The sequence below is a fragment of the Hyphomicrobium sp. 99 genome, assembly GCF_000384335.2.
Taxonomy (GTDB): Bacteria; Pseudomonadota; Alphaproteobacteria; order Rhizobiales; family Hyphomicrobiaceae; genus Hyphomicrobium_B.
Map to the genome: position 1 here is coordinate 2,525,167 of NZ_KQ031382.1, position 457,345 is coordinate 2,982,511.

Sequence of the window (457,345 nt, forward strand, 5' to 3'; positions counted from 1 at the left end):
GTCGTGGCCCTCTGCGAACCGGCTCCCTGATCTCGTGCGCCTCGAGATCATCGACGTGAGCCGGCAGCAACCCATCTCCCCGCCGCTCGTAGTGACCATTCGCGCCGATGCGGAACTTGCCTGCCTTGAGGAAAAGTCCCCGCTTTGCAGCGCCGCGACGGACGGTGCACTCGGGAGAACTCCAAACAGTGATCGAGACGAGGCCCACTCCAGAGAGAGATCTGGACATGACTAGACTGATCTTTCCGCCATCTGGCCCGTGCAGCGATAAACATGCGGACAGACAACGCGGTGTGGCACTTCTCATCGTTCTGTGGATCATCGCGTCTGCGGCTCTTCTCGTGATGACCTTCGGCGTCACGGCGCGCAGCGGCGCGTCCTTAGCATCCTCTGAAATTCAGATGGCGAGCGCAGAAGCGCTTCTCGACGCGGGTGCCGAGATCGCCGCCGCACGCTTGATGGACGAGGAGGAAGAGATGCGCTGGCCGGCAGATGGCAACCCTCACCACGTGATGTTTGCGGGCACTAACCTGAAGATCACCATAGAAGACCCAAACGGCCTCATCGACCTGAACAAAGCAGATGGCGGCCTTCTACTCGGCCTTTTTCAACAATTCACCTCGTCCGATCAGCAGGCGAGAGAAATCCGCGATCGCATTCTCAAGGCCCGTGGCGAAACTCTTGGCGAGTTGGAACAGAACAGTCCAAAGAGTGGCGCAAAATCGAACGGTTCCTCTCGCCCTGCTGCTTTCATGCACGTTGCCCAACTTCGTTACGTCGAGGGTATGACGTTGGAACTCTACAAGCAGCTCGTGCCGTATCTCACCGTCTATAGCCGCAACGGTCTTGTAAATCCTCTGTCCGCACCCGCCGCCGTTCTCTCCTCCGTTCCCAACATGACCCTATTCGATATCGAGAAGGTAAGGACGTTCGTGCGAGCCGCCGGCAATGACCAGTCAAACGCTCCTCCGGTGATGGAGAAAGTCAGCTCCTTCTTCACGGATGAAACCGGACCCGCCTACTTGGTGTCGGTCGAAACGTCGAGGCCCGACCAAGACTATCGTGCAACCAAGGCCTTCGTTCTCATACCCGGCTTCGACAACGACGCACCCTATCGTGTGATTTCCGAACGTCCCCTTGCGCTTCCCAATTGATCGACATGCAGAACGAGATCGCCAGAGTAGCACCATGACCGTAGACAAACTCTCGAGCGCCATCGCTCAGCTTTATGCGCGGTGGATCCGCGAATTAAGCCGCATACTAACGGCCCACAGCTCGGGACCGCGCGGCTGGAGCACGCTTCTGCTGAGCACTCCTGGAGGAATGTCGGTGCACGTCAGCGACGCGGGCGCGAGGGGCCCTATCCTAACGCTCTCGGCAAACGCTGCGCCGGAGGAGGTCGCAGCGCTCCGAAAGCGCGCCATCCAGCAGGCGAACAAAGACCGCAAGCGGGTCCTATTGCGCCTATCGGCAAACGACATTGTCGACCGCACCGTTCAAATTCCTGCTGCCGCAAGCGATGTCATCGGACCCGTGCTGCGAAACCAGATGGAACGCATCGTCCCATGGCCGGTTGACGCAACCTGCTACGGTTATCAGATCGTCGGCAACAACCCCAACGCCCCGGACCAGCTCGACATCTACGTCGCAGCAACGACGCGAAAAATCGTCGACACCGCAGTGCATCGGGCCTATGCGCTCGGACTGAAACCTTATGCCGTCGATTTCGCATCCGAACCCCAAGCGGCGACGGGCATTGAGCTTTTGTCCTTGGAAGCCGATGCGCTGCAACAGACCGCGCAAGTCCTCCACATCGTGTTGATGGTTCTTCTCGCAGCGAGCGTCGCGATAGGAAGTTTCGGCCTCTACTCATCCTTCGACCGCATGTCTCAGAACGACGAGCTGGAAGAGAAAATCGTCGCCGGCAAATCTCAGATCGAGGAAATCAGGAAGCTCAACGAGGAAAATACGCGACTGAAGGAACAGCGAGAGCACCTGACCAATCGCAAGATCGTCGAGCCACCGGCATTTCTTTTACTCGAAGCCATGAGCCGGGCGTTGCCAGACAACGCCTACCTTACCGAGTTTGAAATTCACGGCCGCGAGACGCGGATCGTCGGAAAATCCGATGATCCAACGGCATTGATCACGAAGCTCGAGGACAGTCCGCATTTTGAGGACGTTCGCTTTTCCGCTCCGACAACCCGCCAAGAAGGTGACACCGTCGGAACGTTCTCCATCGTCAGTCGCGCTCAAGGCGGCGCGCAATTGGAGGCTCAGCCATGAACGCGCGCTCCGAGATCTCCGCCAGCGTTGCTTCCCTTACGGCATTGGCAGGCGTGCTCGTGCTCATGGCACTGTTCGCGGCCATGCCTTTCGTGCACTTGCGCTCAATCGATGCCGCCATAGCGGAACACCAGGAGATCCTATCGAAACTCCAGCAGCAGTTGGCCAGAGAGGGAGAGATTCGCAAAGAGAACAGCGAATTGGCCGTTCTCGGACAAGACACGGATCTGCTGCTCAAAGGTGAAACCACCGGAATCGCGGGCGCAAACCTGCAAAAATTGATGAATAATCTTGTCATCGCTCACGGCGCAGCCGCATCAAGTTTTCAAATCCTGCCACCGCAGGAGGAAGGAAATTTAGTGCGCATTCCCATGAGTCTTTCGATCAGCGTCGGCGTCGATGGACTGCGCGATATTCTTTACAGCTTGGAGGCGGGCACACCGTTGATCTTTCTCGATGAGATCACCATTCGATCGAAGCAGGACGATTTCCGCACTCCAGATCCGCATTACATCGGCCCATTCGATGTGACGCTTCAGTTGAGCGGCTTTTCTCAGAAGAACGGGGCACCCTGAGGGATGAAGCAGTACCGCCTCCACCTGATGATTATGGCTTGTCTGGCTCTTGCTGCCCTAGTCTGGTTCGACAACCAGCAGCAAAGCACCATGAGCGCTGTGTCGCCCATCGCATACGGCGAACCGCAGAGTAACACCGATCCTGGCGGGTCATCGGAAGATGAAAGCAAGGCCTCGAGACAAATCTCGATCGGCAATCCCTTGGCTTCGATCGCGAAGGATGAACTCAGGGACACCGTCGAGCGCCCACTGCTCGCCCCGAGCCGCAGGCGACCAGCCGAGACACAAGCTGCAAAGCGCCAGGACGGAACGTCGGCCGATGAGAAGCCAAGCTATGAATTGCTCGGTGTGGTTCTCAACGACGATCGCGCAATCGCGCTCATGCGCAAAGCCCCCGATGGACCCAGCTTCCGAGTCGAGATTGGGGACACGGTGGGAAGCTGGCGCGTTGCGAGGGTGGAATCAGCGTCCGTGTTTTTAGAGCGCAGCGATGGCAATTCGCTCGCTGTGCCCCTCAAACGCTAGGGCGACGAGCCAGCACATGGCATGTGCATCAACAAGCACATGCTCAGATAACTTATTCGTCCGGACCGCTTCCGACATTTCGTGGAGCAGCACTTTTCTTGTCCTCGGCATAAGCCTGACGAGGCGCCTCTGGAGCAATCCCCGCGGTCGCGCGCATGACGGTCTTCGGCTTGCGGGTGCCGTAAGCAGCGTCGATGATCATGACCTTCTCGATACCGCTTACGGTATTGGCTGAACGAACGATAACGTGATTGCGGTTGCGAAGCAGGCGCTCGAGAATGCTGTAGAGGTCCCCCGAGAGGGTCGCGGACAGCGTGTCGCCGCCCTCATCGACCTTCTCCACCCCGCCAACTTCGAATCCGTATTTCTCACCCAAGTTCTGAAGGACGTCGTTCACGGCCACGTCCTCAATCGTTAGGGTGATGTTCTCCCTCGGGCTTTCGCCAGCGACTGTCACGCTGGCAGCAAGCAAAGGTTGCGCAGGAAGCAGCACGACACAAAGCATCGCTGCTGACATTAATCGCGACATTGGATCACCTCATTCCGCCGGAGGGTTCAATAAGCACGAGGGCCGGCGGCTAATAGCAGCCATTGCGCATCATGCAGTCGGTATAACGCCAGTTGTCGTAGCCCCAACGCTCATACTGCCAGCTCTCCCAACCGCGTCCCAGTACCATGCTGCAGCGGCGCGCCTGACTGACACATCGCTGGTAGTCTTTGCAGATTCCATCATGGCGGTGATAATGATGCACGCCGACCTTCGCGTCCCATCCCAACTCTCTGCGACAGTGAAAGCCGTGAACTTTCGTCACAGCGGAGTTCGGTTGATTGATTGCACCCATGGCAGCAAAGGGCAGAGCTGAAACGCGTAAGACGAACGTTGCGGACAACGCGGTCGCAATCGAAACAACAACGAGAAGACGACGGCAAACCTTTAGCATTTCCCCTCCGCAACGATTTTCGCGGCGGGACAATGCCGCGATGCCGGTCGGCGCGCTACCGAAATATTCCGCTGCTTCACTGTCATCGGTTGTTCACAAGACAAATGCAAAAGGGCGCGACTAACCTCGGAGACACTAAGCATTCATGTGCCAAATTGCTCAGCTATTTCCCACGCCAGTGATGCGCGTTGAAAAGCTTTTGCATGAAGACCTGATACGCCGGCTGATCCGGGAGTTCGCCGCTTCGCGCAAGCTTGATAACGATAAATCAAACCAACTCTCTCATAGCGAAATTATGAGCCCCAGCGCTCGAGAGTCGTTTCTCGAGGTGAGCGAGCTCATCCGGCCCAAGCTTGTCGAGTTCGGAGCCTTGCTTTTCGGCGAAGACCTCGAGTGGGCGATCAAAGAGATCTGGATCAACGTCCTCGAAACCGGCGGAAAGCAAGCGATCCACACGCATGCGAACAGCTTCGTATCGGGCGTGCTCTACCTGACAAGCCCCCATCGCTCAGCAAATCTCGTCTTTCACAAAAGCCTCGGCGGTTCCGATTTCATTTTCAGCAATCAGAACAAGAATGTGAAATACGGTCCGTTCAACGGCAGCAAATGGGCGATGCCGACGATCGCCGCCGGGGACCTCGTTTTATTCCCGAGCTATCTTCTCCACGAAGTGCCGGTGAACCTCGGCGAGCGGCGCATTTCGGTCGCCTTCAATGCGATTCCGAAACGGCTCGATTCCTTCGGTTACGCGGTCAACTTCTCTTGAAGCTTGATGACGCTGCTTTCTAGACCAAGACCCCTCGTCCAATAGAAGATGATCATGAGAACCGTAACCGTGCTCGGCGTCCACATCGCCATGCTCATGCTTGGCACATCGCTAATCACGGCGGCGCAAGCGCGCGCTCAGGAAATGTACGACACGTCCGTTCCATCCGTTGGCGATATCCTGAGCGAACCCCCGACCACGATGAACATCAATTTCTCGGAAGCGATTCATCTAACCGACGTCCGGCTTGTCGGTGTCGACAACGGGCGTGAGATATGGCCGATCGAATGGGTAAAGACGGATGAGGACGTCTTCAAGGTCGAGATGCGGGTCACCAAGCCGCTGCCGCCCGGCAAATACCAGATCGAATGGATCGCCGATGTACGGCAGCACTATCACTCGGATGGCGGTGTCATTCCCTTCACCGTCACGTCCCGAGACCAGCCGCAGTAAAGCAATACGGTAATGCCCCTGGCCGTACCTCCCAAAGATGCCGCGCCATCAGATATTCGTTGAACATCAACCACCGCGCTGTCCCGAGACAGGCAAGTAGCGGCTTCGAATTCTCCCCCGCTACAATCGCGATAAGCCGCCCCGGTCGTCACGGTTCTTGCGCCGATTTCGATTAATCGGATGCCGCCGTGCCAACAACTGCCGTAGCGCTTGGTGGGCGGCGCATGAGCCCCAGAAATTTTTCATGCTTTGAAAAGAATACATGGAGCAGCTCGACGAGCAGCGACTCCTGCGTATCTATCTTTTGAGAAAAAGAAAACTGGGAGCCGGAACCGGCCCCCAGTCGTATCGCTTCGGAAGAGGATGCGACCGTGAGATCACGATCGCACCTATGCCGTTAGTTCTTCGCGAGCTGCTGTGCGAGCTCGGCGTTCTTTTCAACCAGAAGCTTCGGCTGATCGGATACGCGGATGAAGATCGGGTTCGTATAGAACCACAGATCCGCCCAAGCTGCGACGTCGTAGCTCGAGATCTTCTGACCGTTCAAGACCTGCATGTGCGCCGGGCAGGCCTTGTCTGTGCAGGGGATCGTGTTCTTCGCGTCCGTGACTGCCGTCGGATCTAGATCCGCCAGCGGGTTGCCCTGAGCATCCGTCTCGAGCGGCGTCGAGCGCGGCAGGTTGGTGCCGCGGGCACGGATGTACTGGTTGCTCTGGACGTTCGGGATAACGAAGCTCATCGTCCGCTTCTGGCCCTGCTTCGTCCACTTGCTGCCATCGAACGTGGCGTAAATCGCAGCCGTGGAGTTCGTCGGGTCCGTGTACTTCGGATCAGTCGGCGCAATGACGCCGGTGACCTCGCCGCGGATGAAGTCGACATGGTCGAGCTTCGGCTTGTTCAGCGGCTGCTTGATGCCGACCTGGAGCAGCGACGGGTTGTTGAACTTGTACGGCGAGTTGTTCGCCTTGTCCGTGTCCTGGACCGTGAGTGTGATCCGAACGGACTTGCCGCGCGGAACGACCAAGGTCTCGCCCATTTTCGCAACAGTCGTCGCTTTGTTGCAGGACTTCTTGTTCTTATTGTCGCATTCCTCGACAATCTCTGCCTTGTACGACAACTCGCCAGAGATCAGGTCACCCGAAACCGAGAACGAGTTACCGGCGCGCACACTGTCGACGATATACTGCGGACGCAGCAAAACTGAACGGCTGCTGGGACGCGGGATGTAGAGCTTCTGATATTCACCAGGGTAGAAGTCCTGCGTCGATTCACGAACGTACGGGCTGAACGCGCCGCGGTTATGCCAATCGGAGCTGGCATAGAAGAAGAAGTTGCGGCCTTCGCCAAGCATTGCATCCCACAGGCCGCCAATCTTTGCGCCGTAAATGCCGACGCCGCCGTAGGTCGTTACGCCAGCGGAGTCGATGCCCGCGCCGCCGAAGTTCTTGCGATACTCGCCGCGGTTGGCGCTGGCCTGATGGCCCGGCATCGTTTCGAAGCCGACCGCAACCGTCGGACCCGCGTTATTGAAGTCGCGGAAGTGCTCGACGTTGAAGCCACGGTTGCCGTTCGGATCAAACACGCCGGCGCGCTCGACGTGGGCAGGAACGAAGTAGCTCTGCAGCGGATAATTTGCCTGCATCCAGGCAACGCTGGGAACAGCTTTGTTGTTGTGGTTCGCAGTGCCCTGGCCGGTACCGGACGCATTCGCGACCTTGCCCTTCCAGATGCCGCTGTTGGCGACGCCAGGTGTGCCGCCCGGACCGCTCATGTCCGTATCGCTGCGATCGAACCGATACTCGAACTCGGCGAGCGCGTCGACATTGCCCGTCTTGCCATTCCAATCCCAAGCGCGCTGCGCGCCGAGAACCGTGCTGCTGACGTGCTCGTGGCCGGGAGAGTTCGTCTCGAGGCCAACGTACAGCATTGGATTTCTAAGCTTCTTCGACATCCGCGAAACTTCAGGATACACGTATTCCTGCAGCATCTGCCAACGCCACATGGCGCGGTGAGGCAGGCCATCGGGAGAGTACGAAGTCGAGTTCACGACATCGCCTTTGATTGCGGCGGCGCCGATCGTCTGTTCCCAGAGCTTGCCGCTGCCCGTCTTCGACGAATCGCCTTCCGGATCGTCGTAGCGGCAGTCGCGTGTATAGCTGCCACCGTGACCAGACTGTGCCATCCAGTCGAGATCGAACGTATTGATCGACTTGGTGATCATCGTCTCGAGCGAGGTGGTGCCGTCGGTGCAGGTGGTGTGGTTGTGAAAGTCACCCGCCATATAGCTGTCGGTGTCCGCGGAACTACCGGCGTTGGCCGGCGCGAAGCCGGCAACGCTGGCTGCGATGACCAGCGCCGACGCCTGCACGACGCGGCGACTGTAAGAATCTGATTTCGACATACCCTCTCAATTTCCCCTTTAGCCTCAAGATTAAACCGCTTCAGAGCGGAACGCGCGACGGATAGCGACCGACCGTGACAGAGGTCTGAAGGAAAAATAACAGCGTACCGGAAAAACGTCGCAGGGCACGTTGATCGAAACTCACTTCGCATCATCGCCTTGCACTGTCATAGGCTCGACATCTCAGTGCGCTTAATCGCGCTTCGCTCGGGTAGTGAGTGCCGGCCAAACGCTGCCGAATTCCGCGACCGAGACGTTAGGGGAGTCCAATTTAAGTTATGACTTTCACGCCGCCTGCCGACGGCAGCACGATGCCGTCAACAGACGCTCCACGAAATTCAGCATTTGCAAGTTTGGCGCGCGAACCGCTTCTGCACTTTCTGCTGATCGGCGCGCTGTTGTTCGCAGTCCACGCAGCCGTTACTCCATCTGTGAGCAAAGAGCGGCTCATTGAAGTGACGCCTCAGGTGCGGCAATCGATCATCGACCTATATAAAGAGAAGCACGACGTCGAGCCCAGCAAAGCCGAGCTCACGCGCCTGATCGATAACTGGATCCTCAACGAGGTGACGTATCGTGAGGCGCTCGCTCAAGGCCTCGACCGGGGCGACGATATGATCCGCGAGCGGATCATGCAAAAAATGCGCCTTCTCGTATTCGGCAACGTCAACGTCGAAGAGCCGACCCAGAAGCAACTTTCGGATTGGTTCGAAGAGAGGCGCGCTCAGTACGACGTTCCAGATTTTGTCAGCTTCTTCGAAGTGCCTTTCACCGGACCAGACGCCGAGTCGCAGGCAAAATCAACACTTCAGCAGATTGAATCCGGCAGCGAGCCGGAAGAGGTGCGGTTGCGAGCGCAAGTTTTTGCCGACCGTCCCACACCAAGTCTCGAAGCATCTTTCGGCAAGACATTTCTCGACCAACTCGCCGCACTTCCAATCGGCAAGTGGACGACCCTGCAATCGCCGGGTGGCTGGCATATCGTCCGCGTCGACTCGTTCAATCCCGGCCACGCCGCTCAACTGGACGAGGTCCAGACCCAGCTCATCAACGAGTGGAAAGACGACCGCGCGCGCCGCCTAGGCGTGGCCGCCATTCGGGATATGGCGAAGGCCTACGTCATCAGGCGCGATGAGCCATGATTGGTACTACTCGAAGCGTAATCGCCGGCGTCCCAGCACTCTTATTGTTATTGCTGACCTTCCTCGGCTCCCATTTGTATTCTGCGGGCATGGCATCGGCTCACGAGGCTTCGATGGCCGTGATGACGTTGCGCGAGATGGCGCCTGGCCGCTACTTTACACAGTGGACGATGCCACCGACAGAACTGAGCTATCATCCGATTTTTCCCGAGCACTGCGTCTGGAATGCGCCCGATCTCAACTGTGGAGAAAAAGGTCTGGTCGGTCAGCTCAGTTTTACCGGCCTCGGCAGCAAGCAATCGGCGGCGATGATCCGAGTCATCGCCAAAGAAGGCCCGGTGCAAGCCTACACCGTCAGCGCGGCCAATCCTGTGGTGACGGTTGCTCGCGATCCCGGCCACGATCTGAATGCCTGGCTCGACCTTGCGAATACCTATGTCAATCTCGGCATCGATCACATCCTGCGTGGCATCGATCACCTGCTATTCGTTCTCGGGTTGATCTGGCTTGTACGCGGGCCATGGATGCTCGTTCGCACCATCACGGCCTTTACCATCGCGCATAGCTTGTCGTTGGCCGCAGCCACATTTGGATGGGTAGGTGTTCCCGAGCGGCCGCTCAATGCAGCCATCGCACTCAGCATCGTTTTTGTAGGCGTGGAGATCGTCAAGCTTCAGCGCGGTCAAATAGGTCTTACGGCTCGCTATCCCTGGTTTGTCGCCTTCATGTTCGGCCTTCTGCATGGACTGGGCTTCGCCACAGCGCTCACCGGCATCGGTATTCCGCAGGCGATCCTGCCGATGGCCCTCCTCTTCTTCAATGTCGGCGTCGAGATCGGACAACTCCTCTTCGTCCTGCTCGTGCTCGCGCTGATCTGGGCTCATCGCACAACACAATCCATGCTGCCTCAATGGGCTGCAGCGTTACCCGCCTACGCCATCGGTAGTGTCGCCTCATTTTGGTTTCTCTCGCGCATCTGAAAGCCAAAGATTTCCGGAAGGAGTTAACGACGTGAAAGACGCTTCGCTCAGGACGAGCATGGCATTGGCCACGATATTCGCGCTGATCCCGCTCGCGCCTGCCCTCGCTCACTCGGGAACAGGCACGTCCGCTGGTCTATTGTCTGGCTTCATGCATCCGATCACCGGAGTGGATCACCTCGTCGCCATGGTGGCAGTCGGTTTATGGGGCGCTCAACTCGGCAATCCCGCGATCTGGATACTGCCGATTACGTTCCCGCTTGTGATGGCGATCGGCGGTCTCCTCGGCGTCTCGGGGATCGATCTGCCCTTCACGGAAATCATGATTGCAATCTCGGCAATAGCGCTCGGGCTCATGGTCGCGACCAAAACCCGCCCGCCGCTTTGGGTCGCTGCCCTCCTTGTAGGCGTCTTCGCTATTTTCCACGGCTACGCGCATGGACGCGAGCTGCCTGAAGCGGCCGATCCCCTCGCCTTCGGTGTCGGCTTCGTCATCGCCACTGGTCTCTTGCATCTCTGCGGCATCTTGATCGGCGTACTCACCCGTTGGCCTGCCGGCGCAAAGCTCGTTCGAACCAGCGGCGCCGCAATTGGTGCAATCGGTGGATACTTCCTCTTGAGCGCAATGGGATTGGTCGCTTGAAAACCGGAACACTAATCCGCACCGTTGCTGCGGCACTCGTACTCATTGGGGCGCCCGCGAGCGCCGATGCACATCTCATCAACACGTCCCTCGGCGACTTTTACGGGGGCGTGCTTCATCCGCTCTCCGGTCCCCAGGACGTGGTGCCGTGGTTTGCGCTCGCGATACTTGCCGCGATTCAGGGTCCGCGCAACGCGCGCTGGTTGCTGTTCGTATTTCCGATCGCGCTTGTGGGAGGAGCACTGCTGTCGGTCGTTGCACCGGCTTTGCCGATCTCACCCGCATGGAGCCTTGCAGTCATCGTCGTCACGGGCCTGGCTGTTGCGGCAGCCGCCAAGCTTCCGTTCCCGGTCTTTCTCAGCCTCGTGACGCTCATCGCGCTGCTGCACGGCTATTACAACGGCCAAGCGATGACGCAAGACACCGACCACTTCCTATTCATCTGCGGGATCGCCGCTGTCGGTTATGTATTCGTTACGTTAATTACGGCCCTCGCCATATCGTTCCGCCAGGGCGGCGGCGAATGGCGACTGATCGCGCTGCGGGCAAGCGGGAGCTGGGTCGCAGCGGTGGGCATCATAATGGTGGGACTGCAACTGCGCACTTCTTCACCCATGTAAGACAGCCCGGCGCGGCCGCCGCCACAGATCTGTTTGGCGGCACACTTCATCCGCGCGCAGACGGCGACGAAGAAGTCTTGGATGCTATTATCCGTGCGGGTACGAGCCGAAAGCGATGGCGCGCTTTAAAGAGCCGTCGCCGCGTTGTTCTTTAGCCAATCGACACTGGCAGACGGGGACTTGGTGGAGAGGGCGTTTGACCCGAAGCTGAATCTTGACGGCACGCCGTCACCGCTCCTCGAGCAACTCACCGACGAGCTCCCGCAACTTCTCTTTGGCATCTTCCAATGCGGCGCGCCCCTGGGCCGTTGTGCGATAGAGGCGCCGCGAGGTGCGTCCCATCCGTTTTTCGCGTGAACGAAGATAACCCTTCCGCTCTAATGCATGCAGCATCGGATAGAGAGTGCCCGCGCTAAGGCGATAGCCGTGCCGCGCGAGTTCCTCAGTGATCCATTGCCCGTAGACCTCGCCTTCCGCGGCATGATGCACGATGTGAAGCCGTATGAAGCCGGACAGCAAATCCTGATGGGCCATCGTCAGTTCTCTTCACTCCTATACGATTATGAGGTAACGAACTCGAATTCCGATAGTGTAGATCCCACATCGGCGCCAGCCAAGAAGAAGAGTTGACTATGACGTTATCGGCTCTCACTATCGATTTTAGATATTGATGGCCGATAGTTATAAGAAGGGTCGAGCATGTCCTGGACCGACGTGATGCGAACGAGCGCTCCCGGATCCGTTCTCAAGGACGTCGTGATGCTCGGCGGGTTTCAGGAGATCGAATTCGACTTCGTCGCCGACAATCCAGGTATGACCCTCTTCCACTGTCACCAGCTGCACATGGACTTCGGGTTTATGACGCTTTTTAATTATGCGTAAGTGAAACAGCCCGTGACCATCGCCGCGAACACGATCACCAAAGACGAGGACCGACGGACAGGTTCGCCATTGGAAGTCCTCCTTGTTTTTTTGCGGCTGGGCCTCACGTCATTTGGCGGGCCTATCGCGCATATCGGGTATTTCCGCGAGGAGTTCGTGGTTCGCCGCCGTTGGCTCGACGAGCAGGCTTACGCCGATCTCGTCGGGCTATGTCAGTTCCTGCCCGGCCCCGCGAGCAGCCAGGTTGGATTTTCCATCGGCCTAATGCGCGCCGGCTATATCGGCGGCCTTGCGGCATGGATCGGCTTCACGTTGCCGTCTGCCATCGCGCTCGTGCTCTTTGCATATGGCGCGCACGCGCTCAGCGGCCCGACCGGTATCGGGCTGCTGCACGGGCTCAAGCTCGTTGCCGTCGCAATCGTCGCCCAGGCCGTATGGGGCATGGCACGCACCCTATGTCCCGACCGCGAACGGGCTTCCATTGCGCTCGTAGCCGCGATGGTCATCCTGTTCAGTTCGTCTTCAACCGCGCAGATCGCGGCTATCGCACTGGGTGGAATCGCGGGGCCATGGCTTTGCCGCGGGGCGCCGCCGCCAGCAACTGGACATATCTCTGTGCCGGTCTCGCGCACCGTAAGTCTCTTGGCGCTCTCCGCCTTCTTTCTCCTGCTCGTCGGCCTTCCCCTCATGCGTGGGCTCGGAATATTGCAGGGCATAACATTCTTTGATGCGTTCTACCGCTCTGGCGCGCTGGTCTTCGGCGGCGGTCACGTGGTGCTGCCGCTGCTGCGTGAGGCGTTTGTAACGCCCGGCTGGGTGAGCAACGATGCTTTCCTGACTGGCTATGGCGCCGCGCAGGCCGTTCCCGGACCACTCTTCACCTTCGCAGCCTATCTTGGCGCCATCGTGCAGCCATCGACCTACGGGATCGCGGGCGCTGCACTCGGCCTGATCGGCATCTTCCTTCCCGGCATGCTGATCCTTATCGGCGCATTGCCCTTCTGGGATACCTTCCGCAGGCGCGCCGGCGCACAGGCCGTGATGCGCGGCGTCAATGCAGCGGTGGTCGGATTGCTTGGCGCGGCGCTTTACAATCCGGTCTGGGTTAGCTCGGTTAAGACGCCTGGGGATTTTGCAATCGCGCTCATCGGCTTTGTCCTACTCACCGTCTGGCGCGCACCACCTCTCCTCGTCGTTATCGTTAGCGCCATCGGTGGCATCGTTCTTGTGCAAGTCGTGACATGAGGTGAAGGGCCCATGGCCAAGGCCAGCGACGCAAGGATATTTTGCCGGCCTGTCGAGAAACACGTTTCTTCTCGCCTTTTCTAGCCTGTTCGCTGACATCTCAACAGAGATGCTCTACCCGGTCCTGCCCGTCTTTCTGACGCAAACGCTCAAAGCGAGCGGCAGCATCGTGGGCCTGGTCGACGGTTTTGCCCAGGGCCACACAGAATATCGTGCAGGGCTTTTCGGGTGCGCTGTCGGACAAGCTGCAAAAACGCAAGCCCATCGCGCTGGCCGGCTAATTCCTGGCGGCCATCGCCAAGCCGCTGATGGAGCTTTCTTCGGTCTGGCAAGGTGTGTTCGGCGCGCGGTTCCTCGACCGGCTCGGCGCTGGCACCTGCTCTGCCCCGCGAGATGCGCTCATCGCATCATCGGTGGAGGAGAAAGACAGAGGCCGGGCCTTCGGGCTTGAGGGCTTCGGCGACAATGCAGGCGCATTCCTCGGGCCGCTGCTTGCCGTGTATCTCCTCTATGCGCTGCACGTCGAGATCCGCACCATCTTCTATCTCGCGATCATCCCCGGCCTGTTAGCCTTATTGATGGTGCTGCTCGTCCAGGAGCAGCCGGTGACGGTGGCTGCCAAGTCAAAGATCGACGTCAGCCTCCGGCGGTTACCGATCGGCTATTGGAAATATCTGCTGGCGACGGCTATTTTCGGGATTGGCAATTCCAGCAACGCGTTTCTGATCCTGCGGACACAGGACAACGGTGCTTCCCTCGAAACGACGATCCTTATCTACGCGGCGTTTTGGAGAAAACCCGGCGGCCCGCCGCGATGCTGGATGTTTGCTCCCTTACCGCACAAACTTAAAGAGCTTCACGTCAACGGTACCGGAGAGAAAACCGACTTCACAATACGTAAGATAATATTCCCACATACGTCTGAACCTCTGATCGAAGCCCATGCTTTCGATGCGCGGCCAAGCACAAAGAAATCGCGACCGCCACTCAGCGAGCGTCCGAGCATAACTCATTCCGAACGCCTCATCATGCACCAGCGTTAAGCCCGCCGCAGACGCCAATTCAGCTATCAGCGTGCTGGTAGGCAGCATACCGCCCGGAAAAATGTAGCGCTGAATAAAGTCCGGGTTCTTGCGGTAATTGGCGAAGCGCTTTTCATCGATGGTGATTGCTTGCAAGACCGCGATGCCGCCCTCCTTGAGAACACTGCGAAGTTTGGAGAAATAAGCCGGCCAAAATCGCTCGCCGACCGCTTCGATCATTTCGATGGAGGCGACACGATCGTAACGTCCCTCCACATCGCGGTAATCCTGCAGCCGTAAATCGGCAGCTCCGCTTTCTGCACGCGTTATTTGACCTTGCGCATAGGCAAGTTGCTCGCGCGACAAGGTCAACCCAGTGAGATGGCAGCCGTTGCTGACGATGCGTGCCGCAAGCGAGCCCCATCCACAACCGATCTCAAGAACGCGCTCACCGCCTTCAAGGCCGAGCAGCTCGATGACGCGGTCAAGCTTACGGTTCTGGGCGTCCTCGAGTGTCTCCTCCCCCGTATAGATAGCGGAAGAATAATTCATGCCGGCATCGAGCCATGCCTGATAGAAAGAATTTCCAAGGTCGTAGTGGGCAGCGATATTCCGGCGGCTACCGCTTCGCGTGTTTTCTCGCCGAAGATGGCGAAACCGATTTTGCAGGCGTGTCAACCACGAACCCGCAGCAGCGCGTGCGAGCACTTGCTCGTTGACCATTGCCCACGCAAGGACCGCCTTCAAGTCCGGCGTCGACCACTCACCGGCGAGATAGGCATCGGCAAACCCGTGCTCGCCATCGAACAGCGTTCGCACGAGCGCGCGCCATGAGGAGACCTCGATGATGGCCTCCGGACCCGGGGCATCGCCGCGCCGGCGTATTACTCCACCGTCGGGCAGAGAAAGGTGCAATCCCCCCGCATCAATCGGCGGGATGCGTCGAGCGATGAGCCTCGCGAGAGGCGAGCGCGTTGGAAAACAATCGCCCAGCCGCAAGTTTACGGTCGTATCATTCATTTGGATTTCCTGGCTGGCAGATCGCGGGGCACAACAGTTGCAACGCCATGATTGTAGACTTTCAGACCCTTCAGATAGAGACGCAGCGCGTGCCAATGAATCGCTGCCATCACTTTCAGGGTTAGAAATGGAAACGCGAGAAGTGCAGCGAGCAACGCTCCGTCGGTGAGCCTCCGCCTCGATCCGGAAAGAGCGGTCACGATCACGAGGCCCGAACCGTCGTAACCACGGATCGCCACGTTGATACGTTCGCCAGGTGCGACGACGCTGAACGCGTAGCGCAAGTCCATCCCGAGGAAAGGCGATACGTAGAAAGCCTTTTCACATCGCTGATTGATCGTTCCACTCGCGCCCTCGACAGGGATCACGTAGCTGTGACGCTCGCCGAAAGTGTTGTGAACCTCATAGACGATGGCTTTCAGTTGGCCGCGCGCATCGTGGCAAAAATATATGCTGAGCGGATTGAAGACATAGCCGAGAATGCGGGGCATCGACAGCAGAAGGATCTTGCCGTCGGCGCTAACATTGGCTTTCCGCAAATGCTCTTGGATTTGTGCGTAAAGTGAAGCCTGCCCACCGTCGCCATAATCTCGATCGTAAAAACTCAGCGCATTGAAGCGGTTTCGCGAGAACAACCACAGCGTCTTTGATAGCTTGTCGATTTCGCCCAGGTCGAGGAGGAGCCAGAACACGCGATAGCGCAACAGATGCAGCACGGGGCGGACCCGGCGATGCACCACGGAGCCAGAATAGAGAGCCGAACTCAACGTCATGCGGCAACCTCGTGCGGTTTGAAACCAGCACGAATAACAATGCGGCCGGATTCATCATCGACAGACCAGGGCCGCGGGCATCGAGGATCGATTTGTTCAGCGACGGCGAGTCCGGCCTGCAGACCGTCTTCATGAAACCCATAACCAAAGTAGGATCCACAAAACCAAAGTCGGCGCTGCCCTTGCAGCGGCCATAGCATCTGCTGCGCGGCTATCGCAGCACTATTGAAGAGGGGGTGTTCGTAATAGGTCTCGTAATGGATGTCGTTCGGCTCCGACTGAGGATTGAGAGTGAGAAATATCTGCCGCTTTGTCTGAAGGCTCTGCAAGCGGTTCATCCAATAGGTGATGGTTGGCAACGCGCCGCCGCCGCCACGCGGCTCAATGTAATTCCAGCTCGACCAGACCGAACTCCGCTTCGGCATGAGGGAGGGATCTGCATGCAGGACGGCGCGGTTTCGGCTGTATCGGAACGCGCTAAGTGCAGCGCGCTCCTCAATGCTTGGGTCCACAAGAAGCGCGAGCGCTTGATCGGCATGAGTTGCGATGACGACATGATCGAATCTATCAACCCCGCCGCTCCGGTCCCTAATAAACACGGCTTGCTCGCCAGATCTGACATGGGTGATCGGGTTGCCAATATGGATGCGTTTACGAAACGACGACGTCAGCGTCTCGACGTAATTTCTGCTGCCCCCTGTTACAGTGCGCCAGGCGGGCCTATCCGCTAGCTTTAGCAGGCCGTGATTGTCGTGAAACCGGATAAAGTTCGCGGCCGGATAATCGAGGATTGCGTGCGGCGGCGCCGACCAAATCGCGCCTGCCATCGGCAAGAGATGGTCCTCCCGGAAGGCCCTGCCATAACGGTTTTCATCGAGATACTGACCTAATGTAATGGATCGATCTTCAAGGTTCGGAAGATCGAGAGGAGCATGTTGGTAGAACCTGCGGAGATCCCTCAGCATCGACCAAAAGCGGCCGCTAATGATGTTGCGCGGTTGCGCGAAGAGGCCCCTGAGGTTTGTCCCCGAATACTCGAGGCCGCCGCCGCGAAGAGAAACGGCGAGCGACATTTCTGTCGGCTGCGTTTGAACTTTGAGATGTTTGAAAAGGGCCGTCAAATTCGGGTAATTCATCTCATTGTAGACGATGAACCCGGTGTCGACGAATTGCTGGGAGTCTGGCAGGAGCACTGAATTCGAGTGTCCGCCGATTCTCCGGTCTTGTTCGTAAAGCGTCACGACATGCCGCTGGCTCAGAAGCCAAGCCGCCGACAGCCCGGCTATGCCGCTGCCGATCACGGCAATATTCAGTACTGCCTCGCCAGCAGAGTTGTACATATGAGCTCTCGCGACAGTTGCGGGGGGTAAGTCTTTGAACGCGCATTGGCATTACGAGCGCGACCAAGTTTTGGATCACCTCGCCGTGATCCATCACGATGCGGGAGGCGTAAGCATTAGGTTCGCCCCGGATCGTTTATGGAAACGTTGACGCGTCGCGCTTCGAAGCCAATTTCTACCGCGGAAGCTGAATGACGACATTATCCTTCATGATTGCCCTCATTTATGCGTTCGGCGCCCTCTCATTGGCCATGACTGTCGGATGGTTGGCTTGGAGGAAAACGCGGAACTCCGGATGGATCGACACGACCTGGACTTTCGGCCTCGGACTGACGGCTATAACGGGCGCTTTGCTCGGCGGCGGATTTTCCGGGCGCGCCATGCTCGTTTCAACATTGGTTTTCTTATGGGCCGGCCGGCTCGGGCTCCATATCGCTCAGAGAACGACAGCCATAACAGATGATCCTCGCTATGCACGGCTCATTGCGGAGTGGGGACCGAATGCGGCGCGTCAGATGTTCTGGTTCGCGCAAAAACAAGCGTGGGTGAGTGTTCCCCTCGCGATGTCGATTCTGTTAGCGGCTTGGAATCCGGCAGAAGGGTTACGCCTTCAGGATTTTCTTGGAGCCGTCGTGCTCATCGCCGCTATCGGCGGAGAAGCACTCGCCGACTGGCAGCTCAAGTGTTTTCGCGCAAATCCCGCGAATAAGGGCCGGGTCTACGATCGAGGTCTTTGGCGATTCTCTCGCCATCCCAACTATTTCTTCGAGTGGGTTTGCTGGCTCGCCTATCCGATCGCAGCCATAGATATCCAAGGCGGCTACCCTTGGGGCTGGCTAGCGATCTCCGGCCCGCTCGTCATGTACTGGCTGCTCGTTCACGTCTCGGGCATACCGCTTCTTGAACTGCATATGCTGGCCCGATCGGGCGATGAGTTCCGCAAATATCAATCGCGCACCAACGCATTTTTCCCAGGACCGCCACGGAGCGGTTGATGAAATTGGCGGAGAGAGCATGACAGCAAAGGGATTAGCGGCGCTTTTGAATGTTCACGCGGAGAGGTAGCGCATCGCAACGCTTGCGGCCATGCAGGCAACACCGGTCGCCAACGCTCCCCACGCCATATCAACGACGGTGAGCGCTAAAGACCAATTCCGCAAGGTTGCATAATTCGTGAGGTCGTAAGTACCGTAAGCGACGGCGCCCAAAAATAGCCCACACAGGAATGCCGTCCGGGGCCCTGACGACACGCCTGGCAAAGCACCGAAGAAGACAGCGCCTGCGGCGTAGAAGAGGTAAAAGACGATGGCAGGAGCCAGCCTCATGTTCGTCGCGGCGGAGTCACCGAGAACGGGAAGGTAGAGTTTGGGCACCGTGGTGCTCAGCCAGGCGAAATCCATCAATCCGAAAACGATGAGAAACGCCACGTAACCGATTAGAAAAGCCATTATGACCTGACACCCACCATCGATTTCAATTCGATTTATCTCAACCCGCTCGCCGAATATTTGGGTTGGGGTTCAGCGTGCGCCTTGACGGCAGTCGGCGACGGACAGCCAGCTCAACACCCGCGAATATCGCAACGAGAGCTAAGCACAACATTGGCGAGACAATGGGCATGCTAACGTCCTTTTGTGATCGATATTCTTGCTACGTGCGGAACACACATTTGGATCTCCTGCCTTCGAAGCGTTCAATCAATGGTTTCTCACATCGAGTAACCCCGGCAGCGCTGATCCATCTGGACCGATTTCCGATATCGCCGCCAGGCAACTCTTCTGGATGATAATTCTGCACGGATTGGGGTCATTCGGCCGGACGCAATGTTTGACGGTGATCCAGGCCTCATAAACTTTTGCTGCCTGAGCGGTGAAACGCTCGAGATCCGCACCCGCAAAAGATGTCTTCAGAGTCTTGGCTTTATCCGTTAGCGAGGTTCCGTCGCAAACCTCTATCGCTCCAAGCGCCTCGCCGTATCTCGCTCCCGCTTCTTGAGCCGTAGCGGGGGTCTCCGCGAGGGCGGATCCGTCGCCCGCACAGAGATTAGGAAGCAATAAGAACGCAATGGCCAAGAGGACTTTTATCGAAAGCATCGCATACCCGCACGTCGCGCCAAATACTCTTACTGCAATCCAGTCAAGCTACGATGTTCGGCACCAACTGGATCATAGGCACAGGTTGGTGATTGAACACGTCACAACGGGTTCTTTCAGATCGCGAGCGCCTGAAGCCGAGCGGGCTCTGGCTCGCACCGCGATCCAGTTAGATTTTGTTTTCGCTGGCAGAGCCGCATCGCCAACGCGAGATTTGCCAGCCTGGGTGCTCTTGGGCCCAAGAGCCGAATTGTAAAGGCGCCTGAACCATGCAGGCCATCGAACTCACGTCCGCATCAATTTGGATTTTGAACTCGCGACAGACGTTGGGATCGCGGACAAGGCAGGCGGATACAAAGATCGCAAACATGGGCGTGCTCCCTTTATCTCGCCCTTACGTGCTTGATCGTTCGCAGGATCACATCCCATAACGATTTTTATTCGAGCAAAATGATCTGGAATGCCTTTCCGCTCGAACGCCCGTCAAAAATGCGGGACCGTGGCAAGATAGGTCCCGCAAGTTGACGGTGGTGCATCCGCCCAAACTGAAGGGCGGACTGTGATGTTGTACGCGGTGGCAGGGCGTTCGGATCACGGTAGCCAAAGGAAGCGCCGCCCCAGAGACTGTATAATCAGTTCACCAAATGGGTTCTTCGCGATTTCTTTTCGTCGCGGCTCGCTGGTGCTGTTGGTGGTGCCGTTTGGATTACCAGGACGAAAAAAAGCTGATATGCGGTGTCGGTGTAGGCGGCGCAACCAAGTCTTAAGTTGCGAGACGGCCGATCTCTCAAGATTGAAACAGAATGTCAGACTTTGAGAAGCTGGAACAGATCGCCGCTCGAAAAGACGCTCAAGCGTATCGCGCGCTTTTCGAGAAATTCGGGCCCATCGTAAAAGCTTTCATGATGCGGCAAGGAGCGGACCCTGCGACAGCGGAGGAACTGGCGCAAGAAACGATGTTGAGCGTTTGGCGCAAAGCTGGCCTCTATTCTGAGGCTAAAGGCAGTGTGGCCACTTGGATTTTTACGATCGCACGTAATCTAAGGATCGATCGCTTACGTAAGGAGAAAATATGGGTCGAGTTACCTGACCAATTTGAGAATGAGGCAAGCGCAGAAATGTCTCCTGATGAGATCGTTTCGCGTGACCAGCAACACTTGATTGTAAAGAGAGCTCTCGATGAGCTCCCCCAGGAGCAACGGGAGGTCGTGGTTTTATCTTTTATCGACGGTTTGCCGCATCGCGCGATTGCCGACCGACTCGGCTTGCCTGTCGGAACAGTGAAATCAAGAATTCGGTTAGCCTACCTGAAACTTCGTGGCGCGGTTGGGGAACCGGACGAATGACGATCAAATCACACCCAGCGCCGGAAAACTTGTTCAGTTGTGCTGCCGGCAGCATGCCAGAAGCGGCCGCCGCGGTCATGGCGTGTCACATGTCCATGTGCCCACGCTGCCAAAAAGAACTTTCCATTCTGGATTCTGTCGGCGCAACCCTTCTTGAAGACATGCCCCCGGAAGCCCTCGTTTTGGAAACGCCGTCTCCAAAGCCTGAAAGGTCGCGACCCAAGCCGATCGCTGCAATTAAAAGCAATGTTCCAGGGCCTCTGCAAAAGTTTGTCGGACCTCGGCTCGAGGACGTCAAATGGAGACGGGTCGCCCCCGGAATTTGGCAATATCCTCTTCCACTTTCAGATCATTCGGACGCGTCGCTGAGGCTTATTAAAATTTCTCCTGGCCTGGCGATTCCGGATCACGGGCATTCGGGCTCTGAGATGACCCTGGTGCTACAGGGTGCGTTCACTGACGAATTCGGAAGTTACGCGGTGGGAGATGTCGTCGAGGTGGACGAAGGCGTCGAGCACACACCCGTTGCCGCAGAAGGACTAGAGTGCATCTGCCTTATCGCGTCCGAAGGTCGGATGCGATTTCATGGTATCCTCGCGCGCATCGTCCAAAGATTCACGGGCTTTTAGTAGTATGGATGGCTCGGCGGGTTTGCGGGCGACTAAAAATCACCCGACCGCTACGTCAAGGCGGTCGCGCATAACACGCGGGGCCAGTGACTACGGCCTGTTCGATAATAGGTTCCAGCGTTAGTGCAGCTGCCGCTCATCGATGAACAATAGCCGCGCTAACGCTTTGTCAACCTGCTGTTTATGAACCAAAAGCATTTCGCGAATGCGCAATAAAATCCGACGATCTAGCAACTTAAGGGACTCTTGAGGCGTCTGCTCAATCTCGCGGATCAAGAACAGCAGTCTTGTTGGGTCTGCAGGCATAGCGCAGCAATGCTCCCATAACCGACGTTCGCACGCCATCATGGCATAACGGAAGGTGTGCAAAGATGAGTTTCTTGATCTTTTGCGCGGACCACTTACTTTAGAAGGACAAGGTGCTGTTACGCACCGCATTTTCCATCAACTCCCGTTCGCCCGCGGCACTCCTGCATAATAGACCGCAAGCTGATGCATCTCATCGGGAGTAAGCTGATGCGCAATCGTGCGCATACGCTCGAAGAGATCGTTATTGCGTTCACGGGTCGCGAATGCGCTTAGCTGCTGCTCCAGATAGCTGCTGGATTGACCGAGCAATACTGGCGTTCCTTCAGGGCCACTGCGGCTCGCACCGTGACACGAGTCGCAAGGCGGTATTGCCCGAGCGGGATCGCCGTCAGTTACGAGATTGACAATCTCTGCGGGAACACCGGCCACGGCCGCGATCCTGTCCGGCGGCTGGCGCGAAGCATAATAAGCGGCTACGTCAGCCATCTGTTGCGGCTCAAGCGCCTCCGCATTCGGAATCATAATTCCGGCCTGGCCTGACTTTCGGTTGCCATTCTTGAAATCCTCCAACTGCTTCAACAGAGCGGGGGCGGGTTGGTTGGCCAGGTTCGGATAATTCGGATCGATGGCGATTCCATTTTCTCCGTGGCATCCCGCACAGACATCGGTGGCGGTTTTTGCTCCCTTCTGGAGATCGGCGGTCGCAAGCTGATGGAGCGTTTCGCCACCCCATGTCACTTTCGAACCCGAAACGTCCGCCTTGCGCACGCTCGGCGTCGACACTCCTCTTCCGTAACCTGGGATGCCGATAGAACGGCAGATAACGGCAAAGGAGCTTAGCCCTGGCGCGTCGCTTTGGGGCACCAATAGGAAACCAAGTCCAACACTTACAAAAACGAAAGTGAAGATAGCGGTGGTGGACCAAATCCGCCAACGGCGATCAATCGCAGCTTGGCCTGCGGGAACAGGAGGGCGATCCTCAGCCATATCATTCTCCTCGGTCCACGCGGTGCACCAACGCCGGCTTCGTATCAAGGATGAAGAATTGCGCGATAGGGTAGCCATAAGCAGCCAGCATCAAGAATGCCACAACCCCATTCCACATGGCGAAGCCGTTGAGCGCCTTTGGCACTCTGATGGGCGGATGGACGGCCGAAGCATAAACCATTCGGCGGTCGACGAGACGCGATCCCCGGAAGAGCGTAGCAATGTTCCAAATGAAAAGAAGTGCGCCCGCCAGCATGATCGCACCTCCGACGGTCGAGACAAGCGTCCAGGGACCCCAAAAGGCTATTGCAGGATTCGAATAGTCAAAGCTCGCGACTCGTCGCGGTTGACCAAAGAGACCGAGTGCATGCCACGGAAACGTCGTCACAATGATGCCGACGAACCATAGCCAAAGCTGCAGGCGCATCGGCCAGACTGCTATTGGTAGGCGACCGAGCAGCTTCGGCCAAATCTCATAGGTAATAGCAAAATACATGATCACCACCGAGCCACCGAAGATCAGATGAAAATGCGCCGTTACAAAGGACGTGTTGTGGACCATCGCATTCATGCCGTACGACATATTGACGAGGCCGCCGAAGCCACCAAAACCGAGCATGATGGCGCTCAAGCCGGTCGCAAGCATCATCGGCTTTTCCCAGGGGAGCGCCGGTATCCAGCCAAAAATACCAGTTCCCCCTCGCAGCCTTCCGGCAATCTCCATGGAGGCGCTGACCGTGAAGATGGTAAGCAGCGTCGGCACTGTAACCAGTGCCGTCAGCATCATTTGCAGGAATTTGAAACCTTGCCCGTGCTCGGGGTCCATGAACAGGTGATGCATGCCAACAGGCAACGAGTAGAGCAGAAACAAGATGAAGCTAATTCTACCCATCGTATCGCTGTAGAGCAAACCTCCTGCCGCTCGCGGTGCGATTGTATAAAATGCGATATAGGCTGGGATCAGCCAAAAATAGACGATGGCATGCAGCGTCCAGGAAAACAGCGTGCGCGAAAGGCCAACGTCAATAGTGTCGGTCCAGCCGAGCGCAGCCGGAATGATCTGGAATACCAGTTCGGTCCCGACGCCGGCTGTCGTCCATAACCAGAGCATCGCATTTGCGACGGTCGCGAACATCGCGAGCGGAACCGGCTCGCCTGGATGGTCGCGCTTCCAGCCTGTCATCGCGAGTATCATCAGGGCGACCCATACCCATGATCCGATGACAATCAGAAGCAAGCCGACGTAGTAGAAGACGCTGCCGACAAGAGGCGGATAAAACGTGTAGAGAACGCTTGCCTTGCCGAGAAAGATCGGTACGGCAGACATCACGACGCCAATTACGGCAATCCAGAATCCGGCCCAAGCCGCCCTATTGCTTGGTAATGGCCGGTCGAGTGTGGTGACGGCGACGAAATAACCGAAGCCCATGGTAAATAGGGTTGGCAGCACGTACGCCATCAACGTGCCATGGGCGGTAACCGAGATGAAATAAGCTTCAGCGCTTTCGTACGGAGCTCTAAGCGGGCTGCGCAGCAGCATTTGCCCTGCTCCCATCACCGCAGCGACGGCAAAACCTGCGAATGCTACGCTGATATGAGCAAGTACGAGACGGTCACTTTGATGAGGCACAGCTCATCCTCCCCTCTGCGTCGGGCTGCCAATCGGTCGCCGGCACGACATGCACGGTGCTGACCATCTCACTGTGGCCAAGGCCGCAATATTCGTGGCACGGCATGAGATGATCGCCCGCATGTGAGAAAACCGTGTGCACTTCGGAAACGTAACCCGGCACAACCATCGTGTTGACATTCGTGCCAGCAATGATGAACCCGTGAATAACGTCGGGGCTTGTCACTCGAAGAGTAACCGGTCGGCCAACTGCAACTGCCAAGCAGCGCGGAACGAAGGCGAACTGTGTTGCAATAATCCGGACGATGATCGACCCATCCGGGCTTTCCCGACTGCCTAGATTACTTTCGTTGAACTCTGGCGATACGTTCAGGGCTGTTGGGTCGATAATTTCGACATTGCTTGGCGGATGCAAGGACAACATCACGCTCGAGACGATGATCACTGCAACGATCAAAGCGACGGCAGCGGCCACAACCGCGCCCCATCTAAGTTCGGTCTTCAGTAGCTCGTGCTCGTCCATGAAATGCCTGCCTTTCAGCGGATCGGACCACGCGGCAGGAATATCCCGAAGTAAACGGCGAGCCAGGCGAGGACGAGAAATGCGAGGGAAATTCCGGCAAGTGCTGCTGCGCCACGCGGTACAATCTGCAGCACCCGATCGAGATCAGCTTGCGCAATCGGATCAGCGGGATCCTGAAGAGCGTCTTCTGCCGGGCGTGGGTCGCGTGTCATGGCTGCCCTTTCTTCTACTCTCGAGCGGGAGGAAGAAATTCACCGTTTGAGATTCACTCTCGGGCGTTCAGGCGCAAAAATATCACCTACGATACATCCTATTTTCCTGACATCCAACCCTTGATTCATTCGGATTGTGCCGGGTACGAGGGAGAACTTGAGGTAAATGATTTCTGTCCATGCGTCTTCGATCGACATCAATCCGCCGAATGCCTAACACTATGTCCGAACGCAGCAGCGATTGGGCGGAAGGCAATCTCTTCAGCGCGCACAACTGGTGGCAAAAGTCAGTGCGAGGCGAAACATCTGCTGCGCCATTGTCTCGTAGTCACGGTCGCTGTCTGTTCGCTTTGATGTGAATATGACGGCGTAGTATGGCGGAGCAGGCGTGGACGCGAAGCCGTGGGCCATGTCGCCTCCTAGCTCAACGATCTTGCGGCAGAATTCGTTTTAGCGCTGCAGCCAAATGACTGTGAGTAGCGAGATCTACGGGCCGATGCTTGACTTTGCTGCTTGCCGGATCACTGCCGAGGAAATTATCGTTGACCCAGTTCCTGGCCGGACGAACAGGCCTTGGTGTAAAGCCGCCTCCGCAATTCGGACAAACATTTGCAAGCACCGAGTCGACGCAGGCCGCGCAGAAGGTACATTCGTACGAACAAATCCGCGCTTCCATCGAGTTGGGAGGTAGAGGCGCATTGCAGTGTTCGCATGAGGGCCTTAGTTCGAGCATGTGGAGTATCCTACCGTTACGACTCTCTTTTCTGTCCTCGCAAAGGTGCTGAGAGCGAGCCAGCTCCCCGATCTCGCTCTCATGTTTGGATCGCTCCGGTTTCACCGTCGCGTTACAACGACTTCGAGATATTCACTGGGAACCACCATCGTCGTATCCCCTGATCGATTAAACCGGCCGATCAGATCTAGGATGTCACCGGCCAGCGCCGCGCGGCCGCGCTCATCCAGCGCTTCGAACGCTTTGAGCATTGGACCGTAGTACTGGCGAAACACATCGAGGAAATGCTGCGCTGAGCGGTAGCGGAATACGTAATTGCACGGCTTGGCAAGCATCGAGGATGCTTCAGCGCCAAATGCATTATCGATCCACTCATCTGTGCCCCAAACGGCAGGCGATTTGACGCCCGTCGGAGGAGGCAGATGTTTGCCGATCGTCTTGAACATCTGACCGATGAAGCCATCCGGTGTCCAGTTGGCGAGACCGATGCGCCCGCCAGAGCGGCACACCCGCAGCATTTCACTTGCGGTACGGCTCTGATCCGGGCTGAACATGCCGCCGAAGGTCGAAGCGACCGCATCGAAGGATCCGTCAGCAAAAGGAAGGTCCTCAGCGTCCGCCTTCTGGAAGGTTACAGAAAGACCGTCAGCATCGGCCCGCCGACGTCCACGGTCCAATAGCGTTTGGACGTAGTCGGTCGATGTAACGTCGCACCAACGGCGGGCAGCGGCGAGCGTGAAATTGCCGTTGCCGGCAGCGACGTCGAGCACCTTTTGCCCCGCACGCAAATCCATCGCTTCCGCCAGTTGTTCACCGACGATCTGAATCGTCGAGCCTACGACGGCATAATCGCCAGACGACCAAGCCACTTGTTGCTTAGCCTTGACCGTCTTCAGGTCCGGCGCGGCTGTGGGCGGGCGACAGTCGATAATTGTGGTCATGTCATCTCCATAGCAATTCAGGTAATCACAGGAGGCCGTCCGCAGGCGCGTTCGGCCTTGAGGTGTAAGTCACCTACTGCCGCCCGTGCGCCGATCGAATGACTGCTTTACCGGAGTTCTTGCTCGCAAGTCGAAAGTTGCTATGGTCCGGCCTGCGGCCCACACTTGGCGCCCCCTTGCTTCTTAATTTCACCAGCAATTTCGAGGCCCCAGGCCATGGCGGCCGATGTGCTATCGGAAGTTTTGTCGGCCGTCCGGCTAACGGGTTCGGTGTTTTTCGACGTTACCGCGACATCGCCATGGGTGGCGGAGGCGCCGCCTTCGGCAGAGATCGCGGATGCAGTGATGCCGGGCGCCCAGCACGCGATCGAATATCACTTGGTCACCCGCGGTTCTTGCTGGATCTCCATCGTCGGTGGCGCACCGTTCGAGCCTGTCCAATTGCGCGAAGGGGATATCGCGGTTATTCCGCATGGAGAGCCGCACGTCGTGTCGAGCGCACCGGGAATGCGTGCGGAGCCGGATTTGAAGGTGCACCGCCGACCGAACGACGACAGTGCCTTACCGTTCCAGCTCAAAACCGGGAACGAAGGCGCAAGCGATGCGCACCTGATCTGCGGTTTTTTCGCCTGTGATGTCAGGCCATTCAATCCACTCCTGGAGGCATTGCCGCGCTTTATGCGTATCAGCCGCGGCACATCATCGGCAACGGATGGGCTCCTGGAACAGTTTATCCGGTCAGCTTCGGCCGAGATGCGCGACAAGCGAGCTGGCGCTCAGAGCGTTCTGAACAAGCTGTCGGAACTCGTGTTTATCGATGCGATCCGAAGCTATATGGATGAACTCAGCACTGAAAATACAGGTTGGCTCTCCGCGTTGCGTGATCCCTTAGTGGGGCGCGCCATTGCCCTGTTGCATGGCCAGCCGGCGCGATCGTGGACACTCGAAGAACTCGCTGCCGAGTCCGGCGCCTCGCGCTCGGGACTGGCGAGCCGATTTACATACCTGATGGGCTATCCACCGATCCAGTATCTCACCCGATGGCGAATGCAGCTTGCGGCGAAGCGCCTGAGCGAGAAAGGCGTCAAGGTCGCCGCTGTGGCTCAAGAAGTCGGCTACGATTCCGAGGCTGCATTCAGTCGCGCCTTCAAGAGGTTTTCTGGGCGGTCGCCAAGCGAATGGCGGTCATAAGACGTCCCACCAAGGTGGGACGCGAGCGTTTGGCGCACTCGCGTCGAGGCCGAGGGATACGCGCTCGATTTGTGTTGCCACCGACCGTCGCCGCTTAGCGGGTCAGTTCGAGGATCAGGTTGACCGGCGTCTGTGCGGCACGCCGCAGGTTGGAAAACCCGGCTTCCCGCGCCACCTCGCGCAGGCGTTCTTCGCCTGCCTGCGCACCGAGGCCGAGCCCGACCTCCTGCGACAGCGAGTTCGGCGTGCACGCCATGGCCGACGCGGCGTAGTACATGCGGCCGATCGGGTTCAGGTTCTCCTCCAGCCGGTCGCCGGCATAGGGCTCTACCAGCAGAACCTTGCCGTCGGGCTTGAGCGCCTTGCGGCAGCGCGCGAGCGCGCCGACCGGATCGCCGAGATCGTGCAGGCAGTCCATGAAGCAGATGAGGTCGAAGTCGTGGCCGTCGAAATCAGTCGCAGCCTTGACCTCGAACGCGATGTTGCCGATCACGCCCTGCTCAGCGGCGCGCTTGCGCGCGGTCGCAATCGACTCGTCGTGATAGTCCAGGCCGATGAAGCTCGAGTTGGGGAACGCCTGCGCCATTAGAATGGTGGAGGCACCGTGTCCACAGCCGATGTCGGCGACCCGGGCGCCTACCGCCGCCTAAGGGCGGCTCGTTCCAAATCCGCCGCAGCGAAGAAGTCGGAGCCGCCCGCTAGGGGACCGATTTGAATGACTCCGCTCGGGGGCCTCGAACTGCGGTTTGAAGTATCTCCTTCTGACCCCAGTATATATCGACAATAATGTCATCGATGCCATTTCGGTCCAGCCATTGGGAGCCGTCCGAACGACACCTCCACTCGCATCATCGCTGCAGCAAAGCCAATGCGCCGCTCGTCGGCCCGAGCCGCTGTAAGTGCCCGCGCTATCCGCCGGGTAATTCCAGCAGCGACAATAGCAAACCCCCGATAGCGAAACGCGTCAGCGCGCACCCATCAGGTCACAATTTTGTATCAATCGTCGCTGTGCGTCATAATGCCAATCCGTATGCGCCACGTTTGCGAGGGCTGGGCTTTAAGAACCTCTGAAATCTTGACCGAGATCAAATTGTTCGATGACTGACGATCTAAATGTTCGGCGTGAGCGGTCGCATCGACGGCAATATTTTTGCAAAATTCCATTTAAGCGGACGCCGGTGTGATCGCTCGCAAACCTTCCTGCGCAATAGGCGATTCCGAGCGCGTGCCCCCTCCTCCGGGACCTGGGAGGATTAGCACCCCAGTTGATCGAAGAGTTGCCCTGACCTTATGGAAGAAATTCAGAAACAAACGCGCGACTATCTCAGGGCTCTTTACGGGCTCGGAAAGCCTTCCGTCGAAATTCTTCCAGTTCAAAACTTACCCGCCGTTCTGGCTTTTGCTCGCTTAAACAGCCGAAAATGCGACCCACATGCATGATAAAGAATTTGAAGTCTTCTCGCGCTACTACGCTTCGACAACACGCAGCCATCACAGCTTACCGACAGGGCATTAAATTGTGATGGTTACGTTGTGCTAACTGTCTTTATCCTCGCGCAGGCCGTCCTTGAACCGTTTGACACCTTGGCCGATCTCACCCAGCAAATCTGAAATTGTGCCCTTGCCCAAGAACAGAATTGCAACGACCGCTGCGATTAGCAAATGTTGTAGACTCAGGCCCATAAAATTTTCCCAAATTATGAAGTTGCGATCTCGCTGGATCACCTCGATCGCCGTGACGTCAATTGTCCTGACGGTCGAAGTGTTCGGCAATGACGTCGCGATACTCGACGCGTGACACATACAAGAGCAGCGCAAAATAGGCCGCAACTGTGAGCACCGCTATCGAGAGCATGCCAATGTTGAATGTGTAGTCGATATGTTTGCCGATCAACTCCTGCGCGGATTGGGGAGTATATCCGAGCTTCTCCCAAGATTGCGCCACTGCAGGCGTTTGGCCCATCTCATGCCAGCTCGGCCCGGATACATTCTTGTTGAGACGGTGAGCAAGGCTCAGACCAAAGATGTGTGGAGCAATAAGAATGCTAAGCATCAAGGCGACGAGGAATAGGCCATCGACGAGCTGACCTGCGCCGGATTGCTTTGGAGGAACGTGATTGTCGGACACGCTTGGTACCTGTTCTCAGACCGGTCTGGAGTTTTTCAGTTTTGGCTCTCGATGTCCTTCACTGCTTAGCACATCTTGGCCGCTATCAATTTTGCTCAGTCGGGTACGGAAATCAAAGACATCTACATAACAGGCATCGATGCATGACGCGCAATTCGTGCAATCGCCAGATACGATGAGGTGTGTCCCAGTACCCTTTAGGGCCGGGGTAATGACATGCGGTTCGGGGCACACCCGGAAACATGCGCCGCAATCGGTACACGCCTCCCGTTTGCTCGCGCTGATCCGCACGACACTTTGCGATCCAATGACACCATAAAACGCGCCGACAGGACAAAGATGGCTGCACCACCCTCTCCGGGTAACAAACAGGTCCAAAGCAAAGATCACGGCGATGATACCCCATCCCGCGCCGATGCCAAAGATAAAGGCCCGTTGCAAAATGCTGACCGGGTTAACGAACTCCCAGGCGATTGTGCCGGACAAGAAGGACGCCATCAGCGCTGCAAGCATGATCAGAACGCGCGTTCGCTTATCCAGTTTGCGATCCCGCGTGAGCCCGACCTTGTCGCGCAGCCAGTACGCCGCATCAGTAACGACATTGACCGGACAGACCCAACTGCAATAGACGCGGCCACCCACGAGCCAATAGAGGGTTGCGATGATCCCTGCCCCGAGAAACGCCAACTGATAGGGCTTATGGCCGGCGACCAGCGACTGTAAAAAAATAAAGGGATCGCTCAGGGGAACGACGCCGAGGATCTGGCTGGATGCGAAGTTGCCGCGTGCGATCCAAATTCCCGTCCACGGTCCAAGCGCAAAGAGCGCAAGTAGCAAAATCTGTGAGGCACGCCGCGCCATCCAATAGCGGTGCGCGAATAGCCAACCGCGCCGTTCGGCTGCATACTTTCGCCCATCGGAAGTCAGCCAAAGAATTGGGCGGCGCGCGCTCATCATGTCGAGGGCTCCACCTTTAGAACCCCGTGCCCCGTAGTCGGACGCCCGGCCTTATTTCGTCCGGCCTTCCCAAGGCCCAGCGGCCTCGGCAGAACGCGTATGGCAGCTTCCTCAAGCACGCATTGCTTTTCGCACGTCCCACACCCGGTGCATTTGTTGGAGTGGACAGTCGGGATCATCATCGGTTTGCCATCGATGATCTGCTTCTCGAGCGTGATCGCCTCTTCGCGTATCGGACACGAGCGATAGCAAATACTGCAAAGCATGCCCTTGTAGTTGAGGCATGTCTCGTGATCGACGAGAACAGCGACACCCATGTCGGCCTCGCGGATGTTTGCGATGTCGGCATCGAGCGCGCCTGTCGGACAGGCTTTCGCACACGGCACGTCCTCGCACATAAAGCATGGTGTTTCGCGGGCAACGAAGAAGGGTGTTCCGAGGGCCGCCTCCTCACCCCATGTCGCAAGTCGCAACGTGTCGTAGGGGCAGGCTCGAACGCAAAGGCCGCAACGCACGCAAGCACTTAGAAATGCGTCTTCATGGATTGCGCCTGGGGGACGAAGCGCCTTCGCGGCAGTGGCCTTTGCCTGTTGCGTGAACTCGTTGAGCGTAACGGCGGCAATACAGGTGACGCCCGCCGACTTGGCAGCTGTTAGCAGCAGATCCCTGCGACTTATCCGATCAGCCATGCCCCTATCGCGCCCTTCTCGGAACGCGCCTCGCTATTTTTTGTCGGCTCCTGTAGGCGGAGCGATCGTCATTTCCCGCTTGATGATCGGATGGATCCAGCAGCGAACCGTCGCCGCTCCCGCCTTGCGCAGCGTCACGGATTTCTTGGTACCCGGCACCTGAGTATCAAGGTTGTCCATCGAACCATCGTCATAGACAATGTAGATGTTGTGAGCCATTTCAGCTTCGTTCGAAAACGTCAGCACATCTCCGACCTGAGGCTTCTCGGGCAGCTGCTCCAATTCGAGATGATGGATCACAACTGTGTATTCGCGGGCATGCGCGGCCGTGGCTCCGAGCATCAAGCTGAGAGCAAGCAACACACCGGTCATTGAAAAAAACGTCATCGAAAAAAGCTTCATGGCAGCACCGGAAGTTCCGTCGTGAGAGGCGACGCAGAGAGCGTCTTAACGAAGGCTTCAAGCTCCGTCCGCTCCTGTTGGGTCAACGTAAATTGCTTCATGTCCGTCGATAAGCTCGGGCGCTTCTCTCCGCCGTTTTCATAGTGCCGGATAACGTCGACAAGAGACGTCATGGAGCCATCGTGCATGTAGGGCCCATGAATGTTCAAGTCTCTGAGAGATGGCGTCTTGAAGGCATGCTGCATGCCGACCACGCTTGGTGGAGCAAACTGTCCTCGTCCGATGTCCGCCGATTTCAATCCGATGTCATGGAAGCTGTCATCGGTGAAACGCCAGCCTCCATGACACTTGCTGCACCCCGCTGCACCGTTGAATAGCGCGAAGCCGCGCTTGGCCTCAGCCGTGATCGCCCCTTCGTTGCCGGCAATCCAATGATCAAATGGTGCTTCATTTGAAATTAGTGTTCGTTCATAGGTTGCGATTGCAGCCGTGATCGATGCGAAGTCGATGTCTTTCGCCGGAAAGGCACTTTCGAACAGCGGGCGATATCCAGAGATCGATTTAACGCGTTCGACGATGGCGTCAGGGGTCATCCCCATTTCGTGTTCCGCCGTCATAGGAAGCGCCGCCTGTTGCTCAAGCGTGTCGGCTCGGCCGTCCCACATCAGCGTCGTAAGCCACGCCGAATTCACGATTGAGGGAGAACGTCTCGGCAGCTCCTGCCCGGTAACGCCGCGGCCTTTCGCGAGTCCGTCCGACCAGCGGAATGCTGGATTGTGACATGATGCGCACGATACGCTCCCCGTGCTCGACAGCCGAGGATCGAAAAATAGATCCTTTCCGAGCTTTGCCTTTGCTTCGGAATACGGATTGGTTTCGGGAAATGCCGGCGCGTCCGGACGAACGTATTTTGCCTTGAGCTTCGCCAACGAGTCTTCGTACGCCGTTGCCGCCGACAACGGCCGCGCAGAAAACGTCTCTTCTACACACACCGCAGCAAACCCGACAGCGAGCGTCGCCGCTGCAAGCGCCACGAATGATGGGTTTTGTTTGAAAATGTTCATAGCTTAGGACGGATAAACCGCCTCCAGCTCGATGTCCTCGGACGACATTTCCTTACCCTTCATGGCGCTCAGCAGCACTTCGCGCGCAACCAGATCGGTGAGGTTGGCAAGCGCCGCAAGTTTTGCATCGCTTTCAATCTCCCGGCGCGCCGTGAGGCTGACCTCGATTTGATCTGTGGTGGCGGCGCCGCCCAAATCCGCAAGCACCGCTTGCCGCCTCGGCTCGACCCAGGCCGACAAGGTGCCGGCGTCCGCATCGACGAATTGCGGGTAAAAACTGTAGGCACCGCTGCGAACGAGCATCTCGACGGATATCGGATTCCTGCTGCGTTCGCCGGACGCGTCCCCTTGCAGCAGGCCCGCGAGAGCTGCGCCAGCGCACACTAACCGCCACATGGGCGATGACGCACAACGCGCTTCCCGATAGAGACGAATGAACGATTGAAATTCCGGAGCCACGTCACGCATCGGCTCGATCGCTGAGAGCGCACTCGGCAAAAAGGGAACGCTTCGCCAGCGTGCCCCATGCTCAACGTCGGCGACCCGCCACCCGATGACTTCAATGCTTCGTCCGTGGGCGAGGCAAACATCGTCGATGAAGTCCTGAACAGCCCCATAGGCGATGCCGAGCGCGTCTTTCGATCCGGATGCCAGCATATTGTAGACAATCTCGTTCATCTTCCCATTTTGAGAAGATGAAAATTGGATTGTCACGCGGCGTTCACCCACCCACTGGTCAACTGTAGGCGAGGAACTCGCCAGAAAATCCGTCTCCCAAGCGCGCGCGCCTGTCGAACGGACGAAAAATCCGACCACGAAATTCCGCAATTCGTGCGCCGCCTCGGAAGCGGAAACCGCTTCCGGGGGAGACTCGGCACGAAGCGACGCCATCCAATTGTAAGGGATCCACATCGTCACGCGTCCTTTCGGGCAAACAGATGAGCCTGCGAATTTCGATTCCGGTCGTACGCGCGTTACTTGACGACAACCGTTCCCTTCATGAACGGATGCGGCGAGCACGTATACGAATAGTCGCCAGGTGCATTGAACTTCAGCGACATCGTCTGCCCGGCGCGCAGCATGTTGCCAACGACGTCAACCGGAGCCGGAAGGCGTACGTTGTGGGGAATGGCGTCGACGTTCTTCCAGGTCACGATCGTACCCGGTGCGATTTCGAGGTTGGCCGGATCATATTTCATACCCTTGATCGTCACGTTGACGACCTTGGCGTCCGCCGGCGGTGCGCCCTCCAGAACGTCGACGTCAGCAGCGAACGCGAGAGAGGGCACGAAAGCGGCCGCCATCATCGCTAACAAAACAACAGACTTGCGCATTGAAATCTCCAATAGGGACGGCGAATGAAAGCCGGCTGCGTGCCGGCTTTCATGCGGCTTGTCAGCCGGCCTTACCGACGATCGGTGAGATCGTGCAGTGGTAGGTCATCGCGTTATCTTCAGCGCCGTAGCACCAGATGATGTCGTTGCTGAACTCGGGACGGTAGACCGGAAGCTCGCCCTCAGTGTTGAGGCAGGCGCACCGCAGCGCGATGTTCTTGCCGCAGCAGTCGCGATAAGCGATCAGGTAGCTCTGCTTGTCGGTCGGGTTGAAGCAGCTTGCGACCCACGAGCTCGGCGACAGCTTGGTACCCGGAGGGCATTCCGTCAGCGAACCGCCTGCGCAATCGCAGATGTAACCGTCGAGCGAACAGTGGCGCCAGTAATCGCACGCCTGAGCGTCGGTATTCTGCGGTTTCCAGCCTTCGCGCGTGCCCGAACCTGCATAGGCACGGCTTACGCGTCCCGAACGATCCACTGGTAGCAACGGGACCATGGCGGCACCGGCGAGTGCTGTGCCAATTCTGCCAATGAACCCGCGACGGCTGGTGTGTCCGGCGACGTGACGGGAGAATTGCTCGACGAGATCGTCAAATTTGCTTTTTGATGCCATCGTTCTGTTTCCTTCCTAAACTATTTTTGCTTCGCGTTCCGTTAGGCATTTAGCGGCGAGGCGGACGCAGAAGCTGGGGTTTGCGTGCGGTCAGCCATGTATTGCTGCAACGATGCGTGTCCGGTGCGGCTCGCTTCGAGGAGGCTTTCGATGTGCTCGCGCGTATTGCAGAGCCCCTTCGCCTTGATGACCCCGTCTTCGCTGATCAGCACGCCGTATGGCACCTTGCCGATTTGGAAGCGCATGCCGATCTCGCTCGAGATCACGTAGGGCAAGCCATCGAGCTTATGCTTCGAGAGGAACGCCTTGTGGTCCTCCTCGGCGCCATCGCTCACGAGCATCACGTCGATCTTTTCGGCTCGCGCGAGCGACTTGATGATCGGCAAGAGCTTGTCGCAAACCGGGCAAGTGGGCGAGGTGAACATCAGGAGTGTCTCGGCATCTGCCTTGTTGGCACCGCCGATTTGAAGCCGATTGCCCTTCACATCGATGATGCTGAAGTTCGGCGCCTTATCGCCGACTCCCGGTCCGTGGTCCGCCACCATCGCGCCGAGGGGAGCGGAACGTTCATGCAGCAGGCCGACTTGCCGGACGAGTCCGAGAAGGACAATGCCAAATGCGCCAATCAGGGCCCACTGCAGCAGAGAAGAAGCTAGAAGTACATTACTCATCATTTCGGTCATTTCACTGATCCCTTTGTTGTCTCAAGCTTCGGCTCAGGCCTTCTGGCGCAGCGCCTGAAGCTGGACGGCGGAGAAATAGAGGACGATTGAAATCGCAGCGGCAGCTGAAGCCAACGCCACGTTGGCGAAGGCCATCGTCGCCGGCGCCTCCTGACTCGCGACAAACAACGCTGCCGCGGCCAGAACGACATTCCGAGCAACCAGGAGCCAACTCAGCTCCTGGCGCAATCCATCGCGGAAGCATCCGCAATCGATCTCTCGGCGGCCGCGAACGATATTCACGGCCATGGCAATGGCGAAGACGAACAGCAGAAGCCCTGCGGCCGCGCCGGCGTAGCGATGCAGGCCGCTGCCGACGAGCAGGAAGCCAGCGATTGCCAACTCGACCCAGGGCAACGACGATGCGAAGATTCCGTCCAACGCTTCAGGAAGCAGTTTGAAATTCCGCACCACCCCGTGAAACTCGCCGATATTTCGAAGCTTCGACACCGCCGCGCCTGCAAAGATGATCGCCAGCAGAATGCGGAGGAACAGCTCCAAGACTGGCAACATGCTACCCAACATCTGCCTCATCTCCTCAGTCAGTCGTGGTCACGATAAGCGGGACCTGGCCGAGCTCTCCGACCTTGGAGGTCTGCTTCCCCGTTTTCGCGTCGTAAATGTAGAGCGTGCGGTCGTGTGATGAGATGCCGTAAAGCTGCGGGTTGTCATCGGAGCTGACGGCGATCGAGTTGATCTCGTGATCCAGCGCGATCTTGTTCAGGCGCTTGCCGGTTTTCGCGTCGTAGACGAACACGAAACGGCTGGAATACTTGTGCGTCCACTTTGCGCGCTGATCGGCGAGGAGATAGATCTGGTCACTCGGACGATGGTAGGCGACCGTCACCCAACCGCCCTGAGCCCAGCCCTCAGCCTTCTCATCGGCCGTGAATGCCTCGAAGGAATCGAGGAATTTTGCGTCGCCACCCGTGAAATCAACTTGGTAGATCGTTCCGTCGTAAGTGGGCCAGACGAGCCGCTTCGCCTTTTCCGAAAACGCCGGAGTGTTGATGACGTGCTTGTCTTCGGGGTTGAGGACCTTGGTCTTCGTCGTCGTGATGTTGCCGTCCTTGTCGAACGTCGCCTTCAGCATGTGGCCTTCGCGGCAATGCATGTAGAAGGTGTCCGAGCTGACCGGGAATACGTGATAGCAATCGGGCACATCCATCATCTTGACGAACTTCTTCGCCTCGAGATCGACGAGACCCACGCCCGGGCTTGGCGAGAACTGATAAAGCAGGATGTTCTTGTTGTCGGGCGTCAGCGCCGTCATCCACGGATAGGTATTCACCAGCATCCGGACTTCGGGAATGTCGATGTCGGCGATGACGTTATGCGACTGCGCATCGTAGACTTCGATGTAATCGTCGCGCTTGCCGTGCGAAACGCGGGAGAAGACCGTGCCCGCAACCGCGAAGAATTTGCCGTCCGAAGCGACGACCGGATTAGGCACGATGCCGGTATCGGTCGTCGCCAACAGCTTGGCCTTATTGCCATCGATCGTCAGAATGCGGCCAGCAACGGCGAAATCCGCAGGATCGGTCACGTAGACACGGCGTGCATCAGGGGGCGGCGCCGAAAGGATGGCTGGCGTCTCCTCGAGCTTCGAGGTGATTTCCTTTTCGACATGCTTTGGGATTGCCCCGCCGCCATCGGCGAGCGCCGGTAGCGTCGAAACCAATGCAAAGACAGATGTCGCAAGACCACATTTCAGATGGGACAACTTCATGCTTTCTCTCCTTGGAGCCATTTCGGGATAGGCTTGTTATCTTGGCGGCCGCGGTCCGGACCGAGTACGCAGTCCTTCCGCGGACGGTGGTGTGAATTCAGAAGAACAGGGAGGCCGCGAGGTACGCGCCCAGGCCGCATAGCAGCGCGCCATCCACGATGACGGCATTTTCCTGATTGCGGGCGAGCCAAGACGTTATGCGGACATCGCTGATCGGCAGCGCATTAAGCGCAACCGGCAAAAAGCGGCCGAGGTTGAAGGCCAGGAAGAGACCGATCGCGAGCTTGGGCGAACCAATCAACAGAGCCAGAGCGGTTACCGCATACAGCAGCGGCGTTTGCACGTAGGTGCAGTAGTTGAGACCTAAGGAAAAGCCGTAGAGCAGGCCGATGACCCACTTCGGAAACCGCTGGCGCGCATCGTGCGGAACCTGCGAACGGCGCTGAGGATAGGGAACCCGAAGGAAGCCGAATTGATGCGCCCCGTAGGCCACTAGAAGCAGCGCATACACTGGCAAAGTGTAGTGCAGAGCGCGATCCAAACCGAAAAGGTAACCGACCACCCCCAGAACACCGCCGATAACGAGCGCACCTAGGAAATAGCCCAACGCGTGCGAGGCGAGCGTCGGCATCCAGCGCGCAACGGAACGCGCCGACCACCGCCCATTCGGACGAAGCAGGCAGATACTCGAATAACCACATGGAGACCACGTGGAGAGAAGACCACCTGCAACGGCAAAGGGCACGAAAAGCGCAAACATCGTTTGAGGATCGGTGACATTTGATCCGGTCGTCACTCCGACCTCGGCGCCGACGAGAAGGCTCGTCGCCAATAACGCCAACTTCGCGCCGCTCTTCCATGAAGCGGCAAACACAGTAGCATCGGGAATTTGTTGAGGCTCGGACAACGAACCTCTTCGGTTAAGGACGTCTGCAGACGCGTGAGCCATAAGCTCCTCCCAGCGCAAACTTTTTTTTATGCCGCCTTGGCGGCGGATTTAATTTTTGCCGGTCGTCGTGCCTTGAGACGATTAAAAGCGAGGAGGCCCTAAACAAGGCGCCTCCTCGTAAACGTGGCATGGCAAGTTGCGCGCACGGCGGGTGCAAGATGCCGAACGCTTTTTGCGTGCGCCTTGAGGAAACCTTACAATTTTTGTGATCTTCGAGGGGGGGCTGCCGACCGGCTAACGGTTCGCGAGCAGACTTAGCTTTCGGCCTGATCGCATGCGCAGGCCGAATTGCGAGGTGAGATTACGGGGATTAATGGGAAATTTCACCGTGACCTTGAGTCCGGGCTCATTGTCGGAGAGTTCAAACACCGCGCTGTGCAACTCGGCGACAGCAACAACGAAGGGCATGCCTATCCCATGTCCCGGGCGGGACGTATCAAGGCGGTAGAAGCGCTGAAAGACCGCCTCGATATCCTTGGCCGGAATGCCAGGGCCATCATCCGAAACAATCAATGTTATTGCGTTGGTCGACTGCGTTAGTGCGACGCCGATCGTGGTTCCTGGAGGGCAATGTTGGATCGCATTTTCAATCAGATTCACGATCATCTCGGTTATGAGACCGGGCTCACCCCGCACCGGCAGTAGCCGCCCTTGCGTTACAACGGCTTTCAGACACTTACCATTTTCCTCAGCGATGGCCTCGTAAGTTTCGACGATGTGGGCTAGCACCCCCCGCAGGTCAACGTCCTGGAAGCGTTCACGGGCGCGGCCTGCCTGCAGTTCGCTGATGTTGAGCAACGCTTCGAAAACGGTAACGAGGTCATCGAGATCCCTTACCGCCTCTTCCGCTTGCACCCTCAATTGCGGTGCGATTTCCGCGTTTTCAATTGCTGACTCGAGACGATTTCTTAGCCTACGCAACGGCTTTTTGAGGTTATGCGCGATGTCGGCGGACAAGTGGTTCAAGTTGTCGAGCAGTGTCTCAGTACGATCAAGAGACACGTTTACCGCATATGCCAGCTCGTAGAGAGAATCGACAGGCCCGTCGAAGATCGCACGCTTCTCGATATCGCCCGATGTAAATTCGGCGAGCGCAGAGGAAATGGCTTTGATCCGCGTGTTCGAACGGTGCGACGCAAACGCAAAAAAAATGAAAGCTCCGAAGGCGCCAGCAATTGTCGCGAGGCCCACAGCATAGACAAGCTTTCCGGGAACTTCGGCATTTTCGGCACTCATGCCCACGATCAGCCGACCACTCGTCAGCGGATGTTCGGAAATAAAGCGGGTCGCATTTTCATGGTTCATGGGGGAAAGGGCCGCGGACCTATCCTGTTCCGAGCCTTCGAGTGCGGAGAGAACTTCGTCGTTCGACCAGATCTTTTGGCCCTTGTTGTCCAACACCTGCAAGACAACATCATCGCTCTGATAAGGTCGGCTTTGCAGCGCAATCCTGGTCTTATCCCACCCGTTTTTCTTTTCGTAGCTCGCGATGCTCGCTCCGATCCGCTCGGCCTCGACAAGAGCGCGACGTCCGACGACACCACTTTCATAGGCCACGTATGTTCCAGCCGCAATGCATGCCAGAAGGACGTATGCAATTGCGGCGCCGATCGCGGAATTGAATTGGTCCGACGTCATGTCTATTCTTCGTAGAGTGAGTATCCACTCCCTCGCACGGTATGGATGAGCTGAGACCGATAGGGCTTGTCGATCTTGGCCCTTAATCTCGAAATGTGCGTCTCCACAACGCTTGTTTTGGGTTCGAAATTGAACCCCCACACCCGCTCCAAAAGCATGGCGCGCAAAACCACGCGCCGTTTATTGCGTATCAGCACTTCGAGGAGTTTGAACTCGAGCGGATGCAGCTCAATGCGCTCCCCGGCACGTGTCACGACGCGATAGTCGAGATTGACTTCAAGGTCACCACATCGAAGTGTTTCGTGTTCTGAACGTATTGGGCCTCGGCGCCCAAGAACATTTATACGTGCAAGCAGTTCGGAAAACGCGAACGGCTTTACGACGTAGTCGTCTCCGCCGTGCTCAAGGCCCTCGACGCGGTCGTTGATTGTGCCACGCGATGTCAGAAAGAGAATCGGCACCTTGCAGCCGCCGTTTCGCAACGCCTTGGTGACGGAGAGCCCGTCCAGATCTGGCAGGCCGCGATCGACGATAATGATGTCGTATTCCTCATTCATTGCTTGCATGAGCCCGTCACGCCCTCGATCGATCGTATCGACGGTGTGCGCGGCTTGGCGCAATCCTGAGCTCACGAACTCACTAGTTTCCGCATCATCTTCGAGCAAAAGGATATGCACTGGGCTAATCCGTAGGTGAGGTTAGAGAAATTCCGCCCACAACCGCTGCTGGCACCCTAAAAGCCAATGGGCTTCGGCCAAGGCATGGAGAATTGCTGGCCGCGCCGCACGTACTTGTACCGCCGGAAGTGAAACCAAAGCGTTGCGACCGTGTAGAATGCAATCACTAACGTCAACTCCACGCCGTAACCAAGGAAGACGGAGAAATAAGCGACGGCACACAGAATGAGCAAGAGCACCGCCGGTAGCGGGTGTAACGGCGATACATAGCCCCGATCTATCGATCCCAGGGGCCATTGTCTTCGGAACATGACAATACTGAACCCCATGTAGGTGTAGCTTAACAGGCCCGACAAGATGGAAAACGTGATCACCTCGTCGAGCCGCGCGAAGTACGAGAAAGCCAAAGCAACGGGCACCAGAGCCACGATTGCGCGATTGGGAGTACGATATCGCGGGTGAACCGCACCCAACCATTCCGAGATGTATCGGTCCCGTCCCATCGCAAAACAGACTCGGGACGCGTCATTGATGCAGCCGTTGGCCGATGCCACAACCGCAAACACGGTTCCCACAAACATCAAGGCGACAAGGATATTGGAGTTCATCAACCGGGCAGCATCGAACAAAGGCGCCGTTGATGCGGCCAAATATTGCCAAGGCATTAATCCAACGCAAACGTACCAAGTCATCGTCGCTGCCAACAACAGCGTGAGAATTCCAATGAGAGTACCCAAAGGGAGCGCTCGCGCAGGCGAGCGAACTTCTTCTGCGGCCTGGCACGTGCCTTCAATTCCAAGGTAGTACCAGAGCCCAAAATGCATGGCCGCGACGACGCCGAGCCATCCATAAGGAAGTTCCGTCAAGAATTGGTCGTGCTTAAGTATCTCATCGGACCAGGGCCTTGCCACGATGAACAATACAACGATGGCAAGGAACGAAAAGGCGGTAAGGACGAGGTTGAACGCGAGGGTCAGATAGACGCCTCGGTAATTGAGCCATGCCAGTGAGAGAATTGTCAGTGCCACGAACGGTTCGGCGCTGCAGTCCTGATATCCTGCGAGGATTCCTGCAGTTTTCAACAGCTGGCCAAGCGTCATAGCGTTTGCAGCTTCGAGCATGGTGTAGGAAAAGACGAGGTAGAGTCCGCTGTTGAACGCCATCGCAGGGCCGACGATGTGTTTGGCCTGCGAATACTGGCCACCCGCTGCTGCTATCGACGACGTCACTTCGGCATCGATAATCGCCACGCAACTATACAGCAACCCGGCCATCCAGCACGCGAGCAGCGCCGCGAGTGCTCCACCCTTGCCGACGGAATAATTCCAGCCCATGTAGTTGCCGACAAGCACAATACCAACACCGAGTGCCCAGACATGGGATGGACCGAGGATCCGGAGCAGAGAGACCTTCTCCCCCGGGACGAGCTTCTTCATGTCGAGATGGTCCGTGCTTGGCGTTCTTGTTGAGCGCCTTTGAGATCAATCCACATCGCGTATTTCTGGTTCGTAGACGCGTACCTTGTCCGAGTCCGTCCTCGTACGCTGCAACAGGGCATAGATTGCAACCGTATTGAGGAGCAAGACCGCACATCCAACGAAACCCATGGCCGCAATGAATATGGGATCGCTATCGTATCTTAGTCGCAGCAAACGCAGAAATACGAAACCATACAGCAACCAGAGGAGCAAGATAGCCGTGATTGCTATCTTGCGGTCCCGCCGCGCCAAGCGCTCGATGCGGGGATGCAGCAGATTCTGCCTCATTAGGTTTTCCCCTATTCCTCAGCCAAAAGCGCTTCTTTCTCGGTCTTTACCAAAACTCCCGTGGGCAGATGGAGGCAGTTGTCTGCTCCTCGGCACGAGATCACGGTTAAGGTTGGAAACCGGCCGTCATTGGCCAGCATCTGTGCTGACCGCAGCGTAGGGCAGGCAAGATGCTAACGGCAAGATCGGTTCTCAAGCCGGCGCTCGATAGTTATCGCAAAACTCGTTTGCAGCTAAAGTTGATGGTCGTCGCCGGTGACGTTTGTCGGAATTTTGTTTCACCTCTATCGCGCGCTGCTGAATCGCGCAGTAGCGCTTGAAAGCGCTGTTTTGGTCGGGGCTGGAGGAGGAGCAAACGGCTTCACGTGGGCAGTGGAAAGCCTAGATCTCCATGGCCCCATTGGAGATCGCCGATCCGAAAACCGTGTCGCCGGGGTATCTCAACCGCGCTCGGTGCTTCGTGCCGGAAGACATCGGCGCAAACAAAGCCGTTGCTTAAGCTGGGAGCGCGAAGCTTTGCTAACCTTACGCCGGAGCCCTTCGCCGGAACGTTCGCGATCTACGGCGTCAGAGAGGTCGCGCCAAGCGCGCGATCGTGACCATCGATAGCCAACCCGCGCGCCGGGCCATTCAGAGCGATGCTTTTCACTGATTTTGTTGAGGTATTCTTCTCGTCTACCGACGCCAATCGACACTGGCAGACGTGGGGTTGGTGGAGAGGGCTTCCTCAAAATGCCATTGATTTTATTGTATAATTTTCGATTTTCGGCCTCCGGTCCACAAATCAGTCCACAAACGAGGGCATAAGCGCTCACTTAGCCGCCCGGCCTGTCGAGACATCGGCAAAGTCCGCCTCATCTCGTGGCTGTGTGAGAACCGCACTGCGCGCCAATGCCGCCGCGAGTGAAGTGCGTCGTGGACCGCAGCCTCACCCGCGCATCGCTGCGATGAGCGGGTGAACGCCCAGGATCGCGATCATGCGCTTGATATTGTAGGCCAGGACGCAGAGGCTCATCTCGGCTTTGACGCGATCAAGGCCTTTCGCGGAAGTGCGTGTAGCCCATCCACGCTTTGATCGTGCCGAAGTTGTGTGCTCGACTGTTCTTCGGCGAACGGTCATGGCGTTGCCGGCATCCAGCCGCTTCTGCATCGCTTCGATGATGCCCTCATGCTCCCAGCGATTCACGCGGCGCTCCTTGCTGGTCGTGCATTTCGCCAGCAGGGCACAGGTGCCGCATTTGTTGGTCCAGTAGCTCTGGAGCGTTCTTCCCTCCTCGAGGCGCGTATATCGATAGGAGAGGATCTCGCCTGCCAGGCAGCGATAGGCGTTCTGATCGGCAAGATAGACGAAGTCGTCCTTGCCGAACCTGCCCGCTGCCTTCGCATTCGATGTGAGCGGCTTGGGCACGTGCGGCGTGGCGCCGATCGCCTCGCAGGCGAGAACCTCCTCCCCGCTGAAGTAGCCGCGATCGGCGAGGACATCGATCTTCTCGACGGCCATGGCCTCCTTTGCCGAGCGCGCCATGGGAGAAAGCAGCGTCCGGTCGGTCACGACGTTGGTGACGTCATGGGCGACGATCAGATGGTGCTCGGTATCGACCGCCGCTTGCACGTTATAACCGACAACGCCGGCGCCACGCATGCTGGCAGCCATTGCCCGGGCGTCGGGATCGGTGAGTGATATCTGCTGATTCGGCGCTTGCAGAACAGCCGCCTCCAGCTGCCTGAGTTCAGCAAGCTTGCTCTTCATCGCCGCGATCTTGTCCCGCAGGCGCGAGGCTTTTGTCTCTGCGCTCTCACCCTCCTGAAGGTCGGCAGCCTCCAAGGAAGCGAGGTAGCGCTCGATGCTCGCTTCCACCTGCTCCACGCGCCGCTTGAGCTTGCCCTTCGTGAAGTTGCGGTCGCGCGAGTTGACGCCCTTGAACTTGGCGCCCGATGGCGGCAACGGCATGCGAGAAGAGACCCAGCTGCCCGCAGATAACGATAAAGCGTACGCAGACCGCACGGATCGCTGTGCCGTTCGCTCTTCTAAAATCGGCGATGGTCTTGAAGTCCGGCACAAGACGGCCGGTGAGCCACATCAACTCGATATTGCGCGCCGTCTCGCGCTCCAGCCTTCGGCTCGACTGGATGCGATTGAGATAGCCGTAGAGATAGATCTTCAGAAGCGTCGCCGGATGATAGGACGGACGACCGGTCGCCGCTGGTTGAACGCGTTCGAGCCCGAGAGCGGCAAGGTCGAGCTCATCAATGAAGGCATCGACGACACCGGACCGGATTGTCCTCGGGGATGTAGTCCTCGAGGCAAACGGGCAACATCGTCCGCTGACGGCGATCCTCGCCTTCCACAAATCGGCCCATGTCGGCCTCCCTGTTGGATCGCTGAGAGCATGGACTGATTTGCCGTTTTCACACAGCCACTCGCGGTCATTGCCAGGGCCGTATTAGGCCCTCCTGTTGCAATCGCCGACTAGGTCTCTTCACAAAGGTAATGCCGCCATGAGATGTCGATCTTCTCAACGACCACGATGCCGAGATAGCGCACGGTGCTCTCAATCTTCGAATGTCCGAGCAGCAGCTGCACAGCGCGGAGGTTGCCGTATTCCACTTCGGATAGGCTAGAATACATTTAAGAAATTATGCCGCTTGGCCTGAAAGGCTGAGTGAACCTTAACCGATTTTTGAGCCCAGACCGCTACGGTGTCAGAGACAATTAAATCGGACGTACAATGCGAGACAATCACGGCTGCAGAAACTGCCGAAGCGGCGGTAAGTTCGATCTTCCCATCACTATGGCATTTCAGCCCATTGTGAATGTCCGAACGAACGTCGTCTACGCCCACGAAGCGTTAGTGCGAGGCGCCCATGGCGAGGCGGCCGGTTCGGTTCTCGCCAAGGTTTCCGACGAAAACCGATACGCCTTTGATCAGCGGTGCCGCGTAAAAGCCATCGAGCTAGCGGCCCAACTCAAATTGTCGGATACGGGCGCAAATCTTTCGATTAATTTTCTTCCGAACGCAGTCTACGAGCCGACGGCGTGCATCCGGTTGACCTTGGCGGCCGCCGAAAAATCGGGCTTTCCTCTGAACCGAATTATTTTCGAGTTCACCGAGGTTGAGCGCTTAGACACTGCACACACGCTCAAAATCCTGGCTGCCTACCGAAGCATGGGTTTCAAGACTGCGATTGATGACTTTGGCGCCGGTTTTTCAAGTCTAGGCATGCTAGCGGAATTTCAGCCCGACCTTGTGAAGCTCGACATGGAGCTCATACGAAATATCGACACTAACGCCGCAAAGCGCTCGATTGTCCGCAACATCCTGCACATGTTGAGGGACCTAAATATAATCCCCATTTGTGAGGGCATTGAAGCAATCGGTGAATACACCGTGCTGCGAGACCTTGGTGTGGAACTCATGCAAGGCTACCTGTTGGCCCGCCCCGCCCTCACAGCTCTTGCAAGCCCTGTCATTCCCGACGCATCGAAGAGCCAGCCAGCCCTCGTAGGACATTGACGAGTGATGAGCCGCTTGGGTGTTGGAGGCGTTACAGCGTCCGACAAGCTCGAATCTCGTTCATCAAATCAGTCCTTCAACAAGATCCGCAATGCAAAGCATGAATGCCGCTAATTCGAGCGCACAAGACCGGCCTCAGGATTCTCTTGACGCGGCAGTTCTCACCCAACTGCCAATCGCAGTGGCTATGTTTGGCCCGAATGGGTTCGTCGCCCTTGCAAGCGAGCCTTTTTCAAGCGTCATGAGCCGGACATGCGGGCCCGAATGGCGCACCATGAATTTGGAGACGATGGCCCGCTCCCTGACTCAATCTGGAGCGCGTCATGGATGGCTTCGCGTTCAGCCGATACCTGATGGCCGCTCGTTAGTTTTTGCGGACCCGGTAGCCGCGCCGCCATTGGCGGCACTGGATGCCCTCACCGGCCTTCCGGGCCGGGACGCTCTCAGGGACTATTACACTCAAGCCCTTTCAAAAGGTGGACCAGCAGGCGATCTGGCGCTGCTCTTCCTTGATCTTGACCGCTTCAAAGCCGTCAATGACACGCTGGGTCATCCCGTGGGCGACGGCCTTCTTTGCCGCGTGGTTGAGCGTCTGCGAAAGGCCATTCGTGGCAACGATTTTCTCGTTCGCCTCGGGGGCGATGAGTTTGCAATCATCCAGGGGCCAGCTCAGCAGCCGGCTGCTGCCGAAACGCTTGCGCAGCGCCTCGTAGATCTCTTGAGCAGACCCTACCTTGTAGACGAACATCTCATCACAATCGGCGTGAGTGTCGGCATCGCTTTCGCATCAAACGATGCGCAATCATTTGAAGCACTCATGAAGAGCGCGGATTTGGCACTCTATGCTGCGAAGGCTCATGGACGCGGCTGCTACAAATTGTTCGAGCAGGAGATGGACAAGCGCGCGCGGGAGCGCCGAACGCTCGAATTGGAGCTTCGCAAGGCCCTCGCGTTGCGACAGTTTACATTGGTATTCCAACCACAGGTGCGCTCGTCCGATGAGCAGCTCACAAGTATCGAAGTGCTCCTTCGGTGGCGACACCCCACGAGAGGTACACTGCCACCTGAAAGCTTCATGGCGATTGCCGAGGAAACCGGCCTTGTCGTCCAGATTGGCGAATGGGTGCTGAGATCGGCGTGCCGCGAAGCCCAAAAGTGGCCGGCTCACGTCTCCGTCGCAGTCAATCTCTCACATGTGCAGTTTTCGAATCGGGGTCTGCCGGAGGTCGTGGCCTCGGCCCTTGCGTCCTCCGGATTGGAACCCAGCCGGCTTGAACTCGAGATTACCGAGGGAGTTCTGCTGCAGGACACGGAGGCGACGCTCGAAACCCTGCATCAGCTCAAGGGCCTGGGCATTCGCATAGCTATGGATCAATTCGGGACGGGGTATTCGAGCCTGAATTACCTTCGATCTTTCCCATTCGATAAAATCAAAATCGATCAATCTTTCGCGCGGGACATGGCGTCAAAAAAAGATGCTGCAGCGATTATCCGCGCCGTCTCAGCACTTGGCGCAAGCCTGGGCATCTGCGTAACCGCAGACGGTGTGGAAACAGAGAGGCAATGCCGCGACTTGAGGGCAGCTGGATGCACAGGACTCCAAGGCCAACTCTTTGGCGAGCCTCTTTCGTCTTCTGAGATCGTGACGTTGATCGCCGGATCGCTTAATTCTTCCATCTCGGAGCAATAGGATGACCGGCCCTCTGCAAAGAATTGTCTACTACAGCAAGAATCTTCTCACAGGCCCTGACGAAGAAATCGCCGCAAGCATTGAGGAAATTTTGGAGAAGGCGCGCGTCAATAACACCAAGGCCAATCTGACAGGTGCATTGATCTTCAATAGTGGCTGCTTTGCGCAGGTTCTTGAGGGACCGAGAGATTGTATCGCTGAGATCTTTGAGCGCATCCAATGCGACCCTCGCCACACTGAAGTGCAGGTCTTGGAATACGAACCGGCAAATGAGCGCACATTCCCAAATTGGTCGATGGCCTTCATTGGTGTGAGAGAGAAAGATGAAAGGCTCTTCAATCAGCTCGCACTCGAGACCGGCTTTGATGACAAACGTCTCGCGGCTGAGGATATCTTGACGGCGATGCGAGAGATTATGATGGAAGAAGAAGGCGTTTCTGTCTAGCCGTCCCTCTTCATCGACTGTCCCCTCGTCAGGATTTTCGGGACAGTTGAGCTTTTTTGCGAGCGGCGGACTGAGAAGGATGTGATCAATTCTCAGCCCGGCGTCACGAGCGAAGGCGTTCCGCCAATATGTTAGAAAGTGTAATTGGCTCATCCGGGTGCAGCGCGCGGATGGAATCCGTCCACCCTTGATCGACCGGCTCGTGATACGCGTCACGCACTTCGGGACGGCAGAGCGCGTCCTCCCGCCAGCGCTCCGGTGCGCAGATAGCGAGGTACGTCGGCATCACATTATAATCGCCAACCAAAACGACAGGCTTGCCGCTCGCGAGCAGCTTTTTAGCGTGCTGAGAAAATCGTCTGAACCAGCGTAGCTGATAATCGAATTTGGGGCCCGGGGCTGGATTGCCGTTGGGAAGGTAGAGGCACCCGACGGTTATCCTTGCGATCCGGCATTCGATGTACAGGCTATGTAAGTCATCAGGACCAACCGGAAGACTACGGCGCATTTCTTTGGGCTTGGAACCGCGCGCGAGAATGGCAACACCGTTCCAGCTTGTCTGGCCAAGACACACCGCGCCATATCCGGCTTGTTCAGTGCTGCTTCGGGAAACTTGTCATCGCGCGCCTTGAGCTCCTGCAGGCACACGATATCGGGCTTCCGTCCACCTTCGGACCAAGCTCCAGCGTGCCCTGCGTCGGCTGCATGATCGACGCGCCACGCGCTCGGCAACGCTGGTCTTGGCCTGCTGGCCGCCGACGTCGTTGAAGCTCAGCATTGTCCCCGCCATCCCCTCGACGACGCGGCGTGTCATCTCAGCGGGATCATTTTTCCTACCCACCGTACATGGAACAAGACATCAACGATGGCGTTTCGCTGCGGCTGCTACGGGATTGTAGCGGCGAAAAGGCTTTGTCCTATTTAAAGCCCTGTGTCAGATCTTGAATGTAGGTGAGCTGCACATCACGGATGGCGGCCTCCCTAGCCATCAGGCATTGCGCTCCATTATGGAGAACATCAATGATCACATCAGCGCTGACGATGCGGATTTCGTAATCCTTCCTCGCGACGACGCAGACGATTGGGTTCGCCGCCCAGTACCAGATTGTGCGGGCCGAAATGTAAAAGCTCAGAATTCCATGGCACGCCATTTCCTGGCGATCACCCAACCGCAATTATATCTGCGCGTTCGTCGCAAATGCCGCGAGTTTCGTTCTACCAATTTCCAATTCTGCCAATCTTTTCGTCTTTGGCAGCGGGATCCCGACGCTCACTCCCGCAATAGGCGGTTCATTGTTCGGCCACTCGCATCCCAAAGAGATTACTGAGACTCCATGATTTGCGCTGAGCGCGAGCGATCTTGGGCTGAATTTCGATGGCCGGCGCTGCACGACATTCGAAGCTACTTGCCCACAGCCCGGCCACACCATGCATTGATCTGAAACTCAGGCGAGCAAGCGCCCGGGCCACGTGAGGCGATCGCAGTTCGAACAGATTTCGTAGACTACATCGATAATGCGAGCCCTCCCCGCAGTCTCGTTCTCGACAGTATGCTTTTCGTCGAGGTCTTCCCACGCCGTGTTCATAAACACGCGGTTGCAGACACTACAGCGCGGAATAGCGTTTAGAAAACTCTCCGACGCCATCCGGAACGTCCATTGAGAGCGAAAAGGAACGTCTTCGAGAAGCCGGTGCGTGATCACAAGCCCGCCATCCGCAATCGGGCTCACCTCCATTTTCCATGACCGCCTACGGTCCGGTGTGTCGCAGCGGTAGGGCACGCTTATCGGATGTCCCCGGCGGGCGCCGTCTAGGACTGCCCTGACGAAGGCAGCGGAGGAAAGCCCAGTGATATGGGAGAAGAGATTCGAACCCATGACTTTTTCAGGTTGAATTTCCGCCAGCCATTCGTCCCCTTCACCGAGCTGAATGTGGGTGATCAAGTCGTTGGCGTCCAACGTGTACGTCATGTCTGAGTGTCCCCCCATGTACGAACGGTGTCAGCATCAGTTACGCGTCGCCCAACGCCTTATTTTGATTTCCGTTCCCCTGATTGTACGGCACGTCCGCGAGCGCGTTCGGCGCCGTCGTCATAAAGCTGTAGACGTCCAGCTTGACGTTGGGGCCGTCCTTCTTCACCGGGCCCTGATCGTGCCTTATGCTATAGGGCACAGCGTGGCGTGGATCAGCCTTGCATTGCAAGTCGTGCATCGAATGCGTCGGCCCTTCAGCCGCAGGTTCGAAACTTAAACGGCCGCCGGGGAGTATCATCCCTAACGGCCGAGCTATTTTGCTCATGCCGCAATGCCAGCATGTGCTGAGCGAGATTTCCGAGGAAACAAATGAAAGTCCATTCGAGTGCCTTAATGGCGCTGACTGCAGGTCTTGCGCTCAGTGTAATGACTGTCACGGCCAACGCGGGGTCTCATGCTGACGGTCCCGGGGGTAGCGGTATGAGCCATTCTAGCGGGAGCGCCAGTCGCTCAAGCGGAACGGAACATGGCGCGGGCATGGGCCATAGTTCGCATGGTATGGCAGGCAACTGGAATGGCGGCGATCGTGGCCACGGCAGTCATCGGCGCGGTGGCAGAGGCTACGGATTTGGCTACGGCTCCGGCGTTTACATTGGTGACGATTCCGATGACGACCGGGATTGCTATTACCGGCACCACCGTCGCGTCTGTCGCGATTAAGCAAGTTTTGACACCATGTTGGCCCCAGCCCTATTGCATTGGGGCCAACAGCAGGCTCTTGTCAGAACGATAGTATTCTGCCGAGTGATGGCTTTCGCACCGCGAGCCTCCGGCCCTTGAGGGCCATACGATGGCTTCTGTTACCTCTCAGCACGTTGAAGCAGCCAGCACTCTCGCTGTCATCGCTTCATCTAACGAGCCGCTGCTATTCCTTTCTGCCGATCTGAACGTAATCGCTGCGAGCGCATCGTTCTGCCGGACATTTCAGATTGATGCCGCCGGCATTCCTGGTCGGAAGCTTTCCGAGATCGGCGGTGGCGAGTGGGCAATGCCCCAACTCCATTCTCTGCTGATGGCAACCGCAGGGGGGACAACCCCAATCGAGGGCTACGAACTCGAGCTCACCTTGATGGGCCAAAAGCCTCGAAGCTTGGTGTTAAATGCTCGCAAGCTCGACGATGGAGACAACGACCGTGTTCGGCTCCTTCTGGCGATATCTGACGTAACAGCCGCTCGTGCAGAGTCTCGGGAAAAAGATGATCTCATCCGAGAGAAGGCGATTCTTCTCCAGGAAATCCAGCACCGCGTCGCCAACAGTCTCCAGATCATCGCCAGCGTGTTGATGCAGAGCGCTCGCAAGGTGCAGTCCGAGGAAGCGAGGGGACATCTTCAAGACGCGCACCATCGCGTCATGTCGATCGCCGAAGTTCAGCGTCACCTCGCGGCGTCGAGCCTCGGAGACGTGTCGCTTCGACCCTATTTCGTCCAACTTTGCGAAAGCCTTGGTGCATCGATGATCCAAGACCCCAACCGTCTGTCGATCGTGGCGACCATCGATGACAGTGTCGTCAATGCAAATACGTCGGTGAGCTTTGGTCTAATCATCACCGAACTGGTGATCAATGCTCTTAAACACGCCTTCCCAGGCAACCGGCACGGCAAGATTAGCGTCGATTTCCGGTCCGATGGAGCGAAATGGGCTCTATCCGTCGTGGATGACGGGATTGGCATGGCGACGGGTTCCGACAAAGCCAAGCCGGGGCTCGGTACAGGAATCGTCGAGGCGCTCGCCAAACAGCTCGGCGGCAAAATTATCGTGCGCGATGCAAAACCTGGAACCTCGGTTCGTATTGTTTACGACGAGCTGGTCGCCAAACGGAGGGAGGCACTGCCGACTGCTTAGCAGAGGCTCCCCTGCTTCACATTACGCTCAGCGATTGAGTATCAGCTTCGTCCTCACCGGATAATATATGCCAATTCATAAGAACGTTGTTTTGGTGGTCGAGGATCACCCGATTACTCGAAACGCTGCTCTCGAATTTCTGGAAACCGCTGGTTTTGAGGTGATCGAGGCGAGTAGCGCGGACGAAGCTATTCGGGTTCTCGAAGCGCGCCCCGAAATCCATCTTGTGTTCACCGACGTCGAGATGCCTGGTTCGATTGATGGCTTAAAACTATCTCATTACATCAGCGATCGATGGTCGCCGATTAAGTTGATCGTGGTATCGGGCCGGACCCTCGTTGAGCAGGGCCACATGCCGGTCGGGGCTAGATTTTTCCCTAAGCCCTATAACGAGGACGCAATAATCGAAGCTGTGCGCAGCATGCTTTCGGAAGCGGATTAACTTCCGGGCCATCATTGGCTATCTTGGCTGCCGATATCTGATGCAATCGCCGAAAAGAAACGATCAGCAGCGTCGTTGAGTTCGCGGTCGGTCGAGCCCTCCGCTGTCCGGCCATGAAAGTACTTTTTAACCTCCTCACCAAAACTGAGAATGTCCGTCGCGCCCTTGCCTGCTTCGAGCATGCGGTCGCGCACCATGAGGCCCACGACGCGCTCAAGAATGGTCACTCTCGCGACCAGCTGAGCGCGTTGATGACGGGTAGAGTTGGGCATTGAAGTACCTCCATCTATTCCAAGTATAATATCGCCAATCGAGTCATCGATGCCATTTCGGTCCAGCCATTGGGAGCCGTCGGAATGACACCTCCACTCGCATCATCGCTGCAGCAAAAGCCAACGAGCCGCTCGTCGGCCCGAGCCGCTGTAAGTGCCCGCGCTATCCGCCGGGTGATTCCAGCAGCAATAGCAAACGCCCCGATAGCGAAACGCGTCAGCGCGCACCCATCAGGTCACAATTTTGCATCAATCGTCGCTGTGCGGCATAATGCAAATCCGTATGCTCCACATTTGCGAGGGCCGGGCTTTAAGAAGCTCTGAAATCTTGACCGAGATCAAATTATTCGATGGCTGACGATCTAAATTTGAGGCGTGAGCGGTCGTATCGACGGCAATATTTTTGCAAAATTCCATTTAAACGGACGCCGGTGTGATCGCTCGCAATAGGAGAGCTGGCATGCGCGCGCGTCGATTCCGAGCGCGTGCCCCTCCTCCGGGACCTGAGAGGATTAGCACCCCAGTTGATCGAAGAGTTGCCCTGACCTTATGGGAGAAATTCAAAAACAAACGCGCGACTATCTCAGGGCTCTTTACGGGCTCGGAAAGCCTTCCGTCGAAATTCTTCCAGTTCACCGCCGTTCTGGCTTTCGCTCGCTTAAACAGGTGGATCGTTGAGGGCCCAGAAGGCGGCCACGGACTTTCGCCACTCGGTGTTAAGGAGATCGGCGGTTGATACCCGAAATTCCTTTTGACGAGGTTATCAAGCTCAGGACAATTGCGAGAAGAACGGCCGCAAATGATAAGTCGACGCGCGCCGAGAGGGCGCCATGATGCCCATTCACATCTCAGGCGACCATCTTAGTAGTCGACACTAATCACGGCAGCGTTCGACGGTGTTGAAGAAAGAAGCGCAACATTTCCTTTGAGGCATCCGGACCATCTTGGCTGGTGAATGAGCCTGCTGGACTGCCACCGGACCAGGAATGCCCGGCGCCGTGGAGCTCCCACAATTCAAGGATGCTGAGCCCAGATGCGTCGCGATGCACAGCATGCGAAAAACTATATCCTTGAGATGAAGTCTTCCGCTCGGTCCGCATCCGGAAATTCGCGTCTCCAGCGACTCGAGCAATTACTTTCGCGCCGTTGGAAGGGTGGACCGTTGCGTCCCTGTCGCCGTGGAAAACTATCGTGGGCTTCGCCGCAGCAGGGGCACCACTGCCCGTATTCCCTCCTCCTCCGCGCATCGCGTTGAACGCCGACGCGACATCGTTGGCTGAGCCACAGGCGAGTCCCGAATGCACGCCAACGGCTGCATAGAGGTCCGGATAAGCTTCTCCCATAATCGCAGCGGCAGCGCCCCCCGCTGATAACCCGGCCACATAAATACGCGCCTGATCGATGCCGTGCTCCTCAACGACCTGTCGCGTGATTCCGGCGATCAACGATGGTTCACCTTTCCCGCGTGCCTGATCGGCTGACCTGAACCAGTTCCAACATTTCGAAGCGTTCGCGGCTTGCGGCTGTTCGGGGTACACGACGAAACACCCGTGCTCTTCGGCCACGAAGTTCATGCGGGTACCCGCAGCAAAGTCATCCGCCGACTGCGTGCACCCGTGCAGCATCACGATTAACGGCCTTGGTCCGGCAGCGCAAATGGTTGGAATATAAAGTTTGTACGAACGCGCTCCTTCCGCGTTTGAAAACGAACCACTGACGTAGCGCCCTCCTTCGGGCGCGATGTCGGCTGTGTGCAGCGCGTGACGCCGTGCCCCTGGCAGGTTTGCGCCATCGAAGGACCCGAGAAGTTGCGGGATAGCGGCCGAAAGCTTTGTCGGGCGTATCTGGTCGGAGACGATCTCGCCGTCGATTGTTCCCTCGGCAGACGTTGTGCCCGTTGTCGGACTCATCGTGGCGGCTTGCAGCAACGCGAGCGCATCGCTTAAGCGACCCGCCCGGGTAAGACGTGCGGCTTCGTGCATTTTTTCAAGATCGAGAGTCTTCATATTGAGAGGGTTCCGTTTTGTTGCCGCGTAAAGCCGCGTAAGCGGTGCCTATGGGCGTTCGACTATCGGATGCGGTCGGCCAGAGCGGCTTTGACTTCCGCGCTTGCGTGGAGCGTGCCAAGTACCGTGAGCGATGCGATCGTCGCGCGTGCTAACTTGGGCGAAACGTCGGGTGCGATGGTAAGAAGCCCGAGCACTCGGAGATCAAGTTGCTGGCCGGCCGCACGCGCGGCCTCAAGCTCCTGGCGGTCGAGCCGTCGTAACCCGAGATCAAGCGATTGCCGCCTCACGGCTTTGTTGACGACCTCGGCGTGCCGCTCGATCTGGTTGCGAATGGCGCTGCGTATGAAATCGGTTCTGTTTGAATAGAAACCTTCCTCGACCAGTAGATCGATCTGCCCGAGATCCACGTAGCCAAGATTGATTGTGATCTTCTCTGAATCGGGGCCCCGCGGCCTTAACTCGCGGACATTATCTTTCGCCATATTCAGCCATCCAAACACCATCCGTATGGATGGCAGATGGGATCGCGCTGGCGACTTTCAAGCGGAAACCTGAAACTTCATGAGCGAGGTGGCCGGTTCGGCGGTAGATCAGCACCGCCTTGGTTCGGCGTAGCGAGTGTGTGCCGAACTTCGCTGGAGCGAGACCGATGCTAGCCACTCAGTCCTGCACGAGCCGCGCGTACTGGCGAGTGGTTAGTCGACGGTCGGTATTGCCTCGGTCGGCGAACAGAAACTGTCCTGTCTTCCTATCCCTCAGTCTCAGATACTGGTCGATCGCCTGTCGTGTCTGGTCGGTCAGCTCGAACCGCACCGGCCGACCTGTCTTTTTCTGACGAATCGTGGCGCGGTCCATCGCGTAGCCGCTCGGAGCCACGTCATCGACGCGGACGGCGACAACGTCACAGCCCCGCAGCTTGCTGTCGATCGCCAAATTGAACAGGGCAAGATCGCGTGTCTTGCCCTGCATCTGAAGTTTTGTCCGGATCGACCAGACATGGCTCGGCCTGAGCGGCGGCTTTGCGCCAATCAGCTTGCCCTCGTTCCAAGGTGTCCGGGTAAGATCTCTTCGCGCTCGATCGTCATACCCGGCTTAACATCCGCGAATACCGTCGGCTTGACGTAGTATCCGCTGTTGAATTCCTCCGGGCGGCCAAGTCCGCCGCAAAGAAGGCGGGCTCCTTCGTCGACACTTTCAACTTCGAACAAAACTGGCGTCGTCCCAACCGGCGTTAACCGCTCGATCTTTAACTCGCCCTGCTCTCCGAGAACATGCTTATGAAGCTCGTCGAAGTCAGAGCACCATACCGTCTCGATATCCCGATCTTTTGAGCGATCGTTGGCGCTTGCTTCAGAGCCAAACCGCGCGGGCCGGAACTGCAACTGTTCGGCCCCCCTCACTTCGACACCCATCTCAGGGTTCGCGGCACGGCGCATCACCAACCGGCCATCTTTGACCCAAGCTGTTTCCATGTCCTCGCGTGCTTCGTAGCCCAGGTCTGCGAGCGTCTTTAAAATGGCGCGGCGCTTCGCTGCCAATGCTCTTCCCTTCCGCTCGGCGTCAGTGACGTCCGCCACACGTTTCGAAAGCGACGCCGCCGTCGAGGCATCTTCACGCCGCAAGGCATCCCGTACTTCCGCGACCAACGGCGTGGCCGCCGGAAGGCCTCCAGTTCGGCCACCTTTGTTTCAAGAGCAGAGAGTGCCTTGACCTCATCTCGGCGCTTTTGGATTGCCGCAGAAATCTCAAGCTGGAGGGTATCGGCCACCATCCGTTGCTTGGCTTCTGAGGTCTCGCCGGACACAGCAGCTGCCGCACTGATAGGGCCTCGGCGGCCTTGTCGCCGCCCAACATGCGCAGCTCCGCGAGCGCAGCATCCAGGCTGCGCGCACAGTCCTCAGAAGCCGAGGGCTGCTTGTTGAGCCAGCTGGCGAAGCTGGTGACTTCTACGCCGCCTCTCAGCTTGTCCGCCAGCGCCCGCTGTTCGTCGGTTAAGCCTGCATCCGGTTTACTTTGCGGCAAACCGGCCAGCACTTGCTGTATGATCAGCGGCCACTGGTAGTCAGCGCAGATAACTGTTGCCCTGGTCGACTAACACTTTCTCCACGCAAGAGACGCTCGACCGCCGTCATCTTACTTTCAGGGGCGCGTTATCTCCGCCCAGCAGTGCGCCAGGGAAGAATGTTGGCTCTTCAGCTTCGATGGTGACGGCTGGAGGGCCAGTGGCTAGGACCTTGTCAATCCATCCGCTCCGGGCGGGTAGGGTGACAGAAAGCGTCATGTCGAGTTTCAAGGCAGGCTCAATGAGATTTTTCCCGCTCGAGCCCGAACGATAAAACAATATCGTGCCGGTGAAGGCGCTGCGGCCCGACACGGAAATCGGGGCAAATGGAGTTTTCGGACGCTTCAGGCGCTCCGCAACGTCCTCTCGGCTTCCGAAATACTGAGCGTCAGCCACATAGCTGCTCTTGAATTTTTCTATTTGCCCCGTGGCAAGGGCTCTTCGCTTCAAAATTATCATTGGGATCGTCGGCAAGTCATCGATCGCAAAAAAATTTTGGTTTGATCGAAATTAAATGATTTTGTCGTCGCAGAGCGGATGTGACAGAGCCTGGAACCAGATGCGGGCAGGATTCGGCAGACCCCCGCCGGATCCTGTCCGCCCGGGGGAGGTGTTCGTCGAACCCACATGTCACCATCCATAAACGCGACCCGCTGGCACCATCATCTTTTGTTGTTTGACTCCCACCGGCTCATCTTTTCCTTAAGCAGTTATCTTGCTTGTGTTTTGACGCTCGGGATCGCGTTCGCGGCCAGCCTCCCGCGGCCGTGGTGGGCGATTTTGACCGTGTACGTCACGGCGCAGCCCATGTCCGGTGCGCTGCGCCCAAAGGCGTTGTATCGACTGATCGGGATTATTCTCGGCGCGCTCGTTGCCATCGTCCTCGTTCCCAATCTTCAAAATTCTCCGGAGTTGTTGGTTCTCTGCCTCTCGGCATGGACCGGGTTGTGCATCTATCTTGCCGTCCTCGACCGCACCCCCCGTGCCTTCCTGTTTCAAATGGCCGGCTTTAGCGCGGCCGTTGCCAGCTTTCCCTATCTCGATGATCCCGGGAATATTTTTACGACGACCATATCCCGCGTCGAAGAAATGACTGTCGCAATCGCGATGGTGACGCTCGTGCATAGCGTGATCCGGCCGTGGAATGTCCAGGAAATCATCTATTTCCGCGCGAAACGCTTTCTCGTCGATGCGATCGCGTGGGCCGATGGCGCTATCGACTTGCGCCATAGGAATCTTACGTACGCCCACCGCCAACGCGTCGCCTCCGACGTGACGGAACTCGGAGTAATCGCGATCCACTTGCCATACGACATGAGGGGCGCTGCCGGTGCCCGTGGCATGGTTCATGGTCTGCAACAGCGGCTTGCGGCGCTTATTCCGTTGGCTTCCGCTATAGCCCAGCGCCTCGACCTCTTAGACAAGAAAGAAATCGACCCTGAGCTCTCTCGTCTGATCGATGATACGCGGACATGGTTGCGGGAATGCGCGGACGCGCCGACCAACAAGTTGGAAGGCATGGCGGCGCGTCTTGCAGCGCGCGCGCGATCCTTATCGCATAAGAGCAGCGAGGAAAGGCGTTGGCAGGCGCTGATCGTCGCGAGCCTCGCCGAACGCCTCGCCGAGTTTGTCGAAACGCTGCAAGAGGCCAAGAGCCTTACAGAAGCGCTTGATCAACCGTCAATGCTCGACCCTTCTTTAGCGATAGACGAAAAGCGCCCTCCAATTGCGCGCGATCCTGTCATGGCGGCGCTTGCTGGACTCGCGATGGCGGCGGCGATCATTCTCTATTGCGCGGTCTGGATACTGCTGGCATGGCCGTCGGGATCGGCGACGGCGGCGTTCGCGGCCCTCGTTACTTGCTCCTTTGCGGCGCAGGAAGATCCCGCGCCGATTATCGGCCGCTATCTCTTCGCGACGCTTGTGACCTTTCCGATCGCAGCGGCCTACATGTTCGCCATATTGCCGCTCGTCGATGGCTACATGTTGCTGAGTGTAGCCCTTGCTCCGGCCTTAATCGGCATAGGGTATATTCAGGCGGACTCGGCACGATCGGCGATCGCGCTTCCGATGTTCTCCTGTCTGATAGTCGGCCTTGGTTTCGTCGATTCTTTCCAGGCCGATTTCGCCGTGTTCGCAAACACTGGCATTGCCCAAGTCATGGGCATCGTCATTACGATTGCGGTCACGCGCCTTTTTCGTTCGGTTGGCATCGAATGGACCGCGCGCCGGATCATCCGCGAGCAATGGCGTGACATCGCGGAGCTAGCCCAAGGGGCGACGGAACCTCGTCTCAAGGATTGGACCGCTCTGGCGCTCGATCGGATGGGCCAGATCGCAGCGCGCATGGCGCTCGCAAGCGAGAGCGACGCGCTTCATGCCGCCGACGGCTTAAGCGATATCCGCGTGGGTCGTAATATTCTCCACCTACGAAAGGCCGCCGCGAGTGCAAGTGCGAAGGTCAAAAACGCAATCGAGAACGTGCTTTCTGAACTCGCTCAAGTATTTCGCCAGCGCTATCGCGAAGCGAATGTGGCTCCGGCCGGCCCACAACTTCTGTGGGCGCTCGATGAGGCCATCGGCGCGATCCAAACAGCAGAGGACCGAAGCGACGTGTTGCGGCAGGCCCTCCTCGCTGCCGTCGGCATTCATTGCAATCTCTTCCCAGCGGAATCCAGGATTGAGGAGACCAAAATTCATGGTCGATGAAGTTCAAATTTTCGGCGTGTACTTTCCCGCCGCGCTCGTCTGGGCTGCTCTTGCGGCCACCTTAGCTTATGTCATACGGCCACTAATCGCCAGAATGCCACTGCGTCATGTCAATAGCCACATGGGCATTCTCGATATCGCAGTGTTTGTGACTTTCTGGTGGGGGCTTTCCATCCTCGCCGATGCGCACGTATTGCCGCGGGAATTTCCTCTCCAATGAATGGCATGCTGTGGAGCCGTACGCTTGGAACCCTAGTTATGGTGTCACTCACTCTTGTGGGAATGCAGGCGCTTTGGCAGCGCTATCAAGTCGATCCGCTAACCCGCGACGGAAAGATAAGGGCCGACGTCGTGCAAGTGGCGACCGACGTCGCCGGGCTGATCACCGACGTACGTGTTCGTGACAACGAGTATGTGCGGAAGGGACAGGTTCTGCTCGTCATGGACCGGCCGCGTTACGAACTTGCGCTTCAGGCAGCGGAGGCCCTGGTTCAAAGCAAGCAGGCGTCGCTCACGCAAGCGGAGAGGGAAGATCAGCGCAATCACACGATGAAGAATGTAATCGCTGCGGAAACTGTCGAGCAGGGAAGCGCACGTGTCGACGAGTTGCGGGGCGGACTGGCACAGGCCGTAGCCGCACGCGATCTTGCGAAACTCAATCTTGACCGTACCAGCGTACGAGCGCCCGTCGATGGCTATGTATCAAACATGACCCTTCAGCCGGGAACATACATGAAGGCAGGGGATGCGGTCGCGGCTCTCGTTTACGACCAATCGATACGCATCGAAGGATACTTTGAGGAAACCAAAATTCCTGCCATCCATGTCGGCGATCCCGCCGTTGCCTTTCTTATGGGCGTGGCCGAGCCGATCCACGGACATGTCGAGAGCATCGCGACCGGCGTCGAAGACCGCGAGCGCAGCGATCGCGAATCCGCCCTCGCGAACGTTAACCCGTCCTTCCAATGGGTCCGTCTTGCTCAGCGCATTCCGGTCCGCGTGACGATCGATAAGCTACCGGCGGGGCTTAAACTCATCGTCGGGCAGACAGCAACAGTGGAAGTTAAGCCGCATACGGGAGAGGCAACCGTAAAGCGGAGCTTTCCATGGTGAGACAGGCGTCGATCGCGGCTTCGACGGTATGCTTGTTCCTCGGCGCATGCGTCGTCGGTCCCAATTACCAGTTGCCCACCAGTTCGCTCTTCAATGCGCCCGAGTCGCAAGGCTCGTTTTCTTCCAAAACGAAAGCCATCGTCGTTGAGGCGCCGGTCAGCAACTGGTGGCGGCTCTACAATGATCAAAGGCTCGCGGGGTTTGTCGAGAAAGCCCTTGTTGCCAATACCGACCTTCGCGCCGCGGAAGCCAATCTCGAGCGAGCACACGCTCTGCTCGCCGAAGCCGAGACCGCGCGCCAAATTAACGGCGCTGCAAATTTTGATACGAGCTATGTTCAGCAGTCGGCTGAATCCTATCTCAGCCACACCAAACCACCCCAGCATGAAATCGCAAATACCGGAATTTCGATCACCTATGACCTTGATCTTTTCGGGAGGATCCGTCGCGGCATCGAATCCGCAACATCGGCGGACGAGGCCGCTGTCGCCGCGCGCGATCTCGTGCGAGTGAACGTCGCGGCCGACACAACCCGCGCTTATGCCGATATTTGCAATGGTGGCAACGAACTAAATTCCGCCCGTCGCACGGTGCGTGTGCAGAAACAGGCGATCGCCTTCACGGGCGCGCTGGTCAGCAATGGGCGCGCGGCCCGATTCGATATCGATCGGCAGCAAGGCCTATATGCAGAATTGCAGTCACGAATTCCTCTCCTTGAAGCCCGTCAACGCAACGCCGCTTATCGGCTGATGATGCTAGTCGGCGAGCCGCCCGAAAAATTGGACCGCTCGCTTCTCTCCTGCAAATCCCCGCTGGAGCTTTCCTCGCCGATTGCTGTCGGCGATGCTCGCGCGCTGCTCAGACGCCGTCCTGATGTTCGAGCAGCCGAGCGACGGCTCGCCGCAGCCTCCGCAATTATCGGCGTCGAAACCGCCGATCTCTACCCCGATGTGAAAATTGGCGCGTCTATTGGAACACAAGGCGCAGCTCCGGATTTGTTTGGAGCGCTGACCAATCGGTTCGGCGTCGGCCCGACCATAAGTTGGAATATCAATCAAAACGTGGCCCGCGCGCGCATTGCGGCAGCGCAAGCGCAAAGCCGCGCGGACCTCGCGAGCTTCGATAGAGCTGTGCTGACGGCCTTGCGCGAAATCGAAAGCGCACTTACGAGCTACGCATTCAGCCTCGATCGGCTCAAAAATCTCAAAGACGCGCGCGACCGCGCTGCCAAAGTGGCAAAGGATGCACGCGAGTTGTGGCAAGGGGGCAGCACCGATGCGCTTACGTCGCTCGAGGCTGATCGAAGCCTCGCGGCGGCCGAACAGGCCTACGCTGCGGGTCAGACCGACGTCAATCTCAATCAGATCGCGATTTTCCTAGCTCTCGGCGGTGGATGGGAGGCGCCCTCACAGATTGACGCGGCCGAGGGACTGGCTGGGAAAGGGGAAACGAAAGACACGCACAGCCACGCCGGCTAATAGGAAAGACTACAAAAGAAAAAAACAACTTCGCAAGGCATCGTTCAGAGTACCCCCCAGCAGCATTTAACGGCAGCCATGGACATAACTTCGGCACGAACTTTTTTGGAAGTCGTCAAGACAGGAAGCTTTGCGGCGGCGGCTGCCAATTTGCATGTAACCCAAACCGCCATCGGCGCAAGGATACGCGTGCTCGAGCAGGAACTTGGCCGCCCCCTTTTCGTGCGAAACAAGCTAGGCACTCAGCTTACCGCCGCGGGCCAAAAATTTCACTGCTTCGCGATAAGTCTTGTCAGACTTTCTGAGCAAGCGGTTCGTTCGATCGCGCTACCCCATGAGCAAGACGCAGTCGTCTCAATTGGCACGGAACTCAGCATTTCGGATCCTCTTGTCCCCTTATGGCTTGTATGGATGCGTCGTACGTATCCACAATTTGCGCTTTCGGTCCGCGTGGATACGGCAGAGCGATTGATCGAACAGGTTCAAGAAGGCTTGCTTGATGCGGCTATCCTCTACGGCGCTCCGCGTAAGATCGGCTTAATCGCCGAGCTTATCTTTGAAGAAAAACTCGTCTTGGCAGAGGCCAAGGGCAGCACACAATCGGCGGCATCGCACGAGACCGTTCGGATAGATTGGGGCGAAGAATTCTCCGATGCCTTTCACGCCGCTTTTCCCGCAGCTCCGCCTTCGACCGTAGCCGTTAGCTATGGGCCGCTCGCGCTCGAATACATTCTCGCGGTAGGCGGGCGGGGTTATTTCCGGCGCGGTTTCATCAAGCCATATCTCAAAGACGGCCTTTTGACCCTGGTACCCAATTCGCCAGAATTTTCTTATTCTGCTTATGTTATTCATTCCGCGCGAGCCGATGAAAGCATCATCGCTCATATTCGCGAAGGACTTCGCGCGTCCTCTGCTGGAATGGCCGATTGAAGCCCTTTGGCGGACAAAATAATTGCGGTTTTTCCGCATTATTATGCTTTTGTGAAACATCTGTGTCGGTGCCATCTATTCATTTACGGACCAAATCCCATGAGAGCCGCCGAGATTGAATGAGACAAGAACCGGCGCCCGTCGATGTCCGTGAATTGAGGAAAGAATGGCCGAATATCCACGCGACATCGCAGCCCGCATTCCCTTCACAAGCGGGATACCATCACGAACGGCGCGAAATTCATCTCGCTATGCCGAAAATATAAATCGGTAGAACTGAATAGAGCCATTCACGGCGCAGAGCGCCAGCTAGAATAGCGGCAAGAAAATCATTTGAAACCGGAGTTCCCGCTTTCGGGCTGCAGCCGCAGCTCTCGAAGTGCTTCGTCTTGGGTTTTTTCCCAAAATAGAAACTGAAAGGAGACTAACATGATCAAAGTTCTACCTGCTGCACTGGCGGTTGCGTTTCTTTATCTCGCTCCTGTTCCGGCCACCCATGCTCAGCCGGTATGTGATGGCGACTTCGCAAAAATCGGCGGACAATGGGTTGCCACCCCGCAATGCCAGCTCGCCGAAGCGCTATCCGCTGCTCATGTTCACAGTAGTGCCTCAAGAGCCAAAAGTGCCTCAGCAGCCAAAGTTGGCGATAACTTATCGCCCGAAGACGTCTGTCGTCGGGCGGTAGGCGATATCCGCAGCGCAACCTTTTGTTCGGAGTACAATGACTAGGGTCTTTTGACCCACGGTCTGAGGGCTGAGGCGAAGAACAAATTACGGCGAACCAAGCCGTGCGGACTTGCCTCGGCCTCGCTCTTTTCTGGAGACCCTTTTTAGATCGGATCCGTCAAATGCCAGCATGACCCCGGGATCAGCAATACCTCCCAATCGCGGTTGAACAACAATGCGGGAGCGGAGGAAGCCTCTCTTGTCCGCAAGCGGCGCGCACGCAGCCGCTATTCGCACGATCATTCGCAAGCGAGAACGGACGGTCTAACCGATCCGCGGATCGCATCCCACCAGGTCAGCTCCTGCGCGACGTAACCGGATATCGTCAGAGAAACCTTGCGATTGCCTTTGCGTGCGCTCGTCGCTTCGAGTTCTGCGACGCGCTCTTAGAGATCGCTGCAGCAATCACCGCCTAGATCAGCAGCATGTGACATGCTGGACAAACCTAGAAGCGCACCAAACGCCAACGTTACAGGCAAATAGCCGCTTACTCGTTTCAATGTTCACTCCGCTGCTTCGAGGGTCTGCGCGTCGATGATGGTTCGGATTTCGGCGCGGCAAGAGCCGCAATTCGTGCCGGCCTGCAATGCCTCTCCGATCGCCGCGACGGTGCCGCAGCCGCGGCGCGCGGCAGCCGCGATTTCGTTGGCGCCAACACCAAAGCACGAACAGACGGTCGCTCCCTTGTCGATGGCGCCTGCGCCGGGACGTCCGGCAATGAGCCTGAAGCGTGCAGCCGCCCGAGGATGCGACGCCGCGAGTTGTCCCACAGCCCAATCTCGCGAAACGGCTACCGGCTCCGGCCCGAGAAAGAGCGCGCCCAATAACGCTTCATCGCGATAACAGGCGAAGCGATAGCGAGCACGCTGCCGATCGTGGAACGCGATGGTCTCGGCATTCGGTGGTTCGCCGAAAAGTTCAGCGGCGAGGGTTGCCCAATTCTCGCGGGACGTGGCGAAGCCAAGCTCGACGCGCCAGCCTCCATTACACTTCGCAAGTGCCCAATATTCAGCGTCGATGTGCTTGGGCTTATGAGCAAGAACCGCAAAGCCGTACGCCTCAGCGACGAAACGCTCGATGCGGACAGCGATATTTTTGGAAGCGGGTTGACCTGAAATAGGGTCCACAACCGGAGGCACAAGAGTGTCGACGCGAGCCTTCGACGCGAACTGATCGGTCCAGTGCATCGGAACAAAAATCGCGCCAGGTTGCTGGCGCGTCGAGACACGCGCGCGCACGAGAATGAAAGCGGACCCGGTCGAAACCCGAACGAGTTCGGCGTCCCTGATGTTATGGTGCGCGGCATCCTCTGGGTGGATTTCTGCAAACGGTTCCCCGTAATGCTGTGAGAGCTGCTGGCTCTTTCCAGTCCGCGTCAGCGTATGCCAGTGATCGCGGATGCGCCCGGAATTGAGCGTCATCGGGAAAGCATGGGTTGTCCGCGGAACGTCCTGCACGCTGATTGCGAGGAAGCGGGCCTTTCGGTCAGACGTGAAAAACCTGCCGTCGCCGAACATCCGAGGCAATGGAGCGGAGCTCGCGCGGCGGGGCCATTGAAACGGCTCGAGACGATCGAAAGTTTCTGCCGAGATATTTTCGAATTCTCCGATATCGAAATCGCGAGTTCCATTGTTCTCGTAAGCGGAAAGCGCTGCGTGCTCCGCAAATATCTCCGCTGGCGATTGAAAATCGAAAGCAACGCCAAAGCCCATACGCTTCGCCACGTCGCAAATGATCCACCAATCCGGCCGTGCTTCACCAGGAAGGGGAAGAAAGCTCCGCTGCCGGGATATCCTCCGCTCCGAATTGGTCACCGTACCGCTCTTTTCGCCCCATGCTGCCGCCGGCAATCGAACGTGCGCGTGGCGTATGGTGTCGGTGTTCGCGGTGACGTCAGAGACGACGACGAACGGGCAATTGCGCAGAGCCTCCTCGACATTGCCCGCATCGGGCATCGAGACCACCGGATTTGTCGCGACGATCCAAAGCGCCTTGATGCGGCCATCGGCGACGGCGCGAAACATATCGACTGCCTTGAGGCCGGGCGTCGTGGCAACCGTAGGCGATTGCCAGAAGCGTTGGACACGCTCGCGATCCGCCGGCTCATCGATGTCCATGTGCGCAGCAAGCATGTTTGCGAGCCCGCCGACTTCCCGGCCACCCATCGCATTTGGTTGACCGGTGACGGAAAACGGCGAAGCTCCAGGCTTGCCTATGCGCCCTGTCGCGAGATGACAATTGATAATGGCGTTGGCCTTGTCGCTCCCGCACGAGGACTGGTTGACGCCTTGACTGAAGACCGTGACCGTCTTCTCGGTATGCGCGAAGAGATCGAAAAAGCTTTGAACCATCGCGTGGCTGAGGCCTGTTCGTTCGACAAGCGTCAGAGCATCCAGCGCTACCACGGCACTTAGCGCTTCTGCGCATCCAGAAGTGTGGGCGGCGACAAAATCCCGATCGAAGGAATTCGTCTCGAAAAGATGCTTGAGGAGCCCGACGAAAAGCGCGACGTCGCCATCGGGTTTGATCGGCAGGTGCAAGTCGGCGATGTCGGCTGTCACCGTACGGCGCGGATCGATCAGCACAATCTTCATGTGCGGCCGCTTTGCTTTCGCGGCGACGATGCGCTGATAAAGGACCGGATGGCACCAAGCCAGGTTGGAGCCGACAAGTACGATGAGGTCGGCGAGCTCCAGATCCTCGTAACACCCCGGCACGGTATCTGAGCCGAACGCGCGTTTGTGTCCTGCGACCGAAGATGCCATGCAGAGCCGCGAATTGGTGTCGATATTCGCGGAGCCGATGAAGCCCTTCATCAGCTTGTTGGCGACGTAGTAATCTTCAGTCAGTAGCTGACCCGAAACATAGAGCGCGACGGAATCAGGGCCATATTCGGCGATTGTCTTCGAGAAGCGCGACGCGACGAGATCGAGCGCCGCGTCCCAGGTCGTGCGTCGCCCCCCCACCTCCGGGTAGAGCAATCGGCCGTCGAGGTCGACCGTCTCGCCAAGCGCAGACCCTTTTGAGCAGAGCCGCCCAAGGTTCGCCGGATGATCCGTGTCTCCGCGCACTGTAACCTGACCGCTGGCAGCGACCTCCGCCATGATGCCACAACCGACGCCGCAGTATGGGCAGGTCGTTTTCGTGGGTTGCTGCACCGTCATAGGAGTTCCTGCCTCAGGCTGCCCGGTCAGCCATGACGGCCAAACCGATGAAGAGCATTTCGCCATCGACTTTGATTGGGATCGTTCGCACGCTGCCTTCGTCGGCGCCGAGGGCCTTTCCCGTTTCGAGCGAGATCACCCAATTGTGCAGAGGGCACGTGACGGCGGTGCCGTGGACGATGCCCTGGCTCAGCGGCCCGTCTTTATGCGGACAGTGGTCATCGATTGCGAAGACACGATCCTCCGCCGTGCGGAACACCGCGATTTTGCCTAGCGGTGTTTCGACACAACGCGCGCCGCGCAGCGGAATGTCGGTAATGCTGCCGATCAATACCCAGCTCATGTCATCACTCCGCCGCGTCAGCCATGCCGATCGTCGCCATCGGCTTGAATTCATGCTTGTGAAGGCCGGAAACACGCTCGGACCAGGGATCGACCTGCGCGAATTTCTGCGAATGGGCGAAGCGGTCGTAGTAACCGTGGCGCTTGTCGAGATCATCGAGAATCTGGCGGCGGACTTCTTTGATCGTCACGCGCTTCGCCCATTTGTAGATACGTTCGAGATAGCGCGCTTGCTCGCGATACATCTGGACGAGCGCGACGATGACCTCCAGTGCTTCATCCTCTGTCTTGACGAGGCCGAGCACTTCGGTGCCCTTGATGTCGAGTCCGGCGGCGCCTGCAAAATGGATCTCGTGGCCGGAGTCGACGCAGATGACGCCGACGTCCTTGCATGTGGCTTCGGCGCAGTTTCGCGGACATCCCGAGACCGCCATCTTGACCTTGGCGGGTGTCCACGAGCCCCACATGAATTTCTCGATGCGGATTCCTAGGCCGGTCGAGTCTTGCGTGCCGAAGCGGCACCAGTCGGTCCCGACGCACGTTTTCACGGTGCGCAGACCCTTGGCGTAAGCGTGACCGGAAACGAAGCCAGCTTTGCCGAGATCGGCCCAGACGGCCGGCAAGTCTTCCTTTTTGACGCCGAGCATGTCGATGCGCTGGCCACCTGTCACCTTCACGGTCGGAATTTCAAATTTATCGACCACGTCGGCTATGGCGCGCAGTTCTTTGGCGCTCGTCAGGCCGCCCCACATCCGCGGCACGACAGAGTAGGTGCCGTCCTTCTGGATGTTGGCGTGGACGCGCTCGTTGATGAAACGCGATTGATAATCATCGGCGTATTCGCCGGGCCAATGACAGACGAGATAGTAATTCAATGCGGGACGACATTTGGCGCAACCGCACGAGGTGGTCCATTCAAGCTCCTGCATGACGGCGAAGATGTTCTTGAGGCCTTTGGCTTTGATCAAGCGACGCACGTCATCATGACCGAGAGCCGTGCATCCGCACATCGGCTGTACTGCCGCCGGGTTGTAGGCGTCGCCGAGCGTTAGTGACATCAACTGCTCGACGAGGCCCGTGCATGATCCACAAGACGCGGAGGCTTTTGTGTGTGCACGAACGTCGTCGAGCGACGCTAGATTTTTCTCTTGGATCGCGCCGACGATCTTCCCCTTGCAAACGCCGTTGCAGCCGCAGATCTCTGCGTCATCGGGCAACGCTGCAACGGCCGCCATAGGGTCGAGGGGGGCACCCCCCTGATAGGCTTGGCCGAAGATCAAGGTGTCGCGCATTTCTGTGATATCGACCTGCCTTTTTTTCAGGTCGTTGAACCACGCTCCATCGGCCGTCTCCCCGTAAAGAACAGTGCCGATGATGCGGTTATCTTTCAAAACGACGCGCTTATAGACGCCCGCCGAAGCGTCGCGAAGAACGATCTCGTGGCGATCTTCGCCATCGGCAAAATCGCCGAGCGAGAAGAGCTCGATACCGGTGACTTTTAGCTTCGTAGGCGTGTCGCTGTGCACGAAAGCTGCCGGACTTGCCCCATCGACAAGATGCGCCGCCGCGACGCGCGCCATTTCGTAAAGCGGCGCGACGAGACCGTAGACATGACCACCGACCTCCGCGCACTCGCCAAGCGCGTAAATATCCGGATCCGAGGTATGCATTCCGTTATCCACGACGATGCCCCGGTTCGTCGCGAGACCCGCTTCTTTTGCCAGGCCCGCATTCGGCTTTATGCCGGCGGCCATGACGACGAGCGTTGCGGGAATGATCCGGCCATCGGCAAGCTCGACGCCTTCGACTTTCTTATCGCCGACGATGGCTTTTGTATTGGCTTTGCAGATGACTTTGATGCCGCGATCTTCGATGGCCCGTTGCAGCATATATCCGGCCGCAGGATCGAGCTGCCGCTCCATCAGCGTTGGCATAAGATGAAGAACGGTGACGTCCATGCCCTGGGCTTCGAGACCGGCGGCGGCTTCGAGTCCGAGCAGGCCACCACCGATAACAACGGCTTTCGCGCGAGATCGCGCCGCAAGCAGCATCGCGTTGACGTCGTCCAGATCACGGTAGCTCAGGACCCCGGCGAGAGTGTTGCCCGGCACCGGTAGGATAAAGGGCACGGAACCCGTGGCGATAACGAGCTTGTCGTAGGGCTCGACGACGCCGTGATCAGATGTGACGGTCTTCGCCTCGCGATCGAGCCCCACGATCTTATGACCCTTGAAGAGCGTGATGCCGTTCTTGATGTACCAGCCGTCGCCGTGAATAATGATTTGTTCGTAGTTTTTCTCACCTGAGAGAACCGGAGAGAGCATGATGCGATCGTAATTGACGCGCGGTTCCGCGTTGAAGATCGTTACATCGTAGCGGCCGGGCGCACTCTCGAATAAATGCTCGAGCATGCGGCCCGGAGCCATGCCATTGCCAATGATGGCGAGTTTCATGCCTGACCTCCCATTGGGATGAGAGCTTCGCGAGCGCCGGGCGACTTCGCAGCGCTTTTCTCCATGCGCCGGATAGAAATGTGCATCCAGACGAGCAGCGTCATGACGATGGCGAACAGCAGCATGAAGCAACTCGTCCAAAGTCCGGTCACCTGATTGAGAAAGCCGAACGCGATTGGCAGGACAAAGCCCCCCAGACCGCCGATCATGCCGACAAGACCGCCGACGGAACCGACGTTGTCCGGGTAATACGTGGCGACGTGTTTAAAGACAGCGGCTTTGCCGATACTCATGAAAAAGCCGAGCACAAATGCAATGCTGACGAACACCGGCGGACTGATCTCGAAATGCTTGGTGATCAGGCCGTTCGTTCCGTGCATCACGTAGTCGGTTGGCGGCAACGACAGGGCAAGTGTCGCAATGGCCGAGACACCGAAGCACCAATACATGACTGTTCGCGCGCCGATACGGTCCGACAGAACGCCTCCATAGGCGCGGAAGATGCTGGCCGGGATCGAATAGGCGACAGCGATCATGCCAGCCGTTTCGATGTCGAAACCGTAGACGCCGATCAGATAACGCGGCAGCCACAGCGCGAGTGCAACGAAGCCGCCGAACGTGAAGAAATAATAGAAAGCAAGCCGCCAGACGCGAACGTCCTTCAGCGGCGCAAGTTCCATTGCGTACGCCTTGGGCGCGTCGCTTGTACGGCGACGCTCGACGGTGAGAGGATCATCGGTCGTCGTGAACCAGAAGATGATTGCCGTGACTGCCAATACTGCGGCCCAGATCAACGCGACGGCGTGCCATCCCCATGCGACCAGCGCAAACGGCGCGAGAAATTTCGTGACGGCAGCACCGACGTTCCCTGCACCGAAGATGCCGAGCACGGTGCCTTGCTGTTCTTTCTGATAGAACCGCGAGACATAGGCGATGCCGACGGCGAACGAGCCGCCCGCTAATCCGACGCCGAGCGCCGCCAGCAGCATTTCAGGATAGGTTTGGGCAAAGACGAGAAACGCCGTTGCAACGCTCGCCGCCAGCATGTTGAGCGTAAAAATGAGCCGGCCGCCGTAGCGATCCGTCCAGATGCCGAGGAAAACGCGGGCGAGAGAGCCCGTTAAAATCGGCGTTCCTGCAAGCAGACCGAACTCAGTTTCGCTCAAACCGAGCTGCGCCTTGATGCGAATGCCGATGATCGCGAAGATCGTCCAGACCGCGAAGGAGACTGTGAAGGCGATGGTCGACACCCAAAGGGCACGCCCTTCAGCTGTGGAAACCGTCAAGACGGAATTTTCCTGTGCGCGCATAAATTGCTCCCGGTCGTAGCGCGGAAAACAAAAAAGCTGCCGGCCAAGCGTTCGCACCCGTCGAAACCGGGTAAGAATGCTTGATCGGCAGCTTTGCCTGGGGCGCCCGTCATTGGACGCTTATGAATTCCTAAGAGCGAAAATTCCGCAGCTTAGGTGAGTTGAAACCTTCAACTCAGTTCATGAAACAAGGGATAATGGCGTCCTGTGATGCTTCGCAAGTCCAAACATTCAGCACCTTAGCGCCTCGTCAGTGCAAATTTTGTGCAGTGCACGTTTGACGCAGATCGTGCCTTTCACTGTTTCTGGCTCGCGATGTAGGCGTCGAGCTTGTCGGGATCGAACAAGCCACCATCGAAGAATCCGTCGGGTCCGAGCACTAGGCTTGCGCCGGATGAGCCGACCGGAGTTGCAGCCGTCAAGGCACCCTCGACCTTGGCATTCGCAACGGGGAGCGCAATGCCTAAGGGCTTCAACGCTGCGCGATAAAGGCCAGGCCGATACGTCTCCCGCGCTATTTGGGCGTTTTCGGCCGTATGCGGTACTTGCCCCCAACGGACCATCTGCGAATAGAACCAGAGCGCATGGCTTTTCCACGGGAAGGTCGCACCTTTCGCAAACGGCACGAAGAAATCAGAAACAGCGACGGTGCGCTCTCCGCCGATTGGCATCTGGCCGCGAAGCGCTGGCAACATCCATCCTACCGGTTGAGCGACGTACAGCTTCTCGGCCAGGATCCTCGCGAGGTCGTCGTGATTGTTGGCATCTCCACACCATTTGGCGGCGTTGCTAAGCGCTCGCAACAATGCGGATAGCGCCTCTGGATTTTCCTCTGCCCAGAGTGCACCCGCACCGAGAACCTTCTCGGGGCTCGATCGCCATATCGCGGCTTTCACGGTCGCGACGTGCCCGTGGCCAAGAAGAGCGGCGGCGGTGTTCCAAGGCTCACCAACGCAATAGCCATCAATGGTTCCACTTGCCAATGCGTCGACCATCAGCGGCGGCGGAACAATGACGATCTCGATATCGCACGATGGATCGATACCGCAGGCCGCCAGCCAATAGCGAAGTTCATAGTTGTGACTCGAGAATGGATGGACAACAGCGAAGCGCAGCGGCGGCTTCCGCTGCGAGACGCGTTCGCGAACGACCTTTTTCAAGGCGTGTCCCGCCATCGCGGGGTCGAAGTTCGCTTCTGCTCCGTGCGCCGACATCGCAGCCCAAACCGCATTCGAAACGGTGACCGCATTTCCGCCTTGACCGAGCGCCATCGGAACGATCGTCGGAACGGCAAGTGGCGTCAGCCCGAGATTGCAGGCAATCGGCATGGGCGCCAGCATGTGCGCGACCTGGAAGTGGCCAACTGCCAAGCGATCACGGATATTGGCCCATGACATCTCGCGTACCAGCGTAAGCTCGATGCCCTCAAACTCGGCGAACCCCATCTCTTTCGCCGTGACGAGCACCGCGCTGTCCAGAAGCGGCATGAAACCTGCGGTGATCTGGTGCGTCTCAGCCATATTCACTCCTCCTCGCCAGGTGGTGCGAGGAGCCCCGCTGCTGTGATCAGGCTTTCGGCAATCTCGGAAATCTTTCGATTCTGGCTCATGGCCGTCTTACGCAACAGCACGTAGGCCTGCTGCTCCGACAAGCCGCGCGTCGACATCAGGATGCCTTTGGCGCGTCCGACGAGTTTGCGCTTTTCGAGTTCGGAGCGCGCCTCATCAAGCTCTCGCGACATGCGCGAGAAAGCATTGAATCGGCTGATTGCCATGTCGAGGACGGGCTTGACGCGCTCTCGTTTGAGGCCGTCGACAACATAGGCCGAGACGCCTGCTTCAACGGCCGCCTCGATCGAAGCGCTGTCCGATCGGTCGACGAACATTGCGATCGGGCGCTTAACGGCGCGCGAAAGCTGAAACATGTTCTCAAGCATGTCGCGGTTTGGGTTTTCGAGATTGATCATGATGACGTCTGGCTGAACCTCCTCGATGCGCCGGGCAATACCGATGACATCGTGGACGATCGTCAGGTTGTCGTAGCCAGCTTCGCGCAGCCCCGCTTCGATGACGGAAGCACGGAGCTGGTTCTCATCTATGACCAGAATGGCAAGTGGCTTCTGCCCCGCCGGCATATCTTTATCCCTGTGCGAGACTAATCCGCCTACATGATTTTTATTCGGCCGGTCAACTATGCAAAGGAGCATCGGCTGAGTGCAACCGTATCGTTACGTCCCGTACTCGCGCTCGAACTGCTCGAGTAATTTGCGGAGAGCCGGACGTATGCCTTTCAGTTCCTCCAAATGATTGACGGAAAGCGCGGCCAACGTTTCTTCGCCCTCTTTCGTGACGTGAACTTGTATCCGGCGACCGTCGTTTGGATCGGTCTTCCTGACCACGAGCCCGAGACTCACCAGCCGGTCCACGAGTTCGACCGCCGTATGAGGACGAATGAGCAAGCGCTCCGCAATTTGGCTGATGCTGAGCCAGTCGATCTCGGGAGCTCCTTTGATCGAGAGAAGCGCTTGATGCTGCTGCGGCGTGAGGCCTGATCGAGCCGCCGCATCCTCGCTGAAAGCTTGAAACTTGCGAAGCGCATAGCGGAATTCCGCAAGCGCCTCGTAGTTTGCCTTTGTGACCGCGCTGCGCTTCGCCGCACCTCTACGGGTCGGAGAAGGACGAGCTTTCGGGCGGTGTTTGTTCACTGCCCCTCCCTTCATTCACATTTTTACGCTTCGCGCGCACAATAGATCGCACATCTCATTGGTCAACGGCGCGAACGAGAAGTATCGAGCACCGCAGCCGCGTGGTTTGTCGCGGCCCCATGGCCTGCTTGCATTTATATCGTAATACGATATTTAGGTCGCCGTTGAGCTTCCAGCAGTTGCATCAGCCATCAAGACAAGGACGGAATGAAGCCCGTAGAAGTCGATCGCACCCTCGGGGATTTTACCACGAGCCCACGCGTGCTTTTCGTCGCGACCATCGCGGTCGTCATCGCGTCACTCAGCGTAGTTGCCAGCGTCGCTTTGCTGGCCCTCATTCGCCTCTGCACGAACATCGCCTATTTCGGCGAATGGTCCTTTACGCCCCATACGATCGGTCAAATTCCGCTTGGTTGGGGCTCGATCTTGATCCCTATGGCGGGCGCGCTGGTCATCGGCTTCATGGCGCGCTATGGGAGCGAAAAAATTCGCGGTCACGGAATACCGGAGGCGTTGGAGGCCATCCTTTTGGGCCGCTCACGCCTCAGTCCGAAAGTTGCTGTCCTGAAACCCATTTCGTCGGCGATCTCGATTGGTACCGGCGGACCTTTCGGGTCCGAAGGACCGATCATTATGACGGGCGGCGCGCTTGGCTCGCTCATTGCTCAGATGCTTCCCGTCAGCGACAACGAGCGAAAGACGCTTCTCGTGGCGGGCGCGGCTGCTGGGATGACAACGGTCTTCGGCACGCCCATTGCCGCAGTGATGCTTGCGGTCGAACTTCTTCTTTTCGAGTGGGCGCCGCGCAGTTTCATTCCAGTCGCTGTGGCTGCGGCGGTGGCCGCGGTCGAGCGCACGTATCTTCACATGCCGTCGACCTTGTTTCCCTTTTGGGCTGACGTGCAGATTTCGATCACGGGATTGTTGGGCTGGGTAACAGCAGGAGCGATCGCGGGTCTGCTCTCGGGGTGCCTCACGAAGCTCGTCTACACGACAGAAGATCTATTTTCCAAGCTACCAATCCACTGGATGTGGTGGCCGATGATCGGCGGGGCATTTGTCGGCCTCGGCGGCATGATTGACCCGCGCGCCCTAAGCGTCGGCTACGACAATATCGAGCATCTTCTCAAAGGCGATCCCTCCACCAGGAGTGCCTTATCTCTGATGCTCGTCAAAATGACGATCTGGGGAATCGCTCTCGGCTCGGGCACATCCGGAGGCGTCCTCGCCCCTCTGCTCATTATCGGTGGCGCTACAGGTATGGTTCTAACAGCCATAATGCCAACAGTGAGCGCGGGCTTCTGGCCGTTTCTGGTCATGGCCGCGATGATGAGCGGGACGATGCGCGTCCCGCTCACTGCAACATTCTTTGCAGTCGAACTGACTGGCGCAATGAACTGCTTCCTGCCCGCCATGGCGGCTTGCGTTACTGCCTATTGCGTCGCGATCCTCACAACGCGCCGCTCCATCTTGACGGAACGGCTGGCGCGGCGGGGACACCATATTGTCTGCGAATATCACGTTAGCCCGTTTGCCATGACTCGCGTCGCGGATGTGATGACGCAAAGCGTTCAGATGGTGCCGGGCTCAATGACCTTGCGCGAGGCGGCGGCACTCCTGGTCGATCCGTCAACGACGCATCCCACGTTTCCAGTTGTCGACAGACAAACACGTGTTCTCGGGATAATCGATCCCCCCGCAATCATCCGTTGGCGCCGTCAAAGACATTCGCGTACGGCCACACTCGCTCAGCTTCTCGATGGAACCAAGCCAACAATCGCGTATCCTGACGACCATCTCGACGCTGTCGTCGAGCGAATGAACTCCGCGAACGTCGCCCATCTGTCGGTTGTTGACAAACAAGATGGTCATCTTGTCGGGTACGTTTCCTGGAAGGACTTGATCGGCTGTCAAGCAAGTACACACGGCGAACGCCGAACGGCCCTTCTTTGGGCTAGGCAAACGTGGTTCGCGCGAAGAAGAATTCCGGGCTAACGCCCCTAGGACCTGTTGATACGGCGGAGCCCTTGCGAGCCTTTTTTTGCGGTTTGAATTTAGCTCCTCTCCGAATGGCATATCCTCCATGGGTCATCCGTCACTTTCCTAACCGCCTGCGCTACGGAAAGTGGAGTGAAGCCTGGGAGGGAAATCCCGTGGCTTAAGTGCGATATCGGCGAGGGTATAACGATCCAGCGTGGCGAGAAATCCGGCTCGGGCCTCGTTGAGGACGCCACGCAATTTACAGCGTGGTGTAATCGCACAATGATTTTCGGCGCCGAAGCATTCAACCAGCGCGAAATCGGGTTCGGTTGCGCGAATGACGTCTCCAAGACGGATTTTTTCCGGCGGCTTGGCCAGAACGACACCACCCAAACGGCCGCGGACAGAGGTGAGAAAGCCACTACTCGTGAGTTGGTTTACGACCTTCATCAAGTGGGCGCGAGATATTCCATAGATGCCGGCGGTCTCTTCAATGGTGATCCGGCGGTCGCCTTGGCTCGCTGCATAAAGAAGAACGCGCAGGCTGTAATCGGTAAAGTCCGTCAATTGCATCGTTACACCCGAGCCTCGCGCGAATATTAAAGTACCTCGAAGGTATATTTTGTCGATCCGCTTCGCAACTTGCGTAGGTGCGTCGCACGACGGCCGACCACGGTCACGATGGCGATAACGATGTCCCCTGGCGTTTCAAACAGCCTATCGCACGCGTGGCAATTTGGCCGTTCCGCCTCCCTTGACCTAAAAGATATATAAAAAATATATCTTTTTCCGTTGAGCTCGGCACCAGGAAAAATTCTTGGCGGCACGCATCGGAGGGAAGCACCATGCTAAGTCAGAAGACCATCCAAATCGTCAAGGCAACCGCTCCTGTTCTTCAAGAGCACGGCAATACGTTGACGCGACACTTCTACAACCGCATGTTCTCCCACAATCCGGAGGTGCTTCCCTATTTCAACCGTACGAACCAGAAGGCAGGTAAGCAGCAAGCCGCGTTGGCATCTGCGATTTGCGCGTATGCAGCAAACATCGACAATCTCGGCCAGCTAAAAGAGGCGGTGGAGCTTATCGCGCAGAAGCATGCGTCGTTGCAGATCAAGCCCGAGCACTATCCCATTGTCGGCGAGAATCTCTTGGCTTCAATTCGCGAAGTACTGGGCAGCGCCGCGACTGACGAAATCGTCGCCGCGTGGGGCGAAGCTTACGGATTTTTGGCCGATATTCTCATCAACCGCGAGGCCCAAATATATAGCGAGGCCGCATCGGTTCCCGGGGGCTGGCAAGGGTTCCGCCGCTTCGTCGTATCGAAGAAAGAGCAGGAAAGCAGCATCGTAACATCGTTCTATCTGACTCCAGAAGACAAAGGTCCGCTGCCAACCTTCAAGCCCGGCCAATATATCACCATTCGCGTGCATACCGCGGACGGGCAGACGACTATGCGTCAGTATAGCCTCTCCGCCAAACCTAATTCGGATTGGCTGCGCATCAGCGTGAAGCGAGAAGACGGCGTCGGCGGAACAGCACCGGCAGGCTATGTCTCGAATCTATTGCACGACTCTCTGGCTGTCGGCGCGATATTGGAAGTGGCTCCTCCGTCCGGCGAATTCTTTCTGCATCAGGACGATGAGAACGAGCGGCCGCTGGTCCTCATCGCAGGAGGTATCGGAATTACGCCGTTGATGAGCATGCTGCAAACTGCTCTGGATAAGTTTCCGAAGCGCGAAGTTGCCTTCATTCACGGGTGTCAGAACGAAGATGTGCAAGCCTTCAAAGCGACCGTCGAAGAACTCAAGGCACAGCACAAGAACTTGAATGCGCACTTCTGTTACCTCGATCCACAGAAGCCCCTCGGCAGCGCCGACATCGGAACCAGCAAAGGCTTCATCGATGCGAAACTGATTGAGACGATGATCAGCAATCGCGATGCAGAGTATTATTTTTGCGGCCCGACGCCCTTTCTGGCCAAAATTCATCGTCTTCTGAATGCGTGGAATGTGCCGCACGCGCAGCAACATTTCGAATTCTTTGGGCCGAAGGCGGAACTCGCAGCATTTGCGTGATATGCATGTTGAAAAACGCATCGTGAGGAAGCGCCAACCCATGCTGGACGAGAGCAATAGAGCACCGGCTAAGGCACCGCCGCCCGTCAAGAAGACAAAGCTGCTTTATGATCTCGTCGGCGGCGAGGAAGGCATCCGCCGCCTTGTGGAAGTATTCTACGACATTGTTGAAAAGGAGCCGGAAGGGCGTGCCCTGCACATCCTTCATTTGCGCGGTCACGGTGTTGCGCACTCGCGCATCGAGCAATTCAACTTTCTATCGGGGTTCCTTGGAGGGCCGCGGCTGTATGTTGAAAAGTTCGGGCATTCAGATGTGCGCCGAATGCATGAGCACGTCGAGATTGCTTCCGAGGCGCGAGATGCATGGCTCCAATGCATGTCGATGGCGATCGATCGCGTCGGACTGGCTACAGATATCAAAGGGCAACTTATGACCAATTTTACCCGGGTTGCGATGATGCTCAAGAACAAGGACTGATTGATCAGCACCGCCCTTACTGTGGCTTCAGACTGATCGACGTCGGAAGCACTTTTCAGCGTTCTCCCTCATCGAGCGCGAAACCTTTGACGCGGCCGTGATCGACAAGGGGTTGCACAATGAGGCGTACGATCTTTGCGCCGAGTTGAAGTCCTTCGACATTCCTTACATCTTGGCCAACGCACCGCATGAGCAGATCGACAGCTCAGCATGAGGTGGCTGATTTCTGCTTTCGTCCTAGGAGCGGGCGTCCCGGCCACTAGAGCCATGTCTCTTCCTGACCCAAAGCGACCGAAACGAGCGCAGCCTGCCTGCGTCCGCTTGTGCCCCCTTAACATTATCGCCGTGGCTGACATCCCGCGCACCAAATGCGGCAGGATCACTGAGCTTGCCGTGCGCGATGTTGTCATGGGCCGCGAGGTGAAGAACAAAAAGGCGCTTGCCAATCCCGAAGCGCTGGAACTGTTCCGTGGGCTGTGGGCTCGAAGAACTCAGACATTAGCCCGACCTTCTTGATCTCGCTCGATGGCGATGTCGAAGAGAGTGAGTACGGCAGCGTGGCCTTCAGTGTCGTTGATTTGCGTGAGCGCGGTGGCTCCGACGAAGGGCCTCATTGCTGTCATGGCAAGCTCGTGCGCCAGATGGAGATCGTTGGTGAATTCATAAGCCGCCGCCACAAGGGCGCCCAAGGCACAACGTCGCTCAGCGTTGCAGTCTGTTGGGCCGACCGAAACATCCTTCGCGTCCCGCCCGAGGTCGCCCCGACACCAACGCCGTTGGCCCTCAATCAGGGCTCGGGCCCTCTCCAGGATCTGAACTTTAATCGGCTTCGACATGGCAATTCTCGCCTTCAATCTCCCCCTTCTTTGCTGAACTTAACTCGTCGCGCACAGTACTTACATCCACATTTGTTGTCCTCGAGGAGAACAATTGCCAACGACGCCTATTCACTTCGCTGGGAGAGAGGGAGGGATCAGAGAGTGAAGATGTATGGCTCAGAAGGATATGCTCTCGGCTCGTGAGCGCCGCCTGCGTCGCGGTGCGGCGCGCAAGGGGCTTGCGATCCGTAAGGCGAGCCACGGCCAGGATCGCGGTCGATACTTGGTTGTCGATCCAGAATTTGGCGGGCCTATCCGTTCGCACAGTCGCACACACCCCTATTCGTTCTCGCTGGAAGAAGCTGAGAACTATATTGCCGAATAGAGCCGGCCGAGACCGACTTGGGGTCGAGCGTCAGTCCAAGTGCGGAGGTTAAATGATATACACCGGCCTGGGATCGGAATAGAGTCACTATCGGCGTAGCCGTGGGGCACCCCAAGCGAGGCGGTGCTGTGCTAACAGCCCACCAAAGAGATGGTTCAGAAGTCGCGGAGAGCAGCGCCAATGGCGCCTCCGACTTTGACGCCCACTCCCGCAACGGCACACGCACCGCCCAAGGGGTCGTATTTTACACCAGCTGTGTATGTGAGCGCGCGCCCGCCGAAATAAAAGGCGTTAGCGGGTACGCTGTGTTCGCGGGAGGCGGCCCTTTTCGCCAGGTCGAAAGTGACCGACTAACTGAGGTCGGAAAGCGAGGTATGCCTTGGGTATCGCACCATCACTCCAAAAGTATCTTGACGGCCGTGACGTCCGTTATGATGTGGTGACACATACGCCTACGATGCGTTCTTCAGCGACAGCTGAAGCCGGCGGTATCGCAGAAGACAATCTCGCCAAAGGCGTACTTATACGTCGTAAGGACGCCTACATCTTAGCGATCATTCCGACCTCCTGCCACGTGAGTCTCGACGCGCTCGGCATGTGGTTGCAGCAGCCGGTGGGCTTGGCGAGCGAAGCTGAGGTCGCAACTGTATTCTCGGATTGCGCACTTGGGGCTATCCCGCCGGTCGCGGGCGCCTACGGACTGCAGGCCGTGATGGATGACAGCCTCGAAGGGTTCGATGATATTTACTTCGAGAGCGGGGACCATCGCACTCTGGTGCGTCTGAAAGGCCGCGAGTTTCACCGGTTGATGGCTGACGTACCGCACGCCCACATTGGCGCGCGCAACCATTGACGACACTTGGACCGGAGTAGTGGCCGTTTCCTGGACGGCGGCTTTGCTGCACGAGTTGCCATCCGATCAATAATGCACGCCTTGTGCAGCTGGCCTGCTGCACTCGATATCATGACGGAGCATGATGTCGGGGCCCCTAGTCGTACTCGCCGATCGTCGGCATCATAATCGAGCGAGATTAGCCCAAAAAATTGTATTAAAAGGTCGAACATCGCCCACAACGGCAGTCCGGGAGATCATATCGACGAGGGTGATCTGCGCCCCGTAATCGGCCAGCGTCACGGCGGATCTCGAGGCTGGCGAACGGCACGACATCGCGATGGTTAGACCATCTTGTCGAGGAGCTTGGTCACTTCTGCGGGCCCAAAAGCGCGCATTGTTTGTGTGCGGACATTTCCCAGCTTGCCAAGGCTTAGGCCAAGCTCGGCAACCACCGCATCATCCTGCGCCTCAAGAATGAGGACGATGTCGAATCGTCCGAGAGTCCAGTACAGATCCTTCACCGTCACTCCCAGCTGCTTCGCCATTTCCTTGAATTGTTCCTTCCTTTTGGGCGAATCCTTTGCGTTGCGAATGCCTTGCTCGGTGAAGTTCCCAAACACGATATACGTTGCCATTGGAGCCTCCTCTCAATCCTGTCGCGGCGGATCAATCGCGCACCATTCGACACCGTGGGGCAGCAAAAGACACCACGATCGACACGCTAGCGCCGGCTATGCCGCGATCAAATTGGTGCTTGGCATCTGGGTATCCGCGCGCATAAGCGCCAATCACATTCGTGTTTTTAATCCATCTGACATGACGAAAAAGGCGTAGACTGACTGAGGCGCAGCTGCGATTTGCAAGAGCTCGTCGCATGACCTCGATCGGACGGGGTATCAAGGCTCTCTTCCTCACCGAGTTCCTCTCGGCGTTCTTCCTGTCCATGCGCTACTTCTTCGCGCCGAAGAAGACACTCAACTATCCGTTCGAAAAGGGGCCGCTGTCGCCTCGCTTTCGTGGCGAGCACGCCCTCAGGCGCTATCCCAACGGAGAGGAGCGCTGCATCGCCTGCAAGCTGTGCGAGGCGATCTGCCCGGCGTTGGCGATCACGATTGAAGCCGGCCCTCGTCGCAACGACGGAACGCGGCGCGCTACGCGCTACGATATCGACATGACCAAGTGCATCTACTGCGGGCTCTGCCAAGAAGCGTGTCCGGTCGATGCCATCGTCGAGGGACCGAACTTCGAATTTGCAACGGAGACGCGAGAGGAGCTCATCTATGACAAGCAGCGGCTGCTCGATAATGGGGACCGCTGGGAACGCGAGATTGCGAAGAACCTGGAGCTGGATGCGCCCTACAAATAGACGACGCGGGGACGAGGCCCTGCCGAGACCTAGTTGTGGCGATAGCGATAGTATCGAGGCCCAACCGGACACCGGCTTCGAACCATTCCGATTTCTGCTTCTGATCCGAACCGAACCTCCCGTCACGGTAGGCCCTTCGCCAGCGCACTTTTCGCATCGTTCCGGAGGGCTTCTAGAGCCAAAATCGCATTGTCGACAAAACGATCAATCTCGGCTGCCGTCATCAAATGCGAAGAAATGGGTAGGTCAGCCACCCGGCTCATGGCGCTGGATTTCACATAGATTTGGACGAACGCCGCTGTCGAATGGGCGTCGTCATCGCCTGCTGAAAAGTGAAACCCAAACCGCCCTTTTTGTTTCTTCGATTTGCATCTCGGGTCTCCCACAATCTAGGCACGCGCTTCGGACAAACCGACCGGCATGCTTCAGTTCGACATCGGTCCGCATTTACGCGACGGCTGCGGGTAGCCCGCCTCCATGTGGACCAATAGCGCCGCCTCCCGCTCACCCGCTTGTGAATCAGCGGTCGCCTTTGATGTAATGTTCGAGCTGCTCGATAATGAATTTTTGATCTGCGATGACGTTTTTGACGAGATCGCCGATCGAAACCAAGCCGATAACCTTCGTGTGCTCAAGGACCGGGAGATGGCGAACGGCCTTCGCGGTCATGATTGCCATGCACTCTTCGACGGTTTGATCGAGTCGGGTGCAGATGACTGTAGTCGACATGATCTCCCGCACCAGCGTCCTAGGAGAGGTCCGCCCCTTCAACACGACCTTCCGAGCGTAATCTCGTTCAGTGATGATCCCGGCGAGAATGCCGCCCTCGATGACGACTAACGCCCCAATCTGATGCTTCGCCATCATCTCAAGTGCGACCAGCACGGAAGCGTCTGGATGAATGTGATAGACTCCACACCCTTTCTGATCGAGCACATCTCTTACGGTTGCCATCTTGGGTCACCTCTCGAAATCTGCGGCAACCACCAACGAGTATCTCAAAAACTGCAGCCATTTCGGAGGCTCATATGCCCCATCCAGTGACTGCTAGCACTTGCCCTGTCACTCCGGCGGATGCGTCGCTCGCCAGAAACGCAACGGCTTGAGCAACATCATCGCGTCTCGCCCAATGCTTGAGCTCTTTGGGCTTCATGGCGGCGATGTTGGATTCCGTATCTACTAAGCCAGGCGCCACAGCGTTGACACGGATGCCAACGTCACGTCCTTCGAGTGCGAACGTTCTCGTGAGCGCCTCGATGCCCGCTTTGGCGCAATTGTAGGCGACCATATTGGCTTGAGGCAGCCCGGCCCGGGCGAAGTTGATGATGGTTCCACCCCCGCTAGCCCGCATGCGGACAAAGGCGGCGCGCGAGCACAGGAATGACGACAAAAGATTGTTGCTCATCTCATGCTGCCAGTCATCCAAGGAGTGCTCCACAGCCGGCTTGTAACGCGTGAGCCCGCCCGCCAAGTTCACCAGAATATCGATGCGACCGTATTCCCGAACCATCCGATCGATCGCTTCATTCACTTGTTGCTCGTTAGTCAGATCGGCAGGTAGCGCCAGAACTCGAGCACCACGTGAGCGTAGCTCAGCAGCCCGCGCCTCAACATTGGCTCGATTGCGAGCCGAGATAGCGAGACTCGCGCCAAGGTCAGCCAGCGCTTGGCATGCCGGGACCCCGATCTGTCCGCTCTTACTAACCCCAGTGACAAGAGCAAACTTGCCATCCAACCCGCTCGCCATGGCCATCTCCTTTTAAGTTACGCTTCTTGCTCGGCCAGCAAACTAGCTGTCAGTCCGCATGCGGAACGAAAGCAACATGGGCGACCTTGCTCTCGACAGTTGTCACACCTTCAACGCCTTGCAGCAAACGCACCGCATCGACGATCATCTGTTGATCTGTCGTCGCTCCCGTGAGCAGCACCTTGCCGCTGAAAACATGCACATCAAGGCAATTTTGAACGGACTTGGCGCCGAACTGTCGATCCATGGCGGCCCGCGCGCGAAACAGGATGACCTCGTCCATCAGCACGTTGCGGGATCGCGCGGTCTCCTGAAATGTAGAGCTCTCTGCTAGGCGAACGATATGTTCGACGCAGTCTGCGACCGGGACCCGCGCGGTATTGAGCACGATCGCATAGAGCGACGGATCCTCCCAGTCGATTCCAAAAAGCTTTTGCATTGTTCCATTGTGAGCAGCGTCGCTGCGCTCGATTTCCCGACGTGCGTTTGCGGCGATGCCAACGCCGAGCCGCTCGATCAGGACTCTTTCACGAAAGAGCATCGGCGCACAGATACGCACGCATATGACATGCGGTACGGACTTCAGGAGATAGGTGGCGCCCCAGCCCCTGATCAGCACGTTTCCCTTTACCGCCAGCTCCAGAATCTCTTGAGCCGTATACCGGGACATGCGCTTGCGATCGAGCGTCCACCGCTCCAGCAACGACGTCTCGCCTTCGAGAAATCGATGCACCTCGCTTTCCGGCATGCCGGCTCGTTCAGCAATGTCGTGCTCGACGATCTCATGGTGAACAATAGCAAGCCCCAATTGCTTTGCGAGGCCCACAGCAACTTCGCTTCCGCGCGTCGCCATCTCGCGCGTCATGGCAATGACAGCCATTGTATCCTCCATTGCGGCATCGCGTGCCGGAGGATGCGCTGGTAGGCCCAACGGCCCGCCAAGCAGCATTGCGGGTACCTTAGAACTCGCGCTTCGCCGCCCAATAGATCCAATCCAAAAAATTTTAGGCCGTTGTTTCCCCCCTCGCAACTCGTACGAAGTGCCTTGGCAAGGTTATTGACGCTCGCCCGGGCGGACCGCCCCACACACGCAATGGGCGTATTGCATTGCGGTAACGTGCGCGATTGATCAAATTTTTCGATTCAGGCTGCAGCGTCCTTGAACGCGTTCGACGAACAATTACCTCAAATATACCGATGCGAATTCCCATGATGGGACTCGCGATGTCAACCGGAGGAGGTTGGCAATGGATGCAAAGCAAAACATCACAAGCGATTGGCAGGACTCGGTCAACGTCCTGCTCGGAATTGTACTGTTCATCTCACCTTGGGCGCTAAACTACGTAACAGAAGGCAGCGCTGCACTGAATGCACACCTCGTTGGTGCCGTCATCACGTTGATGGCTCTGGCGGCTCTGTTTGCCTTCCGCGTCTGGGAGGAGTGGATCAGTGCCGTCTTGGGAGCCTGGCTGATCGTGGCGCCATGGGTGTTGAACTTCAGCGGCCATGCGGCCGCGACGCGTACAAGCGTGGTGATCGGCATCGCAGCAATCGTGCTAGCGCTGTGGTCGGCGAACGAGCACACCTCAGGGCATATGAGTGCCGGAGGTTGAGGGAGCGGCCCGTTCATAGGCATACCCCGTGGATGCCCTTATCGAGTCCCGAATTTCGAGTACGCGACCGAGACGCGCAAGGAGTACTTTCACGGTGAAAAGAAGCTGCTCGCTAACAGCGACCGCTGGGAGCGCGAATGATGTACTACGCCGACGAGAGATGCATCAAGTGTAAGACCACGGACTGCGTCGAGCTCTATCCCGTCGATTGCTTCTAAGAGGGCGAGAATATGCTCGTCATTCACCTCGGCGAGTGCATCGACTGCGGGGTGTGCCAACCAGAGTGCCCGGTCGATGCCATCAAACAGAACACCGGGCCTGGCCAACGAGAAGTGGCTCGAACTTAATCGCGAATACGCGCTGAAGTGGCCAAATATCACGGTCAAGAAGGAGATGCCGAACGATGCGCGCGCCCACTCGGAGGAACCAGGGAAATTCAAAAAATACTTTTCACCCAAGCCGGGTGAGGGCGGCTGAGCAGGTGTATCTCGGGAACATAAGCAATGACTGCTTATGGCCCGGAGCGGTCGAAATCGCCTTGTCCGCTAAATGGTGAGCGGCGGACGCGCCCGATCCACGCGTAAACCACACGTCCCATCTGTCAGTGAGCGTCCGTTTTCTCGGCCTTTCAGCCATTGCCTTCGCCCAATCGATGACGACTTCGATCCGCCCACGCACCCGAGACGCTGTTTCGGGCATCGAATGCCAAATAGGTTGTATGGCGTCGAGGACCATTTCGGTCGTGACTGAGGAGACCGCCACACCACCGAACTTCGGATAGAGATAGCGCCGGAGGGTGCTGTGCCATTGCTCACAATGCTTCGCGTTCTTCCAGCTCGGCTCGTGCGCAGCCATGTAGGCTTCGGCGCACTCCTTGAACGTCATCGATCGAGCTTTATCCGCCGCCGCTTCAACTTCGGCTTGTCGCCTCACCTCGATTGGATCATGACCAATTTGTAGCTGCTGGCGCGCATCGGCAGCCAAAGTTCGCGCCGTAGCTAGGCTGACCGAAGTCACCGCGCCCAGACCAAGATAGCGCTGCCGCCGATCGAACAATAACGGAACACCCACGACTTGGATCCGCCCTTGTCCACCTTGAGATAGAGGCCAGCTCCGTCGGGATGCATTCCGACGGCCTTCACATTAGCAGCCTTGATCGCGTTCAGCCGGTGCGTGCTTTTCGCCATCGCTCGTCCACAAATTGGTCCACAAACGCGAGGCCGATGGTAGGCGATTTGCCCCGACGTCAATAGACGCCAGATCGGGATTTTCACTGATTTTATTAGATAATTTTCTCGCCAACCGACGTTAATCGACACTGGCAGAAGGGGTCTTGGTGGAGAGGGCTGGATTCGAACCAGCGTAGGCGAAGCCAACGGATTTACAGTCCGTCCCCTTTAGCCACTCGGGCACCTCTCCCCAGGCCGCTGATGCGGCTGTAGAAATGAAAGCGCCCTGCCAACCGGGCAGGGCCTTCGCCCGCGTTATCTTCATCGGGGCCTTTCATGTCAATCGGAAAAGCGGCAATGTGCGCTTCGGCCCCCATCCCATTGCGGAAGAGAGCATTGCGGGCGGGCCTTAACGTCGAATTTTCGAGGCACCCCCCTGCAGAAACCACGTTTCAACAAACCGTGGCGCGATAAGAAGCGCTCTGGCAACTTTTCTTCCCGCCCGGCCAAAACGGCCTTCCACCCCAACGCACGCGCCCGGGACGCCCGCGGCCACGCCGAGGACGAGGATGGCCCCATACGCTTGTTTGGCCTGCACGCTGTCGAGGCGGCGCTGAAGAACCCAGCGCGCAAGGTCCTCCGCGTCCTTCTGACCGAAAACGCCGAACGGCGCCTTCTGGAGGCCGTGGGCACGATCGAGCTGCCGATCGAGCGCGTCACCCCCCGCGACCTCGACAAGCTTCTAGGCGCCGATACGGTGCACCAGGGAGCGGCGCTCGACGTCGAACCCCTCCCCGAACCCGATTGGCACGATCTTGCCGCATCGGCAGGCGGACGTCCGCTCATCGTCCTCGACCAGGTGACGGACCCCCACAACGTCGGCGCGATTTTGCGCTCGTCAGCTGTTTTCGGCGCAAGCGGTCTTGTCATGACGCGCCGGCACAGCCCGCCCCTCAACGGTGTTCTTGCCAAGTCTGCATCAGGAGCCCTCGAACTCGTTCCTGTCGCCCTCGTCGCCAATCTTTCGCGTGCCCTCGATGAACTGAAGGAGGCGGGCTTCGCCGTCGTTGGTCTCGACAGCGAAGGCGAACAAAGCATCGAAAGCCTCGATTGGTCGCAACCGACGGCTTTGGTGATGGGATCGGAAGGCAAGGGACTGCGCGAACTAACCCGCAAGACGTGCGATAGCCTCGCGCACATCACGACCGACGACACGCTCGCCAGCCTCAATGTGTCGAACGCGGCCGCGATCGCGCTTCACACGGCGCTGCTCGCACGAAAAAAATGAAGGCGAAAAATGAAAACGGCCGGCGCGTTCCCGCGCCAGCCGCTAAATCCTGATCCGGCGATTTCGATCAATCGCAGATGAGCGGACGTTCGCAGAGATATCGCCCGCCGCGGCAGACGGTATCGCCGAATTCGTTTTCAAAGCACCGGCGCCCTGACCAACGGCACTCTTCAGGGCCACGGTAGCAACGACCCTCGTCATAGCGCGAATAGTAGCGCGGACGGTCATGCGCTGCAGCAGCCGCGCCAAGAATGCCAAGGCCGATAATGCCCGCAGCAACACCAACGCCAACACCGGCGCCACGGCGCGCCTGCGCCTCTGGAGCGACAGCCATCATCATTGAACTCGCGACGGCAAGCGCCATCATCGCGTTGCCAAATCTTTTCATCATGGGTTGTATCCCCCTTAGCAAGAACTCGTACGCGTGCTCATCCCGCGAGCATGAGGATATTCTCAGAAGACCTATGAACATGTCCTGAATGCGAGCCCATCCCGCAGCGAAATCATAAAAAAGAAACGCCCGGCCATCTCAATGACCGAGCGCTATGAATTCCTGATCGGACTGAACGGCGTCCGCTTACCAATCGCCGCGGCGATGACCGCGATAGTGCAGGCGGTGCCACTCGACGTGGTGGTAGCGCCTGTTCGGCGCGCCCCACGACGCATAGTATGGCGGCAACGGCCCCTTATAGCGGCTGATGATCGGACCGCCCCACTCGCCGGAGTTGTAGTAGGGATACCAGCCGCGTGGATCGTAATAATACGAATAGTACTGCTCGAGCGCTTCGTTGTGGTGGTATGGGCGGACCCTGAGATCGGGACTGTCCAAACCAAACGCAGAGGCCCCGCCGCTCGGCGCTAAAGAAGCTGCCGCAAGCACGGCCAGCGCCATCAAGGACTTAAAGCGCATCGGTGAACTCCCTGGTCGTTCTGGATGAGTTTCGCGCACGCATGACACGAAAGCAGCAAGAATCGTTGCTCAGACTATCTTAAGAACGCTTGAATGCCATCCTGCGAACAACGGCCGAAGCCGAATTCAAACAGGCCGTTACATCTCTGCCAGTACCTTTGAGTCGTCATCGCGCATTGCGCCCCACCTTGGGCGAGATCAGCGTCAGCAAAATGATGTAGAGGTCGAAGCCGAGCGAGCAGTTGTCGATGTAATAGAGATCGTGATCGACACGTTGCCGCATCTGCTCCTCGGTACGCGTCTCGCCTCGGAAGCCATTCACCTGCGCCCATCCCGTGATGCCGGGCTTGACGTTGAGCCGCCGCGGATAGAGTTCGATCCGCCGCTCGAAGAAACGGTCATGCGCAACAGCGTGCGGACGCGGACCCACAAGAGACATTTCACCCTTGAGAACATTGATGAGTTGCGGCAGTTCGTCGAGAGACGTCCGCCGCAAGAAATTCCCGACGGCCGTGATGCGGCGATCATTCTCGGTCGCCTGAATGATGACGTCGCCATCGTCCAGCGACGACATGGTGCGGAATTTCCAAATGCGGAATTCCTCGGTGTTGTAGCCACGCCGGCGCTGCTTGAAGAACACCGGCCCGGGGCTATCGAGCTTTATGAGAAGAGCGATCGCCGCAAATAGCGGGCTGAGGATGAAGAGCGCTACTCCAGCGGCTACCATATCGAACCAACGCTTCGTGGCGGCCTCGAATGGGCCGAGCGGCGGTCTCGTCAAAGAGAGCGTCGCGGTTTGTCCGAACCGGGCGATGCGAGCGTCCTTGAACCTTCCGACCAAACCGCTCGTGCTCAAGTGCAAGGCAATCGGCAGAACATTGAAAGCATTGACCGCGCGCTCCAGAAACTCGCTGCGGTAAAGCGTGTTCGATATGACGATGTCTTCGACGCCGAGCATCCGGGCATTGGCGACGGCCGCGTCGAGCACAGCCTCGACTTCTTTTGGCTCCCCCGCAATTTGGGGAACAGCAGTCCTCGCAATGACCCAAAAGCCCGTTGAGCCGTCGTTGATTTCCTTCTCGAGCGAGGCGATATCGCGATCCGTCGCCACGATCATGACCTTGCGTCGGCGCACCCAACCGCGCGCCATGATGTAAGCCACGGCTCGGCTCAGCACAGCGTTGAGAGAGAGCACACCTGCAAGACCACACACGAAAAAGACGACCAGCCATCCGCGCGAGAATACGTGCGTGCTCTTTGTCAGAAAACCGATGACAGAAAGCCCAATGAAGACGAGACTCCACGTCAGAAAGACGCGGCCGGGGCTCCGCATCCCTTCCAACAAAACTCCGATGGCGTATTCGTCGCGAATGAGAAACGCCGAGGTGTAACCGAGCCCGGCGAGACTTCCGATCGCCGCATAGGTTTCGACGAACCCTTGCTCGCCGTAGACGAGCCAATGGTAAGTCATCCCGGTCGCGATCGCGATCAGAACGATGCTGACAAGCTCAATAAGGAATGCAGCCGCGCCAAAACTCGTTTGGGTCAAAGCAAAACGTGAGAACCTTACGATGTTCGGCGAAGCTAGTCTTCGGGCACTACCAAGCACGGATACGTCTTCCTCGTCAGAACGGCCAAGGCAAGCCAAGGCCATGCCTGCCCCCAGCAATGCATTTGCCGGGCCGCGAGGGTGCGACATGGGAGTCTTCGCGACACCCGACGAAATGACCTGACCCCGCCTGCAAGTTGCAGAGGCGCTCTCGCACAGCAAATCATCCGAAAAACTTGAGATTTGCCCGCCTCCGCCGGGCCGACGGTGCAAACCCGATCCCCGCTCGCCGAGAGATGCGGACGATCCTCACGTCTGCCCGGACGGCCCATGAACCGTTCCAAACCCTGCGGCACTCAACGTGCAATATCGGGACGATCGTCGACAAAAATGAAACAAATCGGTGCGGCGGCCAGCGCGGCCTCTTCCATTAAGGGCTCCGTGCCGCCTGTCTACCGCGAGGCATAGGACTTGCTCCGGCTCTGGCACGCGACAGCTGGATCAGAGAAGTCAAAGTGCAACAGAAAAATACCGCCGCGCTCGCATTGGCGGACCTGGAGTTACCCAACGCCACGCAAGAGCCGATCCCAGCCCTCGCCTACGTCGGCGGTTGGCCGATCAACACCGCGGATATGCAAACGGCGATCTCACGGATCATCGGCCGGGCCAAGGCACGAGAAGCCTTCACGGTTTTTACGTTGAACCTCGACCACCTCGTAAAACTTAGGAGCGACGAGCCGTTTCGCCGTGCTTACCGCAAGGCCGACATCGTCACGGCGGATGGCGCTCCTGTCGCCTGGCTCGCACGCTTGCAGGATCAAAGCGTCGTCCGCGCAACCGGTTCCGACATGCTTCTACCTATGCTTGACGCCGCCGCGGACGCCCGCCTGCCCGTTTTTCTTTTCGGATCTACGGAAGAGGTGCTGACGAAAGCCGCGCACGAAATTGGCAACGTCACCGATGGCCTTCTGAAGATCGCGGGAGTGCTGTCGCCGTCTCGCTCGTTTGATCCCGAAGGACCGGAGGCGGACCGCGCCATCGAGACCATCAAGCGGTCGGGAGCCCGTATCTGCATCGTCGCCCTCGGCGCACCGAAGCAGGAAATATTTGCCGAGCACGCCCGCGCGCGGGGCCTCCGCTGCGGAATGATCTGCTCGGGAGCGTCACTCGATTTCCTTGCCGGCGCTCAGATAAGGGCGCCCGGACTTTTCAGAAAACTCGGCCTTGAATGGCTGTGGCGCCTGGCAACGAACCCTCGCCGCCTTGCAAAGCGATATGCCGAATGCGCAATCACCCTCGCCCGTCTCCTCATCGCCGAAGTGGCGAGACGACACCTTCCGCAGCCAGAATCCCGGGCATGATTTGCCGGAGCATCATTTAATCGAAAATCAGTTCTGCCAAAGATCCGACAACGGCGGATGACGACTGTCGCCGCGACGGTTTCGCGGCCGGACATACATGATGGCCGCCGTTGGACACTCGGCCTTCAGTTTGAGCGCGGCCACGAGCGCATCGTCACCGTCGATTAGGACATGCCCCAGTCGTCCCTCGGACTTGAAACCCACGGCGAACTGCATGGCCTTGATCTCCTCTAGTCGACGTGACTGTACCACGTCTGGAGGAGCCTTCGCACTGTCGCTCTGCGCTGGCGGCGCGGCCAGGCGCAAAAGCTTGAATTCCTTCGGAAAGCTGGATCGCGCCTAGTCTGCGATCCCAAAGGGCAGCTTCCGTTGCCCCTTGGAATTCTTCATCGCTTGCAGGCCCGCGGGTGCGCGCTACTTCAGCGAAGCAGCACGCTCGCTCGCTGTCCCGAGCTTGAACGTCAATCGCGCCCTGACAATATCCAGGTCCGGATCAATGGTGCGACTCTCAATGGTGATGTGATCGACACTGTCGAAATCGATGTGCTGATACTCGACGCCGAGAATGATGTTTTGGGTCACACCCCAATCGAGCCCGCCGCCGATGTAGAAACCATCGTGGGTCGCTTTCGAAGCGTCATAAACTAGGCCCGTCTCTTTCTCTTGAGCTTGAGTGGTCACGCGGCCGTTGGCATAGCCGCCGGTCGCATAGAGAAGAACGTTGTTCCACGCGAAGCCCACACGCGGCCCGACTTCCCAGACACCTCGCAATTGAGCCTTGCAACTGAAATCGTTCGGGCAATCGGCCTTACTCCCCGATACCATGAAAAATATAATTGCCCTCAAGACCCGCAACGAGGCGGCCCCACTGACGTTGATATCCAATGTGGGCGCCACCGAGAACGCCGCTATAGCTCTTTGGGTTCGGATTGGTTGGATTACCCCCATCGTCATACACCCAACCGACATCTCCCCACCCGCCGCCAACGCTGCCACCCAAGTAGGCTCCCGACCAGTCATAGTTTGCAGTGCCTGATGCGACTGGTGTCGAAAAGCCACCTGCAGCCGCCGGCGTTACCCATGGGAGCGTGACGGAAACAACAGCTGCAACGAACACCGAAGCAGCTGAAACGATCTTGTACATATTCTTTCTCAATCCCCTGAGCATTTGGCCCGGATTGAACACGATTCAAATGATTCGTGAAGATGGAGGATCAAGGCTCGCCACCGTCATATGTGCGTCCCCATGTAGGCGCGCGAAACGTAGACGATCGAAGCTCGAACGATTAGCTAACGGGCCAGGTTCAAAACGGAACCTGACCTAACTCGGCGCGTTAATGCGCGGTTGGTTATTTCAAAACCGGGAGGATAACTTTTGGGTATAAAAAGCATCGCACTGTGCGCCGTAGCTGTGTCGATCATTTCGGCATCGTCTGCTTCGGCAATCACAGTGGGCGCGCCTGCGCATGACGCAGCGTCAACTGCGATCCAGCAAATCGATTACAGGAACGATCACCGGAACGATCGCGGTAGGAAGCCGAATTTCCACAAGCGGCACGACAGACGTCCGCCCAATGGCTGGCATCGCTATGATCGCCGCCCCGGTGACTGGGGCCGTCGCGGTTGCATGGCAATCGGCCCGGTCTGGTGGTGCCCGTAACAGGCCGCTTCTAATTGGAAGCCATAAGAAGCAGAGAGCAATCTCTGCTTCTTTTTTTGACTGGAATACTCCATCTTCCGAGATGGCGGCAGCACCGCTTGCACACCACCCGCCGCGTCTTGTATCAAGCGCTTGGCGCGTGAGCTGGTGACACCTGACAAATTGCGCAGCAAAAACGTTGGACTCTTCGGGGTCAACGACGTAAATCACTGATTTCCTTCGGCAAGCCGGCTTAGCACAGTGGTAGTGCACCTGATTTGTAATCAGGGGGTCGTAGGTTCAAATCCTACAGCCGGCACCAATTGAGATTAGGCACTTGGTGCCACTCTGAAATCTCATTCTGACCCTCCTGCAGAAAGCCTGGCTGGTCACCGAGCCGAGCAGTAACATCCCGGCGGGGAGCCTTGGGGGACCGCAGCAACGTCGCGCAATCTTCTTCCGGGAAGCGTCTCATGACCCGAGCACCATTTCCCCCTTCTCATCTGCGATTGAAACGCGCCTACGAACCGGCCGCCACCGACGACGGCGTACGGATACTGGTCGATCGGCTTTGGCCCCGCGGGGTGAGCAAAGAGAAGGCTGCACTCGATGAGTGGGAGAAAGACATCGCGCCGAGCACCGAGCTGCGGCAATGGTTCGGCCACGATCCGGCGCGCTGGCCGGAGTTCAAGCGCCGCTATCGCGACGAACTTCGGCAACACACCGACATCCTGAAGCGCATTCGCGCGCTGACCAAGACGCATACGGTCACCCTCGTCTACAGCGCTCATGACGAGGAACACAACGATGCCGTCGTCCTAAAGGACGTCCTGTTGAAAAAGCGGGAATAAAAAATTCGACGATCTCACATCGAACCCTCGGATACATCGCACGAAGGGTTAGGATAGAAGTATGCCCTCGAGAACGATTGTCCAGGCCAAGATCTCGACGCCGAACAACACAAACGCCCTCGATGCGTTGGTGAGATCTATCCGCGCGTGCCGGGTCTGCCGAGACGATCCCCGCTATGGCAAGCCATTGGACCACGCGCCGCGGCCAATCCTTCAAGTCTCGGAGACGGCGCGCATCTGCATCGCCAGCCAGGCGCCTGGGACCCGCGCACATAAATCGGGCCGCCCGTTCGACGATCCGTCGGGAATCCGGTTGAGGCAGTGGCTAGGCCTCGATGAGGCTGCGTTCTACGATTCCCGCAACGTGGCGATCGTCCCAATGGGTTTCTGCTTTCCGGGATTGACGCCCGGCGGCAGTGACCTGCCACCCCGCCGGGAGTGTGCGGAGATCTGGCAAACAAAGTTGTTTACTCACCTGCCGAATGTGAAGCTGCTCTTGATTATCGGCAGCCACGCGCAACGTTGGCATTTCGGACCGGACGCCGCGCAGCAGGGCGTCAATAAGATGGTGCAGCGATGGCGCGAGGTTTACGACGCCGATTTATCGTTGCGGAGATTTCCGCTGCCCCATCCGTCGTGGCACAACAACAGATGGCTTCAACGCAATCCATGGTTCGAGACCGACCTGCTTCCGGTACTGCGCGCAGATGTCCGCCGGCTGTCCTGATTGAGAGCCGGCGGAAAACGGCGCCTCGCGGCCATCGTGCCAGGTTACTTGGTCACCAGGCCTTTCTTGCAGCCGGCCTTAAACTCTTCCCAGTTGATCGCCCCGTCGTGGTCGACATCGACCTGGTCGAAACTCGCGATGAAGGGTTTTGCCTTGTCGGGCTTGAGGTCAGCACCTCCCGCTTCCTTCCAAGCAGCCGCACAATCGTCATCGTTTAAGGGTGTGGCCGGGTTGGCTTGTGCGTTAACGGCAACAGCAAAGGGCAACAAGGCCAATGACCAAATGATAAGGGATCTACGCATGAAACTCTCCTACCCAGACGAGCACGCCTGAAATCATCTCAGGCGCTTATCCCGCGAGTAGAGGACGAGAAGCGATCGCGCATTAGCGTCGTCCAATTGTGATTGCCGTTTTCAAAGAACGGGGCAAACGAATTGGGGCAAATTGTAAGTGTTGGAGTCTCCGTTAGGCGCACACTCGTTTTGAATCGTCGCACGATCACTCGGAACAGCGGCTGCAACGCACACAGCAAACCTAATTTGCATGCCGCGTTGTAGATTCAATCCTGCGACCGCCAATTATAAACGGTCGGCCCTAGCTTGAATAACGCCTTGCTCCGAAGCGCGTGAGGACATTGTGCGTAATCTGAGCGGCCGCATCGTTCAGCCGTGATGTGCGAAGCTCAGGCACATTGAAATCGTCGAGCCCCCAGCACCACTGAATGCTCCCGGTCGCAAAAACCTGCCCTCCCGATGGAACGGCGTACGTCGCCATGTTTGCGACAACACTTCGCTTCGGATCATAGAGGTTTTGAGCTGGAGAGGTCGCCAGGACAACGAGACCCTCGGGAGCGTGACTTGTCACGCCGTCGACCTCATAGCCAAGAAGCCCTACGAGCTCGGAGCCTTCACGAAGACCCGTATTTTCAAACGCCCAATGACTCGGATTTGTGATGACGATATTGCCATCAACCGGATCCATCAAATACGAGATCCCGATGAGCTTGTCCTCGGGTTGCGAAACAGGCGCCTCCCGCCAGTTGGTTGTGGCCAAATGGTCATTCGACGGATCGCCATCGATGAGAACGGGGTCCGACGCAGCAGCGCTTTCCTTATAGATTGCCAGAAAACGGCAAGGACGGCCCTTGCGATCCTTCTCTTGTCTCACCTGCCAATAGACGGCATTAGCGCCGGAGAAAATTAGGCATGTACCGTTGGACAAAGCCTTCTCGATATTCGTTCGGCTTTCCAACGACCAATACTCGTCGTGCGCGCCCGCGATAAAGACGCGACGCCGCGAAACCGCGTCCGGCAAATTATGGCTATCGACATTGGTGATGTAAGTGACGTAGTAGCCCTCTCGCTCAAGCCAGCGAACCGTATTGTAATCCCACCCCGCGCTCGAGATTGGATACCCTTCACGCACCGGCTGCACATTCGACAGGAACTCACCAGCACCCATACCCAAAGCTGCAGCGGCCGGATTGGTGCTGCGGGCATAGGGTCTGTTGAAGGACACCACGACCGCGGGACGGCCCGCCGAAGAACCCCACGGCAATTCACCGCCGCTTCCCCACTCGTAGCCCGACTTGCCGCCCCAGAAATTATAGACTTGGTACGTGTTCACCGGAAGCTGATAGACAATATCGGCGTTGTCGTTGTCCTTTCTCACGACAAAAATAATATACGATTGGCGACGAAAAGTAATCTCCTCCAATTTGGCGAGATAGACTCCCGAAAGCCAATTAGACCGAACATCCAATTTGAATGGTTCCTGCCAATCGCAATCGACCAGGCCCGTATCAGGATCCGGCGCGGGGATGCTTTGGCGGACACCACGCGCGGAGACCGGCCCCCAAACTTGTCGAGCACCGCGACCATCGTACCAGCCCATGCGAAAAATTTCGATCGCGTATGAAGGCGCCTCAGTGTTCACGTAGAACTGGATCGTCTCACCGGCTGAAACGCTGCACGCTGAAGCATATCCCTCGATCTCACGCTCCAAAGCGGGTCTGGTCAATTTCCATCGCTTCGTGCCGCGGCGGAGATTTTCATACAAAATCGGATTAGACTTCCCGGAGAGAAAGAGCCGCACCCGCGAAAGCAGGCGACGCACCGGGGCAGGAACATGAATATCCATCAGCAATAACTTTCATGAGAAATGATATATTCAAAAAAGGTATTTCGAAGAACGCCGGAAGATCAGCAAAACCGATAGAATTTCACGCTATTCGCAAGCAAGGGGCCGCAGCATCAAATCCACGGCGGGCACAAATTATCGACAGAAATCAGCCTCGGTCGCGCGCCCGTCATTTCGTCCGCCGCATTTGCGAGCTTGAAAACTCAAGAAGTCCCTCATTACGCGTCTCTGTTCGTCGCCCCTAAAAGCGCGAGCGTGTTTCGGTCAGGCCCGTTGCAGAATGTGTAGAGCGCCCGAGCGTAGATGCTATCGTGCCCTGTCACCGATGCGAACAGTGTCATCGACGAACGGAATTTCAGATTATCTGGCGAACCTAAAATATCGATCAGCGCTTTGTCTCTGTGATCGAGCATCAGCGCCGTGACCTGAGCCAGACGCGGACCGAGAACCGGATGGCTCACAAAGGCTCGCGCTTCTTCATAGCTTCCGATGCCGAACTTTTCCGACATCGCGCTCGAACCGAGACCGCGGAACTGCGGAAAGATGAACCACATCCAATGCGATCGCTTTTTGCCCGACGCGAGTTCGGTCACCACGCGCGCGAAAACGTCTGCCTGTGCATTGACGAACCGCTCGAGATCGAAAGGATCCGCATGATCATGCATGATTGTCCTCTTGAGAACACTGACGGTTAAGCTCGGCCCGGCCCAGCGACCTAATGTTATTTGCACAATCCGTGAAATCGCAGACTATTCATTCTCGCGAGCGACCGCTCCCAAAATCGCAACGTAATTCCTCGAGAACATCAGTTATTGCTGACTTGCCTCCTGACTTTATCGACGTTCATTTTGTGCACCGCCTCATAGGGCTCGAAGTACGTGATCGAACCGCGGGCGAGAGGCTCCGCGAGTAAAGTCCGAAGAGGAAGACGCGAGGAACGCTCGTCTGCCGCTGCAGCAAGCAGATGCTCGACGTAAATGCGCGTAGCATCGATCAAGCCAGTATCATAACCCGCGCCAGCAATACGCTCTGGCGAACCGTGGTTCGGCAAAATCCGCGAGAATTCCCACGTTGCAACCGCGGCGAGTCCGACTAGGTGCTCCTGAAGCCGCTCGGGCTCGTCAACATAAGTAACGGTATCTTCGAGCGTGTCCCCGGCGAGCAAAGTCCCGTCTTTCGGGAAATACATCGAGACACCATCGCGACTGTGAATGTCGAGCGGACGCAATTCGATTTCGACATCACCGCATCTCAGCTCCAAGCCGCCCGAAAATGTCGTCGTCGGCATAACGAGCGGTGAGATTTCGGGTAAGCTATCCAGGGCGCCCGCTTCGATCGCGGCCCTCTTCTCTGAAAGCAACCGCGCGGTTTCCTCGCACGCAATGATCTCGCAGTCATCGAAGACCGCGTTCCCCGCAACGTGATCCAAGTGCCAGTGACTGAGCACCACGCGAATATCGCGAACCCCGCGAGCCTCGAGCGTCCGCCTGATGAACCGCGCATGAGCGAGAGATAAGTGCGTGTCGTAGACAATCGCCGACGGCCCATCGACAACGGCGTAACTACAAATGCCAAGCGCATAGCCCCCGTCATCGAGCCAGTTTGGCTCGGGCGAATGATAGCGCCTGCCCGGCACACGTCCGTCATAAAAGCCCAGAAGATGGGGCCCGAGTTGAAGCACCCGCATCGTCAATGTTTCGTCCAACATCCGATCATCCACCACTGCGGCTCATTTCTTTCGCTTCAATTGAGTGTTCAGGAATGCCCGAAGATCATCAATGGCGATGATCGGATCGAAATCCTTCAGGATCATCGCGCGCGCGAACACACCGTCAAGATAAGTCGAAATGAAGCTCGCGGTTTCATCGACATCAACGTTGCGAAAATCGCCACGTGCAATTCCCGCAGCAAGCGCAGCCTTCAAAACACCTCGCTCATCGAGATAGAACCGTCTGATCGCATCGTCGATCCGAACGTTACGCGTCGATGTCTTCGCGTAATCGATACCGATCTTGATGAGCTTCGCGATCGTCTCATACTCTTTGACGTGAATATCGAGCCATCCGAAGATGATGTCACGCGGATGCTCCAATCCCTCACGCGCCAAGCGGAACTGCTCGAATGCGCGCTCGACCGCAAGCGTAACGGCCCGTCGGAACAACTCTTCCTTGCTGCCGAAATAGTAATAGATCAGAGCCGGATTGAAGCCCGTCGCGTCCGCGATGTCCTTCGTCGTAACCGATGAAAAGCCGCGATCGGCAAAAAGATCGAGCGCCACCTCGCAGATCTTCATCTCGGCGTCTGGCGAACCAACATCGAGCCGTGGACGTCCAGCGCGCACAACACGAGTCTTGACCGGTGCCTTAGTCGCCCGCTGCCGTAGCTTTCGTACAGCCGATGGCGGACTGCTCTTAGTGCCCACGCGACCCCCCAATCCTTTTTATGCCGACGTTCGTACCAGACGAAATCGCCGGGCGTTACCGTTGCCTCGAGAATGTGCGCGCTGGTGCAAAGATTGTTCAAAAAAGCTGCACTTTGGCGATCACAAACGCTTGCCTAGGAATATTAATTAAGCGCTTAATTAGCGCAAGCTCAAGCGAGAGTTTGGCTCAACAAGTCAAAACCCGCCGGCCACATTGCAAAGCGTTTAGATCGATGCGGACAATTTGGATGGATGCTTCGCCACTGAAAATTCAAGCCGGCCACGCGCCCATTAATGATAGCAAAGCTGCCAGGACACCGCGTCAATGGAAGCTCCGCGGCGCGCTGACGAAGCGCCAGTATGCAGTCTACTCACTCCTCGGCGTCGCGACGCCGATCCTGATCTGGGCCTTCGCCCACGAAGCCGGCATCGTCCCAAAAATGTTCATGCCGGGCCCACTGGATGTCATCCAACGCTTCTGGACATGGATCGCCAATGAAGGATTTGCCGCCGACCTGTTGATCAGCGTGCAACGCGTCTCGCTCGGGTTCCTCGCATCTCTTGTCATCGCGCTGCCGCTTGGATTGGTCGCCGGCACGTTCAAGCCCGCCGAAGCTTTCCTCGAACCCGCAATGGACTTCATCAGGTATATGCCCGCCGTGGCATTCGTCCCTCTCATGATGCTGTGGTGCGGCGTCGGCGAGCAGTCGAAAATCGCGATCATCTTCGTCGGCACGTTCTTTCAGATGGTGCTGATGTTCGCGGACGACGTTCGCAAAGTACCGATGCAGCAAATCGAGGCGGCCCAGACGATGGGCGGCACCCGGCGCGAAATTCTCTACAAGGTCATCTTCCCGTCCGCCGCTCCGGCACTTCTGACGACCTGCCGCATCACGCTTGGATGGGCGTGGACATATCTGGTCGTCGCCGAAATCGTCGCTGCCAATTCCGGCCTCGGCTACGCGGTCCTCAAAGCGCAACGCTTCCTGCAGACCGACAAGATCTTCGCGGGCCTGATCGTCATCGGCTTTCTCGGCCTCCTCCAGGATCAGCTGCTCCGCGCTCTCCACCACGCTCTCTTTCCCTATCTGCGGAGGCAATAGGCGATGACCAAAGCCATCGAGATCAAGCACGTCTTCAAAAGCTTCGAGGGAAAACGCGGCAGCAACGTCGTTCTCGACAACGTTAGCCTGTCGATCAAAGCCGGAACGTTTCTGACCATCGTCGGCGCGTCGGGCTGCGGAAAATCAACTCTTCTTAGAATTGTAGCGGGCCTCGAAACGGCCGATGGCGGCATCGTACTTGTCGGAGGCAACCCGATCGATGGACCCGGCGTCGATCGCGCCATGGTCTTCCAGGACTACAGCCTCTTTCCGTGGCTGACGGTGAAGCAGAACGTGCTCTTCAGTCGGCGCCTCGCAGCTAACAGCCATGACAACCTCGCACTGGAGCGCGGAGCCGAGGACGAACGCGCATCGAGGTTGATCTCGCTCGTCGGGCTCGCCGCATCGCAGGACTTATATCCCTCGCAACTCTCGGGCGGCATGCGTCAACGAATTGCGATCGCGAGAGCGCTCATGTCGAAACCGTCGATCATTTTGATGGACGAACCCTTCGGCGCGCTCGATGCGCAAACGCGTGAGGTCATGCAGGATCTCGTGCTCGACGTCGTCGAGCAGGAAGGCACGACGATCATGTTCGTGACGCACGACGTCGAAGAAGCGCTCTATCTCGGCACGCAGGTCGTTCTGATGTCGCCGCATCCGGGCAGGATCGACACGATCTACGATGTGCCGCTGCCGCCAACGCGCAACGAGCTGATGCGCGTGGACCCCAAGTTTCTCCAGCTCAAGCGGACCGTGATGGAACGTATCCGCGAAACAGTTGGCCTGTCGATGGACAGGTCTGCATCGGCAATGGTCGAAGCCGGTGCATGACGCCCGGCCCTTAAACGGAGGAGTATCCCAGAACATGCGTACGCTCTTGTCACGGCTCCGCACTTTCGCAATAGGCGGTGCAGTTGCACTCACGGGAATGGCGTCTGTCACCGCCACTTCCGCACGCGCTGAAGAAGAGGTGAACCTCGCGACAGTTGCATGGATCGGCTACGCGCCGTTCTACGTCGCCGCCGAAAAGAATATGTTCGAGAAATACGGCGTCAAAGTCGCGCTGAAAGATTTCGCCGACCCAGCGCTCATTCCTGCTGCGCTACAAAGCGGCGGAATTCAGGGCGCGATGTACACGTACGATCAGGTGATCAACCTCGTCGCGAACGGCAACGCCTATCGCGTCGTGATGCCGATCGATTACTCAAATGGAGCCGATGCGCTTGTCGCCGAGAAATCGATCAAGTCACTCGCCGACCTCAAGGGCAAAAAAGTCGCCTACCCCTTCGCGACCTGCGACAACCTTCTGGTCGCTTTTGCCCTGCAACAGGCAGGCTTGACGGAAGCCGACGTCGAAGGCCTCGACACGACGCCGGAAAACGTCGCGGCTGCCTTGATGGGTGGCGCAGTCGCGGGCGCAACGTACGAACCCAACGTCAGCAAGATCCTGAAGCTCGACGCGAACGGCGGTTATCACGCGCTTTATACGTCGGCTTCCGCACCGGGCCTGATCACCGACATCCTCTACTTCTCGACAGATTACATCGAAAAGAAGCCGAAGGCAGTCGAAGGCGTGATCAAGGGCTACATCGACGGCATGGCTTTCCTGAAAGAGCATCCCGACGAAGCCTACACGATCGTCGCGAAATACTTCTCAACGACCGTCGACGACGTAAAGGAACAGGCAAAGGGCGCTTACAATATTCCGGTTGCCGAAATGGCCGGATATTTCGCCCCGCGCGACGATGCCAAATCGCTCTTCACGTCAGGCAAGTTGATCGCGGATGTCCTCATCAAGCGTGGACAGATCAAGTCGGCCCCGAAGATCGAAGACACCTACGAAGCAAAGTTCGTCAGCTCACTCATCGCCGCGAAATAACGACTAAGCCGGCGCGGGCCCTAGGAAGACCTCTGCCTTACCGCGCCGGCGCAACCATCCCCGTGAATAAAAACCGAACACTGGAGACGATAAGAATATGGACGCCGTCGTAAATAAGGGGCGCACGCAGCTCGAGGATCAACTTGCTGCAGAAGGCGTGAAGTACCTGCTCGCAAGCTATGTCGACATGCATGGCGTATCGAAGGGCAAAGCTGTCCCGGTCGCGCATCTCCACCGCATGCTCGGAGGCTCGGAGCTCTGCACCGGTGCGGCGCTCGATGGAATTCCACAAGACGTAAGTGACGAGGAAGTCGCCTCGCATCCCGATCCCGAGTCGTGCATCGTCCTCCCCTGGAAAAAGGACGTCGCTTGGTTCGCGAGCGATCTCTGGTGCCGCGGAAAGCCCTTCGAGCCGTGCAGCCGAAATATCCTGAAGCGCTCGCTCGCTAAAGCGGAAGCCATGGGATACGGCATGAACCTCGGCATGGAAGCGGAGTTCTTCGTACTGAAGGACGATCCAGTCCAGGGCTTCAAGCCGCTCTCGGAGCGCAAGCACCTTGAGAAGCCTGCCTATGACGTCACGCGAACGCTCGACAACATGGGTTGGATCGGCGAACTCGTCGACGCCATGAACGGCCTCGGCTGGGACGTCTACAGCTTCGACCACGAAGACGGCATCGGACAGTTCGAAGTCGATTTCCGCTATTTTGATGCACTCTCGATGGCCGACAAGTTCGTCTTCTTCCGATTGATGGCACACGAAATCGCCCGCAAGCATGGTGGCTTCGCGACGTTCATGCCGAAGCCCTACGCTGACCGCGCAGGCAGCGGCGCACATTTCAATATGTCGCTGACCGACAAGAAGACGGGCAAGAACTTGTTCTCCGACCCTGCCGATCCACGTGGCTGCGGTCTGTCGAAACTCGGCTATCAGTTCCTCGCCGGCATCATGAAGCATCTGCCCGCGATTTGCGCGGTCGTTGCCCCAACGGTGAACAGCTACAAGCGTCTTGTTCTGAAGGGCTCGATGTCCGGATTTACGTGGGCGCCGGTTTGGGCCTGCTACGGCAACAACAACCGCACCAACACGCTCCGCATTCCCCAAGGCGGAGGCCGCGTCGAGTTGCGCGCCGCGGACAGTGCTTGCAACCCGTATCTCGGCGCGGCGCTCGTCTTGGCCGCAGGTCTTGAAGGCATCGAGAACGATCTCGATCCGGGCGATCCGCACACTGAGAACATGTATCTGAAGAGCGAAGCAGAACTCAAAGAGATGGGCGTCTATTCTCTGCCCCGCACACTCGATGAAGCGGTCTCCGCCTTCGACGCTGACCCATTGAGCGAAACCGTGTTCGGTTCCGCGATGAAGAAGACGTGGGTCGACTTCAAGCGTGACGAGTGGCTGAGCTACCTCAATCACGTCTCCGACTGGGAACGCGCCCGCTATCTGAAGTTCTTCTAAGGCGCACCGATGATCTGGGCGGAAAGAACATGGAGCGAATTGCCGGGCGATTTGGCGAACGCCAGTCACTCGGCCATTCTACCCGTCGGCGCAACCGAGCAGCACGGACCCCATCTTGGTACCGGAATGGACTTCGTGCTGGCGGATCGCCTTTGTCAAAAAGTTGCAGAGCGGACGGGCGTTCCGATGCTCCCCGCTCTGCCCTATGGCTGCTCAATCGGCCATAGTCGCCGCTGGCCCGGCACGATCGCGCTTCAGCCGATAACGCTGATCACGATCGTCAAGGAGATCGGCGACTGGGCGTATCACTCAGGCGTGCGGCGGCTCTTCATCGTCAACAGTCATGTGACGAATGCGGCGCCGCTCCGTTGCGCGCTCGAGATGCTTCGCGCCGAGCACGACGACATGATGGTCGCGGTCATCAACACTGCGACCGTCAGCGAGCGGGTCCGCGCCGCGCATTTTGCCGATGCGGACGACTGGCACGCCAACGCCGCCGAGACGGCGCTTATGCTCGCGGCAGCTCCGGAAATTGTACGGCCTGATTTGATCGCGAGTTCCGATGATCCCGATCGCACAGGCGGGCTGGTTTTTGCTCATCCCGTGAACAGAACGAGTGCCAACGGGGTCACAGGAAAGCCGAGCCTGGCAACCGTCGATCAGGGACGCGAGCTTTTCGCCTGGATGATCGAAGATCTCGCCGCAATCATCGAGCGGGGCAAATCGGAAAAGCCACCGCTCGACAATTCCTATTTCGGCGGGCCCTGAAATAATTGTTCGCAAATCAGTGGCGGCGCAAAAATCCGTGCCGCCACATACCTCCCTCGCAAACTGAAGGACGTGCACGCCTTTCGCGGCCATGCTAACCTCCCGAAAATCGGAGCGAGAGCCCTTCAACCGATGAAGAGTGCTAGCGTCCAGGCGAAACCAGGAGGGATGGTATGCCGAACTTTGGAATTCCTCGCCGGGCTTCGGCGGATTTCAGGGCCGAGTCTGTCTCCGTAAACTGGAGGCGCGGCCTGTTTCGGGTTTGGATCCTGATTTCTGCGGGCTGGATAATGGGGTGGACGATCTATCTCATGCTCGAGGGCGTTCAGGGTAGCCTGAGCACAAGGGGCGACTTCATCGAAGTGCCGATATTGCTCTTCGCTCCGCCAGTGGCGCTCTGGCTGTTTGGCTTCGCGGCCGCCTGGGCCATCCGCGGTTTCGAAATCGAGCGATAGAGATCCCAGCCTTGCTCACGTCGCGTCGGATTGCGCACGTGAATGATCTGCCGAACCTCTTGTCTTCCAGAACCGGTGCGCCCGCGCTTCTTCGTTGTCGCTCTTTGTGAGCGTCAAATGTTCAGCGAGTGCCTTCGAGTCTTTGATGACGTCTTCCCACGTCAGATCGGCCGCCTTCAGCATTTCCGAAGCCTTCAACCCCGCCGACGCGCGCTCGCCTTCATTGGGAGACGCGAGCATCGCGCAGAGTTTCGCGAAGCGAGGAAGATCGAGAGGAATCTGACGCCGCTCGGCCGGACCGGCGGATGGAGTGCGACGACGCCACTTGGCCATGAAACCCTCTGAGAACCGTGTCCAACTCTTTGTACTCTGCGTTTCGGAAGCTTGATAGTCACTTGCGCGACGCCCCGCCAAACACGCCGATGAGCCTATAGGGCTTTGATTTTATGGAACAATTTTGGAATGGTTGGAGCGGGTGATGGGAATCGAACCCACGTATTCAGCTTGGAAGGCTGCTGCTCTACCATTGAGCTACACCCGCGGCAGGCTTAGTGGCCCGGAAAGAAACGGGTTTCTGCCATAGGCCCGCGGAACATGCAAACGGTCAAAACTGCGCAAATGCAATTCTGTCCAGGTTATCCCATCACATCGCGACAAGCCCTCCTTCCGTGCCTCGGCGCAGGCAGTCGTAATCGAAAGATTTCGTTGCCAAACAGCCGGGACCACTCGAAGGCGTGTTGATTGTGTCGCATCCCCCATGCGAAAACCGCTGAAAAAGGCAGCCATGAACTGCCTCATAATCTGGGGGGAATAACACATGACAATAGCCAGCTCGGCGGACACGTCCGCGGCCGGTTTGCTTGATCGAGAACGCATCGTCGCAAAAGCGGGGTTCAATCGCTGGCTCGTGCCGCCGGCCGCTCTCGCCATCCATCTCTGCATCGGCATGGCATACGGCTTCTCGGTTTTTTGGAAGCCGCTCCAGGGCGCACTGCTCGGCGCCGACGGCAAACCTCTGCCTGAATGCTCCGCAGGTGCGGTGACTTTCGGCGAGAAGGCCGCAGGCACGCTTAAAGCCCTGACAGCCACCGACTGCAATTGGAGCCAGTTCGACCTCGGCTGGATGTTCACGTTCTTCTTTGTCCTGCTGGGCGTGTCCGCCGCGATCTGGGGCGGCTGGCTTGAACGGGCTGGCCCACGTAAAGCCGGCGTCGTCGCGGCAATTTGCTGGTGCGGCGGCCTCGTGATTTCGGCACTCGGCGTCCACCTGCATCAGCTTTGGCTTATGTGGCTCGGCGCTGGTGTCATCGGCGGTGTCGGTCTCGGACTGGGCTACATCTCACCGGTATCGACGCTGATCAAATGGTTCCCCGACCGTCGCGGCATGGCAACCGGCATGGCCATCATGGGTTTCGGCGGCGGCGCAATGATCGGCTCTCCCCTCGCCACGCTGCTGATGAGTCACTTCAAAACCGCAAGCGATCCCGGCGTCTGGCAGACTTTCATCGTCATGGCCGCGATCTACGCCGTGTTCATGCTTATCGGCGCGTTTTCCTATCGCCTGCCACCGGCCGGATGGAAGCCCGAAGGCTGGACCGCGCCGACAACAACCAATGCAATGATCACGTCGAACCAGGTCCATCTCGCCAACGCACACAAGACTCCGCAGTTCTGGCTTTTGTGGCTGGTGCTCTGCCTCAACGTTTCCGCCGGTATCGGCATCATCGGCGCCGCTTCTCCAATGTTGCAGGAGACTTTCGGCGGCGCCCTCATCGGTCATCCCGAACTTGCATTTGCCGATGTGAAGAAGGACGCCGCACTCGCAGCTCAAGCTGCAGGCGTCGCTGCAGGCTTCGTCGGGCTCATCTCGCTCTTCAACATCTTCGGGCGAATTGCGTGGGCCTCATCCTCGGACGCGCTCGGCCGGAAGCAGACCTACTTCATCTTCTTCGTGCTCGGCGCGCTGCTCTACGCGCTCGCGACTCAGGCAGCCGCATGGAAGTCGCTGGCGCTCTTCGTCGCCTGCTTCTGCGTTATTGCATCGATGTACGGCGGCGGCTTTGCGACGATACCTGCCTATCTCGCTGACATGTTCGGCACTCAGTTCGTCGGCGCGATCCACGGACGTCTCCTCACCGCGTGGTCGACGGCGGGCATCGTTGGCCCCGTGATCGTCAACTACCTGCACGACACCCGGCAGGCGGAAGGCATCCCTGCCGACCAGATCTACGGACCTATCTTCTATGTCCTCGCCGCCCTCTTGGTCGTCGGCTTCGTCGCCAACCTCCTGGTGCGGCCCGTCAACGCGAAATGGAACATGACGGATGCCGATATCGCAGAAGAACGCGCCAAACTTCACGAGAAAGGCGGCGCCAAAGTCTCAGGCTCATTCGGCATCGGCAAGGGCGGCATCGACGCGAAGGCCCTGCCGTTCTGGCTTCTCGTCCTGATCCCGCTCGGCTGGGGAAGCTGGACCACGGTCCAGAAAACCGCTGCACTATTTGGCTAGACTTCATGTGCGCGTGCGGCCTGCCTGTTCCGAGGCACGTCGCACGCGGACACCTTCGCCGCGAAGTCCCAAACACCAAAAATTTGATTAGCTCAGAAGGCCAACACAAAGCCGCGCTGGCGGCCGGCTCCGCGCAGCGGAGTCGCCAGCGCCAAACATCAACATCGCGCGGGCGGCCAGCTCGCGGAACGCGAGTCGCACGCGCCAAACATCAACATCGCGCTGGCGGCCGGCTCCGCGTAGCGGAGTCGCCAGCGCCAACGATCAATGCGTCCAGTTTGTCGTCCGGCCGAAACGGAAATTGTCAGCGTATGACTTGCGGATCGGCTTACGCGCCTTCGGCTCGGTCAACGTATAGGCGAGCCCAGCGCGCGTAGCGTACGCGACAGCCTCTTCCTTGGTATCGAACTCGAGCCGCACCTGCGATTGCATATCGCGAGAGCTCGTCCATCCCATCAGCGGATCGATGTCGCGCGGCGAAGCCGGTCCGAACTCCAGCACCCACTCCTTAGTGCGCGCTTCCCCTGACTGCATCGCGGTTTTGGCGGGTTTGAAGATCCGTGCCGTCATGTTGGCTCCGCAAACGTTGAGATCGAGAAATTCGTCGGGCGATCCTCTAGCATTTACTATCCCCCGTATCGACGTCAATTTCACCGCAGCCGGCCCAAACGAAGACGCCGTCCCGAAAATCCTCCGGGACCAAGTTGGCGCCGCGCTTCGCCTTTGGCAATCGTCGCGCCATCAGCCTTACCAAACTATCGGGTTTTTTAAATTCCGTCGTAACCGGTGCGATCCAGCGTCCGCCCTATGCTCGCTGCCAGACGGGGAATTACTTGGCGGCCAATCAAATAATCACCCAAGGAGCCCATAACTATGAAATATTTAATCATCCCAGCACTCGCCGCACTCTCACTCTCTGCCGCGGCGACACTGGCAATCGCCGAAGATCAGGCACCCCCAACCCGCCACACCTTTGGGGACGAAGGCAAGCTGCCACCAACAGGCGCCGCTACCGGACGTGTTCCCGAAATGGGAGCCGGAACAGGCACGAGCACCGGCACGGAAGGTACAGAACCAGGCCGGCACAGAATGGGCGACGAGGGCAAACTTCCTGCAACGAACTCGATGAGCAACGAGGTGCCGAAGATGGCCCCGAAGACCCCCGACAAATAAGACGTTCCGGCTCTTCTCGCGGCCAATGATTGAAGAACGCAGTCGGCGCCCCTGCTCGGCAGCGGCGCGCCGGTTGCAGCTTAAGAAAAGGTCCCAATTCCCTTTTTCGAATTCCGGAGACTCGTCATGACAGTCAGACCCATACTGGAGACGCATTCCCCCTCGTCAGATCCCAGCTGGTGGGGAGCTATACTTCTCGGCGCCGTGTTTATCCTCGCCGGCCTCATCGTTCTAGGCGATGTCGTCGCCGCAACAGTGATCAGTGCGTTTATCATCGGGATCGTACTGCTCGTCGCTGGTGCGTCTGAGGTATTCCAATCATTTTCCGCCCCGCATTGGCGCGGCTTCCTTCTCAGACTTCTCGTTGGACTCTTATATGCCGTCTGCGGACTGATGCTCGTATCGAACCCCGCTGCAGCCTCCGTCGCCCTGACACTGGTCTTCGCGTTGGCGCTCATCGCGTCCGGCGTCGTGCGCATCGTGCAGGCCGTAGAATACTGGCAGTGGTTTGGCTGGTTGCTGCTCGTCTCGGGTATCGTCGGCATCGCGGCAGGACTTGTCATCCTGTCGAAATGGCCGGTCAGCGGCTTGTGGGTTCTCGGTCTCGTGGTCGGGATAGACCTGCTGCTTCACGGCTTCTGGTGGATCACACTGGGCGCCGGCTTGCGGCGCGATAACAGGGCGATCACCGCCTGACGGATCGGCGCAGGCCCGTGCTGTCTCTCTGAAGACTGCAACGCCAGGGCGAAAGCTCTGGCGGGCTAGGGCGCGTTATCGCGTGTTATCCCTCAAGCTCCTTCCACCGGATCGTTTCCAACCTCGACAACATCGCCTGCGCTGTCCGCGGCGTAGACCTGGAGATCTGGTCGCTCCTGCGCGAGACGAATAGCGAGCCGCCGCCCCTCGGCCTGATGGGCCCGATGCTGCGCTTCTGACCACAGACTGTTGGCTGGATCATCTTCGTTCAATGACGACGTAAAGGCATCCGCCCAAGCGTTGAGGTCGGCCGAAAGCTCCGGCGAGAGCCCGAGTTGCTCAGGGGGGAAATCTCCATAAAGGTGCTCGTCCATCGCCCACAGCGGGTGGGTGTGGTAGTCGGCCATCACCTTGACCGACCGGGATTGCGACGGGTCGCTTTCAGGAGCAGCGGGCTCTTTGTCGTCCAGCCACGCGAGAGGAGCCTCGCTCGCCGCCGTGCGCATACTGCCGGGCCCGACCATCATCCAGATGACATACCCAAATCGCGCGGCAACGGCGGAGCCCGCGACCGCGATGAGCGGAACCGGCACGTCTTGCCAGCCCATGAGCGCGCCCTGGCTCGATGCCCAAACAACAAACGCGGTGGCAGCCAGATAGAATGCGAAGGCGTTGCGCGTCTGTGCGCGACCGGCGGCGTCAGGTGGATCTTCGCGGTCGAAAACGCGCGGAGCGAGGTAATAAAGATAGAACGCCTGGCCAATTGCCGAGACCACGAAGAGCCACATCGCAACGTCCATGCGGACGATCAAAGCCACGCCGCCCGCCAGGATGAGATTTGCAGCACCGATGAGCCAGTAGCTCTGCGCAGTCTCGACGGCTTTCGGCTTTTGTCCGGAGATAGAGGCGATGGCCCGGTCCATGAACAAGGATGCGAGAGCAGCCCTCGTCGCAACCCAACCCGCAAACGCATAGAACGCGCCGATCAAGCTCAAGGCGACTGCGGTCAGGTTCATCGATCCTCACTTTGCCCCAGCGGGGGTAAAGCCACGTGATCTGAGCTGTTCGAAGTCGGTCGCTCAGACCCAGAAGTCGGATCAATCACCGGACAGCCCCGGGAGATGGTCGAGCATTACGTGAATGAGGTCAATCAGGACCGGCAGGCGACGCGCGGCCCGTCAAAAATAATTGGTCGGGGCGACATGATTCGAACACGCGACCCTCTGCTCCCAAAATATATGCCAATGGCTCCAGACGCCTCCACTTCGTGCAACTAAAGCGCTGAATCCCAAAAGAAACATTGAATAGTTGCCAAGTGGTGCCATCGCGCGGCATCATTCCAAATCGGTGTTTTGCGTTACCCTATTGTTACCCGGGGAGGGTCAACGCATGGCGAAAGCGCTAACGGTCGCCTCGATCGAGAAGCTCAAACCGAGCGGACAAAGGCGAGAGATCGCAGATGCGCACATGCCGGGTTTGTATCTTATCGTTCAGCCCAGCGGCTCTAAATCCTGGGCTGTCCGATATCGTCTGGCTGGCGCATCTCGCAAGTTCACGATCGGCCCCTATCCGGGCTTTAGCCTCACCGACGCGCGCGATGCAGCCGGCGCCGCGCTGAGGGCCGCCGCCCGTGGCGAAGATCCCGGCTTGTCTCGGCGAGAAGCTCGCGCGGCAGAACTCCATAAGCTGGGCTTGCTGAAAGAAGCAAAGCGCGATTCCTTCGCCGCTATCGCCGAACAATTCGTGATGGCCAGGAGAAAGTCGCCCCGCAACCGGTCCTGGCGTGAAACAGCCCGGCTGCTTGGCATCCGTGCCAAAGAGCAGACCGGCGGGCCCATCCATCTCGAACTCATCACGGGTGGCATTGCTAAGCGTTGGAGCGACCGAAACATCGCATCGATCACGAAAAGAGACGTTCGGGAGGCGGTGGAGGGTATCGCCGACAACGATAAAGGACCCCTCGCAAATCGCACGTTTTCAGCGATCAGGCGCCTCTTTAACTGGGCTGTCCAACGCGACATCGTCGCGACATCACCGTGCGACGGCTTAGAACCCCCTGCTTCTGAAGGAAGCAGAACTCGCATCTTGAATGACGACGAGATCAGGTGGCTGTGGTTGGCGGCAGGCGAGCAGTCATATCCCTTCGGGCACCTTGCAAAACTCCTGCTGTTGACAGGACAACGTCGGACTGAGGTCGCCGGCATCGTGGCAGATGAACTTAATCGCCAAAGTCGGCAATGGCTAATTCCGCGAGAGCGAACCAAGAATGCGAGAGCAAACCTCGTTCCTCTAAGCGACGCGGCACTCGAGATTCTCCAGTCCACGCCTTCGCGTGGATTTCTGCTCACTCAAACCAAAATAACTCCGATTTCGGGGTTTTCACGCGCAAAGCGCCAGCTCGACAAACTCATGTTCGAGATCGCGCGCAGTGAGGCTGCCGACCGTTCTGAAGTAAAAATCGAAGGCTGGACCTATCATGACCTAAGGCGGACCGCCGCGAGTGGCATGGCGAAACTGAGAGTCGCGCCGCACGTTATCGAAGCTGTCCTCAATCACGCCAGCGGTGTGATTTCCGGCGTCGCGGCGACTTACAACGTCTACCAGTATGCTGATGAAAAACGTGAAGCACTCGACCGCTGGGCACAGCATATAGCGCGGGTCACTGGGCCTCCTCCGCATCTAGGATAAAGCGGAAGCCCGCTACGCTCGAGGTATACACTTCGAGAAGTGGCGCGAGATGATGCCTAAATGGTCCGCCAACTGTCGAATTTACAGCAAGCCAAAACTATCGGCCGCCTGACATAAGCCCTCGAAATTAAAGCGGAAAGTGGGGCATTTCCGCGTTGACGCTTCGCGTGGAAATCGGTCAGCGTCGCATCACCAATTAGAACTGGGGTGATCCGATGCCATCAACAAATCCCGCTACAACCGACTATACTGAAACTAACGACGTAGACGGCCGGGTAATTCTAACGAAATACCTCGGGATTAGAGCCCTCCGCCATCGCTATGACGACGTTTCGGAATCGACAATTGATCGATGGATGGGAACGCCAGACGCACCAGGCATCGGCTTTCCGCGCCCTATTAAAATCGGCAGGCTCCGATACTGGCTAGTCGCAGACCTAGAAGCATTCGAGCGACGTCGAATGCGGCACCGCCCGAAAAAAAATACGGTCGAGTGAGCGTTGGCGCGCTCGCTCGACCGATTGCGTTTTTGTTCCTGCGTTTCACCGGCGCCTTGCAGGGCGCATTTAAATCGCGAGGGACCGTCGTCTATGCACCCGGAATTTACGGCTAGCGCCGGTCGGGATCAAGGCCCTTCGCTCCCGACAGGGGCCTCAAATGCTCGAAGAACCATCCGAAAAATGCTGCTCCGACTGTCGAACCTCTAAACCGTTCGGCGCATTTTTGCCGTCGCGATACGCGCGCGACGGCCTCACCGATCGATGCCGGCAATGCGTGATCGAGATGTCGGCACGTTTGCGCTTAGCACGCGAGGCACTGCAAAAACGTAGTCGATCGACGCCGCATCTCGTTGCCGGGAAATGACCCATGAAAACTGTTCGGGCTGCGGTGGCAGGTTTGGGATCGCCGCCCAGCGCTAACGACGCCTCAGAATCTGAGCAACCAGCATCGTACGACATCAGTGCCGAACAAGCCCTGCTTGGCGCGGTGCTATTACAAAATCGCTTCACGCGCGCATTGCCTCCGGGATTTTGCGGCGACACATTTTATCATCCACTGCACCAGGCAATCTGGGATCAGATCACCAGGTTCATTGCCGAAGGGAAAACCGCCGACGCAGTTGATATCGGCGATGCTCTCAAACATTTCGAACACGTCGAAGTGGGGCTGACTGTCCCCAACTATGTGCTGCAGCTAGTCTCGCAGGTTCCATCGCTCCTATCCGCGCACAACTATGCCGCCACGATTCTAGATCATGCCCGGCAGCGATGGCGCCGCCTCGATGATCAGACCTGGAAAAACGATCTGATCAAAACCGCTGCAACGTTGACCCCGAAACCGCTGGTCGCGAATGCGCTGACGGCGTTGCGATCTCCCGCATGGAGAACGCGCCTGGCGTTCGATGAATTCGCGATGACGATCACGCTTGAGGCGCCCGCACCGTTCGAAACCTGCGAACGACCATTTAGACGCCGGAAATGGACGGATAATGATGACATGTTGGCCACCGAGTGGCTGCAGTCCGAGAGTCTTACGTGCGGTCGCGAAATCGTTCAGCCGGCGATCGAAACGGTCGCTCGAGAGGCGACCTATCACCCTGTTCGGGCATACCTGAGCGGGATCCACTGGGACAGAGCTTCGCGCATCGACCATTTTGCCAACCGGTACCTAGGCGCGACGCCTGGCCCATATGCGGCGGCTGTCGGACGATGCATGCTGATATCGGCCGTGGCGCGCGTCATGAATCCTGGATGCAAAGCCGACCATGTGGTTGTTATCGAGGGGGCACAGGGGATCGGCAAATCGTCTGCGATTGCCGCGCTGGCCGGTGACTGGTTCACTGACGAACTCGCTGATCTGGGCTCAAAAGATGCTGCGATGCAGATCCGCGGCCGCCTTATCGTCGAAATCTCCGAACTGGATTCTATGTCACGAGCTGAGGTTTCGCGCGTCAAGGCGTTCATTTCGAGAACGACCGATCGGTTCCGCCCCCCGTATGGTCGACACATCATCGAGTGCCCGCGCGAATGCATTTTTGTCGGCACGACCAATGCCGAAACATATTTGAATGATGAAACCGGCGCTCGCCGCTTTTGGCCGATCCGGGCCGGTTCTATTGATGTTGCCGCCATCAGGCGAGACCGGGACCAACTATGGGCCGAGGCGTTGTTTAGATACGAACGTGGCGACCCGTGGTGGCTGACGGGCGAGGCTGCCAGCCAGGCAGCACTGGAACAGGAAGAGCGTTATGCCGACGACCCGTGGGAGCCTCGGCTCCGCGGGTATTTGGAGCGGCGTAACGAGGTTTCAGTCTCGGAAATCCTAACGGACGGTCTGGCCATTGAGGTCGGTAGACAGGGCCAGGCCGAGCGGAACCGTGTCGCTCGCTGCCTCAAACGATTCGGCTGGGTTCGCCATTCGAAACGGATCAACGGTGAGCCCCGGCACGTATATCGGCGCATGCCATAGGCGGCCGTCCCTCCTGCAATAGGGGTCGCGGCTGGCTACACTGGCTACACTGGCTACACCTCAACCCTTTGATCTCACAGCTTTGTAGCCAGTGTAGTCAGTGTAGCCAGTAAAATTGATATGTATGGGGTCGAGGCCTCTAGGATTTTTACGATGGCAGACTGGATACTGGCGACACTGGCTACACAGGCGGGGTTCCACCGGAAACCATTCGTGATTTGAGTAATTGCCGCTGCGTCGCGTAAATGACGACGGGGGAGAGGGAACGGCGGCCAACGAACGAGGCCTGCCAATGGTCGAAAGCTGGCACGGACCAGCCACCCCTCATCTCACTCGAGACCCGCGCCTGAAAGAAGGCTGGCGCGCCGCCGCGGCGGCCTACCGGCGCGTTTATGGCGAGCCTCAGGAATTCGGTCGTGGAAACGCCGATAGGGCCATGGCCGCAGCGCTCGCCGCGCTTCACGCCACCGTGCCGGATCTTTCAGATCGCGATGCTACGCTAGAGGCCATCGCCGCGGTTTCTTTCGCGTCGCGCGCACATCCCGAATGGTTGTATGCGCTCCATCGACCGGCGGCTCGCAAGTCCTAGCTTTTCGATTCCGCTTTCAGCTTGAGCCGCATTTCCCGAAGTGCCTCAACAAGCGGTTTTTCGCCATCAGCCAGTGCTGGCGGTCGCGGCTTTGACGCGGGTTTTCGACGGGTCGATCGAAATTGTGCCGGTCGCCCGCTTTCCATCCAGGCCTCGTAACCGTCGAGGTCGAACAGAATAACGCCGCCGGGCTCTGGCTGCGTGGCGAACGGAACGCGCTTCGCGAGCTTTTGGAAGTACCTGGCGCTCAGTCCCGTGCTCGCCGAGAGTTCGGCCGCAGTTACCCATCGCTTCGGACCGATCGGCAATCTGCGTTTCGCCATAACCTCACCCTTTCCGACGGGTCGCCGTCTTCACCTTTCCAGCCACGTTGCCGTTTTCCGCGACATGCTGCTCGAGCACGAGTTCGATGTACGAGGCGAGCGTTCGGCGATCGGCTTCTGCCAGTTCGGCAAGCGCGGCTTTCAGACTTGGCCGGATCCGCAAGCCTAACGGAGCGTCGCGCTTTTCTGATTCAATCATTGCGCTTGCTTTGTTAGTTGACGTTAGGATCGAACTAACACATCTTGCAAGCGTTTGCAATCGCAAGCGGGCCTCGCCGTTGCTGTAACAACGACGAGACCCTTCCTAAACCATAGAGGGTAATCTCAATGATCAAGGCTCAAAATTGTAACACAACAACGACTGAAAAACGAACAGCCGTCGACCGGCGATCGGCGCTCCGGTTGATCGGATCCGGCATCGCCGCCGGCGGTACGACGCTGCCGGCGATCGCATCCGCAAAGGACGAGAGCGCGATCGAGAGGCATTTCGCAATTTGGAAACGTCACCGCAAGCAGCTGAGGCACCTCGATCGGTGCATCGAGACCGCATTGTCCAACTATGAAACCATCGCGCCCGAATGGCCTGATAGCCTGCGGTACTCCGATGCCGCAACGGGTTGGCGTTTCTACTGCTCTCGCGCCGACACTGTCTCGCGGCACGATAAATCGGGAAAGGAGGTTCGCTTCTTCGGGGTGAAGGCCGTCTCTGCCGCGATCAAAAGACTTACGCGGCTGTGCCCCGCCGATGCTCCGATTCTTATCGAGGCGATCGAGGCGCTCGGTCTCGCGGAATCACTCGAAGCTAGAGAAAACGAAGCGGGCAAATTGTCGGGCCTGGACGATTTTGAGAGAGACTTCGACGCTCAAGTCGCGACGGTCGGCGCGATCGCAGAAACGATCTTGGCTATCGAACCAACGTCCGCGGAGGATCTCCGGCTGCAAGCGACGGTCATACGCGAAAGCGATATCGGGCTCGACAGGTATCCTGGCGTAATGAAGTTTGTGAACGCGGTGATGACGGCGCAATTTGAGGTTTAGGGGTGACTTGACCGAGCGTCGGCGAACTTTTGGGGCGGCCCGCGTGGCCGCCCTTCTCATTTTCGGACGCAGGATTTATCCACAACGCAAGCACCCGATAATCCGCAACTGTCAGACGTCAGAATGCTAATTTGCTCGCATTGAGATTCGGTGCTCGTGGGCGCCGCGATGGACACAGGCGATGCTCATGACGAAGGAATCTTCGGTACTGCGATTGCAGAATCTCGCGCTGGATCCCAATGCGTCTGTATCCGACCTGCTGCGACTGGCGAAAGCGATCGCCGTAAAACTCGGCGTCATCGAGGCTGCTCGTTGGATTGATGACGAGCTCACCGGTTATATGGACAAGCCAGAGGTCCCTACCTACCGGCAGCTGCCGGGAGAGTGGAAGGGCTACAGCCCTTATATGGGATGGCAACCGATCCACTTCGAGGACATCGAGCAACAGCAGCGATATTCAATCGCGCGATTGGGCGAGTCCATAAGCGCTCTCGAGGAAAGTTACAAAAACAAGGATACGTCGAAAGCGATGGCGTTCGCTGGAGGTCACGGCGTGCGAAGCGATCTGGTGAAGGAATTTGGCCTGCACGACGCGAGGTTATTCATTTCTCCCACCGCCGCTTGGGCCATCATCGATCGTGTCAGGACCATCATTCTGGACTGGACACTGGAACTTGAGGAAGCCGGCGTGCTCGGCGAAGGGCTCAAATTTTCGAGCATCGAACAGCGGGAGGCCGGACCAGTGACGCACCAATATTTCATTCAGAACGTGGGCGTCATGGGTGACGTCAGCGGCGGCACCGTCTCCAACCAGCAGCAAGCGTCGATCACGATCGATGCGGCGAAGTTGGCGGATGCGATATCGAAAGGCCGGGAACATCTGGCGCAATTGCCGGCGCACACTGCAGCGGATCTAGAGCCGGTGCTCGACGCGCTCGAATACGAAGGCGCCGCCGCAAGTCCATCCACGATCCGGGAGCTGCTCAAATCGGTGCAGACAATTTTGGAAGGGGCCGCTGGCAATGTCGTTGCCGAAGGATTGAAGGCTATCTTCCTAGGGTTGATATCGTGAAATCGTTCTGGATCCTCATCGGCATGGGATCGGCGTTTGCGTGGTCGTCCGAGTCAGCGACGGCAGGGCCGCTTACAGTCAAGTCCAACGGAGCCGATTACATCGCTGCATCGCGTGACGAGAGGGATATGTGGGGCTATGGAGCGTCGCGTGCTCTTCACCACGGAGAAGGAGGGCGTGAGATATTCGCGTTTGGCCGTGCGCTCGTGCAATGCCTCGATGGCGCATTGACCAAGACCAATGCCGTGGAGGCCAAGTCAATGAATATGCTGACCGGCACAGGCCTACCAGAGTTGACCGCTTTTTGTGCGACCATGCTCCAAAATGAAGAGAACGCAAAATAACAGCGGCTAGGCAATGAGTTGCGCGCAGCGAACCACGGCGGGCAGAAGGCCAAGCTCTCGGTCCGAGAGCATGATCATCGCCCCCTCAAATGAAAATGGAAACTCCAGCCCGCGCCAATCGACAAGAATATACCTGACGACGAGTGAAACCGTCAGGGCGAGGACAGCATCGTCGGGCACTCGAGTGTAAGAGTGCTCTTTTGCCAGCTTATGAAATCCCAGATCTAGCGCCGTCAGAAAAGCGGGGTTGGCCCAAGGTCTCACTCGGAACCAAACCTCAGGGTTTTGGGGATCCTGGACCCACGCACCTAGATCTTCGCTATCGTCTGGAGCCATCATTTAGTTGGGTTTCTTGCCTTCTCCGGAATAGGGATCGAGATCATCACCCCAGCAACTTTCGGCGCCACCGACGCGATTTGCGTCTTCCTTTGCTTTTTCCTTCTTACCCGGGCCGGCACCGTAAAGTATGTCGAAAGCCGTCGCCATGTTCTTCGCTGCCGCCATACGATTGGCGTTTGAAATCGCGCGCAGCAACATCTCGCGCCGGCGAGAGCTTCGGTCGCCGGCGGTTTCTTCGAGAATGATCTTCTCGATGAGATCGACGTTATCAGAGTAAAGCTGAAGCTCACGGGTCAACGTCGCGATCAGCTCAAAACCCTGACGCTTCAACGCTGACAGGTCTACGGGGCTGGCCGCTTCCGCGGATCTCCGTCGGTCGACGGTATCGCGAGTTGAAGCATCCTTTAAGCCCTGCGGCGAAGTACGCACGCGCTGGTACGCAGTCCCCTGCGTACCTTTGTGCGTACCTGTTGCGCGAATCCAGTTGTCGCTTTTGGCGCGCTTACGTATCGCGCCCTCGGTGACGCCGAAATCCTTTGCAATTGTGCGTGTTGACTTGGTTCCCGCTTCGTAGGCGCGCCTGATTTCGTCCCAGGCAATGGAATATTTTTGCTCGTTTTTCATCGTGCCGGTACGCACCTTCTGTTTTTCTATATGGGGAAATTTTCTGCGCGTGAGCCCCCAAGCGGTCGGGCCCCCCGAGTTGTAGATCGTAAGAATCCCCCCCCGGCGGGGGTGGCTTGCTACTGCAGCTTCACAAACTCCGGCGGCAGATCGAAGTGTTCGAGGCCGCGACGGATCTCGGCCAAGGCATTGTCACGCCAAGCGGCGAGCTCGGCTCGCTGCTGCGCGAGCTCCGCCTCGATCTCCTCAGCCGTACCGCCGCAGCGCTCAAGAAGCTGCTGCGTGCTTGCCAGCGCTTCCTCTACGTGGCGATTGAGGTTTGCCTGCGCCTGCTCGAGCGCGCGATCCAGCGTCATGTGATGAGGTCCCTTCAAGAAATTTTGCATCGCTGCCTCGCTTCGCAGCGAGCGTCCATTTTGTCTTGTCGAACCCGGCCATCGCGTCGGTAGGTGCGAACACGCCGGCGTATTCGAGCCGCGGCGCCGCCTCGAGCTGAGCAATGCGCGCCTCCGCTTCTCGCAACCGAAGAACCAATAGTTCGGCCGTCGCACTCGCCTCCGCTTTGATTGATGCGAAGGTCGCACAGAGTGCAAAATAGAGCTTTTGGCTAAACCTTACCTCCGCATCATCGTCACGTTCAGCCACCGGGCCTAGTAGCTCCTGGATGCAGTAGTCGACATCGACGAGCGAATGGGCCAGCGAATGCTTATGCCCTAAGGCCTGCTTCCCCAGTTTCAGAAAATCAGCTACGCCAGGCTGCATCTCTGGGCCACATCGCGTGTCGAGATATTCTTCTCTCGGCCGCGCGCGCAGCGGTGACTTGTATCGCTTCGTTCCCATAGGAACCTCCATGTTTGGTGATTGTTGCCCCGGCGCGAACTCGCCGGGACTATCGACGATCGCCGAATTTTAGGAATTTGGAACAGCGCCGCCCCACGCAACGCCTGTCAGGTATGCGACCGCCGACGCCCTGCGCTTCTTCCAATTGATCGTCCGCTCCGCCTTGAGTGCGACCAAACCGTTCTGCCAGAGCGATACGAGCGAGGCGCCCGTGCCGGCGCTGCCGTCCTGCGCAAGGCTGGCGCTCTTCATCTCGAGCGAAGCTTCCTGGCTGAGGTCGACGGACGTGTCACCGTCGTCGGCAATGTAGATGTCGGTTGCATTGACAAGCGCCACGATGCTGCCGGCGTAGTCGGACACGATGGCTGGCAGGCCTTCGAAAACGCCGCCCGTCATCGACATTCCAGGGAATTCCTTCTGCCCCAGCGCGTTCACCATGAGCGACAACGCCAGCGCGTTCGTCGACGACATGATCCACACGCCGTTGGACGGCGTGTTATTGGCCGTGATGAACTTCTGGAACAGCGCGCGGACGTCGAGCCGGATGTGGTCGGCGTCGGTGCCGGTCGAATGTACCGTCGCCGCACCGTTCGTGATCGAGGCAGGCTTCACGTTGGAGGTGCCAGAGTTGGCGGGATCGATAAATGACGTGTCGAGGCCGGCAGCCAGAGCATCGCGAAGGGCGTCTCGGACGATGACATCGGACGCCGGATTCGAGCTTCGCACGTTCTCAACTGTAATGACCGCGATGTTGCCGATCTTGAGCGGCTGAATTGTTGTGCGGTCGAAATCGAACGCGGTCAGCGGCGCCGGCTTGCCTTCGCCTACCCAGTACGATGATCCGCCGCCGGTCTGCGAGAGCAACGGCTCGCGGAACGGGACGGCGCGAAGCCGAGGCACGTTGCCCACGCCGAACTTGCCGAGGATCGTCGCGGGCCGCAGAAACGCTGCGAAATCCGCGAAGCTCGCGGCCTCGGCGCCTGTCAGATCGGACGCCCAGTTTCCGGAGATGTTGGAACCGGGAACGACTTCATTCGCCTTGGCGATGCCTACGACGTCGCTGTTGGCGCCGTACATGCGCTCGGCGACAGTGACGACATTGATATGGTCGAGTCGCGAGACGGCCTTGACCTTCGCGAACCGCGCGAAGTTGATGCCGGGTTCTGATTTAATTTGCGTATGAAACATCGCTTTTTTCCTTACTAAGGGTTGCTGTTGAACACGAGAACGCACCCTCGATCAGTCTCTTGATCGAGGATTAAACTTCACGATGCTTTGGGTGGCAGTCGGTGGAACCGAGAGTCGATTCGGGATCGAACGGTCGTCTAGACCAAGCTGCGGTTTTTCGCGTCGCGGACCGTCCGAAGGATCGTGCTCGGAAGGCTTGATTTTAGCGCTCTGACTTCTTGCGTGACGGAAAGTAGTCCAGCCGCGTCGGCGTTAGGCGCATTGATCGTGATCCCGCCCAGCGAGACGTTCACGTCCCCGCCGCCGGCGGAAGTGCCACGCGGCAGAACAATCTCCCCGCGCTGAAGGATGGCCGGCATTTCGCCAGGCTTGAACGGTGAGGTGCCGGCGACGCCGCCGGTGTGATAGCGGACAGCACCTGCGAACGCCGCCAGCGGCACGCTCCGGCGCGGTGCCGGGCTGGAGCCGACGACGCCGCCCTCGTGGAAAATGCCGGGAAGGATGTTGCCGCCGAACAGACCGCCGGTCGGTACCCCGCCGGCTTTGCCGAGACCGGCAAACAGAAGGTCCAGCGAGTTATCGAGCATCTTGCTAGCGAGGTTGTTCAGGGCATTGCCCAGCGCTTCGGTCGCCGACTTTCCGGACATCATGTCGTGAAGGAAATCGCTGGCGAAACCCTTCTCGATATCGATCGACCGCTGCAGCTCATCATTGAACCGGATCTGAGCGGCGATCGCCTGGTTTTGAGCGCCGACGATTTGACCGTTATCGAGCAACCCGGCTGACTGCATCTTTGAGTAAACAGCCTGGTCGATCGAGGACCGCCCCATCTGCGCATTGGAAAACGAAAGATCATTTAAGAGGCCCTTTCGTGCAGCTTCGACCGCCTGGCGGGCCTTCTCGTCCGCGGTGATCAGCGCCTGCAGCTCCTCCTGCGCGGAGACCGTGGTGCCGTTCTTGAAGGCCTCAGCCTTGGCGGCAGCAAGCAGCTGGAACTGCACCGTGAGCCGCGTAGCGACGTCGACGCTGCGACCGATGACATCGTTTTGAATCTGCCCTTGCTGGATGTCTTGGCCGTTTTGATAGATGCGATCGCGTACGGCTTCCGACAGATCGTGCTGGCTTTGCTTCAGGCTCTGGGTGCGCGCCAACTCGGCGCGGAACTGCGCCTCGATGATTCCGATGCCTTCCTGACGCAATGCGTTATATGTCTGCTGGTAGGCGATGTCGGCCTTTTGCGCCGGCGTCCGCGCATTGATGCCGGCGATCGCGATCCGGTTTTCCTCAGCGGCCTGACCGAGCGCTGCGCTACTGATCCCGTAATGGCGGGTCGCCAGGTCGATATACTTTTGTTTGAGCGCCACCTGGGACTCGAGCATCTGCACAGCATGGATGCCGGCGGCAAAAGTGTCATCGTCGATCTTGCCGGTCACTTTGTTGTTCAGGAGATCGCCGCGAATGCGCTTCAGCGTGGCTTCCAGCGTGTTCAATTTGGCGAACGTCGGATCGAGACCTTGAACGATACTGCCGAAATCGTTCGCCTCGCGAGTGTTGGCCTCGTCCTCCTGCGCCGCCTTGAGCTTGTCGACGGCGGCTTGCAATTTCTGCACGTCGGCCACGGCCTGAGCGATCTGCGAATGGTCGACGAAGCCGCCGCCACGCGGCCCGACCGTGCCGGACTGAAGACGCGTTAGCCGCGCCTGCGCCTCGGCGAGCGCTTGCGTCGGATCTTGGAAGCCAGCAACTTTGTTGACGGCTTGACCGATCTCCGCAAGCGTACCTGAGGCCGCCGCTTTGAGTTTGTCCCAGGCGGACGCCCATGCTGTTGTTTGCGCCGACGCATTGCCGATCGATTTTTGGAGGCCGTCTGTGATGAGCCGCTGGGCGTCGCTCAGCCGGTTCTGCGTCGTTAAATTCTTGATCAGTTGAGAGGTAGCCTGGTCGTAAGCGCCCAAGCGCTTATTGAGATCGTCGACACCCTTCGCCGGATCCTCAAGCGCCTGCGTCAGGATATCGGCGGCGCCCTTGGCGTCGGTACCGAAAACCAGCTCGACACCTTTGCCCAGCGCTGTCACTTGCTCGAGCACGTCCGCGCTGACCTTGCCGGTCGCTGCGATCGACGTCGCGATTGTGCGAGCGTCACCAACCGACAACTCTCCGGCGTGCGCCATGGCCAACGAGATCTTGTTGATATCGGACACCGTGACGCCGGCGGCGCCTCCGATTCCAGTCAGCGCTAGCGAGATCTCGCTTTGAGCATTCGCCCACGCGACGCCGGCACTCCCAGCAACGGTGACGAAGGCCAGAGCCGCGGTGGTCGCGACACGAAACGGCGTGACCAAACTCATGATCAATTCGCCTAGGTAGGACAGCGATCCTTTGATGCCGCCGGCGCCGGTTTGCAGGATCTGGAAGAATTGACCGCCCTGAGCCGCAAGAATTTGCAGCGGCCCCACACCGAGCGCGGCCTGCGTGGCTACGTCGTTCAACTGGAACCCCAGGTTCGTGAGTTGGAACGCCGACAACGCGGCAGTCTTGCCAGCGCCACTGATCGATTGAGACGCGCCGGACATACCTTTGATCAGGCGTTCATTCAGGACATTGGCCTCGAGCGCCTCCTTGCCATAGAGAGACATTCCAGCGGCGACGTCGACGAGCGCCGCGTCCGTGGCTTTCAGCTGCTTTCCGAACTCCGCCATCCCACTGACGAGACGCGCGTTGGCCTCGTTCAGCGCTAGCGACCCCTTGCCCGCCTGAGACATGCCCGCCGCTACCGAGGCTAGCGAGCGAGCGACGAGCGCCGTCGACGTGCTGATCTGTTGGCTCTTTTGCGAGATCACATCGGCGAGCTGCGTGTATCCGGCGGCGAGCGCCGCGGCGCTGTCCGCAGTCTTCCCGAACTTGCCGTAGATGCCGTCCAAAATCACGCCGGCCTCGGCGATCGTCACATTCCCGGTTTCGAGACCGCGGCCGAGCATGCGGATGGCCTGATCGAATTTCGCCGTCGCCGCGTAGCCCGCGACGTACTGCTTGCCAAGGCGGTCCAGGACGGCGCCGGACTGGCTGATTTTCTGATAGGTTTGCGTGGTGGCCGCCCCGAGCTTTTCGCTTGAGGCGGTGCCAGCCGCGTCCGCAGCCACCTTCTGATCCATGCCGGCCTTGTACTGGCCGGCTTCGAACGTCGACGTGACACGAAGCTCGCTGAGTTTGACGGTCATCTGAACATCCTCGTTGGACCTGGTGCTCTCAAGACGCCGCTAGGCGGCGATACCCAGACGATCCGCGAGCCAACGGCGGACGGCGGCTTCGGAGTAGTAGCAACACCTCCCGAACTTTTTCCGCGGCGGGAACGGGTGATTGATGTCCGCCTCGTAGCGCTTGAGCGTCCGCTCGTTACATCCCACCCATTCACATGCCGTGGCGACGTGGATCATGCCGATGAGGCCGGGAGGGACAATGCGCGTGATGGCTGTTTTCATTTCCGTCTCCTTCTCTGGATGTGAAAAAGCCCAGCGCGATGGCTGGGCGGAGGCGTTTTCATTTCCGGGAATCGTCCGGGAAATGCGCACGCGAAAAAGGCCCGCGATTGCGAGCCTGTTCATTGCGAGTTGCATGACGAAGTCTGCCAGCGCTGAAACGTGGCTTTCAGAACGCCAGTAAATACGGGGGTTTTAGGGGAGCGCTCTTGCCAGAAGGCGCAATAAGCCGGGAATGTTTGTCAGTTTTTTTGAGCGATTCGTCAAGACTGTCCGTCATTCGGGAGAGCGCGCTCTTAGCCTCATCCCACGACGGACGATCGCTCGCCAGGACGCACACTTGCGATTGCCCCTCCGGGTTCTCTCGAGGCGGCGCCCGTCGCTGTCCCTTTGTAAAGCCTATGCATTACTCATGCATAGGCATTATAAATGACTAGGCATTTGACAATGACAATGCATTTCGCTATACATTGGCTAGGCATAGCCACGAGGGTGCGATGATCATCGTTGGTTTTTTGAATTCCAAGGGCGGCGTGGGAAAGTCCACGCTATGCGCCGCCATTGCGGTTCGTGCGGCGCAAGAGAGCAAGCGCGTCTGTATTGTGGACTTGGATCCTCAGGACTCTGTCGGTGACTGGTGGAAGCGGCGAGGCGGACCGCCGAATCCCACCTTGTTCACCGGAGCTGATCGAGCGTCTGATGCAGCTGAAGCTCTGGAGCTGACCGGCTGGGACTGGGTGTTTCTCGACGGTCCACCGGGTGCGCTTGCCGTCACCGAGGACGCGATCAAAACAAGTGACTTTGTCGTTGTCCCCATGCGCGCCAGCGGCCTCGATTTGCTGGCGTCGCAAGATGCGGTCCGGCTTTGCATGGACAACGATACGCCGTTCTTCATCGTCCTGAACGCATGCCGCAGCGGAAGTAAGGACAAACTCGTCGAGGATGCGCGCAGCACTCTCTTTTCAAATAATGTTCCGATCGCGAACACTCTAATCAGTCAACGCGCAGCATTCGTAACTGCGATGACCCGCGGCAAAACCGGTCCTGAAAGGGACCCGGCCGCGGCTGCCGAAATCGATACGCTCTGGAAAGAGATCAAATCCGCCGCGCAAAAGGCAACGAAGGCAAAGCGGGGTGCAGCTTGATGACATCATCAATCGAGGACGAAGCAGAATTCGCTAGCCTCTTTGAGGCATCGCGATTTGCGACGACGACTAAGATCGAGAAGCGCAGCGCCGCTGAGCGGCGGGCGTCAGCTACCGAAGGTCAAAGGTCGCGCGGTGGGCGCGCTCGTTCGGTGCAGATGAATTTTCGGTGCACGCCGGCCTTCAAAGCGCAGTCCGCGGGGTTAGCGGCATCAATGGGTGTTTCGATCGCCGACATGCTCGAAGAGGCCGTCGCGGCCTTGGCGAAGCGCAAGGGATTTAAGGGGGCCGAATGATACTGCGTGGTCTCGCCGTTTTTGTCGGCTGCTCGATTATCGGAGCGATGGCACACGTGGCTATACTTTCGACCGGCGGCTATGCATCGCCGACCGCTCCGCTTCAGATCGCCGTCGCGCTCGGGCTTTGCACCGGAAGCGTGTGCGTTGGTGTGAGCCTGCGTGACGGCAGTTGGATGCTCGCTATCGTTCTCGCGATAGCTCTGCTCTGCGGCGAGCTTTATGCGGTGCTGACAACTTCGGAAATTACCATTGCGGCTCGAGACGCGATAGCTGGCCCCGTTCGTGATGCCGAGCAAGCGCGGCTAGCGGCCCGTGCACGGCTGGACGCAGCCGAAGAGGCAAAGCTCGCCGCCGATGGCGCGGCAATCAGTGAAGCAGCCAAGCCAGGTTGTCGTCGTGAATGCCGGATCCTGCTCGAGGGTGCGAAGGCTGATGCCCAGCGCGACCTGGAAGCCGCGCGGTCGGCTCTGGCCGCGATTCCCCCGCCGCGATCTGCCGCGCCGCTGGCCGATCGCCTGCATGTCGACGACGCCACTCTCGATCTCGTTGCCGCGGCGCTTCGCTCTTTGGCCATCAATGGCCTCGGTGCCGCGCTCATCGCATTCGGGGCGCGCACCGGCAAGCCGGCGCTATGCATTCGGAGGACGCCGGCAAAGGCGGAGGAAGTGGACGTCGATGAGATGCGGCTGCCATTCCCAGCGCCCACCGCAAAAGAACACGCCTTCCGCTTCGCGAGGGATGTGCTCGAGCCGGCAGACATCGATACACCGGTCGTGAAGCTACATGGCGCCTACGTCGAGTGGTGTAGCGCAGTGGGTCAAGAACCGTTCCCCGTGCGAACGATCGGCCTCGAGCTGGCCGAGCTATTCAAGCGCACTGGGATTGAGATCGTCGAGATCGCTGGCACCCGATTCATCGCAAAAGCGCGATTAAATGCCCAGCGCCTGCTGGCTCCCACCGTCAACGTTTAGGCTGGGATGTTACCCCAGTCGCTACCCCCACTTAATCTAGAATGTGAGGATCCGCGGTTAAGTATTGGTCGGGGCGACATGATTCGAACACGCGACCCTCTGCTCCCAAAGCAGATGCTCTACCAGGCTGAGCTACGCCCCGACACAGCTCTCATCTGCCGGTTTCGACTATGAAGGTCAAGTCACGCGCCGCGAAAGGGGTGCGGCATCGGGCTTTTACTGCCCGCTCACCCCTGAGAAAATCGGATAGCGCACCTTGTCGCCGGCTTTGATGCCGAGCCGCGATGACGCGCCCCCCGGAATTTCCAGCACGGCGAGAACCGGCGCACCAGACGAGATGACCCGATCCGACAGCGGCTCAGCGTTTTCCTCGATCCGCGCGATCGTCCCATCGGCACGAACGAACAGCATATCGAGCGGGATATACGTGTTGTGCATCCACATCTGCAAACTGCGCTCGGCTGTATAGGGAAAAAGCATCCCTTCTCCGTCGGCCAGGACCGTGCGGAACATGAGGCCCACCGCCTTCTCCTGTTCAGTGGACGCGACTTCGATTGTGAACGTGTGCTCGGCCCCGCCCTGCGCGGAAACGATCGCCAGCTTGTCCTGACGCATTTTTGCGTAGGCGGCCGGCACGAGATCAATCAGGGAATTCATCAACGGCCAGCCGGCTGCGAACAGCGGCGCCAAAATAAAAAGGGCCACGCAAATCGCGGCCCCCTTCGTCGAACTCGACATGACTGTCGCCATCTGTCCCGCGTCAGTTACGGGATGGCAGCCCCGTCGGCACACCATCCGGCCTGAGTTCAGCAGCCATGCAGCCCTTCGATCCATAGCCCCAACGGACTTGGACGATCTGGCCCGGCCGAAGCTCAGTGAACCCGAAGCGGCGCAGCGTTTCCATGTGGCAGAAGATATCGGGCGTGCCTTCGCCGCGGGTCAGGAACCCGAAACCGCGTACCCGATTGAACCATTTGACGTAAGCGCGGCACCAATCGCTTTCAGGCTGCACGACAACGTGGGTACGCTGCGGAAGCTGCGACGGATGAATGGCCGAACTTTCGTCCATGCTGAGAATGCGAAATGCCTGCATGCCTTTCGGCCGCTTGAGGACTTCGCAGTGAAGGCGAGCGCCTTCGTAAGCGGTCTGAAATCCACCGGCTCTGAGGCAGGTGACGTGAAGAAGTATGTCCGGCAGGCCATTGTCAGGAACGATGAAACCGTAGCCCTTCGAAGCATCGAACCATTTGATTGTTCCGGCAACCTCGAAAACTTCGGCTGCCGCGTCGTCGAGCGCTTCGGGACCAATTGGGCCCGCTTCGAAATATTCCGATAGCCCGGGACGTTTAATATCCCCCATACTTGCTTACCCCGCGTATACTGTGCGTCAAACGATAACCATTGTTCCGCGGTTTCGTCGTTGCATCCTGTTCTGGAAGAGCCCTCTTCAGAACCGAACACTGAGACGCAACTGCGCAACGACGGAAACCATAACACCGGCTCTGCCCGGAACTAGGGACAATATTTTGGCACCGCCCCCTTGACCATGGGTTGTGGTGCATCAATCCACATCGCGTCCCCCATATTAAGCCAATGAAAACGCGCAAAAAAACGTAGTTATGATTCATCCCCAGTTTCGATTGGGAGCGCAGCGGCGCGCACTTCTCCGAGAAATTCCTCCACACGCGTGCATAAGTTTTTGCACTGCGAATCAGCATCGAAGTGATTCGCTCATCTCGGCTTGATTCTCATGAGCTTCCGAGCAACGAACACGAACGCCGAAGCAGAATACTTCCGTGTTAATCCACAGCAGAGCAAAAATCCGAGTTACGGCGACTCGGTGCCGCGAGACGTTTCATGCCCCACTGTGGCAGAGCTGCAGCGCATGCAGTCACAGCGAGGCTTCTTTGCCGCTGACATTCTGCAACAACCTCGCAATTTCGAATGAAAGGTGAGCGATGCGCTACTTGCACACGATGGTTCGCATCAAGGATCTCGGACCGAGCCTGAAGTTCTACTGTGACGCGCTCGGGCTGAAAGAAATCCGCCGCACGGAAAGCGAGAAGGGCCGCTTCACTCTGATCTTCCTCGCCGCCCCCGAGGACGAAGCGCGCGCCAAGACCGAAAAGGCGCCGATGATCGAGCTCACTTACAATTGGGATCCCGAAGATTACGGATCAGCCCGCAACTTCGGCCACCTCGCATTTGCCGTGGACGACATCTATGCCACCTGCGAACGGCTGCAGGCAGCTGGCGTCACGATCAACAGGCCGCCGCGCGACGGCTACATGGCGTTCGTGCGCTCGCCCGACCTCGTCTCGATCGAGTTTCTGCAGAAGGGCGCACCCTTGCCGCCACAGGAACCGTGGGCATCGATGCCGAACACGGGCACGTGGTGATCGCTCCGGACATGACCGCCCAAAACGTTGCAGTCAAAGATGTTGCAGTCGTCGGAGCGGGCCCGGCGGGCCTGTTCGCGGCCGAGATCATCGCGCGGGCCGGACATCGCGTGACGGTATACGAGCGTATGCCCTCGCCCGCCCGCAAGTTTCTCCTGGCTGGACGCGGAGGCCTGAATCTCACGCATAGCGAGCCGATCGAAAACTTTCTGCCGCGATACGGCGCGGCAGCAGAAAAGGTTCGAACCGCGGTCGAAGCCTTTCCACCTTCCGCCCTCATCGACTGGGCGAACGGCCTCGGCGCTGAAACGTTCATTGGCTCGAGCGGCCGCGTATTCCCGCGCGCAATGAAAGCCTCGCCGCTTCTGCGCGCATGGCTGCGCCGGCTGAACGAACTCGGCGTCGTCATCAAAACGCGCCACCGTTGGACCGGATTCACGGCGGAAGGCGGCCATTCTTTCAAAACCCCCGAAGGCCCGATCGCAATCCGGCCGGACGCCACGCTCTTCGCACTTGGCGGAGCAAGCTGGCCGAAACTCGGCTCGGATGCCCATTGGGTGGAGACGTTCAAGAGTGCTGGAATTCCGGTGACGCCTCTCGGAGCCGCCAACTGCGGTGTGCTCATCGAATGGTCCGAGATCTTCCGGTCACGCTTCGAAGGCACCGCATTGAAGCGCATCGCGCTGACCTTCGAAGGCATCACAACGCGAGGCGAAGCGATCGTGACGCGTACCGGCCTCGAAGGCGGCGCGATTTACGCGCTTGTACCTAACCTCCGCGCCGCGCTTCGCGCCCACCAAAGCGTCACGCTCTCCGTCGATCTGAAACCGGACATCGAACATTCTGTCTTGGCCGAACGCTTGGCAAAGCCACGGGGTAAGGAGACGCTGACGAACTTTTTGCGGAAGGCAGCACACCTTGACCCACCCGCTCTCGCGCTGGTGCGTGAAGGAGGCGCAAGCCTTCCCGAAGGAGCGGACGCACTGGCGGCGCGCATCAAGTCGGTTCCCCTCACGATCACCGGCCTTGCTGCCATCGACCGCGCCATCTCGACCGCAGGCGGCATAGGCTGGCTCGCCCTCACTGACGAATTGATGGTCAAGGACCATCCCGGCTTGTTTGCAGCAGGCGAGATGCTCGACTGGGAAGCGCCGACCGGAGGCTATCTGTTGCAGGCAACCTTCGCGACGGCGACGCGAGCCGCAAACGGATTGCTCGCGTGGCTGGCAACGGCCGAGACCGAATAGGGCCGAATTGTAGAGCCCCCCGGAATGGTGGTTGGGCTTGAAAGGGGCCGCGACGCGCGCCCCTGGGCACAGCCTGTCGCAGCGTTTCCCGCACTGGAGTTCTACGCACCGGGACAGTGAGAAAAACGTCTTCCGGACTTAGAACGAGGAATAATATCCTATTCTTATTTATCAATAAGGCTTCTCAGGAGAATGATTTACCCTTATGTAGGCCGTCTCTGGAGGATCCATGACGTTGTTCGAAGCGCCCGCGTCCGCTCCCGGCGGAACGAGGGCCGATGACCATTCTGGCCCGCAGCATGCCGCCGCCGCGGAGCTTGACCGCAAGCTCGCGGGTTTGACGACGCTCGAGGAGCGTCTCGCCGCCATCCGTTCCGCACTGGCGGGTACAATCGCCTTCTCGACCAGCCTCGGCATCGAGGATCAGGCGATCACGCACGCTATTGCCTCGACGGATACGAACATCGACATCTTCACGCTCGATACCGGCCGCCACTTTCCCGAGACGCTCGACACCCTCTTCGACACCGAAGGCAAGTACGGCATCAAGATCCGCGTGATGTTCCCAGATGCGACCGAGGTCGAGGAGTTGGTCTCGAACGACGGCATCTACGGCTTTCGCTATTCCGTCGACGCACGAAAGGCATGCTGCGAAATTCGCAAAGTGCGTCCGCTCAATCGCGCGCTCAAGGGCGCGGCCGGTTGGCTGACTGGCCTTCGCCGCGAGCAATCGCAGGGCCGCTCGCATGTCCCGTTCGCGAGCTACGATCCGGCACAGAACCTCATCAAGCTGAACCCCATCGCCGATTGGACGCTGCCTCAGCTCGAAGACTACGTTGCCGCCAACAAAATTCCCATCAATGCGCTGCACGCCAAAGGCTTCCCTTCGATCGGCTGCCAGCCGTGCACGCGCGCCATTGCGCCGGGCGAGGACATCCGCGCCGGTCGCTGGTGGTGGGAAAATGAGAACGGCAAGGAATGCGGACTTCATACGCAGTCCGAAGACCCTGGATTTGAACCAAAGGACAACGCCGCATGACGGCATCGCCTTCGCATCTTGATCTGCTCGAATCCGAAAGCATTCACATCTTCCGCGAAGCGGCGGCGCAATTCCGCAAGCCCGTGCTGATGTATTCGATCGGCAAGGATTCGACGGTCCTTCTGCACCTCGCACGCAAGGCCTTCTATCCGCAGCCCGTGCCTTTCCCGCTGCTCCATGTCGACACGACGTGGAAGTTCCGAGACATGATTGCATTTCGCGATCGCACGGCCCGCGAACTCGGCCTGGAGCTGATCGTCCACACCAACCAGGACGGCATCAAGCGCGGCATCAATCCGATCGATCACGCCCCCTCGATCCACACCGACGTTCTGAAAACGCAGGCGCTGAAACAAGCCCTCGACAAGTACGGCTTCGATGCGGCTTTCGGCGGCGCCCGTCGCGACGAGGAAGCAAGCCGTGCGAAGGAGCGCGTCTTCTCGTTCCGCGCCGCCGGCCATCGCTGGGACCCACGCAGGCAGCGGCCCGAGATGTGGCACCTGTTGAATGGCCGCCTCGGAACCGGCGAGACCGTGCGCGTCTTCCCGATGTCGAACTGGACCGAAAAGGACGTCTGGCGTTACATCCTGCGCGAGAAGCTGGAAGTCGTACCGCTCTATTACGCCGCCGAACGGCCAACCATCGTCCGCGACGGTCAGATCCTGATGCAGGACGACCAACGTCTGCAGCCGCGCGACGGCGAAAAAGTCGAGATGCGCAAGATCCGTTTCCGCACGCTCGGCGATTATCCGCTGACCGCTGCCGTCGAATCCGACGCCGACACGATTGAAGCCGTGGTCGCCGAAACGATCAACGCGCAGACCTCGGAACGACAGGGCCGTCTGATCGATCACGATCAGGTCGGCGCAATGGAAAAGAAGAAGCAGGAAGGCTATTTCTGATGTCGGTGCACGCGCTGCATAAACAGGAGCCCGCGCAGAAGGCTCAGCCGCATCTCGAAGTCGTGCCCAATCTGGTGCGCGAGCTTGGCGGCATCACACATCTGCTGACCTGTGGTTCAGTCGATGACGGCAAATCGACCCTGATCGGTCGCCTGCTCTGGGACGCATCCGATCTTTACGAAGATCAGCGCGAGAACGTGCGCCGCTCGGGCCGCAAGGCCGCCGGCACCGATCTCCCCGACTTCTCGATGCTTCTCGACGGCCTCGTCGCCGAGCGCGAGCAAGGCATAACGATCGACATCGCGTGGAAGTATTTCGATACCGAAAAGCGCCGCTTCGTCATCATCGACTCCCCCGGCCACGAGCAGTACACGCGCAACATGGCCTCGGGCGCATCGCACGCTGACGTCGCCATCGTGCTCGTCGACGCACGCTCGGGCGTAAAGAAGCAAACGAAGCGCCACACCGCGATCCTCGATCTCGTCGGCGTGAAGCACGTCGTACTCGCGGTCAACAAGATGGACCTCGTCGGCTGGTCCGAAGACGTCTTCCGCAAGATCGAAGCCGATTTCCGCACGCTGTGCTGGAAATTCAATTTCTGGGACGCAACCGCGATCCCGCTGTCGGCCGTCTTCGGTGACAACGTCTCGACGGCATCCGACAACATGTCCTGGTACACCGGCCCGACGTTGATCCAGCACCTGGAGACGACGCCGAGCCGCGTCAGCGAAGCTGGCTCCGTGTTTCGTTTTCCCGTGCAGACCGTATTGCGCGATGGTCAGGATTTCCGCGGCCTCGCTGGCGCCGTCACATCCGGATCGGTCAAAGTCGGCGACGTTGTCGTTGATGCGCTGAGCAACGCAAGCGGCAAGGTTATCCGCATCGCAACGATGGACGGAGATCTTCAAAGCGCCTCGGCCGGTCAGGCGATCGCGCTGCAGCTCGATGTCGATATCGACGTATCGCGCGGCGCCGTGCTCTCCGCTCCCGAGATGCGCCCTGTCGCAGCACAGACCGTAGAAGCCCGTTTTGTTTGGCTGTCGGAAGACGAATTCAGCCCGACGGCCGGTTACCTCTTGCGAACCTCGACTGATCTCGTTCCCGTCTCGAACATCGAGATCAAGGCGCTTCTCGATCTCGAAACGATGGCATCGCGCCCAGCGCGAGGCTGCGGTGCGAACGATATCGCCATCGCAAAAATCTCGCTCGGCCGTGCCGCCGCGATCGATGTGTTCACCGAGACTCCGGAAACCGGAACGCTGCTGCTCGTCGATTCCATAACGGGCGCGACGATGGCGGGCGGCGTTGCAACGTCAGTCAATTCCAAGGCGGAAAAGCCTGCCGAAGGTCATTTCGTGCTGAAGCGCGACATGCTCGCCAACGGTCTCAATCGCGACCTGTCGATGGGGTCGAGAGATCGCGAAGAGTTCATGCGCCGAGCCAACGAAGTGGCGATCATTCTCCGCGCAGCGGGCGTCTCGGTCGCCATCGAGCCGCCACCGCCAATCGATGACGGCATGGACCCGGGGCTTTAAGCCCCGGCTTCCACAGCGCGGCACATTCAAGGCGGCTTCCTCAGTTTGCGCACGCGGCATCAGCTCGCCGCCGAAGCAGTGTCGCCGTAGGCAGATGGAACGCGCTGCGATTAATCTCTCCGTTATAAAGATTGGAAATCCGCAATTGCGGAACTGAGGGATCTCGCGTAGGTCAGTCCGTCAACTACTCCACGGAATCCTATGCCCGACTTCGATCTGAGCACCCTCTGGCCCATGGTGATTTCGGGCGGCTTCGTCGTCGGCTTCCTCGTCGGAATGACGGGTGTCGGCGCCGGCTCACTGATGACCCCGTTCCTGATCACGAGCATCGGCGTGCCGCCCGCATTGGCCGTCGGCACCGACCTACTCTTCGCGTCGATCACCAAGGCGTCCGCCGCCTGGCCGCACCACAACTTCGGTAACGTCAACTGGCGGCTTGTCGGCTGGCTTGCGATGGGAAGCGTACCGGGCTCGCTCGCGATGCTCGCCGTCTTGCACATGCTCGATCCCGACACCGCAGCGCTTGCGCAATTCATCGAGAGAGCGCTTGTCGCCGCGCTCGTGCTGAGTTCGCTCGCAATCCTGATCTACCCGTCCGTTGTTCGGGGCCATACAAACGTCAGCGAACCGGCTGAGATCAAAGTCCGTCATCTGCCAACATTGCTATTAGGGCTCACACTCGGATCGATCGTCACGCTGACGTCGGTCGGCGCAGGCGCGATCGGCGTCGTCATTCTGACGCTGCTCTACCCGACGCTCCGAACCCGCCGCCTGATCGGCACGGACATCGTCCACGCAGTGCCGCTGACGCTGATCTCCGGCCTCGGTCACATGTCGATTGGCAATACGAGCTTCGCGCTTCTCGGATTGCTGCTCGTCGGCTCGATCCCCGGCATCGCCATCGGCTCGCGCCTCACCGGCCTCTTGCCCGGTTGGCTGCTTCGCAACTTCCTGGCGCTGATCCTCTGCTTCGCCGCTTACCAGCTCGCGCAGAAACTATAGTTGACCGAGAAAAGCCCCCCGCAGAACAACATCCCCGCGCAGGCGGGGATCCGTCCTGGCTTCTGTTCTTCGCTAGGGTCAGGCTTGGATGGATCCCGGCCTTCGCCGGGATGACGAAAAAAACGGTTTGGGGCTCCTAAACCAACTTCACATCGGCGTGGAACTGATTGCCGGCTGGCGTCGCCTGCACGACTCCCGAACGTATCGCGAAGTCGCCGAAGTGCTCGCCGTCTTCACGCTCTTTCGAATAGGCGATGAACAGCGGCTCCAGCAGCGAAACGATGCGCTGCTTATCGACGTCCTGGGCATACAGCTTGGAAAGCCGCGAGCCGTTGAACGCCGCGCCGAGATAAAGATTGTACAGACCCGGATTGCGGCCAACGAGGCCGATCTCCGCGAGATACGGCCGTGCGCAGCCGTTCGGGCAGCCCGTCATGCGAATGACGATGTCGTCATCCTTGAGACCGGCCCTGTCGAGGCTATCCTCAAGCGCAGTGACGAGATCCGGAAGGAAACGCTCGGCCTCCGCGAGCGCCAGACCGCACGTCGGCAGCGCCACGCACGACATCGCATTCCGCCGAAGCCCCGACAATACGTCGAGCGAAACACCATGCGATTTGAAGATTGCTTCGATCTTCGGCTTGGCCTTCGTGGCAACGTTCGCGAGAATGACGTTCTGGTTCGCGGTGCATACGAAATCGCAAATACCGAGTTCGGCAATCTCGCGAAGCGCTGACCTCAGCGCATAGCCGGGCTTATCCTTGATACGTCCGTTCTCGACGAACAGCGTCAGATGCCAAGCCTTGTCCGACGCTTTCTTTGCATCGAGTGTCTGCCGCCAGCCGATCTTGTCGCCCGTGCCGGTGAACTTGAACGGCCGCGCCTTCTCGAGTTTGAATCCCAGACGCTTCTCGACTTCGTCACGGAAATTGTCGAGTCCGCGATCTTCGATCGTGTATTTCAGACGCGCGCGTGCGCGGTTCTCGCGATTGCCCCAATCGCGCTGAACGGTCACGACCTTCTCGGCCACCGCGATCGCCTGATCCGGCTTGCAGAAGCCGAGGAGATCGGCAGTGCGCGGAAACGTATTGACGTCGCCGTGGGTCATCCCCATGCCGCCGCCAATGGTGATGTTCCACCCGACGAGTTCGCCCTTCTCGACCACCGCGATGTAACCGAGATCGTGCGCGTAAATATCGACGTCGTTATCCGGCGGCACCGCCACGACGATCTTGAATTTGCGCGGCAGGTAATGGACGCCGTAGATCGGCTCCTCGTCCTTCTTCGCAGCCCGCGACGCGTCCTCGACCTTCTCACCATCGAGCCAGATCTCGTGATAGGCGCCCGTCTTCGGGAGCAAGTACTCGCTGACCGCCTTGCCGAGATCGTAGGCCTGCCGGTGTGCCTTCGACAGATACGGATTGGCGGCCGTCATCACGTTGCGATTGACGTCGCCGCAAGCAGCCAGCGTATCGAGACAGATGTCGTTAAACGCCTGCATCGTGCGTTTCAGGTTCGACTTGATGACGCCGTGATACTGGAACGTCTCGCGCGTCGTCAGCCGCATGGTGCCGTTGGCATACGTGCTCGCGATGGTATCGAGGCCGATCCATTGCTTCGCCGTCACGACGCCGCCCGGAATGCGCAGGCGGATCATGAAGGAGTAAGCCTTCTCGAGCTTCTTCTTGCCCCGCTCGCCGCGAACGTCGCGATCGTCCTGGATGTAGGAGCCGTGGAACTTGATCAGCTGCTGATCGTCTTCCGCGATGGCGCCTGTTTCAACTTTGAGCAGCCCCTCAGCCAGCGTACCGCGCAGCTGATGACTATGCTCCTTGATGATCTCGTTTTTCGATCGCTTGTCGGTCATGTCGTATTCCCCGGCTCCCTTCGGCCTCGAGGCTGCGAAGGGATTTCGTGCAATTGAATTAGTAGATGTCGCGTTGGTAGCGGCCGGCTTTCGTCAGCTCCTTGAGCTTCGCCCGGCCCGCTTCTTCGTCGCCCTTCAAGGGCTCGGCAATAACTTTGACGAGCATGGCATCGACGTCTTTCGCCATGCCCTTCTCGTCGCCGCAGACGTAGATATGCGCACCTTCCTGTAGCCACGCGTTGATGTCCGCGCGCCTCTCCCAGATACGCTGCTGGACGTAGATCTTTTCCGGCTGATCGCGCGAGAATGCAACGTCAATGCGCGTCAGGTCGCCGGACGCCAGATAATCCTGCCACTCGAGCTGATAGAGAAAATCGTTGGTGAAGTTCCGCTCGCCGAAGAAGAGCCAGCTCTTACCCTTGGCGCCACTTGCAACGCGCTCCTCCACGAAGGCGCGATAGGGCGCGACGCCCGTACCCGCACCGATCATGATGATTGGCGTATGCCCGTCAGCCGGCAGACGGAAATGCCGGTTCGGCTTGACGTAGATGCGCGCCGTTTGCCCGATCTTGCGGCGCTCGCCGAGGAACGTCGATGAGACGCCCTTGCGCACGCGGCCATGCGATTTCCACCGAACCGCGCCGACGAGCAGATGCGCTTCCCCCGGATGCGCTTTCAAACTCGATGCGACGGAATAGAGCCTTCCCGGCAACGGCCGCAAAAGCCCCGTCAACTGTTCCTGAGTGAGCTTTTCCGGATAGGCGAGGAAAAGATCGATCAGCTGCCGGTCGGACGCAAACTTCGCATAGGCCTCGCCTTCGAGCAGCGCCTTGACGTCAGCGCGGCCCGTCAGCTTCCCGTAATTCTCGACAAGCGCACGCGACAGCGTCGTGACGTCATAAGATTTCTGCAGCTTCAGAAGCAGCGCTGCGTCCGAGCCGAGGCCGACCGTCTGCAACAGGTCGTCGACAAGTGCCGGATCGTTTTCCGGCATCAGCCCGACGGCGTCGCCCGGCTGGTAAGTGAATGCCGGATCGTCGAACGCGAATTCCGCATGCCACGTTTCGCGTGTCGAACCGCTGCCGTTCAAATTGACGAGCGCCGAGATCTCGGCCTCGAGCGGATGCTCCGCCGTGTACTTCGGCTCGTCATCATCAGCCTGCGGGAACGCGCCACCAAAATCGACATGCACGACCGTGCCGCCAGCCGCCGTGTCTTCCGGCGCGAGCTTGGCGAGCGCACCTTCCGTCCATTCCGCTGCCTTTTTCGCATAGTCGAGATCGAGATCGACGCGATCGAATGTCCGCACACCACCCAGTTCTTCAAGACGCTGATCGATGGCTTTGCCGGTCGCGCAGAATTGCGCATAGGCCGTATCGCCCAGCGCCAGCACCGCAAATTTGACGCCATCGATACGAGGCGCCGCATCGCTCATCAGCGATTGATAGAAATCGACGGCACGTGCCGGAGGATCGCCCTCGCCCCATGTCGCCGCAAACACGAGAATGTTCTTGGCCTTGGCGAGCAGCGCCATGTCGGCGTCCGCCATATCGAAGACTTTGGCGTCGAGACCGTGCTTCTGGGCAGCCTTCTTTGCCTTCGACGCAAGAGCTTCGGAATTACCGCTTTCACTCGCATAGAGAATTGTGAGCGGAGCACGCGGTTTCGATGCAGGAACTGGCTGGGCCAAGCCACCGCTCTGCGCGGCCTCGAAACCAGCGAAAAAGCCGGCGAGCCACGAGCGCTGCTGCGGAGTTGTCCGCGCAACCACTTTGTTCAACAGTTCAATGTCTTCCGGCAGAAAAGGCGCGTTGCGCGGAAGTAGAGGGGTCGCGGTCACTCAAAGCTCTCCTCGTCAGGGCGTCGGGCCCGGCGTTCAAGGCGCGGGCGTAGCGCGCCTCTCAGCCCGGGAAAAGCCCAAAACATGCCGAGCGGCCGTGCGACCCACGCGGCATTATAAATAGTCATGTCTTAACAGCTGGCCGAGAAAGTCGGACGTCACGCCGCCGAGGCCGATTTCATACGCCATATTAGAACAATCTTCTACTACCCTGCGGCAGAGCACCCAAACATAAGAATAATTTTCCAACATTACAGATCCGCCAGCGCAGGAAATCTCAGGTTGCAGATCGCCCCCGAAAGTATGCACTCCGTGGGCGCCACGCGTCCGGATGATCGATCCCCAAAGAGCGGTCAAATCAATCACACGCAGACGTGAAGCGCATTGATTTGAAAAGCAGACCCCGAACATGATCTGTACAGGGTGACACGGAATCCAACCTTGACTTTAAGAGGTTGATCCGCAGATTGGGGCGGCACATGAAAAGTGTCTGCACCGGTCTGGTGGGCCCTCGGCGGGGTCTGCAAGGAACGTAAGCAGTTTACCGCTTTTGGAGGAAACACCATGAAGATCTGGACCAAACCCGCAGTGCGCGAGCAGGAAGTTGGCCTTGAGGTCACGAGCTACCTGCCGGCCGAGATCGACCTCATCTAACCGATGAAGTCTTCGGTCTCGCAAGATTTGTGAGACACCGGCGCGGCGGTCGATGCATCATCGGCCGCCGCAGCCGTTTACTCCCGAAGAACTGAGAGCGCTCCGGACTTCGGCAACCCGTTGGCGCAACCACATAAGCTCACATGATCATCAAAGTGCTCGGGTCCGCCGCTGGGGGTGGATTTCCGCAATGGAATTGCAATGGCTTTCACTCCGCGAGCGTGAGAGCCGGAGTGGCGGGATATAGGCCAAGACTGCAATCTTCACTCGCCGTCAGTGCTGACGGCGTGAATTGGGTATTGCTGAACGCCTCCCCCGATATTCGCCAGCAGATCAACGAAACACCGGAATTGCAGCCCGTGAAAGACGGAGCGCTCCGCAATTCGCCGATCAAGGCCGTGGTTCTGACCAACGCCGACGTCGATCACATCACCGGCCTCCTGAGCCTCCGCGAAGGCCAGCCATTCTCGATCTACGCCGCCGACCGCGTTCTCGCGACGCTGGAATCGAATTCCGTCTTCGAAGTTCTCGCCAGAGACAAAGTCCGTCGCCTCCAATTCGAACTTAATGTGCCGACGCGCCTCGAAGGCGGCGGCGTCGATTTGGGCCTCGTCGTCGAAGCCTTTGCCGTACCGGGCAAGGTCGCCCTGTTCCTCGAAAAAGGCGACGCCAGCGGCAATTTCGGCAGCCGTGATGGCGACACCATCGGCCTCAAAATCACCGACGCCAAAACCGGCAAATCGTTCTTTTACATCCCAGGCGTCGCCGAGATCGACGAACCGCTCGCCGCCAGGATCCGCAACGCCGAACTGCTCTTTCTGGACGGCACCCTGTTCGAAGACGACGAAATGCTGACCCAGGGCCTGTTGAACAAAACAGGCAAGCGCATGGGCCATATCTCCGTTTCCGGCCCCGATGGCTCGATTTCCGCATTGCGCCCGCTCAATGTGAAGCGCCGGATCTACGTTCACATCAACAATTCAAACCCGATCCTGGACGAGAACTCAGAAGCCCGTAAAGTTGTCGACGCATCCGGATGGGAAGTCGGCTTCGACGGCATGGAGGTGCGCCTATGAGCCCAGTCAGTCTCGAAAAGAAAAACGCCGAGCGTCGTGGCAACGAGCCCCCGATGTCGACCGCGGAATTCGAAGCCGCGCTTCGCGCCGTCGGACCGGAGCGCTATCACGATCTGCACCCCTTCCATCACATGCTGCACGGCGGCAAGCTGAATAAGGGTCAAGTCCAGGCCTGGGCTCTCAATCGCTTCTGTTATCAATCCGCCGTCCCTCGGAAGGACGCAGCTCTCATCAGCCGCGCCTACGACCGCGAGCTGCGCCGTGAATGGATGCACCGCATTCTCGACCACGACGGTCTTCTGCCGGACGAACCGGGCGGCATCGAACGCTGGCTAATCTTGACGGACGGGCTCGGCCTCGACCGCGATTACGTGATCTCGCGACGCGGCGCGCTGCCGGCGACAGTCTTCGCCGTCGAATCCTACGTCACGTTCGTCCGTGAACAGCCTTTGACGATCGCGGTTGCCTCATCGCTGACCGAACTCTTCGCGCCGAAGATCCACAAAGAGCGTATCGCCGGCATGCTCGAGAACTACGACTTCATCGACGATAAGGTGATGGCCTACTTCAAGCGCCGCCTGACCCAGGCGCCTCGCGACGCCGACTTCGCGCTCCAGTATGTCTTGAAGAACGCCAAGACGCGGGAAGAGCAGGAAGCGTGCGTCGAAGCTGTCCGCTTCAAATGCAATGTGCTTTGGGTTCAGCTCGATGCGCTCCACCACGCCTACGTCGACGGACACATTCCGCCCGGCGCATTCCGTCCTGAGGCCTGATCGATGAACGCCGAAGCCAATCGCACACGTGTGATCATCGTACCAGCTTCAAAGCCGGCGCTGCCACCCCACATTAAGCTCAGGCACGACGCCGGACGAGGCCGCTGGCATGTACTTGCGCCTGAACGCGTATTCGAGCCCGATCCGATAGCCATCGAAATTTTGAAGCGATGTGATGGCGTCAACTCGGTCGAAGGCATCGCGACCGAACTTGCAAAAGAATACAACGCGCCGCTGCAAGAGATCCTCGCAGACACCATATCCATGCTTCAGGAGCTTTCGGATAAGGGCGTAATCAGAGCCTAGAGGACTTGGGTAAAACGGAGCTGACGTCAATGAACGAAGTAGCACCGATGGAGCAGTTCTCCGAAAAGCCCCTGGTCGAGGCTTGCGCCCGCGCGCCCGTCGGCCTTCTGGCCGAACTGACACACCGTTGTCCGCTGCAGTGTCCCTATTGCTCAAATCCCCTCGAGCTTGATCGCGTCAATACCGAGCTGACGACTGAGCAGTGGCAAGACGTGATGCGCCAGGCTGCTGACCTCGGCATTCTGCAAATCCATCTCTCCGGTGGCGAGCCGACCGTTCGCAAGGATCTCGAAGACATTGTCGAGGTTGCTGCGAAAGCGGGCCTTTATACGAACCTCATCACCGCGGGCGTGACGCTCACCCGTGATCGCCTGAAGCGTCTGAAGGAATTGGGCCTCGACCACGTCCAGCTTTCAATTCAGGACGTCGACGAAGCGAACGCCGAAAAGATCTCCGCCTACAAGAACGGCCTCGCGAAGAAGCGCGAAGTCGGCAAATGGGTGCGCGAATTCGATATGCCGCTCACCATCAACGCGCCCATCCATCGGCACAATATCGAGAACCTGCCCAACATCATCAATTTCGCCGTCGAAATGGGTGCTGGCCGCATTGAGGTGGCGAATATCCAATACTACGCCTGGGCACTCAAAAACCGCGCGAGCCTCATGCCGACCCGCGCTCAGGTTCTGAAGAGCGCCGAGATCGTCGAGGAGGCGAAAGAGCGCCTCAAAGGCATCATGGTTTTCGACTTCGTCGTGCCCGACTACTACGCAAAAACGCCGAAGCCCTGCATGGGCGGCTGGGGCCGTGGCGTCATGAACGTCACCCCGCAGGGCCGCGTCCTTCCCTGCCATGCCGCAGAATCGGTTCCGGGCCTCGAGTTCGACAACGTCAAAGACAGGCGTCTGGCGGACATCTGGCTCAACGGTCAGGCGTTCCAGAAATACCGCGGCACCAGCTGGATGAAGGAACCGTGCCGGGGCTGTCCGCGCGCCGAGATCGACTTCGGCGGCTGCCGCTGCCAGGCCATGGCCTTCACCGGCGACCCGACGAACACCGACCCGGCCTGCAAGCTCTCGCCTCATCATTTGGCATTCGTTGCCGCTGCCGAGGCCGAAAGCGGGGTCACCGCACCTCCGCCGTTCGTCTACCGGCGCATGAGCCCCGTGAAAGCTACGGCCGGCGAGTGAAACTGATTATCCGGCGCTTGAGCCAGATCTTGCAGTGCAAGGTAATCGCCTAAAGTTTTCCCACCCGGTGCGGCATTCTGTTCGGCTTCGGTTCAGAAAAAAAATGGCAACTTCCTGCGACTGAGCTATGAGTTGGAGCGTTTCTAAAAGGCCGCTCAGGCGAAACGGGAAGGAAAAGATATAATGCGCAAGTGGGTTCTGGCGATTGCGATGATCGCAGCAGTACCGACCGCTGCCATGTCCGCCGATGCGGATGCAGGCAAGACGGTCTTCAATAAGTGCAAAGCCTGCCATCAGGTCGACAAGAACGGCGTTGGTCCGCACCTTGGCGGTCTCGTTGGCCGTAAGGCTGGCACCGTCGAAGGTTACAACTATTCGGAAGCGCTGAAGAACTCTGGCATCACGTGGGACGAAGCAGCTCTCGACAAGTGGCTGCAGGGTCCGGCCAAGGACGTCCCCGGTACGAAGATGATCTTCGCCGGCATCAAGGACGAAGGCGACCGCGCAAACCTCATCGAATATCTCAAGACGCTGAAGTAAAAATCACCGTCTGATTGCCGATTGACGAAAGCGCCGCGCAGACGAGAGTCCGCGCGGCGTTTTTCTTTTGCTTATCGCTTGGCTCCTAAAGAGGCTGAACCTCGCGGGTATCGAGCTTCTCGAGCATCTCCTCGATCGTCCGGCCATTGAGCGTCAGCTCCGGCGCGACATCCTTGAGCGGCACCAGCACGAATGCGCGCTCGGCAATAAGCGGATGCGGAACGGTGAGATCCGGGTCAGCGATCTCGAGATCCCGGAACGTCAGGATATCGACATCGATGATACGTGGGCCCCACCGGCGCGTGCGAACGCGACCCATATCGTTTTCAACGGCTTGGCAATGCTTCAGCAGAGCATGCGGCGAAAGCTCGGTTTGAACCGCCACGCAGGCATTCACGAACCAGTCCTGATCCGTGACGCCCCACGGAGCCGACCGATAAAGCTTTGACCGCGAGACCACCCGTAGTGATCCGTCGGCCGTCAACCGACGGATCGCATCCTCGATGTTTTCGGTGCGGTTGCCTATGTTCGTCCCAAGCGCCAGGATGGCATTGAACACGCCCTCGCTCGCTCGAAGCTGCGCCTCCGCGCGTTCGACCTTCGCCATTGAACGTCTCTCCGGACCTCAGGCTCAATCGTACTTGATATAAGCAAACCGCATATCGCCGGTGGGCGTGCCTTCGAGACCCTTGCCCTCTTTGCCCGGCTGCCAATGCACGACCTCCTCGATCTTTTTCGCCAATTCGAGATCCTTGGACGTGATGCCCTTGGCCGCATGGTTCATGAGACGAACCTCGACCCAAGCATAGGAGAGCGTCATATCTGGATGATGCCACGCCGCTTCGGCAAGATGGCCGACGGTATTGACGACCATCAGCGTGCCTTTCCAGCTCGCCGTCTTGTATGTGCGGCGTATCCAGCCGTTCTCGAGCTTCCAGGTCGGAAGGTTGGCGGCCAGCCAAGCATTAACATCGGCATCGGCCATCGGTTTTTCGCGTTCTGCACTCATCTTGCCCTCGACCTCCAATTATCGGACAACTCGCTTCTTTAAATCCTACCGCCGCCGCAACCGTGAAAGCAAACGGATGCCTGCAGCGGTTTTCAAGAAAGGACCGTCTTACGTGAGGCCTTTTCCGGCATCCTCTGCCGCGATCCGCGTCACGGCTCCCGCGCGCTTGCACTTGGGCTTCCTCGATTTGAACGGGGACCTGGGGCGACGCTACGGAAGCATTGGCTTGAGCATCGACCGCCCGAGTACCCACCTCTCGGTCGCAAAGGCCGATGAACATTCAGCCTCCGGACACGAAAGCCAGCGCGCCGTTGCATTACTCCGCAAGTTCGCCGGAGAACGGCCCGGTCACGGCTACGCTATAAACATCTCTGAAGCTATCCCTGCCCACGCCGGTCTCGGCTCAGGCACGCAACTCGCCCTCGCCATCGGCGCGGCAGTTGCCGCGATCGAAGGGCGCGAACTGTCAGCTGCGGACGTTGCCACTCTTGGCGAACGCGGCGCGCGATCAGGCATCGGAGTCGAGGCATTCACGTCGGGCGGCTTCATCATCGACGGGGGCAAGGGCAAAACGGACAGGCCTCCGCCTGTAACGCTGCGCTCCGATTTTCCGCCGGACTGGCGAGTGATGCTGATCCTCGATCCCCGCCATGCCGGCGTTTCCGGCGAAGCAGAGGTAACGGCCTTCGCCGGGCTTCCACCATTTCCCGAGTCGAGCGCCGCCCACATCTGCCACCTGGTCCTGATGAAACTCGTGCCGGGCCTGAAGGAACAAGACCTCGCCGCGTTCGGTTCAGCCTTGACCGAAATTCAAGAAATCGTCGGCGGCCATTTCGCCTCGAAGCAAGGCGGTAGCGCATGGACCAGCAAAGCCGTCGGAAATCTCGCTTCGCGCATGCGGGAACAGGGTGCAACCGGCATCGGACAAAGCTCCTGGGGGCCGACCGGGTTCGCCTTTGTCGATAGCCAGAAAGCGGCAGAACGCCTCTATCATTCTTTAAACGAAGACGCTAAACGCGACGGGCTCGAAATCCTTATCGCACACGGCCGCAACACTGGCGCCCGCATAGAAGCGCTGCGAAATCCAAAACGAACGGAGCATTAAACCCAATGAGCGACGCAACTCCTATTCTTCATATGCTCGCGCCGCAGAAGCACATGAGCCCCTTCGACGTGAACATGGCGGCTGATGCTGGCTACAAGGTCATCGTTCCCTACATCAACGTCGAATTGGGCGAAGTCACAGGCCTCATCCAGGACGCTATTTTCTCGCGCCCCCCGAACTACGGCGTACGCACCGGATTCTTCATGGGCGGCAAGGATGCGATCCTCGCTCTCGACATGCTGGAAGCCGCCAAAAAGGCGATGGTGCCCCCGTTCGAATGCTCCGTCTTCGCTGACCCGGCAGGCTCGTTCACGACGGCAGCCGCAATGGTCGCCTGCGTTGAGAAGCTCCTGAAGGAGAAGTTCAACAGAGACTGGAAGGGCACCAAGGTCGCAGTCTTCGGCGCAACCGGCGTCGTCGGCTTCGCATCCTCGATCATCTCGGCACTCGAAGGCGCCGAAGTTCAACTCGTCGCCCACCGTGGCGTTGAGCGCGTCATCAAGAACGCCGACATCTCGAAGGCCCGCTTCGGCGTCGACCTGAAGGCCGTCCCCGGCGAAACCGACGCGCAGAAGCAAGAGATCATCGCCAACGCTGACGTCATCTTCGCGGCAGCCGCAGCCGGTGTTCAGGTCGTCTCCAAGGAACACAAAGCGGTTGCGAAGAACCTGAAGGTCATCGCGGACGTCAACGCCGTGCCGCCTGCTGGCGTCGAAGGCATGGAGCTTTTCATGAACGGCGAAAAGCTTCCGGGTTGCGACGCGCTCGGCGTCGGCCCGCTCGCAATCGGCGACATCAAGTACAAATGCGAATCGGGCCTGTTCAAGCAGATGATCGATTCCGACAAGCCGCTGGTGCTCGACTTCCGCGACGCCTACGCGTTCGCGAAGAAGCTCGTCGGACTGGGTTGAGGCCTAGAGCTGGAGCAGAACGGTGAGCGGCGAGACGGTCCTCATCGCCGCGTTCTCCGGGCGGAGCCTCGCGCAATCCGCCCGGCGCGCTGGTTTTAAACCGCTCGTCGTCGACGCCTTCGGCGATCTCGATACACGACACGCCGCCGGGGACTTTCGCGTTCTCGACGGCGTCATGCAAACGGGCTTCCGCACGAAGCCGCTGATTGCAGCACTCGAAGACCTCTCCCGATCGGCTGCAACCAAGCCAATCGGCCTCGTCCTCGGTTCCGGCTTCGAGGATAAACTGCGCCTCGTCGCAGCGCTTGCGAGCCGGTTCAAGTTGCTCGGCTCCGACACCGCAACCTACAAAGCCTGCAAAGATCCCCGATCCTTCTTCGCGCTGCTCGACAGGCTCGGCATCCCGCATCCCGAGACGCAAGCCGAGCCGCCCGCCGATCCGGAGGGTTGGATATCGAAACGCGTCGGCGGTAGCGGCGGACGCCACATCCGCGCCTGCCACGGATCCCAGCGCGCAAAGCCACGCCGCTATTTCCAGAGGCTGCTCGACGGCGAACGCATTTCCGCAGGCGGTGTCTTCACGGACCAGGGAAGTACGATTTCGCTCAGCCGACAGTGGATCTCGCCATCCCCCGAACACCCATTTCGGTTTGGCGGCTGCGTGTCGATGCCAGCCATCGACGAACGTCTCCGCGAAACAATATTGAACGCGGTTCACGCAGTCGCGAATGACATCGGACTGCGAGGCATGGCCTCGTTCGATTTCATCGTCAGTCCCGCGCCTGATACCGCGCCCGGCGGCCGGCTCCGCGCAGCGGAGTCGCTGGGCGCAAACAAAGATATCGCCGAAGGCAAGTCGCCGGGTGCCAGCAAAGGCTCCGCATACCTGCTCGAAATCAATCCCCGGCCGGGGGCATCGCTCGACGTGCTCGACAGCGATGACGGCCAGCTATTCGCCGATCACATTGCCGCCTGGACCGCCGGGACCCTCCCGACGAGGGATCGCGGGCCAGCCAAATCGGCGAAGGCCGCCGCCATCCTGCACGCCGACCGCGGGCCCGTCATTCTTAAAGAAATTCAGTGGCCCGACTGGACCGCCGATCGCGGTGCCCCTGGAACATTCATCCCCCTCGGCGCGCCGCTCGCCACCACGTTCGCCGAAGCCCCAACGGCCGATGCGGCAGAAGCGCTCGCCCGTAAACGCTTGGCGGAACTTGAGGACCTGATATACGGACACCCCAAATCCTGACCCGGAGTTTCTAATGGTAAAGCAGCCCAGCGTTTCGGCAGGCGCCGCAAAGATCGTTGACGACATCGTTGCCAATGCCGATGCGCTCCGCATCTCCGTCACGAAAGGCAGCCTCGGCGAACGCCTTATCGATATGGGCGCTAGCGTTGTCGGCGGACTCGAAGCCGGCCGCCGCCTCGGCGAAGTCTGCATGGGCGGCCTCGGCACCGTCGCATTCACGCAGTCCTCCGGACTTCCCAATTGGCCGCTCGGTGTCGTCGTCTCGTCGAACAATCCGGTCATTGCCTGCCTTGCCAGCCAGTATGCTGGTTGGACGATCACGGATGAAGCATCGGGCTTCTTCGCGCTTGGTTCGGGCCCAGCACGCGCTCTCTCGCGCGTCGAAGACTTGTACAAAGAACTCGGTTACGCAGACCACCACCAGCAGGCAACGCTCGTCATCGAAGGCGATAAAGCTCCGCCGTCCGCAGTCATCGCCAAGGTGGCGACTGCCAGCGGCGTCGACCCGACTGGCCTCACCATCATGTACGCGACGACCTGGAGCCTCGCCGGCACCGTGCAGATCGCGGCTCGCGTTCTCGAGGTCGCGATTCACAAAGCGCACGCCCTCCACTTCCCGCTCGAGAACATCCTCGACGGCACCGGCACGACGGCCATCGCGCCGCCGGTTCCCGATTTCGTCAAGGCGATGGGCCGCACCAACGACGCCATCATCTACGGCGGCCGCATCCATCTCTTCGTCAAAGGCCCCGACACCGACGCGAAGCGCCTTGCGGAAAACCTTCCGTCGAGCACGTGCAGCGCCTACGGCAAGCCGTTCGCCGAGATCTTCGCCGACGTCCAAGGCGATTTCTACAAGATCGACCCGATGCTGTTCTCACCCGCTCAGGTGATCGTCTCGAACGTCGAGACAGGCAATTCCTTCCGCGCAGGCGAGCTCGCGCCGGAGATCGTCGATGCGAGCTTCCGCTGAGGTAAAGCCTGATCCGTTGCCAGGGCCAGGCGATGGTCTTCACCTCGCCCTTCTGATTGAGGAAGGGCGGGGCGAATGGCACGCGCGCCGTATCGTGCGCTCGCTCGAAGCTATGGGCGCGCGCGTCACCGTTTCCTCGCTTCCGCATTGCGCCTTCGATACCGGGCTCGAAAGCGGCATCGATATTCCGGGCTTCAAAGGCCGCTTGCCCGACGGCGTTTTCGTTCGCTCGATCTCAGCGGGCACGCTCGAACAGATCACGTTTCGCTTGGGCCTATTGCATGCATTGCGCGAAAGCGGCGTGCGCGTCTGGAACGACGCTCGCGCCATCGAACGCTGCGTTGACAAATCGCAAACCACATTTCTTCTGCACAAAAACGGTATTCCGACGCCGCGCACGCGCGTCTGCGAAACACTTCCCCATGCGCTTGAATACACCGAAGGGCTCGATCGCCCCCTCGTGGTGAAGCCGATCTTCGGCAGCCAGGGCAAAGGCATCGGTAGGATCACGGAGCAGAGCGAACTCCCCGCGCCCGAGACCGTCGATCAGATGTATTACATGCAGGACTACGTCGCGCCGCGAGATGGCCTCTATGAGGATTGGCGCGTGCTCGCGACCCGTCATCGCATCGTCGCAGCAATGACCCGGCGCGGCACCAATTGGGTGACGAACATTCACCAGGGCGGCAAAGCCCGCGTTCATCTCCCCGATGACGAAATGACTCGCATTTCGATGGCCGCGATGCGCGCCGTCGACGCCGATTACGCCGGCATAGATCTCATCCGCACAGCCGAGGGCGAGCTTCAGGTGCTGGAAGTCAATTCCAATCCGGCATGGCGTGGCTTGCAAAGCGTCGCCGACGTCAACATCGCCTGGGTGATCGCGGAAGATTTCTTGAAGACGGTCCTCGCGCATCGCGCTGCGTCAGGCATCCCCGTCGCCGCGGTGTCATGAAGGGCCCGCGGCACCCCGCTGAAATAACCTCGGCGTTTCTCGATGCTTGCAACGCCGAGCTCAACGCATTGAAGCCCGGCAACGTTCATCGCTATTCCTCCGGCCACGGCATGGAGGTTCTCCATTTCGAGCAGGCCGCCAAAGCCGCGGCGGGCCCAATAGCCGATCCATCGTTGAGCGTCGGCAAACGCATACTCCGGGCGACCGAAGCAAGCGTTGGCGCAACCGGCATGAATACCAACCTCGGCATCGTGCTGCTCTGCGCTCCACTGGCGAAGGCCGCGAGCGAGACGACGTTCGACGTCGGTCTCAGGCGCCGCCTCGGCAACATTCTCTCCCACCTCGACGAGCAGGACGCGGAGGACGCGTTCGAAGCAATCCGCATCGCCAATCCGGCGGGCCTCGGCGCGGTTGGCGAGGGCGATGTCCGCGCGTCATCGAACCGCCTGACATTGATTGCTGCGATGCAGCTTGCAGCCGAACGCGATCGCATCGCCAACGCCTACGTGGACGTTTTTTCGGATGTCTTCGATTTTGCGTTGCCTATACTTCGCTCCGCCCGCGCCGAACAACCCGCCGATCCAAATTTCGCGATCACCACCCTGCACATGGCGCTCCTCGCCGAATTCCCCGACACGCACATCGCCCGGAAATACGACGCGGAAACCGCCGCCGGTGTGCAGCGCGAAGCCCTCGCGTTAAGATCGAGCTGGTTTCCTGTTGCAACTGCGAAATCTTTGCCCCTCCTTCTGGAATTCGACGCAAAGTTGAAACAGACCCGTCGCAATCCTGGCACAACCGCCGATTTCGTCGTCACGACCCTTTTCGCCGACGCTCTGATCGAGCGGAAACATTTGTGAATGCCGTCACACCCGATTTTAAGGGCTTGTCTCGCCCGGTGACCTGAGGCAATACAGGCGCCGTGTCCGCTTTCTCTGCGGGCCGATCCCTGTGCCGACGCTGGTACTCATGCCACCAGGGCGCCGACGTACTTGGATATTCATCGCCAGAGCAGTACAGCGAAGTCCCGGCTTTTGACGGGGGAGCGTTGGTGCTCGTATTCTTTATTTCGTGGGAGGAACCCCCCTAATGGCCAAAATCACCAAAGTTCTGGTCGGCGAATCGCTCGTCGGCGACGGCAACGAAGTCGCTCACATCGACCTCATCATCGGACCGCGTGGTTCGGCTGCTGAGACGGCTTTCTGCAACGCCTTGACGAACAACAAGGACGGCTTCACGACGCTCCTCGCTGTCATCGCGCCGAACCTCCCCTGCAAGCCGAACACGATCCTTTACAACAAGGTCACGATCAAGGACGCCCGTCAGGCCGTTCAGATGTTCGGACCCGCTCAGTACGGCGTCGCAAAGGCCGTTCAGGACTCGGTCGCTGAAGGCGTTATCCCGGCTGCAGAAGCTGATGACCTCTTCATCTCGGTCGGCGTGTTCATCCACTGGGAAGCTGCCGACGACGCGAAGATCCAGGACTACAACTACCGCGCCGTTAAGGAATCGATCGCTCGCGCAGTTGCCGGCAAGCCGACGGCTGCTGAAGCAACCGCACAGCGCAACTCGGTTCAGCATCCGTTCGGTGCAAAGGCTTGAAGCGGAAACCGTCCTCAGCAGGTCGAAAATAAAAATGAAACTGCCCCTCCTATGAAGGGGGGTCTGCTGCAGCGATTGGGTAGACTGCTCTCGGGCCGTTACAGCGGTTGACATCTGAGCCGAAGCCATGGCCGCAACTTGGCTTCGAACTCAGCTGGAGCGGCTGCTGCCAATTCCGGACTGGACGATTACTGGCCGGCGACTTCTTTGAGGTCGCCGGCCGAAATTTTTCCCGAATGCAATGCCGACGCGATCAGAGCGCCTTTGACGCCGAGCTTTCGCAATGCATCGAGATCCGCACGATTGCGGACACCCCCAGCCGCGTAGACGCGGCGCGCCCCTGCCCGCGACACGATATCTTTGAGCCTTTGAAAGTCTGGGCCAGCGTTCGCGCCAACGCGATCGAGCGTCATGACGATGACGCGCGACGGCCAGAGCGAAGAATCAGTAAGCAGCGATTCCGGCCCCATGAATTCGTCGTGCCTGAAATCGAGAGACAGGATCGTGCGCGCTGGCGCTTCCGCAGAGATGTCCGTCCACACCCGGGCCGTCTCGATGCTCTCCGATCCGACGACGAGCGTCGCGACAGGCGCAGCCAGCACGGCACGCGAAGCCCCGCGCGACCCAATTCCGGCATCGATCCAGATCTCAGCACCCGGCAGAACATGGCTCAGCGCGGGGACCAAGTGCTTGTTGCGGCCCCGGCCCTCGATGCCGTCGAGATCAGCCAAATAAAGCGTGCGAAAAGGAAAAAGCTTCGCCAGACCCCGCGCCAATTCCGCCGGATCGGCGGTTGCGGCAATTGGCGTTTCAATCGGCCGATAAGCCGAACGCTCCCCCTTTACCGCGCGGACGACCTGTCCATGCGCGACATCGATAACCGGAATGACGTCCACTGCTTGCCTCCTCGGGCCTTGAGTGTATCACGAGCAGCGGTGGCGAAGCGAAGGCGCAAATGACGAAGGTCACAATCGGCTTGGATGTTGGCGGTGCGCACCTCAAGGTCGCGCGCGTGGAAGACGGCCGCGTCGCGGCCGTTCGTCAGATCCCCTGCCCGCTGTGGGAGGGATTGGACCGCCTCGACGCCGCGCTGCACGACGCCGAACCGCTGATCGCGAATCACACCGTCTGCGCGATCACGATGACGGGCGAACTGACCGAGATTTTCGAAACCCGCGAAGCCGGCGTGCTGGCGATCATCGAGCGGCTGCGCGAATGGCTCGAAGGTGAGCTTCGCATCTTCATGGGCCTCAAAGGCTTCGCGTCGCCGCAATCGGCCAAGGGCGATCCACTCTCGGTCGCATCGGCGAACTTCATCGCAACGGCGCTCCTCATCGCTCAGCGTCTTCCGAAATCGCTCCTCATCGATATGGGCTCGACGACGACAGACATCATCGCGTGCGACCGTCCTCTCGGCTTGACCGATGCCGAACGCCTGCAGACGGGCGAGCTTGTCTATACGGGGCTGACGCGAACAGCCGTTGCATCGATCACAAACCGTGCGCCGCTGGCGGGTCAATGGCAAGGCCTTGCCCGCGATGGCTTCGCGACGATGGCCGATGTGCGACGCATACTCGGCGATCTTCCCGATGACGTCGATCAGCATCCAACGGCGGATGGACGGGGCAAATCACAAGAAGAAAGTCTCATCCGCTTCGCACGCGGCTTTGGGCGCGACGCGGAAATGCGCCACCTGCCGGCGTGGCAGGTTTCTGCCGAATACGTTTCCGAACGGCAGCTGCGATCAATCCACGACGGCGTGCTGCAAGTTCTGTCACGCCCGGCAGAAGCGGTGAACTCCATTGTGCTCGCCGGTATCGGCGCTTCTCATGCGGAAAAAATTGCGGTCCGGCTCGGAATTCCGGCATTCGCATTCGGCACCCTCATCGATGCCGAAGATGATCAGCGGCTCTGGGCGACGCGATGCGCGCCGGCCGTCGCCGTGGCGCTCCTGCAGCACAAATAAATTCGGCCGCAACGGAAACCGTCGCGGCCGAAAAAACTATCGGTGGCGAATAACTCAGCCGCGTTCGCGACGAAGCCGCACGAGGTCGAACGAACCGCTTTCAATTTCGAGATCGTAAACGTGACCGTTCGCGCGCTTGGCGTTGTCGACCTGCCAATACCCGTGCGACCAACGGATGTTGCGCCATTCGACGAAGCCCATGTGCTGCAGTCTCTCTGCAACGACGGCCGGATCTTCATGGGCATCGTCGCGGCCTGCGCTTGCAGGGACTGCCGTGGCGAGGCCAAGGAGTGCCACAGCCGAAGCGAGCCGTAGGATACGGGAGACGTCAATCATCGAGTTCTGCCTTCTTGTCATGAATTCACTCTGGGGGTGCCGAGCATCAAACATATGAAGCCCGGATCGGTTCCCTCTACACGCATTCCATGGCAGTGAGCAACAAATGAGGCGATGGAGTAAAAACGTAGCGAGCTTACCCAACATCCTTGAGTTGTGACTCGAGATGATGTGTCGAAAAACCGCTAGTATTTTTCAATGCTTGATACTGCTCACGTGCCGTCACGCGATCGACGTGCGAAGATTTCACCGCCGCAATCAGAATGTTTTTGGACGTGTGTTCAGTTGAAACGAACTCAATCATCTTCACTTTGTAGCCCGAAGCTTCGAGCAGCAAAGCACGCGCCGCATCTGTGATGAGATCCGCCTGACGTTGCTTCAGAAGCGGATATTTGATGAGCCCTTGTAAGCCCTCGCCCGTATCTTTGATCTGCGGCGCGATTTCATGCTGGCAACAGGGCGCCGATAGAATGAGCGACGCATCACCGCGCACACCGAGCGCCATCGCGTCGTCCGTCGCCGTATCGCAGGCGTGAAGCGCGATGATGATGTCCACGTGAGGCGGCGATGACCGCGATGCTTCTTCAGCAACGAACGACAATCCATCGAAGCGTAAATCGCGCGCCAGCCGATTGCAGAAATCGACGAGATCGCCGCGCATCTCAATTCCCGCCATATGGCAACGGCGGCCGAGTTGCGTCGTCAGATGATCATAAAATGCAAACGTGAGATATCCTTTGCCCGAACCGATATCGATAACGGTCAGCGCCGCATCTTTTTTTAGATCGCTGTCCTTGATCAAATCGTCGGCGATCTCGATGAAGCGGCAGATCTGGCGATATTTGCCCTGCATCGACGGCTTGATACGACCTTCCGCGTCAGCAACCTGCAACGCTTTGAGATACGGCCTGTCCGGCGGAACGAGATACGCCTTCTTGCGATCGTGCGCTTCTGGTTCCGACGTTTTCAACGTCGCCTTGCCGATCGCCAAATGCGGTACGCCCTTGCGGCTGTAATCGAGGCGAACGTCCCGCGTCGTCGAAAAGAGCGTCGCGCTCATGTACGTTTCACCGATCGACGAACCGATCGCGCTCAAGCCTTCCTCGATCTTGTAAGTCTTCGTCTCGTCCTTCCGCGGAAAGCTCGTGACGACTTTCAGATGCGGCACATCCTTAAGCAACACGAGGGTCACAACCGCTTTCGACGCTTCGCCTTTCCCGCGAAACTTTCCGAGCGCGAGCTTGGCGAACGAACCGTCGTCGAGCGCGGCCGAAAACGCCGCCATGAATGCGTGCTTAGCGTCGCCGCCGTCAGACTTCATGAGGTCGTCTGATCGAAGCGCGCCTGACGCCACGCCGAGATTTTTTCCATCAGCCATTCCCATGCCTCTTCTTCGCGCGGGCCGGCGGTTTTCGAAATTGCGATTTCGAGATACTTCAATTCGCTCTCGACCTTCTCAGGCGGCAGCATGTTGAGGCGCGTCGTCAGAACGGCAAGCTCAATGACCGCGGCTTGCGCACGATTGAAGCCCTGCCATGCCTTGTGCATGACTTCATCTACGATTGAGCAATAAAAACGCGGCCGCTGCTCGTCCTCGACGATCTTGTCGACCGTCAACTCCCAATGCGACACGCAATCGGCGAGCCTTTCGCCCTTGATGCTCCGCGTCGGCGCCAACGGCCAAATTTTCCGTCCCGTCACGGCGCCTGCAAACACGCGGACATCATCCGTATGGCTCGCGGCGGCAACCGGATTGGCGCGCAGATTTTCGAGCGTCGTCGAAGGCCGGAACGGAGCAATGATCCAATGCGCGCCGTCATTGATGAGACCGAGAGGCGCAATGTGCGCTTCACCTGCGCTATTGAAGGTCGTTACGATTGTTTCGACGATACGCGGCATCACGCGCCTCCTCCGCCAGCCAGAAGTGCGGCGAGCGCCGCATCGTCTGCCGGTCCGAAGATGGACCACGAAACTCCCGACCGCGCAACGATCTCTGGAAAAAGAATATCGACCACACCTTGCCGCGCCAATTCTTCAGCCGAAACATCTTTCGCGACGCCGACGGACTTCAGAAGAATGAGACGCGCGTCCACGAGTTCCGCGAGACGCGCTGACAGACTGTCCGACGTAGCCGACCAGCTGGTTGCGATCGTCTCATCGTCGCCGATCATGCGAAGCGGCGCCCAGACGGGAATCTGTCCATCCATGATACAGTCGGACATTTCGTCGATGGTTTGCGCGACTTTCAACCCCGGCCGTTGAGCGACCATCCATTCAGCCATCTGCTCCATCGCGAGCATGGCGAGCCGATGCGCCACCGCATCGTCGAAGCTCATCTCACGCTGCAAGCTGCGCACAGCGTCGGCAAACGGACCGCCGCCCGGCACGATGACGATCGGAACCTGCGCCGCGCTGAGCATCTCCAGCACGCCACCGAGACGTCCGGTCTCAGAAAGGCTTCCGCCGACTTTAATGACGAGCGGGCGAACCCCACTCAGGCGGAGCTCAGCCACGTCCAAACTCGCGTGCCGCAGCTTTCGTGGGAGGACGAATGATCTCGACGCCACGCAGCGGGCCGCGTTCCAGCTTTTCGAGCATCACGCGAACGGCCGCAATACGTTTGTCGGCAAGCACCTGCGCGGCGATTTTCTCCGCGAACGTCTCGACGAGTTTGATGTGCCCGCCGCGCGCCAGCGCGACGATGATATCAATGATGTCGGCGTAGGACGGAACTTCCGCCATTTCGTCTTCGACGCTGAACACGTCCTTCTGCAATCGCGCTTCGACGGTGAAGCGGACTTTCTGCGTAACGCCTTGCTCTTCCGCGTAGACGCCGACGTTGCAATCGACGATGAAGTCGCGAACGAAGATGGAATCCGCAAGCTCACGTGCTTCAGGCTTTATCTCATCGGCCTTTACAGGCTTCTTCTTGTCATTCATGCGACTGACGTCTCCGGCGCTACGTTTAGCTGTCTAGCGTTATCGATTGCGCGACGAACCGCAATCACGCGATCGGCTTCAATGGCGCCTTTGCGGCCAGCCAAGCAAAGCGCTCCGCGAAATCCCAACATATCGGGTTCGAGCGATGCAAGAACAGCGATGTCGCTTTCCTTGAGCGATCCCGCGAGCCCCGTGAAGAGATCATGCGCACGCGCCGCGAGGATGAATTCCGTCAATCGCCGAAGGGGAAGGACCGCGGTCAAGCTGCCGGCGCCTTTGTCGGCCGTGTCCAGCATCACCCCGGAGAAGCCAGCGTCGCGAAGCGCCGGCAGAACAGCAAAGTCCGGAGCGCGGTCCGCCATCAGAACGGCGAAGAGTTTCGTCGAACTGGAACGCACGTTGCCGAGCGCCGCGATCGCCGCGCGCGGATCATCCTCGCCGAAGAATCCGATCTTTACGACGTCCACGCCCGTTTCGCTCATCGCGATCGCCGCTGCACGCATGACCTCGGGATCGGAAGGCAAATCGCCGACCGTCGCACTGACGGATGCGCGCCCGTTGACGCGGCTAACGATGTCCCGAACCGTCAGCAAAGGCAGCGCACCGAGTGCACCCGATGCGGGATCCTTGCAGTCGATGATATCGGCCCCGCCCTGAAGCGCGATCTCTGCCTCGTTCGCGTTCGTAACGCTGGCGAGAAAGGCGGGCTTGCCTCGTCTCAAACCTTCAATCATTCCATCATTCCGAGATTGATCCGCCTCGGCCGCTCTAAGCGGCGAAAATGCGATTCTGCTCCTGAAGCACGGCAGCACGATCATGGCGCTGCGCCTCGGTCAAGTCGATGCTCACATCCTGGACGACACTCGCCTTTCCGGGCGCCAAGCGCAAGATGCGCGTTCCGAGCTGAATTGCCTCGGTCCGGTCATGGGTAACGAAGATCACCGTCGTCGGCTGGCTGTGCCAGAGCTCCATCAGGAGGTCCCGCAGGCTCGCCGCGGTTTGCTCGTCAAGCGACACGAATGGCTCGTCCATGAGCAGGATTTCAGGCTCCAGAATGAAGCCTCGGGCCAGTGCCGCACGGCGCTGCATACCGAGCGACAACCGCTCCGGATAGGCGTTCATTGCCTGCCCCAACCCGACCCGCTCCAGCATCCCGGCAATTCGCGATTGCCTCGGATCGCCATCGGGAAGCGCGAGCGCGATATTTTCGTAAACCGTTCGCCACGGCAAAAGGCGCGGCGTCTGAAAGATGAACGCTAAGCGGTCCGCCGCAGGCCCGAGATCGATGCTGCCGTCGTAATCTCTATCGAGCCCCGCGATGATGTTGAGCAACGTCGATTTCCCGCATCCCGAAGGCCCGGTGATGACGAGAAACGAACGCGGCGCGACGTCGAACGAAATGTCCTTCAGCACGAGCTGAGCTTCGCGGTCGCCGACCGGCGGAAAAACCTTGCGGCGGACCGAAACGCTGATCGGCCGCGCGCCGTTTGCCCCGTTCAACGACGCCATGCATTCACCCGTGCCTGCAACGGTTGCAACACCAGAAATTCGATCGCCTGCACGATCAGGATGAACGCCAGCGCGTACGCCAAGATCGTGCTCACATCGAACTCCTGAAAAGCAATGCTCAAGCGGTAGCCGACGCCGCTCGATCGCCCGAAAGCTTCGACGACAAGGACGATCTTCCAGACGAGCGAAAGCCCAGAACGCGCCGCCGCCGCGAAAAACGGAGCGAGCTGAGGAAGGATCACGTGGCGAAGCGTCTTCCAATGTCCGAATTTGTAGATCTTCGCCATCTCGTCGAGATCTCTGGAAAGGCTGCGCGCGCCTTCCCGCATATTCACAGCGACATTCGGAATCTTGTTGAGCGCGACCGCGGTGATCGCCGCGATGTCCGTCAGGCCGAACCAGATGTAGCAAAGCGTGATCGTCACGAGCGCGGGCAAATTGAGAAAGAGGATCAGCCACGCGTCGAAAAATTTGTCCGCAGTCTTGAAGCGGCCCAGCGCCAATCCGATCGCCGTGCCGATGAACATCGAAACGACGAACGCGACGGCCACGCGCAGAAGCGTGGCGGAAATATTCACCCAGAGATCGCCACTGGCGCTCTCCCGCCATAGAACGTCGAAAACCGCGATCGGCGTCGGCAAGTAGCGGTTTTGTGCGTAGACGGCGATGAGTTGCCAAAGAACGGCCAAAGCGAACAGCGAGCCCGCCATCCATGCGAGCCGCTCTAACGCAGCCGTAAAGCCCAGGGGCGCGGCGACTGGCTTAGGTGTGGAAAAGATTCTGGTCGAAATGGGTGCCATCGCCAACGAGTTCCGTGTCGCCGAGTTCAATGAGAAGGTTTGTCAGCTTCTTTGCAGCCGCGGTTTCCGCCTCACCCCAAGCCCCCGTGATCCCGGATCTGTAGTAATTCCTGATCGCAACGAGTTCGGCATCGGAAGCTGGTTTGATCAATGGCCGCAACCGCTGCCAGGCACCATCCGACGTCGCCAGCACGCGGTTGGCGTCGGCCACAGCCGCTAAGAGCTTATCGACCGGAACGCCCTTATCGCGGACTTGCTTTTCCGACCATATGAACCCGACGAGCGGCGGCGTCGGGCTGACGTCGAGCCCCTTCACCACGTCCGCCATCGTGAGCAGTTGACGCGCGCCGCCAGCCTCGAGCCGCGCGGCATACGTCCAGAAGTTCAAAACCGCATCGAGCCGGCCGTTCCGGAACTCTTCCGTAACGAGCGGGGCCGCGCCGAACACGGGTTCGGCCATGTTGGCAATGTCTTTGCCAAGTGTCTTGCGCGAGTAGGCACGGAGCAGGATCCAGCTCTTGTCGATGCCCGTACCGGCGACGCCGATTTTCTTTCCTTCGAGATCCGCCAGCGACTTGATCGGACTGTCCTTGGCAACCATCAAGCTGCCGAGCGCCGACGAATACGGAGCGAACTTCAAATCGTCGCCCTTCGCACGCTGCCGCAGCGCCCACGTCCAATCGCTGACGGTCACGTCCGCCGCGCGAGACAGAAGCGCGACCGGAGCCGCCTGATTGTTTGAAACCTCGACGACCTGCAAATCAAGATCGTGCTTCTTGTCGATGCCTTCCTGCCGGATCGTGTCGATCAGCCAGCTCACCGAACCGAATTTCACCGACGTCAGCCGTACCGGCACCGAAGCCATCGCCAAACGCGGCAACAGCATCGATGCCCCGAATGCGGCCCCCGCGGCCAGTACGCTGCGGCGTGAATGCGTCGTCATTTCGCTGGAGCCTCGACGTTGAACCTGTTTCTCCAAAGATAGCGAACTCCGTGCAGCCAAAGCTCGTCGGTATTCCCGTTGATCGCCGCCGACATCGTCTTCGTCAGCTCGCCGGTCTTGGTGTCTCGCGCAACGATTTGCAAACTGAGCAACGCATCCGAGACCTTATCGACGAAACCCGTGACGGCGATATCGGCGCCGGCTTCCTTGGCGATCGGAACCTCGCACCCGTTGCACTCCTTGAACGGCGAAGCCTTCTCGATTTCCTGAGCATGGGGCCCGAGGTCGATGACCGCGTATTTTCCATCCTTCGCCATTAACACTTTGAGTTCATCCACGACGAGCTTCAGCCGCCGCAGATCTTCAGGGTTAAACTGGGGAACGATCTCGCCGTCCTGCTGGGCATCGTGAATGTCGAAAGGAAAAACCGCCGCCTTGGTCGTCGCGGCATGCGCAGGGACAGCGATAAGTAACGGCGAGAGGAGGCATAAGAACTTCTTAAACCAGGGCATGGTCGGTCGTTTCCAAGTTTATTGAGCGAACTCAGACTTCAATTTGGATGGATGCGCCCGGCCGAAGCGCCAGACCTGTAGGTGCCCGCTTACCCCCAACAATTGCAAGAGGTTCTGGGCTCCTTTGCAGACCATTCCCGGTCACAAACGCGCGAGGCGGGAGCCGCCAGCTTGACAAGGCGGACGCCCACCCCCTTTTAGCAACACAGTAACACTTTGCGGTGTGCGGCTACCCCCGCTAACGGACCGATTGGAGTTGGATCATTGGCATTCCCGAGCACCCGGCCCACCGAACTCTCCGGAATATCGAGCTGGAAGACCGCGGCCTGTACCGCTCTTCTACTTGCGATGGTTTTTGCAGCACCCGCCGCCGCGGAGGACGCTAGCCCGCAGCCGGTTCCCATTCCGATCCCCTCGGCACAACCCCAGGGCGTAAACATCCAAATTCTTTACGTTAAGGAGAATAGCTCGAAGGAGCTTCCCCTATCGCTCCTCGATCAGCCGAACGCGGATGACGGCATCGCGGGCGCCAAGCTCGGCATCGCCGACAACAACACGACCGGCCGCTTCCTCAATCAGACGTTCAAAATGGACGTCCTCGAAGGCGACATCGACGAGCTGATCAAGGGCGCGACCGAGAAGGTCGCAAGCGGCGACAGCTTCATCATCGCCGACCTGACGCCGGAGTCGCTTCTGAAATTCGCCGATGCGTTCAAGGACAAACCGGCCCTCATCTTCAACGTCGGCAACCCCGACGATAGCGTGCGCGAGGAAAACTGCCGCGCCAACGTCTTGCACACGGCACCAACCCGCACGATGCTCGCCGATGCGCTTGCCCAGTATCTCGTCTGGAAAAAATGGCCGAACTGGCTGCTCGTCGTCGGCCCGAGTCCGAAGGACCAGCTTCTCGCCGACGCCTATCGCCGGGCCGCAAAAAAATTCGGCGCCAAGATCGTAGAAGAGCGGCAGTTCAAGATCGACACCGGCAACCGCCGCGCCGACGGCGGATTCGAGCAAATTCAGCAGCAGATCCCGCAGTTCATGCAAGGTGCCAAGGATCACGACGTTGTCCTGGTCGTCGACGAGGACAAAGTGTTCGCTGATTATTTCGCGTATCGGACGTGGGTTCCTCGCCCGATCGTAGGCTCCGCTGGCCTGGAACCATCGAGCTGGCACCCAGCGCTAGAGCTGTGGGGCGGGACCCAATTCCAGAACCGCTTCAAGAAGCTGACGGGCCGCATCATGCGCCCGGTCGATTATGATGCCTGGGTCGCCACGCGCGCCGTCGGCGAAGCCGCTTCGCGTAAGCAGACGAGCGATTTCAAAACGCTTCGCGATTTTATGCATTCCCCGAATTTCGAGGTCGCGGCCTTCAAGGGCGTGGCAACGAGCTTCCGGTCCTGGAATGGCCAGTTCCGGGAACCGATCATCGTTTCGACGCCGAAGCAGCTCGTCAGCGTCTCGCCGCAACAGGGCTTCCTTCACCAGTTCAGCGTCCTCGATACGCTGGGCATCGATAAACCGGAGACGAAGTGCAAGGCCTACACGCAATGATCCGATCTGATCTTGCCGCGCTGGTGAGCCTTCGCAAATTGAGATCCTTCCACCTGGAGACGAGAATGCCCCGAATTTCGCATGCATTGCCCGTGTTCGCCGCTGCCCTCTTGACGTCTTGCTACGCAACATCCGCAAGCGCCTACACCGCCTACGTTACGAACGAGAAGGACAACAGCCTCTCCGTCATCGACACGGACAAGCTCGAAGTCATCAAGACGGTGAAGATCGGGCAACGGCCGCGCGGCATCGTCATGTCCAACGACGGCAAGTGGGTCATCATCTGCACGAGCGACGACAACGACGTGAAGGTGTACGACGCCAAAACTCTCGAATTCGTCAAAACGCTGCCGTCGGGTCCGGACCCCGAACTGCTGACGCTGCACCCTGACGGCAAGAGGCTTTACATCGCCAACGAGGACGACAACCTCGTAACGGTCGTCGACATCGAATCCTCAAAGGTCCTCACCGAAATCCCCGTCGGCGTCGAACCCGAAGGAATGGGGATGAGCCCCGATGGCAAGGTTCTCGTCAACACGTCTGAGACGACGAACATGGCCCACTTCATCGACACCGAGAACCATAAGACCTTCGACAACGTCCTCGTCGATAGCCGTCCGCGTGTCGCAATGTTCAACCCGGCGCAGACGCAGCTGTGGGTGTCCTCCGAAGTCGGCGGCACCGTCGCGGTGATCAACCCGGCCGACCGCAAGATCATCACGAAAATCAATTTTGAGATTCCGGGCGTCGAAAAGGAAGCGATCCAGCCCGTCGGCATTCGCATCACTCAGGACGGAAAGACGGCCTTCGTCGCGCTCGGGCCCGCAAATCGCGTTGCCGTCATCGATACGGCGACCTTCAAGGTCCTGAAATACATTCTGGTTGGCCAGCGCGTCTGGCAGATGTACTTCACGCCGGACGGTAAACTTTTGCTCACGACCAACGGCGCATCGAACGATGTGACCGCAATCGACGTTGCCAGTCAGAAGGCGATCAAATCGATCAAGGTCGGGCGTTATCCCTGGGGCGTCGTGATTTCGCCCAAGTAACGATTGCGAAGAAATAACGTGAGGCACTGACGACAATGGCACCGAAAGCCCCGACGGACGCCGAACGCACGCCGGCCCTCGTCGTCAGCGGCGTGAGCCACAGCTTCGGCGACAGGAAAGTTCTCGACCGCGTTTCGTTGACGGTGGAACAGGGCGCGTTCGTCGTTCTGCTCGGCCTCAACGGAGCGGGCAAGTCCACCCTGTTTTCGCTCATCACGCGCCTCTACGACAACGTCTCAGGCGAGATCGTCATTCGCGGTTTCGATGTGCGCCGCAGGCCCTCCCAGGCGCTACAGCGTCTCGGCGTCGTCTTTCAAAGTCGCACGCTCGATGTCGATTTGACCTTGATGCAGAACCTCAAATATCACGCAGCCCTGCATGGCTTCGCGGGCCGCGCGGCGGAGAATGGCGCCCGCCAGGCGCTCGAACTCGTCGGCCTCGCAGATCGCGCCAACGAGAAAGTTCGCGCACTTTCGGGTGGGCAGCTTCGCCGCGTCGAGATCGCTCGCTCGATGATGCATCGTCCCGACCTGCTGCTGCTCGACGAGGCAACCGTTGGCCTCGATCTCGGCTCTCGCGAAAGCGTCATCAAAATTGTCCGCGATCTCGTCGCGAGGGAACACCTCGGCGTCCTCTGGGCAACTCATCTCATGGATGAGGTTTTGCCAACCGACCAGGTCGTCATTCTTCACAAGGGCGTCGTTCTCTACAATGGCCCTGTTCCGCAACTTCTGACACTTACGGGCACGACGAGCGTGCGCGAAGCATTTCGCAGCGTCACCGGCACGAAAAGCACGATCGAGGAGGCCGCCTGATGGCGACGCAAGCGGTCACGACAGGCTCTGAACCCCTCGGCCGAGGCTATCACGAAAGCGATGATGCGGCCCGCCGGCGCCTCGGCGTGTCCGGTTATTGGGCCTGCTTCAAGGGCATCGTTTGGCGCGAAATCCTTCGCTACCTCCATCAGCGCGAGCGGTTTTTGTCGGCGCTTGTGCGCCCGCTCATCTGGCTTTTCATTTTCGCAGCGGGCTTCCGGCAAACGCTCGGCGTGTCGATCATCCCGCCGTATGAAACCTACGTTCTCTATGAGGAATATATCGCCCCCGGCCTTATCGCGATGATCCTGCTCTTCAACGCGATGCAGTCATCGCTGTCGATGGTTTACGATCGCGAGACGGGAACGATGCGAACGCTTCTCGTCAGCCCCTTCCCGCGTTCGTTCCTATTGCTGTCGAAGCTTCTGGGCGGCGTCTCGGTTGCGTTGCTGCAGGCCTACGCCTTCATGCTCGTCGCATGGTTCTGGGGAATTCAGCCGCCGCCAATTACCGAGGTGAAGCTTTTCACGTTCTACGATCCGCCGACGTGGGCAGGAGACGCTATCACCAAGATGTCGGACCCGATCGTGAACTCGCTCTTCTCCGTCCCCGAGTTCATTCAGCCGTTTGCTGGCTACATCACCGTCATACCCGCGATCATCCTGGCCGGATTGATGCTGGGCTCCCTCGCGCTCTTCATGTCGTCCGTCATCAAACAGCTCGAGAACTTCGCAGGCGTCATGAACTTCGTCATCTTCCCGATGTTCTTCGCCTCGTCTGCGTTGTATCCGCTGTGGCGCATCCGTGAGGCGAGCCCTCCGCTTTACGAAATCTGCCGGCTCAATCCGTTCACATATGCGGTGGAATTGATACGCTTCGGGCTTTATGGACAGGTCGATACGGTTTCGCTCGCCATCGTCGTCGGCTGCACGGCCGTCTTCCTTGCCGCAGCGGTTTTTGCCTACAATCCGTCGAAAGGGTTGATCGCTCGGCGCGGCGGCCCCGGCGGCTCAGCTTGAGGTTGGAAATGGACATGATCGGACATTCTCTTCGCCGCGCCGGACTGCAAATCGTGACGGCTATCGCCCCCTTCGCATTGATGGCTTTGCCCGCCGTCGCGGACGAGCCGGCGAAGGCCGAATGGCCCTGCGTCTATCGCAAGGTTCCAGTATTGACCGCCGCAACGATTTGGGACGGCCCGGCAATCACAGACACTTCGAGCTGGCGTAAGGACGAGACGATCAGAAAGCTCTCGCAGTACCTCATCTCTCGCCGGGTCAAGGAAGACGAAGCGGAAGCCGCGATCAAAAAGTTCGCTGCCAGTGTTCCCGCCGATAGCCGTGACGCCAAGTTGACCGAGCTGTTCGCTGCCGTCCTCACCCGCACCAATGAGGATCGCAAGGTTGTCATGTCGGGCATCGAGCGCTTCCACAAACGCCAGCTCGAGCGTGCGAAGGAAATCGAGAAGGAAGGCATAACCCTCCCCCCGGAATCCGAAACCGGTACGACCGACGACTCTCAGGGTCCAGTGGGCGAAATCTCGAAGCTTTCGAGCGAGGAAGAAAAGTACAAATGGGAGGTCCGCACCTTCCAGGAAAAGCAGGCCAATATCCCGATCGCCTGCGAAATTCCCCAGCTCATCGATGAGCGCGCCGGTGCGATCGCCCGCGCCATTCGCGCCGAGATGAAGAGCTGACCGAGGCTAATATTTTCGACCGGCTACGCGCGCCCCTTTCCGGGGGCCGGCGGCATTATGCGCGAAGTGCGCAAAAATAATCTTCACGACTCGTTAGCCTTAACGGCTCCTTAACCAAGGTTGACATACTCTCAACGTATCGGCTTCGGCACGAGTTCTCTTACGGCCCGAAGCCAAGCTGCAAGCGAAAGTGTTGTCATCCCTGTTCTCGCGTTGTGAGGTTGACCATGCACTACGAACTTGTCTCGCGTGCCCTTGCCTACGCCTCCTGCATCTCGACCATGAGCCTGCTTATGACGTCGATGGCGATCGCCGCCATCAACGTTGGAAGAACGCACCCTGCCTTCTGCCAACCCAATGCCTGCGTCGCCGGCATCCGCGTTGGTACGGAAGCGCAATTCGGTGCTCTGACAAGCAAGGCCCACGTCGCCTCGCTGGCGGCCAAGTTCTGGCGCGTTACCTAAAAGTACGAAGTCGAAATCTCAAAAAATACGCTCGCCGAAGCGATCACCCGTCTATGCGGGTAGCGGAACTGCGTCTTGGCGAGTGCGAAGTAAAGTCGAAGCCACCACGCTAAATAGAAAGCCATCCGCTGCGCACGGATGGCCCGAACCACGAAACGTCAACTGCCGATTACACTGCTCGTCGGAAACGTCCAAAGCCGGGCCCGGCATTTCCTCGAACGAATTCTAGAAACGACCCTCGAATGAGCGTGAGTCAGGCCTGGCTCGTGCTCATCCGCTGTTTGACGACCTTGTCGATCGCCTGCAGCTCCAAGATGAGCCCGCCGAAATCCTTGAGCGCGACCATGTTTGGCCCGTCTGACGGAGCCTTGTCGGGGTCCTGATGCGTCTCGATGAAGAGGCCGGCAACGCCGACGGCCACCGCCGCCCGCGCGAGTACCGGTACGAACCGGCGATCGCCACCCGAGGATGTTCCCTGCCCGCCCGGCTGCTGGACCGCGTGAGTGGCGTCGAAAATGACGGGAACGCCCGTTTCGGCCATCTGCGGCAGAGCCCGCATATCGACGACCAACGTGTTGTATCCGAAGCTCGAACCCCGCTCGGTCACGAGCACATTCGGGTTGCCCGACCCGGTCACCTTGGCGACGACGTTCTTCATGTCCCAAGGGGCGAGGAACTGCCCCTTCTTGATCTTCACCACCCGCCCCGTCTTCGCGGCGGCAATCAGGAGATCGGTCTGGCGGCAGAGAAAAGCCGGGATCTGCAGCACATCGACGACCTCGGCGACGGCGGCACACTGGTCAGCCTCGTGAACGTCGGTGACGACAGGAAGCCCGTATGTCTCGCGGATTTCAGCAAACACCGGCAGAGCCGCGTCCAGCCCAATCCCGCGACGGCCGGAAAGCGACGTGCGATTCGCCTTGTCGAATGACGACTTGTAGACGAGCCCGAAACCCAGCTTTTTGCTGATTTCGCTTAAAGCCGCCGCCATCTCAAGGGCATGAGCGCGGCTCTCCATCTGGCAGGGCCCCGCCAACACGGCGATCGGCTGGTCGTTGCCGAACACCACGTCGCGGACGCGCACGTGGGCGGCAGGCTTCAGAATTTCATGTTGAGTCATGATGGGTTTATAGCCTCCAAGGCTCAGCCTCGCGACCCCTTCCGGCGCATACCCCAAACAAAAACGGCGGCCTAAGGCCGCCGTTCAGAAACCCGAAGGTTCGAATTCTTTTAGATGAGGTCGATTTCAGCCGGCAGATAGCTGGTGACTTCGAGGCCAACTTCCTGCTCGCGAACTGCAGGCTTCATCCAGACTTTCATGTGCGTCCTCCTGGCATTTCTACAGGTTGTTCCTGTTGGTTACCTAGTTAGAGAAACAACCCCTCAAATTCCAATCTCTTTTCGCTAACGCGGGTCAAACTTTTCGTGATCGAAAAAACGAATTGTTATATCATTTCAAACCTGCAGACGACTGTTTCTCCAATTTGGTCCGCGCGTATCCAAGGAAAGCTGACATTGTCCGGGCACTGACTGTGCCTTCAAAGCTTCAGTCGGAAACCCGAGCTTTCCTGCGGTGGGCCTTGTCGCTTTGCCTGGCTCTTCACGTGCTAAGCCGAACTTGCAAGCCGCGACTCGGAAGGCGGCATCACAAAAACGCGTGGAGACAATCGAAATGCATATCCTTGAAACCTACCCCTGGATTGAGCCGGTCCTGATCGGCGCAGCGATCGTGTTCGTCCTCGACCTGATCGGCAATCTCATCTCGTTTTCGAACCGCATCTTGAACGCGCTCGCAACGGCGATCATCTTCGCAATCGTGTTCGGCGGCCTGCTTTACACCGGCGTTCTCAAGCTCGACGTGAGAACTGAAACCACCACGACGACGTCGGCCCCGGCAACGCCCGCGCCATAAGGCTCCGCACAACTTCTCGGGAGATCGAAGGTTGTCAAATCCCGGCGCATGACGCCGGGATTTTTATTTGAGCCACCACTACGATAGGTCCGGCGTCACTTCGCTGGCATCCTTCGCCTTCTTGACGCTACCTTCGAAATGCGCGCCTTCAGCGACGGTCAGCCGCTCCTGAACGATGTTGGCTTCCACGACCGAATGCTCGTGCAGAATGACGTTCGAGCCCTTGAGCTCGCCCTTCACACCGCCCTGGATAGCGATTGTGCGTGCTGTGATGATGCCTTTGACGTGGGCGCCGTCATCGACTGTGACGGATTCTCCGTGCACATCCCCCTCGATGTGACCTTGTATCAACAGCGAACCTTTGGTTTTCAGGATAAGCTGCTGACCGAATATCGAAATGTCGGGCCCCAGGATGGATGTGGGCCTGTCGGATGTGGTGGGCTGGTAGCTTGGCGTGGAGGCATTGGCCACAACGCCGATTGGTCCTGAGAAGCGCGGTGGCGCCGCCGGCGTCGTGTTGGGTCTGGCAGTTTCCGCGCGTGTCTCTGCTCGTGAATCTCGACTGAACATAAGAACCCCCTAAAGATTGATTACTTTGAACATAAGAAAGGGCCGGTCCCGCTCGAGCAAAAGGGACACGCGATTGCAGCGGCAAGAGGGCACACAGCAAGGAAAACCGAGGGGGAAACTCTCCTGATGAAACTTTCATCGATTTCGGTTCGCCGGCTCGGCGCGGCCATCTGCGTGATCGTGGCCGCCGGCATGATCGCATTGCCGGCACACGGCATCGCCCAGACCGAACCCGCCAATCTCGCGCAAAAGATCGCTCAGTACCGTGAGAAACTCGCGGAATACACGAAGGCACGGGCCGAGTACGAAGTGCTGGCCGGACCTTACTGGGCGAAGATCGCGGAAAAACGCGCATTGCGGATCGCCAAACAACGCAAGAAAGAGCGCACGACCCTCGATGATTATGTCCTCGAGCAACCGCCCGTTTACACAGGTCCGCCCAAGCCCGAAGATCCGGAGAAGCGGCCAACCGGCGAAGAGTACATGCCGGTAGTCGAAGATTTCCTGCAGCACGCCAAAGAACATTTCGGCTTCGTTCCTGAGCGCCCGGCGAGCGATGATCAGTACAGGCACAGCTATGCGCAAACCGCTTTGGCAGCCGGACTGACGCCGGAGCAATGCGTCAAGGTCTACGCGTTCGAATCCGGCGGCGAAGGCGGATACGCCATTCAAGCAGGATTGGAATACGGCCGCCCGGGCGAGCGCGCGATCTCGACAGCGCTCGGCTACAACCAGCTCCTGACAACAAACAGCGTCGAACTGCTCGCAGAAGTCGGCGATAAGTTCGCATCCACCCTGCGCGCGAAAGCCGACGCGGCAGACGATGCGCGCGGGGTCGAGCTACGGAAAAAAATCGCGACACTCAAAAAGATGATCGCGTTCAGCCAGACCGTCCCCGATCAATGGAGCGCGCACGCCCGGCTTGCGGAAACGCCCAAAGGCCTCGGAATTCACGCGATCATTCTCGATATCGATATCAGCCCGCTGTTGCAGGTCGAAAAGCTGCTGACATCGGTCAACTACGCCAAGCGCCAAGGCTACACCAAGCCGCTGACTGCCGCCGAACTCGAGATGATGAACTTGACGGGCGATGGCACCGGCTTTGACATGGTCACGATGTCGGATGAGATGAAAAAGAAAATCCCGACGTCGAATTTCTTCCAGCGACGCGGCTACGAGCGCAACTCGGTCGCCATCATCAACAACACGGTCGCCAAGCTGATCGCCGCCACCGACGCCAAGATGGAATCGGAAGCCCAGCTGCCGGGTGCGCGCGCGCTCGCAGCTGCGTTCGAGATCTATAGCGAAACCCGCTGAGACCGCCGGTCCCATCGAAGCACGGCGGCGGCCAACAAGCGCTTAAACGAGTCTCGACTGCTCCACGGCAGCCGCGATGAAGCTCGCGAAGAGCGGATGCGGATCGAACGGACGCGATTTGAGTTCGGGGTGATACTGCACGCCGATGAACCATGGGTGATCGGGATACTCGACCGTCTCGGGCAAAAGACCATCCGGCGATAGACCGGCGATCTTCAGCCCCGCACGTTCGAGAGCCTCGCGATAACGCATGTTCACTTCGTAGCGATGGCGGTGGCGTTCCGAGATTTCAGTCGAATGATAGATCTTGGCGATATGGCTGCCTTCGGCGAGCGTCGCCTGGTATGCGCCAAGCCGCATCGTGCCGCCGAGCTGGCCGTCTTGACGCCGCTGCTCGAGCTCGTTGCCGCGCATCCATTCCGTCATCATGCCGACGACGGGCTCGCCCGTCTCGCCGAATTCCGTCGAACTCGCATCCTTGATGCCGGCGAGGTTCCGCGCCGCTTCGAGACACGCCATCTGCATGCCGAAACAGATTCCGAAATAGGGAACGCGCCGCTCGCGTGCGAACTTCGCAGCGAGGATTTTGCCTTCCGAGCCCCGCTCGCCGAAGCCGCCGGGCACCAGAATTCCGTTGACGCCTTCGAGATACGGCGCCGGGTCCTCGCGCTCGAAGATCTCGCTCTCGAACCACTCGAGCTTGACCTTGACGCGATTGGCGAGGCCGCCATGAACCAGCGCTTCGTTGAGCGACTTATAGGCGTCCTTGAGGCCGGTATATTTGCCAACGATCGCGATTGTCACCTGGCCCTCGGGCTGGGCGATGCCGCGCGAGATCGTTTCCCACCGGATGAGATCGGGCTTCGGCGCGCCGGTGATGCCGAATGCGGCAAGCACTTCGCGATCGAGCCCCTCGCGATGATAGGCGAGCGGCACATCGTAGATCGAGGCAACGTCGAGCGCCTGAATGACGGCTTCGGGACGCACGTTGCAGAAAAGCGCGATCTTCTTGCGCTCGCCGACGGGGATCTCACGGTCCGACCGGCAAAGCAGAATGTCGGGTTGAATGCCGATCGAGCGCAGCTCCTTCACGGAGTGCTGCGTCGGCTTGGTCTTCAGCTCGCCCGCCGACGGTATGTACGGCATCAGCGTGAGATGGATGAAGACTGATGCGCCGCGCGGCAGCTCGTTGCCGAGCTGGCGGATCGCTTCGAAAAACGGCAGGCCCTCGATGTCGCCAACCGTGCCGCCGATCTCGACGAGCACGAAGTCGACATCCTCGTTGCCCGACAAGACGAAGTTTTTGATCGCATCGGTGACGTGCGGAATGACCTGCACCGTCCCGCCGAGATAATCGCCTCGTCGTTCCTTGGCGAGAATGTCCTGATAGATGCGCCCCGTCGTGACGTTGTCCGACTGTTTCGCCGGCACGCCCGTGAAGCGCTCGTAATGGCCAAGGTCGAGGTCAGTCTCCGCACCGTCATCGGTGACGAAAACTTCGCCGTGTTGATAGGGGCTCATGGTCCCGGGATCGACATTCAGATAGGGATCAAGCTTCTTGAGCCGAACTGAATAGCCGCGCGCTTGGAGAAGCGCGCCAAGGGCTGCGGACGCGAGGCCTTTGCCGAGGGAGGAGACCACGCCGCCGGTGATGAAGATATACCGCTGCATGGGCCTTGGTTCTGGCACAGCAGACCCCGGATTCGGAAGCGGCTTTTTTGCACCTTCACCAAACGAAAAGGTCGCAAGGCTCAGAGATCAAAGGAACCCGACGGTTAAAGTGGCCTGCCGCACTGCTGTGAAACCTCTTGCGTCGCAGCAGCCTGCACGTCCGGAGGCACCGTTTCACTGGAAATTTGCGCCTTCAGGGCGTCGGCTGTTTCACGCGTGTTGCGCGCGGCAGGCGCAATGCCGTCGCGACCATACGTAACGTCTATCGCGACGACGCGAAGATCGGTCGGCTTGATCGTGACCTGTTGGCCCTTCTCGGCGATCTTCGTCTTCCCGCACTTGAATGTGGTCTGTGGGGGCGTGGACGTGAATGTCTTCTGATGCTGCTGGAGGCCGTAATCTGCGGCAGCGGCCAACGCGATCTTTTCAAGCCGGTCTGACGGCGTTCCCGGAGAGCCTGCCGCCGTCACATGAACGCTGCCGTCGGAATTGGCCGAGATGCTGTAGCCGGCCGGCGCAAACAAATTCGCGGCCTGATAACTCGTGACTGACGCCGTCGTCAGATCGCCGAGCGTCGCGCCGCAACCGCCGAGGTGAAGTAGAACGCCGCTCCCCGCGATGAGCGCCAAAAAACGCCAAGCTTGGCCGTGCAAACGTCCGAGCCGGATCGACCTGATGTCAGCCATGTGTATTCCCCCAAGATTTCCCATTTTTGCAGGGAAACCGCTGGGGGTCTAGCTGGCCGGGACCTCTGGCCCCGGCAGCGCACATGAAACTGAGGCGTCGACTACTGATTCTGGGGGACGAGTGGCGCGCGGGGCGCGTCGAGCTTGTCCAAGATGCCGCCACGGGCCGGCGCGGCCTTGGAAGCGTCGCCGCCGGCTGCCGGCGCCTGCGTACCGCTCTGCGGTGCCCCTGCCCCGTTATCAAAGACCGAGCCCCGCGGTGCGGAATGATTCGCAAGGATCGTCAGCAAAATGCTCGTCGCGAAGAAAGCAGCCGCGAGGCCCGCTGTCGTGCGCGTCAGCAGGTTGGCCGTTCCCCGCCCGGTCAAGAAGCCGCCGCCACCGCCGCCACCGATCCCGAGCGCTCCGCCCTCGGATTTCTGCAAAAGCACAACGGCGACAAGCGCCGCGGCGATCATCAAATGGATAACGAGCAGTACGGTGGCCATAGGTATTTTGATCCGGATTGAGCGGGCGCCAAGCCCTGCAAGCGTGCGCCTATACACTAGCCCGTCGCGATGAACCAGCCCTTGGACGCAAGGATAAAGCCGCGAATGTTAACCTGTTTTACTTCGGGAGCCATTTCGGCTCGTCAAGGACCTGGAGCCATCACTGCCCCGGGTGCGGCATAACCACCGTTTCCCCGAACCCAAACCCCGGCAACGACGGGTCGGGCGTGTAAGGCGGACTGGCGCCCGACGACGTATCCGCGGCCTGGACGCTCGAACTGGGCTGCTGAATGACCGGTGGCGGCGGAGCTGCGCGTTCCTGAGAAATCTTGGTTTTCGGTGACGCCACAGCCTTGTCGTTCTCCGCCTTCGGCTCGGCCGGCTTTGCCTTCTTGTGGGTCGCCTTCTTCGGCGCGTCCTTCTTTTCGGGCGCTCCTGGTTTGGTAGCCGCACCGGGCTTCGGCGGATCGTGCGCGACAGGAGCCGTCGGATCGGCGTCCGAATTGAGTTCGAGGCGAGCCGCAGCCTCGCTTGCCCGCTCGGCTTCAGGCGAAAGCTTGGCGTCCCGGCAGCCGAATTTCACCTGCTCGTCGAGCTGGATGTAATGCTCGATTTCACGCAGCCGCTCGGCGGGCAGATTGGATTTCGCCCACTGCGGTCCCTTGCTCATGTCATCGAGAATACCGGACGCGCGGAACTTGATCTGTTCCAGCCGGAGCGTGCTGCAAGTATCAGGATCGACCTTCGGTTGCGTCGCCCACACCGAAATCGGCGCGCAAAAAGTCAGGGCGATTGCGATAGCGATGGCGTGTCGAAAAAGAAGCAGCATCAGTTCGACTCGTACGCGCGAACTATGGCGAGAAAATCGTTTGCCTTGAGGCTCGCGCCGCCAACGAGCGCGCCGTTGACGTTCTCCACAGACATTAGCGTCGCGGCGTTGTCCGGCTTCACCGAGCCACCATAGAGGATGCGCATCCCGGCACCTTCGGTTCCAAACAGATCCACGAGATCGTGGCGAATCGCTTCATGGACGATTCGAACATCTTCAGGCGTCGGCGTCAGCCCCGTTCCGATGGCCCAAACGGGTTCATAGGCCACAATCGTATTGGCCGCGCTCGATCCCTTCGGCAGCGACCCCTTGAGTTGCGTCGACACCACACCAAGTGTCGCACCGGCGACGCGTTCGTCCTTGGTCTCTCCGACGCAGACGATCGCAATCAAGCCGGCGCGATGTGCGGCCTCCGCCTTCGCCCTCACGTCTTCGTTCGATTCACCATGATCGGCACGCCGCTCCGAATGACCGACGATCACCGCGGTCGCGCCTGCATCTTTGAGCATTTCAGCGGAAATATCGCCCGTATGAGCGCCGCTCGGCTTGGCATGACAATCCTGCCCGGCGAGCAAAACCGGACGATTCCCGACGGAGCCCGCAAACCCCGCGATAAGAGTTGCAGGAGGCGCGATCATCACGTCGGCAGAAATAGATGCCAGCGGCCCGAGAAGGGCATCACCGACGGCCAGAACCTCGCTGACGCTCGCCTTCAGCCCGTTCATCTTCCAATTTCCCGCGACCAGGGGCCGAATTTCGCGACGTTCGTTCACCATCCCGTCCCTTCTCTTTGCGGACCAGAACACGCCGTCCCGGTGTTCGCCCTGGTGAACACTCCGTAACCTCATCCCGGTCGCCCTTGCAATCCGAAACGGCCTGCGCTTCATATCACCCCATCGCTCCGTTTCGCGGAGCGGTTCGCCATCTGAAGCTCGTTGACCTTGCGCCCTCCCGCGGCAGCGTCACGCTTCCATCAACGGGACGTCATTATCTATGCTCGAAGCTCTAAGACGCGGCGCCCAGACACGGGTAGCCAAGCTGCTGTTCGGATTGCTGGTTCTGAGCTTTGGCATCTGGGGCGTCCATGACGTGTTCCGCGGCTGGGGCCGTGGCGCGGTCGCCAAGGTTGGCAGCACTTCAATTTCGGATGAAGAATTCCGCCGCGCCTACCAGGATGAGCTCGACCGGGTTTCCCAGCAGGCCCGCCAGCGCATCACGGCCGAGCAGGGCCGCGCATTCGGTCTCGACAAGAAGGTTCTGGCCCAGCTCGTTGCTGGCGCAGCACTCGAGTCTCATGCGCATCAGCTAGGCCTCGCGCTCTCCGACAAGACACTCGTCGAAGGCGTCCAGAACGATCCCGATTTCCAGACGGACGGCAAATTCTCGAAGCAGAACTTCGACGGACTGCTCCGTCAGATCGGCCTGACCGAGCAAGGCTTCCTGAACTTGCGCCGCAAGGATGAACTTCGCGCCGCGATCATCAGGTCGTTCATCACCGGGCAGACGGTCCCCAAACCACTCCTCGACCTCATGCACGCCTACAACGGCGAGAAGCGCGTCATCGAGTGGGTGAAGATCGATCCCGAAGCCGTCACCGTCGCTGAACCGTCGGAGGACAAGCTCAAGGAGCTCTACGATAAGGACAAGTCGAAATACATGACGCCTGAGTACCGCAAGGTACAGGTCATGACGCTCGGCATCGACGATCTGAAGAAACAGATCACGATCACCGACGAGGAAATCGCGAAATCCTACGAGGCGACGAAGGACAGCTACGACAAGCCTGAGGAACGGCGCATTCAGCAGATCGCCTTCAAGGACAAAGCAACTGCGGAAGCAGCGTTGAAGGATCTCCGCGACGGCAAGAAATCCTTCGGTGACGTCGCTAAGGAAGCTGGCGCCAAGGACACCGACGTCGACCTCGGATTGATCACGAAGAAAGCCATGATCGACCCGAAGATCTCCGACGTCGCGTTCACGCTCGAAAAAGACAAATATTCCGACGTCATCGAAGGCCGCTTCGCGACGGTGATCCTGCGCGTCACACAGATCGATCCGGGCGTCACCCACACGCTCGCCGACATCAAGGATCAGGTGCGCGACAAGCTCGCGACGGAAAAAGCCAAGTCCGAGCTGCAGAACAAGCACGACGAGGTTGAAGACAACCGCATTGCCGGCAAGTCGCTGACGGAAATCGCGGAGACCGCGAAGCTCAGCTTCAAGGAAATCCCAGCAACCGATGCAACGGGCCTCTCGCCCGACGGCAAGCCCGTCTTGGAAACGCCCGATCTGCGCAAGATCGTTTCTCGCGCGTTTGCACCCGACAACAGCTCCGACGACACCGCCATCGAGCTGGCGGACGGCGGCTACGCTTGGGTCAATGTACTCTCCACCGAAGCGCCGAAGCAGAAGCCGTTCGAACAGGTGAAGGACCAGGTGAAGGAAGACTATACGTCCTCCGAACGTCACCGTCTGATCGATGAGCTGGCGAAGAAGCTTGCCGACCGCGTCAATGCCGGTGAGCCGATGACCGCGCTCGAAGCGGAAGCGAAAAACAAGGTCGAGAAGACCGAGCCGCTGACGCGAAAGACCATTCCGCAGAGCATTTCGGACGGGATCGTCGCGCAGGCCTTTGCTTTATCGAAGGGCAAGGCGGGCCACGGAGCTTCACCCGACCACACGACGGAAATCGTCTTCCAAGTCGCCGACGTAATTCCGGCACCTGAGGCTTCTCTGACCGAGACGGATCAGTTGACCCGTGAGCTCAATGCCGAACTCGCAAACCAGACGCTTACCGAATATACCGAAGCGCTCAAAAAGCGCCTGGGCACATCCGTAAACGCTGCGGAAATGAATGCGGCCCTCGGCATCAGCGAAGAGTGAGACTGACGTGACCGCCTCAACGGCAGCGCCGGCATCGGCCCAATCTTCGTCGGCCAATGAGGCGGACGCAAACACAGGGCGCGCGGATATTTTTCCCGCGCCCGATCAGTTCGCCAAGATCTACGATGAGGGCGCACCCCAAGTCGTGTGGACGCGGCTCATCGCCGATCTCGAGACGCCCGTCTCGGCCTACCTGAAGCTCGGCGAGCGCCGCGCGATGAGCTTCCTCCTCGAGTCGATCGAGGGCGGATCCGCGCGCGGACGCTATTCCGTCATCGGCCTCGCACCAGACCTGATCTGGAAGGCCAACGGCGACATCGCGGAAATCAATCGATCGCCGGAAGCCGATCCGGAGGCGTTTACACGCGACGCTAATCCCGCGCTTCAGTCGCTGCGGAAATTGCTCGCCGACAGCGCGATCACCCTTCCCGAAACATTGCCACCCATGGCCGCCGGAATTTTCGGCTACATGGGCTACGACACCGTCCGGCTGATCGAAAAACTGCCCGAGATGAAACCGGACGCGCTCGGCGTGCCCGACGCCATCCTCATCCGTCCGACGCTGATGCTCATCTTCGACAACGTCAAGGATGAGATGATCCTCGTGACGCCGGTCCGGCCGCGCGAGAATATCACGGCAGCCGACGCCTACGCGCAAGCTCTGGCGCGCATCGAGGGAGCCATCAAGGCACTCGATACCCCGCTTCAGCGCACTGCCTCGACGCCTCAGCCGACCCTGACCCTGCCCGAACCGCAATCGAACACGTCGCCCGCCGACTACATGGCGATGGTCACGAAGGCGAAGGAATACATCAAAGCCGGCGATATCTTTCAGGTCGTGCTTTCCCAGCGCTTTTCAGCGCCGTTCGCGCTTCCCTCATTCGCGCTCTATCGCGCTTTGCGGCGTCTCAATCCGTCGCCGTTTCTTTTCCATCTCGATTTTGGAAACTTCCAGCTCGTCGGATCGTCGCCCGAAATTCTCGTCCGTGCGCGCGACGGCGTTGTCACCATCCGGCCCATCGCCGGCACGGCTCCCCGCGGCGCGACGGACGCCGAGGACAAGGCGTTGGCAGCAGCGCTCCTCGCCGATCCGAAAGAACGCTCCGAGCATCTGATGCTGCTCGACCTCGGCCGCAACGACGTCGGCCGCGTTTCCGAACCCGGCAGCGTCACCGTCACCGATAAATTCGTCATCGAGCGCTACAGCCATGTCATGCACATCGTCTCGAATGTGATCGGCAAGCTCGATGAGAAAAATCACGACGCGATCGACGCCCTGATGGCAGGCTTTCCGGCCGGCACCGTTTCGGGAGCGCCGAAGGTGCGCGCGATGGAAATCATCGCCGAGTTCGAAAAAGCCAAGCGCGGCCCCTACGCGGGCTGCGTCGGCTACTTCTCGGCGAGTGGCGAGATGGACACCTGCATCGTGCTCCGAACAGCGATCCTCAAGGACGGCATGATCCACGTACAGGCCGGCGCCGGAATCGTGCACGACAGCATTCCCGAGAACGAACAGCAGGAATGCATTAATAAGGCGAAAGCCGTTGTCCGCGCCGCCGAAGAAGCCGTTCGCTTCGCCTCGCGCTCATCCAACACCCGTTAGTCGAAACCGCCGAAGGTCCTCAACGGACCTTCGGCTCCGCGCGCCAGCGCTTTGCCCAGGCTCGCTGCCATGGCGACCATTTGGGCCGCCAAAGCAGGCTGACGATGCTGTGCCACAGCGCATAGATCGGCAGCCAGAAGAGCACCCGGATCGGCAACACGCCAAGAGCAAACACCAGGCGCCGGATGCGGTTCGATGCGGACGCTCCGTATTTCTGACTTCGCGCCTTCACCCATGCCCTGACCCGCTCCTGGCCGAGCACGCGCTCCGCGACCCTGAGCGCGATGAAGGCTGCGATCGCAATCGGCAGCAGCAGCCAAAGCACGATCCAGACAAGTTGCGTGAAAATCCACCAGACGATGCTGACGAAGAGGCTCAAAAGCCAAAAAAGCGGTGCCAGTAGATAATCCATTGCGGATGGACCTTGTCATCACGGCAGCGCGAATCTATGGCCTATCGCTTAACGACACCGACGGCCTGCTGTAAGGTCAGTTCGTCGCGCAACGCCAGCCCAAGGCCGCAATGCTTTCTCTTGCCCTCCTCCGCCATGCCAAATCAAGCTGGGACGCGAAGGGAATCGACGATTTCGACCGCGCCTTGAATGAGCGGGGGCGCACTGCTGCGCCGATCATGGGAGCAGTTCTGAAAGAACTCAATTTCGCACCTGAACACATTCTTTGTTCTCCTGCGAAACGGACCCGCGAGACGCTGGAACTGATCAAGCCATTCGTCAAGGAAGCTGACGTGACGTTCGACGATCAGTTGTATCTCACAAGCCAGGATACACTTTTCGCACGCTTGAAGGACATTCCCGTCGGCGTGAAGAGAGTGCTGATGGTCGGTCACAATCCCGGTATGCACGGCCTCGCCCTGATGCTGGCGGGCACCGGCGATGCAAAGTCCATATCGCGGTTGGAAGATAAGTTTCCGACCGCCGCCCTCGCGACCTTCTCCTTTCCGCAAAGGACCTGGCGCGATTTGACGCCCGCCACGGGTCACCTCGAAGCCTTTGTCACCCCCCGCGACCGAGCTTGAAACGCCGAAACTCTGTCCCGCGTTGAAACAAGCCGTTCGAGGGCCATATTTTCCGTGTCGCGGTGCGTCCGGGGTCTGCTAGAAGGGCGTAGTCCGCGTTGAGATGCGCGCCGGCAGACTAAGGGCCAATATGCTGATCCTGATCGATAACTACGATAGCTTTACCTACAATCTCGTCCATTATCTCGGCGAGCTCGGAGCCGAGAGCGTCGTCATCCGCAACGACAAGGTTTCAGCCGACGAGGTGCTCGCAAAGAAGCCTCAGGCGATCGTGCTGTCGCCCGGCCCTTGCACGCCGAACGAAGCCGGTGTCTGCCTCGAACTCATCAAGAAGGCGGGTCCCACAATTCCGCTACTCGGCGTCTGCCTCGGGCATCAGGCGATCGGACAAGCCTACGGCGGCAACGTCGTTCGCGCGCCCGCTCCGATGCATGGCAAATTGTCGACGATCTCCAACACGGGCAAAGGCATCTTCAAGGGCCTGCCGCAGCGCTTCGACATCACGCGCTATCATTCACTCATCGTTGATCGCGCGACGCTTCCCGATTGCCTCGAGGTTACGGCTGAAACCGACGACGGAATCATCATGGGGCTGCAGCACAAATCGCATCCCGTCCACGGCGTTCAGTTCCACCCGGAAAGCATCGCTTCCGAGCAGGGCCATGCGCTACTCGCCAACTTCCTTTCGCTTGCAGGCTTCTCTCCGAAAAGCCGTAAGGCGGCCTGAACCGTGACAACCGCAGCAACCGTCGCTAATCCGGCTCGCGAACTGAAGAGCCTCATGAATCGCATCGCCGACGGCGAAACCCTCGGCGATGAGGGCATGCAGCAGGCGCTCGATCTGCTGATGTCAGGCATTGCCCCTCCCGTCGCGATGGGCGCGTTCCTCATGGGGCTGCGCCTACGCGGCGAGACGACGGAAGAAATCACGGGCGCCGCCAAGTTCATGCGCGGGCGCATGACAACCGTTGACGCGCCCCCCGGCGCCATCGACATCGTCGGCACGGGCGGCGACAGCCGCGGCACCTTTAATATCTCGACAGCCGCGACGTTTGTTGCAGCCGGAGCCGGTGCCATCGTCGCCAAGCACGGCAATCGCGCCGTCACCTCGCTTTCCGGCGCATCCGATGTGCTCTCAGCGCTCGGCGTCAAACTCGACGTCCCGCCCGTCGTTGTTTCGCTTGCGATTGCCGACGCCGGTGTCGGCTTCCTGTGGGCGCCGCTTTATCATCCGGGGTTCAAGACCTGGGCGCCGATCCGCGCCGACCTCGGGCTCCGGACGATTTTCAATCTGCTCGGACCTCTCTGCAATCCGGCACGCGTGACGCGTCAGGTCCTCGGCGTCTATGATCGCAAGCTCGTCGAACCAATTGCCGAAGTTCTGCGCAAACTCGGCTCCGCCCACGCGTGGGTCGTCCATGGCGCCGACGGCATGGACGAACTGACGACAACCGGTGTCACCCACGTCGCGGAATTGAAGGACGGCGATATCTTCGCCTTCGATCTGACGCCCGAAGACGCCGGCCTCGAGCGCAGCAGCATCGAAGCGCTGAAGGGCGGCGACGCCGCGACCAACGCCGCCGCTATTCACGCGCTCCTGCAGGGCGAAACGGGCCCCTATCGCGACATCGTCGTTTTGAATACGGCCGCAGCACTCATCGTGGCCGGCAAGGCCGACGGCCTTCCCGACGGGATCGAGAAGGCGGAAGCATCAATCGATAGCGGCCGCGCCGCACGCTCGCTCGACCGCCTGGTCGCCGTCACCAACGAACGAGTTTAAGAGATGGCCGACATCCTCGACAAAATCACTGCCTACAAACGCGAAGAGGTCGCGCGCGCCAAAACGCTGAAACCCCTTCGCGTCATTGCCGAATATGCGCGCTCGGCGCCGAAGGTGCGCTCATTCGTTGGGGCCATCGAAGCGAAACATCAGAAAAAACAGCCGGCTCTGATCGCGGAGATCAAAAAGGCATCGCCGTCGAAGGGCCTCATCCGGGCCGACTTCGATCCCCCGGCACTTGCCAAAGCCTATGAGGCGGGCGGCGCTGCCTGCCTGTCGGTCCTCACCGACCGTCCTTCGTTTCAGGGCGCACCCGAATTTTTGACTGCAGCGCGCGAAGCCACATCGCTTCCCGTCCTGCGCAAGGACTTCATGATCGACACTTACCAAGTTGCCGAGGCGCGAGCCTGGGGAGCCGACTGCATCCTCATCATCCTCGCCGAGGTCGACGATGCGACGGCACACGATCTTGCCTCCGCAGCCAATGACTGGGGCATGGACGCCATCGCCGAAGTCCACGACGCAGCGGAACTCGAACGCGCGCTGAAACTCGATTGCCGCCTCGTCGGCATCAACAATCGCAACCTGAAGACCTTCGAAGTGAAGCTGGAGACGACAGAAGTCCTCGCGCCGCAGGTCCCCGCCGGCAGAATTGTCGTCGGCGAGAGCGGTATCTTCACCCCTGCCGACATCGCCCGGCTTTCCAAAGTGGGCGTCGAGACGTTCCTCGTCGGCGAAAGCCTGATGCGGCAAGCCGATGTGACCGCCGCGACGAAGACTCTGCTTCAGCCGGCGATCGCGTCATGAGCAAGCTTTCACACATCAACGACAAGGGCGAAGCCCGGATGGTGGACGTCTCGGAAAAGGCCACCACGGCCCGCCGCGCCGTCGCTGAAGGCTTCGTCGCGATGCGCCCCAGCACGCTGGAACTCGTCGAAAAGGGCGAAGCACACAAAGGTGACGTCATCGGCACCGCGCGCATCGCCGGCATCATGGCGGCCAAGCGCACGCATGAGCTGATCCCGCTTTGCCATCCGCTCGCAATCACCAAAGCAACCGTCGATTTCACGCTTTCCCAATCTCCACCCGGCATCCACGTAAGGGCTGAAGTGAAAGTGTCGAGCCAGACGGGCGTCGAGATGGAAGCTTTGACGGCTGTGTCGGTCGCCTGCCTGACGCTCTACGACATGCTCAAGGCGGCGGACAAATCCATGACGATCGAAGGCGTCCGCCTCATCGCCAAGGACGGCGGCAAATCAGGCGTCTACCGTGCTGCCGAGCGCTCCGGAGGCGCCTGACATATGGCGTTGCTGCCCGTCGCCGAAGCTCTGAAGCGCATTCTGGATGTCGCGACGACACTTGAACCGGAAGACGTCGAACTACTGAAAGCCCGCGGTCGCACGCTCGCAGCGCCCGTCGTTTCGCGCCATGACAATCCCCCGTTCAATGCCTCCGCTATGGACGGTTACGCCGTTCGCGCTGAGGACGTCGCAACCGTTCCGGCCTTGCTCACGGTGATCGGCGAAGCGGGCGCAGGCCGCCCCTTCTCGGGTACCCTCGGAAAAGGCGAAGCCATACGCATCTTTACGGGCGGCTGCCTGCCGGAAGGCGCGGATGCGATCGTCATTCAAGAAAACGTCGATGCATCGGGCCCAACCATCACGGTCAGAGAGACCGCGGCGATTGGCGCGAACATCCGACCCCAAGGCGAGGATTTCCGGAAGAAGGACATCCTGCTCGAACCTGGCCGCTGCCTAACCGCACGCGACGTACTGATCGGAGCATCCTCGGGACACGCGAAACTTGCGGTCGTTCGGAAGCCGGTCGTCGCCATCTTATCGACGGGCGATGAACTCGTTCCGCCTGGAAATCCTCTTGGGCCGGGCCAAATTTCTGGTTCCAATGCTTACGGCCTCGCCGCCATCGTCGAAGCCGCGGGCGGGGAAGCCCGCTTTCTCGGAATTGCGCACGACACGATTGCGTCGCTCGAAGAATGCATCAACGCCTCGGACGGCGCCGACATCCTCGTCACGAGCGGCGGCGCTTCCGTCGGCGATCACGATCTGGTTCGCCCTGCACTCGAAAAAGCGGGAGCCAAGCTCGAGTTCTACAAGATCGCGATGCGACCAGGAAAGCCATTGTTCTTCGGATTGCGCGCGGCAAGCGGCAAGACGCAATACTGCGTCGGCCTTCCGGGAAATCCGGTTTCCTCTCTCATTTGCGCGCGCGTATTTCTCGTGCCCCTCATCGGCCGGCTGCTTGGACGAGAAGCCCCGTTCCAAGCGGTCGACGCCGTGCTCGCCGAACCTCTTCCGGCGAATGGACCGCGCCAACACTACATGCGCGGACTGTTGGATATGGACGCGTCCCCGCCGCGAGTAACGCCATTCAAAAATCAGGACAGCGGACTGATCAAATCCCTGCAGCGCGCCGATTGTCTGGTCGTGGTGCCAGAAAACGCGCCCGCTCAGGCAGCCGGAACGCCCGTAAAAGTTCTGAAACTGGATATTTGACGCATAATTGGGCACAGCGACCAAAGTTAGTCGCGAGGCTCTTTGGTCCGTGCGCGTCATTCCCGCGAATTCAGTATTTTGGGGAACATTCCAGCCGAGCGCGACGTTTTTCGGTCTCATTACTTAGGCCGAGGGCGCCACAGATGCTCATTCACGTGGGTTACGATATCGGTTTGCAACTTTATGCGCCGACCCCGCTTCTTCTGCTTCTCGATATCCATCCGAACCGGCGGCGCGATTTCATTTACGAAGACGCGTTGAGCGTTCCCGACATTCCGATCGAGCACGGACTCGATCTCTACGGAAACCGGACGCAGCGGCTTGTCGCACAGCCGGGTCCGCTAAAGCTCAGCTATCGCGCGGTGGTGCGAGATTCCGGAGTTCTCGACGATCAGCCAATCAACGCCGGCGAAATCCCGGTGGCTGACTTACCGAACTACGCGATGCATTTCTTGACCGGCAGCCGCTATTGCGAAACCGACGAGCTGACGCCAATCGCGTGGGAACTCTTCGGCAACGTCCCGCCCGGATACGCGCGCGTCAAAGCGATCTGTGACTTCGTTCACAACCACATCAAATTCGATTATCAGGCCGCGCGCTCCACACGCACCGCCGCCGAGGCCTATAAGGAAGGCACCGGCGTTTGCCGCGACTTCGCACACCTCGCGATCGCGTTCTGCCGCTGCCTCAACATTCCGGCGGCGTACGTCAACGGCTATCTGGGAGATATCGGTGTGCCGGCCGATCCGGCGCCGATGGATTTCAGCGCCTGGTTCGAAGCCTACATCGATCATCGCTGGGTGACCTTCGACGCGCGCCATAACAAGCCGCGGATAGGCCGCGTCGTCATCGCACGCGGACGCGATGCCGCCGACGTGGCGATGGTCACGTCGTTCGGTCAGCACTATCTGGCTGAATTCAAAGTCGTCTGCGAAGAAGTTGCCCCGCAACGCGCGGAGCAACTAACAACTCGAGCGGCTTAAATCGACCGATCAGTCTTTCGCGCGTTCGACGTACGATCCGTCCGCCGTCATGACGACGACGCGCGTACCAGCACCAATGTGCGGCGGCACCATCACGCGGGCGCCGTTCGAAAGCTTCGCGGGCTTGTAGGACGACGAGGCCGTCTGGCCTTTGACGACGGGATCGGCTTCGACGATTTCAAAAGTCACGCGCTGCGGCAGCTCGATCGAAATCGGGTTGCCTTCGTGCAGCGAGACGAGGCACGTCATGCCTTCCTGCAGCCACTGGCCCTGGTCGCCCACCACGTCCTTCGGGATCGTGATCTGGTCGAAGGTCTCGGGCTGCATGAAGTTGTAGCCCATGTCGTCTTCGTAGAGGAAATTGTAGTCCTTTTCATCGAGATAGGCGCGTTCGACCTGATCGGTCGTGCGGTAACGCTCAACAAGCTTCACGCCGTCAGCGATGCGGCGCAGTTCGAGATGCGTGACAGGGGTGCCCTTGCCCGGATGGATGTTTTCAGCGTGCATCACCACGGCAAGCCTGCCATCGAGATCGAGCACGTTGCCTTTACGAACCGAGCTTGCAATAACCTTCACCACGTAACGTCTCCGATCTCAATTCATGCGCTACGGCCGCCTCGTGGGGCGGCCGGCCGGCGGAAGCCTTCAGGGAATCTGTCGCGTCTCATACCCGCTTAGTTCTTTGTCGCCAAGTGCGGCAACCCTGTCTCAAAAGCCCAATTTGTAAGCATGCCGCAGCTTTCCCCCTGGTGGCGACCCGATCGCCACGCCGACCGGCGCCCATTCCTGATAGATCGGGGCCGCATCAAAGCCGCGATCAGAAACTGGTTTATTTCCCAGGACTTCGTGGAGGTCGAACCAGGACTTCTGCAGATTTCACCGGGAAACGAGCCGCATCTCCACGCCTTCAAGACCGAGCTTATCGGAACCGATCTTTCGCGCCGGGACCTCTATCTCCACACCTCCCCTGAGTTCGCGATGAAGAAACTCTTAGCGGCCGGTGAGACGAAGATCTTCGCTTTCTCGCCAGTCTTTCGCAACCGCGAGCAGGGGAGCCTGCATTCGCCTGAATTCACCATGCTCGAATGGTACCGGGCGAATGAGCCGTATGAAACGCTATGGGCCGATTGCCAGGCCATCCTCGATATCGCCGCGAAGACGACGGAGCGCACGCAATGGTCATATCGCGGCAAGCCATGCGATATCTCCAAGCGCTACGATTGGACGACGCTTTATCAGGCGTTTGCTCAGTTTGCCGAAATTCCACTGCACAAGACGGTAAGCGCAACATCGGTCGATCGTGCCAAGCTTGCGGAGTTCGCGACCGCCCAAGGCATTCGCGTCGGCGACGACGATAGCTGGTCGGATATTTTCAGCCGCGTGCTCGTCGAAAAGATTGAACCGGGATTGGGCCTCTATCGGCCCGAGATCCTATGCGAGTATCCGCTCCCGGAAGCCGCGCTGGCCCGGCCAAGCGCGGAGGACCGGGCGGTGGCCGAGCGCTTCGAGCTTTACGTCTGCGGCGTGGAACTCGCGAACGGCTTCGGCGAATTGACCGATGCCGCCGAGCAGCGCCGCCGGTTCGAAGCCTGGATGGACGAGAAACAGCGCATCTACGGTGAGCGTTATCCGCTCGATGAGGATTTTCTCGCCGCGCTCGGCCAAATGCCGCCCTCTTCCGGCTGCGCCTTGGGGTTCGACCGCCTCGTCATGCTTGCAACGGGCGCCGAGCGGGTCGATCAAGTCATCTGGACGCCGTTGAGCTCTGGCGAAAGGAACGGCTGACCGATGTCCTCCAGCGATACCCATAGTGGCGGATGCCAGTGCGGCGCGGTCCGCTTTCGCGTCGAGGGTGCACTCACTGACGCCTCCGTGTGTCACTGCCGCATGTGCCAGAAGGCTTTCGGAGCATTATATGCGCCTCTCGTCAGCGTGCGTGGCGCGAAACTCGTCTGGACACGCGGAGAGCCGAAAAAATTTCAATCGTCGAATGTCGTTCAACGCGGCTTCTGCGCGGACTGCGGCACTCCGCTGACCTATGAGGCGCCCGACGGCATCGCGATCGCCATCGGAGCATTCGACGACCCAACAAGCCTCGCGCCGAAAATTCAGTGGGGCGTCGAAGCAAAGCTTCCCTTTACTGACGAAATTCCCACTCTTCCCGAACGCGATACGCTTGCGGACGCAAACGCAGCGCCATTTCTGAAAACGCTCGTGTCCTATCAGCACCCCGACCACGACACCGATGTTTGGCCGCCGAAATGACGCTCATCGAACGCAAGCTGACCTCCATCGATGATCTGATCGACGCAAAACTCGCCTCGAACGACGACCGCACGGCGCTGACGAATGTCTCTGCACGCTATGCCGTCGCGCTGACGCCCGTCATCGCAAACCTCATCGACCCGAGCGCCGCGGATGACCCGATTGCCCGCCAGTTCATCCCCAGCGCCAAAGAACTCGAAACGCATCCGCGCGAAGAAGCCGATCCGATCGGAGACAACCTCAAAAGCCCGGCGCCCGGCATCGTGCACCGGTATGCGGACCGCGTGCTTGTGAAAATCGCGAGCGTCTGCCCCGTCTATTGCCGCTTCTGCTTCCGCCGCGAAATGGTGGGACCCACGAACGGAGAAGCGCTGTCAGCCGAAGATCTGGCAGTCGCTCTCGACTACATCGCCGCCAATCCCAACATCTGGGAAGTCATCCTGACGGGAGGCGATCCGTTCATCCTCTCGCCACGCCGCATCCGCGAAGTCACCATGGCGTTGTCGGCGATCCCCCACGTCAAAATATTGCGATGGCATACGCGCGTGCCGGTCGTTGATCCTGATCGCGTCAGCGACGAACTCATCGCGGCTTTGAAAGCAACCACGAAGACAGTCTTCGTCGGACTTCACACGAACCACGCCCGAGAGCTTGAAGGAGCCGCAACCGATGCGATTGCCCGGCTCGTCGATGCGGGGATCCCGCTCGTCAGTCAAACGGTGCTGCTGAAAGGCGTCAACGACAACGTCGAGACGCTCGAAGCCCTGATGCGCCGCCTCGTCGAGCTTCGGGTGAAGCCCTACTATCTCCATCACGGCGACTTGGCCCCCGGCACAGCACACTTCCGCACGACCATCGCCGAAGGCCGCGCGCTGATGGCCGGTTTGCGCCAGCGGCTCTCGGGGCTGGCTCTTCCCACCTATGTTCTCGATCTACCCGGCGCCTTCGGCAAAGTGTCGATCGAACGCCACTCCGGTGTCGGCGACGATGGCGTCGAAACGTTCACCGACCGCGATGGCCTAACCCACCGCTACGAGGATGCCTGCGCCGCCCCCGAAGTGCCCTGACCGAATTGGCTTATTTGGGCAAAATGCCCGTCGTAAGCCCGCAGCCTGATCACACGTTCTTTCGATTGGACGCCCTCCGAATTCGATGCCAGATTGCCGCATCAAAACAAGCCGAATAACGGCTGGCATCGACTTGGAGGAATGAATGAACGACGAACCGGCCCGCGAAAAGTTCTTTGGTGCGTGTCCGCACGACTGCCCGGACACCTGCGCGATGATCTACGAGGTCAAGGATGGCCGGCTAGTCGACGTCCGCGGCAACAAAGAACATCCCATCACGCGCGGCGGCCTGTGCGTGAAGCTCAAGGATTTCGCCGACCACCACGTCAATCCGGACCGGCTGATGTATCCGCTCCGCCGCGTCGGCCCGAAAGGTTCGGGACCAAACGGCGGCAACAATTTCGAGCGCATCACCTGGGACGAAGCGATCTCCGAGATCGGCATCCGGTGGCGCGAGATCATCGCGAAGTACGGCGCGGAAGCAATCATGCCGCAAAGCTATCTCGGCAACATGGGGCTCGTGCAGGGCATCAACTCCGGCGACCCATTCTTCAACCGTCTCGGCTCGACCGTAAACGAGAAGACCTACTGCACCTCGGGCTCGTCAACGGCTTGGCTTCTGACACACGGGCCCACCGGCGGCGTCGATCCGGAAAGCTTCGTTCACTGCAAGTACGTCGTGATCTGGGCCTGCAACTCGATCTCGACGAACCTGCATCATTGGCCTTTTGTTCTCGAAGCACAGAAGCGCGGGGCAAAGATCGTCGTCGTCGACTCCTACAAATCTCGGACCGCGAAGGCAGCTGACTGGCACATTTGCCCCAAGCCCGGCACCGATGGAGCACTCGCTCTCGGCATCATCAATTCGATGGTCGAGCAAGGCCTGATCGACCAAGACTACGTCGACAATTACACGCAAGGCTTCCCCGAGCTCAAAGCCCGCGCGGCCGAATTCTCTCCCGAATACGTCGAGCAAGTCACCGGCGTTAAAGCGGCTGACGTTGCCAAGTTCGCCCGCGAATTTGCGACCTCGCAGCCGTCCGCCATCCGCATCGGTGTCGCCATCGAACGCTCGGCTGGCGGGGCCCAAGCTGCCCGTGCCGTTTACGCAATCCCGGCTGTCTGTGGTTCGTGGCGCCACGTCGGCGGCGGCATGCTGCAATTGCCGCTCTGGGACTTCCCAATCGATTGGGTAAGGGCCGCGCGGCCCGACTGGATCAAGCCCGGCACGCGCGTCGTCAACAATCTGCGGCTCGGCCAGGCGCTCAACGGCGAGATGAAGCTCGATCCGCCGATCAAGAGCATGTTCGTCTTCTGCACCAATCCCGTCAGCCAATCGCCCGAGACTAACAAGATCGTCGAAGGGCTATTGCGGGAAGACCTGTTCACGGTCGTCGCCGAACACTTCATCACCGACACGGCGAAATATGCCGACATCATCCTGCCGTCCGCCATGGCGGGCGAGGCCGAAGACATGATGTGGTCGTGGGGCCACTTCTATCTGACGTACAATGAGAAGGCGATCGACCCGCCCGGCGAATGCAAGCCGACGAGCGAGATGTGGCGGTTGCTCGCCAAAGAAATGGGCTTCGACGACCCGGTCTTCAAAATGACCGACAGCGAGCTTTGCGCCGCATACATCAACTGGGACGATCCCAAGATGGGCGGCGTCGATATGGAGTACTTCAAGAAGCACGGGTACTACAAAATCGACGTCGGCTCCGCGGATACGCGCACACCACACAGCGAGGGCAAGTTCCCGACGCCGTCGGGCAAAGTCGAGCTGTTGTTGCACGACGCGAAGAACTTCGTCGCCGGCCCATTCCGCGCGATGTACGAGGGCCAGCAGTCGGGCGAGCCCATCGATCCGCTGCCCGGCTACGTCCCGGTTCGCGAATCTCCGGAGACCAACCCGGAACTGGCGAAGAGCTATCCGCTGAACATCATCTCACCCAAGAGCCACGCCTTCCTGAACTCCTGCTACGCCAACGAACCGCACAAAATCAAAATCCAAGGCGAGCAGTTCGTGATGATTTCGCCGGTAGATGCCGCCAAGCGGAACATCCGCGAAGGAGATCCGGTGCGCGTGCGGAATGCTCGCGGCGACTTCGAAGGCATCGCGCGCGTAACGGACGACGTCAATCCAGGCATCGTCGTGGCGACGCTCGGCTACTGGCGCTCGCTCAACCGCTCCGACGGGTCCGTGAACTCGATTTCGTCCGACGCCTGGAGCGGCCTCGGCCGGGCTCCGACGTTCTCGGACAATCTCGTCGAAGTTCAGCGCGTGAACTAAGCGGCACGCCTTCCCTGCTCATAGGAAATGGGTCTGCACGGCCTTGAGTCGTGCAGACCGCTGTTACCTAGGTGACATCCCCCCGGAACTGGCTTGCGCTAAAAATACCCCGGGAAAGTAGGTTGACGATGATCGCGGACCTTCCGGAAAGACCGGGCGCCGTAGTCGTCAGCCACGCAGCGATGGAAGCTTATGTCACCCGTTCACGCGGCGCTGGCCGCGATCACATATCTTCTGGTCAAGCACGCGGTAGCCGATTTCATCCTTCAGACGGATCTGATCTTCCGCCAGAAAGGATCCTACGGCGCACCGGGCGGATTGTGGCACGCGCTCATCCACATCCTGTTGACAGCGCCGGTCTTTTTGCTTTTTCCGGGCGGCAGCCCTGCCCTCGCCCTGGCACTTCTCGCCGGCGAATTCGTTGTTCACTATCATATCGACTGGACGAAGGAGCAGATCGTCCGCCACGAGAATTGGACGCCTAAGGACAAATATTTCTGGTGGGCGCTCGGGATCGATCAGATGCTGCACGGTCTCACCTATGTCGCCATCCTTTGGATCTGGCTTCCCCCCGCTTGATTTTCCGTGACCCCGCGCCCTTTGCGCATCTTGCGCAGCATGACGGGCCACTGCCATATGCGGCTGGCAAGCGGGTTGGCGCGCCAATCTGCACACCGCATTAATATTGTTTGTTCCCACGTAACATTTCCCCGCCAGCCGTCGAAGACAACTGAGAAGGCGTAATTTTGGACCGAAAGGCTCGAGACGCTGAGTGGACAGGCTTAATGCGCGCCGCAATCGCGGGCGATCAAGCTGCCTATCGCCAGCTTCTTTCCGAGCTTTCGCAGGTCCTGAGAGGCGTAGTCCGTCGCGGCTTCGCCGGTGTCGGCGTGCCCCGCGGTGACGTGGAGGATGTGGTGCAAGACGTGCTGCTCGCAATCCATCTGAAGCGGCACACCTGGGACCAGTCGATGCCGCTCGGCCCCTGGGTGATGGCGATTGGCCGCAACAAGATGATCGACGACCTCCGGCGGCGCGGTAGGCGTCCCGAGGTTCCGGTGGACTTGAGTGAATTCGAATTCGAGGGTGAAGATCAGCAGGCTTCGATCGATGCGCATGATGTCAAGCGCGTTCTCGACCGCCTCTCCGATAAGAACCGCGACATCGTCCAGTCGATCAGTATCGATGGACAATCGGCGCGCGACGTTGCTGAGCGTCTTGGAATGAGTGAAGTGGCCGTTCGCGTCGCGTTGCACCGAAGCCTGAAGGCCCTCGCCGATACCTATCAAGAGAAGAAACTATGAAGACGGACGACCTCATCAATGCCCTTGCTGCAGATGCTAAAAGCGTCGAGCGGCCGATTGCGCAAACCGTTGCGATGGCGGTCGGCGCGGGCGCATTGATCTCGGCGCTGCTGTTTCTATGGGCGATCGGCATCCGCGCGAACTTCGCGGAATCGATGGTGTCTTCGCTCCGCTTCGTCTTCAAATTCGTCCTGACGTTAAGCCTTGCAATTCCCGCCTTCGTCCTCGTTCGCGGGCTGTCGCGGCCGGATTTCCGACCCGAAAAGAAACTTTGGTGGCTGGCACTGGCCCCAGCTCTTCTTTTGATCGCTATCGGCCTCGAGCTGTTCTCTGTGCCATCCGATCAATGGCACGCGCGGATGATGGGCCACAATTCCGTAGCCTGCATGATCGTCATCCCGCTTCTATCGCTGGCGCCGCTGGCGGCTGTTCTCTACGCACTTCGCGACGGTGCTACAGCGAACCCGGCGATCGCAGGAGCCGTTGGCGGATTGCTATCCGCGAGCATCGGAGCGACGCTCTACGCCAGCCACTGCCCCGACGACAGCCCACTGTTTCTTGCCGCCTGGTACCCGATCGGCATCGTTTTGATGACCGGCCTCGGCGCACTGATCGGATCGCGCATTTTACGCTGGTGACAGCCGTGACTCACGAGCCAATTACTTTGGTCGCACGAGCTTGGCCATAAGCGCCTCGAACAGCAATTCGCTTGTGGACTTTATTTCGGCGGCGGGCGTGCCTTGCATGAGCAGGGTCACGACTCCGTTGGAGGCTGCCCAGATCGTTCGTGCCGCCGTGTCGACATCGGTCGTCAAGCGGCCTTCGATTGCCAGACGCTCGACGATCGCCCGCATAATGATGAAAGCCTCTTGGCTCGCGCTCGGATCAGACCGCGTGCTCTCGATCATCAGCCGGAACAGTTTGGGGCGTTCGAGGGCGAACGCGATCCAACCATTCCAACCGCGCTTCAGATCGGCCATGGCATCCGACGTCTGACGGTTGGCCCGCTTGTGCGCCATGAACGTTTCGACGCCCCGGGCAACGACGGCGCGCAGCAAACCATCCTTATCACCGAAGTGATGATAGAGCGTCGGCGCAGTCACCCCCGCAGCCTGACAAACCGCGCGCGTCGTAACGGCCTCGAAGCCGTCTTTTTCCAGAAGACCGACAGCAGCATTCAAGATCTCGTCTTCGGTCGCCATGATCACTCTCAAAAAAGGGGCTTGCAGGCTTCTATAGCGGCGCTATATTGAGGGATATAGCAACGCTATAGAGGTAACATGAAAAAAGCATTCGTCACAGGGGGCTCCGGCTTTGTCGGCGGCGCATTGGTTCGGCGGCTCGTGGCACAAAACGTTCGTGTCGTGGCTCTGGTCCGCAGCGAGGCTGCAGCGGCGGCGGTCAGGAACCAGGGGGCAGACGCCTGCCGCGGTGACCTGCTGGACGAACGGGCCATTACCGAGGGCATGCGGGGCTCCGATACGGTGTTCCATGTCGCCGGGCATCTGAGCGCATGGGCCCCTCGTGAAGTCTTTCACAAAGCCAACGTGCTTGGCACCCGAACGATGCTCGCGGCGGCGAAGGCTGCAGGCGTGTCGACATTCATTGCTGCCGGAGCCTCTGCCGTCGTCATGGGCCGGCCCATGTCAATGAAGGACATATCGGAAGACCTGCCGCTTCAGGCGCCTTCATGGGCTCCTTACATCGAAACGAAGGCGGAAGCTGAACGATTGGTGCGGCAAGCGAATACGTCCGAGCTGCGCACGGTGGTGATCCGGCCGCCGCTGATCTGGGGCGCGGGGATGCCGATGCTCGAAGAGATGGTCGCTGCGGCCAAGGCCGGCCACTTCGCGTTGCCGGATGCTGGGCGACAAATCATGTCCACCAGCCACGTCGACAACGTCGTAGAAGGCTTGGTCTTGGCTGCCGAAAAAGGCCGGGGCGGCGAAGCCTATTTCGTGACGGACGGCGAAGACACCACGCTCAAAGACGTGCTGACCGATCTTTTTCGGACACGCGGGGTTCCGCCCATCAAACGTAGCGCCCCGTTCGGTTTAGCCTGGTACATAGCGGCTGCCATGGAGGCCGTGTGGCGTACATTTCGTCTTCCCTCCAAACCACCCATCACACGTCAGACCCTGCGCATGATTGGCCAGGACTTCACCCTCAACATCTCCAAGGCACGCCGCGATCTCGGTTACGTACCGGTCATCAACTGGGCTGACGGTATCTCGCGCATGCGCGGATAGCCCGGATAAGGCAAACCTCATCATCCACGGCGACACCCGAGCGCGAATCTTCGTGCTCTTGGCCCAGCCATGCCCGTCGCGGCTTGGCTTTTTTCTTAAAGCAGATCGCGAATGCGGTAATAAAGCATCCCGAGCGCCAGCATGTAGTTGCCCGCGATGTCGCTCAGCGGCAACCGCATGTGCCTGATGCGGTCGAAAAGATCGAACTGCTCCGTCGTCCCACAAATCGCATCCGAAACGATTTCCGCCGCGATGTGCGTGGCATTCACCCCATGCCCCGAATACCCCTGCAGATAATAGAGGTTCGGCGCGAGCCGCCCGATAGCCGGCACACGATTGACGACGATGGCGATCGTCCCGCCCCAGGCGAACTCGACCTTCGCATCCTTAAGCTGCGGATAAACCTCGATCATCCGCGGGCGCATGACGGCGGCAATATCCGGCGGATCGCGGTTGGTATAGTTGCAGCGCCCACCAAACAGCATCCGCCGATCCGCCGACATCCGGAAATAATCGAGCACGACGTTGCTATCGGCGACGGCAAGATTTTGCGGATCGACCGTCTCCATCTCGCTGCCGGTCAAAGGCTCGGTGGCGATGATGTAGCTGCCCGCTGGCAGCATCAATCCCTTGAGACCGGATTGCCCGAAGCGATTGAAGATTTCGCCGCCGATGACGACTGAGCCTGCTTCGACCTGGCCGCGCTCGGTCTGAACCCAGGGCTTTGCTCCGCCACCAAGACTGATCGCAGCGGTATTCTCGAAGATCTGCACACCGAGGGCGGCGGCAGCATTGGCTTCACCACGGCAAAGATTGAGCGGGTGCAGATGGCCGCTGCGACGGTCGATATAGCCGCCGTAATAGGAGTTGGTGCCAAGCACGCTCGGCATCGCGCCGGCTTCGATGATCTCGAGGCCATCGCCGTCGCCCTCCTTGAGGCGGTCCTCGACGTAGGCCCGCATATGATCCATGTGGCGCGGACGCGCCGCAACTTCCATCCAGCCGTATTTCAGATCGCAGGCAATGCCGTATTTCGCGATCCGGCTTTCGATGATCTCGTGCCCACGATAGCGAATGTCACGAACGAGCTTCGCACCAGCTGCGCCGAGCTGCTTCTTGATCGTCGCTTCGCCGCTGATGCCGCCGATCATCTGGCCGCCGTTGCGGCCCGACGCACCCCAGCCGATGCGCTTGGCTTCGAGCAGCACCACGGACCGCCCGCGTTCCGCCAGCGTCAGCGCGGTCGCGACGCCGGAGAAACCGCCGCCGATAACGCACACATCCGCCTTGACCGTACCTTCGAGGGCGGGAAAGCGCGCCTCGTCGTTTGCGGTCGCTGCGTAGTACGAGCGTATGTAATCTTGAGCCGTCACGATGAGCCGGTGATTAGCGCGCCCCGCTCCGAAACACAAATGCCGAGTGACATTCTCAGCCCGTAGCTCCGAAGGCTTTGCGCCGCTCCCTTTCTGCACGATCCGTCTGTCGCTTCGTAACGAAGGAAGCCAACAGCAAGCCGACGGTGACGATGCCGATCAGAATTGTCGAAATGGCATTGATTTCCGGCGTCACGCCCAGTCGAACCTGACTGTAGATCTTCATCGGCAGCGTCGTCGCGCCGGGGCCCGTCGCGAAGCTTGAGATCACGAGATCATCGAGTGACAGAGTGAATGACAGCAACCATGCCGAGATCACCGAAGGCGCAATGATCGGCAACGTCACCTGGAAGAAGGTATTGATCGGCGTCGCACCGAGATCCATCGCCGCCTCTTCAACGGACTTGTCGAAGTCCTGCAGGCGCGCCTGCACGACGACAGCCGCATAGCACATAGTGAACGTGATATGCGCCAGCGTAATGGTCCAGAAACCGCGGTCGAGCCCCATGGCGACGAACAACAGAAGCAGCGACAGTCCGATGATGACTTCCGGCATAACGAGCGGCGCGAAAATCATCCCCGAAAACAGCGTCTGGCCCCGAAACCGGCCGACGCGAACAAGCGTAATGGCAGCCAGCGTACCCAGAATGGTCGCGACAGTAGCGGATAGGAGGCCGACGCGGATCGTGACCCACGCAGCGTCTTTCAGCGCCTGATTTTGCATCAGCGAGCTGTACCACTTCGTCGAGAAGCCAGCCCACACCGTGACGAGCTTCGACTCGTTGAAGCTGAAAATCACGAGCAGCAGGATCGGAATGTAAAGGAACGCGAAGCCAAACGTGATCGACGTCAAATTGAACCAGGAGAAGTTCTTATTCATCGCCCGCCCTCCCGCTCGATCTGCTGCTGACGCTGGAAGAGTACGATCGGGATCGTCAACACGAGCAACAGAATGACCGCCACCGCGGAGGCAAGGGGCCAATCACGATTGTTGAAAAATTCATTCCACAGCGTCTTGCCGATCATCAAGGTATCGGACCCGCCCAAGAGATCCGGGATGACGAACTCGCCGACCGCCGGAATGAAGACGAGGAGGCAACCAGCGAAGACACCGGGCAGCGACAGCGGAAACGTCACCTGCCAAAAGGCCCGCCACGGTCGAGAACCCAAGTCTTGCGCCGCTTCGAGCAGCGCAGGATTGATCTTCTCGAGGCTGGCGTAAAGCGGCAGGATCATGAACGGCAGATAGGAATAGACGATACCGATGTAGACCGCGGTCGTCGTGTTCATGATCTGCAGCGGCTCGCTGATAAGGCCGAGCTTCATCAGGAACATCGTGAGGAATCCTTCCGGCTTCAGGATCGCGATCCAGGCGTAGATGCGGATCAGAAACGAGGTCCAGAACGGAAGGATGACGAGCATCATCAGCGTCGGCTGCCAGGATCGCGGCGCCCGCGCCATGCCGTACGCCATCGGATAGGCAACGAGAAGCGTCAGGAACGTCGAGATCGCCGCGATCTTCAAGCTCGAGAGGTAAGCGTTGACGTAGAGCGGATCGCCGAAAATGAATGTGTAGTTCTCGAAATCGAGTTGCGAGATGAACGCCCCGATGCCGGTCGACCAGCTGAACGTCGGCACGTACGGCGGAATGGCCGTCGCAACATCGGACAGCGAAAGCTTGAAGACGATGAAGAAGGGAATGAGGAAGAAGATCAGCAGCCACAGATAAGGGGCAGCGATCACATACCAGCGTCCGAGGCCGTGGGTTTTTGTGCTCATCGCTTGCCTCAGCCCGTCAGAACCACACCCGCATCGACCGGCCAGTCGAGCCAGACGCTGTCTTCCCAGCTGATCGACCGTTCCACAGTATGCGCAGCGTTGGCCCGAAGCGCCGTAATGCGTTCGCCGGGCGCCGTGCGGACATGATAATGAGAGATCGATCCGAGATAGCCGATGTCCTCGACTTTCCCCGGAATGACATTGACCGCACTTGCCGGCTGCTCGTGCGAGATGCGGATTTTCTCCGGCCGCAGCGCCAGCCACACCTGTTGACCGACCGTCACCGGCTCTGAGCTGCGGGTTTTGAAAGCGTAACCGTCTTTCGCATTGATCTCGATGCAGCCATCACCGATCGCGGAGACTGTTCCCTCGAAGATATTCACGTCGCCGATGAAGCCTGCGATGTAGCGCGTCTTCGGATTCTCGTAGATATCGCCGGGCGTCGCGACCTGAACGAGGACGCCCTTCTCCATCACGGCAATGCGGCTCGCGACCGTCATCGCCTCTTCCTGATCGTGCGTGACGATGATGAAAGTCGTGCCCGTCGTTTCCTGAATGTGCATCAACTCGAATTGAGCCTGCTGGCGCAGCTTCTTGTCGAGAGCGCCGAGCGGCTCGTCGAGCAACACGATGCGCGGCTTCTTGGCGATCGCCCGCGCCAGCGCTACGCGCTGCTGCTGTCCGCCGGATAGCTGGTTAGGTTTGCGTTTTGCGAACTGGCGAAGCTCCAGCATGCCCATGGCTTCGTCGACACGTTCGGCAATCAAGTTTTTGGGCATGCCCTCCTGGCGCAGTCCAAAACCGATGTTTCGCTCGACCGTCATATGCGGAAAGAGCGCGTACGACTGGAACATCATGTTCACAGGGCGCTGATACGGGGGAAGGTCCGTGATGTCCTGGCCCGCCACGATCATCCGGCCCTGCGTCGGCTTCTCGAAACCTGCGAGCATTCTGAGGAGCGTGCTCTTTCCGCAGCCCGACGGCCCGAGCAACGCGAAGAATTCTCTTTCATAGATGTCGAGCGTCACATCATTGACGGCGACGAAGTCGTCGAACCGTTTCGTCACCCCCTCGAAGCGAACGATCGGCGGCAAGTTCGGATTTTTCCAAGGCGCAAATCCCGACTGCGGCGCAGCCGTACGCGGTCCTGCACGCTGTGAAGAGGCATTGCTTGCCTGTGGATCGCGCGCAGTCACAACGGTCATGTTTGACGTCCCTAAATCGACTCCATCGGCCCCAATTCCGATGGGGAGTGTAAAAAGAAAAAACCGCGCCAGTTTTTGCTGGCGCGGTTTTTGGTTATTGCCCTGTCGTGATCCGTGTCCACATTCGGGTTACGATCCGTTGAGTTTTGTTGTCCCATGCCGTCTTCACATAGAGCTTCTTGAACGTCTCGGGATCCGGATACACCGCCGGGTTCTTCAGAACACTCTCGTCGATATCCTTCTGCGAGGCAAGGTTGCCGTTGGCGTATTGAATGAAGTTCGACGCCTTAGCCATCACTTCGGGCCGGTTGAGATAGTTAAGGAAGATGTGCGCCTCCTCGACATCCTTGGCATCCGCGGGGATGGCCATCATGTCGAACCACATCTGGGTACCTTCCTTCGGAATGTGATACTTGACCACCTGGCCGTTCTTGGCATCGGTTGCGCGCGTACCGGCCTGAAGGATATCGCCTGACCAGCCGAGCGCCATGCAGATGTCGCCATTGGCAAGCGCGTTGATGTATTCCGAAGAGTGGAACTTCTTGATGTAAGGCCGGATCTTCATCATCAGATCTTCGGCCTTCTTGAAATCCTCTTCCTTGGTGGTGTTGGGATCGAGGCCCAGATAGTTGAGGACAACCGGGAGAATATCTTCCGGTGAATCAAGCACGTAAATTCCGCAATCCTTGAACTTGGCGGCATTCTCCGGCTTCAAGATGATATCAAGAGAATCGACCGGAGCATCCGGCATGCGCTCCTTGACCTTGGCTTCGTTGTAGCCAACACCGGTCGTGCCCCACATCCAGTTCATTGCGTACTGGTTGCCGGGGTCATACTGGGCAACACGATTGTAGACCTCGGGCCAAGCGTTCGCGAAGTTGGGGATCTTGGACTTGTCGAGCTTCTGGAAGACGCCAGCTTTGATCTGACGCGACAGGAACGACCCGGTCGGCACGACGACATCGTATCCGCTGCCGCCCGCTAGAAGCTTCGTTTCCAGAACTTCGTTGCTGTCAAAAACGTCGTAGACAACCTTAATGCCGGTCTCTTTGGTGAAGTCCGTCAGGATCTGCGGGTCGATGTAGTCCGACCAGTTGTAGACCTTGACTACCCTGTCTTCTGCATATGCGCCCGCACTGACTAACGTAACTGCAGACGCAATTAAGCACGCGGCGCAGCGCACCACTTTCCCTACCGTTAACATTGGAATTCCTCCAGAACCCGTCGCAACCAGGACGCCCGAAAAGAGCGGTTTAGTCGCAAACAGCCGCTCTCATCGGCGTTTTGCTAAACATCCGATATACTGCGCAATTAAATTGCGGAGCACAACAGATCAGTTAAAGAAATATTGAAGTAATCATCGTCAGCATAAGGAGTAAAAAGCCAAACTAAACTGCGCGTACTTGAGGCATGTGCTACCCTGTTGAACAGTTGCATGATCTCATCGGTTCGGGGGGCGGCAAAAGCTATGCTTCACGGCTGCTATTGAGGTTCCTTCGTCGGCCGGGTTAAGCTCGATGGCTTTCTGACCTCGAAAATCCAACATGTCTGACGATCGCTTAAAGCAAAATGCGGGCTTGGCCGATAACAGGCTTGGCAGCAGCCGTGACGCATTTCTTCGATCCCACCGACGAGCCGCAGAAACAAATAATGCAAATTACTCAGGTGTCCTTATGACCGCCCCACCCGCACGGATCCTCAACGAAGACGGTGACTTCGGCGCCGGCTCGACGCCCGAAGCGCTTCGCGATTGGCTTCGTCAGCACCGCATCGAGGAAATTGATTGTGCTGTACCTGACATCGCAGGCGTTGCCCGCGGCAAGACGATGCCAGCCGAGAAGTTCGTAAAGCTCGATGCGGTACACCTTCCGATCTCGATCTTCCATCAGACGATTACAGGCGATTACGTCGGCTTCGAAGAGGACGGCCAGCAACTCTACGCCGAAAGCGACCTGATGATGGTGCCGGATCTTTCGACCATCCGGCCCGCTCCATGGGCATCGAGCCCGACTGCCCAGGTTATTCACGACGCACAATGGCAGAGCGGAGATCCCGTTGAGATCGCACCGCGCAACGTGCTGAAGCGTGTCGTCGATCTTTACGCGAAAGAAGGCTGGGTGCCGGTCGTCGCGCCCGAACTCGAATTCTATCTGACGAAGACCAATCCCGATCCCGACTATCCGCTCGAACCGCCGATGGGGCGTTCGGGTCGCCCGGGCGCTGGTCGCCAAGCCTACAGCCTCGGCGCTGTCGACGAATATGACAAGATCGTCGACGACATCTACGAGTTTGCCGAGCGCCAGTATCTGAAGATCGATACGATCATTCAGGAAGGCGGCGCGGCTCAGCTCGAGATCAACTTGCTGCACGGCGATCCCGTCGATCTCGCCGATCAGGTTTTCCTCTTCAAGCGGACAATTCGGGAAGCTGCATTCGCCCAAAATTGCTACGCGACGTTCATGGCCAAGCCCCTTGCCAACGAGCCCGGCAGCGCCATGCACGTGCATCAAAGCGTCGTCGATGCGAAGACGGGGAAGAACATCTTCACGCAGGGGAACGGCGAACCGAGCAAGCTGTTCTTCAACTTCCTCGCGGGTCAGCAGGCCTACCTGCCCGCCGCGATGTGCTTGATCGCACCCTACGTCAATTCCTATCGCCGCCTCGTGCCGAATGGCGCCGCGCCGATCAACGTCGAATGGGGCTACGACAATCGTTCGGCTGGATTGCGAGTGCCCATCTCGCCGGCATCGGCGCGACGTGTTGAAAATCGCCTCGCCGGCGCCGATTCAAATCCCTATGTGGCGCTCGCAGCTAGCCTCGCCTGCGGCTATCTCGGAATGAAAAACGAGCTAGAACCGCGGCAGGCGGTCGTCGGCAATGCCTACCGAAACGACCATCAGCTGCCGCGTGGCCTGCTTGAAGCCCTGACGGATTTCGAGGAGAACACAGCGCTTCATGACATTCTCGGCAAACGCTTCTGCCACGTCTACCTCGCCTTGAAGCGCAGCGAATTCGAAGAATTCATGCGCGTCATCAGCCCGTGGGAGCGCGAGCATCTTCTGCTGAGCGTCTAATAAACGAGACCGGCCTTCCTGCTCTTGCCTGCCGGAAGGCCCCGTCTCGCCGCTCTGACGGCACCCCCCTCTCAGGGGCACCACTCGAATTCCATTCAAAAAGCAAATTTGAACGCGGTCCCATGAAGACGGCCGCGGTTATGTCGCTTTCTATCGATGCCGGTGAGGAATTGTTAATGCTGCGCGCAAACAAGTTCCAATTTTCCACCAATCTTGGATTGATTTCAAATACTGCAGAGCAAAATGACTGAAGCGGACGGGCAATCTTGCGAGCCTTGAACACATCCGTGCATGCGTTCGAGCCGGGGGTGGATTCAAATCGATGACGTTAAAGGCAGAGACCTTGGCTGATAGAAAAAGCGAAACCATTCTCTTCGTCGATGACGAACCGCTTTCGCTGAAATACTTCAAAAGCTCGATCGGCAAATACGCCAACGTTGTCACGGCGAGTAGCCCAGAAGCAGGCTTGCAGATCCTGGCGACGGCCGGCAACGACATTTCAGTTGTCGTCAGCGACGAGCGCATGCCGCGTGACAGCGGCGTGTCCTTTCTGAGCGAAGTCCGAAAATCATGGCCCTCAACAGTCCGTGTACTGACGAGCGCCTACGCCAATATCGATAATCTCCAGCAGGCAATCAATGCGGCGGCGATCTATCGCTTCGTGCCGAAACCCTGGAATCTCGACGAATTATGCGAGGCGATGGAAGACGCCCTCCACGTCGAGCGGTCCGCTGCAGCCCTAGCCGAACCAGTGCTCGGTCCGAGCACTCGCGGAGACGCGGAAAGTGCAAATCTCGCCCTCCTCGGCATTCTCGCCAGCGGCCTCGAAGCCCCGTTGAAATCGCTGGATACCGAAGCGGAGCTACTCGCCGAGTTGAGCCTTCCCGGTTCGTTGGATTCTTCCAACCCCGTCGGGACGTCATATCTGGGATCGTGGGCATCCCGGCTGCGGCTTGGAAAGATGGCCACATCTGCTGCGCAAATCCGCCGTGACGTTGAACACTGCCGGTCGCTCGCAAGCTCCATTGGCAATCTCGTCCGCAGCCTCGCTGAGCCCGCCGTCACTCAAACGTCATCAATGGCCGACACCATTTCCGAAGTTGCCGAACAAGCTGTGATCTCTCACTCCGGTAGAGCCTTCGGCGGACCCGGCATCGGCCAGGACTTCGCCTACCGCATGCCCCGCGAGATTATGAAGTTCGTACTGACGAATTTGCTCCGCAGTGCGACAAAATCATCTTTTTCAAGCCTCGACACGTTCCCGAGAGTGGAATTGATTTCCGGTGCCGAACATAACGAGGTTCGAATCACTTCGGTGTTGGAACGTGAACAGCCTTTAGCGCTGGAAAATAATCAGTCGTGGAGGACGGTCCGCTGTGCCCTTTGGGCGTTCGGAGGCGAACTCCTCTCCTCCATTGATAAAACTTTGAGCACATCTACACTGACCATGTGCCTCCCGAAGGCATAATTCCTCGGGGTGTATCTCCAAGGCATTGATATTCCGAATTCATCTAAACGGTTTCTAAATTACGCAGGGCCAAACTGAACCAATGTGATAATCTTTGTTTACCCACATTGTCGTTCAGTTATGGAGCAGTCCCCTTGCGCATCGAACGAGATATTGATCGCACGGTCTCTTTTAGAAGCAGCCAGGGCACGGTCTTTCGCGGAACCCTGAGCAAGCTCTCAAGACGCAATATTGTCTTCGAGATCTACAATCCATTTTCACCCGTCCAGACCAGCGAGGTCCTCAGCGATCTCAAGGTGCGACGCGGCAAGAACCTCGTCTATCAGGGTGATGCGGTCGTAACCGGCATCGTCACCACGAGCATTCTCGTGGTCGTGTCCGCGACGCTGGTCAATCAGTGGTCCGCAGTCGACGCAATCATCTCGGACCCCGCCGGACTCGGATCCGAGGTCGGCCGTTTCGTCGATGAGTGGGATCGGGCTAACAAGCTCCAGCCGAACTATCAGCTCAAAGTCGCTGATCTCCGGTCATTTCTGAGCGACTTGAGCTTCTGGTTGGATCAGGTCGACCTGGCGATCGAAGGCGAACCCGGCGCGAGCCATGCCGTTCTCGACCCTGAAAGATATGAAGAGATCAAAGCGCCTGTGATGCCGCGCCTGACACAGCTCTTTCTCGAACTCGAGGAAGCGTGCCGCCAGCTCGAAGTCGACGAGGTCGAAAATCATAAGCAGCTGGCCCAGCGCGATCTGCTGCCGCTAATGATGGCTTCGCCCTTCTTCAACCGTGTCTATTCCAAGCCCCTCGGCTACGCGGGCGACTATGAGATGGTCAACATGATGTTCCGCAAGGAGCGTCGTGGAAAAACGACCTATGGCCAGATTATTAATGATTGGTTGCTGAACGGCGGACCACCCGAAGCACACCGCAACCGCATCTACATGCTCGGAAAGATGCTCGACAAGGCAGCTGAAGAAGCAGCGGCGGCGAACAAGCAACTCCGTATTTTGAACGTCGGCTGCGGGCCGGTGCAGGAACTCCAGCTCTTCCTTTCGAAGAACAAGGAAGCCCACCGCTTCTCCTTTGATCTGCTTGACTTTAACGCCGAAACGCTCGCCTACGCCAAACGCCAGATCGAGGCGGCGACAGCCGGCAGCGAAGAAGCGCCGAAGGTGACATATATCCTGAAGACCGTGCAGGATCTTTTGCGCCAAGCCATTGAGCTTCCGGAGAATTCCAAGACCTACGACATCATCTATTGTGCCGGCCTGTTCGATTACCTCTCCGACCGCGTCTGCACCAAACTGGTACGCCTGTTTTATCAGTGGTGTGAACCTGGCGGACGCGTGATCGTGACAAATGTGCATTCGTCAAACCCTGTGAAAGGTTTGATGGAGCATATTATGGAGTGGCACCTCGTGATGCGTGACGAGTCGGATATGGTCCGGCTTGCCCCTGATCTTGGGCCGCTAAAGATTTATACAGATGAGACGGGTATCAACGTCTTTCTGGAGATAGATAAACCGACCGTTTGACGGCATGGATGACAAGAACGACTTACGACGCGCCTTCGAGGCTGAGGAGCAAGAGCTTCGGCTAAGGCAGTCGAAGGTCGCTTGCATCCTTGGCATTGTTCTGATCCCCGCCGGGATCGTCCTCGATCGCATCACCTATTACAACCAGGTCAACACGTTGACCGGGATCCGGCTCGTTGCTGCGGGCCTGATTGCGATCATTTATGCTTTGCACTTCTGGGACAAGACAGCAGCCCATGTCCGCTATCTGACGATGGCGGGCCTGCTGATCGCCGTCGCGTCCATCGCGGTCATGATCGGCATCACGGACGGCGCGAACTCCACCTACTACAATGGCCTCTTCCTGATCCTGTTCGCAGTCGGCGTATTGGCGCCTATGCAGCCATTCGAGGCAGCGCTTCTCTGTATCTCGACCCTCGGGATTTACATCATCGCGTGTTTGCAGGTGCCCACCGCCGCCGACACGACGAAAACGTTGATGAACAACCTCTACTTTCTCGTCCTCACCTGCATCATTTCGGTCACCGCTGTTCATTTCAACTATCGGCGCCGCTTCAACGAATTCCGGCTGAAGTTCAAGCTCGCCTCACAGCATCAGGAACTGTCGGCGCTCGATCGGTTGAAATCTCAGTTCTTTGCAAACGTTAGCCACGAGCTGAGAACCCCGCTGACGCTTATTTTGGCGCCCGTTGAGCGGCTAAAAACCGACGTCGCGGCCCTAAGCCCGTCCGCCGAGCAGCTGCTGGACGTCATCGAGAACAATGCGCTTCGGCTGCTTCGGCTTGTGAACGATATTCTGAGCCTGATCCGCCTCGAGGAAGGCCGCGCTACGCTTTCCAAGAAGCCGGTCGATATGGCGCACTTCATGAAACACACGGCCGCCTCGATGAAGCATCTCGCTTCGCTGAAGGAGGTCAATCTCGAGCTGGCGGAGCCGACCGGCGATCTTCTGATCGATGCCGATCCGGACGCACTCGAGAAGATCGTAAGCAACGTCATCGCCAACGCGATCAAGTTCACGCCGCCCGGAGGCCGGATCGACATTTCGGCCCGGCGCGAAGACGATATGGTGACCATCAAGATTTCCGATACCGGCATCGGTATTCCGGCCGAGCAGCTACCGCACATCTTTGATCGCTTCTATCAGGTCGATGGATCCGCCACGCGCCGTCACCAGGGCCTGGGTCTCGGCCTCGCCCTCGTCCGGGAGCTGATTACGCGGCATGGCGGCGACGTCACAGCCACAAGCGACTCAGGGCACGGCACGACTTTCATTTTACGTTTTCCTCATGCACTCCAGATTACGCAATTCGACATGAGCAATTCCGAAGAGAAGCCGGATGGACTTGCCGACGATCCGCTGCGCACCTTCGATCGTAAAGCATCGGCGCGCGCCATTATGGTGAGTGACAACGCAACGTCAGGGATCGGCAATCTGAGCGATCCCAACGAGCAGGATGGTCGCATAGAGCTGCCGCTTCTGCTCGTCGTCGACGATGAACCGGATATGCGCCGCTATCTGGTTTCCATGCTTCGCGAAAACTATCGCATCATCGAGGCGCCCGATGGCATCACCGCCCTCGAAAAGGCGAAGGAACAAAAGCCTGATCTGATTTTGCTCGACGTCATGTTGCCAGGCGTGACGGGGCTAGAGGTCTGCCGCTCGCTCAAGGAAAGAGCCGAGACGCGAGCCATCAAGATCATCATCTTGACCGCGAGAGCCGACGAAGAAGCAAAGATCACCGCTCTGAAACATGGCGCCGACGACTTTGTCATAAAGCCATTCAGCGGCGTGGAAGTACGCTCGCGTATCGCCAACCTCATCAGAGCCTCGCAACTCGAAACCAACCTTCACCGGACGAACGCCGAACTCAAGCAAAGCCTGCAGCAGTTGCGTGAGACCGAGGCCGCCCTCGTTCAAAACGCGCGCCTCAGCGCACTTGGTACGATGGCAGCCGGCCTACTGCACGAAATCGGCAATCCGCTGAACTTCATGGGCACGGCGCTGCAATTGGCCGCGCGTGACCCAACGATTCAAGCTGATCCCGACACCGCGGATACGCTGAAGGACATCCACGCCGGCTATGAACGCATTCACCGCGTCGTCACCGACCTCCGAGGCTTCACCGCGCCGCATCGCCCCGAGCACCCACGGCCGTTCCATATGGAATCCGCCATCGACCATGCGCTTCGTTTTACGGCGCATATTCAGAAGGGCATTACGATAACAAGGAACGACGCACCGGATGATTTGGTCGTCGGCTCGCAGTCGACGATCGCCCAGGTTCTCGTCAACCTCATCGTCAATGCCGTCGCCGCAGTCCGCTCGATCGAAGAAGAACGTAAGCCTGAGATAACCATTGCGTCGGTTGTTGAGGGAGATGAACTGATTGTCTCTGTACGGGACAACGGGACCGGCATCGATCCCAAGATCCAAACTCAGATCTTCGACCCATTTTTCTCGACAAAAGAAGTCGGTGAAGGAATGGGCCTGGGCTTGGCAGTCAGTCACCGCATCATCGCGAACCATGGGGGTTCATTGACTGTTAAGAGTAGTCTTGGAGAGTGGACCGAGTTCCGTTTCAACCTCCCGATCTCGTCGGACAAAGAGAACCAGGTCTTCCATGGAGTCGTTTCGTACTGATCAGCCGGTTGAGATCCTGATCGTCGACGACGAGCCGCAGGCCGTCAAATATTTCAAGAAGGCGTTCGGCACGCGCTACGATGTGCTGACCGCGACGAGCGCCGACGAAGCCGAATCCCTCATTCTCTCCGGCAACCACAACATCGCGCTCGTCATTTCCGACCAGCGCATGCCGGGACGAAGCGGCGTCAGCCTTCTGAACCGTATTCGTAATGAGCGGCCCGACATCATCCGGATGTTGACGACGGCCTATGCCGATCTCGATAGCGCCATCGATGCAGTCAACAAAGGCGAGATCCTTCGCTACATTTCGAAGCCGTGGGATCTCCGCGTGCTCGAAGCCGAAATCGAGCAGGCGATCACCTTTTATCTCCTGAAGAACGAATACGACATGCTCCTGCGCGACAAGCTCAGCGCGTTGCATCGTACTCTTTTGCGCGATCGGATGAACGACCTCGCGATGCTGTCGGGGTTGCTGCCTTACAATAACGCGCCGCTGACGATGTATCAGTACTTGAAGGATTCGCTCGCCGAAACATCCTGGCGGCCGTCCGCACAAAAGGCTTGGTTGCAGCTCCGTATCCGCGATCACTGGCGTATTCCGGTCGAAGAGACCCAGCGCGCCGTCGATCTTTCAGGATCGTTGACGACGCCGCCGCTTTTGGCGGACGCTCAAGTAGCTGAAGTCGACTTGATCGCCACCCTGTCGGCATGCGCCGAAGCAATCAATAAGGACCTTGGCGCAAAGCAGGTCGTCATCCACGCCAACCGCAAGCAAATCTTCGTCTCCGCTGACCCGGCAGCGCTCAGTGAGATCATGATGCGCCTGCTGGATCCGATGAGCCAGTGGGCTGCCACCGGCAGCACACTGATCGTCAATCTCTCGCAGGAGATCGATAATGGTGACGTCGACATCCATTTCGAGCTCCGCAATTGCGAGCCCCACAGGTCAATGCAGGATTGCGTGCTTTTCACGCCGCCGCTGCACACGGCGCCGAAGCGCGCCAGCGACTATCTGAAGGCAACGCTTGCCATCGGCCACATCGGAGGCACGATAAGCTCGCCGCCCATGGAAAACGGCTACAAGCAAATCCACATTACACTACCCGCGCGCGCAAAGACCGGCGCCCATAAGATCAACGCGCTCCCGAAGCAGTGGCTGCAGGACCTGAGCGACGAGTACGAAAAGTGGGTACTGGGCACGCTCGAAATCGCAGCGTGAGCAACGCCAGCCAGACAGAACTAAGCGTTTAGTCCCTCGAGTAACTTTGTGATCGCCGCGTCCGATTCATTTAACAGCGGCGGCAGCTGGCGGCCGAGTTCCAGAACGGTCAATCCGTGAACAAGCGCCCATAGCGCGGCAGCCTGACTTCGACCGGCGCCCGCTTAAAAAGGCGCGCCCGCTGACCGCGCGTCAAAATGTCGGCAATAATCAAAACCGGAGCGCATGAAGCCTCCTTCAGCGAGGCATCACCGCTCTTGTCGATTTCCGAACTGAACATAAGTTCGAAGAGAGACGGGTTCGCGCGACCAAAATCCAGATATGCTTTTGCAAGCGCAATCAATTCGCTATGCGGAGAACCGCCGACCGGCAAAATCGCCGTGATCAGGTCCTCCTGCAGTTGACGATAACCCTGCAGTGCGAGTTCGGCCAGTAGCGCGGCTTTGTCGGAAAAGTGCTTGTAGGGCGCAGCATGGCTTACCCCCGCCCGCCGCGCCACTTCGCGCAGGGTGAAATGCCACGCTTTTCCCTCACGAAGCATCTCTCGTGCGTTTTCTATCAGCACGCGCTTGAGATCGCCGTGATGGTATGGTCATTCGAGCGGTTGGTGCACGAAAAGGAACCAATGTGTCAGCGATGACATGTGTTGACAGGGAGAACATCTCGCTCGCTAGCGGGCTATGTTTTCAGTGTCTACATCAGGAGATTTTTTAATGACGGCTCATGTTTCGGTCAAGGACGAGGGCTTTCTCCTTACCGGCTTCCTCAGCAAACAACGCGCCGCGTTTTTGAACGACGGCCCGCCCTCCGCTGCAGCCCGTCGCGCGGATTTGCTAAAACTGAAGCACGCACTGGTGAAACGCCGGACGGCCTTCGAAGCCGCCGTCAGCAAGGATTTCGGCTACCGCTCCGCGTACGAAACGCGGATCATGGAAATCACGCCGGTTATCCAGATGATCAACTACCTCCGCAGCAATCTGACGAAATGGATGCGGCCCGAGCGCCGCCGTGTCGCGCTTCACTTCCGCCCCGGCCGCACCCGCGTCATTTATCAGCCGCTCGGCGTCATCGGGATCATCTCTCCGTGGAATTACCCGATATCGCTTGCCCTGACCCCACTCGCGACCGCGATCGCCGCGGGCAATCGCGCCATCCTGAAACCATCCGAGTTGACGCCGGCGACGAGCGAGCTTCTGAGGTCCGTACTGCGCGAAATTTTCCCCGAGGAACAGGTCGCCGTCGTCACCGGAGGTCCTGAGATTGGAGCAGCCTTCGCGCGCCTCCCCTTCGACCATCTCGTCTTCACCGGCAGCACCAGCGTCGGCCGCTCGGTGATGAAGGAAGCAGCCGATAATCTCGTGCCGGTGACACTAGAGCTCGGCGGCAAATCTCCGGTGTTGATTGGCCCAGACGCCGACATCGAAGCAGCAGCGACAAGCGTCGCCTTCGGAAAGCTCGCAAATTCCGGCCAAACCTGTATTGCGCCGGACTACGTCCTGGTACCCGAAAAGGACGCCGCCGCCTTCGTTGCGTCCTTCGACGCAACGGCGCGCAAGTTCTATCCGCAGGGAGCGGCAGACAGGAACTACTCATCCATCATCAACGCGAAGCATTACAATCGCGTGCTCAAGCTGATCGACGATGCGAAGCAAAAGGGCGCAAAGGTCATCGAAGTCGCGGACAACGGCGGAGCAGAAACGCGTAAGCTCGCGCCTGTGATCGTGCTCAACGTCACCGACGACATGGCCATCATGCAGCAGGAAATCTTCGGCCCCGCGCTGCCCGTGATGACCTATCGCACCATTGACGATGCGATCGGCTACATCAACCGCAAGCCCCGCCCGCTGGCGCTCTATTATTTCGGCCAAAACGGCGAAGATCGCCAGAAGGTTCTGACCCGCACGACGTCAGGCAACGTCACCGTCAACGATACGCTGATGCATTACGTCCAGAACGACATCCCGTTCGGCGGCATCGGCATGTCCGGCATGGGCGCCTATCACGGGCACGAAGGCTTCAAATCGCTGAGCCACGCCAAGGGCGTGTTCGAGCAGAGCCGGTGGAACCTCGGCTGGCTTCTGCATCCGCCATTCAGCAAAACGACGGATGTCGTCATCCGCTATTTTCAACGGTGACTTTCCCTGCCAAATCGCATGTATTCGGCCGCCGTTGATCGCCCACGCGGTGGTGAAATTGAAAACCAAAAAAAGGAACTCGAATGCAGCAAACAGTGGTCAGGGTCATCTGCGCGATCGGTCAGTCCGGTCAGCTCGGCCTCAATGGAGAGCTGCCATGGGAAGGCAACCAAGACCCTGAATACGTGGCCGACGTCGCGCGTTTTTTCGACATCACGCGCGGCCACGTTTTGTTGGCCGGGCCGAAGACCATTAAAGCCGTACCGGAATTCGCGCGCACCGATCGCACGCTCTTCGTTCTGCGGTCCCACATGGACCCCGAAGAAACGCTCAAGCAGTTTGCGGGTCGCGTTGTGTACATCGGAGGCGGCCCGCCCGTTTGGGACATCTATGCACGCTTCGTTAGCCACTGGGATATAACGCGCCTGCCCTACGATGGTCCGGCGGACCGCTGGTTCAATCCCAATTGGCTGACGGCCGGCAACCACGCTGGCGCGCACGGCAGCGCAGCGTCGGTTTGAAATACAAAGGCCGGATGCGTTGCACGCGTCCGGCCCAAGCTACGAGGTGCGAGTGAATTTCAACCGCTAGTGCTGTCCGCCTTTGCGGCCGGCTTCTGCCGCTCGTTTGGGATCATTCCGAAAATTTCCGCCGCTCTCATGCCCGCCTTTTCGGCCGGCCTGGGACGCAAGTTCGTGATTTCGCGAAAAGCTGCGCTCATTGTCCGGAACGCTTGCGCCGCCCTTCCGGGCGATCTCACGCTGCTTTTCGGCATCCATCGATGCGAAGCCGCGTTTTGATGTTCTGTCCTCTTGAGCCATTTGAACTACCTTTTTGGAGTGAAATTGAATAATCGAGACACGTGAAGTTGCCCCAAATGCAGGCGCCGCTCAGCGACCGCGGAGCAACTGAAGGATCAACCTCTTTTTTCGTGCTCGGTTCCGACAACTCTCGTCGGCAAACATGACGTTTTGGCAAGAATGCTCACGAAGCTTGGCGCGCGCCATCGCACAAACCGCGTCCGTCATGCGGATTATCCAAGCAATTGCTTCGAATTTTGAGAACCGATGACGGGCGATGCACCGGAAAGGCACGCCGAGTTATTCCGCGGAATATGTACCCGGCACCAGAAGCAGCCGTGGCGACGCACCGTCTTCATGACAGGCCTCGCCACCGCCATTCTCGGCGTCCGCTATTCAATGCGCCGGTCGTCGCTGCTCCTTAAGGACGACTAGACATCGAAATCGTCGTTGTTACCCCAGCTGTCGTCGTCATCCTGCGCGTCTTGCATATCGTCCTGCGTAGCATCGGCATCTGCCAAGTCCCGCTGCGCCTGATCGCGATCATCATCCGCGTCCTGCGCTTGGTCCTGAAGATTATCGATCGTCTTTTGATCAGCCGCGCTGGCTCCGCCACCACCCGCCCAGGCCTGTCCGCCTGCTCCGCCTCCAAAGAGGCTCCGAATTCCATCAGCGAGAAACACGCCTCCCGCGACACCGGCAGCTGTCGAGAGTGCCGAAGATAAAAATCCGCCACCTCCCGCCGGGCGTGCAGGGGAACCCCAGGGGCTACTGGGTTGAGCTGGCGGCACCGCGTCCGAGGGTGCAGCCTGCGGGGACGACGCATATCGACTTCCGCTTTGAGGAACAGACGCGCCACCGAGGAAACTTCCGCCGCGCCCGGTTTGCTGCTGTTGCTGCCGTAAAGCGCCTTCCAGCTCTCTGATGCGAGCCTCCGCGCGTTCGACGGCCTGCTGCTGGACGATGACTGTCTGCGCAAGATAATATGGCGCATCCGGAGAGCGCCGCACGAGATCCTGGATGAGCGCTTGCGCTTCCAGATCCTTATCACCGCCATCGAAATTGCGGAGCCGCGCAAATAAATCCTCGATGAGCTGCTTTTCTTCCGCGTTCATGAGGTTAGTCTCCTTGCTTGGCCGTCTAGGCCGACTGTTCTGCAACGCATGTAAGAACCGGATTGCGGTAGTGACATGGGGGCAGAGATTAATTTTTGGCTGGGTTGATTGAACGGCCGAGGACCCAGCGCGGCTGCGCGTTTGTGGGAGCACCCCTGCCGTGACGGCCTCGGTAATTCGGTTTGAGATGAATCTGCCAGGAAGCGGGCCGCTTCTCACATCAGCCGTTCGGACTAGATAAAAAGACCAGAGCAACGCAACGAAGTTCGGCTCAGGTACGTTTCCGGAGAGTAGGCTTTGGTGTGCCAGCGAAGGGATCGACGGATACTCACGTTCGCCCCAGCTCATCCGGTACCGAAAGCGTTAGCGCCCTCATCCGTACTCCCCAGCGCAACGGAAAGCCCGGCCGTCCTTGCGGTATCTTCGGGCTTCCAATCCAGCACGGCCTAGCGACAGAACCATTCTGTCCGTTTCAACGGAAAAGGCGCTATATCTATCCGAGTACGTCCTTTGTTGGGAGAACGGTGATGGATAAAATCGTACTGCCCCTGTTGTTCATCTTATTGGTGATCCTCTGCACGGCAATTTTCCACATGGCCAATGTTGCGTCCTAGGCCTGAAATGAAAAAAGCGGCCCTTGCAGGCCGCTTTCGCATTTCTGGGTTGAGCTACGTAGAGACTTAGAATTTCACCTTCACGCCGCCGTAAGCCGCAAACGGGAGGGCCGGCACGATAGTCCGCGGGTTGTTCTTGTCGAACTCGACACCCGTCACTGGTGTCAACTCGTTGGCATCGTCTACGCTGAAATAGGTACCGTAAAGCGAGTAGCGATTGTCGAGCAGATTTTCGATCAATCCGTAGACCTGGATATGATCGGTTATGTCGTAAGACGAGTGCAGATTGACCTTGGCGTAGCCCGCAAGCGGCCGCGAGAGATTAGCCGCGTCCTCGAAGAAGAACTGCGAGCTCGCGGCGATGACGTCTGCACCGAACTTCCACTTCGGCGTCATCCAGTAGTCGAAACCTGCCTTGAAGGTGTGGGCAGGAACGCCCGGAATTCGATCGCCCTTGCTGACGAAGGTGCAGTTTCCTGTATCTGCAGTCGGGTCGTTCGGATCAAGAGGGCATGGCTCCACGCCGGGGCCTTCCGGATGATTAGGAGCCGGGAAGAATGGAATCGCGGATTGGAACGTAGCGTCGGTATAAGTGTAGTTTCCGTACGCAAAGAGGCGCTTCGACCGATAGGAGAGGTTCGCCTCAACGCCCTGACGCAACGTTGTGCCGATGTTCTGGAAGTAGCCGCGGCCCGTCTGCGTGGAGGCGGCGCTGAAGATGTCATCGGAGTTCTCAGTCCGGAACAGACCGACACCCCAGTTCCATTCCGATCCGTTCCAATTATTGACTGTGCCGCGGAAGCCCGTTTCCCAAGTGCGAGAAACGACCTGCTTCAACGGCGGATCCGATGTCAGGAAGCTCTCGATGAGGCACGGGTTTTCAGGATCCGAGCACGCAATTTCCGCAGCCGTCGGAGCGCGGTTGGCTTCCGAATAACCGCCATACCAATTGAGCGCCGGATTGAACGAATACGTCAGACCGGCAGACGGATTGAAGCGGCTGTACTTGTTGACGCCATTGAGGAGGTCGTTTTCCGCATCACCCGTATTCTCGATCTCGATGCGCGCGTAATTGTAACGGCCACCGACCGTCAAGGCGAGCTTATCCGTGATGTTGAACGTATCAGCGAAGAAGGCTCCGAAATAATCGTTCGTCGTTGACAAAGAGCGGGGATCAAAATCTTGCGATCCCGTCATGATTGTGCCCGTCCCGCCGACGACGAACTTCGGCTGCATAAAGCCGAGTTCACTTTCCGCCGTATAGGCTACTCTGCCGCGATCATAGCTTACGCCGACAACGAATTGGTTGTTGTGACCGAAGAGCTTCGCCGTCTCCGTGGCCTGAAGGCTGATACCCGCCCCATCAGCATTCTGTGACGTGTGGTCGATCGTGGCGTAGGACGCAGTAGGGTCGAAATCGATTGGCGCGCCGTGGGCATCCAAAACTTCTTCATCACCCGAACAAAGGTGGCCGTTGCAGTCTTTCGGATCGTCGAACAGGTTGCCGTCCAAGTGCTTCTGATTGAAGTGGCGATAGTACGTGACACCGGAGAAGGTCAGCGTATCGGTTGCCTTGACCTTACCGTTCACCGAGTACATCTGCATCTCGTTGTCGGTCGTCTGCGGTGATGTGAACGTCAGTCGCCTGCTGATGTCGAGAAGCTGCTCAGGCGCTGCGGCCGTCACGCCGACATGGTTATCGGCACCCGTGAAGTTGAAATGGAACTCAGCCCGGTCCCCTTTGACGCCGAGGTCGAAATACCCTCTGCGCACCTCGGCATCTGAGAAGTCGCGGAACCCATCATCGTTGATGGCCTCGAACGCTCCGTACATACCCCAATTACCGCTACGCAAGCCGGCCTCCGCAGAGACTTGCTTGCGGCCGAACGAGCCAAAGCGCGTATCGATGTCCGCGCCCTGGTAATTGAACCCGTCCTTCATGTCGATGACGACTGAACCACCCAGCGCATTGAGACCGAAGACCGGATTGCCGGTCACCAGCGCAACATTATTGATCGCATTCGACGGCAGGAAATCCCAGTTGACGATATCGCCGAACGCTTCGTTGATCCGGACGCCGTTCTGATAGACCGCGAGCCCCTGCGCGACACCATTCACAGGCGACGCATCGAAGCCACGATACTGAATGTTGGTCTGGAATTGGTTGCCCTGCACGTCGGTGACGATCAGGCCGGGAACCTGACTCTGCAGCGCATCCTGAAGGATGACTGCTCCATCTCTCTTGATGTCCGAGGAATTCATCTGGAAGACGCTTCCGGGAACTTTATCGACCGGAATTTCACTGCCCCCCAGCGGCGACATCTTCACGGTACTTGCCTCGGCGTTCACCGGCGTTGCATCGCCTGCGGGAGGCGCGCTCGCAGCGGCGACCGGCGCGGCCTTCTCGGGCTTCTTGGCCTGCTTGACGGGCTTCGGCTTAGGCTTCGCCTGCTCTTGGATTACCTGAACTTCAGGAAGGGTCTCTACTGCTGCCGGAGGAGTCTGGTTTGCATTCCCTGCGTCCTGCGCAAGCGCAGGTCCCCAATGACCGATCAACAGCGCTACGGCTGCCGCCGAAGCAAATAACTCACGAGTCATCCCCTGACTTCCCCATTTTCTTGGCGCTCTCCCGATGCCTGCCAAGCATCGAGTTGCAGCGCGAACATCCCAGTAATCACGACTCTGACTACTGCCCCGGGGACAAGGAACGGATTTAAAACGAATGGGTCAATCCAATGATCACCCCGAGTTTTTCCCGAGGATACCATTCGCTGAGCATAAGTTGCATTGAAGCAACGAAGTTGCTGAAATCGGGAAAAATTCCCTGTCGCGGCGGGAATTATCATGGCGTCTGCATACCCGGCTCAGCCGGGAGCGGCAGTGTGAACGAGCTGCGGGAGATGCTTCCGCGAGGATAATCCATCGGCTCTGTGACGATGCGACCGGTTAAATTGCCGATCTCGATACAATCGCCCGACGCTCGCAAACCCCACACAATATTTTACGCGGGTTTAATGGCTCAACTGCTGTGATGGAAACCGCTTACTATTGTGCGTCCTAGACTTCGGAAAATCTGGTGTCTCTTTCCCTCGCAAATTCCCTAACCGACAAATCCAATCCCGCTGGGTCATCTATCAAGACCGTGGTGGGCTTTTTAGGATGCGGAATTCTAATCGCTGCATTGGTCAGTCTATTCTTGCCGTCCCACGAGGAAAGGATCGTCACGCTCGCGAAGCGGCAAGTTCTCAATCGCCTTACAAATCCGGAAAGCGCCGTCTTCGCCGAAGTCCGCGTCGCTGAGGAACGGGTCAAAGCCTGGACATCGATCGCCATCCACGGCTGCGTGAGGGAGCGCAATGCCGCCAGCGAATTCCCGATCTGGAGAGGCTTTTCCGTCGAAGGTGACGAGGTGAGCTTTCGCTCGGTCTATTGCCCGTTCCTTCCCTGATCGATAACAGCGCATCATCGCGAAAGGTCCGCAGACAAAACGGCGGGCGCGCTGTTTGCACTCCCGCCGCCATTCTCAAGCCGCTCGGCTTTCCGCAATTTGCTTATCGCCAACGGCCGTCGCCGCGTGGGTCGCGCCGATCGTCCCAGCCGTAACGATTGCGATCCCGCTCGAAGCGGTGATCACCCCGCCAGTGTCGGCGCCAGCCTTCGTCACCGCCCCAGCGATGCTCATGACGCCACCAAGGGCGACGGCCTTCATAGTATCCCTCGTCGTGGACGCGCTGAACGGTTGAAGGACCGCGATAGGCGTTGTTGCCCACCGCAAAGTCCGCCTTCGCTTCGGTAAGGCCTGCGAACGTTGTCAGGGCTAGAGCTACCGGCAAAAGCGCAAGAGTGCGTTTCATGACTTCCTCCCTCAAGCGCGCTCACATGGCCGCTTGATCAGAGTCGCATTCAACATCAACGCCCCGCAACCCAGGCTGAACAGACGGTTTACCCGCCGTTGGGAAGCTCGCCGCAAGGCCGCCATGATTTGCGCAGCGCCGGCTCAGAAAGCGCCAGGCGCCCCCGCGCTCTATCGATCCGCCGTAAGCTCCCTGATGTCTGAGGCGCTTGCGGCAGTCGCACCACGCAACCGCGTCACCTGATTTGCCACTCCGTTCGCGACTACGACCGAAAATTCGCTGACCTGAGGCAGTCCCATCAGCTCGCCGATTGTCCCGCGAGCGAGCGGACCCGCGATAAACAAACTCTGATTGGGCCCGTCATCGGAATTCAGCGCATGTCCGGCCGCGTCGCACGCGATACCGAGGTGCGTCGGATCTTCCCGTAGATGACCGGCAGCTTTCAATCCGGCGAGATACGGTTGCGATGAGAGAACCTCATCGTGAGCCGGACCGGTTGTGGTGATGATATGATCCACCGCTTGAACGACACGTTTGCCCGATCGCCGCAACCGAAGAACGACCTCGAGATTTTCCGGGCCACTACGAACCTGATCGACGCTCGCCGCGACGATGGTCAACGACCCGTCAGCAATCCGGCGAACGATGATCGCCTCTGGTTGAGGCGCAACGCGAAAACGATGAACATCCCAGTACGGGCGCAAGTGTCGAACAATCCTCCGCCGCTCTTGCAAGGGCAGCGCCGGCCAAAAAACTTTGGCGTGAGCGCGCACAGAATCGATGACTGAGTGCCAAGTCACGCCTTCCAAATCAGCATCGGCAATTGCCGTACGCACGCGACGGAGCAAATCGCGCGCGGTTTTTGGAAGCGGGTCGCTGAAATTTCCGAATGGATCGGCAGGATTCGCGGAGTGGCCACGCGAGCGCAATCCCCTGCGCGATATCGCAATGACCTCGCCCCTGTGACCCTGCGCATCGAGCGTCGCGACAACATCGGCCATCGTCAAGCCAGTTCCCACGATCAGCACTCTCGCTCCGGCATCGATCCCTGCCAAAGCATCAGCTGCCGTTGCGTCAGGTATCAATCGCGGATCACCCTTCAGGGCTCTCGCAATGACGGCGGGCACCCGCGGTGGGGGATGCGTTGTTGCAACGACGACAATGTCCGCATACACGTCGGCACCCTGGCCGCGGACCAACCATCCTTCGCCATCTTTCGCAACCGAAGATACCCGCTCTCGAATATGTTCGATGGCGCCACGTGCAATCAACGGCCGTAGCTGTTGCTCCATGTAGCTGCCGAAGACGGACCGGTTGGGATAAAGATTTCCGTCGCTGCCCGTCGCCTCCAAGTCACCGGCGGTCGCATGACTCTGATCGATCCAACGCCGGAAATGCGCTTCGTCATCCGGAAGAAGGCTCATCTTATGCGCGGGGACGTTGATCCGGTGATGCGGGTCGCTGTCGCCATAAGCCAAACCGGAACCGAGTGTCGGACGAGGCTCGAAGACGACGATGCGAACAGGGATCCGGCGAAGAGCAAGATGGTAAGCAACCGACGCGCCGGAAAAGCCACCACCGACAATCGCGACCGTCACTTGTCGAGGTACTCCGCTCATGACTTTCCACCACGAGCAGCCAGCGACCAATCGCCGGCCATTGTCTCTGCGAAGGTCACGACGTCCGTAGCCATTGTCGTCGACGGCTGGTGCGTGACGCGTGGCAATTTCGGCAAAGGCAGCTCCGCAATCCTGTAAGATTTTACGAGGCGGGATAACCCGAGAGGATGAGGGGATCAATGCCGATGCGTCGATGTTCCTCGATCCGCTCGACGACCCTTTCGGGATCTCTGGCGAGAGCTCTGTCCGGATCCGCCACGAGCGAATCCGACGCCGTGTAAAAACGCGCGCGCCAGAGAGATCGAGCGATAGAGCAGGACCAAGCTCGCCTAACACTGCCAAACGGAGAGTTCTAAATAAGAATTTCCGAAATCGTTATGAAGTTTGGCGCGGGTACGCAGAACCAGCGGACGACAACAATCCAAGCCGAGCCCTCGCCTCGTGCGGCAAAAGGTGCGTACGGCAAGACAATCCAGCAGAGGTCCATCTAAGCTTAGCAATTCTAATCAGTTCTCACATTCGTTTCTCGTGAGTAAATCGACTTCCGTTTTAAGCGCAGTAGTGTGGAAGTTGACAGATGACCTAAATCAGCAACCGCGAGGATGCTGCTCAAATTCCGGGTGCTCCCATGCACCACGTATCGCGGAACGATCTTGCTGCTGAGACCGCAGCCGAGATCACAAGACGCAATTGAACAACCCGACCGAAGTTAAACGGCGAATGACCTCGCCGAACGGACGACGCTTGCGACAAACCAAGGATGTCGCGCCGCCGATTGACTCGAAGAAACGAGAACGACGATGGAACTCGATCAACAGGGACTGGCGCTCACCGGCGCGACCAACAACGGCGCGGAACTTTTTCGCAGCGCTCTCGACGAACTGGTCTATTTCAAATCCTCAGTGCTTTCGACGCTCGATAAGGCGATCGCGGAAGACCCAGGCTTCGCTCTTCCCTATTTCGCACGAGCCTATCTCGACCTTTTCATGACGGAGCCAAAGTTCGCGAAGCACGCGAAACTGACGATCGACGAACTCAAGTCAAAGGTCGATATCAATAAGCTTCCGAGCAGAGAACGGCATCACGCGGCCGCGATCGAAGCATGGATAGAGGGCGATCTTCGCAAGTCTGCGCGCATCCTTGATCAGCTCGGCCTTGATGAGCCACGCGATATCTTGGCCCTCCGCATCGGGCACGAACTCGACTTCTTCTCCGGCAACAAGAGAAGTTTGCGCGATCGCGTCGCACGCCAACTGAGCGCGTGGACGCCATCGGACGCTCACTATGGCATCGTGCAAGGCTGCTATGCCTTCGGCTTAGAGGAAAACGGCCAGTACGAACGCGCCCAAGAACACGGCTTGATTGCGTTGAGCGTACGTCCCGACGACGTTTGGGCGCTCCACGCCGTAACTCACAGCTTCGAAATGCGCGGCGCTATCGCTGACGGACTTCGCTTCATGAGCGACCGCAGCAACGATTGGGCGGAAGGCAATCTCTTCAGCGCACACAATTGGTGGCACAAGGCTCTGTTCAACACCGACATCGGCGACTATGCGACCGCATTCAAAATCTACGACGAGGCCATCTTCAACCAGGACTCGCCGAAGATTGCGCTCGTCCTGCTCGACGCCTCCTCATTGCTTTGGCGCCTCCATCTTCTCGGCGTACCTGTTGCCGATCGCTTCGCAAAACTCGCAGCTGCATGGGAGGCCCTGGAGCCAGATCCCTTCTACGTCTTCAACGATGTCCACGCCGTCATGGCCTACATCGGCAGTGGCCGCATCGCCGATGCGCGCGCTGTAGTAAGCCGCCTCGAGCGGTACGTGACCAGTGGCCGCCAAGACTCGAACAATTACCACAACACTATTCGTGTCGGGCTCCCGCTTGCGAAAGCGCTCGTCGCCTTCGGCGAAGAGCGATACGGAACGGCGTTGGAACTTCTCTACGGTGTCCGCGAAAACGCGATCGAGTTCGGCGGTTCCGAAGCTCAGCGCGACGCAATCGACCGGACGCTGCTTGAGGCAGCGATCAGAAGTGGTCGCGCGAATTTGGCCAACGCGCTCGCTTCGGAGCGGATCAACCTCAATCCGCACAATCCTTACAACTGGTCGAAGATGGCCGAAGCCCTTCGGTTGTCGAACGCCGTTGAGCGTGCGCGGGAGAGCGACACACGATCGCAAGCTCTCAAAGCCGAAGTCTTCCAGGCCGTGACCCCAGGGCATGCGCAGAGCGGCGCCCCAATCGGTTCACCTCTCCAACACTGACAAAATAGAAACCCCTCCTCTCCCCCACACACCAAACGTCAAAAGGACAGACTCCCCGTGTCATCTAAGAAATTCCACTTGGGTTGGTTCACGAACTTCACTGCAGACGAGTGGAACGAACCCTTCTCGAATGGCGGCGATTCCTGGGACGGAAAATTCCACATCGAGATGGCTCAATCTCTCGATCGCGCCGGCTTCGACTTCATCATGCTCGAAGACAAGCTCGCCATCCCCGAAGCCTACGGTGGCAGCTTCGAAGTCTACCTGAAGCACGCACTCGGCATGGCGCCGAAGCATGACCCAGTTCCCCTTGCAACGTTGCTTGCTGCCTCGACGAAAAATCTCGGCGTCGTCGCAACCATGTCCACGCTCGGCTATCCGCCATTTCTCCTGGCGCGCCTGTGCTCGACCATCGACCATTTGGCCGGCGGACGCTTCGGCTGGAACATCGTGACGAGCGCTGAGAACTCTGCTGCGCAAAACTTCGGCTTGGATCGCTTGCCGCCCCGCGAGGAGCGCTACGAGAGAGCCCACGAATACATGGACCTCGTCTTCAAGCTGTTCGATTCCTGGGAAGACGGCGCCATCATTCGCGACCGCGCATCGGGCACCTACGCCGACTTCAAGAAGGTCCACACGATCAACTTCGAAGGAAAATATTTCAAATCGCGCGGCCCCTTGAACACAGCGCGGTCGCCCCAAGGACGACCGACGCTTCTTCAAGCCGGTGGATCACCAACGGGCCGCGACTTCGCGGCACGGTACGCCGACGCCATCATTGCAGTGAGCGGCGGCGTCGAAGGAATGAAGGAATACCGCGACGACATTCGCGCCCGCGCCAGGAAGCACGGACGCAATCCCGATGATATCAAGGTGATGTTCCTCGTGACACCCGTGCTCGGCGAGACCGAACGCGAAGCGCGCGACAGGCACGATCGCATCACCGAAGCGCCGGGCTTCATCGAGCAGAACCTCGCATTGATCTCCGCGATCACCGATATCGACTTCAAAAAGTTCGATCTCGACAAGCCGTTGCCGGAGCGCCTCGTCACCAACGGCGAGCAGGGTTCGCTTGATATGTTCCAGCAATGGGGCACCAGCAAATCCCTGAGGCAGCTCGTCGTCGAGGCCTCCGGCGGCATCTGCGCCTCGATCGAGCTTGTCGGAACGCCTGATCAAGTTGCCGATCAAATGGGCGAAGCGATGGAGCAGGTCGGCGGCGACGGCTTCCTAATCACGACGCCGAGCCTCTCGACCAACCGCCGGCATATCGCGGAAGTGACCGACGGTCTCGTACCGGCTCTGCAGCGCAGAGGTCTGGTCCGCGACGGCTATACCCACAAGACGCTGCGCGAAAACCTACGCGCCTTCTGAAGCATCAACTCACGACCTTCCACTAGCCCCTCACGAGGAACTCTTATGAAACGCAAGATTTTTACAATTTTGCTGGCGTTTGCAGCACTCCTGCAAGTCGGCGCACCTTCCGTCCATGCAGCGGAAAAGCCCACATTCAAACTCGGCTGGATTGTCTTCACGCCTTGGATGCCCTGGGGATACGCGCAGCAGAGCGGCATCCTGAAAAAATGGGCCGATAAGTATAACGTCAACATCGAGCTCGTGCAGCTCAACGACTATGTCGAGTCGCTCAATCAGTATTCGGCTGGCGGCCTTGATGGCGTGCTCGGCAGCATCGCCGACGTTTATTCCATTCCCGTTGCCAACGGCGTCGACACGACGATCTTCCCGATCGACTATTCGAACGGCGCCGATGCCGTCATTCTGAAAGGCAAGGACAAGCTTGCCGACATCAAAGGACAGACGGTCAATCTGGTCGAGTTCTCGGTCTCCCACTACCTGCTCGATCGCGCTCTCGAATCCGCAAATCTCAAGCCCGACGACGTCAAGCGCGTGAACACGTCGGACGCGGACTTCGTGGCGGCCTATAAGAGCCCCGACGTCTCCGCGATCGTCGCGTGGAACCCGCAGATCGAGCAGATCAAGACATCGGGCGATGCCCACATCGTCTTCGACTCTTCAAAGATCAACGGAGAGATTTTCGAGTCCGTTCTCCTGCGTACGAGCAAGCTCAAGGAAAATCCCGATGTCGCCAAAGCCCTGCTCGGTGCGTGGTACGAAACTGTCGGCATCATTAATGGAACGTCGCCAGAACGTGCTGGCGTGATCAAATCGCTTGCCACTGCTTCAGCAACCGATGCGGCAGGCTATGAGCAGCAGCTCAAGTCCGTCGTCATATTCTCGGACGCCAAATCTGCGCTCGCATTCGCCGACAGACCGGAAACCAAAAATACGCTTATCCGCGTCCGCGATTTCGCCCATCGCTACAATCTTCTCGGCAAGGACGTGAAGGACGCCAACGCAATCGGCATCGAACTTCCGAACGGCGAAGTCGTCGGAAATTCGAAGAATGTTCTCTTGCGGTTCGACAGATCTGTTCTGGCGCTCGCAGCAGCGGGCAAACTCTAAGAAAATCTGATGGCCCGCTTATTGAACACGACGCCGTCTCGAGGGCTGACCTTAGCCCTCGGGGCGGCACCATTCCTCGCAGTCGCAATCGTTTACGGATACGCGTCGGCGGCGCGTCTGCTCGTCAACGCACGCGACAATCTCTTGCCGTCTCTCGAGACCATGCTCGGCGGACTGCAACGCGTAGGTTTCGAAACCGATCCGATCTCAGGCCACTTCGTCTTTCTTGCCGATACGCTGGCCAGCCTTGAACGGCTCGGAGTAGGTCTTGGCATCGCAGCCATTATCGGTCTCTACATCGGCATCATCGTCGGTCTGATCCCGCTCGCGCGCGCAACGCTGGCACCCTTCATTGCCGTCCTTTCGATCATTCCGCCGATCACGCTTCTACCCATATTGTTCATCGCATTCGGCCTGGGAGACACCTCGAAAATCATCCTGATCGTGATCGGCATCGCGCCGTTCATCGCGCGTGACATCGCCGCTCGCACGCAGGAAATCCCGAAGGAAATGCTTATCAAAGCGCAGACGCTGTACGGATCGACCTGGTTGATCACACTGCATATCGTTCTGCCGCAGATCTTTCCGCGTCTTCTCGAAAGCATTCGTCTCAGCCTCGGCCCGGCATGGCTTTTCGTGTTGTCCGGTGAAGCCATCGCAGCACAAAGCGGTCTCGGCTACCGGATCTTTCTCGTCCGGCGATACATGGCGATGGATGTGATCATCCCTTATGTCATATGGATCGGCATATTGGCATTCACGTTCGATCTTGCGCTACGGTGGAGCGCAAGGCGGCTCTCCCCCTGGTCACAACCCGGAAACACAAGATGAGCCAGATCTCCGTCCGTAATCTGGATGTCGTCATCGACGGCCATCCCGTTCTCCGTCAGGTCAATCTCGACGTCGCGAGCGGCGAATTCTGCGTCGTCACCGGGCCGTCGGGAAGCGGAAAGACGACATTTATCCGCCTCCTCCTCAGTCAGATACGACCGACGGCTGGCGAGATCTCGATCGATGGCACTCCGATCGCTCCCTTCCCCGCTCCGGATCGCGGAGTTGTATTTCAGGATTACTCCGTTTTTCCGCACAAGACCGCGTTGCAAAACGTTCTTGTCGGTCCGCAGTTCAAACGCTCGCGATTTCTCGGCCGCATTTTCGGTCAGGAGCGCAAAAAGCTTATCGAACAAGCGATGCAAGCGCTTTCTGATGTCGGCCTCGCACAGGCCGCATCGAAGTATCCGAGCCAGCTCTCCGGCGGCATGCGCCAACGTTTGGCGATTGCTCAAGCCTTGATCTGCCGCCCGAAAGTGTTGCTGCTCGATGAGCCTTTCGGAGCGCTCGATCCTGAAAACCGCGCACAGCTTCATCGCGTTGTTCTCAAACTTTGGCGCGAGAGCCGCACGACGATTGTGATGGTGACCCACGATCTCGCCGAGGCTCAGACGTTGGCGACGCGGCTCGTATCCTTCGGTTTTGCCGCCGGCGGCGGTGGAACGATCGTTTCTGATGGATCTCCCCAAGCCGGCTCGGCCGTGGTCACATCCTTCACACAGAAAAGCGGCAACCCGGCGAATCGGCAGAAAAAACGCAAATACCGCTGACCCATCCCAAACATCCGCGTTAACATTCGCGCGGAGACGACAACAGAACGGAGATAAGCAATGGTCCAGAGACCCGATCCAACCTTTCACGCATCTCCGAAACTCGCCAGCGAAGCCCCGCCTGAGAAGTTCGCCTACACGCTCCTGCTGAGCGGAGACTTCTCGAAGCCGGACGCACTAGCGATCGTCGATGTCGATCCAGCTTCGGCGCAATACGGAAAAATCGTGCACACCGTCACGATGCCGAACAAGGGCGACGAATTTCATCATTTCGGCTGGAACGCGTGCTCGTCGGCCCTTTCACCGCTCTCCGGTCACGCCTTCATCGAGAGACGATACCTCATCATCCCGGGGCTCCGCTCGTCGCGGCTCTATATCATCGATACGAAACCGCATCCGACACAGGCAAAAATTCACAAGATCATCGAGCCGGAAGAGATCTTCCATAAGACGGGTTATTCGCGTCCTCATACGGTCCACTGCGGACCAGATGGCATCTACGTCAGCACGCTGGGCGGCGCAGGTCCCGACGGAACCGACGGCCCACCAGGCATCTTCATTCTTGATTGCGAAACCTTCGACGTGCTCGGCCGATGGGAGATCGATCGCGGCCCGCAGCTTCTGCATTACGATTTCTGGTGGAACCTGCCGCGCGATTACATGGTCAGCAGCGAGTGGGGCTTGCCGCCGCAATTTGAAAACGGAATCGTGCCGGAAGACCTGCTTGCCAATAAATACGGGCATCACATTCACTTCTGGAACTTGCGCGCGCGCCGCAACGTGCAAACCATCGATCTCGGCGCCAACCATCAAATGGCGCTTGAAGTTCGCCCAGCGCATGATCCCGCCCGGGAATATGGCTTCCTCGGCGTCGTCGTCGACACAACGAACCTCGAGGGATCGATCTGGACGTGGTGGCGCGAAGGCTCGGAATTCCGCATTGAGAAGACGGCGACGATTCCGGCCGAACCTGCAGATCCCGAATTGTTGCCTCCCCTCCTCAAAGGCTTCGGTGCTGTCCCTCCGCTGGTGACGGATATCGATCTGTCCCTCGACGATAAATTTCTTTACGTCGCGTGTTGGGGGACGGGCGAGCTTCGCCAATATGACGTGACCGAGCCGCGTAAGCCGAAATTGGTTGGCAGCGTTCACGCGGGCGGCATCGCTCGGCGGACGCCTCGGCCCGACGGAACGCCCTGGGCAGGCGGACCGCAAATGCTCGAGATCAGTCGAGATGGAAAACGCGTGTACGTTACGAACTCGCTCTATTCGACGTGGGATGATCAATTCTATCCCGAAGGTGTTCCCGGCGCCTTGGCAATCGTCAACGTCAATCCAGCGGGCGGCATCGCATTCGACAAAACGTTTCATGTCGAAGTCCCCGAAGGATATCGCACGCACCAAGTTCGGCTCGAAGGCGGCGACTGCTCGACAGACTCGTTCTGCTACTCATCAGCTTGAATATGAGCGACGGTTGGAACATTGGACTTTGGCTCGCGATAATCGTGAGCGGCGTCTATCACGGCGTCAATCCTGGCATGGGTTGGCCGCTGGCAGTCGCTGCCGGATTGATGGAGCGCCGGCAATCGGCGCTCCTCGCCGCGCTCGGGCCCCTGGCCGCCGGCCACTTCCTCGCGATGACTGTCATTCTGTTGCCCTTCGGCATGTTGACGGCTCTCCAATATTGGAGCCATGAGATCCGCCTCGTGGCGGCCCTGATCGTAATCGGTGTGGGAGTTTTTCTTTTCGCCTATCGCCGGCATCCGCGCGTTCTCGCGCGCATTCCACCTAGCCAAATCGGTCTTTGGTCGTTCGCAATCGCCATTGCTCACGGTGCCGGTTTGATGCTGGTGCCGATGTATCTCGGGCTATGCACGACAAAGCCGTCATCGATGCTCGATCATGACGCTGCGATGTCGGTCGTCACGAATAACCTCGGCTTGGCAGTTCTCGTATCCGCCGCGCACGCGCTCGCCATGATAGGAGCGGGGGGCGTGGCCGCCTGGCTCACCTATCGCTATTTTGGCCTGCAAGTTCTGTCCAAAGCCTGGATCAATCTCGACGCGCTTTGGGCGGGAAGTCTCATCGCCGTCGGCGTTGTTGCTGTTGCCGGCTCTCTTTGATGCGTCGCCCTGGCGCCGGATGTCGCCGCAGTTTCGGCTGAGGGCTGTCCAAACCCATTCCTTATGGTTGATGGCCGTTTACCTGCCACACTGAAATCCTGTCATGACTTGCAGGATGTTCGGCTACCTTCCCTCGTTAGGTCTACTGTCAACGGACGACAGTTGAGTTAGGTTGAGGCAGGTCTTGCAGACCGATGTCTTTGCCAGCCCCTATGGGAAACCTGACAATGGCAAACGATGAACAACCAAGGGTTTTTCTCACGCTCCTCGTCTGCACCCTGGGCCGGGTGGAGCCTCTCGAACGCCTGTTGAGCTCACTAACCGCACAAACTCTCAAAAACTTCGAAGTCATCATCGTCGATCAAAATCCCGAGGGCTCTTTGGATCCCACGATCCAGAAATTCCCCGAGCTTCGCATAAAGCACTTGCGCTCGCGCCCAGGACTTTCGCGAGCAAGAAATATCGGTCTATCCGCTAGTTCGGGCCGGTATGTGGGCTTTCCTGACGACGATGTCTGGTACCGGCCGACTGTCGTGGAAGAGGTGTTCGACACCTTTCGCCGGAATCCAAAACTAAGCGCGATCACGGGGCGATTGATCGACCCTGAAGGACACCCTGTAACCGTCTATCTGCCGGGTGAAGCGCAGATAACCCGCGAAAACATTTTCGAGGCCGCCAATTCCAACACAATCTTCATCGAGTGCGCGCTCGCGCAGTCGCTGAGATTCGATGAGGGCCTTGGGTTGGGCGCGGCAAGCGAGTTTCAATCGGGCGAAGAAACCGATTTTCTTCTTCGCGCTCTAGAGCGCGGCGTTGCCGGATGGTATTTTCCGGAACTCACCATCTTCCACGACGCCGTCGATAACGGAACTCCGTTCGCCGAACGCGCCCGACGTGCAACAGCCTACGCGCGAGGTTTCGGCTATGTCATTCGAAGGCATCGCTACCCGCCGTCCTATATTTTAGGAAAAATTGCGCGAACCTCGCTCCGGGGAGCTTTGTGTGTCGCGACAGGAGATCTCGACGGCGCACGACTGAGGCTCGCATGGACCAACGGCGTGCTCTATGGATACAGCAAAGGCAAACCGAAGCTACCCGTCGCTGCTGAGCGGATTCACGGCAAGAAAAAGTAGGTGCGATCTCGAGCCGCCAAACCGCGTAAGATCGACCAGCGCACCGCACCAGCGGTCATCACCGTAGCTGTCGGCGTCTTGATGGCTCGACGGCTGCTGGGGGTTTGGATTATCTGAGCGGGCGTGTTCCGATGACCGCCCGCGCAGAAGCTCTTCGACCTGCTGGACCCAACCCTCTGCGGTTGGCAACTGCCAAGACCTCCGCTAGATCCTTTTGCTCCCAGCGCGAGATGAACTTCGGACGACGTGACCCTGTTCACGCGCAGTTCCATGTATAATCGGGGCACGCCGATCGATGCGGAATATCGAAATAGGATATGTGTCGGGTCAGACCGACGAGCGAACCGAAGCTCATGCGACGACTTCCCTGAACCTTCCCTTTGTTCTCACGCACCAAACACGGATCCTGCTCGCAAACTTCGATGAGCCTCAGCGGATGCTGAGTTGGTCGCTGACGAAGCCCGGCTTTCAAATCGCCCGGCAAGTGGCTTGGATCGAACTCCGCGATGCCGATCTGCCTGCCGATCAAGACGCCGAGGATGTCATCGCCAGCCGTATCGCGAAAGTCGGGCTAACCGAGGCGGTGTCTCTGATCACCTCGCGCGACATCAGTCGGCATCACGTATCGCGGGTCGCCGTCGAAGATACCGTCGCGGCATGCATCAGCACTGTCGGACTCTCAAACGGCGAGCGCGTTGGGCAACGCTTCGCACCGCCCGGCACTCCGCTCGGCACCATCAACACGATGGTTCATGCATCGGTACCGCTTTCGGACGCGGCATTGATCGAGGCGATCACGATAGCCGCTGAAGCGAGAACCGCCGCCATTTTGGATTCTGAAGTACGCCGATCGGGCGTGGCAATCACTGGCACGGGAACGGATTGCATCATCGTTGCGGCGCCGCTCGGCGGCTCGGTGCGGTTCGCTGGTCTACATACTGCCGCCGGCGAAGCGATCGGTGCAGCCGTCTACAATGCAATACGCGACGGCATAGCCGCATGGCTCCAGGATACGGAGACCATGCAGCTAGCCGTCGGCATTGAAAGCTAGCGCTTATGCCATTGCGGGCGTAGCAGCCTCGGGCTTGATCAAGGAAATCGCGACAGCGGCACGATGCAACACAAGCAAACCGGCGAACGAGGCAAGATTGATCAGAAGAACGCGCTCTACGACGGCCATTGAGAAGGCTTCATCCGACGATCCGAGGATGAAACCGGCTCCGTAAAGCGCCGCCTCGTACGCAGCGAAAGCCGCGAGGAATGCACCGGCCAGCGCAACAAGCGACGATCCTGTCGCGACCGAAACAGCGCGCGCTCCCAAGAATGCAGCAATGCTTGCGACGCCGATGGCCGCGCCCCAAGCGAAGGAATCTGCCGTCAGCGGATAATCGAGAAGTCCATAACCGACGATCTGGTTCGAGAGCCAAGCCGCGGCGACCAACGCCAAACCCTCTCCGCTCTTCATTTTTGATCCGGCAAGCGCGCCGATGGCAGCGAGCGGCGCCGCGCAAGCGAAGGCCAAGCTGCCACCAATGCTGAGTGCGGCGATCAAAGCGATCCAAAGCCCGGTCGCGGCGTTGTCATTGGTGAGCGTCTTCAAGGTCATGCGATGTCTCCTAGTTTGTCGGATATTAGCACACAGGCAATGCAAGGCGAGAGGGCGTGTAACGGCCCCCTCGCCCGGAATTTCAGTTCGTGAACCGAAGACCGCCGTAGACGCCGATGCCGGTGCCTTCGAAGCCGTTCGGATTTTCGTAGCGCTTGTCGAAGAGGTTATCGATCCGCCCAAAGAGGCTGACGCCTTCCTTGAGCTTATAGTCGGCAGCCACGTTGACCAGCGTGAACCCAGGCTGCGTAATAGTCGCGTAAGTTGAGCGGTCGATATCGGCCGTCTCGCCGATGTAGACCAGCGAAGCCGTCAACAAGAGCGGATCGTAGGGTATCCATCCTGCCTGGAGGCTCGCCTTATTCCGGGGACGGCGAAGAAGCTGCGTGTGCGTATCTTCGTTGGTTGCTTCCGTATAAGTGTAGTCGGCTCGGACGCGAAGGCTATCCGTGATGTCCGCCGATGCAAAGACCTCAACACCGGATGTCTTCGCCTTGCCGACATTCACGTAGGTCCAATGGCCGGAATCGAAGCCCGAATTGATCAGGTTTGTGATGTCATTGTAGAAGTATATTGCGCCGAATTGAGCCCGGCCTTTGAAAATGGACTGCTCGAAGCCGGCATCCATGCCAAGGCTTTCCTCGGGGGCAAGGTCGGGATTGCCTTGCGACCACGGCGAAACCATGAATCGTTGATAGAGCGTCGGCGCTTTGAACCCAGTGCCGACGCTGCCCTTCAGTTTTGTGCCCGTCGCTTCGATCAAGTAAGCTGGTGCGACGCGCCACGTCGTATGACCGCCAAAGTTTTCGTTGTCGTCATAGCGCACGTTGCTGACGAGGAAGAAGTTCCGGAAGATTTCCGATTGCAGCTCCACGAACCCGGCGCGGTTCCATTCCTCGGCGGACAATGGTCCATTGCCGTCCCAATTGTCGAGGTGTCCGCGCTGATGCTCGGCGCCGGTCACGATCGTATAACCCGGCGCCACGCGAAGAACGCTACGCCAGTCGTATTTCACGCGTTCGCCGTCGTTGGAGCTTCTGCCCCATGTGGTATCGTTGTTGTCCGACTGAAGATTGGCGTAGTTGATGCCGAAGTAGTTGGTCAGGTTGCCGCCGAGCGTCTTCCACACGACTTCGCCGCGAGTATAGAACTGCTCATAATCCGAGCGCGACAGTGACGAATTGGGGTGGCTCGGATAGCCTGAATCATCGCCGGTGAAATGTAGCGTCGCATCCGTATAGCGGCTGACGAAATTCACCGTGACGTCCTTTGTCACGTCAACGCCGATCTTTGTCGAATACGTCCAATTGTCGTAACGGCTGCTGTGGTGTTCTTCGCCCGGCAACAGAAGATCGAACGGCGTCACAGGCGTATCGTCGGCTCGAAAATGCGAAACGCTGAATGAGTAGTTGTAGCGATCCGTCCCGCCGCTGATGCTCGTCGCCTGGTTGAACGTACCGAACGAGCCGCCTTCTACCATTCCGGTGGCTTTAGGCGGTCCCTTGCCCGCTTTCGTGTAGATGGCGATGACGCCGCCCAAAGCGTCCGCGCCGTAAAGGCCGCTCTGCGGGCCGCGCAAGACTTCGACGCGTTCGATGTCCGTCGTCAGCACCTGACCGAAATCGAAGGAACGGTTGGAATTGCTCGGGTCGCTGACGTCGATGCCGTCGATCAAAACCTTCGTGTGATTTGAATTTGTTCCGCGCATGAAGACCGACGTAAGGCCGCCGGGACCACCCGTTTGCACGACGTTGAGACCCGGCACGCTTTTCAGAACATCTGGCAGCGTGCGGCGCTGCTGCGCTTGGATTTCCTTTGATGTGATGACGGTAACCGAGCTTGCGATCTGCTCGACGGGCGAGACGATGCCCGTCGGCGAAACGGCCACATCCGAATTGTCGATATCACGCGCCGTTCCAGTGGCACCTCCGCCTGAAGCCCGAGGCGTCGAACTTTGCTGAGCGGCACTTGGCGCCTTCTTGTTCGGTTTCGGATCTGTGTCCGCAGTCACGGTGACAGCAGGAAGCTCGGTGTTAGGTGATGTCGGCACCTCAGCGTCCGCTTCGAGCGCAGAAAATGATGATAGCGTGCAGAGAAGCGTCGCACGCGTAGTGCGGCGCATGAAGGCGCGTAGCATGATGACCCCCGTCGTAAGACGATGAGGGTGGATCGCCCCACAGGCGCGCCGGCAAAAGGCTCAGTGGGACACACGCGCACGTCTTCGTTCACGCCCCCGAAGGATCGTGTTCAAACTGACGTTCGCGCGCAGAATTTCATCCGCTTAGCGCAACGACCTGCATGACCTGACGTGGCTCCCCACCGGTTGACACATCAGCCGCCGCTACGGGTTTCCGTCCTACCGCGCCCCACGCACGGAAGATGGGCAGCTTGTGCTGGCAGGTCTCCTGACTCACGGCTCAGGCGTCTTCTCCGTCCTTCCCGAGGATCTCGATCTGAGACCGTCAGTGGCTTATTCGGAGCCGACTCGCCGCTTACAGTTGCGGGGGCAGTCTCGGCATTGACGCCAAAGGCGTCGCACCGTGTTCCCATTTTCACCACCTGGGCGACTTCACCCCGATGGAACCATCACGCAGCAATAAACACACATTCGACGATAATGAGTCAATGCAGCAAAGCTGTCACACCGCGCACCCTGATGGCACGAAGAAAATCGACGCCCGCACGTCAACGCGTTCCCACCGACTTGCCCCTGCTTGGCTCGATTTTTACAATTGCTTCTAGAATAAGCGAATAGACCTGATCGTTCGAAGACTAGATTGGGAACGCCGCCGGGAGAGAATAGAAAATGCGGTTAGCAATTCGCACATTGCAGCGGATAGCTATCTTCGGCCTCGGCGTCTTGAGCGTCTGGTTGATCGTAGATGTCTTTGAATTGGTGGACCGCCGGCTACCGTGGATCCTCGCCGTAAGCGCCACTTACATCATCGGCGCGTATCTCATACTCCCTCGCGCGGTTCGCATGGGACTGAAGATTCTTCAGCGCCAGCACGTGCCGAGCTTCACGATCACGGGAGATGGCTTGCCTGGCGATCCCGTGAACTTGGCATTGGCCGGCACCGCCACTCAGCTTCGCTCTGCATTCGCGAGCGCTGGTTGGGTGGAAGCGGATCCGCTGAATATCGCCAGCTCGTGGCGGATGGTCCAAGCATTCGTGCTCAACACCTCATACCCTGCCGCACCATTCAGTACGCTCTATCTTTTTGGACGCGGTCAAGACATCGGCTTTCAAAAGGCAATCGATAACAGTCCGCGCAAGCGCCACCATGTTCGCTTCTGGGCCCAGAGCCTCGCGAATGCCGAGACGGACTGGAGCTCAGCCGCCTTCTGGCTGAACGACGAGCGCCCGGCCGACGACCAACACGTGCTCTGGGTAGGAGCCGGCACCAAGGATACCGGGCTGTCTTTGACGCGCCTGACGTTCCAGATGACACACGCCACCGACTCCGACACCAACGCGGAGCGGAATTACATCGTCGAGGAACTGAGCCAGTGCGGCGTGATCGGAAAAGTGACCAACTATCAGACCGGCGACGAGCTGATCACGAAGCACGTCAACCACTACATCACCGACGGCGACATCGCTGTCGCCGAGATCGAAACAACATCATTGCGATGAAAGCAGATATCGCTACCGCATACTAGCGTATCTGGTTCTGCTCCTGCGTTGTGATGGGCTGATCCGGCCCTTTGGATGCGCCCGGATCGACGTCAGGGGACGCGGAATTATTTAGCTGGTCTTTTTCCTGCTTTGTAATGGACTCACTCGGCCCCTTCTGTGACGAATCTGGCAGAACATCCGGAGACGCCGAATTCCCGAACTGCTCTTTCTCCAGCTTTTGCACGGACTGTGCATGCACTGGTGAAATTGCGAGCTGCGCCGCCACGACCGAAGCCGCCAAGAGCACTTGTTTGCTGTTTATCGCCATGAATTTCACTCCATAAACAAAACGAATAAGCTTCGTTCTCACGCAGCGAAATCGAAGGCTAAGAATGCCGTCGAATTCGATCTGGTCTCTTCATCCCTGCCAGGATCGAACGGAGCTTTCTAACGGCGCGTCCGTTCACCGAAGATGACGAACGTCACAACAAGAAGCATCGAATTGGCGATTTCATCCGCAGGCAGCATTTGACCGCCAAGAAAGAAACGCGCCTTGACGAAAGGAGAATTGCAATTCTGCCTTCAGAGCGAGGCCCGCCAGCTGAATTGCCAGCTGGAGCCGATTGAGAAGCCCGAGGTCCGGTGCTTTGTGTGTCGTCAGAAATGCAAGGTCGTTCCGATCACCGGTCCCTGCATCAGCACATCGTACTTGTACTCGGTATTTCCCGAGCCTTGTGAGTAATCGACCGAAAGAGCGCGGTATCCGACATATCCATCGAGCAGGAAACCGCACATGACGGGCAGTTGCCAGTTGTAGGTCGCGAGAACCTCCCACGACGCCTCACTGCCCGCACCGAATCCTCCGGCATCTGCGCGTATCACCAGAGAATCTCCCTGCCCGAGATCCTGCCGAAGTCGTGCACCGACGAACGGGTCGACCCAATCCACCGATCCGGATCTGTCGACGTTGAAGCGAGCCAGGACCGCAGAGGCCTCCACATCCTGATGCCAGTAGCGGCCGCCCGCTACGAGATCGATTGCGGCGGAGTGGGCCGTTACCGGATTTGTTCCCGACCAGACTTGATAAGCACCACCGAATTCTACGATCACTTCTTCAAAATTGATTGAAACGCCCCCGGCCAAAGCCGGAAGGTTGCCGGGGAGTTCTCTCGCAAAGTCCTTCGACCCACTAATGTTGGCGTAAACGACATCGTTGAACAACCCGATCGGACCATTGCGAGCCTCAGCATAACTCATCCACGCGGGTACGGTTGACCAGTCGAGGTGACCGAGAATGGCCGATGGATCCGCCTGCACGTCAAAGGAGCGTCCTTTGATTGCCATGTTTCCCGACAGCCACGGTATCCAGCCGTAAGTCGTGAATACGAAGGTCCATTCGCCGATTGCTGGCGACGGCCCCGTGTCTTTGCCGCCAAGGTCGGCGCCCAATACTGGCGGCGTGGAAAAGACAACCGCCAGAGCGATGTACGTTAAGCCAATGGCGTGTCTGTAGATGTGCAACATCGGAGCGCCCCTCGGTGGCGGGGTGAAAAAAAATGAAAATTATGAGGTTAAGTCTAACGCGGGAAATATGAGACGCCGTCGGCAAAAAACATCTGCACTGAATATCAGGCTTCGACCGTACACGGATATGTCGCCCGTGACACGGCTAGCACAATTCGAAGCGCGTGCATTTGCTTTTTTGGCGAACGCGCGCGACCTTTACGGGAGTTGCCGAAGGGTTTCATCCCCATAGCTCGCGTCGAAAGAGCCCTCGCCGTGAGCTATACCGCCCTGATCGATATACGAGCCTTCATAGCGCGCAACGTCAATGAGTGCGGCCAGGTCGTGGATGATGACCGTATGCGCCTTCATGGTCAGCAATCCGCGCTCCCGGAGCTGACGTAAGACCCGATTGACGTGAATCGGACTGAGCCCGAGCGCATCCGCCAAATCATATTGAGTAAGCGGACATCCGAATTGGGTACTCGACGCCAGCCCGGCCAGTTGCAGCCGGTGACGCAACTCAAGAAGACAATGAGCAACACGCTCGATGGCACCACGGCGTCCGATATCGACAAGATGCTCAACGAGCATGGCTTGATCACGAGAGGCGGACCGAAGAACAGCAGTCGCGATACTCGGATGCTTTTGGAACACGGTGATGATGTTCGCAGTGCTGAACGAACTAACAACGATGTCGCTCAAAGCAGCGAACGAATGGTCCGATGATCGCAATAGGAGACTTCCGAGCCCGATAAAATCCCCGGGCAACGGAAACGAGATGATTTGGCGGCCGCCTTCCCGCAGATTTTTGTAGCAACAGGCCCAACCTGACTGGAGAAGGTAGGCTTTATGCGAAGCCTGCCCTTCATGGACGAACTCCGTCCCGCGCTTGAAATACTGGGGTCCGCTTACGACTTCCGATAAACATGCGATATCGCGCAACCGCAATGGCAACACGCAATTCGGTCTCGTTTTGAACTGCATGACAAATGTCCGGAAAGGACGATCAGTTCGGAAAAATGAAGTTAAAATTCGAGAACGAGCAAAAGCTGCCGCAAGGCAGTACGCTGCCTTGAGGACAGCCCCTGAGAATCCCACAATTTCGCTTTCGAAACGTTACTTCGCCTGTCGCCTGTCGGCGGATCGTAAATCGCAGCTCCTCGCCAAAAACTAACCGGTGTTAGCGCACGCACCGCCTAGCCAGTCTTAAAAGAAAGACACCGTGCCCTGCCGCATGGAGTGCCTGCCGGTGATTGGAGACTGACCAATGAAGCTCGCTCGAAAGGCTTCGTCGTTGCTAAGCGGCGTTGGCGCATCGCTGTTGATGGTCTCCGCCGCGCAAGTTTTAGGAGGATCGTCTCCGGCTTTTGCAGCTCCTGCACAACCAAACATCGTTTTCATTATGGGTGACGACATCGGCATGTGGAACATCGGCGCCTATCACCGCGGCTTGATGGCGGGCCGCACACCCAATCTCGACAAGATCGCCAAGGAGGGCATGCTCTTTACCGACTACTACGCCGAAGCAAGTTGCACGGCCGGCCGCGCGAACTTCATCACCGGAGAACTGCCGATCCGCACGGGAATGACGACGGTCGGCCAGGCGGGAGCCGCGATCGGGCTGCCCGCCGAAGCAGTGACGATCGCGACGGTTTTGAAATCGATGGGTTACGAGACGGGCCAGTTCGGGAAGAACCATCTTGGCGACCGGAATGAGTTTCTGCCGACTGTCCATGGCTTCGACGAATTCTTCGGCTACCTGTACCATCTCGATGCGATGGAGGATCCGGCCCATCCAAACTATCCACAAGACCTCCTCAATGTCGTCGGTCCACGCAACATGGTTCATAGCTGGGCAACAGACACCGACGATCCAACCGAGATGCCCCGCTGGGGCAAGATCGGCAAGCAGCGGATCGAGGACGCCGGTCCACTCTATCCCAAGCGCATGGAAACGGTGGACAACGAGATCCGCGATCTCGCTCTGAACTTCATGGAGAAATCAAAAAACGACGGCAAGCCGTTCTTCGTCTGGCTTAACCCGACGCGCATGCACATCGTGACGCATCTCTCTCCGAAGTATGAGGCGATGCGAAATTCCGAAAACGGATGGTCGGAAGAAGAAGCCGGCATGGCGCAACTGGACGACGACGTCGGATTGGTTATGAAAAAACTGAAGGACATGGGCGTTGACGACAACACCATTGTCGTCTTCTCGACCGATAACGGCACCGAAGTCTTCACATGGCCCGACGGCGGCCAGACACCCTTCGCTCAGTCCAAGGGAACGGTGCTCGAGGGCGGCTTCCGCGTTCCAGCCATCGTTCGCTGGCCGGGACACGTGCCTCCAGACACGGTACAGAATGGAATTTTCTCAGGACTTGACTGGCTACCGACATTCGCAGCCATTGCCGGCAATCCAAACATCACCGAAGAACTTCTGAAGGGTAAGCAGATCGGTGACCGGACGTACAAGAACCACCTCGATGGCTACAATCAACTTGACTGCATCACCGGCAAAGGTCCGTCCGCCCGCCACGAAATTTTCTACCTCGGCGAAAGCACAGTCGGCGCCGTGCGGATCGACGACTACAAGTTTCGTTTCATCGATCAGCCCGCTGGCTGGCTAGGCGAAAAGACCCACCCGGATGTTCCCTACATCACGAACCTGCGGCTCGATCCATTCGAACGCACGGGATGGCCGAACGAAGGTACGAAGGAAGGCGGCCAGCAATACTTCGACTGGTTCAAGTACCAGTTCTGGCGTTTCGTATTCGTCCAACAGATCGTCGGCAAGGAGCTTCAAACCTTCCTCGATTTCCCGCCGATGCAGAAGGGCGCGAGCTTCAACCTCGACGCCATCAAAGCCGAAATGGCAAAGCGGATCGCCGCTGCAGAGGCTGCGAGCAAAGGCCCCGGCCAATAAACGGATTGCAATAGAAGGCGCACTTTCGAATGGGTCGCGCCTTCTGCAAGCAAATCAGTTGGCAGGGGACCGCCAAACTCCGATCTGAATGCCGGACTTCTCTCCCTGCATTTTATCGATGAAATCGATAAACTCTTGTGCTGCCTCTTCTGCCGATGCCGCGTCGCCTCTGCTGGGAAGGATGACACACTCGATCTGCCCGTCCTGACCGATATTCGTATAGCCAAAGTAGAGTTTTGCTTTCACGGCCTGCTGGAAAGCAAAAAAAGACGCCGAGACGTAGCGAGCTTCCTCCGGGCGCTTTCTATCAAGGACGAAATCAACATCGCAAACGACCACACGATCCTCTCTGAGCGCCGCCCGCGCATCTATAAATACGTTGCGATCCCGCACGATATTTAATGGGTGCGAGACGAACCCGTAATTGTCGACATTGACCGGATCCATGGGGCCAGCCGTTATCATAGCGCTCGCAATCCCCGCACGATCCAGAGCCGCGCAAATCGAGAGCTCACTTCGCAAGTGGATCGTCGCAATGACGGAGGGCGCACCGCGAAGCGCCTCAAGGACGCCGGGCTCGATCGAGACCTGCGGGACGAATTCCGGAAAAAAAGGCTTTATAACCATGCGAAGGTTATAATGCTGGATGTGACGGACGGGCGTCTTCCGGAAGTCGCCTCTAACCTTCGTTCCGGCAATAGCCTTGTCGACGAGCTCCCACGCACCGCGAAACACCTCGCTGGCAGACCTTCGCCGGTTTCGGAATAGGTAAAACAGCAACCGCGCTTTGGGGCGAAGCGGACGAAACCGCCTTCGAATGACTCTCAGTCGCGTTCTTTTGTCCATGCTAGCGCTCACGGCCGCGGTAGGCACCGACCTCTGCATGCGAATTTTTGAAATTCAGAATAGTCCAAGAAGATCTCAATCCTCGCTGTTGGAACATTTGACACTCAAAAGCCTGGAAACGCCTGCGCCCGCTGGTTTACTTCGTCAGAAGATTTGTTAGTTACATATCGACGTCCGCGGTGGGGGATTTCTAATTCGTATGAAACTGATCAACGATGCCAAAATCGCCAAAGCCGTAATTCTATCCCCTGATTTTGCGACCTATTCGATGGCGGACCGTTATCGCGAACTGTCCCACCGTGCGGGTATCGATTTTTCCGCCGCCATTAAACTCCTTGAGTACCTCCCCGTTTTCATCGATGGCGAAAACCATCAGAGAATACGGAAGGTAATGGCGAAGCAGATCTCCCGCACGAAAGACTCCCAGCTCAGCGCCGCTCGCCAGCGCTTAGGTGATTTGTTCCAGGGCAGCTTTCACCCCGGCGCAGAAATAGACTTGGTCGCGGATTTCGCTCAACATCTGTGGCGATCGATTGTCGCTTCGATCGTTTCGGAAAACGAGGGTCTTCTCGATCTCGTGGACGAAATTCCAGAATTATTCAGTCCGCTTCTGTCCATACGGGAGCGGGCAAAAATCAATGCAAAAATCGAGGCGTTCTTACAAAGCAATTCCGGCGCTGATGACGAGGATGAGCGCCTCATCAATCTCTGTCTAGGTTCCCTCGGAGCGAGACCCTTTGTTGGCACGCTCAGTCTTTCTCTCTATGATATTTTTCGAAGTCACCCGAATTCGCGAATGTGCGGATTCACTTGGCCCCAATCATTCCCTTCGAGCTCTCTCACGTACGTTGACCGGATGTGCACGGGTGCGGGTGATTATTCGGGCCTCTCCGTCAAGGAAGGTGACCGGGTCCGATGCATCACTCAAAGCTCGTCGTATTCCGGCGAGGAGAACAGTCGAGCACTGTTTGGCTTTGGCGCCCACACTTGCCTCGGAAAATCGATTTCCGAGCGCGTCTGGTCGCTCGTCGCCGAAACATTATCGAAAAGCGAACTACGCGCTGAGTGCCTCAGCATCACGATGAGCCCGCACAACGATCCCTTTCTGATGCCCGCGACGATTAAAATCAGGTTGCACTGATCAAGGCGGAACGAACTTTTCTCGCCTTCATTGCAGATAGCTTCTCCGCCAATTCCGAGAGCGTCAGCGTCGCTGGAAAGTTCACGATTTCGATGTCCATATCGAGAACCTCCTCAAGATCCATTGCGAGCTTGAGCGTATCCAAGCTGTCGAGGTTCAGGGATTCCAGCGTGATCTTATCCGCGCTCTCAAGGTCCAGCCGCGCGGCATTCGCTGGCGATAAGGCCTGGATGGTCTCCAACAAAATAGCGGTTACCTCTGACTTCATTCGCCCCCTCAACTCTGAATATTAACCGCTGCATCGGTCCCCTAACCGAGACCGATATCTCAGCATCTATTTTGAATCTATAGAGCACAGCCGTCTGACCACCCAAAGTCCACAGGTGTTTCCAAATGCGACAAGAACCGGAATCGGCTTTGCAGAATGCAAATTCACGTTCCCTCAGAACGTCACTTTCAGACCACCATAAGCCGTAATCGGTGCCGCCGGCACGATCGTTCGCGGGTCTGTGAAGCTCGTTCCCGCTGATTCATTCGCGTCGCCAACGTCGAAGAACGTGCCGAAGACGCCGTAGTGCGCATTGAACGCATTATCGACGAGGCCATAAATCTGGATGTGGTCTGTGACGTTGTACGACGTATGAAAATTGACCTTCGCATAGCCGCCAAGAGGGGCATTTTGATTGGATTCATCGCCGAAGAAGATCTGATCGCTAGCCGCGATCAAGTCTCCGCCTAACCTCCATCGGGGCGTCAAGGCATAATCCACACCGGCCTTGAATTTGTGTGCCGGCACGCCAGGCAGCCGATCGCCTGGATGGACGAAGATTTTGCCTTCTGCATCCGCAAAAGGATTGAAAGGCGACGAAAGCGTCAGGTTGTTCCGGAACGTCGCGTCCACGAAGTTGTAATTGGCGTACGCGAACAGTGGACCCGACCAGTAGTTGATCTGCGCCTCAACGCCCTGGCGCAATGTATCCCCGGCATTCGCGAACGAGCTGCGGCCGATAATTGATGACGCGACGTTTATGATGTCGTCTGTATTCAGCGTGTGAAAGAACCCAACGCTCCAGGTCATCTTCTGGTGCGAGAGCACGTCGGTGCTGCCGCCTTTCAAGCCCGCCTCCCAGGTGTACGAGACCACTTGCTTCAAGGGTGGATCCGACGTCAGAAAACTCGGAAGCAGACAGGGATTATCCGGATCAGCGCAAGCGAGCTCCGCGGCGACGGGCGCACGGTTTGCCTCCGAGAAGCTTCCGTAAAGCGAAAGTCCGTCAAACACTTTGTAAGTGGCACCCGCCACCGGATTGAAGTGATAATAGGTGTTGTCGCTATTGAGGTTGGGCGCCAAGCCGGTCTCGTCGTGAATCTGAATGTTGGCCACATTGAACCGGCCGCCCGCTGTCAAAGTGAGCTGGTCGGTCGCATCGAACGTGTCCAGGAAATAAAGCCCGTAGTATGTGTTTCTGGTCGAGATGCTGACCGGGCGGATATCGGAGAGATCTGTTCCTCCCGTGGGCGTGCATGAACCATCGTCTTGCAACGTGCAGATTTCGCCGATCGGCCCGACGAAGGGTCCGCCCCCTTGAACAAGGAAGCTCGGCTGAATGACGCCGAGCTGAGCGGACGAGGAAAACGAAACCTCGCCATGGTCGATACTGCCACCGAGAAGAAACTGATTGCGATGATCGAAGAGCGTCGATTTGTCGACACCCTGAAGCGACCCGCCGAAGCTATTGGCATCAACCGAGGTGCGGTCGATTTCTCCAATGCCGGCATCACCGGAAAGCGTAATTAAATTGCCGGCGGTATTTTGCAGAAGGATGCTCCTTCCATCAAGATTATCGAGGCACGCTCCGGTCGCTGATGGTCCCGGCGGGTTGATCGCGCAAGGCGTAGCATTCGAAATATTGCCGTCGATGTGCTGCTGATTGAAATGGCGGTAGTAGGAAACGCCGGAGATTTGCAACGTATCTGTCGCCTGCACGTTTCCGTTTAGAGACACCATCTCCATCTCGTTCGTTGTGGACTGAGGAGTGGTGAAAACTTTTCCCCAACCCTCATCGAGCAACTCTACGGGCGAAGCGGCAGCCACACCGACAGTGCTGTCGGCTCCCGTAAAATTCAGATGGAATTCGGATCCATCGCCTTTGACGCCAAGATCAGCATACAAGCGACGAATGTCGGACGTCCCCTGCTGGCGAAAGCCTTCGTCGCGAATGGCATCCATCGCGATATAGGTCGCCCAGTTTCCGAACTGCATTCCGTCCTGGATCGATCCTTGTACGCGTCCGTACGATCCAAAGCGGGTATCGGCCTCAAAGCCCTGATACTTGAACCCGTCCTTCATATCGATGGAAATCGAGCCGCCAATCGCATTGAGGCCAAAGACGGGGTTGCCGCTCATGACCGTCATGCTGTTGATCGCGATCGGCGTGATGAAATCGTAGTTGACCGTATCTCCGAAGGCCTCGTTGATGCGGACGCCATTCTGATAAACAGCTAGCCCCTGCGGGACACCGTCGACGGGCGACGAATTGAAACCTCGATAATCGACATTCGTCTGGAAGCCGTTTCCTTGGTAGTCGCTCACGATTACACCCGGCACGTAGGCCGCCAAAACGTCGGCCGCGTAATCGCTGCGCGTACGTGCAATCTCGGACGATGAGACCGTGCTGACGCCGCTCGGCACCTTGCCTATCGGTATTTCGTCTCCGAGTGGCGACATTTTCACGTCGTCAGATGGCGGAGATACCGAGGTCGCGTACTCGAATGCGGAAGGAGTTTGTATTGCCGAGGGCGCTTGTACTGTTGGCGCCGTTGTCGGGCCCGTGACTTGCACCGCGGTCGCCGCCTTGGCGGCCGGCCTAGCTGCGGGCGGAGTTTGCGATGATGCGGAGGCGGCCGCCTTCTTCGGAACTTTTGCTTCCTTCGTTGGCTTGGCCTCAGGCTTCGTCCCTCCCTGAATGACCTCTACCTCTGGAAGCTGAACGCCCGGCTGAGCTTGCGTCGCCGGAGCCGGCGAACTGCTTGGCGTGCTCGTCGTTGCAGGGCCCGGAGGATTTGCCTCTGGTGGTGGCGATGGAGTTTGTGTCGGAGCCGGAGGACTGGTGGACTGTGCGGGAGCAGTGGAACCGCCTCCTTCGCTCTGTGCCATTACTGCGTTCGATGCACTCATCGACACGAGAAAAATTGTGCCCATCCCCGAAGCGATGGCCTGCCGCCACATCCGCCAAGACTGAACCATGGGGTCGCCGCTCCAATGCGAATATTCAGGAGAGGCTCGATTCTCTCGCACCCTGACAGCGGGTTTGGAGAAATATCGTCATATATCTGAGCGTTTCTCGCCGCTTGGCGGCGTTTCGGCATCAGAAAAAAGATTCGGCCTAAAAAGCGACTTCAGAGGCGGGAACTTGCGTCCAAAAATTCGGGAAAAATTTCAATATCTTTCTGGCCGAGATAAGGCTCATCTTTCTGAGCATAAGGAAGTCGAATGAGATCCCTCCGTTCGAGGCGACGGTGATCACGGGTTGCAGCCGTGATCACCGCCGATGAAAAGTAGACGCACACGCCGTCACTGCGGCGAACGCCTTTAGAAGTCGATATTCACGCGAGCCGATCCGATGTGAGCCAGGAAATCCTCTCGGATGTTGGCGTCATAGTTCAACTCGAACGTCGAACCCGGATTGAACTGGGCCAAAATACCCGCACCCAGCGCCGCCGTATCGCGACCGACATCCGGACCAGCTGCGGTGAACGTACCGCCGCCCGCACCGAACGCCGCCGTTACGACCTGAGACGTATCCGAGAACTCATGCAACCAAGCTGCACGGCCTTCAATGACGGTATCCGTGTCGATCGGAATGAGCGCCTTGATACCAAGTGCCGATACCAGCGAGTCGTTGCTCTGGCTGTTGATGCTCAAAGCCATCCCACCATCGCTATTCTCGGAGTACGCGTCCTGATGCAGGTTCGAGTACGTGAGCGATGCGATCGGCGTGACGATCGTTCTGGCGAAGTGCATCGGCGCGCCAAGCTCGAGCGAAGCGTTGAATTGCCGGCCGTCGTGGCTGCCCTTTGCGCTATCCTCGAACGGCACCGTCAGAACACGGGTTGTATCGTAGTCGTGCCACGTGAAGCCCGTGCGGCCTGACACGTACCAGCCCGGATTCTTGATCGAGCCATAAGCTTCGATCAGATAGCTGTCGATGCCGGTGCTGTTCCGCGATGTATCGCCCTTGCCATCGATCCGCGTATTGGCATAGCCGCCCGCAATACCGACCCGGGCACCTGGAGAAATCCAGTTGTCGTAGCCGACGAGGACGCCATAGAGACGCGCATCATAGCCGTCGACCAGGTTTCGTTCGCCCTGATCCATCCCGACACCGAACGCCTGCCCCCAGAGAGCGCCGCTCCGCGGCGCGACAAAGTCATTGTCGTCCTTGAGACCGCCGAGATTCGACCGGTTCGGATCGCTCTGCTTCATGCCGAGCCCTGACGGCCCCGGCTTATATCCTTGCGAGCTACCCGTCGCGCCGACCGACGCCAAGCGCGTGTCGATGTGCTGGCCAATGGCGTTATTGAGCGTGATGGCAGCTTGCTGAGTTGCGTAGTTTGTTTCGGGAGCGAGCTGGCGGCCTGCCTTTGCAACATCCGAGTCGTCCGCAAGCTGCTGGACAGCTCCGCCGAGCGCGTCGAGCACCGGATCCTCACCGGCAGCGTCGAGCAATGCATTGATCGCTGCCGCTCCGGGGCGGGATATACCCTCGATTTCGGACGCGTCTTTGACATCAGCGCCGATAACGAGTGCGTTGCTCGAATTCTTGACCGCTTCCCAGGAGACGAGTGCGGTACCCTCAACGTTCGGGAGGTCCGTCCCGTAAAGAGTTTTAGCGACCGTATACCATTCGCCACTCCTCACCGTTGCATCGATAACCGGCGCAAGTGTCGTCGTTCGTGCGATCGAGGATTGGCCCCCAGATCCGTTAACAATCCCGTCGGCGATTTTCAGCGTACCATCGATCGTACCGATGGTGCCTGCGCCCGTCGCCGTATTTGCGCTGGCTCCTCCGCCTCCGAAGACGTGCGGAACCAATGTCACCTGACTATCAGCGACGCTATTTCCGTTAATCGTCGTCCCGGGAGCAGTCTCTACTGTGACATTGCCAGTAAGCGTTCCGGCGTTTTCCAGCGTGAAGGTTTTTGCACCCCACATGCTAACTTCGTAACTGGTGGACGCGTTGACGGCGGCCCCGGACGTTATTTTAACTGACGAGTTCTCGGTCTGGTCATCCGTAGCATACCAAGGGACCTCGCTGCCTGTAGTCGTCGCCGTGGAGAAGCAATTCGGATCCCCACCGCCACTGGTTGAACCAACCGTACACGATCCAGTGTACGTCATCGCGCGCTGATCGACGTCAATGTTGCCGATCAATGTCGCTCCAAATTCGTTGATTAGCGTATGCTCGCCGTTGCCATAATAGATATTGCCGTTGATTGTTCCCCTGTTGGCGATCTCAGAATCGAGCTGGCCGAACTGACTGTTGATGTTCAGTCGAGCATCGGTCTGCGCGCCCCCTGTTCCCAGGCCATTCGAAAGCGCCCACCAACGTACTGCGACGCCGCCAACGGCGACAATATCGCCCTTGATTGTTCCGTCGTTCTCGATGTTGGCCCTACGCGTTTCGAGGCTATCAGAGACGGCGCCAATCGCGATGCCAGCACCGCGTCCTGCCGTATGTTCGATCGTGCCTTCGTTATGGAGCTCGAATTCTGCGGCGCGGCTGTAGACGCCAGTCGCTAATTGCCCCGTAGCGGATATGGTTCCACTATTATTTATGACGAGGCTTTCAGGTTCCTCTTCCGCGAATATGCCCGCAGCGACTGACAAGTTGCCGCCACCAGCCTGCAGCGAAGTAGCCGTAACAGTTGTCAGCGTTATCGGCCCGCGCGTGACGGATATATTCCCCGAATTGTTGACGGTCATTTCTTCAGTGTCGCCGTTCGCGGCGATGCCGTAGGCCTGACCGCGGCCGGCGCTCGTAATCGTTATATCGCCCGAGTTATTGATGACGTACTCACCATCATTGTTGGCGTTTATTCCGATGATATTTGCGGTATTGAAGGCGTTATTGTTGATGGTGATGTCGCCGCTGTTGGTGAGCGTCGCCGCTTCGAAGAACGGCGTCACCAAAATCCCCGTGGTGGCGCCAAGATTGCCCGGGCCCACCGTAATGTCTGCTGCGTTTGAGCTGACGCCGATGCACTCGAGTGAATTTGGCGCGCTCCCGGCAACGCACGCAGCCAGCGCCTGCTGCGACACACTCATGCTGAGCGCAGCCGCAAGGGAAGCAAGTAGGTATTGCGCGGCAGGACGCCTCAAAACGTGGTTCGATGAAGACATGACTTCCCCCCGCCCCAAACTTGAATGCTGGAGCTGTTTGATTTTTCGGACGTGTTTGAATTGGTTTCTTCGAAGCTAGCGCCGAGCTGCAGACGGGCTAGCTGGCACTAGGATTCTATTCGCCGGACCGGGATAACGACGATCTTTTCTGGCAACGCCACTCGGCGTCGGACGCGCGAAAATTTACTCAAGTCGCTTCCCCTCCAGCTTGAGCCGGTTCTTCTTGAACTCCCCCTTCGCACTCACACCGCGAAGAAGACAGGAAAGCTCGCTTGGCCTTCCTTCCTCACTGTTATCGACGTGAGCATTGCCAGAATATGGGACTATTTCCTGCTTTGTTTGCATGCGAGCAAAATGCTGAGCCTGTTGCAAAGCCGCCACGACTCGGCGATATCCATGCCAAGGCATCAAAGCGCCATCATTGGTTAACCTCTGCGCGCGCCGCGATTTTCATATCTCGCCCGCACGCGACACAGGTTCTCAAACGCTCCGAAATCGAGCCCCATTAGCAATGAGCGTTGCGCTCAAAGCCGCGGCTGGGCTGCGCGGATTTTTATCTGCGGAGATGACGACGAACTCCGTATCGCCGAGTTCCGGCAATCCGGCGGAGCGCGGAAGTTCCACTAGTCCTTCCACGATCAAGTTGCGCGCCTGCACCACGACGCCAAGCCCGGCCATCGCCGCCGCCCTGAGCCCGCTGAGAGATCCGCTTAGGCACGCGATCCGCCACGGTCGCCTGACCTGGTCCAATGCCTCGATCGCTGCTGTGTGTCCGATACTTGGAGGCGGGAAGGTCACGAGCGGCAGCGGCCGATCGGGATCTGGTTGCCAGTCCTCTCGCCCAACCCACACGAGCCGATCGCGCCACACAACCTTTCCCCGGTTATCACCGCGCTGCCGCTTGGCAAGCAAGAGATCAAGCTTGCGCGCATCGAGTTTTCGATAGAGATCGCCGCTCAGCCCCACTGTCAGTTCGACGTCGATCGCCGGATGGCGCCGACGAAATTCCCGCAGCACCTCGGGGAGCTGGGAGAGCGCGAAATCCTCCGAAGTACCGAAGCGAATTCGGCCGCGTAGTTCGGTGCCTGCGAAATAGCGCTCTGCCCGTTCGTTCAGCTCAATGATGCTCTGCGCAAACTCCTTCAGCGCATTGCCGTCGACCGTAAGCGTGACGGAATGCGTATCGCGCACGAACAGTCGCCGGCCGATTTGCGCCTCCAGCTTGCGGATATGCTGGCTGACCGTGGACTGGCGTAAACCGAGCTGACGGCCGGCGTCGCTGAAGCCTCTCGTCTGCGCGACAGCGAGGAAGGTCGCGAGCTGCGCTGGATCATACATAGATCGCCTATCACGTTTCATGATCACAGTAAGTTCTGCAATTCGGCTTCACAATTAACCGGAACTGTTCCAACTTCAAGCGTCGCAAATTCAATTGGCTGTCCGAAATGGCTTTTCTCGCTCGTCTCAAAGCCCTTCGTCCCGACCCCTTCACGCTTGCCATCATCGTGGTCGTGATGATCGCTTCTGTGTTGCCAGCACGCGGATTGATGGCCGAAATAATTGGCTATCTCGTCAAGCTCGCGATCGTAGTTCTGTTCTTTCTCTACGGCGTGCGCGTGCCCCGAGAAGATATGGTCGCCAACCTCACGCACTGGCGCCTGCACGCTATGATCACACTGTGCACGTTCGTACTGTTTCCGCTCCTGGCGTTGCTGTCGGGCGCCCTGGTCCCGCATGTGCTGTCCCACGACCTCTACGTCGGCATCGTATTTCTCTCTGTGCTGCCGTCGACGCTGCAGGCCTCGATTGTTTTCACCTCCATTGCCGACGGCAATGTGCCAGCCGCAATCTGCAGCGCATCTTTATCGAGCCTCCTCGGCGTCGTGCTGACCCCGGCGCTGGTCGCGCTACTGCTCAATAAGAGCGGCGCCAACGTGTCATTCGAGTCCATCGGGTCGGTCGCCGTTCAGGTTCTGCTGCCGTTCGTCATTGGCCAGCTTGCACGGCCATGGCTCAGCGGCTGGGCAAACGGCAACAAGGCGGTCCTTACTTTTTTTGACCGCGCCTCGATCCTGCTGATGGTTTACGGCGCCTTTAGCGCAGCTGTCGTCGGCGGACTATGGCACCGGCTGGGGCCCACTGATTTCGCTATCATCCTCGCCGTCGACATTATTTTGCTGGCCGCGGTTCTTGTCTCGAACATGCAGCTCGCGCGGCGCGCGGGATTTTCACGGGCCGATGAAATAGCGATTGTCTTCTGCGGCTCGAAGAAGAGCTTGGTTGTCGGCTTGCCGATGGCCAGCGTTCTTTTCGGGGGCCCGGCGGCCGGCGTCATTGTGATCCCGCTCATGGTGTTCCATCAGGTGCAGTTGATCGCCTGCGCGATCCTGGCGCGGCGCTACGCAGCCAAGCAGACATTGTCGTCGCCATCACAAGGCCATCCCGCCCACGCCGCTGTTGCGGTTGTTGAGTCTGCTAATGGGTGAAGCTATTTGATCCGCTGTTCATTCATGAACAGACGCGAGCTTCCTTCGCTAGAGCCGGTATGAGCTGCTCTGTCCCGCACTCGCTTAATTGCCTCTTCGCTCAAGCCAGAGCCCCTTGCGCAAGGACCGCACGGCCCAATCGCGGGCCCAGAAGAGAATCCCTGGAGCCTCGTGATACGGCGCGCTACTAAGTTTGGCGCTCAATCGAGCGTGTAAGGCTCATTCGTTTCTCCCCCGAAACCAAGCGTCCATACGATCTGGGCCGAGCGTCGCTCTCACGCGAAACCGGGCATTTTGCCCGCTGATCGCGACCGCCCCTTCATTACTGGCCGGGATGGATGCAAAGTCCCGGCAAAAATTGGAGGAACCGATGCGCCTTCTCACCCTGCTGATCATCCGGCTCATGGCGGTCGTGGTGCTCTGCCTCACCGCCGCTATTGGCTGTCTGGTTTGGGACGCTCATCGCTCGATAGAAACAGCCGTGACCTCGACCGCAGTGCGCGTCAATCAACGCCTGCAGACCCTCTATTGGCAACATCTGCTATGGCGGAATGGGATGCAGCGAGGAGCTCTTGTGCCCCTCCCCGATTGGAACACAGTCGAGACACAAAGCATCATATCGCCCGGTGTCTGCGTGACGTTCGGCCTGCCGGGTGCAGATCGCCAAAAACTCTGCAGTCAGGTCGAAGCTTTGGGGCCGCCCGCGCCCGAATGGTTCGCGACGACCTACCTCGCGCTCTTGGGGACGTATCAGCCAGTCACGGAATCCCTATCGATCCACGACCAGAGCGCCGGCCTTCTTGTAACGAACGCCGACCCAGATGCAGCGCTTCGGCGCGCATGGCGAGAGATTACGGCCGTCGTCGATGTTGCGATCATGTTAGCAGCGGGAATCGCCTTTCTCGCAGCACTGATGATCGGTCATGCCCTGCTGCCTGCCCGAGCTATCGTCAGTGCGTTGAAAAAACTCGAGGAAGGACAGCTCGGCCTTCACCTGGGAAAATTCAAAAGTACCGAGTTCAATCACATCGCGAATGCCGTCAACAGGCTCGCGACGACGCTTCGACAGACGAACGCCGAGCGAATAGCGCTCACGGCCCGCCTGTTTCAAGTTCAAGAGGAAGAACGAAGGTCCATCGCGCGCGATCTCCACGATGAATTCGGCCAAGCCCTCACCGCCACGACCGCACTTGCGGCGGTCATCGAGGCGAGCGCGATACCAGAGCAGCCGAACATTGCCCGAGACGCCAGAGCGATTGCCAAAACACAGGAGCGCATGATGGGCGCGCTGAGGACGACGCTCGTGCGTTTACGTTCACAAAGCATCGAGGAAGTCGGACTCGAAGCGAGCCTCCGCCAACTGATTACCGACTTCAACGCACAATCCCAAACCGGCACGGTTTTCCGGCTGCAGATGGCGGGACGATTGGCGGAACTCCAGAAGCGCGTCGCCGTAGACCTTTACCGCATCGTCCAGGAGTGCCTCACGAACGCAAGCAAGCACGGCCGGCCAACGGAAGTCAGCGTGCGCGTCGAACACCGAACAACGCGGGACCCGCATGTCGCCCTCACGATCGAAGATGACGGTGGCGGCGATGTCAGCGGGGTGCATACGTCTTCGGGGCACGGAATTCTTGGCATTCGCGAAAGGCTCGCAGGCCTCGGAGGTTCGCTCTCAATAGCCAATGCACCTCGCGGGGTTCGTATTTTTGCAATGGTACCTCTAAGCCCAGAGGGTGCCTGCGCATGAGCCGCATTTCGATATTGCTGGTCGATGATCATCCCGTCGTTCGGGAGGGATATCGCCGCCTGCTCGAGCTGCGGCCACGGTTTTCCGTCTGCGCGGAGGCCGAGGACGTCACACAGGCTTACATCGCCTATAAGGCCCATCGCCCTGACGTCGTCATCATGGACCTGACATTACTGGGCGCGAGCGGGATTGAAGCGCTACGTCGCATTCGCGACTTTGATAAAGACGCAAAGATCCTCATCTTCACAATGCACCTGGGGTCCGCGTTTGCATTGAAGGCTTTTGAAGCGGGTGCGAGGGGCTACATAACCAAGAGCAGCCCGCCGAGCGAACTCATTCGAGCCGTCGAAATAGTTGCCGATGGCGGACGAGCCATGAGCGAAGACATCTCACGCGCTCTCGCGGCCGACCGCTTGAGCGGCGCGCGCCCCGCGATCGAGGAATTGTCTCCGCGCGAAATGGAGGTTCTGAGGCTGCTAGCGACCGGCCTTGGCAGCGAGGCTATTGCTGGTTTGCTCAACCTCAGCCTCAAGACGGTGCGCAACATGCCGTCAAAGCCAAGATCGGCGCCGAAAACGATGCGCATCTCGTTTGGCTCGCGTTGGCGGCCGGACTTATCCCCGCCGACCAGCTCATGACGAGCGGCAGCTGACGCGGGCATCGTGCCCCGCCGCCGCGGGCACCGTGCTCTGGCACCCCTGAAGGGCTTGAGCAATTCTCGCTCCTGGTAATCAGCAGATGGTGGCGATCAAGCGGGAGCCGACACCCGTGCCCTGAACACTCAATGATGTCTTCAATCGACCAACAAATGCTTGTCGCAACACGCGATATAGCCATATCGCTATGTCAAAGTGTGTCTTCGTAAAAATAAGAAAGTTGGGAGGAATAATGCCTTTAGACTCTTCGATTCCGAGCCACCTTCGCTGTCCCCGCACCAGGACACGCCAGGTCAGCGACACATGGAATCCGCCGGTGCCCGCCTACTCCTCTCTGCCGACAGAATCCATCGAGAGCATAGTCATGTCTTATTTCGGTGTCCAATCGAAGGGCGATGAGAACAAGGGGCGCGCATGCGCTGCCTTTCAGAAGATTTTGGAGAGCTTCAAACAACCCGACGGACCGGCCCGACACGACCTCGTGCAGTTTGTCGACGGCGACGGCTACCTCAACCTGATCGCGGTTGGATACTGGATCGATCCGGTTCCGTTCGAAAAGTGGAACGAAAGCCCGGTAATCAAGGATTGGTGGGCATCCGATGAGCGGCTGAAGGAAGGCGTCGGCTACTTTCGCGAGATCTTGCATCCGCGCATGGAGCAATTCGAGACCATTTTCACGCACGAGCATGGGCCGTTCGAAGGCGTCAGCATTCTCTTTCCCGAGATGAGCGATCCTATTATTGAACACGGATATTGGGGCTCGATGCGCGACCGCCTTCCCCTGTCTCAAACCAGTGTCATGGATCCAGAAGGCGAGTTATCGATAAAGTCAGGAACACCAGCCCATGGCGGCCGGGTGATCGTCGGTGGCCACGACAATCTGACCCTCATTCGCTCCGGCGAAGACTGGAGTTTCACTGAAGGCGAAGAGCGCCGTACATGGTTCGAAGACATCGAGCCCGTTCTCCACGAAGGCATGAACTTTTTGCGCGACGATGGCCTCGAGGTCGGCTGCTATTGCAACCGCTATGTCCACCACATGGATGAGAATGGGAATCTTCAGGAGAAGGGCTTCGGCTACAGTCTTTGGAAATCGGTATCCGCTCTCGAGACATGGGGAGCGTCACATCACACGCATCTACAGATTTTCGTAACGTTCAATCGTCTCGCCAAAAAGTTCAAGAACCTGACCCTCTATCATGAGGTCTCAGTGTTCGATGCCGCAAACCAGTATTACGAATATATCAACTGCCATCCGAAAACTGGATTGTTGCGCGCCGTATGACAGCGAGACCGGTGGCGCAGCGAAGCGCCACCGGTCTTCAATTCCTCTAAGCAACATCCGGCGATTGGTGTCATCGCATGCGAGGCATGACGTCCGACGTTCTCGATCGCAATCTCGAACCCGAGAGGACTAAACTCTCTCCCGCGACACAGCACGAATGGTAATTGAGCGTAGCTGGGAGATTGAAATGGATGATCGAGCCGTGCGCGCGGCGCTGGAGCGCCATTGGAATGCTTCGGACGCAAACGAATTCGAAGTCGAACATGAAATTTACCGCGACGATGCTGTGCTTGATTATCCGCAATCGGGCGAGAGAATCCGCGGCCGGCACAACATCCAAGAGAGCCGACGCGTACAGCCAAACAAGAAGCGTTTTACAGTCCAGCGAATTATCGGCGGCGGCAATCTCTGGGTCACTGAGTTCATACTTACCTATGACGCCAAACCAACTTATGCAGTGAGCATCATGGAATTTCGCGACGGACTGGTGGCCGCCGAAACGCAATATTTCGCAGAACCGTTTGCCCCCGGCCCCTCGCGCACGCATCTTGTTGAGCGAATGGGCGAAACCACTTAGGCGCGCCCATTTCCTTCACGCAGTTCATAGCTACCAAGAAATGAGCAAGGATCTTCGTCGTGCTGCGCTAACCTCGTCAAAGCGCATCGTCCCACCAAATGTAGGATATCTAACAATTCGTCGTCATTAGGCGTTTTCTCATGGTGGGCGTATAAAGGATGACCGGCTGCCAACTTTTGGGCGTAACCGGTTGAGAGATGTCGCGCTCTTGCCCGAACCGGGACTAAGAGTATGTCCATCCAAGTTAGTGACATTCGACTGAGTTCGGTCGCAGTTGAAAAACGACCGAAGTGTCTGAAACCTGACAGTCTTATGTGTTCCGATAGCTCCAACCGTGAGCTATCTGAATCGTCGTCAGCAGCAAGTTTCGGGCGCAGCAGACCGGGAGACAACGTGCTCTTGCCCACAATTGGGATCGAGAGCATGTCTAATCCAAAAAGTCCTAAGCGGGCTCAACCGACGCGTAACCTCCTCCTCTCGAAGATGTTGCCGGCTGACCGCGAACTGGTCGAAGCGCATTTGAAGGAAATTGAGCTTCCGTTACGAACGAAGCTCGAAAAACGCCAAAAGCGCGTCGAATTTATCTACTTCATCGATAGCGGCGTGGCCTCCGTCGTCGGAAACGGCAACGGGGAAGTTGAAGTCGGCATTATCGGACGAGACGGGGCGACAGGCTTGTCGGTCGTCCTCGCCGGTGATCGAGCCAACCACGACACCTACATGCAAGTCGCTGGAACGGGGCGACGCCTCACTGCGGAAGATTTTCGCAACGTGATGTCGAGCAGCACGACGCTGACCAACACCATGTTGCGATACGCCAATGGTTTCCTTGTGCAAGTAACCCAGACGGCAACCGCAAATGCATGCGGCACCATCCCGCAACGATTGGCAAGGTGGCTTCTAATGGTTCAGGACCGGGTCGAGACCGAGGCGATACCGCTAACCCATGAGTTTCTCGCCATCATGCTCGCCGTCAACCGGCCGGGCGTAACCCTCGCGCTGAAGGCCCTCGAAGACCGCGCCACCATTTCGCAACGACGGGGTTCGCTCACGATCGTCGATCGCGCTGCGCTTGAAATGATCGCCGGCCATATCTACGAGACGGGTCGCTTTTAGGAGAGAACCGCAAGAGCGAGCTTGATGCGCGTACTCAAAAGCCAGCCAGCAACGCGTTCAAATCTGCCGGAAATTTCTCGACGGCTGAGCTGAATGCCGGAAAAGGCCTACGAGAGCGGCGCCGACTACGCGGCGGTCAATTACGGCATCTCAAAAAGATTTTCTGGAAGTCCGAAACGCCGTACGCGGCCCAGTCGCCAAAGGCTCCAAATAGGCCATATCCATGAACTGTTAGATAGCGTACACTTATGATATCATCGGCCTGCGTGAACGGGCCCCCCGGTGACTGAGAGTGGTTGTGCTCCCGCCAGATCGCGCAGGAGAGCACCTTGAAATTCCCTCAAGGAAGTTATTCCGACGAACAGTTCGCGGTCATTCAGACAGCGTTTGAGAACGTCTGTACCGAACTCGGCATCGGTGAAACCGAAACAAAACTCCGCGAATATGTTGCCCAAACGTTCATGGCACTGACGAAAGATGGACAATACGATCCTGAGCGGCTGAAGACCCACGCGATCTCACGACTGCAAAAGCTCGATATCCGGCCAGTGAAGTTTTGCGGTGAGGTCATGGCGCGGCCTGACGACGAACAATTTCCTTTTCTGGCCATCATTAGGACTAGTGCCGGCAAACTCGTTGCTGTCCAGAGTGCGCAAAGCGAAGAGCATGCACAAGTCCTCGTCCACGAGTTAATCGTCGTGATCGAGGGAGCCGCCTCCAAGGCGCGCCGTGACCAGGCTCATTGAATTGGAGGTATTTTTAATTCGCAGCAGGATCGGATAACAAGCGTTCGTTGGTCAGTATCACGGTCTCGGCCGACCGACGCTGAACCACGGTTCATCTTGGTGCGAGTACGGCTTCTCACAACAACACATAGCCGACGGGTTGTAGTTCATCAGGCAACGGACCCATGCCCAGAAAATCCATTGTCTCGCGCTCCACCGTCCTGACCAGCGCTCGAATGGGAAGGCTATTATCAGCAGATCCGAAAGGTTCGGCCAAATCATCGCCGATCGCATCCAGGCCAAAGAAAGTGTAGCTGATGAATGCGACAATGACTGGAGTGCCCCACCCAAGCTGTGGCGCAAGAGCGAACGGCAATAGAGCGCAAAACAGATAAACCGTGCGGTGAATGAGAAGTGTGTACGCAAAGGGCAACGGCGTCGTCTTGATGCGTTCACAGGCTGCTTGCACAGCGGAAAGCGCATTCATGCGGATGGCAGCTGACGAATAACGCCAATCCGAAAGATCGCCCGATTTGTTGAGCGCAAGGAGTTCACGTCCAACTTGCCTGAGTATGGCATCGCAGATGTTGGGACCGGCGGAGACGGCGATCCCCCAACGCTGCACCGCGGCCATCTCATCTTCACCGCGAAGGCGCGCCGAAAGCGCGTTCACGTAGGCGATGAACGGGATGAAAATACGCTTTTTCGCCTCGTCGTCTAAATTCGACAATTCCCGGCACAACGACCGGACTTGCACCAGTAGCTCGCCCCACTGCTTCCGTCCCTCCCACCAACGATCGTAAGCCGCGCTATTCCTGAAACTCATGAATACGGATATCGCGATCCCAATCAGACCAAATGGCGCGGTGCCGAGGTGTGATAGCGGCTCCAAGCGAAAATCGCCAAAGTAGACGACCAAACACGCCAACGCCGTAATGAACAGGCAGCGCCAAGCGACGCGCCCGGCGATCGAGCCGCGAACCGCAAAAAAAATGTCGAACAACGAGGCTTTCGGTCTGACGATCAAAGAAATTTCTCCTTGGATGGCAACGCTTGTCTCAAAAGCGCCTAGCGAACGCAAGGATTTGTGTTTGCGTTTAGAAGACCGAGCTTATCTTCAGGAAGCTAGGGGGGCGGCTTTCGAGGAAAAAGCGCAAGCCGTCTTTGATGTCAGCAGTTTTGCTGCTGCCCTAAGCAAACTTCGAATAGGCGCTTAGCGGAATTATAGGGAAAGATCAGTTTGCGCCTGTGGCGGGGCTAGGTCTGACGCGACTTATGCCTCCGCGGCGTTCCGGTCAGCGCGTTCCTCCGCCGGCCCATCAACGCGCGTGAGATTGTAAGCCGTATTGACGAGAGCAACGTGACTGAAGGCTTGCGGAAAATTCCCCATTTGCCGCCGCGTGATGGGATCATACTCCTCGGCGAGGAGCCCAAGATCGTTACGAAGATCCAACAGGCGCTCAAACATCTCGTGCGCTTCTTCAAGCCGCCCCTGCAAGATCAGATTGTCGACGAACCAGAAGCTGCAGGCCAGGAATGCGCTCTCGCCGAACGGCAGGCCGTCTTGCGTTTCGCCCGTATCGTAGCGGAAAATCACCCCGCCCATCATTAGGCGGCGCTCAATGGCGCCGACAGTGCCGATAATCCGCGGATCGGACGGCGGCAGAAAACCAACGATCGGCAGCAGCAGAAGACTAGCGTCAAGTGCTTTTGATCCATACGCCTGAACGAAACTACCGAGTTTCTCATCGAACCCATTTCCGCAGACATCGGCATGAATCGCATCGCGAACGGTGCGCCAACGGTCGACCGGACCCACCACGGCAAGCTGCTCAACCGACTTCACCGCACGGTCGAAAGCTACCCACGCCATGACCTTGGAATACGTGAAGTGTTGTGGCGGCCCGCGCACCTCCCAAATTCCTTCGTCGGGTTCGCGCCAGATGCCTTCAAGATGTTCAAGAAAAGCGCACGCGATCGCCGACCAGCGATCAACTGGCGGCAGGCCGTGCAGACGAGCCTGGAACATTGCGTCGACAACCTCGCCATAGACATCGAGTTGGAGTTGCGCGGCGGCCGCGTTACCGATGCGCACCGGACGCGCACCTTCAAAACCTGAGAGCCACGACGCTTCCCACTCGGAGAGACGTCGTTCACCACCGACGCCATACATGATCTGCAATTGATCCGGGCAACCGGCGATGGCGCGCAGTAGCCAGTCACGCCAATCCCGCGCCTCCTCGTAGTAACCGGCCGTTTCCAAGGCGAGCAGAGTAAAAGTTGCGTCTCTCAGCCAGCAATAACGGTAGTCCCAGTTTCGTACGCCGCCGGCTTGTTCGGGCAGCGAGGTCGTAGGTGCAGCGACAATGCCTCCGGTCGGGGCGTAAGTGAGACCCTTCAGGACTTTGAGCGAGCGTTTAACCGCGTCGCTCCAACGACCAGCGGGCTCGCATCGATGGGACCAGGAATGCCAATACGCGCATGTTTCCCGCAGCGCGTTTTCGGGATGAATTGGTTTCGGCGGCGGCAACTGAGAAGCACCATAACTCAGAACGAACGACACCGTTTCACCGGCCCGGACGGTGAACTCGCCAACCGTCGTGAAGTCTCGGTTATCCAACGGAACTAACGTACGGAGCACGGCCATCTCGGGCCCAGCGACCGCGCGTAAGCCTCCTTCTTCAAGACGCTCAACCCAGGGCACGATCGAGCCGTAGTCGAACCGCAGAATGAACTCAGTACACAAATCGACATGCCCGCGCACGCCGCGAACGAGGCGGACCAGAGCGGCGGTACCTTTTCGAGGCGGCATGAAATCCACCAGTTCGACGATCCCGCTTGTGGTCTCGAAGGTTGTCACGAGAGTGAGAGAACCGTCGATGTAGCGGCGTGTGACACGCTCCGTCCTGTCAATGGGGGTAATCAGCCATCGGCCATTCTCTGGCTCACCGAGCAGTGCGGAGAAGCATGCGCCGGAATCAAAGCGCGGCCAACAGAGCCAATCGACCGATCCATCGCGGCTGATAAGAGCGGCCGACTCGCAATCACCGATGATCGCATAGTCTTCGATACGTCGTGGCGCGCGCGCAGGATCAGGCATGGCGGCCATGTTCTTCCACCTCCTCGCGGCCAAAGCTAGCCTCGCGGTCATGCGCTCCGGTGTTTCCGCTCAATAGCATGCTCCTTCGCTCCACCACGTTGCGCTTCCCTTTCATCACCTTGAAGAGGGTTTCCTTGCCGTCCCGCCAGAAGCGAATATCAAAACACGATCGACCCAACCGCAGATCCGTCAAGGTCACATCGGGCAGCCAATCGGGCAATGCTGGATCCACGTAGAGTTTACCGCGCGGCGCATCCTGCTGCAGCCCCAGCATCGCTTGCAGCAGCATGAACGGTGTGCCCGCTGCCCATGCTTGCGGAACGTTGGCGCCGAGATATTGCACCGGGAAACTCAGTTCATCCCGCCGCAACCCTCCATAGAGTTCAGGCAATTGATTCAATAAAAAATGACTGGCCGCACCACTTATGTCTCGCGCAACCATCGCGGCCTCGGCGGCGAAGCCGTAACGCCGCATGCCTAAAGCGATAATTGAATTGTCATGTGGCCACACAGCACCCGTTTGATAATCGTACGGATTGAATGAAGGATGATCGGACGACAACGTACGAATGCCCCAGCCGCTCCACATGTCCTTGCGCATAAGTCGTTTGACGACGAGAGCCGCGCGCTCTGGCGCGATAATGCCGGACCATAAGCATTGTCCGACGTTTGACGTTACCGACAGTACTTTCTTTTTCTCAGCATCCAACGCGAAGGCGTAGAAGCCTGACTCCTCATCCCAGAATGCGTCGTTGAATTTCTTGAAAAGCTCCGCGGCCTTCTTGCGAAGCGCATTGGCGCGGCGCTTGTTGTCCAACTCATCGTAAATATCGGCCATGCGCAGCCACGCGTCGTAGACGTACCCTTGCAATTCACACAGTGCCTTTGGGCCCTTGAGCAACGTACCGTCGGGATACATGACCGCGTTACCCGCATCCTTCCACCCCATGTTCTCGTAGCCCGCAGTTGAGCGCGTCTCATATTCTTGAAAGCCATCGCCGTCGCGATCACCGTATTTGTCGATCCAGGTGAGACAGGCCTCGGCATTCGGCAATTGCCGCTCGATCAACGTACGGTCGCCCGTGGCTCGCCATGCCGCGTGCAGCGCTATCAAATACAACGGCGTCGCATCGGCGGTACCGTAATACGGCGTATGCGGAATCACCTTGAAATGCGCGAGCTCTCCATAGCGCAGCTCGTGCAGAATCTTGCCCGGCGCCGCGTCTCGGTAATCATCCCGCTCCGTGGCCTGGTACCGGCCCAGCACCTCCAGCGCGCCAGCGCCAAATTCCGGATAGACAATCATGGTCTGTAACGAAACGATCAACGTATCGCGGCCGAACAGCGCTACAAACCAGGGCAGTCCGGCCGCTGGAACAAACACCATGCGATCGGTACCATTCAGCGGCAGCCGGAGGGCCGCCATGTCGAGGACGCCTTGATTGTAGCAGCGGTAGAATTCCTCATTGCTCGTTGTGATTTTCAGGACGCGGCGTTGCCAGTCATCCATCTCGACCGCGTGTTTCGAATATTTGCTCGCATGAGCACATTCTCGCGGTGCCCGAATCCGCCTCTCGCCGTCCATCAGCTCGTAGATGAGGCAGCGGTGCCAAGCCTCGCCGGGCTTGAGCGCAATCTCGAAGCTCAACCGTCCGTTCGCGTTAACCGCCGGCGCACCGTCGCCCCCACCCGTTCGAACGAGCACCTCGCGACAGAAATCCTTATTGCGATAGGTGATGCGCAAGATTTGCCGCTTGCCGGACCACACTGTTGTGATACGGCCGCGCCGCACGATGTCGTCGCTCTTGACCTCGAATATGTCGGCAAAATCCGCGCGGATCGCAATTTCGAGATTAAAGCGAACGGGTTTCTGGCCATTGTTTGTGATGTCAACGTCTTCATGCATCCCGCCATCGACATGGCGGCCAATCAACAGGCCCAAAGTGCGCGCTGCGATCGGTCCGTCTTCGCTTGCGAAGTCGCTATTGGTTCGAAAGATCCGCGCCGCATTCGCAGTGACCGCCCCGCCATTCAGAAAGTCCCAAGGCACGCCGTTCGCATAGATCGCCCAGGCGCTGATAACTCTCGTATCTCGGAAGTACAGGCCGCGTTTGCTTGGCCAAGTAACTTGCCCGTCGGGATCCGTCACGAACACGGTCTGTCCCTGATGGATCGCGATCTGTGCGGGACCAACTTGAACCTTAAATCCCATTCGCGGGTCCAGTTCCGTTTCGGGAAATCTTCCCAAGAAAATGCGCTCGCCGTCATACGTTCGGAAACTATGCGTCGCCGCAAAATCAATTGAATAATTGGAAAATTGGATACCGAACCATGACAAGTATCCGAGCCTACGGCGAAGGCCTTCGTGTCTCCTATTAGTCCAGGTGGCCGACGACACGACGTCCCCACAGCTTGGAATGAACCAATTCCGGGCGAGTTAGTTGCCCCTGGCATCGGAAAACGTCACGCCGTCGCGACAATTTTAATTTTATAGCCGGGCGTCACATCTTCGGACGTTGGCGCAACTTCTTTACTTCCGCGAAAGCATTAACCCACCGAGTCCGTATTCGAGGCTGTCCGATAAGGCCGCAAAACCGGGGATGCATGCATGACTATTGGTGCACGCACGACAACGTCGACCTCGCTGGGCGCGCGCTCGATCGATGAAGTTTGCATTAATACGATCCGCACGCTGTCGATGGATGCAGTGGAGCAGGCCAAATCGGGACATCCCGGCACGCCGATGGCCTTGGCACCGCTCGTTTACACTATCTGGCAGCACGTTCTACGTTACCACCCCGATGATCCGACGTGGCCCAATCGCGATCGCTTCGTGCTGTCCAACGGACATGCTTCGATGCTGCTCTATTCGATGCTTCATCTCGCCGGCGTCAAAGAGGCCGGCACCGGGCAAGAGCGCCGCCAGCTATCGGTCACCCTCGACGATATCAAACGCTTTCGCCAGATCGACAGCAAATGCCCCGGTCACCCTGAGTACCGTCACACCACGGGCGTCGAGGCAACAACCGGTCCCCTCGGTCAGGGCTGCGGGATGAGTGTCGGCATGGCCATCGCTGAGCGCTGGCTGGAGAAGCGTTTCAATCGGCCTGGCTTCGAAGTCTTCCATTACGATGTTTACGCGGTCTGCGGTGACGGCGACATGATGGAGGGCGTAACCAGCGAAGCCGCCTCGCTAGCCGGTCACCTAATGCTTGGGAACCTGTGCTGGATCTACGATAACAACCGCATCACGATCGAGGGACACACCGATCTTGCCTTCAGCGACAACGTTGCCGCGCGCTTCCGATCCTATGGCTGGAATGTACTTGCTGTCGGCGATGCCAACGACACGGAACGCCTCACAGAGGCGCTCGAAACTTTCCGGCGTGTAAAAGACGTTCCGACCTTGATCATAGTCGATAGCCATATCGGCTACGGCGCTCCCCATAAGCATGACACGAGCGCCGCACATGGTGAGCCGCTTGGCGAGGAAGAAGTCCGTCTCGCCAAGCGCAGTTACGGTTGGCCGGAGGACGCCAAATTCCTCGTGCCAGAGGGCGTGCGTGAGCACTTCAACGCAGGCGTCGGCCAACGCGGGCGGCAGCTCCGCACCGCTTGGACCGGACTGATGAAAGCTTATGCGTCCAAACATACGGACCTGAGCGACGAGGTTGCGCGCATGCAGAAACGCGAGTTTCCCAATCGTTGGGATGCCGATGTTCCGAGCTTTCCTGCTGATCCCAAGGGTCTCGCGACTCGTGATTCCTCCGGCAAGGTCCTGAACGCCATCGCGCGACATGTGCCGTGGCTGATTGGCGGCTCGGCGGATCTTTCACCATCAACCAAGACGAACCTTACCTTTGAAGGTGCCGGAGATTTCGAGGCCGAAAAATATGGAGGCCGCAATCTGCATTTCGGCATTCGCGAACACGCGATGGGAACGGTTCTGAACGGTCTCGCGCTTTCCAAGGTTCGTGCGTACGGCTCGACCTTTATGAATTTCTCGGACTATATGAAGGCGCCCATCCGCCTGAGCGCGTTGATGGAACTTCCTGTCATCTACATTTTCACCCATGACTCGATCGGCCTCGGCGAAGATGGACCGACGCATCAGCCGATCGAGCAACTCGTCGCGCTGCGAAGCATCCCTGGTCTCATCACTTTGCGGCCCGCCGACGCTAACGAGGTCGCGGAGGCGTGGCGTGTTATCGTCGATCTGGAGCACCAGCCCTCCAGCCTTGTGCTGACCCGCCAACCTCTCCCAACGTTCGATCGCAAGCGCTTCGCCTCCGCAGCTGGCGTTGCGCGCGGCGCCTATGTCATGGCCGACGGCGATCGCGCCAAGCCGGCGGTGATCCTCATCGGCACCGGCAGCGAAGTTGCGCTGTGTGTCGAAGCCTATGAGGCGTTGAAACAGGAAGGCATCGCCGCGCGTGTTGTCAGCATGCCCTCATGGGAATTGTTCGAACAGCAGGATCAGAACTATCGCGACAGCGTGCTTCCGCCCGACGTCAAAGCACGCGTGTCTGTCGAGGCTGGCTCGGTGATTGGGTGGGATCGCTATGTCGGCGCAAACGGCGCGCGGATCGGCATGCACACCTTCGGCGCCTCAGCTCCGACCAAGGACGTGATGGCGAGGTTTGGCTTTACGCGCGAGAAGGTTCTTTCCGCCGCCAAGCAACAGCTTGGTCTGGCTTAGGAGAAGGCAGCATGAACGCGCTGAAGCAGCTTGAGGCCCGCGGTCAATCACCCTGGTTGGATTATTTGAAACGCAGCTTGATCGAGAGCGGAGAGCTGCGAACGCTCATCGAGCGCGACGGCTTGAAGGGCGTCACCTCAAACCCTTCGATATTCGAAAAGGCCATCGCTGAGACCACCGAATACGCCGATGCGCTGAAACAGTTTGAGGCGAACGCCGATCACAGCATTTCCGCTATTTACGAGCACTTGGCGATCGCGGACATCCAAGCCGCCGCCGACGTGCTGCAACCGGTGTATGACAAGACGAAGCGACGCGATGGCTACATCAGTCTGGAGTGCTCGCCTTACTTGGCCAACGATACCGATGCGACTATCGCCGAAGCGCTGAGGTTGTGGGCCGCAGTGGACCGTCCGAACCTTATGGTGAAAGTGCCGGCGACGCCCGCAGGCATTCCCGCAATTCGCCAGCTGATCGGGCGCGGATTAAATATCAACATCACGTTGCTTTTTTCAGTCAGCGTCTATGAGCAAGTCGTCGAAGCCTACATCGCGGGTCTCGAGGACCTGAAGCGGTCGGGCGGGGATGTTTCGACGGTCGGTAGCGTTGCGAGCTTCTTCGTTAGCCGGATCGACAGCGCAATCGATAAGCGGTTGGACAAGCTCGTCGACAAAAAGGCAGCTGACCGGTTGCGCGGCAAGGCGGCAATCGCCAACGCCAAGCTTGCCTATGTTCGCTATAAAGCGCTGTTCAACGGGCCACGTTGGCAGAACCTCGCGGCAAGCGGTGCGAAAACCCAGCGCCTTCTTTGGGCTTCGACGAGCACGAAAAATCCGGCCTACAAGGACACGATGTATGTCGAGGCTCTCATCGGCCGCGATACCGTAGACACCATTCCACCGGTGACCATGGACGCATTCCGCGATCACGGCCAGGTGACGCCCAATGCGATAGAGCTCGACTTAGCGGGAGCTCGCGAAGTGCTGAGCACGCTCGAGAAGAATGGCGTCTCGTTATCGGAAGTGACCACGGAGTTGGTCGAAGACGGAGTTCGCCAGTTCGCGGACGCGTTCGATAAACTCTTTGCCGCTATCGCGCACAGCCGGCGCACGCTAACCGACGGCGAACACTCCGCACAGGAAATCGCTCCCGGCAGTTCAGAAATGAAGGCCGCGTACGAAGATGAACTGGCCGCATGGCGCAAGGACGGCGGCATTCGTCGCCTTTGGGCTGGCGACACATCGCTCTGGACAAAGGCGGACGAGGACAAGTGGCTCGGCTGGCTCCAAGTGGTGGACCGAGAGATCGCCGATGTCAGTCGATTGGAGAGTTTCGCCGCAGATGTGAAGCAGCGTGGCTTCAGCGATGTGGTTCTTCTCGGCATGGGCGGCTCAAGCCTCGGACCCGAGGTCGTGAGCGAGAGTTTCGGCCGCCAGCACGGCTGGCCGCGCTTCCACATGCTGGACAGCACGGATCCCGCACAAATCGAGACGCTCGAAAAGACGATTGATCTCAACAAGACGCTTTTCATTGTCTCGTCCAAATCCGGCAGCACGCTCGAACCCAACATCTTCATGGACTATTTCTTCGCCCGCGTCGCCGCGCAGCGAGGCACGGAAAAAGCCGCCGAGCATTTCGTAGCCGTGACCGATCCGGGTTCTTCGCTCGAAAGACGCGCGAAGCAATTAGGCTTTGCCTTTATATTCCACGGCGTCCCCTCGATAGGCGGGCGCTACTCGGTTTTGTCGAAGTTCGGCCTCGTACCGGCAGCCACAGCCGGTCTCGACGTAAAACGTCTTCTCGCAACGACGCAACCGATGCAACGCGCATGCGGCCCCGATGTGCCACCTTCCGAAAACCCCGGCGTGCAACTCGGTATCGCGCTCGGTATTGCCGCGACACGCTTCGGCCGGGACAAGGTGACGATCATAGCCTCGCCGGGCATCGCCGACTTCGGCGCATGGCTCGAGCAGCTTCTGGCCGAAAGCACAGGCAAACGCGGGCGCGGTCTCATTCCGCTAGCAGGCGAGCCGGTCACCGCACCCAAAAATTACGGAGACGACCGCTTCTTTGCATATCTGGAACTCGAGGGGCACGCCGATCCATCCCAGCGCAAGGCAGTGGCAGCGCTTGAGAAGGCCGGACATCCGGTGGTGCGAATTCGAGTGAAGGATATCTGGCATATCGGCCAGGAATTCTTCCGTTGGGAAATTGCCACTGCCGTTGCCGGTGCGATAATCGGCATCGATCCGTTCGACCAGCCAGATGTCGAGGCGAGCAAGGTCAAGACGAGCGAGTTGACCAAGGCCTATGAAAAAACGCACAGCCTCCCCACACAAGAGCCGATGTTCCGCGAGAATGGCATTGCGCTTTATGCAGACCCGCGCAACGCCGCCGAACTCGGAAGACATAATACGCTCACGGGATATTTGAAGAGTCATTTTGGACGCGTAAAGGCCGGTAAAAAATCAGCGGACTATGTCGCGCTCCTTGCATACATCGAGCGCAACGCAGCTCACACCCAAACGTTGACCGAGCTGCGTGAGCACATCCGCGACAGAACTCACGCCGCCACGTGCCTCGGATATGGCCCCCGCTTCCAGCATTCGACCGGCCAAGCCTACAAGGGCGGCCCGAATTCAGGCGTGTTCCTGCAAATCACCTGCGACGACCGGGCCGATATCGACGTGCCCAGTCACGCCTACAGCTTTGGCGTCGTCAAGGCAGCACAAGCTCGCGGAGATCTCGACGTTCTTGTCGAACGCGACCGGCGCGCACTCCGAGTTCACATGAAGGATGTCGATTCCGGGCTCACAGAGCTCGCTCGCGCCATCGATGAAGCGCTCCAGTAGCGTTAGATTTTCAAGGAGAAGCGAACATGCAAATCGGTGTGATCGGATTGGGTCGCATGGGCGCCAACATCGCGCGCAGGTTGATAAAGGCAGGGCATCGCTGCGTTGTTTTTGACGTCGACGCGAAACCACGCGAGTCGTTGGCAAAAGATGGGGCCAAAGCAGTCTCGTCGCTAGACGAACTGGCAACGGGGCTCACGGAGAAACCGCGCGCCGTCTGGGTCATGCTGCCTGCCGGCCGGATCACGGAAGAGACTGTAGAGCGACTGGGCGCCTTGCTGTCTCCGGACGACATCATCGTGGATGGCGGCAATTCCTTCTATAAAGACGACATCAAACGCGCGAAAAAATTGGCCGAGAAGCGCATCAAATATGTCGATTGCGGCACTTCGGGCGGCATATGGGGTATCGATCGCGGCTACTGTTTGATGATCGGCGGTCCAACGGATGCCGTGAACCACCTCGATCCGATTTTTTCGGCCCTCGCACCGGGCCTCGGCAATATCTCTCGTACCCCGGGCCGCGAGAGAAGCGATCCGCGGGCGGAACGTGGCTATATTCACGCCGGTCCATCGGGCGCCGGGCACTTCGTGAAGATGGTGCATAACGGCATCGAGTATGGATTGATGCAGGCCTATGCCGAGGGCTTTGACATCCTGCGCAACAAGGACTCGAAGGATCTGCCCGAAGACGAGCGCTTCGAGCTGAACCTAACGGATATCGCTGAGGTCTGGCGACGCGGAAGCGTCGTGTCGTCGTGGCTGCTCGATCTCGGTGCCGCGGCACTGGCGAAAGATCCGCAATTGAAAAACTTCTCCGGCTTCGTCCAAGATTCAGGTGAAGGCCGCTGGACTGTCGAGGCCGCGATCGAGGAAGCGGTTCCGGCGAACGTGCTCTCGACGGCTCTCTACTCACGCTTCCGCTCGCGCCATGACCATACGTTCGGAGACAAAGTCCTCTCGGCCATGCGGCTGGGCTTCGGCGGCCACATCGAGGGTCGGGAGCCGATCGATCCCGAGCCACAGCCGGCAGGATCGCGGCGTCGCTCTGCGGCCTCCAACGCCGCGGAGTAACGCGATGTCCATCAACGCTCCGCTCCGCGCGCCCGCCGCTACGCAACTTCTTCAATGCCCGCCGGCACGCCGGCCCAGACCCGCTGACCCGTGCGCGATGGTAATCTTCGGAGCCACCGGCGACTTGACCAAGCGCCTCGTGGTACCAGCACTCTATAATCTTTCGCGCTCCAACGTTCTGCCGGAAAAATTCGCACTGATCGGCGTGGCCCGATCGCCGGGAACTTCGGAAAGCTGGCGCGACCATCTCTACGATACAATGAAGACTTATGTCGGCAATCCGGTCACGGAGTTCGACATCGATCGCATCGATGAACCTGCGTGGAAGCGGATTGCCGATAAAATTTCCTATATTGAAGGCGACATTGGCGATCCTGGCCTATACGAAAAACTTCGTGGTGCTCTCGATGTGGCTGAGAAGACGCGTGGCACCGAAGGCAACGCGCTCTTCTACCTCGCTGTCGGCGATCGCCTTTTCGGCCCCGTGATCGATCAACTCGGCAAGGCAAAACTTACCGACCAACACGAAGACGAGAATGGCAAGCACCGGTACTGGCGCCGTGTCGTGATCGAGAAGCCGTTCGGCCACAGCCTGGAGTCAGCTCGCAAGCTGAACGCTCAGATCCTGCGCACGCTTCATGAGGACCAGATCTTCCGCATAGACCACTTTCTCGGCAAGGACACCGTCCAGAGCATCATGGCGTTCCGCTTCGCCAATGGACTATTCGAACCAATCTGGAATCGGGACCGGATCGACCACGTGCAAATCACTGTCGCAGAAACAGTTGGCGTCGAGCAGCGGGGCACGTTCTACGAAGAGACCGGCGCGCTACGCGATATGGTTCCCAATCACGTCTTCTCGTTGCTCTCGATGGTGGCCATGGAGCCGCCGACGAGCTTCGATGCCGATGCTATCCGAACGAAGAACGCCGAAGTGCTTGCAGCGGTGCAACCTGTCGAACTGTCATGTGCGGTGCGGGGCCAATACGGTGCGGGCACGGTACTCGGCAAGAAGGTCAAGCCCTATCGGCACGAACCTGACGTAGCCCCAGACTCGAGCGTGGAAACATACACCGCCCTGAAACTCGAAATCGACAATTGGCGTTGGGCCGGCGTGTCGTTCTACATCCGAACCGGAAAGCATTTGTCGAAGCGGCTGACCGAGATTGCGATCTGCTTCAAGCAAGCGCCCTACACCGCATTCCAGTATACGCCCGTCGATACGCTGCGACCCAACTGGCTGGTGCTGCGCATTGCACCGGACGAAGGTATTTCGCTGCAGTTCGAGATCAAACGCCGAGGGCCGGCGGTGGACCTTGCCGCCGTTAAAATGGATTTCAACTACAATGATTGGTTCGCAAAGGAGCCGAACGTTGGCTACGAAACGCTGATCTATGACGTGATGATTGGCGACCCCACTCTTTTCATGCGCGCCGACATGGTGGAACACGGTTGGCGCATCGTGCAGCCGGTGCTCGACGCGTGGGCGGCGAAGAAGGCGGATTTTCCCAACTACGATTCAGGCAGCGACGGCCCGAAGGCCGCAGACGAATTGTTGCGGCATGATGGTCGCCGCACATGGCGCCCCATAAGCCGCCCATCGGAGTGCAAACCACCATGAGCGCTCCGGAATCAATCCGCCTCCTGCTGGCCGACGTTGATGGAACCCTCGTTACTCAAGACAAGGTACTGACCGAGGCGGCTAAGTCCACCGTCCATGACTTGCATGACGCTCGCATCGCGTTCGCAATCACAAGCGGCAGGCCGCCACGCGGAATGGCGATGTTGATCGCACCATTATCGCTCCGCACACCGATTGCCTGCTTCAACGGCGGCGTTTTCGTCAATCCCGATCTTTCTGTGATCGAGAGCCAAATGCTCGATCCGGCAACAGCCACACAGGCCGTCGAACTCATCCTTGATCATGGATTGGACGCCTGGGTCTACACATCGAATGACTGGCTGGTTCGCGACGTGAACGCGCCGCATGTGGCGCAGGAGGCCGCGACCGTGCAGTTCGAGCCCGTGGTCGTTGCTTCCTTCACGAAGTCCCATTTGGCACACGCGGCAAAGATCGTCGGTGTTTCCAACGATCATCCGCGGGTCGCTGCCTGCGAGAAGGCGGCGCAGGGCGTGCTCGGCGAAAGGGCGAGCGCCGCGCGCTCTCAGCCGTACTATCTCGACGTGACAAATCCGCAAGCGAACAAGGGAACGGTGGCGACGACGCTCGCCAAGCTTCTCAAAATCCGGCCTTCGGAAATCGCCACGATCGGAGACATGCCCAATGACATCGTCATGTTTCGCAAAAGCGGTCTTTCAATCGCCATGGGTAATGCGAGCGATGAAGTGAAAGCACAAGCGAGCGCCACAACAGACAGCAATGAGAACGACGGCTTTGCCAAAGCCGTTAGAAGATTTGTTTTGGCCCATGTTGGCGCACGACAATCGTGACGGATTGACGATGCAAAACGAGCTTCCCCTTGAGGAGACTTTGGCAGGCGCGACCGCGATCGTCGCAGGCTCAGCGATATTCGGATCCAACGATTATACCGCCGCAATCGCCGCCATACGCGAAGCCTGCGATCCATAAGAAGGAAAGCTGGTCCCGTGAGCAGGTCCGAGGCGAAATTGGAAGTACTCGCCGACGCCGAGGACGTGTCGCGGAGGGTCGCGGAGTGGATGCTGGAGTTAGCGACAGCAAAGAACGATGTCTTTGCCGTCTGCCTGTCGGGCGGCTCGACGCCCCGCAGGCTTTATCATCATCTCGCGGGCCCGCCCTACAAAGATGCCTTCCCTTGGTCTCGAACGCATTGGTTTTGGGGAGACGAGCGATTTGTGCCGCACGATGACGCGCTGAGCAACTATCGCATGGTGCGCGAGGCGATGCTCGCGCACGCACCTATTCCCCCCGCCAACATCCATCCCGTCCCGACCGAGGGCATAAGCCCTGAATTCGCGGCATCCGCTTACGAGCGGGAACTCAAGTCCTTCTATCGGACGGACACTCTGGACCCCGCCCGTCCGCTTTTCGATGTGACCCTCCTCGGACTTGGACCTGATGGCCATATCGCATCACTATTTCCAAACACCGCCGCGCTGAGTGAGCGAGATCGTTGGGTCGCTGCCGTCATCGGCGCCAAAGCAGAAGCACGCATTACGCTCACCTATCCGGCACTCGAAAGCAGCCGCCACGTCGCCTTTCTCGTGGTTGGAGAAGAGAAGCGAACGATCCTAAACCGGTTCTGCCGCGGAGACGAAAGTTTGCCGGCAACGCATCTCAAGACAGCAGGCGAGCTCACGATCTTTGCCGACAAACTGGCGGCGGAGGCCGTAAGTGGCTGATATCGTCGATGCGAGTGGCGATAAAAAAACGGGCGCTCGGAACGGTCCGCGCACCTTGGCGATCGATGTCGGTGGCACAGGACTCAAGGCTTCGGTTCTTGATGCAGAAGGTCGCATGCTTGTCGATCGCGTCCGGGTGGCGACCCCTTACCCTTGCGACCCCAAGATCCTATTGGATGCGCTTGTAGGTTTGACCACCCCGCTTCCTGCAGCCGATCGAATTTCCGTCGGCTTTCCGGGCGTCGTACGAGACGGGCGCGTGCTCACCGCGCCGCACTTCGACGCTGATGCGTGGCGCGACTATCCCTTGGAGAAGTTCATCTCCCAGCGCTTCGGGAAACCGACGCGTCTTCTTAACGACGCCGAAGTTCAGGGGTTAGGAATTATCTCAGGAAAAGGACTGGAAGTCGTCCTCACACTCGGGACGGGCGTTGGCAGCGCAGTGTTTCGTAACGGGGCTCTCACGCCTCACCTCGAGTTGGCCCAGCATCCGATCCATGATAGCGAAACTTATAACGATTACATCGGCGACCACGCCCTTCGCACACACGGGCACAAAAAGTGGAATCAGCGCGTTTTAAAGACGATTGAGATCGTGAAATCCCTTCTGCATTACGACGTGCTCTATTTGGGCGGGGGCAATGCCACCCACGTGGTCGTTGATTTGCCCGACAATGTTCGTATCTCATCGAACGATGCGGGCATCACCGGGGGCATTCGCCTTTGGGATGATAAAGTCTGGAACGCCTTCCGCGGCCAATGATCATTGAGAACAACACCGTCGCCCGAGCGCATACGTGATCACAGTGCGTGCGGATTGGCGATGAAGCGCGGGCCCCGCCCAATCCCCAACGCTCATGATCTTTCTCGTCCACGAAGCCGATGAAGTGGATGCGATCGCGCTTCCCTGCCGTACCGCGAATGACCGTCTGCGGGCCGATATTTGCGCGCAGGTCGCCCGACAGGTTAGACAAGATCCCGAATGAGAGAATCAATGTCCAAAATCCTCGCGCTAATGATGGGTTCGCAGCATGCCGGCTAAAGGCCAAAAATCGAACAACCAACAGATTCAGCTTGGCCAGCGATTAAAGACTGCACGACAGGCGAAAGGCTTGCTCTTGCGAGAGGTTGCAGATCAAGTTGGATGCTCAAAGAGCCTCCTCTCGAAATTCGAGCATGGAGCTGCATCGCCGTCACTCTCGACGCTGCACCGTATTGTCCAAGTCCTAGGCACCAATGTCGGCGCGCTCTGCGATCACGTGCCAGCAAGCACCGTGCATGTGTCGAAAGCAAATGACAGACCGCTCATCAACACCGCGGCCAACGGCACCTCGGTGGGTGTCATCCTGGAGCGTCTAGTGCCGCACGGCGTCGGTCATCAGCTTCAGGGAAATATCCACATTATCCCGCCGGGCCACGGCAGCGTGGGCTCAATCACTCATGAAGGCGAAGAGATCGGTTACATACTGACGGGCCGGCTGGACCTGACAATTGGCAAGGATACCTTTCGCCTGATGGAGGGAGATAGCTTCGTTTTCTCCTCAGGCCTCGATCACGCTTATCGCAATCCAGGACGCAAAATCGCAAAGGTCATCTGGATCAACACGCCGCCGACATTCTGACATTCGATCGGCCACAGCTTGAAAGTCGTCGCACGCAACTGCGGCGAGTTGAAAATCACTCAACTTCAGAGTTGCACGCTAAGTTGAACTATGCTCAACCTTGTTGCTACGTACGGGATACGTGGAGTTAAAACATGGCCGCGGGATCCGGCGAAGCACCTCTCTCTATTGCTTGCATTCAGATGGAGCCGATCTTTGGCGACACGGCAAGGAACGTCGAGCGCACCGTCCACCTCATGGACGAAGCTGCCGATAAGGGCGCTCAGCTCGTCGTTCTTCCAGAACTTTGCAACACCGGCTACGTATTCAACTCACGCGCGGAAGCGTTCGAACTTGCCGAGACAATACCCAGCGGACCGACCGTCGCAGCATGGTCTGCAACAGCAAAAAATCGCGGCCTGTACATTGTCGCAGGCATCGCCGAGCGCGCTGGCGAGAAGCTTTATAATTCTGCGGTGATGATCGGCCCCGAAGGCTACATCGGCACGTTCCGCAAGGTTCATCTTTGGGGCGACGAACACCTCTACTTCGAGCCCGGCGATCTTGGTTTCCCCGTTTTCCCAACGCCGTTCGGCCGGATCGGCATGATGATCTGCTACGATCAGTGGTTCCCCGAAGCGTATAGAACCTGTGCGCTGCGCGGCGCAGACATCGTGTGTATCCCCACCAACTGGGTGCCGATTCCGGGTCAAGATCCCAATCGCGAAGCTATGGCAAACATCGTCGCGATGGCCGCCGCCCACACCAACTCGATCTATGTAGCCGCCGCTGACCGCATCGGAACAGAACGCGGCCAACCCTTTATCGGACAGAGCCTGATCGTCAGCTACACCGGCTGGCCCGTCGGAGGGCCTGCATCCTCCGACAAGGAGGAGATCGTCTTGGCGACGGTCAACGTGTCCGACGCACGAAAAAAGCGCCGCTGGAATGATCACAACCAAGTCGTGCGAGATCGCCGGCCGGACCAGTACGACAACGATCTATGATGGGTCTTTAAACGAATGAAACTTACGAGCAGTCCGCCTCCATTTACATTTCTCGGTGCACCCTTTGTCGAGGCTGACGCCAAACTCCTGAAGGAAAGAGGCACGAAGGCCGCTCTCCTGGGCATGCCCTACGACATGGGCGGCATTTGGCGCACGGGCACGGCCGATGGCCCGCGCGGACTGCGCGATGCATCTCGCCAATATGGTTCCTACTTCTTCGACGACGACGTCGATTTGCTGGAGACTTTCAAACTCGTCGATTGCGGCAACGCGCCGATGGTGCCCGCGAGCCCCGAGAAATGCCGCGCAGCCATGAAGCATGGCGCATCGGAGATCATTCGCTCCGGCGCCACCGGCATTTTCATCGGCGGGGATCATTCCATTCCGATCCCCATTGGCCAGGCGCTCTCGGAAGCAACGCCCGGAAAAATCGGCTACATCGTCTTCGACGCCAATATGGACGCTGAAGAAGAAGTCGACGGTGAACGCTTCTCGAATTGGTCGGAAGCCTGCCGTCTTGCCGAGATGCCAAATCTCGATCCCAAGAACATGGTGATGATCGGCATTCGCGGCTCGCTCAATACGCGGCGGCAGTTCGAGTACGTGAAATCCAAAGGCATCACCGTTTTCGCGATGCGTGATATCATCGAACTCGGCATCGTCGAGGTCATGAACAGAGCGATCGCTATCGCAGGCGCGGGCACAGAAGCGCTATACGTAAGCTTCGATACCGATGGTGTGGACGCCGCCTATGCGCCTGGAACAAGCGGCCCTGAACCGGGCGGGCTGACGTCACGCGAAATCATCACAGCGGCGCGCATGCTAGGCCGACATGGCGTCACCATTTTCGACATCGTCGAGCTGTGCCCTGCGTACGATCCGTCAGGCATCACCGCCCGCCTCGCCTGCTACATCATTTTCAATTTGCTGGGTGCCACGCACGCCAGAAACGTCGCGCAAGCACGTTGAGCGGCTTTTTTCGATAACTCTGGAGGAGATGCGACTTGATGAAACGAGTATTTGTAGCCCTCGCTCTGGCTACTGCCGTGATGTGTTCGCCGACCGCGAAAGCCGATGACGCGCCGTTGCAGATCGGCGTCACCATCTGGCCTGGATGGATGCCGTGGTGGATTGTCGAAGAGAAAGGCTACTTCGACGAAGTCGGCGTCAAAGCCAAGATCGTCAAGTTCAAACGGCATGCCGACGATATGTCGGCGTTTGCCGGCAAGCAGCTCGATGCTACCCACATGATCCTCGCCGACGTAATCATACCGGCATCGAAGGGCGTGCCAGGGCGCATCGTCCTCGTCACCGACGAGTCGTCAGGCGCCGACGGCATCCTCGCCAAAACCGGCATCAGCAGCATTAAAGATTTCAAGGGCAAACGCGTCGCCTATGAAGTCGGCGGGGTCAGCCAGCTGATCCTGATGCGGGCGCTCGAAAAGGAAGGTCTCAAACTCGAAGATGTGACCTCGGTCAATATGTCAGCGGAAGACGCAGGAACGGCCTTCCTCGCCGGCGCCGTCGACGTCGCCGTGACTTGGGAGCCCTACCTCAGCCAGGCTACAAAGGACGGCAAAGGCCGCGTCGTCTTCTCGACCGCAGAAACACCAGGCTTGGTGCCGGATCTTCTCGCCTTCCGCGCGGAAACGATCGAAAAGCGCCCGTCCGATGTGCAAAAGGTTGTTGCCGCTTGGAATAAGGCGCTCGCCTTCATCAAGACCAACCGCAAGGAAGCGGTGGAGATCATGGCGAAGGGCGCCGAGATCAGCCCCGAAGAGATGGAGCAGAACCTCGCGGGGATTAAGCTCTACTCGCTCGCCGATAACGTTCGCGAATTCGGCGCAGCCCCTGATGGCCCGTTGTTCAAGACTGCAAATGAGCAGGCAGACTTCCTCCTCAAGAGCAACTTGATCGATAGCAAGCCCGACGTGCCTTCGTTGGTTGCGCCGCAATTTGTCGGCGCCGTGAAGGACTAACGTTACAGATCTCATTTCGGCGGCGGGTGCAAATCTCACCTGCCGCCATTTTTCTGGTTTGAGGAAACATCCGATTGATGCCCGCCTGGTTGAGCCAAATCGGCCGCATTCGCGCTCCTATTCCGCCAGCACTCTATTGGACGGTGGCCGCGGCGACATTCGCTCTGCCGGCCGCAATCTGGTGGCTGGCCTCGAGCGGCGGCTACGTCGATCGTCTATTCCTGCCGAGCCCTGCCGACGTCGCCAAGCAGGCGGTTGTTCTCGCTGAGAATGGACGGCTTTGGAGCGACATCGGTTGGAGCGTGTACCGCGTGTTTGCGGGTTTCACCCTCGCAGCGATCGTGGCCATCCCCGTCGGAATCCTGATGGGCACCTATCATATCGCCGACGCGATTTTTGAACCGATCACAGACTTCGTTCGCTACATGCCGGCTGCTGCATTCATACCGCTCATCATGCTCTACGTCGGCATTGGCGAAACGGCTAAGATCCTGATGATCTTCATCGGCACCTACTTTCAGCTTGTCCTGCTGGTAGCCGCAGTCGCGCGTACCGTTCCGATCGACGTTATCAACGTAGCATACACACTCGGCGCAACGCGCCGTCAGGTGCTGACGAACGTTGTCGTTCCCGCCAGCTTGCCCGGTCTCGTGGAGAATTTGCGAATTACGCTCGGATGGGCTTGGACCTACGTGATCGTTGCTGAACTGATCGCTGCGCAGCAGGGCTTAGGGTTCAGAATCATGGAGGCGCAGCGCTTCCTCAAGACCGATACGATCTTCCTTTACATCGCAATCATCGGGATCCTCGGCTTGGCATCCGATCAGATAATGCGGCGAATCTCGTCGAAAACCATGCCCTGGGCGGAGACGTTCCACCGATGAATGCATCCGCGAAGATGAGTACCACTGCCGTCGAAAGCATTGCGAAGCTCTCGGTTCGGGACATAAGCCGAAGCTTCTCAACGCGCGGTAAAGTTGTCGAGGCATTGAGAGGCGTTTCCTTCGATGTAGCCAGCGGCGGCTTCTACTCGATCATCGGCCACTCGGGCTGCGGAAAGTCGACGCTACTCAATATCGTCGCCGGCCTCGACCAAGCCACCAGCGGAGTTGTCGCCGTCGACGGAGTTGTCCGACGAAGCCCTGGCCCCGATCGCGGCATGGTCTTTCAAAGCTACACATTGTTCCCTTGGCTGAGCGTCATCGAGAACGTCGCATTCGGACTGCGAATGAGCGGCATGGGCAAGAAGGAGCGCAGAGAAGCGGCCTTGCACTATGTCGACCTCGTCAAGCTCTCGGCATTCGTCGATGCCTATCCGAAGGAACTCTCGGGCGGCATGCGCCAGCGCGTTGCCCTGGCTCGCGCACTCGCCAACAAGCCAGCTGTTCTCCTGATGGACGAACCCTTCGGCGCACTTGATTCCGAAACGCGCGAGCAGATGCAGGAGCTTCTGCTCAACGTGCGGGACAAGGAGTTCATGACGGTCTTGTTCATCACGCACGATATCGAGGAAGCAATCCTGCTCTCGGAGACGATTGGCATCATGGCCGCGAGGCCTGGGCGCGTCGCTCACGAGTTCAAGATCGATCTGCCCTATCCGCGGGACGCGGCGACCAAGATCTCGGATGCATTCGTGCATAACAAACGCCGCCTCATCGAAGTCTTCAAATCCGTCTGAGTTAGGCTGTACCCATGTCATCGCATCCGGCTGTTCAACTGACCCAGGATCTGGTTCGGATGGACACCGTCAATCCACCGGGTCAGGAAGACGCCTGTGCGCGGCTTCTTGCTGATCGTCTCGAGAAATCTGGTTTCGAGATCGAGCTCAGCTACATTGCGCCCGGCCGCCCCAACCTCGTCGCGCGCCTGCGCGGCACATCGCACAAACCCGCGCTGTGCTTCAGCGGGCACCTCGACACCGTGCCATTGGGCGCTGAGGCTTGGACGAAACCGCCGCTCGGCGGAGAGATCCACGACGGTCGCGTGTGGGGCCGCGGAACAACGGACATGAAGGCGGGCGTCGCCGCGTTTATCGTGGCAGCCGAGGACTACACCGCCGTTCAGGAACGCCCCGCTGATATCGTTCTCATGCTCAGCGCATCTGAAGAAACCGGTTGCCAGGGCGCGGCAGCAATCGCTGAAAACCGCGGCAAATATGGAAAAATTGGCGCATTCGTAATCGCCGAGCCGACAGCGAATGCCGTCGTGCACGGGCACAAGGGCGCCGCCTGGGCTCGACTGAGCGCCAAGGGCAAAACTGCTCATGGCTCGATGCCCGATCTGGGCGTGAACGCGATCTATAAACTTGCCGACGCCGTGAGGACCATCAGAGCTTTCAGATTTTCAGAGGACCCTCACCCCCTTCTAGGTGTGCCGAGCCTCAATGTCGGCACGATCACAGGCGGACAGAACGTCAATTCAGTTCCCGATACCGCCAGCCTCATGCTTGACCTCAGAACAGTGTGGCCAAGAAGTACAGATCGCATTCTGAAACAGATTGCGACTGCGATCGGCCCGGACATCGATATTGTGAAGCAGCTCGCCGTCCCGAGCTTGGCAACGGACATCGACGATCCGTGGGTCAAGCGCGTCGAGCAACTCGTGCAATCGGTAACAGGCGAACGTCAAAAGCCCAGCGCCGCAACATTCTTTACCGACGGCGCGATGCTGCGAGAAGCCTTTGACCTGGCGCCAACGATCTTGCTCGGTCCAGGCGAACCTTCCCTTGCCCACCAGACGGACGAATATTGCCGTCTCGACAGGATCGAAGCCGCGTACGAAATGTACAAGCTGATCATCGACGACTGGCAGCGCGCCAAATAATGCGAATTCCAGAATTGCAATCTGAAATTTGCCCGCAAAAATTTGGGACTCAAAACAACAGTAGCAGACCCGTTCGTGGCCCGGCCCCGACCACCTCCTGCCGACCTACTCCGATCTGAGCAAGATCGACCGTTCCAATATTAGGCGAGACATTATTCGTCCCTTGCCTTGCGCGATAATCGCAGGCGCGTCCTTTGTAGGAACCATGATCCAGGCGGGTTTAGCGATCGTCGATATCGCGTTCGGACCGATCGTCGTAACCCTGAAGGGCACATATGAAAATTCATTCAGGCCCGCGTCCCAGCTTGTCCGATAAATAGGGGCCGGCGCGTTGCGGACGAGCTCGGCAATTTGGGCACCGCTGATCTTCGATTGAGTATATGCCGGCGTGATCAGTCCATCGAAGATTGAATGAACCGCAGCATATCCCAAGAAAACCATCGTAATACAAATGCCGCTCGCAACGAGAACTGCCCTCTTCTCCGCCAAAGCATCGTAGGCGAGGCCACCGAGCACGCATAGAGGCAGCACCATGGGCAAGATATAGCGGGGATTGACGTCAGCGGGCCAAAACAGAATGACCAGGGTACACGCGAAAGCATAGCAGCTCAGCGCGAGAACAAAATGTCGAGGAACGCTTTTGGGCGTGGAACTGGCGCCCGTCAGCAGAAGCGCGATAGCCATAAACGCCGCTGGAAAGGCCTCGAAAAAGAAGTGCGCGGCGTTGGCAAGCGGGTGCGGCAGAGCAATCTCATGAGATGATAGCCTCGTGTATCGCAACCACTCGCTTTGATCACCCGGAATAAAAACGTAGGCGTACCAGAGCCCTGCAGGAATGGCCGCAAGAAAGCCCGCTAGGATGAGGCCTGGAATTTGCCACCACGTAGATGTGAGGGCTACGAACGCAAAAAGACCGAGCATGAAATAGGCAACGGGCTGAGGTCCCTTCAGCAGCGCAGCTATCGCCAGAAGGCCGCCAATACCAATCCAGCAACCCAGAGAAATACGTCCGGTGGCATATGAACGCCACCAAACAAGAAATGCGCCGAACAATATGACTGCGAGGGGTATGTCGGCCACCGACGTCACGTAATATCGCATGACGATGGGGCTCGCTAAAAATAAGGCCGCCCCGAATACCGCCGCTTCAGCGCTTACCACTGGCCGCAAGGCGCGCCATACCAGCAAAATGCCGGCCAGAAGAGACAGAATTATTGGGAGACGTGCAATAAACGGACTGACATGGCCGAAGGGCATGCTCATCGCCGCTATCAGCCAGGATAGAAGCGTTGGGCGCTCTATCCAACGCAAATTGTTGATGTGTGGCGTAAGCCAATTCCCATCGTCCAACGCGCTCTGAGCGATCGTTACAGTCAGTCCTTCAACGTAATGGTACCCATGAAAAAGCGCGAGCGGCACCGAGACCAGCAGACAGACTCCAAATAGTGAAGGAAGCGAGAAATCTTTACTCGCTACGTCTCTCCACCATCGAATGACTTGCCGTGCAGATCGTTGAAGTGCTGCGGCACGCCCATATTCAGCAGGGCGCAAGCCAACAATTTCATTCGTCATTTTTTGGATTACCTGACGGCAAGAGGCGAGAGCGTGCTTGTCGAGATGACTAGCTTGTGATCAAAGGCGGAACAACGTCCGCATTCTTACCGATCTGTAAATATCTCGCTTTGATGATCGCAGTGATGCATCGATGCAAATGCCGCTCTCTTTTTGGCTCAAATCCCTATGAAAATTCGCAGCTAAGCGGCCCATGTCAGGACGCTTAGCGTCAGCGAGTTCCTCTGAGCCACGCACCGCCGATCGCACCGGTAGACACGTTCAGCCTCGTCGGCCGAGAGAGTGAAATCTACTGCGCCATATATTTTACTTCCGCCATCGACGGCAGATTTTCGAGTAGCAGGCCAAGGCCTTCCGCATAGGTGAGATGCGAGATCACCGCGTCACGGAGCTTTGGAAACGAAAGTTCTGCGAGCATCGCGATTTGCGCGACTGTCATCACTTCCCCCGCCTCGGGCCCAATCATCGTGGAGCCGGCAATCCGGTCGTCGTTCTCTCCCACCAATATCTTCATGAAGCCTTCCGTCTCGTCCGTGGCGTTTGTCCAGAGCACGTTGCTCATCGGCAGTTGAGCAACCCGAACCGGGATGCCCTAGCGACGCGCTTCGCCCTCATCCAGTCCTACGCGTGCCAGCGGCGGGTCCATAAACATCACATGGTGGATGAGGCGGTCGTCAGTCCGTCGTTAAATCTTCTACCTCTGACATTCCTGATCTCCCTGCTGTGTTGCGGGCCGGAACGAGAGCGACCTTTCCAATCGCCGCAAAATTCCAAGATCGATTAGCGGAGGAAGCCTTTGATCGCCGCCGCGATCTCATCAGAATGAGTTTCAAGTGCGAAGTGGCCAGTATCAAAGAATGTCACGGCGGCATTTGGAATGTCGCGTTTGAACGCTTCGGCGCCGGACGGCAAAAAATGCAGCATGGCCGTTTGCGGCAACCGCGCTAAGCAGGCCGCACTTCGCCAGCGACTTAGGTAAGAAACTTCTCCGCTCTTCACTGCATGACCTTCGATATCCCACGAAGAAAAAGGCAACGTCGGCGCTAATTCCGAAATTCAACCTGCGCGCACTTCCGGACGACGCCGACGGCACCACCTCAATGCTAGAAATTCAGGCGTTTCCTGCACAAGCATTGAGCTTGACGGCGCATCAACCGAACAGTCAATTGATGAAGAGAATGCGCACGGCAATCTGGCTTGCTGCGCTGTAGACGCGAGACAAACCAGTTGATCCGAGCTGCTTGGAAGCGCTAACGCACAGGATAAGCTGTTCTCATGTCGGATCGACTACGCGTATCGACGAACGGCCAGCTTTTCGCCCGGAATCTCGATTGGAACCTGGTCAAGTTGTTCCTCGGGATCGTGCGTTCCGGCGGCATCAGCACAGCCGCACGCGCGCTCAACAAGCAGCAGCCGACGATAAGTGCGGGCCTCAAACGCCTCGAGGATCACGTCGGGGCTCAGCTTTTTGTCAGGACGGCAAGGGGTGTCGCGTTGACGCCCGCCGCGCACTCGTTTCTTAAAGCCGCGGAGGCAATTGAAGTTTTAATATCGGGGCTACCCGGCGAAGTTGCGAGGACTTCAGAAAATCTGCAGGGTCTCGTAACAGTGCGCGCGATTTCAGACCTTGTCTCGCCCGAATTCGACCAGGCGATGGTGGCTTTCCACCAGATCAATCCCGACGTTGAGATCCGCCTCGACATTGCGCCCTGGCGCGATGTGGTGCTGTCGGTCAAGGACGGCAGCGCCGATATTGGGATTGCTTGCGACGCTGCCACGAGTTCGGAGCTTTGCTATCGCCCTCTGATGCGTGAATGGCAGCAGCTTTACTGTGGCCGGGGACATCCGGCATTCGGCAAAGGAATATCCGATCCGAAAATTGCGGCTGACGAGATTTTCGTTTTGACCGGCAAAGACGAGCCCGCGGAGCTTGCCAGCTTTCGCCATCGTTATGGACTAGGAGAACGCGCAGGCGGGTCCGCGGAGACGCTGTACGAGGTCAAGCGGCTTATTCAAATTGGCATTGGGATAGGCTTCCTGCCGACGGCTGTTGCGGCAGAGGCCGTCGAGGCCGGAGAACTCTGGCCAATGCTCGATCCCGCTATTTTGCCGACGTATCATGTTTACCTCATCACGCGGGACGCAAAGCTTAGTGCGCCGGCGCGCGCACTTCTCGACATGATAGACATGAATTTGAATCCCGGTGACGCTGCGATCTAGTGCGGGGAATGTCGAGCCATAGATTTTGTCTATGCCTCGCATCGATACACGGCGGCTTCTGACATTCGCGTGCCGATGTCATCCTGCGGTCTCTTTCATGAGGCGCAGATGGTGGAACTCAACGAAACGCTGGGGTTGTGGGAACGCTCGCTGATCGCATGGCCGGACGGTCAACAGGATACGACAACCTTCGTCGCCTGGCTGCAAGGCCCGAGCCTGTTCGCCGATCTGCGGCAACCAGCCAATCCGCCATCGTTTGACGACGTCACTTGCCTCAATGACTTGCAGTGCCATCATCTTGAATGGCTAGCGCGTCAGGAGGGCTTCGCGGGCAGATTTGCTCGAGCGGGCGATGCCTTCGAATGGCACCGCATGATTGATTATCAATGCGCGAGCGACACAGCGGATGCGGGCTACCTGAGCTTCTCCGACGGCATCCTCGTCGAACGCGGCCGAGACATTCCCTACATCGAGCACTGGCATCAAACATCGCAACGCATACCTCCCTACTTCGCAGCGCGAATGCGAGACCAGAACGGCCTTGAGGGATTTCTTGTCCGGGTCGGAGATATTTTCATGTACGTGCGAAACCGAGCGGTAACGCTTCCCCGCGGTGGTTCGCTCGCCCAGCTCGTAAGTGATGGATCGCCTCAAGAAACGCGGTCTCTGCTGGATTGCGAAATCTCATTGGGACGCGTGCGCGAAGGCTCGTGGCTGATCGGCCGATCGAGCCTCCCTTTCCGCGTCAATGCAGATCTCGCACCTAAATTTTCGGGCGACGATGCAAACATTGCGATCGCGGACATCACCGCGGCAGGTGAGGCGTCAGTTCGGAATTGGAAGATCGTCGACCTCGAAGTCGACCCTCAAAAACAAAATTCACCGGGGAAGGAACACGACGAAGGAGCGCTTTTCTTTTTTCAGTCAATGACAGGGAGAGCCTAATCACTATGCGTTCGATCCTTCGTCTAGCCGTTTGCGCCTCTGGACTTCTTCTCGCAGGCGCACCGCATCAAGCGCGCGCGGAAGAAACCTTCAAGGTCGCGTGGTCGATTTATACGGGCTACCTTCCCTGGCCCTACGCGCAACACGCGGGCATTCTTCAAAAGTGGGCGAAAAAATACGGCATCAATATCGAGTTGGTGCAGGTCAACGACTACATCGAATCGATCAATCAGTTCACCGGCGGCAAGGCCGATGCCGTCGCCGCAACAACAATGGACGCTCTGACCATACCCGCCGCCGGAGGCGTCGATACGACCATTCCGATCCTAGGCGACTATTCGAACGGCAATGACGGGATCGTCCTCAAGGGTGCGAACAAAACATTTGCCGATCTCAAGGGCAAAAAGATCAACCTCGTCCAGTTCTCCATCTCACATTACATGCTGGCCCGCGCATTCGCGGCCCATCACATGAATATGGACGACGCCAAGCTACAGAATGTTTCGGATGCGGACTTCGTCGCGGCTTTTCAGACAGCGGACGTTGATGCGGTCGTTGCCTGGAACCCGGCATTTATCGAGTTGAAGAAGCAGCCCAATGTCAGCATCGTCTATCAGTCGACCGAAATGCCCGGTGAGTTAGTCGACGCGCTCCTCGTCAATACCAAGGTCCTGAAGGACCATCCCGAATTCGGCAAAGCACTGACCGGAGCTTGGTTCGAGACACTCGCGATCATCAATGGCAATGACGAGAAAAGCAAGGAGGCTCGGCAGTTCATGGCCGACCTCTCCGGAACGACCGTAGAGAGCATCAACTCGCAGATCGAGACGACGGCGTTCTATTACGATCCTGGCGTCGGCGCGAAGTCGATCCGCTCGCCGGAAATGGCAACAGCGATGGATCTCGTCCGCAGTTTCAGCTTCGACCATCAGCTCATGGGCAACGATGCCAAGTCAAAGGACGCGATCGGCATCGCGCTTCCGGGCAAGACTCTCGGCGACAACTCGAACGTAAAGCTCCGGCTTGATGATACGTTCATGCAGCTTGCCGCGGACAACAAGCTTTAGGGAAAGCGATTAGGTTCCTTATCCAACGGGGTTACGAGGCAAGAGATGAGCAAATCGGAAAACTTCTCGAGTATTCCCATCGTCGATATCACCAAGCTCCGGATTGGCACGCTTGCCGAGCAGAAGGCGGTTGCAGAAGAGCTTGGAAAGGCAGCACGCGCGGTCGGCTTCGTCTACATCACGGGCGGCGGCATAGATGAATCGCTTTTTGACGGCGTTCTCGATGCGACCAAGCGCTTCTTTGCGTTGCCGTACGACGAGAAAATGAAGGTCTACATCGGCAACTCGCGTTGTCATCGCGGCTACGTTCCGGAAGGTGAAGAGGTCTTCGCCTCCGGAACAAAAGACAAGAAGGAGGCTTACGACCTTTCGATCGATTTGCCGGCCGATGATCCGGACTACGTTTCAGGCAATCCGCTTCTCGGACCCAATCAATGGCCGGACCTCCCGGGTTTCGCTAAGGCAGTCGACGATTACTACAGCGCCGTTTTTGCACTGGGCCGCGTCCTATTGCGCGGGTTTTCGATGGCAATCGGCGAGGAGCCGACGTTCTTCGATCAATACGTCACCAAGCCGCCAAGTCAGTTGCGTCTTATCCATTATCCTTTCGACACCAGCGCCGAAGATCGACCTGGAATCGGAGCTCATACCGATTACGAGTGTTTTACGCTGTTGAGATCGACGAGCCCCGGGCTCGAAGTCATGAATGGCGCCGGCGAATGGATCGATGCTCCTCCCCTTCCCGGCGCCTACATCGTCAATATCGGCGATATGATGGAGATCTGGACGAACGGCGAATTCACCGCAACCTCACATCGCGTTCGAAAGGTGTCCGAAGAACGCTATTCGTTTCCGCTCTTTTTCGCGGCCGACTATGACACGGTTGTCGCCCCTTTGCCGCGTTACGCAGCCGCCGACAAGCCAATGCGCGCTTCTCTCAAGGCAGGTGAACACCTCTTTGCTCAGACCATGCAGAGCTTCACCTATTTGAAAGAGCGTCGTGCGCGCGGCGAGATCGCGCTGCCCGAAGGATCCGCGCCGTTATCGTCCTTCGGACAGGAAGCTCGCCAAAAATATTGAGCGAGGACGCCCGTGGCCGTCGTCGCCGACTTCGAGATTCGCCGCGAGAACTCCAGTCGCGCGGCGAATCTCGGCAATCAAAACCACGCGCAATTAGTGCGCGATACCTTACGGCATCGCCATTTTGTGGAGGTTAACTTTTCGATAGCACTCGTCGCCCGTGACCTCGACACCAAGCCAATCCGGGCGGCCGAATTCAGTGCCTGTTGCCGGAAGCTCGATTTCAGCAATGACGATACCGGCAAGGTCACCGCTGTACTCGTCAATCTCCCAGGTAAACCCACCACACGAAACGATGTGACGCGTCTTCTCGATAATCCTGCCTTGACAGTGATTTGCCAGAAGTTCGTTCGAATCTAGGAGAGGGATCTCGTATTCGAACTCCGCCCGGATCAAACCGCTGCGAGGGCCCTTGATGGTAATCGTTGCGCGGTCACCCTCAATGCGTACCCGCACCTTGCGGCCGCCCTCAGTTGCGATCAGACCATCGCGGATAGAGAGACTGCGAACGCACAGCGTTCTCCATCCGTCGTTTGCAACAAGGAACTTACGCTCGATCTCTACGGCCATGCTTCGACCACTCCCTGCCGTGGTAGGAACCACGCAGTGTTCAATCCTCCTACTTTATTGACCTGTGGCTCCAGAAGCGATCTGTCGCACGTATGAGCTCAGATGCTTGAACGGGACGCCATTCGCTTCACCTACGGCCTGCTACAGTCGCGAGAGCCATTCGCTGACTAAGCAGCACACCGTGTGGACGGCAATCTTTCAGTCGGCGATGACATATATCATACGGTGGAGCGGTCTCTAATAAACGCCTAACGACCCGCAACTTCGCACCCCGGCCTGGCCTGGCACATACGACAGTTTTGAAAAGCTCGTTCGAGTGGCTCAATACAATGGGCCCATCGTCGGACATTCGGCGAGCTATTTGATTGCATATCCGAGCCAGGGCCCACTCGCGAAACAATTAGAGCTTCATACGTGGGGCCCGTCGATCAGACGGGCGTTCGAGCTGAACGTCTTTCAATCCGAACAATATTTGCATTTTCTCATACAGAGATTCATTCGCCTGGCAACAATTGATAGCAGCGGTTCCTGTGCCTTCGCCGAAGCCTCACGAATTCCCACGGCTCGAATATCGCTCAACTAAAATTTTGTAAAAAGACATTGGCATTGGTCAGCCTTGATGATCCCCGACGAGGAAAAAGCGATTTTTTTCGATCCCGCAGGGCGCAGAGCCCGCGTCGTCAATCGCATAATTTTCATTTGCGCGCTTGCCATCGCTGCAGCTTCCGCCGTTTTGGCGGCAGGCATATTGATTGCACCAGTCCTTCCTCAGATATCCTTAAGCCAGGAAACCAAGAGCGCATCAGGCGCTGCCGAAGCGACACCTTATTCGGCGGACAATCGTTACAATGCGATCGGCAACAGGTCGCTTCCCGAAGATGCCGCTGCTGTGAAGCGGTTTGCTTTCTTCTCAGGCAGGGATCCCAGCAGTTTCATTTCGCTTCAGGAACACTATGACGTAATCGACGCCATCCTTCCGGATTGGATATCACTCGCGGCCCACGGAAAAGGGATCACACGGCCATGGGTGAGCGGAGAAACATCCGTGCGGCAATTTCGTGAAGAAAAAGGAATTCATCTCGAAATTTACCCAACGCTATCGACGGATCTCTCACTAAGCGAGACGTCTGCTGCTCTCGCAAACCCCGAGAACCGCCACCTCATAGCCGCCAGTATTGACCGCTATCTCGCCGACGCAAAATACGAAGGGGTAACGATAGATTTGGAACAATTGGGACCGGAGAACCATACAAACCTGGTCCTACTCCTTAACGAAATCGGTAGCCTGATCCGACCAAAGGGTCGCAAGATTATTTACGTGATGGCGGCGCGTCAACCCGATAGTCGCGACCAAGAGCTGCTGCGCCTCGCCGATCTCGTGCTGGTCGAGACCTACGAAAATTCTTCAGATCCTGACGCCGGACCGCCAGCGAGCCAAGGCTGGTTTGAAGACGAGCTGCGCATGCTGCAGCGTAACGTCGACCTCCGAAAGTTGATTTTGGGCATCGGATCATATGCAAATGATTGGGATACCCTCGGGCGCCGCCGCCAAATCTCGGTGCAAAGAGCCTGGGAGCTTTCGGATGAGGCAAAATCCGCACCGACTTTTGAATCCAACACGCTCAATCTGCATTTCCGCTACCAAACAAGCGACGCTTCCGAACATTCCGTGTGGTTTCTGGATGGTGTGACAGCCTTTAATCAAACCCGAGCTGCTCTGGCCATAAAGCCGGCCGGACTTGCATTATGGCGTCTCGGCCCTTGTAGTCGAGTGGCGGATCGCCGCCTTGGCCTTGCAGATAGTAGTCCTTGAAGGTTCCGCGCTTGCAGTCCTTCCGTGCGAGAGAATTGCGGACGGCGTCACTCGTCGCGGCTGCCGGAGCCGGAACGAACGACTGGCCGGTGAAGGTGAGGATGGCGAATGCGGCGAGGAACGTCACGCGAGCGGATACGAGCATCTTCGGAAACCTTATGAATTCGGGCACCCCATGTCGATCACTGCAGGCAGCGACCGGAACCGTATTTCGATCATGGACGAAATTGATCGCGAGGTTTCCCGCAGCCTGCAAACGCGATTAGGAAAGTGTGAAGCCGTCGGCGACCCCAATGCAGCAAACCAAATAACACCAAGCCGCGTTGTATATTCCCGTGAGTCCACAGCCAAAAAGGCGATGCCCTTTAGAGACGTGCGCCGAACTCGCCAAGCCCGATTTTTAAATCGTCAGTCTGCTTCAGTGTTCGCGCATGCCCCGCCGAAGGATATCCGTCAACGGCGACAGCAGAAATTGGAGCAACGTCCGCTCCTCGGTCACGAAGATAACCTCTGCGCTCATGCCCGGCAGCAGTACCGCTTCCGACGCCCGGGCTTTTAGGTCGTCCTTATCGATTTCGACGCGCGCGACGTAATAGGACTGCATCCCATTGCCATCCGTGACGCGATCGGCGGAGACCGACCGCACGATGCCGCGCAGCCGCGGCATGACGCGGCTCGAGTAGGCGGCAAGGTGGATTTGCGCCGGCTGATCCTGGTGCACGAGCGGTATGTCGTTCGGGCTGACGCGTGCCTCGATGATCAGCTTGTCGTCGCGCGGTACGATTTCGAGGATGGGGTCGCCGCGTCCGACGACGCCGCCCACGGTCTTGAACCGCATGTTGATGACCGTACCAGCGACTGGCGCGGTGATTTCGGTGCGCTTCAGAACGTCCTTGCTCGCACTCAAGCGTTCGTCGATGTCGATCAACGCATTGTTGACCTTGTCCTGATCGGCCGCGATTTCGTCGAGGCGTGTCGCCTCGGCGCTGACCACCTGAAGGTTAGCCTCGACGATCAACTGCTTGGTTTTGGCGATATCGGTCTCGAACCCGGTTCGTTGCGCCAGAAGCTCAGATTCGTTGCGCTTCAGGCGCATCGCCTCTGGCTTCGGCAGCAGCCCCTTGTCGAGAAGCGCCTGCTTGCCCGCCACTTCCTCGCGAATGTAGGAAATCTGAATGTCGAGGTTGTCGATCTGCGCCTTTGCGCCCTCGATCTGCTCGGCAAGCTGATCAGTGCGCTGCTTGGCCATGTTCTTGCGGACCTGCAGCACGCTACGACGCGTGTCGAAAATCTGCTGCTGCGACTGCGCGGCAGCGACAAGCTTGCCGCCCGCTTCAAGCTCCTCGGGGAAATCAATCACTGCCGCGCCGCTTTTTTCGGCGTCGAGACGCGCCTTCTGCGCGAGAAGCGACTGCTTTTGCGCGAGCAACGTTTCATAAGCCGATTTGGGCTGAACCGACTCCAGAACGAGAAGCCGTTGGCCTTCCGTGACGATGTCGCCCTCGTGCACGCGGAGATCGCGGATGATGCCGCCCTCGAAATGCTGGACGACGCGGCGGCTGCTGTTCGGACTGATGACGCCGGGCGCAATGGCTCCCCCGGCGAGCGGAGCGACCGACGCCCAAGCGCCGAAGCCGCCGACGAAAAGGAGAATGAGCACGTAGCCTTTGCGGATCGGAGAGCGAACGCTGGCTTTCAAAGGCACCGGAGCCGCGATCGCGGGTCCGAAATTTCCCGGAAATGCAACCGCGCCTAAACGTCGGTCGACGACGACCATTCCGTTGCTGCTCATTGGGCACCCGCTTCAAGTGTGCGCTCAAGCGCTTTCGATCCGTTTGCTTGTCCCATCGATCTGCGCATCGGCAGCGTATCATTACCGCCTTTCGCTGCCGAAGCTTCGCTCCACGCTTCCATGATCTCGTCGCGCGGGCCGAACATCCTCACCTCCCCGTCCTGCAGGACGAGGATCTTATCGGCTTGGCTCAATGTCGAAGGACGGTGGCCGACGACGATGATCGTGCAGCCGCGCTGCTTCAGATCCTTTAGCGCTTCGGCAAGCGACGATTCACCTGCCTGATCGAGGTTCGCATTCGGTTCGTCGAGGACGATGACGCGCGGCTTGCCGAATACGGCGCGCGCCAAACCGACACGCTGGCGCTGGCCTCCCGAAAGTCGCACGCCACCATCGCCGATGAGCGTATCGTACCCAACCGGCAGGCGCTGGATCAGCGGATGAACATGGGCGATGGTCGCCGCCTGTACGACTTCGTCGGCGCTCGCCGGCCGCATGCGCGAAATGTTTTCCCGAAGCGTGCCGGTGAACAACTCGACTTCCTGAGGCAAGAAGCCAATGAGCTCCCCGAGCTGCTGGCGATCCCAGTGGCGCATGTCGTTTCCGTCCAAGCGGACTTCGCCTCCCGCGGGCTCGTTCAAACCGACCAGCAGGCGGCACAGCGTGCTCTTGCCTGCCCCCGACGGTCCGACGATGGCCAGCACTTCTCCGGGCTCGGCGCTGAACGAAATGTCGTTCAGGATGACGTGCCCCGTCTCGGGCACGGCGTAGGTCAGATCTTCGACGGTAAGCCGGCCCTCGGGCAATGGCAGCAACGTGCGTTCGGGGATTGGCGGGTACTCCTTGGCGTGCGCGTTCAACCGGTCGTAAGACAGACGCGCAGTGATGAAGCCTTTCCAGCCTCCGATCGCCATCTCTATGGGCGCCAGCGCGCGACCGAGCAGAATAGCTGCGGCGATCATGGCTCCGGGGGTGATCATGTTGTCGACGACGAGCCAGGCGCCGGTGCCCAAAATTCCGATCTGAACGGCGGAGCGGACGAACTTCGAGATTGTCAGCATGTAGCCGGACATGTCGCCGGCCCAGTGGATTGAATCCGTCACGACGTCATTGAGCTGGCGCCACCGTGCAATCATCGCCGGCATCATGCCCATGGCGTGCACAACTTCGGCATTGCGGATCGTCGCCTCCGCGAGGCGCATGGTTTCGAGCTGCGTCTCATCCGCCTTGACGTTGGGCCCGTGGGTCAGCCACTCGGTCAAAAAGCTGATTGCCAGAAGCGTCACCGCGGAAGCAAGCGCGACCATGCCGAGATAAGGATGAAGCTGCCAAATGATGACTATGAAAATCGGCAGCCACGGAGAATCGAAGAACGCAGCCATGCCTTGCGTGGCGATGAAGCCCTGCAGATAGCTGAGGTCGCGCAACATATCGGTGCCGGAGTGATCGCCCTTGATCTGGGCGCGGCAGCTCGACTCGAGGAAGATCGGCCCGAGCCTGTCGTTGAACCAGCTCCCCATGCGCATCGCCACCGAATTGCGCAACGTGTCGAGAACACTCATGACGAGCACGGCAGCCATGGCAATTCCCGTCAGGAGCAGCAGCGTTTCGACACGACCAGACCGCAGCACACGGTCCATGACCTGCAGCATATAGAGGGGAATTGCGAGGATCAGGATATTGATCACGAAGCTGAAGAAGAAAACCGACCAGAATGCCGAGCGGCATTCCTTGAGAGTCGTCTCCAACACCGTATCGCCGGTGACCCCGTCCTGGTTGCTTGCCATGATCTCTTCAGCCGAAGTCAGCAATAAGATCGCGATCTCTGTCGCTCAAGGACAGAGGAGCAAGAAATAAGCCAATCCCGGAATTCCGTCGGCGGAGCGTCTGGCGTTAAGTATTGGAGGCCGATGAGGACAATTCGTTAAATAAAAATGGCCACCGCCAGACCTTGGCAATGGCCGATTTCAAGAAGAGAAATTGAAACTGAAACTTCCGCTTTTTACTCCGGGCCGTAGCCCGTACCGCACTTCACGAACTTCGGCGGGCAAGGATCGCACTTCGGCGCGCATTTCCAAAGGCTAATCGAGCACTTTGGCTTCGGTGGCGCGCATTCTACCTTCACTGGCGGCGGACACTTGGGCTTACAAACAATCTTTCCCACGGGAAACTCCTCCTAAAAACTTATTAAAGTCCGAGCAAATTAGGAGCGGGATTCGTCAGTGTCAGTCAGAATTTGGAACAGTGGTTAAATCCGCGGTCAGCTTTACCATTCCCCGAATAGAACGTGTCATTCAGAGACAGATCCGCATGCAGAGAAAAAAGCAAAAAGAAAAGGGGCCTATTCGGACCCCTTTGTCTCGGTCGATTTTCTCGACGCCTCTATTTCAAAGGGACGACTTCGGCTTCGCGGCGACCGAAATGATAGGTGAGGCCGAGGCGCACGACCCAAAAGCTGTCATCAAATTTCACGCGCGTCGAACAGTCTGCGCCGCAAGTGTCGAGGGTGTAATTGCGAGTGTCGCTGCCAAGATCCACGTAGAGAGCGTCTCCGCGCAACGACCAGTTTCCATCGCGCATGAACTCGAAGCCGCCGCCTGCGGTCCATCCGAATTGATAGTCAGTGTTGGACTGCGAAAATGCTGAGTCCAATTCAATGCTATCTGGACCAATGTTCGTCGCGAACGAGTGTTTCACCTTCGCATAGGCCAGACCTGCAGTTGCGAAGATCAGCAGGTTCTCATCACGAACGATACCGAGGCGACCGCGTACTGTTCCGAAAAAGTTCATCGACGATCCGGCGGCCAAGTAGCAGCTTCCTCCGCATCCATCGCCGGCAACGCCGGTCTTCAGATCGGTACCGAAATAATTGAACTCGGATTCGATACCGAACACGACCCGACCGCACTGAACGTTATAGCCGCTGTGCTCGCCGATGGTGAAACTGCGGTCGTTGTCATTCAGCGGCGGAACCCCCTCCGCGTCCGGCAGAGATTCATGCGTTCGTGCACTTCCGCCGCCGAGATGGACGCCCATATAGGCGCCAGAAAAGTTTCCGCCCATGCAGCGCCCCGCTTGCGCGATCGGCGCCGCGGGCTCGTCCTTCAGGCTGCCGCCGGCGTGGGCATCGCTGACTGCAAAGACGAGCGCGCCCAATGCCGCAAGCACTGCAAACGGTTTTATCATTGTAATCCCCCTATTCGTTCGGCCCAAACGGGCCTGACGAGTCTTCTTTCACTGAAGCAGGGGTGATTCGTGTGTGTGCGTCGAGGATTGATTACATCAGTAGGAGGTTATGCATACGGACAGTTGCTCCACGTATACAAAAAGCCACGAGTTTTACAGGCACCTCTAAATTTCGGACACGAAGGCGGTACCGAACCACCACCGCAGGCCAGAGTGGTTAGCTGGCTCCGTACGCAGCACATCTCATCAGTAGAAGGACTGTCAGTTGGCGACGACATTTATTGTCCCCGTCATGTTTGGATGCACCCGACAGAAGTAGGAGAATGAGCCGGCGCGCGTCAGCCGCAGTTGTGCCGAATGGCCGGCGACAATTGTGACGTCCCATTCTCCGGTCTTCGCTGTTGCCGTATGATCAATGAAGTCGCCATTGATCCACTCGACTGTGTCACCCACCTTGGCCTCGATATCCGATGGTGAGAAGGCGAGCTGATTGATCGTCACTCTTGCGATCTCGCCTGCCGAAGTCGGCGCGGTGAGCGCGAATTGCAAAAGCCCGACAAGAACGACAGAGAGTTTTATCTTCGGCATCGCTCGCTCCGCTAGTGAAACGTGCTTGCCAAGTGCTCGGCGTGCTGCTCGTGACCTTGGAAAATCTTCAGGCCGGTTTGGAGCAGAGCTTTTAAATCGGAATTGTTTGCCGACGGAATAAGCGTCTCTCTCAGCGCCTGATTGACCGTCTTGTGGTAGGTCACCTCGTTCTCGACATAGGCTTGATCGAATTCAGCACCAGAAAGATTCGCGAGTTCGGCACGCTTCTTGTCTGCCTGCTTTACAAGGCCCTTGCTCGTGTTGTTGTCCTCTGGCGTGACATTGAGTTTTTTGACGAGAGCAAGAGCCTGGTCGTTCACCGCCGCGTGGTCGCGGACCATATCAGTCGCGAAGGCACGAACACTATCGTTCTTCGATTTCTCAAGCGCGAGCCGGCCGGCCTTGATGTCGAGGTCGCCGGCTGTGTAGGCGATGTGCGCGATTTGTGAATCCGTTGGTTTGTCTGCCGCATATACGGGTATCGCGACGACGAACGGTAAGATCGCAACAACAAGGCTAGATAATTGGGAACGACGCATCATGAGTTTCTCCACGAACTACTGAGCCGCGAGTGGCTCTTGGCTTCACGGAGAATTGGATGCGACGGCGCATAAAAGGTTCCCGGCAATTACAAAGACGGATAGAGGCGCAGTAGAACGGCGTTCGTCATCCGCTCGCAACGCTTGCCTTCGAAGGGAAAGACATCACTGAACAGCGGACCAATGTGGTCGGCAAACGCGGCTCTGAGCAGCCGCCGAGCGCGGTGCAATCGCGTCTTCACTGTCTCGGGAAGGAGGCCAAGAAGGTTCGCCGTTTCCTCGATGCTCATGTCCTCAATAACCCGTGCGACCAGAACGGTGCGAAACTCTTCGGGGAGATCATCGATGGCACGCTCAAGCAATTGGCAGATCTCTCGTTGTGCCATGGCACGCTCAGGGTCTGTGGATTCATGTCCGGACAACGGGAATCTGATGATCTCCGCCGTCGGATGACGCGAAAAGTCGATTTCCGGGACGGGAAGCTCGACCCGGCGGCGGCGCCTTTGCAAAGCCTCGTTCAGCACAATTCGGGTCAGCCAAGTGGCGAGGCTTGAATCGCCGCGAAAGTTCGCAAGGGCGGAAAAGGCATGTAAATAGGCTTCTTGCAAAACGTCCTCGGCTTCGCCGTCGTCGCGCACGATGCTGCGCGCAACGCGGTAGAGGCGGCGGTTGTTGGCTTGGATTATCGAACGGATGGCGGCTTGGTCTTTGCTGACGGCGCGGCGAACCAGATCGACATCGGCCGACGACACTGCACTTCTTTCCAGTGGAGGGCGAGCCACGCTTAAGACCTCCTGCATATTCAGTTGCGCAGAGGATACTGATGCATACGCGATGGAAAGGTTCCCGTTGTGATGGTGGCCTCGCGTTCTAATCAAGATTGCAATTGCGATTTTCCGGAGCCTTCTCCTGCGACGACCCTCAAAACTGAATCGTCTCCGCGATGCAGGCTTATGCCGAGCCGTAGCGACTCGGCGACGCGCTTGGCTCGCTCAATAAAAAAAGAAGCCGCAGCAGGCGGACAAACTGCACGAGCCGTCTTTCCGAAAAGATCCAGCCACCGCTCAAAATGCTCATCATTAATCTCGTTAATGGCGGCGTGAATGGGCATCGGCCTCCCCTTGTAGCGCCCCGTCATCAGCGCTATCGACGACCAGAACGCACGCAACTTTTCAAGGTGGTCGTCCCAATCTCGAACGCGCGTCTCAAATAGGGGACCCAGAACTTCGTCGCGTCTGACTGAGGCGTAGAACCGCTCGACAAGTTCCCCAATCATGTCCTCATCAATTCCGACATCGAGCCCCGGCGCGAGAGGGCGTATTGAATGCGGCATGCGTATGGACCTTTCTGTCTCGTCTTGATAAGATGTATAGAAGATATACCTTATACATGTCGCGACAAATCACATCTTCCTGATGCCTGGATGAGCCCATGCGGTTGACCGTTCTGTCGGATTATTCCCTCCGGGTTCTGATGTACCTTGGCGCCTTTCCAGGCAGGCTTTCCACGATCCAGGAGATCGCAGAAGCCTATTCGATTTCCGAAAATCATTTGATGAAAGTGGTCCACCGCCTCGGCCAACACGGGTTCGTCGAAACGATACGTGGACGGGGCGGCGGATTGCGTCTCGGCAAGCCGGCAGATTCAATCAGGCTTGGCGACGTTTTGCGTATAACGGAAGAAGACTTCTACCTCGTGGAATGCTTTGGCACCGAGGGCTCGTGCCAAATCACAGAAGTCTGCCGCTTGAAGCATGCTCTACAGCAGGCGTTGGCGTCCTATTTCAAAGTTCTTGATGCTTGGACACTTGCCGATATCGTCGCCAATCGCCGAGCGCTTATCAGTGAACTCGAGGGCATCGACCAATGACCGCGTCGCTGAAAGACAAACTTCTCAAGACACGACTGACCGAGCGGCTCGGAATCCGCCACCCCATTATCGGCGCTCCGATGGCGTTCGCCGCCGGAGGGAGACTTGCGGCGGCGGTGTCGGCGGCCGGCGGTCTGGGTCTCATCGGCGGCGGATATGGTGATGCAGATTGGCTCTCACGCGAATTTCGCGCCGCCGGAAATCAAGCCGTTGGATGCGGCTTCATTACGTGGTCGCTGCGCAAACATCCGGCGCTTCTCGATTTGGCCCTCGCCAACAATCCGCAGGCAATCCTGCTCTCGTTTGACGATCCTGCTTCGTTCGCCGATCGCATCAAACAGCGTGGCATCACGCTGATTTGCCAAGTCCAGACTCTGCGCGACGCCGAAAGGGCGGTTGCGTGCGGAGCCGATGTGATCGTTGCGCAGGGATCGGAAGCGGGTGGCCACGGAGAAAAACGCGGCACATTTAGCCTTGTTCCAGAAATCGCCGACCTGATCGCAAAGCAATCCCCAACCACTCTTCTGTGTGCCGCTGGCGGCATCGGAGATGGTCGCGGGCTCGCGGCCGCACTCATGCTGGGCGCCGATGGAGCGCTGATCGGCTCACGACTTTGGGCTTCGAAAGAAGCCAACGTCAGCACCGCCATGCATAACGCCGCGTTGGCAGCAACGGGCGACGACACAATCCGCTCGCAAGTTATGGATCTAGCGCGAAAACTCGATTGGCCGTCTCGTTATACCGCTCGCGTGCTCAGGAACAGTTTCATCGCGAGGTGGCACGGTAGAGAAGCTGAACTGCAATCTGTCGCTGATGAAGAAGCCGACAAGTATCGCCAAGCCTGGGCGGCGGGAGATCCAGACAACAGCAATACCTTTGTAGGCGAAGTCGTCGGCCAAATTCGTGAAATTGAGCCGGTGGCCAACATCATCGACCGCATAGTGCTTCAAGCCGCCGAGCTGTTGGGCGCAAAGGGCCGATATCTTGAAATGGTTCCCGTGGAGGCACGCTCCTCGGAACGATAATTCTTCTTCATCACAGTGCAGCATCCACGCGCAAGGCATCGATTGCGAAACAATCACACGAGACGTTCTGCGGCGCCTCGGCAGTTAATATTGCTGGTGCATTGGTTGCGGTTCACGCCGCGCTGCACGTGCGCGGTCTCAGCACGGCACATAAAAGCGGCCACGCATAAATCAATGCCAAGTTATTGAAAGCATTGGTGGGTGATCACGGGCTTGAACTGTCGACCCGCTGATTAAGAGTCGAAGGCTTCTGCCGCTGTTTCAAAGAGCGTTTGGCACGTCCAAGCGGCATTGAGTAGTCTTTGGCAGAATTGAAAAGTCGTGAGAACCAAGTTTAGCGATAGAGGCAGACAACGAGCGCTAGTCCTACCAGGAGTGTGTCCGACCGGAAGCAAGTTCTACCGGGAAAAGGGAAGCTGCAAATCTTCGATCTGCGTCGAGAAGGAGTCGCTCGGGCTTTTGTCCGGCAGTTGTGCGAGCAGCAAGGCCTCCCCACGAGGACCCGCTCTCGCTAAATCGATCCCATCAGGCCCGGAGATCCCGCTCAGTCCAGTGTATTCCAGATCTCCCTCACTCCCGCAGAGGTTCGCATAAGCCACAAACACGCCATTCTCGAGAGCGCGCGCACGAATGAATGTCGTTGGCACCTGAAAATACGGAGCCATATTCGCCGTCGGGACAATGATGATCTCGGACCCCCGTCGCTTCAACTCGCGCGCCATTTCGGGGAACTCGATGTCGTAGCAGATCGCCATGCCAACGACGCGATCTCCAAGCCGAGCGACGACCAGTTCTTTGCCGGGAGAGAAGAGGCACTTTTCGTCGGCGCCGAACAAGTGGATTTTCTGATAGACCGCAGTGAGCTTGCCTTGCGCATCGAATAATGCGGATGAGTTGAAAAGTTCGTCGCCGCGCAGCTCTGGAAAGCCCACCGCAATGGCGCAAGACTCGTTACGTGCGATCTCTCCGATTGATCTGAGCGAGGGACCGTCCCTCGCCTCCGCCAGATCTCTCATGCGTGAGCCGACGTTGTAACCGGTCAAAAACAATTCCGGCAGAACAAGCAGATCCGCCTTCCACGACGCAGCCGTCCGGGCAATCGCGCGAATCTTCTCGATGTTTTTCGCTTTATCTCCAGGAATGGAGCTTGTTTGACAAACCGCGATGCGCATTCTGCTTGGGTCTCTTGCGGGTGTTGTGGTTGGAGTGCGGCATGCCGCTATTCGGTAGGAGCACTCACGCGCCGAAGTCCAAGTTTCTCGAGAAATGTCCCACAGTTCAAGCGTCGACTTAGCAGACGGATTTGGCGTGCGCTGAACCGCAAGACCTTATGCGCTCAGCCGCAAGATCTGCTTCATGCAACATTTACGTTCTTCTCAGAAAACAGACCAATCCAGCAAGTTTGCGAGATTTCAATGCCAACGGTCCTTGTCGTTTCTTCCAGCCCTTCAGAAAAGTCGAAAACCGCGGCCTTGGCGCAGTATGTCACGGACCACTTGTCGTCGATCGCGATGGATGCTCGGCACCTGCGATTGAGAGAGTTGCCTCCTGCTGCACTCGTACGTGCCGATACGAGCGATCCGGCTATTGCCGAGGCTGCGGCGCTTTTAAAATCCGCAGACGGCGCCGTCTTGGTCACGCCAACGTATAAGGCGTCTTACTCTGGCCTGCTGAAGATATTTCTCGATCTGCTTCCCCAGTACGCGCTCGCCGGCAAAGCCATACTCCCGTTGGCCACTGGTGGAACATTAGCGCATGCCCTCATGCTTGATTACGCTCTGCGGCCGGTCCTTCATTCGCTCGGGGCGCGGCACTGCGTTCAGGGTCACTTCGTCATAGAAAGCGTGATCGATCCGGCCTCTCCGGAGCTCATCACAGACACACGTTATAAGGACATGCTTGCCGACGTGATCCGCCAGTTCGATGGCGCGGTCAATTACGCCGAGAAGGCCGCTTAAAAGCCGCCCTCTCGACGCGAAACGATACAAATATCAGGGACGAATATCAGCGTTCGCCAACGGCAAGTCGAACGCTTTTGAAAACGGCGGAGGATTGAGGCTTTCCCTCCGCCGTTGAATGTTTCCGCTCAGAACGCAAGAAGGTTCTCTTTGAGCATCTTCCCCGTGTATTCGGTACGGACCAGACCCTTGCGCTGCAGGGCGGGCACGAGTCCGTCGCACACCTCGATGACGGTTCGGCGGTTGGTGGATTGTACGGGCGTCGTAATGAGGAACCCGTCACCGCCGACTTGAGCCATGGTATCGGCCATCTTATCCGCGACCTGCTCTGGCGTGCCGACGAGTTCTACCGAAGCGACAATACCGCCGGACGCCTCCACGACAAGCTGACGGAGCGTTTTGTTCGACCCCCACTGCTGGAACATATCGAGTGAGCCTTGCTCACCGTTCGTGCGGAGTTTCTCCGGCAATGGCTTGTCGAGCTCGTACTTTTTAAAATCGATATCGGTAATTGCCGATATCAGTGCCAGGCATTGTTCCAGGAACACGGGATCAGATGACTTGCGTTTGGCTTTGGCCAACGCTTCCTCTTCCGTCTCGGCAAGGACGGGAGCGATCAGAAAGAGCACCTTGATGTCGTCGGGATTACGCCCGTGCGCCTTCGCGCGCGCCCGGATGTCGTCGCGATACTCCTTCATTTTTTCAATGCCCGGAGCAACCGCAACGATGGCATTCGCGTGCTTCGCAGCGAAGTCGCGCCCCTTTGGCGAGCCGCCGGCTTGCACGAGTGCCGGAACGCCCTGCGGCGAGCGAACAGTGTTGAGCGGCCCGCGGCACTTGAAGTACTTTCCTTCGAAGTTGACTGTGTGAACCTTTTTGAAGTCGGCATAGGTACCGGTTTCACGATCGCGAACGACCGCGTCGGGCTCCCAGGAATTCCAGAGTTTATAACAAACGTCCATATACTCATCCGCCATTTCGTAGCGGAGTTCGCGTGGCGGCAGGGCGTCCATTCCAAAGTTCTGGGCGGCGGCATTCTCTGCCGACGTGACGATGTTCCAACCGAAGCGGCCACCCGCGATGCTGTCCACAGTCGACGCCAGACGCGCCAGCAAAAACGGAGGATATGACAACGTCGACATCGTGGCGACGACGCCGATATGTCTCGTCGCTGCGCTGATCATTGCCGCAAGAGGCACCGGGTCATGCTTCGGGGAAAATCCGAGCGCGTGCTTCAAAGAGATTTCGGCGGTTCCACCGTAGGATTCTGAAATCGCAAGTTTGTCTTCGAACATGATGTAGTCGAAGCACGCGCGTTCCAACGACTGCGCCATTTCAACGTAGAACTTGCCGTCCCAAGGTGATCCACCGTTAGAGAAAGGGCCGTTCCACTCATCGGACGTGAAGTTTGTGAACCAGCCAAGATGAAAGGGCTTTGCAGTCATTTTATCGGTATCTCCCTTGCGACGTTTCCGTCGAATAGCTCATCTCTGTGTTGAGCAGGATTAGAGCTACTGACCGATCGCCCCAAAGAGATTCTGGGCACTCTACGCTAATCGACAAAAGATCATTCTCGCTTCAAAAAATGCGCGCTAATTTCGGCGACTATGAAGCAGGTCGACAACGGAAGGACTCTTTGTGTTGTGCTTCCAGGCGGCACGAGAATCGCGCAGCTCCCTGTCCGTCTGCCCCCTCAGATCCACGTCGCGAACAAGTGTGGCGCCGAAGGCGTCTGGTGCCTGGGGATCGCGTCTGACTTTACCGAATTCGATGACACGTGTGCCCAATGAAAAGCCTTCGTCCAAATCGTGCGTGACCATAAAAACGGTCATGCCCCGATCTTTCCAAAGCTCAAGCATCAGTGCGTGAATTTGAGTTTTGGTCGGGGGATCCAACGCGCCGAAGGCTTCATCAAGCAGAAGAATTTTGGGTTGGCAAAGGAGCGCTTGAGCAATTGCCAAACGCTGCTGCATGCCACCGGACAATTGGGCGGGATAATGGTTCAGCACATGCCCGAGGCCAACGCGGCCCAACATTTCGGTTGCCGCGTCTCGAACGCGACCACGTTTCCCGCCAAAGAGATGTCCGCCGAATTTCGCCTCCGCGAACTCAACTCCCAGCATCGCATTGCCGAGAACCGTCAGATGGGGAAAAACGGAATACCGCTGGAAGACGATGCCGCGGTCCCTGGTAGGCTCCGATGCGATCTTAACGCCATCGATGAGAATTTCACCGCGAGTAATGGGCTCCATTGAAAGAAGCAGACGGAGAAAAGTCGTCTTCCCGCAACCGGACGGTCCGACAAGTACGCAAAATTCTCCGCTCTGGATCTCGAAGTCCAGCCGCTCCAGCACGGTGACGTCACCGTATTCCTTCCAGACGTTCTTGATCGATATTTGGCTCATCAAGTCGATGCCTTTGCCCACGGGAACAGTCGCTGGCTGAGAACTCTAAGTCCCAGATCCATGAGGAATGCGAGTGCCGCGATCCACGCGACGTATGGAATGATGATGTCCATCGCGAGATATCTTCGGACGAGAAAAATCCGATAACCAAGACCGTCGGTCGACGCGATCGCCTCAGCGGCGATCAGAAACAGCCACGCGGGCCCGATTGAGAATCGAAGTCCGTCAAGCACACGCGGAAGCATTTGAGGCAAAACAATCCGCACGATGATTTGGAACGTCGATGCGCCCATCGTTTGCGCTTTCACCAGCAGCTCGTATGGCATCTGCTCAATGCGCAATGCCAGATCGCGAACAAGATATGGCGCCACGCCTAAGATAATGAGGACGATCTTGGAAAGCTCGTCGAGGCCGAAGGCGATGAATAGGATTGGAAGAAGAGCGAGGGGCGGCACCAATGACAGCGCGGCGACGAATGAATTAGCCAGAGCGGCCGCGTAGGGGATCAGTCCCAAAGCTATGCCAAAGACAATGGCAATTACGAAGGAAGAACCCAATCCCCACGCGAGTCTCTTCAGACTGGAGAGGGTGTCTGCCCAGAACAGATAGTTACCGGTGCGGACGTCCGGGGAGAAGGCGATTTGGCTGATTGCCGACCACATCGAGCTGAAGGACGGCAGCAGCTTGTCATTGGGGTTTTCGTGCAGTCGTATGTCCGAGCAGATGACATACAGAATGATGACTGCGCCGAATGGCACCAACCCGAGGACGCGTGCGATCCCCGGGTTGGGCTTTTTGTTTATGATGCGAGTCAACTCACAGCTTTCCTTCTGCAGCCATCGCTGTGAAAGTTGTGTTGAAACGGAACTTGACATTGTTGGCGTCGCCAATCGTCGACCCATCCGGGAATTCGATTCCGACGACGTCCTTCGACTTCGCGTTTTGCCCCAGCAATCCGTGGTCGAATGAGAAGGTCCGGACCAGATCCATCGTCTTCTTCAGAGAAGCGGAATCCTGGAACTTGAGTGCCTCGGCAGGCGTGTTGAACATGTAGGTCGTGGCAAGCTGCGCCTTAAATCCCGCAGCGTCCGTGCCCGACGCAGCCGCCATTGAGGCGATGGCTTTTTCTGCTTCCGGCGTACCGGAATTCATCAAAGCCAACATTTCATACCAGGCGCCTGCAAGTGCCTTGCCGAGAGCAGGATTGTCTTTCAGAGTTTCCGAGTTCACGGTCATGACGTCCATGATCTCTCCAGGGATCTTGGAGCTATCGAAAACTTCCGTAGAACCAGGCACTTTCTTGATGTCGCTGAGCATCGGGTTCCAGCTCACGATGTTCTGAATTTCGTTTGAGCCGGTGAATGCAGAGACTGCGTCGCTTTCGGATGTGTTGACAGTCGTCACATCGCGCTCTGTCAGGCCGACGCTGCTCAGCGCGCGAGCCAGCAAATAATGCGACACGGAAAACTCGACGAGATTGACCTTCTGTCCCTTGATGTCGGCAACGGATTTGCCGGCTTTCATAACCATGCCGTCGTTGCCGTTCGAGTAATCACCCATGATGAGGACTGTCGTGTCGACGCCGCCCGCAGCCGGGATCGTCAGCGTGTCCATGGTGGCCATGGCGCATCCGTCAAACTTGCCGGCGGTGTATTGGTTGATGGACTCGATGTAGTCATTGAGTTGGACGAGTTCGATGGTGATGTTGTACTTGTCCGCCCACTTCTTCAAAATGCCTTGGTCTTTCAGGTAGCCCCACGGCATCCACCCCGCGTAGATCGACCATGCAATCCGGAAATGATCCTTCTGTTCGGCTCGAGCGGGCGTCAGATAGACCCCCAAGCATGCAGTGATAGCGATCACGGTCGTGAGGAAGCGTTTGTACATCGATGTTTCCTGGGTTGCCTCAATCGAGAATGGACACAGATTTCCAGCAAGCCGCCGGCGATGCCGAACGGCCTAGATGGCTCGGATGTTTGAGAGGTCGTGGTTTGCTTTCTCCGGTTGGCGAGACCATCGCTTCAGGCGCCTGTTAACCTGACCGACACGATAGCAGTCTGACCAACGCCAACTTGCAAATGAGCGAACGATTTATTGCGCGATAATGCACTCCAGGATTTTTTAATTTGCCAAACGAACTCCCGGGCAGGCATACGCGCGCGAGAAATTACCGTGCCGAACCGGCAAGCTCACAAGTCGATGGCGGCCAAGCTTTCGGTTGGACAGCATTTCGTGGCGCTAAGGGCCGATCGGCGAACGCTTGATCAGCGCGTCTTGACCTGCTGCAGCGCGCATTTCTCGTGGTGTCATTCCATATCGAGATTTGAAGTGCCGGCTGAATTGAGCTTGATCGCTGAAGCCCCACCGATATGCGATCTCGCTTATGCGCTCCCGTCGATTTGTTTCCGAGAGTTGCGCCCGGCAAGCCTCCAGCCGCATGTCCCTGATCCAATGCGCGATCGACGTCCCACTGCCTTGAAAAAGCGTGTGTAGGTAGCGAACCGAGATATTGCAGGCCCCGGCGATCATCTCGAGCGAGAGGTTGGGATTGCCAATGTTTTGCTTCACGAAGCGCTCGACGCGACTTAGGTGAGCGCGTTGTACGGACGATTGTGAGCTATTCACCGCACGATTATGAGACTCGATCGCAAGAACCAGAAGCTCGATGAATGTATTGCCGATGCCTTCCGCCGAGCAGCCAACGGACGATCCGAACCTGTGAGGAACTTGCTGCACCATGTCGAACAAGAGGCCGCCTACGCCGGAATCCCCGTCGAATAGCCTCCCGTAGAAAGGGTCAAGGGATCGAATGTGCCTTTTCACGGATGCTAGCGGTATCTTGAGCACCCAAATTTCGTTGCTATCGGTTTGCAGAAAATCCGAGGGTTCGCGGCCTTTTTCGATAAAGAACTGCTTCTTCGGACATTGAAGCCGAATGCCATCTTGTTCGAAGCAGACGTCGGAATGCGATGAGAAGGAGACTAGGATATTATCTTCGTGATCGCTTTGGACGTGGCCGACTCTTCTAATGTAGCGGACCGAATCTGTTCGCATCCACGTCAAGGACGCGGTTCCAAGATCCCAACTTCGCAGGATTGCGTTGAAGCTATCTGGATGCCGAAACGACGCTTCGAACGGCAAGATGATTTGCGATACGGCTTCTTGCCATGACCGGGCTCGTTGCGGCAGAGGCGTGGTTTGGACAGAGAATTCTCGATACATCCGTCATCTTGCGAATTGAGCTTCGAGATGAAGGTCTGCAACATCGATGCCAGACCGGCAGCCCGGGGAAACGTCTATAAACAGGGGCAATTTATGGCGTGATACGCAGGACCGGAAGTGGCTCATCTCTTTGACTGCTCGAAATTTCGGCGGATCGCGAGAATTTCGCGCTTCGGCAACTTAAGTCGCGCGCACGTCGAAGCGGAAGCGGTTGAAGCGTATCGTTGGCCACCGCCTCGTCCTACGTGGCAAACGCGAAAAGCCCTTATTCGAATATCCAAGCAAGAGCTGCCGCCGCACGCAGATTACTGTCGGACGGCAATTCGGGGTTGCCGCAGCCGATGGAACAGTATTGAAGCAGACTCTGTATTAATCTGAGGTCGAGAGAGGTCGCGCAGCAGAGTCCGTGAGCACGAGAGCATCCAACCGTTATGACGCAATAATACTAGGCGCAGGTGCGGCGGGGATGATGTGTGCCCTCACGGCGGGCCAGCGCGGACGCAAGGTTCTCTTGATTGATCATGCCGACGAGCCGGGAAAGAAGATCCTCATCTCGGGCGGCGGCCGCTGCAATTTCACCAATCTCCATACTCCGCCCGAGCGGTACCTGTCAGCCAACCCCCACTTCGCCAAGTCGGCGCTGCGCCGCTTTCGACCCGAAGACTTCATCGCCCTGGTCGAGCGCCATCAAATATCTTGGCATGAGAAAACGCTGGGGCAGCTTTTCTGTGACGGCCCCGCCCGGCAGATCGTCGCCATGCTCCTCGAGGAGTGCGCCAAAGGTCACGTCGAGCTGAGGCTTGGCCACGGTGTGCGCGAGCTGGAGCACGCCGATGGGATGTACCGCGTCAGCTTCGGCGATGAGGCCGCCGCCGCGCCTGCACTAGTGATCGCAACGGGTGGCCTTTCCATACCGAAAATGGGGGCGACCGGCTTTGCCTACGATCTTGCCCGCAGGTTCGGCCTCGCGGTCGTCGCGCCCCGACCAGCGCTTGTGCCGCTGATGCTTGGGAAAGACGAGACGCTGTTCCAGTCGCTGTCGGGCGTCTCGGCCGATGTCGTCACGCGATGTGGCGACGTCGCATTTCGCGAGGCTGCGCTATTTACCCACAAGGGGCTATCGGGCCCGGCCATACTGCAAATTTCCTCGTACTGGACGCCCGGCGAAGAGATCGGGATCGACTTTCTGCCGCAGCTCGGATCGGCCTGGCTCCTTGAGGCAAAGCGCAGCTACCCCCGTTCCGCGCTGCGCTCCGTGCTGGCGCATGCATTGTCTGCGCGTCTCGCCGAAGCTCTGGCCGAGCGCATAGGGCTTAGCGGAGAGCTCGCAAACACTCCCGACCGAATGCTCGAACAGGCTCAGCGGCGGCTTTCCGACTGGCGCTTTCGCCCCACCGGCACCGAAGGATTCGCCAAAGCCGAAGTCACGGCCGGCGGGATCAGCACCGACGAGCTGTCCTCGCAGACCATGCAAGCAAGGAACGTAAGCGGGCTTTACGCGATTGGCGAAGCAGTTGATGTGACCGGTTGGCTTGGCGGCTATAATTTTCAATGGGCTTGGGCCAGCGGCTGGGCGGCCGGTCACGCTCTGTAGGTCGCTAGCTCATGCGATGCTGTCGCGCGCAGAGTCTCTTTCGAGGGAAAGGCCGATACTCCCATACCGTCGAATGGCCGTCGGCTTATCGGAAGCTGTCGTCGAGGCGCCCGATCGACGACGATTGCTAACGACCTTGAACGGACACTTCATCAAATTCGGCTTGTTGTCTGCTTCGGGTCAGAGAGAGGCTTAGCTCCCGCGTTCCCTCCATCTGCTTTCCTCGATGACTTATTCTCAAGCGCTTCGAGGCCGCCGCTTTGATACGATCATTACCAGCGATAGAAGGAGCAAGGCCTGATGCCGAGCTCGTCCAATGCCCGGTACACGGGCAGATACGATTGCTCGACGATACGGGTGATCTCAAGCTTATCTGATTATCGGGAAGTCCCCCTGACACCACTGACAGAATGGAATGATCTTTGACCGATCGTTTGCTGCGGGAAGTTTTGTGGGGATATGGATATTGTCAAAACGCTGCATTCGGAAATGGTAATTCACTTGATGGGACACGGCATTGAATGCTGAGAATACTCGGCAATAGGCTTCCCGTTCGCAAACAAGGAGCGGTGCGCGCTTCATTGGCCACGTCTCAATGCACCGACGATGTTTGAATGCCCCCACGCGAAAACTGTGGATCGTCCATGATTTTTCTATCCCCATGAAGAGTACGGGCCGAATTCCAATTCAAGCTGTAGCTGCTTGAGGACAGGTCGTAACCTGGATCGTAGTCCTTGACGTCTACTCCCGTGAGCCCCACCACCAGATCGTAAAGAAGGTCGTTGGTCCAAATCGAATTTTGGTGATCGCGAAGCGCCTTGGCGCGAACCGGTTCGCTGATCATGAGTGCATCAGATAGCCAGACAATCAAAGAGATATGCGTCATTGCGAAGCTAAACTGATCCGCATCGTGCCCGAGTCCCGCATCTACCGCATCGGCGTGGTCAGGCAGATAGACGAAAGCTCGAAGACCAGGTAGCTGCTTCGCCTCGGCGAAAATCTGCGACAGCACAAAATCGGTGAAAGCTATACTATCGTCGTAGCAATCAACCGTCTTGTTTCTTTCGGACTCGGCGTTGGCAGGTACGTTGACTTGTACGAAGGGGGGCTCGCCGTTAAACTTCGCAAAGCTACTTGGAAAGCGATTGCAGTAATCCAGATGACTTCCCATGATGTGGAACACGATTAAATTGTTATCTGTATTGTTGATCTGACTCTTCAGCTGGTGAAACGTCTCCACGAGCTTGGAGTCGAAGTAATTCGTATCGGTTGTAAGACCGATGTGGCTATTGATCTTAATATAGATGTCAGCCGTTTCCGCGATGGCCGAAATCGGATTATCCCAGCCGCCCAAACCTACTTGATTGCTCAACCAGTAAGTTCGAAAGCCCGCGGCCTTCGCCACGTCAAGAATAGATGGCGAGCCATAATAGGCTTTACCATTATATTGGCTTGCAGACGTCAATGCGAGGCTCAACGTCGGGACGGTGTGCGTGTGGTTGGAAAATGCATGGGTGAAACGGATCCAGTTGGAACTCCGAATCTGGTCATCGAGCCAGGGCGTCGTTTGCCTTTCATATCCATAAAGGCTCATGTGGTCTTTGTTCTGTGACTCACCAATGACGAGCACATAGGTCTCCCCCTTAGTATTCTTATGTGCAGCGATCGAAGGCAAAGCTTTGAAGCGGGCTGCCGCGATCTTTCGCATCTGAACGAGCTCGTCGTAGTAAGTGGAGACAGAGCCGACGGTCGCGGAATATAGATCGGTGGGCTTGTAGACGTATATAAACTGAGCCAAAGCAACAATAGCAATTGCTGCGACCGCTCGCAGAGGGACGTGAGGGTTGGTCACCCTATGCTGGGCAACATTGAAGGCGATGATGATCGTTAGATAAATGGCCACCAAAACAATAATACGAAAGTCGACGTAAATCGAGAGAAACTCCCGCGTTTCAAACATAGTCGTTTGAAGCAAAGCCTGTGTCGTTAGTTTGGAAATCGGTACATTGAAGCTGAGATTATAGCAGAATATCCCCAATAGAGCGCCGGACAGTGCAGCGTAATAAATTGCAGAGAATATCGTCTGGAAAAACTGCGGAAGGCTACGCATCACACCGACGACGATGAGTTCAATCGCGAGGATTAGGCCCGAGAGTATCAGCCAAGAGCGCATGATATTGCGAGGGCCGAAGTTTGTATATTCGACGAAATACGCAAATCCGAGGAAGACGGCCAATAAGCAAAGTAGCGGTAGCCGGTAGTTCCGTAATTGTAAAAAGACGCCAAAGGCCCATAAAACGACTAACGTAGAAATTGCACGGTGTGCGACACCAGGAAAGTGCTGCTGCAAAGTAGCAAACAGAAAAAGTAGTGTTGCATTTATTAGAGCTATAGCGGGGCTTGCGGCGGCGCTGGCGAGCAAATCACTGGCAGTACGAGTTATGAACGTGACTTGGCCAATTCGAGACGATGCATTGAAATACGGCGATCGAAAATATCCCATTGGTTCACTCCGACGCGACGCGTTGAAGTTCTGAGAGCCCCGAAAAGGAGCCGCTGACGACCGTCATAGACGGTCGCGGTGTCATCAATCCTCCATAATCGGAAGCTTGGGGGCGTGTTTCCACAACAATAGGACGCAAACAGATTATCACGCCCAAGGATTATCTAGCTCCAAATCTTCTAGCAGGTTGTGACGCGTGCCCCCGGAGCTGGTGCAGCGAACTCATTGTGATCGGGTTGTGATCCGACAACGTGGCTGGGTTTCGTTGAAAGAATACGGGCGGCAATGCCCAGATCCGCAGTCCGCACCTTATTAGATCGAAGACACGCAATGCTGTACAACAGCGCCCCTGCTGGGGTGCCCGAGAATTTTATGCGCAGGAAATCGAAATGTTGACCCCTGCGTCGAAGCTCCGGCGCTTGGACAGTCCCGAGAGCTTTACTCCTTGGAGCGAGGAGGAGATGAAGGTGTCCGAAGCTTCGAACCCTCGCGTTGAGCTGATGACCGCCTACTTCGTTGCGCGATACACTGGCCCTCGACGCGGCGACGTGGTCAGCCTCCGTCGAAATCACTATGACGGGATCTATCTCACCATCGCCGGAAGTAAGACTTCAAATCCTGTCGTCGTGAAAGTTCACGCCATGATCAAATGTCGATCTTTTCTGCGATCTCGATCGCGTCATCGACCTCAATGCCGAGGTAGCGAACCGTGCTCTCAATCTTGGAATGCCCAAGCAAAAGCTGAACCGCGCGCAGATTGCCAGTGCGACGGTAGATCAACACTGCCTTCGTGCGTCTCAGCGAGTGGGTACCGAACTTTGCCGGATCGAGTCCGATGCTGGCGACCCAGTCGTGTACGAGCCGGGCGTACTGTCTTGTCGTCAACCCATGCTGACCGTCGCCACGACCAGCAAACAGAACCTGTCCCGACTTTCGGCCCGTCAGTCTGAGATAGTCGTCGATAGCAAGGCGCGTTTGATCGGTTAGTTCGAAACGAACGGGTCTTCCAGTCTTCTTCTCTTGTATTGTAGCGCGATCCATTGCATAGCCGCTCGGCCCGACATCATCTAAGCGAACGGCAACCAGGTCACAGCCGCGCAACTTGCTGTCGATGGCGAGGTTGAACAGGGCCAGATCCCGCTTTCGCTCCTCAATCTGCAGCTTGGTTCTTATCGACCAGACATGGCCGGGCCTCAGTGGAGGCTTCGCGCCGATCATTTTGCCCTTATTGCAGGGCATTTCTGATGTCCGCTTCTCATCTGTGCGTGCATGCTCGTCTCCTTGTTAGAGAGACAAACCAGCATGTGCCTACTCAGGCTGACTTGCTCATCCTATGTCCGGTTTCGGCGTGTATCATCGAGCAGATGGTTACTCGTCGACGATTTTGACCCAACGCGGAACTTCTTCATACGTAAATTGAGGTCCGCTTTTGGTGTCAAAGCAGACAAAATCCTGGGATGGTCGGCCAGGGCACGTAGATGCTCGCGAGCCCGGCGAGAGCTAACGTCATGCCTGCTGCTAGCCGCACCTGCGGGTTGGCGTTTATCTTGCGCAAGAAGGTCAGGCCGCTTGCGGCAGCAAAGACAGCCGGCAACGTGCCAAGTCCGAATCCTGTCATGAATAGAAATCCGCGAAGTGCCGAGCCTGTGAGCGAGGAAAAGAACACCGCTCCATAGAGCATCGGACACGCATTGAGCCCCCATGCGATGCCCAATGCGAATGGTCCGGCCGTCCGCCTCTTTCGAAGCGGCCCGGCGATCGTGTCGAACGCTCGGTCAAGGTAGGAAACTCCGCGATCTAGAAAAGAGATACGCGGCATTACACCCGCAAGCACCAGCCCCATCCACATCAGCGAGATCGCGGCAGCCCATTGCATGACCTCGAAGCTTATTCCTCCCCGCGGCGCCGCGAGCCCGGCCCCGATCGCGCCGCCGACTGCGCCAATCGTTGCATAGGCCGTGACGCGGCCTGCCTGCATGATGGCCAATTGCCGATATCGGTCTCGGGTGGCCGGCGCGCCAAGCAGCACCAACGCGCTACAGGCAATTCCACCGCACATCGCAGCACAATGCAGCGCGCTCGCGAGTCCGAATGCGATTCCCGATATGACCACCGATTCAAGCATGGCGATCCGCAGACTCTTCCTGCGCGGCCGTGTTCGCAGGCTCGCCGTCCTCGATGGCCCTCCAGCCGGCGCCGTCGAGATCTTCGAACTGACCGCTGCGCAGCGCCCATAAAAAGCCGCCGAGCCCCATCAGCCCGAGCGTCAATGCTGCAGGAATGAGCCACGCGAGAGAGGTCATTGGTACCTCCTGACGGACTTTAAGCGGAGCTTCTTCGTCCTGAGGCGGATCGCATTTGCCGTCACGACGATCGACGATGTCGACATGGCCAGCGCCGCGACCAACGGCGTCACATGCCCGAGCATCGCAATCGGCACAAAGACCGCGTTGTATCCAATCGCAATTGCAAAGTTCTGCAGGGCCATCCGCCGTGCAGCCTGAGCGACCTTCAGCGTCTCGACGACCGGTTCGAGCCGATCGCCTTGAAATACCGCGTCTGCGGCTGCCTGGCTGATGTCGACCGCCGATGCGGGCGACATCGAGGCATATCCTGCCGCCAGCGCCGGGGCATCATTCAGCCCGTCGCCGACCATCAGCGTCTTATGACCTTTCGCTCGTAATCCGCCGATGCGTTCAAGCTTCTCAGATGGACGCAACGCACCCTGCCAATCCGTGATCGCGCTCGCAGCAGCGGCACGTGCAACGGCCTGAGGCCGGTCGCCAGACAGCAATTCGACGGCGTAGCCGGCATCTCGCAGCGCTTTGACGGTTTCTCCCGCGTCGGGCCGAATGAGATCGAAAAAGCGGAAGCCAATCGGCGCTCCATCGGCCGACTTGTACCAGAGAGAAGCCTCGGCATTCTGATCGGCACCAGCGCCGACCCAATGCGCAGACCCGAGTCGTTCCTCTCGTCCCTCTTTGATATATGAGAGCCCGGAGCCGGGGACCTCCTGAACGCCTTCGACAGCGTCAATGACGATCCCGCGGTCACGTGCGGCACGAACGATGGCTTGTGCATAGGGATGCCGGCTCGTAACCGCGAGCGAAGCAACGCGGGCTAGAAGCTTGGAATCGATCTTCTGATCGTCAGCCAGTACAATCTGCTCGAGTGTCAGGGTGCCCGTCTTGTCGAAAACGACGCTGTCGATCTCGCCCATCCGTTCGAGACCGTCGGCCGCCTTGACGATGACGCCCCGACGGAATAGCCGGCTCATGGCCGCGACCTGCACAGCGGGCACCGCTAGCGCCAAGGCGCACGGGCACGTGATGATCAACACTGCGATAGCATGAGTGAGCGAGAGCTCCCACCCGCTTCCCATGAGCATCCAGCCCGTGAACGTCAGCAGCCCGAGCACATGAACGGCAGGCGCATAAATTTGGGCCGCTCTGTCGGCGAGCCGTACATAGCGGCCTCTGCTTTGCTCTGCCGCGATCATCAGGCGACCGATTTCCGCGAGCAGCGTGTTCTCGTCGGCGACGGTGACACGAATGTGCAAAATCCCGCCGCCGTTGACCGTGCCGGCGTGAACGTGAGCGCCCGGCGCTACACTGCGCGGTACGGTCTCGCCGGTAATCAAACTCTCGTCGATTTCGCTGACGCCTGAGGCAATGATGCCATCTGCGGGTATGCGCTCCCCGGCAGCAACCGCCACCCGCATCCCCGGCAAGAGAGCGCGAGCCGGGAGGGAGCGCACCGATCCGTCTTCGGAAACCACAGTCGCGCTCATGGCCCTAAGGCTCAGCAGATTTTCCGCGGCACCTCTAGCTCGTACGCGCATGCTCTCATCGAGCGTCCGGCCAATCAGAAGAAAGAAGACGAGCGTCGTCGCGGCATCGAAATAGACCTGCTCCGACCCCTTTATCGTCTGGAATAGACTCATCGCGGTCGCGAGGAGGATGCCGAGAGAGATCGGAACATCCATGTTGAGGCGGCGAGCGCGCAGAGCCGAGAAAGCCGAACGAAAGAATGGTTGGCCGGCATAGGCGATGGCCGGCAGCGCTATGAGCGCTGACACCCAATGAAAGAGGTCGCGCACCGAGCTGTCCATATCGGACACTTCGCCGGACCAGACCGATACGGACAGCAGCATGATGTTGGCCGCTGCGAAACCCGCGACGCCAACCCTTGGAATGAGTTCGCTCGTGCGCCCGCGCGAAGCTGCCGTCTCCGCGCCTTCGACGAGTTCTGCGGCTGTGTAGCCGACATTCTTCAAAGCTGCGACGAGGTCCGGCACATCGGGACCTGCACTGTCGGTTCGGCGGAGTGTTACCGTCACGCGGTGCAGAGCGAGGTTGGCGCGTGCTGCTGAAACACCTCGAATGCTTCTTAGCGCCGTCTCCACTGTGCGGATGCAGTTTCCGCAAACGATCTCGGGAACGGACAGCGTCACCGTCTCGAGGTTTGCCGTGGGATCCTGGAGCGACGCGTTCTGCTGCGCCGGCGGAGCGATCAGGGCTGCTTCCATAGCCGCGCCTTTGCTCGATAGACGATGCTTCGCTGGGCGCCATCGCCTTGGCTGGCAACCAGCGATATATCCCACGTGCCTTCCGACAGATTGGGCACGACCGTCGAATAGGTCCCTCCACCTGCAGCGGTCAGGACCAGATTATGATCGGCAATATCCGTTGCCGGGCGGCCGATAGTCCCGGTGATTTGCAAGCCGTCGACGCCGTGACCCGCATGGTCTTTAAGCGTCACACTGAACGTCCCGGTCCGACCGTCGAACTTTGTAGATTCTGTCCAGCCGCGCTCATCCTGCCGGCGTTCCTCGGCGATGCGCTGATTGTACAGCAGGCCCGTCCGGTAGGCGTCCGGCGTATCGCCGCCGAATGTCGAGACGGCCTTATAAATCATCACACCATCGACCGCAGTGACGATCAGGAAGAAGGCGATCATGCCGAACAGCACATGCCAACCGTTGATCCCGCCTCGGCCAGAAATTGTTTGTTTCATGACGTCGGCTTTCATGGCACTGGCCCGCTGAACGTCGTCGAACGCGAAGTTGATTTCCCATCCGCAATGTCCGTCACGGTGATCGTCATGGGAGTCGACTCCCCCTTGATTTCTTTCCGCGCGGAAGGATTGAGAGAAACGAAGAACTTCACCGCGCGGACTTCCGCGGGGGCGACATCCATTACAGGATCCTGATTATCGAACTCGATAAACTGGAGACGGGCGCCCGGAAGTCCTGAAATGGCGATCCTAAAATGCCGCGTGCTCTGCAGCTTGTTGGCAATTTTCACCGTGTAGCCGTTGCGCAGACCGCCGTCACTCAACAGAACGAACAACGGATTGCGGTCGGGCGCGACGCTGACTTGTGTATCTGCGCGGTTGAGCAGCGACCACAACATGAGGCCGCCGATGGCCGTAATCAGAATCGAATAGAGGATTGTTCGTGGCCGTACGATCCGCCAGCCGTCGCGAGGACCTTTGGTGGCGCATTCGAGGTTGGCTGCCGTCGTATAGGCAATCAACTCGCGCGGACGGCCGATGCGATCCATGATCTCATTGCAAGCATCAATGCATAGCGCGCATTGTATGCACTCAAGCTGTGCGCCATTGCGAATGTCGATGCCTGTAGGGCAGACGGCGACACAAGCTTTACAGTCTATGCAGTCGCCCCTTCCCTCCCAGCTCTCGTCGCGCTTATGCGAGCCGCGGGGTTCGCCTCGGACATCACGATAGGAAATGAAGAGGGAATCGCGGTCGAGCATTGCCCCTTGGATGCGCGGCCAGGGGCACATGTAAATGCAGACCTGCTCCCGCGCGATGCCGCCTAGCAGATAGGTTGTAAGGGTGAAGATTCCGAGAAAGACGTACGCGACCGGCGGAGCAGTTCCGGTGGCGAGTTCGACAGCAAGGGTCGGCGCATCGCGAAAGTAAAATACGAGAGCGCCGCCGGTGGCGAGAGCGATCAGCACCCACGAAATATGGGTGGCGGTTTTCTTCCAGAGCTTCTCAAATGACCAGCCATTCTGATCGAGACGCAAGCGAGCGTTACGATCACCCTGCCAAAATCGCTCGACTGCGATCATCAGATCGGTCCAGACCGTCTGTGGGCATGCATACCCGCACCACATTCGCCCTGCGATTGCCGTCACTAGAAAAAGACATAGTGCTGAGAGGACCAGTGCACCCGTCACATAATAGAATTCTTGCGCCCAAATCTCTATCGGTCCGAACAGCAGTCGCTGGTTGGCAAAGTCGAGAAGAAACGCTTGATCAGGCAGGCCCGGACCGCGATGCCATCTGATCCATGGCAGCATGTAATAAATGCCGAGCGTGATCGCCGTGACGGCCCATTTGATGTTTCGGAAGGTTCCATGCGCTTCTTTTGGATATATCTTCTTATGCGACGCATAGATGCTCGTCTGAATCGGCGCGTTGTTGGGCTTGGCTTCGCCGCTGCCATTATCCACAATGAACTTGTTGGGCCCGTCTAGCATCGTCATTTAGGCGCCTCGGCCGGTGCGGTCTTTTCAGGCTCGGGTTTGCCGCCTCCAAGTGAATGGACATAGAGCGCGACCATCTCGATCGAGACGGGATCGAGACGACCGGTCCACGCCGGCATCATTCCTCCGCGACCCGTTTCGATGCTGCGCATCACCGCTTCCTGACTACTGCCGTAGAGCCAGATGGCATCGGTCAAATTCGGTGCGCCAATGTCGGTGTTACCTTTGCCGTCAGGCCCGTGACATGCTGCGCAATTGTCCGCGAAGATTGCTGCGCCTCGTGAAGCGGCCGCGGCATCGACATTGAGGTGCGAGAGCGAGCGGACATAATTGGCGACATCCCTGATCTGCGCCGGCTCAAGGATTTTATCGAGACCGAACCGCGGCATGGCTGTGTCGCGGGTCTTCGGATCGCCGGATCTAATGCCGTGAGTGATGGTCGTTTGGATATTTTCGAGATCGCCGCCCCACAGCCAATCGTCATCGTTGAGATTGGGATATCCAACGGCACCCTGCGCGCCACGGCCGTGACAAGGGGCGCAGTTGTCGCCGAAAATAGCGGCGCCACCGTCTCGAGCGAATTCGAATAGCTCGGGATTCTTTTTGATGTCGGCTATGGGCGTCTTCGCAATCGCCGCGCGATACTGGTCCTGCGCCGCCTTTGCCATAGCGACGTCTTTCGCAACTGCACTGCGTTGGCTGTGACCGAGAAAACCTTTCGTATAGTCAGTCAGGGTCGGCCAAGCCGGATAAACGAGCCAATAGCCAAATGCCCAGGCTATACAGGCATAGAAGACATGCAACCACCATCGCGGTAACGGCTTGTTGAGTTCCATCAGGTCGCCGTCCCACACATGCCCTGTGGTCTCGGTGCCGGTTACCTCATCAATGCGCTTTTGGCTGACCATCGGCTGTCACTGTTTCTCTATTCTGTCCAGATCGATCGCCGTCTTCGCCACGTGCTCGAACGTGGATTTGTTCGACGAGCGAAATGCGTAGATGAACGCCGCGACGAGAAGCGCCATGAAAATCGCCATCGAGACGAGTTGCGAGAGAACCTGTGCTTCGTCGTAAGTCATAGTCTCACCTGAGATTGGGACCGCTGGCGTCGAATTTCGTGAAGTCCACGAGTGTGCCAAGCATCTGCAGATAGGCGACAACAGCATCGAGCTCGCTTGGCGGCACGTCGTCACCAAGCTGCCCGTCGAATCTTCTGGCCTGTGCCTTCGGATACCGCTGCATCAGGGCCTTCGTCGCGCTTGTGTCGGAAGAGACCTGCGCAAGCAAATCAGCATTGGCGTTGGCGATCATCTCGTCGGTGTAAGGCACGCCGATACGCTGCAACGTCTTCATGCGATCTGCGATGTTGCTGTAGTCGAGCGGTGTCTTTTCGAGGAATGGGTAGCCGGGCATGATCGAAGCCGGCACGACCGAACGCGGGTCTCGCATATGCTCGACATGCCAAGCGTCGGAATACTTGCCGCCAACCCGAGCGAGATCAGGACCATTGCGCTTCGATCCCCACTGGAAGGGGTGATCGTACATGCTCTCTGCGGCTAGCGAGTAATGTCCATAACGCTCGATCTCGTCTCGCAATGAGCGGATCATCTGGCTGTGGCAATTGTAGCAGCCTTCGCGCACGTAGATATCGCGGCCCGCGAGTTCCAGCGGCGAATAGGGGCGCATGCCTTCGACCTTCTCGATCGTGGACTGCAGCATGAAGAGAGGCGCGATTTCGATGATGCCGCCGATCGAGACCACAATCAGAGTGGCGATCAGGAGAATGAGGGAATTCTTTTCGAAGATTGCGTGGTTCATAGCTTCCCTCATTCAGCCGGAGCGGCGACGATGCCGGGGCGGAGTTCGGGTGCAGCCGCGACACGGGGCTGATCCTTAAGGTCGACTGGGTGGGCCCCCTTAATCGTGCGCCAGACATTGTAGGCCATGATCAAGCCGCCGATCAGGAAGAGCGCGCCACCCGTCGCGCGGATGACGTACGGCCAATGAAGCGCTTCGACGGTCTCGATGAACGAATATTTGAGGAAGCCGAGGTGATCGTAGGCACGCCACATCAGGCCTTGCGTAATACCGGCCACCCACATCGACGTGATGTAGAGAACGATGCCGATCATCGCCAGCCAGAAGTGCCATTCGACGAGGCGCATCGAATAAAGGCCTTCGCGCTTCCAGAGCCAAGGGACCATGCAATAGACGGCGCCGAAGGAGATCATACCGACCCACCCGAGCGCGCCCGAATGCACGTGCCCAATCGTCCAATCCGTATAGTGAGAAAGGGAGTTCACCGCCTTGATTGACATCAGCGGCCCTTCGAACGTCGACATGCCGTAGAAGGCGACGGAGACGACGAGCAGGCGAATGACGGCGTCGGTTCTGAGCCGATCCCAGGCGCCCGAGAGCGTCATCAGGCCATTGATCATGCCGCCCCACGACGGCATCCACAGCATGATCGAGAACGTCATGCCGAGCGTCTGTGCCCAGTCCGGCAGCGCCGTGTAATGGAGATGGTGCGGTCCTGCCCAGATGTAAAGAAAGATCAGCGACCAGAAGTGTACGATCGACAAGCGATAGGAATAGACGGGCCGCTCGGCACGCTTCGGAATGAAGTAATACATGATGCCGAGGAAACCTGCCGTCAGGAGGAAGCCGACGGCGTTATGCCCGTACCACCACTGGGTCATTGCGCCTTGAACGCCGGGGAACAACGGATAGCTCTCGGAGCCCAGAAGCGACACGGGAAGCGCGAGATTGTTGATGATGTGCAGCATTGCGATCGTCACGATGAAGGCGAGATAGAACCAGTTCGCGACGTAGATGTGCGGCTCCTCGCGCTTTCTGAGCGTGCCGAGGAAGATCAACAGATAGGCAACCCAAACGATCGTCAGCCAGATGTCGACGTACCATTCGGGTTCGGCATATTCCTTTCCTTGGGTAACGCCGAGAACATAGCCGGTCGCGGCCAACACGATGAAGAGCTGATATCCCCACACGACGAACCAAGGAGCCCACTTGCCTGGGAGCCGTGCTCGGCAAGTCCTCTGAACGACATAAAGAGATGTTGCAATCAGCGCATTGCCGCCGAATGCAAAGATAACGGCGGACGTATGCACCGGCCTCAGCCGGCCGAAATTGGTCCAGGGCAAATCGAAATTGAGCGCGGGGAACGCGAGCTGCCAGGCAAGAACGTCGCCGACGAGAAATCCGACGACGCCCCAAAATACGCACGCGACAGTCGCAACACGAACGGGCCCGTCGAAATAGCCGGACGCTTTTTCTCTCCGGAGGTCTGTCGGATGGGAAAGAATATAAACACCGGCCGTTGCGCTCGCCGCGCAGAGTATCAAGCCGTGCAGCCGCATGCCCTCGTCGACGCCGGCAACTGCCAAAATCAATCCGATGATCGCAAAGAGCAGAGCGCTACCGAGAGCCAGCATATCACTTAGGCCGGATCTTTCGTCGGCGGTGTCTTTCACGATCGCCCTCCCCCATCCGGTCCGTTGATTGCGGACGTTATTTTAACTGGGTCATTTCCTTGATCCGCGACGCGCGACTTGACCTTGACTTGTGTCAAAGTACGCCAGATTCGCATTTCCCCCTGCCGCCCAAGGCGGGAGTGTGTCACCGGCGCTGACGGCTTCCGATTTCTGCTCTTATGCCCTCGCGGACCGTCGATTCCGGCCTATCAACGTCCGCTTTTGGCCCGAAGCGTCGGAGAGGCGACGACCGCTCTCGGATAACCCCTACCGCAGTGGCGCCGGTTGACCCTGTTCGCGACACTCATCCCAGAAGCAGAAGTTGGCCTCACTTGGATGGGCCACGCGTACGCCGTCGCCCGCCAGGTCCGCTTTCTGGGGACGACCGGTCGAAGTTGCGGACGGCTGATGCGTGCTCATGGCCCCTAGCGGACTTGTAACCGGCGGAACACTTCCACAGAAGGAGGTTCTTTAAGCAGATCCAATTCCATTCATTCAAAGAGGAAGTCATGGGTCTTTACGCTCGATACATCGGTCCGCGCTTCGTAAGCTGCCTCTGCTCCATGCAAGACATTACCGCCGAACGCTTGAAGGTCGTACCTTACGCGTCAGGCGTAGTGCTCGAGATTGGGATTGGCCCGGGTCTCAACTTGCCGCTCTACGATCCGGCGCGTGTGGAACGCGTGATAGGCGTCGATCCCGGCTCGGATTTTCTTCGTATCGGCTCCGGGCGGCACGCGACGTCTCCGGTGCTCCTGGAGATTATCGAGGCGCCTGCCGAGGCATTGCCGCTATCCGACGCTTCGATAGACACGGCGGTCGTCACCTACACCCTGTGCTCCGTCGAAGATCCCATGCGCGTACTTGCAGAGCTACGGCGCGTTCTTAAGCCGACAGGCCGCGTGCTGTTCTTGGAACATGGGCTGGCACACGATGAGAAGGTCGCAACGTGGCAGCATCGGCTCAACCCAATATGGAAGCGCCTCGCCGTTGGCTGCAATCTGAACCGACCTGTCGCGTCGAACTTTGAAAAAGCCGGCTTTCGGCTGCCAGAGGTTGATCACTACTACCTTGACGGCGTGCCGCGCTCGGTCGGGTATCTTTGCAGGGGCGTCGCGGTCTCGACAGGCTGACGTTCAATTCGCACAAGCAATGCAACGGAGGTCCGGTTATGGCCTGAAGCCGAACTCACAGTTGACGTAGACTTTGACCGTCGATGGAGTGAATCGGACATCGTCTCCCGAAGGGCGATCGCATCGAAACGCAAGCTTGTGGAGGGGATCTATTCCCTGCGTGAGTTAGGTGATCTTCCTTTCAAAAGCTTCGCCTCAAATGTGAATTGCTGCGTAAGTGAGATGGGCCTTAGGCTGACTTTTGGCGGGATTGGAGGAAAAGGTGCCGCCCGGTCGAGCGCGGCTACGGCGGCATCATCGAGTATTTTAAAGCCCGAGCCTGATACGACCTCTCGCGACAAGAGCTTGCCGTCGAGACCGATCGTAAAGCGCATGACGACAGTTCCGGACCGCCGCGACGGCGGGCTCACTTTCGCGCGCTCAACGTGCTTTTGGATCTGGCCAAGGTAGAGACCGATCGCTTTCGCATCGGCGCCTGTCTTCGCTGGGCCGGAACTTTCCTCAGTGAAGATCGCAGCTTGAGGCGGCCGCTGTTCCTTGACCTGCGCCGCATCCGGCTGGGGAGGCGCCGGCGGTTCTTGCGTGTTGACCACGACTTCCTCGACACTGTTCGCATCCGAAGCAATCACGTCGCGCAACTCGTCCGGCTTTACCTCATCCGATTGGGGCGGCGGTCGAAGGGGGAAGATTTTGGCCGGTTCGATCGTCTGCATTGCGTCGCCGAGATTCACAAGTCCCTCGGCCGCGATACCTCGCTCGACAAGTACAATGTCAACGCCTTGCCCGAAGTCGAGCGCATCTGTGATGGATTTTCGCGACGAAGCCAGCATTAAGTTGCCGATCGCTGCGTGGATCAGCAAAGACATCAATATTACGATTAATCGCAACCGGCTCATTCTGGCGTGATCTGTTGTAAACCTTGCCCGTGTTCGTGCCGATATTCGCACCTTGCGGCGTCTTTTAGGCCCCTGCCTTGAGCGCGCGAGAAAGGGGCAAACCGCAATATCCCATCAGCGGTCATCAGGCTCGCTTTGGTAAGCGATCCCAAGGCACTCGCCGACCAAGTCCGCTTGAGAAGGTAATGCTGTAATCGTCCGTCGATCCGCTCCTGCTATTTCGAACTTATTTCGGGAAAATAGAGTCCTTCCTGTCGGCGGATCCACCACTGGCCGGTATCGGCAAATCGATAGTCGAAGAGAAGCGCGCGCACACGTTTGGGCGGATGATCGGGAAACGGGTTAGGGCCGAGCAATGCAAGTACGGGTGCGCTGCCTTCGAGCAGTCGTCGAAGCAGACGTTCGAACCATGGATTTTGCGAGAAGCTACCGTAGGCCGCGAACCACATTTGCCAATCTAGCCGCGGCTGATGCGGGATATTCCATGACGGCCGGCGATCGATTGGCCCGGGCTTATAGCGGAAGTCGTACTCGCGCCAATTCTGACCGTCGTCAGAACCCTCAACAATGATCTCCGGCCGGCTCGTCGTTGTCGTCGCGAACGGTCCATAGGCATTGACGATGAGCAATGGCGAAATCGCTTGAGTCATGGAATTCACAACGGGCAGATTTGGCAATGCGAGTGCCTGCACGATGCGATCGACACCGACCGGAACGACCAACAGCGTCAATACGAGCGCGCAGGCCGTCGCGGTCTTGCCCGGACGAGGCGCACGATTTTGGATCCATAGGCTCAGCTTTTGCGGAATAACGTGTCGGATGGCGGCGTCATCGAACAGAAAAACGCAAAGCGCAATCGTCAGCACATTGAAAAAGCCGTAGTTGCCCGTGAGTATGATCAAGGCCTGGAATATCAGGATGCACCAAGCTGCAAATGCACGTAGCCTGCGCGGCAGAAAGATCAGAAACACGAGAATGAGTTCAATGACGAGCGTCGCCGCGGTCCCGACCGCAAGCATCCAGGGCGGTAGCTGAGCGGCGTACCACGCCAGCGGCGTTGGGAGAGGCTGCGACATGAAATGGTACTTGAGCGCTGTGAGATCATGCCACGTCGGCTGCGCGGAGATGGCCTTCACGATTCCGGACATGAAGAGAAAGCGGAAGATGAGCCAACGGTAGAGCCAGACGACGATGCGCGAACCCGCCGTCAGGAAAATTGCCAGGAAGCCAGATTCGAGCAACAGCAAGTCCCACTGGTAGCTCATGAAGACTTGGCCGGCATAGACGCACGACAAGTAAAGAACGAATAGCCCGACCAGTGCAGCGCGGGTCCATATTCCAAACACAACGATAAGCCCCAGAAGAATGCCGAGACCGGTCGCCGCGAAAAGCGCGGCATCGTTGGCATTCAACCAGAAGAGCGTCGGCATTCGCCAATAGGCCGACATGCCCCATCCCTGACGTGCAGCATTCAGATATTCACCGGCGGGAAGAATGCCACTTTCCCCGACCAACCCCTGGATTTGCACCGCCAAGGAAGCGAATGCGATGACGTAAATGCCGCCGAGCAACCGCAGGAACACCCACGAGACGAGATCATAGCGTTCGGGCTCCGGTCGTGCTCCCCACAAGATGTAAGAAATCCGGTTAAGCAGACCTCTGCGCCGCGCGAAGAATGCGTAGGCGCGTTCGCTTGCGGCGGCGAATCCCGGGATGTGTTCGTACATCCACCACCAGGCGGCCCGCCCTGGCGCGTGACGCAAGGTTCTGTAGGTCGCTGCCGCGCCCGCATAGATCGTGCCGTCGGGCTCAATGAGCTGAATAGCGCGTGCGAAGCATTCTCGTGGGATGGCGGGAAAATCCCCGGCCGCCTCTTGGTAAGGCCGGTAGACGACCCGGTCGCCTGTTTGCTGCTTCCAATAGTCTACCCAATAGCGACAGATCCCGCAGTCGCCATCGTAAACCAATGTCGCGCTTCGTTCTGCGGGCATGATCGGAAGTCCTGCACGATCGGACAGGCAAACGCGTTAGCCTTCAAATCACGGAAAGCTGGAGAGGATCAGAGTTGTCGACAACCCCGGCTTCCTGTCCCGACATCTTTTAAACAAAGCAGGGATACCAAAGTTAGGGCGCTGTTCCAAGCTCGACGTCCCACGTTATTCGTAGCGCACCAGCAGCGCTCGGAACGAGATTTTCCGGCGAATAGTTTTTTCTTCTGTGCCCGATGCGCATATCGGGAACCAATAAAGAAAAGGCTGCAGCTATGACCTCCCTAACGCCCCGCAAGGGAATGCCCGATCCGTCTCACAGCATTATGATTATCACCCCATGCCACTGGTAAGCACCGCCTTCGTCCGTCGTAGTGAGTGCGTGCCGAACTTCGCTGGATCGAGCCCGATGCTGGCAACCCATTCGTGCACGAGCCGCGCGTACTGCCTTGTCGTCAGCCCACGCTCGCCATTTCGTCGTCCCACGAACAGAACCTGACCGGCCTTCCTTCCAGTCGACCTCAAGTATTCATCGAGGGCCAGACGTGTTTGGTCAGTTAGTCCAAAGCGAATGGGTCTGCCTGTCTTTTTCTGCCGGATGGTGGCGCGGTCTGCTGCGTAGCCGCTGGGGGCCACGTCATCGACGCGGACAGCAACGACGTCACAACCCCTCAGCTTGCTGTCGATAGCCAAGTTGAACAGAGCGAGGTCGCGTTTCTTGCCCTGCATCTGAAGTTTGGTGCGGATCGACCAAACGTGACTCGGTCTCAGCCGAGGTTTTGCGCCGATGAGCTTACCCTTGTTCCAAGGTATACGAGCCGTCGGCTTTTCAATTGGGCATGCCTGGTCCTTTTCCATAGTCTGTCTCCTTGTTAGAGAGACGAACCAACATGCACCCGCTCAGGCCAACTGATTAATCCTATGTCTGGTTTCGAGGATTATGTTTGCACTGCTGGCTATCGGCCGGCGCTTTTGACCCTTAGCGGACAAGAGCGCTTTCCGTCGGCAGGATTTCGTACCGAGGGAATGCGGAGTTTGCGGACATCAGAACCCGCTGAAGTGGGTGTCGGCACATTGGGGAGCCTCGCGACGGCGAACGGATGCGCCGACCTCTCAGTTTACGCATAAGCAAAGCGTTAATAATTCGTTCTCATCGGCAATTACCGTCCCTAGCGTCGCCCAGGGAACTTTCGGCGTGGGGGACTGCTATGGGGAATTTTCAACGCGGCGCACGCGCTTTTGCGCTTGCCGTCGCTGTGGTCGCATCTTCGAGTGCACATGCGACGGATGGCTATTTCCTGGACGGCATCGGAGCCCGTTCCAAGGCTTTGGGTGGTGCAGGTGTCGCCGATGGTAAGGACGCGACGTCCGCGGCGCTAAACCCTGCCGGCATTGTTCACGCGGACAACGAAGTCGATTTGGCGGCATCGGTCTTCCTGCCGTTCCGCCAGGCTACGATTGCCGGTTCTACGGTGGAAAGCGATCGTAACGCGTTCCTGCTGCCAAATGTGGCGATCAACTGGAAAACCCTCGGCAACCCCTATTTCGATGCCGTTTCGCTGTCGTTGTCGGGCAACGGCGGAATGAATACGACGTACCCGGCCAGTGCCAATGTTTTCGGCGCCGGCAAGGCAGGCGTCGATCTGCAACAGATGCTGCTTTCGGTCGCCTTGGCCAAGAAGTTCGGAAACGTGTCGGTCGGCGTCGCGCCGGTCGTAGCACTTCAGATCTTCCAGGCCGATGGTCTGGCGGCGTTCGGCGGATTCTCCTCCGATCCTTCAGCTCTGACCAATCGAGGAAAAGACCACGAGTTCGGTGGCGGTGTCCGGGCCGGTATCGAGTGGGCCGTCCTGCCAACCTTCCGTGTCGGCGTCGCCGGCAGCACGCCGATTTGGACGAATCCGTTCACCCGATACAAGGGCTTGTTTGCCGACGGGGGCGACTTCGATATTCCTGCCAACGTCCAGGCAGGCATCGCCGTCGACGTGTCGCCGGCCGTGACCTTGCTGGTCGACTATCGCCATATCTGGTTCTCCGATACGAACTCGGTGGGCGACCCTTCGACACTTCTCGCTCCGGGTTCGCTGGGCACAGCCCACGGTCCGGGCTTCGGCTGGAACGATGTCGACGCCATCAAGGCGGGCGTCGAGTGGAAATATTCTCCAAAGCTCATATTGCGCGCCGGCTATTCCTACAACACGCAGCCCATCAACTCTCGCGATGTTCAATTGAACATCCTGGCGCCCGCCGTCGTGCAGCATCACATAACGGGTGGCTTCGCGTACCGCTGGTCCGACAGCCTCGATCTGGAATTGGCGGCGGTGTACGCTCCTCGCGAACACGTTTCTGGAACGGCGTTGAACCCGCCGGGCATTCCAATCGACCTCAGCATGGAGCAGTTTGAGGTGACCGCAGGCTTCAAATACCGGTTCGGAGAGAATTCTGCGCCCTTGAAGTAGAAAAAGCCGGGTTTCACGACGTAGCAGCAATCGCATTGACGTCGATCTCTAAGCGTTGGCTTGGAGTAGTCGCTGCGTCCCTGGTAGGATCGCCTTGCTGATTGTCGGAACGAGCGCGAAGGGCTTCGAAGTTGGCTATAGAGACTGAATTCACGCCTCTGGCGTCGAGTGTAGGCGGCGCGCTGATCGGCGTGTCTGCTGTTCTCCTCCTCTATTCCAACGGGCGCATCGCAGGCATCAGCGGCATCGTGAAAAGGCTGATCGCGCCGGCAGCCGACAGCAAGCCCGCGCAGGCCTTGGCCTTCATCATCGGACTGATCTCCGCCCCCTTCGTCTGGACAGCCGTGACCGGCCATGCCGTCACACAATCGGTATCGGCAAATATTCCGCTCGCGGCGATTGCCGGGCTGCTTGTCGGATTCGGTGCTGTTCTGGGTGGAGGTTGCACGAGCGGTCACGGCGTCTGCGGACTTTCACGTTTCTCGAAGCGCTCCCTCGCGGCGACAATCATATTCATGGCCGTGGCGGTACTCACCGTGTTCGTCGTCCGCCACATCATCGGAGGTGGCCCATGAGCCTCGTCATCGACCTTGCTGCAGGGCTGATTTTCGGCATCGGACTTGTCATTTCCGGAATGGCCAATCCTGCAAAAGTGCTGAATTTTCTGGACGTCGCGGGAAGCTGGGATCCCAGTTTGGCTTTCGTGATGCTCGGCGCGATCGCCGTAACAGCCACGGGCTATCATTTCGTGCTTCGGCAGCCAAAGCCTCTTGTTGACCCGAGCTTTCATTTGCCTGTCCAGAGCAAAATCGATCGACCGCTCGTCATCGGGTCTGCGATCTTCGGACTTGGCTGGGGACTCTTCGGCTTCTGCCCGGGTCCTGCGATTACGTCACTGGGGCTCGCCGCGACAGGTACACTCGTGTTTGTAGCAACGATGTTGATCGGAATCTTGGCAGCCGGCCTTGTCCGCAAGCGACCATCGGAAATCAAGGAAGCGTAATTGGGAGAGCACACGGCTTGGTGCTCTTGGACCTCGTCGTATTTCCCGTCTTGGCCCTGAGCGCCAACAGGCTGACGGCGGACAGAATGCGAACGGCTGAAGATCGATCGACACTCAATCCCACAAGCGGACATCGGCCATCGATGCAGTGCGGGTGACTTAGCCAAACGTGACTAGGACCGCTTTTGGAGTGCCAGCCGTCATCTACCTCGGCGGGGCATTCGAAAACGCTTCAGAAACCGCTTCGCTGAGTTCTGTCCCTACTCTGCCAACGGCTAAAAATGTCGATCTTCTGGGCGATTTCAATCGCGTCATCGACCTCGATGCCGAGATAGCGCACGGTGCTCTCGAACTTCGAATGACCGCGCAGCAGCTGGACCGCCCGAAGGTTGCCGGTTCTATGCCAAGCGCAGATTGGTAAAGCTCATCGCTAGTCGGCACAAATCACCGTACCGACGCCAACGCAATACGCCTCGTTTTGCGCCAAAGCCGCCGCAACGCTTCTGAGCTTCTGTGGACCTCGCCTGTAAAAGACAGAGGATCTGGGCCACCGGATGTTTCAGCCGGTGAGTGCATCTGGGGCTCATTGCGCCGATCTCTCGAGCACGACTGACCTTCCCTCAGCGTTGGCGCAGCGTTGTTCACCCCGTTGAGGGCCACGGGAAGCGACAGGATGACGGAAAGACCGCCCAAAGGCGATTTCTGGAGTCCGACATTTCCGCCGTACAGCTGCGCCAGATCGCGGACGATCGCGAGGCCAAGCCCAGATCCGTCCGCTCGTGAATCCCATTGCTCGCCAACGCCGAACACGACCTCGAACGCCTCCGGAGGCAACCCTCGCCCATCGTCGTCAATTCGGATGTGGACGAGCTTGTCTGAGGTCCTGCCAGCCGCCTCGATACGTACCGCTGCTTTTGCATATTTGCAGGCGTTATCAACAATATTGGCCAGCATCTCGTTGAGATCTTGAGGGTCGCACGCAACTGACGTGATCTCTGGAACGTCAACGCATATCGTCACGCCGCTTCCTTCGTGAAGACGCCGCAATGCCCTAGCAACATCCTCCGAAGCCCTGCGAACGTTCGCGACCGTGCCTGGCATCGATCGCATCGCAACTGCGCGAGCACGAGTTGTTTGGTAGTCGATCTGTGTTTGCATTCTGCGACACTGCGAAAGGATTGTTGCCGCAGACTGTGGCAGACCTTTTCGTTCGATGCGATGAGCCTCGTCTGTCAATATCGCAAGAGGTGTTTTTAGGCCATGCGCCAGATTCCCGGCTTGCGTCCGGGCCCTTTGTATAAGTTCCGAAGTCGATTTCAGAACGGCGTTGAGTTCTTCAACCAATGGCAAAACCTCAGAAGGAAAATTCCCATGAAGGTTTTTCTCTGTACCAGCTCGTACATTTCCGAGGGATATACGCAATTCGCCGAAAGGCTTGAGCGCGTACAAAATCAACAACGTGGCCCCGAGGATCAACGATAGACCAAACGCGATCAAAGACCACATCAGCGTATTGTCAAAGCTTGAGTTCATTTTTGCGAGGTGACGGTGGTCCGTACCAACAATAAACCGTATCAACGAATTGTTTGGTGATATTGAAACCGCCCTCTCAGCCGCGAGCACGGTCCCCGTCGGCCCAACTATCTCATAGGTACGGATAGCGGTGTCCGTCGATGTATTCGGCGGTGTTGGAAGTATCTTACCGTCGAGAGACCGAGATGCGGCGAGGACACGATCGCCTTCTTGTATCTCCCAGTAGTAACCGGACAACGACAGGGCGTACCGCGGATCGCTCAAATGTTGGGGCAGATGAGGACTATTCCCTGTCTTGAAGTCCGTTAGACGAAGAAGTTCATCGAGGTGCTCGTAAACCTCCTCGTACAATTGTTTTGTGGCGTGCTGCTTGAAGACCTCAGATAGCACGAAACCAGCCAAGACCATTCCCGCTGCAATCCAAATCGTGGCTGCAAAAATCAGGCGACCTTTCAGACTGCTCATTTGCCCTAGTCCATTCGATAGCCGAGCCCGCGTACCGTCGTGATGACGGCCGCGCCGAGCTTGCGCCTTAGTCTGCTCACATAGACCTCGATCGTATTTGACTCTCGTGTCTCATCGAGCGCGTACAAATGCTCTGTAAGTTCTGCTTGGGATACGACACGACCGATACGATGCATAAAATAATTGAGCATCTTTAGCTCGCGCGCGGTCAGTTCGACCGGTTCGCCGTCGCGTAGAACGCGGTTCGAAGCCGTATCCAGCGAGATGTCGCCATGTGTCAAAACGGGGCTTGCTATTCCCAATGAGCGGCGTATCAGCGCTTTGAGCCTCGCGGCGACTTCCGGTATGTGGAATGGCTTCGTAATGTAATCGTCCGCACCTGCATTGAGGCCGTCAACCTTTTCGGCCCAGGTTCCTCGCGCCGTCAAAATCAAAACTGGCATCTTGCAATCTGCCGCTCGCCACCGCTTGAGAACATCCAACCCCTGCATTTCGGGGAGACCGAGATCAAGAATCGCGGCCGCGTATATATCGTCCATACCCATAGCGTAGCCGTCAGCGCCATTGTCTGCGCGCTCAATTGTGAAGCCGGCGGGAGCAAGGCCGCTCGCCAGCCGTTCGGCGATCTCGTTATCATCTTCAAGCAAAAGAACTCTAATTGCCGCCTCCAACGCATTTTCTCTAAACCTAGCACGAAGATGCTGAAAACGAGCTGAAAAGCACATTTCAGGAAAGCTGCAGGTTCAGTTCAGCCTCCTTTCAGCTTGGCACCGCAAACGACCTGTCAGAAGGGTTGACTGGGAACTTGCGATGCGTGGTCCTCGATATTTCATTCTCCTGATGTTTCTCGCGCTCGGACCGTCAAAGGCGGGCGCAAAGGACGTAGCGGTTACATCAGAGCAAGTACGGCAACTCAACATCCGTCTTGAATCGGTGAAGCAGGTGACGACGGAGACCATTGCCACGCTTCCCGGCACAGTTGTGCCGCCTCTAAATACCCGCGTAGTTGCGGCGGCACCATTCGCGGGGACTGTTGTTCAGGTGCATGTATTGCCCGGCCAACGGATATCCAAGGGCGCCCCCTTGATCACGATTTCGAGCCGTGAACTGCTCGAAGCCCAAAGCCAGCTCGCTCAGTCCGAGGCTGAACTTCAAACCGCGGAGGCAGTTGCCCGCCGCCGACGCGAACTCGCAGATAAAAATTTTCAAAATCCGACGCTCGCGGATGAAGCCGAAGCGCAGGCTGCAAAAATCCGCGCTGTGCTCGATCAGCACAAGCGTGCAACCGCCTTGAATGGAATAGTCGCGCGTCAAGACGGACAATATTCAGTCCCGGCTCCGGCCGATGGCCGCATCGTCGAAGCCCGCGTCGTGCCGGGTGACAAAATTGATGCGATGGCCGCTGCGGTCACCATTGATACGAGCGACGAGTTATGGATTGAGGTCCAAGTCCCGGCGAACATCGTCTCTCTCATAAAACTCGGTGACATTCTTCAAGTAGAGAATGGTTCTCAGGGCCGCGTGGTGTCGATTGGTGGCTCACTCGATCGTATGACGCGGTCGGCAGTGATGTTCGCAACAATTCCCACCGATTCCGGATTGCTTCCAGGCCAGATGATCAACGTCAATATTCTCCACTCAATGGAGACCGGCGGACTGCTGGTACCGTCCTCGGCAATTGTCACCGTTGAAAATAAATCTGCGGTGTTCGTGCGGAGCGATTCGGGTTTCGATCTCGTACCCGTCGCGTTGCGCGGAAGATCTCCAAATCTTGCTACAATCCACGGCCCCATCGGCAGCAAAGCGCAGGTCGCGGCAAGCGGGATTCCGCAGCTCGAACGTCTCCTGCAGGGAGAATAGAGAATGTTGCGACGCTTAGTCGAATTCTCGCTCACCCAACGCGTTTTTGTTCTGCTTTCATTTATCCTGGTTATCGGCGGCGGCGTCTATGCCTATCGCACAATCCCCATCGATGCCTTTCCGAATATCTCGCCCGTGCAGGTCAAAATGATCCTCAAGGCGCCAGGCATGACGCCGGAAGAGGTCGAGACGCGCGTTATCACACCTATCGAGATGGAATTGCTCGGCATCCCTGGGCAAACCATCCTGCGGTCGGCGGCAAAGTATGCGATCGCTGACATCACTCTCGATTTCGAAGACGGTACCGACATTTATTGGGCGCGCCAACAGGTCGCTGAACGTCTCGCCGGCGTTCGCGGCGATCTGCCTGCGAACGTTGTTGGAGGTCTTGCACCAGTTTCAACACCGCTTTCCGACGTGTTCATGTTCACGATCGAAGGTGGTGATCTGACGCTCGAACAGCGCAGGAGCCTCCTTGATTGGACCATTCGGCCCGCCCTTCGTACCATACCGGGAGTGGCCGACGTGAACGCTCTCGGCGGTATGGTGCGAACGTTCGAGGTAACGCCCAATAACGCCGCACTCGCAGCCGCCGGGCTAAATGTCTCTGATCTCTCGGCGGTGATCGAGGCCAACAACCGGAACGATGGCGCGGGCAGATTAAGTGAGGGCGAAAAGACCCTCGTCGTTCGTGCCCAGGGTGCCGTTAGCGCGCCCAAGGATCTCGAGCAAATCGTTCTCAAATTGCATGGCGACCGGGTGCTACGGCTTGGCGACGTCGCGCAGGTTTCGATTGGCAGCCTCACGCGATACGGCGCCGTCACTGAGGATGGCCATGGAGAAGCCGTCGAAGGTCTAGTCTTGTCTTTGCGGGGTGCTGACGCCAGCGCGATCGTCAAATCCGTGCGTCAAAGATTGGAGGATCTAAAAGGCAGTCTGCCAGCGGGCGTAGAGATTAAAGTTTTCTATGACCGGTCTGATCTCATTGCGAGCGCGGTAGGCGGGGTACGAAAAGCATTAATCGAGGCAACGGTTCTCGTCGTCCTCCTGCTCCTCGCGTTCCTCGGAAATTTGCGTGCGGCCCTTGTCGTTGCAGTTGCTCTGCCGCTTGCTGCGCTGATGACGTTTGTCATGATGACGGTCTTTGGCATGTCTGCGAATTTGATGAGCCTAGGCGGACTTGCGATTGCCATAGGTCTCATCGTCGATGCGGCAGTTGTCATCGTCGAGAATACGGTTGACCGTCTGCAGCACGCTCCGGGGGCGTCAAACCTCCCAAAACTGCATGTCGTGTATCGAGCGGCCAGCGAAGTTTCCGCGCCCGTCGCCTCCGGCATTTTGATCATTTGCCTTGTATTCCTGCCGCTCCTGTCACTGCAGGGCCTGGAAGGAAAACTCTTCGGCCCGGTTGCCTTGACAATCGTCTTTGCGCTGAGTGGATCGCTCATTCTTTCGCTTACCTTGATACCGGTTCTCTCATCGCTTTTGCTCAAGTCCGGCGCGCATCAAGACCCCTTGCTAATGAGGCTTCTCAATCGTGCTTACCGCCCCTTGTTACGGGCGTGCCTGGCGCATCCGCTACCTGTTTATCTTGTCGCTGCAGCCGGTATAGCGCTCGCATTCGCTGCCTACGGCGCGATTGGCAAGTCGTTCATGCCGACTATGGATGAGGGCTCGGTCATCATGCAGATCACCAAGCATCCCTCAATCAATCTCAATGCGAGTCTTGAGGGCGACCTCCAGATCCAACGTACCCTCAAAGAGAGAGTACCCGAGATCGATCGCATCGTAGCGCGCGTAGGGTCGGACGAGCTCGGTCTTGACCCCATGGGTCTCAATGAAACCGACACGTTCATGGTTTTGAGGCCAAAAAGTGAATGGCGGGTACCCGACAAAGCTTGGCTTTTGGAACAACTGCGCGCGGCAATGGCCGACCTTCCGGGCTACGAGTTTGCATTCACCCAGCCCATCGAAATGCGCACAAATGAGATGCTTACCGGCGCGCGTGGCGACCTTGCCATCAAGATATTCGGTCCGGATTTGAAGACGCTTTCGGCTCTCGCGAGTCAAATCCAGGAAACGCTCAGCAAAGTTCCGGGCGCGGCTGAGGTATCGACAGTGGCGAACGATACGGTTGATTATTTCCAGATCAACATCGATCGCCTCAAAGCGGGTCGAACTGGACTTTCTGCTACGAAGCTTCAAGACGAACTGCGGTCGACACTCGAAGGAACGTCAGCTGGACTTGTCATCGAACCTGGTCGGCGTACCGACATCACGATCCGCGGCACCCAAAACGTTCGAGAGTCCCCCGAACTCTTCTCCTCGGCGCAGCTCGCGGCGGGCGATGGCGGCTTGGTTCGCATCGGCGACATCGCATCTCTCGAGCGCGTTGCTGGCCCAGTCAAAATAGATCGCGAGAATGCTTCGCGCTTCGCTGTCGTCCAAGCCTATGTGACGGGGCGCGACCTGGTCGGCTTCGTTGAGGAAGCCCAGCGGGCAGTAGCGGCCAACGTCCAATTGGCGCCAGACTACAGTCTCGTCTGGGGCGGTCAGTTCGAGAATCAGCGACGAGCCGCGACGCGTCTCACGATCGTAGTGCCCGTTGCAATCGGCTTGATATTCGCGGTTCTGTTCGCGACTCTCCGCTCGATCCGTCAGTCGCTTCTCATTCTTGCAAACGTACCATTTGCGCTCGTCGGTGGCTTCCTCTCACTGTGGCTGTCGGGTGCTTATCTTTCTGTTCCAGCATCGGTTGGTTTTATCGCCCTTCTTGGCATCGCTGTACTGAACGGGTTGGTTCTCGTCAGCCATTTCAATGAACTGCTGGCAGGAGGAATGAGCCTAGGCGAAGCTGTCTTCGACGGCGCGCAAAGACGGCTGCGCCCAGTTTTGATGACTGCCAGTATCGCCGCGTTCGGGCTGGTGCCGTTGCTGTTTGCAAGCGGCCCAGGTTCAGAAATCCAAAAGCCCCTCGCCATCGTCGTCATTGGCGGTCTCGCGACGTCGACAGCACTCACCCTCATTCTGCTGCCGATCCTGTTTCGTCGCTTTGGCGACGTTGCCGATCGATTGCCTCAGTCACCATCCGGATCTCTCCAATGGAAAAACCCCTTTGCCGCCTCACTCTCGTCTGCCCGCCCGCCGGCGCCGACCGTATCATCGAAATGATGCTCGCACTCGAACCGCCGGTTCCCGGCTTTACGACCTGGGAGGCCGAGGGTCACGGATTTGGGTTCGCCAACGCAACGACGAGCGAACGCGTACGCGGACGCGTGAAGAGAACCCTCATAACAGCCGTTCTCACGCGCGCTGAAGTCGATTTCATTTTGGGCGAGATCGTGGAACAGGCCCCAATCGCACACCTGACGTATTGGGTCGAAGCCGTCGAACGTTTTGGTCGACTGCAGGAAGCCCGAGCTCTCCCGCCTAGCCACCCGTCTCCGTTGACCGCACCACTCAGAGAGGCGAAGCAATGAATTCGACTTTTCCGGGGGATGCCATTTGGACGTTTCTCGTGCCGCTTTTTTTCGTGGCCGGCGCATGGGCAATTGTGATGTGGGCGCTCCAGTTCCCCACCGACCATGGGGCACTCCTCCACCGCCTGATGTCGGCCCAAAAGGACGGCCGGGCTAACCGAAGCGACGGGACTCAAGAACCGCGGGCTCGTTCAGTGATCCGCGATCCCAATATCCATTCCTGAAATTTGAGGGGCACGACGATGCAGGGCATCATTCGAATGATCTTTATCGCGATCACCGCTATCGGGGCGAGCAATATGGCCTTTGCTTTGAAATACAGCGCGCCACCGATCATGGGAACTGAGGCTGATGGCACGCACAACGAAACACCGTTACAGCTCGCCGATAAGCGAGACTACCGACACTGTCACTACGTTTTTACACGCTCCTATTGTCACCGCCGGGATTCGCTTCCGGTCAATTGGCCGCCATTTTCCGATAGGGACAAGAACAAGGGCTAGATTCAAGCCAACCTTTTTCTGAAACCCGAGAATTTGGTGCAGTGACTGAAAAATTCCCAATGAGGAACTGGCCATACCATGTGGCCGTTCCGGCCAGACTGTATCAGGGCACAGATTTCCTGGCGTTGATGAAGTTCTGCGAGGGTCTCAATATTTGCGACATCTGCTACACCGTAAAGCGTGATGGAATTGAATACGCCGTCTACATATTTGCCGACCGCTCTGAGGCGGAGAAATTTCGCCAGCAATTCAACGGCGAAATTATCCAGTCACAGGAATGACAGAGAGGACTGATGCGGAGTGAGCTGGCTCCTACACTCCATGCGGTGTCCAGCTCGGCAATTGGGCCTTTGCTTCACCTCAAGAAGTCCTGGCCGGACTCAGTCACCGTGGAGTCCGCTCTCGTTGATAGCCTGAAGGCCGAGCAAAATTGGAAGCACCGCTTATACCCCTTAGTGGAAAAAGCCCTGAGGTCTTGCCAATGAACTGCAGACCTATACTGAGGACAATTAAATCACCTGCTCCGGCACTGAGCCAACGTCCGCTAACTCGGCAGCGGAGACATAGCTGCAAGTGGCCAAGAGCAGAAGTCGGCCGAACCACAATTTGAGAAACGGCAGCCGTCGCCGATGACGTCGGCTATTTGAAGGAGACCGGCCAAGCTAGCGGGGCTGCCAACGCGTGATCATGACCCATCACTACCGGTGCGCGCCGGTCGGCATTGGAACGCTGCCGACAGTCATCCAGCGAGGTGTTGGCTAAAGGAGCATGCTCCCAGATGTTATTGGCCTCGAGGCTTTCTGGTTGATGATGCGGGTTCGTTTCGCGTCACCCCGCGGGCTTCGTGTGCCGGCACTTAGTGTGTTGGCTTCTGCTTGCGCTTATCACTACGTCGCCGCTCGAACCAGATGAGCCCAAAGACCGACAGCGTCGTGAAGGCCGCGCCCGCAAGGAACGTGCCGCGTGGACCGCTCAGATCCCACAATTCGCCGGCAATGATGCTGGCCGCCAGGAGCGCGATCCCTGAGACAAGGTTGAACATGCCGTAAGCCGTACCGCGCAACTCAGCCGGTGCGGTATCGGCGACGAGCGCGGCCAGCAGGCCTTGCGTGAGTCCCATATGCAGCCCCCAAAGTGCGACGCCTATCGCTGCTCCGACGATGCCCGCTGACAGCGCCAGCAGAAGATCGGCGGCAATCAAGACGGCCAAGCCAACGATAAGGATTGCGCTTCTGTTTAGCCGATCGGACATGACGCCGGCAGGAAGTGCGGCAAGCGCATAGACGATGTTCATGAGCACCAGGACCGCCGGCACCAGCGCGATCGGCAGGCCAACGGACTGGGCACGTAAGACGAGGAAGGCCTCACTGAAACGGGCCAGCGTGAAAAAGGCCGCGATCACAACGACTGACCAATAATCGCTGCCAAGACGGCGAAGCTCGGCTTTGCTGAGCGGTGATCGGACGATCCGGGAGCTAGCCGGCTTTGTCGGTTCATGAACCGCGAAAAGGATCAAGGCAAACGAAAGGAACGCCGGAAGTATAGCGAACCAGAAGACCAGCTTGAAATTGTTGGCTGTCGCCATCATCAGGAGGATAGCCAGAAGCGGACCGATGAAAGCGCCAATCGTATCGAGCGACTGACGCAGACCGAAACTTGCACCCCGCGCTTCAGCTGGTGCGAGGTCGGCGACGAGCGCATCACGGGGCGCGCCGCGTATGCCCTTGCCCACGCGGTCGATGAAGCGCGCAGCGATTAGCCAGGACAACGTCGGCGCCAGCGGGAAGATCGGCTTGGTGATGGCAGCCAGTCCATAGCCGAGAGCCGCCAGCCCTTTGCGCCGACCGAGCCAGTCGGACAAGGCACCTGAGAAGATTTTTGTGATGGCGGCCGTGGCCTCGGCTATGCCCTCGATGATGCCGACGGCGAGCGCCGATGTACCAAGCACCGTGACCATGTAGATCGGCAACAGCGCATGGATCATCTCCGACGAGATATCCATGAGCATCGACACGAAGCCGAGGACCCAAACGCCGACAGGGACCATCCTGAGCCCTTCACGCAGTGACGCTGTCGTGGTCGACTTCTCATCCATTTACGCGTCGATCCTTTTTTCGGTGCTGAGCAGCCGCAACGCGTTTAGCGTCACGAGGACCGTAGCGCCAGTATCGGCCAGGATGGCAGGTCAGAGACCAGTCACACCGAGCAACGTTGTGACGAGGAAGACGAGCTTCAGCCCGAGGGCAATAGCGATGTTCTGGCGGATATTGGTCATCGTCCGTCGTGCGAGATCGACCATGGCCGTTACATCACCAACCCCCACGCCTATTGGCCACCTCTCACAGCCAGACGTTTTCATGATTTTCCATTAGCCAACCGCTTACGGAGGGCCTCTTCATCGGGATCGCTTAATACCCGTAATCATTGCGCGTACGAGATTTTCGCCATGTTCTACGCTGGCGAACACGACGCCGCCGACGTGGAGCGCTACCAAAACCAAAGCTATGTTGCTCGCGGTCGCATGCAGATTATCAACCCACTCCACACCCCAGAAGGCATCGGTGGTCATCATGATTCCGGTGATGCATAGGACAAGCAGGATGGCAAGTAACGCGATGACCATGGCACCGCCAGCTGGGTTATGGCCGAGATAACGCGGGGTTCGCATGCGCAACATCTCCGCCATATAGCGCACGATGACGCGCGGTCGGTAAACGAAGGCGGAAAAGAGGGCATAGCGAGAACCCACAAAGCCCCAGACGATGCGTGCAAGGACAAGTGCGAGAACGAGATAGCCAGCAGCTAAATGGGGTTGGTCCCAGATTCCGCCCGTATACCAGGCTGTCGCAAATGTGATGACGAGCAACCAGTGAAAGACCCGCACGAAGAGGTCCCAAACCTTGACCGACCTTAATCCAGCGGCTTCCCCAGACTCAATCTCGTCGGTGCTTTCTGTGGGGCTGCTCTTCATCACTGCGAGTGAACGATCTTTGCGGTTGTTGGATCGAGAAAGAGCTCCATTTTCTTCCCGCTCTTATCCGTCACATAAGCCTCGTAACAATTGCCCGCGCGAGTTGTTTTAATGCTCGTGACGGTGTAACCGGCCTCTGTGACCTTGGCCTTAGCAGCCGCCTCGGTCATCCACTTGTCTTTCGCAGCCATGGTGCAAGTTCCGGAATAGCCAGCAGCGAATGCTGGGCTAGCTGCGAGCAAGAAAAAAGCCGACAAGACAATCTTCATTTTCATAAATCCATCTCCAAGACGCTTCAATTCGGACCCGCGTACCCTCGATACTAGGCAGATGGCAGGGGCGTTCCAGTTACTTCGGTCCAATGACCTCATATGGTCCGCCATGGTGCAGAATTATTTAATGGGTCAGCGACCGCCGATGTTCGATCTTATGGCCCGGAACGCCGATGCGACACGCATGCCTTACCTGATGCACGCTGAATATCTTCAACGATCGTCAGCAAAGGGAGACACGGCCCTCTGCGATGCACCCGGCACGTATGTGCTCGGCCCCGGCGACGGCGAAGACTCGAAATAGGTAGCGACTGCCTATAGCTGATATGATGGAGTCGATATGACAACCAACCGTCTCGGGCCGCAATTGCTTGGCTTATCGCATGAAGAGGCGGCGCACCGTCTGACGGAGTACGGGCCAAATGCATTGCCCGAAGGTGCTCGAGTGGGCCTATGGCAGCGGCTCATCCGGCAATTCAAGAGCGCCCTCATTTATATCTTGCTGTTCGCGCTTATCCTCGATCTGGCGCTATGGATGCACGAGGGAGCCAAGACAGCCCCCTACGAGGCCATCGCCATCGCCCTTATCCTGGTTCTCAACGCGGGATTTGGCGCCTATCAGGAAGGTAAGGCCGAGGAGGCGCTGGCCCGCCTCAAAACATTGGGTATGCCATTGGTATGGGCAATGCGTGAATGTTCTCTCGCCCAGGTTCCAATTGGCGAACTCGTTCCGGGGGATATTGTTCGCATCGAGGCCGGAGACCGGGTGCCGGCTGACGGCCTGTTGGCTAGGGGCCATGGGGTGATGGCGGACGAGTCGATCCTGACTGGCGAATCGCTGCCCATCGATAAGGATCTCCAATGCGAACTCTTCAGCGGTACGCTCATTGTGCGGAGCCAAGGATACATGGAGATCACGCGCACCGGCCCGCAAAGCACCATGGGACGGCTTGCCACCATGCTCGGCGGAATCGAAGCCGGTGAGACGCCGCTGGAGCGGCGGCTTCGCCAGTTCGGCAATCAAGTTGCGATCGCCATCCTCGCTGTCGGCCTCGCATTGACTGTTGGCGGATTGTTGGTCGAGGGACTTGGTCACCTTGGACGTGTTGTTTTGTTCTCAGTTGCCCTGGCCGTGGCGGCGGTACCAGAGGGATTGCCGGCTGTTCTCACGCTGACGTTGGCGAAGGGAGTCGAGCGGCTTGCAAAGCGCAAAGCTATCGTCAGGCGCCTCAGCGCTGTCGAGGCGCTCGGCTCCGTCACGGTAATTGCGACTGACAAGACTGGAACACTCACCGAGAACCGCATGCATGTGCGCGCCTTAGATGCACCCGATCCCGAACGCGCCCTGCATGCCATGGTGCTTGCGAATGACGCCGAGTTGGCGACAGGAGCCGGCGATCCTCTCGAGGTCGCGTTACTCCGTTATGCAGCTAGCCATGGCACAAATCCGGCTGCGGTGGCGGATGGCAGGCCGAGACTTTCCAGTCGGCCGTTCGACAGCGTTGCCAAGTTCATGCGCGTGACATTCAAGGAGGGTGGCGGCCTCGTCAGCTATCTTAAGGGGGCACCCGAGGTACTGATCGAGCGCAGTTCCCTGTCTGGCGCCGAGAAACAGGAGTGGGAAGCCAAGGCGCTGCAGCGGGGGAGCGAGGGCTATCGTGTGTTGGCCCTTGCGTGGCGACAGGATGAGCAAGAGGAGAATGTGACCTTCCTCGGCTTGGTGATGCTGTGGGATCCGCCGCGCCCAGAGGTTCCCGAGGCCTTGAGGCTGGCCGGCGCTGCCGGCATCCGCGTCATGATGATCACCGGGGACCATCCCGCCACTGCCAAAGCCGTCGGCGAGGCGATTGGCATCGCAACAGAGCGCGTCGTTACAGGTCGTGAGCTCGAGACACTCTCGCAACAGCAAGTGCGCGGCGTCGTTCGTAACGTCAACGTCTTCGCGCGCGTCACGCCTGAGCACAAGCTCCGACTCGTCGAGGCGCTCAAGGAGAATGGCGAGATCGTCGCCGTCACCGGGGATGGTGTCAATGATGCTCCGGCGCTGAAACGCGCTGACGTCGGTATTGCGATGGGTCTGCGCGGCAGCGACGTCACTCGCGAGGTTGCCGATGTCGTGCTGCAAGATGACAACTTCGCCACGATCGTCGCGGCCATCGAGGAAGGCCGGAGCATCTACGAGAATATTCAGAAGTTCATTCGCTTCTTTTTCTCCACCGACTTGGCCCTCATCGTGCTCATGACGGCAGGTCTCGCAATGGCATTCCTGCTCGGCCTCAAAGATCCGGATGGCGGAACATTCCTGTTGCCACTGACGGCTGTGCAGCTGCTTTGGATCAATGTCGTAGCCGACGGACCACCAGCGCTTGCCTTGGCGTTCGATCGTAATCCCGGCGTCATGAGCAGGCAGCCCCGGCCGCCGAGCTCGAAACTTCTCGATCAAGTTTCTCGGCGATTTATTGCTATTAGCGGCACCTCAAAGGCGGCTGGGGGCATTGTGCTTTTTGGCGCCATTCCACAGCTCGGCTTCTCGCTCGATGAGGCGCGGACGGCCTTGTTCCTCTACGAGTCCGTGCTCCAGCTGGTGTTCGCTTATCCCAGCCGGCGGATCTCCTTAATCCCAATGCCCAATATCGGGCTGCATATGGCGATAGGCTTAGGTGTCGCGCTCCAAATTCTGACTGTCCTTCTTCCCCCGCTGATGACGCTGCTGGGTTTGGTTCCGATCAGTGCAGACGTTCTTGGCGCCGTCTTCGTCGCGGCTCTGTTGACATGGGCAGTCTCCGAATTTCTTGGTCATGAGGCGCCAAGGTCTCCGGATCTGCAGGGAGGAGCTTAATGTCCCTTTTCAAGGGATCAACGGACATCAATTTCGGCTTTGCCCAGGTTAGCTGGTGACCCTAAGCGGAAGAAGTCGCTTCATCCGCTTATAGGAGAATTTCGGACATGGTCAGCTGACGACTGAGCTAATGGTTTCGTTATGCGGCCGATGTCCGCTTTCTCGGCAAAGCTGCCATCAGCGACTGCCGTCTTTGCCGAGATAGCGGACATCCAACGCTCGATCGCGAATACCAGTCATGTCGGTTCGTGGCGCGTCAGCTGCTCATCGGTAAGCGGACGTTGCTGGTTTGCAGCTATGGGCCAGAAGCGGACATCCGTTCGCCCTTCGCGTGATAGAAAGGGCGTCATCTACTGCCCGCAGATCGCAAAGCTCGTTGGCAGACATTTTGCAGCGAACGGCGTCAACAACCTTCGGAGAACACCTGACGAAGCCTTCCCACGTTATCTGACAGGAGACGTCGCGCTCGGAGCAGTGTCACTCGGAAATACAGCACGCGCGTCCGCGACGAATACGGCGCGCAGCTTGTCCCAAAAATTTCCACCCAGCACGAACAGGCTTGCGATCATCATAAACGTGCACCAGGAATTCAATATGACGGATACTCGCTTTATCGGGCGTGTCTACGTTGCGACAGTGCGGGTTATGACGGAGGAGAATGCCCATGAGCATTGATATTGCCGTCGCACGAGCCCTGCATGTGCTGGCCGTCGTCATCTGGATCGGCGGAGTGTCGATGGCGACGACGGTCATGTTACCGGCCATCCGGCGAGGCGATCTCGGCGGCGATCCGCTCCACGCGTTTGAGTTAATCGAGCGCCGCTTCGTTTGGCAGGCGCGGTTCGCCGTTCTCGTTGTCGGTCTTAGCGGCCTCTATATGATATGGCGTCTCGATCTTTGGGATCGATTTCATTCCCTCACGTTCTGGTGGATGCACGCAATGGTCTGCGTGTGGCTTCTGTTCGCTTTTTTACTGTTCGTTGCCGAGCCCTTCATTCTCCAGCGCCACTTTCGTCGATGGGCGGCGGCTCAACCGGAAGCCGCCTTAGCTTGTTTGCATCGAGTGCACGGGGTCCTACTGGTCCTCAGTGTCGCGACAATTCTGGGTTCGGTGGCAGGAAGTCATGGATGGTCGCCATCGTAACGATCATAACATGATAAGCGGATTTAACTGCTATTCACGCCTCCGATCGATTCGAAGCGGGGTAGATGACCGTCCTATCGGGCTGAACGACAGCTCCCGGAGTAAGGCGAGCAGGCTCCAGGCGCCTCCGTCCCATAATGTGGAAAACGGCTTCTCCACTGGCGATAAGATAGTCGGCGACAATGCGGCGATGGCATCGCCACCATACCGCTTCCGAACACATGATCGTGCAGCGTCGGTTGCTTCCCTCTTCGAGCAAATGCGCAAGGCCCGCATGGAACCCTGCTGAGAGCGCGTAGTCGGCGTAGTTATGAAAGCTCTCATTCGTCCAAAAACCATTGACGCTAGGGGACAAGCTTTTAGCTTTTCCGCGAAGGCCGCCGAGCGCCGTCACATGTTCGTACGAGATGTCGAAGGCCGCCAGGGCTTCGGGTAACGTATCCTTGTTGAACTGCGGATTGGATCTCGATCTCGGAACCTTTCTGATGTCCACGATCCGACCGACATGAGGTCCGCGCAACAGCTCAACGAAGTCCTCAAGGCTTCGGTTGGAATGGCCGATGGTGAAGAACGGAAGCTTCATCACGCGTAGTCGAGTGCACCGCCCTTATGGGCCGCGATATGATCGGTCGTGTCGCTTTTGATCTCGTATTGGGGATCGCGTTCCGAAGCGTGATGCACATGACCTTTGTAGTCGAAGTCCGTGGTGTGAATAGCGATAATCGTCCCCGACACGCGGCCCGCCTCGGAATTCCAGCGTACATGATCGCCGATTTTGAACCTTTTAGCCATCTCGCGGTCCCATCGTTGTGTCTCTCGTGTCTCACACAGCCTCATCTAATTCGGGCCATGGGCGGACCGCAGAGATTGCACCAGATATCGAAGTTGGCGACCGTCTAGAGACGGCGATAGAGGCAGTGGCGAGTCGCTCCGCCGGTTTTGGTTTTGACCACCAAGGACGATTTCAATTCGCAAATTAGTTGCGAAAGTGCGCCGAACGTTCAACAAGATCTACCATATGGGCTGCAGCGCGCACAGTAAGCGGATGGTGTGTAAAGCCTGGGCGCGGAGAGATGAAACCCGCCATTTCGCGCGCCAGATTGAGTTGTTCGTCCGATGCTGTGGCGAGCAAAGAGATCAGTAAGTTTTCCAATGCAATGACCCGCACATGCAATGCCACCAACTCTGCATTGGTCATTTCTGGAATGGAGATCTGTTCTCCGGTAAGTATCGAAGCTTTTGGCGCAGCTCCCCCTTCGTTGTCCCACCTTGATAGAGCGCGCTGACGCTGGGTAAAGTCGTCTGGATCGGAGCTTTGGCGCGACATGGCTAGTCCTTTTAAAAAACACTCATGATCATTCAGACATCACAGCCAGACCCGAGAATCGACGAATTTTGGCTACAATATCGGTCTTCGTGACGATACCGGTGCCAATCAATATTTGTTTCATATCGGCATTCGGTAGCCATAAAATTCATGATCCTCGTTATAGCCTCCCTGGCCAGCGCCCAAGTCAGCGAAGTCGTGAACAAACTCAATCGCTGCAATCCACTTCACCATCTTGAAGCCCAATTCGTTCTCGCAACGTAACCGCAATGGCGCTCCGTGCAGAACGCTGACCGGCGCGCCGTTCATCTCGTAGGCGAGGATTGTCAACTCGTGAGACATGTTCTCGATTTTGTGCACATCGTAGTAGCGGCCGCCATCGGCGCCGTCGGCCAAAGAGTAGAATACCGCATAGCGGGCCTTGGGCATCGGCTTTACCAGACTTAGAATATCGCGCATTGGTACGCCGCCCCATTTGGCCACGCCGGACCAGCCCTGGATACAGAAATGGGTTGTGATTTGCTCCTGCTTCGGCATGGCTTTGAGCGCGGCAAGCGAGAATTCTTGCGGCCGCTCGACCAGGCCGTCGATGCGCAGCCGGTAGCTGGCAAATTTGTCCGCCACGAGGTCGTCGAACGCTTCGGAGTTCGGCATCGTGCCATTTGGCCAGAAGTAGGGTGAGATGTCTTTCTCGGTGAGCTGCGAGCGAGGATCCCACCTCTCGGCCAATCCCATCATCCGGCCGACCATGAAGGCTCCGACATGCTGCACTTGGCGGGCGTAGCGGATGGTAAGCGGCGAGGCGATCAGCCATGCCACGATGAGGATAGCCATCGCCAAAAGAAACGGCGGAAATCCCACCCATGAGGCGTTGTCGACACCGGCGAACATATGATTGGTGTTTTGCCGAAGGCCGGTGACGAAGACCATGGCGCCATGCGCCAGGATAAAGCCCACAAACCAGGCGAACGAGATGAAGTGGACCGACCTCATCGCCTGTCGATTGAACAACCTGCCGAACCAACTCAGCTTGTTGGAAATCGCCGGGCTCTGCATCAAGCCGGTAGCGATCGAGACTGGCGCGGCGATAAACACAGTGATGAAGTAGCTGAGTTGCTGCAAGCCGTTATAGCGCGTCCAACCCTCGTCGACCGGAAAGTTCAACGAGGCATATTGGATAGCGGTCGAGAGCGCAGCCGGGAATACGTCCCACGTGAGGGGCACCAACCTTCGCCACTGATCAGTAGAAAACAATAGCGCATAGAAGACGACGCCGTTGATCACCCAGAGCAGATTGACGGAGAAATGCCACCACCGTGACAGCCCAAGGGTATGGCGAAGCCCAGGGATGCCGAGCCAAGTCGGCAAAGTGACCGAGTCGTCCTTAGCGGTCCAAATCCGCCCCTTCGGTACCGGGACCTGGAAACGGAACCAATCGGTCCCTGGTGTGCAGTCTCTTCCCCAGTAGAGCCTCGGGTGGTCAGCCAAAATTTGCAGGCCAGCCCGCATGATGAACAGCATGAAGAACATGTTGAGAAAATGCTGGACCTCTAACCACCAAGGAAAGCCCGATCCGACCGCCGGCGCCGACTGCGCAATACCGGGGTGACGCTGGATGAAAGCGCCTACGCTCGGAAGTTCGCGTAAGCTTTGCGCCAAAGCAATCAGACAGAGGAGGGCTGCTGCGCTGATAGGCAGAGCCCATAAGGTGTTCACCCAGTGCCGGCCAATGCGGATGCGGGGCGCAATACCCCATTGAGGAGGCATCCAATGATCAACGAGCAGCCGATCGTCCGCATCACTGAGGCTCATGCGAAGTGGATCAGGAAAACCAGGCGCTGAATTGGCGGATATTGGCGGATTGTCTTCGGTCATCGATTGTCTCTGGGTGTCCACGCCCACTGTCAGGCTTCGTGAGCGCGGCCACTTTCGCCGCACAGATCATTCGAAGCGACGGGCACAGGTCAAACAGGAGTAATCGACGCGGCCTCGCCGCTTTCACGCCGATACTCATGCGATCATCGAACCAGATGTAACGCATCCAGGCCGCACCTAGTTGGTACTTCCTTCTGTGGTTGCATTCAGCGTGTATGCGCTATTGTGGTCAGTTAGAAATGCCACGCTTCGGTGGACGTAACTGATATCAGCTCAAATGTCAGATCCACGAACGCAGTTTCAGCGCCGCTAGTTCAGTTGCCCGGAGGGTTGTAATGGTTGCTAGGAGTCCGATCAGATGTGCCACCCGAAGTTTTGCCGGCATCAGTACCAGCTGCTCCGGTGGCGGTTGCGTCCGGGGTACGGTGCGGTGTCGCATCGCCCGGCGTGCGGTCGGAAGTCTTTGCGTTGGGGTCGCTCGCGCCGCTGTTACCTGTACTCGATCCTGTACTTGCCCCCGAAGTTGAACTGTCCGTAGCTGAAGTCGGCGGCGCGGCGAAGGCCAGCGTCAACCCACCTGCGGTCAGGGCCAATGTCGCGGCGCTTACCGTTAGGGCTTTGTAAAATTTGTGCATGTTGTCCTCGAATCGGAATCCGGGAAATCGGACTCCAATAGTTCAACGGCTCGCGGCGCGCCTTCGTTCCGCGCGAGGGCAGTTGAATGGAGCGATCGCCTCCATAAGCCGCTAAATGCGACTGCGATCAATGCGATTCAATTAGATAAGAGCTACGCGAATTAACCCGGACTTGCTCTCCTGCGGGCCGGTTTCAGCTAAGGAAAAGCGGAGTTGTACGGTTATGCCCCCTCCTTGGAAGCGGTGAGGAGTTCCTAGAAGCGGCTACAGGATCAGTTCTCGGAACTCCGAGAGATGGACGACGTTCGTCATTTGCGAACATCCCTCCGGAGGCTAACAATGAACGCCCAGGTAAAACGACTTTTCGCACTTCTGACGGGGTTGTTGATGTCTGCGATGCTGGCGTCTGTCAGTATTGCGGCCAGTGACTTCCAAGGCACGTGGAAAGTAAAAGACACGAGCGGCAAGCCCTTCGAGATCACGCTTGCAGTCGACGGCAAGGCCAAGGCTACACTGCCCAAAGAAGGTATGACCGGCACGTGGAAAGAGGAGAGTGATGCTGCCGTAATAACTTGGGACACAGGCTGGACTACGAGGATCTCAAGGAGTGGCAGTAAATTCACCAAATCCGCCTTTAAAAAGGGCGAGAGGAAGCCGGTGAACAGCACTGACGCAGAAAAAATCCAGTGACTCGACCGGCATAATAGGGTGAATTCCTCGACCTCGCGCTTTCAAGCTGCCAAATGCGAATAATGCAGACGACTGAGCAGTTTTGAAGAAAGCTCTGTTGTTTCGAAGGCCTGCCTCGCTTGGCGTGATGAGTTGACCGCACATCGCGGCTGGTGCTGATCACGATCCGTAAGGCAAGGCCGGTTTAGGACCGCTAACTCTATGGCCGGCGCTGTCAGCGCTTATGAACGACTACGCAACCGCTGCCCTGAAGCGGGCGGAGAAGATTATATCTTTCTTCCAAGCTACCCGAACCGGGAGCGCGGCAGTCCAATCGACTGCTAGATAGTCATGTCGGCTGTACTTCAAAAGCCGTCCCGGGCGTCGCCAAGCGCGCTTCCGCTAGCCCTCGAAAGCAGGCATCGTTGGTGACGCAGATGCTGACCTCGCCGAACGTCAGGCTAATGTCCGCTTGTGGGATTGAGTGTCGCGAACAGGGTAAACCGGCGCCACTGCGGTAGGGGTTATCCGAGAGCGGTCGTCGCCTCTCCGACGCTACGGGCCAACTGCAGAAGTGTGAATGCTCATTATTTTGTAGGTTGCTGTGTATTCAGCACCGCCTTCAACGATTGCGCCAACTGCCGCAGCCTTGCCCTTAGCCCAATAGTGCAAGAACAGGATGCGCGGCTCTTCGCTGACCATGTGTTGATGGATGGCGACGATGTTGATGCCTCCTTTGCGCATGGCCTTTAGCACGGTCTGAAGCTCGTTTTCGGTCATCGCAAAGTCGCCGTCGACGACGGCCGCATCATCGCTTCCGGCAAACGCGGCCCAAGTGTTGATTCCCATCTCCTTGCCAACGGGCGTTCCGTGCATCGTCGCGGGTCGGCCGATGACAATCTTGAACATGCCGTCCTTGGCCTGGCCCGTGATGGCCAAAGCGGCCTCGATCGGTGCAGCGGTAATCGAGTTGCTGGCAGATATCGTGGCTCCATCGAATGCCTTCTGCGGCTGCGGGTGGGCGCGACGGATTTCCGCGATCTTGTCGTAAATTTTTTTGACGCCGGTTGCGAGCGTGCCGGCATTGCCCATGCCTCCAATGTGCATGAAATAGATCTTCGGCTCGTCGTAAAAGAAGTGGTTATGGAGCGCGGTGACATCGAGGCCATTTTCGAGCGCAACGCTCATCGCGGGGTTGACCTCGTCTTCAAAGAGGACGGTGTCTCCCATCATCATTGTCGTCCCGTCGTGGGCCGGAGTGAATGCCGCCCAAGATGTGAGCCCCATGAACGCGGGCATCTTCCAATCATCTACGCTAATCGCGACGTCCGTTCGCGCTTTCGACACCTTGAATACATTTTCCTCCTTGTTGAAGGTGCCTTTGAGGCCACTGGCAGCTTCGATGGCGGCCGTGTCGAGCGCGGGCTCATCGTCTCCAATCGCTAAGGGCGCATAAATGTTGATCATCAGTGTGAGGACCGTGATGCACGGGATCGATTTTCGCATGGTAAGGCCTCCTATTGAATTTTTTCCGACCCCCTTTCCTGGTGAGTTACCAGAGTTCTAATGCTCGAATTGCCAGCGATCCCGCTGATGCAACGGCCAGCGTCGAGGCGATGGACCAATGACGGAACAGCAGCAGGTAGGCAGAGACGCTTGCCAGCGTGACAACCCGCCAATCGATGGATGACAAAGTTGGCGTCCATAACTGCACCGGCCCGAGGTGGTGCAGGCTGACGTCGTGGAAGAAGACGTGGAGTGCAAACCAGATGGCGAGGTTGAGGATGACACCGACCACCGCCGCTGTTATGGCGGCAAGCGCGCCCTTGAGGCGCGGCTGATGAGTCATCCAGGCGATGTAGGGCGCCCCGGCGAAGATCCATAGGAAGCAGGGCGCAAAAGTCGCCCATAGCGCCACGAAGGCGCCGAGCAAACCCTGAAGCAATGCGGGATCGCCCCCGTGACGGAATGCGGTGAGGAAGCCGACGAATTCCGTTACAAGAATTAAAGGGCCGGGAGTCGTCTCGGCGAGACCGAGACCATCCATCATCGCGCCAGCATCGAGCCAACCGTAGCGCGTCACCACGTCCTGCGCCATGTAGGCGAGCACCGCGTAAGCGCCGCCGAATGTCACCACGGCAAGCTTGGAAAAGAAAACGCTGAGCTGAGACAGCACATGATCGCGGCCGAAGAACGCCGCGATTGCCAATAGCGGCGCAAACCACACCACCACCCATGCTGCTACGGTCTTGACGGTCTCCACCGCCCGGACGGAGATGGGATGCAACTGTGCCCGCCCTTGTGCGCGAATGTAGCCGAGGAGAGCGGCGGCAAACACGATCAACGGAAACGGCGCCGCCAGGAAGAAGATCGAGACAAAGGACACCACTGCGATCAGCCAGTGTTCCGGGAGCTTTAGCGCGCGCCTGGAGATCCTCAGCAATGCCTCGACGACGATGACCAGCACCGCTGCCTTGATGCCGAGGAACAGCGCATCGACGAGAGGCACGTTCCCAAAGTAGGCGTAGATCATTGACAACGCCAGAACCACGGCAGCGCCCGGAAGAACGAACAGCAGTCCCCCTGCGAGGCCACCTTTGAGGCCATGGAAACGCCAGCCCACATAGGTCGCGAGCTGCATGGCCTCGGGTCCCGGCAACAGCATGCAAAAACTCAGTGCATTGAGGTAATGCTGCTCGTCGAGCCACTTCTTCTCTTCGACGATGATCTTGTGCATGAGGGCGATTTGCGCTGTGGGGCCCCCGAACGACAGCACGCCAATGCGTGCGAACGTCGAGAAGGCTTCTCTGAAGCTCACATCTTGGGAGGATGCTGCTTCGGGAAATTCAGAGACCACCTTGTCCATCAGGCCCTGGCTCCTGTGCCCTCAGACCAGGTGTGGGTTTCCTCGGTCGCGTCGCGCGCCCAGCGGTAGAAGGCATCATACAGCGCCATCGCAGCCGCGAGTTGCTCGAGGTCGTCGCGGTACATGCGCGAAAACCCGAGCGACGCAGCCAGAAGGCCAGCAGCCTCAGGCGCGAGATCCGGCCTTGTGGTGTCGGCGCCGCGCACGATGGCGGCGACGCGGTCCAGCGCCGGAATGGCGAGCGCAAACTCTTCCAGCATCGTGTCGAAGGAACAACGCTCGCCACGGTGACTCCAATAGACGTCAGGAATATCGAATGGCGTGGCAGAGAACCGCTCGGCAGTGTGCAGCACTTCATTGGGTGCTACGAACAGGAACACGGCCTCGGGATCGACGAAGCGCCGAATGAGCCAGGGGCAGGCGATGCGATCAACCTTGGGGCGGGCACGCGTCACCCACACGGCGCGTCCCTGGCTATCACGGGGCGGCAGGTTTTTGGTGGCGAGAAGCGGCTGCCCGGCCTTCTGCCACGCAGCAAAGCCTCCTTCGAGCGTTTCGGCGGGCACACCGGCATGGCGCAGCCATGCAGCGATGCCCTGACTCAAAGCGCCGCCGTTTTCGCAAATGACGACGGCCGGTTTCTGGCCGAAGGCGGAGAGCAAATCCTCGGGCTTTGCCTCAGGCCGCGGAATCGAACCCGGAATGAGATGCGGGTCGCGCTTATGGGCATCGTCCGGCCGCACGTCGATGAGCAGCGGACTGCCGGGCAGACCAATGAGGCGGGAGAGTTGGGAAACTGTGATTTCTGTGGGTGACGGCATGGCGCGTCCTTTCCCTCAATATGAAGGTTGATCGGACGCGAACTTTGGGCTGTCGCCTCACGGGGACGTCGCGGGACCCCTTGGCAATTATTTCACTGCGGCGCGGCCGTGTTGTCAACTCCGATCCACGAACACCAGCAATTTGGCGGCTCCGCTCCATTATATTGGCGCTCGCTTTGATGCGATCCTTCTCGGTCTCCACTGCAGCGCAAATCTCGTCTGGGAGTTCCTCACTCGACGGCACGTAATCGAGTAGTACGCGACCTGCGTCACGGATGAGATCCCAAGACCGATTTGGCGCCAGTCATTCACGGCACGACGTAGCGGGCCTGAAGATTATGGCCATCCGTCATGGTCGCGGTAACAGCCACTTTCGCGCCGGACGACAACGGCGCTGCCAGTTTGCCGGTAAGCTTATCGGGATCGGTGGGCGTAAGCACGAGCGGTATTGTCTTCCCGCCCTCCTGCACAAACACCTTGGCCTTTGTGCCTTTCGAGGCGATGGGCTTGCCCGCTGCGTCGGAAAGATAAAACGTCACCTCAGTTTGCGATGGCACAAACTCGATATGATGGCCCGACGATTCCATGACGTGACCGCCATTGGGGCCTTTGACTTCCTCGTGCCCGAGGGCGGGCGAAGCCACCGCAAGCGCAAACGCAGCGGCAATTAGTTGGGCTTTCTTGAGAGCCATATCATTCTCCTTTGTTAGAAAGTCTCGGCGAGTTGCGGTGTCCCCGCAGGCGGGGGATCGGCTGCGAGCCGCTCCAGCGCAGGTCTGCCGAAGCGCAGGAACAGGAGCGGCGTCACGAGAAGATCGAGCAGCGTTGCGCTGATGAGGCCGCCGAATATCGTCACGGCGACGGGATGCAACATCTCCTTACCGGTCGCATCGGCGTCGAGCAGCAATGGCGTGAGGGCCATGCCTGCTGAGAGTGCCGTCATAAAGACAGGCGTCAGCCGTTCGAGGCTGCCCCTGATGACAAGCCCCTCGCCAAACGGCTCGCCTTCATGGAGAGCCAGATTGATGTAATGGCTGATTTTGAGGATGCCATTGCGCGCGCTGATGCCCGTGAGCGTGATAAAGCCGATCATCGAGGCCACGGAAAGCGGTTGGCCCGCAAGCCATAGCGCCGCAACGCTGCCAATAAAGGCGAGCGGTACATTGCCCATGATAATGAGAGCAAGGATCGCTGACCGGTAACGGCTGAAGAGCACGATGAAGATGGCCGACAGAGAGATGACGGAAAGACCGAGGATCAGCCGTGAGGCCCCCTCGCGCGCCTGGAACGTGCCTTCCAGACTGGTCGAGTAACCCGCTGGCAATGGCGTGGCCGCAACGACATCGCGGATCTGTCTGACAATGCCTCCCATATCCGAGCCATCGGTATTAGCGAGCACGACCATGCGGCGTCGCCCGTTTTCCCGCAAAATTTGATTGGGGCCTTCCGACTCTGAAACATCGGCGACAAGGCGAAGCGGAATGCGGCCCTTGGGGGTTTCAATCAAGAGGCCGCCGAGACCGGCTGTCGTCCGGTCCTGATCGGCAAGGCGGAGCACGACGTCAAACCGCTTCGCGCCATCGACAATCGTTGAAACCTTGCGCCCGTTCGACAGGCTGTCGAGCGCTTCCGTCACGCCAGACGGCGTGATGCCGTAGAGCTGCGCACGGCTGGGATCGACCTTGACTTCGAGCTGCGGGATAAGAACCTGCTTTTCGAGCTGCAGATCGACGAGACCTTTCACGCCCGTGAGCTTGCTGCGTAGCGCTTCCGCAAGCGCACGCAAGGTCTCGGTATCGTCTCCGTAAATTTTTAGGGCAATTTCAGCTCGCACCCCGGAAAGCATATGATCGAGCCGGTGAGATATCGGTTGGCCGACATTCGTGCTCGCGGGAAGGATGGCAAGTTTGCGCCGAACGTCCGCGAGAATTTCGTCGCGCGTCCGGTTCGACTTTTTGAGATCCACGTCGATCTCGCTCGAATGCACACCTTCTGCATGTTCGTCGAGTTCGGCGCGACCGGTTCTGCGGCCAACGGATTTGACTTCGGGGATTTCCTTGAGCAGTGCCTCAGCGATCAGTCCGAGACGGTTGCTTTCCTCAAGCGAGATTCCGGGATTGAGCGTCAGGCTGATCGTGAGCGTGCCTTCGTTGAAAGGTGGAAGGAAAGAGCGCGGCAGGAAGGCGGCGAAGAGTGTTGCAATCGCGAAGGCGGACACAACGAAACCGGCGATGATCCTGGGAGAACGGAAAGATGCCTTGAGCGCCTTCTCGTTCCAGCGTTTGAGAGACCGGACGATGGCGCTGTCGCCGTGTGCCTTCTCGGCCGATTCGCGGAGCAGGAACGATGCGAGCACGGGCGTAACTGTGATCGAAACAAGAAGGCTCGCAAGGATCGACACAATGTAGGCGACGCCAAGCGGCGCGAACAGCCGCCCCTCAATGCCCGAGAGCGCGAACAGCGGCACGAAGACGAGTACGATGATGAAAGTCGCGTAGATGATGCCGGAGCGGACCTCGATGCTGGCGTCGGCGACGACCTCAAGCAACGGGCGCGGCCTTGGCATGCGGGCGTTTTCGCGCAGTCGGCGGTAGATATTCTCGACATCGACCACGGCATCGTCAACGAGTTCGCCGATAGCGATGGCGAGGCCGCCAAGCGTCATCGTGTTGATCGAAAGCCCGAACCACTTGAAGACGAGCACAGTGACGAAGAGCGAGAGTGGAATGGCCGTCAGAGAGATAGCTGTCGTCCGCACATTGAGAAGGAACAGGAACAGCACAACGGCAACGACAATCGCTGCCTCCTTCAGGACATTCTCTACGTTGGCGATGGACGTTGAGATGAAGTCTGCCTGACGGAAAAGAAGTTGATCGGCCCTGATCCCTTTCGGCAAGTTGCGCGTAAGCTCCGCGAGTGCGCTTTCGACCTCTTGCGTGAGTTTTACTGTATCGGCGCCCGGCTGCTTCTGCACCGAGACGATGACGGCGGGAGCGCCATTTGCGCCGGCATCTCCGCGCTTGACCGCTGCCGCGAAATCGACGGTTGCCACCTGCCGCAGCAGGACTGACTGACCTGCGCGTGCCGCAACGGAAATGCTGCGCAAATCCTCAAGGCTTGTCGTGCGCCCGAGATTGCGGATCAGATACTCGCGGTCATCCTGATTGACGAAGCCGCCGCCCGTGTTCGTGCCGAACGAGCGGATCGCGGCTTCGATGTCGGATGCGCTGACGCCGAGTGAAGCCATCGCCGCGATATTGGGGGTGACTCTGTATTGCCGGACCTCGCCACCAATTGGGATGACTTGGCTGACGCCGGGTATAGCAAGGAGACGCGGCCGGATAATAAAATCCGCCGTCTCGCGCACCGTCATGGGATTGGCCTCAGGTCCGCCCGTGACGGCTATCAGCATTATCTCGCCCATGATTGAAGAGACCGGCCCCATTTGTGGCGTCACGCCGGGCGGAAGCTGGCCGGAAAGCGTTGCGAGCCGCTCGGCGACTTGTTGCCGGTTGCGGTAGATGTCGGTTCCCCAATCAAACTCGACATAGACAATCGAAAGGCCAATTCCCGCTACGGAGCGGACGCGCGTCACGCCGGAAAGACCGTTCATTGCGCTTTCAATCGGATAGCCGACAAGCTGCTCGACTTCGGGAGGGGCAAGCCCTTCCGCTTCCGTCATGATCGTCACGGTTGGCTTATTGAGATCCGGGAACACATCGACCGGCAGGGTCGAGACCGTGACGCTGCCCCAAACGACGAGAATTGCCGCCGCTGCAAGAACCACGAGGCGATTGGCAAGGCTTGTCCTGACGAGAAAATTGAACATGGCCTCACCGCACCTGATTGATGAGTTCTGCGCCGCGACCGACGATGCGCACATCGGGATCGACGCCGGCCGTGATACCGAGACGGTCAGCGTCCACTTGTTCGGCGATGACGGGCCTTGCTTCGAAGCGTTCGGGCGCGACATGCACGAGGACGGATTGCTGTCCGTTTGGGGTGCGCACGACGCTTGAACGCGGAACTGGAATAGCCTTTACCGGCTCCTCGACGGGGACGTCGACGTTGACAGGCTGGCCAAGGCTAAGCGCATCGCCGCCACTCGTGATGTGATAAAGAAGCGGCACGGCTTGCTGGCGCAGCGAAAGTCCACGGCCAACGAACTCAAGCGTCAGCTTTTGCCCATCGGACGTAACGGCGCTCGCCGCTTTCGCACCGTGCTCGATGCCGGGCACTGCGGCTAGATCGAAAGCGAGCGCTTCGACGAAAAGGCTGCCGCGATCGACAATCTGAAAGAGGGTGGTCTGAGGATCGACCACCTGTCCTGCCGACACGTTCGCAACGGCGATAACACCTGAAGCCGGAGCGGTCAGCGGCTGGCGCGCGCCGAGGACTGGTTTAATCTCAGCGCGCCGCGCCCGGAGTCCGTCGAGTTCCAAATGAGCGTCAGCGATAAGCGAGTCAGCAATAACGTTCTTGAGCTTGTCATACCGCGCGACCTTTGACTCTGCGAGTTTGATCTGCCTGTCGAGTTCGCCTGTCGTCTGGCGAATATCGCTCTGATCGACAAGTTCGACGCGCGGCATGAGATAGCCAAGCACTTGGCCCTCTTGAACACGCGAGCCGATGATCGGAAACCCGCCCTCGGGCGGCTCGATACGGCCATTGAGCAGCGACTGGACGACACCGCTCCGGTTCGGATCGGTGACGACTTGCCCAGCGAAGCTCATGATCTTCGGGATCGGCATTGCTTGCGATGTGCGTAGCGTTTCAACGCCAAGCAGGGCTTGAGTTGCCTTGGGCATGAAGATGGAGCCGTCGGCGACGCGACGGGAATTGTCGGGAAGATCGAGAACAGCCGCGCTGCTTTTTTCACTCACGTCGGCAATCAGATCGTGCCGAAGAATATGATCCCAAATGCTCTCGTGACTGTGCTGCGTTACGGCGGCGGGAATATCGAGCGTACCGATCAAAAGATCCGAATTATCGCCAGCGGCCACGGAAAAGGTGAGCGCGTAGCTTCCCGGCTTCGTTACCCATGGCGCAGAAAGCTCGTAATGATCCTTGACGGCGGAAGCCAACAAAGGCGTTTCGCCAAACGTGACGTCGATCTTTGCGCCTTTGACCGGCTGGTTCGACCAGAAGTCCGTCAGATAGATAACGAGCTTGCCGCCACCGGTTGCGGTCGGCACGCCGGAGATTTCATAGAGTTCGGAACTTGCCACGACACGGGCCGCAATTCCGGGATCGACCGTCTTCCCCTCGCTGCCGTGATCCTCGCCGCCATGTGCCATGGCAAGCGGCGAGGTGAGAAATACGGCGACAAAGACGCAGCACCCCAGAGCGAGGCGGGCTTTGGCTGCCAGTGATTTCGCGAGCTTCATTGCCGTATTGCTCCTCAGCATGGCGCTACTTTTCGTGCTTTTCGAGCCAGGACTTCATGAAGGCGATTTCAGATTCCTGCGCTTTCACGATGCCTTCGGCGAGTTTGTGCAGCTCGGGGTCTTTGCCGTACTGAAGTTCGATCTTCGCCATCTCCACCGCGCCCTGGTGGTGTGGGATCATGCCCTTGACGAAATCGACGTCGGCATCGCCGGTCATGTGCATGCTCATCTTCTCGTGCATCTTGGACATTGCATCGTTGAATGCCTTCGATGACTCCGATTGAGAGCCTCCCATCATGTCGTTCATGCCCTTCATGTCGTGCATCTGCTGCATGTCCTGCATGTTGTTCATATCTCCGGCATTCGCGGTCAGAGACGGAACCGACAGGGCGAGTGTCAGCGCGAGTGTTGCGAGTTTCATTGTCTTCAATCCCTGGATTAAATAGGTTTGCATGGCCTGCCGCGACGCCCGGGTGGTGAAACCCGATCAGCCGGAAACAGGCGGAATCGATGCGGTTGCCCGCGCATGCGCGAGGCATGCCGGTCACATCACAAAATTTGAGGGATTAGGCTTTGGGGGGCCGGTCGAGGCCGGAATCCGAGCGTCCAGCGCGAACGTCGGAAATTTTGAAGGCCAGTTTATCCGAGTGCAGAGGACGAGGGACAAATGCTTCAGCCGCCGATAGGGCGAGGGCCGAGCAGGCAGACATTCCACATGTGGACGTGCCGGCGCAACAGCAGCAGCCATATCCGCAGTCGGAGGCCGGGGTAAAATCTGCTGAGGCAACAGTGACTATTGTCGCGTGGGGGAGCTTCGCAAATTTTGTTTTCGAGACCTTCGCGCCAAGCAGAGTCGACGAGTGAGACGAAGATTGAGAGGCAGACGGTTCAATGTGCGTAACCGCATGCTGTCTTTGCGCGCCATGATGATGGCCCTCGTGTGCAAACGCCAACGTCCCCGAAAAGAGGAAGAGGAGCGCGGTCGCAAGTACGACCCTTATGGCGACAACAAGTTTCACAAAATTCTCACCTGCTTACGCACGTATACCCAGTGGGGGTATGAATGGTCAACCCCAAAACCCGAGCTATGTCCAGACTACCTGTCAGACTGCCGCAAAGTTGCAGGTTTGAAGCACATGATCGAGGGAAATGAGTGACAACCGTGCTTCTAACTAAGGAGCTGTGGGAGGTACTAAAGAAAGGCAACGATCTCCGCAACTCGGTCGCGCACGGTCATAAGGAGGGTACGATAACCCAGCGAATGGCGGACCTGAAGAAGGCGTTACTGGATTGGTCCTCTCCCGAACAAAGACCGGGCGTCAAAGCAATGACCGATACCCAAATTGTAAGCACCGCGTTCCATTCGACGGGCAGCTTTCTCATCGTGGCGGCCTTGAAGCTTGAAGGGAAGTACTGAGCAAGTCGAATTCCATGGGCGAAAAGCGTAGCGTGTCAGCCGTTTGTTGCTTGCTGCAGAGTCTGCGCCATAGTCGATGTCAATCAATCACCGCCGCACGGTACTAAGCGCTGGTTCGTGTCACGTTCCACCGTTAGTTCGCCTAATAGTCTGCTCCCCACCTGTGAGCAGACTTTCGCGCCCCAAAATCGATGACCCCACCCACCGGTTTCGTTGAGGTCAGCTGATGGGATAAAACAGTCTTCGTCTAGTGGAAACCGATCAGCAGATGGAAACTCCGAGAAACCTTGTTCCTCGGCGCCAGCGCCCGCCAACTGGCCACGATACCTGCTGGCCAAGCGGCTCAGGGACGATGCCGAAGTGACTGAACAGGGTGTCATGGCGCTGTCGCGACACCGAACCTCCCGAAGCCGCAAGGATCTATGTCAAGCGGACAGAGACCCAGCGCGTGACGGCCGCTCGTCGACGTCGCCCTTGGATAGAAAGCAACCTAAAAAGCGAACACAAGGAGACTGAAAGTCAGAATGAAGCCGCTTCAGACATGTCAGAATGAACTCCGGAGAAATGGGTAAGCCCCGGAAAGTATTGGTGGGTGATCACGGGCTCGAACCGTGGACCCGCTGATTAAGAGTCAGCTGCTCTACCAACTGAGCTAATCACCCGAACCAATCGCCGACCTCGCAAAAGGAACCAAGCGGTTCCAAAGGACGGCGAAGGGGCCCGAATGCGGGCCCCTGTGACGGAGCGAATAGCATCGGTCGAAGGCTCTGTCCACCCCCTCGTCCAAACTATATTAGCCCGTTGAAATAAAGCGCCCTTCTGCGGCCTTTTGGACGGTCAAACCCGCGATCTGCCTCACGCCCTGCCATCCCGGCCATGCACATAGGCCGACATGGCGACCCCGAGGCCGATCATCAGCGTCGTCATCGATGTGCCCCCGTACGAGACGAGCGGCAGTGGAATGCCAACCACGGGAACGAGCCCGGTGACCATCGCAAGGTTGATGAAGACGTAGAGGAAAAAAGTCATTGCTGACCCGGCAATGGCAAGCCGCGCAAAGCGGTTCTCGCACCGCTGCGCCATGAGCATCATCATCAGGATGAGCAGACCGTAGACCGCGATCAAAATCAGCATCCCGGTGAAACCCCACTCCTCGCCGATGATGCTCGCGATGAAGTCCGTGTGTTTCTCCGGCACGAAATCGAGCTGGCTCTGCGTACCCTGCATGAAGCCCTTACCCGCGATGCCGCCCGCTCCCAACGCGATCTTCGATTGCGTGATGTGATAGCCCGCACCGAGTGGATCCATGCCTGGGTTGAGAAAAACCTCGACGCGCCGCTTTTGATAGTCGTGCATTCCCGACCAGATCACCGGCAGCGAAGCGAGCGCAAGCAACCCCCCGAGCGCGAAATAGCGAAGCGGCACACCGGCAAGGAACATCAGCGACAGACCCAGCGCGACGAACAGGCAGGCGGATCCGAGATCGGGCTGCTGCATGGTCAAAAGAACCGGCACGCCGATGATGGCGAGTGGCAGCAGAACAACCAGAGGCTTTCCGACTTTTTCTGGCGGCAGCTGAAAATAGAAACGCGCGAGCGCCGCGACGAGCGCGAGCTTCATCAACTCCGACGGTTGGAAGGAGATGGGACCGGCATCGATCCAACGTTTCGCGCCGAGAGCTTCCGATCCGACGAACGGCACGAGCGCAAGCATCGCAAGCGCCACCAGATAGGCCGGATAGGCGAGCTTCATCCACACATCGAGCCGGACGATCGCCATCGCGACAACGATGCCGAGCATGATGAGGAAACGAAACGTGTGCCGCTCTGCCCACGGCTGGAACGAACCGCCCGAAACCGAATAGAGCGTCGCCGTTCCGATGCCGGCAAGCACACAGGCGGTCAGCAGCAGAGGCCAGTTTATAAGCCACAGCTTGTCGCTGAGGCGAAGCGGACGCCTGATGCTGCGGGTGGCAAACAAGGTTTCCATCATCCCGCCTTCTCACCATTACCGCTCGCCGGAACAACGCCGCCCGGCGAAATATCGCCGCGAGCAGGATCGGCGCGGCCGACGGCGAACGAGAGGATATCGCGCGCCAGCAGTGCGGCCGATGCATTGCCGTCTCCGCCGCGCTCGATGACGGTCGCGATGGCGTAGCGCGGCGCATCCGCCGGCTCAAAGCCGATGAAGATTTTCGATGCGCCAGACTTGCCTGCAACGATCGGCTTGCCCGCGCCGAGCATGGCCTCATTCGCGGTACCGCCCTCATCGTTGACGACAGCAGCCATACCCTTGCGAACGGCGTCGAAGAAGTCCGCCGCGAAAGGAAGCGGACCAAACGCCGGAACGTTCTCTCTCCTATCGATCACCGGATTGACGTTTCGCCCGCTCGCGATGCGAGCCGCCATCACCGCGAGTTGCAACGGCGTCGCTTGCATATAGCCTTGACCCAACCCCGTCAGCAGCGTCTCACCGCCAAGCCACCCCGCATTGAGGTTGCCGCGCTTCCAATCCGGGTCCGGAACGAGTCCGGCCTTCTCCTCGCCGAGCCCCACATTCCACGTCGAGCCCAGTCCCATTGCGCGCGCCGCAGTGGCGATCCGGGCGATGCCCAAACGGCTTGCCACCTCGCAGAAGAACACTTCGCAGGACGATCGGATTGCCTCGTGAAGCGACAGGATTCCGTGACCGTCATGCTTCGAGCAGCGATAAATTTCTCCCCGATACGCGTACTGACCATCGCACTGGATGCGTTCACCCGCTGAAAGAACACCTGCTTCGAGCGCCGCAAGCGCCGTCACGACCACGAACGATGATCCCGGCGAATATTGTCCGGCGATCGCACGATTGAGCAGCGGCTTGTCTTCCGCCTGAACGAGCTTCTGCCAGTCCGCGTCCGCTATGCCACTCGCAATCGCGCCTGCGTCGAAGCTTGGAACCGAAGCCATGACGACGATGCCGCCGGTCCCGATATCGAGCATCACCGCCGCCGCGCGGACCTCACGCTGCATCCGGTCCATCGCAAGCCGCTGCAGCTCGGAATCGATCGTGAGCCTCACGTCTCGTCCCGCAACCGGATCGGTCGTCTCGAGATTGCGGATAACGCGTCCGCGCGCATCGACCTCGACCTTCTGCGTTCCGCCCGTGCCGCGGAGATCACCGTCAAATCCCAATTCCGCGCCGCTCTTGCCGATGCGCATTTCGGGAAGCCGCGCGACGGCATCGTCGTCGATGGCAAACCGTTCGACGCTGCCGACAAATCCCACGACATGAGTGAGTGGAGCACCATCATAATAGCGGCGACGCAACGCGAAATCGGTGGCTATGCCCGGAAGGCTCGGAGCGTAGAGGTTGAGCTGCGCCACTTGCTCGAAGCTCAAGTCCGAGGCGATCGTCGTCGCAACATTCCGCCCCTGCTTCCGCGTACGCGCGACAATCTTCGCGATCTCGTCATCCGAAAGCGGCACGATGCGGCTGACACGGCGAAGAACGCCACCGAGGTTCTTTGCGAGCGCCGGCGTGATCGTGACGCGAAAAACTTGCTCATTATCGGCAAGCAGGCGTCCCGACGCATCGAAAATGCGCCCGCGTTTCGGCGCTAGCACCTGCAGATTGATGCGGTTGTTTTCGGCGAGCGGCCCGTAGCGGCGCGCGCCGATCACCTGCAGATCAAACACCCGCCAGCCGACAAGCCCGAGTCCCGCCGCCTGCACACCACCGAGCAACAAGCTTCGCCGCGTGAACTGATCCCCTCGCCCGCGGTCGTCCCCATCGGAGAAATCCGTCATCCGCTGCCCCGCGTGAGACGGATGCCTCGCGAAGTCCTGGATCCGAAGCGCAAAATGCCGAGCAACGGCACGAGCACAAGCGCCGCGAGCATGGTGATCAGCGCGCTCCGCGCATACGGCTGCCAATCCAGCAATTGCAGAAAATAGAGTGACGCCAAAATCCAGGAGAAGCCCGTCACTGCGATGATTGCAAAAGCAATGAGCGCCATTCTGCCGATGACTGTCTCGGCGGACGTGCGCGACGCAATGAGCGCCACGACGTACGCAAACAAATACACGAGTGCCCAATAGCCGAGGGGACCCTGCGTTAGCACGTCGAGCGTCAGGCCCGCGATGAAGATCACCCATTCCGGCAGCCACGCGTCGGGGTCGCGCGTCCACTCATAGATCGCGATGACCGGCAAGAGCGGCAACACGAAGCGATCTTCAGCCGCCAATCCCCACGGCAGTGCCGCAGCTAGCGTCAGCACCACGACTGAAATGACCGGCATCAAAAAGCGGAGCCACATCATTTTGCTTTTCCGGACGGAGGAGCATAGGCAGGCGAAACGGCGTTGCTCGCTTCTCCAGTTGGCTTGCGGTTCGAAAGATCGTCGGAAAGATCCGGAAACGGGTCGGCGAAGAAGAGCACGCTCACGTACTCCAGACGATCGAGATCAGCGCGCAACGCAACGCGAGGGTCCGAAAGATTGCCCGCGACCGCGCCGAGACGAAGTCCTGCCGGAAAGACCCCGCCCGTGCCCGACGTCGCAACATCGTCGCCGATTGCGATATTCGCTCCGTCTGGAATGTAGATCAGCTTCGGACGGGAGCTGTTATCTCCGGCCAGAATTGCGCGCACGGCATTGGGCCCGATCCGGACGGGAATTCGGCTGTTGAGATCGGTCGCAAGAAGCACGCGCGCCGCATCCGGAGCGACATCGACGATCCGCCCGACGAGCCCATCGGCATTGATGACCGGATAGCCCTCTTTCACGTTGCGCTTGCGTCCGGCATCGATCGTGACGCTGCGCACGAACGCGCCACTCGAATCCGTGATGACGCGGCTTGTGATGAAATCGATCTTCTGCTCGGGGACGACCTTCGCCAACGCCTCGAGACCAGCGACCTTCCCCTCGAGTTGCTGCGCCCGCCACTTCCAGCTTTCGAGCTTTTGATTTTCCTGTCTGAGGCGCTCGAGCTCGTTCCCGAGGTCGACTTGCGTCGATATCGATCGCCCGATCTGGCGGACGGGTTCGGCCGGAATCATCGCGCCTCGCAATACCGGCGTCAGCCACGAAGCAGCCTGCCACCGCACGCCACTCAGCATGCTATGATCAAGTCGGCTGAGCAGCATCAAACCGGACGCAACGAAGACGAGCAGCAACAGCACCGGACGCACGCGCTTCCCAGGCGCCGCACGATCCGTGCGCCTTAGAAAAAGATTGTGATCCTTGAGCCGCGTCATGCCGTTTGTCCGCTGCTCTTGAGCCGCTTCGCGCGCAGTTCAGGGCCTGATCAAAAGATGCTCGCGCTCCTTGAGCGTGCGCAGTATCGCCGCGGTACCCACAATAACGCATTGCTCGGGCACTTCGGGTAAATGAACTTTGACGCCGACCCTGCGCTCGATTTCCTCGTCGAGCTTCGTCAGTTTCGCGCCGCCGCCCGAAAGATAGATGCCGCGCTCGCAGATATCGGTCGAAATTTCCGGCGGCAGATCCTCGATCGCGTGCTGAATGAATTCAGCGATCTGCTCGACGGTTCCTTCGAGAGCTTCGGCAATATCGTGCGGCCCGAGAATGACCGTCTTCGCCTTACCCTCTTTGATCTCCCGGCCGCGAATGACAATCTCCGCCGTCTCGCCGTTGATGATGCGCGACGCCGAACCCGCCTCGATCTTGATGCGCTCGGCGTTCGCTTCCCCGATCAACAGCTGATGCTTGCGCCGAACGAAACGCACTATGGCATCGTCCATCGCATTGCCGCCGCAGCGTATCGACCGCGCCTGCACGACGCCGCCAAGCGAGAGGACCGCGACATCGGTCGTCCCGCCGCCGATATCGACGACCATCGAACCTTTGGGCTCGTCGATCGGCAAACCGGCGCCGATCGCCGCCGCGACGGGCTCCTCGACGAGAAACACCTTTCGCGCACCGGCCGATAGCGCCGTCTCATAAACCGCGCGCCGCTCCACCGGCGTCGCCCCGGCCGGTACACAAATCAATATCTGTGGACGAACGAATTCGATGAGCGACTTCGTGCGGCCGATGAACTGGCGCAGCATCTCTTCCGTCGCGACGAAATCGGCAATGACGCCGTCGCGCAGCGGCCGGATCGTCTCGATGCTTTCCGGCGTCCGGCCGAGCATCTGCTTCGCCTTCTCGCCGACGGCCAGAACATCACGAACGCCGCCGCGTGAGCGAATGGCGACGACGGACGGTTCGTTGATGATGACGCCACGCCCCTCCACGTAGACGAGCGTGTTCGCGGTGCCGAGATCGATAGCGATGTTGTCGGAGATGACGCTGCTGAAGCCTAAACCGAACATTCGCGAACCTGGCCTACTTTGTGCCGCCGAGCTTATGAAGTGGACGGCGGTATACAAGATTGCCGCTCTGTCCAAAGCAAGGCTTCTCACCAGATGGTAACCTGCGATGGCGGCTTTCCATATACCCCCAAACGGACACCGGGGCAGCGTACAGTGATTGCTGCACGCCACCCCGGCCAAATTAAGCGAAAACTGGCTCTATTCCTCTAAACCGCCTGCTGAGCCTGGGCGGTTTTCTGCCGCTTGACGACAAGCTTGTTGAGGGCCGCGACAAACGCCCGGGCTGAAGCGACGAGCGTATCGGGATCGGCCGCACGCCCCGTGGCGACCCGGCCATCCTCCTCGAGACGCACCGACACTTCCGCTTGCGCATCCGTGCCCTCCGTCACCGCGTGCACCTGATAGAGATCGAGGCGAGCATTGTGCGGGAAGAGCAGCTTGATCGCATTGAAAGTTGCATCGACTGGCCCGTTACCGGCGCTCTGCACCGTCTTCGACTGACCGTCGATGTCGAGCGTCAGCGTCGCCGATTGCGGACCCATCGTTCCCGCAATCACGGTCAAAGCCGTGACCTTCACCCGGTCGTTGATGTGCGCCATGCCGTCGTCGACCAGCGCCTCGATGTCTTCGTCGTAGATGTGCTTCTTCCGGTCGGCGAGCGCCTTGAAGCGATTGAAGGCATCCTCCATCGCATTGTCGCCGAGCGTATAGCCGAGCTCTTTCAGCTTCGACTTGAACGCCGCGCGCCCCGAATGCTTGCCCATGACCAGCGAGGATTTCCCGACGCCGACGGATTCCGGCGTCATGATCTCATAGGTCTCGGTGTTCTTCAGAACGCCGTCCTGATGGATGCCGCTCTCGTGCGCGAACGCGTTCCGGCCGACGATGGCCTTGTTGTATTGCACCGGAAAGTTCGTCACTGCTGAAACGAGCTTCGAAGCCCGCGACAGCATCTCGGATTTGATGCCCGTGCTGTACGGCATCAGATCGTGACGCGTGCGAATGGCCATAACGATCTCTTCGAGCGCGGCGTTGCCCGCCCGTTCGCCAAGACCATTGATCGTGCATTCGATTTGCCGCGCCCCCGCCCGAACGCCCGCCAGCGAGTTGGCGACGGCGAGGCCTAAATCGTCGTGGCAGTGGGTCGAGATGATGACCTTGTCCATGCCAGGAACGCGCGTTTTGAGCATCGTGATGAGGTCGAAATACTCCTCCGGCAACGCGTAGCCGACGGTATCGGGAATGTTGATCGTCGTCGCGCCGGCCTTGATCGCCGCTTCCACGACCCGGCAGAGATAATCATGCTCGGTGCGCGTCGCGTCCATCGCGCTCCATTCGACATCGTCGGTGTAGCCGCGCGCGCGTGTTACCGACGCCACGACCCGCTCGTAAACCTGCTCCTGCGTCAGCTGCAGCTGATGCTGGCGGTGCAGCGGCGACGTGCCGATGAACGTATGAATACGGCCGCGCTTCGCTGGCTTGATCGCTTCGCCCGCGCGGTCGATGTCGTTGAAGTTCGCGCGTGCCAAGCCGCAGATGACCGATTGCTTCGCGAGCTTGGCGATTTCCGTCACCGCCTCGAAGTCGCCCTCCGACGCGATGGGAAAACCGGCCTCGATAACGTCGACGCCCATCGTGTCGAGAAGCTCAGCGACCTGCAGCTTCTCCTCGAACGTCATCGTCGCGCCGGGGCACTGCTCGCCGTCGCGCAAGGTTGTATCGAAAATTATGATTTTATCGTCTTCGCGCTTCGCCGCTGCCGGCGCGCCTTTGATTTCGGAAGTCATTGCTTTTTCATCCTTTGCCGGGCGACTCTTCAGTCTGCCACGATCGCTATCAAGCTCAATTTGTTGACCGTCTGATCCCCTGGGCACGAACCCGGCGACGGCCGGGCGTCATGCGGCCCAGGGGCCGGTAAGGAGCAGCGAAAACAGGGACTTAGGCGCGATCATGCGGCTGCGATTGCGCGAAGCAAACGTAAAAGGTGCAGCAATGTCGGTCGCGCGCGCCATGAAGGCAGAGGTCCGATAAGTGGAACCGGTTCCGGTCGAACAATTCAATCGAGGGGTGAATAACCGATATGGCTCCCGAAAATCAAGCCGTTCCGCCGCCGCGGCGCAATCGCAGCGACAAAACCCGGCGCCTGCGGCAATATTCGTCGCTGTCCAACGGATAACGGGCGCTAAACCCGTAAGAACCGCCACAGCGGCAGATCGAGAGCATTTGGGGGGAAAAGATCACGTGACCGCAGCCATTGAGCCATCTACCGAAGCGACAGCATATCCGCCAGCCCTCGTCGCGCTGCACTGGATCACGGCGTTGGCCTTCGTCGCAGTGTTCGCAGCCGTCGAGTTTCACGAATATTTTCCAAAAGGCGATCCGACGCGTGATCTGCTGATGCTCGCCCACAAATCGCTGGGCATCACAATCCTGCTCCTGGTGATCGTCCGCCTGTTCGTCCGGAGCCGTGTAACAGCCCCACGGATCATCCCCTTGCCTCCGGCCTGGCAGACCGGCATTGCCCACCTCACCCACACCCTGCTCTACGCTGCGATGTTGGCGCTGCCGCTGCTCGGCTGGCTGATGTCGAACGCTGCGGGCCGGCCGGCGCCCTTTTTCGGGCTCGAGCTGCCCTATCTCATCGGCGAAAATAAAGACCTCGCGCGTCCCCTGAAGGAGATGCACGAGCTGATCGGCAACGTGCTCTATTATGTCATCGGGCTGCACGCCATCGCGGCGCTGGTTCATCACCACGTCTTCAAGGACAACACGCTGTCCCGCATGTTGCCGGTTGGGACGCGCAAATAAGATCTCAGATCTTGAGGGTTCCCTCGGCGACGCGCACGGCATAGCCGCCGATGCGCACGCCCTCGAGCTTGCCGCGCGCGACCGTCATCGTCAGCGAGATCGCGCTCGGCCGGCCCATTTCGAAACCCTGCTCGATGCCACGCTTATGCATGCCGTCGGTCAGCCCGTCGAACTCCTGGATGACATGGGCGAAGCTCGCCGCAGCCGACCCTGTCGCCGGATCTTCGCCGAGGCCCATATCCGGCGCGAACATCCGCGCATGAAACGCCGATTGGCCGCGCACACACTGCCGCGTGTAGAGATAAACACCGTTGACGCCACGATCGGTGAACGCCCGCGCCCAATGCTGCGGAGAAATGCGCACCTTCGCCATCGCCTCGAGATTTGAGACCGGCACGAAGGCGAACGACGGCGCGCTTCTCACGAGCGTCGGCTTGTGATTTTCGAAGGTGATCTCGCTCGGAATGAGACCTACCGCCGCCGCGATCTGCTCGGGCTCCGACATGATTTCGGGAACGCAGCTGAGCTTTGGCGCATCGAACTCTCCGAACGACGCCCCGCCCGCGCGCATGCGGACGCCAACGCGCAGGCTGCCGATCTCTTCCTCGAGCGCGATGATCGCATCGCTCTCGCCGTTCCCGAGCAACGCGCGAAGCTCGGCCAGAAGCACCGCCGTGCCGATCGTCGGATGACCGGCGAACGGCAACTCCCGGCTCGGCGTGAAAATGCGGATGCGCGCCGTATGTCCTGGGCTCGTCGTCGTCAACACGAACACCGTCTCCGAGAGATTGAATTCCCGGGCAATGGTCTGCATGTCGGTGGCGCTCAGCCGATCGGCTCCAAGCACCACTGCGAGCGGATTGCCGCCGAACGGCCGTTCCGTGAAAACGTCAAGGACATGATACGTGAGCGTCATCGTGCGCCGTACTCCCCGCTGCTGCGCTCAAGCCGGCGTACGACCGCGTGAGCGGCGGCACCATGCGGCAAGCATCACGTCCCGCCAAGCCCTTTTTCGCCTCGCGGAAGCGTCTCAGCGCGCGGCGAAAAGCGCTTCGAGCAGCACGCGCGCGTAGGGCAGCATCTTGAGATCCGCGATGTCGGCCAGCCTTGCGACAGGAATGATCGATTCCAATTCCGGATCGTCGCTCGTCGCGTTGTGTTCATCGACGAGCCTCAAAATATCAGCCGTCGAAAGCGATGCATTGAACTGGAGCCCGAAACACAATTGCGTACCGGACCGCGCAACGATGAACCCGTCCTCGCGTTCGATGTGGTTCGCGACCACTCCGAGTTCTTCCGCAACTTCCCGTGCGATGCTGCGCGCGATGTCGATCGTTCCGTCAGGCTGCACATCGCGCGGATCGATGAAGCCCGACGGTAGACAGGCGAAGCCATAGTTGACGTTCCCTGGTCTTTGCTGCGCCAGCAGAATGTCGCCGTCCGAAGTGCGAATGATCGCAGAACCAAAGCCGTCGAGAACGCAGGCGTCGGGATAGCCGCCGAGCCGCCAGTAGAGATAGCTTTTGAAATCCGTTCTGGTCAGCGTTGCTTCGAGCACGCCATTAACGAAACGTACACTGTCGATCAAATGCACGATGCCGTTGAAGTACGAGGAATTGGATTTGGTCGCCGTCTGCCAATGTAAGTCGATCTCGGCCGCATGCTCGTGAGCAAATGGCCAAGGCTCACCGGAGAGTTTCAGCGAACAACTCGAAACCGATTTAACGCCGTTGGCAAAGGGAAAGCCGGCATCCGGCATCACGCGCGCTTTCACGTATGAGCCACGTCGAAATCAGATGCGCGATAGAGCGAGACACAAATAAGTCTCTGTCCGACTAGAACTCGCCTGAGCAATTTCGGGCTCCTCTTCAAATGCTCGAAGCGCAAATATGTTGGGCGCTTATCGATGTGAATTCCAATTGCACAAAAAAGCACTAGCCTTGGCATCAGCCAAGTTTGGTCATGACGCGGCCAAGATTCGACACGCATATGACACTCACGACAGCGTCGCTGGGGGGCGACAGTCAAGATCTCCCAGCACCTCTTGGCCGGTTTCAACATCCTGGTGTTGCACCAGGTTTCATGGCGGCGAGGTGTGATGATGGATCACTGCCTCCCGATGGAAACACCATCGGGCTCACGCAGCAGCCGTGCTGCGTCAGAGCCCCAACTCTTCCGAAGAAGCCGTGCAAACGGCAGAATCGGAAACGGGCGGCAGAGGTCCCCGCTCCTCTGCCGCCCGCGTTAGTCCCGGTCGATTATCCGCAAGGATGATGGGCCGGATTTGACGTGGACCGCCCGCGCTGCCGCACGTAAACCCTCCCCAAAGCGCAGTAGTGCGGGCGGTTCCAGTTGCCGGAACCCGCCCACAAGCTACCGCACCGATCAGTTCTTGCCCTTGTCGACGAGCTTGTTCTTCGAGATCCAGGGCATCATCGCGCGCAGCTTCGCGCCGACTTCCTCGATCTGATGGCTGTCGTTCAACCGGCGCGTCGCCTTGAAGTTCGGCTGCCCCGCCTTGCACTCCAGCATCCAGTCGCGCGTGAAGCGGCCGGTCTGAATGTCGGCGAGCACGCGCTTCATCTCGGCCTTCGTCTCGGACGTGATGATTCTCGGACCCGTCTTGTACTCACCGTACTCGGCCGTGTTCGAGATCGAGTAGTTCATGTTGGCGATGCCGCCCTCATAGATGAGGTCGACGATCAATTTCACTTCATGCAAGCATTCGAAGTACGCCATCTCCGGCGCATAGCCCGCTTCCACCAGCGTCTCGAAGCCGGCGCGGATCATCTCGACGAGACCGCCGCAAAGCACGGCCTGTTCGCCGAAAAGGTCCGTCTCGCACTCTTCACGGAACGTCGTTTCGATCACGCCCGAACGGCCACCGCCGATTGCCGATGCGTAGGAAAGAAAGAGATCGTGCGCATTGCCGCTCTTGTCCTGATGAACGGCGATCAGGCACGGCACGCCACCGCCCTTCTGATATTCGCCACGCACCGTGTGACCGGGGCCCTTCGGCGCAACCATGCCGACATCGAGGTCAGCACGCGGCTCGATCAAATTGAAATGAACGTTGAGGCCGTGCGCGAACAGAAGCGCCGCGCCCTTCTTCATGTTGGGCTCGAGCTGCTCTTTGTAGATGTCGGCCTGCAGTTCGTCCGGCGTCAGCATCATGATGACGTCGGCCCACTTCGCAGCTTCCGCCACTTCCATGACCTTGAGACCGGCCTGCTCGGCCTTCTGCGCCGAAGCCGAACCCTTGCGAAGCGCAATGACGATGTCCTTGACGCCGGAGTCCTTCAGGTTCAACGCGTGCGCATGGCCCTGGCTGCCGTAGCCGACGACCGCGACTTTTTTCGATTTGATAAGGTTGATGTCGGCATCACGATCGTAATAGACGCGCATGGGCGGCCTCTCGGGTTCCCCGGTCGAAATCGACGGTCGGGCTGGGTTGAAAGACAGGGGCTCGAAACCGGGCCCGAAATCTGGGCGGAACCTACAGAGATCGGCATAAGGATTCAACGGCCCGGGGTGCTACCGACTGCCCTAGATCGAATTTTTATCCGTCCCGTTCCGGGCGCCCCTTGCAACCATTAACTGAACCCTAACTCCGAACGCGCATATTTGCGGTCTCTGACGCCCAGTTTGGACCAGCGCCATGCGAATGATCGCGTTATCCGGAATGCTGTTTGCAGCCGTCACCCTCGCGGGTTGCGGCAATAGCGCGACGGCGGTAACGCCGAAAACAAAGGTCGAAACGGGCGTTTTCATCTCCTCGGGCGATTGCGCGAGCATGCAGAAACTGACGATCGACCAATGCGGACAGGCGATCGACAAAGCTGTTGCACTGCATCGAAGCCACGCGCCGTCCTACAAATCGCTGAGTGCTTGCGCGGCCGCCGAGGGCCCGGATCGCTGCGCTAAGGGCGTCGACGGTACATACCAGCCGAACGTCCAGGCATTTCTGGTGACCTTCGGCCAGCCGCCGAGCGCATTGCCGCTCTACGCGACGTCCGATGGTTCTCTCGCTTTCAAAGGGCTCGACAAACAAAAGTTTGGGCTGAACGATGACGGTTCTAATTTCTCGGAATCGGCCGAGGCGTTGGCGCACGAAAACGCCCGGATGGCCAAGAAGGGCTGACGCGCGGCGTCAAACGCTCAAATCATTTCGCGGGCGATCGGCCACAGCGACGCAACGAGCGCAACGGCCATCGCCACGTTGAAAATCCTGACACGCTGCTGATCCGCCAAAAGCGGCCGAAGCGACGTGCCGAAGAACGCCCAGCTCGTGGCTGAGATCAGCGAGACCGTGAGAAAGGTCGCCGCCAGCACCAGAACGTCCGCCCAAAGGTTCTCGGGCGAAACGTAGTTGGCTGCAACGCTCAGCGCCACCATCCACCCTTTCGGATTGACCCACTGGAAGAGCGCCGCTTCAAGAAAGGTCATCGGCCGAGCCTTATCCGTGACAACCGGATCGCTCGTCCCCGCCGTCGCGATCCGCCACGCGAGCCACAAGAGATACCCGATGCTCACGATGCGCAGCGCCGAAAAGACCGTCGGAAACGCCGTGAAGACGCGGCCAATACCAAGAGCCACCGCCACGATCATGATCGTAAACCCGATCGTCACGCCGAGAACGTGCGGGCGTGTCCGGTCAAATCCGAAATTGACGCCGGACGTCAGCAACATCGTGTTGTTCGGCCCCGGCGTCATGGCCGAGACGAACACGAAAGTCAGCAGCGACAGATAGAGATGAAGTGACATCTGAACGGCAACACCGCGAACCGCGTGCTCCCTGTTGCCGAACGCTATATACGATGATTTACGGTCAGCCGACCGCGCCCCGCCCGATAGCGGCGATGCCGGTGCGCGAAACTTCGACGAGGCCGAGTTCCGTCATCAGCTGAATGAACGTCTCGATCTTCGACGGCTTGCCCGTAACCTCGAACACGAAATGCTCGATCGACGTGTCGACGACCTTCGCGCGGAAGATTTCGGCAAGCCGCAAAGCCTCGATGCGCTTGTCGCCCTTGCCCGCAACCTTCACGAGCGCGAGTTCCCGCTCGATCGATCCGCCCTCTTCCGTCAAGTCCCGCACGCGATGCACCGGAACGAGGCGCTCGAGCTGATGCTTGATCTGCTGCAGCACGGCCGGCGTCCCGCTCGTGATCACGGTAATGCGCGAAAGCCGCTTCTCGTGCTCGACTTCGGTCACTGTCAGCGAGTCGATGTTGTAACCGCGGCCTGCGAAAAGGCCGATGACGCGTGCCAGCACGCCCGGCTCGTTATCGACGACGACCGAGAGCGTGCGCGATACGATCTCTTGCGATCTCAGAACGCTTGGCGGCGGCATTTGCTTTGTAAGTTCGGACATCGTCGGTCTCTTAGGGTCGGATGAAACTTTGGATCAGATGAAACTTTCGACCGGCGTGTGGCCGTCCGAATATTCCGGAATGCGCCACGGCTCGACGAGCGCTGCCGCGCGCCACGCCTCGAAAGCGGGGTGCGCGAGAACAGCATCCATATAGGCTCGGGTCGCCTCGCGCACGGGAATTTGATACGTGTCGAACCGCGTGACGACGGGCGCATACATGGCATCGGCGGCCGAGAACGCACCGTAAAGAAAGGGCTGGCTGCCTGCAAAGCGATTACGCGCCTCCGACCAGATATCTTCGATCCGATCGATGCAGGCCCTCATGGCCTCGGTTAACGGCGGCGTCGCAAAACGAGCGCCGAGATGCATCGGGCAGCCTTGCCGGATAGCCTGAAATCCGGCGTGCATTTCGTTCGAGATGGAGCGAGCGTGGGCGCGGGCTTTGACATCGCGCGGCCAGATCGCGAGCTCCGGAAATTTCTCCGCCAGATACTCGATGATGGCGAGGCTTTCCCAGACGGTGACGTCGCCGTCGACGTCGCCGTCGATCAGTGCCGGAACTTTACCCGAAGGCGAATACTCGAGCACGAGCCCACGGCTTTCGGGCGTCCTCAACGGAATGAGAACTTCCTCGAACGGAATGTTGAAAGCGGAAAGCACAAGCCAGGGCCTGAGCGACCACGACGAGTAAAGCTTGTTGGCAATGACGAGCTTCAACATCGTTGTCAATTTTTGCTCGCCGCGCCGCTATCGATGTCGGCGCCAGCCTCACCCGGCTTCTGAGGCGGAAACACGGATTTCAGGAAGATCGGCATGCCGTTCGTATCGACCATCTTCTTGAACTTCTCCGCTTCCTTCGTCGATATTTTGTATTGCTTGAAGGTCGCAACGAACCGTTGCCCCATGCCACGCGCAATATCTTCAGGCGCGGGCGTCCCCATCCGCACGCGATCCGCCTGCGGAATGCGCGCATAGATCTGCGCCAGCACTTGGCTGTGCATGTAATCCTGCGCCATGCACGACTCGAGACCGGCCGAGTATTCGCTGGCGAGCGTTTGAGTGCGGTAGCAGGCGTCGAGGAATTTCAGCACGCCAGCCGAACCCTGGCGACGATGCAGATCGCCAAGGCGTTTCGCGGCATCCTTGATGTTGGCGACGCGGTCCCAGGTTTCCCTGGCCGCCGACGTCTGCGGCATGGAAACGAGGGTCGCCACGAACAGGGCGGCCACAACGAGACCGATGCCGAAGCCTGAGCCCAAGCTTCTCAAACCAATACCTTCCCTTCGTCGCCGATCGCGCGCTCGACCTCTTCGTCGGTTATGTTCTCGCCGAGCAGCATCTCGTTATGAGCCTTTCCGGATGGAATCATCGGGAAGCAGTTTGCGAGTTTGGCGACACGGCAATCAAAGATCACCGGCCCCTTCGTATTGATCATCTCTTCGATGGCGTCGTCCAGATCGGCCGGATGTTCGCAACGCATGCCTGTCCAGCCATACGCCTCGGCAAGCTTCACGAAATCCGGCAGCGCTTCCGTATAGCTCTCGGACAAGCGATTGCCGTGCAAGAGCTGCTGCCACTGGCGCACCATGCCCATGTACTCGTTGTTCATGATGAAGACCTTGACCGGCAGCCGGTACTGCACCGCCGTCGAGCACTCCTGAATGTTCATCAGGATCGATGCGTCGCCCGCTACGTCGATGACGAGCGACCTCGGATGCGCAAGCTGCACACCGATAGCGGCAGGCAGACCATATCCCATCGTACCCAGTCCTCCGGACGTCAGCCAGTGGTTGGGCTCCTCGAACTGGAGGAATTGCGCCGCCCACATCTGATGCTGACCGACCTCGGTCGTAAAGAACGTATCGCGATTCTTCGTCAGCTCCTGCAGACGCTGACATGCGTACTGAGGCATGATGATGTCTTTGGAATTTTTATAGGCAAGCGACTTCTTCGCACGCCAGCCGTCGATCTGCTTCCACCAAGCCTTGTGCGCAGACTTGTCGAGCTGCGGTGCCTTGGCCTTCCAGATCCGCAGCATGTCTTCGAGAACATACGCGCAATCACCAACGATCGGCACATCGACCACGATGTTCTTGTTGATCGACGACGGATCGATATCGACATGGATCTTCTTCGATCCGGGCGAGAACGCATCGACGCGACCGGTGATGCGATCATCGAAGCGCGCGCCGATGTTGATCATCACATCGCAGTCGTGCATCGCGTTGTTGGCTTCATACGTGCCGTGCATGCCGAGCATGCCGAGCCACTGCTTGTCGGACGCCGGATACGCGCCGAGCCCCATCAGCGTCGACGTGATCGGATAACCCGTCAGCCGCACGAACTCGCGCAACAGCTGGCTCGCTTTCGGACCCGAGTTGATGACGCCGCCGCCCGTATAAAACACAGGCTTTTTGGCGCTCGCGATGAGATCGACAGCCTCGCGAACAGCCGTCTGCTCCGGCTTCAGCTTCGGGCGGTAGGTCTTATGCTGAATATTCGACGGCCCGACATAATTGCCGAGCGCGAACTGCACGTCCTTCGGAATATCGACAACCACCGGTCCCGGACGGCCAGTCCGCGCGATGTAGAACGCCTCATGCAGAATGCGCGCGAGATCGTTCACGCTCTTCACCAGCGTGTTGTGCTTCGTGCATGGCCGCGTGATGCCGACCGTATCGCATTCTTGGAAAGCATCGTTGCCGATCAGATGCGTCGCAACCTGCCCCGTGATGCACACGAGCGGAATGGAATCCATCAGCGCGTCGGTGAGACCCGTCACGGCATTCGTCGCGCCCGGTCCCGACGTCACGAGACAGACGCCGACCTTGCCGGTCGATCGCGCGTAGCCTTCCGCCGCATGGAGAGCCCCGCCCTCCTGGCGAACGAGGATGTGCCGGATCTTCTCCTGCTTGAAGATCTCATCGTAGATCGGAAGGACCGCGCCGCCCGGATATCCGAAGATCAACTCGACGCCCTGGTCCGCCAGCGCCTGCAATACGATCTCGGCGCCGGTCATCGTGCGTGCCATGAACAAACTCCTTCGCCGGCAAAAGTGCTCAGGCGGGTTTAGAAAGATCGGGGGAAAGTAGGGGTCGGAGCCTAATTGGTCAACGCTAACGCTGAATAAATGCGAAAATATCGCGCCAATAGCTTTCCTTTTCTTTCGTTTCTACTGGCATCCAAGCAATCATATGTCTTTTTAGCCAGGTCTCCTGCCTTTTTATGTATTGGCGCGTCTCTGCCTTTCCCGCTTCAAGAGCTTCCTCGGCAGTAGCCTGCCCCTGCGCCAGACGAAGAAGCGGTCGGACCCCGATCGCCCGCATCGCCGGAAGATCGGCGTCGAGTTGCAGCAACGACAGCGCCCGCACTTCGTCGAGCGCCCCCTCTCGCATCATTCGCTCAAAGCGAGCATCAGCCCGCGCGTGAAGCTCCGCGCGGTCGCCGGACACCACGAGGCGCACCGTCTCGGCTTCCGCGATCACCGGCTCGCCGCGCAGCGATTGCCATTCCGCAAGCGACCGGCCCGTCGATTCGATCACCTCAAGCGCCCGGACGATCCGCTGCAAGTCGGTCGGCGCAAGACGCGCCGCCATGACAGGATCGCGCGATGCCAGTTCCCCGTGCAGGGCGCCCGCGCCCCGCCGCTCTCCCTCACCGCGCCAATATGCACGCACATCGGGATTGATGTCGGGGATCGGAGAAAGCCCCTCGAGCAGCGCCTTGAAATAAAGGCCCGTCCCGCCGACGATGACCGGCCGCCGCCCCTCGCTCTGAGCCTTCGCGATTGCCGCCGCGGCATCCCGGACGAAACGCCCCGCCGAATAAGCTTCGCTCGCCGGCACGAACCCGTAGAGCGCGTGCGGAACGCGAGCCTCATCGTCGGGCGACGGCCGCGCCGTGAGAATGCGCAGCTCCCGATAGACCTGCATGCTGTCGGCATTGATGATCTCGCCACCGGCGCGCTCAGCAATCGCCATCGCAAGCGCGGACTTGCCGCTCGCCGTCGGCCCGGCGATCAGAATCGGCCGAAGGTCTGTTTGGACGCCGCTCATGAAAAGGCCTCCTAGCGCACCCATCGAGGCGGCGCTAGGAGGCCAAAGTCAAATCGGCGCTTCGAAAACCCGAAGCTCGGCTCAGTAATTCAACGTCGTCCTGACGCCGACCACCGCCGCATTGGGGATTGCCTGCAAATCATCGGCATCGCTGCCGACCCGGCCCCCGGGGTTCCAGATGTATTGGAAGTCAGGCGAAATGGTGAAGCCGGGACGGATCTTCGCGAGGTAGTTGAGCTCCAGAACGGATTCGTAATTCGAGAGCACGTTCGACGTGAAGTCGTTGTCCGGATCGGTCTGAGCCTGCGACAGATCGTTCGAGATGTGACCATAGCCGAACGCCGCGCCGAAGCTGTCCTCTTTGCGGCCCGGCACGAAGCCCGTGAACACGATGCCCGTATCGACATAGGTATCGATCAGGTTCTGCTTGTCCGGGCTACCGGAGAGCCGCACGAACGCGTTGATCGACTTGTCGCCTTCACCCTTCCAGATCTGTTGATCGATGATGCCGTAGATTCCCGAGCTGGTGTCGAGAACGCTCGGATCGAGAAACTCGGGCGCATAGTGGTTGAACTGCTTCCAGCCGCCGAGCTTGAACGTACCGGGAAGACCGACGTCGTACTTGAACTGCGCTTCGACCATCAGCAGCGGCGCGTCCTGGAGACGGAATTCCACGCCGTGATTGTTGTCCTTTTGCGGGTTCTCGGAAAAAGGATCAGCCGGACTGCCGTTGAAGACGGCGGCGAGAATGTTGAGATTATCGGTCGGCGTGTACTGCACGCGCACGCCCAGCGACGCCAGCGGATATCCCGGTCCGCCCGCCGCCTGATCGGCAGCCGTAATGCCGGGCCATCCGAACGTGCCGTTGATGAACTGGGAGCCCGTATCGCTGATGAAGAATTCGGTATCGGCGGCAATCGAGCCAACCTTCACCTTCAACTTGTCCTCGAGCAGCGACTGCTCCAGCCACAGCTCATCAAGGCGGAACGTCTCGTAGCCCTCGATATTGCTGACCGCGAAGATATTGCCGACGCGTTCCGTCGAAGCACCGATACCGTGGATGTAAAAGCCGTTAGCGTGGATGGCGGCACCCTTCCAGCCCAGCAGCTTTTCGAGATCGATGTCGGTGTGGACATCGAATCGGCCGTCGAAGTTGGAGCCCTGCGAGTTGCCGCCCTTGGCGACGTTCCAGTATTCGCCGATCCAGTTGACGCCATAGGTGATGCCGCGCTGCGCGAATGCCGCGCGCACCGGGTCGTTCCAGTCGGCCGCGAGCGAGTCTTCCGGAATGCCGGTGATCGACGCCTCTTCCGCCCGGACTTCAGTAGACATCCCCCCCGTTGCTGCGGTCAGCGTACCCAACGCCAAAACCAGCATGAGGCCGGATAAAACTCTCGATCGCATCCCTATGCCCCCAAAACCAGCGCCCACACGTGTAACGAGTAGCGCCGCGAACTTTGCCCCTTAAGCCACATGGGCTCACTTCGAACTTAGAAGAAGTTACTTGACCGCGTTCGTCAACATTAGATCGGCCATCGGCAGCAGCGTGCCGCTCCAGGGGATGCGCAGTGTTGCCCAATTGCTATTATCGGTTCCCCCCCAAGCACGCCAATGCTGCTGCCAAATGTTCCCCCGCGGACGAATTTCAGCCGCCCAATTAGGCACTTCTACCTACCCGTGATCGCGAATCATTTTATCGAAAGATCGCGCTCTTCGCCCGGCTTTCCGGCGAACGGGAGTTCGCGCCCCGTCAATCGTCGCCACAGATCCGAGGCGTAAGGGCTGAGCTGCCTCCAGGAGCGTTTCGCCTCCTCCACGATCCGCGCCTTCATCACACGGCCATACCGCCAAACCCACGACGCGCGGATCTGAGCGAATAGCGCGTCCTTCCACGGCATCAACCAGTTGAAGCCGCGCGCAAACCAGCCGATCTGCATCAGCGACGGCTTCGTCAGAATGAAGAGACGCGCGATGATCGCGGTCGAAGCGACCTTTGCCCCGATGAACAACAAGGTCGCCGTCGCGAAATGCCCGTTCGCCAGCAGCCACACGGCCACGAATTTCAGCGGCAGCAGGAACGCCGTAGGCAACGCCAGCACCAGAAGCGCCGCGTAAGGCGGCAATCTGGCGATCAACCGCTCCGCCGCCGCGATAGGTGCGAATTTCGCGAGCCGGCCGATGAGATCGGACAGCGGCCGCCATCCCCATTCCTCAAAGAGGATGATCAGCGCCATGACGATGTTGAGCGCCGTAATCAACGGCCCGCGCGCAATCGACCAGGCGGTCCTCAGGATCTCGCGCACGGACCAGAGCGCAATCACCGAACCACGCCAAATCGCGGCCAGTACCCGTTTCGATGTCGCTGCGAATTCCCGAACGTCCAAACGTCACATCCTCTCAAAAACCGGACCATACCGGTCGAAAGGCGAACTTTAACACCAGCCGATGAACCGGGGATAAGTTTTGCTAGGAGTGAAACAAAGCCCCCCACTCCCTGCACCCACAGGTACTTTCCCCAAACCGCAGATCGCTTCGCCGCGTCAAAAGGGACTTGCGCGGCGTCCCTCAATTGATTGCTTTTTTAGTATACAATAGAATTCGTGAGCTCGAGCTAAGCCGCACGCTTCCTGGAAGAGCTAAAGGCTGAACTCGCAACTAGCCCCGAGATGGGTCTCCCGGCCCCTATCTCGGGGCTAGTTTTTTGCCGAAAGTTGCAGTCACACTTCCCGCTCACCCCGGCGACCGCGAGATCTCGGCCAATGACATATTTACTGGAAGAACATCGGCGCGATGTTTTCCGCTCCACCGGACAGCATACCTATCTCGGCAACGGCGATGTGTTCGTCCCGCGCGCCCTGGCGATCCGGTTCACAACGCGCGATGAAGCCGAGACGAAGCGGAAGAAACTTCCCAACCCGGACGGCTGGAAAATCGTCGAAGACTGAAGCTCTCTGTTCGCTTCTTACGCGGGCTCTCCGGCCTCTTCGAGCGCATGAGCCAGTTCCTCGCGCGCCTTCTCAGCCTGCCGCTGCCGCGCCCAGAGGCTCGCATAAAGACCGTTCTTCGCGATAAGTTCGCCGTGCGTCCCCTGCTCCACGACGCGCCCCGCTTCCAGCACCAGAATGCTGTCCGCATGGATGATCGTCGACAGCCGGTGCGCAATGACGACCGTCGTACGGTCCTTCGAAACCCGGTCTAGCGCGTCCTGAATTTCCTTTTCCGTATGGCTGTCGAGTGCGCTCGTCGCTTCATCGAGCAACAGGATCGGCGGCGACTTCAAGATCGTCCGCGCGATCGCAACGCGCTGCTTCTCACCACCCGAAAGCTTGAGCCCGCGCTCGCCCACCATCGTGTTGTATCCGTCCGGAAGCGCCCGCACGAAATCGTCGATCTGCGCAAGCTTCGCCGCGTGATAAACTTCCGCGTCGGTCGCGTCCGCGCGGCCATACTTGATGTTGTAGAAAATCGTATCGTTGAACAGCACGGTATCCTGCGGCACCACGCCAATAGCCGCGCGCAACGAAGACTGGCTCACGTCGCGAATGTTCTGCCCGTCGATCGTGATCCGGCCAGCCGTCACATCGTAGAAGCGGAGAAGCAGCCGCCCGACCGTCGACTTGCCCGCGCCCGACGGGCCGACGATGGCGATCATCTTGCCGGCCGGCACGTCGAACGAAACGTCCTTCAGAATTCGGCGCTCCGGATCGTAGGCGAAGCCCACATGGTCGAACCTGATGGCGCCGCCCGTAACCGTGAGTTCTTTGGCGTCTGGCCTGTCAGCAACTTCCGGATTCTGCTCGAGCACTTCCATCATGCGCTCGATGTCCGTCAGGCCCTGTTTGATCTCGCGATACACCATGCCCATGAAGTTGAGCGGCATGAAGAGCTGCAGCATCAGCAGATTGACCATCGCGAAATGGCCGACCGTATCTTTGCCCGATACGATGTCTGTCGCCGACATCACGAGACAGATCGTCAGCGCGATGGTGAAGATGATCGCTTGGCCCGAGTTCAAAACCGCGAGCGACGTATACGTCTTGATGCTCGCCTTCTCGTAGGCAGCCATCGACTTGTCGTAGCGCGCCGCTTCTCGCCCTTCCGCGCCGAAGTATTTCACCGTCTCGTAATTGAGCAGACTGTCGATCGCCTTCGTATTGGCGTCCGTGTCGCTCTCGTTCATCGCCCGGCGGATCGAAAGCCGCCAGTTGGTCGCCTTCACCGTGAACCATAGATAGGCCGCGATCATCGCCACGATGGTCACGATATAGCGCCAGTCGAATTCGTAAGCGCAGACCGCGATGATCATCAGAAATTCGACGATCGTCGGAATGAGCGTCATCAGCGCCATGCGGCTGATGTTCTCGATGCCCGTCCGGCCCCGTTCGAGAACGCGAGTCAGACCACCGGTCTTCCGTTCGAGGTGGAAGCGCAGCGACAGCCGGTGCATGTGCTCGAATGTCGACAGCGCCAGCTTTCTTACCGCATGCATCGCAACGCGCGCGAACATGCCCTCGCGCACCTGCACGAGCAGCGACATCACGATCCGCGCGATGCCGTAAAAGATCGTCGCCAGCACCGGCGCACCGATCAGCCAGGGCAGCGTCTGGTTGCTCGCCACGTGCCCGCCGGTCGCAGCGACAAGCGCATCAGTCGCCCACTTCAGCGTGAAAGGCACGGTGACCGTCACGCCCTTGGCGATGACGACGATGACGAATGACCAGATGACCGTCCGCTTGAGGTCGGGGCGGTCCTGCGGCCACACATAGGGCCAAAGGGCCTTCAAGACCCGGCTGGACGCGGCGGAAGGCGTAATGCGCGCCAACAGTCCATCGCGGACTGCCGCGCACCAATTGACAACGGCGCTTTGCATTCGGCTTCAGATAGGGTCACACGCCTGGAAAGTCCATCGCCGTTACGGGCGCGGCAGGTAGAGCCGCTCGCACGGATGGATGAGGTTCGGATCGCGGATAACGCTCCGGTTCGCAAGATAAATCCGCCGGAAGTACCAGCCCGTGCGGTAGTGGCGAAGGGCGATCAACCACAAGTTATCGCCATGCGCGACCGTATAGCGGCCGGGCAGCAAAATCTTTTCGCCGGCAGACCGGCAGCGGCCCTGCCGAGCCCGCCGCACCCAGCGCTTCACCACAGGTCCCCGCGCCACGTGATTGCTGGCAACAGCCACGCGGTTGCTGGCCGGGCGATGGGCGTGCACGTGCTTCTGCCGTGGCTTGCGAGCAACGTCGTCCGCACCGCCCGAAGATTTCTTATCGGTGATCACCGCCGGCTGGTGATCTTTCGCTGACGGCTGCTGGGTCGCGCTCGGCGCAGCCGCAACGTCGGTCTTATCTTTGTCGACATCCTCGACCATCGCCTGCTTTGCCGGAGCAGAAGCTGCCTTGGCTTCCGCATCTCTCTTCGCCGCCTCTTGCGCGAGGCGTTCTTTTTCCGCGGCTTCCTTCGCAGCAATCGCTTTTGCCTCGGCTTCGCGAGCGGCAGCCGCCTTAGCCGCTTCCTCATCCGCGACACGCTTTGCGTCTTCTGCCGCCTTGCGCTTAGCCGCTTCCGCGACTTTCGCTCCCTCGGCTTTCTTCAACGCTTGCCGCTCAGCTTCTGCTTGCCTCTCCTCCGCTGCTTTCTTGGCAGCGGCTTCAGCCTCTCGTAGCGCGGCGAGTTCTCGTTCCTTGGTCAAAGCAGCTTCTTTCGCTGCGGCTTCCTCCGCAGCTCTCTGCTCCGCCGCGTTCTTTTCCGCAGCGAGCCGAAGCTCGTCCTGACGCCGTTGCGCCTCGATACGCGCAGCTTCGACACGCTCTCGTTCCGCGGCGCGCACCTTCTCCTCTTCCGCGGCTTTCGCGGCGGCCTCGGACAATTCTTGGCTATGCTTGGCCTCGGCCTCCGCCGCAATTTTGGCCTGCGCCGCGTCGATCGCCTCCTTCGCGACCCGAGCCGCGGCTTCAGCGTCTTCCTGCTTCACCTGCTCGATTTTCTGGGCAATCGCGTCGCCGCCAGCAGCTGGCGTCGACAATCGCCGAATGATCGTCGTCTGAAATTCGCGATTAGCTCGCGCGAGCCAGTCTTGCACGCGATCCGTCAGCCCAAGCTCCTTCGGCGGCCATAGGCTCTCATTGAGATCTTTGGCCGTCGCCGGCGGAGGCGCTCTATCGGGCGGCTTCGAGGAATCCTGAGCCAAAGCGTGAAACGGTTCGGCGGCCTCGAGCGTATCTTCATTATCCACGGCCACAACGCGAGGAAACGCGCGGTTGACGACAAAGGTCGTCCCAGCGCCACGGGCATCCTCATGATCGATGGCGGCATCGAGCGGCAGCGGCAAAAGCGCCAGAATGCCGAGCAGTGCGGAAGCGGCACCCACCCGAGCGCTGGAGATCGCGGTTTTCTTCGCGGAAACCGTGGCTTCGCCGTTTTTCATAACATCGCCTTTGAACCCGGTTATGAACTAACCACACGCGTCGGGTTCTCGCCAGTCCCGCAGGCTCGACAGCGCAAAATTAGAAATTGAACGCCGTACGACCACCACAAAAGCGGCATGCATCCCATGCATACTCTGGCGAGTGGGAAGCGAATTCCTAGATATTGAAGCTACGTAGTTTGAGAATGGTACGAGAATGAATGAAATGACCAAATTGCCGGCCGGCGCACCGGCAAATGATAAGAAATCCACAACCCCCTCAAAAATCGAAGGCGTTTGCGTCTATTGCGGCTCCGGCAAGGGGCTGAACCCAGCCTATGCGATTGCGGCCAGAAAACTCGGCAAAGCGCTCGCCGACAATGGTCTCCGCTTGATTTACGGCGGTGGCAGCCTCGGCCTGATGGGCGAAGTCGCTCACGCCGCGCTTGGAGCGGGCGGCAAGGTGACGGGCATCATCCCGGAATTCCTCGGCAGCCGCGAGCTGATGCTGAAAGACGTCGACGAGCTGATCATCGTCGAGAACATGCACATGCGTAAGCAGCTGATGTTCGATCGCGCCGACGCGTTCGTTGCCCTCCCCGGCGGCATCGGCACGCTGGAGGAACTCGTCGAGCAATTGACGTGGTCTCAGCTCGGCCGCCACGAGAAGCCGATCGTCATCGCCAACATCAACGGCTTCTGGGACCAGTTCCTCACGCTTCTCGATCACATGAAGCGCGAGACCTTCATCCGCGATGGCCTCGATGTGCATTTCATCGTGGTCGACAAGGCCGAAGACATTCTGCCGGCAATCCTCAAATCCGCGAAGCCGGAGGAACCCGCGGCCGAAGAAGACGTGCTGGAGAGGTTTTGAGATCGCCGCGGTAGAAGCCGCGGTAGAAGCTGACTATGGCGACGCGGTCGTGACACCCTGGTTGGACCTGAAGAACTCGGCATACATATTGCTGAGTTCTCTCGCTCCCGCCGCGGTCAGATGGTTGTCATCGGAATACAGAGGTACACCGTCCTTTAGATAGCGACATCTGCCTGCTTCGCACAGCCGCAAATGCGGATAGATCACGTCCACCCCGTCCGCTTGATCCAACCGCGCGAGTATGGGCAGCAGGCGCCGCTCGCGGTCGAGAAAGGTCTGTAGGGTCTGTTCTTCCGGCAAAGCCATGCCCCAAGCAAGATGACGCTCAGCGACGGAAATGACGTTGAACTCAAACTCGGGAACCGGTCCCATGATCACGACTTCTTTACCATGCTCCACGAGCGTTTTTACTGTCGCCTCCAGCGCCGGCGCGAACGCATCGGAGCCTCGTTGTCCACGTCGGTAGGTGGCTTTCCCGTTTTCAAAATACATCTTATCGGGGAAGAACGCCCAACGCCCGACAAGCAAGACGCGCTTGATTTTGCTGTTCAGCACTGCAGCGAGCGTGCGGTCATTTAGGCCCTGGCAAACGTTCTCAAAACGATTGCCCGAGAAAATGACGTCAATTAAGGGCGGGCATCCCGGATGAGCGGACACAACAACGCGCTTACCTGCCTTCTCCACATAGGCCTGAAGGCCCGGGATAATCGCCAGAGCGTGACTGTCACCCCACAGCAGCGCGTCTCCGGTTTCCGCGCCTCTTCCGCTTCCGATTATATGCGTTTCGACAGGCCAGCCTTGCTCTGACGGAGGAAGTTCGAAAGAGGCGGGCTTGCGATTGCGTTCGATCACACCGCCCAATTCGACAATCTCGGGGGGCCAAGTCTGCACCGAGTGGGGTGCCTGGATGAGCAGCCGCGTCCCACCCAGTAGGATCGTCAGAACGATCAATCCACCGGCATAAGCTTGCCAACGGCGCTCCGAGACTGGAAGTCCGCGGAACGGACGCTCGATGAAGCGCCACGAAAGTGTGCCCAAGGCCAAACTCACGACGCAAAATGCCAAGCCGACTTCGGGTTTCAGTTCGCCAGCAAAGGTTTGCGGATACCGATACCGGGCCAGCGCAAGGAGCGGCCAATGCCAGAGATAGACCGAATAAGAGATCTTCCCCAGAGCAACTCCTGGCGAAGACGCCAACAATCGCGCAATTATCGTCTTCGGTAAATCGGTGTCGCGCTCGGAACCGATTCCCGAGTGGATAATGAGAACGGCGCCCAAACATAGCGGCACAGCCGCAAGTCCCGGAAACGGTGTCGATGCGGTATAGCTGAAGTAGCACCAACAGATAATCGCCGCGCCAATGAACGCCTCCGCCTCTCGCACGATCCCATTTCGGACCTGTGGAAGCAGGCCGAATGCCAACATCGTACCGCAAAGCAATTCCCAGACGCGACCGGCACTCGAGAAGAACGCTTGCGCAGGCGCGTGCGAAACCGCGCTCACGCTATAAGCCAACGACGCGACCACCGCGATCGCCATCACCGAGGTGACAAAACTGCGCCTGAAGCGAAAAAGCAGCATGATGACCAGCGGAAACACCGCATAGAACTGCTCCTCGATGCTGAGCGACCACGTGTGCAACAACGGCATTTCGGCCGCAACGCCGCCGAAGTAGTCTCCCGCCTTTTTCGCAAAGTAGAAGTTGGAAGTCCCGGTCGCGACGGACTGCAAACTTCTGCCGTAGGTAACTAAGTCATGAGGAAAAAAGATAACCGTCGCGGCAATCGTCGTCGCCAGAAGACACACGACCAGGGCCGGCAGAATTCTCCTGATCCGACGAGCATAGAACTGCGCCAAAGAAAAAGTTCCGGCCTCGAGCTCGCCTCTGATAATTCCGGCAATCAGAAAGCCCGAGATCACGAAGAAAACGTCGACACCGCCGTAACCGCCTGTCACTCCGCCCAGACCAAAGTGGAAGGCCAAGACGCCTAGAATGGCGACGGCTCGCAGACCATCGATATCGGCGCGATACGCGTGCGTCGGCATGCGGCTTCCCTCATCTGCTTGGATTTTGCTCAGCGACGACCCACCCCCGTCAATATTGAGCATTACACGGATGATCTGCAGAAACACCGGGGTCAGACCAGCCATCCACAGATGAACCAACCCACTGTTGCACCTGAAGCACTTCCCTTCTAATCAGGCGCATGACCAAAACGACCGCAGCCGCCCTTCCCCCAGTCGCCCGCATCCCAGCCGCTGAAATAGCGGGCTACGTTGAGCGCATGCGTGCCGGCGAGCGGCGGGCCATCTCGACCGTCATCACCGAGCTTGAGCGGCTGTCAGGCGCTGCACCCGGATTGTTGCAGGCGCTACAGCCCCACCTCGGCCATGCCCTCGTCGTTGGCTTCACGGGCCCGCCTGGCGCCGGAAAATCGACGCTCGTCAACGCCGTCATCACGCATCTGAGGCAGCACGGCCGCACCGTCGGCGTCATCGCCGTCGATCCCTCGAGCCCGATCTCCGGAGGCGCCATCCTTGGCGATCGCATTCGCATGACGGCAGCGCTCGACGACGACGGGGTCTTCGTGCGCTCCCTCGCCTCGCGCGGCTATCTCGGCGGCCTCTCTCCCGCCGCCGTCCGCATTATCGACGCGCTCGACGGCGCCGGTTTCGATATCGTGCTCCTCGAAACCGTCGGCACCGGCCAGAACGAAATCGACGTCGCCGAGGTCGCCGACATCCGGGTCGTCATTGCGGCACCCGGACTGGGCGACGACATCCAGGCCATGAAATCCGGCCTTCTCGAAATCGCCGACATCATCGTCGTCAACAAGGCTGACCGCCCTGGCGCCGAGCAGACGATGCAGCAGCTCATCGGCGCACTGTCGATCCGCGCGATGGCGGCGGATAAAGTTCCGGTATTGAAGACGAGCGCGTTGAGCGGCGACGGCGTTCCCGAACTCGTTAGCGCGTTCGATGAAATCGGCAGCCGCGTTGCCATCGATGGCGCGATGAAGAGACGGCGCCGCCGCGCACGCTATTTGATTGCGCGCGCTGCCGCCGACATCGTCGCCGCACGCATCAAATCCGGCGGCAAGGAAGGTCTCGAACCGCTCGCTGATGCAGTCCTTTCGGGCACGATGACGCCGGATCAGGCAGCTCGCCGACTGCTGGAATCGTAACAGAGTCCTCGCGGCAACAATCCGCGCCCCATCTTTACTTTTTCCACAGCCTTGTTGCGCAGCACACGAAGCGATTTGCTAAGCGTACCCCCTCGCGTTTTCTGATTTCGGGCGGGGGTGAACAAGCATGCGTAGAGGCGTAAGCGCCGCGTTGGCAACAGCGACGGTCATGGCATCGGCCGGTGTGGCAATTGCCGACAATCTCACGGGCGCCGAGCTTCACGCGTTGCTCGCCGGACGGACGATTTACATCTCGGCACCGTTTGGATCGCTTCCCATCCGCTACAATCCCGGTGGCACGATGATCGCCAAATCGAGGGCGATGGCCATCTATTCCGGCGGCGTCGGCGAAGACCGCGGAACTTGGCGCATTTCCGGCAACCAGTTTTGCCAGCGCTGGAACATCTGGCAGTCGGGCCGCGAACAATGCTTCTCGGTCAGCCGCACGGGATCCACTCTCCGCTGGGCCAGCAACGACGGCATGACCGGCACCGCGCACTAGATTCCAACGCTGCGCACCTGCTCCGCACACGTGCAATGGCTGACGCCAAACTTCAACGCCATCCCCAACTGTCATCCCGGCCGAAGTGTGCAGAAAGCTCGAGACACTTCCAACACTTGCTATCAGCCGGGACCCAGAACCAAACGAAGGCGGCGCCCGCACGAGCCCGTGCCAGCTGACACCGACGCCCGCCCCTCCTCACCGTCATCCCGGCGAAGGCCGGGATCCCTCCAGGCTGAATACTTGCGATGAACGGACGCTTGGACAGATCCCCGCCTACGCGGGGATGACGTTTCGGGGTGGGCATGACAGCGCATCTATGTCCTTCATCCCGGCGAAGGCCGGTATCCAGACAAAGAGCAGCGCATTCGCGCTTGCTGTCCGCGCGGAGCGAACCGCACCTGCCGTTGTACCAAAGCCTGACTAGGTGCCGGCCTCCGCCGGCATGACGGTGCTGATGATGCGGAATTAGGACATTCCCCCAATTCCCGTCATCCCGGCGAAGGCCGGGATCTCTCCAGGCTGAATACTTGCGATGAACGGACGCTTGGACAGATCCCCGCCTACGCGGGGATGACGTTTCGGGGTGGGCATGACAGCGTATCTATGTCCGTCATCCCGGCGATGGCCGGGATCCAGACAAAGAGCAGCGCATTCGCGCTTGCTGTCCGCCGCCATGACGGTGTTGCTAAATCACCGGCGTTGGCAGCCGGCTCCGCGCTAGCGGAGTCGCCAACGCAAACGTAGGAATCGGCCGGCTCAGCGAAGCGGAGCAGCCAACGCCCAGCATTAAAGCCACCTGCGGCGCTTGAAATAGAGATACGGCAGGATCGCCGAGACGACCATCATGCCAAGCGCCCACGGATAACCGAGCCCCCACCTCAGCTCCGGAATGTCCGCGAAGTTCATACCGTAGATCGAAGCGACGAGCGTCGGCGGCAGAAACACGACTGCGGCGACCGAGAAAATCTTGATGATCTGGTTCTGCTGCAGATTGATAAGCCCGAGCGTCGCGTCGAGGAGGAAGTTGACCTTGCTCGACAGAAACGTCGCCTGATCGGTCAACGCGACGACGTCACGATAGAGAACCTTCGTGCGCGCTTTGGCTTCCTTCGTGACCTTCTTGTCCTGCTGCTCGACGCTCGTGTGATAGGTCAGCACGCGGTTGATGCTGACGAGACTCTCGCGAACCTTCGTCAACAGATCACCGTCCTGCCCAATTCTCTCGATCACGGCCTGCAAGTCCTCGCCGGAGGGGGAGGCCTTTTCTTTGCCCTTGCCGCCCTTGCGGAAGACCTGCCTCGAGACCTGATCGATGCCGCTTCCGACGCTTTCAAGAGCGTCCGCCATGCGATCGAGCAGTGCTTCGATCAAGCCCATCATGATCTGCTCGCCGTTGAAGACCGGCACGGCATTCGAACGCTGCGCGCGAACGACGAAATTGGCGAAGGCCTTCGGTTCGGCATAGCGAACCGTCACGAGCGTACTGCCCTTGAGGACGAAGGTCATTGGCGTGTTGATCGGCTCGTCGCTCTCGAGCAGAGACGCCGCCGTCAGCGTCATGAACTCGGCCCCGTCTTCCTGATAGAGCCGGGCCGAAACTTCGATCTCCTGCATCTCCTCACGCGTGGGCAGCGAAATTCCCAAGAGTTGCTCGACGTAGCGGTTGTCCTGCGGAGCGGGATTGTAGAGATCGATCCAGACGGGGAGATCCAGCGGGACCGCCGTCTCGGTCGGAATGCCTTCCTGTCCCAATACGAGGTACGAATTTTCGCGGCGATAGCTGCGCAGCATGTCAGGCCTTTCCGGTTCTCGGCCGCCGCGCAGCCGTCCGAGCAGGCCCGAATATCAGGCGAGCGGAACGAATGCCGGCGAAATCGAAGTGTCGCTTCGACTGTCGCAATCCATTTGTGTTGGTCCTCGTATCCGGGGCCGACGGATGAGCAGGCAAGCTTACAGGCGGCCGCGGTCGGCCGGGAACCTACTCTCGCCCTTTATCTTTTTCCAGAGGTCTTTGAGGCCGATAGGCTAATTGGCCGGGACGTTAACCGCGAGCCTGCTGTGCCGGATCGAGTAGACGAAGTAGATGACGAGCCCAATCGCCAGCCAGATGACGAAACGCAAGTGCGTTTCGAACGGCAGGAAGGCGATCAGAGCGCCACACGACAGAACGCCGAGGACCGGCAGAGTGATGCCGCCGGGCGTTTTGAATGGCCGGTGCAAATCCGGATGCGTATATCTCAATGAGATCACGCCCGCGCAGACCAGAATGAAGGCGGCAAGCGTTCCGATGTTGACGAGTTCGGCAAGGACACCGAGCGGAATGAAGCCCGCCATCACGGCCATGATGATGCCGACGATCACGGTCGTCCGCACCGGCGTATGAGTCCGCTTGTTGACGACCGAGAAGTAGGGCGGCAGCAGACCATCCCGCGAGACGCCGACGATGATGCGCGTCAGCGCGTAGTAGAGCACCAGCATCACGGTCGTCAGACCGGCGATGACACCGGCGGCGACCAACCCTGAAGCCCAATTGAAGCCGATTTTCTGTAAGGCGAACGCGACGGGCGATGACACGTTGAGTTCCGTGTAATTGACGATGCCCGTCAGGACGCCCGAAACAACGATGTAGATGATCGTGCAGAAGATGAGCGAGCCCACAAGGCCGCGTGGCACGTCGCGTTGCGGGTCGCGGGCCTCTTCAACAGCCGTCGAAACAGCATCGAAGCCGACGTAGGCGAAGAAGACGAGTGACGCGCCGGCAAGAATGCCGACCGGCCTGCCGTCCGCCGCATGATCGAACCAGCCGAAAGGTGCGAACGGCGTCCAGTTCGCAGGATTGATATTGAAAATCGCGACCGCAAGAAAAATGGCGATCGCGGAAAGCTTCACCGCGACCATCGCTGCATTGATGCGCGCCGTCTCCTTCACCCCGACGATCAGCATGATCATCAACACGAAGACGATGCCGAAGGCAGGAAGATTGACGACACCCCCGGCAAAAGGCCCCTTTGTCAGATGTTCAGGCAGTCCGAGTCCGATTGCTGTCAGCGCGTTGTTGAAGTAGCCCGACCAGCCATTGGCGACGGCCGCGACCGAAACGCCATATTCGAGGATGAGGTCCCAAGCGATGATCCAGGCGATGAGTTCCCCGAAGGCCGCGTAGCTGTAGCCATAGGCGCTTCCACATCCACCGACGCTCGACGCCAACTCGGCATAGGAGAGCGCCGCAAAGCCGCAGGCAAACCCCGCGACGACGAACGAGAGAACGACTGCCGGGCCTGACTGTGTTGCCGCAGCAATGCCAGTCAGCACGAAAATGCCGGTTCCGATGATGGCGCCGACGCCAAGCAGCGTCAGATCGAGCGCACTCAAGACGCGCTTCATGCCGAAGTCCGAGTCGTCGTAGGCGACAGATTTCTTGCGAAAGAGATCGGACATGCGTGGGCCCCTCATCATCTGCTGTCTCAGGCGATCACATTTTGGCGCTGAAGACTTCCCCGCTTAGCCGGCCGAAGCCACCCATCGCCGAGCCTCAGGGATTCCAGGCCGGAGCTGACCTTCGCCCAGCCATTTGCTGATGTCTACAATCCCTTTGCTGAAAATATTTGCCAGCCTGAATGTTAGGCAGCCCACCGCTCGCCGGCATGGCGAGACAGTTTGGAGCACTTGCCCGGCAGGCCTAAACCCGATAGCGAGTCCTCAAAAGCGGCGACAACGCTGCGCCCGCACCCTTAGGCGACCCGAGTTTGGGAAGCCTAAGTGGAGCGATACGAGATTGGAGTACAAGGATGTCTGACGAGGCCGTTATTGCCCAAACCGGGCCCTACCAGGTCGAACTCACTGAGGGTCAGGAATATTGGTATTGCCGGTGCGGCCGATCCAAGACCCAGCCCTTCTGCGATGGCTCGCATGAAGGCACGTCCTTCGAACCGATGCGGTTCGTCCCGGACCATTCCGGCACCTTCAATCTCTGCGGCTGCAAGGCGACCGACGACGAACCCTACTGCGACGGCACTCACAACGTATTGTAAGCAGCCCAGCAAACAGCGGCGTCAGGGCGGCAAAGCCTCGCATCTTGGGGGCACATAAACAAAAGGCCGCCCCGCGCCAGATTGCGCAAGCCGACCTAAGTAAACCAGATTAGTTGTAAATCAACGAAGCGCAATTGCAGGTTATTACGGTCCTGCGATGATGGGAATATCAGCGGCCTTGAGAAGCCAGCATGCATTCCGTCATTAGACGCCTTTCAAGTTTCGTTAATTCATCGGGAATATCCCGGCCCGAATCGCGAAACTCTGTGATTCTTTCCTTCACGAGGGCGTAGCACTGGCGCGGATCGTCCTCAGACTGCTCCATCTGATGGACCAATTCAGCCAGCTCCCCGCTGCCCATCTGTTGCGACATTTCTTCAAGTCTCCCGCTATGGTTTTTGGCGCGGAACTCAATCGGGGGATCATCGTGCCACCCTGAGAGTTCCTCGACTCATTACATCCTTGGGTTAGTCAATGTAGGCCCACCCGCCCGCGAATAGAATGCGCTAATTCGAACGTAGACCGACGATTTTTACGAGTGTGACTTAACTGCCCTGAATATTACCTGAATGAAAAACAGAAATGCCCCGCTCGTAATGACGAAATAGGTCACGTGTTCGTGGCGATACACTGGCGATAATTGAGGCGGCCATTCACGAATTGTTGCAAAGCATTTGCTGCAGAGCAGCAGAGAATTAGCGCCCGACAACGTCTCGCTGTGGCGTCCACATCCTCGGCTCGCGCGATTGCTGAAGCGTTGCCCGTCTGCTACGCCTCCCGCGTTGCATCAAGGATTTATCTCTATGATACCCCGCTACTCACGACCCGAAATGACCCGCATCTGGGAGCCTGAGACGCGCTTCAGAATCTGGTTCGAAATCGAAGCCCACGCCGCGACAGCCAGCGCTCAGATCGGCATAATTCCGGAGACTGCGGCAAAAAACATCTGGGAAAAAGGTTCGGCAGCCACCTTCGACGTCGCTCGCATCGACGAAATCGAGGCGGTAACGAAACACGACGTGATCGCCTTCTTGACCCACCTCGCCGAGCACGTGGGCCCGGACGCCCGCTTTATCCACCAGGGGATGACGTCGTCCGACGTGTTGGACACCTGCCTCAACGTGCAATTGGTGCGCGCCGCTGACCTTCTGATAGCGGACCTCGACCGTCTGCTCGCCGCACTCAAGACCCGCGCCTTCGAATACAAGGACGCCATCACCATCGGGCGCAGTCACGGCATCCATGCCGAACCGACGACGTTCGGCGTCAAGCTCGCCTATGCCTACGCTGAATTCGAGCGCGCGCGCGAGCGCATGGTTGCAGCCCGGAAAGAAGTCGCCACCTGCGCCATCTCGGGCGCGGTCGGAACCTTCGCCAACGTCGATCCGCGCATCGAGGAGTACGTGGCCGAGAAAATGGGCCTCGTACCCGAGCCCGTTTCGACGCAAATCATTCCGCGCGACCGCCACGCCATGTACTTCGCGACGCTCGGCGTCGTGGCCTCGAGCATCGAGCGCCTCGCCATCGAGATCCGCCATCTGCAGCGAACGGAAGTGCTGGAAGCGGAAGAGTACTTCTCGCCCGGCCAGAAGGGCTCGTCGGCGATGCCCCACAAGCGAAACCCAGTGCTGTCGGAAAATCTGACGGGTCTCGCCCGCATGGTTCGCGCCTACGCGCTACCTGCGATGGAAAACGTCGCCCTCTGGCACGAGCGCGACATCTCGCATTCGAGCGTCGAGCGCATGATCGGCCCGGATGCGACAGTCACGCTCGACTTCGCGCTCGCTCGCCTCGCCGGTGTCATCGAAAAGCTCGTCGTCTATCCGGAGACGATGAAGCGCAACATGGAGAAGCTCGGCGGATTGCATAATTCCCAGCGCGTACTTCTGGCGTTGACCCAGGCAGGCGTCAGCCGCGAGGACGCCTACGCCATCGTTCAGCGCAACGCCATGAAGACCTGGGAATTGGGCAAGGATTTTCTGACCGAACTCAAGTCGGACAAGGACGTGACGGCGAAGGTGCCGCCCGCCGCGCTCGATGCGATGTTCGACATCGATTATCATACCGCCCACGTCGACACGATCTTCCGGCGCGTATTCGGCAACGCATGAACCTTCACCTGCGCTCCGTCACCGAATTGTAACGAAACTGACGTGCCGCTGCCATCTCGGCTGACGATAGGCTTCAGCTCGAGATTATGTTGGGGTGGTGGGATGTCGGCGCCGGGCTTTGCTTTCGGTATTGAAGAGCGCCATGAGCATGATCCGGCCGAAGAAAAGCCGGGTATCGATGCGATTGACCTGATCAAGGGCGCCGTTGCCGTCGGCGCCCTTTCGTTCGCCGTCTTCGCCTTGATGCCCGGCATCGATCTCAAAGTCGCCCATCTGTTCTACGCGGGAAACGGCCAGTTCGTCGGCAATCAGTTGCCGGCCGTTGGCGTGATACGCTTCGGCTTCAACGCCGCTTTCTATGTGACGTGCGCTCTGACCGTCGTTGGATTGGTCATCTCAGGCCGAACGGCCTCCAGCTGGCTGGGCTTCGGAATAAGAAAATGGCTGTTCCTCGCCCTTTGCCTGCTGACAGGCCCCCTCGTGGTTGCGAACATCGGCTTCAAGGACCACTGGGGCCGAGCCCGTCCGCGAGATGTCGTCGAATTCGCCGGCAGCAAGGCGTTCACCGCGCCGTTCCCGCCCTCAAGCCAATGCTCGTTCAATTGCTCGTTCGTCTCAGGCGAGGCCTCTTCGGTATTTATCGTGCTGTTCGCCGCTGCTCTTCTTTTCAGATCACTCTCCCGCAACTTTGTAGCATTCGGCATTCTGCTAGGCGGCCTTGCCGGATTGACGCGTATGGCTCAAGGCGGGCACTTCCTGTCCGACGTCATCTTCGCGGGGGTTTTGATGGCCATCACAGCCGGATGCATGCAACTCCTTTTCGACACATTGGAAGGCGAGCCTCGCCGTTTGATCGAATCGGATTTGGGCTGAGTGACTGGCCCGGTCGAATTCTGCTACGTGACATCCGGAAACTGGAAGTTTAAGCGAGCCACGGGCGGAGAATATTGGGTCCGATGGGAATCATGATCGCGGGCGAACCGCAAGCCGACTGTGGAGCACAGGAAAAAAGCAGATTAGTCGCGTTGCTCCTTTGGGGTGCCGCGATTGTCGGCGTGCTCGCCGGCATTTTTTTCAACCTGTTCCCCCAGGTCGATATCAACACTGCCGCTCTTTTCTATAAGGGCGACGGCGTCTTTGTCGGCAAAGGCGGCGGCATCTATTACGGCGCATCGAGCACCATCGCCGACGTGATCCGCCTCACGCTTTATTCCACCTTCGTCGGTCTCTGCATTCTGACGGCCGCGGGTCTCGCGGCCTCCGTCCTTCGCAAGCGCGCCAGCTTTGGTCTCACCGCTCCGAAATGGCTCTTCCTAGCGGCGTGCCTCGTGATCGGACCGGGCATCGTCAGCAACACCATTCTCAAAGACAATTGGGGCCGGGCGAGACCCGTTCACCTCGTCGAGTTCGGCGGTACGAAAACCTATACGCCTCCGCTCGTGCCTTCGAAGCAGTGCGAGAAAAACTGTTCGTTCGTAGCGGGCGAAGCTTCGATGGCCTACACGGCGTTCTTCGCAGCCGCATTTCTTTTTGCTGGCATGGGAAGGCGGCTCCTTCTCGCGGGTGTTCTCTGTGGCCTTTTCTCCGGCCTCGTGCGCATGTCGCAAGGCGCACACTTCATATCTGACGTCATCTTCGCCGGGGTTGCGATGGCCGCAACAGTCGCCGGCATTTACCTGCTGTTCGATTTGATTTCGCGGACAGGTGGCCCCAATCCGGCAACCGACCCGCCCAATCCGCTTGCTCGATGGTGCTCATGGTAACTTCCGAACCGCTAACCGGCATCTCCGCGTCGGATACCTTGAGCCCGCCCGTTGGGTCTTTGGGCAAGGCCGGCAATTTGCGGCCGCGATTGACGGTCGTCATCCCGACCTACTGCGAGGCCGGAAATATCGCCGCGATGATCGCCGCGCTCGATGCCGCTCTCGCCGGCGTCCGCTGGGAAGTGATCTTCGTCGACGACGACAGCCCTGACGGCACGATGGGCGTCATCCGCTCCATCGGCGCGAACGATCCGCGCGTCCGCGCCATGCGCCGTGTCGGCCGCCGCGGACTGGCGGGCGCCGTCATCGAAGGCATGCTCGCCTCCGCCGCCGATATCGTGGCCGTTGTCGATGCCGACCTCCAGCACGATGAAAAATTGCTGCCGGCCATGTTGAGCGACATCGAAGGCAGCGACGCTGACATCGTCATCGGCACCCGTTACAGCCAGTCGGGCGAGGCCCGTGAAGGCTTTTCGACGGCGCGCCGCATATCGAGCACGATTGCGACGGCTCTTTCGAACCTCCTCCTGCGGACGAACGTCAGCGATCCGATGAGCGGCTTCTTCATGCTCAAAAGAAACCTGATCGACACGATCGCACCGAACCTTTCGCCGGGCGGATTCAAACTCCTTCTCGACATTCTGGCGTCCGCGCCCGCAGGCGTACGCATTCACGAGATGCCCTACGTCTTCCGCCCGCGCCGGGTAGGCAAGTCGAAGCTCGACGGCATCGTAATCGCGGATTTTCTCGGGCTGCTTCTGGCCAAGGTCTCCGGAAATTTGGTGCCGCCCCGGTTCGTCCTGTTCGCGCTCGTCGGAACGCTGGGCCTCATCATCCATCTTCTCGCGCTTCGTTTCGCGATCCACGTCAGCGGCACAACCTTCAACGCCGCCCAGATCTTCGCGTCGTTCGTCGCCATGACCTTCAACTTCTTCTTGAACAACGTCCTGACGTTCCGTGATCGCCGCTTGAGCGGGTTCGAGGCGATCAAGGGCCTTCTGATCTTCTACGCCGTGTGCAGCGTCGGCGCCCTCGCCAACATCGGCGTCGCCGACCTCGTCTACAGCCACGATACGACGTGGTGGCGCGCCGGCATCGCAGGCGCACTGATGGCGGCCGTCTTCAATTACGCGGTCAGCTCTGCTCTCACCTGGCGGCGATGACGGCCGTTCTCACCACCGAAGCGGCGACCGGCCCAGCGCCCTCCGCACGAAAGCTCGACGAGCGAAACGCAAACAGCATCCTGCTCGCCGCCATCCTCGCGTTGACCGCCATTCGTCTGGGCCTCGCAAGCTACCTCGGCCTCGTCGACGACGAGGCCTACTATCGAATCTGGTCCCTTGGCTCCTCGCTCTCCTATCTGGATCACCCGCCGATGGTCGCCTGGATCATCGGCGCGGGACGCGCCATCGCCGGAGACACGACACTTGGTGTCCGGCTGCTTGGACCGCTGATCGGTGCAGGTGGCGCCCTCGTTCTTTGGCGAACTGCCCACCTCCTCTACGGAGCGGAAATCGCTAGGGCGTCGGTTTGGATCATGCTGGCGATGCCGCTGCTCGCGGTCGGCGGCATCATCGTCACGCCGGATCTGCCCTCCGTGCTTTTCGCCGGGCTTGTCGTCTGGGCGCTCGCCGAACTGGACCGCAGCCAAAACCCGAGATGGTGGCTCGCGGTCGGACTGTTCGCGGGTCTCGGTTTTCTTTCGAAATATACGAACCTATTTCTCGGCGGCACCATTCTCGTCTGGCTGATAGCTGCGCCCGAAAATCGCAAATGGTTCCGCACGGCCGAGCTCTGGATTGGCGGCGTCATCGCGGCCATTGTCGCGAGCCCCGTCGTCATCTGGAACGCCGAGCATGACTGGGCATCGTTCACGAAGCAGTTCGGACGCGTCGCACACAGCGGCGCTGCGGGACCGACCTATCTGCTTGAATTCATCGGCGTCTTCCTCGCGCTTGCGAGCCCTGTCATCGCAGTGCTCGCCATCGTTGGTCTCGTGAAGATCACCCGCTCAGCAATCGAAAGCCGGGGCGAGAGGCGCAACGATGTGCTGCTGGCGGCGTCGATACTGCCGATGCTGATCTACTTCGCCGCCCATGCGCTGCATGATCGCGTGCAAGGCAACTGGCCCGCGCCGCTCTATCCATCACTCGCGATCTGCGCCGCAATCACTCTCCAGAACCTTTCGCTGAAAAGACAGCGCACGACGTTCCTCGTCGCGCTCGGCATCGGCTTCGCGATGACGGTGGCCATCTACGCGCACGCCGTTCATCCTTTAGCGGCGACAGCAAAGGACCCGACGGAACAGATGCGCGGCTGGCCTGCCTTGGCCGACGCCATCGAAGCCAAGCGCCGCGAGACGAATGCTGGTTGGGTCGCGACCTCAAGCTACGCGACGACCGGACAACTCCTCATGGGCCTCAAGGGGCGAAGCGAAGTCGCGCAGCTCGATCAGCGCATTCGCTATGAATTCCTGCCGCCGCTTGCTCCGTCTCTGCTGGAAAAACCGGCTCTTTATGTCGAGCTCGAAAGACGTGTCGACCTGCCATTGATGAAGCAGAAATTCCGCAAGATCGAACCGCTCGGAACGCTGACCCGCGCCAACGGCACCCCCGGCGGCGCAACCTACGTTCTCTACCTGCTCTCCGACCCGCCCACGCCGCCGCTGTAATCGCGAGCGGCGGCATGGCCAGCGCCAGCCAGCCGATTGGTTACGGCCGACCGGCGCCAACGATGCAATAAGACTTACGCTGCTTCCTTATTGAGACGGCCTTCTGCGAGCTTCGTTAGTTTGTCGTCCGTCGCGTATTCTTCTTTCAAGGTCTTTTCGAGGATCGTCGCGATCTCCTTGTGACCCAGGAGCTTCGCCCACGAGACGAGCGTGCCGTAGCGCGTGATCTCGTAATGCTCGGCCGCTTGGCCCGCAGCGATCATCGCTGCGTCGCGCGTGTCGGGATCCTTGATCTCCGACATCAGCTCCTCGCCTTCTTCCAGAATGCCTTTGATGGCCGGGCATTCGGTTGCCTTCGACTTCCGGCCGAGAGCTTTGAACACCTCATCGAGACGGGCGATGTGCTCCTTCGTCTCTTCCATGTGCCCCGTGAAAGCCTTGGCGAGCTGCGGGGAATCCGAAGCCTTCGCCATTTTTGGCAAAGCCTTAACCAGCTTGTTCTCGGCGTAATAAATATCTTCGAGCGTATGATTGAACAGGTCTTCGAGATTTTCAATTTTCATAAGGGGGGTCTCCTCAGACTGCGGATGGTGCGTACTCGCCAACGCCATGCCCCTCCTGCGGTTCCCTCCCCTAACTCATGCCCCCGTAGCGGCTCTGCGCCATCCGCCGCCAGAAACTGTGGTGTTGGAATTCCTTGAGAGCCCGGTCGCTCTGCCGCTCTTCCATCCTCCGCCGCTGTCCGTTAATCAGATTCCGGTATGAAAACATCGGAAGTCGACATTCTCATTGTGCCCGGCTGGCAGGGCTCCGGCCCTGATCACTGGCAGAGCCGCTGGGAGAGAAATCTCAAGACAGCGCGTCGCGTCATCCAACATGATTGGGAAAATCCCGAGGTCGAAGCCTGGGGCGACCGCATCGCGAAATTCGCGGGCGGCGCGACGCAGCCGGTCGTGGTCGTCGCTCATTCGCTCGGCGTCGCAGCCACGGTGCTCGCCGCCGGCAAGCTGAAACGCAATGGCGTCATCGGCGCGTTCCTAGTAGCACCGGCCGATCTCGACTATGCCAAGTTCTGGCCCGACAACGGCAGCCAGCGATGGCCGCCCGAGAAAGGTAACGGCGGCTTCGAAACTTTGCCCCAACAACGATTGCCGTTTCGATCGCACGTCGTCGTCGCCAACAACGACCTTTATTGCAGCTATGCTCGCGCCGAACACCTAGCGGCGAAATGGGGTGCAACCCTTAGCGATGCGGGAGAAAGCGGCCACATCAGCACCGCGTCGGGGCACGGTCCCTGGCCGGAAGGACTTCTCGAGTTCGGAAAATTTCTGCGCACTCTCGGATGACTGCCACCGTCATGCCGACGTTCGCCGGATAACGAAACGGGGCCCGAAAGAGCCCCGTCCGCGAAACTTTCCGGTATTTTCGGCGTTTGCGGCCGGCTCACCGCAGGGGAGTCGCAAACGCCCACTAAAGAGCGTCGCCAACGCTCAACAAAGACTCTCAGCTCTTCGCCGACTCGATATCGCTCACGGCCTTCGAGAGCGCTTCAGCCATGAAGCTGCGGATTTCGGTTTCGGAAACCGCGACGCCCTTTGCTTCGAGATCGCCTTTCACTTTCCGGAACACATCCTCATCGCCCTTCTCAAGAAGATCGGCCTTGCGAACTTCCTTCACGTAAGCCTCAAGCGCATCTCCGGTGAGCCCGAGCTTCGCGCCGGCCCATTCAGCAAGCGCCTTGTTGCGACGCGACTCGGCTCGGAAACGCAGATCTTCGTCATGGGCGAACTTGTTCTCAAATCCCCGCTCGCGATTGTCGAAGGTCGTCATGCGTCATCCTCCTCGCCCGGACTGCCAGCCGGTATGGACTTTTGGTTGTATGAACTGCATTTGCACGCTGTACGCGTATTGCAGAGGCCCCACAAATGCATATCTCGACGCACGGTTACCGCGTGCTTTGAGTTAAATCAACGGCTTGGCTGCCGCTCACCATAAGAGGCGCTGCGGCTCATGGTCTACATTGTGTCGCCCCCCTCCTTCAGCTAGTGTCCGGCCAAGACATCCGAGCGCGAAAGGTGCGCCGCTTCCTTCCCGACATGAAGAAAACACGTTGGAGAATCAAGGCGTCAGCGTCCGTGTACGAACTCGTGAAAAGATCCGTGTATCGCAATGAGTGAGAGCAAGCTGTTGATCCTCAGAGGTCCAGGAATGAACAAGCGTCGGCGAATTTATGAGGGCAAGGCAAAGGTCCTCTATGAGGGTCCTGAACCGGGCACCCTTATTCAACACTTTAAGGACGACGCAACCGCCTTCAACGCGAAGAAGCACGCGTTGATCGAGGGTAAGGGCGTTCTGAACAATCGCATCTCCGAGTATGTGTTCACAAAGCTCGGCGAAATCGGCGTGCCCACGCATTTCATCAAACGTCTCAACATGCGCGAGCAGTTGATCCGCGAAGTTGAAATCGTGCCGCTCGAAGTCGTCGTGCGCAACGTTGCTGCAGGATCGCTATCGACGCGCCTCGGCCTTGAAGAAGGCTCGCAGCTGCCGCGCTCGATCATCGAGTTCTATTATAAGAAGGACGAACTTAACGACCCGATGGTCTCGGAAGAGCACATCACGGCGTTCGGTTGGGCAACTCCGCAAGAGATCGACGAGATCATGCAGCTCGCGCTGCGTATCAACGATTTCTTGGTTGGCCTCTTCCTCGGCATCGGCATCCGCCTCGTCGACTTCAAGGTCGAGTTCGGCCGTCTCTACGACAACGAGCAGATCCGCCTCGTCCTCGCTGACGAGATCAGCCCGGACTGCTGCCGCCTGTGGGACATTCAATCGGGCGACAAGCTCGACAAGGACCGCTTCCGGCGCGATCTCGGCGGCGTTCTCGAAGCCTATCAGGAAGTTGCTCGCCGCCTCGGCGTCCTGACCGAAACCCCGCGCCCGCGCGGTGCAGGTCCGGTGCTCGTCGCATCGAACACTCCGATCAACGGTCCGGTAACGCCCGTCAACGGCAAGCCGAACTAACTGACACTCTGTTCTCTCTTCCCGCTCGAATGCGGGGAGAGAGAATGAAGGACGCCATGAAAGCCCATATCAAAATCACATTGAAGAACGGCGTGCTCGATCCCCAGGGCAAAGCCATCGAAGGCGCCGTCAAGGGATTAGGCATCACGGGCGTCGGCGACGTCCGCCAGGGCAAGTACATCGAGGTCGATCTCTCCGAGAGCGACCCGGCGAAGGCGAAAGCCATCGTCGAGCAGATGTGCAAGGACCTGCTGGCCAATACCGTCATCGAGAATTACAGCTACGAAATCGGGTGATCGATGGCGCCAAGGTTCGGGATGACGCTTGCCATGGTAGCTCTCGCGCCGTGCCAAGCGTTCTCCGAGCCCGCTCCTGATCTCGATTGCAGAATCGGGTTCGAGGCCCTCCACACCTGGGCGGCATGGCTTCCCGGCGCCGAACGGCGCCCCGGGGACAACCCGAACGTCATTACGGTCGCCGAGCCGGACGTCTGGCGCGTTGAAATCACCTTCACTGAGCCCGGCCAGCCCGGACACCCCGCTGTTGTCCTGCGCAAGTTCGTCAAGCAGGTAACGAGCGTGTGGACGGCACAGAGCAAGGCCTGCGGCTACGGCAACCAGGCTGATTTCGTCGCGCTCGTCGCCGCCGCGAAGGCAGAAGACAGCCGGTTGACCAACGCCTCCCGCGACGAAGCCGAACGAAAAAAACGCGAGCAATCGCCACTCGGCTCTCCGTGATGATGGCGTACTTTACCCTCCCCCTTGCGGGGAGGGTGGCGCATCGCGCCGGGTGGGGGAACGCGCGTTCGAACAGTGGAAATTGCCCCCACCCCTAACCCATCCCCGCAAGGGGGAGCGGAATTTAAGAGCAGAAGACGCTGGTGCCGCGCTCGACCTGGGAGGGAAACAGCACATTTCTCCCCTGCCCTTGACGCGGAGGGGGCGCGGGGGGGCGATAGCGAAGGTGGCGCGGAACGAGTGGGACAGCTCGGCAGGTGGACACCGAAGCCGAGTCCCACTACTTAAACCGTCATCCTTCCTATTTTGGACCTGTGCGAATGCTCCGCGCCTCCGTCATCGTTTTTCCGGGATCAAACTGCGATCGCGACGTCAAAACCGCGATTGAGCGGGTGACCGGCTTCGCGCCGAAGATGGTCTGGCACGGCGATGCCAGCGTCCCCTCGTCCGACGTCATCGTTCTGCCGGGCGGCTTCTCCTACGGCGACTATCTCCGCTGCGGTGCAATGGCCGCGCATTCGCCGATCATGAAGGACGTCGTCGCCAAGGCGAAAGGCGGAACGCCCGTCATTGGCATTTGCAACGGCTTCCAGATCCTGTGCGAGTCGGGGCTGCTTCCCGGCGCACTTCTGCGCAATGCCTCGCTGCACTTCATCTGCCGCGACGTGTTCCTGAAGGTCGAAAACGATCAGTCGTTCTTCACGAAGTGCTACCGCCAGGGCGAAGTGATCAAGGTTCCGATCGCACACGGTGAAGGCAACTACTTCGCCGATAGTGAAACGCTCGACCGTCTCGAAGGCGAAGGCCGCGTTGCCTTCCGCTATTCCGATGCGGCAGGCGAGACGACGGCAGACGCCTGCCCGAACGGCGCCCAGCGCAACATCGCCGGCATCGTCAACGAGACGGGCCGCGTCCTCGGCATGATGCCCCACCCCGAACGCCTCTACGAAAAGGCCCTCGGCGGCACCGACGGCAGACGCGTCTTCGAAAGCATGCTGCTCTCGACCCTCGAAGCCGCGGCCTAGCCCTCTCCGACCGAACCCCACCCCACTCGGTTGTCGTCCCGGGCGAGCCCTCTCGCGTGACCCGGGACCCACCTTCCTCGCGTTTCTGGGTCCGGCTCTGCGCTACGCTCCGGCCGGGATGACAAACTGCGAGGAAGGTGCACGCGCGCAAGGATGACGAGCTAGAAGCGCAGAGTGCCGTTAGGGCACACAAGCAACCCCAACCACCGTCATGCCGACGAAGGTCGGCACCAGACAAGCTTCAACAACTTCGGTGCCTGCTTTGATTACAGCACGCGCCGCGCGCACCAAATGCGCTGCTCATTGTCGGGATCCCGGCCTTCGCCGGGATGACGGAATTCATGGGCTCTGTCGCGGTTCCCCATCACCGCCGTCGGATGCTCAGCCCCACTCGCAACAGCACGTGCGTCCGGCTTCCATTGTGATCATTTCGTGGCATTTGCGATGGCCCTCTTGGAGCGCAGCGGAGCCGTTCCTACGTCTGTTAGGATTGCGGGGCCGGGCCCCTCTGGCAGCGCCATAACGGTGCTGCGATGTCGGACCGCATCGGGTGTGCCCGGTGCTGAGTCGAATTGCCCGGACGCACCTCCCTAATCCGGAGGAAAAATTCATGTCCCGACGTCTCATCACACTTCTCGAACGCGTCTCGCGTGTTCGCGAAATGATCGACCGCGAGCAGCGCTCGAATGCGGCGAGCCCGGTCCGCCTCATCCGCATGAAGCAACTCTATCTCCGCTTGTCAGAAAATCTCCGCCGCTTGACGAAGCAGCAGCTCATCCGAATGGCTTCGGCGCCGCGCTTCAGATCTGAAAGAATTTTCTACGCCGCGACCCCGGCCCGTTCGTTCTCGGGCAGATACTAAGCTCCCCACCAAACAACAAAAAAGGGGCCGAAAGGCCCCTTTCCCATGCAGTCGAACAATCCGCCTTTAGCGGATGTTCCCGCGCCGCTGGCTTTTGCGAGGGTCGGCATAACCGGACCTCATCGACTGGAACACAGCGAACACGATGGCCTTCATAACATCACCTGTCTGGCTAAACGGCCGGGCTCAATCCCGTACCGGATCCCGGGATAAGGCCCCCGGGCCGCCTCTTCTACGGTGTAGATATGTGATCGACCCAGGTTCCGCCAGTGGGCAAAATGGCAGGTCTCTCATGCGCGCCGCACAGAGATCTCGAAAACGACAAAACTTAATGAATTCAGCGGCATAGAAAAATAAAAAAAGGGCGGGAGTTGCAGCTCCCACCCCATCCCGAACGACTTGCAAGCGTGGACTTGGAAGCGCGCCGAGAAAAAGTCCGTCGTTATTTCGCAATTGCGTTATACGCGACCTGCTGCACCGGTTGTATGATCATCGCTGACGCACCCGAGGCACATGCGAATGAGAGCGATCCATCCAACGCATCGACCTGCGCCGACGTGCCTTCACGCACGGTGAGATTGATGCGAACCGGCTCCGAGGCCGCCTTGTCGCCCTCGGTGTAGGAATCCGCCAGCATGAGCGTCAGATGGCAGGCATTTCCGGCGTTGGTGTAATAGCCAACCGCCCGCTTCGGCCCGACCGCCAAGGTAATGCCCTTGAGCGGAGCGACATGATAAGCCGCCTCGTCAGCCGACGAAACACGGGCACCAGGAAGCAAAGCCAAGCTCGAAAGAAGCACAACACCTGTGAGTTTTGCGGAACGTGTCATGACAGGATCTCCACTGTCTAAGCGGGCGAGTTCAAATCCGCGCACAATTGTCTGGACGTGACGTCGTCGCTAGACAGCCGAAATAAGCTACTGACCGACCGAAGAAAATCCCTACACAGCGCAATTCCGAACTGCGAGTTTTGCAGCGCGAAACGGTCACAGTCCAAACGGGTAGGACGGAAAGTGCCACATCCAAAGCGCGTAAAAGACACCTCGAAATCGAAATCCCGATGAGAGATCGAGCCGTCACCGATTGAGAGCGCGCGACCATCGCGATGCATCCAATGCGCACAAAACTCGGATCAAATCTGAGCCCCCACGTTCCGGGATTCCCAACGACCTTCGGATAGTCGAAAAAGGCTCGCCGTCAGCCTTTTTGCCGGAAAGGAAGTCTTATGAAAAACTTCACCGCCCTGGTTTGCCTTGGCTTCCCGGCCGTAACGCCCCCCGTGACCCCGCGAACGGGCAAAACGAAAGATCGTGCAAAAACATATTGGGTTGCCAAAACGCCGTGCCCGCCTGCCACAGAAGCGCTGGAATGCGCGATCCTCAAGATGGACGAGGACATTAGGTCCGTGACCTACACCGGCAATCCCGAGGTCGATTTCGTCGCCAAAATGATCCCCCACCATCAAGGCGTCGTCGACATGGCCAAGGTGGAACTGGAGTACGGCAAAGATCCCAAAATCAGGAAGCTGGCCCAGAGCATCATCAGGTCCCAGAACAAGCAGATCGCCGAGTTGCATGACTGGCTCGGGCACCAGCAGGCCGAAACACCGGTGAACCAAGGCCGCCCCCTCTAGTCCTTGGATTTCTGGCCTAGCTCTCCGAGCGAAACCCTTCCCCGCCGGGGCGGGATTGCCGCCCACCCCCGAATTGAGGGCGGCCGCGACATCGCGACGTTTGGCCGTTGGGCCCGTCTGAGCGCGAAGGCGACAAACCGTTCCCGAGCCCATATAAGCGGTCGCAATCCGAGCGCCCGACGAGATCCTTATGACCGATACGACTACGCGAAAGATCACCCCCCAAATCGTTGCCGAGCACGGCCTCAAGCCCGACGAATACGAGCGCCTGCTCGAAATCCTCGGCCGCGAGCCCCTGATCTGTGAGCTTGGCATTTTCTCGGTCATGTGGAGCGAGCACTGCTCGTATAAGTCCTCGCGCGTCTGGCTGAAGACGCTGCCGACCTCCGGCCCGAAAGTGATCCAGGGCCCGGGCGAAAATGCCGGTGTCGTCGATCTCGGAGACGGTGACGCCGTCGTCTTCAAGATGGAAAGCCACAACCACCCCTCCTACATCGAACCCTTCCAGGGTGCAGCGACCGGCGTCGGCGGCATCATGCGCGACGTCTTCACGATGGGCGCGCGGCCCGTTGCCAACATGAACGCGCTGCGCTTCGGCGCGCCGGATCACCCCAAGACCCGCCACCTCGTCGGCGGCGTCGTTGCCGGCATCGCCCACTACGGCAACTGCACGGGCGTCCCGACCATCGGCGGCGAGACCAACTTCGACGAGGGCTACAACAACAACATCCTCGTCAACGCCATGTGCGTCGGCCTCGCGAAGACGGACAAGATTTTCTATTCCGCCGCGAAGGGCGTCGGCCTGCCGGTCGTCTACGTCGGCTCGAAAACAGGCCGCGACGGCATCCACGGCGCCACGATGGCCTCCGCCGAATTCGACGAGAAGAGCGACGAGAAACGTCCGACCGTCCAAGTCGGCGACCCCTTCACCGAGAAGCTGTTGATCGAAGCCTGCCTCGAGCTGATGGCGACGGACAGTATCATCGCGATTCAGGATATGGGCGCTGCCGGTCTCACATCCTCGACGTCGGAGATGGCGGACAAAGGCGGCGTCGGTATCGAGCTCAATCTCGATCTCGTGCCCCAGCGCGAAACCGGCATGACGGCTTACGAGATGATGCTCTCGGAAAGCCAAGAGCGCATGCTGATGATCCTGAAGCCGGAACGGCAGGAACAGGCGCAAGCCATCTTCACCAAATGGGGTCTCGACTTCGCCGTCATCGGCCAGACGACCGATACCCAGCGCATGGTCATCAAGCATAAGGGCAACATCGAAGCTGATCTGCCAGTGCCCGTGCTCGCGAACTCCGCGCCGATGTACAAGCGACCGTACATCGAGCCGAAGAAGCCCTCGAAAATTCTCCCCGAATGGGTACCCGCGCCAAACTCTATCCTCGGCACGCTGAAGGATTTGATGGGCGGCTCTGCTCTCGCTTCCCGTCGCTGGATTTGGGAACAGTACGACCACATGGTGATGGGCGATACCGTCGGCCGTCCGGGGGGCGACGCGGGCGTCGTCCGCGTGCACGGAACGAAGAAGGGCATCGCCGTCGCGTGTGATGTAACGCCCCGCTACGTTACCGCCGATCCCGAAGAAGGCACGAAGCAGGCCGTCGTCGAAACCTGGCGCAATCTTACAGCCGTCGGCGCTGATCCCCTCGCGATCACCGACAACATGAACTTCGCCAATCCAGAGCGGCCCGAGATCATGGGCCAGTTCGTGGCCAGCGTGCGCGGCATGGCGGAAGCCTGCACCACGCTCGACTATCCCGTCGTCTCGGGCAACGTCTCGCTCTACAACGAAACGAACGGCATCGGCATTCCGCCAACTCCCGCGATCGGCGGCGTCGGCCTCGTGCCGGATTGGAGCAAGATCGCCGACATTCGCTTGAAGAGCGAAGGCGATATGCTGATCGTCATCGGCCGCGAGGAAGGCCATCTCGGCCAGTCGCTCTATCAGCGCCACGCGACCGGCAAATTCGATGGCGCGCCTCCGCCCGTCGATCTCCAGGATGAAATCAAGGCCGGACGTCTCATCCGCACGTTGATCCGCGAAGGCCGCGCGCTCGCCGTCCACGATTGCTCGGACGGCGGACTTCTCGTCGCCGTCGCCGAAATGGCGCTCGCAGGCGGAACGAACGGCTTGGGCGTCGAGCTCTACCCCTACGAAGGCAAGCTCCCAGCCCACGCGATCTGGTTCGGCGAGGATCAAGGCCGCTACGTCGTCGAAGTGACGCCGCAAAAGGCTGAGGAAGTCCTGGAGCGCGCCCGCCTTCTCGAACTTCCCGCCCGCATCATCGGCCGCGTCGGCGGCGACGCCATCGCCCTCAAGGGCGAGAAGCCCTTGCCGCTGTCGGAACTCCGTAGCGCGCACGAAGCGTTTCTGCCGAAGCTGATGCAGGCAGAACTCGGCGCATGACGGCGTTCATAGCAAGGCCTACTTACTGGTGCGGTTAGCTGATCTTTCCGGGCACCTAATGCGGTGGTAAGCGTTGCTGGCACTTACAGCGGAAAGGGCCTCCTCAATGGCGAGCGAAAGCGTTCCCCAACCCGAGCAGGAACTGAGCGAGATCAAAGGCGCGCTCGACGTCCTTTTCACCTTGCGCGAAGAATTGGCCACCTGGGTCGAGGAAGCGCAGAACGAGGACCGCAAGGAAGAACTCGACAACGTCTACCAGCATGTCCTGGCGATCGAGTCGGAATATCACCGCCGGCTCGAGGCAATCCTGAATAAGTCCAAGCCACCGGTTTAGCGCCCAACGTTCAGCACCCGATGTCTCGAGAGCGGCGCACGAAGCGTTTCTTCCGAAGCTGATGAGTGCGTGAGAAATATCTGCTGAGGACAGCGAATGTCGATCGTAGATGCGAACTATCGCTTTATCGCGGCCGCCCAAGAGGCAAACGCACGCATCTCCCAACGGCAGCAGGCGCTTGCTTTGTACGTGACGATGACGCTCTCCTTGATCGCGGCAATGGTCGCGCTCTCGCACCCGGGCACCGATCAACCCAACTCGAGCGCCCTGCCATGGCTGCTGCTCGGATTTCCGCTTGCATCGCTGTGCCTTCTGTTTCTCAACTTCAAGTCGGAAGCTGCACTCACGAACATTCGCCGATTTCTGTCCGAACTCGAACAACTGGGCAGCGCTCATGAACGTCTGCCGAGCTTCAACACGGATGCGCGATGGGTGAACTCAGCAAACAGAGCCCGCCGCTATCACGATTTCGCATCTGCAGCTCTAACAGCGGGCGCACATGCGATCGCGATTGCCGTCGCCATTAAAACGAATCCAAGCCATCCCTACGTTGCGGGCCTTGCGGCAACGACGGCCGTCACAGGCGCGTTTCTGACTGCAGCGCTTCTGATGGTGCCTCGCTGGCGTTACCAGCCACTTGCGCGGCCATGAACGTCAGTATTCGCCGCCGCTATCGATAAGCGCATGACGCGCTCGGCTCAGGAATAGGGAGACCCAATGCGACTTTCACGCTTCGCGACAATCGCCAGTCTTGCTGTTGTGCTTGCCGCAGCCATCGCTTTCCAAGCCGTCAATCCAGCAATCGCTGAACCACAAGGATCACAAATGACCACCACACCATCCGGCCTCCAGATCATCGACACCGTCGTCGGCACCGGCGCCACGCCCGAGACCGGCCAGATCTGCGTGATGCACTACACGGGCTGGCTCTATAAGGACGGCGAAAAGGGCGCGAAGTTCGATTCCTCTCTGGATCGCGGTCAGCCGTTCGAGTTCCCCATCGGAACGGGGCGCGTCATCAAGGGTTGGGACGAAGGCGTCGCGTCGATGAAGGTCGGCGGCAAGCGCACACTCATCATTCCGGCCGCCTTGGGATACGGCGCACGCGGCGCAGGCGGCGTCATCCCGCCGAACGCCACGCTGATGTTCGATGTCGAATTGCTCGGCGTGAAATAGCCTCATCGGCAAAACTGACGAAGCAGGCTCACGACTCGTCATCCTCGGCCGAACGCAGCGAAGCTGCGGCGATGGCCGGGGATCCAGCGTAAGAGTCGTCGAAGACGCAACATCGAGCCTTCGGCGCATGTAACGCTGGATCCCGAACAGTCTCGCGATGCTCGACCGTCCGAGGATGACGGATGTGCCCGAACAAGCGGCACAGGATCAAGCCGGCGCGAGCTGCCCGTATCCTTGGTAGCTCGCGAACTTCGCGATCACCGGGGTCAGATCCTTGCATCGCGGCCGATGATGGCGATCGATGTTGCCCAAGTATTTTTCGCGCGTAACCGTGTTGGGATGTTCAGCACCATGAGTCCGGATTTCCTCGGGACTCATCTTGGTTTTGATCTGAAGCTTTCGCGCGATTCCTTCCTCGTTGAGAACGGAATATCCGTAATAGAAAATCGCCAAGTCATCGAGCGTCGGACGCTGATACCAGTGCCGTCCGCCGCGCTCAGGATAGCGCTGCCCGAAATTGTGAAGACTGCGGCTCGCTCTGAGGCCGAGATTTAATTTCCTGAAAGCCTCGCTGTCATCCTCGTAATAACCGAAGGTCGCCTGCTCGTGCAGCGGACGTCCATACGACGGCGGCGGACCGTTCATCGGATCGACGAAAACGTAATTGCCAATGAAATGCCGCGTCGGCGCGATGATTTTGTCGAGCTGCTGGAAATTGCCGTAGAGAAATTCGGTGACGTTGAGCGCCATGCGCCACGAGCGGCACGTCCTTTCATAATCCTCGACTTCACGATCGATGCAGGCGCTGTCGAAATACGCGTTTCGCGTCGTGTGAATTTCCCAGTCGGGACAGAACTTCTTGATCAGTTCACGGCTTCCGTCTGTGGAATTGTAGTCGATCATGATGCCGTGGTCGAAGACGCGCCGATGGTGATCGAGCCACCACGGCAGCATGTATTCCTCATTAAAAAAATGGCAGATGACCGTCCGCATTCTGCACCCCGCAATGAAGCGCCTTCGCGAGCCCGCCTCGCTTCACTCGCTCCAATGACGATTTGACTGCGGATTCTAAGTTGATTCGCTGATGTCCCAAAGTTGCGATCACTCAGCGGCGCAAAAACCGAGACCAAATTAAGCGGCTCGCCGTCGTCCTTTCAGGCGATAACGGTAGATCAATCCGGGCAGAACAATGAATTCGCCGGTCTTCAACGCGTCCGGATCGAACTTCCCGTCACTGCGGCGCGGCGCAACACCGGCGTAGTCCAAGAGGCGACCAAACTCGTCGCGAACGAATTCCGAGAAATTCCGTCCATCGAGCCTGCCGATGATGGGTCCCTCGAACGTTGTGTTCTGAAGAATGGAATATTCGAGAACCTGCGCGCGGCGTTTATTGTCGAGCATGTGAGATCGGCCTCCCCCCGAAGTTATTTCTTGCCGCTGAGCTCCGCTGGCGGCGCACCCTTGAAGGGCGACGCGGCATGTCGAGACAGCTCGTCAAAACAGGCGAGCCGCTCCGTCCCCGATTCGATCGACGCGCAATCGCGGAGTTCCGATGGCCCGGATGTTCGATTGCTGCTGGCAACCAAGATGATGCCTGTGCCCGCGAGAAGCGCGATCAGCACCGCGAAGATCAGCGCAGTCTGTCTGTCATTGCGCTCCTTCTCCTTCTCGAATGCCTCCGCTTCGAGATCGACGCGTTTGAGAAAATCGGAGTGCTTGGGAAAGTCATTCGGCATCATCACTGCTCTCCAACACGTAACGAGCAAACGTAACTTAGGGAGAAGCACATAAGAATTCGACGGTGCCGCACGCGCAAAGATATAAGCGTCCCATAAACACGGGGCTCGAGATGACGAAGTTCCCAATCCCTGACAGGAATTAACGACAGAGATGATGATCCGATGATCGGATAGGAAAACGATCGTCCGCACTCTTCTCAAATTTGAGGAAAGCGACGCACATGCTTCCCTCCTATTCGACGGCAATATCGGCGTTCCAAAACCTGAATTCGGCTTCTTCATCGGAGCAACCGTCGACCAGACCCGAAGTTCTCCGCCAATCTTTCATCACCACTGTCGTTATGCCGCTGTCTCCCGCGAGCGCGAACGATCAAGCCGCGACAAACACCACCGCTGCCAGACATGGGTTCAGCATCGAAACATCTTCTGTTTTGAGAGACTTAATCTCGCCCGAGCGCGAGATCGGAGGCGCATCGCACGCGCAGTGCGACCGGACGACGCTTCAACGGGCGCCAGTATTTTTCGATCCCGCACAATCCGTTACGATGTAGCTTCAAGCATTATCTTGAGCCTGCCGAAAGTCTCGTGCAGGAAGTCAAAAAAACCAGGAGCATCTGCTCCGAAACGGGCTGTGCCCTCTGGAACATCGCTTCCAGACGGCTTGATGCACAAAACCCCCAGAGATGGAACAAACCTGATCTTTCACCGAAGGGATCGTCTCATGCGCAGAGTGAAGTATATCGCATCGGCGTTCGTCGCCCTGTTAGCACCCGCCGTTTTGCAGAGCGCATCGGCAGCTGGTGATCCAACCGGTATTTGGATAAACGACACCGGTCGCGGCGCAGTCGAGATCAAGCAATGCGGCAACGCCCTTTGCGGCAACGTCGTCTGGGTGAAATCGGAATCGGACGCAGGCGGATGCGGCAAGCAGATCATCGGCGATGTCGCCCCGGCGGGCGACGGCCGCTGGGATAACGGTTGGATCTATTCACCCGAGCGCGGACGCAAATACGATGTCGAGCTGACACCCCTCGCGAACGGCGACCTCAAAGTCGTCGGTTACGCTGGCATCAAATTTTTGTCGAAGACGATGATCTGGAAGCCGGCGCCGCAGGATCTGCAGCTCTGCGGTCAGTCGGATGCAAAGGTCGATGCGCCCGCAGCCAAGAAGCCCGATGCCGTAACAGCCGCTCTTGTCGCGCCGCCTCAGCCTGCTGCTTCGAAACCGGCCTCCTCCAGCATCCCGCCCGCGGCGACGAAGGATGCGAACACGGAACCGGCGAGCCAAGCTCCTGCCGCAGACGCGCAAGCTCCTGCCGCAGACACGAAGGTGGACGAGAAGAAAGCCGATGAAGCGAAAACGCCCGCACCGGCGTCACCAGCTTCGACCGACGCCGCGAAGAACGACAACAACGCCAACGAAGGCAAAGCCGAAGGCAATGACATCGCCGGCCAGCTCGGCAAGATCAAGATTGGCGATTTGCAATTGGACAAGGTTCTGACGCGAACCAAATCCGGCAAGTGCAAGCTCGATCTACCCTGGGTCAAGGTCACTATCGATTGCGAGCAGTAAAGCTCGCATCAGCCGAGGCGTTCCCCCCTCCTCGGCTCGTGAAACACCCGCTGCATACCCCGCAGCGGGTGTTTTCTTTTCATGCACAAAAAAAACACGACGGCAGATTTCCTGCCGCCGTGCTTGAATTCAAATCGGAAGTATCGACTTAGATGAGGTCGATCTCAGCCGGAAGGTACGACGTAACTTCGAGGCCAACTTCCTGCTCGCGAACTGCGGGCTTGGTCCAGGTCTTCATGGTGTCCTCCATTAGACTTCGAGAACTTGACGTCCTCAATGCAGTTAAACATAGCTATCCGCCTTGATAACGTCCAATCGCAATCGCGTGACAATTCGATAAGTTTGGCTGATCGCGGGTCTTGCCCTACCTGATCGACCCGGGCAAAAGTCTAGATCCCCAAACGCCCCTTCTCAGACCTGGAGTTCACGAAAATGCCCATGCCAGCGGCCGACATCGAACGGATGATAAAAGCCCGCTTTCCGGACGCCCAAATCGTGCTCAAGGATCTGGCTGGCGATAACGACCACTGGGCCGCCCACGTCGTCTCGGCGGCCTTCAAGGGCAAAAGCCGCGTCCAGCAGCACCAGATGGTCTATGACGCCCTGGGCGGCAACATGGGCGGCGTATTGCATGCCCTGCAGCTTACGACCGCGCTGCCGCCGGATTGACTAACGGGCCGGTCTCGCCCACATCTCGAATAAGTGAAGCGGGTGCGCCGTCCGGGCTGCTCCGCACCAATAAAGGAACCTCAGAATGGCTGCTGATCCGGTCCACGACTCGATCGCCAAAACGATCGCCGACAATGACGTCGTATTGTTCATGAAGGGCACAAAGCAGTTCCCGCAGTGCGGCTTCTCGGCGACAGCCGTGAAGATCCTCGAGCACCTCGGCGTGCCGTTCAAGGATGTGAACGTGCTCGAAGATCAGGGTGTTCGCGAAGGCATCAAGACGTTCTCGAACTGGCCGACGATCCCGCAGCTTTACGTCAAGGGCGAATTTGTCGGCGGTTGCGATATCATGCGTGAAATGTATTCCGCAGGTGAACTGCACGATCTCGTCTGCGCGAAGGGCATTCCCCACTCGCACCAGCACGCCTGAGGCGTTCTGCGGGAAACCGCGTCCGACGACACGATCAAAGCGCTCGCTGCTTCATTGAAGCGCGAGCGCTTTTAGTTTTTGCACATCGATCGCCTCGACGACCCGGCCGTGTTTGCCAGTCGTCGTCTCCGCCGCGAGCATCGCGTTCAGCACGGCTTCTTCAACACCCTCGACGACGGCGAGATAAAGCGCGTCGAGATCGTCGTTGCTGACGGCCGTGAACGACAGCGCCGGAGGCTCCGGCAACGGACCCGGATCGTTAGCCGTCGAGAACGCCAGAAAGATATCGCCCGAACTATTACCGGACGGCGTCCCGCCCCGGCCGATGCCGATGGAGGCCCGCCGCGCGAGACGCTCGAGTTGGCCCGGCAGCAGCGGCGCATCGGTTGCGATGATGACGATGATCGAACCCCGCTCCACGGTATGGCAGCGCCGTCCCGGCAACGCGTCGCCGACAGGCTTGCCGCAGACGGTCAGCCACGGCCGGATGCCGTGATTGGCCTGAACGAGCACGCCAACAGTATGCTCTCCAAGACGCGTCGCCGCCCGCCGTGAGGCAGTCCCTGTGCCACCTTTGAATTCATACGCGATCATCCCCGTGCCGCCCCCGACGCAGCCCTCGGCGACAGGCCCCGAACGGGCGCCATCGATTGCGGCCAATACGTGCTCTTCGCTGACGTGAAAGGCTGCGATGTCGCTGAGATAACCGTCGTAGGTCTCGGCCGCGACGGGAAGCGCCCAGAGATCCTCCCCAAGCGAAAGAAATCGCTTCGCCATCCATTTCAGCGTCGCATGATGTGCAAGGCCGACCGAAAACGTGTTGGTGATCGTGATCGGCCCGGTGAACCAGCCGGCATCGCGAATCCAATGCGCGCCCGTCATTTCGCCGTTGCCGTTCATCGAGAAAACGCCCGCCCAAACGGGATGCAGGAGGTCTCCCTCCGCGCGCGGCAGGATCGCGGTGACACCCGTATGAACGGACCCGCCGTCGTTGCGCAGCGTCGTGAACCCGACCGTCACGCCCTCGACATCGGTGATGGCGTTGAGCGGCCCCGGTACGCCCGGCATCGGCAGACCAAGCCCGCGTGCTCTAGGCTTGCCGTCAGGCGCGTACCCAACAGGATCGAAGGCCTCGGACGAACGATCTTTGCCGGTCATGAACTTTCCTCTTCCTCACAACAATCATTCGTACCGCGTCTGCACTGATCCAGCTTGACCGGCCGCTGTCTCAATTTTGCCGAACGGAAGTGCTGCCTCGCGAGGATGGCGAAAGGGCTTGCCCTGGTCGCGAAGAGGAGCCCGAAAGTGCAGGTCATGTGGCTGAGCGGCAGGCGCTTCTTTCTATCGCTGACCATCTTGACCGCCAGCGTCTGCCTCGCCCTCGGCATAACGATGCCGATCCTGAAGCTCACGACCTTCACGTTCTGGACGACGGAGCATTCCCTCCTTTCGACCGTCAGCGTGCTGCTGCACGATGGCCAGACGTTCCTCGGCATGATCGTGCTCGTCTTCTCGATCCTGCTGCCGGTGACGAAGCTTCTCTACCTGCTGCTCGTCTCGACTTTGCCGCCGGCTGAAATTGTCCGCCATCAAGGCCGGCTGCGCGCGCTCGAATGGCTCGGTAAATGGTCGATGCACGACGTCCTGGTGCTGGCGCTGACGATCTTCTTCATCAAGAGCCAGGGCGTCTACGATGCCTCGAGCCTCAACGGCGTCTACTTCTTCACGGCCGCCGTCATGCTGATGATCCTGTCGTACGCGTGGATACGAACCGACGGAATGGCCGCCGCGCCAGATCTCGTCCCCGTGCTGCCTCAGCCCGACGTCGGCCAAGCGACCCGCACCTCCGGCTGGCGCAACTTCGCGCTGAGCTTCCTGATCATTCTCGCGACCGTCTTTTTCGCGCTCGGCCTGATCCTGCCGACGATCCGCTTCACGACGGTTTATGTCTGGACGAACGAGCATTCGATCCTGACGATCATGTATGCGCTCTTCGAGAACCAGGAGTATTTTCTCTGCGCCGTCGTCTTCGCGGTGTCCGTGTTCTTCCCATTCCTGAAGCTCTTTTATCTGCTGACGCTGATCACGGCGCACGACATGCCTGACGACTTCCGCAGGAAATCGTTCGCGACGATGGAATGGATCGGCCGCTATTCCATGACCGATGTCATGGTGCTGGCTCTGATGATCTTCTACGTCAATTCGTCGGGCTACACGGAAGCGCGCGTGCTGCCCGGCGTCTATTTCTTCGCAGCCTCGGCCCTGATGACGATCCTCGCCTACGGCTGGGCCAACGCCGAGCCGCCCCCCACGCGCCGCCGCAAGAGGAGACCAGAAGGCGGCGGTCCAGCAATCGCACCGAGCCCCGGCGTCTCCATCGCGCGCCCCGTCCGCCGCCAATGGGGGAAGGCTATCTGAGCAGATCATTCGTTATCTTGGAACGAACGAGCCTGCTCTAGCGATGCCTCCCGCAATCCCTCTATATCATTGCCGCCCGCGTGACGGGTGGATCGATGAGCGAGCAAAGCAAGCGATGCTGAAAGTTTGGGGACGCAGAAATTCGTTGAACGTCCAAAAAGTCCTGTGGCTCATTGGAGAATTGGATCTCCCGCATGAGCACATCCCGGCGGGCGGCGCCTTCGGCAAACTCGACACGCCTGAATACCTGAAAGTGAACCCGCACGGACGCATTCCCCTGATCGAGGACGAGGGACATGGCGTATGGGAATCTCACGCGATTCTTCGCTACCTGGCGGCGCGCTACGGCAAAGACCGCTTCTGGTCGGACGATGCCTTTGAACGCTCCAATTACGAGCGCTGGATGGATTGGTCAGAGACGACTTTGCAGCCGGCTTTCCTCAACGATGTGTTCTGGGCCTTCTATCGCACGCCGGAAGCGGAAAGAGACTGGTCCATCATCAATCGCGGCATCGAGCAGTCTGCGAAGCATTTGCAGCTTCTCGATCGCTGGCTGGACGGAAAAGAGTACATGCTCGGCGAGAGCTTGAGCCTCGCCGACATCACGACGGGCGCCATTCTCTTCCGCTATTACAATATCGAAATCGAGCGCCCGAGCCTTCCAAACGTCGAAGCCTGGTATGAACGGCTGAAGGGCCGCCCTGCTTACCGCGAACACGTCATGGTGCCGTTCAACGATCTCTACGGCAAACGCTGAACCGAACCTCGTCAAACCTCGGCCACTACGACCACCAACGTCATCCCGGCGAAGGCCGGGATCCAGCCAAACATCAACACAACGAGTGCAGATCGTTGCCTGGATGCCGACCTCCATCGGCATGACGGTGGTGGTGGTCGGTGATTGCCTCACCACTTGTCATCCCGGCCGCAGCGAAGCGGAGAGCCGGGACCCAGGACCGCGACCAAGATGGGTCCCGGGTCTCGCAAGATGGCTCGCCCGGGATGACAACTGTGTTTGCATGCTCGGCTCGTCCAATCGATCAATCGATCGTCATCCTCGGCCGAGCGCAGCGAAGCTGCGTCGATGGCCGGGGATCCAGCGTAAGAGTCGTCGAAGACGCAAAATCGAGCCTTCGGCGCATTTTACGCTGGATCCCCGAACAGTCTCGCGATGCTCGACCGTTCGAGGATGACGGAAGTGCAAAACAGAAAAGGCCGCCAGCGAGGCGGCCTTTCAGCGAGCTTTGGGCTAACCCGAAGCGTCGTCAGATCGTATGGATGTCGCGATCCTTCGTTTCCGGAATGAACAGGAAGCCGATCACGGCCGTCGCCGCTGCGACCACGATCGGGTACCAGAGGCCGTAGTAGATGTCTCCTGTCGCGGCCACCATCGCGAAAGCGGTGGCGGGCAGGAGGCCGCCGAACCAGCCATTGCCGATGTGATAAGGCAATGACATCGACGTGTAGCGAATCTTTGTCGGGAAGAGTTCGACCAGCGCTGCCGCGATAGGCCCGTAGACCATGGTGACATAGAGCACCAGGATGAACAGGATACCGATGACAGTGCCAGCTTGATGGTTGAAGATGTCGAAAGGATTGGACAACTTCACGATGCTTGCATCGCCTGCCTTCGGATAGCCGGCTTCGGTGATCGCCTGACTTCCGACCGTGATCTTGTCCTTCGGATCGCCAACGGCCTTCTCAAGATCGGCGGCAGCAATTTCTTTGCCCGCAATCACAACCTTGGCCGGCTGACCAGCCGGTCCGGCCTCGGTCGTGTACTTGACCGACGCCTTGGAGAGCCAGTCGCGAGCCTTGTCGCAAGCGGTCGTATATTTGCGTGTGCCGACCGGGTTGAACAGCGAGCCGCATTCGGCTGGATCGGCCACGACCTTCACCTGCACCGTCTCGATCGCATGGGCAAGCGCCGGATTGGCCGTCTCGGCAAGGAGCTTGAAAAGCGGGAAGTAGGTGAGAGCGGCGATCAGGCAGCCCGCGAGGATGACTGGCTTGCGGCCGATCTTGTCCGACAGCCACCCGAAGAACACGAAGAAAAGCGTGCCGAGCAATAGCGACCACGCGATTAGGAGGTTCGCGGTGTAGCCGTCGACCTTGAGGATGCTCTGCAGGAAGAACAGCGCGTAGAATTGGCCTGTGTACCAGACGACGCCCTGGCCGGCGACGAGGCCAAGCAGTGCTAAGAGAACGTACTTGTTGTTGGGATAGTGGAAGAAGCTTTCGGTCAGCGGCGCCTTCGAGCCTTTGCCCTCCTCCTTCATCCGCCTGAAGGCCGGCGATTCCGACAGCGACAGACGGATCCAGACCGAGATCCCGAGCAAAACGATCGAGACGAGGAACGGAATGCGCCAGCCCCATTCCTTGAATGCATCTTCGCCGACGATGGTACGGACCGCGAGGATGACAATGAGCGACAGGAATAGGCCGAGCGTCGCCGTAGTCTGGATCCAGCTCGTATACAAGCCGCGCCGTCCCGTCGGAGCGTGCTCGGCCACATAGGTCGCCGCGCCGCCGTACTCGCCGCCGAGCGCCAGGCCCTGCAGCAGACGAAGCGCTATCAGAATGATCGGCGCCGCGATGCCGATCGACGTTGCACTCGGCAACAGGCCGACGACGAAGGTCGACAGGCCCATGATCAGGATCGTTACGAGAAAGGTGTTTTTCCGCCCGACGAGATCGCCAATTCGTCCGAAGATGATGGCGCCGAATGGCCGGACGATGAAGCCCGCAGCGAACGCGAGCAGAGCGAAGATGTTGCGCGTCGATTCATTGTAGATGAAGTTGCCCGCCGGATCTTTCAGCGAGAAGAACTGCGCAGCGATGATGGTCGCAAGCGAGCCATAAAGGTAGAAGTCGTACCACTCGAAAACCGTGCCGAGCGAAGACGCGAAAATGACTTTTCGTTCCGCCCTGGTAATGCCCGGAGTCTGTGGATCGGCGAGAGTTCCTGTTTCGGCGACAGCCATATGCGTTTCCCCCCAAGAGCAACGTTCTTATGAACGCAACTCTACGCACTCAGCTCAACGAGAGCGAATGACCGTTATTCATATGGAAATGACGAACTGAGCTATGCGCACTAGGGTTTTGATTGCGCAACGCAACAAAAAGGCCGGCGACGAAGCACCGGCCAATTGCAGAAATCGAAGCTTTTTTCTGTCGCGCGATTAGCGCGAGTAGAATTCGACCACCAGGTTCGGTTCCATCTGAACCGGATAGGGCACGTCGCTCAAAGCCGGAATGCGGGTGAGCGAAGCCGTCAACTTGTTATGATCGACGTTGATGTAGTCGGGCAGATCGCGCTCGGCGCTCTTGATGGCTTCGAGAACGAGAGCCAGCTGCTTCGCCTTCTCACGAACCTCGACAACGTCGCCGACCTTGAGACGATAGCTCGGGATCGTTACGCGGCGGCCGTTGACCGTCACGTGGCCGTGGCTGACGAACTGACGAGCAGCAAACACCGTCGGCACAAACTTGGCGCGGTAGACGAGCGCGTCGAGGCGGCGCTCCAGAAGACCGATCAAGTGCTCAGACGTCGAACCCTTGAGGCGCGAAGCTTCGTCGTAAGCCGCACGGAACTGACGCTCCGAAATCGATGCGTAATAACCTTTGAGCTTCTGCTTGGCCTTGAGCTGCTGACCGAAGTCGGAAAGCTTGCCCGAGCGGCGCTCGCCGTGCTGGCCGGGACGGCTCTCGCGGCGGTTGAGCGGGCTCTTGGGACGGCCCCAGATGTTCTCGCCGAGACGGCGATCAATCTTATGCTTGGCGCGAACGCGCTTAGTCATCTTCTAGCACTCCATGAGTTATGGCACGGCTCGATTGAACCGTGACTGTTGGAGCGCCCCCTCCTCATCCCCCATTATTGAGGGCCGACAGGCATGGACCTTCGACAGTCCCGCCACGGGTGCGCAGAAATCAAACGCGGGCCCGAAAGGACCCGCGAAAGAGTGTGTGGGTGATACCGGCGTCCGGCCGCCTCGTCAACGGCCTATCTGTCGCTTATTTCTTATCGATCGTCGTTTCCGTGACCGAAGTCGACCCGGTTGCAACCGGTGCTCCCGCTGCCGGCGGCGGCTGAGTTGCAGCGAAATTGGGCGGCGGGCTGGCGGCCACGTAAGCCGCAATCATTTCCTTAACCTTCTTGCGCTGCTCATCCGAGCACGTCTGCGCCGGCGATTTCTTTTCGTCGACGACGACTTCCTTGTCGCCTTCCTTCTCGACGAGCTTGATACGGCCGGTCAGAAGCATGACGGTCGTGAGGTGCAACTGGCTGATGTAGACCAGGTTTTGCTGGGTCCACTTCTTCTTGGCCTCTTCCCGGCGCATCATGGCGCGGTGGTTCAGCACCTGATCGTCGCGGAGATCACAGATCTGGGCATGCGCGGAAAGCCGCCCGGCCTTGATCACATCGCGCGCTACATCGAGCGGAACCTCGACTTCCGACTTTTTGGTCTTGTCGATTACAATCACCGAGCCGTCTGGCTTGGAGAACTGCTGCGGCGTGAGCGACCAAGCATACTCCATAAACGATCTCACCGCGTGCTCGCTGAGCTCCTGCGCGCCGGCGGGTACTGCAGTACCCATAACCGACAGCGCCATCACGCCTGCCAACACGACCCCCGCCCTCGTATTCATCCACATCTCCGGTTGAGCCTCTTTGACTTTCTTTATTAGTGAATGCGAAACCCAGGCGCGGCCCTTGCAGCAGCCACGTTGCACAATGCCAGTAGCCTCTCGAATTGGCATCGCTCGGCCCAAAACTTGGCCATATGAAGGCACTTACTCTCCCCCTTTTCGGGCCCTTCCTTTGCCCTGTGAGAGCGTGGCAACTATACCACGTAGGGTGCGGACTTCCTGCTCCGTCGCACCGAGTCTCGTCAAGAGTGTACGCAGGTTTTGCGACACGACTGATCGGCGATGGGCTGGATTGAAGAATCCGTTGGCTTCCAACTCGCGTTCCAAATGTTCAAAGAGTCCAAGGAGTTCCTCTTTGTTGGCCGGACGATCCCGGCCCATGTAGAGCCCTTCGGTCAGAGGCTTCTCGTAGGTTGTAACCCGGCCAAGACTTCGCCCAGCGTCACTCCGCATCCATTCGTATCCCGTAAGCAGCACTGCCTGCGCCAGGTTGAGAGAAGCGAAACGAGAATTTACTGGAATCATGATGAACGCGTCCGCGACCGCGACCTCGTTGGTCTCGAGCCCGTTGCGCTCGCGCCCGAACAGCACCCCGCACCGCTCGCCCCGGCCAATGCGCTTGCGCATTTCGACGATGGCCTGCTCGGGCGTTAGCACGGGCTTGCGAAGATCCCGCTGCCGCGCCGTCGTCGCCCCGACCCAGTTCAGATCCGCGATGCTCTCTTCGAGCGTGCCGTACGCCTGCGCGTCATCGATGATGTAGTTTGCGCCGGACGCTGCAATGCGCGCCTTTTCGTTCGGCCAGCCATCGCGCGGACTGACGAGACGCAGATCGTCGAGCCCAAAATTCGCGCAGGCCCGCGCCACCATGCCGATGTTGTCCGCGAGTTGTGGCTCCATCAAAATGATGGACGGCGTCTCGCCCTCGCCCGCAACGGGCTCGCCGCGCATGTGCGCCCGCCGCAAGCCGTGGCGCAGCTTGCGAATAACGCGGCGCGCCCAGAACCAATAATTTTCGCCCGACCACTGCTTCGCCAGCGTTTCGAGGCACGGCGTCGTCACCGTCTCGGTGCCTTCGCCCTTGAGACGAACGCGGCCGTCGCCAACGATCACTTCCTTCTTGCTGAGGATGAACTGATCGAGCGTTTCGATCCCCTGAGCTTCCGTCCGCCGTTTGCAGCCAGGACATGACACGTTGTCCTCGACGCACTTGAGCCCCGCGCAATACTGCAAAACAGGCTCGAGCGTCTCCCGGTCGAGACCCGGAATGGCGAGCGCCGCGAGCCCCTGATCGATCGAAGCGGAATGGCACGCATGCACGATCTCAGCGACCGCCGTATCCCGCGGCCCCGTCACCGGCACGCCCCGATCGATGCGGATCTCGGGCGCAGCCTCGCTTTTCGTTGTGTCGGTCTCGACGTTCAATGCGCCTCCGCGCGTCTCTAGTGCCAGCCTTGCTCCGGCAGGGCTCGTTTCTGGCGTACAATTAGGCGGGATCTTGCCCAACATCCACGCTTCTTTTGTTCTCTCGGAACTTGAACAACTCCGAGATCTGCCGCACGACTGCGGCGAAGGTTCACTTCGTCGGCAGCGAGCCTGCCGTTATGGTTTAATCGTTAAGCTTCCATTCCTCTTCGCGAGACATCCCATGCAGAAAATCAAGGTTGAAGGCACCGTCGTCGAACTCGACGGCGACGAGATGACCCGCATTATCTGGAAGCTGATCAAGGACAGCCTGATCCACCCCTACCTCGACGTTAATCTCGAATACTACGATCTGAGCGTCGAGAACCGCGATAAGACCAACGATCAGGTGACCATCGACGCCGGCAACGCCATCAAGAAGCACGGCGTCGGCATCAAATGCGCGACGATCACCCCAGACGAAGCGCGCGTCAAAGAATTCAGCCTGAAGGAAATGTGGAAGAGCCCGAACGGCACAATCCGCAACATCCTCGGCGGCGTGATCTTCCGCGAGCCTATCATCTGCAAGAACGTGCCGCGTCTCGTTCCCGGCTGGACGGAGCCGATCATCGTCGGCCGCCACGCATTCGGCGATCAGTATAAGGCGACGGACTTCAAGTTCCCCGGAAAAGGCGTGCTGACGATCAAGTTCGTCGGAGAAGACGGCGCCGTCATCGAGAAGGAAGTCTTCAAGGCTCCGGGTTCGGGCGTCGCGCTTGCGATGTACAATCTCGATGAATCGATCCGCGAATTCGCACGTGCCTCGCTCAACTACGGCCTGTCGCGCAACTATCCGGTCTATCTCTCGACGAAGAACACAATCCTCAAAGCCTACGACGGCCGCTTCAAGGACATCTTCCAGGAAGTCTACGAGGCCGAATTCAAGGCTGAATTCACGAAGCGCAAGCTGACCTACGAGCACCGCCTCATCGACGACATGGTGGCGAGCGCACTCAAGTGGTCGGGCGGCTATGTCTGGGCGTGCAAGAACTACGACGGCGACGTCCAATCCGATACGGTTGCGCAGGGCTTCGGATCGCTCGGCCTGATGACGAGCGTGCTGATGACGCCCGACGGCAAGACCGTCGAAGCGGAAGCCGCACACGGCACCGTTACGCGCCACTACCGCGAACATCAAAAGGGCAAGGAAACGTCGACGAACTCCATCGCGTCGATATTTGCCTGGACGCGCGGCCTCGGACACCGCGCCAAGCTCGACGGCAACGAGAAGCTTGCAAACTTCTGTAAGACGCTCGAACGCGTCTGCATTCAAACCGTCGAGTCGGGCTACATGACGAAGGACTTGGCCCTGCTCGTCGGCCCCGACCAGAAGTGGCTCTCGACAACCGGCTTCCTCCAGAAGGTCGACTCCAACCTCAAAGCCGCGATGGCGAAGACAGCATAGCCGAAAGCCTCAGCTGCAAGCCGAGCAGGAGCAACGCGTGCCATGAGTGCCGATCCGGATCGCATCGTCGGTCTCTACGAACGGCACGCATCCACGTGGGACAGCCTGAGATCACGGAGCCTGTTCGAGCAGCCGTGGCTCGAACGGTTTCGTGCGTTATTGCCGCCCGCCGGATCGGTTCTCGACATCGGATGCGGATCAGGCGAACCCATCGCACGTTTCTTCATCGAGACAGGCTACCGCTTGACCGGCGCGGATTCCTCCCCTGCCATGATCGCGATTTGCAAAGAACGCTTTCCGAGTGCGTCTTGGAACGTCGCGGACATGCGAACCTTGTCGCTCGGTCAGCGCTTCGACGGAATGATTGCGTGGGATAGCTTCTTCCATCTGCGCCGTGACGAGCAGCGCAAGATGTTTCCTCTCTTTCGCGAGCACGCCAATCCGAACGCGGTGCTGATGTTTACGAGCGGAACTTCCGATGGAGAGGCTGTCGGAACATTCGCTGGCGAACCGCTCTATCACGCGAGCCTGGCCCCCGAAGAATACCGCGCCTTGCTTGCCGAGAACGGCTTCGAAGTCGTGTCCCAGGTGTTCGAAGATCCAGAGGTCGGCGGCCACACCATCTGGCTCGCGCGGCACAAGTAGCGCCACCGCACGGGCTCAAAGCTAGAAGAGCGCGCAAACCTCTCTCCGTCATCCCGGCGAAGGCCGGGATCCATCCAGGCTGGATACTCGCAATGAACGGACACTTGGACAGATCCCCGCCTACGCGGGGATGACGTTCTGGAGTGGGCGTGGCAGCGTATTTATGTCCGTCATCCCGGCATAGGCCGGAGTCCAGGCAACCGTCCGCGCATTCGCCGCGTGCGATCCGCTCCGAACGGACAGCAACCATTCAACCTACTGAAACTTGTCTGGGTGCCGGCCACCGCCGGCATGACGGAGCAGGTGGCTACACGTTCCAACCACGGTCATCCGCGCCACCGTCAAAGCCGATCGTCAACTTGTCATCCCGGCCGGAGCGCAGCGCAGAGCCGGGACCCAGGACCGCGACGAAGGTAGGTCCCGGGTCTCGCAAGATGCGCGCCCGGGATGACAACAGTGTTTGCTACTTCAGACGTCATCCCGGCGAAGGCCGGGATCCATCCAGGCTGGATACTCGCAATGAACGGACGCTTGGACAGATCCCCGCCTACGCGGGGATGACGTTCTGGAGTGGGCGTGGCAGCGTATTTATGTCCGTCATCCCGGCGAAGTCCGGGATCGCCTGGCGGCCGGCTCCGCGAAGCGGAGTCGCCAGGCGCAACCACAGAATTATTATTTCTTCCCCGCCGCGATCTGCTGATCGACCTCGGCCTGCATCTTCGCCGTCATCACGTTGAAGTCGTTCTGCAGTTTGGCGCATGCCTCGGTCGGGCCATCGCAAACGACCTTCATCTTGACCGTGAGATCTTGCCCTTCCTGCACCACCTTGCGGCAGACGGCGGCGGGATAGGCTGGATTGCGCTTCGTCGTGAACGTGTACATCACGCTCGCGTTCTTCGGATCGTCGCTGAAGGCGGTATAGAGTTCGCTCGTATAAACCTGCAGCAGACCGGACTTCGTCGAATAGCGCGCAATCAAATCCTCAGCCTTCCCGACCGGATCGCCGCAAAATTCCTGCGCCGCAGCTGCCGTCGGGCCGGCGGTCGGCGCCGGAGTTGCCGGCAGCTTGACGATGGCGTCGTCAGCCCATGCCGACGTCGTGACAAACAAACAGGCGGCGAAACTCAGCAAACGCGTGCGTGTCATCTGCGGTGGTCCTCGGGTTCAGAAAGCGGCGGCTATATAGCGCATTTTTCCCGGCGGTCATTAGTGAATTGCCCGCAAGGTAATGCGCTAGCCACTTCGCAGTGCAACAAAAATTCCCCGACGTCACACTCGCTCACACCAAGGATTATCACCCTTGCCGTGTCAGCTCGCGAGACGAGCTTCGATGGCCTTCAGCGCATCGCCCGCTTTGGCGCCATCGGGACCACCGGCCTGCGCCATGTCCGGACGCCCGCCGCCGCCCTTGCCGCCAAGCGCTTCCGCGCCGGCCTTGACGAGATCGACCGCGCTCCACGTCTTGACGAGATCATCGGTAACGCCGACCGCGAGGCCCGCCTTGCCGTCCTCTGTGACGCCGACGACCGCGACGATACCCGACCCGACCTGCTTCTTGCCGTCATCGATCAGCCCGCGCAGGTCTTTCGGATTGAGGCCCTGAACCGTCCGCGCAAGAAGCTTCACGTTGCCGATACTGCGAATGGCCTCGCCATTCCCGTTAGCGCCCGCAGCTGAGCCGCCACCGAGCGCGATCTGCCGCTTCGCGTCCGCAAGCTGCTTCTCAAGCGCCTTCCGTTCCTCGACGAGATGCTTCAGCCGCTCGATCAAATCTTCGGGCCGCGTCTTGAGAAGGGAAGCCGCTTCCTTCACGCGGGAATCCTGCTCTTCGAGATAGGCGCGCGCGCCCTCACCCGTCAGCGCCTCGATGCGACGGACACCAGCCGCGCTGCCGCTCTCTCCGACGACGCGAATGAGGCCGATGTCGCCCGTCCGCGACACGTGCGTACCGCCGCAAAGCTCGACCGACCACGCCTTGTTGGCGCCGGGCCGCGTCGATCCCATCGACACGACGCGAACCTCTTCGCCATACTTTTCACCAAAGAGCGCCATCGCGCCCGTCGCGCGCGCATCGTCGATGCCCATCAGCCGCGTGACGACCGGCGTGTTCTCGAGCAGCACCGCGTTCGCCATGTCCTCGACGGCTTTCAACTCTTCGAGCGACATCGGCTTCGTATGCGAGAAGTCGAAGCGCAAACGATCGGGCGAAACGAGCGAACCCTTCTGAGCGACGTGCGTGCCGAGCACTTGCCTGAGCGCTTCGTGCAGAAGATGCGTGGCCGAGTGATTGGCACGCGTCGCGGACCGGCGCGCATGATCGACCTCAAGCTCCACGGCGTCGCCTGTCTTGAAGCTGCCCGCCTCAACCTTGCCAAAGTGCACGAAGAGATCGCCGAGCTTCTTCTGCGTGTCGGTCACGCGGAACAGCGCGCCCTTCGGCCCCTTGATGACGCCCTGATCGCCGAGCTGGCCGCCGCTCTCGCCATAGAACGGCGTTTGGCTGACGACGATCGCGCCCTCGTCGCCCACTTTGAGTTCCTTGGCTTCCTGGCTTCCGGAAACGAGCGCGGTTACGATGCCCTCGGCCGCTTCGGTATCGTAGCCGAGGAACTCCGTAGCGCCGGTCTTGTCCTTGATCTCGAACCAGAGGCCTTCTGTTGCGGCCTCGCCCGAACCCTTCCAGGCCGCGCGCGCAGCATCCTTCTGCTTCTTCATCGCATCGTCGAATGCTGCCGTGTCGACGGTGATGCCCCGCGGCCGGAGCGCGTCTTCGGTGAGGTCGAGCGGGAAGCCGTAGGTATCGTAGAGCTTGAACGCGACGTCGCCCGGAAAGACCGCGCCCTTCTTGAGATTGCCCGAGCTTTCGCCGAGAAGCTTCAAGCCGTTGTCGAGCGTGCGCCGGAACTTCGTCTCTTCGAGCTTCAGCGTCTCGGCAATGAGCGGCTGCGCTCTGACGAGTTCCGGATAGGCATCCCCCATCTCGCGTACGAGCGCCGGAACGAGATGATACATCAGCGGTTCGGTGCAGCCGATCTGAGCGGCGTAGCGCATGGCCCGCCGCATGATACGCCGGAGCACGTAGCCGCGGCCCTCGTTCGACGGCAGCACGCCGTCGGCAATCAGGAAGCTCGTCGAGCGCAGATGATCGGCGATGACACGCCGCGCGACGTGAAGAAATTCGGGACTACCCTCAACACCGCTCTCCTTCGCACCGGCTTTTCCAGCTTCCTGACGAATGGCCTGGATGAGGTTCTGGAACAGATCGATGTCGTAGTTGTCGTGCTTGCCCTGCAGCACTGCCGCGACGCGCTCGAGCCCCATGCCCGTGTCGATCGACGGCTTCGGCAGCGGTACGCGGTCCCCCGGAGCGCGCTGCTCGAATTGCATAAACACGAGATTCCAGATCTCGATGAAGCGATCGCCGTCGGCATCCGCCGAGCCCGGAGGACCGCCCGCAATCTTATCGCCGTGATCGAAGAAGATTTCCGAGCAGGGGCCACAGGGACCCGTATCGCCCATCTGCCAGAAGTTGTCGTTCGTCGGGATGCGAATGATCTTGCTGTCCGGGAAGCCCGAGATCTTCTTCCAGATCGCGTATGCTTCGTCATCGGTATGATAGATCGTGACAAGCAGCCGCTTCTTGTCGAGGCCGAAGTCCTTCGTCAGCAAATTCCACGCAAGCTCGATCGCGCGCTCCTTGAAATAGTCGCCGAACGAGAAGTTGCCGAGCATCTCGAAGAACGTGTGATGGCGCGCCGTGTACCCGACGTTATCTAGATCGTTGTGCTTGCCGCCGGCTCTGACGCACTTTTGCGACGTGGTCGCCCGCGGAATGGCGCGCGTCTCCTGGCCGGTGAACACGTTCTTGAACTGAACCATGCCGGCGTTCGTGAACATCAGGGTCGGGTCATTGCGCGGCACGAGCGGCGATGACGGCACGATCTCGTGTCCGTTCTTTCCAAAGAAATCGAGAAACGAAGCGCGGATTTCGCTGACGCCAGCCATGTGGTGCTTTCGAGCCTGATATTGAGAGTAAAAATGCTCCGAGAACGGACCTCGGAACGGCTTAAGGCCGCCGTTGTAGCGGCGGCCTCTATTCGTGTCTAGAAACGGCGCATGCGCCCTGCTGCCCCTACCGCGCCCGGCGGCCGGCTCGACGAAGGAGGATAGCCGGGCGCAAACCGAAAAGACGTCGCCGGCGCCAACCAAGAACCCTTACCGCTTCGCCTTGGCGACCTTCTTGCCTGCATCCTCGTCCGGAAGAACCCCGTCTTCGTCCGGCTCTTCGCCGTCGTGCTCGCCGGCACCCGGATCGGCAAGCATCTTCTCGACGATCAGCCCGGCATTGGCGCGAATGGCCCTCTCCAGCTCAGCTGCAGCTTTCGGGTTGTCCTTGAGATACGTCTTGGCGTTCTCGCGGCCCTGACCGATCCGGTCGCCGTTGTAGGAGAGCCAAGCGCCCGATTTCTCAACGAGACCGGCTTTGACGCCAAGGTCGATCAACTCGCCAACCTTCGAGATGCCTTCGCCATACATGATGTCGAACTCGACCTGTTTGAAGGGCGGAGCGACCTTGTTCTTGACGACCTTGACGCGCGTTTGGTTGCCGACCGTTTCCTCGCGCTCCTTGATCTGCCCGATGCGGCGAATGTCGAGACGAACGGAAGCATAGAACTTCAGCGCGTTGCCGCCCGTCGTCGTCTCCGGGTTGCCGAACATGACGCCGATCTTCATGCGGATCTGGTTGATGAAGATCACCATCGTGTTCGACTTGGAGATCGAACCCGTCAGCTTGCGCAGTGCCTGACTCATCAAACGCGCCTGCAGACCCGGCAGGCTGTCGCCCATCTCGCCTTCGAGTTCGGCCTTCGGCGTCAGCGCCGCAACCGAATCGACGACCAGCACATCGACAGCGCCCGAACGCACGAGCGTATCGGCGATTTCCAGAGCCTGCTCGCCCGTATCCGGCTGCGAGATCAAAAGGTCTTCGACCTTGACGCCAAGCTTCTTGGCATAACTCGGATCGATTGCGTGCTCCGCGTCGACGAACGCGCAGATGCCGCCTTTCTTCTGCGCTTCGGCGACCACCTGCAGCGCAAGCGTCGTCTTGCCCGAGGATTCAGGTCCATAGACTTCGATGATGCGCCCCTTCGGCAACCCGCCGATGCCGAGCGCAATATCGAGTCCGAGCGATCCCGTCGAGATCGCCTCGATGTCGAGCTTGTCGTGGGCGCCGAGCCGCATGATCGACCCCTTGCCGAAGTTCTTGTCGATCTGCGCGAGTGCCTGCTCTAGCGCCTGCTTCTTATCCATTTTGCCCCCTTCGAGCACAGTCCAGTCCGGCCGTTCCATCGTGTCACCCTCAATCCCTATGGCAAGCGCCCAACGCCATCAATTAAGGATCTGTGTACTTGATTTGTTCCGAATCTGTCAATCTCGTTTTGTTCTCACGCTGCGCGGTTTGCGAAGCTCGGAATCTATTAAGCCCTACACCTGTAACCGGTGAAACAGCGCCACTTGTCGCCCGGGCGCAATCTCTGTGCATGATCAAGCCAAGGAGGCTCCCGTGCTCAGGATTTCCGCCACTCTACTCGCTGCTCTCGTAGTCGCCAGCGCATTCGCTTCGACCGCCGCCGAAGCACGCATGGGAGGCGGTGGCCACTTGGCGTTCTTCCTCCTCCGCGCCGGAGCCCACGCCGCCGAGCAGAACGCCTGGGAACAGCAACGGCGTCGCCGGTACGAAGCGGCGCGTGAAAGAGAGCGCCGGATTGCCGAGGCCCGAGAAGCAGCTGCCGCAAAGCGCGCGCGCCTCGCGGCCCTGCAGAGACGGGAAGCTCAGAAGCTCGCGGCCGCCAAGGCAGCAGCCGCAGCGGCTGAGCACACGGCGTCAGCCGACACCACGACCGTTGTGGCCAAGAAGACCGACCGCCTGCCGGAAACGGCTCCCACAACGACACCCGTCTCGGAGGATACGTCTTCGGCAACGACCGCCAGCACCACGGCTGTCGCGACTTCCGAGGCAACACCGCCCGTCGCAACGAACACCTGCCGCAAATATTCAGCCGCCGCCGACGGCCTTGTCGATACGCCCTGCGAATAACGGGCAGGCGCCAAAATCACCGCACCTTCTGGAACGCGCCATAACCGCAACTTATGGCGCGTCTACCTGCGCCCTGGGTTATCTCAAGTCATGCGCCTAAATCCGGCGCCTCGACGATAACGAAGGAAAAGGTGAACACGAATGAGTAGTCCTACGTCTCAGCCCCGATCGGGGCGTTTCGGCATCCGCGTCGGCGAAGCCCTCGTCGCAGGCGGCCCGCCGGGAACCGCAGCCGAACCGGAAGTCGCGATCGGCGAGATGGACGGTCCGTTCGGCACCGCCTTTGCGACCCTCCTCGGTGATCAGGTCAAAGGCCACACCCGCGTACTCTCGCTTCTGAACACCGACGTCATGGTGCGCCCACCGACGCTTTGCGTCAGCAAGGTCACCGTCGATAACGAGCGTTATACGAGCATCCTGATGGGCACCGTTCAATACGCGACCGCCATGGGCGTGCTCGATGCCGTGCGTTCAGGTGACCTGCCGAAGGACAAGGTCGACGACCTCGGCATCATCGTTTCGGTATGGCTCCATCCGTCCGTCGCGACGATCGAAAAGCTGGATCATAAAATCCTGTTCGACATTCACCGCAAGGCGACCTCGCTCGCCATTCATAAAGCGATGAATTATCAGCCCTCGATCGATTGGCTGCTCGAGAACCAGGACAAGATCATCCACAAGTACTTCGAGCGTGGCTTGAAGGGCGAGATTTAAAACGCTCTTCGCGCATCGCGGCCGGCTCTGCGGAGCAAAGTCGCGATGCGTTTCCCCTCCCCCTTGCGGGGAGGGGTCAGGGGTGGGGTAATATTACTTCGCCAGCTCTTCTTTCACCTTCGCAGCCAGCTGCGGCAGCGAGAAGGGTTTCGGCAGGAACGCGAAATCATCCGATCCCATCGTCTCGCGGAAAGCTTCATTCGGATATCCCGAGACGAAGATCACCTTGATCGACGGATTGCGCTTTCTGAGTTCCTTGAAGAGCGCAGGACCATCCATCTCCGGCATGACGACGTCCGACACGACGATGTCGATCTCGCCCTCGTTGGCCGCCATCAGCTCGAGCGCCTCGACGCCGTCGGCAGCCTCGATCACCTGATAACCCTGGCGGCGAAGCGCCCTGACAGCGAACTGCCGAACTTCGACTTCGTCCTCGACGAGCAGGACGCGCCCCGTTCCGGTGAGATCGGTCGCATTGAGCTGCCGTTTCGCGGCCGCGATGGTCTGCGGAACAACGGTTTCGACATCTTCGCCGTCTTCGACGAAGTAGCGCGGCAGGAATACCTTGAACGTCGTGCCCTTGCCGATCTCACTTTCGGGCAGAATGAAACCGCCCGACTGCTTGACGATGCCGTAGACCGACGCCAGTCCGAGCCCCGTGCCCTTGCCGACACCCTTCGTCGTGAAGAACGGCTCGAAGATTTTCTCCATCACTTCGGGCGCCATGCCGGTGCCGGTATCCGCGACTTCGATGAGAACGTACTCGCCCGTCGAGAAGCCCGGAACGCCGCTCATCTTCTGGCTTTCGCGCTCGGGCACGTTGCGTGTCTTGATCGTCAGCTTGCCGCCATTCGGCATCGCATCGCGCGCATTGCGGACGAGGTTCAGGACGACCTGATAAAGCTGATCGCTGTCGGCCTTCACATACCAAAGATCGCGCTCGGCCTGAATCTTGAGTTCGATCTTCTCGCCGCATTGAGTCTTAAGAACCGGCAGCATGTCCGAAGTCAGCTCGCCGGCATTGAAAACCGAAATCTGCTGCGTCTGCTTGCGTGAGAAGCCGAGAAGTCCAGCGACAAGCCCCGCCGCACGGTTCGCCGCCGACTGAATGTTCTTGATGTCCCGATACGCTGCGTCGCTCGGCCGGTGCGTCTGCAGGAGGAGATCCGAGAAGCCGATGATCGCCGTCAGCACGTTGTTGAAGTCGTGCGCGATGCCGCCAGCGAGATTGCCGACCGCTTCCATCTTCTGAGCCTGCGCGACGCGGCCTTCGAGCGCCTTCTGCTCGGTCGCGTCCATCACATAGAGAGCAGCAGCCGCTCCACCCTGCACCGCTGCAAGAGGCGACATGTAGATGCGGCGCGTAAATTCCCGTTGCGCGCCCGCCGTGATTTCGATCGGCTGAATGTTGCCGCGGCCGGTAAGAGCCTCGCCAAGTCCCGCCTCGATGCGCAGACGCTCCTCAGGGTCCGCCGTACGGCAAAGGGCTTCCGCGGCCAGCACATCTTGCGCCGGCTTGCCATCCAGAACCATCCGCATGAAAGCGGTGTTGCAGTTAGCGATCCGGCCTTCCGCGTCGAGCGCGGCGATGCCGAACGGCGCCGATTGGAAAAATTGCGATGCCCGAACATCCTGCTGTCCGCGGTCGACGAGCCCCGTCGTCTGCCGGTTGATCGCGGTGATCGTAAAGCCGTGTTCGCCCTGATTGCCGATCGGCTCGACGAGCAGCGTCAAGGCCACGATGCGCCCGTCCTGCCGCGTCAAGTCGAGATCGATGATGCGCTGATCGGCTTCCGGAATGGTCGCCATGAGTTTCAGAAGACGTAGACCTTCCGTACCCGCAAGTTCCGCGAGACTGAGGTTGCGCACCCGCAGCGCCCCGGCCGAATAGCCGAGCCACTGCTCGAAAGCCGCGTTGACGTGAAGGATCCCGCCCTCGCCCGACACCCACATGAAACCGGCCGGCATGACGTCGAACGCTGCGAGCGATGCCTCGAGTCTCTCGATGTGCTGAGCTTCCTGGCTCTTCTCGCTCGAGATATCGATGATCTGCCACGAGACGAGTCGCTGGCGCGGCGAAACATCTTCCGCTCCGTGATCAGGCGGCGAAAACGGACGTACGCTAATGCGAACCCAGGACGGCCGCCCCTCGATGCCTGGACGCAACCGGACATCCTCGCGGCGCGCTTCGCCGCGTTCGGCAGCCCGCGTCAGCTGAAAGAAGGCTTGGGTACCTTCCGCATCGTGCGTCAGCAAAGTCTCGAGTGCCGAAAACGGCCCCGCCTCATGCCTGCCCAGAACCTCTCCGACCGCAGCGTTGGCGTAAAGAACCGTTCCATCGGTATTGGCGATGATCTGCGGCTCGTCCTGTGCGTCGACCGCGGCTTTGAGGAAGTCACCCGCCGAGACCCGTGCGCCAAGCCGGATATGCCCCGCCGCGATGCCGAACAGCATGAAAATGCCGAACATCGCCAGGAGCGCGATGACCGTCAAAAGCAGCGGCTCGCCCGATCCGCTCGCGAGCAGCCCGAACAGAATGGAGCCACCGGCAGCGGCGACTATGATGATAGGGAGGAAACCGCCAAACCCTTCCGCTGAGCTCAGCGGATCGATCGGGGCGGCATCGATCCTCAACGCCTCGCGATCCTTCATGGACCGAGAACCTAGCTGATTCTCGAAAATCGAGACGTCGGACTGGGGCATGGATATGGAACTCAAACGCAACTGCAACTGTACCGCAACGGTGCGGCGATTTTCGCTTGCATAACACTTCGCTTAAGAGAGTTAACATGCGGTCAACTCGGAGGTATCGAAACGTTGATCGTCGAAAGAAATCGATACAGCCGGCGGCGAAATCCTGGGCGAGGCGGAAATGGAAAATTATATCTTCTGGACGGTCATGCTGGGCATTCTGGCGGTGCTCAGTGCAGGAGCGGCCGTTTTCCTCCGCGCCTATCTGACAGGAACCGCGCCGACGGCCCTTCTGTTCCGGCCTAAGGGCGAGCGCCGCCTCGAAGTTGTGGATCATGCGACCGTCGATGGCCGCCGCAAGCTCATCCTCATCCGCCGCGATGATGTCGAGCATTTGATAATGACGGGTGGCCCGGTCGATTTGGTTATAGAGACGGGAATCAATTCCGCCTCCCGCCCTCATGTAACGGCACCAAACGAGGTCGTCGCAGCGCCACCGGTACGCCGGATGCCGGTCTTCACGCGTGCCCCAGATCCTATGGATTCCTTGGACGCCCCGCCCAAAATCTGAACGCACTTAGCGTGATGAATCGACGTCGCCGAAATCGGCCATTGTGAGCTTGCTGAGATCAAGCTTCCGCGTCGCGATCGCGACAGGATTGATAGCCGCCTTTGAGCCGTGCACGACGAGGCCTGCCGTCGATACTTTCCAGCCAAGGTCCGTATCGCGCAACGAATGCGCGGCGACGGCAGCTTTTAAAGGCTCAGCCCGAACCGGAAGAGTTTGCGCAACGCCGCCCGTCGCGGCCACGACGGCGGCAGACAATGCTAATAAAATACGAGCGCTCACGACCCAACCCCAATTCAGACGCCTGCACAGGCACGCTGAATGTGAGCCGAAATCTTTAACGGGACGTGAAAAGCCGTTTCGAAAAGAAACGGCTTTTCCAGCTATTCTTCGCGATAGACCTTCTCGCGCCGCTCGTGACGCTCCTGCGCTTCGACCGACAGCGTCGCGATAGGACGCGCGTCGAGACGCTTCAGACCGATCGGCTCGCCGGTATCTTCACAATAACCGTATGAACCGTCCTCGATCCGGCCCAGCGCCGCTTCGATCTTGGAAATGAGCTTGCGCTGACGATCGCGCGTTCTGAGTTCAGTCGCGCGATCCGTTTCGGACGTCGCCCGGTCCGCAAGGTCCGCATGCTGAGTGGAATCTTCATGCAGGATCGCAAGCGTTTCGCGCGTCTGGCGAAGGATCTCGTCCTTCCAGTCGAGCAAGCGCTTGCGGAAATAAGCCTTGTGCATGTCATTCATGAAAGGCTCGTCCTCCGAAGGCTTGTAGCCCGGCGGGAGAGCAATATCCGCAATCTTAACGCGTGCAGCCATCTTGCTGTTTGTACCCTCTGACTTTTTCGGCGCCGCCGGCTTCGCGGCAGCCAATGTCCTGGCCGGCGCACTTGCCGGGATCGGCTTCTGAGACGCCGGCTTGCTAACGGCCGAAGCCGTGTTCCCCGTCGGAGCCTTCGTCTGTGCCACTTTTGCGACGGTCTTTGCCGCCTTGGTTTTTGACGGCGCCGGCTTTTTGGCCTGAGCAGCCTTTGCCGCGCTCGTTAAAATTTTGTCATTCTTCGCCGGACCAGCGGCTTTCGCGACGGGCTTCTTGGCGACCGTCTTAGGCTTCGCCGTCTTCGTTCCGGTTGCCTTGCTCATCGTCGCCTCTCCAGAGGCTTGCGTTCGCTCGAGCCGATCGTCCTCCGCCGAAAAAAGTCGAACCGCGAGTCGGCCTCGTTCGGCCGAACCTTATCTATGGACGAGGCCCCCTGAGTCAAGCTCGCTACGAAGCCATGCTAAATTTGATACATCTTGCTTTACTTGAACGATTTCAAAAGCTTATACTTGGAAACCGCATTCCTCAGCCTTCGGCCCTTCTCAGATCCTTGGCCAGGAGTGCTCTTCAGTCACCTTGCTCCCCTCTCCGCAGGCCCCCTACACACCAATGATGAGCTTCGAAGGCACCTCCTCTTACGTCGCCACGCCCGACCTCAAAATCGCGGTCAACGCCGCGATCAGGCTCGAGCGTCCGCTCCTCATCAAGGGCGAGCCCGGCACCGGCAAATCGGTTCTCGCGACCGAGGTTGCAAAGGCGCTCGATGCCCCGTTGATCGAGTGGCACATCAAATCAACGACGAAAGCCCAGCAGGGTCTTTACGAATACGACGCTGTTTCGCGCCTGCGGGATGGCCAGCTTGGCGATGAACGCGTCAAGAATATCGCCAATTACATCAAGCGCGGCAAACTGTGGGAAGCCTTTGAGGCACCACAACGCAGCGTGCTGCTGATCGACGAAATCGATAAGGCGGATATCGAATTCCCCAACGATCTACTGCAAGAGCTCGATCGGATGGAGTTCTTCGTCTACGAAACGGGCCAGACGATCAAAGCCAAAACGCGTCCCGTCGTACTCATTACGTCGAATAACGAGAAAGAGCTGCCCGACGCCTTTCTCAGGCGATGCTTCTTTCATTTCATCAAGTTCCCCGACGCCGAGACGATGCGCCAGATCGTCGATGTGCATTTCCCCGGCTTGAAAAATCGCCTCGTCAACGATGCGCTTCGCGTGTTCTACGAACTGCGCGACGTGCCCGGCCTGAAGAAAAAGCCGTCGACGTCAGAGCTTCTCGATTGGCTGAAGCTTCTCCTGCACGAGGACATCGACCCGGCACTTCTGCGCGAGAGCGATCCGAGAAAGCTCGTGCCGCCCCTTGCCGGCGCACTGATCAAAAACGAGCAGGACACGCATCTTCTTGAACGCCTTGCGTTCATGACGCGCCGCCGCAACGAGTAGATCGGCGCGCGGAAAACGATCTGAACACAGAGCTAATGCCTCCCGTCAAATTGCACCTTGCGGGGAATATCGGCCTTTAACGCCAGATTGCCTCCCTTTTCTATTGCCTTGATTTCTCCCTCCGCTTGCGGCCCAATGAAATCAGCAAGCGCACGAAGCTTGCTATAAAAAACAAGAAGCGCGTGAAAGGGACCACCAAATGAGGAAAGCTTTCATAGCCTTGGGCGTGATCAGCGCTCTCGGTCTTGCCGCCTGCGACAACTCCAAGGAAAAAGCCGAAGCCGACAAGGCTGCCACGGACGCGAAGGCCGCTGCTGACAAAGCTGCTGCCGACACGAAAGCGGCTGCCGACAAAGCGGCCGAAGAAACCAAGGCCGCAGCCGATAAAGCCGCAGCTGACGCAAAGGCTGCTGCGGACAAGGCAACTGAGCCCGTCAAGCCGAACCCATGATGTGCACCGCTCGCGGGCAGCAACCCGCGAGTACGTATACAATAAGGCTAGACGCGTAAGGGCTTCCAAAAGCCGTTACGCGTCTGATGCAATGCTGCGATCCAGCCGCTTTTTTTGCAGGAAATGCTGAGCGACGCGCGTATTTGTCGCGAACGGTAACCACCATTGCGAACGCTGGTGGCCATATAGGTTTCGGCGCACCATCCCGGATCACGGTTGGTGCAGTCTGAGGAGCGCACGCGTCTCATCATCCGGCGGAATGAGACGGTGCAGCAATTTTCATCCCCTCGCTGGGCGCTCAATCTGCTCCCCGAGAATTTTTGGACGATCCTATGTGCGGTATTTTCGGAATAATCGACCTTAAGGGCAGACGGTCCGTTCCGCTCTCAGTTTTGAAGCGTGCGGCTGACGCGATGGTTCATCGCGGACCCGATGAGGACGGCTACCTCCAGCGCCCCGGCTTTGGATTCGCTTCCCGCCGCCTCAGCATCGTCGGACTGGCCGACGGGCAGCAGCCTGTTTTCAACGAAGACAAGCAGATCACGGCGATCTTCAATGGCGAGATCTACGATCACGACGATTGGCGCCGCGATCTGAAAAGCCGCGGCCATGTTTTGACGACGCACTGCGATACGGAAGTCTTCCCGCACATGTGGGAAGAGTATGCAGAAGACATGTTTGAGAAGCTCAACGGCCAGTTCGCCGTTGCCCTCTTCGACGAGCGCAAGCAGAAGTTTATCCTCGCGCGCGACCGCTTCGGCATCTGCCCCCTCTTCTGGACGCGCACGACGCGTTTCGGGACCGACTGGCTGATCTTCGGCTCGGAGATCAAGACGATCCTCGCGACCGGGATGGTCGAAGCAAAGCCCGACCGGCGCGGCATCGATGCGGTATTCAATTTCTTGGCCGTGCCCGGGCCGTTCAGCTGCTTCGAAGGCATCAACATTCTGCCGCCGGGACGGTTCTTGACGATCTCGCGCGGACGCATCGGCGAAGACGCGACGATCGACGAGCGCACCTATTGGGAAATGGATTTCCCGGCCGCGGGCAAAGAAGCGCGCGGACAGAACGAGAAGCAGCTCGTCAACGATTTCGAACGCGTTCTATACGACGCTGTGAAGCGCCGGCTGCGCGCCGACGTTCCTGTTGCCTCGTATCTCTCAGGCGGCGTCGACTCGAGCACCGTCGTTGCGATGGCGAAGGACATTCTCGGTGCCGCACCCGCGACATTCACCGTGAAGATCCGCGACCCGAAGCTCGACGAAACCGAGCAGGCCGCGATCATTTCAAAGCACCTTTCCGCCGACCCCTACATCGTGCCGTGCGGGTCGGAAGACATCGTCGCGAATTACCAGAAGCTGCTCGTCGCCACGGAAGCACCCGTAACCGATACCTCCTGCACTGCACTGATGATGCTGGCGGGAAAAGTGCACGAAAAAGGCTTCAAGGTCGCGCTGACGGGCGAAGGCTCGGACGAATGGCTCGCCGGTTACCCCTGGTACAAGTTCGATCGCATCAATGAATGGTCGGGCAAGGCGACTGCCGGGCTATTGCCGCCAATCGTGCAGAAGTCGTTCTACCGGTGGCTCGGCTGCAGCGACGATGCAATCGCCTATCTCGAACGCTGCGCGAAGTCCGCAGGCGGCATGCATCCGTTCCAAAGGTTCTATGATCTTTTGAGCCCGTCGCGATTCCGCTTCTATAGCCCAAGCATGCTTGGCGCCTTGAGCGCCCACGATCCCTATGCCGCCATCGAGCCGGACGTTTCGCGCGCGAAAACCTGGCATCCGATCAACCGCGCCGTCTATTGGGCAGGAAAAATCCATCTGCCGGGACAGCTGCTGAGCCTCAAGGGCGATCGCATCGCCATGAGCCAGTCGGTCGAAATGCGCTATCCGTTCCTCGACAACAACGTCTTCGACTTCATCGCCGGTATCGATCCGAAGTGGAAGCTCAAAGGCCTCACCGAAAAGTATCTGCTCCGCCGCGTCGCCGAGAAATGGCTGCCGGAATCAATCGCATGGCGCCCGAAGGGTATGTTCCGCGCACCACTCGATGGCTTCTTCCTGCAACAGCGCCTGCCCTACGTCGACGAACTGTTGAGCGATGCCTCGCTGAAGAAGAGCGGATATTTCGATCCCAGCGCCGTGCGCGAATGGCGCGGAAAATATAAGGATCTGTCGCCTTGGGGATATCAGCGCAGCTCCGCTGAACTCGGTCTCGTGGCGGTGCTCGCGACGCAGCTCTGGCACCACACCTACATCGACCCGACGCTCGCCAATCTCCCCGATTGGAGAACCATCGCGGGCGTCTCGAACGAACGGCGCGATCTCGACTTCGCCGAGAGAGTGCCAGAAAGCGTCGCTTGCTAGCACCTCTCGGGAAGTGAAAATTTAGCGCAGTTCGGGCGTTCCGTAGGCTGCCAAGAACATCGCAAGCGCGGACGCAACGTTGTTCTCGATTTCCTCACGCGATGCCGGCTCGGTGATCGCACCAAAAAGCCGTGGGCGGATGATGGAGGCTTGTATCAGCTCCAAAAACTGCATGGCGGCGAAATAGGTGTCGGGGATCTTCAGCCCGCCCGCCGCAATGTGATGATCGAGATATTTTGCGACCGCGCTCGCAACCCGCTTCGCCCCGCATTCGAAAAACTCTGTTCCGACTTCGGGCATCCGCTCGGCGACGCCGATGACGATCCGATGTGCGGCGATGACGAATGGCTGGGACATGATCGTCAACAGCTCGACGCCGAATGCAGTCAGACCTGTTTTGAACGGCTTCTCGGTATCGAGCAGCGAGATGATCTCGGAGATGTTGCGATCGCGCCGTTCGGCGCAGATCGCCGTGAAGAGATGCTCTTTATCTTGGAAATAGACGTAGAGCGTCGCCTTTGAAACGCGCGCCTCGCGGGCCACATCGCTCATGCTCGAGGCGTCAAACCCGGTCGTCGAAAAAACCCTGCCTGCCCCCTCTAAAATCTGTCGGCGCTTTTGCGGATCGGTACCGGCCGCGGGTCGGCCGCCGCGCCGCTCCTCTTTCGCGAACGCTGAGGCCAAATGAGCAGCTTCCATAGCAGTAATCCTTACACATTCTGAACTTGTAGTTCAGCAGCTAGAGATTAATTCGAACCAAACGGTTCAGTTTCATCTTGATATTCACCCATCCGCGTTGTATGTCAAGAGCAATGTGAACCAGCCGGTTTAATGCCGCGGTCTAACGGGATTTGAGTGTCATGGGTGGGAACCTCAGCAGCCTTCGCGCCAAAGCGCGTGAGAACGAAGAAAGAGCGACGTCCTCCGACGTTCGCCCGCGCGTTGTCGCGGATGCAAACCAGATCCAGCCGGCGAAATCCGAAGCCGCTCCGACGTCCGAAGCGCCCAGCGCGCGTCAGTCGAAAGCCGAAGCACCGGCAGAAGCCACCGCATCGAAATCGGGCTCACGCCGCAAACCCGTATTCATGGGCATCGGCGCGCTGGCTCTCATGGGTCTCAGCTACTTCGCCTACGAGTACATCACCGTCGGCCGCTTCCTCGTCTCGACCGACGACGCCTACGTCGGCGCGTACATGTCGATCATCTCACCGAAAATTCCCGCCTTCGTTGCGGAAGTCCCGATCGTCGACAATCAGCCGGTGAAGGCAGGCGACGTGCTCGTCAAATTGGATGATGGCGACTATCGCTTGGCGCTCGAACAGGCTCAGTCGAAGCTCGCAACCCAGCTCGCCGCGATTAAAACATTCGACGCGCAGATCCGGGCGGCGGAAGCCTCGAGCGCCCAAGCCCGCGCTCAACTCGACTCCGCCAAGGCGAATGTCATCAAAACCGAAGCCGATTTCAAACGCACGGACGCGCTGACTGCAAAGGATTACGCAACGAAGGCTTCTCTCGACGCCGCCATCGCAGCGCGCGATTCCGCTTTGGCCCAGGTAAAATCGAACGAAGCCGCAATACAATCCGCCGACGCCAACGTTGCCCTCCTCCACGCCCAGCGCGATCAGGCGGAGAAGGTTGCGAAAGAATTGCAGGTTGCAGTTGACCAGGCCGCACGTGATCTTTCCTTCACCGTCATCCGCGCACCCTTCGATGGCGTCATCGGCAATCGCGGCGTGCAGGTCGGTGACTACGTGACGCCCGGCAAGCGCCTCGCAGCGGTTGTGCCGCTCGATAAAGTTTTCGTCGATGCGAACTTCAAGGAGACGCAACTTCCCGAAATTGTCCCGGGCCAGACGGCGACCGTCCGCGTCGATGCCTTGAATGGCGAAGTGTTGAAGGGCACGGTCGAAGGCGTTTCGCCCGCATCCGGCTCGCAGTTCTCGCTGTTACCCCCTGAAAACGCCACGGGCAACTTCACGAAAATCGTCCAGCGCGTGCCGGTTCGCATCGCCATTCCCGCATCCGCAACGCTCGAAAGATTGCGCCCCGGCCTCTCCGTCGTCGTCAGCGTCGATACGCGCACGACGCCGAAATTCGATACGCGCACGACGCCGAAAGACGTGCGTCCCGATCAAGCCGCTCTGCGATAGCCGCCGGAGAAAGGCGGCTCCAAAGCCATGACCGATATCACCCAGACACGTGACGAAGCTCAGAAGCTCGAATGGATCGGCGTTACGCCGCGCCAGCTCGCGGGCTTCCTCGCCATGGTCTTCGGCATGTTCATGGCGATCCTCGACATTCAGATCGTCTCCGCCTCGCTGTCGGAAATCCAGGCGGGCCTCTCGGCGAGCTCTGATGAAATCCCGTGGGTCCAGACGGCCTACCTCATTGCCGAAGTCGTGATGATCCCGCTATCGGGCTTCCTCGCGCGCGCTCTCTCGACACGCATCCTCTTCTTTTCGGCCGCCGTCGGCTTCACCGCCGCGAGCGCACTCTGCGCCACCGCCACGACGATCGACCAGATGATCCTCTACCGCGCGATCCAGGGCTTCATCGGCGGCGGCATGATCCCGAGCGTCTTCGCTGTTGCGTTCACTCTGTTCCCCGCCTCAAAGCGCAATATCGTTTCGCCCATCATCGGCCTCGTCGCAACACTCGCGCCGACGATCGGACCGACGGTCGGCGGCTATCTCACCGACGCCTTCTCATGGCACTGGCTGTTCCTCGTCAACGTCGGGCCGGGCATCCTCGTCGCAATCGCCGTCTACTTCCTCGTCGACTTCGACAAGCCGAACTTTGCCCTCTTCGACCGGTTCGACTACGTTGGCCTCATCGCGATGGCGATGTTTCTGGGATCGCTCGAATACGTGCTGGAGGAAGGCCCGCGCTACGATTGGTTCGACGATCAGACCATCGCAATGTTCGGCGTTCTAACGGTCGTCGGCGCCATCATCTTCTTCTGGCGCGCCGCGACCGCGCGCGATCCGATCGTCGAACTCAGAGCCTTCAAGAACCGGAACTTCGCGTTCGGCTCGGCCTTCAGCTTCACGATGGGCATCGGCCTCTACGGCCTGACATACGTCTACCCCGTGTACCTCGCCCAGATCCGCGGCTACAGTTCCTTGATGATCGGCGAGACGATGTTCGTCACCGGCGTCGCGATGTTTCTAACCGCCCCGATCAGCGGCCGCCTGTCGAGCATTCTCGATCCGCGCGTGATGATGCTGATCGGCTTTCTTGGCTTCGCGTCGGGAACATACCTCGCAAGTGGCATCACCTCCGACTGGGATTTCTGGGAGCTTCTGCTCCCGCAGATCCTGCGTGGTTCTTCGCTCATGCTGTGCATGGTGCCGATCAACAACCTGTCGCTCGGCACGTTGCCGCCCGAGCAGCTGAAGAACGCCTCCGGACTGTTCAACTTGACGCGTAACCTCGGCGGCGCCGTCGGCTTGGCGATCATCAATACACTTCTGAACAAGCGCCTCGACCTTCATCTCGCGCGCCTGCACGAGCAGGTTGCGTGGGGACACCCCGCAGCCGAAGATCAGCTTTCGAGCATGCAGCAGACCTTCTCGAACGCGATGCAGGCCGACGGCGACATGGCCGCGTTGAAGAAACTCGCGATGATGGTGCGCATGCAGGCGAACGTTCTTTCGTTCGCCGATCTCTTCATCGTGCTGACGGCCCTATTCGCCACCGCCGCCCTCTTCACGCTGCTGATGAGCAAACCGCAGGAAATTCCCGCCGAGGCCGCCGCCGGCCACTGACGGCGGAGCCCGATTGCGCTCAGTGCTCGTGATGCGGCGTCGAGGTCAGGCTCTTGGGGTCCGCCAAAATCGAAATTCCCCAGAACGCCAAGCCGCCGATGGCGAGCCCCACGCCGACCCACCCGGTCGAGGCCCAGCCAAAGCCGCCCGCAATTGCCAGCCCGCCAAGCCAGGGACCGAGCGCGTTCGCCATGTTGAACGCGCTGTGATTGAGAGAGGCGGCCAGCGTCTGCGCCTCTCCGGCAACATCCATCAACCGCGTCTGCAGCGCCGTTCCGAGTCCACCCCCGGTGCCGATCATGAATACGACAAGCGTGATCGCGTAAATATTGCCAACCGAAAATGGATAGACCGCGAGCCAGAACAGGATCCAGAGCAACAGCGCACCAACGGTCGGCATCAACGCATGGTCGGCGAGCCGGCCGGTGACATATGTCCCGAGCGTCATGCCGATGCCGAAGAAGGCGAGCACGATCGGCACGACGTAGGACGGAACCTGCGTCACGTCCGTCAGCGTCGTTGCGAGATAGGTGTAGACCGCAAAGAGGCCGCCGTACCCAATGGCGCCGATGGCGAGCGTCAGCCACACCAGCGGCCGCTTGAGCGCGCCAAGCTCACGCATCATGCTGCCGGTCCTGTCAGGCCGGTCGTAGGGCACGAATTGCCAGATGAGTGCGACCGTCAGAGCGGCGAGGGCTCCGACGATACCAAACCCTGAGCGCCAGCCGAGCGCCTGCCCGATCCACGTCGCCACAGGAACCCCGATCACGGTCGCAATGGTGAGGCCCATGAGAACGCGACCCACGGCCTGCGTCCGAGCGTTTGAAGGAACGAGCGAAGCGGCGACCAGCATGGCAACGCCGAAGTAAGCGCCGTGCGGAAACCCGCTCAAAAACCGAAACACGACCATCGAGCTATACGTCGGCGAAAGCGCGGTCATCACGTTGAAAATCGCAAAGATCATCATCAACGTCAGAAGCAACGTTCGGCGCGACCACTTCGCGGCAAGGACTGCGATGACGGGCGCCCCGGTGACGACACCGAGCGCATAGGCGCTAATCGCATAACCGCCCTCGGGCTCTGAGATTCCGAAAGTCGCCGCGTAGTAAGGCAACAGGCTCATCGCCGCGAACTCAGTCGTGCCGATGGCGAAGCCGCCCATCGCCAGCGCGAAATGCACGAGATTGATCTGACTGGCGGTCAACCGATCGGGCATTCTTCTAGCGAGATCGGAAGCCTCCGCCTGTGCATCCATCAAAACATCTCCTTGTCGAGCTTCGCTGCACCGCACGAGAACGGCGGCATCAAATAACTAACGGCCTATGTTACGGAATTTGTTCCACGTCGAGGGTCCAGCCCTCAGCTTTTTGCAACTGCGAACTGTCGCTCACTCATGGCATCGCGCCAGACTCCAGTGTTTGCAGCGATCTCGCGCGTTGCTGCGACGAACGGCTCCCAGAGCCAAGCCCTTCTTCAAGGCGGGGCCCTCAGTCTGGACAGTGCATAGCCCAACCGGCGGTCGAGCGAGCGGGCCGCTGGCATTCATCGGGCATCCGATGCAAACGATCCTTTTCGCCCGGTCGCGGCCCGTTCACCAACTGGCAACGCGCGCTTAAAAAATTCCAACGTTTCGTCAGCGCGCGCCGGAATTTCTCCGCACGAATTGAGAATTCGCGAATTGAGCCCGCGATCGCCCTCTAATTGACTCCCCGCAATATCTACCTTGACCCAAAATTAATGAAATAGCCTCAGCTTGTTTCTAAGTCGGCGGAAGCCACGGAGACTGCTGAATTAATTGGCATTTCTGCTCATTAATTAGGCTCACGCGTTTCGCCAATTTTGGAATGGGAATATCGGTCCGGCCTGCCGGTTCGAAGGGGATTGAGAGCTTCGGGATATGCTGACGAGGGGGAAGCGCCATCGCTCATTCACCGAGATGAGAAGGCTTTATGCGGCCGATAGCGATGGCCTAGCGCGCGCGACAGCTGTCGCGGGCATTTTCGGCGTCGTTGCCTATCTTTCCGCAGCATTCACGCAAAACACCGACGGCATAGCAACGGTTTGGCCCGCCAACGGTATAGCGCTCGCCGCCGTCATCCTTGCCCGTCGTCCGTGGCGCAGGCACCAGATCATCGCGCTGACGCTATTCGCCAACATCATCGCGAATTTCTTTGCCCACCGGACATTAGGGCCGAATATCGGTTTCGCTCTCGCGAATACCATCGAGATTTACGTCGCCTTCCGCATTATCAAGCTGAGGGAAACCGAGCCGTTCGAATTCCGCAGCGTCCATTTCCTCAAATCTTTCTCAATCGCAGCCATCGGAGCGTCGGCCATTGCGGCGGCAATTGCGACCGTTGTTGCCGCGATGACGTATGAACCCTTCTCACTTCGGGTGTTCACGGCTTGGTTGTTCTCGGATTTACTCGGCTTACTGACCGTCACACCGGCGATCGTACGCCTACGTCAGAAGCGCCTGACGCCATCTTCTACGGCCTCGAACTGGGAAGTTTACGCGCTTTTCACAGCGCTCTCGGCGACGATGGTTCTGGTTGTAGGGCTACCGCAGCCCTTCCTCGCATTCCTCATCATGCCGGTACTCGTGCTCATCGCATGCCGCCTCGGCCCTAACGCGACGTCGGCCGCCACATTGCTGATGTCCGCCGCCGTCCTCGCATGCACCGCGGGCGGGTTGGAAGGCGACCACCACATCACCACACTGGCCGTTCTGACCGACATCCAGCTGACGCAGCTCTTGATCCTGACCGCCTTCCTCACGGTCATGCCGCTCGCCGAAACGATCGATTCCCAAGCCCGCCTGCAGGAGCGCCTCTCGGCCGAAATTGCGCTCCGCGATGAGATGAACAATCATCTTCAGGCTCAGGAACAAGCCATCTCGAGCCAGAAAGAAGAACTTGAGAAAGCTCACAACCGGCTGAAAGAAGCGATCGAGATCCTGCCCGAAGGCATCGTGATCCTCGACGCCGACAACCGATACGTCGCCTGGAACAAAAAATACGCGCAGATCTACCACCGGGCCATCGATACGATCGTCGTCGGCGGCAGCCTTGAAGAGGCGGTGCGCATCGGCCTCGAACGCCAGATGTACCCCGAAGCCTTCGGCCGGGAAGAAGCCTGGTTGGCCGAACGCCTTAAAAATCTTCGCACGCCCGCAGCACCGCACGAGCAGCTTCTCGATGATGGCCGCTGCTATCTGATCGAAGAATGCCGCACCAGCGAAGGCGGTCTAATCAGCTTGCGCATCGACATCACCGAAATGAAGCAGCGCGAAGCCTCGATCCGGCTTCTATTCGAGAACAATCCACTGCCGATGTTCGTCGTCAGCCGTGAACGGATGGCAATCCTCGCCGTCAACAATGCTGCCGTCTCTCATTACGGCTATACGCGGCGCGATTTCTCGCGCCTGTCACTGCGCGAAATTCAAAGCGGTGAACTTATCCTGCCATTCGAAGGCAACGGCCAGCAGCACGGCCAAACCGATGATCCGCAGCTTTTCAAGCATTATCGCCGTGACGGGCGTTCGATGGAGGTCGAGGTCTACGTCCGCCCCCTCGTCCATGAAGGCCGCGATGCTCTGCTGATCGCAGCGATCGACGTGACGGAGCGGCGAAAAGCCGATCGCAAGGCGGCCTACATGGCACGCCACGACGCGCTGACATCGCTTCCCAATCGTCACCTCCTCGCCGAGCGTATGCAGCTCGCAATGGCGCGCGCAAAACGCGGCGACCGCATGGCGCTCCTTCTCGTCGACCTCGACAATTTCAAGGTCGTGAACGACACCCTTGGCCACGCCGCTGGCGACGAGCTGTTGCAGGTCATGGCGGATCGGTTGAAGAAAGCGTTACGCGAAACCGATACCGTGGCGCGGCTCGGCGGCGACGAGTTCGCCGTGCTGATCGTCGATCTCGATCATCCATCGAGCGCGACAGCGCTTGCCCAGCGCCTGATCGGCATCCTGAGCGAACCCGTGCGCATCGGCACCAAGGACGTGACGTGCGGCGGCAGCGTCGGCATCGCCATGGCGCCGGATCATAGCTGCGATCCAATTGAACTCTTCCGCCTCGCCGATCTCGCGCTCTATGCCGCCAAAGAGGATCAACGAGGCACCTACCGGCTCTTCGAGCGGGAACTCGACGCCAAGGTCAAGGCACGCAATCTCCTCGAAACCGAGGTGCGCGATGCCATCAACAACAACGAGTTCGAACTCCACTATCAACCGATCGTTTGCGTACAGACGATGACAGCGGTCGGCGCCGAGGCACTGCTACGCTGGAAGCATCCGCGTCTCGGCCTTGCCTCCCCCGCGGACTTCATCCCGATTGCAGAAGAAATCGGCATGATCGCCGATCTCGGAGCCAAGGTGCTCCGTCAGGCCTGCAAAGAAGCGATGTCCTGGCCCGAGGAGACGAGCATATCGGTCAACGTAAGCGCCATCGAACTGGAGGCGGAAAGCTTCGTCGACACCGTTAAAATGGCGCTCGCCGAATCCGGCTTGCCGAGTCACCGCCTCATTATCGAAGTCACCGAATCCACGATCATGAAGGACGTCCAGTTGGCGACCCATATCCTCCGCCAAGTCTGCGATCTCGGCGTCGAGATCGCGATGGACGACTTCGGAACCGGCTACTCCTCGCTCAGCTCCCTGACGAAGGTCCCCTTTCAGAAAATCAAGATCGACCGCTCGTTCGTCCGCGACCTCGGGATTTCGATGGAAGCGCGCGCCATTCTGTCGACGATTGTCGAACTTGCCCGCACGCTCGGCATGCGGACGACCGCCGAAGGCGTCGAAACTGCCGAGCAGTTCGAGATCGTCAAGGACTACGGCTGCACGCTAGCTCAAGGCTTTCTGTTCCACCGGCCGCAGCCACCAGAAACGATCCGTGAAATTCTGCGGACTGTGCCGGACTTTAAGCAAAACGCCGCCTGACCCGGAGGTACCGCGGTCAAATGCTCTGAACGCTAATCAGCGCGAACCGGCATAATGGCCAATCGGCCGAACGGATGATGCAAAAAGCAGTCTGGTCGCGGTAGCTAACTGGTATTGCATCTACCTAAGTATGTTAGCGTATGATTGCATCGGGCCGCCTCTGGTCGAAGTATTGCGGAAAGCCACAGGCGGCCAACTTGATATCTCTCCGATAAGCGCGATGAGCCAGGGCGGACTTCAATTCGCCTTTGGTGGAACGTTGAGTGCCGTCTTGTTTTCAAGGACGGGAACGCGCCGCGTGCTGCAATTGGCGCGAGCGATAAAGACCTTTACGCCGTCCGCCCTCACTCCAGCGACAGCATCCCCCGAAAGCACGGCGGAAACGACATGCTCGCAGACATCGCGAGGCATCCACTGAGTTTGAATTTCGCCGTTCTGAAGCGTTGCAACGAGCAGTGACGCACTATCGAGCGCCACGGGAGTATCTTGCCTTGAAGAATAATCCGGCTTTGTCGGCAAGCTCGCCGTGCTCGTCGCGGACGCGATAAGAACCACGGATGCAACGATCTTCGAAGCCGTCGTACCTAACATCACTCAACCTCCTACTCACTGCGCCCTAAGCAGCATAGAAGATCGCCCCGCGCCAACCGCGAGCCTGCAGGATTCCCACACATATCAAGTCGTCCACAGGGCGCTGTGTAAAACCCCACAAACGCCGCGCGCGTCTGTTCCAGCAAAATCAAGCGCGCAAAAAAAAGCCCGGCCTCTTGCGAGACCGGGCAATCCGTTCAGGCTTATGCGACGACGTTAGTCGCAGTAGCGGTAGCCATGGCGCCAATAGCAGCCGCCATAAGAGTCTGCAGCGGCGGCACCAACGATCGCGGCGCCGATGCCAAGAGCGATCCAACGCCCGTTGTGCCAATACCCGCGTCCACGGTGATGTCCGTAGCGGCCGCGGTCGTAACCACCGTGAGCGTAATGCCGCCCGCCGTAGCCATGACGCGGGCCCGCATCTGCAGTCGTGGAAATCGTTGCGAGCGGCAGAGCGGATGCCAGCGCAACAGCGATACCGATGTATTTCCTCATTGTGTTCCTCCAACTTGACGGGGCGCTCCCCGCGAGCTCTTAGCCGATTAAACACCCGAGAACCCGATTTGGTTTCGAGCCATCGTCTTGCATCGTGCTTGAACTCGTATATGGGAGCGATTAAAGAGCCATTTCAGAGGGCTATACGCCGCCGCGAAAATCGCCGCCGAATGCCAATTCCATTCATCTGATATTCATATTCCATTGCGGCTTTATTCTTGACGCATTTCTGGCTTGGCCGCTTCCGCCATGTGCTCAGAAAGATCCCTATCTCCAATTCTCGCGCAGCAACTCCTCGTCTCACCGGCTCGGCGAAACCGTGCGGCCGCCCTCAGTGCCGGCGGTGTCGTCCATAGTACGGCCGGTAATGATTTCCGGACCTGCACGCTGGGCTTCTCGTGCCGCTCTCGCAGCCATACCGCTGAAGCAGCTCGGCGTCGCGCTCGCTAACCGGCCCTCCGGCGCGCGCATTCGAGCGGGCCGCCTCCAACTCTGCGGCCTCCCCACCGCCCCCGGCATTGGCCGGAGCCGTTGCTGCTAGCGTGGCCATTGCGGCCGCTACTGCTATCCATCGAGACATGGCGTCACCTCCAGACTTCAACTTAAGTCGGAGCCGAGCAGAATACTTCAAGTCGTCAGCACGGAAATAAATTCATCGCTTAGAGTTGCAAGTGAGTTTACCTATAGCATGGGGTGCATGCCGCCGAAGGAGCTGCGAACATGTTCGGGCCAATCGTTGCGCTCATCCTGCTGATGTATATTTTCGCATGCCTGCGGATTCTCCGCCAATACGAGCGAGGTGTTATTTTCTCTCTCGGCAAATTCAGCGGCGTGCGAGGACCGGGCCTTATTTTCCTTTTGAGCCCGTTTCAAACGATGGTCCGCGTTTCGCTGCGCACGGTTACGATGCAGATCCCCTCACAGAAGATCATCACCAAGGACAACGTCTCGATCGATATCGCGGCGGTCGCCTACTACCATATCTCAGATCCCGAGAAGGCGGTCATCGTGATCGAGAACGTCTACGATGCAATCAATCAGATCAGTCAGACAACCGTTCGCAACGTCGTCGGTCGCTTCTCTCTCGACCAGCTTCTCGCGCAGACGGCCGACGTCAACGTGCAGATCAAGAACGTCATCGACACCCACACCGAGCCCTGGGGCACGCAAGTCACTGCCGTCGAAATCAAGGACATCGTCCTTCCCGAAAACATGCAGCGCGCGATGGCAAAGGAGGCGGAGGCCGAACGCGAGCGCCGCGCCAAGATCGTCGCCGCGGAGGGCGAATTCCAGGCCGCCGTCAAGCTGGGTGAAGCCGCCGACATCATCACGCAGCACCCGGTAGCGCTGCAATTGCGAACATTGCAGACGATGGCCGAAATCGCGACGGAGAGGAATTCGACGATCATTTTCCCCGCGCAATTTATGACCACGGTCCAAGAGGCGCTAGCGATGCTCAAGCCGAATGCGAAATCTGAAGAGCTGCTCGTCCGTCCGAACGGCGACGACGGCAAACCCAAGCCGATGTGAACGCCTCTCTCGCCGCATGGCGATGGAAGCGACTTAGATCGAACAGCCTATTGAGCCGGCGGCCGACTTCTCGCAATCATCCGTACCCCCTCATCCGAGAGGTTCAGCCATGGCAATGAATGTCTGGAAAGCCTTCTGCATCGGCGCGAGCGTTTGTAGTTTGCTCGCATTCGCAGCCGTTGCCGAAGAAGATAAAACCGACCCGCAGGCGGCCACAGCTCCGTCCGCGGATGATCAAGCGGAAGCCTCAGCCGCGTCTGGCGGTCTCGTCACCTACAAAGACCACGCGATCATCCCGCACGGCAAGTGCGACTACTTCCATCAGCGAGCGCTGGATAGCAACGAGCCCAAATGGTGGCAGCTGTACCGGAACTGCGAAAGCGGTTAGCCAGATGACGAAAGCCTAGCCGACAGTCATTCGCGAGGCTCTCGCCGTCACAAGCCCTGCGCCAGCGCTCGCACGAAACCGACGATGGCACCGACGACGACGCCGACCGGACCCGTAATGAATATGCCGAGCATCGGTCCCTGATTAGCCTCAGGGGTAAGGATCATCGGACCGAGAAATCCGCCGAGGAATCCAACGATCCCAAATATCACGGCCGAGCGGGTTATCGATTGCAGCATGCTCGAAGATCCTCGCGCGTTCATCCAGCAGACGAAAAATGGAGAGGCGTTGCACGTGAGCGATGGTGGGAGGCAAACGATGGCTTCTGCAATTCTGCAACATTATGAGAACCGTTGAAACAGGGAAGCTCCCGTCCGAGCGATCTCCACGCGCAAGCTAGCGTCGTCGCCCAGAACGCAGCGCGCGTTCAGCCGGTCATGCGTGATGAGTTGCGGTTCGGGGATTACGGCAAGCGCCGGATTGCACAGCCAAGGCAAGGCCGGTCCGTTATGGCCTGCGAATGCGCTCGTTAGGCCTGTGACCTGAGCGCGATCGGAACCAGCAATCATCCCTAACGCATTTGATATTGGTGGTGAGCCCGGTTGGGATCGAACCAACGACCCTCTGATTAAAAGTCAGATGCTCTACCGCTGAGCTACGGGCCCTTTAACGCACCAAAATCAATAACTTGGACGAATATATTCCGTCCGGCGCTATCTCGGCCCATGCCTTGCCGCACCCACTTGAGAGATGCGGCGCGTCGCGCGCCGAAGCGAGCTTATAGAAACGGGACTCGCAACCCGCAACCCTCATTCCACCAGCTCTTCTGGCGGATGGTCGCAGCCCTGCACAAACATGGGTGGCTCGGGCCCGCCTTGCGCGTTATATCCCTCAAGATGCGGGTCCCGCCTATTGGCGCTCGGAACCGTCAGCAGACAGGAATTGCCATGGCTAACCAAGAAGCCCTCGCCGAACTCGAGCAGCGCATCGCCATCCTCCGCGACAACCTCCGCGAGCTCATCGAACAGGCAGCTGGTTATTCAGGTGCGGCGGACGAGGAACTGAACTCCGATCGCATCGCCAATCAGCAAGCCCAGCTCGACGCCCTTGTGAAAGAACGTGACGAGCTGCTCAAACGGTAGCTCCCTCACCTCGCCTCCACCCGCGTATCGCCAAACTATAAATCCCGCGTCCTGCGCCGCTCTCTTCCGAGCCGGCCGCCTGCTTGCGCACCGCTTCTGAAGTCCCACGAACATGCCCGATCGGCTCAAGGCCATTTTCCTGATGTGCATAGCGGTAACGCTATTCGCCACTCTGGACACAACCGCCAAATACCTCGTCATGAGGACGGGCATTTCGGTGTCGGAGATCGTATGGGTTCGCTTCCTCGGCCAGATCCTTTTGATGGCAGCCGTGGTTGGCCCCGCCGCGATGCCGAAGCTTCTGAAAACCAATAATCTCACTCTTCAGCTCACGCGCTCTTCGCTGATGCTGGCGACCACCATCTTCAACTTCATCGCCGTGAAATATCTCCGGCTCGATCAGACGGTTTCGATCACCTTCCTGACGCCCCTCGTCGTGGCGGCCCTTGCCGTACCACTCCTTGGCGAGCACATCGGCTGGCACCGGGCTGCAGCCATTTTCGTGGGGTTTCTCGGGGTCTTGATCGTCGTCCGGCCGGGCATGACAGCCGTGCACCCGGCATTCATCGCCGCGTTTCTTTCCATGCTCGCCTATTCTTTGCTGATCATCGTCACGCGCCGGCTGACGACCTTTGACTCCTCGCTCGTGACGCTGCTCTACGGCACAGTCGTCGGCGGCATTGCGTCTGCCCCCTTCGCGATCAGCGAGTGGGTATGGCCCGGAAGCATTTGGACGTGGGTGTTGCTGCTGGCGCTCGGCGCGCTCGGCGGCGGCGGCCACTATCTGATCATCCAGGCGTACCGCTTCGCGCCGGTGTCAGCCGTGACGCCGTTCCTCTACTTCGAGCTGATCAGCATGATCACGCTGAGCTACGTCGTCTTCGGCGATCAGCCGGATCACTGGAGCCTCGCGGGCGCGCTTATCATCGTCGTCTCAGGCCTCTACCTGATCCATCGCGAACGCATCGCGCATAAGGAAAGCCTTATGGCGCTTGAGCCTGTGGAGCAGAACTGATGCGCGCCTTCGTCTCCGCCGCCCAATCGTCAAAGCGGCCGTCCTCGATGGCCGCTCGCATCGCCGCCATGAGTTCTTGATAGAAGACGGTGTTGACCCACGACAGGATCATCGCGCCGAGATATTCGCCTGACTTGATCAGGTGATGAATGTAGGCGCGGGAATAATCACGCGCCGCCGGACACGAGCTTTCCGGATCGAGCGGAGTGGGATCCTCGGCATGCTTGGCGTTGCGCATGTTGAGCGGACCGTTCCACGTAAAGGCATAGCCGTGACGGCCGTTCCGGGTGGGCATCACGCAGTCGAACATATCGACGCCTCGCGCGACGCTCTCAATGAGATCGAGCGGCGTGCCGACGCCCATCAGATAGCGTGGCTTCTCGACTGGGAGATGTGGCAGCGTCTCGCCGAGCGTCGCGATCATCGCCTCATGCCCTTCGCCGACCGCAAGTCCGCCAACCGCGTAGCCGGGGAAATCCATCGCAACGAGCGCTTCTGCCGAACGCCGTCGAAGCTCCACGTCCGTGCCGCCCTGAACGATCGCGAACAGCGCTTGCCCCGGACCCGCACCGCCCGATGAAAGTTGCATCTCAAAGGCGCGCTTCGAGCGCTCGGCCCAGCGCAGCGACAATTCCATCGCCCGCTCGACTTCCTTGCGTTCTGCTGGAAGCTCGATGCATTCATCGAACTGCATTTGAATATCGGAACCGAGCAGACATTGAATTTCGATCGAACGCTCGGGCGACAGCATGTGCCGCGAGCCATCGATATGCGACTGGAACGCGACGCCCTCTTCCGTGATCTTGCGGATCTTGCCGAGGCTCATCACCTGGAAGCCGCCGGAGTCCGTCAGAATCGGTTTCTCCCAGCGCATGAACTTGTGCAAGCCGCCGAGCTTCGCGACGCGCTCCGCTCCAGGACGCAGCATCAAATGATAGGTGTTGCCGAGAAGAATGTCCGCGCCCGCATCGCGCACCTGCTCCGGATAAAGCGCCTTGACGGTCGCAACCGTTCCGACCGGCATGAAGGCGGGCGTGCGAATGATCCCTCGTGGCGTCACGATCTCGCCGCGGCGCGCTTTGCCGTCTTGGCTGAGCAGGCGATAGCCGAATGCCGGCGAGGAAGTCTCAGTCACGTGTTCCGGTGTCGTAACGTTCATCGATCTCATTCAATACGGCGGCTGCCGCCGGCGGGTGATATCCGCACCGGCGGCAGCAGTGATTGGTTTCTACTTCTCGATCTTCTCGACGACGCCCTTACCCGGCTCGACAATGAGCTTGCTGAAGTTCGGCGCCGCATCGCTGTGCACCAGATCCATCGTCGGAGCGCCCGTCGTGATGAAGGCGTTGATATCCTTCGCCACCGTCTCCGCCGCCGACCATTGGATGTTGTGGCCGATGTCGGTCTCCTGCGCGCCGGATGCCGGAAGCGGCAGCTTCCCATATTCCTTCCAGTAGAACGTTAAGCCCGACTTGGCGGCGGCGGCCTTGAGCGCGGCCTTGATCTCGTCCTGATCCTTCGCCAGATAGATGCTGTCCTGCGTGGCCCACATCACCAGCGTCGGTACGGACATGCTCTGTAGTCGCGCGCTGTTGTCCTGCGCGAGAAGCCCTTTCGTCGCGCCGATCCACGTCCCGAGCTTTGTTCTCGCCGTCTCGGGCGTGTAGGGCTCCAGAAACGAAGCCTCCGCAGCGGGATCAATCGTCCAGTTGGCCGCGATCCACTCCTCAGCCTTCGGATCGGCATCGAGCGGCGTTAACTCATAAACGTCGGCCGGAAACGCCTTGCCCTTGGCCTCCAAAGCCTTCTTCCAAGCGCCTTCGATCGTCTGGTTCAACACGAAGTCGCCCAGAGCCGCATTGCCGACGCTCTTCGCCCCGGTCGCATTCAAGATCGCGTGGCCGACCATTTCGGGATGCGTAAGCGCGATCTCTTGCACCACGAACGACCCCATCGAATGCCCGGCGAAATCAGCCTTGTGAATGTTCTTCTCGTCCATGAAGGCAATCACATCGCCCGCGAGATCCGAGATGCGATAGCAGGCCTCCGGTGCCGGAGCGCACGTCTTGGCATCCGGCATGCTGCTCTGGCCATGACCGCGCAAATCGACCGCGATGATGCGCAGCTTGGGATCGAGCTTGTGGAGCGCATCCATCGATAGCATCCACGACCGTGCACTGTCGGTCAGGCCATGAATGAGAATGACGGGCTTGCCATCGGCTGGCCCGACTTCGACGTAGGCCATGTCGATGCCCGTGGGCAGCTTCTGCACGCAGCGCGCAATGTTGACCGACGTACAAGCCTCATCGGCACTTGCGACATCGATCGTCAAAGGAACGAGCGGCGCCGCCGCGAGCCAAGCTATTGCTGCACAGGCCCGTGTAATTCCGTTTTTGATTGTCATGGAATAACCCAGCTGATCGAATGATGCGACGCACACGGCGGCTCTGACCGGATCGCGCGGTCCCTCACACAGCCGGTTCAGCTATATCAGCCGGACGTCCGGAATAGAAGCGAAGCATCTCCGTACGAATAGAAACGATAGCCGGAGCGGATCGCATGTCCGTACGCCGCACGCATCGTGCCGAGGCCCGCGAAGGCCGAGACAAGCATGAAGAGCGTCGAACGCGGCAGATGGAAGTTCGTCATCAGGATATCGATCGCCTTGAAGCGATAGCCGGGCGTGATGAAAATCGCCGTCTCACCCGACCAAGGCGCGATTGCTCCATCGTCCTTCGCCGCGCTCTCGAGAAGACGGAGCGACGTCGTCCCAACCGCAACGATCCGGCCGCCGCGCGCGCGGACCGCGTTGAGCGCCGCCGCCGTTTCTGCCGAAACCTCACCCCACTCCGAGTGCATCACGTGCTGATCCGTATCATCCGCCTTGACGGGAAGAAACGTGCCGGCCCCGACGTGCAGCGTCACGAAATGCCGCGAAATTCCGCGCGCTTCGAGCGCCGCGAGCAGTTCGGGCGTGAAGTGCAAGCCCGCCGTCGGCGCCGCAACTGCACCCTCCCGGCTCGCATAAATGGTCTGATAGTTTTCGCGATCGCGAACGTCGGTATCGCGCTTCAACGCGATGTACGGCGGCAGCGGCATCAGCCCGACCGCCTTGATCGCATCGTCGAGCGCAGCACCAGCTAAGTCGAACGCCAGCGTCACCTCGCCCGCCTCGCCTTTCGCGGAAACAGTCGCATCGAGCGAACCGAGCAGGCAGGTGTCGTCCGCGTGACCGAAATGCACGCGGTCGCCCGGTTCGAGACGCTTCGCCGGACGCGCAAACGCCCGCCACGAATTTTCGCTGACCCGCTTCGTCAGATTGAAATCGACCTTCGCCCGCGTCTCGCCGCGAATGCGCACGCCCGAAAGCGCGGCCGGAATAACCTTCGTATCGTTGAAGACAAGGGCATCGCCCGGAGCGAGCAAACCCGGCAGATCGCGCACCGTCTTGTCCGCGAGATCGGCGTCGTCCAGCGCGCAGCTTCCCTTCACGGGATGCACGACGAGCATCCGCGCGGTGTCGCGCGGCTCCGCCGGATGAAGCGCGATGGCGCTATCGGGCAATTCAAAATCGAAGAGATCGGTACGCATCAAAAGACTTTAGATGTGCAGCTCAGCGCTTGGCGAGCGCCTCCGCAATGGCGAGGCACGCGACGAGCAGCCAGCTGACGATCATCAGGCTTCCGCCGACGGGCGCCAGCATCTGAAACGAGGCGTCGCTCGAGAACGTGTGATACGCGATCTCGCCGGTGAAGAGAGACGCGGCAAAAAGCATGAGAAGCGCTGTCGTGCTCCACAGTCTTCTCCAGGCCGCACGCAGCGCCACGGAGACAATTCCAACCGCCGCCGCCGCATGAAGGGTCAGCAGCGTCGCCGACGAGGCGAGCGCGGGACTGTCGACCTTATGCGCAGCCGCTGCTGCAAGGCCGACGCCCGCGGCACCAGCAAGACCGGCCCACACCAGAATGAGAAAAGGCGCGCCGCTTGGCGCGCCTTGTCCGTGGTTGCCCATGTCGCGCATCAGGCCGCATCCGCCGCGACGCGAACCTTGACCATCTTGTCCGGGTTCTGCGGCGGCTCGCCCTTGTTGATCTTGTCGACGTTTTCCATGCCTTCGATCACCTTGCCCCAGACCGTATATTGCTTGTCCAGGAACGTCGCGTCATCGAAGCAGATGAAAAATTGGCTGTTCGCCGAATTGGGATTCGCCGAGCGCGCCATCGAGCAGACGCCACGCACATGCGGTTCGGCGTTGAACTCGGCCGGCAAGTTCGGCAACTTCGAGCTACCCGTGCCACGTCCCTGCGGACAGCCGGTCTGCGCCATAAAGCCAGGAATCACGCGGTGAAAGACGATGCCGTCGTAGAAGCCTTCGCGGGCCAGCGTCTTGATGCGCTCCACGTGCTGTGGCGCCAGATCCGGGCGCAGCTCGATCACGACGTTGCCCTTGCTCGTCTCGATGATGAGCGTGTTTTCGGGGTCTTTATATTCGGCCATGAGACCATCCTTTCTTGAAATCTTAAGCTCACCCCGGATCCACGGGATATGGGAAGGATCGGAAGCTATTGCACGTAGACTTTCAGCATCGTGTCGGGGTTGTTAACGGTTCCCGAACCCGGCGCACCACGTTTGATGAGATCGACGAACTCCATGCCCTCCACGACCTGACCAAAGATCGTGTAGCTGCCCTTGAGGCTCGCGCAGCCGATGCTGTTGAAGCAGATGAAGAACTGGCTGTTAGCTGAATTCGGATCGGACGTGCGCGCCATCGCAACCGTGCCGCGCTTGAATTCTTCATTCGAGAATTCGGCCGGAAGATCGGGAAGCTTAGAGCCGCCAGCACCCGTACCTGTCGGATCGCCGGTCTGCGCCATGAAGTCGTCCATGACGCGATGCCACTTGATGCCGTTGTAGAAGCCCTGGTTCGCGAGCGTCTTGATCTGTTCGACGGTCTTGGGAGCGAGATCCGGCCGGAGCTGAATGACGACCTTGCCATTCTTGAGTTCGATGACGAGCTTATCGCCGGCGGCCTGCGCCGAAAGAGTTCCGAACGCGCTCATTGCAAGCAACGACGCGAAAATAACCGAAAGCAATCTGACCATGGCGCTCCTCGTGGATTTATGATTTCGCCGGCGTTTAAGTCTGTCGATTACAGCCGCCGGGGCGTAGCGGCGGGCAGTGTTGCCGCCCTTATGGCGATTTGACGGCTGCCCCGCAAGAGACCGCTTGGCTGGGCCTCAGGGACCTACGGCCGAAGCTTCATGCCGCGCGATCGCCCCGCCGGCTTGCCTTCCGGTGGCGGAGGATCAACGCGCGCCGCGCTCTTTAATGATGCGTCATCGAGCGAGGCCAGAAGATGCCGCCCCAAATCCTGCACGATGCCAGCCGGCGAGACCATCACGCCCTCGCGCACGAGCCGCGCGAACTGCTGATCGCGATGCGGCCCGCGGCCGATGCCGCCGCCCTTCGCAACCACCCGATGCCAGGGAACAAGCTCGCGCTCGTCCTCCGTCAGCTGGGTCAGCATCGTGACGGCGAGCGGCGCTGGAATTCCGATCTCGCTCGCAAGTCGCTCCGCCGTCGTCACGCGTCCAAGCGGAATCTTGCGCAGAAGCGTCAGCAGCTCGGCTTTCGGTCGTGGTGCCATGAAACGCGCATTAGCGCGTTTTTGGCGCTTTTGCCTTGAGACGCTTCAGCACGGCTTTTGACACGAACGGCGATGGATCGCCGCCCATCAACGCGACCGCGCGCACCAGGTTCGCCGCTATATGACGAACCGAAGGCGAGGCCGCCACGTAGACCGTCTGAATGTCCGGCGCCATTTCGCCGTTCATTCCCGCCATCTGCATCTCGTAGTCGAAATCGGTGCCATCGCGGAGGCCGCGGACGATGATCGACGCAGCGTTCGTCCGCGCCGCATCGATCGCGAGGCCTGAGAACGTCACGACCGAAATCTCCGTTTTCGTCGCGTCTGCGATGGGCCGAACTTCTTCCTCGAGCATCGCGACGCGTTCCGCTTCGTCGAACATTGGCGCTTTTCCCGGATTGATGCCGATGCCGATGACGAGCCTATCCAGAAGCCCCGTCGCACGTCGGATGACATCCGTGTGCCCGAGCGTCACTGGATCGAAAGAACCGGAATAGAAGCCGATGCGCATCATGGAAGCCTTCGCAAATCAGAGTTTACCTGAATAGCGTTCGCGGTGATGCTTGCCCAGAGGTATCCCGCAGGCTTCAGCGGATAGGATGAATATTGCTAGGCGCCCCGATCAATTCGGGTTGGATTTCAAGAAATCGATGATCTGCTTGCGCGTACCGGCGTCAGCAATCCCGGTGAACGGTTTCATATTGTTATTCGGAATAAATCCGTCCGGACTGGTAATGAATTTATCGAGCGAGCCTTCATCCCAGGTCACACCCGATTTTTTGAGCGACTCCGAAAATCCAAAGCCCTCCAGCGATCCAGCTTTCCGGCCGACGATGCCATGCAAACTCGGCCCGAGACGATTGTCGCCCTGCTTCCACGAATGGCAGGTCCGGCAATTATTGTTGAATGCTTCCTGACCAGCCTCGTCAGCCGCAAATGCGGCCTGAGCGAAAGCAAAAGGCAATGCCAGCAACGCAATAGGAAGACGACGCATATAACCTCCCTGCCCACGGCACATGCCGCAGGACAAACATTTTTGAAACTGTTCTCAGATTTCGAACGCAATAACCCCGGTAGCGTTCCGCTGCGATTTCTCAATCCAACCATGCCCTGATCGGCTGACGTGCGGCATCGGCTCAGGGCACCGCACGGCCCACATCGAAAGCGAATCTGTCACCTGTTTTGCGAAGCGCCGGGTGGATGGCGCGAGGGCCTTGGCCGCCAGCCGTCCACATGTTCGGATTTCGGCGGGGCGCAACCTCATAACTATTTGTTTTTGCAAATGTTTTTCCGGGGGATCGAGGGCGTGGCACGACGCCGCGCGAGTGGCTTTCGCAATTCAATTCTGCTATAGTGCAATCACTGTTTTTGCACCGGCTTCCGGCGCATCTCGCCCGCCCAATTTTATCCTAGAAAGATCTCACTTTGACCGACAGAAGCGACGACGACCAACCGGCTGGCCGCGAGCCGAGCGACATCCGTCCGATCTTGATATCGGACGAGATGAAACGCTCGTATCTCGACTACGCGATGAGCGTCATCATCAGCCGTGCGCTGCCCGACGTGCGCGACGGCCTAAAGCCTGTGCACCGCCGCATCCTCTTCGCAATGAACGAGCTTGGGCTCGACTGGAACAAGAAATACGTCAAGTCGGCGCGTATCGTCGGCGAGGTGATGGGCAAATACCATCCGCACGGCAACCTTGCGATCTATGACGCGCTCGTCCGCCTCGCGCAGGACTTCTCGGTCCGCGTTCCCCTCGTCGATGGACAGGGCAACTTCGGCTCCATCGACGGCGATCCGCCCGCAGCCGAACGCTATACCGAATCCCGTCTCGCCAAAGTCGCGACTTACCTCCTGGACGACCTCGATAACGATACGGTCGATTTCAAGGACAACTACGACGGCCAGCTGAAAGAGCCCTCGGTACTCCCCGCGAAATTTCCAAACCTGCTCGTCAATGGCGCGGGCGGCATCGCCGTCGGCATGGCGACGAACATCCCGCCGCATAACTTGGGCGAAGTCATCGATGCCTGCATCGCCGAACTCGAAAATCCCGAGATCACGATCGACGAGCTTGCCCAGATCATTCAGGGGCCGGACTTCCCGACCGCCGGCATCATCCTCGGCCGCGGTGGCATTCTCTCGGCCTATCACAAGGGCCGCGGCTCGATCATCATGCGGGCCCGCGTTACGACCGAGAATATTCGCAAGGATCGCGAAGCTCTCATCGTCACCGAAATTCCCTATCAGGTTAACAAACGAACGCTGATCGAGAAGATCGCCGACCTGGTGCGCGACAAGAAGATCGAGGGCATCTCCGACCTTTGGGATGAATCGAACCGCGAAGGCATCCGCATCGTCATCGAACTGAAGCGCGATGCCGTCGCCGACGTCGTCTTGAACAACCTCTATAAGTACTCGGACCTTCAGACGACGTTCGGCGCCAACATGCTGGCGATCAACGGCGGCCGTCCCGAAAGCCTGAACCTCAAGGATTTCATCACCGCATTCACCCACTTCCGTCAGGAAGTCGTGACGCGGCGCGTGAAGCACCTGCTAAACAAGG

The 457,345-nt window shown here is 58.8% G+C and carries 444 protein-coding genes, 6 tRNA genes, 15 pseudogenes and 1 riboswitch (2 of these 466 running past the window's edge); of the genes and pseudogenes, 224 read left to right on the top strand and 241 right to left on the bottom strand.

From position 1 onward, the window contains the following. The 5 genes in view from G359_RS12100 to G359_RS12120 are tightly spaced (at most 34 nt apart) and all read left to right on the top strand, a layout consistent with a single transcriptional unit that may run on beyond the window. Positions 1–235, top strand: the final stretch of a protein-coding gene (locus G359_RS12100; protein WP_045836336.1) for a PulJ/GspJ family protein. Its footprint begins 527 nt before the window's first position; 235 of the gene's 762 nt are visible here — the last part of the coding sequence; its start codon lies off the left edge, out of view; its stop codon occupies positions 233–235. After that, positions 228–1,154 carry a type II secretion system minor pseudopilin gene (locus G359_RS12105; protein ID WP_197077568.1) on the top strand — a complete coding sequence of 309 codons (927 nt, stop codon included), beginning with the start codon at positions 228–230 and terminating at the stop codon, positions 1,152–1,154. The genes G359_RS12100 and G359_RS12105 overlap by 8 nt, the downstream gene beginning before the upstream one ends. A 34-nt stretch (positions 1,155–1,188) precedes the next feature. Then, positions 1,189–2,286, top strand: a complete 1,098-nt coding sequence (locus G359_RS12110; protein WP_045836338.1) for a PilN domain-containing protein — start codon at positions 1,189–1,191, stop codon at positions 2,284–2,286. After that, positions 2,283–2,861: a type II secretion system protein GspM gene (gene gspM / locus G359_RS12115; RefSeq protein ID WP_045836339.1), complete on the top strand. Its 579-nt coding sequence runs from the start codon at positions 2,283–2,285 to the stop codon at positions 2,859–2,861. Before G359_RS12110 ends, gspM begins: the two co-directional genes overlap by 4 nt. Positions 2,862–2,864: 3 nt before the next feature. After that, complete coding sequence (locus tag G359_RS12120) at positions 2,865–3,386, top strand: hypothetical protein (protein ID WP_045836340.1); 522 nt, start codon at positions 2,865–2,867, stop codon at positions 3,384–3,386. Between the two features lie 52 nt (positions 3,387–3,438). Here G359_RS12120 and G359_RS12125 read toward each other — a convergent pair whose 3' ends face one another. After that, entirely contained in the window at positions 3,439–3,915 is a 477-nt protein-coding gene (locus tag G359_RS12125) for a hypothetical protein (protein WP_045836341.1), read from the bottom strand. A 49-nt stretch (positions 3,916–3,964) separates the two neighbouring features. Continuing rightward, positions 3,965–4,327: a hypothetical protein gene (locus G359_RS12130; RefSeq protein WP_045836342.1), complete on the bottom strand. Its 363-nt coding sequence runs from the start codon at positions 4,325–4,327 to the stop codon at positions 3,965–3,967. A gap of 181 nt (positions 4,328–4,508) precedes the next feature. On the opposite strand from G359_RS12130, the gene G359_RS12135 reads away from it, so the two are divergent. Both G359_RS12135 and G359_RS12140 read left to right on the top strand, forming a co-directional pair. Next, on the top strand, positions 4,509–5,093 hold the full coding sequence (locus G359_RS12135; protein ID WP_256363875.1) for a TIGR02466 family protein: 585 nt from the start codon (positions 4,509–4,511) through the stop codon (positions 5,091–5,093). A gap of 54 nt (positions 5,094–5,147) precedes the next feature. Then, positions 5,148–5,546 (top strand): copper resistance CopC family protein, encoded by a 399-nt coding sequence (locus tag G359_RS12140; protein ID WP_197077569.1) that lies wholly within the window; start codon positions 5,148–5,150, stop codon positions 5,544–5,546. Between the two features lie 397 nt (positions 5,547–5,943). On the opposite strand, the gene G359_RS12145 is transcribed toward G359_RS12140, so the two are convergent. Then, the gene (locus G359_RS12145) at positions 5,944–7,947 is read right to left on the bottom strand and encodes a hypothetical protein (protein WP_045836345.1); all 2,004 of its coding nucleotides are present in this window, start codon (positions 7,945–7,947) and stop codon (positions 5,944–5,946) included. A 278-nt stretch (positions 7,948–8,225) separates the two neighbouring features. Between G359_RS12145 and G359_RS12150 the strand changes: the two genes are divergently transcribed. From G359_RS12150 to G359_RS12165, 4 genes are read left to right on the top strand one after another with little or no spacing between them, the layout of a single operon-like run. After that, positions 8,226–9,089, top strand: a complete 864-nt coding sequence (locus tag G359_RS12150) for a peptidyl-prolyl cis-trans isomerase (protein WP_052699344.1) — start codon at positions 8,226–8,228, stop codon at positions 9,087–9,089. A 20-nt stretch (positions 9,090–9,109) separates the two neighbouring features. Further along, positions 9,110–10,069, top strand: a complete 960-nt coding sequence (locus G359_RS12155; RefSeq protein ID WP_045837954.1) for a HupE/UreJ family protein — start codon at positions 9,110–9,112, stop codon at positions 10,067–10,069. A 58-nt stretch (positions 10,070–10,127) separates the two neighbouring features. Further along, positions 10,128–10,712: a HupE/UreJ family protein gene (locus tag G359_RS12160; RefSeq protein WP_045837955.1), complete on the top strand. Its 585-nt coding sequence runs from the start codon at positions 10,128–10,130 to the stop codon at positions 10,710–10,712. Continuing rightward, a complete protein-coding gene (locus G359_RS12165; protein WP_045836346.1) occupies positions 10,709–11,332 on the top strand; it encodes a HupE/UreJ family protein in 624 nt (207 codons plus the stop codon). The genes G359_RS12160 and G359_RS12165 overlap by 4 nt, the downstream gene beginning before the upstream one ends. Positions 11,333–11,560: 228 nt before the next feature. Here G359_RS12165 and G359_RS12170 read toward each other — a convergent pair whose 3' ends face one another. Continuing rightward, complete coding sequence (locus G359_RS12170; protein ID WP_045836347.1) at positions 11,561–11,866, bottom strand: PadR family transcriptional regulator; 306 nt, start codon at positions 11,864–11,866, stop codon at positions 11,561–11,563. A gap of 165 nt (positions 11,867–12,031) precedes the next feature. On the opposite strand from G359_RS12170, the gene G359_RS12175 reads away from it, so the two are divergent. The 3 genes and pseudogenes from G359_RS12175 to G359_RS21120 all read left to right on the top strand — a co-directional run. Continuing rightward, positions 12,032–12,214, top strand: coding sequence for a multicopper oxidase domain-containing protein (locus tag G359_RS12175; RefSeq protein WP_045836348.1), 183 nt, complete (start codon positions 12,032–12,034; stop codon positions 12,212–12,214). A gap of 12 nt (positions 12,215–12,226) precedes the next feature. Continuing rightward, positions 12,227–13,459: a chromate efflux transporter gene (gene chrA / locus G359_RS12180; RefSeq protein WP_197077571.1), complete on the top strand. Its 1,233-nt coding sequence runs from the start codon at positions 12,227–12,229 to the stop codon at positions 13,457–13,459. Positions 13,460–13,767: 308 nt separating this feature from the next. After that, positions 13,768–14,181, top strand: a pseudogene (locus G359_RS21120) (MFS transporter); the annotation flags it as partial. 111 nt (positions 14,182–14,292) lie between these two features. Here the strand turns inward: G359_RS21120 and G359_RS12190 are convergent. The 3 genes from G359_RS12190 to G359_RS12200 are packed head-to-tail and all read right to left on the bottom strand — an operon-like array spanning position 14,293 to position 17,614. Next, on the bottom strand, positions 14,293–15,501 hold the full coding sequence (locus G359_RS12190; protein WP_045836349.1) for an SAM-dependent methyltransferase: 1,209 nt from the start codon (positions 15,499–15,501) through the stop codon (positions 14,293–14,295). Then, positions 15,498–16,274, bottom strand: a complete 777-nt coding sequence (locus tag G359_RS12195) for a DUF1365 domain-containing protein (protein WP_045836350.1) — start codon at positions 16,272–16,274, stop codon at positions 15,498–15,500. Before G359_RS12195 ends, G359_RS12190 begins: the two co-directional genes overlap by 4 nt. Then, a complete protein-coding gene (locus G359_RS12200) occupies positions 16,271–17,614 on the bottom strand; it encodes an NAD(P)/FAD-dependent oxidoreductase (RefSeq protein WP_045836351.1) in 1,344 nt (447 codons plus the stop codon). The genes G359_RS12195 and G359_RS12200 overlap by 4 nt, the downstream gene beginning before the upstream one ends. 191 nt (positions 17,615–17,805) lie before the next feature. Between G359_RS12200 and G359_RS12205 the strand changes: the two genes are divergently transcribed. Beyond that, on the top strand, positions 17,806–18,609 hold the full coding sequence (locus G359_RS12205; RefSeq protein WP_045836352.1) for a DUF1295 domain-containing protein: 804 nt from the start codon (positions 17,806–17,808) through the stop codon (positions 18,607–18,609). 54 nt (positions 18,610–18,663) lie between these two features. Here G359_RS12205 and G359_RS12210 read toward each other — a convergent pair whose 3' ends face one another. Continuing rightward, positions 18,664–19,062 (bottom strand): DUF2177 family protein, encoded by a 399-nt coding sequence (locus G359_RS12210; protein WP_045836353.1) that lies wholly within the window; start codon positions 19,060–19,062, stop codon positions 18,664–18,666. Between the two features lie 1,448 nt (positions 19,063–20,510). On the opposite strand from G359_RS12210, the gene G359_RS12220 reads away from it, so the two are divergent. Together G359_RS12220 and G359_RS12225 are read left to right on the top strand one after the other, a co-directional pair. Continuing rightward, on the top strand, positions 20,511–21,053 hold the full coding sequence (locus G359_RS12220; RefSeq protein ID WP_045836355.1) for a sigma-70 family RNA polymerase sigma factor: 543 nt from the start codon (positions 20,511–20,513) through the stop codon (positions 21,051–21,053). Further along, positions 21,050–21,682: a ChrR family anti-sigma-E factor gene (locus G359_RS12225; RefSeq protein WP_045836356.1), complete on the top strand. Its 633-nt coding sequence runs from the start codon at positions 21,050–21,052 to the stop codon at positions 21,680–21,682. Before G359_RS12220 ends, G359_RS12225 begins: the two co-directional genes overlap by 4 nt. 444 nt (positions 21,683–22,126) lie before the next feature. Here the strand turns inward: G359_RS12225 and G359_RS12235 are convergent, their stop codons facing one another. The 6 genes from G359_RS12235 to G359_RS12255 form a co-directional block, all read right to left on the bottom strand. After that, positions 22,127–22,774: a c-type cytochrome gene (locus G359_RS12235; RefSeq protein ID WP_052699345.1), complete on the bottom strand. Its 648-nt coding sequence runs from the start codon at positions 22,772–22,774 to the stop codon at positions 22,127–22,129. 205 nt (positions 22,775–22,979) lie between these two features. Further along, a complete protein-coding gene (locus G359_RS12240; protein ID WP_045836358.1) occupies positions 22,980–24,608 on the bottom strand; it encodes a cbb3-type cytochrome c oxidase subunit I in 1,629 nt (542 codons plus the stop codon). Continuing rightward, positions 24,592–25,131 carry a cupredoxin domain-containing protein gene (locus G359_RS12245; protein ID WP_045836359.1) on the bottom strand — a complete coding sequence of 180 codons (540 nt, stop codon included), beginning with the start codon at positions 25,129–25,131 and terminating at the stop codon, positions 24,592–24,594. Before G359_RS12245 ends, G359_RS12240 begins: the two co-directional genes overlap by 17 nt. A 14-nt stretch (positions 25,132–25,145) precedes the next feature. Then, complete coding sequence (locus G359_RS12250; protein WP_045836360.1) at positions 25,146–25,343, bottom strand: hypothetical protein; 198 nt, start codon at positions 25,341–25,343, stop codon at positions 25,146–25,148. Between the two features lie 424 nt (positions 25,344–25,767). Further along, positions 25,768–26,076, bottom strand: coding sequence for a DUF1272 domain-containing protein (locus tag G359_RS20035; RefSeq protein ID WP_082073088.1), 309 nt, complete (start codon positions 26,074–26,076; stop codon positions 25,768–25,770). Positions 26,077–26,177: 101 nt separating this feature from the next. Beyond that, positions 26,178–27,017, bottom strand: a complete 840-nt coding sequence (locus tag G359_RS12255; RefSeq protein WP_045836361.1) for a class I SAM-dependent methyltransferase — start codon at positions 27,015–27,017, stop codon at positions 26,178–26,180. A gap of 216 nt (positions 27,018–27,233) precedes the next feature. Here G359_RS12255 and G359_RS12260 point away from each other — a divergent pair, with 216 nt between their 5' ends. Then, the gene (locus G359_RS12260; protein WP_045836362.1) at positions 27,234–28,208 is read left to right on the top strand and encodes an AraC family transcriptional regulator; all 975 of its coding nucleotides are present in this window, start codon (positions 27,234–27,236) and stop codon (positions 28,206–28,208) included. 94 nt (positions 28,209–28,302) lie between these two features. On the opposite strand, the pseudogene G359_RS12265 reads toward G359_RS12260, so the two are convergent. The 17 genes and pseudogenes from G359_RS12265 to G359_RS12345 all read right to left on the bottom strand — a co-directional run. Beyond that, positions 28,303–28,845: pseudogene (locus G359_RS12265) on the bottom strand (class I SAM-dependent methyltransferase); the annotation flags it as partial. A gap of 1,104 nt (positions 28,846–29,949) precedes the next feature. Continuing rightward, the gene (locus G359_RS12270) at positions 29,950–30,336 is read right to left on the bottom strand and encodes a hypothetical protein (RefSeq protein ID WP_045836363.1); all 387 of its coding nucleotides are present in this window, start codon (positions 30,334–30,336) and stop codon (positions 29,950–29,952) included. Positions 30,337–30,351: 15 nt separating this feature from the next. Next, entirely contained in the window at positions 30,352–31,293 is a 942-nt protein-coding gene (gene napH / locus G359_RS12275; protein WP_245280012.1) for a quinol dehydrogenase ferredoxin subunit NapH, read from the bottom strand. Further along, a complete protein-coding gene (napG, locus tag G359_RS12280) occupies positions 31,290–31,982 on the bottom strand; it encodes a ferredoxin-type protein NapG (protein WP_045836364.1) in 693 nt (230 codons plus the stop codon). The genes napH and napG overlap by 4 nt, the downstream gene beginning before the upstream one ends. Positions 31,983–32,015: 33 nt before the next feature. Beyond that, complete coding sequence (locus G359_RS12285; RefSeq protein ID WP_052699502.1) at positions 32,016–32,369, bottom strand: cupredoxin domain-containing protein; 354 nt, start codon at positions 32,367–32,369, stop codon at positions 32,016–32,018. An 11-nt stretch (positions 32,370–32,380) separates the two neighbouring features. Further along, the gene (locus G359_RS12290) at positions 32,381–33,448 is read right to left on the bottom strand and encodes a cytochrome c peroxidase (RefSeq protein ID WP_082072918.1); all 1,068 of its coding nucleotides are present in this window, start codon (positions 33,446–33,448) and stop codon (positions 32,381–32,383) included. Between the two features lie 3 nt (positions 33,449–33,451). Further along, positions 33,452–34,366, bottom strand: a complete 915-nt coding sequence (locus G359_RS12295) for a methylamine utilization protein MauJ (RefSeq protein WP_156150751.1) — start codon at positions 34,364–34,366, stop codon at positions 33,452–33,454. Between the two features lie 56 nt (positions 34,367–34,422). Continuing rightward, positions 34,423–34,782 (bottom strand): plastocyanin/azurin family copper-binding protein, encoded by a 360-nt coding sequence (locus tag G359_RS12300; RefSeq protein WP_082072919.1) that lies wholly within the window; start codon positions 34,780–34,782, stop codon positions 34,423–34,425. A gap of 61 nt (positions 34,783–34,843) precedes the next feature. Next, complete coding sequence (gene mauA / locus G359_RS12305) at positions 34,844–35,395, bottom strand: methylamine dehydrogenase (amicyanin) small subunit (protein WP_045836367.1); 552 nt, start codon at positions 35,393–35,395, stop codon at positions 34,844–34,846. Positions 35,396–35,436: 41 nt separating this feature from the next. Continuing rightward, positions 35,437–36,069, bottom strand: coding sequence for a methylamine dehydrogenase accessory protein MauD (gene mauD, locus G359_RS12310; protein WP_045837962.1), 633 nt, complete (start codon positions 36,067–36,069; stop codon positions 35,437–35,439). A 42-nt stretch (positions 36,070–36,111) separates the two neighbouring features. Further along, a complete protein-coding gene (locus G359_RS12315) occupies positions 36,112–36,642 on the bottom strand; it encodes a MauE/DoxX family redox-associated membrane protein (RefSeq protein WP_052699347.1) in 531 nt (176 codons plus the stop codon). A gap of 13 nt (positions 36,643–36,655) precedes the next feature. After that, positions 36,656–37,846, bottom strand: a complete 1,191-nt coding sequence (mauB, locus tag G359_RS12320) for a methylamine dehydrogenase (amicyanin) large subunit (protein ID WP_045836369.1) — start codon at positions 37,844–37,846, stop codon at positions 36,656–36,658. Between the two features lie 97 nt (positions 37,847–37,943). Further along, the gene (locus G359_RS12325; RefSeq protein ID WP_305809681.1) at positions 37,944–38,753 is read right to left on the bottom strand and encodes a cytochrome c biogenesis protein CcdA; all 810 of its coding nucleotides are present in this window, start codon (positions 38,751–38,753) and stop codon (positions 37,944–37,946) included. Positions 38,754–39,029: 276 nt separating this feature from the next. Next, the gene (locus G359_RS19715; protein ID WP_052699348.1) at positions 39,030–40,433 is read right to left on the bottom strand and encodes a sensor histidine kinase; all 1,404 of its coding nucleotides are present in this window, start codon (positions 40,431–40,433) and stop codon (positions 39,030–39,032) included. 2 nt (positions 40,434–40,435) lie between these two features. Continuing rightward, positions 40,436–41,110 carry a response regulator transcription factor gene (locus G359_RS12335; protein WP_045836371.1) on the bottom strand — a complete coding sequence of 225 codons (675 nt, stop codon included), beginning with the start codon at positions 41,108–41,110 and terminating at the stop codon, positions 40,436–40,438. A gap of 56 nt (positions 41,111–41,166) precedes the next feature. After that, on the bottom strand, positions 41,167–42,546 hold the full coding sequence (locus G359_RS12340) for an APC family permease (protein ID WP_045836372.1): 1,380 nt from the start codon (positions 42,544–42,546) through the stop codon (positions 41,167–41,169). A gap of 45 nt (positions 42,547–42,591) precedes the next feature. Beyond that, complete coding sequence (locus G359_RS12345; protein ID WP_045836373.1) at positions 42,592–42,876, bottom strand: hypothetical protein; 285 nt, start codon at positions 42,874–42,876, stop codon at positions 42,592–42,594. Between the two features lie 391 nt (positions 42,877–43,267). Between G359_RS12345 and G359_RS20935 the strand changes: the two genes are divergently transcribed. Beyond that, positions 43,268–43,375 (top strand): ThiF family adenylyltransferase, encoded by a 108-nt coding sequence (locus G359_RS20935; RefSeq protein WP_245280013.1) that lies wholly within the window; start codon positions 43,268–43,270, stop codon positions 43,373–43,375. A gap of 429 nt (positions 43,376–43,804) precedes the next feature. Here the strand turns inward: G359_RS20935 and G359_RS12350 are convergent, their stop codons facing one another. The 3 genes and pseudogenes from G359_RS12350 to G359_RS20765 all read right to left on the bottom strand — a co-directional run bounded on the left by G359_RS12350 (position 43,805) and on the right by G359_RS20765 (position 45,505). Beyond that, positions 43,805–44,827 (bottom strand): transposase, encoded by a 1,023-nt coding sequence (locus tag G359_RS12350; RefSeq protein WP_245280014.1) that lies wholly within the window; start codon positions 44,825–44,827, stop codon positions 43,805–43,807. A 106-nt stretch (positions 44,828–44,933) separates the two neighbouring features. Beyond that, positions 44,934–45,227, bottom strand: a pseudogene (locus G359_RS20940) (transposase); the annotation flags it as partial. A 119-nt stretch (positions 45,228–45,346) separates the two neighbouring features. Then, on the bottom strand, positions 45,347–45,505 hold the full coding sequence (locus tag G359_RS20765; RefSeq protein ID WP_197077573.1) for a hypothetical protein: 159 nt from the start codon (positions 45,503–45,505) through the stop codon (positions 45,347–45,349). A 163-nt stretch (positions 45,506–45,668) separates the two neighbouring features. On the opposite strand from G359_RS20765, the gene G359_RS12355 reads away from it, so the two are divergent. From G359_RS12355 to G359_RS12365, 3 genes are all read left to right on the top strand, one after another. Beyond that, positions 45,669–46,391 (top strand): EAL domain-containing protein, encoded by a 723-nt coding sequence (locus G359_RS12355; protein ID WP_245280015.1) that lies wholly within the window; start codon positions 45,669–45,671, stop codon positions 46,389–46,391. 289 nt (positions 46,392–46,680) lie between these two features. After that, positions 46,681–48,081, top strand: a complete 1,401-nt coding sequence (locus tag G359_RS12360; RefSeq protein WP_210165514.1) for a putative bifunctional diguanylate cyclase/phosphodiesterase — start codon at positions 46,681–46,683, stop codon at positions 48,079–48,081. Between the two features lies 1 nt (position 48,082). Beyond that, positions 48,083–48,526, top strand: coding sequence for a BLUF domain-containing protein (locus G359_RS12365; RefSeq protein ID WP_045837965.1), 444 nt, complete (start codon positions 48,083–48,085; stop codon positions 48,524–48,526). A gap of 45 nt (positions 48,527–48,571) precedes the next feature. Here the strand turns inward: G359_RS12365 and G359_RS19720 are convergent. From G359_RS19720 to G359_RS12385, 4 genes and pseudogenes are all read right to left on the bottom strand, one after another. Continuing rightward, positions 48,572–49,258 (bottom strand): annotated as a pseudogene (locus G359_RS19720) (exodeoxyribonuclease III); the annotation flags it as partial. 185 nt (positions 49,259–49,443) lie between these two features. Then, positions 49,444–49,701, bottom strand: coding sequence for a hypothetical protein (locus G359_RS12375; protein WP_156150753.1), 258 nt, complete (start codon positions 49,699–49,701; stop codon positions 49,444–49,446). 270 nt (positions 49,702–49,971) lie between these two features. Then, complete coding sequence (locus G359_RS12380; RefSeq protein WP_045836376.1) at positions 49,972–50,496, bottom strand: hypothetical protein; 525 nt, start codon at positions 50,494–50,496, stop codon at positions 49,972–49,974. Positions 50,497–50,536: 40 nt separating this feature from the next. Beyond that, positions 50,537–50,737, bottom strand: a complete 201-nt coding sequence (locus G359_RS12385; protein WP_156150754.1) for a hypothetical protein — start codon at positions 50,735–50,737, stop codon at positions 50,537–50,539. A 242-nt stretch (positions 50,738–50,979) separates the two neighbouring features. Between G359_RS12385 and G359_RS12390 the strand changes: the two genes are divergently transcribed. The 3 genes from G359_RS12390 to G359_RS12400 all read left to right on the top strand — a co-directional run bounded on the left by G359_RS12390 (position 50,980) and on the right by G359_RS12400 (position 52,844). Beyond that, positions 50,980–51,219, top strand: a complete 240-nt coding sequence (locus G359_RS12390; RefSeq protein WP_156150755.1) for a hypothetical protein — start codon at positions 50,980–50,982, stop codon at positions 51,217–51,219. Between the two features lie 130 nt (positions 51,220–51,349). After that, positions 51,350–52,402: a sensor histidine kinase gene (locus G359_RS12395; RefSeq protein WP_045836379.1), complete on the top strand. Its 1,053-nt coding sequence runs from the start codon at positions 51,350–51,352 to the stop codon at positions 52,400–52,402. Between the two features lie 67 nt (positions 52,403–52,469). Further along, positions 52,470–52,844: a response regulator gene (locus tag G359_RS12400; RefSeq protein WP_045836380.1), complete on the top strand. Its 375-nt coding sequence runs from the start codon at positions 52,470–52,472 to the stop codon at positions 52,842–52,844. 11 nt (positions 52,845–52,855) lie between these two features. Here G359_RS12400 and G359_RS12405 read toward each other — a convergent pair whose 3' ends face one another. The 6 genes and pseudogenes from G359_RS12405 to G359_RS12435 all read right to left on the bottom strand — a co-directional run bounded on the left by G359_RS12405 (position 52,856) and on the right by G359_RS12435 (position 57,661). Beyond that, positions 52,856–53,116, bottom strand: coding sequence for a hypothetical protein (locus G359_RS12405; RefSeq protein WP_045836381.1), 261 nt, complete (start codon positions 53,114–53,116; stop codon positions 52,856–52,858). 878 nt (positions 53,117–53,994) lie between these two features. Beyond that, positions 53,995–55,122, bottom strand: a complete 1,128-nt coding sequence (locus tag G359_RS12410; protein ID WP_045836382.1) for an extracellular catalytic domain type 1 short-chain-length polyhydroxyalkanoate depolymerase — start codon at positions 55,120–55,122, stop codon at positions 53,995–53,997. 62 nt (positions 55,123–55,184) lie between these two features. Then, positions 55,185–55,607: a CopG family transcriptional regulator gene (locus G359_RS12415; RefSeq protein WP_156150756.1), complete on the bottom strand. Its 423-nt coding sequence runs from the start codon at positions 55,605–55,607 to the stop codon at positions 55,185–55,187. An 85-nt stretch (positions 55,608–55,692) separates the two neighbouring features. Next, positions 55,693–56,094: pseudogene (locus G359_RS20770) on the bottom strand (tyrosine-type recombinase/integrase); the annotation flags it as partial. A gap of 92 nt (positions 56,095–56,186) precedes the next feature. Beyond that, a pseudogene (locus tag G359_RS20945) lies at positions 56,187–56,315 on the bottom strand (aldehyde dehydrogenase family protein); the annotation flags it as partial. A gap of 938 nt (positions 56,316–57,253) precedes the next feature. Next, positions 57,254–57,661 carry a hypothetical protein gene (locus G359_RS12435; protein WP_156150757.1) on the bottom strand — a complete coding sequence of 136 codons (408 nt, stop codon included), beginning with the start codon at positions 57,659–57,661 and terminating at the stop codon, positions 57,254–57,256. Between the two features lie 153 nt (positions 57,662–57,814). On the opposite strand from G359_RS12435, the gene G359_RS12440 reads away from it, so the two are divergent. The 6 genes from G359_RS12440 (at position 57,815) to G359_RS20505 (ending at position 64,146) form a co-directional block, all read left to right on the top strand. Then, entirely contained in the window at positions 57,815–59,896 is a 2,082-nt protein-coding gene (locus tag G359_RS12440) for an FUSC family protein (RefSeq protein ID WP_045836387.1), read from the top strand. After that, the gene (locus G359_RS12445; protein WP_045836388.1) at positions 59,886–60,116 is read left to right on the top strand and encodes a DUF1656 domain-containing protein; all 231 of its coding nucleotides are present in this window, start codon (positions 59,886–59,888) and stop codon (positions 60,114–60,116) included. The genes G359_RS12440 and G359_RS12445 overlap by 11 nt, the downstream gene beginning before the upstream one ends. Before the next feature lie 38 nt (positions 60,117–60,154). Next, entirely contained in the window at positions 60,155–61,009 is an 855-nt protein-coding gene (locus G359_RS12450) for an efflux RND transporter periplasmic adaptor subunit (RefSeq protein ID WP_197077576.1), read from the top strand. Continuing rightward, positions 61,003–62,487 carry an efflux transporter outer membrane subunit gene (locus G359_RS12455; protein WP_045836389.1) on the top strand — a complete coding sequence of 495 codons (1,485 nt, stop codon included), beginning with the start codon at positions 61,003–61,005 and terminating at the stop codon, positions 62,485–62,487. The genes G359_RS12450 and G359_RS12455 overlap by 7 nt, the downstream gene beginning before the upstream one ends. Positions 62,488–62,565: 78 nt before the next feature. Then, entirely contained in the window at positions 62,566–63,417 is an 852-nt protein-coding gene (locus G359_RS12460; protein WP_045836390.1) for a LysR family transcriptional regulator, read from the top strand. A gap of 429 nt (positions 63,418–63,846) precedes the next feature. Beyond that, entirely contained in the window at positions 63,847–64,146 is a 300-nt protein-coding gene (locus tag G359_RS20505) for a hypothetical protein (protein WP_156150759.1), read from the top strand. Positions 64,147–64,427: 281 nt separating this feature from the next. Here G359_RS20505 and G359_RS20950 read toward each other — a convergent pair. The 8 genes and pseudogenes from G359_RS20950 to G359_RS12495 form a co-directional block, all read right to left on the bottom strand. Continuing rightward, positions 64,428–64,577, bottom strand: a pseudogene (locus tag G359_RS20950) (porin); the annotation flags it as partial. Between the two features lie 69 nt (positions 64,578–64,646). Next, the gene (locus G359_RS12465; protein WP_045836391.1) at positions 64,647–67,307 is read right to left on the bottom strand and encodes a nitrate reductase; all 2,661 of its coding nucleotides are present in this window, start codon (positions 67,305–67,307) and stop codon (positions 64,647–64,649) included. Between the two features lie 13 nt (positions 67,308–67,320). After that, on the bottom strand, positions 67,321–67,650 hold the full coding sequence (nirD, locus tag G359_RS12470; RefSeq protein WP_045836392.1) for a nitrite reductase small subunit NirD: 330 nt from the start codon (positions 67,648–67,650) through the stop codon (positions 67,321–67,323). 4 nt (positions 67,651–67,654) lie between these two features. Continuing rightward, positions 67,655–70,102, bottom strand: a complete 2,448-nt coding sequence (gene nirB / locus G359_RS12475; protein WP_045836393.1) for a nitrite reductase large subunit NirB — start codon at positions 70,100–70,102, stop codon at positions 67,655–67,657. Next, positions 70,099–71,412 carry an MFS transporter gene (locus G359_RS12480; RefSeq protein ID WP_045836394.1) on the bottom strand — a complete coding sequence of 438 codons (1,314 nt, stop codon included), beginning with the start codon at positions 71,410–71,412 and terminating at the stop codon, positions 70,099–70,101. Before G359_RS12480 ends, nirB begins: the two co-directional genes overlap by 4 nt. A 296-nt stretch (positions 71,413–71,708) precedes the next feature. Next, positions 71,709–72,932, bottom strand: a complete 1,224-nt coding sequence (locus tag G359_RS12485; protein ID WP_045836395.1) for a CmpA/NrtA family ABC transporter substrate-binding protein — start codon at positions 72,930–72,932, stop codon at positions 71,709–71,711. Positions 72,933–72,934: 2 nt separating this feature from the next. After that, positions 72,935–73,546 carry an ANTAR domain-containing response regulator gene (locus tag G359_RS12490; protein ID WP_045836396.1) on the bottom strand — a complete coding sequence of 204 codons (612 nt, stop codon included), beginning with the start codon at positions 73,544–73,546 and terminating at the stop codon, positions 72,935–72,937. 93 nt (positions 73,547–73,639) lie between these two features. Further along, complete coding sequence (locus G359_RS12495; protein WP_245280016.1) at positions 73,640–74,116, bottom strand: MarR family winged helix-turn-helix transcriptional regulator; 477 nt, start codon at positions 74,114–74,116, stop codon at positions 73,640–73,642. A 207-nt stretch (positions 74,117–74,323) separates the two neighbouring features. Between G359_RS12495 and G359_RS12500 the strand changes: the two genes are divergently transcribed. After that, positions 74,324–76,111 (top strand): chloride channel protein, encoded by a 1,788-nt coding sequence (locus G359_RS12500; RefSeq protein ID WP_045836398.1) that lies wholly within the window; start codon positions 74,324–74,326, stop codon positions 76,109–76,111. Positions 76,112–76,219: 108 nt separating this feature from the next. Here G359_RS12500 and G359_RS20060 read toward each other — a convergent pair whose 3' ends face one another. Further along, entirely contained in the window at positions 76,220–76,669 is a 450-nt protein-coding gene (locus G359_RS20060) for an RrF2 family transcriptional regulator (RefSeq protein WP_082072920.1), read from the bottom strand. Between the two features lie 272 nt (positions 76,670–76,941). Between G359_RS20060 and hmpA the strand changes: the two genes are divergently transcribed. From hmpA to G359_RS20955, 3 genes and pseudogenes are all read left to right on the top strand, one after another. Further along, the gene (hmpA, locus tag G359_RS12510; protein ID WP_045836400.1) at positions 76,942–78,174 is read left to right on the top strand and encodes an NO-inducible flavohemoprotein; all 1,233 of its coding nucleotides are present in this window, start codon (positions 76,942–76,944) and stop codon (positions 78,172–78,174) included. After that, complete coding sequence (locus G359_RS12515; protein ID WP_245280017.1) at positions 78,107–78,652, top strand: group II truncated hemoglobin; 546 nt, start codon at positions 78,107–78,109, stop codon at positions 78,650–78,652. The genes hmpA and G359_RS12515 overlap by 68 nt, the downstream gene beginning before the upstream one ends. Before the next feature lie 327 nt (positions 78,653–78,979). After that, positions 78,980–79,168, top strand: a pseudogene (locus G359_RS20955) (hypothetical protein); the annotation flags it as partial. Here G359_RS20955 and G359_RS12520 read toward each other — a convergent pair. Next, complete coding sequence (locus G359_RS12520; RefSeq protein WP_045836401.1) at positions 79,144–79,488, bottom strand: DUF6197 family protein; 345 nt, start codon at positions 79,486–79,488, stop codon at positions 79,144–79,146. The pseudogene G359_RS20955 and the gene G359_RS12520 sit on opposite strands and share 25 nt — an antisense overlap. 154 nt (positions 79,489–79,642) lie before the next feature. On the opposite strand from G359_RS12520, the gene G359_RS12525 reads away from it, so the two are divergent. Then, positions 79,643–79,855 carry a hypothetical protein gene (locus tag G359_RS12525; protein ID WP_045836402.1) on the top strand — a complete coding sequence of 71 codons (213 nt, stop codon included), beginning with the start codon at positions 79,643–79,645 and terminating at the stop codon, positions 79,853–79,855. A gap of 379 nt (positions 79,856–80,234) precedes the next feature. Continuing rightward, on the top strand, positions 80,235–80,708 hold the full coding sequence (locus G359_RS12530; RefSeq protein WP_045836403.1) for an aminoacyl-tRNA deacylase: 474 nt from the start codon (positions 80,235–80,237) through the stop codon (positions 80,706–80,708). A gap of 323 nt (positions 80,709–81,031) precedes the next feature. Here the strand turns inward: G359_RS12530 and G359_RS12535 are convergent, their stop codons facing one another. Beyond that, positions 81,032–81,325, bottom strand: a complete 294-nt coding sequence (locus tag G359_RS12535; protein ID WP_045836404.1) for a GYD domain-containing protein — start codon at positions 81,323–81,325, stop codon at positions 81,032–81,034. A gap of 239 nt (positions 81,326–81,564) precedes the next feature. Between G359_RS12535 and nuoI the strand changes: the two genes are divergently transcribed. Further along, positions 81,565–82,056: an NADH-quinone oxidoreductase subunit NuoI gene (gene nuoI, locus G359_RS12540; protein WP_045836405.1), complete on the top strand. Its 492-nt coding sequence runs from the start codon at positions 81,565–81,567 to the stop codon at positions 82,054–82,056. 519 nt (positions 82,057–82,575) lie between these two features. Here the strand turns inward: nuoI and G359_RS12545 are convergent. The 3 genes from G359_RS12545 to G359_RS12555 form a co-directional block, all read right to left on the bottom strand. Then, entirely contained in the window at positions 82,576–83,010 is a 435-nt protein-coding gene (locus tag G359_RS12545) for a CBS domain-containing protein (RefSeq protein WP_045836406.1), read from the bottom strand. A 70-nt stretch (positions 83,011–83,080) separates the two neighbouring features. Further along, positions 83,081–83,809 carry an SDR family NAD(P)-dependent oxidoreductase gene (locus tag G359_RS12550; RefSeq protein WP_045836407.1) on the bottom strand — a complete coding sequence of 243 codons (729 nt, stop codon included), beginning with the start codon at positions 83,807–83,809 and terminating at the stop codon, positions 83,081–83,083. A gap of 43 nt (positions 83,810–83,852) precedes the next feature. Then, a complete protein-coding gene (locus G359_RS12555) occupies positions 83,853–84,683 on the bottom strand; it encodes a cytidylate kinase family protein (protein WP_045837968.1) in 831 nt (276 codons plus the stop codon). A gap of 367 nt (positions 84,684–85,050) precedes the next feature. Here G359_RS12555 and G359_RS12560 point away from each other — a divergent pair, with 367 nt between their 5' ends. From G359_RS12560 to G359_RS12565, 3 genes and pseudogenes are all read left to right on the top strand, one after another. Continuing rightward, on the top strand, positions 85,051–85,416 hold the full coding sequence (locus G359_RS12560; RefSeq protein WP_045836408.1) for an SPW repeat protein: 366 nt from the start codon (positions 85,051–85,053) through the stop codon (positions 85,414–85,416). A 19-nt stretch (positions 85,417–85,435) separates the two neighbouring features. Then, positions 85,436–85,557: pseudogene (locus G359_RS20960) on the top strand (NADH-quinone oxidoreductase subunit I); the annotation flags it as partial. Further along, positions 85,554–85,893: pseudogene (locus tag G359_RS12565) on the top strand (ferredoxin family protein). The pseudogenes G359_RS20960 and G359_RS12565, both read left to right, overlap by 4 nt. On the opposite strand, the gene G359_RS12570 reads toward G359_RS12565, so the two are convergent. The 3 genes from G359_RS12570 to G359_RS12575 form a co-directional block, all read right to left on the bottom strand. Further along, positions 85,867–86,301 carry a phage integrase central domain-containing protein gene (locus G359_RS12570; protein ID WP_156150760.1) on the bottom strand — a complete coding sequence of 145 codons (435 nt, stop codon included), beginning with the start codon at positions 86,299–86,301 and terminating at the stop codon, positions 85,867–85,869. The pseudogene G359_RS12565 and the gene G359_RS12570 sit on opposite strands and share 27 nt — an antisense overlap. A 128-nt stretch (positions 86,302–86,429) precedes the next feature. Then, positions 86,430–86,603 carry an Arm DNA-binding domain-containing protein gene (locus G359_RS20510; RefSeq protein WP_156150761.1) on the bottom strand — a complete coding sequence of 58 codons (174 nt, stop codon included), beginning with the start codon at positions 86,601–86,603 and terminating at the stop codon, positions 86,430–86,432. Between the two features lie 147 nt (positions 86,604–86,750). Next, positions 86,751–86,835: transfer RNA gene (locus G359_RS12575), tRNA-Tyr, on the bottom strand. Positions 86,836–87,168: 333 nt separating this feature from the next. Here G359_RS12575 and rlmB point away from each other — a divergent pair. Then, positions 87,169–87,873 (top strand): 23S rRNA (guanosine(2251)-2'-O)-methyltransferase RlmB, encoded by a 705-nt coding sequence (rlmB, locus tag G359_RS12580; protein WP_245280018.1) that lies wholly within the window; start codon positions 87,169–87,171, stop codon positions 87,871–87,873. 67 nt (positions 87,874–87,940) lie between these two features. On the opposite strand, the gene G359_RS12585 is transcribed toward rlmB, so the two are convergent. The 3 genes from G359_RS12585 to G359_RS12595 form a co-directional block, all read right to left on the bottom strand. Further along, on the bottom strand, positions 87,941–88,264 hold the full coding sequence (locus G359_RS12585; protein ID WP_245280019.1) for a hypothetical protein: 324 nt from the start codon (positions 88,262–88,264) through the stop codon (positions 87,941–87,943). Positions 88,265–88,450: 186 nt separating this feature from the next. Beyond that, positions 88,451–88,783, bottom strand: coding sequence for a hypothetical protein (locus G359_RS12590; protein WP_045836410.1), 333 nt, complete (start codon positions 88,781–88,783; stop codon positions 88,451–88,453). A 166-nt stretch (positions 88,784–88,949) separates the two neighbouring features. Beyond that, positions 88,950–90,482, bottom strand: a complete 1,533-nt coding sequence (locus G359_RS12595) for an exopolysaccharide biosynthesis polyprenyl glycosylphosphotransferase (RefSeq protein ID WP_082072921.1) — start codon at positions 90,480–90,482, stop codon at positions 88,950–88,952. A gap of 365 nt (positions 90,483–90,847) precedes the next feature. Here G359_RS12595 and G359_RS12600 point away from each other — a divergent pair, with 365 nt between their 5' ends. Beyond that, on the top strand, positions 90,848–91,693 hold the full coding sequence (locus G359_RS12600; protein WP_245280020.1) for a WecB/TagA/CpsF family glycosyltransferase: 846 nt from the start codon (positions 90,848–90,850) through the stop codon (positions 91,691–91,693). 27 nt (positions 91,694–91,720) lie between these two features. Here the strand turns inward: G359_RS12600 and G359_RS20075 are convergent, their stop codons facing one another. The 3 genes from G359_RS20075 to G359_RS20780 form a co-directional block, all read right to left on the bottom strand. Continuing rightward, positions 91,721–91,909: a hypothetical protein gene (locus tag G359_RS20075; RefSeq protein WP_082073091.1), complete on the bottom strand. Its 189-nt coding sequence runs from the start codon at positions 91,907–91,909 to the stop codon at positions 91,721–91,723. A 198-nt stretch (positions 91,910–92,107) separates the two neighbouring features. Further along, entirely contained in the window at positions 92,108–92,464 is a 357-nt protein-coding gene (locus tag G359_RS20775; protein WP_197077578.1) for an outer membrane protein, read from the bottom strand. A 37-nt stretch (positions 92,465–92,501) separates the two neighbouring features. Further along, entirely contained in the window at positions 92,502–92,837 is a 336-nt protein-coding gene (locus G359_RS20780; RefSeq protein ID WP_045836413.1) for a hypothetical protein, read from the bottom strand. A gap of 742 nt (positions 92,838–93,579) precedes the next feature. Between G359_RS20780 and G359_RS12620 the strand changes: the two genes are divergently transcribed. The 3 genes and pseudogenes from G359_RS12620 to G359_RS12630 all read left to right on the top strand — a co-directional run. Continuing rightward, positions 93,580–93,654 (top strand) — tRNA-Thr (locus G359_RS12620). Positions 93,655–93,805: 151 nt separating this feature from the next. Next, positions 93,806–94,183 carry a DUF488 domain-containing protein gene (locus G359_RS12625; protein WP_045836414.1) on the top strand — a complete coding sequence of 126 codons (378 nt, stop codon included), beginning with the start codon at positions 93,806–93,808 and terminating at the stop codon, positions 94,181–94,183. Positions 94,184–94,244: 61 nt separating this feature from the next. Beyond that, positions 94,245–94,871 (top strand): annotated as a pseudogene (locus G359_RS12630) (uracil-DNA glycosylase family protein); the annotation flags it as partial. Here the strand turns inward: G359_RS12630 and G359_RS21125 are convergent. The 6 genes and pseudogenes from G359_RS21125 to G359_RS12655 all read right to left on the bottom strand — a co-directional run. Then, positions 94,816–94,953: pseudogene (locus tag G359_RS21125) on the bottom strand (hypothetical protein); the annotation flags it as partial. The pseudogenes G359_RS12630 and G359_RS21125 overlap by 56 nt on opposite strands. Before the next feature lies 1 nt (position 94,954). Next, complete coding sequence (locus G359_RS12635; protein WP_045836416.1) at positions 94,955–95,212, bottom strand: EF-hand domain-containing protein; 258 nt, start codon at positions 95,210–95,212, stop codon at positions 94,955–94,957. A gap of 292 nt (positions 95,213–95,504) precedes the next feature. Next, positions 95,505–96,929, bottom strand: coding sequence for a N,N-dimethylformamidase beta subunit family domain-containing protein (locus G359_RS12640; RefSeq protein ID WP_197077579.1), 1,425 nt, complete (start codon positions 96,927–96,929; stop codon positions 95,505–95,507). A 338-nt stretch (positions 96,930–97,267) separates the two neighbouring features. Then, positions 97,268–97,714 carry a DUF1810 domain-containing protein gene (locus G359_RS12645; protein ID WP_045836418.1) on the bottom strand — a complete coding sequence of 149 codons (447 nt, stop codon included), beginning with the start codon at positions 97,712–97,714 and terminating at the stop codon, positions 97,268–97,270. A 140-nt stretch (positions 97,715–97,854) separates the two neighbouring features. After that, complete coding sequence (locus tag G359_RS12650; protein ID WP_045836419.1) at positions 97,855–98,757, bottom strand: MBL fold metallo-hydrolase; 903 nt, start codon at positions 98,755–98,757, stop codon at positions 97,855–97,857. 21 nt (positions 98,758–98,778) lie between these two features. After that, positions 98,779–99,390 (bottom strand): TetR/AcrR family transcriptional regulator, encoded by a 612-nt coding sequence (locus tag G359_RS12655; RefSeq protein ID WP_156150763.1) that lies wholly within the window; start codon positions 99,388–99,390, stop codon positions 98,779–98,781. A 329-nt stretch (positions 99,391–99,719) separates the two neighbouring features. Here G359_RS12655 and G359_RS12660 point away from each other — a divergent pair, with 329 nt between their 5' ends. The 6 genes from G359_RS12660 to G359_RS12685 all read left to right on the top strand — a co-directional run bounded on the left by G359_RS12660 (position 99,720) and on the right by G359_RS12685 (position 105,138). Beyond that, positions 99,720–100,574 carry an ABC transporter permease gene (locus G359_RS12660; protein ID WP_045836421.1) on the top strand — a complete coding sequence of 285 codons (855 nt, stop codon included), beginning with the start codon at positions 99,720–99,722 and terminating at the stop codon, positions 100,572–100,574. Between the two features lie 3 nt (positions 100,575–100,577). Then, the gene (locus tag G359_RS12665) at positions 100,578–101,408 is read left to right on the top strand and encodes an ABC transporter ATP-binding protein (protein ID WP_045836422.1); all 831 of its coding nucleotides are present in this window, start codon (positions 100,578–100,580) and stop codon (positions 101,406–101,408) included. Positions 101,409–101,442: 34 nt separating this feature from the next. Further along, entirely contained in the window at positions 101,443–102,456 is a 1,014-nt protein-coding gene (locus G359_RS12670; RefSeq protein WP_045836423.1) for an ABC transporter substrate-binding protein, read from the top strand. A 97-nt stretch (positions 102,457–102,553) separates the two neighbouring features. Continuing rightward, positions 102,554–103,915: a type III glutamate--ammonia ligase gene (gene glnT / locus G359_RS12675; protein ID WP_045836424.1), complete on the top strand. Its 1,362-nt coding sequence runs from the start codon at positions 102,554–102,556 to the stop codon at positions 103,913–103,915. A 9-nt stretch (positions 103,916–103,924) separates the two neighbouring features. Continuing rightward, a complete protein-coding gene (locus G359_RS12680) occupies positions 103,925–104,683 on the top strand; it encodes a creatininase family protein (protein WP_045836425.1) in 759 nt (252 codons plus the stop codon). Between the two features lie 173 nt (positions 104,684–104,856). Then, positions 104,857–105,138, top strand: a complete 282-nt coding sequence (locus tag G359_RS12685; RefSeq protein ID WP_045836426.1) for a hypothetical protein — start codon at positions 104,857–104,859, stop codon at positions 105,136–105,138. A 15-nt stretch (positions 105,139–105,153) separates the two neighbouring features. On the opposite strand, the gene G359_RS12690 is transcribed toward G359_RS12685, so the two are convergent. Together G359_RS12690 and G359_RS12695 are read right to left on the bottom strand one after the other, a co-directional pair. Continuing rightward, positions 105,154–105,471 (bottom strand): hypothetical protein, encoded by a 318-nt coding sequence (locus G359_RS12690; protein ID WP_045836427.1) that lies wholly within the window; start codon positions 105,469–105,471, stop codon positions 105,154–105,156. A gap of 134 nt (positions 105,472–105,605) precedes the next feature. Beyond that, positions 105,606–105,679, bottom strand: a tRNA-Gly gene (locus G359_RS12695). 276 nt (positions 105,680–105,955) lie between these two features. Between G359_RS12695 and G359_RS12700 the strand changes: the two genes are divergently transcribed. After that, the gene (locus G359_RS12700; protein ID WP_045836428.1) at positions 105,956–107,647 is read left to right on the top strand and encodes an OFA family MFS transporter; all 1,692 of its coding nucleotides are present in this window, start codon (positions 105,956–105,958) and stop codon (positions 107,645–107,647) included. 264 nt (positions 107,648–107,911) lie between these two features. Here the strand turns inward: G359_RS12700 and G359_RS12705 are convergent, their stop codons facing one another. Beyond that, on the bottom strand, positions 107,912–108,217 hold the full coding sequence (locus tag G359_RS12705; protein ID WP_045836429.1) for an ETC complex I subunit: 306 nt from the start codon (positions 108,215–108,217) through the stop codon (positions 107,912–107,914). Positions 108,218–108,520: 303 nt separating this feature from the next. Here G359_RS12705 and G359_RS12710 point away from each other — a divergent pair, with 303 nt between their 5' ends. Both G359_RS12710 and G359_RS12715 read left to right on the top strand, forming a co-directional pair. Beyond that, positions 108,521–108,820 carry a hypothetical protein gene (locus tag G359_RS12710; RefSeq protein WP_045836430.1) on the top strand — a complete coding sequence of 100 codons (300 nt, stop codon included), beginning with the start codon at positions 108,521–108,523 and terminating at the stop codon, positions 108,818–108,820. Positions 108,821–108,946: 126 nt separating this feature from the next. Next, positions 108,947–109,516, top strand: coding sequence for an HdeD family acid-resistance protein (locus G359_RS12715; protein ID WP_052699357.1), 570 nt, complete (start codon positions 108,947–108,949; stop codon positions 109,514–109,516). Positions 109,517–109,608: 92 nt separating this feature from the next. On the opposite strand, the gene G359_RS19725 is transcribed toward G359_RS12715, so the two are convergent. Then, positions 109,609–110,532 carry a hypothetical protein gene (locus G359_RS19725; RefSeq protein ID WP_052699358.1) on the bottom strand — a complete coding sequence of 308 codons (924 nt, stop codon included), beginning with the start codon at positions 110,530–110,532 and terminating at the stop codon, positions 109,609–109,611. Positions 110,533–110,905: 373 nt separating this feature from the next. Between G359_RS19725 and G359_RS12725 the strand changes: the two genes are divergently transcribed. The 7 genes from G359_RS12725 to G359_RS12760 all read left to right on the top strand — a co-directional run bounded on the left by G359_RS12725 (position 110,906) and on the right by G359_RS12760 (position 118,039). Beyond that, complete coding sequence (locus tag G359_RS12725) at positions 110,906–112,204, top strand: tyrosine-type recombinase/integrase (RefSeq protein ID WP_045836431.1); 1,299 nt, start codon at positions 110,906–110,908, stop codon at positions 112,202–112,204. An 867-nt stretch (positions 112,205–113,071) separates the two neighbouring features. Continuing rightward, positions 113,072–114,673: a virulence-associated E family protein gene (locus G359_RS12730; protein WP_052699359.1), complete on the top strand. Its 1,602-nt coding sequence runs from the start codon at positions 113,072–113,074 to the stop codon at positions 114,671–114,673. Positions 114,674–114,965: 292 nt separating this feature from the next. Further along, positions 114,966–115,262, top strand: coding sequence for a hypothetical protein (locus tag G359_RS12735; RefSeq protein ID WP_156150764.1), 297 nt, complete (start codon positions 114,966–114,968; stop codon positions 115,260–115,262). Between the two features lie 201 nt (positions 115,263–115,463). Next, the gene (locus G359_RS20520; RefSeq protein WP_156150765.1) at positions 115,464–115,754 is read left to right on the top strand and encodes a hypothetical protein; all 291 of its coding nucleotides are present in this window, start codon (positions 115,464–115,466) and stop codon (positions 115,752–115,754) included. Positions 115,755–115,912: 158 nt separating this feature from the next. After that, positions 115,913–116,623: a hypothetical protein gene (locus G359_RS12750; protein WP_045836435.1), complete on the top strand. Its 711-nt coding sequence runs from the start codon at positions 115,913–115,915 to the stop codon at positions 116,621–116,623. Positions 116,624–116,810: 187 nt separating this feature from the next. Next, positions 116,811–117,695, top strand: coding sequence for an AbiTii domain-containing protein (locus tag G359_RS12755; protein ID WP_156150766.1), 885 nt, complete (start codon positions 116,811–116,813; stop codon positions 117,693–117,695). Beyond that, positions 117,692–118,039: a hypothetical protein gene (locus G359_RS12760; RefSeq protein WP_045836437.1), complete on the top strand. Its 348-nt coding sequence runs from the start codon at positions 117,692–117,694 to the stop codon at positions 118,037–118,039. Before G359_RS12755 ends, G359_RS12760 begins: the two co-directional genes overlap by 4 nt. A 339-nt stretch (positions 118,040–118,378) precedes the next feature. On the opposite strand, the gene G359_RS12770 is transcribed toward G359_RS12760, so the two are convergent. The 5 genes from G359_RS12770 to G359_RS20525 form a co-directional block, all read right to left on the bottom strand. Next, complete coding sequence (locus G359_RS12770) at positions 118,379–119,002, bottom strand: hypothetical protein (protein ID WP_045836438.1); 624 nt, start codon at positions 119,000–119,002, stop codon at positions 118,379–118,381. A gap of 119 nt (positions 119,003–119,121) precedes the next feature. Further along, positions 119,122–119,388 (bottom strand): hypothetical protein, encoded by a 267-nt coding sequence (locus G359_RS12775; protein WP_156150767.1) that lies wholly within the window; start codon positions 119,386–119,388, stop codon positions 119,122–119,124. Between the two features lie 523 nt (positions 119,389–119,911). After that, entirely contained in the window at positions 119,912–121,030 is a 1,119-nt protein-coding gene (locus tag G359_RS12780) for a phage major capsid protein (RefSeq protein ID WP_052699361.1), read from the bottom strand. A gap of 137 nt (positions 121,031–121,167) precedes the next feature. After that, entirely contained in the window at positions 121,168–124,248 is a 3,081-nt protein-coding gene (locus tag G359_RS19735; RefSeq protein ID WP_052699362.1) for a phage tail length tape measure family protein, read from the bottom strand. A gap of 39 nt (positions 124,249–124,287) precedes the next feature. After that, positions 124,288–124,509 carry a helix-turn-helix transcriptional regulator gene (locus G359_RS20525; protein WP_156150768.1) on the bottom strand — a complete coding sequence of 74 codons (222 nt, stop codon included), beginning with the start codon at positions 124,507–124,509 and terminating at the stop codon, positions 124,288–124,290. Between the two features lie 494 nt (positions 124,510–125,003). Here G359_RS20525 and G359_RS12795 point away from each other — a divergent pair, with 494 nt between their 5' ends. Genes G359_RS12795 through G359_RS12805 form a run of 3 tightly spaced genes read left to right on the top strand, consistent with a single transcriptional unit; the run spans position 125,004 to position 126,921 of the window. Then, entirely contained in the window at positions 125,004–125,651 is a 648-nt protein-coding gene (locus G359_RS12795; protein ID WP_045836442.1) for a ParA family protein, read from the top strand. Further along, the gene (locus tag G359_RS12800; RefSeq protein ID WP_045836443.1) at positions 125,651–125,947 is read left to right on the top strand and encodes a hypothetical protein; all 297 of its coding nucleotides are present in this window, start codon (positions 125,651–125,653) and stop codon (positions 125,945–125,947) included. The genes G359_RS12795 and G359_RS12800 overlap by 1 nt, the downstream gene beginning before the upstream one ends. Next, entirely contained in the window at positions 125,944–126,921 is a 978-nt protein-coding gene (locus tag G359_RS12805) for a hypothetical protein (RefSeq protein WP_045836444.1), read from the top strand. Before G359_RS12800 ends, G359_RS12805 begins: the two co-directional genes overlap by 4 nt. Positions 126,922–126,986: 65 nt before the next feature. Here the strand turns inward: G359_RS12805 and G359_RS12810 are convergent. The 3 genes from G359_RS12810 to G359_RS12820 form a co-directional block, all read right to left on the bottom strand. Continuing rightward, positions 126,987–127,063 (bottom strand) — tRNA-Pro (locus G359_RS12810). 74 nt (positions 127,064–127,137) lie between these two features. Further along, complete coding sequence (locus tag G359_RS12815; protein WP_245280021.1) at positions 127,138–127,659, bottom strand: DUF192 domain-containing protein; 522 nt, start codon at positions 127,657–127,659, stop codon at positions 127,138–127,140. Between the two features lie 22 nt (positions 127,660–127,681). Then, positions 127,682–128,281: a cold-shock protein gene (locus G359_RS12820; protein WP_045836445.1), complete on the bottom strand. Its 600-nt coding sequence runs from the start codon at positions 128,279–128,281 to the stop codon at positions 127,682–127,684. A 598-nt stretch (positions 128,282–128,879) separates the two neighbouring features. Here G359_RS12820 and G359_RS12830 point away from each other — a divergent pair. The 6 genes from G359_RS12830 to G359_RS12855 all read left to right on the top strand — a co-directional run bounded on the left by G359_RS12830 (position 128,880) and on the right by G359_RS12855 (position 135,045). Further along, on the top strand, positions 128,880–129,320 hold the full coding sequence (locus G359_RS12830; RefSeq protein WP_045836447.1) for a VOC family protein: 441 nt from the start codon (positions 128,880–128,882) through the stop codon (positions 129,318–129,320). Between the two features lie 11 nt (positions 129,321–129,331). After that, the gene (locus G359_RS12835; RefSeq protein WP_045837978.1) at positions 129,332–130,567 is read left to right on the top strand and encodes a TIGR03862 family flavoprotein; all 1,236 of its coding nucleotides are present in this window, start codon (positions 129,332–129,334) and stop codon (positions 130,565–130,567) included. Positions 130,568–130,796: 229 nt separating this feature from the next. Further along, the gene (locus G359_RS12840; protein WP_045836448.1) at positions 130,797–131,606 is read left to right on the top strand and encodes a phosphoadenylyl-sulfate reductase; all 810 of its coding nucleotides are present in this window, start codon (positions 130,797–130,799) and stop codon (positions 131,604–131,606) included. Then, complete coding sequence (gene cysD, locus G359_RS12845) at positions 131,603–132,508, top strand: sulfate adenylyltransferase subunit CysD (RefSeq protein ID WP_045836449.1); 906 nt, start codon at positions 131,603–131,605, stop codon at positions 132,506–132,508. The genes G359_RS12840 and cysD overlap by 4 nt, the downstream gene beginning before the upstream one ends. After that, positions 132,508–134,043, top strand: a complete 1,536-nt coding sequence (locus tag G359_RS12850) for a GTP-binding protein (RefSeq protein WP_045836450.1) — start codon at positions 132,508–132,510, stop codon at positions 134,041–134,043. The genes cysD and G359_RS12850 overlap by 1 nt, the downstream gene beginning before the upstream one ends. Positions 134,044–134,244: 201 nt before the next feature. Continuing rightward, positions 134,245–135,045 (top strand): sulfite exporter TauE/SafE family protein, encoded by an 801-nt coding sequence (locus tag G359_RS12855; protein WP_052699364.1) that lies wholly within the window; start codon positions 134,245–134,247, stop codon positions 135,043–135,045. Positions 135,046–135,181: 136 nt separating this feature from the next. Here the strand turns inward: G359_RS12855 and G359_RS12860 are convergent, their stop codons facing one another. Continuing rightward, positions 135,182–136,912 (bottom strand): NADPH-dependent assimilatory sulfite reductase hemoprotein subunit, encoded by a 1,731-nt coding sequence (locus G359_RS12860; protein WP_045836451.1) that lies wholly within the window; start codon positions 136,910–136,912, stop codon positions 135,182–135,184. A gap of 58 nt (positions 136,913–136,970) precedes the next feature. Then, positions 136,971–138,752: a diflavin oxidoreductase gene (locus tag G359_RS12865; protein WP_045836452.1), complete on the bottom strand. Its 1,782-nt coding sequence runs from the start codon at positions 138,750–138,752 to the stop codon at positions 136,971–136,973. 564 nt (positions 138,753–139,316) lie between these two features. Between G359_RS12865 and pqqA (G359_RS12870) the strand changes: the two genes are divergently transcribed. The 6 genes from pqqA (G359_RS12870) (at position 139,317) to G359_RS12895 (ending at position 143,291) form a co-directional block, all read left to right on the top strand. Next, a complete protein-coding gene (gene pqqA, locus G359_RS12870) occupies positions 139,317–139,406 on the top strand; it encodes a pyrroloquinoline quinone precursor peptide PqqA (protein WP_041921595.1) in 90 nt (29 codons plus the stop codon). 143 nt (positions 139,407–139,549) lie between these two features. Further along, a complete protein-coding gene (gene pqqB, locus G359_RS12875) occupies positions 139,550–140,482 on the top strand; it encodes a pyrroloquinoline quinone biosynthesis protein PqqB (RefSeq protein WP_045836453.1) in 933 nt (310 codons plus the stop codon). Continuing rightward, positions 140,479–141,255 (top strand): pyrroloquinoline-quinone synthase PqqC, encoded by a 777-nt coding sequence (gene pqqC / locus G359_RS12880; RefSeq protein ID WP_045836454.1) that lies wholly within the window; start codon positions 140,479–140,481, stop codon positions 141,253–141,255. The genes pqqB and pqqC overlap by 4 nt, the downstream gene beginning before the upstream one ends. A gap of 3 nt (positions 141,256–141,258) precedes the next feature. Continuing rightward, positions 141,259–141,561, top strand: a complete 303-nt coding sequence (pqqD, locus tag G359_RS12885; protein WP_045836455.1) for a pyrroloquinoline quinone biosynthesis peptide chaperone PqqD — start codon at positions 141,259–141,261, stop codon at positions 141,559–141,561. Positions 141,562–141,590: 29 nt separating this feature from the next. After that, positions 141,591–142,751 carry a pyrroloquinoline quinone biosynthesis protein PqqE gene (pqqE, locus tag G359_RS12890; protein ID WP_045837980.1) on the top strand — a complete coding sequence of 387 codons (1,161 nt, stop codon included), beginning with the start codon at positions 141,591–141,593 and terminating at the stop codon, positions 142,749–142,751. A 183-nt stretch (positions 142,752–142,934) separates the two neighbouring features. After that, positions 142,935–143,291, top strand: coding sequence for a c-type cytochrome (locus G359_RS12895; RefSeq protein WP_045836456.1), 357 nt, complete (start codon positions 142,935–142,937; stop codon positions 143,289–143,291). An 85-nt stretch (positions 143,292–143,376) separates the two neighbouring features. Here the strand turns inward: G359_RS12895 and folK are convergent, their stop codons facing one another. Next, positions 143,377–143,898, bottom strand: coding sequence for a 2-amino-4-hydroxy-6-hydroxymethyldihydropteridine diphosphokinase (gene folK, locus G359_RS12900; protein WP_045836457.1), 522 nt, complete (start codon positions 143,896–143,898; stop codon positions 143,377–143,379). A 24-nt stretch (positions 143,899–143,922) separates the two neighbouring features. Then, positions 143,923–144,300, bottom strand: a complete 378-nt coding sequence (locus G359_RS12905) for a 4a-hydroxytetrahydrobiopterin dehydratase (protein ID WP_045837981.1) — start codon at positions 144,298–144,300, stop codon at positions 143,923–143,925. Between the two features lie 76 nt (positions 144,301–144,376). Here G359_RS12905 and G359_RS12910 point away from each other — a divergent pair, with 76 nt between their 5' ends. The 7 genes from G359_RS12910 (at position 144,377) to fae (G359_RS12940) (ending at position 151,095) form a co-directional block, all read left to right on the top strand. Next, a complete protein-coding gene (locus tag G359_RS12910) occupies positions 144,377–145,405 on the top strand; it encodes a beta-ribofuranosylaminobenzene 5'-phosphate synthase family protein (protein ID WP_045836458.1) in 1,029 nt (342 codons plus the stop codon). 5 nt (positions 145,406–145,410) lie between these two features. Next, complete coding sequence (locus G359_RS12915; protein ID WP_045836459.1) at positions 145,411–146,316, top strand: NAD(P)-dependent methylenetetrahydromethanopterin dehydrogenase; 906 nt, start codon at positions 145,411–145,413, stop codon at positions 146,314–146,316. A 22-nt stretch (positions 146,317–146,338) separates the two neighbouring features. Further along, positions 146,339–147,565 carry an ATP-grasp domain-containing protein gene (locus G359_RS12920; protein WP_045836460.1) on the top strand — a complete coding sequence of 409 codons (1,227 nt, stop codon included), beginning with the start codon at positions 146,339–146,341 and terminating at the stop codon, positions 147,563–147,565. A gap of 13 nt (positions 147,566–147,578) precedes the next feature. Next, positions 147,579–148,538, top strand: coding sequence for a methenyltetrahydromethanopterin cyclohydrolase (gene mch / locus G359_RS12925; protein ID WP_045836461.1), 960 nt, complete (start codon positions 147,579–147,581; stop codon positions 148,536–148,538). After that, positions 148,522–149,493: an ATP-grasp domain-containing protein gene (locus G359_RS12930; protein WP_045836462.1), complete on the top strand. Its 972-nt coding sequence runs from the start codon at positions 148,522–148,524 to the stop codon at positions 149,491–149,493. The genes mch and G359_RS12930 overlap by 17 nt, the downstream gene beginning before the upstream one ends. Continuing rightward, a complete protein-coding gene (locus tag G359_RS12935; protein ID WP_045836463.1) occupies positions 149,490–150,353 on the top strand; it encodes a triphosphoribosyl-dephospho-CoA synthase in 864 nt (287 codons plus the stop codon). Before G359_RS12930 ends, G359_RS12935 begins: the two co-directional genes overlap by 4 nt. Positions 150,354–150,582: 229 nt before the next feature. Continuing rightward, positions 150,583–151,095 carry a formaldehyde-activating enzyme gene (gene fae / locus G359_RS12940; RefSeq protein WP_045836464.1) on the top strand — a complete coding sequence of 171 codons (513 nt, stop codon included), beginning with the start codon at positions 150,583–150,585 and terminating at the stop codon, positions 151,093–151,095. Positions 151,096–151,283: 188 nt separating this feature from the next. Here fae (G359_RS12940) and G359_RS12945 read toward each other — a convergent pair whose 3' ends face one another. Continuing rightward, positions 151,284–151,991 carry a HisA/HisF-related TIM barrel protein gene (locus G359_RS12945; protein WP_045836465.1) on the bottom strand — a complete coding sequence of 236 codons (708 nt, stop codon included), beginning with the start codon at positions 151,989–151,991 and terminating at the stop codon, positions 151,284–151,286. Positions 151,992–152,050: 59 nt separating this feature from the next. Here G359_RS12945 and G359_RS12950 point away from each other — a divergent pair, with 59 nt between their 5' ends. After that, positions 152,051–153,061, top strand: a complete 1,011-nt coding sequence (locus G359_RS12950; RefSeq protein WP_045836466.1) for a hydantoinase/oxoprolinase family protein — start codon at positions 152,051–152,053, stop codon at positions 153,059–153,061. A gap of 54 nt (positions 153,062–153,115) precedes the next feature. Here the strand turns inward: G359_RS12950 and G359_RS12955 are convergent, their stop codons facing one another. The 10 genes from G359_RS12955 to G359_RS13000 form a co-directional block, all read right to left on the bottom strand. Further along, the gene (locus tag G359_RS12955) at positions 153,116–153,397 is read right to left on the bottom strand and encodes a hypothetical protein (protein WP_045836467.1); all 282 of its coding nucleotides are present in this window, start codon (positions 153,395–153,397) and stop codon (positions 153,116–153,118) included. 136 nt (positions 153,398–153,533) lie between these two features. After that, positions 153,534–154,775, bottom strand: coding sequence for a class I SAM-dependent methyltransferase (locus G359_RS12960; RefSeq protein WP_245280022.1), 1,242 nt, complete (start codon positions 154,773–154,775; stop codon positions 153,534–153,536). Beyond that, entirely contained in the window at positions 154,715–155,296 is a 582-nt protein-coding gene (locus tag G359_RS12965) for a DUF447 domain-containing protein (protein ID WP_045836468.1), read from the bottom strand. The genes G359_RS12960 and G359_RS12965 overlap by 61 nt, the downstream gene beginning before the upstream one ends. After that, positions 155,296–155,910, bottom strand: coding sequence for an amino acid kinase family protein (locus tag G359_RS12970; RefSeq protein WP_156150769.1), 615 nt, complete (start codon positions 155,908–155,910; stop codon positions 155,296–155,298). The genes G359_RS12965 and G359_RS12970 overlap by 1 nt, the downstream gene beginning before the upstream one ends. Beyond that, positions 155,903–156,337, bottom strand: a complete 435-nt coding sequence (locus G359_RS12975) for a dihydroneopterin aldolase (RefSeq protein WP_052699366.1) — start codon at positions 156,335–156,337, stop codon at positions 155,903–155,905. The genes G359_RS12970 and G359_RS12975 overlap by 8 nt, the downstream gene beginning before the upstream one ends. After that, the gene (locus G359_RS12980; RefSeq protein ID WP_045836469.1) at positions 156,334–157,071 is read right to left on the bottom strand and encodes a (5-formylfuran-3-yl)methyl phosphate synthase; all 738 of its coding nucleotides are present in this window, start codon (positions 157,069–157,071) and stop codon (positions 156,334–156,336) included. The genes G359_RS12975 and G359_RS12980 overlap by 4 nt, the downstream gene beginning before the upstream one ends. A 34-nt stretch (positions 157,072–157,105) precedes the next feature. Beyond that, positions 157,106–157,846, bottom strand: a complete 741-nt coding sequence (locus G359_RS12985) for an ABC transporter ATP-binding protein (protein ID WP_045836470.1) — start codon at positions 157,844–157,846, stop codon at positions 157,106–157,108. Then, complete coding sequence (locus tag G359_RS12990; RefSeq protein ID WP_045836471.1) at positions 157,834–158,646, bottom strand: ABC transporter permease; 813 nt, start codon at positions 158,644–158,646, stop codon at positions 157,834–157,836. The genes G359_RS12985 and G359_RS12990 overlap by 13 nt, the downstream gene beginning before the upstream one ends. Further along, on the bottom strand, positions 158,609–159,589 hold the full coding sequence (locus tag G359_RS12995; RefSeq protein ID WP_045836472.1) for an ABC transporter substrate-binding protein: 981 nt from the start codon (positions 159,587–159,589) through the stop codon (positions 158,609–158,611). Before G359_RS12995 ends, G359_RS12990 begins: the two co-directional genes overlap by 38 nt. Beyond that, on the bottom strand, positions 159,586–160,101 hold the full coding sequence (locus G359_RS13000; protein WP_045836473.1) for a DUF3280 domain-containing protein: 516 nt from the start codon (positions 160,099–160,101) through the stop codon (positions 159,586–159,588). Before G359_RS13000 ends, G359_RS12995 begins: the two co-directional genes overlap by 4 nt. 348 nt (positions 160,102–160,449) lie before the next feature. On the opposite strand from G359_RS13000, the gene G359_RS13005 reads away from it, so the two are divergent. The 6 genes from G359_RS13005 to G359_RS13030 all read left to right on the top strand — a co-directional run bounded on the left by G359_RS13005 (position 160,450) and on the right by G359_RS13030 (position 165,679). Then, positions 160,450–161,655: an ABC transporter substrate-binding protein gene (locus G359_RS13005; RefSeq protein WP_045836474.1), complete on the top strand. Its 1,206-nt coding sequence runs from the start codon at positions 160,450–160,452 to the stop codon at positions 161,653–161,655. A 65-nt stretch (positions 161,656–161,720) separates the two neighbouring features. After that, complete coding sequence (locus G359_RS13010) at positions 161,721–162,704, top strand: YVTN family beta-propeller repeat protein (RefSeq protein ID WP_045837985.1); 984 nt, start codon at positions 161,721–161,723, stop codon at positions 162,702–162,704. A 35-nt stretch (positions 162,705–162,739) separates the two neighbouring features. Then, positions 162,740–163,519: an ABC transporter ATP-binding protein gene (locus tag G359_RS13015; protein ID WP_045836475.1), complete on the top strand. Its 780-nt coding sequence runs from the start codon at positions 162,740–162,742 to the stop codon at positions 163,517–163,519. Continuing rightward, positions 163,519–164,538, top strand: coding sequence for an ABC transporter permease (locus tag G359_RS13020; RefSeq protein WP_052699367.1), 1,020 nt, complete (start codon positions 163,519–163,521; stop codon positions 164,536–164,538). Before G359_RS13015 ends, G359_RS13020 begins: the two co-directional genes overlap by 1 nt. A 14-nt stretch (positions 164,539–164,552) precedes the next feature. Beyond that, positions 164,553–165,215, top strand: coding sequence for a hypothetical protein (locus G359_RS13025; protein WP_045837987.1), 663 nt, complete (start codon positions 164,553–164,555; stop codon positions 165,213–165,215). A gap of 227 nt (positions 165,216–165,442) precedes the next feature. Beyond that, on the top strand, positions 165,443–165,679 hold the full coding sequence (locus tag G359_RS13030) for a hypothetical protein (RefSeq protein ID WP_045836476.1): 237 nt from the start codon (positions 165,443–165,445) through the stop codon (positions 165,677–165,679). 253 nt (positions 165,680–165,932) lie between these two features. On the opposite strand, the gene kdsA is transcribed toward G359_RS13030, so the two are convergent. Together kdsA and pqqA (G359_RS13040) are read right to left on the bottom strand one after the other, a co-directional pair. After that, positions 165,933–166,799 (bottom strand): 3-deoxy-8-phosphooctulonate synthase, encoded by an 867-nt coding sequence (gene kdsA, locus G359_RS13035; protein ID WP_045836477.1) that lies wholly within the window; start codon positions 166,797–166,799, stop codon positions 165,933–165,935. A gap of 110 nt (positions 166,800–166,909) precedes the next feature. Next, entirely contained in the window at positions 166,910–166,999 is a 90-nt protein-coding gene (gene pqqA / locus G359_RS13040; RefSeq protein WP_045836478.1) for a pyrroloquinoline quinone precursor peptide PqqA, read from the bottom strand. Positions 167,000–167,351: 352 nt separating this feature from the next. Here pqqA (G359_RS13040) and G359_RS13045 point away from each other — a divergent pair, with 352 nt between their 5' ends. Then, positions 167,352–167,591 (top strand): hypothetical protein, encoded by a 240-nt coding sequence (locus G359_RS13045; protein WP_245280024.1) that lies wholly within the window; start codon positions 167,352–167,354, stop codon positions 167,589–167,591. Positions 167,592–167,669: 78 nt separating this feature from the next. Here G359_RS13045 and G359_RS13050 read toward each other — a convergent pair whose 3' ends face one another. Then, positions 167,670–168,161: a bactofilin family protein gene (locus G359_RS13050; RefSeq protein ID WP_045836479.1), complete on the bottom strand. Its 492-nt coding sequence runs from the start codon at positions 168,159–168,161 to the stop codon at positions 167,670–167,672. A gap of 126 nt (positions 168,162–168,287) precedes the next feature. On the opposite strand from G359_RS13050, the gene G359_RS13055 reads away from it, so the two are divergent. Beyond that, positions 168,288–169,478 (top strand): hypothetical protein, encoded by a 1,191-nt coding sequence (locus tag G359_RS13055; protein ID WP_045836480.1) that lies wholly within the window; start codon positions 168,288–168,290, stop codon positions 169,476–169,478. Between the two features lie 42 nt (positions 169,479–169,520). On the opposite strand, the gene G359_RS13060 is transcribed toward G359_RS13055, so the two are convergent. The 5 genes from G359_RS13060 to tpiA all read right to left on the bottom strand — a co-directional run bounded on the left by G359_RS13060 (position 169,521) and on the right by tpiA (position 173,928). Then, complete coding sequence (locus G359_RS13060) at positions 169,521–171,149, bottom strand: CTP synthase (RefSeq protein ID WP_045836481.1); 1,629 nt, start codon at positions 171,147–171,149, stop codon at positions 169,521–169,523. A gap of 104 nt (positions 171,150–171,253) precedes the next feature. Beyond that, on the bottom strand, positions 171,254–171,835 hold the full coding sequence (locus tag G359_RS13065) for a hypothetical protein (protein ID WP_045836482.1): 582 nt from the start codon (positions 171,833–171,835) through the stop codon (positions 171,254–171,256). Between the two features lie 101 nt (positions 171,836–171,936). Then, positions 171,937–172,323 (bottom strand): preprotein translocase subunit SecG, encoded by a 387-nt coding sequence (gene secG / locus G359_RS13070; RefSeq protein ID WP_045836483.1) that lies wholly within the window; start codon positions 172,321–172,323, stop codon positions 171,937–171,939. Between the two features lie 160 nt (positions 172,324–172,483). Next, complete coding sequence (locus tag G359_RS13075; protein WP_045836484.1) at positions 172,484–173,152, bottom strand: hypothetical protein; 669 nt, start codon at positions 173,150–173,152, stop codon at positions 172,484–172,486. Then, positions 173,152–173,928, bottom strand: a complete 777-nt coding sequence (gene tpiA, locus G359_RS13080) for a triose-phosphate isomerase (protein ID WP_045836485.1) — start codon at positions 173,926–173,928, stop codon at positions 173,152–173,154. Before tpiA ends, G359_RS13075 begins: the two co-directional genes overlap by 1 nt. Positions 173,929–174,145: 217 nt before the next feature. Here tpiA and G359_RS13085 point away from each other — a divergent pair, with 217 nt between their 5' ends. Both G359_RS13085 and trpE read left to right on the top strand, forming a co-directional pair. Further along, positions 174,146–176,035, top strand: a complete 1,890-nt coding sequence (locus G359_RS13085) for a SurA N-terminal domain-containing protein (RefSeq protein ID WP_045836486.1) — start codon at positions 174,146–174,148, stop codon at positions 176,033–176,035. A gap of 88 nt (positions 176,036–176,123) precedes the next feature. Further along, positions 176,124–177,638 carry an anthranilate synthase component I gene (trpE, locus tag G359_RS13090; RefSeq protein ID WP_045837989.1) on the top strand — a complete coding sequence of 505 codons (1,515 nt, stop codon included), beginning with the start codon at positions 176,124–176,126 and terminating at the stop codon, positions 177,636–177,638. A 19-nt stretch (positions 177,639–177,657) separates the two neighbouring features. Here trpE and G359_RS13095 read toward each other — a convergent pair whose 3' ends face one another. After that, the gene (locus tag G359_RS13095) at positions 177,658–178,050 is read right to left on the bottom strand and encodes a hypothetical protein (RefSeq protein WP_045836487.1); all 393 of its coding nucleotides are present in this window, start codon (positions 178,048–178,050) and stop codon (positions 177,658–177,660) included. Between the two features lie 110 nt (positions 178,051–178,160). Between G359_RS13095 and G359_RS13100 the strand changes: the two genes are divergently transcribed. The 7 genes from G359_RS13100 to G359_RS13130 all read left to right on the top strand — a co-directional run bounded on the left by G359_RS13100 (position 178,161) and on the right by G359_RS13130 (position 183,949). Further along, positions 178,161–178,673 (top strand): SixA phosphatase family protein, encoded by a 513-nt coding sequence (locus tag G359_RS13100; protein WP_045836488.1) that lies wholly within the window; start codon positions 178,161–178,163, stop codon positions 178,671–178,673. Positions 178,674–178,803: 130 nt separating this feature from the next. Then, a complete protein-coding gene (locus tag G359_RS13105; RefSeq protein ID WP_045836489.1) occupies positions 178,804–179,400 on the top strand; it encodes an anthranilate synthase component II in 597 nt (198 codons plus the stop codon). A gap of 54 nt (positions 179,401–179,454) precedes the next feature. Beyond that, the gene (trpD, locus tag G359_RS13110) at positions 179,455–180,453 is read left to right on the top strand and encodes an anthranilate phosphoribosyltransferase (protein WP_045837990.1); all 999 of its coding nucleotides are present in this window, start codon (positions 179,455–179,457) and stop codon (positions 180,451–180,453) included. A 3-nt stretch (positions 180,454–180,456) separates the two neighbouring features. Beyond that, complete coding sequence (trpC, locus tag G359_RS13115) at positions 180,457–181,260, top strand: indole-3-glycerol phosphate synthase TrpC (RefSeq protein ID WP_045836490.1); 804 nt, start codon at positions 180,457–180,459, stop codon at positions 181,258–181,260. Continuing rightward, a complete protein-coding gene (moaC, locus tag G359_RS13120; protein ID WP_045836491.1) occupies positions 181,257–181,751 on the top strand; it encodes a cyclic pyranopterin monophosphate synthase MoaC in 495 nt (164 codons plus the stop codon). The genes trpC and moaC overlap by 4 nt, the downstream gene beginning before the upstream one ends. Positions 181,752–181,754: 3 nt before the next feature. Next, positions 181,755–182,966 carry a molybdopterin molybdotransferase MoeA gene (gene glp / locus G359_RS13125; RefSeq protein ID WP_045836492.1) on the top strand — a complete coding sequence of 404 codons (1,212 nt, stop codon included), beginning with the start codon at positions 181,755–181,757 and terminating at the stop codon, positions 182,964–182,966. A 143-nt stretch (positions 182,967–183,109) separates the two neighbouring features. Then, positions 183,110–183,949: a transglutaminase-like domain-containing protein gene (locus tag G359_RS13130; RefSeq protein ID WP_045836493.1), complete on the top strand. Its 840-nt coding sequence runs from the start codon at positions 183,110–183,112 to the stop codon at positions 183,947–183,949. A gap of 9 nt (positions 183,950–183,958) precedes the next feature. On the opposite strand, the gene efp is transcribed toward G359_RS13130, so the two are convergent. Further along, the gene (gene efp, locus G359_RS13135; protein ID WP_045836494.1) at positions 183,959–184,528 is read right to left on the bottom strand and encodes an elongation factor P; all 570 of its coding nucleotides are present in this window, start codon (positions 184,526–184,528) and stop codon (positions 183,959–183,961) included. Positions 184,529–184,678: 150 nt separating this feature from the next. On the opposite strand from efp, the gene epmA reads away from it, so the two are divergent. The 7 genes from epmA (at position 184,679) to G359_RS13170 (ending at position 191,516) form a co-directional block, all read left to right on the top strand. Further along, positions 184,679–185,734: an EF-P lysine aminoacylase EpmA gene (epmA, locus tag G359_RS13140; protein ID WP_045836495.1), complete on the top strand. Its 1,056-nt coding sequence runs from the start codon at positions 184,679–184,681 to the stop codon at positions 185,732–185,734. 3 nt (positions 185,735–185,737) lie between these two features. Then, positions 185,738–186,214 carry a GFA family protein gene (locus G359_RS13145; RefSeq protein ID WP_045836496.1) on the top strand — a complete coding sequence of 159 codons (477 nt, stop codon included), beginning with the start codon at positions 185,738–185,740 and terminating at the stop codon, positions 186,212–186,214. Further along, a complete protein-coding gene (locus tag G359_RS13150; protein ID WP_045837991.1) occupies positions 186,211–187,281 on the top strand; it encodes a lysine-2,3-aminomutase-like protein in 1,071 nt (356 codons plus the stop codon). The genes G359_RS13145 and G359_RS13150 overlap by 4 nt, the downstream gene beginning before the upstream one ends. 145 nt (positions 187,282–187,426) lie before the next feature. After that, positions 187,427–189,574, top strand: a complete 2,148-nt coding sequence (locus G359_RS13155) for a molybdopterin-containing oxidoreductase family protein (protein WP_045836497.1) — start codon at positions 187,427–187,429, stop codon at positions 189,572–189,574. A gap of 192 nt (positions 189,575–189,766) precedes the next feature. Then, the gene (locus G359_RS13160) at positions 189,767–190,153 is read left to right on the top strand and encodes a DUF3307 domain-containing protein (protein ID WP_045836498.1); all 387 of its coding nucleotides are present in this window, start codon (positions 189,767–189,769) and stop codon (positions 190,151–190,153) included. A 167-nt stretch (positions 190,154–190,320) separates the two neighbouring features. Continuing rightward, entirely contained in the window at positions 190,321–190,878 is a 558-nt protein-coding gene (locus tag G359_RS13165) for a sigma-70 family RNA polymerase sigma factor (RefSeq protein WP_082072923.1), read from the top strand. Next, positions 190,875–191,516, top strand: coding sequence for an NrsF family protein (locus G359_RS13170; RefSeq protein ID WP_045836500.1), 642 nt, complete (start codon positions 190,875–190,877; stop codon positions 191,514–191,516). Before G359_RS13165 ends, G359_RS13170 begins: the two co-directional genes overlap by 4 nt. Before the next feature lie 21 nt (positions 191,517–191,537). Here the strand turns inward: G359_RS13170 and G359_RS13175 are convergent, their stop codons facing one another. Continuing rightward, positions 191,538–192,080, bottom strand: coding sequence for a TetR/AcrR family transcriptional regulator (locus tag G359_RS13175; RefSeq protein ID WP_052699369.1), 543 nt, complete (start codon positions 192,078–192,080; stop codon positions 191,538–191,540). A 78-nt stretch (positions 192,081–192,158) separates the two neighbouring features. Between G359_RS13175 and G359_RS13180 the strand changes: the two genes are divergently transcribed. Then, the gene (locus G359_RS13180) at positions 192,159–193,127 is read left to right on the top strand and encodes an NAD-dependent epimerase/dehydratase family protein (RefSeq protein ID WP_045836501.1); all 969 of its coding nucleotides are present in this window, start codon (positions 192,159–192,161) and stop codon (positions 193,125–193,127) included. A gap of 95 nt (positions 193,128–193,222) precedes the next feature. On the opposite strand, the gene G359_RS13185 is transcribed toward G359_RS13180, so the two are convergent. The 5 genes from G359_RS13185 to G359_RS13205 form a co-directional block, all read right to left on the bottom strand. Beyond that, the gene (locus G359_RS13185; RefSeq protein ID WP_045836502.1) at positions 193,223–194,500 is read right to left on the bottom strand and encodes an NAD(P)/FAD-dependent oxidoreductase; all 1,278 of its coding nucleotides are present in this window, start codon (positions 194,498–194,500) and stop codon (positions 193,223–193,225) included. A gap of 55 nt (positions 194,501–194,555) precedes the next feature. Next, a complete protein-coding gene (locus tag G359_RS13190) occupies positions 194,556–195,380 on the bottom strand; it encodes an ABC transporter permease subunit (RefSeq protein ID WP_045836503.1) in 825 nt (274 codons plus the stop codon). Further along, positions 195,377–196,279 (bottom strand): ABC transporter permease subunit, encoded by a 903-nt coding sequence (locus tag G359_RS13195; RefSeq protein ID WP_045836504.1) that lies wholly within the window; start codon positions 196,277–196,279, stop codon positions 195,377–195,379. The genes G359_RS13190 and G359_RS13195 overlap by 4 nt, the downstream gene beginning before the upstream one ends. A gap of 8 nt (positions 196,280–196,287) precedes the next feature. Beyond that, positions 196,288–197,484: an ABC transporter ATP-binding protein gene (locus tag G359_RS13200; RefSeq protein ID WP_082072924.1), complete on the bottom strand. Its 1,197-nt coding sequence runs from the start codon at positions 197,482–197,484 to the stop codon at positions 196,288–196,290. Between the two features lie 94 nt (positions 197,485–197,578). Beyond that, the gene (locus tag G359_RS13205; protein WP_045836505.1) at positions 197,579–198,688 is read right to left on the bottom strand and encodes a polyamine ABC transporter substrate-binding protein; all 1,110 of its coding nucleotides are present in this window, start codon (positions 198,686–198,688) and stop codon (positions 197,579–197,581) included. Positions 198,689–199,157: 469 nt separating this feature from the next. Between G359_RS13205 and G359_RS13210 the strand changes: the two genes are divergently transcribed. The 5 genes from G359_RS13210 (at position 199,158) to G359_RS13230 (ending at position 207,424) form a co-directional block, all read left to right on the top strand. Then, positions 199,158–200,558 (top strand): glutamine synthetase family protein, encoded by a 1,401-nt coding sequence (locus G359_RS13210; protein ID WP_045836506.1) that lies wholly within the window; start codon positions 199,158–199,160, stop codon positions 200,556–200,558. Between the two features lie 322 nt (positions 200,559–200,880). After that, positions 200,881–202,026 carry a response regulator gene (locus G359_RS13215; RefSeq protein WP_045836507.1) on the top strand — a complete coding sequence of 382 codons (1,146 nt, stop codon included), beginning with the start codon at positions 200,881–200,883 and terminating at the stop codon, positions 202,024–202,026. Positions 202,027–202,160: 134 nt separating this feature from the next. Beyond that, positions 202,161–203,558, top strand: coding sequence for a class I SAM-dependent methyltransferase (locus G359_RS13220; RefSeq protein WP_045836508.1), 1,398 nt, complete (start codon positions 202,161–202,163; stop codon positions 203,556–203,558). 4 nt (positions 203,559–203,562) lie between these two features. Then, positions 203,563–206,202 (top strand): ATP-binding protein, encoded by a 2,640-nt coding sequence (locus tag G359_RS13225; RefSeq protein ID WP_045836509.1) that lies wholly within the window; start codon positions 203,563–203,565, stop codon positions 206,200–206,202. Beyond that, positions 206,183–207,424 (top strand): response regulator, encoded by a 1,242-nt coding sequence (locus tag G359_RS13230; RefSeq protein WP_045836510.1) that lies wholly within the window; start codon positions 206,183–206,185, stop codon positions 207,422–207,424. Before G359_RS13225 ends, G359_RS13230 begins: the two co-directional genes overlap by 20 nt. Positions 207,425–207,533: 109 nt before the next feature. Here G359_RS13230 and G359_RS13235 read toward each other — a convergent pair whose 3' ends face one another. Beyond that, the gene (locus tag G359_RS13235; RefSeq protein ID WP_245280025.1) at positions 207,534–207,965 is read right to left on the bottom strand and encodes a TetR/AcrR family transcriptional regulator; all 432 of its coding nucleotides are present in this window, start codon (positions 207,963–207,965) and stop codon (positions 207,534–207,536) included. A gap of 172 nt (positions 207,966–208,137) precedes the next feature. On the opposite strand from G359_RS13235, the gene G359_RS13240 reads away from it, so the two are divergent. Next, entirely contained in the window at positions 208,138–209,559 is a 1,422-nt protein-coding gene (locus tag G359_RS13240; RefSeq protein WP_045836511.1) for a coniferyl aldehyde dehydrogenase, read from the top strand. Positions 209,560–209,642: 83 nt separating this feature from the next. Continuing rightward, positions 209,643–210,080 (top strand): dihydrofolate reductase, encoded by a 438-nt coding sequence (locus tag G359_RS13245; RefSeq protein WP_045836512.1) that lies wholly within the window; start codon positions 209,643–209,645, stop codon positions 210,078–210,080. 66 nt (positions 210,081–210,146) lie between these two features. On the opposite strand, the gene G359_RS20080 is transcribed toward G359_RS13245, so the two are convergent. Continuing rightward, positions 210,147–210,380, bottom strand: coding sequence for a con-10 family general stress protein (locus G359_RS20080; RefSeq protein ID WP_045836513.1), 234 nt, complete (start codon positions 210,378–210,380; stop codon positions 210,147–210,149). A gap of 246 nt (positions 210,381–210,626) precedes the next feature. Between G359_RS20080 and G359_RS20530 the strand changes: the two genes are divergently transcribed. Then, positions 210,627–210,794 carry a hypothetical protein gene (locus G359_RS20530; protein ID WP_156150770.1) on the top strand — a complete coding sequence of 56 codons (168 nt, stop codon included), beginning with the start codon at positions 210,627–210,629 and terminating at the stop codon, positions 210,792–210,794. Here the strand turns inward: G359_RS20530 and G359_RS13255 are convergent. Together G359_RS13255 and G359_RS13260 are read right to left on the bottom strand one after the other, a co-directional pair. Beyond that, complete coding sequence (locus G359_RS13255) at positions 210,791–211,474, bottom strand: DUF2076 domain-containing protein (protein ID WP_045836514.1); 684 nt, start codon at positions 211,472–211,474, stop codon at positions 210,791–210,793. The genes G359_RS20530 and G359_RS13255 overlap by 4 nt on opposite strands. Positions 211,475–212,154: 680 nt before the next feature. Further along, a complete protein-coding gene (locus G359_RS13260) occupies positions 212,155–214,686 on the bottom strand; it encodes a TonB-dependent receptor (protein ID WP_045836515.1) in 2,532 nt (843 codons plus the stop codon). 478 nt (positions 214,687–215,164) lie between these two features. On the opposite strand from G359_RS13260, the gene G359_RS13265 reads away from it, so the two are divergent. After that, complete coding sequence (locus G359_RS13265; protein WP_156150771.1) at positions 215,165–215,536, top strand: hypothetical protein; 372 nt, start codon at positions 215,165–215,167, stop codon at positions 215,534–215,536. A gap of 103 nt (positions 215,537–215,639) precedes the next feature. On the opposite strand, the gene G359_RS20535 is transcribed toward G359_RS13265, so the two are convergent. Together G359_RS20535 and G359_RS13275 are read right to left on the bottom strand one after the other, a co-directional pair. Continuing rightward, positions 215,640–215,942, bottom strand: coding sequence for a hypothetical protein (locus G359_RS20535; protein WP_156150772.1), 303 nt, complete (start codon positions 215,940–215,942; stop codon positions 215,640–215,642). A gap of 170 nt (positions 215,943–216,112) precedes the next feature. Next, positions 216,113–217,540, bottom strand: a complete 1,428-nt coding sequence (locus G359_RS13275) for an FAD/NAD(P)-binding protein (protein WP_245280026.1) — start codon at positions 217,538–217,540, stop codon at positions 216,113–216,115. A gap of 821 nt (positions 217,541–218,361) precedes the next feature. Between G359_RS13275 and G359_RS13280 the strand changes: the two genes are divergently transcribed. From G359_RS13280 to G359_RS13320, 9 genes are all read left to right on the top strand, one after another. Then, positions 218,362–219,825: a tetratricopeptide repeat protein gene (locus G359_RS13280; RefSeq protein WP_045836519.1), complete on the top strand. Its 1,464-nt coding sequence runs from the start codon at positions 218,362–218,364 to the stop codon at positions 219,823–219,825. 57 nt (positions 219,826–219,882) lie between these two features. Continuing rightward, a complete protein-coding gene (locus G359_RS13285) occupies positions 219,883–221,199 on the top strand; it encodes an NtaA/DmoA family FMN-dependent monooxygenase (RefSeq protein WP_045836520.1) in 1,317 nt (438 codons plus the stop codon). Positions 221,200–221,244: 45 nt separating this feature from the next. Beyond that, on the top strand, positions 221,245–222,309 hold the full coding sequence (locus G359_RS13290) for a putative urea ABC transporter substrate-binding protein (protein WP_045836521.1): 1,065 nt from the start codon (positions 221,245–221,247) through the stop codon (positions 222,307–222,309). 9 nt (positions 222,310–222,318) lie between these two features. Continuing rightward, on the top strand, positions 222,319–223,140 hold the full coding sequence (locus tag G359_RS13295; RefSeq protein WP_045836522.1) for an ABC transporter permease: 822 nt from the start codon (positions 222,319–222,321) through the stop codon (positions 223,138–223,140). After that, positions 223,137–223,910 (top strand): ABC transporter ATP-binding protein, encoded by a 774-nt coding sequence (locus G359_RS13300; protein ID WP_052699372.1) that lies wholly within the window; start codon positions 223,137–223,139, stop codon positions 223,908–223,910. The genes G359_RS13295 and G359_RS13300 overlap by 4 nt, the downstream gene beginning before the upstream one ends. A gap of 60 nt (positions 223,911–223,970) precedes the next feature. Next, complete coding sequence (locus G359_RS13305; RefSeq protein WP_045836523.1) at positions 223,971–225,371, top strand: selenium-binding protein SBP56-related protein; 1,401 nt, start codon at positions 223,971–223,973, stop codon at positions 225,369–225,371. A gap of 2 nt (positions 225,372–225,373) precedes the next feature. Continuing rightward, complete coding sequence (locus tag G359_RS13310) at positions 225,374–226,033, top strand: hypothetical protein (RefSeq protein WP_045836524.1); 660 nt, start codon at positions 225,374–225,376, stop codon at positions 226,031–226,033. Positions 226,034–226,260: 227 nt separating this feature from the next. Continuing rightward, positions 226,261–227,166 (top strand): glycosyltransferase family 2 protein, encoded by a 906-nt coding sequence (locus G359_RS13315; protein WP_045837995.1) that lies wholly within the window; start codon positions 226,261–226,263, stop codon positions 227,164–227,166. Positions 227,167–227,461: 295 nt separating this feature from the next. Next, a complete protein-coding gene (locus G359_RS13320; RefSeq protein WP_082072926.1) occupies positions 227,462–228,217 on the top strand; it encodes an adenosylcobinamide amidohydrolase in 756 nt (251 codons plus the stop codon). A 3-nt stretch (positions 228,218–228,220) separates the two neighbouring features. Here G359_RS13320 and G359_RS13325 read toward each other — a convergent pair whose 3' ends face one another. Next, positions 228,221–228,772 (bottom strand): hypothetical protein, encoded by a 552-nt coding sequence (locus G359_RS13325; RefSeq protein ID WP_045836525.1) that lies wholly within the window; start codon positions 228,770–228,772, stop codon positions 228,221–228,223. Positions 228,773–228,854: 82 nt separating this feature from the next. Beyond that, positions 228,855–230,909 (bottom strand): TonB-dependent receptor plug domain-containing protein, encoded by a 2,055-nt coding sequence (locus G359_RS13330; protein ID WP_045836526.1) that lies wholly within the window; start codon positions 230,907–230,909, stop codon positions 228,855–228,857. Positions 230,910–231,149: 240 nt separating this feature from the next. Next, a riboswitch (cobalamin riboswitch) is annotated at positions 231,150–231,375 on the bottom strand. Between the two features lie 203 nt (positions 231,376–231,578). Between G359_RS13330 and G359_RS13335 the strand changes: the two genes are divergently transcribed. Further along, positions 231,579–232,409 (top strand): LssY C-terminal domain-containing protein, encoded by an 831-nt coding sequence (locus tag G359_RS13335; RefSeq protein WP_045836527.1) that lies wholly within the window; start codon positions 231,579–231,581, stop codon positions 232,407–232,409. Between the two features lie 22 nt (positions 232,410–232,431). Here the strand turns inward: G359_RS13335 and G359_RS13340 are convergent, their stop codons facing one another. From G359_RS13340 to G359_RS13350, 3 genes are all read right to left on the bottom strand, one after another. After that, a complete protein-coding gene (locus G359_RS13340; RefSeq protein WP_045836528.1) occupies positions 232,432–232,761 on the bottom strand; it encodes a hypothetical protein in 330 nt (109 codons plus the stop codon). Between the two features lie 287 nt (positions 232,762–233,048). Continuing rightward, on the bottom strand, positions 233,049–233,915 hold the full coding sequence (locus G359_RS19745) for a hypothetical protein (protein ID WP_052699374.1): 867 nt from the start codon (positions 233,913–233,915) through the stop codon (positions 233,049–233,051). 198 nt (positions 233,916–234,113) lie between these two features. Continuing rightward, the gene (locus G359_RS13350; protein ID WP_082072927.1) at positions 234,114–234,881 is read right to left on the bottom strand and encodes a Crp/Fnr family transcriptional regulator; all 768 of its coding nucleotides are present in this window, start codon (positions 234,879–234,881) and stop codon (positions 234,114–234,116) included. 283 nt (positions 234,882–235,164) lie between these two features. Between G359_RS13350 and G359_RS13355 the strand changes: the two genes are divergently transcribed. Further along, entirely contained in the window at positions 235,165–236,823 is a 1,659-nt protein-coding gene (locus G359_RS13355) for an arylsulfatase (protein WP_045836529.1), read from the top strand. 54 nt (positions 236,824–236,877) lie between these two features. Here G359_RS13355 and G359_RS20540 read toward each other — a convergent pair whose 3' ends face one another. Continuing rightward, a complete protein-coding gene (locus G359_RS20540; protein WP_156150773.1) occupies positions 236,878–237,270 on the bottom strand; it encodes a hypothetical protein in 393 nt (130 codons plus the stop codon). 598 nt (positions 237,271–237,868) lie between these two features. On the opposite strand from G359_RS20540, the gene G359_RS13365 reads away from it, so the two are divergent. After that, positions 237,869–238,810 (top strand): cytochrome P450 family protein, encoded by a 942-nt coding sequence (locus G359_RS13365; RefSeq protein ID WP_045836531.1) that lies wholly within the window; start codon positions 237,869–237,871, stop codon positions 238,808–238,810. Here G359_RS13365 and G359_RS13370 read toward each other — a convergent pair. The 4 genes from G359_RS13370 to G359_RS13385 form a co-directional block, all read right to left on the bottom strand. Next, a complete protein-coding gene (locus tag G359_RS13370; RefSeq protein ID WP_156150774.1) occupies positions 238,797–239,078 on the bottom strand; it encodes a phosphopantetheine-binding protein in 282 nt (93 codons plus the stop codon). The genes G359_RS13365 and G359_RS13370 overlap by 14 nt on opposite strands. Before the next feature lie 174 nt (positions 239,079–239,252). Continuing rightward, positions 239,253–241,538: a TonB-dependent receptor gene (locus G359_RS13375; protein WP_245280027.1), complete on the bottom strand. Its 2,286-nt coding sequence runs from the start codon at positions 241,536–241,538 to the stop codon at positions 239,253–239,255. Positions 241,539–242,402: 864 nt separating this feature from the next. Further along, positions 242,403–245,213, bottom strand: coding sequence for an autotransporter family protein (locus G359_RS13380; protein ID WP_082072928.1), 2,811 nt, complete (start codon positions 245,211–245,213; stop codon positions 242,403–242,405). A 480-nt stretch (positions 245,214–245,693) separates the two neighbouring features. Further along, a complete protein-coding gene (locus G359_RS13385) occupies positions 245,694–246,551 on the bottom strand; it encodes a LysR family transcriptional regulator (protein ID WP_045836534.1) in 858 nt (285 codons plus the stop codon). A 107-nt stretch (positions 246,552–246,658) separates the two neighbouring features. Here G359_RS13385 and G359_RS13390 point away from each other — a divergent pair, with 107 nt between their 5' ends. The 7 genes from G359_RS13390 to G359_RS13420 all read left to right on the top strand — a co-directional run bounded on the left by G359_RS13390 (position 246,659) and on the right by G359_RS13420 (position 253,829). Continuing rightward, positions 246,659–247,699 carry a bile acid:sodium symporter family protein gene (locus G359_RS13390; RefSeq protein ID WP_045836535.1) on the top strand — a complete coding sequence of 347 codons (1,041 nt, stop codon included), beginning with the start codon at positions 246,659–246,661 and terminating at the stop codon, positions 247,697–247,699. 370 nt (positions 247,700–248,069) lie between these two features. Further along, complete coding sequence (locus G359_RS13395; protein WP_045838000.1) at positions 248,070–249,449, top strand: sensor histidine kinase; 1,380 nt, start codon at positions 248,070–248,072, stop codon at positions 249,447–249,449. Further along, positions 249,446–250,087, top strand: a complete 642-nt coding sequence (locus G359_RS13400) for a response regulator transcription factor (protein ID WP_371199069.1) — start codon at positions 249,446–249,448, stop codon at positions 250,085–250,087. The genes G359_RS13395 and G359_RS13400 overlap by 4 nt, the downstream gene beginning before the upstream one ends. Positions 250,088–250,469: 382 nt before the next feature. Continuing rightward, positions 250,470–251,390 carry a phenylacetaldoxime dehydratase family protein gene (locus G359_RS13405; protein ID WP_245280028.1) on the top strand — a complete coding sequence of 307 codons (921 nt, stop codon included), beginning with the start codon at positions 250,470–250,472 and terminating at the stop codon, positions 251,388–251,390. A 187-nt stretch (positions 251,391–251,577) separates the two neighbouring features. Then, entirely contained in the window at positions 251,578–251,967 is a 390-nt protein-coding gene (locus G359_RS13410) for a nuclear transport factor 2 family protein (RefSeq protein WP_045836537.1), read from the top strand. Positions 251,968–252,390: 423 nt separating this feature from the next. Continuing rightward, positions 252,391–253,083: a Crp/Fnr family transcriptional regulator gene (locus G359_RS13415; RefSeq protein ID WP_045836538.1), complete on the top strand. Its 693-nt coding sequence runs from the start codon at positions 252,391–252,393 to the stop codon at positions 253,081–253,083. 329 nt (positions 253,084–253,412) lie between these two features. Beyond that, positions 253,413–253,829, top strand: a complete 417-nt coding sequence (locus G359_RS13420) for a hypothetical protein (RefSeq protein ID WP_045836539.1) — start codon at positions 253,413–253,415, stop codon at positions 253,827–253,829. 115 nt (positions 253,830–253,944) lie between these two features. Here G359_RS13420 and G359_RS13425 read toward each other — a convergent pair whose 3' ends face one another. Next, on the bottom strand, positions 253,945–254,811 hold the full coding sequence (locus tag G359_RS13425) for a bestrophin family protein (protein ID WP_245280029.1): 867 nt from the start codon (positions 254,809–254,811) through the stop codon (positions 253,945–253,947). Between G359_RS13425 and G359_RS20785 the strand changes: the two genes are divergently transcribed. After that, positions 254,801–255,025, top strand: coding sequence for a hypothetical protein (locus G359_RS20785; RefSeq protein ID WP_197077640.1), 225 nt, complete (start codon positions 254,801–254,803; stop codon positions 255,023–255,025). The genes G359_RS13425 and G359_RS20785 overlap by 11 nt on opposite strands. A 56-nt stretch (positions 255,026–255,081) precedes the next feature. Here G359_RS20785 and G359_RS13430 read toward each other — a convergent pair whose 3' ends face one another. Both G359_RS13430 and G359_RS13435 read right to left on the bottom strand, forming a co-directional pair. Further along, a complete protein-coding gene (locus G359_RS13430) occupies positions 255,082–256,917 on the bottom strand; it encodes a glycoside hydrolase family 15 protein (protein ID WP_245280030.1) in 1,836 nt (611 codons plus the stop codon). Then, positions 256,901–259,120 carry an amylo-alpha-1,6-glucosidase gene (locus tag G359_RS13435; RefSeq protein ID WP_045838002.1) on the bottom strand — a complete coding sequence of 740 codons (2,220 nt, stop codon included), beginning with the start codon at positions 259,118–259,120 and terminating at the stop codon, positions 256,901–256,903. Before G359_RS13435 ends, G359_RS13430 begins: the two co-directional genes overlap by 17 nt. Before the next feature lie 396 nt (positions 259,121–259,516). Between G359_RS13435 and tkt the strand changes: the two genes are divergently transcribed. The 14 genes from tkt (at position 259,517) to G359_RS13505 (ending at position 276,284) form a co-directional block, all read left to right on the top strand. Continuing rightward, a complete protein-coding gene (gene tkt / locus G359_RS13440; RefSeq protein WP_045836541.1) occupies positions 259,517–261,607 on the top strand; it encodes a transketolase in 2,091 nt (696 codons plus the stop codon). Positions 261,608–261,618: 11 nt separating this feature from the next. Beyond that, positions 261,619–264,459: a bifunctional transaldolase/phosoglucose isomerase gene (locus G359_RS13445; RefSeq protein ID WP_045836542.1), complete on the top strand. Its 2,841-nt coding sequence runs from the start codon at positions 261,619–261,621 to the stop codon at positions 264,457–264,459. A gap of 26 nt (positions 264,460–264,485) precedes the next feature. Next, entirely contained in the window at positions 264,486–265,532 is a 1,047-nt protein-coding gene (gnd, locus tag G359_RS13450) for a phosphogluconate dehydrogenase (NAD(+)-dependent, decarboxylating) (protein ID WP_045836543.1), read from the top strand. A gap of 97 nt (positions 265,533–265,629) precedes the next feature. Further along, entirely contained in the window at positions 265,630–267,153 is a 1,524-nt protein-coding gene (zwf, locus tag G359_RS13455; protein WP_045838003.1) for a glucose-6-phosphate dehydrogenase, read from the top strand. Beyond that, entirely contained in the window at positions 267,150–267,983 is an 834-nt protein-coding gene (locus G359_RS13460; RefSeq protein WP_045836544.1) for a Cof-type HAD-IIB family hydrolase, read from the top strand. Before zwf ends, G359_RS13460 begins: the two co-directional genes overlap by 4 nt. Positions 267,984–268,139: 156 nt before the next feature. Continuing rightward, positions 268,140–268,874, top strand: coding sequence for a 6-phosphogluconolactonase (gene pgl, locus G359_RS13465; RefSeq protein ID WP_045836545.1), 735 nt, complete (start codon positions 268,140–268,142; stop codon positions 268,872–268,874). After that, the gene (locus G359_RS13470; protein WP_245280031.1) at positions 268,867–269,637 is read left to right on the top strand and encodes an ROK family protein; all 771 of its coding nucleotides are present in this window, start codon (positions 268,867–268,869) and stop codon (positions 269,635–269,637) included. Before pgl ends, G359_RS13470 begins: the two co-directional genes overlap by 8 nt. A 268-nt stretch (positions 269,638–269,905) precedes the next feature. After that, positions 269,906–270,496, top strand: coding sequence for a cupin domain-containing protein (locus tag G359_RS13475; protein WP_045836546.1), 591 nt, complete (start codon positions 269,906–269,908; stop codon positions 270,494–270,496). Positions 270,497–270,630: 134 nt separating this feature from the next. Then, positions 270,631–271,482: a nitrilase family protein gene (locus G359_RS13480; protein WP_256363859.1), complete on the top strand. Its 852-nt coding sequence runs from the start codon at positions 270,631–270,633 to the stop codon at positions 271,480–271,482. A gap of 15 nt (positions 271,483–271,497) precedes the next feature. Beyond that, the gene (locus G359_RS13485) at positions 271,498–272,451 is read left to right on the top strand and encodes an agmatinase family protein (protein WP_045836548.1); all 954 of its coding nucleotides are present in this window, start codon (positions 271,498–271,500) and stop codon (positions 272,449–272,451) included. Positions 272,452–272,489: 38 nt separating this feature from the next. After that, the gene (locus G359_RS13490) at positions 272,490–273,461 is read left to right on the top strand and encodes an ABC transporter substrate-binding protein (protein WP_045836549.1); all 972 of its coding nucleotides are present in this window, start codon (positions 272,490–272,492) and stop codon (positions 273,459–273,461) included. Between the two features lie 77 nt (positions 273,462–273,538). Further along, positions 273,539–274,345, top strand: a complete 807-nt coding sequence (locus G359_RS13495) for an ABC transporter permease (protein WP_045836550.1) — start codon at positions 273,539–273,541, stop codon at positions 274,343–274,345. Beyond that, positions 274,342–275,139 carry an ABC transporter ATP-binding protein gene (locus G359_RS13500; RefSeq protein WP_245280032.1) on the top strand — a complete coding sequence of 266 codons (798 nt, stop codon included), beginning with the start codon at positions 274,342–274,344 and terminating at the stop codon, positions 275,137–275,139. The genes G359_RS13495 and G359_RS13500 overlap by 4 nt, the downstream gene beginning before the upstream one ends. Positions 275,140–275,153: 14 nt before the next feature. Further along, positions 275,154–276,284 (top strand): M20 family metallopeptidase, encoded by a 1,131-nt coding sequence (locus G359_RS13505; protein ID WP_045836551.1) that lies wholly within the window; start codon positions 275,154–275,156, stop codon positions 276,282–276,284. Positions 276,285–276,389: 105 nt separating this feature from the next. Here G359_RS13505 and G359_RS13510 read toward each other — a convergent pair whose 3' ends face one another. The 3 genes and pseudogenes from G359_RS13510 to G359_RS20545 form a co-directional block, all read right to left on the bottom strand. Beyond that, the gene (locus G359_RS13510) at positions 276,390–277,703 is read right to left on the bottom strand and encodes an ArnT family glycosyltransferase (protein ID WP_045836552.1); all 1,314 of its coding nucleotides are present in this window, start codon (positions 277,701–277,703) and stop codon (positions 276,390–276,392) included. A 442-nt stretch (positions 277,704–278,145) separates the two neighbouring features. Beyond that, complete coding sequence (locus G359_RS13515; RefSeq protein WP_256363876.1) at positions 278,146–278,445, bottom strand: hypothetical protein; 300 nt, start codon at positions 278,443–278,445, stop codon at positions 278,146–278,148. 191 nt (positions 278,446–278,636) lie between these two features. Continuing rightward, positions 278,637–278,771: pseudogene (locus tag G359_RS20545) on the bottom strand (alpha/beta fold hydrolase); the annotation flags it as partial. Between the two features lie 7 nt (positions 278,772–278,778). Here G359_RS20545 and G359_RS21130 point away from each other — a divergent pair. The 5 genes from G359_RS21130 to G359_RS13540 all read left to right on the top strand — a co-directional run bounded on the left by G359_RS21130 (position 278,779) and on the right by G359_RS13540 (position 283,168). Further along, positions 278,779–278,835, top strand: a complete 57-nt coding sequence (locus G359_RS21130) for a hypothetical protein (RefSeq protein WP_371199102.1) — start codon at positions 278,779–278,781, stop codon at positions 278,833–278,835. A 296-nt stretch (positions 278,836–279,131) separates the two neighbouring features. Next, on the top strand, positions 279,132–280,076 hold the full coding sequence (locus G359_RS13525; RefSeq protein ID WP_045836555.1) for a LysR family transcriptional regulator: 945 nt from the start codon (positions 279,132–279,134) through the stop codon (positions 280,074–280,076). Positions 280,077–280,184: 108 nt separating this feature from the next. Next, positions 280,185–281,021 carry a hypothetical protein gene (locus G359_RS13530; RefSeq protein WP_082073094.1) on the top strand — a complete coding sequence of 279 codons (837 nt, stop codon included), beginning with the start codon at positions 280,185–280,187 and terminating at the stop codon, positions 281,019–281,021. Between the two features lie 5 nt (positions 281,022–281,026). After that, on the top strand, positions 281,027–282,088 hold the full coding sequence (locus G359_RS13535) for a putative urea ABC transporter substrate-binding protein (RefSeq protein WP_045836556.1): 1,062 nt from the start codon (positions 281,027–281,029) through the stop codon (positions 282,086–282,088). Between the two features lie 45 nt (positions 282,089–282,133). Continuing rightward, positions 282,134–283,168, top strand: a complete 1,035-nt coding sequence (locus G359_RS13540) for an isopenicillin N synthase family dioxygenase (protein WP_045836557.1) — start codon at positions 282,134–282,136, stop codon at positions 283,166–283,168. A gap of 108 nt (positions 283,169–283,276) precedes the next feature. Here G359_RS13540 and G359_RS13545 read toward each other — a convergent pair whose 3' ends face one another. Next, positions 283,277–283,738 (bottom strand): CYTH domain-containing protein, encoded by a 462-nt coding sequence (locus G359_RS13545; protein WP_045836558.1) that lies wholly within the window; start codon positions 283,736–283,738, stop codon positions 283,277–283,279. Positions 283,739–284,357: 619 nt separating this feature from the next. Here G359_RS13545 and G359_RS13555 point away from each other — a divergent pair. Continuing rightward, complete coding sequence (locus G359_RS13555; RefSeq protein ID WP_045836560.1) at positions 284,358–285,551, top strand: glycosyl hydrolase family 18 protein; 1,194 nt, start codon at positions 284,358–284,360, stop codon at positions 285,549–285,551. A gap of 418 nt (positions 285,552–285,969) precedes the next feature. On the opposite strand, the gene G359_RS13565 is transcribed toward G359_RS13555, so the two are convergent. The 7 genes from G359_RS13565 to G359_RS20965 all read right to left on the bottom strand — a co-directional run bounded on the left by G359_RS13565 (position 285,970) and on the right by G359_RS20965 (position 292,767). Further along, the gene (locus G359_RS13565; protein WP_052699379.1) at positions 285,970–287,343 is read right to left on the bottom strand and encodes an HlyD family type I secretion periplasmic adaptor subunit; all 1,374 of its coding nucleotides are present in this window, start codon (positions 287,341–287,343) and stop codon (positions 285,970–285,972) included. Then, entirely contained in the window at positions 287,340–289,130 is a 1,791-nt protein-coding gene (locus G359_RS13570) for a type I secretion system permease/ATPase (protein ID WP_045838008.1), read from the bottom strand. The genes G359_RS13565 and G359_RS13570 overlap by 4 nt, the downstream gene beginning before the upstream one ends. 595 nt (positions 289,131–289,725) lie before the next feature. Next, complete coding sequence (locus G359_RS13575; RefSeq protein ID WP_045836562.1) at positions 289,726–290,529, bottom strand: outer membrane protein; 804 nt, start codon at positions 290,527–290,529, stop codon at positions 289,726–289,728. Between the two features lie 261 nt (positions 290,530–290,790). Continuing rightward, entirely contained in the window at positions 290,791–291,117 is a 327-nt protein-coding gene (locus G359_RS13580; protein WP_045836563.1) for a plastocyanin/azurin family copper-binding protein, read from the bottom strand. An 11-nt stretch (positions 291,118–291,128) separates the two neighbouring features. Next, on the bottom strand, positions 291,129–291,656 hold the full coding sequence (locus tag G359_RS13585; RefSeq protein WP_156150883.1) for a DUF4142 domain-containing protein: 528 nt from the start codon (positions 291,654–291,656) through the stop codon (positions 291,129–291,131). 89 nt (positions 291,657–291,745) lie between these two features. Beyond that, positions 291,746–292,456, bottom strand: coding sequence for an RNA polymerase sigma factor (locus tag G359_RS13590; protein WP_045836565.1), 711 nt, complete (start codon positions 292,454–292,456; stop codon positions 291,746–291,748). Between the two features lie 74 nt (positions 292,457–292,530). After that, complete coding sequence (locus G359_RS20965) at positions 292,531–292,767, bottom strand: globin family protein (RefSeq protein WP_245280034.1); 237 nt, start codon at positions 292,765–292,767, stop codon at positions 292,531–292,533. 320 nt (positions 292,768–293,087) lie between these two features. Between G359_RS20965 and G359_RS13600 the strand changes: the two genes are divergently transcribed. Continuing rightward, positions 293,088–293,525: an Rrf2 family transcriptional regulator gene (locus tag G359_RS13600; protein WP_045836567.1), complete on the top strand. Its 438-nt coding sequence runs from the start codon at positions 293,088–293,090 to the stop codon at positions 293,523–293,525. Beyond that, a complete protein-coding gene (locus G359_RS13605) occupies positions 293,522–294,550 on the top strand; it encodes an NAD(P)H-dependent flavin oxidoreductase (protein WP_045836568.1) in 1,029 nt (342 codons plus the stop codon). The genes G359_RS13600 and G359_RS13605 overlap by 4 nt, the downstream gene beginning before the upstream one ends. Before the next feature lie 398 nt (positions 294,551–294,948). Here G359_RS13605 and G359_RS13610 read toward each other — a convergent pair whose 3' ends face one another. Continuing rightward, positions 294,949–295,722 carry a carbon-nitrogen hydrolase family protein gene (locus G359_RS13610; RefSeq protein WP_045836569.1) on the bottom strand — a complete coding sequence of 258 codons (774 nt, stop codon included), beginning with the start codon at positions 295,720–295,722 and terminating at the stop codon, positions 294,949–294,951. A 243-nt stretch (positions 295,723–295,965) separates the two neighbouring features. On the opposite strand from G359_RS13610, the gene ssuE reads away from it, so the two are divergent. Further along, positions 295,966–296,508 carry an NADPH-dependent FMN reductase gene (gene ssuE / locus G359_RS13615; protein ID WP_045836570.1) on the top strand — a complete coding sequence of 181 codons (543 nt, stop codon included), beginning with the start codon at positions 295,966–295,968 and terminating at the stop codon, positions 296,506–296,508. A 128-nt stretch (positions 296,509–296,636) separates the two neighbouring features. On the opposite strand, the gene G359_RS13620 is transcribed toward ssuE, so the two are convergent. The 5 genes from G359_RS13620 to G359_RS21135 all read right to left on the bottom strand — a co-directional run bounded on the left by G359_RS13620 (position 296,637) and on the right by G359_RS21135 (position 302,135). Then, entirely contained in the window at positions 296,637–297,953 is a 1,317-nt protein-coding gene (locus tag G359_RS13620) for an NtaA/DmoA family FMN-dependent monooxygenase (protein ID WP_045836571.1), read from the bottom strand. Between the two features lie 147 nt (positions 297,954–298,100). Continuing rightward, the gene (locus G359_RS13625) at positions 298,101–298,913 is read right to left on the bottom strand and encodes an ABC transporter ATP-binding protein (RefSeq protein ID WP_045838009.1); all 813 of its coding nucleotides are present in this window, start codon (positions 298,911–298,913) and stop codon (positions 298,101–298,103) included. Continuing rightward, on the bottom strand, positions 298,913–299,728 hold the full coding sequence (locus G359_RS13630) for an ABC transporter permease (RefSeq protein ID WP_045836572.1): 816 nt from the start codon (positions 299,726–299,728) through the stop codon (positions 298,913–298,915). Before G359_RS13630 ends, G359_RS13625 begins: the two co-directional genes overlap by 1 nt. A gap of 1 nt (position 299,729) precedes the next feature. Then, positions 299,730–300,800 (bottom strand): putative urea ABC transporter substrate-binding protein, encoded by a 1,071-nt coding sequence (locus G359_RS13635; RefSeq protein WP_045836573.1) that lies wholly within the window; start codon positions 300,798–300,800, stop codon positions 299,730–299,732. 351 nt (positions 300,801–301,151) lie between these two features. Beyond that, a complete protein-coding gene (locus G359_RS21135) occupies positions 301,152–302,135 on the bottom strand; it encodes a helix-turn-helix domain-containing protein (protein WP_045836574.1) in 984 nt (327 codons plus the stop codon). A gap of 406 nt (positions 302,136–302,541) precedes the next feature. On the opposite strand from G359_RS21135, the gene G359_RS13645 reads away from it, so the two are divergent. Next, the gene (locus G359_RS13645; protein WP_256363860.1) at positions 302,542–303,729 is read left to right on the top strand and encodes a BaiN/RdsA family NAD(P)/FAD-dependent oxidoreductase; all 1,188 of its coding nucleotides are present in this window, start codon (positions 302,542–302,544) and stop codon (positions 303,727–303,729) included. Positions 303,730–304,321: 592 nt separating this feature from the next. On the opposite strand, the gene G359_RS13650 is transcribed toward G359_RS13645, so the two are convergent. The 11 genes from G359_RS13650 to ccoN form a co-directional block, all read right to left on the bottom strand. Then, positions 304,322–306,232 (bottom strand): phosphoethanolamine transferase, encoded by a 1,911-nt coding sequence (locus G359_RS13650; RefSeq protein ID WP_082072932.1) that lies wholly within the window; start codon positions 306,230–306,232, stop codon positions 304,322–304,324. A gap of 645 nt (positions 306,233–306,877) precedes the next feature. Next, positions 306,878–307,471, bottom strand: coding sequence for a tyrosine-type recombinase/integrase (locus G359_RS13655; RefSeq protein ID WP_045836577.1), 594 nt, complete (start codon positions 307,469–307,471; stop codon positions 306,878–306,880). Between the two features lie 196 nt (positions 307,472–307,667). Beyond that, positions 307,668–308,357 carry a sulfite exporter TauE/SafE family protein gene (locus G359_RS13660; protein WP_045836578.1) on the bottom strand — a complete coding sequence of 230 codons (690 nt, stop codon included), beginning with the start codon at positions 308,355–308,357 and terminating at the stop codon, positions 307,668–307,670. Further along, positions 308,350–308,535, bottom strand: coding sequence for a cbb3-type cytochrome oxidase assembly protein CcoS (gene ccoS, locus G359_RS13665; RefSeq protein ID WP_045836579.1), 186 nt, complete (start codon positions 308,533–308,535; stop codon positions 308,350–308,352). The genes G359_RS13660 and ccoS overlap by 8 nt, the downstream gene beginning before the upstream one ends. Then, the gene (locus tag G359_RS13670; protein WP_045836580.1) at positions 308,532–310,760 is read right to left on the bottom strand and encodes a heavy metal translocating P-type ATPase; all 2,229 of its coding nucleotides are present in this window, start codon (positions 310,758–310,760) and stop codon (positions 308,532–308,534) included. Before G359_RS13670 ends, ccoS begins: the two co-directional genes overlap by 4 nt. Then, positions 310,745–311,248, bottom strand: a complete 504-nt coding sequence (locus tag G359_RS13675) for a FixH family protein (RefSeq protein WP_045838010.1) — start codon at positions 311,246–311,248, stop codon at positions 310,745–310,747. Before G359_RS13675 ends, G359_RS13670 begins: the two co-directional genes overlap by 16 nt. Before the next feature lie 11 nt (positions 311,249–311,259). Then, positions 311,260–312,747, bottom strand: a complete 1,488-nt coding sequence (gene ccoG / locus G359_RS13680) for a cytochrome c oxidase accessory protein CcoG (protein ID WP_045836581.1) — start codon at positions 312,745–312,747, stop codon at positions 311,260–311,262. Further along, the gene (gene ccoP / locus G359_RS13685) at positions 312,744–313,655 is read right to left on the bottom strand and encodes a cytochrome-c oxidase, cbb3-type subunit III (protein ID WP_045836582.1); all 912 of its coding nucleotides are present in this window, start codon (positions 313,653–313,655) and stop codon (positions 312,744–312,746) included. The genes ccoG and ccoP overlap by 4 nt, the downstream gene beginning before the upstream one ends. A 6-nt stretch (positions 313,656–313,661) precedes the next feature. After that, on the bottom strand, positions 313,662–313,826 hold the full coding sequence (locus G359_RS13690) for a cbb3-type cytochrome c oxidase subunit 3 (protein WP_045836583.1): 165 nt from the start codon (positions 313,824–313,826) through the stop codon (positions 313,662–313,664). Positions 313,827–313,830: 4 nt separating this feature from the next. After that, positions 313,831–314,565 (bottom strand): cytochrome-c oxidase, cbb3-type subunit II, encoded by a 735-nt coding sequence (ccoO, locus tag G359_RS13695; RefSeq protein ID WP_082072933.1) that lies wholly within the window; start codon positions 314,563–314,565, stop codon positions 313,831–313,833. Between the two features lie 8 nt (positions 314,566–314,573). Next, a complete protein-coding gene (gene ccoN, locus G359_RS13700; protein ID WP_045836585.1) occupies positions 314,574–316,199 on the bottom strand; it encodes a cytochrome-c oxidase, cbb3-type subunit I in 1,626 nt (541 codons plus the stop codon). A gap of 518 nt (positions 316,200–316,717) precedes the next feature. On the opposite strand from ccoN, the gene G359_RS13705 reads away from it, so the two are divergent. Further along, positions 316,718–317,371, top strand: a complete 654-nt coding sequence (locus G359_RS13705) for a class I SAM-dependent methyltransferase (protein WP_256363877.1) — start codon at positions 316,718–316,720, stop codon at positions 317,369–317,371. Between the two features lie 149 nt (positions 317,372–317,520). Here G359_RS13705 and G359_RS13710 read toward each other — a convergent pair whose 3' ends face one another. The 3 genes from G359_RS13710 to G359_RS13720 all read right to left on the bottom strand — a co-directional run bounded on the left by G359_RS13710 (position 317,521) and on the right by G359_RS13720 (position 321,113). Beyond that, a complete protein-coding gene (locus G359_RS13710) occupies positions 317,521–318,237 on the bottom strand; it encodes a TonB family protein (RefSeq protein WP_245280036.1) in 717 nt (238 codons plus the stop codon). A 245-nt stretch (positions 318,238–318,482) separates the two neighbouring features. Then, on the bottom strand, positions 318,483–320,258 hold the full coding sequence (locus G359_RS13715) for a lipase maturation factor family protein (protein ID WP_045836588.1): 1,776 nt from the start codon (positions 320,256–320,258) through the stop codon (positions 318,483–318,485). Between the two features lie 330 nt (positions 320,259–320,588). Then, positions 320,589–321,113, bottom strand: a complete 525-nt coding sequence (locus G359_RS13720; RefSeq protein WP_052699381.1) for a tyrosine-type recombinase/integrase — start codon at positions 321,111–321,113, stop codon at positions 320,589–320,591. 350 nt (positions 321,114–321,463) lie between these two features. Between G359_RS13720 and G359_RS13725 the strand changes: the two genes are divergently transcribed. From G359_RS13725 to G359_RS20555, 4 genes are all read left to right on the top strand, one after another. Continuing rightward, the gene (locus tag G359_RS13725; RefSeq protein ID WP_045836589.1) at positions 321,464–322,714 is read left to right on the top strand and encodes an OmpP1/FadL family transporter; all 1,251 of its coding nucleotides are present in this window, start codon (positions 321,464–321,466) and stop codon (positions 322,712–322,714) included. 131 nt (positions 322,715–322,845) lie between these two features. Further along, a complete protein-coding gene (locus G359_RS13730; protein ID WP_045836590.1) occupies positions 322,846–323,289 on the top strand; it encodes a YeeE/YedE family protein in 444 nt (147 codons plus the stop codon). Then, complete coding sequence (locus G359_RS13735; RefSeq protein WP_045836591.1) at positions 323,286–323,717, top strand: YeeE/YedE family protein; 432 nt, start codon at positions 323,286–323,288, stop codon at positions 323,715–323,717. The genes G359_RS13730 and G359_RS13735 overlap by 4 nt, the downstream gene beginning before the upstream one ends. Before the next feature lie 190 nt (positions 323,718–323,907). Then, positions 323,908–324,138 carry a hypothetical protein gene (locus G359_RS20555; RefSeq protein ID WP_045836592.1) on the top strand — a complete coding sequence of 77 codons (231 nt, stop codon included), beginning with the start codon at positions 323,908–323,910 and terminating at the stop codon, positions 324,136–324,138. 23 nt (positions 324,139–324,161) lie between these two features. Here G359_RS20555 and G359_RS13745 read toward each other — a convergent pair whose 3' ends face one another. After that, entirely contained in the window at positions 324,162–325,715 is a 1,554-nt protein-coding gene (locus tag G359_RS13745; protein WP_082072936.1) for an ATP-binding protein, read from the bottom strand. A gap of 5 nt (positions 325,716–325,720) precedes the next feature. Continuing rightward, positions 325,721–326,374, bottom strand: a complete 654-nt coding sequence (locus G359_RS13750; RefSeq protein ID WP_045838013.1) for a response regulator transcription factor — start codon at positions 326,372–326,374, stop codon at positions 325,721–325,723. A gap of 151 nt (positions 326,375–326,525) precedes the next feature. On the opposite strand from G359_RS13750, the gene G359_RS13755 reads away from it, so the two are divergent. The 5 genes from G359_RS13755 to G359_RS13770 all read left to right on the top strand — a co-directional run bounded on the left by G359_RS13755 (position 326,526) and on the right by G359_RS13770 (position 331,838). After that, the gene (locus tag G359_RS13755; protein ID WP_082072937.1) at positions 326,526–327,575 is read left to right on the top strand and encodes an efflux RND transporter periplasmic adaptor subunit; all 1,050 of its coding nucleotides are present in this window, start codon (positions 326,526–326,528) and stop codon (positions 327,573–327,575) included. A 3-nt stretch (positions 327,576–327,578) separates the two neighbouring features. Beyond that, entirely contained in the window at positions 327,579–330,746 is a 3,168-nt protein-coding gene (locus G359_RS13760) for an efflux RND transporter permease subunit (protein ID WP_045836594.1), read from the top strand. Beyond that, positions 330,677–331,054 carry a DUF3240 family protein gene (locus G359_RS13765; RefSeq protein WP_082072938.1) on the top strand — a complete coding sequence of 126 codons (378 nt, stop codon included), beginning with the start codon at positions 330,677–330,679 and terminating at the stop codon, positions 331,052–331,054. The genes G359_RS13760 and G359_RS13765 overlap by 70 nt, the downstream gene beginning before the upstream one ends. Before the next feature lie 242 nt (positions 331,055–331,296). Continuing rightward, positions 331,297–331,557, top strand: a complete 261-nt coding sequence (locus G359_RS20560) for a hypothetical protein (RefSeq protein ID WP_156150778.1) — start codon at positions 331,297–331,299, stop codon at positions 331,555–331,557. Positions 331,558–331,616: 59 nt separating this feature from the next. Beyond that, complete coding sequence (locus G359_RS13770) at positions 331,617–331,838, top strand: hypothetical protein (protein WP_045836595.1); 222 nt, start codon at positions 331,617–331,619, stop codon at positions 331,836–331,838. 575 nt (positions 331,839–332,413) lie between these two features. On the opposite strand, the gene G359_RS13775 is transcribed toward G359_RS13770, so the two are convergent. The 4 genes and pseudogenes from G359_RS13775 to G359_RS13785 form a co-directional block, all read right to left on the bottom strand. Next, positions 332,414–333,652, bottom strand: a complete 1,239-nt coding sequence (locus G359_RS13775) for an MFS transporter (RefSeq protein WP_045836596.1) — start codon at positions 333,650–333,652, stop codon at positions 332,414–332,416. Further along, a pseudogene (locus G359_RS20090) lies at positions 333,653–333,874 on the bottom strand (heavy metal translocating P-type ATPase); the annotation flags it as partial. A 78-nt stretch (positions 333,875–333,952) separates the two neighbouring features. Beyond that, entirely contained in the window at positions 333,953–334,528 is a 576-nt protein-coding gene (locus tag G359_RS13780; RefSeq protein WP_045836597.1) for a cytochrome b/b6 domain-containing protein, read from the bottom strand. After that, positions 334,528–334,803, bottom strand: a complete 276-nt coding sequence (locus G359_RS13785) for a PepSY domain-containing protein (protein ID WP_045836598.1) — start codon at positions 334,801–334,803, stop codon at positions 334,528–334,530. Before G359_RS13785 ends, G359_RS13780 begins: the two co-directional genes overlap by 1 nt. Before the next feature lie 124 nt (positions 334,804–334,927). Between G359_RS13785 and G359_RS21140 the strand changes: the two genes are divergently transcribed. From G359_RS21140 to G359_RS13800, 4 genes are all read left to right on the top strand, one after another. Further along, positions 334,928–335,104: a hypothetical protein gene (locus G359_RS21140; RefSeq protein ID WP_371199070.1), complete on the top strand. Its 177-nt coding sequence runs from the start codon at positions 334,928–334,930 to the stop codon at positions 335,102–335,104. A gap of 36 nt (positions 335,105–335,140) precedes the next feature. Then, positions 335,141–337,639, top strand: a complete 2,499-nt coding sequence (locus G359_RS13790; RefSeq protein WP_197077583.1) for a cation-translocating P-type ATPase — start codon at positions 335,141–335,143, stop codon at positions 337,637–337,639. A 150-nt stretch (positions 337,640–337,789) separates the two neighbouring features. Beyond that, on the top strand, positions 337,790–338,314 hold the full coding sequence (locus G359_RS13795) for a hypothetical protein (RefSeq protein WP_156150779.1): 525 nt from the start codon (positions 337,790–337,792) through the stop codon (positions 338,312–338,314). Further along, positions 338,304–338,783, top strand: coding sequence for a membrane protein (locus G359_RS13800; RefSeq protein WP_045836600.1), 480 nt, complete (start codon positions 338,304–338,306; stop codon positions 338,781–338,783). The genes G359_RS13795 and G359_RS13800 overlap by 11 nt, the downstream gene beginning before the upstream one ends. 34 nt (positions 338,784–338,817) lie before the next feature. On the opposite strand, the gene G359_RS13805 is transcribed toward G359_RS13800, so the two are convergent. The 4 genes from G359_RS13805 to G359_RS13820 form a co-directional block, all read right to left on the bottom strand. Further along, complete coding sequence (locus tag G359_RS13805) at positions 338,818–339,366, bottom strand: DUF488 domain-containing protein (protein WP_045836601.1); 549 nt, start codon at positions 339,364–339,366, stop codon at positions 338,818–338,820. After that, on the bottom strand, positions 339,366–339,575 hold the full coding sequence (locus tag G359_RS13810; RefSeq protein ID WP_045836602.1) for a hypervirulence associated TUDOR domain-containing protein: 210 nt from the start codon (positions 339,573–339,575) through the stop codon (positions 339,366–339,368). The genes G359_RS13805 and G359_RS13810 overlap by 1 nt, the downstream gene beginning before the upstream one ends. Before the next feature lie 184 nt (positions 339,576–339,759). After that, the gene (locus G359_RS13815; RefSeq protein ID WP_045836603.1) at positions 339,760–340,110 is read right to left on the bottom strand and encodes a hypothetical protein; all 351 of its coding nucleotides are present in this window, start codon (positions 340,108–340,110) and stop codon (positions 339,760–339,762) included. 120 nt (positions 340,111–340,230) lie between these two features. Continuing rightward, positions 340,231–342,012: a molybdopterin-dependent oxidoreductase gene (locus tag G359_RS13820; protein ID WP_245280037.1), complete on the bottom strand. Its 1,782-nt coding sequence runs from the start codon at positions 342,010–342,012 to the stop codon at positions 340,231–340,233. Between the two features lie 333 nt (positions 342,013–342,345). On the opposite strand from G359_RS13820, the gene G359_RS20565 reads away from it, so the two are divergent. Further along, a complete protein-coding gene (locus G359_RS20565) occupies positions 342,346–342,609 on the top strand; it encodes a hypothetical protein (RefSeq protein ID WP_156150780.1) in 264 nt (87 codons plus the stop codon). A gap of 350 nt (positions 342,610–342,959) precedes the next feature. Further along, entirely contained in the window at positions 342,960–343,310 is a 351-nt protein-coding gene (locus tag G359_RS13825) for a hypothetical protein (protein WP_045836604.1), read from the top strand. A gap of 534 nt (positions 343,311–343,844) precedes the next feature. Here the strand turns inward: G359_RS13825 and G359_RS13830 are convergent. The 8 genes and pseudogenes from G359_RS13830 to G359_RS13860 form a co-directional block, all read right to left on the bottom strand. Continuing rightward, positions 343,845–344,795: a DUF1259 domain-containing protein gene (locus tag G359_RS13830; RefSeq protein ID WP_052699383.1), complete on the bottom strand. Its 951-nt coding sequence runs from the start codon at positions 344,793–344,795 to the stop codon at positions 343,845–343,847. 46 nt (positions 344,796–344,841) lie between these two features. Continuing rightward, entirely contained in the window at positions 344,842–346,155 is a 1,314-nt protein-coding gene (gene chrA / locus G359_RS13835) for a chromate efflux transporter (RefSeq protein WP_045836605.1), read from the bottom strand. Continuing rightward, a complete protein-coding gene (locus G359_RS13840) occupies positions 346,155–346,976 on the bottom strand; it encodes a chromate resistance protein ChrB domain-containing protein (RefSeq protein WP_045836606.1) in 822 nt (273 codons plus the stop codon). The genes chrA (G359_RS13835) and G359_RS13840 overlap by 1 nt, the downstream gene beginning before the upstream one ends. A 178-nt stretch (positions 346,977–347,154) precedes the next feature. Further along, a pseudogene (locus G359_RS20970) lies at positions 347,155–347,265 on the bottom strand (cation transporter); the annotation flags it as partial. A gap of 19 nt (positions 347,266–347,284) precedes the next feature. Continuing rightward, positions 347,285–347,668 carry a hypothetical protein gene (locus tag G359_RS13845; RefSeq protein ID WP_045836607.1) on the bottom strand — a complete coding sequence of 128 codons (384 nt, stop codon included), beginning with the start codon at positions 347,666–347,668 and terminating at the stop codon, positions 347,285–347,287. 14 nt (positions 347,669–347,682) lie between these two features. Next, the gene (locus tag G359_RS13850; RefSeq protein ID WP_045836608.1) at positions 347,683–350,805 is read right to left on the bottom strand and encodes an efflux RND transporter permease subunit; all 3,123 of its coding nucleotides are present in this window, start codon (positions 350,803–350,805) and stop codon (positions 347,683–347,685) included. A gap of 4 nt (positions 350,806–350,809) precedes the next feature. Continuing rightward, a complete protein-coding gene (locus G359_RS19750) occupies positions 350,810–352,363 on the bottom strand; it encodes an efflux RND transporter periplasmic adaptor subunit (RefSeq protein WP_197077584.1) in 1,554 nt (517 codons plus the stop codon). Between the two features lie 25 nt (positions 352,364–352,388). Continuing rightward, a complete protein-coding gene (locus tag G359_RS13860) occupies positions 352,389–352,784 on the bottom strand; it encodes a CopM family metallochaperone (protein ID WP_045838019.1) in 396 nt (131 codons plus the stop codon). Positions 352,785–353,516: 732 nt separating this feature from the next. Here G359_RS13860 and G359_RS13875 point away from each other — a divergent pair. Then, positions 353,517–353,780 carry a hypothetical protein gene (locus G359_RS13875; protein ID WP_052699385.1) on the top strand — a complete coding sequence of 88 codons (264 nt, stop codon included), beginning with the start codon at positions 353,517–353,519 and terminating at the stop codon, positions 353,778–353,780. Between the two features lie 586 nt (positions 353,781–354,366). On the opposite strand, the gene G359_RS13880 is transcribed toward G359_RS13875, so the two are convergent. The 7 genes from G359_RS13880 to G359_RS13910 form a co-directional block, all read right to left on the bottom strand. Then, a tRNA-Lys gene (locus G359_RS13880) sits at positions 354,367–354,442 on the bottom strand. Between the two features lie 193 nt (positions 354,443–354,635). After that, complete coding sequence (gene rodA / locus G359_RS13885) at positions 354,636–355,769, bottom strand: rod shape-determining protein RodA (protein WP_052699386.1); 1,134 nt, start codon at positions 355,767–355,769, stop codon at positions 354,636–354,638. Then, complete coding sequence (gene mrdA / locus G359_RS13890) at positions 355,769–357,568, bottom strand: penicillin-binding protein 2 (protein ID WP_045836612.1); 1,800 nt, start codon at positions 357,566–357,568, stop codon at positions 355,769–355,771. The genes rodA and mrdA overlap by 1 nt, the downstream gene beginning before the upstream one ends. Then, positions 357,565–358,080 carry a rod shape-determining protein MreD gene (gene mreD, locus G359_RS20790; protein WP_045836613.1) on the bottom strand — a complete coding sequence of 172 codons (516 nt, stop codon included), beginning with the start codon at positions 358,078–358,080 and terminating at the stop codon, positions 357,565–357,567. The genes mrdA and mreD overlap by 4 nt, the downstream gene beginning before the upstream one ends. Continuing rightward, complete coding sequence (gene mreC, locus G359_RS13900; protein ID WP_052699387.1) at positions 358,077–359,015, bottom strand: rod shape-determining protein MreC; 939 nt, start codon at positions 359,013–359,015, stop codon at positions 358,077–358,079. The genes mreD and mreC overlap by 4 nt, the downstream gene beginning before the upstream one ends. A 39-nt stretch (positions 359,016–359,054) precedes the next feature. Then, complete coding sequence (locus tag G359_RS13905) at positions 359,055–360,095, bottom strand: rod shape-determining protein (RefSeq protein ID WP_045836614.1); 1,041 nt, start codon at positions 360,093–360,095, stop codon at positions 359,055–359,057. A gap of 206 nt (positions 360,096–360,301) precedes the next feature. Then, the gene (locus tag G359_RS13910; protein ID WP_045836615.1) at positions 360,302–361,882 is read right to left on the bottom strand and encodes a 2-isopropylmalate synthase; all 1,581 of its coding nucleotides are present in this window, start codon (positions 361,880–361,882) and stop codon (positions 360,302–360,304) included. Positions 361,883–362,336: 454 nt separating this feature from the next. Between G359_RS13910 and G359_RS13915 the strand changes: the two genes are divergently transcribed. Further along, positions 362,337–362,903, top strand: a complete 567-nt coding sequence (locus tag G359_RS13915) for a cytochrome b (protein WP_045836616.1) — start codon at positions 362,337–362,339, stop codon at positions 362,901–362,903. 4 nt (positions 362,904–362,907) lie between these two features. On the opposite strand, the gene G359_RS13920 is transcribed toward G359_RS13915, so the two are convergent. From G359_RS13920 to ilvC, 3 genes are all read right to left on the bottom strand, one after another. Then, positions 362,908–363,819, bottom strand: coding sequence for a PhzF family phenazine biosynthesis protein (locus tag G359_RS13920; RefSeq protein WP_045836617.1), 912 nt, complete (start codon positions 363,817–363,819; stop codon positions 362,908–362,910). Between the two features lie 114 nt (positions 363,820–363,933). Then, positions 363,934–364,677, bottom strand: coding sequence for an NUDIX hydrolase (locus tag G359_RS13925; protein WP_245280038.1), 744 nt, complete (start codon positions 364,675–364,677; stop codon positions 363,934–363,936). A gap of 611 nt (positions 364,678–365,288) precedes the next feature. After that, positions 365,289–366,308: a ketol-acid reductoisomerase gene (gene ilvC, locus G359_RS13930; protein ID WP_045836618.1), complete on the bottom strand. Its 1,020-nt coding sequence runs from the start codon at positions 366,306–366,308 to the stop codon at positions 365,289–365,291. 253 nt (positions 366,309–366,561) lie between these two features. Between ilvC and G359_RS13935 the strand changes: the two genes are divergently transcribed. Then, complete coding sequence (locus tag G359_RS13935; RefSeq protein ID WP_045836619.1) at positions 366,562–367,044, top strand: DUF1190 domain-containing protein; 483 nt, start codon at positions 366,562–366,564, stop codon at positions 367,042–367,044. A 17-nt stretch (positions 367,045–367,061) separates the two neighbouring features. Here the strand turns inward: G359_RS13935 and G359_RS13940 are convergent, their stop codons facing one another. From G359_RS13940 to G359_RS13975, 8 genes are all read right to left on the bottom strand, one after another. Next, complete coding sequence (locus G359_RS13940) at positions 367,062–367,667, bottom strand: LysE family translocator (protein WP_045836620.1); 606 nt, start codon at positions 367,665–367,667, stop codon at positions 367,062–367,064. Positions 367,668–367,731: 64 nt separating this feature from the next. Continuing rightward, on the bottom strand, positions 367,732–368,277 hold the full coding sequence (ilvN, locus tag G359_RS13945) for an acetolactate synthase small subunit (protein WP_045836621.1): 546 nt from the start codon (positions 368,275–368,277) through the stop codon (positions 367,732–367,734). A 33-nt stretch (positions 368,278–368,310) separates the two neighbouring features. After that, positions 368,311–368,997 carry a glutathione S-transferase family protein gene (locus tag G359_RS13950; RefSeq protein ID WP_045836622.1) on the bottom strand — a complete coding sequence of 229 codons (687 nt, stop codon included), beginning with the start codon at positions 368,995–368,997 and terminating at the stop codon, positions 368,311–368,313. 5 nt (positions 368,998–369,002) lie between these two features. Next, on the bottom strand, positions 369,003–369,545 hold the full coding sequence (locus G359_RS13955) for a hypothetical protein (RefSeq protein WP_045836623.1): 543 nt from the start codon (positions 369,543–369,545) through the stop codon (positions 369,003–369,005). Further along, a complete protein-coding gene (locus G359_RS13960) occupies positions 369,542–371,308 on the bottom strand; it encodes an acetolactate synthase 3 large subunit (protein ID WP_045836624.1) in 1,767 nt (588 codons plus the stop codon). Before G359_RS13960 ends, G359_RS13955 begins: the two co-directional genes overlap by 4 nt. A gap of 85 nt (positions 371,309–371,393) precedes the next feature. After that, the gene (miaA, locus tag G359_RS13965; protein WP_045838023.1) at positions 371,394–372,332 is read right to left on the bottom strand and encodes a tRNA (adenosine(37)-N6)-dimethylallyltransferase MiaA; all 939 of its coding nucleotides are present in this window, start codon (positions 372,330–372,332) and stop codon (positions 371,394–371,396) included. An 81-nt stretch (positions 372,333–372,413) separates the two neighbouring features. Continuing rightward, the gene (locus tag G359_RS13970; protein WP_045836625.1) at positions 372,414–373,736 is read right to left on the bottom strand and encodes a carbohydrate porin; all 1,323 of its coding nucleotides are present in this window, start codon (positions 373,734–373,736) and stop codon (positions 372,414–372,416) included. 284 nt (positions 373,737–374,020) lie between these two features. Then, positions 374,021–374,716 (bottom strand): hypothetical protein, encoded by a 696-nt coding sequence (locus G359_RS13975; protein WP_245280039.1) that lies wholly within the window; start codon positions 374,714–374,716, stop codon positions 374,021–374,023. A gap of 375 nt (positions 374,717–375,091) precedes the next feature. On the opposite strand from G359_RS13975, the gene G359_RS13980 reads away from it, so the two are divergent. Next, entirely contained in the window at positions 375,092–375,277 is a 186-nt protein-coding gene (locus G359_RS13980; protein ID WP_045836626.1) for a hypothetical protein, read from the top strand. 17 nt (positions 375,278–375,294) lie between these two features. On the opposite strand, the gene G359_RS13985 is transcribed toward G359_RS13980, so the two are convergent. Then, positions 375,295–377,202, bottom strand: a complete 1,908-nt coding sequence (locus G359_RS13985) for an ABCB family ABC transporter ATP-binding protein/permease (RefSeq protein ID WP_052699388.1) — start codon at positions 377,200–377,202, stop codon at positions 375,295–375,297. Positions 377,203–377,244: 42 nt separating this feature from the next. Further along, positions 377,245–378,756 (bottom strand): LysM peptidoglycan-binding domain-containing protein, encoded by a 1,512-nt coding sequence (locus tag G359_RS13990; protein ID WP_045836627.1) that lies wholly within the window; start codon positions 378,754–378,756, stop codon positions 377,245–377,247. Between the two features lie 205 nt (positions 378,757–378,961). On the opposite strand from G359_RS13990, the gene G359_RS13995 reads away from it, so the two are divergent. Beyond that, positions 378,962–379,609 carry an LOG family protein gene (locus G359_RS13995; protein WP_045838026.1) on the top strand — a complete coding sequence of 216 codons (648 nt, stop codon included), beginning with the start codon at positions 378,962–378,964 and terminating at the stop codon, positions 379,607–379,609. Between the two features lie 33 nt (positions 379,610–379,642). Here G359_RS13995 and G359_RS14000 read toward each other — a convergent pair whose 3' ends face one another. After that, positions 379,643–381,655, bottom strand: coding sequence for an acyltransferase family protein (locus G359_RS14000; protein WP_197077585.1), 2,013 nt, complete (start codon positions 381,653–381,655; stop codon positions 379,643–379,645). Between the two features lie 161 nt (positions 381,656–381,816). On the opposite strand from G359_RS14000, the gene meaB reads away from it, so the two are divergent. Further along, complete coding sequence (gene meaB / locus G359_RS14005; protein WP_045836629.1) at positions 381,817–382,794, top strand: methylmalonyl Co-A mutase-associated GTPase MeaB; 978 nt, start codon at positions 381,817–381,819, stop codon at positions 382,792–382,794. Between the two features lie 127 nt (positions 382,795–382,921). After that, entirely contained in the window at positions 382,922–383,296 is a 375-nt protein-coding gene (locus G359_RS14010) for a hypothetical protein (protein ID WP_045836630.1), read from the top strand. 789 nt (positions 383,297–384,085) lie between these two features. Here G359_RS14010 and G359_RS14015 read toward each other — a convergent pair. Beyond that, complete coding sequence (locus G359_RS14015; protein WP_045836631.1) at positions 384,086–385,090, bottom strand: magnesium transporter CorA family protein; 1,005 nt, start codon at positions 385,088–385,090, stop codon at positions 384,086–384,088. Positions 385,091–385,324: 234 nt separating this feature from the next. Beyond that, positions 385,325–386,737, bottom strand: a complete 1,413-nt coding sequence (locus G359_RS14020) for an APC family permease (protein ID WP_045836632.1) — start codon at positions 386,735–386,737, stop codon at positions 385,325–385,327. Between the two features lie 350 nt (positions 386,738–387,087). On the opposite strand from G359_RS14020, the gene G359_RS14025 reads away from it, so the two are divergent. After that, on the top strand, positions 387,088–387,330 hold the full coding sequence (locus G359_RS14025; protein ID WP_045836633.1) for a CDGSH iron-sulfur domain-containing protein: 243 nt from the start codon (positions 387,088–387,090) through the stop codon (positions 387,328–387,330). Positions 387,331–387,499: 169 nt separating this feature from the next. On the opposite strand, the gene G359_RS14030 is transcribed toward G359_RS14025, so the two are convergent. Continuing rightward, positions 387,500–387,703 carry a hypothetical protein gene (locus G359_RS14030; protein WP_045836634.1) on the bottom strand — a complete coding sequence of 68 codons (204 nt, stop codon included), beginning with the start codon at positions 387,701–387,703 and terminating at the stop codon, positions 387,500–387,502. Positions 387,704–388,133: 430 nt separating this feature from the next. On the opposite strand from G359_RS14030, the gene purB reads away from it, so the two are divergent. The 5 genes from purB (at position 388,134) to G359_RS14055 (ending at position 393,875) form a co-directional block, all read left to right on the top strand. Next, a complete protein-coding gene (purB, locus tag G359_RS14035) occupies positions 388,134–389,441 on the top strand; it encodes an adenylosuccinate lyase (protein WP_045836635.1) in 1,308 nt (435 codons plus the stop codon). A 102-nt stretch (positions 389,442–389,543) separates the two neighbouring features. Continuing rightward, positions 389,544–390,314, top strand: a complete 771-nt coding sequence (locus G359_RS14040; protein ID WP_045836636.1) for a phosphatase PAP2 family protein — start codon at positions 389,544–389,546, stop codon at positions 390,312–390,314. 83 nt (positions 390,315–390,397) lie between these two features. Continuing rightward, positions 390,398–391,204 carry a phosphatase PAP2 family protein gene (locus G359_RS14045; protein WP_052699389.1) on the top strand — a complete coding sequence of 269 codons (807 nt, stop codon included), beginning with the start codon at positions 390,398–390,400 and terminating at the stop codon, positions 391,202–391,204. Continuing rightward, positions 391,198–392,367 carry a glycosyltransferase family 2 protein gene (locus G359_RS14050; protein WP_156150782.1) on the top strand — a complete coding sequence of 390 codons (1,170 nt, stop codon included), beginning with the start codon at positions 391,198–391,200 and terminating at the stop codon, positions 392,365–392,367. The genes G359_RS14045 and G359_RS14050 overlap by 7 nt, the downstream gene beginning before the upstream one ends. After that, entirely contained in the window at positions 392,364–393,875 is a 1,512-nt protein-coding gene (locus G359_RS14055) for a glycosyltransferase family 39 protein (protein WP_052699390.1), read from the top strand. Before G359_RS14050 ends, G359_RS14055 begins: the two co-directional genes overlap by 4 nt. Before the next feature lie 74 nt (positions 393,876–393,949). Here G359_RS14055 and G359_RS14060 read toward each other — a convergent pair whose 3' ends face one another. Then, positions 393,950–394,438 carry a YciE/YciF ferroxidase family protein gene (locus G359_RS14060; protein WP_045836637.1) on the bottom strand — a complete coding sequence of 163 codons (489 nt, stop codon included), beginning with the start codon at positions 394,436–394,438 and terminating at the stop codon, positions 393,950–393,952. A 198-nt stretch (positions 394,439–394,636) separates the two neighbouring features. On the opposite strand from G359_RS14060, the gene G359_RS14065 reads away from it, so the two are divergent. Further along, positions 394,637–395,221, top strand: a complete 585-nt coding sequence (locus tag G359_RS14065; RefSeq protein ID WP_045836638.1) for an RBBP9/YdeN family alpha/beta hydrolase — start codon at positions 394,637–394,639, stop codon at positions 395,219–395,221. A gap of 157 nt (positions 395,222–395,378) precedes the next feature. Here G359_RS14065 and G359_RS14070 read toward each other — a convergent pair whose 3' ends face one another. Then, on the bottom strand, positions 395,379–395,705 hold the full coding sequence (locus G359_RS14070; protein WP_045836639.1) for a DUF1476 domain-containing protein: 327 nt from the start codon (positions 395,703–395,705) through the stop codon (positions 395,379–395,381). 378 nt (positions 395,706–396,083) lie between these two features. On the opposite strand from G359_RS14070, the gene purC reads away from it, so the two are divergent. The 5 genes from purC (at position 396,084) to G359_RS14095 (ending at position 399,523) form a co-directional block, all read left to right on the top strand. After that, entirely contained in the window at positions 396,084–396,899 is an 816-nt protein-coding gene (gene purC, locus G359_RS14075; protein ID WP_045838030.1) for a phosphoribosylaminoimidazolesuccinocarboxamide synthase, read from the top strand. 56 nt (positions 396,900–396,955) lie between these two features. Further along, the gene (gene purS, locus G359_RS14080; protein WP_045838031.1) at positions 396,956–397,195 is read left to right on the top strand and encodes a phosphoribosylformylglycinamidine synthase subunit PurS; all 240 of its coding nucleotides are present in this window, start codon (positions 396,956–396,958) and stop codon (positions 397,193–397,195) included. A 3-nt stretch (positions 397,196–397,198) separates the two neighbouring features. Then, positions 397,199–397,636 carry a hypothetical protein gene (locus G359_RS14085; RefSeq protein ID WP_045836640.1) on the top strand — a complete coding sequence of 146 codons (438 nt, stop codon included), beginning with the start codon at positions 397,199–397,201 and terminating at the stop codon, positions 397,634–397,636. A 320-nt stretch (positions 397,637–397,956) separates the two neighbouring features. After that, positions 397,957–398,661, top strand: coding sequence for a phosphoribosylformylglycinamidine synthase subunit PurQ (gene purQ / locus G359_RS14090; RefSeq protein WP_045836641.1), 705 nt, complete (start codon positions 397,957–397,959; stop codon positions 398,659–398,661). A 610-nt stretch (positions 398,662–399,271) separates the two neighbouring features. Next, positions 399,272–399,523, top strand: coding sequence for a hypothetical protein (locus G359_RS14095; RefSeq protein WP_045836642.1), 252 nt, complete (start codon positions 399,272–399,274; stop codon positions 399,521–399,523). Positions 399,524–399,965: 442 nt separating this feature from the next. Here the strand turns inward: G359_RS14095 and G359_RS14100 are convergent, their stop codons facing one another. Further along, complete coding sequence (locus G359_RS14100) at positions 399,966–400,352, bottom strand: hypothetical protein (protein WP_045836643.1); 387 nt, start codon at positions 400,350–400,352, stop codon at positions 399,966–399,968. 395 nt (positions 400,353–400,747) lie between these two features. Here G359_RS14100 and G359_RS14105 point away from each other — a divergent pair, with 395 nt between their 5' ends. The 5 genes from G359_RS14105 to G359_RS14125 all read left to right on the top strand — a co-directional run bounded on the left by G359_RS14105 (position 400,748) and on the right by G359_RS14125 (position 405,084). Continuing rightward, positions 400,748–401,155 (top strand): CopM family metallochaperone, encoded by a 408-nt coding sequence (locus tag G359_RS14105; RefSeq protein WP_045836644.1) that lies wholly within the window; start codon positions 400,748–400,750, stop codon positions 401,153–401,155. Between the two features lie 190 nt (positions 401,156–401,345). After that, on the top strand, positions 401,346–403,574 hold the full coding sequence (gene purL, locus G359_RS14110; protein WP_045836645.1) for a phosphoribosylformylglycinamidine synthase subunit PurL: 2,229 nt from the start codon (positions 401,346–401,348) through the stop codon (positions 403,572–403,574). Positions 403,575–403,680: 106 nt separating this feature from the next. Further along, positions 403,681–403,908 carry a hypothetical protein gene (locus G359_RS14115; RefSeq protein ID WP_045836646.1) on the top strand — a complete coding sequence of 76 codons (228 nt, stop codon included), beginning with the start codon at positions 403,681–403,683 and terminating at the stop codon, positions 403,906–403,908. A 96-nt stretch (positions 403,909–404,004) separates the two neighbouring features. Then, positions 404,005–404,559, top strand: coding sequence for a hypothetical protein (locus G359_RS14120; protein ID WP_045836647.1), 555 nt, complete (start codon positions 404,005–404,007; stop codon positions 404,557–404,559). 66 nt (positions 404,560–404,625) lie between these two features. Then, positions 404,626–405,084 carry an FKBP-type peptidyl-prolyl cis-trans isomerase gene (locus G359_RS14125; protein ID WP_045836648.1) on the top strand — a complete coding sequence of 153 codons (459 nt, stop codon included), beginning with the start codon at positions 404,626–404,628 and terminating at the stop codon, positions 405,082–405,084. A gap of 207 nt (positions 405,085–405,291) precedes the next feature. Here G359_RS14125 and G359_RS14130 read toward each other — a convergent pair whose 3' ends face one another. The 3 genes from G359_RS14130 to G359_RS14140 form a co-directional block, all read right to left on the bottom strand. Beyond that, positions 405,292–406,077, bottom strand: coding sequence for a glycosyltransferase family 2 protein (locus G359_RS14130; RefSeq protein ID WP_045836649.1), 786 nt, complete (start codon positions 406,075–406,077; stop codon positions 405,292–405,294). A 138-nt stretch (positions 406,078–406,215) separates the two neighbouring features. After that, positions 406,216–406,485: a hypothetical protein gene (locus G359_RS14135; RefSeq protein ID WP_045836650.1), complete on the bottom strand. Its 270-nt coding sequence runs from the start codon at positions 406,483–406,485 to the stop codon at positions 406,216–406,218. Between the two features lie 23 nt (positions 406,486–406,508). Beyond that, positions 406,509–406,823: a hypothetical protein gene (locus G359_RS14140; RefSeq protein ID WP_045836651.1), complete on the bottom strand. Its 315-nt coding sequence runs from the start codon at positions 406,821–406,823 to the stop codon at positions 406,509–406,511. Positions 406,824–407,544: 721 nt separating this feature from the next. On the opposite strand from G359_RS14140, the gene G359_RS14150 reads away from it, so the two are divergent. Next, on the top strand, positions 407,545–408,396 hold the full coding sequence (locus tag G359_RS14150) for a DUF2147 domain-containing protein (RefSeq protein ID WP_045836653.1): 852 nt from the start codon (positions 407,545–407,547) through the stop codon (positions 408,394–408,396). A gap of 148 nt (positions 408,397–408,544) precedes the next feature. On the opposite strand, the gene pqqA (G359_RS14155) is transcribed toward G359_RS14150, so the two are convergent. Beyond that, positions 408,545–408,634 (bottom strand): pyrroloquinoline quinone precursor peptide PqqA, encoded by a 90-nt coding sequence (gene pqqA, locus G359_RS14155; RefSeq protein WP_015598411.1) that lies wholly within the window; start codon positions 408,632–408,634, stop codon positions 408,545–408,547. 194 nt (positions 408,635–408,828) lie between these two features. Here pqqA (G359_RS14155) and G359_RS14160 point away from each other — a divergent pair, with 194 nt between their 5' ends. Together G359_RS14160 and grxD are read left to right on the top strand one after the other, a co-directional pair. After that, the gene (locus G359_RS14160) at positions 408,829–409,065 is read left to right on the top strand and encodes a BolA/IbaG family iron-sulfur metabolism protein (RefSeq protein ID WP_045836654.1); all 237 of its coding nucleotides are present in this window, start codon (positions 408,829–408,831) and stop codon (positions 409,063–409,065) included. Between the two features lie 85 nt (positions 409,066–409,150). Further along, complete coding sequence (gene grxD / locus G359_RS14165; RefSeq protein WP_045836655.1) at positions 409,151–409,495, top strand: Grx4 family monothiol glutaredoxin; 345 nt, start codon at positions 409,151–409,153, stop codon at positions 409,493–409,495. Positions 409,496–409,546: 51 nt separating this feature from the next. Here grxD and G359_RS14170 read toward each other — a convergent pair whose 3' ends face one another. Then, positions 409,547–410,653 carry a DmpA family aminopeptidase gene (locus G359_RS14170; RefSeq protein ID WP_045836656.1) on the bottom strand — a complete coding sequence of 369 codons (1,107 nt, stop codon included), beginning with the start codon at positions 410,651–410,653 and terminating at the stop codon, positions 409,547–409,549. A gap of 105 nt (positions 410,654–410,758) precedes the next feature. Here G359_RS14170 and G359_RS14175 point away from each other — a divergent pair, with 105 nt between their 5' ends. After that, the gene (locus G359_RS14175; RefSeq protein WP_245280040.1) at positions 410,759–411,913 is read left to right on the top strand and encodes a paraquat-inducible protein A; all 1,155 of its coding nucleotides are present in this window, start codon (positions 410,759–410,761) and stop codon (positions 411,911–411,913) included. 115 nt (positions 411,914–412,028) lie between these two features. After that, a complete protein-coding gene (locus tag G359_RS14180) occupies positions 412,029–412,670 on the top strand; it encodes a glutathione S-transferase family protein (RefSeq protein ID WP_045836657.1) in 642 nt (213 codons plus the stop codon). A gap of 508 nt (positions 412,671–413,178) precedes the next feature. On the opposite strand, the gene G359_RS14185 is transcribed toward G359_RS14180, so the two are convergent. The 4 genes from G359_RS14185 to G359_RS20975 form a co-directional block, all read right to left on the bottom strand. Beyond that, the gene (locus G359_RS14185; RefSeq protein ID WP_045836658.1) at positions 413,179–414,897 is read right to left on the bottom strand and encodes an MFS transporter; all 1,719 of its coding nucleotides are present in this window, start codon (positions 414,895–414,897) and stop codon (positions 413,179–413,181) included. A gap of 198 nt (positions 414,898–415,095) precedes the next feature. After that, positions 415,096–415,713 (bottom strand): 30S ribosomal protein S4, encoded by a 618-nt coding sequence (gene rpsD / locus G359_RS14190; RefSeq protein WP_045836659.1) that lies wholly within the window; start codon positions 415,711–415,713, stop codon positions 415,096–415,098. A gap of 214 nt (positions 415,714–415,927) precedes the next feature. Next, positions 415,928–416,563, bottom strand: coding sequence for a hypothetical protein (locus G359_RS14195; RefSeq protein WP_045838033.1), 636 nt, complete (start codon positions 416,561–416,563; stop codon positions 415,928–415,930). 144 nt (positions 416,564–416,707) lie between these two features. Further along, complete coding sequence (locus tag G359_RS20975) at positions 416,708–417,988, bottom strand: RNA methyltransferase (RefSeq protein WP_082073096.1); 1,281 nt, start codon at positions 417,986–417,988, stop codon at positions 416,708–416,710. 223 nt (positions 417,989–418,211) lie between these two features. On the opposite strand from G359_RS20975, the gene G359_RS14205 reads away from it, so the two are divergent. Further along, positions 418,212–419,432 (top strand): NADP-dependent isocitrate dehydrogenase, encoded by a 1,221-nt coding sequence (locus G359_RS14205; RefSeq protein ID WP_045836660.1) that lies wholly within the window; start codon positions 418,212–418,214, stop codon positions 419,430–419,432. Positions 419,433–419,474: 42 nt separating this feature from the next. Beyond that, entirely contained in the window at positions 419,475–420,077 is a 603-nt protein-coding gene (locus G359_RS14210; RefSeq protein WP_045836661.1) for a class I SAM-dependent DNA methyltransferase, read from the top strand. 672 nt (positions 420,078–420,749) lie between these two features. On the opposite strand, the gene G359_RS14215 is transcribed toward G359_RS14210, so the two are convergent. From G359_RS14215 to recA, 3 genes are all read right to left on the bottom strand, one after another. Next, positions 420,750–421,223 (bottom strand): hypothetical protein, encoded by a 474-nt coding sequence (locus G359_RS14215; protein ID WP_045836662.1) that lies wholly within the window; start codon positions 421,221–421,223, stop codon positions 420,750–420,752. 162 nt (positions 421,224–421,385) lie between these two features. Then, complete coding sequence (gene alaS / locus G359_RS14220) at positions 421,386–424,082, bottom strand: alanine--tRNA ligase (RefSeq protein WP_045836663.1); 2,697 nt, start codon at positions 424,080–424,082, stop codon at positions 421,386–421,388. 210 nt (positions 424,083–424,292) lie between these two features. Continuing rightward, positions 424,293–425,429, bottom strand: coding sequence for a recombinase RecA (recA, locus tag G359_RS14225; RefSeq protein WP_045836664.1), 1,137 nt, complete (start codon positions 425,427–425,429; stop codon positions 424,293–424,295). A gap of 214 nt (positions 425,430–425,643) precedes the next feature. On the opposite strand from recA, the gene G359_RS14230 reads away from it, so the two are divergent. Next, complete coding sequence (locus G359_RS14230; RefSeq protein ID WP_156150784.1) at positions 425,644–426,177, top strand: hypothetical protein; 534 nt, start codon at positions 425,644–425,646, stop codon at positions 426,175–426,177. A 141-nt stretch (positions 426,178–426,318) separates the two neighbouring features. Further along, positions 426,319–426,891, top strand: a complete 573-nt coding sequence (gene fae / locus G359_RS14235; protein ID WP_045836666.1) for a formaldehyde-activating enzyme — start codon at positions 426,319–426,321, stop codon at positions 426,889–426,891. 93 nt (positions 426,892–426,984) lie between these two features. On the opposite strand, the gene G359_RS14240 is transcribed toward fae (G359_RS14235), so the two are convergent. Then, positions 426,985–429,594 carry a hybrid sensor histidine kinase/response regulator gene (locus G359_RS14240; RefSeq protein WP_052699391.1) on the bottom strand — a complete coding sequence of 870 codons (2,610 nt, stop codon included), beginning with the start codon at positions 429,592–429,594 and terminating at the stop codon, positions 426,985–426,987. Between the two features lie 169 nt (positions 429,595–429,763). Here G359_RS14240 and G359_RS14245 point away from each other — a divergent pair, with 169 nt between their 5' ends. Next, positions 429,764–430,153, top strand: a complete 390-nt coding sequence (locus tag G359_RS14245) for a hypothetical protein (RefSeq protein WP_045836667.1) — start codon at positions 429,764–429,766, stop codon at positions 430,151–430,153. A 6-nt stretch (positions 430,154–430,159) separates the two neighbouring features. Here the strand turns inward: G359_RS14245 and G359_RS14250 are convergent, their stop codons facing one another. Further along, positions 430,160–430,432 carry a hypothetical protein gene (locus G359_RS14250; protein WP_156150785.1) on the bottom strand — a complete coding sequence of 91 codons (273 nt, stop codon included), beginning with the start codon at positions 430,430–430,432 and terminating at the stop codon, positions 430,160–430,162. 101 nt (positions 430,433–430,533) lie between these two features. Further along, the gene (gene dksA / locus G359_RS21145) at positions 430,534–430,971 is read right to left on the bottom strand and encodes an RNA polymerase-binding protein DksA (RefSeq protein ID WP_045838036.1); all 438 of its coding nucleotides are present in this window, start codon (positions 430,969–430,971) and stop codon (positions 430,534–430,536) included. Between the two features lie 613 nt (positions 430,972–431,584). On the opposite strand from dksA, the gene G359_RS14260 reads away from it, so the two are divergent. The 3 genes from G359_RS14260 (at position 431,585) to asnB (ending at position 435,253) form a co-directional block, all read left to right on the top strand. Next, positions 431,585–432,430 (top strand): AAA family ATPase, encoded by an 846-nt coding sequence (locus G359_RS14260; protein WP_045838037.1) that lies wholly within the window; start codon positions 431,585–431,587, stop codon positions 432,428–432,430. Between the two features lie 199 nt (positions 432,431–432,629). Continuing rightward, on the top strand, positions 432,630–432,881 hold the full coding sequence (locus tag G359_RS14265; protein WP_082072943.1) for a hypothetical protein: 252 nt from the start codon (positions 432,630–432,632) through the stop codon (positions 432,879–432,881). A 332-nt stretch (positions 432,882–433,213) separates the two neighbouring features. Continuing rightward, positions 433,214–435,253, top strand: coding sequence for an asparagine synthase (glutamine-hydrolyzing) (asnB, locus tag G359_RS14270; protein WP_045836670.1), 2,040 nt, complete (start codon positions 433,214–433,216; stop codon positions 435,251–435,253). A gap of 21 nt (positions 435,254–435,274) precedes the next feature. On the opposite strand, the gene G359_RS14275 is transcribed toward asnB, so the two are convergent. Next, positions 435,275–435,952: a TetR/AcrR family transcriptional regulator gene (locus G359_RS14275; RefSeq protein ID WP_045836671.1), complete on the bottom strand. Its 678-nt coding sequence runs from the start codon at positions 435,950–435,952 to the stop codon at positions 435,275–435,277. Between the two features lie 161 nt (positions 435,953–436,113). Between G359_RS14275 and G359_RS14280 the strand changes: the two genes are divergently transcribed. After that, the gene (locus tag G359_RS14280) at positions 436,114–437,403 is read left to right on the top strand and encodes an HlyD family secretion protein (RefSeq protein WP_052699392.1); all 1,290 of its coding nucleotides are present in this window, start codon (positions 436,114–436,116) and stop codon (positions 437,401–437,403) included. A gap of 27 nt (positions 437,404–437,430) precedes the next feature. Continuing rightward, on the top strand, positions 437,431–439,020 hold the full coding sequence (locus G359_RS14285) for a DHA2 family efflux MFS transporter permease subunit (RefSeq protein WP_045836672.1): 1,590 nt from the start codon (positions 437,431–437,433) through the stop codon (positions 439,018–439,020). A gap of 19 nt (positions 439,021–439,039) precedes the next feature. Here the strand turns inward: G359_RS14285 and G359_RS14290 are convergent, their stop codons facing one another. Beyond that, entirely contained in the window at positions 439,040–440,275 is a 1,236-nt protein-coding gene (locus G359_RS14290; RefSeq protein WP_197077586.1) for an MFS transporter, read from the bottom strand. Between the two features lie 642 nt (positions 440,276–440,917). Between G359_RS14290 and G359_RS14295 the strand changes: the two genes are divergently transcribed. After that, positions 440,918–443,968, top strand: coding sequence for a bifunctional diguanylate cyclase/phosphodiesterase (locus G359_RS14295; RefSeq protein WP_052699393.1), 3,051 nt, complete (start codon positions 440,918–440,920; stop codon positions 443,966–443,968). A 237-nt stretch (positions 443,969–444,205) separates the two neighbouring features. Here G359_RS14295 and G359_RS14300 read toward each other — a convergent pair whose 3' ends face one another. Together G359_RS14300 and G359_RS14305 are read right to left on the bottom strand one after the other, a co-directional pair. Next, a complete protein-coding gene (locus G359_RS14300; RefSeq protein ID WP_045836674.1) occupies positions 444,206–444,559 on the bottom strand; it encodes a glycosyltransferase family 61 protein in 354 nt (117 codons plus the stop codon). 216 nt (positions 444,560–444,775) lie between these two features. Then, positions 444,776–445,054 carry a hypothetical protein gene (locus G359_RS14305; protein WP_045836675.1) on the bottom strand — a complete coding sequence of 93 codons (279 nt, stop codon included), beginning with the start codon at positions 445,052–445,054 and terminating at the stop codon, positions 444,776–444,778. A 720-nt stretch (positions 445,055–445,774) separates the two neighbouring features. Between G359_RS14305 and G359_RS14310 the strand changes: the two genes are divergently transcribed. After that, a complete protein-coding gene (locus G359_RS14310) occupies positions 445,775–446,584 on the top strand; it encodes a slipin family protein (protein WP_045838040.1) in 810 nt (269 codons plus the stop codon). Positions 446,585–446,693: 109 nt separating this feature from the next. Further along, positions 446,694–446,972, top strand: a complete 279-nt coding sequence (locus tag G359_RS14315; RefSeq protein ID WP_045836676.1) for a hypothetical protein — start codon at positions 446,694–446,696, stop codon at positions 446,970–446,972. Positions 446,973–447,019: 47 nt separating this feature from the next. Here G359_RS14315 and G359_RS14320 read toward each other — a convergent pair whose 3' ends face one another. Further along, complete coding sequence (locus G359_RS14320; RefSeq protein WP_052699394.1) at positions 447,020–447,211, bottom strand: hypothetical protein; 192 nt, start codon at positions 447,209–447,211, stop codon at positions 447,020–447,022. Positions 447,212–447,562: 351 nt separating this feature from the next. Beyond that, positions 447,563–447,637, bottom strand: a tRNA-Lys gene (locus G359_RS14330). A 282-nt stretch (positions 447,638–447,919) separates the two neighbouring features. On the opposite strand from G359_RS14330, the gene G359_RS14335 reads away from it, so the two are divergent. Together G359_RS14335 and G359_RS14340 are read left to right on the top strand one after the other, a co-directional pair. Beyond that, positions 447,920–448,114 carry a hypothetical protein gene (locus G359_RS14335; RefSeq protein ID WP_045836678.1) on the top strand — a complete coding sequence of 65 codons (195 nt, stop codon included), beginning with the start codon at positions 447,920–447,922 and terminating at the stop codon, positions 448,112–448,114. Between the two features lie 112 nt (positions 448,115–448,226). Next, positions 448,227–449,129: a DMT family transporter gene (locus G359_RS14340; RefSeq protein ID WP_045836679.1), complete on the top strand. Its 903-nt coding sequence runs from the start codon at positions 448,227–448,229 to the stop codon at positions 449,127–449,129. Here the strand turns inward: G359_RS14340 and tgt are convergent. The 9 genes from tgt to G359_RS14385 all read right to left on the bottom strand — a co-directional run bounded on the left by tgt (position 449,098) and on the right by G359_RS14385 (position 455,770). After that, positions 449,098–450,288: a tRNA guanosine(34) transglycosylase Tgt gene (gene tgt / locus G359_RS14345; protein ID WP_045836680.1), complete on the bottom strand. Its 1,191-nt coding sequence runs from the start codon at positions 450,286–450,288 to the stop codon at positions 449,098–449,100. The genes G359_RS14340 and tgt overlap by 32 nt on opposite strands. A gap of 69 nt (positions 450,289–450,357) precedes the next feature. Then, on the bottom strand, positions 450,358–451,533 hold the full coding sequence (locus G359_RS14350; protein WP_082072944.1) for an alpha/beta fold hydrolase: 1,176 nt from the start codon (positions 451,531–451,533) through the stop codon (positions 450,358–450,360). 86 nt (positions 451,534–451,619) lie between these two features. Further along, on the bottom strand, positions 451,620–452,720 hold the full coding sequence (gene queA / locus G359_RS14355) for a tRNA preQ1(34) S-adenosylmethionine ribosyltransferase-isomerase QueA (protein WP_045836681.1): 1,101 nt from the start codon (positions 452,718–452,720) through the stop codon (positions 451,620–451,622). Between the two features lie 22 nt (positions 452,721–452,742). Then, positions 452,743–453,150: a DUF423 domain-containing protein gene (locus G359_RS14360; RefSeq protein ID WP_045836682.1), complete on the bottom strand. Its 408-nt coding sequence runs from the start codon at positions 453,148–453,150 to the stop codon at positions 452,743–452,745. Next, complete coding sequence (locus tag G359_RS14365) at positions 453,150–453,626, bottom strand: peptidylprolyl isomerase (protein ID WP_045836683.1); 477 nt, start codon at positions 453,624–453,626, stop codon at positions 453,150–453,152. The genes G359_RS14360 and G359_RS14365 overlap by 1 nt, the downstream gene beginning before the upstream one ends. A gap of 65 nt (positions 453,627–453,691) precedes the next feature. Then, positions 453,692–454,231, bottom strand: coding sequence for a peptidylprolyl isomerase (locus tag G359_RS14370; protein ID WP_082072945.1), 540 nt, complete (start codon positions 454,229–454,231; stop codon positions 453,692–453,694). A gap of 143 nt (positions 454,232–454,374) precedes the next feature. Beyond that, positions 454,375–454,776 (bottom strand): MGMT family protein, encoded by a 402-nt coding sequence (locus tag G359_RS14375; protein WP_045836684.1) that lies wholly within the window; start codon positions 454,774–454,776, stop codon positions 454,375–454,377. A gap of 10 nt (positions 454,777–454,786) precedes the next feature. Beyond that, on the bottom strand, positions 454,787–455,290 hold the full coding sequence (gene coaD / locus G359_RS14380) for a pantetheine-phosphate adenylyltransferase (RefSeq protein WP_045836685.1): 504 nt from the start codon (positions 455,288–455,290) through the stop codon (positions 454,787–454,789). Between the two features lie 108 nt (positions 455,291–455,398). Continuing rightward, positions 455,399–455,770: a c-type cytochrome gene (locus G359_RS14385; RefSeq protein WP_045836686.1), complete on the bottom strand. Its 372-nt coding sequence runs from the start codon at positions 455,768–455,770 to the stop codon at positions 455,399–455,401. Positions 455,771–456,201: 431 nt separating this feature from the next. Between G359_RS14385 and gyrA the strand changes: the two genes are divergently transcribed. Continuing rightward, positions 456,202–457,345: the start of a DNA gyrase subunit A gene (gene gyrA / locus G359_RS14390; RefSeq protein ID WP_045836687.1), read on the top strand. Its footprint extends 1,592 nt past the window's final position; 1,144 of the gene's 2,736 nt are visible here — the first part of the coding sequence; its start codon is at positions 456,202–456,204; its stop codon lies off the right edge, out of view.

Coding starts and splice junctions, on each gene's coding strand:
- G359_RS12105 (WP_197077568.1), top strand. CDS start 228: ATGACTAGACTGATCTTTCCGCCATCTGGCCCGTGCAGCGATAAACAT.
- G359_RS12110 (WP_045836338.1), top strand. CDS start 1,189: ATGACCGTAGACAAACTCTCGAGCGCCATCGCTCAGCTTTATGCGCGG.
- gspM (WP_045836339.1), top strand. CDS start 2,283: ATGAACGCGCGCTCCGAGATCTCCGCCAGCGTTGCTTCCCTTACGGCA.
- G359_RS12120 (WP_045836340.1), top strand. CDS start 2,865: ATGAAGCAGTACCGCCTCCACCTGATGATTATGGCTTGTCTGGCTCTT.
- G359_RS12125 (WP_045836341.1), bottom strand. CDS start 3,915: ATGTCGCGATTAATGTCAGCAGCGATGCTTTGTGTCGTGCTGCTTCCT.
- G359_RS12130 (WP_045836342.1), bottom strand. CDS start 4,327: ATGCTAAAGGTTTGCCGTCGTCTTCTCGTTGTTGTTTCGATTGCGACC.
- G359_RS12135 (WP_256363875.1), top strand. CDS start 4,509: ATGCGCGTTGAAAAGCTTTTGCATGAAGACCTGATACGCCGGCTGATC.
- G359_RS12140 (WP_197077569.1), top strand. CDS start 5,148: ATGAGAACCGTAACCGTGCTCGGCGTCCACATCGCCATGCTCATGCTT.
- G359_RS12145 (WP_045836345.1), bottom strand. CDS start 7,947: ATGTCGAAATCAGATTCTTACAGTCGCCGCGTCGTGCAGGCGTCGGCG.
- G359_RS12150 (WP_052699344.1), top strand. CDS start 8,226: ATGACTTTCACGCCGCCTGCCGACGGCAGCACGATGCCGTCAACAGAC.
- G359_RS12160 (WP_045837955.1), top strand. CDS start 10,128: ATGGCATTGGCCACGATATTCGCGCTGATCCCGCTCGCGCCTGCCCTC.
- G359_RS12170 (WP_045836347.1), bottom strand. CDS start 11,866: ATGGCCCATCAGGATTTGCTGTCCGGCTTCATACGGCTTCACATCGTG.
- G359_RS12175 (WP_045836348.1), top strand. CDS start 12,032: ATGTCCTGGACCGACGTGATGCGAACGAGCGCTCCCGGATCCGTTCTC.
- G359_RS12190 (WP_045836349.1), bottom strand. CDS start 15,501: ATGAATGATACGACCGTAAACTTGCGGCTGGGCGATTGTTTTCCAACG.
- G359_RS12195 (WP_045836350.1), bottom strand. CDS start 16,274: ATGACGTTGAGTTCGGCTCTCTATTCTGGCTCCGTGGTGCATCGCCGG.
- G359_RS12200 (WP_045836351.1), bottom strand. CDS start 17,614: ATGTACAACTCTGCTGGCGAGGCAGTACTGAATATTGCCGTGATCGGC.
- G359_RS12205 (WP_045836352.1), top strand. CDS start 17,806: ATGACGACATTATCCTTCATGATTGCCCTCATTTATGCGTTCGGCGCC.
- G359_RS12210 (WP_045836353.1), bottom strand. CDS start 19,062: ATGGCTTTTCTAATCGGTTACGTGGCGTTTCTCATCGTTTTCGGATTG.
- G359_RS12220 (WP_045836355.1), top strand. CDS start 20,511: ATGTCAGACTTTGAGAAGCTGGAACAGATCGCCGCTCGAAAAGACGCT.
- G359_RS12225 (WP_045836356.1), top strand. CDS start 21,050: ATGACGATCAAATCACACCCAGCGCCGGAAAACTTGTTCAGTTGTGCT.
- G359_RS12245 (WP_045836359.1), bottom strand. CDS start 25,131: ATGGACGAGCACGAGCTACTGAAGACCGAACTTAGATGGGGCGCGGTT.
- G359_RS12250 (WP_045836360.1), bottom strand. CDS start 25,343: ATGACACGCGACCCACGCCCGGCAGAAGACGCTCTTCAGGATCCCGCT.
- G359_RS20035 (WP_082073088.1), bottom strand. CDS start 26,076: ATGCTCGAACTAAGGCCCTCATGCGAACACTGCAATGCGCCTCTACCT.
- G359_RS12255 (WP_045836361.1), bottom strand. CDS start 27,017: ATGACCACAATTATCGACTGTCGCCCGCCCACAGCCGCGCCGGACCTG.
- G359_RS12260 (WP_045836362.1), top strand. CDS start 27,234: ATGGCGGCCGATGTGCTATCGGAAGTTTTGTCGGCCGTCCGGCTAACG.
- napH (WP_245280012.1), bottom strand. CDS start 31,293: ATGATGAGCGCGCGCCGCCCAATTCTTTGGCTGACTTCCGATGGGCGA.
- napG (WP_045836364.1), bottom strand. CDS start 31,982: ATGGCTGATCGGATAAGTCGCAGGGATCTGCTGCTAACAGCTGCCAAG.
- G359_RS12285 (WP_052699502.1), bottom strand. CDS start 32,369: ATGACGTTTTTTTCAATGACCGGTGTGTTGCTTGCTCTCAGCTTGATG.
- G359_RS12290 (WP_082072918.1), bottom strand. CDS start 33,448: ATGAACATTTTCAAACAAAACCCATCATTCGTGGCGCTTGCAGCGGCG.
- G359_RS12300 (WP_082072919.1), bottom strand. CDS start 34,782: ATGCGCAAGTCTGTTGTTTTGTTAGCGATGATGGCGGCCGCTTTCGTG.
- mauA (WP_045836367.1), bottom strand. CDS start 35,395: ATGGCATCAAAAAGCAAATTTGACGATCTCGTCGAGCAATTCTCCCGT.
- mauD (WP_045837962.1), bottom strand. CDS start 36,069: ATGATGAGTAATGTACTTCTAGCTTCTTCTCTGCTGCAGTGGGCCCTG.
- G359_RS12315 (WP_052699347.1), bottom strand. CDS start 36,642: ATGTTGGGTAGCATGTTGCCAGTCTTGGAGCTGTTCCTCCGCATTCTG.
- mauB (WP_045836369.1), bottom strand. CDS start 37,846: ATGAAGTTGTCCCATCTGAAATGTGGTCTTGCGACATCTGTCTTTGCA.
- G359_RS19715 (WP_052699348.1), bottom strand. CDS start 40,433: ATGACGTCGGACCAATTCAATTCCGCGATCGGCGCCGCAATTGCATAC.
- G359_RS12340 (WP_045836372.1), bottom strand. CDS start 42,546: ATGAAGAAGCTCGTCCCGGGGGAGAAGGTCTCTCTGCTCCGGATCCTC.
- G359_RS12345 (WP_045836373.1), bottom strand. CDS start 42,876: ATGAGGCAGAATCTGCTGCATCCCCGCATCGAGCGCTTGGCGCGGCGG.
- G359_RS20935 (WP_245280013.1), top strand. CDS start 43,268: ATGGCCCCATTGGAGATCGCCGATCCGAAAACCGTGTCGCCGGGGTAT.
- G359_RS12350 (WP_245280014.1), bottom strand. CDS start 44,827: ATGCCGTTGCCGCCATCGGGCGCCAAGTTCAAGGGCGTCAACTCGCGC.
- G359_RS20765 (WP_197077573.1), bottom strand. CDS start 45,505: ATGTATTCTAGCCTATCCGAAGTGGAATACGGCAACCTCCGCGCTGTG.
- G359_RS12355 (WP_245280015.1), top strand. CDS start 45,669: ATGGCATTTCAGCCCATTGTGAATGTCCGAACGAACGTCGTCTACGCC.
- G359_RS12360 (WP_210165514.1), top strand. CDS start 46,681: ATGGCCCGCTCCCTGACTCAATCTGGAGCGCGTCATGGATGGCTTCGC.
- G359_RS12365 (WP_045837965.1), top strand. CDS start 48,083: ATGACCGGCCCTCTGCAAAGAATTGTCTACTACAGCAAGAATCTTCTC.
- G359_RS12380 (WP_045836376.1), bottom strand. CDS start 50,496: ATGACGTACACGTTGGACGCCAACGACTTGATCACCCACATTCAGCTC.
- G359_RS12385 (WP_156150754.1), bottom strand. CDS start 50,737: ATGCACGACTTGCAATGCAAGGCTGATCCACGCCACGCTGTGCCCTAT.
- G359_RS12390 (WP_156150755.1), top strand. CDS start 50,980: ATGAGCCATTCTAGCGGGAGCGCCAGTCGCTCAAGCGGAACGGAACAT.
- G359_RS12395 (WP_045836379.1), top strand. CDS start 51,350: ATGGCTTCTGTTACCTCTCAGCACGTTGAAGCAGCCAGCACTCTCGCT.
- G359_RS12400 (WP_045836380.1), top strand. CDS start 52,470: ATGCCAATTCATAAGAACGTTGTTTTGGTGGTCGAGGATCACCCGATT.
- G359_RS12405 (WP_045836381.1), bottom strand. CDS start 53,116: ATGCCCAACTCTACCCGTCATCAACGCGCTCAGCTGGTCGCGAGAGTG.
- G359_RS12410 (WP_045836382.1), bottom strand. CDS start 55,122: ATGAAGACTCTCGATCTTGAAAAAATGCACGAAGCCGCACGTCTTACC.
- G359_RS12415 (WP_156150756.1), bottom strand. CDS start 55,607: ATGGCGAAAGATAATGTCCGCGAGTTAAGGCCGCGGGGCCCCGATTCA.
- G359_RS12440 (WP_045836387.1), top strand. CDS start 57,815: ATGTCACCATCCATAAACGCGACCCGCTGGCACCATCATCTTTTGTTG.
- G359_RS12445 (WP_045836388.1), top strand. CDS start 59,886: ATGGTCGATGAAGTTCAAATTTTCGGCGTGTACTTTCCCGCCGCGCTC.
- G359_RS12450 (WP_197077576.1), top strand. CDS start 60,155: ATGGTGTCACTCACTCTTGTGGGAATGCAGGCGCTTTGGCAGCGCTAT.
- G359_RS12455 (WP_045836389.1), top strand. CDS start 61,003: ATGGTGAGACAGGCGTCGATCGCGGCTTCGACGGTATGCTTGTTCCTC.
- G359_RS12460 (WP_045836390.1), top strand. CDS start 62,566: ATGGACATAACTTCGGCACGAACTTTTTTGGAAGTCGTCAAGACAGGA.
- G359_RS20505 (WP_156150759.1), top strand. CDS start 63,847: ATGATCAAAGTTCTACCTGCTGCACTGGCGGTTGCGTTTCTTTATCTC.
- G359_RS12465 (WP_045836391.1), bottom strand. CDS start 67,307: ATGACGGTGCAGCAACCCACGAAAACGACCTGCCCATACTGCGGCGTC.
- nirD (WP_045836392.1), bottom strand. CDS start 67,650: ATGAGCTGGGTATTGATCGGCAGCATTACCGACATTCCGCTGCGCGGC.
- nirB (WP_045836393.1), bottom strand. CDS start 70,102: ATGAAACTCGCCATCATTGGCAATGGCATGGCTCCGGGCCGCATGCTC.
- G359_RS12480 (WP_045836394.1), bottom strand. CDS start 71,412: ATGCGCGCACAGGAAAATTCCGTCTTGACGGTTTCCACAGCTGAAGGG.
- G359_RS12485 (WP_045836395.1), bottom strand. CDS start 72,932: ATGGCTGAGACGCACCAGATCACCGCAGGTTTCATGCCGCTTCTGGAC.
- G359_RS12490 (WP_045836396.1), bottom strand. CDS start 73,546: ATGCCGGCGGGGCAGAAGCCACTTGCCATTCTGGTCATAGATGAGAAC.
- G359_RS12500 (WP_045836398.1), top strand. CDS start 74,324: ATGAAGCCCGTAGAAGTCGATCGCACCCTCGGGGATTTTACCACGAGC.
- G359_RS20060 (WP_082072920.1), bottom strand. CDS start 76,669: ATGCAATTGACGGACTTTACCGATTACAGCCTGCGCGTTCTTCTTTAT.
- hmpA (WP_045836400.1), top strand. CDS start 76,942: ATGCTAAGTCAGAAGACCATCCAAATCGTCAAGGCAACCGCTCCTGTT.
- G359_RS12515 (WP_245280017.1), top strand. CDS start 78,107: ATGTGCCGCACGCGCAGCAACATTTCGAATTCTTTGGGCCGAAGGCGG.
- G359_RS12520 (WP_045836401.1), bottom strand. CDS start 79,488: ATGTCGAAGCCGATTAAAGTTCAGATCCTGGAGAGGGCCCGAGCCCTG.
- G359_RS12525 (WP_045836402.1), top strand. CDS start 79,643: ATGGCTCAGAAGGATATGCTCTCGGCTCGTGAGCGCCGCCTGCGTCGC.
- G359_RS12535 (WP_045836404.1), bottom strand. CDS start 81,325: ATGGCAACGTATATCGTGTTTGGGAACTTCACCGAGCAAGGCATTCGC.
- nuoI (WP_045836405.1), top strand. CDS start 81,565: ATGACCTCGATCGGACGGGGTATCAAGGCTCTCTTCCTCACCGAGTTC.
- G359_RS12545 (WP_045836406.1), bottom strand. CDS start 83,010: ATGGCAACCGTAAGAGATGTGCTCGATCAGAAAGGGTGTGGAGTCTAT.
- G359_RS12550 (WP_045836407.1), bottom strand. CDS start 83,809: ATGGCCATGGCGAGCGGGTTGGATGGCAAGTTTGCTCTTGTCACTGGG.
- G359_RS12555 (WP_045837968.1), bottom strand. CDS start 84,683: ATGGCTGTCATTGCCATGACGCGCGAGATGGCGACGCGCGGAAGCGAA.
- G359_RS12560 (WP_045836408.1), top strand. CDS start 85,051: ATGGATGCAAAGCAAAACATCACAAGCGATTGGCAGGACTCGGTCAAC.
- G359_RS12570 (WP_156150760.1), bottom strand. CDS start 86,301: ATGACGTTCAAGGAGTGCGCCGAAGCCTACATGGCTGCGCACGAGCCG.
- G359_RS20510 (WP_156150761.1), bottom strand. CDS start 86,603: ATGGCGAAAAGCACGCACCGGCTGAACGCGATCAAGGCTGCTAATGTG.
- G359_RS12585 (WP_245280019.1), bottom strand. CDS start 88,264: ATGATGAAAAGATTTGGCAACGCGATGATGGCGCTTGCCGTCGCGAGT.
- G359_RS12590 (WP_045836410.1), bottom strand. CDS start 88,783: ATGCGCTTTAAGTCCTTGATGGCGCTGGCCGTGCTTGCGGCAGCTTCT.
- G359_RS12595 (WP_082072921.1), bottom strand. CDS start 90,482: ATGTCGCACCCTCGCGGCCCGGCAAATGCATTGCTGGGGGCAGGCATG.
- G359_RS20075 (WP_082073091.1), bottom strand. CDS start 91,909: ATGCAGTTCGCCGTGGGTTTCAAGTCCGAGGGACGACTGGGGCATGTC.
- G359_RS20780 (WP_045836413.1), bottom strand. CDS start 92,837: ATGTACAAGATCGTTTCAGCTGCTTCGGTGTTCGTTGCAGCTGTTGTT.
- G359_RS12625 (WP_045836414.1), top strand. CDS start 93,806: ATGACCCGAGCACCATTTCCCCCTTCTCATCTGCGATTGAAACGCGCC.
- G359_RS12635 (WP_045836416.1), bottom strand. CDS start 95,212: ATGCGTAGATCCCTTATCATTTGGTCATTGGCCTTGTTGCCCTTTGCT.
- G359_RS12645 (WP_045836418.1), bottom strand. CDS start 97,714: ATGCATGATCATGCGGATCCTTTCGATCTCGAGCGGTTCGTCAATGCA.
- G359_RS12650 (WP_045836419.1), bottom strand. CDS start 98,757: ATGTTGGACGAAACATTGACGATGCGGGTGCTTCAACTCGGGCCCCAT.
- G359_RS12660 (WP_045836421.1), top strand. CDS start 99,720: ATGGATGCTTCGCCACTGAAAATTCAAGCCGGCCACGCGCCCATTAAT.
- G359_RS12665 (WP_045836422.1), top strand. CDS start 100,578: ATGACCAAAGCCATCGAGATCAAGCACGTCTTCAAAAGCTTCGAGGGA.
- G359_RS12670 (WP_045836423.1), top strand. CDS start 101,443: ATGCGTACGCTCTTGTCACGGCTCCGCACTTTCGCAATAGGCGGTGCA.
- glnT (WP_045836424.1), top strand. CDS start 102,554: ATGGACGCCGTCGTAAATAAGGGGCGCACGCAGCTCGAGGATCAACTT.
- G359_RS12680 (WP_045836425.1), top strand. CDS start 103,925: ATGATCTGGGCGGAAAGAACATGGAGCGAATTGCCGGGCGATTTGGCG.
- G359_RS12685 (WP_045836426.1), top strand. CDS start 104,857: ATGCCGAACTTTGGAATTCCTCGCCGGGCTTCGGCGGATTTCAGGGCC.
- G359_RS12690 (WP_045836427.1), bottom strand. CDS start 105,471: ATGGCCAAGTGGCGTCGTCGCACTCCATCCGCCGGTCCGGCCGAGCGG.
- G359_RS12700 (WP_045836428.1), top strand. CDS start 105,956: ATGACAATAGCCAGCTCGGCGGACACGTCCGCGGCCGGTTTGCTTGAT.
- G359_RS12705 (WP_045836429.1), bottom strand. CDS start 108,217: ATGACGGCACGGATCTTCAAACCCGCCAAAACCGCGATGCAGTCAGGG.
- G359_RS12710 (WP_045836430.1), top strand. CDS start 108,521: ATGAAATATTTAATCATCCCAGCACTCGCCGCACTCTCACTCTCTGCC.
- G359_RS12715 (WP_052699357.1), top strand. CDS start 108,947: ATGACAGTCAGACCCATACTGGAGACGCATTCCCCCTCGTCAGATCCC.
- G359_RS19725 (WP_052699358.1), bottom strand. CDS start 110,532: ATGAACCTGACCGCAGTCGCCTTGAGCTTGATCGGCGCGTTCTATGCG.
- G359_RS12725 (WP_045836431.1), top strand. CDS start 110,906: ATGGCGAAAGCGCTAACGGTCGCCTCGATCGAGAAGCTCAAACCGAGC.
- G359_RS12730 (WP_052699359.1), top strand. CDS start 113,072: ATGAAAACTGTTCGGGCTGCGGTGGCAGGTTTGGGATCGCCGCCCAGC.
- G359_RS12735 (WP_156150764.1), top strand. CDS start 114,966: ATGGTCGAAAGCTGGCACGGACCAGCCACCCCTCATCTCACTCGAGAC.
- G359_RS12750 (WP_045836435.1), top strand. CDS start 115,913: ATGATCAAGGCTCAAAATTGTAACACAACAACGACTGAAAAACGAACA.
- G359_RS12755 (WP_156150766.1), top strand. CDS start 116,811: ATGACGAAGGAATCTTCGGTACTGCGATTGCAGAATCTCGCGCTGGAT.
- G359_RS12770 (WP_045836438.1), bottom strand. CDS start 119,002: ATGAAAAACGAGCAAAAATATTCCATTGCCTGGGACGAAATCAGGCGC.
- G359_RS12775 (WP_156150767.1), bottom strand. CDS start 119,388: ATGCAAAATTTCTTGAAGGGACCTCATCACATGACGCTGGATCGCGCG.
- G359_RS12780 (WP_052699361.1), bottom strand. CDS start 121,030: ATGTTTCATACGCAAATTAAATCAGAACCCGGCATCAACTTCGCGCGG.
- G359_RS19735 (WP_052699362.1), bottom strand. CDS start 124,248: ATGACCGTCAAACTCAGCGAGCTTCGTGTCACGTCGACGTTCGAAGCC.
- G359_RS20525 (WP_156150768.1), bottom strand. CDS start 124,509: ATGAAAACAGCCATCACGCGCATTGTCCCTCCCGGCCTCATCGGCATG.
- G359_RS12795 (WP_045836442.1), top strand. CDS start 125,004: ATGATCATCGTTGGTTTTTTGAATTCCAAGGGCGGCGTGGGAAAGTCC.
- G359_RS12800 (WP_045836443.1), top strand. CDS start 125,651: ATGACATCATCAATCGAGGACGAAGCAGAATTCGCTAGCCTCTTTGAG.
- G359_RS12805 (WP_045836444.1), top strand. CDS start 125,944: ATGATACTGCGTGGTCTCGCCGTTTTTGTCGGCTGCTCGATTATCGGA.
- G359_RS12815 (WP_245280021.1), bottom strand. CDS start 127,659: ATGTCGAGTTCGACGAAGGGGGCCGCGATTTGCGTGGCCCTTTTTATT.
- G359_RS12820 (WP_045836445.1), bottom strand. CDS start 128,281: ATGGGGGATATTAAACGTCCCGGGCTATCGGAATATTTCGAAGCGGGC.
- G359_RS12830 (WP_045836447.1), top strand. CDS start 128,880: ATGCGCTACTTGCACACGATGGTTCGCATCAAGGATCTCGGACCGAGC.
- G359_RS12835 (WP_045837978.1), top strand. CDS start 129,332: ATGACCGCCCAAAACGTTGCAGTCAAAGATGTTGCAGTCGTCGGAGCG.
- G359_RS12840 (WP_045836448.1), top strand. CDS start 130,797: ATGACGTTGTTCGAAGCGCCCGCGTCCGCTCCCGGCGGAACGAGGGCC.
- cysD (WP_045836449.1), top strand. CDS start 131,603: ATGACGGCATCGCCTTCGCATCTTGATCTGCTCGAATCCGAAAGCATT.
- G359_RS12850 (WP_045836450.1), top strand. CDS start 132,508: ATGTCGGTGCACGCGCTGCATAAACAGGAGCCCGCGCAGAAGGCTCAG.
- G359_RS12855 (WP_052699364.1), top strand. CDS start 134,245: ATGCCCGACTTCGATCTGAGCACCCTCTGGCCCATGGTGATTTCGGGC.
- G359_RS12860 (WP_045836451.1), bottom strand. CDS start 136,912: ATGACCGACAAGCGATCGAAAAACGAGATCATCAAGGAGCATAGTCAT.
- pqqA (WP_041921595.1), top strand. CDS start 139,317: ATGAAGATCTGGACCAAACCCGCAGTGCGCGAGCAGGAAGTTGGCCTT.
- pqqB (WP_045836453.1), top strand. CDS start 139,550: ATGATCATCAAAGTGCTCGGGTCCGCCGCTGGGGGTGGATTTCCGCAA.
- pqqC (WP_045836454.1), top strand. CDS start 140,479: ATGAGCCCAGTCAGTCTCGAAAAGAAAAACGCCGAGCGTCGTGGCAAC.
- pqqD (WP_045836455.1), top strand. CDS start 141,259: ATGAACGCCGAAGCCAATCGCACACGTGTGATCATCGTACCAGCTTCA.
- pqqE (WP_045837980.1), top strand. CDS start 141,591: ATGAACGAAGTAGCACCGATGGAGCAGTTCTCCGAAAAGCCCCTGGTC.
- G359_RS12895 (WP_045836456.1), top strand. CDS start 142,935: ATGCGCAAGTGGGTTCTGGCGATTGCGATGATCGCAGCAGTACCGACC.
- folK (WP_045836457.1), bottom strand. CDS start 143,898: ATGGCGAAGGTCGAACGCGCGGAGGCGCAGCTTCGAGCGAGCGAGGGC.
- G359_RS12905 (WP_045837981.1), bottom strand. CDS start 144,300: ATGAGTGCAGAACGCGAAAAACCGATGGCCGATGCCGATGTTAATGCT.
- G359_RS12910 (WP_045836458.1), top strand. CDS start 144,377: ATGCCTGCAGCGGTTTTCAAGAAAGGACCGTCTTACGTGAGGCCTTTT.
- G359_RS12915 (WP_045836459.1), top strand. CDS start 145,411: ATGAGCGACGCAACTCCTATTCTTCATATGCTCGCGCCGCAGAAGCAC.
- mch (WP_045836461.1), top strand. CDS start 147,579: ATGGTAAAGCAGCCCAGCGTTTCGGCAGGCGCCGCAAAGATCGTTGAC.
- G359_RS12930 (WP_045836462.1), top strand. CDS start 148,522: ATGCGAGCTTCCGCTGAGGTAAAGCCTGATCCGTTGCCAGGGCCAGGC.
- G359_RS12935 (WP_045836463.1), top strand. CDS start 149,490: ATGAAGGGCCCGCGGCACCCCGCTGAAATAACCTCGGCGTTTCTCGAT.
- fae (WP_045836464.1), top strand. CDS start 150,583: ATGGCCAAAATCACCAAAGTTCTGGTCGGCGAATCGCTCGTCGGCGAC.
- G359_RS12950 (WP_045836466.1), top strand. CDS start 152,051: ATGACGAAGGTCACAATCGGCTTGGATGTTGGCGGTGCGCACCTCAAG.
- G359_RS12955 (WP_045836467.1), bottom strand. CDS start 153,397: ATGATTGACGTCTCCCGTATCCTACGGCTCGCTTCGGCTGTGGCACTC.
- G359_RS12960 (WP_245280022.1), bottom strand. CDS start 154,775: ATGGCTGATGGAAAAAATCTCGGCGTGGCGTCAGGCGCGCTTCGATCA.
- G359_RS12965 (WP_045836468.1), bottom strand. CDS start 155,296: ATGCCGCGTATCGTCGAAACAATCGTAACGACCTTCAATAGCGCAGGT.
- G359_RS12975 (WP_052699366.1), bottom strand. CDS start 156,337: ATGAATGACAAGAAGAAGCCTGTAAAGGCCGATGAGATAAAGCCTGAA.
- G359_RS12980 (WP_045836469.1), bottom strand. CDS start 157,071: ATGATTGAAGGTTTGAGACGAGGCAAGCCCGCCTTTCTCGCCAGCGTT.
- G359_RS12985 (WP_045836470.1), bottom strand. CDS start 157,846: ATGGCGTCGTTGAACGGGGCAAACGGCGCGCGGCCGATCAGCGTTTCG.
- G359_RS12990 (WP_045836471.1), bottom strand. CDS start 158,646: ATGGCACCCATTTCGACCAGAATCTTTTCCACACCTAAGCCAGTCGCC.
- G359_RS12995 (WP_045836472.1), bottom strand. CDS start 159,589: ATGACGACGCATTCACGCCGCAGCGTACTGGCCGCGGGGGCCGCATTC.
- G359_RS13000 (WP_045836473.1), bottom strand. CDS start 160,101: ATGCCCTGGTTTAAGAAGTTCTTATGCCTCCTCTCGCCGTTACTTATC.
- G359_RS13005 (WP_045836474.1), top strand. CDS start 160,450: ATGGTTTTTGCAGCACCCGCCGCCGCGGAGGACGCTAGCCCGCAGCCG.
- G359_RS13010 (WP_045837985.1), top strand. CDS start 161,721: ATGCCCCGAATTTCGCATGCATTGCCCGTGTTCGCCGCTGCCCTCTTG.
- G359_RS13015 (WP_045836475.1), top strand. CDS start 162,740: ATGGCACCGAAAGCCCCGACGGACGCCGAACGCACGCCGGCCCTCGTC.
- G359_RS13020 (WP_052699367.1), top strand. CDS start 163,519: ATGGCGACGCAAGCGGTCACGACAGGCTCTGAACCCCTCGGCCGAGGC.
- G359_RS13025 (WP_045837987.1), top strand. CDS start 164,553: ATGATCGGACATTCTCTTCGCCGCGCCGGACTGCAAATCGTGACGGCT.
- G359_RS13030 (WP_045836476.1), top strand. CDS start 165,443: ATGCACTACGAACTTGTCTCGCGTGCCCTTGCCTACGCCTCCTGCATC.
- kdsA (WP_045836477.1), bottom strand. CDS start 166,799: ATGACTCAACATGAAATTCTGAAGCCTGCCGCCCACGTGCGCGTCCGC.
- pqqA (WP_045836478.1), bottom strand. CDS start 166,999: ATGAAAGTCTGGATGAAGCCTGCAGTTCGCGAGCAGGAAGTTGGCCTC.
- G359_RS13045 (WP_245280024.1), top strand. CDS start 167,352: ATGCATATCCTTGAAACCTACCCCTGGATTGAGCCGGTCCTGATCGGC.
- G359_RS13050 (WP_045836479.1), bottom strand. CDS start 168,161: ATGTTCAGTCGAGATTCACGAGCAGAGACACGCGCGGAAACTGCCAGA.
- G359_RS13055 (WP_045836480.1), top strand. CDS start 168,288: ATGAAACTTTCATCGATTTCGGTTCGCCGGCTCGGCGCGGCCATCTGC.
- G359_RS13060 (WP_045836481.1), bottom strand. CDS start 171,149: ATGCAGCGGTATATCTTCATCACCGGCGGCGTGGTCTCCTCCCTCGGC.
- G359_RS13065 (WP_045836482.1), bottom strand. CDS start 171,835: ATGGCTGACATCAGGTCGATCCGGCTCGGACGTTTGCACGGCCAAGCT.
- secG (WP_045836483.1), bottom strand. CDS start 172,323: ATGGCCACCGTACTGCTCGTTATCCATTTGATGATCGCCGCGGCGCTT.
- G359_RS13075 (WP_045836484.1), bottom strand. CDS start 173,152: ATGCTGCTTCTTTTTCGACACGCCATCGCTATCGCAATCGCCCTGACT.
- tpiA (WP_045836485.1), bottom strand. CDS start 173,928: ATGGTGAACGAACGTCGCGAAATTCGGCCCCTGGTCGCGGGAAATTGG.
- G359_RS13085 (WP_045836486.1), top strand. CDS start 174,146: ATGCTCGAAGCTCTAAGACGCGGCGCCCAGACACGGGTAGCCAAGCTG.
- G359_RS13095 (WP_045836487.1), bottom strand. CDS start 178,050: ATGGATTATCTACTGGCACCGCTTTTTTGGCTTTTGAGCCTCTTCGTC.
- G359_RS13100 (WP_045836488.1), top strand. CDS start 178,161: ATGCTTTCTCTTGCCCTCCTCCGCCATGCCAAATCAAGCTGGGACGCG.
- G359_RS13105 (WP_045836489.1), top strand. CDS start 178,804: ATGCTGATCCTGATCGATAACTACGATAGCTTTACCTACAATCTCGTC.
- trpD (WP_045837990.1), top strand. CDS start 179,455: ATGAATCGCATCGCCGACGGCGAAACCCTCGGCGATGAGGGCATGCAG.
- trpC (WP_045836490.1), top strand. CDS start 180,457: ATGGCCGACATCCTCGACAAAATCACTGCCTACAAACGCGAAGAGGTC.
- moaC (WP_045836491.1), top strand. CDS start 181,257: ATGAGCAAGCTTTCACACATCAACGACAAGGGCGAAGCCCGGATGGTG.
- glp (WP_045836492.1), top strand. CDS start 181,755: ATGGCGTTGCTGCCCGTCGCCGAAGCTCTGAAGCGCATTCTGGATGTC.
- G359_RS13130 (WP_045836493.1), top strand. CDS start 183,110: ATGCTCATTCACGTGGGTTACGATATCGGTTTGCAACTTTATGCGCCG.
- epmA (WP_045836495.1), top strand. CDS start 184,679: ATGCCGCAGCTTTCCCCCTGGTGGCGACCCGATCGCCACGCCGACCGG.
- G359_RS13145 (WP_045836496.1), top strand. CDS start 185,738: ATGTCCTCCAGCGATACCCATAGTGGCGGATGCCAGTGCGGCGCGGTC.
- G359_RS13150 (WP_045837991.1), top strand. CDS start 186,211: ATGACGCTCATCGAACGCAAGCTGACCTCCATCGATGATCTGATCGAC.
- G359_RS13155 (WP_045836497.1), top strand. CDS start 187,427: ATGAACGACGAACCGGCCCGCGAAAAGTTCTTTGGTGCGTGTCCGCAC.
- G359_RS13160 (WP_045836498.1), top strand. CDS start 189,767: ATGTCACCCGTTCACGCGGCGCTGGCCGCGATCACATATCTTCTGGTC.
- G359_RS13170 (WP_045836500.1), top strand. CDS start 190,875: ATGAAGACGGACGACCTCATCAATGCCCTTGCTGCAGATGCTAAAAGC.
- G359_RS13175 (WP_052699369.1), bottom strand. CDS start 192,080: ATGGCGACCGAAGACGAGATCTTGAATGCTGCTGTCGGTCTTCTGGAA.
- G359_RS13180 (WP_045836501.1), top strand. CDS start 192,159: ATGAAAAAAGCATTCGTCACAGGGGGCTCCGGCTTTGTCGGCGGCGCA.
- G359_RS13190 (WP_045836503.1), bottom strand. CDS start 195,380: ATGAATAAGAACTTCTCCTGGTTCAATTTGACGTCGATCACGTTTGGC.
- G359_RS13195 (WP_045836504.1), bottom strand. CDS start 196,279: ATGAGCACAAAAACCCACGGCCTCGGACGCTGGTATGTGATCGCTGCC.
- G359_RS13200 (WP_082072924.1), bottom strand. CDS start 197,484: ATGACCGTTGTGACTGCGCGCGATCCACAGGCAAGCAATGCCTCTTCA.
- G359_RS13205 (WP_045836505.1), bottom strand. CDS start 198,688: ATGTTAACGGTAGGGAAAGTGGTGCGCTGCGCCGCGTGCTTAATTGCG.
- G359_RS13210 (WP_045836506.1), top strand. CDS start 199,158: ATGACCGCCCCACCCGCACGGATCCTCAACGAAGACGGTGACTTCGGC.
- G359_RS13215 (WP_045836507.1), top strand. CDS start 200,881: ATGACGTTAAAGGCAGAGACCTTGGCTGATAGAAAAAGCGAAACCATT.
- G359_RS13225 (WP_045836509.1), top strand. CDS start 203,563: ATGGATGACAAGAACGACTTACGACGCGCCTTCGAGGCTGAGGAGCAA.
- G359_RS13230 (WP_045836510.1), top strand. CDS start 206,183: ATGGAGTCGTTTCGTACTGATCAGCCGGTTGAGATCCTGATCGTCGAC.
- G359_RS13235 (WP_245280025.1), bottom strand. CDS start 207,965: ATGCTTCGTGAGGGAAAAGCGTGGCATTTCACCCTGCGCGAAGTGGCG.
- G359_RS13240 (WP_045836511.1), top strand. CDS start 208,138: ATGACGGCTCATGTTTCGGTCAAGGACGAGGGCTTTCTCCTTACCGGC.
- G359_RS13245 (WP_045836512.1), top strand. CDS start 209,643: ATGCAGCAAACAGTGGTCAGGGTCATCTGCGCGATCGGTCAGTCCGGT.
- G359_RS20080 (WP_045836513.1), bottom strand. CDS start 210,380: ATGGCTCAAGAGGACAGAACATCAAAACGCGGCTTCGCATCGATGGAT.
- G359_RS20530 (WP_156150770.1), top strand. CDS start 210,627: ATGACGGGCGATGCACCGGAAAGGCACGCCGAGTTATTCCGCGGAATA.
- G359_RS13255 (WP_045836514.1), bottom strand. CDS start 211,474: ATGAACGCGGAAGAAAAGCAGCTCATCGAGGATTTATTTGCGCGGCTC.
- G359_RS13260 (WP_045836515.1), bottom strand. CDS start 214,686: ATGACTCGTGAGTTATTTGCTTCGGCGGCAGCCGTAGCGCTGTTGATC.
- G359_RS20535 (WP_156150772.1), bottom strand. CDS start 215,942: ATGAAACGCACTCTTGCGCTTTTGCCGGTAGCTCTAGCCCTGACAACG.
- G359_RS13280 (WP_045836519.1), top strand. CDS start 218,362: ATGGAACTCGATCAACAGGGACTGGCGCTCACCGGCGCGACCAACAAC.
- G359_RS13290 (WP_045836521.1), top strand. CDS start 221,245: ATGAAACGCAAGATTTTTACAATTTTGCTGGCGTTTGCAGCACTCCTG.
- G359_RS13295 (WP_045836522.1), top strand. CDS start 222,319: ATGGCCCGCTTATTGAACACGACGCCGTCTCGAGGGCTGACCTTAGCC.
- G359_RS13300 (WP_052699372.1), top strand. CDS start 223,137: ATGAGCCAGATCTCCGTCCGTAATCTGGATGTCGTCATCGACGGCCAT.
- G359_RS13305 (WP_045836523.1), top strand. CDS start 223,971: ATGGTCCAGAGACCCGATCCAACCTTTCACGCATCTCCGAAACTCGCC.
- G359_RS13310 (WP_045836524.1), top strand. CDS start 225,374: ATGAGCGACGGTTGGAACATTGGACTTTGGCTCGCGATAATCGTGAGC.
- G359_RS13315 (WP_045837995.1), top strand. CDS start 226,261: ATGGCAAACGATGAACAACCAAGGGTTTTTCTCACGCTCCTCGTCTGC.
- G359_RS13320 (WP_082072926.1), top strand. CDS start 227,462: ATGCGGAATATCGAAATAGGATATGTGTCGGGTCAGACCGACGAGCGA.
- G359_RS13325 (WP_045836525.1), bottom strand. CDS start 228,772: ATGACCTTGAAGACGCTCACCAATGACAACGCCGCGACCGGGCTTTGG.
- G359_RS13330 (WP_045836526.1), bottom strand. CDS start 230,909: ATGCTACGCGCCTTCATGCGCCGCACTACGCGTGCGACGCTTCTCTGC.
- G359_RS13335 (WP_045836527.1), top strand. CDS start 231,579: ATGCGGTTAGCAATTCGCACATTGCAGCGGATAGCTATCTTCGGCCTC.
- G359_RS19745 (WP_052699374.1), bottom strand. CDS start 233,915: ATGTTGCACATCTACAGACACGCCATTGGCTTAACGTACATCGCTCTG.
- G359_RS13350 (WP_082072927.1), bottom strand. CDS start 234,881: ATGCAGTTCAAAACGAGACCGAATTGCGTGTTGCCATTGCGGTTGCGC.
- G359_RS13355 (WP_045836529.1), top strand. CDS start 235,165: ATGAAGCTCGCTCGAAAGGCTTCGTCGTTGCTAAGCGGCGTTGGCGCA.
- G359_RS20540 (WP_156150773.1), bottom strand. CDS start 237,270: ATGGATCCGGTCAATGTCGACAATTACGGGTTCGTCTCGCACCCATTA.
- G359_RS13365 (WP_045836531.1), top strand. CDS start 237,869: ATGAAACTGATCAACGATGCCAAAATCGCCAAAGCCGTAATTCTATCC.
- G359_RS13370 (WP_156150774.1), bottom strand. CDS start 239,078: ATGAAGTCAGAGGTAACCGCTATTTTGTTGGAGACCATCCAGGCCTTA.
- G359_RS13375 (WP_245280027.1), bottom strand. CDS start 241,538: ATGTCGCCACTCGGAGACGAAATACCGATAGGCAAGGTGCCGAGCGGC.
- G359_RS13380 (WP_082072928.1), bottom strand. CDS start 245,213: ATGTCTTCATCGAACCACGTTTTGAGGCGTCCTGCCGCGCAATACCTA.
- G359_RS13385 (WP_045836534.1), bottom strand. CDS start 246,551: ATGTATGATCCAGCGCAGCTCGCGACCTTCCTCGCTGTCGCGCAGACG.
- G359_RS13390 (WP_045836535.1), top strand. CDS start 246,659: ATGGCTTTTCTCGCTCGTCTCAAAGCCCTTCGTCCCGACCCCTTCACG.
- G359_RS13395 (WP_045838000.1), top strand. CDS start 248,070: ATGCGCCTTCTCACCCTGCTGATCATCCGGCTCATGGCGGTCGTGGTG.
- G359_RS13400 (WP_371199069.1), top strand. CDS start 249,446: ATGAGCCGCATTTCGATATTGCTGGTCGATGATCATCCCGTCGTTCGG.
- G359_RS13405 (WP_245280028.1), top strand. CDS start 250,470: ATGTCTTATTTCGGTGTCCAATCGAAGGGCGATGAGAACAAGGGGCGC.
- G359_RS13410 (WP_045836537.1), top strand. CDS start 251,578: ATGGATGATCGAGCCGTGCGCGCGGCGCTGGAGCGCCATTGGAATGCT.
- G359_RS13415 (WP_045836538.1), top strand. CDS start 252,391: ATGTCTAATCCAAAAAGTCCTAAGCGGGCTCAACCGACGCGTAACCTC.
- G359_RS20785 (WP_197077640.1), top strand. CDS start 254,801: ATGTCGAACAACGAGGCTTTCGGTCTGACGATCAAAGAAATTTCTCCT.
- G359_RS13430 (WP_245280030.1), bottom strand. CDS start 256,917: ATGGCCGCCATGCCTGATCCTGCGCGCGCGCCACGACGTATCGAAGAC.
- G359_RS13435 (WP_045838002.1), bottom strand. CDS start 259,120: ATGGGATTTAAGGTTCAAGTTGGTCCCGCACAGATCGCGATCCATCAG.
- tkt (WP_045836541.1), top strand. CDS start 259,517: ATGACTATTGGTGCACGCACGACAACGTCGACCTCGCTGGGCGCGCGC.
- G359_RS13445 (WP_045836542.1), top strand. CDS start 261,619: ATGAACGCGCTGAAGCAGCTTGAGGCCCGCGGTCAATCACCCTGGTTG.
- gnd (WP_045836543.1), top strand. CDS start 264,486: ATGCAAATCGGTGTGATCGGATTGGGTCGCATGGGCGCCAACATCGCG.
- zwf (WP_045838003.1), top strand. CDS start 265,630: ATGGTAATCTTCGGAGCCACCGGCGACTTGACCAAGCGCCTCGTGGTA.
- G359_RS13460 (WP_045836544.1), top strand. CDS start 267,150: ATGAGCGCTCCGGAATCAATCCGCCTCCTGCTGGCCGACGTTGATGGA.
- G359_RS13475 (WP_045836546.1), top strand. CDS start 269,906: ATGCCGGCTAAAGGCCAAAAATCGAACAACCAACAGATTCAGCTTGGC.
- G359_RS13480 (WP_256363859.1), top strand. CDS start 270,631: ATGGCCGCGGGATCCGGCGAAGCACCTCTCTCTATTGCTTGCATTCAG.
- G359_RS13485 (WP_045836548.1), top strand. CDS start 271,498: ATGAAACTTACGAGCAGTCCGCCTCCATTTACATTTCTCGGTGCACCC.
- G359_RS13490 (WP_045836549.1), top strand. CDS start 272,490: ATGAAACGAGTATTTGTAGCCCTCGCTCTGGCTACTGCCGTGATGTGT.
- G359_RS13495 (WP_045836550.1), top strand. CDS start 273,539: ATGCCCGCCTGGTTGAGCCAAATCGGCCGCATTCGCGCTCCTATTCCG.
- G359_RS13500 (WP_245280032.1), top strand. CDS start 274,342: ATGAATGCATCCGCGAAGATGAGTACCACTGCCGTCGAAAGCATTGCG.
- G359_RS13505 (WP_045836551.1), top strand. CDS start 275,154: ATGTCATCGCATCCGGCTGTTCAACTGACCCAGGATCTGGTTCGGATG.
- G359_RS13525 (WP_045836555.1), top strand. CDS start 279,132: ATGTCGGATCGACTACGCGTATCGACGAACGGCCAGCTTTTCGCCCGG.
- G359_RS13530 (WP_082073094.1), top strand. CDS start 280,185: ATGGTGGAACTCAACGAAACGCTGGGGTTGTGGGAACGCTCGCTGATC.
- G359_RS13535 (WP_045836556.1), top strand. CDS start 281,027: ATGCGTTCGATCCTTCGTCTAGCCGTTTGCGCCTCTGGACTTCTTCTC.
- G359_RS13540 (WP_045836557.1), top strand. CDS start 282,134: ATGAGCAAATCGGAAAACTTCTCGAGTATTCCCATCGTCGATATCACC.
- G359_RS13545 (WP_045836558.1), bottom strand. CDS start 283,738: ATGGCCGTAGAGATCGAGCGTAAGTTCCTTGTTGCAAACGACGGATGG.
- G359_RS13555 (WP_045836560.1), top strand. CDS start 284,358: ATGATCCCCGACGAGGAAAAAGCGATTTTTTTCGATCCCGCAGGGCGC.
- G359_RS13565 (WP_052699379.1), bottom strand. CDS start 287,343: ATGAGCAGCAACGGAATGGTCGTCGTCGACCGACGTTTAGGCGCGGTT.
- G359_RS13570 (WP_045838008.1), bottom strand. CDS start 289,130: ATGGCAAGCAACCAGGACGGGGTCACCGGCGATACGGTGTTGGAGACG.
- G359_RS13575 (WP_045836562.1), bottom strand. CDS start 290,529: ATGATAAAACCGTTTGCAGTGCTTGCGGCATTGGGCGCGCTCGTCTTT.
- G359_RS13580 (WP_045836563.1), bottom strand. CDS start 291,117: ATGCCGAAGATAAAACTCTCTGTCGTTCTTGTCGGGCTTTTGCAATTC.
- G359_RS13585 (WP_156150883.1), bottom strand. CDS start 291,656: ATGCGTCGTTCCCAATTATCTAGCCTTGTTGTTGCGATCTTACCGTTC.
- G359_RS13590 (WP_045836565.1), bottom strand. CDS start 292,456: ATGCAGGAGGTCTTAAGCGTGGCTCGCCCTCCACTGGAAAGAAGTGCA.
- G359_RS20965 (WP_245280034.1), bottom strand. CDS start 292,767: ATGCCCATTCACGCCGCCATTAACGAGATTAATGATGAGCATTTTGAG.
- G359_RS13600 (WP_045836567.1), top strand. CDS start 293,088: ATGCGGTTGACCGTTCTGTCGGATTATTCCCTCCGGGTTCTGATGTAC.
- G359_RS13605 (WP_045836568.1), top strand. CDS start 293,522: ATGACCGCGTCGCTGAAAGACAAACTTCTCAAGACACGACTGACCGAG.
- G359_RS13610 (WP_045836569.1), bottom strand. CDS start 295,722: ATGCGCATCGCGGTTTGTCAAACAAGCTCCATTCCTGGAGATAAAGCG.
- ssuE (WP_045836570.1), top strand. CDS start 295,966: ATGCCAACGGTCCTTGTCGTTTCTTCCAGCCCTTCAGAAAAGTCGAAA.
- G359_RS13620 (WP_045836571.1), bottom strand. CDS start 297,953: ATGACTGCAAAGCCCTTTCATCTTGGCTGGTTCACAAACTTCACGTCC.
- G359_RS13625 (WP_045838009.1), bottom strand. CDS start 298,913: ATGAGCCAAATATCGATCAAGAACGTCTGGAAGGAATACGGTGACGTC.
- G359_RS13635 (WP_045836573.1), bottom strand. CDS start 300,800: ATGTACAAACGCTTCCTCACGACCGTGATCGCTATCACTGCATGCTTG.
- G359_RS21135 (WP_045836574.1), bottom strand. CDS start 302,135: ATGTATCGAGAATTCTCTGTCCAAACCACGCCTCTGCCGCAACGAGCC.
- G359_RS13650 (WP_082072932.1), bottom strand. CDS start 306,232: ATGGGATATTTTCGATCGCCGTATTTCAATGCATCGTCTCGAATTGGC.
- G359_RS13655 (WP_045836577.1), bottom strand. CDS start 307,471: ATGCCCTGCAATAAGGGCAAAATGATCGGCGCGAAGCCTCCACTGAGG.
- G359_RS13660 (WP_045836578.1), bottom strand. CDS start 308,357: ATGCTTGAATCGGTGGTCATATCGGGAATCGCATTCGGACTCGCGAGC.
- ccoS (WP_045836579.1), bottom strand. CDS start 308,535: ATGACCTCTCTCGCGTGGCTCATTCCTGCAGCATTGACGCTCGGGCTG.
- G359_RS13670 (WP_045836580.1), bottom strand. CDS start 310,760: ATGGAAGCAGCCCTGATCGCTCCGCCGGCGCAGCAGAACGCGTCGCTC.
- G359_RS13675 (WP_045838010.1), bottom strand. CDS start 311,248: ATGAAACAAACAATTTCTGGCCGAGGCGGGATCAACGGTTGGCATGTG.
- ccoG (WP_045836581.1), bottom strand. CDS start 312,747: ATGACGATGCTAGACGGGCCCAACAAGTTCATTGTGGATAATGGCAGC.
- ccoP (WP_045836582.1), bottom strand. CDS start 313,655: ATGGTCAGCCAAAAGCGCATTGATGAGGTAACCGGCACCGAGACCACA.
- G359_RS13690 (WP_045836583.1), bottom strand. CDS start 313,826: ATGACTTACGACGAAGCACAGGTTCTCTCGCAACTCGTCTCGATGGCG.
- ccoO (WP_082072933.1), bottom strand. CDS start 314,565: ATGAACCACGCAATCTTCGAAAAGAATTCCCTCATTCTCCTGATCGCC.
- ccoN (WP_045836585.1), bottom strand. CDS start 316,199: ATGCTGGCTCTCGGTAGCGCTCTGCTCTTTGCGATCATCGGATTGATT.
- G359_RS13710 (WP_245280036.1), bottom strand. CDS start 318,237: ATGTCTTTGCTGATCCACGCAGCGATCGGCAACTTAATGCTGGCTTCG.
- G359_RS13715 (WP_045836588.1), bottom strand. CDS start 320,258: ATGCCCGCAGAACGAAGCGCGACATTGGTTTACGATGGCGACTGCGGG.
- G359_RS13720 (WP_052699381.1), bottom strand. CDS start 321,113: ATGGAAAAGGACCAGGCATGCCCAATTGAAAAGCCGACGGCTCGTATA.
- G359_RS13725 (WP_045836589.1), top strand. CDS start 321,464: ATGGGGAATTTTCAACGCGGCGCACGCGCTTTTGCGCTTGCCGTCGCT.
- G359_RS13735 (WP_045836591.1), top strand. CDS start 323,286: ATGAGCCTCGTCATCGACCTTGCTGCAGGGCTGATTTTCGGCATCGGA.
- G359_RS13745 (WP_082072936.1), bottom strand. CDS start 325,715: ATGAGCAGTCTGAAAGGTCGCCTGATTTTTGCAGCCACGATTTGGATT.
- G359_RS13755 (WP_082072937.1), top strand. CDS start 326,526: ATGCGTGGTCCTCGATATTTCATTCTCCTGATGTTTCTCGCGCTCGGA.
- G359_RS13760 (WP_045836594.1), top strand. CDS start 327,579: ATGTTGCGACGCTTAGTCGAATTCTCGCTCACCCAACGCGTTTTTGTT.
- G359_RS13765 (WP_082072938.1), top strand. CDS start 330,677: ATGGAAAAACCCCTTTGCCGCCTCACTCTCGTCTGCCCGCCCGCCGGC.
- G359_RS20560 (WP_156150778.1), top strand. CDS start 331,297: ATGCAGGGCATCATTCGAATGATCTTTATCGCGATCACCGCTATCGGG.
- G359_RS13770 (WP_045836595.1), top strand. CDS start 331,617: ATGAGGAACTGGCCATACCATGTGGCCGTTCCGGCCAGACTGTATCAG.
- G359_RS13775 (WP_045836596.1), bottom strand. CDS start 333,652: ATGGATGAGAAGTCGACCACGACAGCGTCACTGCGTGAAGGGCTCAGG.
- G359_RS13780 (WP_045836597.1), bottom strand. CDS start 334,528: ATGAAGAGCAGCCCCACAGAAAGCACCGACGAGATTGAGTCTGGGGAA.
- G359_RS13785 (WP_045836598.1), bottom strand. CDS start 334,803: ATGAAAATGAAGATTGTCTTGTCGGCTTTTTTCTTGCTCGCAGCTAGC.
- G359_RS21140 (WP_371199070.1), top strand. CDS start 334,928: ATGGGTCAGCGACCGCCGATGTTCGATCTTATGGCCCGGAACGCCGAT.
- G359_RS13790 (WP_197077583.1), top strand. CDS start 335,141: ATGACAACCAACCGTCTCGGGCCGCAATTGCTTGGCTTATCGCATGAA.
- G359_RS13795 (WP_156150779.1), top strand. CDS start 337,790: ATGTCCGCTTTCTCGGCAAAGCTGCCATCAGCGACTGCCGTCTTTGCC.
- G359_RS13800 (WP_045836600.1), top strand. CDS start 338,304: ATGAGCATTGATATTGCCGTCGCACGAGCCCTGCATGTGCTGGCCGTC.
- G359_RS13805 (WP_045836601.1), bottom strand. CDS start 339,366: ATGAAGCTTCCGTTCTTCACCATCGGCCATTCCAACCGAAGCCTTGAG.
- G359_RS13810 (WP_045836602.1), bottom strand. CDS start 339,575: ATGGCTAAAAGGTTCAAAATCGGCGATCATGTACGCTGGAATTCCGAG.
- G359_RS13815 (WP_045836603.1), bottom strand. CDS start 340,110: ATGTCGCGCCAAAGCTCCGATCCAGACGACTTTACCCAGCGTCAGCGC.
- G359_RS13825 (WP_045836604.1), top strand. CDS start 342,960: ATGAACGCCCAGGTAAAACGACTTTTCGCACTTCTGACGGGGTTGTTG.
- G359_RS13830 (WP_052699383.1), bottom strand. CDS start 344,795: ATGCGAAAATCGATCCCGTGCATCACGGTCCTCACACTGATGATCAAC.
- chrA (WP_045836605.1), bottom strand. CDS start 346,155: ATGGACAAGGTGGTCTCTGAATTTCCCGAAGCAGCATCCTCCCAAGAT.
- G359_RS13840 (WP_045836606.1), bottom strand. CDS start 346,976: ATGCCGTCACCCACAGAAATCACAGTTTCCCAACTCTCCCGCCTCATT.
- G359_RS13845 (WP_045836607.1), bottom strand. CDS start 347,668: ATGGCTCTCAAGAAAGCCCAACTAATTGCCGCTGCGTTTGCGCTTGCG.
- G359_RS13850 (WP_045836608.1), bottom strand. CDS start 350,805: ATGTTCAATTTTCTCGTCAGGACAAGCCTTGCCAATCGCCTCGTGGTT.
- G359_RS19750 (WP_197077584.1), bottom strand. CDS start 352,363: ATGAAGCTCGCGAAATCACTGGCAGCCAAAGCCCGCCTCGCTCTGGGG.
- G359_RS13860 (WP_045838019.1), bottom strand. CDS start 352,784: ATGAAACTCGCAACACTCGCGCTGACACTCGCCCTGTCGGTTCCGTCT.
- rodA (WP_052699386.1), bottom strand. CDS start 355,769: ATGGAAACCTTGTTTGCCACCCGCAGCATCAGGCGTCCGCTTCGCCTC.
- mrdA (WP_045836612.1), bottom strand. CDS start 357,568: ATGACGGATTTCTCCGATGGGGACGACCGCGGGCGAGGGGATCAGTTC.
- mreD (WP_045836613.1), bottom strand. CDS start 358,080: ATGATGTGGCTCCGCTTTTTGATGCCGGTCATTTCAGTCGTGGTGCTG.
- mreC (WP_052699387.1), bottom strand. CDS start 359,015: ATGACGCGGCTCAAGGATCACAATCTTTTTCTAAGGCGCACGGATCGT.
- G359_RS13905 (WP_045836614.1), bottom strand. CDS start 360,095: ATGTTCGGTTTAGGCTTCAGCAGCGTCATCTCCGACAACATCGCTATC.
- G359_RS13910 (WP_045836615.1), bottom strand. CDS start 361,882: ATGACTTCCGAAATCAAAGGCGCGCCGGCAGCGGCGAAGCGCGAAGAC.
- G359_RS13920 (WP_045836617.1), bottom strand. CDS start 363,819: ATGACGCTCACGTATCATGTCCTTGACGTTTTCACGGAACGGCCGTTC.
- ilvC (WP_045836618.1), bottom strand. CDS start 366,308: ATGCGCGTCTATTACGATCGTGATGCCGACATCAACCTTATCAAATCG.
- G359_RS13935 (WP_045836619.1), top strand. CDS start 366,562: ATGCGAATGATCGCGTTATCCGGAATGCTGTTTGCAGCCGTCACCCTC.
- G359_RS13940 (WP_045836620.1), bottom strand. CDS start 367,667: ATGTCACTTCATCTCTATCTGTCGCTGCTGACTTTCGTGTTCGTCTCG.
- ilvN (WP_045836621.1), bottom strand. CDS start 368,277: ATGTCCGAACTTACAAAGCAAATGCCGCCGCCAAGCGTTCTGAGATCG.
- G359_RS13950 (WP_045836622.1), bottom strand. CDS start 368,997: ATGTTGAAGCTCGTCATTGCCAACAAGCTTTACTCGTCGTGGTCGCTC.
- G359_RS13960 (WP_045836624.1), bottom strand. CDS start 371,308: ATGGCACGCACGATGACCGGCGCCGAGATCGTATTGCAGGCGCTGGCG.
- miaA (WP_045838023.1), bottom strand. CDS start 372,332: ATGAGCGGCGTCCAAACAGACCTTCGGCCGATTCTGATCGCCGGGCCG.
- G359_RS13970 (WP_045836625.1), bottom strand. CDS start 373,736: ATGCGATCGAGAGTTTTATCCGGCCTCATGCTGGTTTTGGCGTTGGGT.
- G359_RS13980 (WP_045836626.1), top strand. CDS start 375,092: ATGACATATTTACTGGAAGAACATCGGCGCGATGTTTTCCGCTCCACC.
- G359_RS13985 (WP_052699388.1), bottom strand. CDS start 377,202: ATGCAAAGCGCCGTTGTCAATTGGTGCGCGGCAGTCCGCGATGGACTG.
- G359_RS13990 (WP_045836627.1), bottom strand. CDS start 378,756: ATGAAAAACGGCGAAGCCACGGTTTCCGCGAAGAAAACCGCGATCTCC.
- G359_RS13995 (WP_045838026.1), top strand. CDS start 378,962: ATGACCAAATTGCCGGCCGGCGCACCGGCAAATGATAAGAAATCCACA.
- G359_RS14000 (WP_197077585.1), bottom strand. CDS start 381,655: ATGCCGACGCACGCGTATCGCGCCGATATCGATGGTCTGCGAGCCGTC.
- meaB (WP_045836629.1), top strand. CDS start 381,817: ATGACCAAAACGACCGCAGCCGCCCTTCCCCCAGTCGCCCGCATCCCA.
- G359_RS14010 (WP_045836630.1), top strand. CDS start 382,922: ATGCGTAGAGGCGTAAGCGCCGCGTTGGCAACAGCGACGGTCATGGCA.
- G359_RS14015 (WP_045836631.1), bottom strand. CDS start 385,090: ATGCTGCGCAGCTATCGCCGCGAAAATTCGTACCTCGTATTGGGACAG.
- G359_RS14020 (WP_045836632.1), bottom strand. CDS start 386,737: ATGTCCGATCTCTTTCGCAAGAAATCTGTCGCCTACGACGACTCGGAC.
- G359_RS14025 (WP_045836633.1), top strand. CDS start 387,088: ATGTCTGACGAGGCCGTTATTGCCCAAACCGGGCCCTACCAGGTCGAA.
- G359_RS14030 (WP_045836634.1), bottom strand. CDS start 387,703: ATGTCGCAACAGATGGGCAGCGGGGAGCTGGCTGAATTGGTCCATCAG.
- purB (WP_045836635.1), top strand. CDS start 388,134: ATGATACCCCGCTACTCACGACCCGAAATGACCCGCATCTGGGAGCCT.
- G359_RS14040 (WP_045836636.1), top strand. CDS start 389,544: ATGTCGGCGCCGGGCTTTGCTTTCGGTATTGAAGAGCGCCATGAGCAT.
- G359_RS14045 (WP_052699389.1), top strand. CDS start 390,398: ATGGGAATCATGATCGCGGGCGAACCGCAAGCCGACTGTGGAGCACAG.
- G359_RS14050 (WP_156150782.1), top strand. CDS start 391,198: ATGGTAACTTCCGAACCGCTAACCGGCATCTCCGCGTCGGATACCTTG.
- G359_RS14055 (WP_052699390.1), top strand. CDS start 392,364: ATGACGGCCGTTCTCACCACCGAAGCGGCGACCGGCCCAGCGCCCTCC.
- G359_RS14060 (WP_045836637.1), bottom strand. CDS start 394,438: ATGAAAATTGAAAATCTCGAAGACCTGTTCAATCATACGCTCGAAGAT.
- G359_RS14065 (WP_045836638.1), top strand. CDS start 394,637: ATGAAAACATCGGAAGTCGACATTCTCATTGTGCCCGGCTGGCAGGGC.
- G359_RS14070 (WP_045836639.1), bottom strand. CDS start 395,705: ATGACGACCTTCGACAATCGCGAGCGGGGATTTGAGAACAAGTTCGCC.
- purC (WP_045838030.1), top strand. CDS start 396,084: ATGAACAAGCGTCGGCGAATTTATGAGGGCAAGGCAAAGGTCCTCTAT.
- purS (WP_045838031.1), top strand. CDS start 396,956: ATGAAAGCCCATATCAAAATCACATTGAAGAACGGCGTGCTCGATCCC.
- G359_RS14085 (WP_045836640.1), top strand. CDS start 397,199: ATGGCGCCAAGGTTCGGGATGACGCTTGCCATGGTAGCTCTCGCGCCG.
- purQ (WP_045836641.1), top strand. CDS start 397,957: ATGCTCCGCGCCTCCGTCATCGTTTTTCCGGGATCAAACTGCGATCGC.
- G359_RS14095 (WP_045836642.1), top strand. CDS start 399,272: ATGTCCCGACGTCTCATCACACTTCTCGAACGCGTCTCGCGTGTTCGC.
- G359_RS14100 (WP_045836643.1), bottom strand. CDS start 400,352: ATGACACGTTCCGCAAAACTCACAGGTGTTGTGCTTCTTTCGAGCTTG.
- G359_RS14105 (WP_045836644.1), top strand. CDS start 400,748: ATGAAAAACTTCACCGCCCTGGTTTGCCTTGGCTTCCCGGCCGTAACG.
- purL (WP_045836645.1), top strand. CDS start 401,346: ATGACCGATACGACTACGCGAAAGATCACCCCCCAAATCGTTGCCGAG.
- G359_RS14115 (WP_045836646.1), top strand. CDS start 403,681: ATGGCGAGCGAAAGCGTTCCCCAACCCGAGCAGGAACTGAGCGAGATC.
- G359_RS14120 (WP_045836647.1), top strand. CDS start 404,005: ATGTCGATCGTAGATGCGAACTATCGCTTTATCGCGGCCGCCCAAGAG.
- G359_RS14125 (WP_045836648.1), top strand. CDS start 404,626: ATGCGACTTTCACGCTTCGCGACAATCGCCAGTCTTGCTGTTGTGCTT.
- G359_RS14130 (WP_045836649.1), bottom strand. CDS start 406,077: ATGCGGACGGTCATCTGCCATTTTTTTAATGAGGAATACATGCTGCCG.
- G359_RS14135 (WP_045836650.1), bottom strand. CDS start 406,485: ATGCTCGACAATAAACGCCGCGCGCAGGTTCTCGAATATTCCATTCTT.
- G359_RS14140 (WP_045836651.1), bottom strand. CDS start 406,823: ATGATGCCGAATGACTTTCCCAAGCACTCCGATTTTCTCAAACGCGTC.
- G359_RS14150 (WP_045836653.1), top strand. CDS start 407,545: ATGCGCAGAGTGAAGTATATCGCATCGGCGTTCGTCGCCCTGTTAGCA.
- pqqA (WP_015598411.1), bottom strand. CDS start 408,634: ATGAAGACCTGGACCAAGCCCGCAGTTCGCGAGCAGGAAGTTGGCCTC.
- G359_RS14160 (WP_045836654.1), top strand. CDS start 408,829: ATGCCCATGCCAGCGGCCGACATCGAACGGATGATAAAAGCCCGCTTT.
- grxD (WP_045836655.1), top strand. CDS start 409,151: ATGGCTGCTGATCCGGTCCACGACTCGATCGCCAAAACGATCGCCGAC.
- G359_RS14170 (WP_045836656.1), bottom strand. CDS start 410,653: ATGACCGGCAAAGATCGTTCGTCCGAGGCCTTCGATCCTGTTGGGTAC.
- G359_RS14175 (WP_245280040.1), top strand. CDS start 410,759: ATGGCGAAAGGGCTTGCCCTGGTCGCGAAGAGGAGCCCGAAAGTGCAG.
- G359_RS14180 (WP_045836657.1), top strand. CDS start 412,029: ATGCTGAAAGTTTGGGGACGCAGAAATTCGTTGAACGTCCAAAAAGTC.
- G359_RS14185 (WP_045836658.1), bottom strand. CDS start 414,897: ATGGCTGTCGCCGAAACAGGAACTCTCGCCGATCCACAGACTCCGGGC.
- rpsD (WP_045836659.1), bottom strand. CDS start 415,713: ATGACTAAGCGCGTTCGCGCCAAGCATAAGATTGATCGCCGTCTCGGC.
- G359_RS14195 (WP_045838033.1), bottom strand. CDS start 416,563: ATGAATACGAGGGCGGGGGTCGTGTTGGCAGGCGTGATGGCGCTGTCG.
- G359_RS14205 (WP_045836660.1), top strand. CDS start 418,212: ATGCAGAAAATCAAGGTTGAAGGCACCGTCGTCGAACTCGACGGCGAC.
- G359_RS14210 (WP_045836661.1), top strand. CDS start 419,475: ATGAGTGCCGATCCGGATCGCATCGTCGGTCTCTACGAACGGCACGCA.
- G359_RS14215 (WP_045836662.1), bottom strand. CDS start 421,223: ATGACACGCACGCGTTTGCTGAGTTTCGCCGCCTGTTTGTTTGTCACG.
- alaS (WP_045836663.1), bottom strand. CDS start 424,082: ATGGCTGGCGTCAGCGAAATCCGCGCTTCGTTTCTCGATTTCTTTGGA.
- recA (WP_045836664.1), bottom strand. CDS start 425,429: ATGGAACGGCCGGACTGGACTGTGCTCGAAGGGGGCAAAATGGATAAG.
- fae (WP_045836666.1), top strand. CDS start 426,319: ATGAGTAGTCCTACGTCTCAGCCCCGATCGGGGCGTTTCGGCATCCGC.
- G359_RS14240 (WP_052699391.1), bottom strand. CDS start 429,594: ATGCCCCAGTCCGACGTCTCGATTTTCGAGAATCAGCTAGGTTCTCGG.
- G359_RS14245 (WP_045836667.1), top strand. CDS start 429,764: ATGGAAAATTATATCTTCTGGACGGTCATGCTGGGCATTCTGGCGGTG.
- dksA (WP_045838036.1), bottom strand. CDS start 430,971: ATGGCTGCACGCGTTAAGATTGCGGATATTGCTCTCCCGCCGGGCTAC.
- G359_RS14260 (WP_045838037.1), top strand. CDS start 431,585: ATGAGCTTCGAAGGCACCTCCTCTTACGTCGCCACGCCCGACCTCAAA.
- G359_RS14265 (WP_082072943.1), top strand. CDS start 432,630: ATGAGGAAAGCTTTCATAGCCTTGGGCGTGATCAGCGCTCTCGGTCTT.
- asnB (WP_045836670.1), top strand. CDS start 433,214: ATGTGCGGTATTTTCGGAATAATCGACCTTAAGGGCAGACGGTCCGTT.
- G359_RS14275 (WP_045836671.1), bottom strand. CDS start 435,952: ATGGAAGCTGCTCATTTGGCCTCAGCGTTCGCGAAAGAGGAGCGGCGC.
- G359_RS14280 (WP_052699392.1), top strand. CDS start 436,114: ATGGGTGGGAACCTCAGCAGCCTTCGCGCCAAAGCGCGTGAGAACGAA.
- G359_RS14285 (WP_045836672.1), top strand. CDS start 437,431: ATGACCGATATCACCCAGACACGTGACGAAGCTCAGAAGCTCGAATGG.
- G359_RS14290 (WP_197077586.1), bottom strand. CDS start 440,275: ATGGATGCACAGGCGGAGGCTTCCGATCTCGCTAGAAGAATGCCCGAT.
- G359_RS14295 (WP_052699393.1), top strand. CDS start 440,918: ATGCTGACGAGGGGGAAGCGCCATCGCTCATTCACCGAGATGAGAAGG.
- G359_RS14300 (WP_045836674.1), bottom strand. CDS start 444,559: ATGTTAGGTACGACGGCTTCGAAGATCGTTGCATCCGTGGTTCTTATC.
- G359_RS14305 (WP_045836675.1), bottom strand. CDS start 445,054: ATGAGGAAATACATCGGTATCGCTGTTGCGCTGGCATCCGCTCTGCCG.
- G359_RS14310 (WP_045838040.1), top strand. CDS start 445,775: ATGTTCGGGCCAATCGTTGCGCTCATCCTGCTGATGTATATTTTCGCA.
- G359_RS14315 (WP_045836676.1), top strand. CDS start 446,694: ATGGCAATGAATGTCTGGAAAGCCTTCTGCATCGGCGCGAGCGTTTGT.
- G359_RS14320 (WP_052699394.1), bottom strand. CDS start 447,211: ATGCTGCAATCGATAACCCGCTCGGCCGTGATATTTGGGATCGTTGGA.
- G359_RS14335 (WP_045836678.1), top strand. CDS start 447,920: ATGGCTAACCAAGAAGCCCTCGCCGAACTCGAGCAGCGCATCGCCATC.
- G359_RS14340 (WP_045836679.1), top strand. CDS start 448,227: ATGCCCGATCGGCTCAAGGCCATTTTCCTGATGTGCATAGCGGTAACG.
- tgt (WP_045836680.1), bottom strand. CDS start 450,288: ATGAACGTTACGACACCGGAACACGTGACTGAGACTTCCTCGCCGGCA.
- G359_RS14350 (WP_082072944.1), bottom strand. CDS start 451,533: ATGACAATCAAAAACGGAATTACACGGGCCTGTGCAGCAATAGCTTGG.
- queA (WP_045836681.1), bottom strand. CDS start 452,720: ATGCGTACCGATCTCTTCGATTTTGAATTGCCCGATAGCGCCATCGCG.
- G359_RS14360 (WP_045836682.1), bottom strand. CDS start 453,150: ATGCGCGACATGGGCAACCACGGACAAGGCGCGCCAAGCGGCGCGCCT.
- G359_RS14365 (WP_045836683.1), bottom strand. CDS start 453,626: ATGGCCGAATATAAAGACCCCGAAAACACGCTCATCATCGAGACGAGC.
- G359_RS14370 (WP_082072945.1), bottom strand. CDS start 454,231: ATGGTCAGATTGCTTTCGGTTATTTTCGCGTCGTTGCTTGCAATGAGC.
- G359_RS14375 (WP_045836684.1), bottom strand. CDS start 454,776: ATGGCACCACGACCGAAAGCCGAGCTGCTGACGCTTCTGCGCAAGATT.
- coaD (WP_045836685.1), bottom strand. CDS start 455,290: ATGATGCGCATCGGCTTCTATTCCGGTTCTTTCGATCCAGTGACGCTC.
- G359_RS14385 (WP_045836686.1), bottom strand. CDS start 455,770: ATGCGTCGTCTTCCTATTGCGTTGCTGGCATTGCCTTTTGCTTTCGCT.